This is a genomic window from Xanthomonas sp. 10-10 (assembly GCF_040182365.1).
GTDB lineage: Bacteria > Pseudomonadota > Gammaproteobacteria > Xanthomonadales > Xanthomonadaceae > Xanthomonas > Xanthomonas arboricola_F.
This window is the reverse complement of record NZ_CP144460.1, coordinates 3,394,129-3,855,501: the sequence shown is the minus strand read 5'-3', so window position 1 is coordinate 3,855,501 and position 461,373 is coordinate 3,394,129. Positions and strand designations below refer to the sequence as shown.

Annotated in this window: 364 protein-coding genes, 2 tRNA genes, 5 other RNA genes, 4 pseudogenes and 2 riboswitches (2 of these 377 cut by a window edge); of the genes and pseudogenes, 195 read left to right on the top strand and 180 right to left on the bottom strand. The window is 65.1% G+C overall.

Features of this window, described 5'->3' with window-relative positions:
• The 4 genes from VZ068_RS16165 to VZ068_RS16150 form a co-directional block, all read left to right on the top strand.
• Positions 1 to 1,537 carry the 3' portion of an autotransporter domain-containing protein gene (locus VZ068_RS16165; RefSeq protein ID WP_349657731.1) on the top strand. Its footprint begins 248 nt before the window's first position, so 1,537 of the gene's 1,785 nt are visible here — the last part of the coding sequence; its start codon lies beyond the left edge, outside the window; it ends in the stop codon at positions 1,535 to 1,537.
• 116 nt (positions 1,538 to 1,653) lie between these two features.
• Positions 1,654 to 1,727 (top strand) — tRNA-Gly (locus VZ068_RS16160).
• A gap of 156 nt (positions 1,728 to 1,883) precedes the next feature.
• Positions 1,884 to 2,234 carry a hypothetical protein gene (locus VZ068_RS16155; protein ID WP_349655867.1) on the top strand — a complete coding sequence of 117 codons (351 nt, stop codon included), beginning with the start codon at positions 1,884 to 1,886 and terminating at the stop codon, positions 2,232 to 2,234.
• Between the two features lie 137 nt (positions 2,235 to 2,371).
• Complete coding sequence (locus VZ068_RS16150; RefSeq protein ID WP_349655866.1) at positions 2,372 to 2,914, top strand: STN domain-containing protein; 543 nt, start codon at positions 2,372 to 2,374, stop codon at positions 2,912 to 2,914.
• Positions 2,915 to 3,036: 122 nt separating this feature from the next.
• Here VZ068_RS16150 and VZ068_RS16145 read toward each other — a convergent pair.
• A non-coding RNA gene (locus VZ068_RS16145) (sX9 sRNA) lies at positions 3,037 to 3,112 on the bottom strand.
• Between the two features lie 40 nt (positions 3,113 to 3,152).
• Here VZ068_RS16145 and VZ068_RS16140 point away from each other — a divergent pair.
• From VZ068_RS16140 to VZ068_RS16130, 3 genes are all read left to right on the top strand, one after another.
• On the top strand, positions 3,153 to 3,434 hold the full coding sequence (locus VZ068_RS16140) for a hypothetical protein (protein ID WP_349655865.1): 282 nt from the start codon (positions 3,153 to 3,155) through the stop codon (positions 3,432 to 3,434).
• Positions 3,431 to 3,823, top strand: a complete 393-nt coding sequence (locus VZ068_RS16135) for a hypothetical protein (protein WP_259152421.1) — start codon at positions 3,431 to 3,433, stop codon at positions 3,821 to 3,823. The genes VZ068_RS16140 and VZ068_RS16135 overlap by 4 nt, the downstream gene beginning before the upstream one ends.
• Before the next feature lie 89 nt (positions 3,824 to 3,912).
• On the top strand, positions 3,913 to 4,305 hold the full coding sequence (locus VZ068_RS16130; RefSeq protein ID WP_104612064.1) for an H-NS family nucleoid-associated regulatory protein: 393 nt from the start codon (positions 3,913 to 3,915) through the stop codon (positions 4,303 to 4,305).
• Positions 4,306 to 4,850: 545 nt separating this feature from the next.
• Here the strand turns inward: VZ068_RS16130 and glgX are convergent.
• Entirely contained in the window at positions 4,851 to 6,983 is a 2,133-nt protein-coding gene (gene glgX / locus VZ068_RS16125) for a glycogen debranching protein GlgX (RefSeq protein ID WP_349655864.1), read from the bottom strand.
• Between the two features lie 489 nt (positions 6,984 to 7,472).
• Here glgX and rimK point away from each other — a divergent pair, with 489 nt between their 5' ends.
• From rimK to VZ068_RS16105, 4 genes are all read left to right on the top strand, one after another.
• On the top strand, positions 7,473 to 8,378 hold the full coding sequence (gene rimK / locus VZ068_RS16120) for a 30S ribosomal protein S6--L-glutamate ligase (protein WP_259162393.1): 906 nt from the start codon (positions 7,473 to 7,475) through the stop codon (positions 8,376 to 8,378).
• Between the two features lie 103 nt (positions 8,379 to 8,481).
• A complete protein-coding gene (locus VZ068_RS16115) occupies positions 8,482 to 9,066 on the top strand; it encodes a hypothetical protein (RefSeq protein ID WP_349655863.1) in 585 nt (194 codons plus the stop codon).
• Positions 9,067 to 9,084: 18 nt separating this feature from the next.
• On the top strand, positions 9,085 to 9,762 hold the full coding sequence (locus VZ068_RS16110; protein ID WP_003490678.1) for a response regulator transcription factor: 678 nt from the start codon (positions 9,085 to 9,087) through the stop codon (positions 9,760 to 9,762).
• On the top strand, positions 9,755 to 11,089 hold the full coding sequence (locus VZ068_RS16105; RefSeq protein ID WP_259152370.1) for a HAMP domain-containing sensor histidine kinase: 1,335 nt from the start codon (positions 9,755 to 9,757) through the stop codon (positions 11,087 to 11,089). Before VZ068_RS16110 ends, VZ068_RS16105 begins: the two co-directional genes overlap by 8 nt.
• Before the next feature lie 105 nt (positions 11,090 to 11,194).
• On the opposite strand, the gene VZ068_RS16100 is transcribed toward VZ068_RS16105, so the two are convergent.
• From VZ068_RS16100 to VZ068_RS16065, 8 genes are all read right to left on the bottom strand, one after another.
• Positions 11,195 to 11,590: a SymE family type I addiction module toxin gene (locus VZ068_RS16100; RefSeq protein ID WP_349655862.1), complete on the bottom strand. Its 396-nt coding sequence runs from the start codon at positions 11,588 to 11,590 to the stop codon at positions 11,195 to 11,197.
• 442 nt (positions 11,591 to 12,032) lie between these two features.
• Positions 12,033 to 12,341 carry a hypothetical protein gene (locus VZ068_RS16095; RefSeq protein WP_259162381.1) on the bottom strand — a complete coding sequence of 103 codons (309 nt, stop codon included), beginning with the start codon at positions 12,339 to 12,341 and terminating at the stop codon, positions 12,033 to 12,035.
• Between the two features lie 10 nt (positions 12,342 to 12,351).
• The gene (locus tag VZ068_RS16090; protein WP_349655861.1) at positions 12,352 to 16,815 is read right to left on the bottom strand and encodes an RHS repeat-associated core domain-containing protein; all 4,464 of its coding nucleotides are present in this window, start codon (positions 16,813 to 16,815) and stop codon (positions 12,352 to 12,354) included.
• 233 nt (positions 16,816 to 17,048) lie between these two features.
• Positions 17,049 to 17,690, bottom strand: coding sequence for a dephospho-CoA kinase (coaE, locus tag VZ068_RS16085; protein WP_259162376.1), 642 nt, complete (start codon positions 17,688 to 17,690; stop codon positions 17,049 to 17,051).
• A gap of 13 nt (positions 17,691 to 17,703) precedes the next feature.
• Positions 17,704 to 18,567 carry an A24 family peptidase gene (locus VZ068_RS16080; RefSeq protein ID WP_002812278.1) on the bottom strand — a complete coding sequence of 288 codons (864 nt, stop codon included), beginning with the start codon at positions 18,565 to 18,567 and terminating at the stop codon, positions 17,704 to 17,706.
• 6 nt (positions 18,568 to 18,573) lie between these two features.
• Positions 18,574 to 19,776: a type II secretion system F family protein gene (locus VZ068_RS16075; RefSeq protein WP_349657730.1), complete on the bottom strand. Its 1,203-nt coding sequence runs from the start codon at positions 19,774 to 19,776 to the stop codon at positions 18,574 to 18,576.
• Between the two features lie 182 nt (positions 19,777 to 19,958).
• The gene (locus VZ068_RS16070) at positions 19,959 to 21,848 is read right to left on the bottom strand and encodes a hypothetical protein (RefSeq protein ID WP_349655860.1); all 1,890 of its coding nucleotides are present in this window, start codon (positions 21,846 to 21,848) and stop codon (positions 19,959 to 19,961) included.
• Between the two features lie 171 nt (positions 21,849 to 22,019).
• Entirely contained in the window at positions 22,020 to 22,436 is a 417-nt protein-coding gene (locus VZ068_RS16065) for a pilin (RefSeq protein ID WP_349655859.1), read from the bottom strand.
• 419 nt (positions 22,437 to 22,855) lie between these two features.
• On the opposite strand from VZ068_RS16065, the gene VZ068_RS16060 reads away from it, so the two are divergent.
• From VZ068_RS16060 to pilB, 5 genes are all read left to right on the top strand, one after another.
• A complete protein-coding gene (locus tag VZ068_RS16060) occupies positions 22,856 to 23,161 on the top strand; it encodes an SMR family transporter (protein ID WP_349655858.1) in 306 nt (101 codons plus the stop codon).
• 4 nt (positions 23,162 to 23,165) lie between these two features.
• Positions 23,166 to 23,960, top strand: coding sequence for a glycosyltransferase (locus VZ068_RS16055; RefSeq protein WP_259162353.1), 795 nt, complete (start codon positions 23,166 to 23,168; stop codon positions 23,958 to 23,960).
• A gap of 2 nt (positions 23,961 to 23,962) precedes the next feature.
• Complete coding sequence (locus VZ068_RS16050; protein ID WP_349655857.1) at positions 23,963 to 25,003, top strand: glycosyltransferase family 2 protein; 1,041 nt, start codon at positions 23,963 to 23,965, stop codon at positions 25,001 to 25,003.
• Entirely contained in the window at positions 24,996 to 25,595 is a 600-nt protein-coding gene (locus VZ068_RS16045; protein ID WP_259162349.1) for a methionine biosynthesis protein MetW, read from the top strand. Before VZ068_RS16050 ends, VZ068_RS16045 begins: the two co-directional genes overlap by 8 nt.
• A gap of 140 nt (positions 25,596 to 25,735) precedes the next feature.
• Positions 25,736 to 27,472 (top strand): type IV-A pilus assembly ATPase PilB, encoded by a 1,737-nt coding sequence (gene pilB, locus VZ068_RS16040; protein WP_259162348.1) that lies wholly within the window; start codon positions 25,736 to 25,738, stop codon positions 27,470 to 27,472.
• Positions 27,473 to 28,089: 617 nt separating this feature from the next.
• On the opposite strand, the gene VZ068_RS16035 is transcribed toward pilB, so the two are convergent.
• Positions 28,090 to 29,484, bottom strand: coding sequence for a sigma-54 dependent transcriptional regulator (locus VZ068_RS16035; RefSeq protein WP_349655856.1), 1,395 nt, complete (start codon positions 29,482 to 29,484; stop codon positions 28,090 to 28,092).
• Positions 29,485 to 29,839: 355 nt separating this feature from the next.
• Positions 29,840 to 31,453: a HAMP domain-containing sensor histidine kinase gene (locus VZ068_RS16030; protein ID WP_349655855.1), complete on the bottom strand. Its 1,614-nt coding sequence runs from the start codon at positions 31,451 to 31,453 to the stop codon at positions 29,840 to 29,842.
• A 232-nt stretch (positions 31,454 to 31,685) separates the two neighbouring features.
• Between VZ068_RS16030 and sucC the strand changes: the two genes are divergently transcribed.
• Both sucC and sucD read left to right on the top strand, forming a co-directional pair.
• Entirely contained in the window at positions 31,686 to 32,855 is a 1,170-nt protein-coding gene (sucC, locus tag VZ068_RS16025; RefSeq protein ID WP_016901264.1) for an ADP-forming succinate--CoA ligase subunit beta, read from the top strand.
• Positions 32,856 to 32,879: 24 nt separating this feature from the next.
• Positions 32,880 to 33,755 carry a succinate--CoA ligase subunit alpha gene (sucD, locus tag VZ068_RS16020; protein WP_047124757.1) on the top strand — a complete coding sequence of 292 codons (876 nt, stop codon included), beginning with the start codon at positions 32,880 to 32,882 and terminating at the stop codon, positions 33,753 to 33,755.
• Positions 33,756 to 33,836: 81 nt separating this feature from the next.
• Here the strand turns inward: sucD and VZ068_RS16015 are convergent, their stop codons facing one another.
• Positions 33,837 to 34,220 (bottom strand): hypothetical protein, encoded by a 384-nt coding sequence (locus VZ068_RS16015; protein ID WP_349655854.1) that lies wholly within the window; start codon positions 34,218 to 34,220, stop codon positions 33,837 to 33,839.
• 260 nt (positions 34,221 to 34,480) lie between these two features.
• On the opposite strand from VZ068_RS16015, the gene VZ068_RS16010 reads away from it, so the two are divergent.
• Together VZ068_RS16010 and VZ068_RS16005 are read left to right on the top strand one after the other, a co-directional pair.
• The gene (locus VZ068_RS16010; RefSeq protein WP_259152353.1) at positions 34,481 to 34,852 is read left to right on the top strand and encodes a DUF559 domain-containing protein; all 372 of its coding nucleotides are present in this window, start codon (positions 34,481 to 34,483) and stop codon (positions 34,850 to 34,852) included.
• Positions 34,853 to 34,874: 22 nt separating this feature from the next.
• A complete protein-coding gene (locus VZ068_RS16005; RefSeq protein ID WP_349655853.1) occupies positions 34,875 to 36,515 on the top strand; it encodes an NAD+ synthase in 1,641 nt (546 codons plus the stop codon).
• A 9-nt stretch (positions 36,516 to 36,524) separates the two neighbouring features.
• Here VZ068_RS16005 and VZ068_RS16000 read toward each other — a convergent pair whose 3' ends face one another.
• Both VZ068_RS16000 and VZ068_RS15995 read right to left on the bottom strand, forming a co-directional pair.
• Entirely contained in the window at positions 36,525 to 37,511 is a 987-nt protein-coding gene (locus VZ068_RS16000) for a hypothetical protein (protein ID WP_349655852.1), read from the bottom strand.
• A 332-nt stretch (positions 37,512 to 37,843) separates the two neighbouring features.
• A complete protein-coding gene (locus VZ068_RS15995) occupies positions 37,844 to 38,725 on the bottom strand; it encodes an outer membrane protein assembly factor BamD (RefSeq protein ID WP_259152348.1) in 882 nt (293 codons plus the stop codon).
• Between the two features lie 120 nt (positions 38,726 to 38,845).
• Between VZ068_RS15995 and rluD the strand changes: the two genes are divergently transcribed.
• The 4 genes from rluD to VZ068_RS15975 are packed head-to-tail and all read left to right on the top strand — an operon-like array spanning position 38,846 to position 41,606.
• The gene (rluD, locus tag VZ068_RS15990; RefSeq protein WP_349655851.1) at positions 38,846 to 39,841 is read left to right on the top strand and encodes a 23S rRNA pseudouridine(1911/1915/1917) synthase RluD; all 996 of its coding nucleotides are present in this window, start codon (positions 38,846 to 38,848) and stop codon (positions 39,839 to 39,841) included.
• A 1-nt stretch (position 39,842) separates the two neighbouring features.
• Entirely contained in the window at positions 39,843 to 40,658 is an 816-nt protein-coding gene (gene pgeF, locus VZ068_RS15985) for a peptidoglycan editing factor PgeF (RefSeq protein WP_349655850.1), read from the top strand.
• Positions 40,659 to 40,678: 20 nt separating this feature from the next.
• Positions 40,679 to 41,185, top strand: a complete 507-nt coding sequence (locus VZ068_RS15980) for a DUF4166 domain-containing protein (RefSeq protein ID WP_349657729.1) — start codon at positions 40,679 to 40,681, stop codon at positions 41,183 to 41,185.
• On the top strand, positions 41,172 to 41,606 hold the full coding sequence (locus VZ068_RS15975) for a thiol-disulfide oxidoreductase DCC family protein (protein WP_349655849.1): 435 nt from the start codon (positions 41,172 to 41,174) through the stop codon (positions 41,604 to 41,606). The genes VZ068_RS15980 and VZ068_RS15975 overlap by 14 nt, the downstream gene beginning before the upstream one ends.
• Positions 41,607 to 41,893: 287 nt before the next feature.
• Here VZ068_RS15975 and VZ068_RS15970 read toward each other — a convergent pair whose 3' ends face one another.
• The 6 genes from VZ068_RS15970 to VZ068_RS15945 all read right to left on the bottom strand — a co-directional run bounded on the left by VZ068_RS15970 (position 41,894) and on the right by VZ068_RS15945 (position 54,173).
• Positions 41,894 to 43,762 (bottom strand): methyl-accepting chemotaxis protein, encoded by a 1,869-nt coding sequence (locus tag VZ068_RS15970; RefSeq protein WP_349655848.1) that lies wholly within the window; start codon positions 43,760 to 43,762, stop codon positions 41,894 to 41,896.
• Positions 43,763 to 44,487: 725 nt separating this feature from the next.
• Positions 44,488 to 46,926: a membrane-bound PQQ-dependent dehydrogenase, glucose/quinate/shikimate family gene (locus VZ068_RS15965; protein ID WP_349657728.1), complete on the bottom strand. Its 2,439-nt coding sequence runs from the start codon at positions 46,924 to 46,926 to the stop codon at positions 44,488 to 44,490.
• Positions 46,927 to 47,562: 636 nt separating this feature from the next.
• A complete protein-coding gene (otsA, locus tag VZ068_RS15960; protein ID WP_349655847.1) occupies positions 47,563 to 48,930 on the bottom strand; it encodes an alpha,alpha-trehalose-phosphate synthase (UDP-forming) in 1,368 nt (455 codons plus the stop codon).
• Positions 48,927 to 50,705, bottom strand: a complete 1,779-nt coding sequence (locus tag VZ068_RS15955; protein WP_349655846.1) for a glycoside hydrolase family 15 protein — start codon at positions 50,703 to 50,705, stop codon at positions 48,927 to 48,929. The genes otsA and VZ068_RS15955 overlap by 4 nt, the downstream gene beginning before the upstream one ends.
• 40 nt (positions 50,706 to 50,745) lie before the next feature.
• Positions 50,746 to 51,510, bottom strand: coding sequence for a trehalose-phosphatase (gene otsB / locus VZ068_RS15950; protein ID WP_349655845.1), 765 nt, complete (start codon positions 51,508 to 51,510; stop codon positions 50,746 to 50,748).
• Positions 51,511 to 51,737: 227 nt separating this feature from the next.
• The gene (locus VZ068_RS15945) at positions 51,738 to 54,173 is read right to left on the bottom strand and encodes a TonB-dependent receptor (RefSeq protein WP_349655844.1); all 2,436 of its coding nucleotides are present in this window, start codon (positions 54,171 to 54,173) and stop codon (positions 51,738 to 51,740) included.
• A 305-nt stretch (positions 54,174 to 54,478) separates the two neighbouring features.
• Between VZ068_RS15945 and VZ068_RS15940 the strand changes: the two genes are divergently transcribed.
• The 4 genes from VZ068_RS15940 (at position 54,479) to VZ068_RS15925 (ending at position 59,341) form a co-directional block, all read left to right on the top strand.
• Entirely contained in the window at positions 54,479 to 54,955 is a 477-nt protein-coding gene (locus tag VZ068_RS15940) for a DUF3574 domain-containing protein (protein WP_349655843.1), read from the top strand.
• 552 nt (positions 54,956 to 55,507) lie between these two features.
• Positions 55,508 to 57,109, top strand: a complete 1,602-nt coding sequence (locus tag VZ068_RS15935) for a hypothetical protein (protein WP_349655842.1) — start codon at positions 55,508 to 55,510, stop codon at positions 57,107 to 57,109.
• Positions 57,106 to 58,275 carry a lysozyme inhibitor LprI family protein gene (locus VZ068_RS15930; protein WP_349655841.1) on the top strand — a complete coding sequence of 390 codons (1,170 nt, stop codon included), beginning with the start codon at positions 57,106 to 57,108 and terminating at the stop codon, positions 58,273 to 58,275. The genes VZ068_RS15935 and VZ068_RS15930 overlap by 4 nt, the downstream gene beginning before the upstream one ends.
• Before the next feature lie 250 nt (positions 58,276 to 58,525).
• The gene (locus VZ068_RS15925; RefSeq protein ID WP_349655840.1) at positions 58,526 to 59,341 is read left to right on the top strand and encodes a DUF3014 domain-containing protein; all 816 of its coding nucleotides are present in this window, start codon (positions 58,526 to 58,528) and stop codon (positions 59,339 to 59,341) included.
• 218 nt (positions 59,342 to 59,559) lie between these two features.
• Here VZ068_RS15925 and VZ068_RS15920 read toward each other — a convergent pair whose 3' ends face one another.
• Positions 59,560 to 60,267: a glutathione S-transferase gene (locus VZ068_RS15920; RefSeq protein ID WP_349655839.1), complete on the bottom strand. Its 708-nt coding sequence runs from the start codon at positions 60,265 to 60,267 to the stop codon at positions 59,560 to 59,562.
• A gap of 44 nt (positions 60,268 to 60,311) precedes the next feature.
• Complete coding sequence (locus VZ068_RS15915; protein ID WP_259152331.1) at positions 60,312 to 60,623, bottom strand: GIY-YIG nuclease family protein; 312 nt, start codon at positions 60,621 to 60,623, stop codon at positions 60,312 to 60,314.
• A 269-nt stretch (positions 60,624 to 60,892) separates the two neighbouring features.
• Here VZ068_RS15915 and VZ068_RS15910 point away from each other — a divergent pair, with 269 nt between their 5' ends.
• The 20 genes from VZ068_RS15910 to VZ068_RS15815 all read left to right on the top strand — a co-directional run bounded on the left by VZ068_RS15910 (position 60,893) and on the right by VZ068_RS15815 (position 84,688).
• Positions 60,893 to 63,148 carry a TonB-dependent receptor gene (locus VZ068_RS15910; RefSeq protein ID WP_349655838.1) on the top strand — a complete coding sequence of 752 codons (2,256 nt, stop codon included), beginning with the start codon at positions 60,893 to 60,895 and terminating at the stop codon, positions 63,146 to 63,148.
• A gap of 67 nt (positions 63,149 to 63,215) precedes the next feature.
• A complete protein-coding gene (locus VZ068_RS15905) occupies positions 63,216 to 64,544 on the top strand; it encodes an LLM class flavin-dependent oxidoreductase (RefSeq protein ID WP_349655837.1) in 1,329 nt (442 codons plus the stop codon).
• A gap of 16 nt (positions 64,545 to 64,560) precedes the next feature.
• Complete coding sequence (mgrA, locus tag VZ068_RS15900; protein ID WP_349655836.1) at positions 64,561 to 65,601, top strand: L-glyceraldehyde 3-phosphate reductase; 1,041 nt, start codon at positions 64,561 to 64,563, stop codon at positions 65,599 to 65,601.
• A gap of 17 nt (positions 65,602 to 65,618) precedes the next feature.
• Positions 65,619 to 66,581 (top strand): aliphatic sulfonate ABC transporter substrate-binding protein, encoded by a 963-nt coding sequence (locus VZ068_RS15895; RefSeq protein WP_349657727.1) that lies wholly within the window; start codon positions 65,619 to 65,621, stop codon positions 66,579 to 66,581.
• 49 nt (positions 66,582 to 66,630) lie between these two features.
• Positions 66,631 to 67,425 (top strand): aliphatic sulfonate ABC transporter permease SsuC, encoded by a 795-nt coding sequence (gene ssuC, locus VZ068_RS15890; protein WP_259152325.1) that lies wholly within the window; start codon positions 66,631 to 66,633, stop codon positions 67,423 to 67,425.
• Complete coding sequence (locus VZ068_RS15885) at positions 67,422 to 68,258, top strand: ATP-binding cassette domain-containing protein (RefSeq protein WP_349655835.1); 837 nt, start codon at positions 67,422 to 67,424, stop codon at positions 68,256 to 68,258. Before ssuC ends, VZ068_RS15885 begins: the two co-directional genes overlap by 4 nt.
• 211 nt (positions 68,259 to 68,469) lie before the next feature.
• The gene (gene clpB, locus VZ068_RS15880; protein WP_349655834.1) at positions 68,470 to 71,055 is read left to right on the top strand and encodes an ATP-dependent chaperone ClpB; all 2,586 of its coding nucleotides are present in this window, start codon (positions 68,470 to 68,472) and stop codon (positions 71,053 to 71,055) included.
• Between the two features lie 204 nt (positions 71,056 to 71,259).
• Positions 71,260 to 72,546 (top strand): aminotransferase class I/II-fold pyridoxal phosphate-dependent enzyme, encoded by a 1,287-nt coding sequence (locus VZ068_RS15875; RefSeq protein WP_349655833.1) that lies wholly within the window; start codon positions 71,260 to 71,262, stop codon positions 72,544 to 72,546.
• Between the two features lie 462 nt (positions 72,547 to 73,008).
• A riboswitch (cobalamin riboswitch) is annotated at positions 73,009 to 73,235 on the top strand.
• Between the two features lie 116 nt (positions 73,236 to 73,351).
• Positions 73,352 to 75,229, top strand: a complete 1,878-nt coding sequence (gene btuB / locus VZ068_RS15870) for a TonB-dependent vitamin B12 receptor (RefSeq protein ID WP_349655832.1) — start codon at positions 73,352 to 73,354, stop codon at positions 75,227 to 75,229.
• A 239-nt stretch (positions 75,230 to 75,468) separates the two neighbouring features.
• Positions 75,469 to 76,062 (top strand): hypothetical protein, encoded by a 594-nt coding sequence (locus VZ068_RS15865; RefSeq protein WP_349655831.1) that lies wholly within the window; start codon positions 75,469 to 75,471, stop codon positions 76,060 to 76,062.
• A gap of 86 nt (positions 76,063 to 76,148) precedes the next feature.
• Complete coding sequence (locus VZ068_RS15860) at positions 76,149 to 76,670, top strand: hypothetical protein (protein WP_259152560.1); 522 nt, start codon at positions 76,149 to 76,151, stop codon at positions 76,668 to 76,670.
• Complete coding sequence (cobO, locus tag VZ068_RS15855; RefSeq protein WP_349655830.1) at positions 76,667 to 77,278, top strand: cob(I)yrinic acid a,c-diamide adenosyltransferase; 612 nt, start codon at positions 76,667 to 76,669, stop codon at positions 77,276 to 77,278. Before VZ068_RS15860 ends, cobO begins: the two co-directional genes overlap by 4 nt.
• A gap of 72 nt (positions 77,279 to 77,350) precedes the next feature.
• Positions 77,351 to 78,265: an adenosylcobinamide-phosphate synthase CbiB gene (gene cbiB / locus VZ068_RS15850; RefSeq protein ID WP_259152316.1), complete on the top strand. Its 915-nt coding sequence runs from the start codon at positions 77,351 to 77,353 to the stop codon at positions 78,263 to 78,265.
• Positions 78,266 to 78,349: 84 nt separating this feature from the next.
• The gene (gene cobD, locus VZ068_RS15845) at positions 78,350 to 79,333 is read left to right on the top strand and encodes a threonine-phosphate decarboxylase CobD (RefSeq protein ID WP_349655829.1); all 984 of its coding nucleotides are present in this window, start codon (positions 78,350 to 78,352) and stop codon (positions 79,331 to 79,333) included.
• Positions 79,330 to 80,805 carry a cobyric acid synthase gene (locus VZ068_RS15840; protein WP_349655828.1) on the top strand — a complete coding sequence of 492 codons (1,476 nt, stop codon included), beginning with the start codon at positions 79,330 to 79,332 and terminating at the stop codon, positions 80,803 to 80,805. The genes cobD and VZ068_RS15840 overlap by 4 nt, the downstream gene beginning before the upstream one ends.
• The gene (gene cobU, locus VZ068_RS15835) at positions 80,793 to 81,314 is read left to right on the top strand and encodes a bifunctional adenosylcobinamide kinase/adenosylcobinamide-phosphate guanylyltransferase (protein ID WP_259162214.1); all 522 of its coding nucleotides are present in this window, start codon (positions 80,793 to 80,795) and stop codon (positions 81,312 to 81,314) included. The genes VZ068_RS15840 and cobU overlap by 13 nt, the downstream gene beginning before the upstream one ends.
• Positions 81,311 to 82,357: a nicotinate-nucleotide--dimethylbenzimidazole phosphoribosyltransferase gene (cobT, locus tag VZ068_RS15830; RefSeq protein WP_259152311.1), complete on the top strand. Its 1,047-nt coding sequence runs from the start codon at positions 81,311 to 81,313 to the stop codon at positions 82,355 to 82,357. Before cobU ends, cobT begins: the two co-directional genes overlap by 4 nt.
• On the top strand, positions 82,354 to 82,956 hold the full coding sequence (locus tag VZ068_RS15825; protein ID WP_349655827.1) for a histidine phosphatase family protein: 603 nt from the start codon (positions 82,354 to 82,356) through the stop codon (positions 82,954 to 82,956). The genes cobT and VZ068_RS15825 overlap by 4 nt, the downstream gene beginning before the upstream one ends.
• Positions 82,953 to 83,687, top strand: coding sequence for an adenosylcobinamide-GDP ribazoletransferase (locus VZ068_RS15820; RefSeq protein WP_259162205.1), 735 nt, complete (start codon positions 82,953 to 82,955; stop codon positions 83,685 to 83,687). Before VZ068_RS15825 ends, VZ068_RS15820 begins: the two co-directional genes overlap by 4 nt.
• Positions 83,688 to 83,785: 98 nt before the next feature.
• On the top strand, positions 83,786 to 84,688 hold the full coding sequence (locus tag VZ068_RS15815; RefSeq protein ID WP_349655826.1) for an AraC family transcriptional regulator: 903 nt from the start codon (positions 83,786 to 83,788) through the stop codon (positions 84,686 to 84,688).
• A 118-nt stretch (positions 84,689 to 84,806) separates the two neighbouring features.
• Here VZ068_RS15815 and VZ068_RS15810 read toward each other — a convergent pair whose 3' ends face one another.
• From VZ068_RS15810 to ybaL, 8 genes are all read right to left on the bottom strand, one after another.
• The gene (locus VZ068_RS15810; RefSeq protein ID WP_349655825.1) at positions 84,807 to 86,003 is read right to left on the bottom strand and encodes a type III PLP-dependent enzyme; all 1,197 of its coding nucleotides are present in this window, start codon (positions 86,001 to 86,003) and stop codon (positions 84,807 to 84,809) included.
• A complete protein-coding gene (locus VZ068_RS15805) occupies positions 86,000 to 87,769 on the bottom strand; it encodes an IucA/IucC family protein (RefSeq protein ID WP_349655824.1) in 1,770 nt (589 codons plus the stop codon). The genes VZ068_RS15810 and VZ068_RS15805 overlap by 4 nt, the downstream gene beginning before the upstream one ends.
• The gene (locus VZ068_RS15800) at positions 87,747 to 88,931 is read right to left on the bottom strand and encodes an MFS transporter (RefSeq protein ID WP_349655823.1); all 1,185 of its coding nucleotides are present in this window, start codon (positions 88,929 to 88,931) and stop codon (positions 87,747 to 87,749) included. Before VZ068_RS15800 ends, VZ068_RS15805 begins: the two co-directional genes overlap by 23 nt.
• A complete protein-coding gene (locus VZ068_RS15795) occupies positions 88,928 to 90,730 on the bottom strand; it encodes an IucA/IucC family protein (protein ID WP_349655822.1) in 1,803 nt (600 codons plus the stop codon). Before VZ068_RS15795 ends, VZ068_RS15800 begins: the two co-directional genes overlap by 4 nt.
• Positions 90,727 to 91,953: a siderophore biosynthesis protein PvsA gene (locus VZ068_RS15790; RefSeq protein ID WP_259162185.1), complete on the bottom strand. Its 1,227-nt coding sequence runs from the start codon at positions 91,951 to 91,953 to the stop codon at positions 90,727 to 90,729. The genes VZ068_RS15795 and VZ068_RS15790 overlap by 4 nt, the downstream gene beginning before the upstream one ends.
• Before the next feature lie 345 nt (positions 91,954 to 92,298).
• Positions 92,299 to 94,440, bottom strand: a complete 2,142-nt coding sequence (locus VZ068_RS15785; protein ID WP_349655821.1) for a TonB-dependent siderophore receptor — start codon at positions 94,438 to 94,440, stop codon at positions 92,299 to 92,301.
• Positions 94,441 to 95,202 (bottom strand): aldolase/citrate lyase family protein, encoded by a 762-nt coding sequence (locus VZ068_RS15780; protein WP_349655820.1) that lies wholly within the window; start codon positions 95,200 to 95,202, stop codon positions 94,441 to 94,443. It lies immediately after the preceding gene.
• A 215-nt stretch (positions 95,203 to 95,417) separates the two neighbouring features.
• Positions 95,418 to 97,112 carry a YbaL family putative K(+) efflux transporter gene (gene ybaL, locus VZ068_RS15775; protein ID WP_259152293.1) on the bottom strand — a complete coding sequence of 565 codons (1,695 nt, stop codon included), beginning with the start codon at positions 97,110 to 97,112 and terminating at the stop codon, positions 95,418 to 95,420.
• A 750-nt stretch (positions 97,113 to 97,862) separates the two neighbouring features.
• On the opposite strand from ybaL, the gene VZ068_RS15770 reads away from it, so the two are divergent.
• Positions 97,863 to 99,056: a cytochrome P450 gene (locus tag VZ068_RS15770; protein ID WP_349655819.1), complete on the top strand. Its 1,194-nt coding sequence runs from the start codon at positions 97,863 to 97,865 to the stop codon at positions 99,054 to 99,056.
• A 166-nt stretch (positions 99,057 to 99,222) separates the two neighbouring features.
• Here VZ068_RS15770 and VZ068_RS15765 read toward each other — a convergent pair whose 3' ends face one another.
• The 3 genes from VZ068_RS15765 to VZ068_RS15755 form a co-directional block, all read right to left on the bottom strand.
• Positions 99,223 to 101,622, bottom strand: coding sequence for a TonB-dependent receptor (locus VZ068_RS15765; RefSeq protein ID WP_349655818.1), 2,400 nt, complete (start codon positions 101,620 to 101,622; stop codon positions 99,223 to 99,225).
• A 325-nt stretch (positions 101,623 to 101,947) separates the two neighbouring features.
• The gene (locus tag VZ068_RS15760) at positions 101,948 to 104,335 is read right to left on the bottom strand and encodes a TonB-dependent receptor (RefSeq protein ID WP_349655817.1); all 2,388 of its coding nucleotides are present in this window, start codon (positions 104,333 to 104,335) and stop codon (positions 101,948 to 101,950) included.
• A gap of 274 nt (positions 104,336 to 104,609) precedes the next feature.
• Complete coding sequence (locus VZ068_RS15755; protein WP_259152284.1) at positions 104,610 to 105,035, bottom strand: VOC family protein; 426 nt, start codon at positions 105,033 to 105,035, stop codon at positions 104,610 to 104,612.
• A 349-nt stretch (positions 105,036 to 105,384) separates the two neighbouring features.
• On the opposite strand from VZ068_RS15755, the gene VZ068_RS15750 reads away from it, so the two are divergent.
• A non-coding RNA gene (locus tag VZ068_RS15750) (sX9 sRNA) lies at positions 105,385 to 105,458 on the top strand.
• A gap of 88 nt (positions 105,459 to 105,546) precedes the next feature.
• Here the strand turns inward: VZ068_RS15750 and VZ068_RS15745 are convergent.
• Positions 105,547 to 107,925, bottom strand: coding sequence for a TonB-dependent receptor (locus VZ068_RS15745; protein WP_349655816.1), 2,379 nt, complete (start codon positions 107,923 to 107,925; stop codon positions 105,547 to 105,549).
• 181 nt (positions 107,926 to 108,106) lie between these two features.
• On the opposite strand from VZ068_RS15745, the gene VZ068_RS15740 reads away from it, so the two are divergent.
• Complete coding sequence (locus VZ068_RS15740; protein ID WP_259152282.1) at positions 108,107 to 110,026, top strand: ABC-F family ATP-binding cassette domain-containing protein; 1,920 nt, start codon at positions 108,107 to 108,109, stop codon at positions 110,024 to 110,026.
• A gap of 50 nt (positions 110,027 to 110,076) precedes the next feature.
• On the top strand, positions 110,077 to 110,577 hold the full coding sequence (locus VZ068_RS15735) for a YcxB family protein (RefSeq protein WP_349655815.1): 501 nt from the start codon (positions 110,077 to 110,079) through the stop codon (positions 110,575 to 110,577).
• A gap of 18 nt (positions 110,578 to 110,595) precedes the next feature.
• Here VZ068_RS15735 and ampR read toward each other — a convergent pair whose 3' ends face one another.
• On the bottom strand, positions 110,596 to 111,471 hold the full coding sequence (gene ampR, locus VZ068_RS15730; protein WP_259152280.1) for a LysR family transcriptional regulator AmpR: 876 nt from the start codon (positions 111,469 to 111,471) through the stop codon (positions 110,596 to 110,598).
• 100 nt (positions 111,472 to 111,571) lie between these two features.
• On the opposite strand from ampR, the gene bla reads away from it, so the two are divergent.
• The 3 genes from bla (at position 111,572) to VZ068_RS15715 (ending at position 113,867) form a co-directional block, all read left to right on the top strand.
• Complete coding sequence (gene bla / locus VZ068_RS15725) at positions 111,572 to 112,495, top strand: class A beta-lactamase (RefSeq protein WP_349655814.1); 924 nt, start codon at positions 111,572 to 111,574, stop codon at positions 112,493 to 112,495.
• 145 nt (positions 112,496 to 112,640) lie between these two features.
• Complete coding sequence (locus VZ068_RS15720; RefSeq protein ID WP_349655813.1) at positions 112,641 to 113,612, top strand: alpha/beta hydrolase; 972 nt, start codon at positions 112,641 to 112,643, stop codon at positions 113,610 to 113,612.
• Positions 113,613 to 113,791: 179 nt separating this feature from the next.
• Positions 113,792 to 113,867, top strand: a non-coding RNA gene (locus VZ068_RS15715) — sX9 sRNA.
• Between the two features lie 4 nt (positions 113,868 to 113,871).
• Here the strand turns inward: VZ068_RS15715 and VZ068_RS15710 are convergent.
• The 4 genes from VZ068_RS15710 to VZ068_RS15695 all read right to left on the bottom strand — a co-directional run bounded on the left by VZ068_RS15710 (position 113,872) and on the right by VZ068_RS15695 (position 122,275).
• Positions 113,872 to 116,019: a phospholipase C, phosphocholine-specific gene (locus VZ068_RS15710; RefSeq protein ID WP_349655812.1), complete on the bottom strand. Its 2,148-nt coding sequence runs from the start codon at positions 116,017 to 116,019 to the stop codon at positions 113,872 to 113,874.
• 76 nt (positions 116,020 to 116,095) lie between these two features.
• A complete protein-coding gene (locus tag VZ068_RS15705; RefSeq protein ID WP_349655811.1) occupies positions 116,096 to 118,507 on the bottom strand; it encodes a TonB-dependent receptor in 2,412 nt (803 codons plus the stop codon).
• A gap of 172 nt (positions 118,508 to 118,679) precedes the next feature.
• On the bottom strand, positions 118,680 to 120,974 hold the full coding sequence (gene ggpS / locus VZ068_RS15700; RefSeq protein WP_349655810.1) for a glucosylglycerol-phosphate synthase: 2,295 nt from the start codon (positions 120,972 to 120,974) through the stop codon (positions 118,680 to 118,682).
• Positions 120,975 to 121,033: 59 nt separating this feature from the next.
• Entirely contained in the window at positions 121,034 to 122,275 is a 1,242-nt protein-coding gene (locus VZ068_RS15695; protein WP_259152275.1) for an MFS transporter, read from the bottom strand.
• Between the two features lie 159 nt (positions 122,276 to 122,434).
• Between VZ068_RS15695 and VZ068_RS15690 the strand changes: the two genes are divergently transcribed.
• Complete coding sequence (locus VZ068_RS15690; protein WP_349655809.1) at positions 122,435 to 122,737, top strand: zinc ribbon domain-containing protein; 303 nt, start codon at positions 122,435 to 122,437, stop codon at positions 122,735 to 122,737.
• A gap of 287 nt (positions 122,738 to 123,024) precedes the next feature.
• On the top strand, positions 123,025 to 123,375 hold the full coding sequence (locus tag VZ068_RS15685) for a hypothetical protein (protein ID WP_349655808.1): 351 nt from the start codon (positions 123,025 to 123,027) through the stop codon (positions 123,373 to 123,375).
• A 428-nt stretch (positions 123,376 to 123,803) separates the two neighbouring features.
• On the opposite strand, the gene VZ068_RS15680 is transcribed toward VZ068_RS15685, so the two are convergent.
• The gene (locus VZ068_RS15680; RefSeq protein WP_259152272.1) at positions 123,804 to 124,580 is read right to left on the bottom strand and encodes a DUF3011 domain-containing protein; all 777 of its coding nucleotides are present in this window, start codon (positions 124,578 to 124,580) and stop codon (positions 123,804 to 123,806) included.
• 157 nt (positions 124,581 to 124,737) lie between these two features.
• On the opposite strand from VZ068_RS15680, the gene aspS reads away from it, so the two are divergent.
• From aspS to VZ068_RS15585, 19 genes are all read left to right on the top strand, one after another.
• Complete coding sequence (aspS, locus tag VZ068_RS15675) at positions 124,738 to 126,489, top strand: aspartate--tRNA ligase (protein WP_259152271.1); 1,752 nt, start codon at positions 124,738 to 124,740, stop codon at positions 126,487 to 126,489.
• A 417-nt stretch (positions 126,490 to 126,906) separates the two neighbouring features.
• Positions 126,907 to 127,434 carry an N-acetyltransferase gene (locus VZ068_RS15670; protein ID WP_259152268.1) on the top strand — a complete coding sequence of 176 codons (528 nt, stop codon included), beginning with the start codon at positions 126,907 to 126,909 and terminating at the stop codon, positions 127,432 to 127,434.
• A gap of 196 nt (positions 127,435 to 127,630) precedes the next feature.
• Positions 127,631 to 128,278, top strand: a complete 648-nt coding sequence (locus VZ068_RS15665; RefSeq protein WP_349655807.1) for an alpha/beta hydrolase — start codon at positions 127,631 to 127,633, stop codon at positions 128,276 to 128,278.
• 89 nt (positions 128,279 to 128,367) lie between these two features.
• Entirely contained in the window at positions 128,368 to 129,096 is a 729-nt protein-coding gene (locus VZ068_RS15660; protein ID WP_349655806.1) for a YebC/PmpR family DNA-binding transcriptional regulator, read from the top strand.
• A 130-nt stretch (positions 129,097 to 129,226) separates the two neighbouring features.
• The gene (gene ruvC, locus VZ068_RS15655) at positions 129,227 to 129,751 is read left to right on the top strand and encodes a crossover junction endodeoxyribonuclease RuvC (RefSeq protein ID WP_005996087.1); all 525 of its coding nucleotides are present in this window, start codon (positions 129,227 to 129,229) and stop codon (positions 129,749 to 129,751) included.
• A gap of 112 nt (positions 129,752 to 129,863) precedes the next feature.
• Positions 129,864 to 130,448 carry a Holliday junction branch migration protein RuvA gene (ruvA, locus tag VZ068_RS15650; RefSeq protein WP_046965300.1) on the top strand — a complete coding sequence of 195 codons (585 nt, stop codon included), beginning with the start codon at positions 129,864 to 129,866 and terminating at the stop codon, positions 130,446 to 130,448.
• A 53-nt stretch (positions 130,449 to 130,501) separates the two neighbouring features.
• A complete protein-coding gene (locus VZ068_RS15645; RefSeq protein ID WP_259152261.1) occupies positions 130,502 to 132,409 on the top strand; it encodes a potassium transporter Kup in 1,908 nt (635 codons plus the stop codon).
• Positions 132,410 to 132,411: 2 nt separating this feature from the next.
• Positions 132,412 to 133,530 carry an SMI1/KNR4 family protein gene (locus tag VZ068_RS15640; protein ID WP_349655805.1) on the top strand — a complete coding sequence of 373 codons (1,119 nt, stop codon included), beginning with the start codon at positions 132,412 to 132,414 and terminating at the stop codon, positions 133,528 to 133,530.
• A 39-nt stretch (positions 133,531 to 133,569) separates the two neighbouring features.
• Positions 133,570 to 134,610, top strand: coding sequence for a Holliday junction branch migration DNA helicase RuvB (gene ruvB / locus VZ068_RS15635; protein ID WP_349655804.1), 1,041 nt, complete (start codon positions 133,570 to 133,572; stop codon positions 134,608 to 134,610).
• Between the two features lie 52 nt (positions 134,611 to 134,662).
• Positions 134,663 to 135,121, top strand: coding sequence for a tol-pal system-associated acyl-CoA thioesterase (gene ybgC, locus VZ068_RS15630; protein ID WP_259162090.1), 459 nt, complete (start codon positions 134,663 to 134,665; stop codon positions 135,119 to 135,121).
• Positions 135,122 to 135,132: 11 nt separating this feature from the next.
• Positions 135,133 to 135,912, top strand: coding sequence for a protein TolQ (gene tolQ, locus VZ068_RS15625; RefSeq protein ID WP_005996093.1), 780 nt, complete (start codon positions 135,133 to 135,135; stop codon positions 135,910 to 135,912).
• 157 nt (positions 135,913 to 136,069) lie between these two features.
• Entirely contained in the window at positions 136,070 to 136,519 is a 450-nt protein-coding gene (gene tolR / locus VZ068_RS15620) for a protein TolR (protein WP_005996094.1), read from the top strand.
• Entirely contained in the window at positions 136,509 to 137,546 is a 1,038-nt protein-coding gene (gene tolA, locus VZ068_RS15615) for a cell envelope integrity protein TolA (RefSeq protein WP_349655803.1), read from the top strand. The genes tolR and tolA overlap by 11 nt, the downstream gene beginning before the upstream one ends.
• 263 nt (positions 137,547 to 137,809) lie before the next feature.
• Positions 137,810 to 139,129 carry a Tol-Pal system beta propeller repeat protein TolB gene (gene tolB, locus VZ068_RS15610; RefSeq protein ID WP_039423448.1) on the top strand — a complete coding sequence of 440 codons (1,320 nt, stop codon included), beginning with the start codon at positions 137,810 to 137,812 and terminating at the stop codon, positions 139,127 to 139,129.
• Positions 139,130 to 139,186: 57 nt separating this feature from the next.
• Complete coding sequence (gene pal, locus VZ068_RS15605) at positions 139,187 to 139,705, top strand: peptidoglycan-associated lipoprotein Pal (RefSeq protein ID WP_016904129.1); 519 nt, start codon at positions 139,187 to 139,189, stop codon at positions 139,703 to 139,705.
• Between the two features lie 6 nt (positions 139,706 to 139,711).
• Positions 139,712 to 140,530 (top strand): tol-pal system protein YbgF, encoded by an 819-nt coding sequence (ybgF, locus tag VZ068_RS15600; RefSeq protein ID WP_259152240.1) that lies wholly within the window; start codon positions 139,712 to 139,714, stop codon positions 140,528 to 140,530.
• 42 nt (positions 140,531 to 140,572) lie between these two features.
• Positions 140,573 to 141,256 carry a 7-carboxy-7-deazaguanine synthase QueE gene (gene queE, locus VZ068_RS15595; RefSeq protein ID WP_349655802.1) on the top strand — a complete coding sequence of 228 codons (684 nt, stop codon included), beginning with the start codon at positions 140,573 to 140,575 and terminating at the stop codon, positions 141,254 to 141,256.
• A 118-nt stretch (positions 141,257 to 141,374) separates the two neighbouring features.
• The gene (gene queC / locus VZ068_RS15590) at positions 141,375 to 142,049 is read left to right on the top strand and encodes a 7-cyano-7-deazaguanine synthase QueC (RefSeq protein WP_259152238.1); all 675 of its coding nucleotides are present in this window, start codon (positions 141,375 to 141,377) and stop codon (positions 142,047 to 142,049) included.
• 47 nt (positions 142,050 to 142,096) lie between these two features.
• A tRNA-Lys gene (locus VZ068_RS15585) sits at positions 142,097 to 142,172 on the top strand.
• 14 nt (positions 142,173 to 142,186) lie between these two features.
• On the opposite strand, the gene VZ068_RS15580 is transcribed toward VZ068_RS15585, so the two are convergent.
• From VZ068_RS15580 to VZ068_RS15570, 3 genes are all read right to left on the bottom strand, one after another.
• The gene (locus tag VZ068_RS15580; protein WP_259161753.1) at positions 142,187 to 142,441 is read right to left on the bottom strand and encodes a hypothetical protein; all 255 of its coding nucleotides are present in this window, start codon (positions 142,439 to 142,441) and stop codon (positions 142,187 to 142,189) included.
• An 84-nt stretch (positions 142,442 to 142,525) separates the two neighbouring features.
• The gene (locus VZ068_RS15575) at positions 142,526 to 142,825 is read right to left on the bottom strand and encodes a hypothetical protein (RefSeq protein ID WP_259161752.1); all 300 of its coding nucleotides are present in this window, start codon (positions 142,823 to 142,825) and stop codon (positions 142,526 to 142,528) included.
• A gap of 818 nt (positions 142,826 to 143,643) precedes the next feature.
• Positions 143,644 to 144,561: a LysR family transcriptional regulator ArgP gene (locus VZ068_RS15570; RefSeq protein ID WP_259161750.1), complete on the bottom strand. Its 918-nt coding sequence runs from the start codon at positions 144,559 to 144,561 to the stop codon at positions 143,644 to 143,646.
• Between the two features lie 103 nt (positions 144,562 to 144,664).
• On the opposite strand from VZ068_RS15570, the gene VZ068_RS15565 reads away from it, so the two are divergent.
• On the top strand, positions 144,665 to 145,288 hold the full coding sequence (locus VZ068_RS15565; protein ID WP_259152233.1) for a LysE/ArgO family amino acid transporter: 624 nt from the start codon (positions 144,665 to 144,667) through the stop codon (positions 145,286 to 145,288).
• Positions 145,289 to 145,313: 25 nt separating this feature from the next.
• Positions 145,314 to 145,710, top strand: a pseudogene (locus tag VZ068_RS15560) (GNAT family N-acetyltransferase); the annotation flags it as partial.
• A 105-nt stretch (positions 145,711 to 145,815) separates the two neighbouring features.
• Here the strand turns inward: VZ068_RS15560 and VZ068_RS15555 are convergent.
• The 3 genes from VZ068_RS15555 to VZ068_RS15545 form a co-directional block, all read right to left on the bottom strand.
• Positions 145,816 to 146,181, bottom strand: coding sequence for a hypothetical protein (locus VZ068_RS15555; protein WP_259164097.1), 366 nt, complete (start codon positions 146,179 to 146,181; stop codon positions 145,816 to 145,818).
• Between the two features lie 444 nt (positions 146,182 to 146,625).
• Positions 146,626 to 148,794, bottom strand: coding sequence for a methyl-accepting chemotaxis protein (locus VZ068_RS15550; RefSeq protein ID WP_349655801.1), 2,169 nt, complete (start codon positions 148,792 to 148,794; stop codon positions 146,626 to 146,628).
• 628 nt (positions 148,795 to 149,422) lie between these two features.
• Entirely contained in the window at positions 149,423 to 149,629 is a 207-nt protein-coding gene (locus VZ068_RS15545) for a hypothetical protein (protein WP_259152228.1), read from the bottom strand.
• Between the two features lie 215 nt (positions 149,630 to 149,844).
• Between VZ068_RS15545 and VZ068_RS15540 the strand changes: the two genes are divergently transcribed.
• Positions 149,845 to 150,555 (top strand): rRNA pseudouridine synthase, encoded by a 711-nt coding sequence (locus VZ068_RS15540; RefSeq protein WP_349655800.1) that lies wholly within the window; start codon positions 149,845 to 149,847, stop codon positions 150,553 to 150,555.
• 419 nt (positions 150,556 to 150,974) lie between these two features.
• On the opposite strand, the gene VZ068_RS15535 is transcribed toward VZ068_RS15540, so the two are convergent.
• The 5 genes from VZ068_RS15535 to VZ068_RS15515 all read right to left on the bottom strand — a co-directional run bounded on the left by VZ068_RS15535 (position 150,975) and on the right by VZ068_RS15515 (position 156,085).
• Positions 150,975 to 151,415, bottom strand: a complete 441-nt coding sequence (locus VZ068_RS15535) for a hypothetical protein (protein WP_349655799.1) — start codon at positions 151,413 to 151,415, stop codon at positions 150,975 to 150,977.
• 751 nt (positions 151,416 to 152,166) lie between these two features.
• A complete protein-coding gene (locus VZ068_RS15530; RefSeq protein ID WP_259152224.1) occupies positions 152,167 to 152,571 on the bottom strand; it encodes a response regulator in 405 nt (134 codons plus the stop codon).
• Positions 152,572 to 152,649: 78 nt separating this feature from the next.
• Positions 152,650 to 153,132 carry a hypothetical protein gene (locus VZ068_RS15525; RefSeq protein WP_259152223.1) on the bottom strand — a complete coding sequence of 161 codons (483 nt, stop codon included), beginning with the start codon at positions 153,130 to 153,132 and terminating at the stop codon, positions 152,650 to 152,652.
• A 135-nt stretch (positions 153,133 to 153,267) separates the two neighbouring features.
• Positions 153,268 to 155,064, bottom strand: a complete 1,797-nt coding sequence (gene recQ / locus VZ068_RS15520; RefSeq protein ID WP_259152221.1) for a DNA helicase RecQ — start codon at positions 155,062 to 155,064, stop codon at positions 153,268 to 153,270.
• 472 nt (positions 155,065 to 155,536) lie between these two features.
• Complete coding sequence (locus VZ068_RS15515) at positions 155,537 to 156,085, bottom strand: Dps family protein (RefSeq protein WP_005988683.1); 549 nt, start codon at positions 156,083 to 156,085, stop codon at positions 155,537 to 155,539.
• Between the two features lie 105 nt (positions 156,086 to 156,190).
• Between VZ068_RS15515 and hrpA the strand changes: the two genes are divergently transcribed.
• Complete coding sequence (gene hrpA, locus VZ068_RS15510) at positions 156,191 to 160,306, top strand: ATP-dependent RNA helicase HrpA (RefSeq protein WP_349655798.1); 4,116 nt, start codon at positions 156,191 to 156,193, stop codon at positions 160,304 to 160,306.
• Positions 160,307 to 160,565: 259 nt separating this feature from the next.
• Here hrpA and VZ068_RS15505 read toward each other — a convergent pair whose 3' ends face one another.
• The 9 genes from VZ068_RS15505 to pqqA all read right to left on the bottom strand — a co-directional run bounded on the left by VZ068_RS15505 (position 160,566) and on the right by pqqA (position 170,551).
• Positions 160,566 to 163,202, bottom strand: a complete 2,637-nt coding sequence (locus tag VZ068_RS15505; RefSeq protein WP_349655797.1) for a TonB-dependent receptor — start codon at positions 163,200 to 163,202, stop codon at positions 160,566 to 160,568.
• A 100-nt stretch (positions 163,203 to 163,302) separates the two neighbouring features.
• Positions 163,303 to 164,334 (bottom strand): glucokinase family protein, encoded by a 1,032-nt coding sequence (locus VZ068_RS15500; protein ID WP_349655796.1) that lies wholly within the window; start codon positions 164,332 to 164,334, stop codon positions 163,303 to 163,305.
• A 458-nt stretch (positions 164,335 to 164,792) separates the two neighbouring features.
• Positions 164,793 to 166,283, bottom strand: a complete 1,491-nt coding sequence (locus tag VZ068_RS15495; RefSeq protein WP_349655795.1) for a PhoPQ-activated protein PqaA family protein — start codon at positions 166,281 to 166,283, stop codon at positions 164,793 to 164,795.
• A gap of 482 nt (positions 166,284 to 166,765) precedes the next feature.
• Positions 166,766 to 167,278 (bottom strand): hypothetical protein, encoded by a 513-nt coding sequence (locus VZ068_RS15490; RefSeq protein ID WP_349655794.1) that lies wholly within the window; start codon positions 167,276 to 167,278, stop codon positions 166,766 to 166,768.
• A 63-nt stretch (positions 167,279 to 167,341) separates the two neighbouring features.
• Entirely contained in the window at positions 167,342 to 168,469 is a 1,128-nt protein-coding gene (pqqE, locus tag VZ068_RS15485; RefSeq protein ID WP_349655793.1) for a pyrroloquinoline quinone biosynthesis protein PqqE, read from the bottom strand.
• On the bottom strand, positions 168,466 to 168,744 hold the full coding sequence (pqqD, locus tag VZ068_RS15480) for a pyrroloquinoline quinone biosynthesis peptide chaperone PqqD (RefSeq protein ID WP_046962997.1): 279 nt from the start codon (positions 168,742 to 168,744) through the stop codon (positions 168,466 to 168,468). Before pqqD ends, pqqE begins: the two co-directional genes overlap by 4 nt.
• Positions 168,741 to 169,493, bottom strand: coding sequence for a pyrroloquinoline-quinone synthase PqqC (pqqC, locus tag VZ068_RS15475; protein ID WP_349655792.1), 753 nt, complete (start codon positions 169,491 to 169,493; stop codon positions 168,741 to 168,743). The genes pqqD and pqqC overlap by 4 nt, the downstream gene beginning before the upstream one ends.
• The gene (gene pqqB, locus VZ068_RS15470) at positions 169,490 to 170,389 is read right to left on the bottom strand and encodes a pyrroloquinoline quinone biosynthesis protein PqqB (protein WP_349655791.1); all 900 of its coding nucleotides are present in this window, start codon (positions 170,387 to 170,389) and stop codon (positions 169,490 to 169,492) included. Before pqqB ends, pqqC begins: the two co-directional genes overlap by 4 nt.
• Before the next feature lie 81 nt (positions 170,390 to 170,470).
• Positions 170,471 to 170,551: a pyrroloquinoline quinone precursor peptide PqqA gene (pqqA, locus tag VZ068_RS15465; RefSeq protein WP_002812057.1), complete on the bottom strand. Its 81-nt coding sequence runs from the start codon at positions 170,549 to 170,551 to the stop codon at positions 170,471 to 170,473.
• A gap of 292 nt (positions 170,552 to 170,843) precedes the next feature.
• On the opposite strand from pqqA, the gene VZ068_RS15460 reads away from it, so the two are divergent.
• Together VZ068_RS15460 and VZ068_RS15455 are read left to right on the top strand one after the other, a co-directional pair.
• Positions 170,844 to 173,027: a bifunctional (p)ppGpp synthetase/guanosine-3',5'-bis(diphosphate) 3'-pyrophosphohydrolase gene (locus tag VZ068_RS15460; RefSeq protein ID WP_276577118.1), complete on the top strand. Its 2,184-nt coding sequence runs from the start codon at positions 170,844 to 170,846 to the stop codon at positions 173,025 to 173,027.
• Between the two features lie 327 nt (positions 173,028 to 173,354).
• Positions 173,355 to 174,869, top strand: a complete 1,515-nt coding sequence (locus VZ068_RS15455; RefSeq protein WP_349655790.1) for a hypothetical protein — start codon at positions 173,355 to 173,357, stop codon at positions 174,867 to 174,869.
• Positions 174,870 to 175,167: 298 nt separating this feature from the next.
• Here VZ068_RS15455 and VZ068_RS15450 read toward each other — a convergent pair whose 3' ends face one another.
• Entirely contained in the window at positions 175,168 to 177,273 is a 2,106-nt protein-coding gene (locus tag VZ068_RS15450; protein WP_349655789.1) for a glycosyltransferase, read from the bottom strand.
• Between the two features lie 238 nt (positions 177,274 to 177,511).
• Here VZ068_RS15450 and mrcB point away from each other — a divergent pair, with 238 nt between their 5' ends.
• From mrcB to VZ068_RS15425, 5 genes are all read left to right on the top strand, one after another.
• The gene (mrcB, locus tag VZ068_RS15445; RefSeq protein ID WP_349655788.1) at positions 177,512 to 179,956 is read left to right on the top strand and encodes a penicillin-binding protein 1B; all 2,445 of its coding nucleotides are present in this window, start codon (positions 177,512 to 177,514) and stop codon (positions 179,954 to 179,956) included.
• A 13-nt stretch (positions 179,957 to 179,969) separates the two neighbouring features.
• On the top strand, positions 179,970 to 180,494 hold the full coding sequence (locus VZ068_RS15440; protein ID WP_349655787.1) for a hypothetical protein: 525 nt from the start codon (positions 179,970 to 179,972) through the stop codon (positions 180,492 to 180,494).
• A 576-nt stretch (positions 180,495 to 181,070) separates the two neighbouring features.
• On the top strand, positions 181,071 to 183,080 hold the full coding sequence (locus tag VZ068_RS15435; protein WP_349655786.1) for an ATP-dependent DNA helicase: 2,010 nt from the start codon (positions 181,071 to 181,073) through the stop codon (positions 183,078 to 183,080).
• Positions 183,081 to 183,111: 31 nt separating this feature from the next.
• Positions 183,112 to 183,831: a tRNA (adenosine(37)-N6)-threonylcarbamoyltransferase complex dimerization subunit type 1 TsaB gene (gene tsaB, locus VZ068_RS15430; RefSeq protein WP_349655785.1), complete on the top strand. Its 720-nt coding sequence runs from the start codon at positions 183,112 to 183,114 to the stop codon at positions 183,829 to 183,831.
• Positions 183,828 to 184,745, top strand: a complete 918-nt coding sequence (locus VZ068_RS15425) for an ADP-ribosylglycohydrolase family protein (RefSeq protein ID WP_259152195.1) — start codon at positions 183,828 to 183,830, stop codon at positions 184,743 to 184,745. The genes tsaB and VZ068_RS15425 overlap by 4 nt, the downstream gene beginning before the upstream one ends.
• A 295-nt stretch (positions 184,746 to 185,040) precedes the next feature.
• On the opposite strand, the gene VZ068_RS15420 is transcribed toward VZ068_RS15425, so the two are convergent.
• A complete protein-coding gene (locus VZ068_RS15420) occupies positions 185,041 to 185,916 on the bottom strand; it encodes an energy transducer TonB (protein WP_349655784.1) in 876 nt (291 codons plus the stop codon).
• Positions 185,913 to 186,863, bottom strand: coding sequence for a glutathione synthase (gene gshB / locus VZ068_RS15415; RefSeq protein WP_259152193.1), 951 nt, complete (start codon positions 186,861 to 186,863; stop codon positions 185,913 to 185,915). Before gshB ends, VZ068_RS15420 begins: the two co-directional genes overlap by 4 nt.
• A 237-nt stretch (positions 186,864 to 187,100) precedes the next feature.
• Here gshB and pilG point away from each other — a divergent pair, with 237 nt between their 5' ends.
• The 8 genes from pilG to VZ068_RS15375 all read left to right on the top strand — a co-directional run bounded on the left by pilG (position 187,101) and on the right by VZ068_RS15375 (position 200,262).
• Entirely contained in the window at positions 187,101 to 187,502 is a 402-nt protein-coding gene (gene pilG / locus VZ068_RS15410) for a twitching motility response regulator PilG (RefSeq protein WP_005913706.1), read from the top strand.
• 17 nt (positions 187,503 to 187,519) lie between these two features.
• Entirely contained in the window at positions 187,520 to 187,882 is a 363-nt protein-coding gene (locus VZ068_RS15405; protein WP_006450735.1) for a response regulator, read from the top strand.
• Positions 187,882 to 188,412, top strand: coding sequence for a chemotaxis protein CheW (locus tag VZ068_RS15400; protein ID WP_005988637.1), 531 nt, complete (start codon positions 187,882 to 187,884; stop codon positions 188,410 to 188,412). The genes VZ068_RS15405 and VZ068_RS15400 overlap by 1 nt, the downstream gene beginning before the upstream one ends.
• A 39-nt stretch (positions 188,413 to 188,451) precedes the next feature.
• The gene (locus tag VZ068_RS15395) at positions 188,452 to 190,488 is read left to right on the top strand and encodes a methyl-accepting chemotaxis protein (RefSeq protein WP_259152028.1); all 2,037 of its coding nucleotides are present in this window, start codon (positions 188,452 to 188,454) and stop codon (positions 190,486 to 190,488) included.
• A 113-nt stretch (positions 190,489 to 190,601) separates the two neighbouring features.
• Positions 190,602 to 197,666 (top strand): Hpt domain-containing protein, encoded by a 7,065-nt coding sequence (locus tag VZ068_RS15390; RefSeq protein WP_349655783.1) that lies wholly within the window; start codon positions 190,602 to 190,604, stop codon positions 197,664 to 197,666.
• Between the two features lie 7 nt (positions 197,667 to 197,673).
• A complete protein-coding gene (locus VZ068_RS15385) occupies positions 197,674 to 198,861 on the top strand; it encodes a chemotaxis protein CheB (RefSeq protein WP_349657726.1) in 1,188 nt (395 codons plus the stop codon).
• A 33-nt stretch (positions 198,862 to 198,894) separates the two neighbouring features.
• Positions 198,895 to 199,374: a chemotaxis protein CheW gene (locus tag VZ068_RS15380; protein ID WP_046962981.1), complete on the top strand. Its 480-nt coding sequence runs from the start codon at positions 198,895 to 198,897 to the stop codon at positions 199,372 to 199,374.
• A gap of 297 nt (positions 199,375 to 199,671) precedes the next feature.
• Positions 199,672 to 200,262 carry a GNAT family N-acetyltransferase gene (locus VZ068_RS15375; protein WP_349655782.1) on the top strand — a complete coding sequence of 197 codons (591 nt, stop codon included), beginning with the start codon at positions 199,672 to 199,674 and terminating at the stop codon, positions 200,260 to 200,262.
• A 653-nt stretch (positions 200,263 to 200,915) separates the two neighbouring features.
• Here the strand turns inward: VZ068_RS15375 and VZ068_RS15370 are convergent.
• Complete coding sequence (locus VZ068_RS15370; protein WP_349655781.1) at positions 200,916 to 201,599, bottom strand: hypothetical protein; 684 nt, start codon at positions 201,597 to 201,599, stop codon at positions 200,916 to 200,918.
• Between the two features lie 450 nt (positions 201,600 to 202,049).
• Between VZ068_RS15370 and VZ068_RS15365 the strand changes: the two genes are divergently transcribed.
• Positions 202,050 to 202,451 (top strand): hypothetical protein, encoded by a 402-nt coding sequence (locus VZ068_RS15365; RefSeq protein ID WP_349655780.1) that lies wholly within the window; start codon positions 202,050 to 202,052, stop codon positions 202,449 to 202,451.
• Positions 202,452 to 202,975: 524 nt separating this feature from the next.
• Here VZ068_RS15365 and VZ068_RS15360 read toward each other — a convergent pair.
• Together VZ068_RS15360 and VZ068_RS15355 are read right to left on the bottom strand one after the other, a co-directional pair.
• Positions 202,976 to 203,548, bottom strand: a complete 573-nt coding sequence (locus VZ068_RS15360) for a sigma-70 family RNA polymerase sigma factor (protein ID WP_104562684.1) — start codon at positions 203,546 to 203,548, stop codon at positions 202,976 to 202,978.
• Positions 203,549 to 203,577: 29 nt separating this feature from the next.
• On the bottom strand, positions 203,578 to 205,392 hold the full coding sequence (locus VZ068_RS15355; protein WP_349655779.1) for a von Willebrand factor type A domain-containing protein: 1,815 nt from the start codon (positions 205,390 to 205,392) through the stop codon (positions 203,578 to 203,580).
• Positions 205,393 to 206,135: 743 nt separating this feature from the next.
• On the opposite strand from VZ068_RS15355, the gene VZ068_RS15350 reads away from it, so the two are divergent.
• Positions 206,136 to 207,200, top strand: a complete 1,065-nt coding sequence (locus VZ068_RS15350; RefSeq protein ID WP_259152013.1) for a N(4)-(beta-N-acetylglucosaminyl)-L-asparaginase — start codon at positions 206,136 to 206,138, stop codon at positions 207,198 to 207,200.
• Positions 207,197 to 207,943, top strand: a complete 747-nt coding sequence (locus VZ068_RS15345) for a copper homeostasis protein CutC (protein WP_349655778.1) — start codon at positions 207,197 to 207,199, stop codon at positions 207,941 to 207,943. The genes VZ068_RS15350 and VZ068_RS15345 overlap by 4 nt, the downstream gene beginning before the upstream one ends.
• Positions 207,944 to 208,157: 214 nt before the next feature.
• On the opposite strand, the gene VZ068_RS15340 is transcribed toward VZ068_RS15345, so the two are convergent.
• A complete protein-coding gene (locus tag VZ068_RS15340; RefSeq protein ID WP_349655777.1) occupies positions 208,158 to 209,234 on the bottom strand; it encodes a sialidase family protein in 1,077 nt (358 codons plus the stop codon).
• 463 nt (positions 209,235 to 209,697) lie between these two features.
• On the opposite strand from VZ068_RS15340, the gene VZ068_RS15335 reads away from it, so the two are divergent.
• Complete coding sequence (locus VZ068_RS15335; RefSeq protein ID WP_349655776.1) at positions 209,698 to 210,027, top strand: RebB family R body protein; 330 nt, start codon at positions 209,698 to 209,700, stop codon at positions 210,025 to 210,027.
• Positions 210,028 to 210,081: 54 nt separating this feature from the next.
• Here VZ068_RS15335 and VZ068_RS15330 read toward each other — a convergent pair whose 3' ends face one another.
• The 16 genes from VZ068_RS15330 to VZ068_RS15255 form a co-directional block, all read right to left on the bottom strand.
• Positions 210,082 to 210,285 (bottom strand): hypothetical protein, encoded by a 204-nt coding sequence (locus VZ068_RS15330; protein ID WP_259152004.1) that lies wholly within the window; start codon positions 210,283 to 210,285, stop codon positions 210,082 to 210,084.
• 701 nt (positions 210,286 to 210,986) lie between these two features.
• Positions 210,987 to 212,822 (bottom strand): beta-galactosidase family protein, encoded by a 1,836-nt coding sequence (locus VZ068_RS15325; protein WP_349657725.1) that lies wholly within the window; start codon positions 212,820 to 212,822, stop codon positions 210,987 to 210,989.
• Between the two features lie 257 nt (positions 212,823 to 213,079).
• Positions 213,080 to 215,422 (bottom strand): GH92 family glycosyl hydrolase, encoded by a 2,343-nt coding sequence (locus tag VZ068_RS15320; protein ID WP_349655775.1) that lies wholly within the window; start codon positions 215,420 to 215,422, stop codon positions 213,080 to 213,082.
• Positions 215,423 to 215,559: 137 nt separating this feature from the next.
• On the bottom strand, positions 215,560 to 217,023 hold the full coding sequence (locus VZ068_RS15315; protein ID WP_349655774.1) for a glycoside hydrolase family 125 protein: 1,464 nt from the start codon (positions 217,021 to 217,023) through the stop codon (positions 215,560 to 215,562).
• A 272-nt stretch (positions 217,024 to 217,295) separates the two neighbouring features.
• Positions 217,296 to 218,720 carry a 6-phospho-beta-glucosidase gene (locus VZ068_RS15310; protein WP_259161658.1) on the bottom strand — a complete coding sequence of 475 codons (1,425 nt, stop codon included), beginning with the start codon at positions 218,718 to 218,720 and terminating at the stop codon, positions 217,296 to 217,298.
• Positions 218,717 to 219,658, bottom strand: coding sequence for a carbohydrate kinase family protein (locus tag VZ068_RS15305; protein WP_349655773.1), 942 nt, complete (start codon positions 219,656 to 219,658; stop codon positions 218,717 to 218,719). Before VZ068_RS15305 ends, VZ068_RS15310 begins: the two co-directional genes overlap by 4 nt.
• A complete protein-coding gene (locus tag VZ068_RS15300) occupies positions 219,637 to 221,004 on the bottom strand; it encodes an APC family permease (RefSeq protein WP_349655772.1) in 1,368 nt (455 codons plus the stop codon). Before VZ068_RS15300 ends, VZ068_RS15305 begins: the two co-directional genes overlap by 22 nt.
• Entirely contained in the window at positions 220,998 to 222,911 is a 1,914-nt protein-coding gene (locus VZ068_RS15295; RefSeq protein WP_349655771.1) for a beta-galactosidase, read from the bottom strand. Before VZ068_RS15295 ends, VZ068_RS15300 begins: the two co-directional genes overlap by 7 nt.
• Positions 222,912 to 222,992: 81 nt before the next feature.
• The gene (locus VZ068_RS15290) at positions 222,993 to 225,902 is read right to left on the bottom strand and encodes a TonB-dependent receptor (protein ID WP_349657724.1); all 2,910 of its coding nucleotides are present in this window, start codon (positions 225,900 to 225,902) and stop codon (positions 222,993 to 222,995) included.
• 720 nt (positions 225,903 to 226,622) lie between these two features.
• Entirely contained in the window at positions 226,623 to 229,283 is a 2,661-nt protein-coding gene (locus VZ068_RS15285) for a glycoside hydrolase family 3 C-terminal domain-containing protein (protein ID WP_349655770.1), read from the bottom strand.
• A gap of 4 nt (positions 229,284 to 229,287) precedes the next feature.
• Entirely contained in the window at positions 229,288 to 229,434 is a 147-nt protein-coding gene (locus tag VZ068_RS15280; protein WP_349655769.1) for a hypothetical protein, read from the bottom strand.
• A gap of 178 nt (positions 229,435 to 229,612) precedes the next feature.
• The gene (locus tag VZ068_RS15275; RefSeq protein ID WP_349655768.1) at positions 229,613 to 232,315 is read right to left on the bottom strand and encodes a glycoside hydrolase family 2 protein; all 2,703 of its coding nucleotides are present in this window, start codon (positions 232,313 to 232,315) and stop codon (positions 229,613 to 229,615) included.
• 21 nt (positions 232,316 to 232,336) lie between these two features.
• On the bottom strand, positions 232,337 to 234,751 hold the full coding sequence (locus tag VZ068_RS15270; protein WP_349655767.1) for a family 20 glycosylhydrolase: 2,415 nt from the start codon (positions 234,749 to 234,751) through the stop codon (positions 232,337 to 232,339).
• Between the two features lie 475 nt (positions 234,752 to 235,226).
• The gene (locus VZ068_RS15265) at positions 235,227 to 236,300 is read right to left on the bottom strand and encodes a glycosyl hydrolase family 18 protein (RefSeq protein WP_259161636.1); all 1,074 of its coding nucleotides are present in this window, start codon (positions 236,298 to 236,300) and stop codon (positions 235,227 to 235,229) included.
• A gap of 3 nt (positions 236,301 to 236,303) precedes the next feature.
• The gene (locus VZ068_RS15260; RefSeq protein ID WP_349655766.1) at positions 236,304 to 237,986 is read right to left on the bottom strand and encodes an alpha-L-fucosidase; all 1,683 of its coding nucleotides are present in this window, start codon (positions 237,984 to 237,986) and stop codon (positions 236,304 to 236,306) included.
• A 208-nt stretch (positions 237,987 to 238,194) separates the two neighbouring features.
• The gene (locus VZ068_RS15255) at positions 238,195 to 240,855 is read right to left on the bottom strand and encodes a TonB-dependent receptor (RefSeq protein WP_349655765.1); all 2,661 of its coding nucleotides are present in this window, start codon (positions 240,853 to 240,855) and stop codon (positions 238,195 to 238,197) included.
• A gap of 719 nt (positions 240,856 to 241,574) precedes the next feature.
• On the opposite strand from VZ068_RS15255, the gene VZ068_RS15250 reads away from it, so the two are divergent.
• Positions 241,575 to 242,573 (top strand): glucokinase family protein, encoded by a 999-nt coding sequence (locus VZ068_RS15250; protein WP_349657723.1) that lies wholly within the window; start codon positions 241,575 to 241,577, stop codon positions 242,571 to 242,573.
• Positions 242,574 to 242,940: 367 nt separating this feature from the next.
• Here VZ068_RS15250 and VZ068_RS15245 read toward each other — a convergent pair whose 3' ends face one another.
• Both VZ068_RS15245 and bioA read right to left on the bottom strand, forming a co-directional pair.
• Positions 242,941 to 243,675, bottom strand: coding sequence for a 16S rRNA (uracil(1498)-N(3))-methyltransferase (locus VZ068_RS15245; protein WP_349655764.1), 735 nt, complete (start codon positions 243,673 to 243,675; stop codon positions 242,941 to 242,943).
• Positions 243,666 to 245,084, bottom strand: a complete 1,419-nt coding sequence (gene bioA, locus VZ068_RS15240) for an adenosylmethionine--8-amino-7-oxononanoate transaminase (RefSeq protein ID WP_349655763.1) — start codon at positions 245,082 to 245,084, stop codon at positions 243,666 to 243,668. Before bioA ends, VZ068_RS15245 begins: the two co-directional genes overlap by 10 nt.
• Positions 245,085 to 245,125: 41 nt before the next feature.
• Between bioA and nudE the strand changes: the two genes are divergently transcribed.
• The 8 genes and pseudogenes from nudE to gcvH all read left to right on the top strand — a co-directional run bounded on the left by nudE (position 245,126) and on the right by gcvH (position 251,204).
• Positions 245,126 to 245,674: an ADP compounds hydrolase NudE gene (nudE, locus tag VZ068_RS15235; RefSeq protein ID WP_039423334.1), complete on the top strand. Its 549-nt coding sequence runs from the start codon at positions 245,126 to 245,128 to the stop codon at positions 245,672 to 245,674.
• A complete protein-coding gene (gene cysQ, locus VZ068_RS15230) occupies positions 245,671 to 246,471 on the top strand; it encodes a 3'(2'),5'-bisphosphate nucleotidase CysQ (protein ID WP_259151981.1) in 801 nt (266 codons plus the stop codon). The genes nudE and cysQ overlap by 4 nt, the downstream gene beginning before the upstream one ends.
• 179 nt (positions 246,472 to 246,650) lie before the next feature.
• Positions 246,651 to 247,460, top strand: a pseudogene (gene mazG / locus VZ068_RS15225) (nucleoside triphosphate pyrophosphohydrolase); the annotation flags it as partial.
• A gap of 41 nt (positions 247,461 to 247,501) precedes the next feature.
• A complete protein-coding gene (locus VZ068_RS15220; protein WP_259161616.1) occupies positions 247,502 to 247,837 on the top strand; it encodes a YnfA family protein in 336 nt (111 codons plus the stop codon).
• A gap of 157 nt (positions 247,838 to 247,994) precedes the next feature.
• Positions 247,995 to 248,960, top strand: a complete 966-nt coding sequence (locus tag VZ068_RS15215) for an SPFH domain-containing protein (RefSeq protein WP_349655762.1) — start codon at positions 247,995 to 247,997, stop codon at positions 248,958 to 248,960.
• A 3-nt stretch (positions 248,961 to 248,963) separates the two neighbouring features.
• Entirely contained in the window at positions 248,964 to 249,398 is a 435-nt protein-coding gene (locus VZ068_RS15210; RefSeq protein WP_259151977.1) for an NfeD family protein, read from the top strand.
• A 161-nt stretch (positions 249,399 to 249,559) separates the two neighbouring features.
• On the top strand, positions 249,560 to 250,669 hold the full coding sequence (gene gcvT / locus VZ068_RS15205; RefSeq protein WP_259151976.1) for a glycine cleavage system aminomethyltransferase GcvT: 1,110 nt from the start codon (positions 249,560 to 249,562) through the stop codon (positions 250,667 to 250,669).
• A 139-nt stretch (positions 250,670 to 250,808) separates the two neighbouring features.
• Positions 250,809 to 251,204, top strand: coding sequence for a glycine cleavage system protein GcvH (gcvH, locus tag VZ068_RS15200; RefSeq protein ID WP_046964845.1), 396 nt, complete (start codon positions 250,809 to 250,811; stop codon positions 251,202 to 251,204).
• A gap of 449 nt (positions 251,205 to 251,653) precedes the next feature.
• Here the strand turns inward: gcvH and VZ068_RS15195 are convergent, their stop codons facing one another.
• Positions 251,654 to 251,992, bottom strand: a complete 339-nt coding sequence (locus VZ068_RS15195; protein WP_349655761.1) for a hypothetical protein — start codon at positions 251,990 to 251,992, stop codon at positions 251,654 to 251,656.
• A 223-nt stretch (positions 251,993 to 252,215) separates the two neighbouring features.
• Here VZ068_RS15195 and VZ068_RS15190 point away from each other — a divergent pair, with 223 nt between their 5' ends.
• Positions 252,216 to 252,668 carry a hypothetical protein gene (locus VZ068_RS15190; RefSeq protein ID WP_259151974.1) on the top strand — a complete coding sequence of 151 codons (453 nt, stop codon included), beginning with the start codon at positions 252,216 to 252,218 and terminating at the stop codon, positions 252,666 to 252,668.
• A gap of 787 nt (positions 252,669 to 253,455) precedes the next feature.
• Here the strand turns inward: VZ068_RS15190 and VZ068_RS15185 are convergent.
• Complete coding sequence (locus VZ068_RS15185; protein WP_349657722.1) at positions 253,456 to 254,799, bottom strand: serine hydrolase domain-containing protein; 1,344 nt, start codon at positions 254,797 to 254,799, stop codon at positions 253,456 to 253,458.
• Between the two features lie 381 nt (positions 254,800 to 255,180).
• Between VZ068_RS15185 and VZ068_RS15180 the strand changes: the two genes are divergently transcribed.
• Both VZ068_RS15180 and VZ068_RS15175 read left to right on the top strand, forming a co-directional pair.
• Positions 255,181 to 256,554, top strand: a complete 1,374-nt coding sequence (locus tag VZ068_RS15180; RefSeq protein WP_349655760.1) for an MFS transporter — start codon at positions 255,181 to 255,183, stop codon at positions 256,552 to 256,554.
• Positions 256,555 to 256,862: 308 nt separating this feature from the next.
• Positions 256,863 to 257,216, top strand: coding sequence for a DUF1304 domain-containing protein (locus tag VZ068_RS15175; protein WP_349655759.1), 354 nt, complete (start codon positions 256,863 to 256,865; stop codon positions 257,214 to 257,216).
• 241 nt (positions 257,217 to 257,457) lie between these two features.
• On the opposite strand, the gene VZ068_RS15170 is transcribed toward VZ068_RS15175, so the two are convergent.
• Positions 257,458 to 259,932: an acyl-CoA dehydrogenase gene (locus VZ068_RS15170; RefSeq protein WP_259161593.1), complete on the bottom strand. Its 2,475-nt coding sequence runs from the start codon at positions 259,930 to 259,932 to the stop codon at positions 257,458 to 257,460.
• Positions 259,929 to 260,852, bottom strand: a complete 924-nt coding sequence (locus tag VZ068_RS15165; protein WP_349655758.1) for an alpha/beta hydrolase — start codon at positions 260,850 to 260,852, stop codon at positions 259,929 to 259,931. The genes VZ068_RS15170 and VZ068_RS15165 overlap by 4 nt, the downstream gene beginning before the upstream one ends.
• 136 nt (positions 260,853 to 260,988) lie before the next feature.
• On the opposite strand from VZ068_RS15165, the gene VZ068_RS15160 reads away from it, so the two are divergent.
• Positions 260,989 to 261,597, top strand: coding sequence for a TetR/AcrR family transcriptional regulator (locus VZ068_RS15160; RefSeq protein ID WP_259161590.1), 609 nt, complete (start codon positions 260,989 to 260,991; stop codon positions 261,595 to 261,597).
• A gap of 122 nt (positions 261,598 to 261,719) precedes the next feature.
• Here the strand turns inward: VZ068_RS15160 and VZ068_RS15155 are convergent, their stop codons facing one another.
• The 3 genes from VZ068_RS15155 to VZ068_RS15145 form a co-directional block, all read right to left on the bottom strand.
• The gene (locus tag VZ068_RS15155) at positions 261,720 to 264,572 is read right to left on the bottom strand and encodes a TonB-dependent receptor (RefSeq protein WP_259161588.1); all 2,853 of its coding nucleotides are present in this window, start codon (positions 264,570 to 264,572) and stop codon (positions 261,720 to 261,722) included.
• Between the two features lie 241 nt (positions 264,573 to 264,813).
• Positions 264,814 to 265,683: a hypothetical protein gene (locus VZ068_RS15150; RefSeq protein ID WP_349655757.1), complete on the bottom strand. Its 870-nt coding sequence runs from the start codon at positions 265,681 to 265,683 to the stop codon at positions 264,814 to 264,816.
• A 119-nt stretch (positions 265,684 to 265,802) separates the two neighbouring features.
• Positions 265,803 to 266,693 carry an Hsp33 family molecular chaperone HslO gene (locus tag VZ068_RS15145; RefSeq protein ID WP_349655756.1) on the bottom strand — a complete coding sequence of 297 codons (891 nt, stop codon included), beginning with the start codon at positions 266,691 to 266,693 and terminating at the stop codon, positions 265,803 to 265,805.
• 75 nt (positions 266,694 to 266,768) lie between these two features.
• Here VZ068_RS15145 and mtgA point away from each other — a divergent pair, with 75 nt between their 5' ends.
• The 3 genes from mtgA to VZ068_RS15130 are packed head-to-tail and all read left to right on the top strand — an operon-like array spanning position 266,769 to position 268,942.
• Complete coding sequence (gene mtgA, locus VZ068_RS15140; RefSeq protein ID WP_349657721.1) at positions 266,769 to 267,506, top strand: monofunctional biosynthetic peptidoglycan transglycosylase; 738 nt, start codon at positions 266,769 to 266,771, stop codon at positions 267,504 to 267,506.
• Position 267,507: 1 nt separating this feature from the next.
• Complete coding sequence (locus VZ068_RS15135) at positions 267,508 to 268,554, top strand: glycosyltransferase family 2 protein (protein WP_349655755.1); 1,047 nt, start codon at positions 267,508 to 267,510, stop codon at positions 268,552 to 268,554.
• Positions 268,514 to 268,942: a CBS domain-containing protein gene (locus VZ068_RS15130; protein ID WP_349655754.1), complete on the top strand. Its 429-nt coding sequence runs from the start codon at positions 268,514 to 268,516 to the stop codon at positions 268,940 to 268,942. The genes VZ068_RS15135 and VZ068_RS15130 overlap by 41 nt, the downstream gene beginning before the upstream one ends.
• A 15-nt stretch (positions 268,943 to 268,957) precedes the next feature.
• Here VZ068_RS15130 and VZ068_RS15125 read toward each other — a convergent pair whose 3' ends face one another.
• From VZ068_RS15125 to VZ068_RS15110, 4 genes are all read right to left on the bottom strand, one after another.
• Complete coding sequence (locus tag VZ068_RS15125) at positions 268,958 to 270,922, bottom strand: AsmA family protein (RefSeq protein ID WP_349655753.1); 1,965 nt, start codon at positions 270,920 to 270,922, stop codon at positions 268,958 to 268,960.
• Between the two features lie 49 nt (positions 270,923 to 270,971).
• The gene (locus tag VZ068_RS15120) at positions 270,972 to 271,616 is read right to left on the bottom strand and encodes a hemolysin III family protein (protein WP_349655752.1); all 645 of its coding nucleotides are present in this window, start codon (positions 271,614 to 271,616) and stop codon (positions 270,972 to 270,974) included.
• A gap of 73 nt (positions 271,617 to 271,689) precedes the next feature.
• Positions 271,690 to 273,294, bottom strand: coding sequence for a peptide chain release factor 3 (locus VZ068_RS15115; protein WP_259151959.1), 1,605 nt, complete (start codon positions 273,292 to 273,294; stop codon positions 271,690 to 271,692).
• Positions 273,295 to 273,417: 123 nt separating this feature from the next.
• Positions 273,418 to 274,293, bottom strand: a complete 876-nt coding sequence (locus VZ068_RS15110; RefSeq protein WP_349657720.1) for a M23 family metallopeptidase — start codon at positions 274,291 to 274,293, stop codon at positions 273,418 to 273,420.
• A 165-nt stretch (positions 274,294 to 274,458) separates the two neighbouring features.
• A riboswitch (SAM riboswitch) is annotated at positions 274,459 to 274,579 on the top strand.
• 71 nt (positions 274,580 to 274,650) lie between these two features.
• On the opposite strand from VZ068_RS15110, the gene VZ068_RS15105 reads away from it, so the two are divergent.
• The 3 genes from VZ068_RS15105 to VZ068_RS15095 are packed head-to-tail and all read left to right on the top strand — an operon-like array spanning position 274,651 to position 277,981.
• Positions 274,651 to 275,682 carry a homoserine O-succinyltransferase gene (locus VZ068_RS15105; protein ID WP_259151955.1) on the top strand — a complete coding sequence of 344 codons (1,032 nt, stop codon included), beginning with the start codon at positions 274,651 to 274,653 and terminating at the stop codon, positions 275,680 to 275,682.
• Positions 275,679 to 276,896 carry an O-succinylhomoserine (thiol)-lyase gene (locus VZ068_RS15100; protein WP_349655751.1) on the top strand — a complete coding sequence of 406 codons (1,218 nt, stop codon included), beginning with the start codon at positions 275,679 to 275,681 and terminating at the stop codon, positions 276,894 to 276,896. Before VZ068_RS15105 ends, VZ068_RS15100 begins: the two co-directional genes overlap by 4 nt.
• The gene (locus VZ068_RS15095) at positions 276,893 to 277,981 is read left to right on the top strand and encodes a homoserine dehydrogenase (protein WP_349655750.1); all 1,089 of its coding nucleotides are present in this window, start codon (positions 276,893 to 276,895) and stop codon (positions 277,979 to 277,981) included. The genes VZ068_RS15100 and VZ068_RS15095 overlap by 4 nt, the downstream gene beginning before the upstream one ends.
• Before the next feature lie 203 nt (positions 277,982 to 278,184).
• Here VZ068_RS15095 and VZ068_RS15090 read toward each other — a convergent pair whose 3' ends face one another.
• Positions 278,185 to 279,192 (bottom strand): alpha/beta hydrolase, encoded by a 1,008-nt coding sequence (locus VZ068_RS15090; RefSeq protein ID WP_349655749.1) that lies wholly within the window; start codon positions 279,190 to 279,192, stop codon positions 278,185 to 278,187.
• Positions 279,193 to 279,474: 282 nt separating this feature from the next.
• Entirely contained in the window at positions 279,475 to 280,857 is a 1,383-nt protein-coding gene (locus tag VZ068_RS15085; protein WP_349655748.1) for an L-serine ammonia-lyase, read from the bottom strand.
• Positions 280,858 to 280,942: 85 nt separating this feature from the next.
• Here VZ068_RS15085 and VZ068_RS15080 point away from each other — a divergent pair, with 85 nt between their 5' ends.
• Together VZ068_RS15080 and VZ068_RS15075 are read left to right on the top strand one after the other, a co-directional pair.
• Positions 280,943 to 281,176 (top strand): glutaredoxin family protein, encoded by a 234-nt coding sequence (locus VZ068_RS15080; RefSeq protein ID WP_349655747.1) that lies wholly within the window; start codon positions 280,943 to 280,945, stop codon positions 281,174 to 281,176.
• Between the two features lie 170 nt (positions 281,177 to 281,346).
• Positions 281,347 to 281,566 (top strand): annotated as a pseudogene (locus VZ068_RS15075) (hypothetical protein).
• Between the two features lie 318 nt (positions 281,567 to 281,884).
• On the opposite strand, the gene VZ068_RS15070 reads toward VZ068_RS15075, so the two are convergent.
• The 4 genes from VZ068_RS15070 to VZ068_RS15055 all read right to left on the bottom strand — a co-directional run bounded on the left by VZ068_RS15070 (position 281,885) and on the right by VZ068_RS15055 (position 284,400).
• The gene (locus VZ068_RS15070) at positions 281,885 to 282,523 is read right to left on the bottom strand and encodes a cold shock domain-containing protein (protein WP_349655746.1); all 639 of its coding nucleotides are present in this window, start codon (positions 282,521 to 282,523) and stop codon (positions 281,885 to 281,887) included.
• A gap of 78 nt (positions 282,524 to 282,601) precedes the next feature.
• Positions 282,602 to 283,171, bottom strand: coding sequence for a YceI family protein (locus VZ068_RS15065; protein WP_259151949.1), 570 nt, complete (start codon positions 283,169 to 283,171; stop codon positions 282,602 to 282,604).
• A 9-nt stretch (positions 283,172 to 283,180) separates the two neighbouring features.
• Complete coding sequence (locus VZ068_RS15060) at positions 283,181 to 283,744, bottom strand: cytochrome b (RefSeq protein WP_349655745.1); 564 nt, start codon at positions 283,742 to 283,744, stop codon at positions 283,181 to 283,183.
• Complete coding sequence (locus VZ068_RS15055) at positions 283,741 to 284,400, bottom strand: YceI family protein (RefSeq protein ID WP_349655744.1); 660 nt, start codon at positions 284,398 to 284,400, stop codon at positions 283,741 to 283,743. Before VZ068_RS15055 ends, VZ068_RS15060 begins: the two co-directional genes overlap by 4 nt.
• A 96-nt stretch (positions 284,401 to 284,496) precedes the next feature.
• Between VZ068_RS15055 and VZ068_RS15050 the strand changes: the two genes are divergently transcribed.
• The 4 genes from VZ068_RS15050 (at position 284,497) to VZ068_RS15035 (ending at position 299,231) form a co-directional block, all read left to right on the top strand.
• Positions 284,497 to 288,060 (top strand): ATP-binding protein, encoded by a 3,564-nt coding sequence (locus tag VZ068_RS15050; protein WP_349655743.1) that lies wholly within the window; start codon positions 284,497 to 284,499, stop codon positions 288,058 to 288,060.
• 82 nt (positions 288,061 to 288,142) lie between these two features.
• The gene (locus VZ068_RS15045) at positions 288,143 to 291,706 is read left to right on the top strand and encodes an ATP-binding protein (RefSeq protein WP_349655742.1); all 3,564 of its coding nucleotides are present in this window, start codon (positions 288,143 to 288,145) and stop codon (positions 291,704 to 291,706) included.
• Positions 291,707 to 291,771: 65 nt separating this feature from the next.
• Positions 291,772 to 295,335, top strand: a complete 3,564-nt coding sequence (locus tag VZ068_RS15040; RefSeq protein WP_349655741.1) for a two-component regulator propeller domain-containing protein — start codon at positions 291,772 to 291,774, stop codon at positions 295,333 to 295,335.
• A 347-nt stretch (positions 295,336 to 295,682) separates the two neighbouring features.
• A complete protein-coding gene (locus VZ068_RS15035) occupies positions 295,683 to 299,231 on the top strand; it encodes a two-component regulator propeller domain-containing protein (RefSeq protein ID WP_349657719.1) in 3,549 nt (1,182 codons plus the stop codon).
• Positions 299,232 to 299,298: 67 nt separating this feature from the next.
• Here VZ068_RS15035 and mdtD read toward each other — a convergent pair whose 3' ends face one another.
• The 5 genes from mdtD to VZ068_RS15010 form a co-directional block, all read right to left on the bottom strand.
• Positions 299,299 to 300,720, bottom strand: coding sequence for a multidrug transporter subunit MdtD (gene mdtD / locus VZ068_RS15030; RefSeq protein WP_349655740.1), 1,422 nt, complete (start codon positions 300,718 to 300,720; stop codon positions 299,299 to 299,301).
• A 428-nt stretch (positions 300,721 to 301,148) separates the two neighbouring features.
• Positions 301,149 to 302,213: a uroporphyrinogen decarboxylase gene (gene hemE, locus VZ068_RS15025; RefSeq protein ID WP_349655739.1), complete on the bottom strand. Its 1,065-nt coding sequence runs from the start codon at positions 302,211 to 302,213 to the stop codon at positions 301,149 to 301,151.
• 13 nt (positions 302,214 to 302,226) lie between these two features.
• Positions 302,227 to 302,478, bottom strand: a complete 252-nt coding sequence (locus VZ068_RS15020) for a WGR domain-containing protein (RefSeq protein ID WP_349655738.1) — start codon at positions 302,476 to 302,478, stop codon at positions 302,227 to 302,229.
• 568 nt (positions 302,479 to 303,046) lie between these two features.
• The gene (aroB, locus tag VZ068_RS15015) at positions 303,047 to 304,159 is read right to left on the bottom strand and encodes a 3-dehydroquinate synthase (RefSeq protein ID WP_349655737.1); all 1,113 of its coding nucleotides are present in this window, start codon (positions 304,157 to 304,159) and stop codon (positions 303,047 to 303,049) included.
• Positions 304,156 to 304,698, bottom strand: a complete 543-nt coding sequence (locus tag VZ068_RS15010; RefSeq protein WP_349655736.1) for a shikimate kinase — start codon at positions 304,696 to 304,698, stop codon at positions 304,156 to 304,158. Before VZ068_RS15010 ends, aroB begins: the two co-directional genes overlap by 4 nt.
• A gap of 204 nt (positions 304,699 to 304,902) precedes the next feature.
• Here VZ068_RS15010 and pdxH point away from each other — a divergent pair, with 204 nt between their 5' ends.
• The 9 genes from pdxH (at position 304,903) to VZ068_RS14965 (ending at position 311,246) form a co-directional block, all read left to right on the top strand.
• Positions 304,903 to 305,502 (top strand): pyridoxamine 5'-phosphate oxidase, encoded by a 600-nt coding sequence (gene pdxH, locus VZ068_RS15005; protein WP_259151932.1) that lies wholly within the window; start codon positions 304,903 to 304,905, stop codon positions 305,500 to 305,502.
• Positions 305,499 to 305,954, top strand: a complete 456-nt coding sequence (aac(6'), locus tag VZ068_RS15000; RefSeq protein ID WP_259161484.1) for an aminoglycoside 6'-N-acetyltransferase — start codon at positions 305,499 to 305,501, stop codon at positions 305,952 to 305,954. Before pdxH ends, aac(6') begins: the two co-directional genes overlap by 4 nt.
• 111 nt (positions 305,955 to 306,065) lie before the next feature.
• Entirely contained in the window at positions 306,066 to 306,482 is a 417-nt protein-coding gene (locus tag VZ068_RS14995) for a YjfI family protein (protein WP_005995044.1), read from the top strand.
• Positions 306,483 to 306,494: 12 nt separating this feature from the next.
• A complete protein-coding gene (locus VZ068_RS14990) occupies positions 306,495 to 307,265 on the top strand; it encodes a PspA/IM30 family protein (protein WP_349655735.1) in 771 nt (256 codons plus the stop codon).
• 28 nt (positions 307,266 to 307,293) lie between these two features.
• A complete protein-coding gene (locus VZ068_RS14985) occupies positions 307,294 to 308,376 on the top strand; it encodes an ion channel (RefSeq protein WP_349655734.1) in 1,083 nt (360 codons plus the stop codon).
• Positions 308,373 to 309,050, top strand: coding sequence for a YjfK family protein (locus VZ068_RS14980; protein ID WP_259163882.1), 678 nt, complete (start codon positions 308,373 to 308,375; stop codon positions 309,048 to 309,050). The genes VZ068_RS14985 and VZ068_RS14980 overlap by 4 nt, the downstream gene beginning before the upstream one ends.
• A gap of 34 nt (positions 309,051 to 309,084) precedes the next feature.
• A complete protein-coding gene (locus tag VZ068_RS14975; protein ID WP_039420735.1) occupies positions 309,085 to 309,489 on the top strand; it encodes a DUF350 domain-containing protein in 405 nt (134 codons plus the stop codon).
• A 13-nt stretch (positions 309,490 to 309,502) separates the two neighbouring features.
• Positions 309,503 to 310,078 carry a DUF1190 domain-containing protein gene (locus VZ068_RS14970; RefSeq protein ID WP_259151923.1) on the top strand — a complete coding sequence of 192 codons (576 nt, stop codon included), beginning with the start codon at positions 309,503 to 309,505 and terminating at the stop codon, positions 310,076 to 310,078.
• 1 nt (position 310,079) lies between these two features.
• Positions 310,080 to 311,246, top strand: coding sequence for a glutathionylspermidine synthase family protein (locus VZ068_RS14965; RefSeq protein ID WP_349655733.1), 1,167 nt, complete (start codon positions 310,080 to 310,082; stop codon positions 311,244 to 311,246).
• Positions 311,247 to 311,714: 468 nt separating this feature from the next.
• On the opposite strand, the gene VZ068_RS14960 is transcribed toward VZ068_RS14965, so the two are convergent.
• Positions 311,715 to 313,085, bottom strand: coding sequence for an MFS transporter (locus VZ068_RS14960; protein ID WP_349655732.1), 1,371 nt, complete (start codon positions 313,083 to 313,085; stop codon positions 311,715 to 311,717).
• A gap of 95 nt (positions 313,086 to 313,180) precedes the next feature.
• Between VZ068_RS14960 and soxR the strand changes: the two genes are divergently transcribed.
• From soxR to VZ068_RS14935, 5 genes are all read left to right on the top strand, one after another.
• Complete coding sequence (gene soxR, locus VZ068_RS14955) at positions 313,181 to 313,624, top strand: redox-sensitive transcriptional activator SoxR (protein ID WP_259151920.1); 444 nt, start codon at positions 313,181 to 313,183, stop codon at positions 313,622 to 313,624.
• A 428-nt stretch (positions 313,625 to 314,052) separates the two neighbouring features.
• Entirely contained in the window at positions 314,053 to 316,044 is a 1,992-nt protein-coding gene (locus VZ068_RS14950) for a M1 family metallopeptidase (RefSeq protein WP_349655731.1), read from the top strand.
• Positions 316,045 to 316,130: 86 nt separating this feature from the next.
• Positions 316,131 to 316,203, top strand: a non-coding RNA gene (locus VZ068_RS14945) — sX9 sRNA.
• Between the two features lie 233 nt (positions 316,204 to 316,436).
• On the top strand, positions 316,437 to 316,613 hold the full coding sequence (locus VZ068_RS14940; protein WP_259151918.1) for a hypothetical protein: 177 nt from the start codon (positions 316,437 to 316,439) through the stop codon (positions 316,611 to 316,613).
• Positions 316,614 to 316,896: 283 nt separating this feature from the next.
• Positions 316,897 to 320,052: a TonB-dependent receptor gene (locus VZ068_RS14935; RefSeq protein ID WP_349655730.1), complete on the top strand. Its 3,156-nt coding sequence runs from the start codon at positions 316,897 to 316,899 to the stop codon at positions 320,050 to 320,052.
• Between the two features lie 115 nt (positions 320,053 to 320,167).
• On the opposite strand, the gene VZ068_RS14930 is transcribed toward VZ068_RS14935, so the two are convergent.
• A complete protein-coding gene (locus tag VZ068_RS14930; protein ID WP_259151915.1) occupies positions 320,168 to 320,413 on the bottom strand; it encodes a hypothetical protein in 246 nt (81 codons plus the stop codon).
• 64 nt (positions 320,414 to 320,477) lie between these two features.
• Between VZ068_RS14930 and VZ068_RS14925 the strand changes: the two genes are divergently transcribed.
• Genes VZ068_RS14925 through VZ068_RS14915 form a run of 3 tightly spaced genes read left to right on the top strand, consistent with a single transcriptional unit; the run spans position 320,478 to position 323,830 of the window.
• On the top strand, positions 320,478 to 321,239 hold the full coding sequence (locus VZ068_RS14925) for a SapC family protein (protein ID WP_259151914.1): 762 nt from the start codon (positions 320,478 to 320,480) through the stop codon (positions 321,237 to 321,239).
• A gap of 4 nt (positions 321,240 to 321,243) precedes the next feature.
• Positions 321,244 to 322,272, top strand: a complete 1,029-nt coding sequence (locus VZ068_RS14920) for a cupin-like domain-containing protein (RefSeq protein ID WP_349655729.1) — start codon at positions 321,244 to 321,246, stop codon at positions 322,270 to 322,272.
• A gap of 40 nt (positions 322,273 to 322,312) precedes the next feature.
• Positions 322,313 to 323,830 carry a tryptophan halogenase family protein gene (locus tag VZ068_RS14915; protein ID WP_259151909.1) on the top strand — a complete coding sequence of 506 codons (1,518 nt, stop codon included), beginning with the start codon at positions 322,313 to 322,315 and terminating at the stop codon, positions 323,828 to 323,830.
• Between the two features lie 317 nt (positions 323,831 to 324,147).
• Here the strand turns inward: VZ068_RS14915 and VZ068_RS14910 are convergent, their stop codons facing one another.
• The 4 genes from VZ068_RS14910 to VZ068_RS14895 all read right to left on the bottom strand — a co-directional run bounded on the left by VZ068_RS14910 (position 324,148) and on the right by VZ068_RS14895 (position 329,450).
• Positions 324,148 to 325,140: an MBL fold metallo-hydrolase gene (locus VZ068_RS14910; protein WP_349655728.1), complete on the bottom strand. Its 993-nt coding sequence runs from the start codon at positions 325,138 to 325,140 to the stop codon at positions 324,148 to 324,150.
• 67 nt (positions 325,141 to 325,207) lie between these two features.
• Positions 325,208 to 325,621 carry a hypothetical protein gene (locus tag VZ068_RS14905; RefSeq protein ID WP_259151906.1) on the bottom strand — a complete coding sequence of 138 codons (414 nt, stop codon included), beginning with the start codon at positions 325,619 to 325,621 and terminating at the stop codon, positions 325,208 to 325,210.
• Positions 325,622 to 326,215: 594 nt separating this feature from the next.
• Positions 326,216 to 327,613 carry a trypsin-like peptidase domain-containing protein gene (locus tag VZ068_RS14900; RefSeq protein WP_349655727.1) on the bottom strand — a complete coding sequence of 466 codons (1,398 nt, stop codon included), beginning with the start codon at positions 327,611 to 327,613 and terminating at the stop codon, positions 326,216 to 326,218.
• A 454-nt stretch (positions 327,614 to 328,067) separates the two neighbouring features.
• Positions 328,068 to 329,450 carry an APC family permease gene (locus VZ068_RS14895; protein ID WP_349655726.1) on the bottom strand — a complete coding sequence of 461 codons (1,383 nt, stop codon included), beginning with the start codon at positions 329,448 to 329,450 and terminating at the stop codon, positions 328,068 to 328,070.
• A gap of 187 nt (positions 329,451 to 329,637) precedes the next feature.
• On the opposite strand from VZ068_RS14895, the gene VZ068_RS14890 reads away from it, so the two are divergent.
• The 6 genes from VZ068_RS14890 to cydB all read left to right on the top strand — a co-directional run bounded on the left by VZ068_RS14890 (position 329,638) and on the right by cydB (position 338,395).
• Positions 329,638 to 330,402, top strand: a complete 765-nt coding sequence (locus VZ068_RS14890; RefSeq protein ID WP_349655725.1) for a LuxR family transcriptional regulator — start codon at positions 329,638 to 329,640, stop codon at positions 330,400 to 330,402.
• Between the two features lie 407 nt (positions 330,403 to 330,809).
• Positions 330,810 to 331,751 (top strand): proline iminopeptidase-family hydrolase, encoded by a 942-nt coding sequence (locus VZ068_RS14885; RefSeq protein WP_349655724.1) that lies wholly within the window; start codon positions 330,810 to 330,812, stop codon positions 331,749 to 331,751.
• Positions 331,752 to 332,660: 909 nt separating this feature from the next.
• Complete coding sequence (locus VZ068_RS14880; protein WP_046964463.1) at positions 332,661 to 333,722, top strand: pectate lyase; 1,062 nt, start codon at positions 332,661 to 332,663, stop codon at positions 333,720 to 333,722.
• Between the two features lie 534 nt (positions 333,723 to 334,256).
• Positions 334,257 to 335,636: an amino acid permease gene (locus tag VZ068_RS14875; protein WP_259161434.1), complete on the top strand. Its 1,380-nt coding sequence runs from the start codon at positions 334,257 to 334,259 to the stop codon at positions 335,634 to 335,636.
• A gap of 345 nt (positions 335,637 to 335,981) precedes the next feature.
• The gene (locus VZ068_RS14870; RefSeq protein WP_349655723.1) at positions 335,982 to 337,379 is read left to right on the top strand and encodes a cytochrome ubiquinol oxidase subunit I; all 1,398 of its coding nucleotides are present in this window, start codon (positions 335,982 to 335,984) and stop codon (positions 337,377 to 337,379) included.
• Complete coding sequence (gene cydB, locus VZ068_RS14865) at positions 337,379 to 338,395, top strand: cytochrome d ubiquinol oxidase subunit II (RefSeq protein ID WP_349655722.1); 1,017 nt, start codon at positions 337,379 to 337,381, stop codon at positions 338,393 to 338,395. Before VZ068_RS14870 ends, cydB begins: the two co-directional genes overlap by 1 nt.
• A 164-nt stretch (positions 338,396 to 338,559) precedes the next feature.
• Here cydB and VZ068_RS14860 read toward each other — a convergent pair whose 3' ends face one another.
• The 15 genes from VZ068_RS14860 to VZ068_RS14790 form a co-directional block, all read right to left on the bottom strand.
• Positions 338,560 to 339,399 (bottom strand): prolyl oligopeptidase family serine peptidase, encoded by an 840-nt coding sequence (locus VZ068_RS14860; protein ID WP_349655721.1) that lies wholly within the window; start codon positions 339,397 to 339,399, stop codon positions 338,560 to 338,562.
• 108 nt (positions 339,400 to 339,507) lie between these two features.
• Entirely contained in the window at positions 339,508 to 340,869 is a 1,362-nt protein-coding gene (gene mgtE, locus VZ068_RS14855; RefSeq protein ID WP_005993208.1) for a magnesium transporter, read from the bottom strand.
• 278 nt (positions 340,870 to 341,147) lie between these two features.
• Positions 341,148 to 342,878, bottom strand: coding sequence for a phosphoenolpyruvate--protein phosphotransferase (ptsP, locus tag VZ068_RS14850; RefSeq protein ID WP_259161421.1), 1,731 nt, complete (start codon positions 342,876 to 342,878; stop codon positions 341,148 to 341,150).
• Between the two features lie 58 nt (positions 342,879 to 342,936).
• Positions 342,937 to 343,206 carry an HPr family phosphocarrier protein gene (locus VZ068_RS14845; protein ID WP_039409292.1) on the bottom strand — a complete coding sequence of 90 codons (270 nt, stop codon included), beginning with the start codon at positions 343,204 to 343,206 and terminating at the stop codon, positions 342,937 to 342,939.
• Positions 343,199 to 343,591: a PTS IIA component gene (locus tag VZ068_RS14840; protein WP_005993214.1), complete on the bottom strand. Its 393-nt coding sequence runs from the start codon at positions 343,589 to 343,591 to the stop codon at positions 343,199 to 343,201. Before VZ068_RS14840 ends, VZ068_RS14845 begins: the two co-directional genes overlap by 8 nt.
• Positions 343,592 to 344,072: 481 nt before the next feature.
• Positions 344,073 to 344,945, bottom strand: a complete 873-nt coding sequence (gene rapZ, locus VZ068_RS14835) for an RNase adapter RapZ (protein ID WP_046964468.1) — start codon at positions 344,943 to 344,945, stop codon at positions 344,073 to 344,075.
• The gene (hprK, locus tag VZ068_RS14830; RefSeq protein ID WP_016904610.1) at positions 344,942 to 345,892 is read right to left on the bottom strand and encodes an HPr(Ser) kinase/phosphatase; all 951 of its coding nucleotides are present in this window, start codon (positions 345,890 to 345,892) and stop codon (positions 344,942 to 344,944) included. The genes rapZ and hprK overlap by 4 nt, the downstream gene beginning before the upstream one ends.
• Complete coding sequence (locus tag VZ068_RS14825; protein ID WP_259161417.1) at positions 345,889 to 346,347, bottom strand: PTS sugar transporter subunit IIA; 459 nt, start codon at positions 346,345 to 346,347, stop codon at positions 345,889 to 345,891. Before VZ068_RS14825 ends, hprK begins: the two co-directional genes overlap by 4 nt.
• Positions 346,348 to 346,368: 21 nt before the next feature.
• Complete coding sequence (gene raiA, locus VZ068_RS14820) at positions 346,369 to 346,686, bottom strand: ribosome-associated translation inhibitor RaiA (protein WP_006451270.1); 318 nt, start codon at positions 346,684 to 346,686, stop codon at positions 346,369 to 346,371.
• Between the two features lie 87 nt (positions 346,687 to 346,773).
• Positions 346,774 to 348,171 carry an RNA polymerase factor sigma-54 gene (locus VZ068_RS14815; RefSeq protein WP_349655720.1) on the bottom strand — a complete coding sequence of 466 codons (1,398 nt, stop codon included), beginning with the start codon at positions 348,169 to 348,171 and terminating at the stop codon, positions 346,774 to 346,776.
• An 82-nt stretch (positions 348,172 to 348,253) separates the two neighbouring features.
• Entirely contained in the window at positions 348,254 to 348,973 is a 720-nt protein-coding gene (gene lptB, locus VZ068_RS14810) for an LPS export ABC transporter ATP-binding protein (protein ID WP_259151870.1), read from the bottom strand.
• Complete coding sequence (gene lptA / locus VZ068_RS14805; RefSeq protein ID WP_349655719.1) at positions 348,973 to 349,545, bottom strand: lipopolysaccharide transport periplasmic protein LptA; 573 nt, start codon at positions 349,543 to 349,545, stop codon at positions 348,973 to 348,975. Before lptA ends, lptB begins: the two co-directional genes overlap by 1 nt.
• Positions 349,523 to 350,098, bottom strand: coding sequence for an LPS export ABC transporter periplasmic protein LptC (gene lptC, locus VZ068_RS14800; RefSeq protein WP_349655718.1), 576 nt, complete (start codon positions 350,096 to 350,098; stop codon positions 349,523 to 349,525). Before lptC ends, lptA begins: the two co-directional genes overlap by 23 nt.
• The gene (locus tag VZ068_RS14795) at positions 350,095 to 350,643 is read right to left on the bottom strand and encodes an HAD family hydrolase (protein ID WP_349655717.1); all 549 of its coding nucleotides are present in this window, start codon (positions 350,641 to 350,643) and stop codon (positions 350,095 to 350,097) included. Before VZ068_RS14795 ends, lptC begins: the two co-directional genes overlap by 4 nt.
• Before the next feature lie 47 nt (positions 350,644 to 350,690).
• Entirely contained in the window at positions 350,691 to 351,692 is a 1,002-nt protein-coding gene (locus VZ068_RS14790) for a KpsF/GutQ family sugar-phosphate isomerase (RefSeq protein ID WP_349655716.1), read from the bottom strand.
• Positions 351,693 to 351,745: 53 nt separating this feature from the next.
• On the opposite strand from VZ068_RS14790, the gene VZ068_RS14785 reads away from it, so the two are divergent.
• The 3 genes from VZ068_RS14785 to VZ068_RS14775 all read left to right on the top strand — a co-directional run bounded on the left by VZ068_RS14785 (position 351,746) and on the right by VZ068_RS14775 (position 353,822).
• Positions 351,746 to 351,973, top strand: a complete 228-nt coding sequence (locus tag VZ068_RS14785; RefSeq protein ID WP_349655715.1) for a BolA family protein — start codon at positions 351,746 to 351,748, stop codon at positions 351,971 to 351,973.
• A gap of 254 nt (positions 351,974 to 352,227) precedes the next feature.
• Positions 352,228 to 353,502 carry a UDP-N-acetylglucosamine 1-carboxyvinyltransferase gene (murA, locus tag VZ068_RS14780; protein ID WP_259161408.1) on the top strand — a complete coding sequence of 425 codons (1,275 nt, stop codon included), beginning with the start codon at positions 352,228 to 352,230 and terminating at the stop codon, positions 353,500 to 353,502.
• A complete protein-coding gene (locus tag VZ068_RS14775; protein WP_259151862.1) occupies positions 353,499 to 353,822 on the top strand; it encodes an EF-hand domain-containing protein in 324 nt (107 codons plus the stop codon). The genes murA and VZ068_RS14775 overlap by 4 nt, the downstream gene beginning before the upstream one ends.
• Positions 353,823 to 354,316: 494 nt before the next feature.
• Here the strand turns inward: VZ068_RS14775 and VZ068_RS14770 are convergent, their stop codons facing one another.
• The 6 genes from VZ068_RS14770 to purM form a co-directional block, all read right to left on the bottom strand.
• The gene (locus tag VZ068_RS14770) at positions 354,317 to 355,000 is read right to left on the bottom strand and encodes a DUF3108 domain-containing protein (RefSeq protein WP_259151860.1); all 684 of its coding nucleotides are present in this window, start codon (positions 354,998 to 355,000) and stop codon (positions 354,317 to 354,319) included.
• Between the two features lie 2 nt (positions 355,001 to 355,002).
• Positions 355,003 to 355,824 carry a DUF3108 domain-containing protein gene (locus VZ068_RS14765; RefSeq protein WP_349655714.1) on the bottom strand — a complete coding sequence of 274 codons (822 nt, stop codon included), beginning with the start codon at positions 355,822 to 355,824 and terminating at the stop codon, positions 355,003 to 355,005.
• 65 nt (positions 355,825 to 355,889) lie between these two features.
• A complete protein-coding gene (gene purN, locus VZ068_RS14760) occupies positions 355,890 to 356,558 on the bottom strand; it encodes a phosphoribosylglycinamide formyltransferase (protein ID WP_349655713.1) in 669 nt (222 codons plus the stop codon).
• Positions 356,545 to 357,162, bottom strand: a complete 618-nt coding sequence (locus VZ068_RS14755; protein WP_349657718.1) for a DUF2238 domain-containing protein — start codon at positions 357,160 to 357,162, stop codon at positions 356,545 to 356,547. Before VZ068_RS14755 ends, purN begins: the two co-directional genes overlap by 14 nt.
• A 22-nt stretch (positions 357,163 to 357,184) precedes the next feature.
• Positions 357,185 to 357,643 (bottom strand): hypothetical protein, encoded by a 459-nt coding sequence (locus tag VZ068_RS14750; protein ID WP_259161405.1) that lies wholly within the window; start codon positions 357,641 to 357,643, stop codon positions 357,185 to 357,187.
• Positions 357,644 to 357,654: 11 nt separating this feature from the next.
• Positions 357,655 to 358,788, bottom strand: a complete 1,134-nt coding sequence (gene purM / locus VZ068_RS14745) for a phosphoribosylformylglycinamidine cyclo-ligase (RefSeq protein WP_259161402.1) — start codon at positions 358,786 to 358,788, stop codon at positions 357,655 to 357,657.
• A gap of 22 nt (positions 358,789 to 358,810) precedes the next feature.
• Here purM and VZ068_RS14740 point away from each other — a divergent pair, with 22 nt between their 5' ends.
• The 3 genes from VZ068_RS14740 to hda are packed head-to-tail and all read left to right on the top strand — an operon-like array spanning position 358,811 to position 361,799.
• Entirely contained in the window at positions 358,811 to 359,923 is a 1,113-nt protein-coding gene (locus VZ068_RS14740) for a DUF2066 domain-containing protein (protein ID WP_259151855.1), read from the top strand.
• On the top strand, positions 359,920 to 361,092 hold the full coding sequence (locus tag VZ068_RS14735) for an AI-2E family transporter (protein ID WP_349655712.1): 1,173 nt from the start codon (positions 359,920 to 359,922) through the stop codon (positions 361,090 to 361,092). Before VZ068_RS14740 ends, VZ068_RS14735 begins: the two co-directional genes overlap by 4 nt.
• A complete protein-coding gene (hda, locus tag VZ068_RS14730) occupies positions 361,089 to 361,799 on the top strand; it encodes a DnaA regulatory inactivator Hda (RefSeq protein WP_259151853.1) in 711 nt (236 codons plus the stop codon). Before VZ068_RS14735 ends, hda begins: the two co-directional genes overlap by 4 nt.
• Before the next feature lie 434 nt (positions 361,800 to 362,233).
• On the opposite strand, the gene murU is transcribed toward hda, so the two are convergent.
• From murU to VZ068_RS14710, 4 genes are all read right to left on the bottom strand, one after another.
• Positions 362,234 to 362,944: an N-acetylmuramate alpha-1-phosphate uridylyltransferase MurU gene (gene murU, locus VZ068_RS14725; RefSeq protein WP_259151852.1), complete on the bottom strand. Its 711-nt coding sequence runs from the start codon at positions 362,942 to 362,944 to the stop codon at positions 362,234 to 362,236.
• Positions 362,941 to 363,960 (bottom strand): phosphotransferase, encoded by a 1,020-nt coding sequence (locus VZ068_RS14720; RefSeq protein WP_349655711.1) that lies wholly within the window; start codon positions 363,958 to 363,960, stop codon positions 362,941 to 362,943. Before VZ068_RS14720 ends, murU begins: the two co-directional genes overlap by 4 nt.
• A 46-nt stretch (positions 363,961 to 364,006) precedes the next feature.
• Positions 364,007 to 364,279: a GlsB/YeaQ/YmgE family stress response membrane protein gene (locus VZ068_RS14715; protein WP_005993264.1), complete on the bottom strand. Its 273-nt coding sequence runs from the start codon at positions 364,277 to 364,279 to the stop codon at positions 364,007 to 364,009.
• A 314-nt stretch (positions 364,280 to 364,593) separates the two neighbouring features.
• On the bottom strand, positions 364,594 to 366,087 hold the full coding sequence (locus tag VZ068_RS14710; protein ID WP_349655710.1) for a M20 family metallopeptidase: 1,494 nt from the start codon (positions 366,085 to 366,087) through the stop codon (positions 364,594 to 364,596).
• Positions 366,088 to 366,244: 157 nt separating this feature from the next.
• Between VZ068_RS14710 and VZ068_RS14705 the strand changes: the two genes are divergently transcribed.
• Positions 366,245 to 366,619 carry a helix-hairpin-helix domain-containing protein gene (locus VZ068_RS14705; RefSeq protein ID WP_006452365.1) on the top strand — a complete coding sequence of 125 codons (375 nt, stop codon included), beginning with the start codon at positions 366,245 to 366,247 and terminating at the stop codon, positions 366,617 to 366,619.
• Positions 366,620 to 366,833: 214 nt separating this feature from the next.
• On the top strand, positions 366,834 to 367,535 hold the full coding sequence (locus VZ068_RS14700) for a HutD family protein (protein WP_349655709.1): 702 nt from the start codon (positions 366,834 to 366,836) through the stop codon (positions 367,533 to 367,535).
• Between the two features lie 367 nt (positions 367,536 to 367,902).
• Here the strand turns inward: VZ068_RS14700 and VZ068_RS14695 are convergent, their stop codons facing one another.
• The 15 genes from VZ068_RS14695 to VZ068_RS14625 all read right to left on the bottom strand — a co-directional run bounded on the left by VZ068_RS14695 (position 367,903) and on the right by VZ068_RS14625 (position 383,387).
• Positions 367,903 to 369,519: a sulfite reductase flavoprotein subunit alpha gene (locus tag VZ068_RS14695; RefSeq protein WP_349655708.1), complete on the bottom strand. Its 1,617-nt coding sequence runs from the start codon at positions 369,517 to 369,519 to the stop codon at positions 367,903 to 367,905.
• Entirely contained in the window at positions 369,516 to 370,490 is a 975-nt protein-coding gene (locus VZ068_RS14690; protein ID WP_259151844.1) for an FAD:protein FMN transferase, read from the bottom strand. Before VZ068_RS14690 ends, VZ068_RS14695 begins: the two co-directional genes overlap by 4 nt.
• Positions 370,491 to 370,690: 200 nt before the next feature.
• Positions 370,691 to 371,494 carry a DUF4198 domain-containing protein gene (locus VZ068_RS14685; RefSeq protein ID WP_349655707.1) on the bottom strand — a complete coding sequence of 268 codons (804 nt, stop codon included), beginning with the start codon at positions 371,492 to 371,494 and terminating at the stop codon, positions 370,691 to 370,693.
• A 172-nt stretch (positions 371,495 to 371,666) separates the two neighbouring features.
• Positions 371,667 to 372,182, bottom strand: coding sequence for a DUF2271 domain-containing protein (locus tag VZ068_RS14680; RefSeq protein ID WP_259151842.1), 516 nt, complete (start codon positions 372,180 to 372,182; stop codon positions 371,667 to 371,669).
• A gap of 19 nt (positions 372,183 to 372,201) precedes the next feature.
• Positions 372,202 to 372,840, bottom strand: a complete 639-nt coding sequence (locus VZ068_RS14675) for a PepSY-associated TM helix domain-containing protein (protein WP_259151841.1) — start codon at positions 372,838 to 372,840, stop codon at positions 372,202 to 372,204.
• Positions 372,841 to 372,847: 7 nt separating this feature from the next.
• Positions 372,848 to 373,606 (bottom strand): tetratricopeptide repeat protein, encoded by a 759-nt coding sequence (locus tag VZ068_RS14670; RefSeq protein WP_259161366.1) that lies wholly within the window; start codon positions 373,604 to 373,606, stop codon positions 372,848 to 372,850.
• Positions 373,599 to 374,285, bottom strand: a complete 687-nt coding sequence (locus VZ068_RS14665; protein ID WP_259151838.1) for a Fe2+-dependent dioxygenase — start codon at positions 374,283 to 374,285, stop codon at positions 373,599 to 373,601. Before VZ068_RS14665 ends, VZ068_RS14670 begins: the two co-directional genes overlap by 8 nt.
• 55 nt (positions 374,286 to 374,340) lie before the next feature.
• A complete protein-coding gene (locus VZ068_RS14660; protein ID WP_349655706.1) occupies positions 374,341 to 376,659 on the bottom strand; it encodes a TonB-dependent siderophore receptor in 2,319 nt (772 codons plus the stop codon).
• Positions 376,660 to 376,997: 338 nt separating this feature from the next.
• Positions 376,998 to 377,327: a non-heme iron oxygenase ferredoxin subunit gene (locus VZ068_RS14655; protein ID WP_259161359.1), complete on the bottom strand. Its 330-nt coding sequence runs from the start codon at positions 377,325 to 377,327 to the stop codon at positions 376,998 to 377,000.
• On the bottom strand, positions 377,324 to 377,863 hold the full coding sequence (locus tag VZ068_RS14650; RefSeq protein WP_259151833.1) for a GNAT family N-acetyltransferase: 540 nt from the start codon (positions 377,861 to 377,863) through the stop codon (positions 377,324 to 377,326). Before VZ068_RS14650 ends, VZ068_RS14655 begins: the two co-directional genes overlap by 4 nt.
• Positions 377,864 to 378,075: 212 nt before the next feature.
• Positions 378,076 to 379,320: a cysteine desulfurase gene (locus VZ068_RS14645; protein ID WP_349655705.1), complete on the bottom strand. Its 1,245-nt coding sequence runs from the start codon at positions 379,318 to 379,320 to the stop codon at positions 378,076 to 378,078.
• Positions 379,317 to 380,579 carry a Fe-S cluster assembly protein SufD gene (sufD, locus tag VZ068_RS14640; RefSeq protein WP_349655704.1) on the bottom strand — a complete coding sequence of 421 codons (1,263 nt, stop codon included), beginning with the start codon at positions 380,577 to 380,579 and terminating at the stop codon, positions 379,317 to 379,319. Before sufD ends, VZ068_RS14645 begins: the two co-directional genes overlap by 4 nt.
• Positions 380,579 to 381,343, bottom strand: a complete 765-nt coding sequence (gene sufC, locus VZ068_RS14635; protein ID WP_349655703.1) for a Fe-S cluster assembly ATPase SufC — start codon at positions 381,341 to 381,343, stop codon at positions 380,579 to 380,581. The genes sufD and sufC overlap by 1 nt, the downstream gene beginning before the upstream one ends.
• Positions 381,344 to 381,455: 112 nt before the next feature.
• Entirely contained in the window at positions 381,456 to 382,913 is a 1,458-nt protein-coding gene (gene sufB / locus VZ068_RS14630) for a Fe-S cluster assembly protein SufB (RefSeq protein ID WP_259151829.1), read from the bottom strand.
• 15 nt (positions 382,914 to 382,928) lie between these two features.
• Positions 382,929 to 383,387: an SUF system Fe-S cluster assembly regulator gene (locus VZ068_RS14625; protein WP_005990420.1), complete on the bottom strand. Its 459-nt coding sequence runs from the start codon at positions 383,385 to 383,387 to the stop codon at positions 382,929 to 382,931.
• Positions 383,388 to 383,560: 173 nt separating this feature from the next.
• Between VZ068_RS14625 and VZ068_RS14620 the strand changes: the two genes are divergently transcribed.
• Both VZ068_RS14620 and VZ068_RS14615 read left to right on the top strand, forming a co-directional pair.
• Positions 383,561 to 384,028, top strand: a complete 468-nt coding sequence (locus tag VZ068_RS14620) for an SET domain-containing protein-lysine N-methyltransferase (protein ID WP_046962733.1) — start codon at positions 383,561 to 383,563, stop codon at positions 384,026 to 384,028.
• A gap of 104 nt (positions 384,029 to 384,132) precedes the next feature.
• Positions 384,133 to 384,675 (top strand): type 1 glutamine amidotransferase domain-containing protein, encoded by a 543-nt coding sequence (locus tag VZ068_RS14615; RefSeq protein ID WP_259151827.1) that lies wholly within the window; start codon positions 384,133 to 384,135, stop codon positions 384,673 to 384,675.
• Positions 384,676 to 384,815: 140 nt separating this feature from the next.
• Here the strand turns inward: VZ068_RS14615 and VZ068_RS14610 are convergent, their stop codons facing one another.
• The 7 genes from VZ068_RS14610 to VZ068_RS14580 form a co-directional block, all read right to left on the bottom strand.
• Entirely contained in the window at positions 384,816 to 385,412 is a 597-nt protein-coding gene (locus VZ068_RS14610) for a DUF1439 domain-containing protein (RefSeq protein WP_349655702.1), read from the bottom strand.
• 55 nt (positions 385,413 to 385,467) lie between these two features.
• A complete protein-coding gene (locus VZ068_RS14605; RefSeq protein WP_259151824.1) occupies positions 385,468 to 385,788 on the bottom strand; it encodes a hypothetical protein in 321 nt (106 codons plus the stop codon).
• Between the two features lie 276 nt (positions 385,789 to 386,064).
• A complete protein-coding gene (locus VZ068_RS14600) occupies positions 386,065 to 386,367 on the bottom strand; it encodes a DUF3861 domain-containing protein (RefSeq protein WP_259151823.1) in 303 nt (100 codons plus the stop codon).
• 91 nt (positions 386,368 to 386,458) lie between these two features.
• On the bottom strand, positions 386,459 to 387,076 hold the full coding sequence (locus VZ068_RS14595) for a M23 family metallopeptidase (RefSeq protein ID WP_349655701.1): 618 nt from the start codon (positions 387,074 to 387,076) through the stop codon (positions 386,459 to 386,461).
• Positions 387,077 to 387,207: 131 nt separating this feature from the next.
• Positions 387,208 to 387,627 carry an HU family DNA-binding protein gene (locus VZ068_RS14590; protein ID WP_039404742.1) on the bottom strand — a complete coding sequence of 140 codons (420 nt, stop codon included), beginning with the start codon at positions 387,625 to 387,627 and terminating at the stop codon, positions 387,208 to 387,210.
• 521 nt (positions 387,628 to 388,148) lie between these two features.
• A complete protein-coding gene (gene proC, locus VZ068_RS14585) occupies positions 388,149 to 389,003 on the bottom strand; it encodes a pyrroline-5-carboxylate reductase (RefSeq protein ID WP_349655700.1) in 855 nt (284 codons plus the stop codon).
• Positions 389,004 to 389,052: 49 nt separating this feature from the next.
• The gene (locus tag VZ068_RS14580) at positions 389,053 to 389,745 is read right to left on the bottom strand and encodes a YggS family pyridoxal phosphate-dependent enzyme (protein WP_349655699.1); all 693 of its coding nucleotides are present in this window, start codon (positions 389,743 to 389,745) and stop codon (positions 389,053 to 389,055) included.
• A gap of 328 nt (positions 389,746 to 390,073) precedes the next feature.
• On the opposite strand from VZ068_RS14580, the gene VZ068_RS14575 reads away from it, so the two are divergent.
• The 5 genes from VZ068_RS14575 (at position 390,074) to VZ068_RS14555 (ending at position 394,450) form a co-directional block, all read left to right on the top strand.
• A complete protein-coding gene (locus VZ068_RS14575; RefSeq protein ID WP_003489919.1) occupies positions 390,074 to 391,111 on the top strand; it encodes a type IV pilus twitching motility protein PilT in 1,038 nt (345 codons plus the stop codon).
• A 121-nt stretch (positions 391,112 to 391,232) separates the two neighbouring features.
• Positions 391,233 to 392,363 (top strand): PilT/PilU family type 4a pilus ATPase, encoded by a 1,131-nt coding sequence (locus tag VZ068_RS14570; protein WP_005990431.1) that lies wholly within the window; start codon positions 391,233 to 391,235, stop codon positions 392,361 to 392,363.
• A gap of 11 nt (positions 392,364 to 392,374) precedes the next feature.
• Positions 392,375 to 392,956: an MFS transporter permease gene (locus VZ068_RS14565; protein WP_349655698.1), complete on the top strand. Its 582-nt coding sequence runs from the start codon at positions 392,375 to 392,377 to the stop codon at positions 392,954 to 392,956.
• A 272-nt stretch (positions 392,957 to 393,228) separates the two neighbouring features.
• Complete coding sequence (locus VZ068_RS14560) at positions 393,229 to 393,903, top strand: YitT family protein (protein ID WP_349657717.1); 675 nt, start codon at positions 393,229 to 393,231, stop codon at positions 393,901 to 393,903.
• Positions 393,904 to 394,373: 470 nt separating this feature from the next.
• Positions 394,374 to 394,450, top strand: a non-coding RNA gene (locus tag VZ068_RS14555) — sX9 sRNA.
• Positions 394,451 to 394,454: 4 nt separating this feature from the next.
• Here the strand turns inward: VZ068_RS14555 and VZ068_RS14550 are convergent.
• Positions 394,455 to 394,994 carry a DNA-3-methyladenine glycosylase I gene (locus VZ068_RS14550; protein WP_259151738.1) on the bottom strand — a complete coding sequence of 180 codons (540 nt, stop codon included), beginning with the start codon at positions 394,992 to 394,994 and terminating at the stop codon, positions 394,455 to 394,457.
• Positions 394,991 to 396,847: a DUF4153 domain-containing protein gene (locus VZ068_RS14545; protein ID WP_349655697.1), complete on the bottom strand. Its 1,857-nt coding sequence runs from the start codon at positions 396,845 to 396,847 to the stop codon at positions 394,991 to 394,993. Before VZ068_RS14545 ends, VZ068_RS14550 begins: the two co-directional genes overlap by 4 nt.
• A 78-nt stretch (positions 396,848 to 396,925) precedes the next feature.
• Here VZ068_RS14545 and VZ068_RS14540 point away from each other — a divergent pair, with 78 nt between their 5' ends.
• The 5 genes from VZ068_RS14540 (at position 396,926) to VZ068_RS14520 (ending at position 400,562) form a co-directional block, all read left to right on the top strand.
• Entirely contained in the window at positions 396,926 to 397,492 is a 567-nt protein-coding gene (locus tag VZ068_RS14540) for a YqgE/AlgH family protein (RefSeq protein WP_046962721.1), read from the top strand.
• Positions 397,485 to 397,952, top strand: coding sequence for a Holliday junction resolvase RuvX (gene ruvX, locus VZ068_RS14535; RefSeq protein WP_349655696.1), 468 nt, complete (start codon positions 397,485 to 397,487; stop codon positions 397,950 to 397,952). The genes VZ068_RS14540 and ruvX overlap by 8 nt, the downstream gene beginning before the upstream one ends.
• A gap of 13 nt (positions 397,953 to 397,965) precedes the next feature.
• Positions 397,966 to 398,916 (top strand): aspartate carbamoyltransferase catalytic subunit, encoded by a 951-nt coding sequence (locus tag VZ068_RS14530; protein WP_259151731.1) that lies wholly within the window; start codon positions 397,966 to 397,968, stop codon positions 398,914 to 398,916.
• A gap of 456 nt (positions 398,917 to 399,372) precedes the next feature.
• On the top strand, positions 399,373 to 399,807 hold the full coding sequence (locus tag VZ068_RS14525; RefSeq protein ID WP_259151726.1) for an OsmC family protein: 435 nt from the start codon (positions 399,373 to 399,375) through the stop codon (positions 399,805 to 399,807).
• A 152-nt stretch (positions 399,808 to 399,959) separates the two neighbouring features.
• Entirely contained in the window at positions 399,960 to 400,562 is a 603-nt protein-coding gene (locus VZ068_RS14520; protein WP_259151725.1) for a glycine zipper 2TM domain-containing protein, read from the top strand.
• A gap of 286 nt (positions 400,563 to 400,848) precedes the next feature.
• Here the strand turns inward: VZ068_RS14520 and VZ068_RS14515 are convergent, their stop codons facing one another.
• On the bottom strand, positions 400,849 to 401,730 hold the full coding sequence (locus VZ068_RS14515; protein ID WP_349655695.1) for a PhzF family phenazine biosynthesis protein: 882 nt from the start codon (positions 401,728 to 401,730) through the stop codon (positions 400,849 to 400,851).
• A 31-nt stretch (positions 401,731 to 401,761) separates the two neighbouring features.
• Entirely contained in the window at positions 401,762 to 402,640 is an 879-nt protein-coding gene (locus VZ068_RS14510) for a PhzF family phenazine biosynthesis protein (RefSeq protein ID WP_349655694.1), read from the bottom strand.
• A 180-nt stretch (positions 402,641 to 402,820) separates the two neighbouring features.
• On the opposite strand from VZ068_RS14510, the gene VZ068_RS14505 reads away from it, so the two are divergent.
• The 4 genes from VZ068_RS14505 to murD are packed head-to-tail and all read left to right on the top strand — an operon-like array spanning position 402,821 to position 408,620.
• Positions 402,821 to 405,430 (top strand): bifunctional aspartate kinase/diaminopimelate decarboxylase, encoded by a 2,610-nt coding sequence (locus VZ068_RS14505; RefSeq protein WP_349655693.1) that lies wholly within the window; start codon positions 402,821 to 402,823, stop codon positions 405,428 to 405,430.
• Positions 405,414 to 405,878: a hypothetical protein gene (locus VZ068_RS14500; RefSeq protein ID WP_349655692.1), complete on the top strand. Its 465-nt coding sequence runs from the start codon at positions 405,414 to 405,416 to the stop codon at positions 405,876 to 405,878. The genes VZ068_RS14505 and VZ068_RS14500 overlap by 17 nt, the downstream gene beginning before the upstream one ends.
• A complete protein-coding gene (gene murL, locus VZ068_RS14495; protein ID WP_349655691.1) occupies positions 405,875 to 407,230 on the top strand; it encodes a UDP-N-acetyl-alpha-D-muramoyl-L-alanyl-L-glutamate epimerase in 1,356 nt (451 codons plus the stop codon). Before VZ068_RS14500 ends, murL begins: the two co-directional genes overlap by 4 nt.
• Positions 407,211 to 408,620: a UDP-N-acetylmuramoyl-L-alanine--D-glutamate ligase gene (gene murD / locus VZ068_RS14490; protein WP_349655690.1), complete on the top strand. Its 1,410-nt coding sequence runs from the start codon at positions 407,211 to 407,213 to the stop codon at positions 408,618 to 408,620. The genes murL and murD overlap by 20 nt, the downstream gene beginning before the upstream one ends.
• Before the next feature lie 22 nt (positions 408,621 to 408,642).
• Here murD and VZ068_RS14485 read toward each other — a convergent pair whose 3' ends face one another.
• Complete coding sequence (locus VZ068_RS14485) at positions 408,643 to 409,899, bottom strand: hypothetical protein (RefSeq protein WP_349655689.1); 1,257 nt, start codon at positions 409,897 to 409,899, stop codon at positions 408,643 to 408,645.
• A gap of 205 nt (positions 409,900 to 410,104) precedes the next feature.
• Here VZ068_RS14485 and VZ068_RS14480 point away from each other — a divergent pair, with 205 nt between their 5' ends.
• Complete coding sequence (locus VZ068_RS14480) at positions 410,105 to 410,866, top strand: dienelactone hydrolase family protein (RefSeq protein WP_349655688.1); 762 nt, start codon at positions 410,105 to 410,107, stop codon at positions 410,864 to 410,866.
• Positions 410,867 to 411,066: 200 nt separating this feature from the next.
• On the opposite strand, the gene VZ068_RS14475 is transcribed toward VZ068_RS14480, so the two are convergent.
• On the bottom strand, positions 411,067 to 412,065 hold the full coding sequence (locus VZ068_RS14475; RefSeq protein WP_046962709.1) for a polyprenyl synthetase family protein: 999 nt from the start codon (positions 412,063 to 412,065) through the stop codon (positions 411,067 to 411,069).
• 261 nt (positions 412,066 to 412,326) lie between these two features.
• Here VZ068_RS14475 and VZ068_RS14470 point away from each other — a divergent pair, with 261 nt between their 5' ends.
• The 8 genes from VZ068_RS14470 to avs1c all read left to right on the top strand — a co-directional run bounded on the left by VZ068_RS14470 (position 412,327) and on the right by avs1c (position 427,075).
• Positions 412,327 to 412,866: a single-stranded DNA-binding protein gene (locus VZ068_RS14470; RefSeq protein WP_259151715.1), complete on the top strand. Its 540-nt coding sequence runs from the start codon at positions 412,327 to 412,329 to the stop codon at positions 412,864 to 412,866.
• A 131-nt stretch (positions 412,867 to 412,997) separates the two neighbouring features.
• The gene (locus VZ068_RS14465) at positions 412,998 to 414,278 is read left to right on the top strand and encodes a site-specific integrase (RefSeq protein WP_349655687.1); all 1,281 of its coding nucleotides are present in this window, start codon (positions 412,998 to 413,000) and stop codon (positions 414,276 to 414,278) included.
• Entirely contained in the window at positions 414,178 to 415,812 is a 1,635-nt protein-coding gene (locus tag VZ068_RS14460) for a site-specific integrase (RefSeq protein ID WP_349655686.1), read from the top strand. The genes VZ068_RS14465 and VZ068_RS14460 overlap by 101 nt, the downstream gene beginning before the upstream one ends.
• A complete protein-coding gene (locus VZ068_RS14455) occupies positions 415,802 to 417,847 on the top strand; it encodes an integrase (protein ID WP_349655685.1) in 2,046 nt (681 codons plus the stop codon). Before VZ068_RS14460 ends, VZ068_RS14455 begins: the two co-directional genes overlap by 11 nt.
• Positions 417,848 to 418,329: 482 nt before the next feature.
• Complete coding sequence (locus VZ068_RS14450) at positions 418,330 to 419,070, top strand: hypothetical protein (protein ID WP_349655684.1); 741 nt, start codon at positions 418,330 to 418,332, stop codon at positions 419,068 to 419,070.
• Between the two features lie 690 nt (positions 419,071 to 419,760).
• Positions 419,761 to 420,942, top strand: coding sequence for an AVAST type 1 anti-phage system MBL fold metallo-hydrolase Avs1a (gene avs1a / locus VZ068_RS14445; protein WP_349655683.1), 1,182 nt, complete (start codon positions 419,761 to 419,763; stop codon positions 420,940 to 420,942).
• Entirely contained in the window at positions 420,939 to 426,776 is a 5,838-nt protein-coding gene (gene avs1b / locus VZ068_RS14440) for an AVAST type 1 anti-phage system protease Avs1b (RefSeq protein ID WP_349655682.1), read from the top strand. Before avs1a ends, avs1b begins: the two co-directional genes overlap by 4 nt.
• 26 nt (positions 426,777 to 426,802) lie before the next feature.
• Positions 426,803 to 427,075: an AVAST type 1 anti-phage system protein Avs1c gene (gene avs1c / locus VZ068_RS14435; protein WP_349655681.1), complete on the top strand. Its 273-nt coding sequence runs from the start codon at positions 426,803 to 426,805 to the stop codon at positions 427,073 to 427,075.
• A gap of 212 nt (positions 427,076 to 427,287) precedes the next feature.
• Here the strand turns inward: avs1c and VZ068_RS14430 are convergent, their stop codons facing one another.
• On the bottom strand, positions 427,288 to 427,557 hold the full coding sequence (locus VZ068_RS14430) for a BPSL0761 family protein (RefSeq protein WP_323545139.1): 270 nt from the start codon (positions 427,555 to 427,557) through the stop codon (positions 427,288 to 427,290).
• 139 nt (positions 427,558 to 427,696) lie between these two features.
• Entirely contained in the window at positions 427,697 to 428,410 is a 714-nt protein-coding gene (locus VZ068_RS14425; protein ID WP_349655680.1) for a hypothetical protein, read from the bottom strand.
• A gap of 170 nt (positions 428,411 to 428,580) precedes the next feature.
• Between VZ068_RS14425 and VZ068_RS14420 the strand changes: the two genes are divergently transcribed.
• Positions 428,581 to 428,823, top strand: coding sequence for a helix-turn-helix transcriptional regulator (locus tag VZ068_RS14420; protein WP_349655679.1), 243 nt, complete (start codon positions 428,581 to 428,583; stop codon positions 428,821 to 428,823).
• Between the two features lie 76 nt (positions 428,824 to 428,899).
• On the opposite strand, the gene VZ068_RS14415 is transcribed toward VZ068_RS14420, so the two are convergent.
• Both VZ068_RS14415 and VZ068_RS14410 read right to left on the bottom strand, forming a co-directional pair.
• A complete protein-coding gene (locus VZ068_RS14415; protein WP_349655678.1) occupies positions 428,900 to 429,742 on the bottom strand; it encodes an XVIPCD domain-containing protein in 843 nt (280 codons plus the stop codon).
• Positions 429,743 to 429,816: 74 nt separating this feature from the next.
• Positions 429,817 to 430,695 (bottom strand): hypothetical protein, encoded by an 879-nt coding sequence (locus VZ068_RS14410; RefSeq protein ID WP_349655677.1) that lies wholly within the window; start codon positions 430,693 to 430,695, stop codon positions 429,817 to 429,819.
• A gap of 417 nt (positions 430,696 to 431,112) precedes the next feature.
• Here VZ068_RS14410 and VZ068_RS14405 point away from each other — a divergent pair, with 417 nt between their 5' ends.
• The 7 genes from VZ068_RS14405 (at position 431,113) to VZ068_RS14375 (ending at position 443,417) form a co-directional block, all read left to right on the top strand.
• Positions 431,113 to 432,183 carry a hypothetical protein gene (locus VZ068_RS14405; protein ID WP_349655676.1) on the top strand — a complete coding sequence of 357 codons (1,071 nt, stop codon included), beginning with the start codon at positions 431,113 to 431,115 and terminating at the stop codon, positions 432,181 to 432,183.
• A 464-nt stretch (positions 432,184 to 432,647) separates the two neighbouring features.
• Positions 432,648 to 434,408 carry a hypothetical protein gene (locus VZ068_RS14400; RefSeq protein WP_349655675.1) on the top strand — a complete coding sequence of 587 codons (1,761 nt, stop codon included), beginning with the start codon at positions 432,648 to 432,650 and terminating at the stop codon, positions 434,406 to 434,408.
• Positions 434,409 to 434,709: 301 nt separating this feature from the next.
• Positions 434,710 to 438,051 carry a VPA1262 family protein gene (locus VZ068_RS14395; protein ID WP_349655674.1) on the top strand — a complete coding sequence of 1,114 codons (3,342 nt, stop codon included), beginning with the start codon at positions 434,710 to 434,712 and terminating at the stop codon, positions 438,049 to 438,051.
• A gap of 1,384 nt (positions 438,052 to 439,435) precedes the next feature.
• Positions 439,436 to 440,338 (top strand): TIM barrel protein, encoded by a 903-nt coding sequence (locus VZ068_RS14390; protein WP_349657716.1) that lies wholly within the window; start codon positions 439,436 to 439,438, stop codon positions 440,336 to 440,338.
• Between the two features lie 30 nt (positions 440,339 to 440,368).
• Positions 440,369 to 442,054: a GMC family oxidoreductase gene (locus tag VZ068_RS14385; protein ID WP_259151714.1), complete on the top strand. Its 1,686-nt coding sequence runs from the start codon at positions 440,369 to 440,371 to the stop codon at positions 442,052 to 442,054.
• Positions 442,054 to 442,629, top strand: a complete 576-nt coding sequence (locus tag VZ068_RS14380) for a gluconate 2-dehydrogenase subunit 3 family protein (protein ID WP_259161297.1) — start codon at positions 442,054 to 442,056, stop codon at positions 442,627 to 442,629. Before VZ068_RS14385 ends, VZ068_RS14380 begins: the two co-directional genes overlap by 1 nt.
• A gap of 44 nt (positions 442,630 to 442,673) precedes the next feature.
• Positions 442,674 to 443,417, top strand: coding sequence for a DUF1080 domain-containing protein (locus VZ068_RS14375; protein ID WP_349655673.1), 744 nt, complete (start codon positions 442,674 to 442,676; stop codon positions 443,415 to 443,417).
• Between the two features lie 258 nt (positions 443,418 to 443,675).
• Here VZ068_RS14375 and VZ068_RS14370 read toward each other — a convergent pair whose 3' ends face one another.
• The 5 genes from VZ068_RS14370 to VZ068_RS14350 are packed head-to-tail and all read right to left on the bottom strand — an operon-like array spanning position 443,676 to position 448,298.
• Positions 443,676 to 443,972 (bottom strand): cytochrome c, encoded by a 297-nt coding sequence (locus VZ068_RS14370; RefSeq protein WP_349655672.1) that lies wholly within the window; start codon positions 443,970 to 443,972, stop codon positions 443,676 to 443,678.
• An 18-nt stretch (positions 443,973 to 443,990) separates the two neighbouring features.
• Positions 443,991 to 444,845, bottom strand: coding sequence for a sugar phosphate isomerase/epimerase (locus VZ068_RS14365; protein ID WP_349655671.1), 855 nt, complete (start codon positions 444,843 to 444,845; stop codon positions 443,991 to 443,993).
• A 19-nt stretch (positions 444,846 to 444,864) separates the two neighbouring features.
• On the bottom strand, positions 444,865 to 445,989 hold the full coding sequence (locus VZ068_RS14360; RefSeq protein WP_349655670.1) for a Gfo/Idh/MocA family oxidoreductase: 1,125 nt from the start codon (positions 445,987 to 445,989) through the stop codon (positions 444,865 to 444,867).
• Positions 445,990 to 446,001: 12 nt separating this feature from the next.
• A complete protein-coding gene (locus VZ068_RS14355; RefSeq protein ID WP_349655669.1) occupies positions 446,002 to 447,219 on the bottom strand; it encodes a nucleoside permease in 1,218 nt (405 codons plus the stop codon).
• Between the two features lie 26 nt (positions 447,220 to 447,245).
• Positions 447,246 to 448,298: a sugar phosphate isomerase/epimerase family protein gene (locus tag VZ068_RS14350; protein ID WP_259161271.1), complete on the bottom strand. Its 1,053-nt coding sequence runs from the start codon at positions 448,296 to 448,298 to the stop codon at positions 447,246 to 447,248.
• A gap of 95 nt (positions 448,299 to 448,393) precedes the next feature.
• Between VZ068_RS14350 and VZ068_RS14345 the strand changes: the two genes are divergently transcribed.
• Positions 448,394 to 449,404, top strand: a complete 1,011-nt coding sequence (locus VZ068_RS14345) for a LacI family DNA-binding transcriptional regulator (RefSeq protein ID WP_349655668.1) — start codon at positions 448,394 to 448,396, stop codon at positions 449,402 to 449,404.
• A gap of 555 nt (positions 449,405 to 449,959) precedes the next feature.
• Here VZ068_RS14345 and VZ068_RS14340 read toward each other — a convergent pair.
• Both VZ068_RS14340 and VZ068_RS14335 read right to left on the bottom strand, forming a co-directional pair.
• Positions 449,960 to 450,949: an NADPH:quinone oxidoreductase family protein gene (locus tag VZ068_RS14340; RefSeq protein WP_259151699.1), complete on the bottom strand. Its 990-nt coding sequence runs from the start codon at positions 450,947 to 450,949 to the stop codon at positions 449,960 to 449,962.
• 45 nt (positions 450,950 to 450,994) lie between these two features.
• Positions 450,995 to 451,804 (bottom strand): oxidoreductase, encoded by an 810-nt coding sequence (locus tag VZ068_RS14335; protein ID WP_259151696.1) that lies wholly within the window; start codon positions 451,802 to 451,804, stop codon positions 450,995 to 450,997.
• 152 nt (positions 451,805 to 451,956) lie between these two features.
• Here VZ068_RS14335 and VZ068_RS14330 point away from each other — a divergent pair, with 152 nt between their 5' ends.
• Positions 451,957 to 452,538 (top strand): TetR/AcrR family transcriptional regulator, encoded by a 582-nt coding sequence (locus VZ068_RS14330; protein ID WP_349657715.1) that lies wholly within the window; start codon positions 451,957 to 451,959, stop codon positions 452,536 to 452,538.
• A 166-nt stretch (positions 452,539 to 452,704) separates the two neighbouring features.
• Here the strand turns inward: VZ068_RS14330 and VZ068_RS14325 are convergent.
• Together VZ068_RS14325 and VZ068_RS14320 are read right to left on the bottom strand one after the other, a co-directional pair.
• Positions 452,705 to 453,000 (bottom strand): annotated as a pseudogene (locus VZ068_RS14325) (diguanylate cyclase); the annotation flags it as partial.
• Positions 453,001 to 453,072: 72 nt separating this feature from the next.
• Entirely contained in the window at positions 453,073 to 455,523 is a 2,451-nt protein-coding gene (locus VZ068_RS14320) for a mechanosensitive ion channel domain-containing protein (RefSeq protein ID WP_349655667.1), read from the bottom strand.
• Between the two features lie 438 nt (positions 455,524 to 455,961).
• Between VZ068_RS14320 and VZ068_RS14315 the strand changes: the two genes are divergently transcribed.
• From VZ068_RS14315 to VZ068_RS14295, 5 genes are all read left to right on the top strand, one after another.
• The gene (locus tag VZ068_RS14315) at positions 455,962 to 456,969 is read left to right on the top strand and encodes an NAD(P)-dependent alcohol dehydrogenase (RefSeq protein WP_349655666.1); all 1,008 of its coding nucleotides are present in this window, start codon (positions 455,962 to 455,964) and stop codon (positions 456,967 to 456,969) included.
• Positions 456,970 to 457,367: 398 nt separating this feature from the next.
• On the top strand, positions 457,368 to 458,009 hold the full coding sequence (gene paoA, locus VZ068_RS14310; RefSeq protein WP_349655665.1) for an aldehyde dehydrogenase iron-sulfur subunit PaoA: 642 nt from the start codon (positions 457,368 to 457,370) through the stop codon (positions 458,007 to 458,009).
• Positions 458,006 to 458,956 carry a xanthine dehydrogenase family protein subunit M gene (locus VZ068_RS14305; protein ID WP_259161261.1) on the top strand — a complete coding sequence of 317 codons (951 nt, stop codon included), beginning with the start codon at positions 458,006 to 458,008 and terminating at the stop codon, positions 458,954 to 458,956. The genes paoA and VZ068_RS14305 overlap by 4 nt, the downstream gene beginning before the upstream one ends.
• 1 nt (position 458,957) lies before the next feature.
• A complete protein-coding gene (gene paoC, locus VZ068_RS14300; protein WP_349655664.1) occupies positions 458,958 to 461,165 on the top strand; it encodes an aldehyde oxidoreductase molybdenum-binding subunit PaoC in 2,208 nt (735 codons plus the stop codon).
• Positions 461,162 to 461,373: the start of an XdhC family protein gene (locus VZ068_RS14295; RefSeq protein WP_349655663.1), read on the top strand. The gene runs 802 nt beyond the window's last position; the window shows 212 of its 1,014 coding nt (coding positions 1-212); its start codon is at positions 461,162 to 461,164; its stop codon lies off the right edge, out of view. Before paoC ends, VZ068_RS14295 begins: the two co-directional genes overlap by 4 nt.

Here is a 461,373-nt window from a genome sequence, read left to right as displayed (position 1 = left end):
TGGCGGCGCGCGCATCCAGGCCAGCTCGGTCAGCGCACTGGGCGCCGCACCGTCGGTGACCAGCCAGATCAACACCTACCTCACCGCCAATGGCGGCCGCGCCAACCCGAACGCGCTCTACACCGTGTGGGGTGGTGCCAACGACCTGCTCGCCGCAGCCACCGTGCCGGCACAGGCGCAGGCCATCATCGGCAGCGCGGTCACCGCCCAGGTCGGTGCGGTCGGCGCATTGCAGGCTGCCGGCGCGCGCTACGTGATGGTGCCGACCATTCCGGACGTGGGCATCACCCCGCGCTTCCGTGCCGGCGGTGCTGCTGCGATGGCGCAGGGCACTGCAGCGGCCACCGCCTACAACACCGCCTTGTTCAACGGCTTGCGTTCGGCCGGGCTGCGCGTGATCCCGGTGGACACCTTCCACATCCTGCAGGAAGTGGTTGCCGATCCGGGTACCTACGGCTTCAGCAACGTCACCAGCACCGCCTGCAACCCGGCGGTGCCGCTGCCGGCGTGCAACCCGACCAGCCTGGTCGCGGCCAACGCGCAGAACACCTATGTGTTCGCCGACGGCATCCACCCCACCACCGCCACCCACCAGATCCTGGGCCAGTACGCCATCTCGCTGCTGGAAGCGCCGCGTCTGCAGCAGGTGCTGACGCATTCGGCGCAGGCGATCGGCCGCGCGCGCGCCGACCAGGTGGCCTGGCATCTGGACGGCAAGCCGGACGCCGATGGCCTGCGTTGGTGGGGCAGCGTGCGTGGCGACATGCAGCGTTACGACCACGCCGATCTGTACGACGGCATGGCCCCGGCCGGCCTGTTCGGTGTGGACTGGACTGCGGGCGACCTGGTGTTCGGCGGCTTTGCCGGCTTCGGCAGCATGGACGCCGACTTCGGCAACCGTAACGGCAGCTTCAAGCAGGACGACACCACGCTGGGCGGCTTCTTCGGCTGGTACACCGGCCCGGTCTGGGTCAACGCGCAGGTCAGCTACAGCTGGCTGAGCTACGACGTCGACCGCGAAGTGCAGCTCGGGCCGGCCACCCGCGTGCACAGCGGCTCGCCGGACGGCAGCAACCTCACCGCCGCGGTCAACGCCGGCTATTCGCTGGGCGAAGGCAACGTCAAGTACGGCCCGGTGGTCGGCCTGACCTGGCAGAAGCTCAAGCTCGACGGCTACACCGAGAGCAACGAAAGCTCCACCGCATTGGGCTATGCCGATCAGGACATCGACTCGATGGTCGGCCGCATCGGCTTCCAGGTGCGCCTGGACGGTGCTGCGGTCAAGCCGTACCTGCAGGCGACCTACGACCACGAGTTCAAGGATGGCACCGAAGCCAGCGCCTGGTTGCAGTCGATGCCGGACGTGGGCATGTACACCGTCCCGGGCCAGAACTTCGACCGCAACTACGCCACCGTGGTGCTGGGGGCGCGCACCGGCCTGTGGGGTCTGCAGAGCAATGTGGGCCTGAGCACCACCACCGCCCAGCGCAGCGCCCGCGATGCCACCTTGTTCGTGAACTTCAGCGGCAACTTCTGATCGCGCCGAGTGACTTTGCAGGAATTGGTTAACACACGAGGGCCGGGCAACCGGCCCTCGTCACGTCTGCGCATTGCGCCCGATACCTGCACCCGCCTACACTCTCCCCACGCCGCGCGGGCGTAGCTCAATGGTAGAGCTGTAGCTTCCCAAGCTACTGACGTGGGTTCGATTCCCATCGCCCGCTCCATGGCCGCAACGGCCTGGGCGCGTCGAGGCGGCCACGCCGCTCGCAGCGTCATCCTTGCTGTCTTTGCCAGCCTGCTCGTTTGCGGGGCAATGTCAGGCGCTGGCTCGCTCTATCGACCCGCGTCGCTCAATTCTGATCGCAGGGAGGCATCAGGGCGTGTTTGCACCTTCATCGGATGCGATAGCGGGTCAAACGGCAATCGCCATCTGGTTTGTCGCCTTTTCACTGGTGGCAATGATGCTGGTTCGACATGCGTCGGGGCGTGCCTCGATGGTCATCAGACAGTGTGCGATGGCGAGTGTGGCCGTTGGACTGCCGCTGGCAGCGTGGTTGCCTTCCTCGGCGTACGTGCTGAAGTTCGCGGTGATGCTTGCGTTGTCGCTGTGCACGGTTGTTGTGGGCGTCGCGCGCGGGCCACGGCGATGGATGTGGTTCGGTCTAGTTGCGGCAGCATTGGCCTACGGTGCCGTTGCATTTCAATACGTGCTGATGGAGATCGCCAGATAGGTGCATGGCGCTACGCCGATGTGCTGCCGCGGAAGCGTTGGCGATAGGGGCGCCGTACGAGGCCGGTTTTGTTGCCGTTCGGGATCGCCGGTCTAGCGTTCGCAACGCACGGATGTCCGTGCAGTCCGGATGCTGTCATGTCTGTCGTTCGCCATCGGCTGCCCTCAATTATCGTTGCGCTGGGTTCCATCGTTTGTGCGGGGCCGGTCGTCGCCGCCTGCCAGCCCGGGCCGTTTGCTGTCTCGCTGCCTGCACAGCGGCTCGACGAGCGTTTGCAGCAGCTGGCCCACGTAACCGGATGCGCGGTGGAAGTGGATCCATCGCTTCTGCAGGGCAGGCGCGCCGCTGCATTGGTTGGGTCCTTCAGCGCCGATCAGGCCTTCATTCAATCGGTGCGTGGCAGTGGCCTCGAAGCCGGACCGGCCGATGACCATTGGCGCGTCAATCAGGCGCAGCAACTGTATTTTGCCGAGCGCGTGGAGACCTTGCGCAGTGCGATTGCGGATGCGCGCAAGAGCAAATCGATGACGCCCGTACGCGCGAAAAAACTGACCGCTTACCTGTCGAAGGTTGCTGCGGACGTTCCCAGGCTTGTGCGCGAGCAAGGCTTTCTCAGTGCAGCAGAGCGGGCGTCTTACGGGCGCATGTTGAAGGATGTGGAGCAGTCGTTGGTGCGGTGATGCGTTGCAACGACGCTGCGGGATGTCGCGGGTTCCACAAGGCCGGTTCGCCGCATTGCACGTGCTGCAGGCGCGGTCTCGGATATCACGATGGCAGATACAGGCTGATTTGATTCTGCAGCGGCTAACAAACGTGGCGAGTGGTTGTCAGGTGGGTGTGGGGTGGCGCGCTCAGAACCCGAATGCACTAGCAGTACTGCCGTGCGAGCACCGGCCGCGCCCGCGCGCCAGCCGTGCGGTGAGCACAGCCGTGCTGTTAGCCCCTTTTATGCGCGGCGATCAGGTCGGTGCCTCCTGCCGGGACGATTCGACCGGTGTCGGCGGCCTTGCGCGATGCGGCAATCCCAAGCTGGTCTCTATCGCTGCGATGGGTGCTGCCAATGACATCGATTGCAGGCGCTTACTCACTGTAAAAGTGCGCCACAGCTTCGGCTTTTTCTTCCTCAGGGTCAGGAACCTCCTGATTGAGAACGCTTCGCATGTCCACCATAGTGACTGCATCATTGAGCGGACACCATGACCACTACTCACTCCCAGCTGATCGGTGCGTTGATGAAAGGCATGCGCCGTGCAGAGTCGGCGCGCGCGGCCTCCATTGCCTATCGCACCGGGCCGGCGGATCAGGCGAGTACGTGCGGCACGCCGGACGACGCCGGTAAGGTGCTTGAGATGTTCAGGCTCGACGCCGATCAGATTCGCCAGATCGGCCTGGTCGGGGTGGAGGAGCTCGGCGAGGCGGTCTGTCACGCGTGGTCGATCAACGCCGGACAGCTGGACCGGGTGGTGCAGTGGTTCACCGCGCCCAGGGTCGAATTTGTCGGCAAACACTGCAGCGAGCTGATCCGGGCAGGGCGCATTGGGCCGGTGCTGACCATGGCCCGCGAGCACGCCTTGCTGCGTCATCGCTGAGCGCCAGCAGACCCGGCGCGGCCTGGACGCTTTACGCTAGCCGGCGCAGGGGCAATACTCGCTGACCCGCCCAAACCTCAGTTTCGTCAATGCGCCAGGTTCCGCCCGCTTCACCCTCTGCCGCCGCCAAAGCCCAACTGCTGGAAGAGTTGCGCAAGCTCGAGCAGGAAGAGGCGCAGCTCAAGTATGCCCAGACCCTGGAAGCCTTCGACCAGGTCGTCGAGGTGCTCACCCAGTTCGGTAGCCGCTTCAACGCGAAGCAGAAATCCCAGATCGCCTCGCTCGCCATGACCGGCAAGTCCAAGGGCCCGCTGTCGTCCACCGGCGAGGTGGTTGCCAAATACTGGCTTCCGCATTCCGGCGAAACCTGGTCCGGCCGTGGCCGCACGCCGCGTGCATTCAAGGCCTGGGAAGGCACCAGCTCTTATAAGGAATGGAAGTCCAAGCATCCGGACAAGCGTTTCCCGCTCTATCCAGGGTGAGTTGTCGCCGGTTTGGCGTGCTCGTGGGTTCTTGGATCCGGGTCGAGTCGGTTAGCCGCGTGATCACTTGATGCCGTATGCAGCGTTTCGCCGTGCGCGTTCGTCCGGTTGTACGTTCGTCATCACGGCCACAGACAATGCATGGAAGCGAACGGATCGTGATGCGCATCGTCCTGGCGGGAGCCGGTGACGGATTCAAGCTGCAGGCGCAACATGGCCAGTGTGAAGGCATTACGCCCAGTTGTTGATCGCCAATCGTCAGTCGCCAGACGTGTCGATCCGCTTCCCGTCGCGTTGCTCGCATGTCTGGCGGCAGCGGGAGATATGTAGACTCTAACGAATTCGGCCATAGCCTGGCTGACGCATTCGCGAAGAAAACTGTCGCAGTTGTATTTGGGAATTGATGTTGGTGCTGTCAATGCGGGAGTTGCACCGCATCTGATAACCGCATCTCGCACGCTGTCGCTCCGCGAGCATCCCGGCGCGCATTAAAAAGCTCGCTGTCCACCATGCTGGTGGCAGCGAGCCTGTCGACCGTTCAAGCGTTACTGATCGCTCTTGCACTCGAAGACCGACACGCTGCGTGGCGGTGCCAGGAATTCGCTGGCGCCCGCCGGCATCATGTCCACTTCCAGCGCTTCATCAGTCGATAGCACTAGCTTCCAATGCACCGGCTCATCGGTGGCGGGCAGGGTGAAGGTCACGCCCTCGTGATAGGCGTTGATGACGATCAGCAAGGTGTCGTCGTTGGCCAGTTCCTTGACGCCCGAGGTTTGCGCCTTGCCTTCGAGCAGCAGGCCAATCGAGCGCGCACCGGCATCGGTCCAATGCGCATCGTCCATCTCGGTGCCACCGGGATTGAGCCAGGTGAGATCGCGCAGGCCGGCTTCTTCGTTGTATTGCCCATTGAGGAAGCGGCCACGCGACAGAATCGGGTAGCGCTTGCGCAGCGCGGTCAATGCCTTGACGAATTGGGTGAGCCGGCCATCGGTCGGGTCGTTTTCCCAATCCAGCCAGGTGATTTCGTTGTCCTGGCAATAGGTGTTGTTGTTGCCGCCCTGGGACTGTGCGCGCTCATCGCCGCTGAGCATCATCGGCGTGCCCTGCGACAGCAGCAGCGTCGCAAGCAGATTCTTCATTTGCCGCTCGCGAATTTGCAGGATGTCGGCGTTGTCGGTCTCGCCTTCTTCGCCGTAATTGCAGGAGCCGTCGTTGGACGATCCGTCGCGGTTGTCTTCGCCGTTGTCGCTGTTGTGCTTTTCGTTGTAGCTCACCAGATCGCGCAGGGTAAAACCGTCATGCGCGGTGATGAAGTTGACCGAGGCCCAAGGACGGCGGCCGCGGCGATCGAACAGATCGGCCGAGCCGGTGAAGCGAGTCGCGAACTCGGCCAGCTTGCCATCCTCGCCCTTCCAGAACTCGCGCGCATTGTCGCGGAACTTGTCGTTCCACTCCGACCAGCCCGGCGGGAAATGACCCACCTGGTAGCCGCCCGGGCCGCAATCCCAAGGTTCGGCGATGAGTTTGACTTCCGACAGCAGCGGGTCCTGATTGCAGGCGTCCAGAAAACCGCCGCGCTGGTCGAAACCGCTCGGCTCACGCCCCAGGATGGTGGCCAGATCGAAGCGGAAACCGTCCACGTGCATTTCGCCGGCCCAATAGCGCAGCGAATCGTTGACGAACTGGATCACCCGCGAATTGCTCAGATTGAGCGTGTTGCCGGTGCCGGTGTCGTTGATGTAATAGCGCTTGTCTTCGGCAAGCCGGTAATAACTGGCGTTGTCGATGCCCTTGAACGACAGGGTTGGCCCCAATTCGCTGCCTTCGGCGGTGTGGTTGTAGACCACGTCCAGGATCACTTCCAGGCCCTGCTTGTGCATGGCCTTGACCATGTCGCGGAACTCGTCGCGGTGGCCGCTGGACAGATAGCGCGACTTCAGCGCAAAAAAGCCGATGGTGTTGTAGCCCCAGTAATTGCGCAGCCCCTTGTCCAGCAAATGCTGATCATCCAGATACGCGTGTACCGGCAAGAGCTCGACGGCAGTGATGCCCAGGTCCTTGATGTATTGCAGTACCTGCGGTTGGGCCAGACCTGCGAAGGTGCCGCGCACGGCCTCAGGCACCTGCGCATGACGCATGGTGTAGCCGCGCACGTGGGTTTCGTAGATGACCGTTTCGTTCCACGGCTTGAGCAGGCGCGCATCGTCGCCCCAATCGTAGGTGTCTTCGACCACCACGCATTTGGGCATGAATGGCGCGCTGTCGCGCTCATCGAAGCTCAGGTCGCCGTCCGGATGGCCGACGGTGTAGCCATAGAGCTCGTCGGCCCAGATCAGATCGCCTTCGAGCTCGCGTGCGTACGGGTCCAGCAACAGCTTGTTGTGATTGAAGCGGTGACCTTCGGTCGGCGCATACGGTCCATGCACGCGGTAACCATAGCGCTGCCCCGGCTTGGCATCGGGCAGATAGCCATGCCAGATTTCATTGGTGTACTCGGGCAGGTCCACGCGTGTTTCGTTGCCCTGTTCGTCGAACAGGCACAGTTCCACACGGGTGGCATGCGCGGAAAACAGCGCAAAATTTGTGCCCTTGCCATCGAAGACGGCGCCGCGGGGGAACGGACGCCCCTGGCGGATGCGGGAGGGATTGGCATAGGCCGCGCTTGCTGGACGTCGCATTGAGAGTCTCGGGTGCGCCGGCATGCCGGCATTGAGGGGGCTCAAGCATTGCGGTTTCCGCTGTGCAAGACGCGTCACGGCAACACGGGTGCGGTGTGAGGGCGCAAGGTCGAGGCATGGCGCGAGGCAGCTGCGATGACATGGCACAACTGCGGCGTTCGCTTGTCGCGGCCGCAGCGTTCGCCGCTCATGACTGATTACTGCGGTGACCTGCCTTCGGTCCGAGCCTTGGCTGCATGACAACGCGTGTTGGCGCATGCAACGCAGCTGCCGATTGCTTGAGGGCCGCGGGTACGCCCTGCTAGCATCGAACCGGTTGGGGCAGCGCAGCCTTGCGTCGTTGCAACACATGCCGGGGCGCCATCGCCTCTCCATCCTCGGGGCCGTCGCATACCAGTTCCATCGTCGCGAGCAGGGTCCAGCGCGCCCGCACGCGCGGTCGGCCGGCAGGCGTACGGACTTGGGTCACCTCGTCATCAGACTTCGACCATGTCCAGGCCGCGCCGTGTTCCTGCTGCGATGAAAATCGCCATTCTTTCGCGCAACAGCAAGCTGTATTCGACCCGGCGGCTCATCGAGGCCGGGCGCAAGCGTGGCCATACCGTGCGCATCCTCGACCCGTTGCGTTGCTACATGCGCATCGCCGCCGACGGCTTCAGCCTGCACTACAAGGGCAAGCCGATCACCGGCTTCGATGCGGTGATTCCACGCATCGGCGCCTCGGTGACCCGCTATGCCACCGCGGTGCTGCGCCAGCTCGAGTTCATGGGCACCTACACGCCCAATCCCTCCGATGCCATCCTGCGTTCGCGCGACAAGCTGCGTGCGCATCAACTGCTGGCCGCGCAGGGCATCGACATGCCGGTCACCGTGTTCGGCGACAACCCGGACGACACCCAGGACCTGCTCTCCATGCTCGGCCCGCCACCGCATGTGGTGAAGTTGAACGAGGGTGCCCAGGGCGCCGGGGTGATCCTGACCGAGAAGGCCAGCGCCTCGCGTGGGGTGGTCGAAGCGCTGCGCGGGCTCTATGCCAATTTCATCGTGCAGGAGTTCATCGGCGAGGCCGAAGGCGCCGACCTGCGCTGCTTCGTGGTCGGGGACCGCGTCGTCGCAGCGATGCGCCGTCAGGCGGCCGAGGGCGACTTCCGCTCCAACCTGCATCTTGGCGGCACCGCTGCGGTGGCCCAGGCTACCGAGCAGGAGCAGCAGGTGGCGGTGCGATCGGCGCGCGCGCTGGGCCTGGCGGTCGCCGGCGTCGACCTCATCCGATCCAAGCGCGGGCCGCTGGTACTGGAGGTCAATTCGACCCCTGGCCTGGAAGGCGTGGAAGGCGTCTGCGGCGTCGATGTGGCCGCCAGCATCATTCAGCATCTGGAGCAATCGGCCCGTTGATCGGTAGCAGACTGTTTTTAGCGGAAAATTAACGAAAATATAATCCTTTGATCGCTAGCCTCTGTCGACCGTAGCTCCGCTCTCGGCAGTGACGGTGATCGGGATGAACTTTTGGCCCAAGTGCGGTGTCGCACTTGGGCCTTTTTATGGACGGCTTGCCGGTATTGAGGTTCACGTCTACATTCAGCTACCAACCACCGATGGAACGACGCGTAAAGCCATGAAAGGACTACTGCTGATATTGCTGTGCGCAGCGCTGCCTGCCTTTGCCGCCGACAAGAAGGCTGTGGATGTGGAGGCTTCCCGCCCATTTGCCGAGCAGGCCGAACAGGTGCGTGTAGACCTGAGGAGCGGCGATAAGTATTCGGAGATCGGTACCGAGGATCGCAGCAGGGTGCTGTCGGCCCTGCAGCGTATAGAAACGGCACTTCAGTCCCGGCCTGCTCCAGGGGAACTCACGCCTGAGTCAAAGATGGCGGTGTTCAATGATCAAGCCATGGTCAACGCACTGTTGAGCAAGGCAGGCGAAGAGAGCCGGATGATCTGTCAGCGTGTGCGTGCAGTGGGCTCCAATCTTTCCACGACGCAATGCATGACGGCGGCCGAACGGCGCCGACTCCGAGAAAGCAACAAAGACGAATTGACGCGGATGCAACGGCAAACTGTCCAGAGGCAGCCGGGTACGTGACCCAACAACGAGGTTCCAGTGCGAATTCTAGTAATTGAAGACAACAGCGATATCGCCGCCAATCTGGGCGACTATCTTGAAGACCGTGGCCACACTGTGGATTTCGCCGCCGATGGCGTCACTGGCCTGCATCTGGCGGTGGTGCACGAGTTCGACGCCATCGTGCTCGATCTCAACCTGCCCGGCATGGACGGCATCGAGGTCTGTCGCAAGCTGCGCAACGAAGCGCGCAAGCAGACGCCGGTGCTGATGCTGACCGCGCGCGATTCGCTGGACAACAAGCTGGCCGGTTTCGACTCCGGTGCCGACGACTACCTGATCAAGCCGTTCGCGCTGCAGGAAGTGGAAGTGCGCCTCAACGCGCTGTCGCGTCGTGGCAAGGGCGTGCACACCCGCGTGCTGGAAACCGGCGACCTGGAATACAACCTGGATACGCTGGAGGTGCGCCGCCGCGGCAAGCTGCTGCAGCTCAACCCGACCGCGCTGAAGATCCTGCAGGCGTTGATGGAGGCATCGCCGGCCGTGGTTACCCGCCAGGAGCTGGAAACCCGCGTCTGGGGCGAAGAATTGCCCGATTCGGATTCGCTGCGCGTGCATATCCACGGTCTGCGCGCGGTGGTCGACAAGCCTTTCGACGTGCCGATGATCCAGACCCGTCACGGCATTGGCTACCGCATCGCCTCGCCCGATGCCTGAGAGTGCCATTGGCCTGCGGCCCGCGCGCAAGCGCGGCCGCTACCGGCGGCGCCTGCGCAGCCGCATCATTCTGTCGTTCGTGCTGTTGGGGTTCTGCCTGACCACGCTGTTCGCCTTCGCCACCAACTGGGCGCGTGCGCGCGTGGAAAACCAGCTGGTCGAAGACGTAATGAACCGCAATATCGACGCCTTCGCGCAGCGGTTCTATTCCGACCCGCTGCGTAACCCGGATTTGCCGGTGCAGCAGATGCGCGGGCGCGTGGTCAAAAGCGACAAGTTCGATGCGCTGCGGCTGGAGCAGCCGGAGTGGTATCAACTGCCCGACGGCATCCATACCATCTCCGGCGTGGACGACGGCGGCAACGCGTATTCGTACAAACTGGCGGTGCGCAAGACACCGAGCGAGTGGTTCTTCCTCGCCTACGACATGACCCAGACCCTCAAGGGCGAGATCCAGCTCAAGCGCACGCTGATGCTCTCGGTGCTGGTGTTCAGCGGCTTCTCGTTGTTGATCGGCTGGTGGTCCGCATCCAAGGTGATGCGCCCGGTGTCGGACCTGGCCGCGCGCCTGCGTGCCTACCGCGGCGGCACCAGCGAACCCAAGCCGCTGGCCGCGCACTTCCCGGATGACGAAGTGGGCCAGCTTGCCGAGGCGCTGGACGATTACTCGGCCCGCCTCACCGAAGTGGTGCAGCGCGACCGCGAGTTCAACGCCGACGTCAGCCACGAATTGCGCACCCCGCTGGCGGTGATCCGTGGCGCCACCGAACTGCTGCTCACCAAGCCCAACCTGGACGAGAAGATGCTGCAACGCCTGCAGCGTATCCAGCGCGCCGAGCAACAATGCAGTGACCTGATCGGCTCGTTGCTGCTGCTCTCGCGCAACGAGCGCGGGCAAGGCAGCAGCAATGTCGCCAAGGTGGCCGAACAGCTGATCGACGCGCACCGCGCCCAGCTCGGCGGCAAACCGCTGGAGCTGCTGCTGGAAGGCGAGCGCGACCTGGTCATCGATGCGCCCGAATCCGCCTTGTCGGTGGCGCTGGGCAACCTGATCGGCAATGCGGTCAAGTACACCCAGGACGGCCAGGTGCGCGTGCGCGTGCGCGGCGACTGCGTGGAAGTGATCGACTCCGGCCCCGGCCTGAGCGAAGAGGATGCCGCCAAACTGTTCCAGCGCGGCTACCGCGGCACCCACGCCGGCCACTCGCAGGGCGGCGGCATCGGCCTGTCGATCGTCAGCCGCCTCTGCGACCTATACGGCTGGCGCGTCAGCGTACGCCCGGGCCAGCAACGCGGCGTCATAGCAACACTGGCATTCCACCGCTAACCAACTACGCTCGTTTCTGTAGGAGCGCACTCGTGCGCGAGGGCGTTACACATATCGTCCTCCCCACTGAGGGCCTCCAAACAACAACCGCACCCAAAACCCAGCTCAGCGCTCCACCACCGTCACCACCAACTCGCCCTCGCGCGCAGTGATCTGCAGCTTGCACCCAACCGCAAACCCCAACTGCTCCAGCCACAGCCCGCGCAAGCACACGCTGGGAATCCGCTGGCTATGCGGCCGGCCGGGTTCTGCATCGTAGAACGCATAACCTACCGTGCAGCGCGTTGGCGTGCGCGCCTTGCGCGGTGGACGCGGCGGCAGATCGTCCACGCGAGGCCTGTGGCGACGGTCGACGTCCAGGTTGTCCACATCGAACGTGGGCGAGGGCACCAGCCGCATGGGCTGCGTGTCCTTTGCCGGCGTGGTCGACCGCTTTGCGGTAGCGGCGCGCTTGGCATTTGATTTGGACCGCTTGGCGGTTGGAGACTGCGCCCGGCTCATCGCCTCACCTCCGCCAGCACCACCGAGCGACGACGCCCACCAGCCAATATCGATGCATCTGTCATGACAACGCCTCCTTCGAAAAATAGGCACCGTCGCCGGCCGGCGACGGGATGTCGGGAGGTTAGAAACCGCTCATAGCCGGCGGGCGTATTCCTCCAGAAGGAGTGTTGTATTAGCCGCCCTCCCGACGCAGGCATCGCGTCGGCTTGCGCCTTCGAACAGGCACAAAAAACCCACCAGTTTGACGGAGGTGGGTACCGCTATGAGAGGAGTTTCTACGCTCCTTGAGGCAGAGGTTGCTACTGGTCGATTGGGATGTCAACTGCCCCCGAATAAAGATTTCAGTAGTGTGAGTGCCATCGCTAGAAATTTACGCGTAACTCCGGAATTAAGAGTGATTCGGTTTCTTTGCGAGGAATGTTTTAGTCAGAATCGCTAATTAACCTTGACCTCTGGTGTTCTGCGACGAGTTGATTTTATTTATGGCATTTTCTATTGCGGTGATTGCTGGCTTGACGCTAGGGTGAGATTGAACCCATAAATCCCCGAGATATTGACGCACGTTCAATTGTGCCAACTCCTCAAGCAATTTACCTGATGTCTCTGCTTGTAAGAGTTTGTGTGCCGCTCCCATTACATTCTCTGTAATCTCGGCATTGCCGCAGCCGAGCTCATCCCCCCATTCTTTTTGAATGGAGGATATTAGTTTTCCAATGGCGCGGGCAGCCTCACTTCTATTTTTCTTCATTTTTTATTGATCACAGGCATGCCCATCTTTGGCATTTGCGAGAATATTCATTTTCCAACTTTCGAAGTTCGCCAAGCCTTCTATTTAGTAGTTTTTCATGACCCCTAACCGTGTCTTTTAGTGCTTCGCCGGGCCCGATCCGCCAGGGGAGGCCGGCGGGATTTGAAAGTAGATCAGGGTACCTCTTTCCATAAATTTCTTGGCTAGTATTCTCAATTTTCCTCGCAAGGCTTCGGCAATACTCGCCATTCGGATCTTCTTGTCCACTCCAGGGAATTGGGGCTGCGGAATCGAGCGGCGTAGCGATAGGGCGTGGTAGCACCGCTGGTCTTGCTAGGGTGGGTGCCAGCCACGGTAAAACAATTTCAAGTCCGTATATGTCGACGAAATTGTAGGGATCAGAGCTTACATAGGAATACGTACTAATGCCGCCAATAAGGCCAGTAGGGTCTGATTCGACATAGCGGCCAGTATAAGATTCGTAATCTCTGAAGAAGTTTTGATTGAATCCACTCGCAGCGTCGTACCGCTGCCCCGGAAACCGCATATCCAATATCACCGCCGCACCATCCCCATCAGGATCCTGATTTGGCGCGGTGTTGCCGAAGGCTTCGCCCTTCAAGCTCCACGTCCACACCGCCACATCGCGGGTGGGGTCGATCACCACGCGTGGGCTGCCCAGGTGGTCGGGTTCGATGTAGTACAGCGTGTTGGCATTGGCTAGCAGGCCGACCGGTAGGTCGTCCAGCCAGATCGCCTGCTGCTTGGGCGCGCCGTTGCTGTCGTAGTCGCCTAGCCAATGGCCTGCTTCGTCATAGAGCGTGTAGGTGTTGGTGGTGCCTAAGAAGCGGCGCACCTGCTCGCCACGGCCGTTGTAGCGGTAGTTCATGGTCACCGCGCCGGCGCGGCGGGCCTGGGTCATGCGGCCGGTGGTGTCGTAGGTGTATTGGCGCGCGGTGCCGCCGATGGCGGTGGTGTTGCCGGTAGCGTCGTAACTGCGGGCCACGCCGGCCACCGCACTGAGGCGGTGGCTGTCGGCCGGGTAGGTGTAGGCCTGCGTGGCAGTGCCGACCTTGGCGCTGAGGCGGTTGCCGGTGGCGTCGTAGCTGTAGCCGTCGATCAGGGTACCGGTGCGGCCGTCCTTGAGGCCGGTCAGGCGGCCCAGGGCATCGTAGCCCAGGCCGATTTCGGGCGTGGGATTGCCGGCTGGGGTCAGTGCGGTGAGGTTGCCGGCCGGGTCGAAGCCGAAGCCCACGTCCAGCCCACCCGGGCGGGTGTCCTGAATCGCCTGCGGGCGGTAGTCCAGATCGTACTGGCGGGCGAGGATTCGGCCATTGCCATAGGTCCAGCCGGCAGCCGGACCGAACGGGTAGTAGCTGGCGTTGCCCAGCAGCACCTGGCGGCTGCCGCCGGCCGGGGTCACGCCGACCTCGGTGGTCTGGCCTTGCGAGTTGCGCACATAATCGACCACTGCACCGTCGGGATAGGTCATGCGGCGCAACTGGCCGCCGACGGTGTAGTCGTAGCGCAGTACCAGCGCCTTGCCGTTGCTGGTCTGCACCTTGCGCACCAGATCGCCGAAGCGGTTGTAGCAGTACTGGGTGATGGCGCCGCCGTCCTGCATCCTGGTCAGGCGGCCGATGGAGAAGGTCTCCCCGTTCGCGCAGGCCGTCTGCGTCACGTCGTGGGTGTAGCTGACGTTGAGGCCGCTGGTGGGGTAGGTGACCTTGGTCAGGCGATTGAGCGCGTCGTAGCCGTAGGCGGTGGTATTGCCGCGCGCGTCGGTCTGGGTGGCGCGGTTGCCGGCGCTGTCGTAGGTGTAGCTGGTGACGCCGGTGTCCGGGCTGGTGAGCTTCACCAGATCGCCAAAGCCGTTGTACTCGTATTTGGTATCCAGGCCCTTGGGGTCGGTGACCTTTGTGAGGTTGTCCAGCGCGTCGTAGTCGAAGGTGGTGCCCGCCTTGATGCCGGCCACATCCTGCAGCGTGCGCGAGAGCCGGTTGAGCGGGTCGTATTCGCTCTGGGTTGCGGTTGCCAGCGCATCGGTCACGGTGGTGGGGTTGCCGTTGGCGTCGTAGCCGAAGTCGGTGGGATCGCCCACGGCGGTGGCCTGCGTCTTGAGTTGGCCGAGCTCGTTGTAGACGCGCGAAAGCGTGCGCTTCAACGTGCCGGCCGCGTCCTTGGTGTCTTCCTTGACGCGATTGCCGGCATTGTCCAGGGTGTAGTGGATGGTGTTGCCCACGTTATCGGTGATATCGGTCAGCCGATGCGCGGCATCGTAGGTGAAGGCGGTGAACGCGCCATCGGGCTGGGTGACCTGCTTGACCAGGCCGGTGGGCCAGTAGTCGATGCGGGTGATGCGGTCATCGGCCTCGCTGGACGCATCGGCCCCGCGCACCTTGGTGGCGGTCAGCCAACCGCGCGGGTGGTAGCTGTAGTCGGTGACGATGCCGTTGGCGTCCTTGATGGACAGCGGGCGGCCGGCGCCGTCGTAGGCCAGGTATTCGGTGACGCGGCCTAGGGCGCTTGTGACTTTCCACAAGTCGCCTTTGCGATGCGCACAGGTCGTAGGTGTTGCGGCGCAGCTCGCATCATCGCTGAGGTAGTAGCTGTAGCTCGTGCTGTCGGCGATATCGGTGCGCGGGCCATCGCTGGACAGCAGCGCACCTGCTAGCGGACAGCTGCCTGCAGCGACATCGGCATCTTCGCAATAGCGCCGCGTGGCGACACGCGCTGCAGCGCCGGCGGGGTCGAGTTGCGAGACGGTCAGTGCCTGGCCTCTGGCGTTGTAGGTCCAGGTTGTCCTGGCCACCAGCGCATTGGCGGCGTCATAGCTGCGGCGGTCTACAGGTTGACGCAAGCTGGCGTGCCAGTCGGTTTGCATCGTGCGCTTGCGGCCGGCCGTATCGTTGGCGGCATCGATCCTGCTGGTCAGGAGGCCGCGATGGTTGTAGTTCCAGTCAGTGGAGACGCCGGCAAAATCGACCTCCAGATCGGGATAGCCATTGCCGTCATAGCTGCGGGACTGGAACGACGCACCTGTGCATTCCGGGCACAGCCCTTTGACAGCTGCCACCTTGGCCTGGCCGAGCTTGGAAAGGCCAGTGCGCGTGATGGTGTTTTCTGATGGCGTTGTGACGGTAGAGGCGGTACCTGCATAGGCAATCGTGAATTGGTCGATCGCGCCTGCTGGATTGCCATGCACGCTGCGGGTCACGCGTTTTTGCGCATCGTAGCTCCATGACGCATAGACCTGGCCTTGTGCATCGCGATGTGTCGTCAGCGCATCCGGAAAACGTGAATCGCCATATCCATAGCTGGCCACCATTGAGGAGGCCGATGCCCCTGCCGCCTGCAAGGCCACCGAGCTCAAGCGTCCTTGGGTGTCATAGCCATAACCGAGGATTGAGCCATCGGGGAGCGTGGCCTGGACGATCCTGCCGGCTTGGTAGGTAAATACGATCTGCCGGCCGCGTAGGTCCCGCACCGACTGCAATTGCGCGCCGGCATAGGTCAACGTCAGTCGCTCGCCATCCGGATAGGCCATGCCGGTCAGTTTGCCGTCGGGGCCGAAGGTTTCCTGCATATCGTCTGCAGTGGTGACTTGCCAGCCGGTCCGCACGCCGTTGTCGAGGAGTTCGGTCAGCACTTCGCGCACGTCCCAGTCGGGCGTCCAGGTCCCGTTGGCAGACTTCTTGAAGGTGTAGAAATTGCCGCTGGGACGGGTCAGGACCACGGTTGCTGCATCGGCCACCGTCAATGCACGTGCGTAGCTATGCCGCCATGTGGAACCGAGTGCGGTAACGGGTTGCAAGCCAGCTGCGCTGCTGTAATAGCGTACGAACTCCAGATGTCCAACCGGGGCGCGGTAATCGACTGCGGTTTCGAGTTTGGCCCCGGTGAACACGTTAGCGGGGTTGCCAGCCGTGGTCGGCCCGGTGGTGGCGTCGCAACAGCCGTTGTTCTTGCCGGGATCGATTGGTGGAGGAGATGCGCAGACTGCGCCGTTGGGCGTGGCGACTGGCTGGCTGCCGTTGGTGCCGACGGTGTACTCGCAGCCTTGTTGGCAGACTTTGCCGGTGCTGCCGGCTGCAGGTGCAATGGATGGGCGAGCGGTGCAGGTGGAGGCGTAAAAGCTACTGTCTAAATAGGAAACCCAAGTGAAGTTATCAAATGCGCGATAGCATTCGACGACTGCTTCGTAACGCTGGGTGTATGTTCGATCGTTCACTTTTCCACTGTGAATATTTACGCCTCCAGAGATGCAAATCGCTTCGTTGCCTTCCCTCAAAGCATTGAGATATGCCTGCCCTTGGTCACATAGGCTAGTGCCCGCATTGCAAAGAGCTGAGTCTCCAGCGTAAGCCTTTTGCATTGGGACCAAATAAGAAAGCGCTGCAACGAGTGCAAGCAGAAGTCCAAACAAAGTGCCGCGAGGACTTTTTTCGTGCATCCAACGCTCAAGATCCTTCATCGCCTCAACTCTCCGTGTCGTGTGTTCTTTGGCAAGCCGCGGTAGCGGTGCATGTGTGGGCAAAGCATACCGAAAAAGAAATGCTCTCAATCGAGTAGGCAGACTCTTAATCCAGCCGTTGGTCGGAAGTGCTGCAAGCCGTTCTTGCTCTTTGTCTGGCAGCCTCTTTGTCTGGCAGCCGGAATCTGACTCCGTTCGCTGGTATTGCAAGTGGGTTATAGTTTTTTAGAAGTTCAGGAATGCTGGAAGGTGGCTGCCGTGCCCCGCTTGGCCAACGCGCGTACGCGATAGTCCGCATCCAGCTTGGCTGACGCTCCTGCCAGGTGTTTTGCATGACCCTCGTTGCTCACGACATCATCGGCAATGGCCAAGCGCTGTTCGCGCGAGGCTTGAGCGGCAATCATTTGATCGGCCAACGCTGGTGTACTGCCGTCGCGCTGAATCAGTCGCGCGTGCTGCGTCGCAACCGGGACATCGACAGCCAGGATGCGGTCCAGCCACGGGTACGTCATCCGCCCGCCGGCTTCTGTGAGCAAGGGGATCGCGACGATGGCGTAGAGGCTATCGGCGGCCAGTGCCGCACGTTGTAGCTCGGCCCGAATTGCAGGATGGGTGATCGCTTCGAGCGTCCGCCGTTGCGTGGGATCGCCGAAGACGATCTGACGCAGCGCTTGGCGGTCCAGTGTCCCATCCGGTAACAGGATCCCGTGGCCGAACTGCTCGGTGATGGCATCGAGGATGGGACCGGGCGTCACGACCTGCCGCGCAACGATATCGGCATCAATCACGGGTACGCCCAGTTTCTCGAACTCGGCGGCGAGGGCACTCTTGCCGGAGGCGATGCCGCCAGTGAGGCCGACGATGAAATCGCTCATCGCCGTGCCCCAGTCAACGCAAGCCTGCGAAGTGCAGGTAGCCGTCCACCAGATCGTTGCCCCAGAAGAAAACCACCCAGCCGGCAATGGCCAGGTAGGGGCCGAAGGGAATCGGGGTGGCGCGGTCGCGGCCCTTGGCCACCAGCCAGATCGAGCCGAGGATGGCGCCGACCAGCGAGGAAATCAGGATGATCGGCAGGATGCCTTTCAGCCCGCACCAGGCGCCGAGCGCGGCCAGTAGCTTGAAGTCGCCGTGGCCCATGCCTTCCTTGCCGGTGAGCTGCTTGAACAGCCACCACACCGTCCACAGCGAGACATAGCCGACCGCCGCGCCCAGCAGGGCGGGCTTGGCCGGCATGTAGAGGTTGTCCATCGAGCCGACCAGGCCCAGCCACATCAGCGGCAGGGTCAGCTGGTCCGGCAGCAGCTTGTGGCGCAGGTCGATGCCCGACATCGCCACCAGGAAGCAGCTCAGTACGATTGCGCCGAAGCCTTGCCAGCCAAAGCCGAAGCGCCAGACGCTGGCCACGCACAGGATCGAGGTCAACAGCTCCACCAGCGGGTACTGGAGGGAGATCGGCTTGCCGCTGTAGCGCGACTTGCCGCGCAGCATCAGCCAGCTAAAGAGCGGGATGTTCTCCCACCACTTGAGCTTGTCGCCGGTGACGGGGTCGTGCGAGGGCTCCACCACGATCCCCGGCGGCGGCGGCTCGTAGATGTCCGGCAGCTCCAGGATTTCGCGCGCATCGCGCCGCCACTGCCACTCCATGCGCTTGGGCAAGCGCAGGATTACCACGTTCAGGAAGCTGCCGATCAGCAGTCCCAGTCCGGCCGCGGCGGGAAAGCCGAGACCGGGATGCTGGTCTAGAAATGCCATTACGTCTTATCCAACGACTGCGCCCAACTTGAAGATGGGCAGATACATGCCGATCACCATACCGCCGACAACGACACCGATGAAGATCATGATCATCGGCTCCAGCAGGCTGCTCAAGGCATCTACCGCATTGTTCACGTCCTGCTCGAAGTAATCGGCCACTTTGAACAGCATGGTATCCAATGCGCCGGCCTCTTCGCCGATGGCGGTCATCTGGATCACCATATGCGGAAACAGGTTGACCTGCTTCATCGACAGGTTGACCGGGTAGCCGACCGACACGTCGTCGCGCATGCGCAGCACCGCTTCTTCGTAGACCTTGTTGCCGGTGGCGCCGGCCACGATGCTCAGCGCCTCCACCAACGGAACACCAGCCTTGAAGGTCACCGCCGTGGTACGCGCGAACCGGGCAATGGCACTGTCGTGCATGATCTTGCCGATGACCGGCACCTTCAAGATCAGCCGGTCGAACAGATGCTGCATTTTCGGCGAGCGCTTGTAGCCCATCACTAGCCCGACGACCGAGCCGATTGCGATCAGCAACATCGGCAGCCACCACGACACCATGAAACGTGAACAATTCACGATCATCTGGGTAAACGCCGGCAACTCCGCGCCAAAGCTGGAGAAGACGGTTTCGAATTGCGGTACAACCCAGATGAGTAGGATGGAACTGACGATCAGCGCAACGGCCATCACCATCGCCGGATAGAACAGCGCCTTCTTGATCTTGCCCTTCAGGGCTTCGATGTTTTCCTTATATGTCGCCACCGTTTCCAGCACAGTATCGAGAACGCCGGCACTTTCGCCCGCTTTGACCAGGTTGCGGTACAGCTCGTCGAATTGCACCGGATGCTTGCTGATGGCCTCGTTGAGCGACAGGCCGCCCTCGATGTCGGTGCGGATTTCGCCGACCATCTTCTTCATGCGCGGGTTCTTGGCGCCCTCGCCGATGATTTCGAGCGATCCCACAATCGGCACGCCCGATTTCATCATGGTCGCCATCTGCCGACTGAAGAACGCGATGTCCTTGGGCTTGATAGGCTTGCCGGCGGCGCCGAACAGCGGCTTGGGCTTGGTCTTGACCACAGTCGGCGTGATGCCGCGCCGCCGAAGTTCGGCACGCAGCATGTTGGCATTGCGGGCGAGCTCATCCCCCTTCATCTTGACGCCGCGCTTGTCTGTCCCCTCCCAGACAAAGGTTGCCATCTGATTCATACGGTTCGTCGTGGTCGGCGGTTTTTTCGCCGTAGTGATCGCAGCCAAGGCCTATCTCCCCCGCCGGCACCCCATGCCAGCCTAGTGCTGTGATGATAGCCGTTCGCGTCGCAAGTAGCACGCTTCAGTCAAGTCTAGCAACCCTCTGGACGTGATGCTCAGAGGGTTGAGTATCACTGCGCGAGACTAGTGCCTGATTCGTCCAGCCCGGCTACTGAATTATGAGCGGCGTACTCATTTATTTCTTTGAGGACCGCGCGCAGTGCTGTGCCGCGGGTTGCTGTGGGCAGTTGTTTGATTTCAGTATAACCGGCGCGACGCATTAGGTCCCAAAAAGTCTTCTTGGCACCTTCAATGTCTCCGGCCTTGAGTAGTAACCTAACATGCAGTAAGGCAATCGTAGGGTCTGGACTATTCGGCCAAGCCAGACGAGTCTGTTCAAGCGCGTGCTGCCAATCGCCAGCTTGATAATAGGCAAGTGCAGCATTGTATCGAAGCGTCCATTTTGATTGCGATGCTTCTCTGTGGTCTGTTGCCTGATTCAAAATGCTCACAATAGTATTGGCGAGCAGGGCTGGTGTAATCCGGCCACAACCGTCTCGTTCGCGGATTTCAAGTAAATTTGATATCGCATATGGCAGGACGGGATTTATAAAGCGTGGGGAATTCTGTGCTGCGGCCTCCAATAAGGATGGATCACTGTCCTTGTGGAGGTGACAGTTTAGTATGGTTAATTCAATTTTACCGATGCCGGAAATTCTTGGGTCGGAATTGGAGGCTAGGCGCTGGAAAGCATTATACGTGTCTCCGACGAGCCCGCTTTGCATGGCTGCAAAGCCGAAGGCAATATGGGCCCTTGCGGAATTGGGGTGGCTATCAATTGCAGCCAGGCTGATGCCTAATTGAGTTTGCCAAACCAATGCTCTCGACCAGGTTTGTGCGCAAATTACGCCAATAAAACCTAATGCAAACGTCCAGCCGATCGCGTTTGATCGGGTTCCGTATTGGCTAAGCTTGCGAAGTGCGGCGGCAATTAGGTCGATAAGCATTAACCAAAGCCCAAGCTGAGGCAAATAGTTGCGATGTTCATAATAAAGCTCGATTGGAACAATGCTGGCCTCTACCGAATGTGCGACCAAGAACCAAAACCAGCCAACAAAAAAACCTGGGAGCCGTTTTCGGCAGGATATAGCTGCAGCGCTGACCGCAAGTAGCCCTATTATCGCGGGAGTAGTAGTCGCTGGACTTGAAAGGCTATGAGATATAGCGAAATCGTCTGTATAGATGCCCATTGCTGGTGAGTACGGCATTATGAGCATTCGAATATAATGACATATTGCGCGGGGTTCGCTGATTAGGCGCTCGATTGGTGTCATGCCCCATTCAAGCATGGCTGATTGGAGGGTATTCCATTGCCAGTACACAAGTGCTGGAAGAATAATTATCGGCAGGGCTACGAAAGTTGTGTAAAATATTTTTAGTAAGCCATCCCACTCCCTTGGTTGTTTAAGCCACCCTAGCTCAACTACTAGGCAAAGTCCTACAAGGACTATGGCGCTTTGCTTTCCCTGGATTCCCAGGAGGGTAAGTGCTGGAAGCCCGAGGAAAAGGAGTGAAAATGCTGTGACCGGTGCAATGCTTTTTTTAAGCATCTTTTGTCGGGTCGTAATATAAAGCCATACACCAAGAAGTGGGAAAATTGTAGCGATCTGACTCATGCGTTGCACAACGTAAAGTACTGTGCTCACGTTTAGTGGGTGAAGCAGCCAGATGGAGCAAATCAACGCGGAAATCAATGATGAGTGCTTGCTCAGATTTTTATCCAGCGCAAGCATTCGGCGGAAGGTGGCATAGGCAACCCATCCGCAGATCAGATGCAGTACTAGATTCCCGGTCTTCAGAGAAAAGCTTGTTTCTCCCCCTATGACTACGTTGATGGCTAGCGTCATCATGGCTAGTGATCTATGCAAAATCCAATTGCCGTTGCCGGCAGCCATGTCCCAAAAGCCGATTGCTCCGTTATGCCAAGACTGAACTAAAGCAAGATGCTGCTCATCATCCATTAAAAATGGGCCGTCAAGCCCGGGCCAGTAAAGGACGATGCAAATTACCGTCGCAATGACAAGCAGGCTCGTTGGCGAGGGCTTGGATGATAAGGGCCGCATTTTCTGTCCGTTTAATTGTTAAAAAAAAACCCCGGGAGCCCGGGGTTTTTTATTTTTGAGCAGAGTAGATTACTGCTTGGTGCCCTGGCAGGAACCCGGACGGAACTTGGTGTCAACAGTACCGCCGCAGACCCAGTCAACCTGGTAAGTGGTGGAGTTAACGGTGCCGGTCAGAACGATATTGCCAGTAGCGCCTGTGACGCGGCTGACAGCAGTAATGACACATCCGCTGTTGCTGAGGCCATTCACATAGGCAGACGACTGGGTGTCAATAACGCTAGACGTCGGGCAGGAGCCATTGTTGGCGGCTACATACTCAGAGATGGTGGTGCGACCCGCCGAAGCAGCAAGAACGACTTCCGAGACCTTGGCCTTCTTGGTGTAGTCGGAATAGGCCGGCAGCGCGATGGCGGCCAGGATGGCGATGATGGCGATCACGATCATCAGTTCGATCAGGGTGAAGCCCTGCTGCATATTCTTTTTCATTGATTCGGCCTTGGCTTGGATTGGATTGGGACTGGATAGAGCACTTCGGTGACCGTTGCCCTGATTGGCAGGGATCGGGCCGTGGCTGTGCGTGACCACCACGTGTTGTTCAAAGCAAAGGACGTGCCAACTCCAGCAGCTTACCGTTTAACAAGCGCTCAGGCGGACTCGACCGGAGCTGCAGCTCTGCGCGGCGACCAAATGGGTCAGAGGGTGACCAAATTTGTCACTCTTTCCGGCCCGTTTGCGCAAGTGGTGCGGTCGGTTCGCAGCACTTATGCTGTTCTCGACGACACGCAGGCATTCGATGCGCGGTCAGGCCCCATCCCGAACGCGGCAATGTGATGATACGTGAAATACCTCTAATTTTTTTCGTGACGTGTTCGACTATCGGAAGCCAGCTGCTGGTAAAGCATGGGTTGACCCAAATCGCTGCGCGGACGCCAGCGCCCACGGGACGCGACTGGTTTTTGGCGGCGGTGCTGTCGCCCAGTGTGATCACTGCGGTGGCGGTGCAGGGCATCGGGTTTCTGGTCTGGATGCTGGTGGTTCGCCATGTCAAGCTGGGTGTTGCGTTTGCGATTTCCGGCGCCTTCTTCTATCTCCTGCTGGCTCTGCTCAGCTGGTTGCTCTACGGGGAGCGATTGACGCCGTGGCAATGGGTTGGGTTGGTGCTGATCTCCACCGGGGTTGCGCTGGTCTCGCTTACCGCGCAGGCAGGCTAAGGCGATGCCTGGCACGGTCGACCATGCGTTCGTAGTGCCCGCATACGGCGATTCGCCTTATCTGGACGCGTGTCTGCGCTCGTTGGCAGCGCAGTCGTCGCCATCTCCGATCTTGATCAGCACGTCCACCCCCAGCCCGCAAATCGCGGGACTGGCGGCGCGCTATGGCGCCAGGTTGGTGGTGCATGCCGATGCGCCGCGGGGCATCGGTCACGACTGGAATCTGGCGCTGGGCACCGCGTCTGCACGCTGGGTCACGTTGGCGCATCAGGACGATGTCTATCTGCCCGACTTCGCAGGCGAGACCAAGGCGGCCATCGCGCAGGAGCCTGGTGCCGTGTTGGTCATGACCGGTTACGGCGAACTGGCGGGCGAGCAGCGGCGCATAATGACGCCGATGTTGGCGGTCAAGTGGATCTTGCAGGAGATGGGTTTTCTGGGGACATCCGTGATTCGCTCAAGGGCTTCGAAGCGGCGTCTGTTGATGTTCGGGTGCGCGGTGCCATGCCCGTCGGTGACCGTTCGCAAGGACGCCGGCTGGGGCGTTTTCCGGGAAGATCTTAGGTTGAACCTGGATTGGGACGCGTGGACGCGCGCAGCCGATCAGCAAGGGGCGTTCGTGCGTGTGCGCAAGGTATCCATGCTGCATCGTGTGCATGCCGCAAGTACTACCAGCGACGGGGTGCTGTCGGGTATGCGAGCCGCCGAGGATCTGATGATGTTTCAACGCTTCTGGCCGCGTACGGTTGCTGCGTTGTTGGCCCGCGTCTATCGTCTCTCCTACAGCGCCGGGGGGTGACCATGCAGACTGCAGTGCAGCACGCCACCAATCCGTGGCCCAGGACCGACGAGGCGAGGTTCGAGGTGCGCCTGGCGGTTGTCATTCCCTGCTACCGGGTCAGGAGCAAGGTGCTCGATGTGCTGGCTTCCATTCCCGCGCAGGTCGAACGCATCTATGTGGTCGACGATCATTGCCCCGACGCCAGCGGCACCTGGGTGGAGGAGCGGTGCGCGGATCCACGGGTGGTGGTGTGTCGCAATCCCTCCAACCTGGGCGTCGGGGGGGCCACGATCGCTGGCTATCGGGCCGCGGTTGCCGATGGCATGGAGATCATCGTGAAGATGGACGGCGACGGTCAGATGGATCCGGATGCGTTGTCGGAGCTGATCGGGCCGATCGTTCGAGGCGAGGCCGATTACACCAAGGGCAACCGTTTCTACGACCTGGCGCAGATCGGTCGGATGCCAAAGATGCGGATTATCGGCAATGCCGCATTGTCGTTTCTGACCAAGCTGTCTTCCGGGTACTGGGACATTTTCGATCCGACCAATGGCTATACGGCCGTGCATGCGAGCGTGGTGGCGCGCATGCCGCTGGACAAGATCAGTCGCCGGTATTTTTTCGAGAGCGACATGCTGTTTCGCTTGAATACCATCCGGGCAGTGGTGGTCGATGTGCCGATGGATGCACGGTATGGCGACGAAGTCAGTAACCTGAGTGTGCGCAAGATCGTCCTGGATTTCGCCATCCGACATCTACGCAACTTCGGAAAGCGGATCTTCTACAACTATTTCCTGCGCGACCTGTCCCTGGCATCGTTGGAGTTGGTTGCAGGCGTGCTGTTCCTGTTCTCCGGTGCGACGACCGGCGTGTTCTTCTGGCTGCAATCGGCGCAGACGGGGTATTTCAGTTCTGCAGGTAGCGTGATGCTCGCAGCGCTGCAGGTGATCGTGGGGATCCAGCTCATCCTGGGTTTCCTTGCCTACGATATCGCTGCCGTGCCTGCGCGGACTCTGCACCTGCTGGTCAATAGAAAACCGGGTGAGGGTCGGCGTGGCTGACTTCGATGAGCGCTACACCAGCTATCAGACCGATCGTGCGCCGCTCAGGAAACTGGTGCGCAAGCTCTATCTGCGCAGTGCGCAATCGTTGTTGCGCGGCCCGACGCTGGATTTCGGCTGCGGTGTGGGGGAGTTGCTTGGACGGTTGCCCGAGGGGTCCATGGGGCTGGAGTACAACGTTGCAACTGTTGCGTACTGCCGCAGCCGGGGGCTCGCGGTAGACCACTATGACGGATTGGCTGACGACTGGCAGTTGCGCGTCGTCCCTGATTCGGTTCGGTTCGAATCGATGGTGGTCAGTCATGTCCTGGAGCATCTTGAGGCGCCAGCGGAGATTTTTGGCAAGTTGGCCCGGGCTGCCCGTCGTTTGGGCGTGCAACGATTGCTGGTGATCGTGCCGGGCAAGGCGGGGTTTCGCAGCGATCCCACACATTTGACCTTCATCGATAACGGGTTTCTTTCGCGCCCAGAGCTTTTGACCGAGACAGGTTTCAGGTTGGAACTGTCACGCTATTTTCCGCTCGATCAACGCTGGCTGGGCGATTGGCTCACGCATCATGAAATGCAGACACTCTATGTACGTGACATCTAAGGTGCGGATCCTGCGCGGGTGGTTGAGCCAGGATGTCAGTCAGGGGCCATGGGCACGCAAGGCCAGGCTGGTCAGGCATAACATCCGCTGCAGCCAATGCCGGTCTACCATGAGCATGATGAAATGAGGGGCAGGAATCTATGAATAGCGTCGTCACCGCCAACTTGGTTGGCATCACGGGCATTGCCCGGCGGCTTGTGCAGGACGGTGCTCTGGATGAAGGCGCGGCGCGTGCTGCGATGGATCAGGCCGCTACTGCCAAGGTCCCGTTGCCGCAATGGTTCTCGGAGAAGAAGCTGGTGACCGCTTCGCAACTAGCAGCTGCCAACTCGGTGGAGTTCGGGATGCCGCTACTTGATGTGTCATCGTTCGATCCTAATCAGAATGCAATCAAGTTGGTTAGCGAAGAATTGCTGCAGAAGTTTCAAGTGCTGCCCCTGTTCAAGCGCGGTAACCGGTTATTTGTGGGGGTGAGCAATCCGACACAGACTAGGGCCCTGGATGACATCAAGTTCCATACGAACCTGGTGGTTGAGCCAATTCTGGTTGACGAGGATCAGATCCGTCGAACCTTGGAGCAGTGGCAAGCAGGTAATGCGTCTTTTGGCGCGTCACTTGGTGACGATGACGAAGAAATGGGAGACCTGGACGTCTCGTCCGGGGACGAGGACATGGGCGCCGGCGGGGATTCCGGGGTCGATGCGAAAGGCGACGACACGCCGGTGGTGAAGTTCGTCAATAAGGTGCTGGTGGATGCGATACGGCGGGGAGCCTCCGACATCCATTTCGAGCCATACGAAGACGATTACCGGGTGCGCTTGCGCATCGACGGGCTGTTGAAGAACGTGGCCAAGGCACCGGTGAAGCTGAGCCAGCGCATCGCCGCGCGTCTGAAGGTGATGTCGCAGCTGGATATCGCCGAGAAGCGGGTGCCGCAGGACGGGCGCATCAAGCTCAACCTGTCCAAGACCAAGCAGATCGACTTCCGTGTGAGCACCTTGCCGACCCTGTTCGGCGAGAAGGTGGTGTTGCGTATCCTGGACGGCAGTGCGGCCAAGCTGGGGATCGAGAAACTGGGCTACGAAGCGGATCAGCAGAAGCTGTTCCTGGATGCGATCCACAAACCTTACGGCATGGTGCTGGTGACGGGGCCAACCGGTTCGGGCAAGACGGTGTCGTTGTATACGGCGCTGGGCATCCTGAACGATGAGACGCGCAACATCTCAACTGCCGAGGATCCGGTGGAAATCCGCCTGCCCGGCGTCAACCAGGTCCAGCAGAACAACAAACGCGGCATGACCTTTGCGGCGGCCCTGCGCTCGTTCCTGCGCCAGGATCCGGACATCATCATGGTCGGCGAAATCCGCGACCTGGAGACGGCCGAGATTGCGATCAAGGCGGCGCAGACCGGTCACATGGTGCTGTCGACGCTGCATACCAACGATGCGCCACAGACCATCGCGCGTTTGATGAACATGGGCATCGCGCCCTACAACATCACCTCGTCGGTGACCCTGGTGATCGCGCAGCGTCTGGCGCGCCGCCTATGCAACAACTGCAAGCGCAAGGCGGTGTTGCCCGAGCATGCGTTGTTGGCCGAAGGCTTCACGCCGGCGCAGATCGCTGCCGGTATCGAGCTGTATGAAGCGGTGGGCTGCGACGAATGCACCGAAGGCTACAAGGGCCGTACCGGTATCTATCAGGTGATGCCGATGACCGACGAGATCGGTGCGATCGTGCTGGAAGGTGGCAACGCGATGCAGATCGCTGAGGCCGCCCAGAAGATCGGCATCAGGGATTTACGTCAGTCGGCGTTGGTCAAAGCCGCGCATGGAGTGACTAGTCTGGCCGAGATCAATCGCGTGACCAAGGACTGAGCGCCCTCATCCGCCCTTCGGGCACCTTCTCCCGCAGGCGGGAGAAGGGCAGATGTCGGCGCTTGTGATGCGGTGGGTGCTGCGCTGATCCGTCCTCGGACGTTTATGACGTGGATGCGAAAGGATTTGGAGCCACTGACAAGCGGCTCGCCGCCGCCGGGCGGACGCGGCCGGTGCTTGGACTCCTCATTGGCACGCGCGCATTCCGCGTGCGCGCCGTCCATGGCTACCTGACGGCTGCTCGCTACGTTCTGTCGAGAAACCCTGAACAACTCAGGATATAGCGGGCAACTTGGGATGCCGCCTGGTCGCGGCATTGGTCCATGGTGAAACTCAAGCGCTTACGCGTTATAAAAATTCTTCCGGTATTGACCGGAAGCTCATCAAAGAGTTGTTGAAAACTTCCTTGGTTGCGCTTGGGATGGGGAATCGGCATTGAGCTCAGGCAGGCGTGAAGGTAATCAGCGCGTGCGCTCTCACCTGCCCCTGCGTCGGTGCAGTTAAGGCAGTCGAAACTGCAGCGCTTTTACGATCCCACATTCTCAACCCCAACCCCAACCCCAATCCCAATCCCAATCCCAATCCCAATCCCAATCCCAACCCCAATCCCGGCTTCTCTACTCCATCCCCAGCTTCTTGAGCTTGTAACGCAACGCCCGAAACGTGATACCCAGCTGCGCGGCGGTCTTGGTCTTGTTCCAGCGATTTTCTTCCAGCGCCTTCTGGATCGCGGCGCGTTCCAGTTGCTCGATGTAGGAGGGCAGGGCGGCCGAGGCGGGGTCGATGTCGACCACGGCTTCGCGCGGTTCGATGGCGGCGCTGCCGGGGGTGGCCGCGAGGCGGTGGCCGCCGTGGGCGGGCAGGCGCAGGTCACTGGCGCTGATCTGGTCGTCTTCTGCCAGGGCCAGGGCGCGTTCGAGGATGTTTTCCAGCTCGCGGACGTTGCCCGGAAATCCGTAGGTATTCAGTGCGTCCAGTGCTGATTGGGTCAGCAACGGGATTGGCCGGCCGTGGCTGCGCGCCAGGCGCGCGATGATGGCGGCGGCCAGTTGCGGCAGGTCGCCGTTGCGCTCACGCAACGGCGGCACGCGCAGTTCGATCACGTTGATGCGGTAGTACAGGTCGTGCCGGAAGCGGCCGTCGGAGACCAGGTCGCCCAGGTCCTTGTGCGTGGCCGACAGGATGCGCACGTCCACCAGCGTTTCGCCGGAAGCGCCGACCGGACGCACCGATTTCTCCTGGATCGCGCGCAGCAGCTTGACCTGCATCTGCAGTGGCAGTTCGGCCACTTCGTCCAGGAACAGCGTGCCGCCATGCGCGGCCTGGAACAGGCCGGGCTTGTCGGCGTGGGCGCCGGTGAAGCTGCCTTTCTTGTGGCCGAAGAATTCGCTTTCCATCAATTCGGCCGGAATGGCGCCGCAGTTGACCGGCACGAACGGGCCGGCCGCACGGGCGCCTTGCTCATGGATGGTGCGGGCGACCAGTTCCTTGCCCACACCCGATTCGCCGACGATGTAGACCGGCGCCTGGCTGCGCGCGACCTTGCCGATGGTGGCGCGCAGGCCTTCCATTGCACCGGAGTCGCCCAACAGGCGACTGGCCTGCTCCGGTGGCGGCGCGGGCGGGGCGGGGCGGTCGCGGTTGTTCAATTCCAGCGCGTGCTTGACCAGGCCGCGCAGCACGCCGATGTCCACCGGCTTGCTGACGAAGTCGAAGGCGCCGGCCTTCAGCGCTTCCACCGCCAGGTCCATGCTGCCGAACGCGGTGATCATCGCTACCGGAGTCTGCGGGTAATGCTTGGCGATTTCGGTGACCAGTTCGATGCCGTTGCCGTCAGGCAAGCGCATGTCGGTCAGGCACAGGTCGTAGGGGTTGTTGGCCAGCAGTTCGCGCGCTTCGGCCAGGTTGGCGGCGGTGCTGATGCGCAGGCCCATGCGGCCCAGGGTGAGAACAAGCAGTTCGCGAATGTCACGCTCGTCATCGACAACCAGGGCACTTTTCGGTTCGTTCATGCCGCGCACGATATCCCAGCGTGACGACACTCGACAATTGCCGGCAGTGAGGGCGCGGCGCGGCTGGTCGAAGGATCTGCTTGAACGCTGCCCAGAAATGGCGGACGGCCATCGAGGCCTCGGCGCGGTTGCCAGTCACAGGTGATCTGAGTTGCACGCGGCCCGCTCGTCGACGGATGCCTGCTTTTGCTGCCGTTTTTCAAGCGGTTGAGCATCGGCAAGCGGCTCTCGAAACCATCGGCGATGGCACAAGGACAGCGCTGGACGCTGCTTGTCTAGCGCATGCCCACACGCGATGCAACATCGGTGCACGGCCGCCCGCACCTGCACTGGCAAAACGCCCGAATCGGCAAACTCACTTGCCCAGCAAGCTGTTGGGCCCCTGCAATGCAATCCGGAAACATGCCCCACCGCCCGGAACCGAGACATAGTCCAGTTGCGCCTGGTTGGCGCGGCACAACTCCTGGGCGATGTACAGGCCGAGTCCGGTGCCGTGTTCGGAGGTGGTGTAGAACGGCCGGAACAGTTGCGCGGCCACCGTCTCCGGGATGCCGGGGCCACGATCGATGACATCGATCACCGCCATGCGGTCCTGTCGTTCGACCCGCAACTTCACCCGGGCGGGTTCGTCCATGACGCGGCCGTACTTGAGCGCGTTGTGGACCAGGGCAGTGAGAATCTGGTGCAGGTGTTTGGGGTCGACCAGGGCATGCACCGAGCTGCCCTGGATGCTGGCTTCCAGGATGTCGGTTTCCATCGACAAGGTCTGCCGGTACTCGACCACGAAGCGGCGCACGAACGCGGCCAGGTCCAGGTTTTCCGGGCTGGCGCGTTCGCGGCGCGCCAGGCCGAGCACGCTTTCGACGATGCCGTTGGTGCGCTGGCATTGCTGGTGAATGATCTGCAGCAGGCGACGATCGGCATCGCCGATATCGGGCGATTCCTCCAGCAGCTGCGAGGCGTAGCTGATCGCTGCCAGCGGGTTGCGGATCTCATGTGCCAGGCTGGCCGAAAAGCGCCCCATGGCCGACAGGGTCAGCGACTCGGCGCGCCGCGAGACCACCGAAGCGTCGTCCAGGAAGACCAGCACCAGGTCGCTGTCGGCCAGCAGGCGCACGAAGCGCGGCTGCACTTCCGGGCGGTCGGCACCCAACTGCAGCGGAGCTTCTTCCTGACGCCACCCGCTGCGCCAGCGCTGCAGGCGGCGCGCCAGTTCCGGGGTCAGCGCGACCAGCGACAGGTCGGCCGGCGCATTGCGCTGGTCGCCATCGCCGAGCAGGGCCAGGGCCGCCTCGTTGGCCAGGGTGATGTGGTTGTGGGTGTCGACCACCAGCACGCCGGTACGCATGCGGCGGATGATCAGTTCGTTGATCTCGTAGAGGTTGGCGACCTGGGCGCCGCGTTCTTCGGCCAGGACCTGGTTGCTGCGCGCACGCGAGGCGATCTGCTCGCAGATGAAGGCCACTGCGACGTAGCTGGTGGCGAACATGGCCAGCTCGGCCACCGGGCGGGTGGCGCCGCCGCCTTCGAACAGGGTCCACAGGTATTCCAGCACGATGGCGCCGCTGGCGAGTACTGCGATGCTCATGCCGTAGCGCAGGCGCAGCAGGATCGAGGCGGCAGCGACATTGAACAGCAGCATCATCGCGATGCCGGCGCTGGCACCGGGCAGCGCGTGGGTGGCCAGGGTCGCGGCGAGGATGTCGGCCACCACCGCGCACAGCACGGTGGCGGTGAGGCGGCGTTCGCTGCGGCCCCAGAATAGCAACGGGATGGCCATGCACAGGTAGCCGATCGCCACCGCGGCAGCCAGCCGCGGGTAGCGCGGCTCGGGGATCGCGTCGGACAAGGGGCTGAACACCAGCGCGGCAATCAACCCGGCCACCAGCACCCGGTAGAGCGAAAAAAAGTACAGCTCGCGCTGCGGCGCGGACTGGACCCGGGCGATGAGCGATGCGATGGGTGCCAAGCCGATTCCCCGTCCGAACAAGCCGCGAGTATAGGCAGCTGCGGTGCTGCGCACAGCGCGTGTGCACAGTGTCGGGCGGCGCGCAAGCGCGGCGACGGGGCGGCCAATCCCGGCGAATTTTGCGCCGCACGGCGTGGTCGGCCACAATAGGCGGCCCGTTCGCGTCTCTTGACGTGCCGCTCAGGCGGTCTGCGTTGCACGCAGCGGTCGTTTCCTTTTCCCACGGTGACGCATGAATTTCCACGAATACCAGTCAAAACAGCTGCTTGCCGAGTACGGCATCCCCGTTCCGGCCGGCAAGGTCGCGGCGACCCCGGACGAAGCGGTTGAAGTCGCCAATTCCCTGGGCAAGGGCCCCTGGATGGTGAAAGCGCAGATCCACGCGGGCGGTCGCGGTAAGGCTGGCGGCGTCAAGTTCTGCAAGACCACCGACGACGTGAAGGCCGCAGCGGCCAAGATGCTCGGCACCAAGATGTCCACCTACCAGACCGCCGGCGTCGAGCTGCCGATCAATCTGGTGCTGGTGACCACCGCCGGCGAGATCGTCAAGGAGCTGTACCTGTCGATCCTGGTCGACCGCGGCACCAAGACCATCACCTATATCGCTTCCAGCGAGGGTGGCGTCGAGATCGAGCAGGTCGCCGCCGAGACGCCGGAGCTGATCCACTCGCTCAACGTCGATTTCGTCGAAGGCGTGCAGGGCTATCACGGCCGCGATTTCGGCTTCAAGCTCGGCCTGACCGCCAAGCAGGCCGGCCAGTTCGCCAGCATCATGGTGAACCTGTACCGCCTGTTCAACGAGAAGGACCTGGCGCTGGTTGAAATCAACCCGCTGGCGATCCTGGACGACGGCAACCTGTATGCGCTGGACGGCAAGTTCGACAGCGACGACAACGCCGCGTTCCGTCAGAAGCAGCTGGTCGCCATGCGCGACAAGACGCAGGAAGACGAGACCGAAGTGACCGCCTCGGAGCTGGACATCAACTACGTCACCATGGACGGCAACATCGGTTGCATGGTCAACGGCGCCGGTCTGGCCATGGCCACCATGGACGTCATCAAGCTCAACGGCGGCGAGCCGGCGAACTTCCTGGACGTGGGCGGCGGCGCCAACAAGCAGCGCGTCATCGAGGCGTTCAAGCTGATCCTGTCCTCGGACAAGGTCGAAGGCATCTTCGTCAACATCTTCGGCGGCATCGTCCGCTGCGACATGATTGCCGAGGGCATCATCGCGGCGGTGAAGGAAGTGGGCGTCAAGGTTCCGGTCGTGGTGCGCCTGGAAGGCACCAACGTGGAAGAAGGCAAGCAGCTGCTGCGCGACAGCGGCATGGCCATCATCCCGGCCGACAACATCAACGACGGCGCCAAGAAAGTCGTTGAAGCTGTCAAGAACGCCGCCTGATCCACGACACCGAAGGAACTATCCATGTCCGTTTTGATTAACAAGAACACCAAGGTGATCGTGCAGGGCTTTACCGGCCAGCAGGGCACCTTCCACGCCACTCAGATGATCGAGTACGGCACCCAGGTCGTTGGCGGCGTGACGCCGGGCAAGGGCGGCACCACGCATATCGACCTGCCGGTGTTCAACACCGTGGCCGACGCCGTCAAGGCCACCGGCGCAGACGCGTCGGTGATCTACGTGCCGCCGCCGTATGCGGCTGATGCGATCCTGGAAGCGGCCGCGGCCGGTATCAAGGTCATCGTCTGCATCACCGAGGGCATCCCGGTGCTGGACATGCTGCGCGTCAAGAACGTGCTGACCCGCTCGCATCCGGACACCGTGCTGATCGGGCCGAACTGCCCCGGCGTGATCACCCCGGGTGAGTGCAAGATCGGCATCATGCCGGGCCACATCCACAAGCCGGGCAAGATCGGCATCGTGTCACGTTCGGGCACCCTGACCTATGAAGCGGTTAAGCAGACCACCGAAGTGGGCCTGGGCCAGAGCACCTGCATCGGTATCGGTGGCGACCCGATCAACGGCCTGAACTTCGTCGACTGCCTCAAGCTGTTCAACGAAGACCCGCAGACCGAAGGCATCATCATGGTCGGCGAAATCGGTGGCGACGCCGAGGAAGCTGGCGCCGAGTACATCAAGCAGTTCGTCAAGAAGCCGGTGGTCGGCTTCATCGCCGGTGCCTCGGCGCCGGCCGGCAAGCGCATGGGCCACGCCGGTGCGATCGCATCGGGCGGCAAGGGCACTGCCGAAGGCAAGTTCGCGGCGATGGAAGCCGCTGGCGTCAAGACCGTCCGTTCGCCGGGCGACCTGGGTGCGGCGATCGCTGCGCTGGTGAAGTAAGCACGCCGCGCGCGCAAGCGTGCGAGCGTCAGAGAGGCCGCCTTCGGGCGGCCTTTTTTGTTGGTGCTTGGAGGCGTGCCCTCATCCGCCCTTCGGGCACCTTCTCCCGCAGGCGGGAGAAGGGAGCAACAGCAAGAACAACAGCACCACCACCACCAGCACCAGCACCAGCACCAGCACCACCAGCACCAGCACCAGCAACAGCAACAGCAACAGCAACAGCAACAGCACCAGCAACAGCAACAGCACCAGCAACAGCAACAGCAACAGCACCAGCAACAGCACCAGCAACAGCAACAGCACCAGCAACAGCACCAGCAACAGCACCAGCAACAGCAACAGCAACAGCAACAGCACCAGCAACAGCAACAGCAACAGCAACAGCACCAGCACCAGCAACAGCAACAGCAACAGCACCAGCACCAGCACCAGCAACAGCAACAGCAACAGCAACAGCAACAGCAACAGCGGGGGGCTGAGATCATGTTCCCGAGGAATGCCAGGGCGGTCGTCGCCTGCTTGATCGACGAAGCACGCTACGGTCGTGCAACTCTCGCTGCCCAGGCGCCCACCGGCTGCGACATCCCCTCTCCCGCTTGCGGGAGAGGGGTAGGGGTGAGGGCGCTTCCCACGCGGCGATCTCCGACGCCAAGGCGCCGTCAACACCGATAGCGCCACTCGGGCGGTACAAGCCACCTTGGCGATACCCCCTACCAAGCATGCCGATGCGCCACGCCGCCAAGACCGGATTCGCCAAGCACCTGCGTCGTGAGATGACCGCAGCCGAGCACGCGCTTTGGTATCGGTTGCGAGATCGACGCCTGCTTGGCTTCAAATTCCGGCGTCAGTTCCCCATCGGGCCCTATATCGTCGATTTCGTCTGCCTTGCCCAGGCGTTAATCGTCGAAATCGACGGCAGCCAGCACCTGCTGCCCCGCGCGGACGCCGCGCGCGATGTCTTCCTGCACCGCAGGGGCTTCCAGCTGCTGCGCTTCTGGAATAATGAGGTGCTGGTGCGCACCGACGCTGTCTGCGACGCGATTGCGCAACGGCTGGGCGTTGCCCGCTTCTCTCTTCCTCCTTCCGGCGTTCGGTAGGAATCTGCAAAAGGCTGCCGATATGTCCCAGACCCTCCGCATCGCCATGGCCCAGTTCGACTTCCCGGTTGGGGCGGTGGCAAAAAATACCGATCGCATCATCGAGTTCATTGCCACGGCGCGCGATGAGTTCGAGGCCGACATCGTGCTGTTCCCCGAACTGGCGATCAGCGGCTACCCGCCGGAAGATCTGCTGCTGCGTCCGGGATTTCTGGCGCACTGCGAGCAGGCGCTGGCGCGCATCGCGGCGAGTACCCGCGGCATCGTCGCGGTGGTCGGCTGGCCACAGAGTGCCGGCAGCGTGGTCTACAACGCCGCCAGCGTGCTGCGCGACGGCCGCATCGAGGCGACCTACCGCAAGCGCGAACTGCCCAACTACGCGGTATTCGACGAACGGCGTTATTTCGACGTAGACCCGGATGGCGACAACTGCCTCGTCACGATCAAGGGCGTGCAGGTGGGTGTCGTCATTTGCGAAGACCTGTGGTTTGCCGAGCCGCTGGCCAAGACCGTGCAGGCCGGCGCCGAACTGGTGCTGGTGCCCAATGCCTCGCCCTACGAGCGCGGCAAGCACGCGCAGCGCGACGCGCTGTTGGCCGAGCGCACGCGCGAGAGCGGGGCGGCAATCGCCTACCTCAACGTGGTCGGCGGCCAGGACGCGCTGGTGTTCGATGGCGCCTCGGTGGTGGCCGACGGCGATGGCACGGTGCATCCGGCCGCCGCCGCGTTTGTCGATCAATGGCTGGTGGTGGACTACGCCGCCGGCGAACGCCGCTTCACCCCGGTGGTGTGGGTGGACGATGGCGACGAGAGCATGGACGCGCTGGCCTGGCGCGCGGTGGTGCGTGGCCTGCAGGATTACTGCCGCAAGAACGGCTTCAGCAAGGTGTGGCTGGGGCTGTCCGGCGGTATCGATTCGGCGCTGGTACTGGCGATGGCGGTCGATGCGCTGGGTGGCGATAACGTCACCGCCGTGCGGCTGCCGTCGCGCTACACCGCCGGTCTGTCCAACGATCTGGCCGAGGAACAATGCTGCGCGATGGGCGTGAAGCTGGAAACCATCGCGATCGAGCCGGCCTTCGAAGGCTTGCTCGCCGCGCTGGGGCCGATGTTCGAGGGCACCCAGCCGGATATCACCGAAGAGAACCTGCAGTCGCGCAGCCGTGGCGTGATCCTGATGGCGCTGTCCAACAAGTTTGGCGGGCTGCTGCTGACCACCGGCAACAAGAGCGAATACGCAGTGGGTTACGCCACCATTTACGGCGATATGTGTGGTGGCTACGCGCCGCTGAAGGATCTGTACAAGACCGAAGTGTTCGGCCTGGCGAAATGGCGCAACACCGTCGGCGGTGCGCCGGTCATTCCGCCAGCGGTGATCTCGCGTCCGCCATCGGCCGAGTTGCGCGACAACCAGACCGACCAGGATTCGCTGCCGCCCTACGATGTGCTCGACGGCATCCTGTACCGCTATGTCGACCAGGAGCAGTCGCGCGATGAGATCGTCGCCGCCGGCTACGCGGCCGACACCGTCGAACATGTGCTGCGCCTGGTGCGCATCAACGAATGGAAGCGCCATCAGGCTGCGCCCGGGCCGAAGGTGTCGCGGCGTGCGTTCGGTCGCGAGCGGCGTTACCCGATCACCAATGGCTATACCGGTCAGTAGCCCGAACGGCTATTCCGGTCGGTAGCCCGGCGCATCGGCCACCGCTGCGGCGGCCGGCGCCTGGGCGAAGCGGGTGAGCAGCTCCAGGGTCGGCTTGGGCCGCGTCAGGTCGTACATCAGGCCGAAGTGGCCTTCCGCACCCTGGATGGTGGTCTGGTCCAGCAACTCGTAGACATTGATCTCCGACACCACGTCGGCATAGTTGGTGCGCACGTTGCGCAGCAGCTGCGCCAGGCTGTCGTAGCAGCCGCCATCGCCTTGCGCGCCGCCGGTGGTATTGCCGGTATAGACCTCGGCGCAGTTCAGCTCGTTGAAGAACATCGGTGTCTTGTAGGTCTGCGCCGCCGTGCGCAGCTGGCCCAGATACAGGTCCGTCCAGTAGCCGGCATCGTGGTGGAATGCGTAGTAGTGGAAACTGATGTGGTCGAAGTCGAAACCGGCTGCCTTGGCCTTGGCGAGAAACCATAGCGAACCATTGCGGTCGCCCGGGCAGCGCGCGTTGACGCTGCGGTCGTCGCTGTTGCAGGCGGTGATGTTGATGGTAAAACGCAGCCCAGCGCCCAGTTCGTTGGAAGCCTGGCGCATGCCCAGATACATGGTGGTCATCGCCGCGATGCGGGCATCGGCCTCGGCGCGTACCAGGTCCTGTTCGTTGCCGATCTCCCAGACCTTGATGTCGGCCGCATAGCGGCGCGCCAGTTGATACCCGATCTCGCGCGACATCGGATAGACCATCGGGCGCAGCGTGATGCCGTACTTGCGCGCCAGTGGGACCAGCGCATCGAGCGTTGCGTAGTCGCGCGGATCCACATCGAATCGGTAGCTGCGCAGATTGCGTGCCGCCAGCAGCTTGAAGCGTGCCTCGGCCTGGCTCATGGGATAGCCAGGGCGGTTGTCGTGGGCGTTGACGCCGTAGACGATGGGCGCGGCGGTAGTAGACGTGGCTATTGCTGCCAGCAATAGGGCGAGCACGAACGGGGCGATGTGGCGAGACATGCGGCCTCCTGAGCTGACGCCAGCGGGGAGTCGGATCTTGTTCAAACCGAGTATAGGCAGCGCGCAGGAGCGGTTCGGTGATCTGGTGCCGGGTCTTGCGACGTGCCCGCAGCTGTCGCAGGTCGCTGCGACCCGCGCTACGGGGCAGGGGGGGCGCAGACGCGCGATGCTGGACAGGCAATCTCCCGGTCGATCAGGCGTCGCCGTCGTCAGACCCCACAAGCGCCTGCGGCAATCAGCGCGCCGTCCGCAGGCGTGTGGCTGCATCCGCGTCGCCGCAATAGAAAAGGGGCCTTGCGGCCCCTTTCTCATGACACCGGCGACTGATGATCTCAGTCGCGATTCATCTGTGCATTGCGCTGACCGGTAGCGGCGGACTTCTCGCCGGCGAACGGGTTGAGCTTGCGGATCGCCCAGGGGTACTTCGGCCAGTCGCCGGTCAGCCACGGGTGCTGCGGGCTGTTGAGCTCCAGCACGCGGCGCGCGTCTGCGGCCAGGGTCTTGTTGCCCAGGTGCGTATAGGCCTCGGCCAGGACCGCAACGGCATCGTATTGATAGGCGCTCTGCGGGTAGGTTTCCAGCAGATAGTTGGCACGACCGGCTGCGGACACCCAGGCGTTGCGGCGCAGGTAGTACAGCGCGTTGTCCAGTTCGTGCTGGGCGAACACGTCGCGCAGCTCGATCATCCGCTTGCGCGCGTCCGGTGCGTAGCGGCTGTTGGGATAACGGTCGGTGACCGTGTTGAAGTCGTTGTAGGCCTGCTGCGGCGAGGACAGGTCGCGACGGCTCGGATCCAGCGACCACACCCGGCGCAGGAACACCGTGTCGCGGTTGCTGTTGGCCAGCCCGCGCAGGTAGTACAGGTACGCGATATTACGGTGCGTGGGATAGGTGCGGATGAAGCGGTCGACGCTGGACACCGTATCGTCGTGCTTGCCGGCCTTGTACTGCGCGTAGGCGGTTTCGATCATCGCCTGCTCGGTGTACGGACCATACGGGTACTGGGCGATCAGGCGCTTGTAGCTGGCTTCGGCGCCAGCCCAGTTGCCTTTCTCCATCAGGCCGTGGCCTTTGCCGTAGAGCTGCTCGACCGGCATGCCCTCGTCGGGATTCTTGTCCTTGGCGCCGCGGTGGCAGCCGGTGACGACGAACGCCATGACCAGCATGAGGGCAATCAGGCGCGCAGGCGCGGAAAACGTGGACCGTCGGATCATGGGTCTGGGCAGGACGCGTCAGGAAAACGAAAGCGCGATGATAGCCTAGTGGCCTGTCCGGCGACTGACTCCTGCCGCGCGGACCCCCAAATTCCCGTTTTTGCCCGAGTGCCAGTGTCCATGTCCGACCCATCTGCCGACCCCATCGACCCGTCCATCCGTCAGGCCATCGTGCCCGATAACGCCGCAGGGCGCCGTTTCGACGCGGTGTTGGCCGAGCTGTTCCCCGAATTCTCGCGCTCGCGGCTGTCGGAGTGGATCAAGTCCGGCGATGCGCTGCTGGATGGCGAAATGGCGCGTCCGCGCGACACCTTGCGCGGCGGCGAGAGCGTGCAGCTGCAGGTGGTGCTGGAAACCCAGACCCATGCGGCGCCGCAGGACATCCCGCTGAACGTGTTGTACGAAGACGATCAGGTACTGGTGATCGACAAGCCGGCCGGCCTGGTGGTGCACCCGGGCGCGGGCAACCCGGACGGCACCCTGGTCAATGCGCTGCTGTTCCGCGACCCGGCGCTGTCGGCGGTGCCGCGCGCCGGCGTGGTGCATCGGCTGGACAAGGACACCAGCGGCGTGATGGTGGTCGCCCGCACCGTGCAGGCGCAGACCGCCCTGGTGGAGCAGCTGTCTGCGCGCGATGTGCATCGCCAGTATCTGGCGGTGGTGGTCGGTGCGCTGGTCTCCGGTGGCACCGCCAATGCGCCGATCGACCGCCATCCGCGCGATCGCCTGAAGATGGCGGTACGCGACGACGGCCGCGATGCGGTCACCCACTACCGCCTGCGCGAGCGCTTCCGCGCGCACACCGCGCTGGAATGCCGGCTGGAAACCGGGCGTACGCATCAGATCCGCGTGCACATGGCGCACCTGAAATCGCCGATCGTCGGCGACCCGCTGTACGGCGGCGCGCTCAAGCTGCCCAAGGGCGCCACCGACGAACTGGTGCACGAGCTGCGCACCTTCAAGCGCCAGGCGCTGCATGCCGAAACCCTGGAATTCCTGCACCCGGTCAGCGGCGAGCCGGTGCGCGCCAGCGCGCCGGTGCCGTCCGACCTGCAGCGGCTGATGACCGCGCTGCGCGACGACAGTGCACGCGCGGCCGAGCTGGCGCGCCGTTGACATGGCAGTGGCTGCACCGTTCGTGCTGCCGGCCGACTGGCCGGCGCCACCGCGTATCCAGGCGCTGACCACCTTGCGTTACGGCCTGGGCGGCTCGCTGGCACCGTTCGACACGCTCAACCTCGGCAATCGCAACAGTGCCGATGGCGATACGCCCGAGCAGGTGGAGCGCAACCGGGCACAGCTGGCCCAGGCGCTGGCGTTGCCGAGCGCGCCGCACTGGTTGCGGCAGGTGCACGGCGTCGAGGTCGTGCGCGTCGAAGCGCCGCCGCTTGCACCGGGTGCGCAGTCGGCTCCAGCAGGCGATCACGCGCCCGCTGCGTCCGAGCCCGCGGCCGATGCGGCGGTCACTGCCGTGCCTGGCGTGGTGCTGGCGATCCTGACTGCCGATTGCCTGCCGGTGGTGCTGGCGGCTGTAGACGGCAGCGAAGTGGCCGCAGCGCATGCCGGCTGGCGTGGGCTGGCCGATGGCATGCTGGAGCGCAGCGTGGCCGCCATGCGCACGCCGGCGTCGCGGCTGGTCGCATGGCTGGGGCCGGCAGCCGGACCGCAGGCGTATGAAATCGGTCAGGACGTGTTCGACGCCTTCCTCGCCGATGACGCGCAGGCGCAGGCCGCCTTCAGCGCCACGCGGCCGGGGCATTGGCGGGTGGATCTGTATGCGCTGGCGCGCCAGCGCCTGCAGCGTGCCGGCGTGCCGGCCCACGCGATCCATGGCGGCGGGCTGTGTACCATTTCCGATCCGCAACGCTTTTTTTCGCATCGCCGCGATCGTCGCAGCGGGCGCATGGCCACGCTGGCCTGGATCGCGCCCTGAGCGCGCCGCTGTTTGCGCAAATAGTGGGCCAGGCTGCGTTTGCGCAGCTGCCCGCGCCGGTGCGCGCGCTGCATTCGGTGCAGGAGCGGCAGACCTTCGTCGGAAGGGCGCAGATCCAGCGCGGCCGCCACGCATTGGTGCCGTTGCTGGCGCTGTTGAGCCGGTTGCCGCGTAGTGGCGAGGTGGATGTCGAGGTGGAATTTCTGGTCGATGCGCACGGCGAACGTTGGCATCGGCGGTTTGCTGGGTTGCCGATGTATTCGCGGTTGTGGCGGCAGGGGGGCGCACTGCGCGAGCACCTGGGGGCGGTGCGTTTCGAATTCGCGCTACGTGCCGAGGCCGACGCGTTGTACTGGCAGGCCACGCGCGTATGGGCGTTCGGCGTGATTCCGCTACCCGCGCGCTGGTTCGAGCAGGTGCGTTGCCGGGAACATGCCGACACCGGCCGCTATGGATTTTTCGTCGACGTGTACCTGCCGCTGGTGGGGCCGTTCATTCGCTACGAGGGTTGGCTTGAGCCAGGTTGAATCGCCGCAGGTTGATACGCGCAGTGCGTCGGCAACCATCGTGTTCGATGGCGTATGCCTGCTGTGCAATGGCTGGGTCACGTTCCTGCTGCGCCACGATCGGCGCGGGCGTTATCGCTTTGCCGCGATGCAGGGGCAAGCCGGGCGCACGCTGCTGCAGCAGCATGGGCTGGATCCGGATGATCCGTTGTCGTTTCTGCTGGTGGACGACACCGGAGCCTGGACCGACAGCGATGCCATCGTGCGTGTGCTGGCAGGATTGGGTGGCTTGTGGCACCTGGTCACCGTGTTGCGCGTGGTGCCACGTGGCCTGCGCGATATCGGTTACCGCCTGATCGCACGCAATCGCTATCGCTGGTTCGGCCGGTCCGAGCACTGCATGCTGCCCACACCCGAGCAGCGCACGCGGTTTCTGGATTAACCCCCACTCCCGGCAAGCCATCTCCGCGTAGGAGCGCACCCGGGCGCGAGATGGCGTTGCCGGCAATGCTTGGTCGCGCCCGAGGGCGCTCCTACGGTGATCCGGGGATTTGCGCGATGGCCTGCGGTGCGGCTTGTCGTTCTGCGGCGTGTTCCGGATCAAGCATGGCGGGCAGGCACGCTTGCTCCGCGTAAGAGCGCACCTGGGCGCGAGGGGCGTTACCGGCAATGCTCGGTCGCGCCCGAGGGCGCTCCTACGGTGATTGTGCGATGCGCTGTGCTGGCGGCTTAGGCCGCCGCGCTGTTGAAACTTGCGCGCACGACATTCGCGTTGCCGCCGTGCGCAGGCTGCAGGCGGAAGATCGATACCGCATCGGCCAGTTCCACCGCCTGTTCTTCCAGGCTGCGTGCGGCGGCGGTGGCTTCTTCCACCAGCGCGGCGTTGCGCTGGGTGACCTCGTCCAGCTGCGCGACAGTGCGATTGACCTGTTCGATGCCGCTGGATTGCTCGGCGCTGGCCGAGGTGATCTCGCTCATGATGTCGGTGACATGCTTCACCGAGCCGACGATCTCGCGCATGGTCGCGCCGGCGCGGTGCACCAGCCCCGAGCCTAGTTCCACCTTGTCGGTCGAATCGGCGATCAGCGTCTTGATCTCCTTGGCGGCGTCGGCCGAGCGGCGCGCCAGTGCGCGCACCTCCGAGGCCACCACCGCAAAACCGCGGCCCTGTTCGCCGGCGCGCGCGGCTTCCACCGCGGCGTTGAGCGCCAGGATATTGGTCTGGAAGGCGATGCCGTCGATGACGCCGATGATCTCGCCGATCTTGCGCGAGGCGGTGCTGATCTGGCTCATGGTGGCGACCACGTCGTCCATGACCTGGCCGCCGCTCTGCGCCACTTCGCCGGTGCCCACCACCAGACGGTTGGCCTGCAGTGCGCTGTCGGCGTTCTGCTTCACGGTGGAGGTGAGTTCTTCCATCGAGCTTGCGGTTTCTTCCAGGTTGGCGGCCTGCTGCTCGGTGCGCTCGGACAGATCGGTATTGCCGGCAGCGATTTCCACTGCGGCCTGGCGAATGGTGTCGGAGGCGGTCTGGATGCCGCCGATGATTTCGGTCAGGCGGGCCACGGTCTGGTTGGTGTCGTCGCGCAGACGCGCAAAGATGCCGTGCGCATCGCCGTCCACGCGCTGGGTGAGGTCGCCTTCGGCCAGTGCGCCGATCACGCGCGCCAGTGCGGCAAGGTGGGTCTCCACCGAGTCGTAGATGCGGTTGATGCCTTGTGCCAACGACAGCAGCACGCCGTCCATGCCGTCGAGCTGCATGCGGCGGCTGAAATCTCCGGCCGAGGCGGCGTCGATGATCTGGATCAGCGCCTGCTCGGCGTTGACCTGCGCGGTGACGTCCACCCACTGCGCGATGGTGCCCAGCTTGGTGCCGTCGGCGGCGATGATCGGGCTGTAGACGAAGTCGATCTGGCGGCCGAAGAACGGGGCGCGCACGGCCTTGGAGGCATTCAACGCGCGCATGCGGTCGATGGCGGCCTGGCTGTCCGGATAGATGTCGCCGATGCTGCCGCCGACGAAGCCTTCGGCGTGGAAGCTGGGGCGGAAGCTCTGCACATCCGGCTCGATCAGCTTGAGCATCGCCAGCAGTTTGCGGTTGGCGAACAGCACCTGGCCGTCGTCGTCGGCGATGCGGATCATGGTGTCCAGATCGTCGAGTGCCTTGATCACGAACTGCCCATGGCGCAGGCCTTGCTCCATCACGTCGATGCGGATGGCCAGCTTGTCCTGGCTCGCCTGCAAGGTCTTCAGCAGCGGTGCGAGTTCACCGGAAACGTTGCGCAGGTCCAGGCGCTCAAAGCGGCCTTCGCCCAGCGCAGCGACCACATTCATCGCCTGCTGCAGCTGCGCACTGTTGCGATGACGCGCCCACCACCACAGGCCGACACTGGCCGCGCCGAGCACCAGCAGGGCCGGGAACAGCTTCGCAAGGGCGCTACCGACGCCGCCGGGCATCAGCGTGGCGGCATAGAACGTCAGCAAGGCCAGCAGCCCGAGGTGTGCGGCAGCGGGCATCCATGCAGTCCAGGTCGTACGCGCAACGTTTGCGCCCGCTGTTGGGCGGGTAACGGGTGCGGCATCGTGTGAAGGCAACATAGGCTGAGTCCAACGTGTGTTCTGGGAAAGGGGGAACGGTGTGCAGCAGGAGTAGGCTGCAATGGGGTATCGGCGGCTGGGTCTGAATCATGATGGTGTGAACGGACCGTTTGTCGGAATGCGTGCCGCCGAGCCGGGAAACAGCCGATGTGGTTGATTTGGAAGCGGTTTCAGTGAGCGTGTGCAAGCTCGCGGCGGTCGGCCGACGTGCAAAATCGGTACCTGTATTTGTAAATTCCGTGTGAATTTCGGCCACCTCGGTTGAGGCAGTCCGCACTCCGATGGAATGCACCTGGCCTGTCTCTCAGCGGCCTGGTAGCGGTGACCGGTTCGCTGTGCAGGTTTGCCGGTCGCCAGGTTCCGCGCTGACGTCAGCGTCGGCACACACCGACGCCATGACGTTGCCCTGGGCATCGGGAAATCGCAGCAGCAGAACGTCGCGCGCGGTGATCCAGGAGCGTCGGAAAAAACGGCAATCCGAGGAGAGGTCAGGGCGATGCAGATGCCCCGGCCGTCAAGCCGCGGTTCCGGCACAGCTGTCATCGGCGGGCGCAACGATGTGCAGTCGAGACCTGCTGCTGCAGCCACGGAGTCCGACCGCACGCCATGGCTCCACCCCAGCCGCGCAGCGTCACTCTGCTCAATCGGCAGGCCGCGCCCACAAAAAAAAACCGGCCGTCTCGCGACGGCCGGTCTGTTGTGTCACTGCGCGAGCGCGCCGGCGATCACTTCGCCGGCGTGGCCTGCGCATCGTCCGGCAGTGCCCAGGCGATCACGCTGTCGCCCGACTTGGTTTCCATGCGGTCGTGTCCGCCCACGGCGGCCACGATGTACTGCTTGCCGTCGATGGTGTAGCTCAGCGGGGCGGCCTGCGGGCCGGCCGGCACGCGGGTCTCCCAGACCTGCTTGCCGGTGCGGGTGTCGAAGCCGCGCATGAAGTCGTCCAGGGTCGCGCCGATGAAGGTCACGCCGCCGGCGGTGGCCAGCGAGCCGCTGTTGTTGGGCGTGCCGATCTCGAACTTGGTCTTGGACGGGATACCCATCGGGCCCTGGTCGTAGCCGGTGCCCAGCGGACGCCGCCAGAGTACCTGCTGGGTGCGCAGGTCCACGCCGGAGATGTAGCCCCACGGCGGTGCCACGCACGGCGTGTTGAGCGGCGACATCCACGGCTCCTTGCGGGCGCCGTAGGCCAGGCCCTTCTGCGCCATGTAGCCGGGCGTCTTGCTCTTGCCGTCGAACACCGACACCACGCCCAGCTCATTCATCTTTTCGCGGGTATAGACCTGCAGGGTGTAGGGCAGGCGATTGCTGTTCATCACCATGATGCCGCGCTGCAGATCGACAGAGACGCCGCCCCAGTTGATGCCGCCGTGGTTGCCGGTGAAGGCCAGCGAGCCTTGCAGGGTCGGCGGGGTGAACATGCCTTCGTAGCGCAGCTGCTTGAACTGGATGCGGCAGGCCAGCTGGTCGAACGGGGTCATGCCCCAGGCATCGGATTCGATGATGGTCTCCACCTCGCGGCTAGGCGCGCCCACGGTGTTGGGCATGCCCGGCGAGATCGGCTGGGTGGCAGCGGTCCAGTCGCCATGATCGGTGCCCTGCGGCACGGCGATCTGCTTGACCGGCATCAGCGGTGCGCCAGTGGCGCGATCCAGCACGAACACCTGGCCGGACTTGGTGGCCTGGATCACGGCAGGGCGGGTGCCGCCGCCAGCGACCGGCCAGTCGACCAGGTTGGGCTGCGGGCCGATGTCGTAATCCCACAGGTCGTGGTTGACGGTGCGGAAGTGCCAGCGCTCCTTGCCGGTGGCCGCATCCACGGCGACCAGCGCCGCGGTGTATTCCTCATCCTGCGGGGTGCGGCCCTTGCCGAAGAAGTCGCCCGAGGCGTTGCCGGTGGGCAGGTAGACCAGCCCCAGCTCATCGTCTGCAGCCATCAGCGACCACACGTTCGGGGTGGAGCGGGTATAGGTCTGGCCGGCCGGCGGCTCGGCGGTGATCGCCGGGTTGCCCAGGTCCCAGGCCCAGCGTAGCTGGCCGGTAAGCGCATCGAAACCGCGCACCACGCCGGACGGCGCATCGCCTTCCTGACCGTCGCGCACCTGGCCGGTGGGCTGGATCACCACGCCGCGCATCACCACCGGCGGCGAGGTCGGGCCGACGAAGCCCGGCTTGGTGTTGCCGGTACCGGCATTGAGGTCCACGTAGCCGTTATTGCCGAAGCTGGCGCACAGCTTGCCGGTCTGCGCGTCCAGCGCGCCGAGGCGGCCGTCGACCATCGGCCAGAAGATTCGGGTCGGGCACTCGGCGGTGCCTTCCGGCGCCTGGTAGTACGACACGCCGCGGCAGGTGGTGGCGGCAACGCCCGCCATCGCCTTCGGATTGGTCTGCGGGTCGAAGCGCCAGCGCTCCTTGCCGTTGGCCGCTTCCACCGCGATCACCTTCTGGGTAGGCGTGCAGATGTAGAGCAGCTCGCCGACCTTGAGCGGGGTGTTCTGGAAGGCGTAGCCCAGCTTGGAGCCGGCCGGTTTCAGATCGCCGGTGTGGAATTCCCAGGCCACCTTGAGGTTCTTGACGTTGTCCGGGGTGATCTGCGCACCGGGCGTGTAGTGGTTGGACAGATTGGAGCCGGCATAGGCGGTCCAGTTGCTGGCGTCGTGATTGGCAGCGACGTTGCCGTCAGGGCTGGGCACGGTGGCGCGGCTGAAGGCGGCAGCGTTGGCGGCCGGCTGCGTGGATGCATCGGCCAGTTCCACGTTGCGCGGCACAAACAGCGGCCACAGGATCAGAGCGGCGCCCAGGATCGGCAGCACGCCGGTCACCACGACATAGCCGGCGCCTGACAGCGGCTGCATGCGCCGACGCGCCACGCCCCAGAACGGCAGCAGCACCAGGCCCAACACGGAGATCCAGGCCAGACGCGGGACCAGGCCCCAGCCATCCAGGCCCACTTCCCACAGTGCCCAGGCGATCGTGGCGGCCAGCGTGGCGCCAAACAGCCACAGGCCGGCACGCTTGCCCAGCGCCAGCAACACGCCGGCAAGCAGCAGCGCGATACCTGCGAGCAGGTAGTACCAGGAACCACCAACGGCCACCAGGCGGCCGCCTTCATAGGCGAGCACCGCGCCGAGCACGGCGATCACCGCTGCATAGGCCACCAGCAACCAGGTGCCTAGCCCACGTTTTGAGGATTGATCAGTCATTTTGAGATGTCAGGAAGGACTTGGGGCCGCCATGGGCGACAAGTCGTGGAGGGAGAGAGGTCGCCCGTTGGCAAAGGCTGCCGGCGACCTTGGATATGAACGCGCAGCCCCTCCCAGGGTCCTCAGCGCTAATCATGCGAATATTTTAGACCTCTGAGCACCGCCTGTCCGTGACGGAATAGGAACCACCGTTCCAACCTGCCGCTCGGATGCGCCGAATCTACGGAGAAGTCGAGCAGTGCGACGAAGGGCGATGGCACGTGAGCTGAGGCGCGATGACAGCTGAAGGGTGTGCAGGCAAGAATCGCTGTCGCTGTCGAATTGCTTTGCTTTGCTTCGCTTGGCGCTTGCCTTGGTCTCGCTCAGTTGCCTTAAAAAAGCAGGCCGAGCACCGCAGCCACGTGCAGGCACCTGTTGGAAAGCGCTGGCAGCCGTACCCTCATCCGCCCTTCGGGCACCTTCTCCCGGAGGGAGAAGGAAAAGCTCGCGGCCCGCTTGGGCATCTTCTTTCGGGGGGAGAAAGGAAGGCTTGTTCGTTGGGAGGGAGAAGGAAAAGCTTGCAGCGAGTTCGGGCGCCTTCTCCTAACCGGAGCAGGATCAGACGTCGGCGAGTGCCTGCAGATAGCGCTGGCGCCAGTGATTGATGTTGTTCTTGCGCAGGTGATCCATCATCGCCCGCCACCGCTCGATGCGCGTTGCCAGCGGCATGCTCGCCGCCGTTGCGATTGCATCGGCCACGCCGTCCAGATCGTGCGGATTGACCAGCAGCGCCTCCTTCATTTCGTCGGCCGCGCCGGCCAGCAATGAAAGCACCAGTACTCCCGGATTTTCAGGGTCCTGCGCGGCGACGAATTCCTTGGCGACCAGGTTCATGCCATCGCGCAGCGGCGTCACCAGGCCCACCGATGCAGCGCGATAGAAACCGGTCAAGGTTGCGTGGCTGAAGTTCTGGTTGACGTAGCGCAACGGCGTCCAGTCCGGCCCCGCATGCCCACCATTGATATGGCCGGCGATCTGCTCCAGCTGCCCGCGCAATTGACGGTATTCGGTGACATCGCCGCGCGATACCGGGGCGATCTGCAGATAGGTGAGGCTGCCGGATTGATCCGGGTAACGCTCCAGATAGCGCTCGAACCCCTGGAAACGTTCCGGCAGGCCCTTGGAATAATCCAGACGGTCCACACCGATCGCCAGCTGCCGCCCGCGCAGACTCTCGCGCAGATCGCGTACCGCCTGCTTGCTCACAGACGCCTTTGCCTGGTTGGCAATCAGATCGGTGTCGATGCCGATGGGGAACGAGGAAGCCGTGAAGCGCCGCCCGCCCGGACCTTCGACCAGATCGCCTTCGAGAATGCGGCCGCCACCGAACAGGCGCACATACGCCTTGAAACGTTCGGCGTCGCGTTGGGTCTGGAAGCCCACCAGATCGTAGGCATAGAAGGTACTGAACAGGCGCGCATGATCGGGCATTGCCTGCACCAGATCGGCCGAGGGCATTGGCACGTGCAGGAAGAAGCCCATCTTGCAGCCCACCCCCAGCTCGCGCAGCATCGCGCCCAGCGGGATCATGTGGTAATCGTGGATCCACAAGGTGTCGCTGTCTTTCAGCAGCGGTGCGAGCTTTTCCGCGAACAGGCGATTGACGCGCAGATAGCCTTCGCGCTTGGCGCGGTCGTAATCGACCAGGTCCAGGCGGAAGTGCAGCAACGGCCACAACGTGCGATTGGCGAAGCCGTTGTAGTACGAATCGATATCGCGCTTGTTGAGGTCCATGGTGACGAAGGTGATGTCGCCTTCGGTCTGCTCGTGCATGCCGCCGCTCTCGCCGCGCGCGGTCTTTCCGCTCCAGCCGAACCACATGCCGCCGCGCTCCTTGAGCGCCGCCAGCAACCCGACTGCCAGGCCGCCGGCCCGGGTTTCGCCGGGCACTGCAACACGATTGGATACCACCACCAAACGACTCATGACGCCTCCTGCCAGCTCCGCGACAAGCGCATCGCTGCGATGATCAAACCGACGTGCGAATAGGTCTGCGGGAAATTCCCCCAGGCTTCGCCGTCTTCGAACGATAGGTCTTCCGAGAGCAAGCCCAGGTGATTGCGACGCGCCAGGATGCGCTCGAACAATTCCCGCGCTTCGTCCTTGCGGCCGATGGCGGCCAGCGCGTCGATGTACCAGAACGTGCAGATCGTGAAGCTGGTTTCCGGCTCGCCGAAGTCGTCAGGCGCGATGTAGCGATACAGTGCATCGCCATGCTTGAGCACGCGGCCGACTGCCTCGACCGTGCGTACGAACCGGCTGTCGTCGGCATCCACGATGCCGATGTCGGCCAGCAAGAGCAGCGACGCATCCAGACGGTGGCCGCCGAGTGTGTCGGTGAAGTAGCCGCGTTCTTCGCTCCAGGCTTCGTGCAGGATGCGCTCGCGGATGCTGTCGGCGCGCTGTCGCCAATGCGCGCTGCGCTCGGGCAATGCCAGGCGATCGGCGATCTTGGACAGGCGATCGCAGGCGGCCCAGCACATCGCGGCGGTATAGGTGTGCACCTCGGCGCGGCCGCGGAACTCCCACAGGCCGGCGTCGGGCACGTTGTGCAGCGCGTAAGCGCGCTCGCCCAGCGGTTCGAGACGGCGGAACGTGTCGGCGTCGCCCTGATCCTTCAGGCGCAGGTCGAAGAACAGTTGCGTCGAGGCCAGCACGACGCTGCCATAGACATCGTGCTGTTTTTGAATCCACGCCAGGTTGCCGCGCCGCACCGGACCCATGCCGCGGTAGCCTTCCATCGTGTCGACTTCATGCTCTTCCAGCTGCGATTCGAAGCCGATGCCGTACAGCGGCTGCAGGGTGCCGTCGCTGGTGGCGATGTTGAAGATGTAGCCGATGAACTGCTCCATCGTGCGGGTGGCGCCAAGCCGGTTGAGCGCGCGCACCACGAAGGCGGCGTCGCGCAGCCAGCAGTAGCGGTAGTCCCAGTTGCGCGGGGTATTGGGCGCTTCCGGAATCGAGGTGGTCATCGCGGCGATGATGGCGCCGCTGTCTTCGTACTGGCACAGCTTGAGCGTGATCGCGCTGCGGATCACCGCCTCCTGCCAGTCGAGCGGAATGGACAGATAACGCACCCATTCGCGCCAATACTCCTCGGTGCGTTCCTGGGCTTCCTGCACATAGCCGGTGAGCGAGCGGGTCAGCGATTCGTCCACGCCCAGCACCAGGCTCACCGGATGGCTGAGCACGAACGGCAAGCCGTCGCGCACGAAGCGCACCGGCACGTCGGTGGTCAGGCGCAAGGTGAATTCCGGCAACACCCAGCGGATATGGTTGCTGCCCCAGGTGGTATCGGGGGTGCGGCCACCCCAGTCGGCCAGCGGGCGCGCACGCACGATGATGCGCGGGTTGCCGGCGAGCGGGCGGATCTGGCGGATGATGCTGACAGGCCGATAAAAACGGCCGTTATTGCGCCAGCGCGGTGCGAAGTCGATGACTTCCACCTCGCCACCGTGGCTATCGCGCAACACGGTGCGCAGCACGGCCGTGTTGGGCAGGTAATGCTGCTCGCTGCTGACGAAGTCTTCCAGCTCGACGGCAAAGTCGCCGCCTTCGGTCTTGGGCGAAAGCAGGCTGCAAAAAGCCGGGTCGCCGTCGAAGGCGGGCAGACAGCTCCACACCACGCGTGCCTGTCGATCGACCAGTGCGCCAAAGCTGCAATTGCCGATGACGCCCAGATCCAGGTTTGGCTCGGTCATGAGGTGCAAACGATCCTGTAAGTAACGAGAGGAGGCGCGCCTACGGTGATGCGTTGCGCGCGTTGTGGTGGAGCCACGCATGCACAGCGGCGGTGCCGTCGAGGCGAAAACGCGCGCTGGTCTGCGCGCGATCGCCGACCAGGATGCTCCAGCCGCCCAAACGATTGGCCGCGTCGAAGCCGAATTCGTCGGTGAGGTCGTCACCGACGAACACCGGCGTGCGGCCTGCAAACGCGGCGGTCTGCATCAGCTGCTCGACGGCCAGCCCCTTGTTGCTGCCTTCGGGGACGAATTCGACCACATGGTCGCCCGGTTGCAGGCGATAGCCGGGGAGCTGGGCGATTTCATCCTGGGCGAAGGCCAGCACGTCCGGTCCGGCGTCCGGTTGGGCGCGCCAGTGCAGCGCCACGCCGACGCCCTTGTCTTCGACCAGCACGCCTGCGTGTTTGTGCGTCAGTGCCGCAGCGCGCCGATGCAGGCCATGCAGGAAGTCAGAGGTGTCCTGCGGCATGGCGGCGCGTGCGGCGATGTCGCTGCGGAGTTCGTGCCCGTGCAGGCCGGCGGCCGGCAGCAGCAGCGGCGCGAACAATGCATCGAGCTGTGCGAGCGGGCGCCCGCTCACCAATGCGATGGCGCCCTGCAGGCGCTCGCTGAGGCGACCAATGGCCTCGCGTACCTCGGGCAGGAGCCGCACGGCCTCGGGGCTGTGGGCAAAGTCGATCAGGGTGCCGTCCACGTCCAGGAACAATGCGCAGGCATCGTCCAGCAATGGCGGCGACGGAAGAGGGGAATACGCGTCTGCCATTGCGCTAGTGTGCGCAAACCGGTGTGAGATTCAGGTTATGGAACGGCAGGGATTGGGGGGTCGGGATTGGGGATTCGTTGCAGCCGCGCTTGCGAATCCCACATCCCCAGTTCCGACAACTGCCGACTGGCTAGACGATGGGGTAGTGCGGACAAGGCGAATCTGGATCCGGGATTCGCAGCGATGCTGCTCTTGCAAATCCCAACTCCCGATCTCCCAATCCCGGCTTAAAACGAATACCGCACCCGTCCGTACCAATACGCGCCATTGCTGCCGATCGGCGACAGCACGTCGTAGGGCAGGTTGCCGAAGTAGGCGATGTCGTCGATGGAGCGATCGGAGTAATTGTCCAGGATGTTCTGGCCCCCGATGGCCAGCGTCCACTGCGTGCCCAGGTGATACTCGGCTTCCAGATCCAGCTGCCACTCGGCGCCATAGGTCTGGCGTGGCACGAAGCCGCCGCCGAAGTCGAACACGCGGGTGGCGCTGCCGTAGCGGTTCACGCGCGTCTGCAGGTTCCAGCGTTCGTTGGTCCAGTTGGCGGCCAGTGCGGCACGCGTGCGCGGTGCGGCGTCGGTGAGCGTATTGCTCTCCTCCACGCCGAACAGCACGTAGTCCGGGTTCAATGCCAGCAACTGCCCGGGCGTTGCGATGATGTTCTCCAGCTCGGTCTTGGCGTAGCTGTAGGTGCCGGTCAGCAGCAGATCGCCACCGAAGGCGTACTGGCGCCAGTTGGCCACCAGCTCGGCGCCGCGGGTGCGGGTGTCGGCGGCGTTGAGGAAATAGCTGGCGCTCTGCACGCCGGCGACGCCGAAGTTCTGCTGCACAAAATCGGTCAGCGTGTCGCCGGTGATGTCTTCGGACAAGGCGATGCGGTCGTCGATGTCGATCTGGAAAAAATCCAGCGACAGGTCGAAGTGGTCGCCCAGCTTGCTGGTGAAACCCAGGCTGTAGTTGACCGACTTCTCCGGCTTCAGATCGGTGGCGCCGAGCGCGCGGGCGATCGGGTTGTTGACCGACAGCAGGCGGCCCTGGGTCAGCCGGCCGGCGGCGTCGTAACCGGTGGACGTGGCTTCGTAACCGATCTGGCTCAGCGAGGGCGCACGCACGTTGTTGGAGATGGCGCCACGCAGCGCGAATGCCGGCGCGAACGCATAGCGTGCGGCAAGCTTGCCGGTCCACTGGCTGCCGAAATCCTGGTAATGCTCGTAGCGGCCGGCCAGGTCGGTGGAGAACTTGTCGCCGAACTGGCTGGACACGTTGGCATAGGCGCTGGCCACATTGCGCGACAGGTCGGCCTCATCCTGCGGAGTGAGCCCGCCGCCGGCCTGCGAGCCGGTGGGGCGATCGGTGAACGGGCCGGCCGCATAGCTGGCCGGGTCGCCGGCATGGGTGCGGTATTGCTCGCGGCGGAACTCGGCACCGGTGCCGAAGGTATGGGTGGCGCCGGCCGCATCGAACACGCGGGTCAGATCCAGATTGCCCACGGTCTGCGCAAACGCGAAATCGCCGGTCTTGAAGCGCGTGGTACTGCCCGGCCCAAGCGAGGCATTGAGCGAGTTGCGCAGGCGGTAGGTGAAGTCGTTGCGGCCGTAGTTGACGCTGGCGTCGTAGTCCCAGTTGCCGAGCTGTCCACGCGCGCCGGCGACGAGTTGCAGGTCGCGATTCTCGCCCTCGGAAATCGGCCGGTAGCCGTTGGGGTAGATCTCGCGCCAGTTGGCGCTGCCGTCCGGGTAGCGGAAGTAGTTGGCGCCTTCGGTGTCGCGCTGGTTGTAGGTGCCGAAGGCGTAGAACTCGCCGTTGGCGCTGAACGGAATCTTGGTGTTGAGCCAGGCGTTCAGGCCCTTGGTGGCGCCGTCGCCGAGCACGTAGTTGCGCTGGCCGGCCAGGGCCAGGTTGGCCGGGGTCTGTTCTTCGAACGACGGGATCTGGTCGAAGCCGGCGCGATTGGTCGCTTCGCGATTCTTCAGCTCCAGGCCAACCTTGAAGAAGCCGCCGTCATCGCCCAGCAGCGAGCCGACCTTGGCGCTGGCATAGCTGGTCTGGCCATCGGTGACACGGCGATCGATCGGCTCCACGTCGGTGTTGTAGGCGCCGAAGCTGGCTTCCAGCTCGCCGCGCTCGGGGTTGTCGTCCAGGATCACGTTGATGACGCCGGCGATCGCGTCCGAGCCGTACTGCGCGCCGGCGCCGTCACGCAGCACTTCGATGCGCTTGATCGCATTGATCGGGATGGAATTGAAATCCACCGGCGTGGTGCCCTTGCCGATCTTGCTGTCGGTATTGACCAGCGCCGAGGTGTGGCGGCGCTTGCCGTTGACCAGCACCAGCACCTGGTCGGGCGAGAGCCCACGCAGCTGCGCGGCGCGGATATGGTCGGCGCCGCCGGAGTTGGACTGACGCGGGAAGTTGAACGAGGGCAGCAGCGCCTGCAGCGCGCTGCCCAGCTCACCATTGACCACGCCGGCCTTGCGGATGTCTTCGGCGGTGAGCACGTCCACCGGCACGGTCGATTCCAGCACGGTGCGGTCGCTGGCGCGGGTGCCGGTGACGATCACGGTGTCCAGCGTGGTGGCGCCGGGGGCGGCCTGCTGGGCCTGTGCAGTGGCGCTCAACACGGCGGCGACGGCCAGGCCGATGGCCGAAAGGGTGGGGCGGGTCATGCTCTCTCTCCTGCAACTGCAAACGCGCAGCGGGGTCGGCGTCCGGCCGGCTGGTGCGCAAGGGTCGGACTGTCCTACATTCATCCGGATGGAGAGATATTATCGCGTTGTTCAGGCCTGCGCGAGATGACGCGGTGCGCACGCGTGCATGAGCTGATGGTGCGGCCGCATGAGCGCTGGTACGACTGGCATAACGCTGCAGCAGTGCCGCTCGTACACTTGCGCCCTTGCGCCGGTCGTTTGTACGCGCTGGCCGCGCCGGTGTACATCGGCGTTCTTAGCCCCCGAAAACCTTGGAGAAATCGATGAAGTTGCTGCCATCCGTGTTGATCGCCGCCGTGCTGGCGTTGTCTGGTTGCGCCACCATACCGGGCAAGGCGCCCGCGGCGGCGACCACCGCCAGCATGCAGGGCGATGCGCAACGTCCCGGCGATGCGCATGGCTGGATACGCAGCGAGCTCTACTTTGGCGTGGGCGAGGAGACCGGCCCGGCCGACCGCCCGCAGACCCGCACCATCGACCAGACGCAATGGCGCGCGTTTCTGGACAAGGAAGTGACCCCGCGCTTCCCCGATGGGCTGACCGTGTTGGATGCCTACGGCCAGTGGCTGTTCCGCGGCGCCAAGGAGCCGAACCGCCTGGGCACCAAGGTGCTGGTGATCTTGCACGAGGACACCCCACAGCGGCGCCGCGACATCGAAGCGATCCGGCTGGCCTGGAAGCAGGCCACCGGCCACCAGTCGGTGCTGTGGTCGCGGCAGGCGGTGGAGGTGTCGTTCTGAGAGGTGTCGATCGGAGCAGCTGCCAGCGCGGTTGTGTGTCGGTAGCACGTGCACAGGCGGCGCTCGAATCGGCATCTGTCTGTGCTGCGCGTACGTTGCAGTGATACGCCTCATTCGCGCCCATCCAGCGAGCAACGCTGTGCAGGGTCATCTGCCGGCTCTGGTGAGCATGCGCGTTGAAACGCTGCACCGAATGCGCGTGAGCGCTGCACGCGTGGCGTTGTCTGCCGCACTTGGCGGGCTGTCATGCGCGGTGGTGGCCCGAGATACCAGTGCGAGGTGACGATCGGCACGCACCGGCGTGCCACCGCGCTGGATGTCGGCACCGATACCACGCCGGTGCCGGTGCGCTAGCGCAGCGCCAACCGTGGCCACATCGTCGGCTGGATCGAGGTCGAGGCGGCGATGAAGTAGCGTAGCGTCGCCACCTCAAGGTCGCCGCACGCAGGACTGGCGGGCGCAGTCGCGGCGACACGGTCTGATCCACCGCGGCGCTGTCGCGCGTGATGAGCAGCGGCTACCATCGGCCGATCCCCACGCTTCCTGGCTCCCATGTCGGCCCCTTCCTCGCGTACTGCGGCATCGCCGCGCTGGTTCGTCGCCGGCGACCTCAATGGCTTCTTCGGCCTGGTCGTCGACAATCTCTCCATCCTCGGCTTCATCGCGATGGCGTTGGTCGGGATGTTCCAGTTCCCGGCCGAGGTGGTGTTCGGGCGCATGTTTCCCGGCACCGCGTTTGGCGTGCTGGTGGGCAACCTGCTCTACACCTTGATGGCGCGGCGGCTGGCCGCACGCAGCGGGCGCGACGACGTCACCGCGATGCCGCTGGGCCTGGATGCGCCGACCAGCATCGGCATGGCGCTGTTGGTGCTGGGCCCGGCATTCGTCGGCTTCAAGGCGCAGGGGCTGGACCCGCAGGCGGCCGCCATCGCCACCTGGAAACTCGGCATGGCCTCGCTGGTGGTGATGGGCCTGCTCAAGCTGGTGCTGTCGTTCGTTGGCGAGGCGGTCACGCGCGCGCTGCCGCGCGCAGCTTTGCTCGGTTCCATCGCCGGCATCGCGCTGGTGCTGATGGGCCTGCTGCCGCTGCTGGAAACCCTGCGTTCGCCGGTGGCTGGATTCGTCACGTTGGGCCTGCTGCTGTATGTGCTGCTGGCCAAGGGCCGCCTGCCGACCAAATTGCCGGGCGTGCTGGTGGCGTTCGTGATCGGCACGGCGCTGTACTACGGGCTGGGGCTGGCCGGGTTGGGCGCGCCGGGCTTCAGCGTGCCGGCGTGGACTCCACCGCAGATCGTGCTGCCGCTACCGAACCTGGGCTTTATCGAAGGATTGCCGGCCACGGTGGCGTACCTGCCATTGCTGCTGCCGTTCGGCTTGTTGATGGTGGTGGGCGGCATCAATGTCAGCGAGAGCGCACGTGCCGCTGGCGATGACTACCGCACCCGCGACATCCTGCTGGTGGAGGCCCTGGCCACGCTGGTGGCCGGCGTCTGCGGCGGGGTGGCGCAGACCACGCCGTACATCGGCCAGCCGGCCTACAAGCACATGGGCGCGCGCTCCGGTTACACGTTGTTGACCGGCGTGTTCGTCGGCATCGGCGGCATGCTGGGTGTGATCTCCGGGTTGGTGCAGTGGCTGCCGCTGGCGGTGCTGGCGCCGATCATCGTGTACGTGTCGATCGACATCACCACGCAGGCGTTCCAGGCCACGCCCAAACAACATGCCGGCGCGATGGTGCTGGGGTTTCTGCCATCGGTGGCGTACCTGCTGACGATCAAGGCGCCGGGTTGGCTCGCGCCGGAGCAACTGGTTGCGCTGACCACGAAGGTGGATGGCCACGGCCTGCCGGAACTGGCGGTGATCTTTGCGCTCGGCAATGGCTTCATCATCACTGCGATGCTGTGGATCGCCACGGTGGCGGCGATGATCGATGGCCGGCTGCGTCGCGGTGCGGTGTTCTTGCTGGTCGCTGCGGGCCTGACGCTGTTCGGCCTGATCCACTCGGTGGACCCGCGCGGCGGCATCTACCTGCCCTGGTCGCTGCAGGGTCTGGCACGGGTGATCAGCTGGCAGTTCGTCGGGGCCTATGTGGCGCTGGCGGTGACGTTGCTGTTGTTGTCGCTGCTGCCGGCACGCAAGGAGGCGATGCAGTGAAACACCACACGCGTGTGGCCCGATTGCTGCTTGGCAGCGCGCTGGTGCTGAGCGCCGGCGGTGCGTGGGCGGCCTCGTTCGACTGCAAACAGGCCGGTACGCCGGTCGAAAAGCGCCTCTGTGCAGTGCCCGCACTCGGTGCGCTGGACGAGCAGCTGGACGCAAGCTACCAGGCGCTGGTGCAAACGACGCCGCGCGCTGCGGTGGCCGGCGTGCGCGAGCAACAACGTGCGTGGCTACGGCAGCGCAACGCCTGCGCGCAGGACGCCAGGCCGGACGACTGCCTGCGGCACAGCCTCACCGCCAGGGCCGATGTGCTGGCCAAGACACTCACCGTGCAGCAGCAGGCGCTGGACCGCATCATCGCCAGCATCCCCGGCAAGCCTGCCGAGGCTGCGCGGCAGCTGCAGACGTACGACGCACCGCTGGCATCGGCATGGCTGGCGTATCTGCATCAGTTCGTCCCTGCCGCCGGTGTGGACGCCGCATTGGCGAATACGCGGTTCGAGAGTGCGCGCAAGGCCCTGCGCAAGACCGATGACTTTGCGGCATCGTTGCTGGATGACGCTGCCGGCACGCCTGCAACGCCGCAGCACGAACGCGTGCTCATGCTGCTGCGCATGTGGATCGAGCGAGACGACAGCGGGAACCGGCCCTATGTGCATTGCTTCATTTTCGCGGCGGTAGGTGAGCCAGCGTACGAGGCATTCGGGCCGCTGTATGCTTCCACACGCGACTCGTTCGCGCCGGTGTGCAAGCCGCCGGGCGGCTTGTTTGCGCTGGCCAGCTGGAAGCAGCTGGACGATGGGTTCGATCCCCTGATCGACGCCCTGAGCAAGGACGCCGGCACCATCCGCTATGCCAGCTACGCCGAGTGGGGCGTGATTGCGCTGCGCGCATCGGTGTCGCCGCTGCTGTACCTGCAACCGGCATTGCGCAAGCGCTATGGCGACGATCCGGACAAGGCGATTGCGGCCTGGGACGGCGATGGCAGCCAGTGGCCGGCGGCAGATCGCAAGGCGGTGCGCGCACTGTTGCCCAAGGTGCGCGCAGACACCGCTGCGTGGCTGGTGCGCGAAAAACAGCTGCCCGCAAGACAGGCCGATCAGGTGGCAGCGGCAATCGTGGCAGCCTGGGTGAATGTGCGGTTGAACTTCGCCAATTGAACGCGGTTTTTCGCGCATGACGCCTCGTTTCTGGCGTCGACGGTTCGTCGTTGGTCGTGCGCGCCCGACCTCGTGTCGACCGCCTGATGCATGACGCGCAGATCGCGTGTTTGCGCTGCGTGCGCATGCCAAAGCCTCGCCTGGCCATGTATGCACGCAATTGATGAATGCGCGGCCACCTCACATCGATGGAACCACCGCACCATCTCATGGTCACACCCTGGATGTTGTCGATGTCAGGAGCTCCATGATGCAAACCAAGTCCTCGCGCTGGCCGTGGCTGTTGGCCGTGCCGCTCATTGCCGGCGCCGCCTGGTGGCTGTTCCGCGGGCCCTCCGATCCATCGGGCGCGTTGCCCGCGCCGATCAGCCAGACCGCGAGCGCGGTGGCTGCCGCTGTTGCCCCGTCACCGCCTGCACCGGCCGCGCCGCGTCATCCGGTGCAGACGCCATCGGTCGATGCAGCCGATGCAGCGATTCCTGCGTTGGCACAGAGCGACGATGCCGCATGGCAGGCGTTGCTGGACCTTGTGCAACACGACGACGCGCTGTCGATCGTGCTGCGCGCGCATCTGATCGAACGCGTGGTGGTGATGGTGGACAACCTCACCCAGCCCAGCATGAGTCGTCGCGCATCGGTGCTGCAGCCGGTGCCGGGCGAGCTGCAGGTGTCCAACGCCGCCGAGCGCAGCGTGATCGACCAGGCCAACGCTGCGCGCTATGCGCCCTACGTCGCCGCGTTCACCAACGTGGATGCGCACGCCCTGGTGCGGAGTTATGTGCGCTTCTACCCATTGTTTCAGCAGGCCTATGCGAACCTGGGCGCGCCGGACCGTTACTTCAACGACCGCGTGATCGATGTGATCGACCATCTGCTGCGCACGCCGGAGCCAAGCCAGCCGATCGCCGTCGTGCGCGACGCGCGTGGCCGTTATCTCTTTGCCGATCCTGCGCTGGAATCTGCGTCGGTCGGGCAGAAGGCATTGCTGCGGCTGGGGCCGACCCAGGCCGCCGCAGTAAAGGTGCAACTGCAGGCCATCCGTGCGGCGTTGTTGCAGGGCGGCTGAGGCTGTCGGTTCGGCTGCGTCAAGAGTAAAGGCCGCATCCGTGCGGCCTTGCACTTGCGATATCAGGCAACACATGGCGGTGCCCGATCACGCGGGAACGTTAACGACAGGATCGAACGCGCAGCACAGGCCAATCGCAAGCATCAGCTGCGCAGTGAGCACGTCGTATCACTAGGCGCCCGCCGCCCGCCGCCCGCCGTCTGATGCCGGTACGGCGCCTACGCCGCATCAAGCTCCGGGTAGTGGCGGAAGATGCCGTTGGTGTTGAACGCCACGCGGCGCTCGGATGCGAGGTAAGCGGCAATGCGCGGGCGCCCGGCCACGCGCTGCTGCAGCGACTTCAGCCCCGGCAACTCCTTGGACAACGTCGTCATGCGCTTGGGGAACATGTATTCCAATCCACTGACCAGCTGAAACAGCGACAGATCCACGTACGAATGGGTGCCAAGCGCGTGCGTACCGCCTGCCTGCTGCAGTACATGCTCGAAATAGCCGAGGAACCTGGGTAGCCGGTTGTCGCGCAGATCCTGGGCACGTTTGGCCGCTTCGGCTGTCTGATCTTCGTAGTACAGCCCCACGCCGATGGGGTGATGGGTGTCGTGCACTTCGGCCACCAGGTCGGCAATGGTCAGCTGCAACTGCAGTGCCTGCAGGCGCTGCGCCTCGGCGGCGGGCACCAGCTGCAATTGCGGGCCAATCGCATGCAGGATGGCTGCCACCTGCGCGATCACCACCTCGCCCGCACGCAGAAACGGCGGTGCGAATGGGCGTGCACCCGCGTGCTTGCCTTCCAGGAAGGCGGTCATGACCTTGTCGCCGTCGATGCGCGCCACGTCGGTGTAGCTGGCGCCGGCGTCTTCCAGAGCCAGGCGGACGAATTCGCCGCGACCTTGCAGGCCGTTCCAGTAATAGAGCTGATAGTGCATGCGCTGCTCCGGTGTCGTAATGGCGCAGCGTAGGAAGCGGGCGGCTAGGCGGGCGTGATCGGGGTGTCAGAAGGGTGTGACCCGGCGCTGCAGGGCGGCTGCGCCAGCAGCCAGGCCAGCTTGCGCGTACGGGGTTGCTGCTTGAGCTGCCACTCGGCACGCGAGGCGGCGGCGCGGTCGGGATACGGGTGACTGGCGAGCACTTTTAGTGGCGGATTTGCGCGTGTGTAGCGCGCGCCGGTGCCACGCACATGCGCGTGAAAGCGGCGCTCCAGATCGTTGGTGATGCCGGCGTAATAGCTGCCGTTGCGACACAGCAGCAGGTAGAGGTGCCAGGGCTTGGTGGATACATCCATGTCGCCATTATCGCCACAGGGCCGGCGTTGTGCATTGGGCCTCTTCCACAGCGCTCACCGGTGGTCTGCAGGCGCTGCAGGGCGTGAGTGAATAACCACCTAAACATTGGTTATTTGACGCTCGTGGCAGCTGCAAACAGCATGCGCTATTGCACTGCACCGCCTTCCCGGCCTGCGCTGCGCCAGCTTCGCTGCGCGTTGATCGCGCTGCCGGACAACCAACTTCACCAACGCTGCTACACGACAGCCGACGCCACGAAAGGACGTACATGCCTGCGCAACACCGGACCCCGGCGGGGATCTTTGCTGCTTCCAGATGGTTGGCCAAACCGCAGGTCTTGGCGTGGAGCCTGGCGTGGGCATGTACGCCAGCGCTGGCCGATGAAGTAGGGGAGACTGCTGCCACGCCGGAGCGTGCCGCGCAGACCCTGGGCGCAGTGACGGTGACCGCCACGCGTCGCGAAACCACCTTGCAGCAAGTGCCGGTGGCGGTGTCGGTGGTGCAGGGCCAGACACTGGAGCGCGAAAACCGCAACAGCGTGGCCGACCTGCCGGCGCTGGTGCCCAGCCTGACCTTTCGCAACGGTGCCTCCAACAAGGACACCTCATTGTTCCTGCGTGGCGTGGGCACCATCTCCACCTCGCCAGGGGTCGAGCCCAGCGTGGCCACGGTGATCGACGGTGTGGTGCTGGGGCGTCCGGGCCAGGCCACGCTGGACCTGCTCGATGTCGAACGCATCGAAGTGCTGCGCGGGCCGCAGGGCACCTTGTTCGGCAAGAACGCCTCGGCCGGCGTGCTCAGTATCGTCAGCAAGCCGGCGCCTGAGGTGTTCGGCGGCTATGTGGATTATTCCCACTTCGGCGGCGGCGACGAAGACCGCGTGCGTGCCAGCATCGGCGGTGCGCTGGTGCCCGAGGTGCTCAAGGCCAGCGTGTCTGCGTTGTGGGCCGAATATGGCGGCAACGTGCGCAATGTGGCCGACGGGCAGACCGTCAATGGCTACCGGCGCGCCGGCGCGCGGCTGAGGCTGGATCTCACGCCGAACCCCAGCTTGAACGCAACGCTGCTCGCCGACTACCTGCAATCGAGCAGCGACGCGCCCAGCGGCGTGGTCGTGGCCAGCACACGTGCGGACTTCGCTGCGGCGCTGGCACCAGTGGTTGCCAGTGCCGACAACCGGCAGATCAACAGCGATTACCGCACGCATCTGGACGACATCAACAAGGGCGCCTCGCTGCAGCTGGATCAGCACCTCGGCGATGCGCTGTTGACCTCGATCAGCGCATGGCGGCAGTGGGATAACACCCAATTCCAGGATGGCGACCGCACCGCGCAACGCAGCGCGACGTTTCCCGCATCGCATGATCGCGGCGAGCTGGGTTACACGCAGTATTCGCAGGAATTGCGCGTGCAGACCCCACGCGACCGCGCGGTGGAAGCGGTCGCCGGTCTGTATTACCTGCATGCCCGCAGCGACGAAACCTATCGCCGCACGGTGACGACGCCCACCGCCAGCAACGTGGGCGTGGCCGATTACGCCACCCGCGCGCAGACCTATGCGGTGTTCGGCGAGGCCACCTGGCATTGGCGCCCGGATCTGCGTGCGCTGCTGGGTGCGCGTTTTACCCGCGACACGCTCGAGTATCGGCATCAGCGCGGATCCAGCTCGGCCGCACCGGTCACCGGTATCCAGCCGTCCACCGCAAGCAGTGGCAGCACTGCGGAAAACGGCGTGTCCGGCCGCACCGGCCTGCAATACGACATCAATGCGCAGACCACCGGCTACCTGACCTATTCGCGCGGTTACAAAGGCCCGGCCTATAACGTGTTCTTCAACATGCAGCCGCGCGACACGCCGGCGCTGAAGCCGGAGACCTCCAACGCCTGGGAGCTGGGGCTGAAGACACGCGCGCTGGACGACCGGCTCAGTGCGAACGTGGCGCTGTTCCATACCGACTATTCCGATTACCAGGCCAACTTCTTCGACACCGTGGCCGGGCAGGTGGTGACGCGCCTGATCAATGCCGGACAGGTGCGTACGCAAGGCCTGGAGCTGGACCTGGATTACCGGCCCACCGAGCGGCTTAGTCTGGCCGCATCGCTGGCGTATACGCAGGCGCGTATCCAGCGCTTCGCGTGCCCGGCGGCAGCGGCGGCCAACTGCAATGTCGACGGCAAGCCGTTGCCGTTCTCACCGGACTGGAAGGGCAACCTGCGCGCCGGCTACCGCGTGCCGCTACGTGGCAGCCTGGCGCTGGAGTTCAACGGCGACGTGAGCTGGCAGGACAGCGTGCAGTACGACCTCAGCCAGACCGCGCAAACCCTCCAGGGCCCGTATGCGATCTGGAATGCCAGCATTGCGCTGGCCGATGACGTGCATGGCTGGCGGGTGGCGGTGCTGGGCCGCAATCTCGGCGACCGCGCGTATGCGCCGTTGTTGGCCAATGCCACCGGCAACGTCTACCGGCTGGTACCGCGCGATGATCGCCGCTATCTCGGCCTGCAAGTGCACAAGGATTTTTGAGGATGCAGTCGATGGGTTTCAACAGTGGGTTCAAGGACCGCCAGGGCATCGTGTCGGGTGGTAGGCGATGAGCGCGCCACGGCAGCTGTCGCTGGGCGCGTTCCTCATGGCGACCGGCCACCACGTCGCGGCCTGGCGGCACCCGCAGGCGAGCGCGGACACGCTGGACTTTGCGCACTACCGCGAAATGGTGCGCATCGCCGAGGCCGCCAAGTTCGATGCAGTCTTCGTCGCCGACAGTTTGGCCGCAGCCGGTGGGCCGATCGCACAGCGGATGGCGCGTTCCAGCCTGTTCGAGCCGCTGACGCTGCTCAGCGCATTGGCGGCGGTCAGCGAGCGCATCGGCCTGATCGCCACCATGACCACCAGCTATAACGAGCCGTATCACGTGGCGCGCAAGTTCGCCTCGCTGGACCATCTGTCCGGCGGCCGGGCCGGGTGGAATCTGGTCACCTCCGACGCCGCCGACGAGGCGCTCAACTTCAATCGCGATGCGCATTACGTGCACGCCGAGCGCTATGCGCGAGCGCGCGAGTTCCAGCAGGTGGTCGCCGGCCTGTGGGACAGTTGGGATGACGACGCGTTCATCGCCGACAAGGCCGCCGGCCTGCATCACGACCCGGCGCGTGCGCATGTGCTCGATCATCGCGGGACACATTTCCAGGTGCGCGGGCCGCTCAATATCGCGCGCGCCCCGCAAGGGCACCCGGTGCTGGTGCAGGCCGGCTCGTCCGAGCCCGGACGCGCGCTGGCGGCGGAAACGGCCGAGGTGGTGTTCACCGCGCAAACGTCGCTGGCCAAGGCACAGGGGTTCTATGCCGATATCAAAGGGCGGCTGGAGCAGTTTGGCCGCTCGCGCGATGCGCTGAAGGTACTGCCTGGCGTGTTCATCGTGGTGGGGCAAAGCCAGGCCGAAGCGCAGGACAAGTTCGAGCAGTTCCAGCAGTTGGTGGAGCCGGAGGTGGGTATCGCGCTGCTGTCGCGCATGCTGGGAAACTTCGACCTGTCCGGCTATCCGCCCGATGGCCCGTTGCCGGAGTTGCCGCTCACCGAAACCGGGCAGCGTAGCCGCCAGCAGCTGTTCACCGAACTGGCCGGGCAGGAGCAGTTGAGCATTGCCCAGCTCGGCCGCCGCATCGCCGGTGGGCGCGGCCATTACAGCCTGATCGGCACGCCAACCCAGATCGCCGACGAGTTGCAGGCGTGGTTCGAGCAGGGCGCCGCCGATGGCTTCAACGTGCTGGTACCGCACCTGCCCGGCGGCCTGGCCGATGTGGCGACGCACGTGGTGCCGGAGCTGCAGCGACGCGGCCTGTTCCGACGTGACTATGCAGGGCGCACCTTGCGCGATCATCTGGGGCTGGCACGCCCCGTCAATCGCTTCAGCGCCCGCTGATCTACCGGACAGACCCATGACCTATCTCGCACATCCCGATCGCTACGACCGCATCGCCTACCGCCGGGTCGGCCGCAGCGGCCTTGTCCTGCCCGCATTGTCGCTGGGCCTGTGGCACAACTTCGGCGACAGCACGCCGATCCAGACGCAGCGCGACTTGCTGCGCACCGCCTTCGATCTGGGCATCACCCATTTCGATCTGGCCAACAACTACGGCCCGCCGTATGGCAGCGCTGAGCTGAACTTCGGCCGCTTGCTGCGCGAGGATTTCAAACCGTATCGCGATGAATTGATCATTTCCACCAAGGCCGGCTGGGACATGTGGCCGGGCCCGTACGGGCAGGGCGGCAGCTCGCGCAAATACCTGTTGTCCAGCCTGGACCAGAGCCTGCAACGGCTGGGTGTGGACTATGTGGACATCTTCTACTCGCACCGCTTCGATGCGGACACGCCGCTGGAAGAGACCGCAGGCGCATTGGCCAGTGCGGTGCAGCAGGGCAAGGCACTGTACGTGGGCGTGTCGTCGTATTCGGCGGCGCGCACCCGCGAGATCGCGGCACTGCTGCGCGAGTGGAAGGTGCCGTTGTTGATCCACCAACCGGCCTACAACTTGTTCAACCGTTGGCCGGAGCTGGAGCTGCTGGAGACTACCGCAGACATCGGTGCCGGCGTGATCGCATTCACGCCGCTGGCGCAGGGCCTGCTCACCGGCAAGTATCTCGATGGCGTGCCGGCCGATGCGCGCGTCAATCGCCCCGGTGGGCAATCGCTGCGGCCAGAGCATCTGTCCGACGACAACCTGCAACGCGCACGTGGGTTGCATGCCATTGCACAGAAGCGCGGGCAAAGCCTTGCACAGCTGGCACTGGCCTGGGTGCTGCGCGATGCGCGCGTGAGTTCGGCGTTGCTGGGTGCCAGCCGGCCGGCGCAATTGGTCGAGAACGTCGCGGCACTGCAGAACCTGAGTTTCAGCCCGGAAGAGTTGGCCGAGATCGATCGTTTTGCGGTCGAGGGCGGCATCAACCTGTGGGAAAAACCGTCAACCGATTGGCAATGAGGAGATCGTCGATGCGCATGCTGATTGCCTGGGCGCTGATGCTGATGATGAGTGTCGCGTGGTTGCCGTGCGCGTCTGCGGCCGAGCCTGCACAGTTGCGCATCGGCTACCAAAAAGCGGTGTCGAGCCTGGTGCTGGCCAAGCAGCATCGCCTGCTGGAGCAGCGCTTCCCGCGCACCAAGATCAGCTGGGTGGAGTTTCCCGCAGGGCCGCAACTGCTGGAAGCCCTAAACGTGGGCAGCGTCGATCTGGGCGGGGCTGGCGATATTCCGCCGTTGTTCGCGCAGGCGGCCGGTGCCGACCTGCTGTACGTGGGCTGGGTGCCGCCGACGCCGAAGGCCGAGACCGTTCTGGTGCCGGCCAAGAGCACGCTGCGGCGCGTGGCCGATCTCAAGGGCAAGCGGGTCGCGTTTCAAAAAGGGTCCAGCGCGCATAACCTGCTGTTGCGGTTGTTGGCCAGGTCCGGCCTGAGTCTGCGCGACATCACGCCGCTGTACCTGTCGCCGGCCAATGCGCGCGCCGCGTTTGCAGCCGGCCAGGTGGACGCGTGGGCGATCTGGGACCCGTGGTATTCGGCCTTGACGCTGGATGGCAGTGCGCGCCTGTTCGCCAACGGCGAGGGGTTGGGGTTGACCGGCGGGTTCTTTCTGTCCTCGCGCCGCTATGCCACGGCGTGGGGTCCGTTCGTGCAGCAAGTGATGGGCACGCTCAACCAGGCCGACGGCCTGCTGGAACGCGACCGCGCCGGCAGCATCAAGGTGCTGGCGCAGGTGAGCGGGCTGTCGCCTGCGGTGGTCGAGCGCACCTTGGCGCATCGCCCGCCTGCCAGCGTGCAGCCGCTCAGCGCCGAGGTCATCAAGGCGCAGCAGGCCACTGCCGATCTGTTCTACGCGCAGCGCTTATTGCCCAGGCGCGTGCTGGTGGCACCGGCGGTGTGGCGTGCGCCGGCCGCGGTTGCCGCGCAAGCGGCACGCAAGTGATGCGGGTGGCTGCGTCGCAGATGCGCACCGCCACCACGGGGGCGATGCAATGAGCGCCCGTGCATGGCGGTGGGGCAACCGGCTGTTGCCGTGGCTGTTGCCATTGACGGTGCTGGCCGCATGGCAGGGCGCGGCATCGATCGGTTGGCTGCCGCAGCGCATCCTGCCGGCGCCGGACGCGGTGCTGCGTGCGGCGGCCACGCTCGTGCAAAGCGGAGAGCTGTGGCAGCACCTGGCAATCAGCAGTTGGCGCGCCGCCGTGGGCCTGGTCATCGGCGGCAGCCTCGGCCTGGTGTTGGGCCTGTTGACCGGCGTGTCGCGCGTGGCCGAACGCGTACTCGACAGCAGCCTGCAGATGCTGCGCAACGTGCCGCACCTGGCGTTGATTCCGCTGGTGATCCTGTGGTTCGGCATCGATGAGGGCGCCAAGTTGTTTCTGGTGGCGCTGGGTACCTTTTTTCCGATCTATCTCAATACCTACCACGGCATCCGCAGCGTGGACCCGGCGTTGATCGAGATGGCGCGCAATTACGGATTGCGTGGGCCGCAGTTGTTCATCGATGTCTTGCTGCCCGGCGCACTGCCATCGATTCTGGTCGGGCTGCGCTTTGCCTTGGGACTGATGTGGCTGACCTTGATCGTGGCCGAAACCATCTCGGCCAGTTCCGGCATCGGCTACCTGGCAACCAATGCGCGCGAGTTCCTGCAGACCGACATCGTGGTGGTGGCGATCGTGCTGTATGCACTGCTCGGCAAGCTTGCCGATCTGGCCGCACGCGGGCTCGAGGCCTGGTGGCTGGGCTGGCATCCGGCTCAGCAACGGCGCGCGCAGGTGTCGCGATGACCACACCAGGCAACGGCCTGCCGCTGAGCCTGCGTGGAATCGTCAAGCGCTATGGCGGCAGCGATGTATTGCGCGGCATCGATCTGGAGATTGCAGCAGGCAGCTGCGTGGCCGTGGTCGGTCGCAGCGGCTGCGGCAAGAGCACGCTGTTGCGAGTCATCGCCGGTCTCGAAAGTGCCGATGCCGGACGCCTGGACAGTGGCGATGCGCCGCTGGCGCGCCGGCGCGATGCGGTGCGGCTGATGTTTCAGGATGCGCGGCTGCTGCCATGGAAACGGGTGATCGACAATGTGGCGCTCGGCCTGGGCCGTGCCGGGCGCGCGCAGGCACAGGCAGCGCTGGATGCGGTGGGGCTGGGCACGCGCGGCGGTGACTGGCCTGCGGCGCTGTCCGGCGGGCAGCGGCAACGCGTGGCGCTGGCGCGCGCATTGGTGCATCGGCCGCGGCTGTTGCTGCTGGACGAGCCGCTGGGCGCACTGGATGCGCTGACCCGCATCGAGATGCAGCAGCTGATCGTGCAGCTGTGGCGGCAGCATGGCTTCACCCTGGTGCTGGTCACCCATGACGTCGCCGAAGCCAGCGCGCTGGCCGACCGCATCGTGGTGATCGAGCACGGCCAGGTCGGCCTGGATGTGGCAGTGCCGGTAGCGCACCCGCGCACTCCCGGCTTGCCGGCGCTCGCCGCGATCCAGGCGCAGGTGCTGTCGCGTCTGCTGGGGACCGCACAGCTGCCGGCGCCGGCGGCCACTGAAGATGCCGAGGACGCAGAGGACGCCGGTGCGGGGCAGGGCGGTGCGACGCACGCCACTGTGCCGCTGCGGCGGATCGTCTAGCGGGCGGGTCGTCGGCCTGGGTCCGCCCCTAAGCCAATGCCAATGCCAACGCGCAGAGCCAACATTGCGCAGCCCCACAGCAGGCAGCGTGCGCCGGGCTTGGTGCCCCGCATCTGCACTTGCGGCATCGGCCACACCTTGAAACCCCGCACGGCAGCCGCATCTGCACGGTATCGCCGGCGTCGCCGGCCACCCGTTCAGAGGATTTCCCATGCGGATGGACAAGCTCACCTCGCGGTTCCAGCAGGCACTGGCCGACGCGCAGTCGCTGGCCGTGGGCCGCGACCACAACATCATCGAGCCGGTGCACGTGCTCGCCGCGCTGCTCGACCAGAGCGGCGGCAGCACGCGCCCGCTGCTGTCGCAGGCCGGCGTCAACGTGCCGTTGCTGCGCGAGCGGCTGGGCGAGGCGCTGGACACGCTGCCCAAGGTGTCGGGGCAGGAAGGCAACCTGTCGATCGGCAACGATCTCAACCGCCTGCTCAACCAGACCGACAAGCTGGCCCAGCAGCACGGCGATGCCTTCATCGCCAGCGAGTGGTTCGTACTGGCGGCCGCTGACGATGCCAGCCCGCTGGGTGTGGCCCTGCGCGCGGCCGGCGGCGACAAGAAGAAGATCGAGGCGGCCATCGACAAGCTGCGCGGCGGCGAGACCGTGCAATCGGAAAACGCCGAGGAACAACGCCAGGCGCTGGAGAAATACACCATCGACCTGACCGCGCGTGCGGAGAGCGGCAAGCTCGATCCGGTGATCGGCCGCGACGAAGAAATCCGCCGCACCATCCAGGTGTTGCAGCGGCGCACCAAGAACAACCCGGTGCTGATCGGCGAACCCGGCGTGGGCAAGACTGCCATTGTCGAGGGCCTGGCCCAGCGCATCATCAACGGCGAAGTGCCCGAAGGCCTGCGCGGCAAGCGCGTGCTGTCGCTGGACATGGGCGCGCTGATCGCCGGTGCCAAGTTCCGCGGCGAGTTCGAAGAACGCCTCAAAGCCGTGCTCAGCGACCTGTCCAAGAACGAAGGCCAGATCATACTGTTCATCGACGAGCTGCACACCATGGTGGGCGCCGGCAAGGCCGATGGCGCGATGGATGCCGGCAACATGCTCAAGCCGGCGCTGGCGCGCGGCGAGTTGCATTGCATCGGCGCCACCACGCTGGACGAATACCGCAAGTACATCGAAAAGGACGCCGCGCTGGAGCGCCGCTTCCAGAAGGTGTTCGTGGGCGAACCGACGGTGGAAGACACCATCGCGATCCTGCGCGGCCTGAAGGAACGCTACGCGGTGCATCACGGCGTGGAGATCACCGACCCGGCGATCGTCGCCGCCGCCACCTTGTCAAACCGCTACATCACCGACCGCCAGTTGCCGGACAAGGCCATCGATCTGATGGACGAGGCGGCATCGCGCATCCGCATGGAGATCGACTCCAAGCCGGAGGAACTCGACCGCCTGGAGCGCCGCCTGATCCAGCTCAAGATCCAGCGCGAGATGCTGAAGAAGGAAAAGGACGAGGCCTCGCGTCAGCGCCTGGCCGATCTGGAAACCGACATCGACAAGCTCGAACGCGAGTTCTACGACCTCAACGAGTTGTGGACCTCGGAGAAGGCTGCGCTGCAGGGCACCACCAAGGTCAAGGAGCAGATCGAGCACGCCAAGCTGGAACTGGAAGCCGCGCAACGGCGCCAGGACTACGCCAAGATGAGCGAGATCCAGTACGGCGTGCTGCCGCAGCTGGAAAAGCAGATGCTGCTGGCCAACGAGGTCGAGCATCACGACTTCAAGCTGGTGCAGGACCGCGTGACCGCCGAGGAAATCGCCGAGGTGGTGTCGCGCTGGACCGGTATTCCGGTCAACAAGATGCTCGAAGGCGAGCGCGACAAATTGTTGCGCATGGAAGACGAGCTGCACCAGCGCGTGGTCGGCCAGAACGAGGCAATCAAAGTGGTCTCCGACGCGGTGCGGCGTTCGCGTGCCGGCCTGTCCGATCCCAATCGCCCGAGCGGCTCGTTCCTGTTCTTGGGTCCCACCGGCGTGGGCAAAACCGAGTTGTGCAAGGCGCTGGCGGACTTCCTGTTCGACAGCACCGAGGCGATGATCCGCATCGACATGAGCGAGTTCATGGAGAAGCATTCGGTCTCGCGGCTGATCGGTGCGCCTCCGGGTTATGTAGGCTATGAGGAGGGCGGCTATCTGACCGAGGCGGTGCGTCGGCGTCCGTATTCGCTGATCCTGCTGGACGAGGTGGAAAAGGCGCACGCCGATGTCTTCAACATCCTGCTGCAGGTGCTCGACGACGGCCGCCTCACCGATGGCCAGGGCCGCACGGTGGACTTCCGCAATACCGTCATCGTGATGACCTCCAACCTGGGCTCGCACCAGATCCAGGAGCTGTCCGGCGACGGCAGCGCCGAGGCCTATACGCAGATGAAGGCGGCGGTGATGGGCGTGGTGCAGGCGCATTTCCGCCCGGAGTTCATCAACCGGCTGGATGACATCGTTGTGTTCCACCCGCTGGACAAGGCGCAGATCAAGTCGATCGCGCGCATCCAGTTGCATGGGCTGGAAAAACGCCTGTCCGAGCGCGGCCTCAAGCTGGACCTGGACGATGCAGCGCTGGAATTGCTCGGCAATGTTGGTTTCGATCCGGTGTACGGCGCGCGCCCGCTCAAGCGCGCGATCCAGTCGCAGGTGGAGAACCCGCTGGCCCAGCAGATCCTCTCCGGCCACTATCTCAGCGGCGACACCGTGCGCGTGCGTGCAGAAGGTGGGCGGCTGCTGTTCACCAAGGGCTGAGACGCGGCGCCGGCCGCAGCGCTGGTAGAACTTGAAGCAAGCAACGGGCACTGCGCAGGCAGTGCCCGTTTGCGTAAATGGATGGCGCATGCGGGGCATTCGTTGGCGCTCACAACGCGGCGGCATGAGGTCATTCCCGCTGGTTTGCAAACGCACCTGCAGTCCCGGCTATGGTCGGCACTCTTTCCCAGAGCGAGCCGCGCCATGACCGATCCGCAGTGGAAGCCCGAAACCATCGCCGTGCATGGGGGCTACCGTCCCGATCCGACCACGCGCGCGGTGGCGGTGCCGATCTACCAGACCGTTGCCTATGCCTTCGACGATACCCAGCATGGCGCGGACCTGTTCGACCTCAAGGTGCAGGGCAATATCTACAGCCGCATCATGAACCCGACCAACGACGTGCTGGAGCAGCGCGTGGCTGCGCTGGAAGGCGGCATCGGCGCGTTGGCGCTGGCGTCGGGGCAGGCGGCGGTGACCTATGCGATCCAGACCATCGCCGAGGCTGGCGACAACATCGTCTCCTCCAGTGCGTTGTATGGCGGCACCTACAATCTGTTCGCGCATACCTTGCCGCAGTTCGGCATCAGCGCGCGCTTTGCCGATTATCGCGATCCGCAGGCGTTTGCCGGCCTGATCGATGAGCGCACCAAGGCGGTGTTCGTCGAGTCGATCGGCAATCCGCGCGGCAATATCACCGACATCGAGGCGGTGGCGGCAGTGGCGCATGCGCACGGCGTGCCGTTGATCGTGGACAACACCGTGGCCACGCCATCGCTGTTGCGCCCGATTGAATTCGGTGCGGACATCGTGGTGCATTCATTGACCAAATATCTTGGAGGCCACGGCAACAGCATCGGCGGGGCGATCGTGGATAGCGGCCGCTTTCCGTGGGCAGCGCACAAACAACGGTTTACGCGCCTCAACGAACCGGACGTGAGCTATCACGGCGTGGTGTATACCGATGCGCTGGGCGAAGCTGCCTACATCGGCCGTGCACGCGTGGTGCCGCTGCGCAATACCGGCGCGGCGTTGTCGCCGTTCAATGCGTTTCTGATACTGCAAGGGATTGAAACCTTGCCGCTGCGAATGGAGCGCATCAACGCCAACACGTTGGCGATTGCTCGCTACCTGCAGCAGCATGCGCGCGTTGCCTGGGTCAATTACGCGGCGCTGCCCGATCACCCCGAGCACGCGCTGGCGCAGAAGTACCTGGGCGGGCACGGCTCGGGCGTACTGACCTTCGGCCTGCCCGGCGGGCGCGCGGCCGGTGCGCGGTTTCTGGATGCATTGCAGCTGTTCACCCGGCTGGTGAATATCGGCGATGCCAAGTCACTGGCGACGCACCCGGCGTCCACTACCCATCGCCAGCTCGGCCCGGCCGAACTGGAGCATGCCGGGGTGAGCGAAGACACCGTGCGGCTGTCGATCGGGATCGAGCATATCGATGATCTGCTGGCCGATCTGGAGCAGGCGCTGCAGGGAGCGTGAGATGCACATAAGGCTTCGCTCGCATCCTCATCCGGCGCTGCGCGCCAGCTTCTCCCCATGACGGGGAACAATGTCCCGATAGGAGAAGGAACAGGCTTTCGATATGAGAAGGGAACAAGCCCCTCTCCCCGCGGGGCGATGAGGCACGGCTTGCGCGCCATTGGCGCGCAAGCCTCGGAGCGCCCGCGCCGCTGGCGCGGGCTGGGGCGCGGAGCGAGGGGTGAGGGTACGGGGACAAAGCCCACACGTATGTGCGCGATGAAGCTCGGCAGCGGATCAGCCCGACGTGCTACTTCCCTACGCTGCATGAGGCTGCGCTCCGTCCCCTCATCCGATCCTTCGGGGCAGCTTCTTGCTCATGAAACCGGGCAATGTCCGGGGAGAAGACATCAGCATTCACCATTCCGGCGCGTGGCGACGCGCTTGGCTTGGCCGGTGGTCGCAGACCGTGGAGGCGCCTGCTACCATGCGCGCCCCTGAGGTGACTGCCGGCTGGCCGGTGGTTTAAACGGGAATCCGGTGCGCGCATCGCCTTGGGCGATGCGCAAGTCCGGAGCTGCCCCCGCAACGGTGGGCGAGACAAGGGTCCGCAGGTAAAGCCACTGTGCTGTGCATGGGAAGGCGTGGATCCGGGAAGCGACCGCTTCCGCTCGCAAGCCCGGAGACCGGCCTGAGGGATTGATCCGGCACGCGGTGGGCGTGGCCCTGTGCATCTGGTGCTTGCGCGCCGGATGCCTGGCCCGTTGCCGCCTGCCGACCCCCATTGCCCCCGCGCGGGTAGGCGCGGTTCCAGGAGCAGCAGTCGATGTCCGTTTCTTCCGTTTTGCCATGTCGCGCCGTGTTGGCCGCGGGATTGTCGCTGTGCCTGGCCAACCTGGCCCAGGCCGAGGCCGCCATCGATCTGGACGAAGTGGTGGTGACCGCCTCGCGCACCGCGCAGACTCAGGACCAGACACTGGCGCCGGTCACCGTGATCGACCGCGCGCAGATCGAGCGCCGCCAGGTCAATTCGTTGCAGGACCTGCTGCGTGGCGAGGCCGGTGTGTCGCTGGCCAATAACGGAGGTCCCGGCAAGCAGACCTCGCTGTTCCTGCGCGGCACCGAATCGGATCATCTGGTGATATTGATCGACGGCGTGCGCATCGGATCGGCTACTGCCGGCGGCGCGGCACTGCAGGATCTGCCGATCGAGCAGATCGAGCGCATCGAGATCGTGCGCGGGCCGTTTTCCAGCCTGTACGGCTCCGAGGCGCTGGGCGGGGTGATCCAGATCTTTACCCGTCGCCCGCAAGGCAGCTTCGTGCCCACGCTGAGCGTGGCGGCCGGCAGCGACAATGCCCGCCGTTATGGCGCCGGTGTCGCCGGGCGCAGCCAGGGCGATCTGAGCGAGGCCGGCGGCTGGTACGCAGTGAACGCGGTGCACGACGAAACCGATGGCATCAATGCGTATCTGGATACCAGTTCCAGCGCCTACGACCCGGACCGCGACGGCTATCGCAACGATTCGTTGAGCATGCAGGGCGGATGGCGCTTCAATCGCCAATGGGATGCCGATGTGCACGCCTTGCGTGCGCAGAGCCGCAACGAATACGACGGCTCGGCCTTCGGCGGCAACCTGGGCAAGGGCGTGCAGCAGGCCGTGGGCGGCCGCGTGCGCTATGCGCCGAGCGACGCGCTCAAATTCACTGCCAGCCTGGGTAGCAGTGCCGATCTGAGCGATAGCTATTACGATGGCGCGTACCTGTCCACCTACGATACGCGCCGCAAGCAGGGCTCGCTGCAGGCCGACGTCAACACCGGGCGGGGCCTGCTCACGGTCGGCTTCGACTGGCAGCGCGACGCCATCGCCAGCAGCGACACCTACGACGCCGACAGCCGCATCGACCGCGCCGCCTTCGCGCAGTGGCAGCAGGGCTTCGGCAGCCAGTCGTTGCAGGCCAGCCTGCGCCGCAACGACAACAGCCAGTTCGGCGGCAAGACCACCGGCAGCCTGCTGTGGGGCTGGGATGTTGCCGAGCATCTGCGGCTGACCGCCAGCTACGGTACCGCGTTCAAGGCGCCCACCTTCAACGAGCTGTACTACCCGGATTACGGCAACCCGCTGCTGGGGCCGGAGACCTCCAAGAGTGCCGAGCTGGGCCTGCGCGGCACCTACGCCTGGGGGACCTGGACGCTCAGCGCCTTCCAGACCCGCATCGACGATCTGATCGCCTACGACGCTGCGCTGGTGGATGCGGCGCACCCCTTCGGCCAGCCGAACAACATCGACAAGGCGCGCATCCGCGGCGTGGAAGCCGGCTACGACACCGACCTGGTCGGCTGGACCCTGCGCAGCGCGCTGACCTGGCTGCAGCCGCAGGCCGATGGAGAGGTCAACCATGGCAACTGGTTGCCGCGCCGGGCGCGGCAGAGCGGGCGCATCGATGCCGACCGCAGTTTCGGCGCCTTCGGTGTCGGGGCCAGCCTGTTCGGTTCCGGCAAGCGTTACGACGATCTTGCCAACACCGAGCGGCTGGCCGGCTATGGCCTGCTGGATCTGCGCGTGAGCTATGCGATCACCGCAGACTGGAAGGTGCAGTTCACCGCCAACAACGTCTTCGACCGCCAGTACGAGACCGCACGCTGGTACGCGCAGCCGGGGCGCAATTATCTGCTGACCTTCCGCTACCAGGCGGCGCAGTAACGCGGAGGTAGCCGATGAACTGTGCGATGGTGGGATGCACGCCGCCGGTGGCAACATCGCGCAGTTCCCCGTACCGGCGGCAATGGGTTGTCCTGTAGCACCAATGAGCAGACCGCTGCAGCGGTGCTGCCAGCGGCCCGGCAACATCGGCAGTCATGCGCTACTCGTACACTGCAGCATCGACCCGGTTAACTGTCTCCATTGCTAGCGCGTCTGCGTCTGTCTTCAAGGGAACACCGATGACCCCACTCTCCCGTCCGGCCCAACGCACGGTCTTCATCGCCTTGATGCTGGTGATGACCGCTACCCGCTTCCATCACGTCAGCGACTGGCTGCATCTGCCGGATGCATCGATGGCGGTGTTCTTTCTGGGCGGTCTGGCAGTGCGACGGCACGCGTTCTTCGTTGCCCTGCTGGGGGTGCCGGTGGCCATCGATTGGGCCGCGGTCACGCTGGCCGGCGTCAGCGACTTCTGCATCACCGCCGCCTATGCGGCGCTGCCGCTGGCCTACGGGGTGCTGTGGTACGCCGGCCGTGCGTATCACGCGCGCCTGCGCCCGGACGCCAGGTCGCTGTGCCTTGCGTGGGGGCTGGGCAGCCTGGCCGCGGTGGTGTCGTTCCTGATCTCCAATGGCGCGTTCTACTGGTGGGGCGGGCGCTATGCCGAGCCGCATTGGGCGCAGTATCTGCAGCGCGTAGCGCAGTGGGGTCCATTGTTCGTGCGCACCACCGCGCTGTATCTGGCGGTTGCGCTTGCCGCTGCGTGGTGCGTGGTGCGCTGGCGTACCGCGCGCGCTGCGGCCCCGCTGTCGGCCCCGCTGGAGCTGTCGTGACGGTTGCGCGGCGAACCGGCACGCCGGCGCGTGCGCCACTGCAAGGCGCTGCAGCATGGGCCTGCGGTAGCGCGTTGGTGTTGCTGATGGTGTGCACCCGCGGCGAGCATTTCGCCAGCGTGGATGCATTGCCCAGCGCATCCTGGGCGGTGTTCTTTCTGGCCGGGGCCTTGCTGCGCCCGCGATGGATGCTGCCGCTGCTGTTCGGGGTGGCATCTGCGCTGGATCTGATTGGGCTGGTCTCTGGCAGCATCAGCGATTGGTGCCTGTCGCCGGCCTACTGGGCGCTGGCGTTGGCGTATGCGGTCCTGTGGCTGGGTGGGCGCGTGTACGCCCTGCAGTTGCATGCCGACGCCTGGCGCGATGCAGCCCGCCTGCTGTGCGCCGTGCTGCTCAGCGGCAGCCTGGCGTATCTGCTCTCCAAGGGCGGCTTCTACTTCCTCTCCGGCCGTTATCCGCTGGCCACGCTGAGCGGTTTTGTCGCTCGCGTGCCGGACTATTATCCGCATGCACTCGGCACGCTGTCAGGCTATGTCGGCATCGCCTTCGTGCTGCTGGCAGCACTGCGTGGCATCGCCGCGCGTCCACCGATCGGAGCACGTGCATGAGCCCCCCCGAAGACGACGACGCGCATTACCGGCAACGCGCGCAGCGCAAGAAGGAACTGGTGGACCGGCGCATCGCGCGGGCGGTCATCGATCGCGGCGTGCTGCTGGTCAATACCGGCAACGGCAAGGGCAAGAGCTCGTCCGGCTTCGGCATGCTGGCGCGCTCGCTCGGACATGGCCTGTACTGCGGCGTGGTGCAATTCATCAAGGGCACCTTTTCCACCGGCGAAGAAGCCTTCTTCCGCCGCTTTCCGGATCTGCTCGACTATCACGTGATGGGCGAAGGCTTTACCTGGGAAACCCAGGACCGCGCACGCGATATCGCCGCTGCACAGGCGGCGTGGCAACTGGCGCGCGGCATGCTGGCCGATCCGCGCTACGACTTCGTGCTGCTGGACGAACTCAATATTGCCCTGGTCAAGGATTACATCGCGCTGGATGAGGTGCTTGCGGCAGTGGCCGCGCGTCCGCCGGGGCAGCATGTGGTGATCACCGGGCGCGGTGCGCCGGCCGGGTTGATCGACGTCGCCGACACCGTCACCGAGATGCGCCTGATCAAGCATGCCTTCGACGCCGGCATCAAGGCGCAGCTCGGTATCGAGTTGTAGGCATGGCCACGCACCTGCCAGGGCTTGCAATTGCATCGGCGTGTTGCCTGCAATGATCCAGGGCTGCGTGCCATGACGCTGGTGATTGCCGTTGCCGCCGTGCTGCTGGACCTGCTGCTGGGCGAGCCGCGACGCGCGCACCCGTTGGTGCTGTTCGGCCAGTGGGCGCAGCGCGTGGAAGCGCGCCTGTACCGCGATCATCGCGGCGCAGGAATGTACGCATGGTGCGCGACGGTGGTGCCATGGACGCTCCTGGCCGCAGCGCTGCAAACACTGCTGTGGTGGTGGTCGGTATGGGCGGCAACCGCCTTTGCCGCCGTGCTGTTGTATCTGGCACTGGGATTGCGCAGCCTGGGCGAGCATGCGCAGCCGGTGATCGACGCGTTGCAGGCCGACGACCTGGCCGCGGCGCGTCTGGCCGTGGGTCGCATCGTCAGCCGCGACACCGCTGCGCTCGATGCCACCCAGGTCGCCGCCGCGGCCACCGAGTCGGTACTGGAAAACGGCAGCGATGCGGTGTTCGCCGCGCTGTTCTGGGGCGTGCTGCTTGGCGCGCCGGGTGCGGTGCTGTATCGACTGTCCAATACGCTGGATGCGATGTGGGGCTATCGCACGCCGCGCTACGCCAACTTCGGCTGGGCTGCTGCGCGCATCGACGATGTGCTCAATTGGCTGCCCGCGCGCTGCACCGCCGCGACCTATGCGCTGCTCGGCCACAGCCGTGCCGGCATGCGCTGCGCCTGGCGGCAGGGACGCGGCTGGAAGAGCCCCAACGCCGGTCCGGTGATGGCGGCCGGTGCCGGCGCGCTGCAGGTGCAGCTGGGTGGGCCGGCGCCGTACCACGGCCACTGGCAGATACGGCCGCCGCTGGGCGAGGGCTTGCCGGCCAGCGCTGGCAGCGTGCGTCGCGCGCTGGTGCTGGTACGTGCCGGGGTGCTGCTGTGGGTATTGCTCGGCGCACTGGCATTGGCGCTGCCGACCCCATGACGGGCCGCACCCCCTTCGCGCGCAGGCGCTGCGCCGACCATCGGCAACCTGCGTGCAGTCACGCAGCATCATCTGGAGCCGCTCATGCTTGAACACGGAGGCCGCTTGCGCCGCGCCGCGCAGGCCTACGGCATTGCGCTGCCGCACTGGCTGGATCTGTCCACCGGGGTGAGCCCGTTCGCCTGGCCGGTGCCTGCCATCCCCGGGCAGGTGTGGCAGCGCTTGCCGGAAGACGACGATGGTCTGGCCGACAGCGCTGCGGCCTATTACGGCGCGCCGCACGTCTTGCCGGTCGCCGGTTCGCAGGCGGCGATCCAGGCCTTGCCGCTGTTGCGCAGCCGCAGCCGTGTGGGCGTGCTGGCGCCGGGCTATGCCGAACACGCGCACGCGTGGCGACGTGCCGGCCATACCGTCCTGCCGCTGCCGGCCGGTCCGTTGTTGCAGGCGGCGGACACCTTCGACGTGGTGGTGCTGATCCATCCCAATAACCCGGCTGCAGACAGGTTCGATCGCGAAGTCCTGTTGCAGCTGCATGCGCGTCTTGCGGCACGCGGCGGTTGGTTGGTGATCGACGAAGCCTTCATGGATGCCACGCCCTCCGATAGCGTGTGCGCGCAGACGCCACAGCCGGGCGTGATCGTGCTGCGTTCGGTCGGCAAGTTCTTCGGTATGGCCGGTGCGCGGGCCGGGTTCGTCTGCGCGCAGCCGCAGCTGCTGGACGCGCTGCGCGAGCAGTTGGGGCCATGGGCCGTGAGCGGCCCCACCCGCTGGGCGCTGCAGCAGGCATTGGCAGATACCCAGTGGCACGCGCAGGCGCGCGAACGCCTGCACGCGGCATCGCAACGGCTTGCGCAGCTGTTGCGCCGCCATGCGATTGCGCCCACCGCAGGCACTGCGTTTTTCCAGTGGTGTCGGCGCGACGATGCGGCGGCGTTGCATGCAGCGCTGGCGCAACGCGGCATCCTGACCCGCCTGTTCGATACCCCGGCCAGTCTGCGCTTCGGTCTGCCGCCCGATGCGACCGCCGAAGCGCGCCTGGATGTCGCGTTGGGCGAGGTGGTGGCATGAGCGCACGCGTGTTGATGGTGCAGGGCTGTACCTCCGACGCCGGCAAGAGCACGCTGGTGGCCGCGCTGTGCCGCTGGCTGCATCGCCAGGGCGTGGCAGTGGCGCCGTTCAAGCCGCAGAACATGGCGCTGAACTCGGCCGTCACCGTGGACGGTGGCGAGATCGGCCGCGCGCAGGCGGTGCAGGCGCAGGCCTGCGGGCTGGAGCCGCAGGTCGATTTCAACCCGGTGTTGCTCAAGCCCGCCAGCGACACCGGGGCGCAGGTGATCGTGCATGGTCACCCGGTCGCCACGCTGGATGCGGTGGGCTATCACGCCTACAAGGCCACTGCGCGCACTGCGGTGCTGGCCTCGCACGCACGGCTGGTCGAGCGTTTCGATGTCGTGCTGGTGGAAGGCGCCGGCAGCCCGGCGGAGATCAACCTGCGCGCCAACGATATCGCCAACATGGGCTATGCCGAGGCGGTGGATTGCGCGGTGATCCTGATCGCCGACATCGACCGCGGCGGCGTGTTTGCGCATCTGGTCGGCACCTTGGCCTTGCTGTCGGAGAGCGAACGCGCACGTATCGCCGGGTTTGTGATCAACCGGTTTCGTGGCGATCTGGCGCTGTTGCAACCGGGCCTGGACTGGCTGGAACGCGAGACCGGCAAGCCGGTGCTCGGCGTGTTGCCGTATCTGCACGGCCTGCAGCTGGAGGCCGAAGACGCGCTGCCGCGGCAGGCGCTGCACAAGCCGCAGGCACAGCTGCGCGTGGTGGTGCCGGTGCTGCCGCGGATCAGCAATCACACCGATGTCGATGCCTTGCGGGCGCATCCGCAGGTCGATGTGCACCTGGTCGGCCCGGGCCAGACACCGCCGGCCTGCGAGCTGATCGTGCTGCCGGGCAGCAAGGCGACGCGCCAGGATCTGCAGTGGCTGCGCACGCACGGCTGGGACACCGCCATCGCACGTCATCTGCGTTACGGCGGCAAGCTGCTCGGGATCTGCGGCGGCCTGCAGATGCTGGGCGAGCAGATCCACGACCCCGACGGCATCGAAGGCCCTGCCGGCAGCAGTACCGGGTTGGGCTGGCTGGCGCTGGAAACGCAGCTGCATCCGCACAAGCAGTTGCATCGCGTGCACGGGCGCCTGGCGCTGGGCGATGCGGTGGCCGTCGGCTATGAAATCCACTGCGGCATCAGCACCGGCGATGCCCTGGCGCGGCCGCTGCTGCAGCTGGACGATGGCCGCAGCGATGGCGCCATATCCGACGACGGCCAGGTGCTGGGCACCTATCTGCACGGCATCTTCGATCACCCGCAGGCACTGGCCGCGCTGCTTGCATGGGCCGGCCTGGCGCAGGCAACGCCGCTGGATCTGGCGGCGTTGCGCGAGGCCACATTCGACCGTCTTGCCGATGCGGTGCACACGCATCTGGATACCGCTGCGCTGCTGCGGCTCACCAGCAAGGAGCCGGCATGCGGCAGTTGATCCTGGGGGGGGCGCGCTCGGGCAAGAGCGCACTGGCCGAACGCCTGGCCGCCGACGCGGCCGGGCAGGTGCACTATGTGGCCACCGCGCAGGCATTCGATGACGAGATGCGCCAGCGCATCGCGCATCACCGCAGCCAGCGCCCGCCGCACTGGCACTGCGTGGAAGAACCCGTCGCGCTGGCCGCCACGCTGCAGGCGCAGGCCGCGCCCGATCGCTGCGTGTTGGTCGATTGCCTGACGCTGTGGCTGAGCAACCTGCTCGGCCACCCGGATGCGGGTGCATTTGCGCGCGAACGCGACGCACTGCTCGCAACGCTGCCGCAGTTGCCCGGGCAGGTCGTGCTGGTCAGCAACGAGGTGGGGCAGGGCATCGTGCCGTTGGGCGAACTCACGCGTCGGTTTGTGGACGAGGCCGGCCGGCTGCATCAGGCATTGGCGCTACAGTGCGAGCGTGTGGTGTTTGTCGTGGCAGGTTTGCCGATGGTGCTGAAGGGAGAACGGCTGTGAGTAGCGACTGGATCTTTGCCGCATGCGCGGTGCCGGATGCGCGCGTGCGCGCGGCTGCGCTGGCACGGCAGGAACAACTGACCAAACCCCCCGGCGCGTTGGGCCGGCTGGAGCAGCTGGCCGTGCAGTTGGCGGCCTGGCAACGCAATGAGCAGCCGACAGTGCAGCGCGTCTGGATTGCGGTGTATGCCGCCGATCATGGCGTCGCCGCCGAAGGCGTGTCGGCGTTTCCGCAGGCGGTCACCGGTGAGATGGTGCGCAACTTCGCACGCGGCGGTGCGGCCATCGCAGTGCTGGCGCGCGAACTGGGCGCGCGGCTGGAAGTGGTGAACCTGGGCGTGGTCAACGACCCCGGCGATCTGCCGCGCGTGCGTCGCGCCTGGATCGCCCCGTCCAGCGCCAACATCTGCGAACAGCCGGCGATGACGCCCGGCCAGTTGCGCGACGCACTGGCCGCCGGCGCGCAGAGCATCGCGCAGGCCAGGAGTTGCGACACGCAGCTGTTCGTCGGCGGCGAGATGGGCATCGGCAACACCACCGCCGCCGCCGCACTGGGCTGCGCGCTGTTGTCGCAGTTTCCGCAGGCGATGGCCGGCGCCGGCACCGGGCTGGACGCCGAGGGCATCGCGCACAAGGCGACGGTGATCAGCCGCGCGCTGGCCTTGCATGCCGATGCCGCCACCCCGCTGGAACGGCTGCGCCGGCTCGGCGGGTTCGAGATCGCCGCCCTGGTCGGGGCGTATATCGCCGCCGCGCAGGCCGGCATTCCGGTGCTGGTGGATGGCTTCATCACCACCGCTGCAGCGCTGGTGGCCACCCGCCTGAATCCCGGCGTGCGCGAATGGCTGTTGTTCGGGCACCGCTCGCAGGAGCGCGGCCACGCCGCGTTGTTGCGCGCCCTGGATGCCGAGCCGCTGCTGCAACTGGACCTGCGCCTGGGCGAAGCCAGCGGCGCGGCGGTGGCGATTCCCTTGTTGCGCAGCGCCTGCGCGTTGCACAACGGCATGGCCACCTTTGCCGAAGCCGGGGTGTCGGACGCATGAGCGCGCAGATCAGCTTGTTGCGGCATGGCGACACCGGCCAGCGCAGCTACCGCGGCCAGCTCGACGACCCGCTCACCGCGTTGGGTTGGCAGCAATTGCGCGCAGCCACCGCCGCAGGCGAATGGGACGTGGTGGTGTCGTCCAGCTTGCAGCGCTGCGCGGCCTTCGCCACCGAACTGGCCGGCGCGCGTGGGTTGCCGCTGCAGCTGGACGCACGGCTGCGCGAATATCACTTTGGCCGCTGGCAGGGCGTGCCGGTGGCCGAGATCGATCGCGATGAAGGCGAGGCGCTCGGTCGCTTCTGGGCCGACCCGCTGCGCTACCCGCCGCCGCAGGCCGAGCCGTTTGCCGATTTCTGCGCGCGCCTGTCGGCCGCGCTCGACGCTATCGTTGGCGCCCATCCGGACCGACGTGTCCTGGTGGTCACCCACGGCGGTGCGATCCGCGCGCTGCGCTGCATGGTGGCAGGCAAGGGATTTGCCCGCATGACCGAACTGGCGGTGCCGCATGCCTCGCTGCATCCGCTGGCCTGGCCGCCGGCCAACGGCGTCGCCGCGGCGCTGCCGTCGGAGCCGCAGTCGGCACGCGACGCCGGATGATCGATGGGCTGCTCGCGGCGATCGGCTTCCTGACCCGCATTCCGGTGCCCGGCGCGGTGTTCGCCCGGCCGGGCGCGCAGGCGCGTTCGCTGCCGTGGTATCCGGCGGTCGGCCTGCTGCTCGGTGCGCTACTGTGTGGCCTGGCATGGTGCCTGCGCGATGTGGCGCCACTGCTTGGCGCGGCAGTGCTGCTGAGCGCATGGACCTGGCTGACCGGCGCCCTGCACCTGGATGGGCTGGCCGACACGACCGACGCCTGGGTCGGCGGCATGGGCGACCGCGCACGCACGCTGGCGATCATGCAAGACCCCAGCAGCGGCCCGATGGCGGTGACTGCGCTGGTGCTGGTGTTGCTGCTCAAATGCGCTGCATTGGCCACGCTGCTGCCGCATGCAGCGGGTGCGTTGTGGCTGGCGCCCTTGCTGGCACGCGCCGCGGTGGTGGCGGCCTTTTTGACCACGCCATATGTGCGCCCCGCCGGCATCGGCAGCGCGCTGGTCGCCGCACCGCGTGGGGGCCTGTGGCTGGCGTTGTTACTGGCGGTCGTGGTCTGCATGGCTGCCGGCACCACGATCGCGGCTGCCTGCCTCGGCAGTGCCGCAGTGGTGTTTGTTCTATGGCGCCGCGCCTGCATGCAGCGCCTGGACGGAATGACGGGCGATACCTGCGGCGCACTGGTGGAACTGACCGAAGCTGCGCTGCTGGTGACGTTGGCGGTGTGGCCGGGCTGAGTCGCACGCCTTGCAGTGGATGCACCATTGCGCAAGATCGGGACCGCGCCGGCAGCCGATGCAGGCGATGCTGATGCCGTCACCAGGGAGCCAAGACCATGCATGCAGCAGACCCAGCAGTCACCAGTTGGCAACGGGGCGTGGAGCGCGTCATTGCGCATCTGCAGGCCAGCATTCGCAACGGCGCCGCCTTGCCGGATCTGGCCGAGTTGGCCGCCATCGCGCATCAATCGCCGTATCACTTTCATCGGGTCTACCGCGCCCTGACCGGTGAGACCGTGGGCCAGACCGTTGCACGCTTGCGGTTGAGTCAGGCCCTGCATTTGTTGGGCAGCGCAGATGCGTCGGTGACTGCGGTTGCACTCGCGGTCGGTTACCAGACGCCACAGGCGCTGGCGCGTGCCTGCCGCAGCGCGCTGCAGGCCAGTCCCACCGTCTTGCGCTCGACACCGGCATTGCGGGCCAGCAAGTTGCAGCAGTTATCTGCGCCGGCAGCCGGGGCACAGCGTCCGTCAGCGCCGCTGCAGGTCAGCGTGCAGACGCTGGAGCCGTTCGAACTGGTGGTGCTGCACAAGCGCGGCGCGTTCGACGATCTGGATCGCGGCTTCGGCCGGATCGTAGCCTGGGCGGCGCACACCGGCATCGTCGACAGCCTGCAGTGCCTGGTGGGATTGCCGCTGAGCGATCACCGTGACGTTCCGGCGCACGCGCATCTGTTCGAATGCGGCGTGGGCTTCGACGCGGCGGTCACGCCCGCAGCGCCCTTGCAGCTGCGTCGTCTGGATGGCGGGCCGCACGCCGTCCTGCGCCATGTCGGTTCGTATGCCGGGCTGGAAGATGCGCTGGACCAGCTGCTGGCCGCCTGGCTGCCCGACAGCGGTTATGTGCTGCGCGATGCACCGCTGCATTACCTGTATCTGGACGACCCGGAAGAAACGCCCGAAGCGATCCTGCGCGCAGATATCCGGGTGCCGGTAGTGGCGAACGAAACGCGTGGTTGAGGGTACGCATGCCGCGCCGCGCGCGGCTGATCTGCGAGCGTGCGGAGCGGTTGTGCAAGCTGTTGCCTGCGCGTGGAACAGCTGCAAGCGCACTATCGATGCCTTCGTGAGGTCGTCTTCAGTCGATCACCGGCAAAAACATCTTCTGCGGCGGCGGATGCATCAAAAACTGCTGGTGCGAAATATTCCATGCGTACGCGCCGGCCAGCGGGAAGGCGAGGCAGTCGCCTGGTGCCAATGCGGCGACGGGCTGGTTGCGCGCCAGCACGTCCTTGGGGGTGCATAACTGGCCGACCAGCGTCACCGGCGTGTCGCTGATCACCGGAGCGCGGGTGCCGCGCAGCACGCGGAAGGGGTGGTCGTGCGCCTGTGCGGCCGGTGTGCGGAAGTGATGGGTGCCGCCGCGTGCGATCGCAAACCACGCGCCGTGGCTGCGCTTGAGGTCCAGCACCTCCATCAGGTACCAGCCGCAGCTGGCGCTGACGTAGCGGCCGGGCTCCAGCCGCAGGCGCAACGCACTGCCGTGCTCGCGCAGCAGCGCTGGCAACCCGGCGCAGAAGCCGGCCCAGTCGAACGAGGACTGTGGCGCCAGATAGTCCACGCCGAAGCCACCGCCCGCGTTTACCCGCAGCGGCCCAAGCGCATAGGTCTGCCGCCATTGCTGGACGGTGCGCAGGTATGCGGCAACCAGATGCAGCTGCGCACCGGCATCGCGTTGATGCGACATCAGATGGAAATGAAATCCCTCCAGCCGCAGCGACGGGCTGGCCCGCAGCAGCTGCATGGCAGCGTCCAGGTCCTGCGGGTCCAGACCGAACGGCGAGGGCTGCCCGCCCATCATCAATCGCGTGCTCTGTGCGCCGGGCACGGCGATGTTCATGCGCAAGAACACCGGGACGCGGCGGCCCGCGTGTGCCGCAATGGTGGCCAGCCGTTGCAGCTCGCCGATGCTTTCCACGTGTACGGTGCAGTCGGGCAGCGCGGCGGCCTGGGCCAGCTCGCTGTCGAGTTTTCCCGGCCCGCCGAACAGCAGCGCTGCCTGCGGTTGCTGCGCATGCAGCCAGGCCAGTTCGCCGCCGGAGGCGGCTTCAAAGCCATCCACGTGCGGCGCAAGCGTCTGCAGGATCTGCGGTTCTGCATTGGCTTTGGCCGCATAGAACAGCTCGCACCGCGCCGGCAGCTGCGTGCGCATCCATGCCGCATGCGCGCGCAGTGCCTCCAGATCGTAGAGATACGCACAGAGCGGGCCATCGCCGCCCGCACGCAGTTGCGGTAGCGCGTGGATCACCGCGGCGGTGTCGATACGCAGGCTCATGCGGCCACCTGTCGTGCCGTGGTGATGTGCGCAATCGGGTTGGGCAATGGCGTGTAGTCGGATTGACGATCGGCCCGTTGCAGAAGGCGCGTACCGAGATTGTTCTTGCCCGGCAGCGGGGCGCCGTCGATCAGGCCCTGCAGCGCCGGTTGTGCGCCGTGGCGTTGTTGCCAACCGGCGGCGAGCTCGCCCACGCACTGCCACAGCCGCGTTTCCAGCACGCCGTCGCCTTCGGTCAGATGGAAGATGGCTTCGGCCAGGTTGTTCACCAGGGCGCAGTAGGCGACGCGGTTCCAGCCCTGCTCCGGCGTGTAGTACAGCGATTGCCGCGCACGTTCGCCCACGCCGCGCAGGCGAGCTTCCGGCCAGTGGTGGGCCAGCAATTTGGTGCCTTCCAGATCGCGGATCCATACGCGCGTCGGCCAGCCGTCGGCAAAGCCGATCACGGTGTTCTGCAGATGCGGCTCCAGCGCGATGCCATGCTGGAACAGCGCGCTCCACACCCCATCCAGCAACAGGCCCGCATAGGCGCGGAACCACCGTAACGTGGCCGTGTGGCGGTCCAGCTGCGCGCTGCCCAGCCTCTGCAATCGCTGGGCGCAGACGCTGTTACCCTGTGCATCGCAGGTAAACAGGGCGGCGGCCACCTGTGGCTGCCAACGTGCGCGTTGCGTGGCAGGAATGGTCGTGCGATACAGGATGCCGAAGCTTTCGGACAATGCGCGTGCTGCCTGCGGATCGGCATCGTGCAGGGCGCGGTCGACCTGCGCGACGTCCAGCGAGGTGGCCGCCGGCTCCAGCATCACGTCGAAGCCAGGGACCTGCGCTGCCAGTGCCTGCCAGCTCGGCGCCAGCAGGTCGGTGAGCGCCACCGCACTTTCCAGTTCGTACCAGGCATTCTTGCGGACGCAATTGGTCAGCCGCACATGCACGGAACATTTGAGAAAGTAATCCAGCTGCGGGTGGTACAGCGTCCGCACCGATGAGGTGGGCCGCAGTGCATCGCCGCGCAGGCCGACCGGCGTGATCCAACCGCGCGCCTGCAAGGTACGCAGCAGCGGATCGTCGAGCAGGCGTTGCGCCTCCCACGGATGGCAGGGGTACAGATCGTCGCTGCCGGACAGCTGCCTCAGGCTGGCGCGCACGTCCTTGCCTTGCACGCGCAGCAGCCGTGGGTCGATGCGGAACCAGAACAGCTGGAACGCCGCACGCGCTTCCGGTGCGCAGGCGAGTACGTGCTCGAGCGCGATGCCTTCGCGGCTCTTCGGTGTGGGGTGCAGGGCATGACCCCACAGCATCGATTGCTCGGCATCGATCATCGCATCGCCGATGGCTGCGCTGCGCTGCGCCTTGCGCAGGATCGCCGCGGTAATCGCCACGCTGTTGGCGCTTTGCGCAAGCAACTCCGGGTTGACCGCCTGCGTGCTGCCCAGCGACTGCAACAGGCAGCGCGCCAGCGCATGCGCATCGAGCGCCTGCCACGCTTGCCCGGCGCCTTTGAGAAACGGCGTGGAGGCGAAGCGGCAACGCCCCAAGCAGTCTGCGTAGGCGATGCGCACGCAGATCGCGCCGCTATCGCCGAGATCGATGCGCAGCCAACGCTGCTCGGCCACGCGCGGCCCGGGGCGATCCAGCCCGCGGTAATCGAAATCGACTGCGCGTTGCGGGATGGCGAACTCGCGCAGGTAGCAGTTCAACCAGCAACTGCAGGCCTGCGCGTCGGCCATGCTGTCGTACCAGGGGTCATGCATCGTGTGCAGCGACATCGGCAGTTCTCCTCGAGGGAAAGCGCACCGCAACGGTGAGCGCAGCGCCAGCCGCAGCGACGGCGGCGGCCAGGAAAGGGAGTGCGGGGCCGGCCGCCTGGGCCAGCGCACCGGCGGCGGCGCCAGCGGCCACGCCGGCCCACTTGCCGCAGGCATCGAAACGGCCGAACAGGCGGCCGGCACCGTAGCCGCTGGCGGCCAGGGCCAGGCTGCGATTGAGCCCGCGCAGGCCGAACAACATGCCGACGCCGAACAACAGCCGCGCCACCGCCAGCCCGATGGCGTCGTGTAACAGCGCCTGCCACAGGCAGGCCAGCGCAAACAGCAGCAACCCCGGGATGAGCCACGCCTCGCCAGCGCCGCGCCGCCACCACGGCAATACCACCAGGTAGACCAGATGCGGCAGGCTGTAGAGCAGGCCGGCCAGTGCGTCGTGGCCGGCACCACGTTCGAGTGCGTAGGGAATGAAATACGGAAACGTCACCACCATCGCAAAGCAGAACAAAAACTGCGCGATCAACAAGGCCGGCCACAACGATGCGATGGAGGCCGGTGGGCGTGTTGCAGGTTCGGTGCCCGACGACGATTGCGCTTTCGGGCCTGGACGTCTGATGGGCTGCTCCGCCGGCAACCGCCACGTCAACGCGAAGGCCAGCAATGGCAGGAGTGCGAGCGCGCGGTAAAGCGATTGCGCCGGGCCCACGGCAAGCGCCAGCCCCAGCAACGCCGGTGCGCTGACCATCGCCAGCCGCGCCGAATACTGCGTCCAGTCCAGCGCGCGCGCCAGCGGGCCGGCCTGCGGTTGGCTGGCCAGATACGCGTTGGCCGCCGCCAGCGAGCCGCCGCAGGTACCTTGCACGATCAGGCCGAGCACCAGCCAGCTCAGCGACGGTGCAAAGCCGGCAATCGCAAAGCCCAGCGCCAGCCCCAGTTGCGCGCGCAGCAACGAGCGTTTGCGTCCATAGCGATCGGCCAATCGCCCCCAGGTGCCCGCCGTCAACGCGGTGCACAGCGTCGGCAACACGTACAACACGCCGCTCCAGCCAACCGCTGCCGAAGGCGCCAGCTCGGCCAGTACCTGCGGCAGAAACAACGGCATGCCCAATGCGGTGAAGGCGGCCAGGTAATGCGCGGCCAGCACCGGGCCCAGGACGCGCTTCATCGCTGGCCATCCGCTCGCCGACGCGGCATGTGTTCCGCGCCAGCGAAGGCCTCGCCGAAAGGGTTGGGCGCACTGTCGCCGTAGAACTTGTTGATGTCGGTGGCGCCGGTGAGCTGCTTGCTGAGCAGGCTGCCGGCGCTGAGCAGGTACTTCACCGGCAACCGCGGCGCGGCCAGCAGGCGCCGCGCGGGCGTGGTATCGATGCCATCGGCATACAGCGCTGCCAGCGTCTGCGCAAGCTGCTCCTGCAGTTGCGCCGCCAGCGGCGCGCGCAAGGCCGGCTGCCAGTCGGCCAGGCCGTCCAGCACCGCCTGCAGATCCAGCTGCAGCACGATGGTGCAGAACATCTGCGCCAGCGCGTGCGTATCGTCCACCGCGATCCGCGTGTCCTGCAGCGCGCCCAGCGCGTCGATATCCGGCAGCTGCGCACGCAATTGCGGCATGGCGATCCGCGCGGCGTCGTTGTCCTTCATCAACAAGCGCGCGGGCCGACCGTGCGCATAGACCAGCACGCTGTTCTGCTGATTGGCTTCCAGCGCAATGCCGTAACGCAGCCACAGCCGCAGATGCACCGCGAGCAGCAGCTCGGTGTACTCGCGCCACCAGGCCTGCACATCGCCGTGCGCGAACCGTTCGGCCAGATGCAGTGCCATCGGCCGGCCATCGGGCAGCGGCGCGCACAGCGCGGCCACCGGGACCAGCGTGGTGTCATCCAGCGGGGGATAGCGTCGCACCAGATAGGCCAGGTGCCGGGTGTCGCCGACATGCCCGCCATGCGACTCGTCCACGAACACGCAACGTCCCTGCAATGCGGCATCGTGCGCGTCGATACGGCGTAGCGCGCGCTCCAGCCAGTGCCCGTCGTACAACGTGGAGGGTTTGATCAGGCGCAGGTTCAATGCGCCCAGCGTGCGCATCGGGATCGGCAGCTTGAGATGCAGGTGCGGATGCCGCAGCGGCACCAGCGTGCGCACCGACAAGGTGGGGCGGACTTCCAGCCAGGCCTGCGGTGCACGCAGCGTGCCGGGTGGAAGCGCAAAGCCCGGTTGCTCCAGGCGCTCCCAGACCAGCGGATGCACTGGCCAGGCGATGTGCGTGGTGGCGAGCGCGGGCGGCAGCCCCAGGGTGGCCAAGTCCGGCCATAACGCGTCCGGCGGCGCGCTGGTGCAACTGGCCAGCGTGCGCGGAATCGCCAGCCAGCGCAGCGCGAAGGTGGGCGCAAATTCCGGTGCATAGTGGCGCAGTTCGTCTGCCTCCAGCCCGGCCTTGGCGCGTGCGGTGGGGTAGAACGGATGATCGCGGTAGCTGGCCAGCTGGTCGCAGCGGTATGCGCGCTCGGCCGCCTCTTCGTGCTGTAGCGCATGCGCCAAGGCCGGTGCCTGCGCGGCATACGCCTGTTGCGCAAGGCCGCGGTGCGCGGCGGCGCACTCGGCTTCGTCGGCATAGGCGCGATGCAGTTGCCGGGTCTGCGCATCCAGCTCGGCACCCATGCGTTGCAGCCACGCACGCGCGCCGTGTTCGACCCGCGCAGCGTCGGCGGTCTGCACGATCCAGCGATCGCCGCAGGCGCTGATGTCCTGCAGCACGCCGTGTCGATGGATCGGCAGCCACAGCGTTCCGTTCGGCAGATGCGCGATGCGCCACCAGCCTTCCACCGGGCTGGGGTCGGTCCACGCGGCCAACACGCCGGGGTCGGGCGTGGCTGGCGTGCCACGGCTGACGATCGCGCGCAGGTCCTCGCGCAGGCAGGCATCGATGATGCGGGTGGCGATGTAGCGCCGATCGGCGGCGCTGCTCATGCGCGCACCTGTGCGCTGTCGATGCGCCAGTGCAGGCCCGCTTCGGCATGCACCACGGCCTGTTGCAGCGTCTGCGCATCGCTGGCCACGGCGCTCAACACGCCCAGGTAATCCTTGTTGGAATGGCTCAGCTGGATGCGCTCGCCCGGTGCACGCATGCGCCGGTAGTGCACATCGCTGTGCGCGTCGTGATGACGGCGGTCTTCGCTGGCGGTGACCAGCTCGCCGTCGCGCTCGGCCACGTAGTAGCGCAGCAGCGCATGCGCGCGGTCGCTGCGCAGCTGCGGCAACGGCTGGCCCAGGTGCGGCGCCAGCGCAGCGGAAAACCATTGCCCGCCGAACATGCCATCGAGCAGGAATTCGCGGCGGTCGCCGATGCTGCGATAGTTGATCTCCACCAGCACCGGGCCGTCGGCGGTGAGGACGAATTCGCTATGGCACAGCCCGAACCCGACACCGAAGGCGCGCAGCTGCTGCAGGGCCTGTGCAATCACCGGGGTATGCACCTGCGCATCCCACTGCGCCTCGCATTCGACGAAGTGCGGCGGCGGCGACAGCCGCACCTTGAAGCCACCGATGGCGTGCAGCGTGTTGCCGTCGCCAAGGGTTTCCACGGTGAACAGCGGGCCGTGCAACATGCCTTCCAGCAGCACGGTGCGCTGTGGGTTGCGCTGCCATAGATCGTGCAGATAGGCCTGCAACTGCGCGTCATCGGCGCAGTGGCGCACGTCCAGACTGGCCACGCCCTCGCGCGGTTTGGCCACCACCGGCCACGGAATGTCTGCTGGCAATGCAGCGCCCGGCGCCAGCGTGCAGAACCACGGCGATGGCAGTGCGCGCGCGCGCAGGCGCTGACGCATCGCCGCCTTGTTCTTGGCCGCGTAGCAGACCTGCCAATCCTTGCCGGGCAGGCCAAGACCCGCGGCGACCAGCGCAGTGCTGGTCTGCAGATGATCGCTGTTGCTGAACACCGCACGCGGTTGCACGCCGGTGTCGTGCAGCGCATCGAGCACCCCCAGCGGATTGAACACGTCGCATTCGATCACCCGCTGTGGCGCATGCGCCGGATGGTTGTGGAAGTAGGCAAGGTGATCGAGGCGATGGTCGGTCAGCAGCCACACCGGGACGCCTTGCGCGTGCGCGGCCGGCAGGAAGCCGTCGGTGATGGCCGGGTGGCAGACATGGGTGAGGATCACCAACGGTGCAGCGGATGTCGCAGTCATGGCAGCTCTCGTTCGACAGGGCGGTGGGAAAACCGGTACTGAAACGGGCTGCCTGGCGCCGCGATCGGCGTTGGGTGGCCTGCGATGCATCGATCGCAATGCCGCGTGCTGCGGCGCTGATGCGTGCCTCATGCACGCAGTGGTTCCGGCGCCGGCAACGGCGTGAGCGCCGTTGCCGCCGTGGGCGACCGATGCCCCTGTCCATCGGTCGTGTGGCGCTGCTGCTCCGTGCAGCATGACGCTGGGAAAACGGTGCAAGCCTTGATCGGGTGCGCGTGGTGGTGGCGAGCAATCCCGATTGCACTGGTTGCATTGCTGGTTGCTACCGCCAAACGCGAAACGCGCTTAGAACGTGTACTCCAGGCCTGCAGTGAAGGTCCGTCCGGGTGCGGCCTGGCGGCCCCACGGGCTGGTGTCCACGCCGCGGAACCAGTACTGCCGGTCGAACAGATTGTTGATCGCCAGCGATGCGCTGAATTTTTGTCCATCGCGTTCGAACAAGGTATGACTCACCTGGGTGTTCCAGACCATGTAGGCCGGCAACTGGCCCACCGAGGCGATGGCGTTCTCCTGCACGGTGTTGGCCGCATCGCTGAAGGCCTTGCTGAAGTAGTAGCCGGAGAGCGCGATAGTGGTATGACCGAGCGCGTAGTTGCCGCCCAGGGTGATCTGATTGCGCGAGGTGTACGGTACGCGGAAGCCGCGGAACGCGCCTGATTCCTGGCTGGCATCCAGATACGCGTAGCCCGCGTTGAGGGTCAGCGCACGCAGCTGTTCCGGGCTCCATTGCAGCTCCACCTCGCCACCTTGATGACGGGTCTTGCCCAGATTGCGGAACACGCGGGTGGTGTTGTCCAGCTGGATCTGCTGATCGAAGTCGATCAGGTAGCCACCGACCTGGATGCGGGTACGGTCGTTGGGTTGGTAGCGCGTGCCGGCTTCGTAATTCCACGCCAGCTCGGCATCCAGATTGTTGCCGAAGATGATCTGGGTGACCTGCGGCGCGCGCATCGAGCGCTGCCCGTCCGCATAGAAGAACCATTGCGCGTTGGCCTGGAAGCCGACCGTCAGGCCGGGCAGCACATCGCGCGTCTGGTTGAGCGTGCTCATTCCGGTGGTACGGTTGAAATAGCGCGAATCCAGGCGCTCGTAGCGCAACCCGGGGGTGATGGTGATGCGCTCGTCCGGCAAGGTGATCGCATTGCTGACGTAGGCGGCCAGTGCGCGGTCTTCGAACTGCCAATCGCGCACGCTGGTGAACAAGCCATCGCGCAGGCGCAGATTGCCCACCAGAAAATCGATGTCCTCGCGCACCGCGCGCACGCCGGCGGTCCACTGCTGACGCACCCCGCCGGCATCGCCCATGCTCCAGGTCAGGCGTGGCTCGCTGCCTACCACACGGAAGTCGCGCGGTGCGGTCTGGCGCAGTTGCGGCGGCAGATCCGAACGCCAGGTTTCGGTGGAGGCCTGGCGCATGCCGACGATGAAGTTGCGGCTGCTGCGCGCGCTGAAATTGGTCCAGGACAACCGAACATCCTTCAGCGGGCCCCAGTCTCCAAACAACTGCTCATAGCTCAACGATGCACGCGTGGTACGGCCGTTGAAGGTATCCAGCGGGCGCGTGGACTGACGCGGGTCGCGACGGTAATCGTCCGGGCTGAGCGCGCCGGCCAGATCCATGTCCACCAGATACCGCTGCACGCTGGCCTTGAGCAGCTTGGTGTCGTCCAGCCACCACTCCGCACGCATGCGCAGATTGCTGATGTCGGTATCGCTGTGCGCGCGCCAGTACTCGCCCCAGGTGCGATTGGCATCGACCTGCATGCCGAAGTTGTCGGTGAGATAGCCACCGCTGCTCAGCGCGCTGTCCTGCAGGAACTGGCCCTGGCCGCCGGCGGTGACCTTGTGCGCCAGCGTAGTGCTCCAGTCGCTGGGAATCTCCTTGCTGACCAGATTGATCACCCCGCCCACGTTGTTCGGCCCGTATTGCACGGCCGCGCCGCCGCGCACGATGTCGATGCGATCGATCTGGTTCAGCCCTACCGGGAATAGCGACAGACTGGTCTGCCCATAGGGGGCCAGCGCCAGCGGGATGCCGTCCTCCAGCACCTGTACGCGGCCGCTGCGGCTTTCGTACAGGCCGCGCAACATGAGCTGCGGCAACGCGCCGGTGCCGGTTTCGTCGAAGATCTTGATACCGGGCACACGTTGCAGCGCATCGTCGAGCGAGCGGTTGCCGCCAGTGCGCAGCTGCTCGCGATCGATCACCTGGCGGCTACCGGCATAACGCTGCACATCGTCGGGTTTGGAACGCCCGAGCAGGCTGCCCTGCACCTGGATCGCATCCAGCGCACGGATCGGTGTATCGCCCTCGGCGACAGTGGTCTCAGTGTCAGCCGGAGGATCGCTGGCAAGCGCCACCTGCGACAGGCCGCAACAGGCCGCAGCAATGGCGAGGGTCAGGGTGTGCAAACGGATCGGCGACATCTACGGCGTGCTCCTGCAGGCGGGTAGGGGGGCGGGCGCGTCGAAGCTGGCCAGATGGCCGCGCAGCGCGCGTTGAATCAGGGCGCGGTCTTCGCCGGCGAGCAGCCAGCGCAGATCCGGTTGTTGCAGCCAGTACGCGCGTTGCGCATCGGTGCGTGGATTGGGGCAGAACGGCACATCGGCGGCGCGGCAGTGCGCGTGCAGTTGCAGCAGCGACTCCCACACCTGCGCATGGGTGGGCTGCGGGCCCAGGCCCAGATCCAGCGCCAGGTCCAGCGCGCCTTCCATCACCAGGGCCACGCCCGGTTCAGCGAGAATCTCGGGTAGCGCAGCGACGCCGGCAGCGCTTTCGATCATTGGCACGATGCGGATATCGCGATTGGCCTGGGCGATGTAGCTGGGCAGATCGAGGTTGCCGAAGCCGGTGACGCGGCCACCGGTGATCCCGCGCCGACCAAGCGGTGGGAAGCGCGCGGCGGCGACGGCACGCGCGATCTGCTGCGCCGATTCGGCACGCGGCACCACGATGCCGCGCGCGCCGGCATCCAGCACCCGGCCGATCAGTTTTTCGTCCACCTCCGGCACCCGCACCCAGGCCTCGCAGCCGGACAGCTCGCAGGCGCGGATGGCGTGTTCCAGTTCGTCCGGCGCGCGCAGCGCGTGTTCCAGATCGAGCACCACAAAGCCGTAGCCGATGCGGCCCAGCAGTTCGCACAACTGCACGCTGGGCAACGCATTGAGAACGCCAACCGCAAACGCCATGGATGAGGCCGCCAAGGAAACGGGCGCTCATCCTGCTCCGGATGGGAATGATTATCAAGTGGGTTTAGTGGGCAGTTTTCCGTGCCCTGGTCGCAGTTTGATCACTGCACGGCTGCGAGCCGCTGCCCTCTGCACCACCTGCGGGCAACAAAAAACCCGCAGGCGCTGCCGGCGGGTTTTCGTGTCGTGCAGCGCTGCGTCACCCCGCCTTGCGGTTACGACGCCGGCACGTTCAACGCACGGTACGGCGGCGTGGACATCACCATTTCGGCCAGCGAGTAGGCCAGTTCGCGCTCGGCCAGTACCGCGCCGTCGGCGCCGTGTTCGAGCAGATGTTTGACCTCGGTATCGCTATGCGCGCGCGCCAGCAGGGTCAGCGACGGATTGATCGCGCGTAGCTTGGCCAGCGCTTCGCCGGCCTCCAGCGGTTGCGGGATCGCCAGGATCGCGATCTTGGCGTGCTCGGGCCGTGCCTCGGCCAGCACCCGGTCTGCCGCCGCACTGCCACGGATGCCCGGGATGCCGGCCGCATGCGCCTTGGCCACGTGGTCGCCGTTATCGTCGATCACCAGCACCGGGACGCCGCGGCTGCGCAGCAGCTGCGCCAGCGCGCTGCCCACGCGGCCGTAGCCGATGACGATGGCATGCCCATCCGCCGGCAATGGCGGGCCAGGCGGCAGTTCCGGCTCCACGGCGGCCGGTGCGTCCTGCGCCTGCCTGGCCTGCCAACGGTCCAGCCACGAGAACAGGAACGGGTTGGCCACGATCGACAGCAACGCGCCGGCCAGGATCAGATCGCGCCCGGTCTCCGGCAGGATCGCCAACTGGACGCCCAGCCCGGCCAGGATGAAAGAAAATTCACCAATCTGCGCCAGGCTGGTGGAAATGGTCAGCGCCGTCCCGGTGGGGTGGCCGAATGCGCGCACGATCACAAACGCCGCCAGCGACTTGCCCAAGGTGATGGTCAGGAAGGTGGCCAGCACCTGCCACGGATGCGCGATCAGGATCATCGGGTCGAACAACATGCCCACCGACACGAAGAACAGCACCGCAAACGCATCGCGCAATGGCAGCGAGTCGCTGGCGGCCTTGTGGCTGAGTTCCGATTCCTTGAGCAGCATGCCGGCAAAGAACGCGCCCAGTGCAAACGACACGCCGAACAGGGTGGCCGACACGAAGGCCACACCGAGTGCGATGCCGAGCACGGCCAGGGTGAACAACTCGCGCGAGCCGGTGGCGGCCACTTTTTCCAGCGACCACGGGATCACCCGCCGGCCGATCACCAGCATCGCGGCGACAAACGCCACCATCTTCAGCAAGGTCAGCCCGAGCGCTGCCAGTAACGAGCTGGACTCGCCTGCATGCGCGGTTGGCGTACCGGTACCGAGCGCATCCGCCAGCGCCGGCAGCAACACCAGGGCCAACACCATCACCAGGTCTTCGACGATCAGCCAGCCCACTGCGATACGGCCGCGCTGGGTGTCCAGCAAGCGACGTTCTTCCAGGGCGCGCAACAGCACCACGGTACTGGCCACCGACAGTGCCAGCCCGAACACCAGGCCATGAATCAACGGCCAGCCCATGCTCCAGGCCAATGCCCAGCCGAGCAGCGTCGCCACCACGATCTGCGCCAGCGCACCGGGCACCGCGATCCACTTCACTTCCATCAGGTCTTCGAGCGAGAAGTGCAGGCCCACCCCGAACATCAGCAACATCACACCCAGCTCGGACAGCTGATTGGCCATGGTCTGATCGGCCACGAATCCCGGTGTAAACGGCCCAACGCACACGCCAGCCAACAAGTAGCCGACCAGCGGCGAGAGCTTCACCTTCTGCGCGAGCGTGCCAAGGATGAAGGCGACCGCGAGGCCGACGGCGATGATGTCGATGAGGCTGGTGTCGTGGTGCATTCCAATCCGTTGTGTGAGTGTCCGAGGTGATGAAACGGCGTGACCAGCCAAGCGAACTGCGCCGGGCAGCGCCTGCGGGCATCGCGAATGAAGTGCTGGAATCCGGCGCGGGGGAACAGGGCCGCAAGGCGGTCCGGTTGGCCGGACGCCCATAGTACACAGCGCATGATTAACGCGATGCGACACGCAGCGCATGCAGGCATGTTGGGCAAGCCGTAAGCGGTTGCGCGCAGGTCGCCGCGATGCGTCAGCAATGCCGACCGACAGACTTGGACGGTTGCGACATCCCGCGGCATGGCAGCCCAAGTGGCTGCCATCGACGGCACACTGCGACGGCGCTGCAGGGCGAAATGGCATTGGAGAGGCGCACCGCCGCATGGCCATGCCGTGCGGCATGTTCCCGAGTGACCGGCGCTGGCGACGGTCTGCGTGTGTACGCCATTTGCGGTTTCCCGCTGCAGCGCACGCGATGAAGCGCCATATGGCTGCGCTCGTTTTTCGCACTGCGCGATGCGCGTACCGGTGCGCAGGCGAGAACGCAAGCGGTGACGCACTGTCATCGGCCTGCGCAGCCGCTGACGCAGCTACGCCGATGCAGAGCGCTTGTCGTTTGACGACAAGGCTTCGCGCCTGCGCAAGGCGGGTGCGCGACGACAACCGACAATTCGGGCGTCGCTTGATGCAAGCGGTCGGCACTTTTTCCCTACGCCCCCATCGCGCATCCCGCGATCACGCCCACGAGCCCCGGTCATGCGCCTCAGCGACTTCGCAACAGAACAGTTTCGCCAGGATCCGTATCCGACCTACGCACGCCTGCGCGCCGAGGGGCCGCTGGTGGAGGTTGCAGAACGTCGCTTGATGAGCGGCCACTACGCAGTGGTCGACAGCCTGCTCAGCGACCGGCGCGTCGGCCGCGACTACCTGCAGAGCATCCGTTTGCGCTACGGCGAGGCCGCCGTGGAGATGCCGCTGTTTCAAGGCATGAGCCGCATGTTCCTGCTGGTCAATCCGCCAATGCACACGCGCCTGCGCGGGCTGATGACCCAGGCATTCGGTGCGCGGCAGATGGAGTCCATGCGCCAGGTGGCCAGCGACACCGCGGCGGCGTTGATTGCGACCTTTCGCGCACACGGGCACTGCGATGTGCTGCGTGACTTCGCCTTTCCGCTGCCCATCCGCATCATCTGCCGCATGCTGGACATCGACCCTGCCGATGCCACCACGGTCGGCGCTGCGACCAGCGCGCTGGCCAAGGTGTTCGACCCGATGATGACGCGCGAGGAGCTGGAGGCCACCAGCGCGGCGTACCTACAGCTGGAACGCTATTTCCATGCCGTGATCGAGGCGCGTCGAAGCAGCGACGGCGACGATCTGATCTCCCGCTTCATCCGCGCAGAAGACGAAGGTCACCGGCTGAGCAGCGATGAGATCGTCTCCAATGTGATCCTGCTGTTCTTCGCCGGCCACGAAACCACTTCCAACATGATCTGCAATGCCCTGGTCGCCCTGCATCGGCATCCCGAGCAGTGGGCGCTGCTGCAGGGGAACCCAGCGTTGCTGCCGAATGCGGTGCTCGAATGCCTGCGCTACGACAGCTCGGTGCAGATGGCCACGCGCACGGTCTTGCAGGATTTCGAGATCGCCGGGAGCGTGTTGCACGAAGGCGAGATGGTGTATCTGATGCTGGGTGCGGCCAATCACGACCCGGTGCAGTTCAACGACCCGCAGGTACTGGATATCCGCCGGCAGCAGGGCCGCGCGCTGTCGTTCGGCGGTGGGATCCACCACTGCCTGGGCAACCGGCTGGCCTTGATCGAGATGGAGGCAGCGCTTGCCGCACTGCTGGAACAGCTGCCGGCATTGCGCCTGGAGCAGCGTGAGACGCTCACCTGGAACGACCGCGCCAATCTACGCGGCGTGGATGCCTTGCCGGCGTCCTGGTGATGCGACGGATGTCGCCCTGCATGCGCCACACGGCCAAGACCCAGACACGCATCGTCGCAAACACGGCAACAGGCAGCGCCGGCCGAGCGACGCTACCTGCACCACGCCTGCGCTGATCCTCGTCTTCGATCAGCGCAGGCGCCCACCAGTCAACGCACCTGGGCCATCAGAACCGGTAGGTCACCCGGCCATACCAGTAGCGGCCGTTGAAGCCGAACGGCGACAACGACGAATACTGCAGGCCGCCGGCGCGGTCGTCGTAGGCGGTGGTCAGCTGCGCCTTGGTCGGGTACTGGTTGGTGATGTTGTCCGCACCCACGGTGAAGGTGAACGCGTCCCATGTCTGGCTGGCGGCCAGGTTCAACAGCCAGCGCGCGTCGTAGGTCTGGTCCTGGCTGCCATCGGCCGGGTCGCTGATGCGCTTGATCGATCCGTAGCGGGTTGCATTGAAGTTCAGCGCAAATCCGCCGATCGACCAGTCCGCAGCGGCCATGTACTTGGTGCGCGGGGTGGCATCGGTGAGCAGGCCCTGGCTGGCGCGGCCGAAGTTGGGGTTGGACAACTCCAGGATGGTGGTCTTGTTGTAGTTGGCGCTGGCGCTGAGGTTGAGCTTGCCGTAGCTGCCCAGATCGGCGAGGTAGCTGTTGATCCAGTCAACGCCACGGGTGCGGCTGGTGGCGCCGTTGACGAAGAACTGCACCGCCGCCACCTGGCCGATCGGCTGCGCCAGCTGCAACTGGTCCGAATACAGGATCTGGTCCCAGATGCGGATTTGATAGACGTCCAGGCTGGAGGTGAAGTTGGCAGTGGGCTGCCACACGCCGCCCAGGCCGTAGTTGGTGGATTTCTCCGGGCTCAGCGGGCGCGCGCCCAAGGCGACGGCCACCGGGTCGGAGGTGCGGTAGGTACCGACCTGCACCAGCTCGCCGTCCTGGATCAGCGTCACCACCGAGGCGTAGTTCTGCTGCGCCAGCGACGGGGCGCGGAAGCCGTTGGAGATGGTGCCGCGCAACGCGAACGTATCGGTGAAGGCGTAACGCGCCGACAGCTTGCCCGAGCGCGTGGAGCCGGCATCGCTGTAGTTTTCGAAGCGCCCGGCGATGCCGCCGGAGAGCTTGTCGGTGATGTCCGCTTCCAGGTTGGCGTAGACCGCGTTGCTATGACGGCCGAACCGGCCGGCAACCGACGGCTCCAGGCCGGAGAACACCTGCGCGCCGCCGGGGTAGGGCGCGCCGGTGTCGGGATTGATGGTGTTGGGATCGAAGAAGTACGAGGCCGGCGAGCCGGCGGTGATCTCATAGCGGTCCTGGCGGTGCTCGGCGCCGAAGGCCACATTGACCGGATACGCCAGGCCCCAGTCGAAGGACTTGTTGATGTCGACATTGACCGTGCCCTGCTCGGTCTCGAAGCCGCCGGAGTTGAAGTCGGTCGGCGAGCTGCCGGTGCTGTAGTACAGATTGGTGTTGATGCTGTTGAGGATGTTGAAGGTCATGTCGTTCTTGCCATAGGTGGCCGACACGTCCCAGTTCCACTCGCTTTCGGTGCTGCCCTTGACGCCCAACACGGCCGAGCGGTCGTTGGTGGGGTTGTAGATCTGCGGCAGGAAGCCGTTGGGATAGATCGCCTGCACATTGCGCGCGGTGTTGTCGGCGGCGCGGTAGTAGCCGTTTGAGGTGACTTCGCGACGGCTCATGCTCAGGTGGCCGTACAGCTCCACATTGGGCGAGAACTCGTAGCCGAATGCGGCCAGGCCCTGATAGAAGTTGGACGCCGGGTCGCCGTGGCGCTGGTACGGCACCCCGCCCGGATTGGGTGTGCCGGGCACGGTGGTGGCGCGGTTGGTGTTTTCGCCGCGATTGGTGCTCATGGTGTTCTGGTAGTTCCACGACAGCCGCACCCAGCCCGGCGCGGTGTCTCCGCCGCTGCCGCCGAAGGCCAGGCCGACCGACCCGTCGATGCCGTTCTGCTCGCCATCGCCCTTGTCCATGATGCCGCCGTTGACCGAGATGCTGTTGCTGCCCGCAGCGGCGCCGTGCTTGAGCACGATATTGACCACGCCGGCGATCGCATCTGAGCCGTATTGGGCCGAGGCGCCATCGCGCAGCACTTCGATCCGCGCGATCGCCGACATCGGCAGCGAGTTCAGATCGGCCGGCGCCGAGCCGCGACCCACGTACGGGTTGTAGTTGATCAGCGAAGAGGTGTGGTAGCGCTTGCCATCGACCAGCACCAGCACCGCGTCCGGCGACAGCCCGCGCAGCGTGGCCGGGCGTGCGGCGTCATTGCCGTCGGAGATGGCCGGACGTGGGAAATTCAGCGACGGCAGCAGCTTGCCCAGCGCCGTCGCGATGTCGGTGGCGCCGGTGGCCTGCAGCGATTGCTCGGTGATGATGTCGATCGGCGATTCGGATTCGGCCACGGTGCGGTCGCTGACGCGCGTACCGGTGACGATCAGGGTGTCCAGGGTTTTCTGCGGCTGGGTCGGTTGCGACTGCGCACTGGCAGCGAAGGAACAGACGGTGAGTGCGACTGAAATCGCCAGCGAGAGTGCGTTGGAGGTGTGCATGGGAATCGAGGCTCAAAGGGGATGAAGGACGCAGCGGTGAAGTGCGTGTAAGCGGGGGAAGAACAACTGCGTGGGGTGATCGCGCATGCATGCCGGGTCTTTGCAGCTGCAAAGCGGCAGCCGCGGCAATGCCGGCGATCTGCAACGCGTCATGCAGCGCGTTGTGCATCCTTGCCGGGCGTCCTTGCGAAAGCGGCGAAACCAAGGGCTGAGCGCCCGCACTCCCGTTGGCGAGAGTGCGGGCGCACAACGCAGTGGTCGGCAACGCACTGTGCTGCGTCGCCTTACAGGACGAGCGCCGATCGCTACCGACCGGCGCCCGCGACTACCACTTGTAGTTCACGTTGGCATACACCAGCGCGCCGTTGAAACCGAACGGCGAGGCGCTGCTGTACGGCAGGTAGGTGCGCGTGCCCAGGCCCGCTTGCTGGCGGTCCGGATATTCGTTGAGCACGTTGTCGCCGCCGACGGTGAAGTTCCACGCGCCCAGCTTGTAGGAGGCGGCCAGATCCAGCGTCCACTTGGCCGCATAGGTCTGGTCGCTACCGGCGTTGGTGCCGAAGGTGCTGAACTCGCCCCAGCGCGTAGCGGTGCCGGTGAACGACCAGTTGCCCGGCGACCAGGTGCCGCCCAGGAAGAACTTGTCGCGCGGCGTGCCTTCGGTGATGCGACCGAGTTCGGCGCGGCCGATGCGCACCGCACCCGGATCGATCGCTTCCAGCGCTGCCGGGTTGTCGGCGATCCGCTCCACTTCGGTCTTGTTGTAGTTGTAGCCGGAGGTCAGCTCTGCGCTGCCGCCGTCCAGGGCCCAGCGATAGGTGCCGACCGCATCCACGCCCTGGGTCTTGGTGTCCACTGCATTGGTGAAGTAGCGCCCGCCGCCGATGCCCGGGAAGCCGTTGGCCTGCAGATAATTGCGCGCAGCCACCGAGGTCAGGTTTTCCGACAGCACGATGCGGTCGTCGATATCGATCCGGTAGGCATCGACGGTGATGTACAGGTTTTCGACCGGTTGCAACACCACGCCCAGACCATAGTTCTTGGATTCCTCGGCCTTGAGCGGTTCGGCACCGAGCGCGATCGCGGCCGGGTTGTCGGTACGGAAGGTGCCGATCTCGAACGGAATCGCGGTGACCGACCCGTTGGGCTGGGCCACATTGAGGAACTGCGTGGCGATCGACTGGAAGTTCTGCTGCTGCAGCGAGGGCGCACGGAAGCCGGTGGAGGCGGTTGCACGCAGCGCCACCTTGTCGGTGAACGCATAGCGCAACGACAGCTTGCCGGTGGCGGTGTCGCCGAAGTCGCTGTACTTCTCGTAGCGCCCAGCCAGGCCGGCCGAGAACTTGTCGGTCAGATCCGCTTCCAGGTCGACGTACGCCGAGTGGCTGTTGCGGTTGTAGTACCCGGCATCGGAGAGCTTGAAGCCCGGAAATACCTGCGCGCCGGGGATCAATGCGCCGTTGGCCGACGGAATGCCGCCGTTGGCCGACGACGCCGCATCGCCGGGCGACTGGTTGAACTTCTCGCCGCGCCATTCCGCACCGAAGGCCAGCGTGACCGGATACGCCAGGCCCCAGTCGAGCGTCTTGGTGAAGTCGGCGTTTAGCACGTTCTGGGTCACTTCCAGCGTGCCGGCGTGGAAGTCGGTGGGGCTGGCCAGGCCCAAGCTGTTGTTCAAGCTGTTGCGCACATCGAAGGTGAGATTGTTCTGGCCGTAGTTGTAGCTCAGATCGATGTTCAAGCCGCCTTCGGTGGAGGTCTTCAAGCCACCGACCCAGGACACGTCCTTGCTGACGTTGTAGATCTGCGGCAGGAAGCCGTCCGGATAGATTTCCGGGCGATTGCGGTTGTCGCCGGCAAAGCGGAAATAGCCGTTGGACAGCACCTCGCGGCGGCTGACCATGCCGAACGAGTAGAAGGTCAGGTAATCGGTGGGGCTGTATTCGCCGTTGAACGAGATCGCGCCCTGGTCGATCTCCGGGTCGCCGTAACGCTGCTCCACGCGGCCGCCAAACGGCAATGCGCGGTTGGTCTGGTCCGAGTGTCCGGCCTGTGCAGCCAGATGCACCTTGCCGGTGCCGGCGAAGCTGAAGCCGGCATCGCCGGACAGCTGATACTGCTCGCCGTCGCCGGCGCTGTACTTGCCGTAGCGGCCATTGACGCTGCCGCCTTCGCCGCTGCCCTTGAGCACGATGTTGATCACGCCGGCAATCGCATCCGAGCCGTATTGCGCCGATGCACCGTCGCGCAGCACTTCGATGCGCTCCACCGCCGCGATCGGAATGGTGTTGAGATCGGCCGGCGACGAGCCGCGGCCCTGGGTGTCGTTGAGGTTGATCAGCGCGGTGCTGTGATAGCGCTTGCCGTTGACCAGCACCAGCACCTGATCGGGCGACAGGCCGCGCAGCTGCGCAGGGCGCACCGCGTCCGAGCCGTCGGAAATGGCGGGGCGGGGGAAATTGAGCGAGGGGATCGCGCGGGACAGCGCGGTAGCCAACTCGGTGGTGCCGGTCGATTCCAGTGCCTGTGGCGAGATGATGTCGATCGGCGATGCCGATTCGGCCACAGTGCGGTCGGCCACGCGCGTACCGGTCACGATCAGCGTGTCGAGGGTTTTCTGGGTGGGAGCTTGGGACTGCGCAACTGCGGTTGAAGCGGAAAACGACAAGGCAACAACAACAGCGACTGCGAGTGGACTGGACTTGCAATTCATGCGGTAACAACTCCGAGTGGGGAACGGATGCACGCAGTGGGCCCCCTCCCAGGCCGCGTCCGTTGCGGCAGCTGCGGTGCGTTCTCAACCATTAACCACGCGTAACCACATGTCAAATTTTGGTTACGTTGCGCATGCAACCGTCATCGAACATATGCTCATGCCAACGTTGTCATCGTGCACCAAAGTGAGGCGTCGATTGCAGTTCCCCACGCTGCATAACGGATTACGACGCCCCATTTTGGGCATCGATACCTGTTATGAAACTTGTGCATCAATAGATGATCTGCACCGCATCGGCACTGCGTTGCGCAGGGCCATGGAAGACCGCCTCGATGTTGTTGCCATCCGGGTCGAGGACAAATGCGGCGTAATAACCCGGGTGATAGGGCCGCAACCCCGGCGCGCCATTGTCGCGCCCGCCATTGGCCAGCGCGGCACGATGAAACGCCTGCACCATCGCAGCGTCGTGCGCCTGAAAGGCCAGATGATGGCGGCCGGTCAACACGCCTTGCGCCACCGTGTCGCGGTCGGAGACGAACAGTTCGTCGGCCCAGAAGTAGCCATCGCCTTCGCCGCCGATGGGAATGCCAAGGACCTCGAGCACGGCCTGATAAAAGCGTCTGCTTGCCGGCAGGTCGTGCACTACCAGATGCAGGTGATCGATCAGGCGGCCCCGACTCAGCTGCGATGCTTCCATTGGCGTACTCCGGCAAGGACAGGAGCACCGGTCATAGCACGAGCCGGGCGTATGCCTCGTCATCGCGTTGCGTTGCGTTTCACCGCATGAGTGGAAGCCTGGCAGCCAGGCCTGCGCACCACCGCTTCATGGCAGGCGCGTTGCACATGTGCAGTGCGCGTACTGCACGGACCACGCACGGAGAGCGGCACTCGCCTAGCGGTTGCGCCTGCTTGCGCGTCTGTTGCAACCGTGCAGTCGCAAGAACGCACATGCCCCGGACCGGCCGGGGCGTGTGATCGAACCTGGAGCGGCTGACAAAAACGACTGTGTTCACCGCCAGGCGGGCGCGGCCGGTGCTCGGTGCGGCATGTACCACTCGCTACATTCCGGTTCCTCCGCGCCGTCCCCCACCTGACAACTGTTCGCTACGTTTTGTCAGCCGGTATTAGAGATCGACGCTGCACCGCTGCACGCCATCAGCGTGCAGTCGCGATCCCGTGTCGGCCGCAGCTAGCGGCGTCGGCTGCATTTACCAACGGTAGTTGATACGACCATAGACATAGGCACCATTGAAGCCGAACGGCGACAGATTGCTGTACGGAAACTGGCCACTGGTGGAGTTGGCGAAGTTGTTTTCGTCCGGGTACTCGTCCAGCAGGTTGTCCGCGCCCAGCGTCAGCGTCCAACGGTCCACCTTGTAGCTGGCCGATGCATCCACCACCCACTTGGCGCCGAAGGTCTGGTCGTTGATCGCCGCCGCCGGGCGCGTGCTGTACTTGCCATAGCGCGTGGCGCCCAGCGCAAGCGTCCAGTGATCGGAATTCCAGCTGCCGTTGATCAGGAACTTGTCGCGCGGGAAGCCTTCTTCGATGCGGCCGCGTTCGGTGCGGTCGATGCGCTCCAGGCTCAGCCCGTTGGCCGACAGCGCCGCCGGGTTGGCCGCCACGCTGCGCACTTCGGTTTCCGAATAGTTGTAGCCGGCGGTCAGGTCCACGCTGCTGGCGGCGAGCTGCCAGCGATAGCTGCCGACCACGTCCACGCCGCGCGTGCGCGTATCCACCGCATTGGTGAAGTAGCGCCCGCCGTTGATGCCGAAGATGCCCTGTGCTTCCAGCAGGCTGCGCACGCCGGTGCCGGTAAGGTTGGACGACAGTACGATGCGGTCGTCCACGTCGATCTGGTAGGCATCGATGGTGAGGTAGAGCGCATCGGTCGGCTGCAGCACCAGGCCCAGGCTGTAGGACAGCGAGGTTTCCGCATCCAGCGGTTCGGCACCGAAGGCGCGCGCCACGTTGCTGTCGGCCGGGAAGGTGCGGATCTCGAACGGGTTTGGATTGCCGGCCAGGAAGGTGGTGCTGGTGGACTGGAAATACTGCTGCGCCAGCGACGGCGCACGGAAGCCCGAGGCTACCGTGCCACGCAGCGCGATCTTGTCGGTGAACGCATAGCGGCCGGACAACTTGCCCGAAGCCTGGCTGCCGAAGTCGTCATAGTCTTCGTAACGGCCGGCCAGGCCGGCGGAGAACTTGTCGGTGAAGTCGGCTTCCAGGTCGGCGTACAGCGCGTAGCTGTTGCGCGAATACTGGCCCGATACGCTTGGGGCGAATCCGCCGTAGCCCTGCGCGCCGCCGGCCAGCGTGCCGGCCTGGAAGTAGGAGCCCACTTCGCCCGGCGACTGGTTCCACTTCTCGTTGCGGTATTCGGCGCCGAAGGCCACCGTCACCGGATATGCCAGGCCCCAGTCGAAGCCGCGCTTGACGTCCAGGTTGACGATGTTCTGCGTGGTTTCCAGCGCGCCGTCGTAGAAGGAGGTCGGCGAGGTCGGGCCCAGGCTGACGTTGAGCGTGTTGCGGGTGTGGAAATCGATCTTGTTGTAGCCGTAGTTGTAGCTGGCATCCCAGTCCCAGCCGCTGGCGGTGGAGCCGCGCACGCCGGCCACCAGCGAGCGGTCCTTGGCATAGCTCTGGATCTCCGGCAAAAAGCCCTGCGGGTAGATCGACAGGAGGTTCTGGCTGCTGCCCGGCGCGCGGAAGAATGCGAACGAGGTGATGTCGCGGTTGCTGGCGGTGGCGAACGCGTAGCCGGTGATGCTGTCGCTGAACTGGTATTCGGTGTTGAGCGAGGCGGCCTGCGCGTTGACGTCGGGGTCGCCGATCTTGAACGCCTTCTGGCCGACGGCCGGCTGCGAGGCGCTGGGCGCGCCGGCATAGCCGCGTGCACGGTCGGTCGGGTCCTGCTGGTTGAGCTGGGCGGCCACATGCAGCCAGCCGCGGTCGCCGCCATAGGCCACGCCGGTGTCGCCGGACAGCTCGTAGTTGCTGCCGTCGCCGGCCGAGTACTGGCCGAAGCCGGCCTGCAGGCTGCCGCCCTTTTCCGCGCCCTTGAGCACGATGTTGACCACGCCGGCGATGGCGTCGGAGCCGTACTGCGCCGAGGCGCCGTCGCGCAGCACTTCCACCCGCGCGATCGCCGCCACCGGGATGGTGTTCAGATCCACCGCTGCCGCGCCACGGCCGATGGTGCCGTTGAGGTTGAGCAGCGAGGAGGTGTGGCGGCGCTTGCCGTTGACCAGCACCAGCACCTGGTCCGGCGACAGGCCGCGCAGCTGCGCCGGGCGGATCGCGCTGGTGCCATCGCTCAGCGCCGGGCGCGGGAAGTTCAGCGACGGCAGCGCGCGGGCCAGGGCGGTGGCCAGTTCCGGGGTGCCGGTAGCCTGCAGCGACTCGGCGCTGATGATGTCGATCGGCGACTGCGATTCGGCCACGGTGCGGTCGGCCACGCGGGTGCCGGTGACGATCACCGTATCCAGGGTATTGGCGGTGGCAGGCGCCGCATCCTGCGCCAGGGCGGGAGAGGCAAGCAGTGCAGCGACCACGGCGGTCGCAAGCGAAGACAGGGGGATGTTCATGACAACTCCGAAAACGGCAGCCCGAGCGGGGCCAGCTAGACTGGGCGGGTGGCGATCACGGCCGTGCGAAGCGCACGTGTCGTCCAACCTGAAGGCGCTAATTATTCGTTAACGCTAGAATGGCGTCGCAGGAATGCTGCTCATCTGCTCATTCCTTTTCGTTCTATCGGACTGTCCATCAATGATTTCCCTGCGCAACTTCTCCATGCGACGCGGCGAGCGTCTGCTGTTGTCCAACGTCGACCTGACCATGCATGCCGGCTACCGCGTTGGCGTGGTGGGTCGCAACGGTACCGGTAAGTCCAGCCTGTTCGCCGCGGTGAAGGGCGAGCTGGAAGCCGACAAGGGCGACGTGGATCTACCCGGCAAGGTGCGCACCGCCAGCGTCTCGCAGGAAACCCCGTCGCTGCCCGATCCGGCGCTGTCGTTCGTGCTCGGCGGCGACATCGAGGTCTCGGCGATCCTGCAGGAAGAGGCCGCGGCCACCGCGCGCGAGGACTGGGAAGCGGTCGCCAACGCGCACCAGAAGATGGCCGAACTCGGCGCCTACGACGCCGAGGCGCGTGCCGGCAAGCTGCTGCACGGCCTGGGCTTCCCGGCCGACACCCATCACCGCGCGGTGTCCTCGTTCTCCGGCGGCTGGCGGGTGCGCCTGAACCTGGCGCGCGCGCTGATGATGCCCAGCGACCTGCTGCTGCTGGACGAACCGACCAACCATTTGGACATGGATGCGGTGCTGTGGCTGGAGCAGTGGTTGCTCAAGTACCCGGGCACCTTGCTGCTGATTTCGCACGACCGCGAGTTCCTGGACAACGTGGCCACGCATACGCTGCATCTGCACGGCGGCACCGCCAAGCTGTATGTCGGCGGCTATACCGATTTCGAGCGCCAGCGCATCGAGCACCTGCGCCAGCAGCAGATCGCCCACGACAAGGAACAGGCCGAGCGCGCGCATCTGCAGAGCTTCATCGACCGCTTCAAGGCGCAGGCCAGCAAGGCTACCCAGGCACAGAGCCGCATGAAGCGCCTGGCCAAGATGGCCGGCACCGAGGCAGTGCGCGCCGAGCGCGAGTTCCGCATCCAGTTCGCCCAGCCCAATCGGCTGCCGTTTTCGCTGATCCGGCTGAATCATCTACAGGCCGGCTATCCGGCTCCGACCTCCCTTCCCCCGCGTGCGGGGGAAGGGGCCCGAAGGGCGGATGGGGGCGACGCTGCCACGGTCATCCTGCACGATGTCGGTTTCGGCCTGGAAGCAGGCGACCGCATCGGGTTGTTGGGTCCCAATGGCGCGGGTAAGTCCACGCTGGTGAAGACGTTGGTAGGCGAGCTGGCGCCGCTGTCTGGCGAGCGCAGTGCGCATCCGGACCTGCGGATCGGCTATTTCGCCCAGCACACGGTGGAATCGTTGCACGAGGGCCAGTCGCCGATGGACCACTTCCGCGATCTGTCGCCGGACGGTTCCAATCAGGCGTTCCGCGATTTCCTCGGTAAATGGAATTTCGCCGGCGACCGCGCCTTCGAAGTGGTGGACGGCTTCTCCGGTGGCGAGCGCGCGCGCCTGGCATTGGCGTTGATCGCCTGGCAGCAGCCGAACGTGCTGCTGCTCGACGAACCCACCAATCACCTGGACCTGGAAATGCGCGAGGCGCTGGCCGAGGCGCTGAGCGACTTCGAAGGCGCCATCGTGATGGTTTCGCACGATCGCCATCTGATCGGCCTGGTCTGCGACAGTTTCTGGCGCGTCGCCGATGGCGTGGTCGAGCCGTTCGATGGCGATCTGGACGAATACGCCGCCTGGTTGCGCAGCCGCCCGGCCGCGCAGGGCACCAAGCAGAAGATGGCCGAAGTGGCACCGACCCCGCCACCGCCGACCAAGCCGCTGCCGCCGAAAAAGGCCGTCAACCCGCACAAGCTGGCCAGCGCCGAAAAGCGCGTCGGCGAACTGGAAGCCGCGCTGGCAGAGCTCGACCGCCAGCTGGCCAACCCGGGGAACTATGCCGACACCGACAAGATGGCGGTGCTGGGCCGCGACCGCGAGGCGACGGCGCAGCAGCTGGCTGCAGCGGAAGCTGCGTGGATGGAGTTGATCGACGGCGCGTAACGCGCAGGCGTTACGATGCGCGTCGGGCCGAGCACAAGGAGGTAGCGAACATGATCAGCGCCACCATCAGTCTGGAAGACCATCTGGCCGCGCAGCGCCTGCATGCGCGGTACACGGCCAAGGTCTTGATCGTGATCCTGGTGGTCCTGCTCCTGATCGGGGCGGGCATGCTGCAACTGATCGGGGCCGGCGAAATCATCGGCCCGATGCTGATCGGCGCCGGGGGCGGCGGCTTGATCGGCCTGGCGGTGCTGCACCTCTGGGGCTTGCCACGAAAGATCAAACGCCTGCACGCCCAGCAGGCCGCGCTGCGGCATACCTACACCTTCGCATGGGACGACACCGGGCTGGAAATCACCTGGGCGGACGGGCGACTGCGCCGGCCCTGGTCCGATTACATCCGCTACCGCGAGAACGAGCGGGTGCTGCTGCTGTATCACAACGACCGCTTGTTCGAGCTGTTCGCCCCGCACTGGTTCGCCGATCAGGCGCACTACGAGGCGTTTCGCCGCGTGGCGGTGCAGGGGATCGCGGCGTCCGCGCGCCGCTGAGCGCAGCAACGCGCTCGTTTAGCCGGAGCGCTGTTGCTCCGCTACCAGCCAGTCGCGCAGTCGCGCATCGGCATCGCCTTCCGGGCGCGAGCGCAGCCGGGTGAGCCAATAGCGTCCGGCATCGATCTGTATCGGGAAGGGGCACACCAGCCGCCCTGCGTCGAGATCCTGGCGAAACATCGGCAACGGCAACAACGCCACGCCGGCACCGGCCGCCGCCGCGCTGGCCAGCGTCAACGACGAATCGAACATCGTCCCGCGCGCGGCAACCTCGGCCACGCCTGCCGCGCGAAACCATTGCGGCCATTCGTCCAGGCGGTAGGAGCGCAATAACGGCAGCTGCGCCAGATCGGCCGGCGTGCGCAGGCCGCGCGCCATGCTGGGCGCGCACACCGGCGCAAACGGCGCCTCCATCAGCGCATGCGCGATCTGGCCCTGCCAGTCGCCATCGCCGAACCGGATCGCCAGATCCAGCCCTTCGCCGGCCAGATCGACCCGGTTGTTGTGGGTGGACAGGCGCAATTCGATATCCGGATGCGCGGCATGAAAGGCCGGCAATCGCGGCAGCAGCCAGCCGGTGGCGAAGGTGCCCACCACGCCGACGTTGAGCACCTCGCGATAGCGCCCGTCGGCAAAGCGCTCCAGGGTGGCGGCGATGCGGTCGAAGGCCTCGCCCAGCACTGGCGCCAACGCCGCGCCCTCGTCGGTCAGTGCCACGCCGCGTGGCAGACGGTGGAACAGGCTGGTGCCCAGCTGTTGCTCCAGCGCCTTGATCTGGTGGCTGAGCGCGGCCTGGCTCACGCACAGCTCGTTCGCCGCCCGGGTCAGATTTTGATGGCGCGCGGCCGCTTCGAAAGCGCGCAGGGCATTGAGCGGGAGGCGGGGGCGGGGCATCGTGAGAGATTAGTTCAATTCATGCCTGTGATCGAAACATCGCGATGGTCGGTTGCGCCGTGCGCATCGATACTGCGGGCTCCCTCAAGGAGGCAAACACATGTTGAATCGGCGAGAGTTCCTGTACGCAAGCGGCGCGGGCATGCTGTTTGCGGCGTCCAGACCCGCACTGGCGCTCAGTCCGGCGGTGAATATAGACGACATGCTGCGGGCACAATGGGCGGACATCGAACGTGGTACCGGTGGTCGCCTGGGCATCAGCCTGCTCGGCAGCGCCCCCGGCTGGCGCCTCGGGCAGCGCGAGAACGAGCGCTTTCCGATGTGCAGCACCTTCAAATTTGTATTGGCTGCCGCGGTATTGCAGCAAGTGGACCGGGGCAAGCTGTCGTTGGCGCAACCGGTCAACATCCGTGCCTCGGACATGCTGTCGCATGCGCCGGTCACCGAGCGCCATGTCGGTGGCGCGCTGAGTGTCGGCGAACTGTGCCGGGCCACGATGATCTACAGCGACAACCCTGCCGCCAACCTGTTGTTCCCGCTGGTCGGCGGCCCGCCCGGCGTGACCGCCTTCCTGCGCAGCATCGGCGATGCCAAGACCCGCAGTGACCGCTACGAGCCGGAGATGAACGGGTTCGCCCCTGGCGAGCCGCGCGACACCACCACCCCGGTGGCCATGGCGTCGACGCTGCGTACGCTGCTGCTTGGCGATGCCCTGCAGCCTGCCTCGCGCACGCAGCTGACCGACTGGATGATCGACAACCGCACCGGCGACGACTGCCTGCGTGCGGGGCTCACGGCCGACTGGAAGATCGGCGACAAGACCGGTAGCAACGGCACCGATACCCGCAACGACATCGCCATCCTCTGGCCGCCGAAGGGCCGGCCGCCACTGCTGCTGACGACGTACTTGAACGGTGCCAAGGTCGACGATGCTGCACGCGATGCGGCGTTGAAGGCGGTGGCGCAGGCAGTGGCGCAGGCAGTGGCTGCCTGGTATCCGACACGCGCATCGCGCGCCAGCTAGCGTCGTTCGCGGTCTCTCGCCTGCCGCAGGCCCGATGTCGCTCACGCTTGGAGGCAGGCGAGAACAAGACCGATCAAGCGGCTACGCGGCGCACGGCCGCCGCATGCCTCCCACCGCAGTTCTGTCGATCCCTTTGGAGCACGCCATGCGCTGGTTCTGCTGTTGTACGTTTGCGATTGCCTTGGGCCTGTGCGTGCACGATGCGCAGGCGCGCGTCTGGGAACCCACGCCGGGTCACGTGCAGGTGCCGATCTGGCCCGGCGCGGTGCCGAATGCAGTGCCGCATCCGGCCCCGGAATCGGCCGGCCCCGGTCCGGGCAAACCGTGGTGGCCGGCCATCCACGACGTCAGCCAGCCGACCATGACGGTGTACCCGGCGCAAGGGCACAACACCGGCGCCGCGGTGGTGGTGTTTCCCGGCGGCGGCTACCAGATGCTGGCGATGGACCTGGAGGGCACGGAGATCTGCGACTGGTTGACTGCGCGCGGCATCACCTGCGTGTTGCTGAAGTACCGCGTGCCCAACTCCGGGCCGACCTGGGTCGATGGTCATCGCTACTACCCCAAGGTGCAGACCGCACTGCAGGACGCGCAGCGCACGTTGGGCCTGGTGCGCCAGCAGGCCGCGACCTGGGGCGTGGACCCGCATAAGATCGGGGTGATGGGCTTTTCCGCCGGTGGGCACCTGGTGGCCGCGGCCGGCACGCATTTCCCCCAACGCACCTATCCGTTTGTGGATGCCGCCGATCGCGTGAACTGTCGCCCGGATTTCGCTATCGCCGTGTATCCGGGCCATCTGTGGGCGCACGAAGACGAAGACCGTGCCACACGCGATTCAACCCATCTGTCGCTGCGGCCGGACATCACCGTCACCGCGCAAACGCCGCCGACCTTTTTGCTGCAGGCCGAGGACGATAAGGTGGATGGCGTCAGTCAATCGCTGGCCTACTATGTGGCGCTCAAGCAAGCCGGCGTACCGGTAGAAATGCATTTATATGCCGAAGGTGGGCATGCATTCGGTCTGCGCGCCGGCGCACTGCCGATCGCGCAATGGCCGCATCTGGTGGAGACCTGGTTAGGGACGATCGGCATGCTGGACGCAGCCGGCGCGCGTTGAATACGACCGTGCGCAAGCCTGCGGATCACGCGCATGCTGATCACGCAGCAAGCTGCGCTCGAGGCGGCGCTCGCCTGCGACCTGTTGTTTCTCGCCGTACGTGTATTTGCGAGGCTTAGAGCAGCTACCAAACCTACTCCGCTCACCGCCAGGCGGGCGCGGCCGGTGCTCGGTGCGGCATGTACCGCACGTACATTCCGGTGCCTCCGCGCCATCCGCACCCACCTGACGACCGCTCGCTGCGTTCTGTTAGCCGCTCTTAGCCAAGCTCGCCGATCACCACCGGTTCGTCCTGCTGCAGTCGCGCCGGCCCACCCATGGCGGGATCGCTGACGCTGTCGGCGCCGGTTTCGATACGACCAGCCATGCGCTGGGCCGCGCCGTCGTGGTGCACCCACAGGTCGTACCAGCCGCCGGTTCCTGCCGCTTTCCAACGGCGCTGCTCGGTCGCACCGGGCGCAATGCTGAGGCGCTCGTGCGGCTGCGCGGCTGCATAGGCACCCGGTTTTAGCTCCGCCTGCACGGCAGCGCCGCCGCCATTGTGCAGCGATAGCAACACGGATGTGGCGTCGTTCGGATCTTGTGCGATCTCAGCCACCAGTAACGGGGCGCTCAGGTCGCCACGGTAGTGACGATGGAATCCGTTGGGGCCGACCAGCCACAGATCGTAACGGCCGTCGTAGGTGGTCCAGTCGCCGTCCAGTGTGGCGCCGTTGCCCACCGTGTAGCGGCGCGGGATCGCCGCCAGGTCGTAGCGGTCGTAGACATGCAGCACCGCCGCCGCGCCGCTGTTGGTCATGCGTAGCCGCACCTCGCCACGCTCGGGCACATGCGCCAGTTGCACGCTCGGGCGGTACGGCACGGCGCGCGAACGGCGCACGCCGAACGGTTGCGCGGGCGGCTGTAAGGTGGCGGGCAGCGGCGGCAGCGTGTGCTCCCGCAAGGCTGCTGCACGCGTTGCCGCATCGCCCACATCGGGCAACGCGGCGACGAATGGGCGTGCATCGGCGTTGCGGAAGTCAAACGCATTGGTCAGGTCGCCACACACTGCACGCCGCCATGGCGTGATCTCCGGCGCGGGCACGCCAAACCGGCGTTCCAGCAGGCGCAACACCGAGGTGTGGTCGTACACCTGCGAATCCACCCAGCCGCCACGGCTCCACGGCGAAACCACATACAGCGGCACGCGCGGACCAAGGCCGTAGGGACGGCCGCGCAGTTCGGGCAGATCCACTTTCTGCTCGCCCGGTGCCGGGTGGCGATGGTAATCGTCGTCGGTGGGGATGCTGGAGGCGCCGGCAAACCCGCCAGCGGCGCGCGGGTCCGGCGATGGCGGAGCCGGCGGCGGCATGTGGTCGAAAAAGCCATCGTTCTCGTCGAACATCAGCAGCAATGCAGTGCGGCTCCATACCTTTGGATCGGCGGTCAGCGCATCCAGCACGCGTGCGGTGTAGGCCGCGCCCTGCGCAGGGCTGGAGGGATCCGGATGTTCGCTGCCGGCCGCATCGGCGATGACGAAACTTACCGATGGCAGCCGACCGGCTATCACGTCCGCGCGCAGTTGCTCAACGCCCCGCGTGCTGATGCCACGCGCGCGTAACTGCGCATCGTGGCCAGGCGCATTGCGATAGGCCTGCCGAAACGCTTCGAACCCGGCCAGCGGGTTGTCGGTGAAGTTGTCGGCCATGTCCTGATAGATCTGCCAGAACACGCCTGCGCGCTGCAGCTGTTCGACATAGGTGGTCCAGCGATACGGCTCGGCAAAGCCGCCCAGTTCCGGAAAGTTGTCGTGCGAGTTGCCGATCACCGGCCCGCCATTGCGCGCCTGCGGATCGTTGCCGCCGGTCCACAGGAACACGCGATTGGAGTTGGTGCCGGTCTGGATCGAGGCGTGGTACGCATCGCAGAGGGTGAACGCATCGGCGAGCGCGTACTGGAAGGGAATATCCGCGCGTCCGTAGTAGCCCAGCGCATGATTGTGTTTGGCCGCCGCCCAGTGCCCGAGCCGGCCCTGGTCCCAGGCCTGCTGTGCATCGGGCCAGCTATGCGGCGTGCCCTTGACGCGCATGAAGCCGAATTGCGCGGCGGTATCCAGCGCAAACGGGGTGAGCCACTGCATGCCGTCTTCGCTGGGCTGCAGCCACACCGTGCGCGAGGGCGCGCCCGGCAGCGGCGGGGCCGGAATCGGAAAGCGATCGCCGAACCCGCGCACGCCGGGCAGCGCACCGAAGTAATGATCGAACGCGCGGTTTTCCTGCATCAGGATCACCACATGCTGCAGATCCTCCAGCGTACCGCTGCGCCGGTCCGGTGCGATGGCTGCGGCACGCGCGATGCTGGGCGAGAGTGCGGCCGCGCCGCTGGTGAGGCCGGCTTGCAGCAAACGGCGGCGGGGCAGGTCGATCATGGGTGCTCGCATCGCATCGAAAGGGATGCCCGCACCGGTGTGCGCTGCGGGCTTCGCATAGCATGGCAGGTCGCCGTTACAGATCCAGCGTCAGCGTCAGCCCCAACGTGCGCGGTGCGGCGATGAACGCGCTATCGCTGCCGTCCACCCCTTCCAGATACCGCTTGTCGGTGAGGTTGCTGACATTGAGCGCCAGCTGCAGGCCCTTGAGCTGCGACGACAGTTGCGACAGCTCCACGCCCAGATTGGCGTTGAAGGTGGTCACGCCATCGAGCGCGGCGCGGTTGGATGCATCCAGATAACGCTTGCCCAGATAACGACCGGACACACCGAAGCGCCAGGCCTGCCCGCGCCAGTCGGCCGAGACCACCAGGGTGTTGCGCGGCTGGCCGATCACCTGCGCGCCGGGAGTGATGTCCAGGGCGGTGTCGCGTGCGGCATCGCCGCTGCCCAGGTAATCGGCCTTGTTGTAGGTGTAGGCGCCATTGATGCGCCAGCCATTGTCCCAACCGTAGCCCAGCGCCGCCTCCACGCCGCGTGCATGCACGCCGCCGAAGTTTTCGTACACGCCGTCGGTCTCGCCCAGATAGTCGATGCCGCTGACGAAGTTGGCAGGCACATACACGATGCGGTTGTCGAAGCGGATGTCGTACAAGGTCACGCTGCCGGTCAATGGCCAGCGGCTGATGCGCAGGCCGAGCTCGACGTTGTCGGCGGTCTCCGGTTGCACGCGGCTGAGTGCGACCGGGTCGGTTTCGCCCAGGACGCCGGAGGGAATCGCCGCGAAGTTCTGCGAATACCCGGCAAAGGCTTCCAGGCCCTGCACCGGGGTGGTCCAGGTCAGGCCGGCCGAGAGCAGCGGGTCCGAGTGCGAATCCGATTCCACATGCTGCGCATCGCCGATGCGGCGGTCGCGGGTCTGGTCGACGAAGAACTGCTTGACGCCCACGCGCCAGGCGAATGCGCCGTAGCGCATCACATCCTCGACGTAATACATCTGCTCGTCGGTCTGGTAGTCGTCCTTGAACTGCAGCCAGTACGGCTGATGATCGAAGCCGATGTTGGTGCCGACGTTGAGCAGGCGATGCCAATCGCGGGTGACGCTGCGGTCATAGCGCTCCAGCCATGCGCCGGCGCGCACGGTATTGTCGATGGCGCCGAGATCGGCGCGCCATTCCACATCTGCCATCGCGCCGGCGCGGTGGTTGTCGTAGTGGCTATGGCGATACGACTGCACCGGTACCGAGCCTGCCGGATAGCAGGCCGGATTGGATTCGGCCGGCACCGCATCGCTGCCGGTGCAGCCGGCCAGCATGGTCGCGGCCGCGCCGCCGGGCGTGAGGTAATACAGCTTGCCCAAGTCGCTGCCGGCATACACGGTGTTGCCGCCACGCGCTTCGGATTCCGCTGCGCCGGCGCCATCGTTGCTGACATCCACCAGATACGGCGGGATCCAGTCGCCACGGCCCTGCATGCGGTGCGCATAGCCGGTCAGCGTGGTCTTGAACCCATTGCCGCCATCGAAGGCGCCGCGCAGATAGCCGAAAGTGTTCTTGCGCAGCGCGCGCGAGCCTGAGCGATAGTTCTGGTCCAGATACGGAATGCCGGTGAGCGTGCCGGTCAGCAGATCGTGTTCCGGATCGCGCGCGAACTGCTCCGGCGTCACGCTGGTGTATTCGGATTCGTCGGCATCGTCGTAGGACGCATAGCCGCTGAGCGTCCACTTGTTCAACGCACTGACGAACTTGCCGGCCAGATGATCGCGGCTGGTGTGGCCGCTACCGTCGATCCAGTCATCGTTGCGCGCCGACGAGCCGCTGACCCAGGCGCGCGTGTTGCCGCCGAGCAGGCCGGTGTCGTAGCGCGCGTAGTACTTGCGCGCCTGGTTGTCGCCGATGCCGCCGATCACGCGCACGCGCTGCTCTTCCAGCGGCTCGCCGGTGAGGTAGTTCAGGGTGCCGCCCAACGCTTCGTTCGAGCGCGAGGCGATATCGGCGGTGCCCTGGCTCACTTCCACCGTTTCCAGATCCGGCATGTCGATGAAACGATTGGCCTTGGAGCCGCCGCCATAGGCCGAGCCACCGTTGGGCACGCCATCGACGGTGGTGCCGATCTGCTGGGTATCGCGGTTGCTGACAAATCCACGCATGCTGATCTGCGTGCCCCAATCCGACGAGCCGAACGCATCGGCTTCGGTCACGACGACGCCCGGGAGTTCGTTGAGCGCGTCGTTGACGCTGCCTAGCACGAACTGGCGGTCGAGCATTTCCTTGCTCACGGTCGTCTTGGAGTACGTCATCGCCTGGCCGACCACCTGCACCTGACCCAGCGTGGAGACCTGTGCATCTTGGCCATTGCCGTCGGCAACCGGCGCCGAGGGCGCTGCGCCGTCTGGTCTCTGCTGCGCGTAGGCGGGCAGGGCGATCGGAATCAGCAGCAGGACCAGCGTGGCCGGGCGCCGCGCGCGCGAGCAGGACAACGAATTCATTGCGATCCATGGGCAGGATGAAGAGCGCCCAGCCTGCCGCGCTTGCGTTGCGTGATCATGACCGCGCCGTCGATGGGCCAGCGTCACGCTTGTCCTAAAGTACACAAACGCCCGGAGAGCCCAGGCGTTTGCGTGTGACTACGCGTATTGCCGAACGCGTAACGGCGCGTGGCTAGTCGACCGGCTCGGCCACTGCGCTGGCTGCTGCCACGGGCAGGCGCGCATGCGCGCCACGGCTGCGTGCCACCGCCGCCAGGAAGTCGCGTCCCCAGTGATCGATGGTGTAGTACTCCACGCTGTCGTACAGCTGGCGCAGGCGCCCGGCCGCCTCGTCGTCGGGCATCGAGAGCCCCTGCAACAGGCCGGCCGCCAGATCGGCTGGGTCGTGCGGGTTGGTCAGCACCGCGCCTTTGAGTTCTGCCGCAGCACCGGCAAATTCGCTCAGCACCAGCACGCCGCTGCCGCCTTCGATGCCTTGCACCGCGACGAATTCCTTGGCCACCAGGTTCAGCCCATCGCGTAGCGGAGTGATCCACATCAGCTGCGCCGCGGCGTAATGCGCCACTACCTGCTCGAATGGCAGCGCCTGGGCGAAGAAGCGCACCGGGGTCCAGTCCAGCCGCGAGAACCGTCCGTTGATGCGGCCCACCGCCTGCTCGATCTGCGTCTGCAAGGTGCGATAAACCGTCATCTCGCGTGCGGCCGGCACGCACACCATCAGCAAGGTAACCTTGCCAAGCAGCTGTGGCTGGCTGTCGAGCAGGCGCTCGAACGCTTCCAGCTTTGCCAGCGTGCCCTTGGTGTAATCCAGCCGCTCCACCGACAACACCAGCTTGCGCGCACCGATCTCGCGGCGCAGCTTGAAGACATCGTTGCGCACGTCCGGTTTGCCCAGCGCCGCGCGGATGCGGCGCAGGTCGGTGCCCACCGGATGCGCGCCCAGCGCGACATCGCGATCTGCCACGCGCAGGCAGGTCGTCATGGTGTCCAGGCCCACCGCACAGCCGTAGGTCAGAAAGCGCGGCGCGCAGCTTTCCTGCGCCAGGCGCTCCACCGGCATCACCCCACGCACCACGTCGACGAAGTTCTCCACCTGCCGTGGAATATGGAAGCCGATGTAGTCGCAGCACATCAGGCTGCCGATGATCTCGCGTCGCCACGGGACCACGTTGAACACGTCGGCCGACGGGAAGTAGGTGTGATGGAAGAAGGCGATCTTCAGATCCGGGCGCAACTCCCGCAGGTACGCCGGCACCATCCACAGGTTGTAGTCGTGGATCCACACCGTGGCGCCCTGCGCGGCCTCGGCCGAAGTGGCTTGCGCAAACTTGCGGTTGACGCCGAGAAACACCTGCCAGTCGTCCTCGCGGAAGCGCGCGCGTTCCCAGAACGCATGCAGCATCGGCCAGAACGCTTCCTTGGAAAAGCGCTTGTAGAAGATATCCACCTCGTTCTTGCTCAGCGGCACGCGCGCGGCGGTGAGGGTGGGGTAGCGCTGCGCATCCACTTCGGTATGGGTCTGGAAGGGCCTGCGCTTGGGGTCGTCCACGCTCCAGGCCACCCACGATCCGCGTTGGCCGCCTTGGAAGAAGCTCAGCAGCGAGGGAATGATGCCGTTGGGCGAGCGCGGCGCGCGGCGTACCAGCTCGCCGTGTTCGACCACTTCGTCATACGGCAGCCGGTGGTAGACCATCACCAGGTCCGCGCCGCCCTTGCGCGGGACCTGCGCTGCCGGCACATGCGGGTCGTCGTCGGCAAGCAGGCCGAAGTGCGCAATCGCCTCCAGGATGCCGCCACAGCCGGGCGCAGTGGCGTGATAGGTGGCGTCCAGGTGGGCGGTTGCCTGCGTCAACGCCGCTTCCGAGTCTCCCACGCAGACGCCGCGAAAACCGGCCAGATACATGGACAGGTCGTTGAGGGTGTCGCCGGCCACCAGGATGCGCTGGCGCGGCAGGTCCAGCTGGCGCGCCAGTGCGCCCAGGGTGCGGCCCTTGTCGGTGTCCGGCGGCAGGATGTCCAGATAGCGGTCAGCCGAATACAGCACATCGCAGCCCAGCGCGCGTGCGGCCTGCTCGATCTGCGCGCGCAGCGGCGCCAGCGTGGCCGGGTCGCAGAAATACGAACAGCGGCGTTCCTGCGGCACGTCCTGGCGCTGCAGCTGCGGGAATGCGCGCATCGCCTGCGCCACCACCTGCTCGCCGGGCCAATGCGCGTCGATCATCGATTGCAGGGGCTGCAGCGGTTGCAGCGTGTGCCCGTCCACCACGGTGGCGCCGACGTCGCACACCACATAGTCGGGTCGGGGAATGGTGGGGTCGGTGAGCAGGGGCATCACCGCTTCGAGTCCGCGCCCGGTGATGAAGATCAGGCGGATCTCGGGATGCTGGTCGACCAGGCGATACAACTGGTGACGGTGTTCGGCGGAGCCGGCCAGGAAGGTGCCGTCCAGGTCGGTGGCCAGGATCACGGCCGGATCCGGGCGGGGGTGGGTCAGGGATGAGGTGTTCGAGAGTCGTGTTTGATCGATCAATGTGCTTCCTTTTGGGGAGGGGAGGGTGAATCGGTTTCCGGCATCAGTTCCAGCGCCGAGGGGGTGGTGCGCAGCATCGGACGGAATGCAATGGGGTGGGTGCGCAGGCGCTCGAAGCGCAGCAGGCGCGCCAGCGTGAAGCCGGCCAGCGCCAGCAACATCACCGCGAAATAGACCGGCAACGCAGCCGGGCCGAACTTCTGCATGGCTCCGCCCGCCAGCGCCGGGCCGATCGCCGCGCCCACGCCGTGTACCAGCAGCAGGCTGCTACAGCCGGACAGCAACTCCTCGCGCGGCAGGTAATCGAGCATGTGCGCCACTGCGAACGGATACAGCGAAAACGCCAGTCCGCCATACACGAAGAACAGCAGGAACAGCACCTGCGTCTGCGCCTGCACCATCGGCAGCGCGGCGGCGATGGCGATGCCGGCGGCCAGCACACTGACCGCGACCAGGCCGATGCGACGGTCGTGGCCATCGCTGATGCGCCCGATCGGCCACTGCAGTACCGCACCGCCCACGATGGCAGTGAGCATGAACATCGCCACGCCGTCGGCATCCAGCCCGATGCGGTTGGCGTACACCGGCAGCAGGCCCCAGAACGCGCCCATCGCAAGGCCGGAAAGGCCGGCGCCAATCGTCGCCACCGGCGCCAGCGCATACAGCGTCACCAGCCGCAGCCGCGACACGTGCGGTACCTCCGGCGGAATCAGCCGCGTGGTCACCACCGGCATCACCGCCGCGCAGATCAGGATCGCGGTGAGCGTGAACATCGCTGGCGCCGTGGCATCGCCGGCGCTGAGCAACACCTGGCCCAGGGCCAATGCCGACAGGTTGATCGCCATGTAGACCGAAAACACCCGGCTGCGGCGGCGCGCGTCCGGCTCGGCGTTGAGCCAGCTTTCGATCACCGTGTACAGGCCGACCAGCGCAGCGCCGGTGACGAGCCGCAGCAGGCCCCAGCCCCACGGGTTGAGCCAGATCGGATGCAGCAGCACCGCGATCGCGGCCAGTGCGGCGTAAAACGCGAACGCGCGGATGTGCCCGATCCGGCGGATCAGCGGCGGTGCGAAGAATGTGCCCAGAAAGAAGCCGGCGAAGTAGCCGGACATGATCAACCCCAATGCGCGTGCATCGAAGCCGGCTTGGCCACCGCGTACGGCGAGCAGGGTGCCCAGCAGCCCGCTGCCGGTCAGCAGCAAGGCCACGCCGAGCAACAGCGCAGTCAACCGCAACACGTATGCGGCCCTCGTGGGGAGAAAGGCGCGTCGGTCACGTTTGCAATTGTACCAGCTTGATTGCAGTGGCCTGTTTCACCCGATGGCGCGCAATGCTGCGCGCCGGCGTGGAACTGGCTCTAGAATCTGCGCCCTCGCGTTCCTTCCTTTTGATGTGCCATGCCTATCTATGCCTTCCAGTGCACCGCCTGCGATCACCAGTTCGATCGGCTGCTGAAAATGTCCGACCCGGTGCCGGAGAGCTGCCCCGCCTGCAGCGCCAACGCCATCAAGCGCCAGGTCACCGCACCGTCGTTCCGGTTGTCGGGCAACGGTTGGTACGAGACCGATTTCAAGTCGGCCGGAGAAAAGAAAAAGAACCTCACCGAAACCAGCAGCAGCGGCGACGCCAAGCCCGCGGCCGCCAGTGACGGCAAGCCGGCCGCACCAGCCGCGGCCAAGCCGGCATCCGACAAGGCGTGAGCACCGCCAGGCCTGGCCGTGTCGCCAGCCTGGAATTGCGTCGCTGGCCGTAGCTAAAGATCGCTGCGTTTAGCGGCTGCGCCACCGCGACGGAGTTCCTGCGCGCCACGCGGGCGCGCCGCCGATCGCTTTCCGGCCGCGCTCGCCGCCTCCTGCGGGCAGGTCTTCGCCGGTTGCGTGCTGTTCGATGCGCCCGCATCGGCAATGCCTGGTCTGTTTGCTGGCAAGACATTGATGATGCATGCGCGGTAACGAGGGGCCGGTGCGCGCATTGCGGGCGCCCTTCCATGTGGGCGACAACCAGGCGCGCACATGGCGGCTGCCCCGTCCGCCGGCTTGCGCGGCTCAGGCACGACCATCGGCATGCCGACGGCAACGCGGATGCACTGTCCAGCTACGGTGGCGACAGCACGGGTGCAAGCAGCGCCAGCCGTCAGGAATTTCCGGTGGATGCCGACTCGATTGCAGTGTGCAAGCGATCGGGTGGCGTGGCCTCGTCGAAGAACGCCTTGACCATCGAGGTCGAGCCAGGCCGGCGCGTGGCGTACGAGCTCAGTCGTCCGGATGGGCGGCTGTTTCGGGTGGCATTCGATCTCACCCGGCCGGTCGCAATGCCGCCCGCGCCGTGGGGCGGCTGAGCACTGCGCGCCGGGCGCCCGCTGCGATGATCGGGTTTCCACCCCGTGACACCAGCGGCCCGTTCGCTGGATGCGGCGCCACGCAGTGTGAGAAAGACTGGCTGCGGCAGTCGCCGGTCCGGCCCGTGGCCCCATGGCTGGGGCTGGGCAGAGAGTGAGCACGGCATGTGCCCCAACCTATCTGGCGGAGACTCAGACGATGCCTTTCCAGCGTCGGGCGCCGCGAATCGACAGCAGTCCAGGTTGCGCCAGATGACCGGTAGCTGGCGATCGTCGGCGCAGCTGCGCGCCGGTTTCGTCGCGGCCTTGTGCATCTGTCCGGCCGCGTGACCGGGCAGATGTCCGTAGTGCGGCAATGCGGCGCTGAGTGTCTGTGCATGGCAGCGCGCCTGGAGCCCGGCGACAGCGCGGCCAGGCGTCGAACCGGCTCAGCGCGCGTCGAACCGTGCGCGGCAGCCGTCGTTGACCCAGACTGCGGAGCGGCGCGGGTCGAATCCCCAGGTGCGGCCTTCCTCGCAACGGGTGTCCGACAACTGGCGGGTCAATACCGGGCGGCCTGCGCGTACGTCCCAATCGCAGGTGCGCATGCGGCGGTCGTCGCTGCTGCAGGTCACCGAATAGTCGCCACGCGGGCGATCGTCGCGGCCGCCGTAGCCGTCATCGCGATCCCAGCCACCACCACGGGCCTGCGCAAAGTCGGCGCGGCAGCCGTCATCCACCCAGATCCGGCCATTTTCCTGGTGCCAATTGCGGCCCTCCACGCAGGGCGTGCCGGAGAGCTGGCGCACGATCGTCGCGCGCCGCCAGCCGGTGTTGCAGATGGCCTGGCGCTGGTCGCGGCTTTCGCAACGCACGGTGCCGGCGGCTGCATTGCCGGGGCGGTCGTCGCCGCCATTCCAGCCACCACCGCCCCAGCCGCCGCGCGCCTCGACAAAGCGGCCACGGCAGCCGTTGTCCACCCAGACCCGGCCGCGGTCGCTGCCCCAGTTGCGGCCTTCGATGCAACGCGTGCCGGAGATGTTTTCCACCAGGGCCGCGCGCCCACGGAACGGGGTGTCGCACTCGCGGCGGCGGTTGTCGTTGCTGGAGCAGGTGATGCTGGGGCCGTTGAAACCGCGGTCCTGCGCGGCGGCGGGGTGGCTGGCCAGGGCGCCCGCGAGGGCGGCAAGACTGAAGCCGGAGATCAGCAGGGCGGTGCGCAGCATCGTGACGTCCTTGGTGACGGGAGGGGCATGGCGCCTATTCAGCCGGGCGCTGACTTAAGCGCCGGTGACCGTCGCCGCATTTGCTCCTGCCGGCCGCCGGCCCCAGAATATCCGGCTTTCCGGCGCTGCCTGCGTCGGGTTTTCAGCGGAGCTTTCGATGCGTACCCACTTCTGCGGCCTGGTCGACGAGACCTTGATCGGCCAAACCGTCACTCTCGCCGGCTGGACCGACGTGGCCCGCAACCTGGGCGGCGTGTGCTTCATCGACCTGCGCGACCACGAGGGCATCGTGCAGGTGACGGTGGAGCCGGAGAACGCCGAGGTGTTCCCGGTGGCCGCCAGCCTGGGCTACGAAGACGTGCTGCAGGTCGAAGGCGTGGTGCGTGCGCGGCATGCGGTCAACGACAAGCTGCGCAGCGGCAAGGTCGAAGTGATCGCCACCCGCATCAGCATCCTCAACAAGGCCGCGCCGCTGCCCTTCCATGCGCACGAGAACCCGGGCGAAGAAACCCGCCTGAAGTATCGCTATCTCGATTTGCGCCGTCCGGAAATGCAGCGCATGCAGCGCACCCGCATCAAGCTGGTGCAGGCGCTGCGCCGGCATCTGGACGCACGCGATTTCCAGGACATCGAAACCCCGATCCTGACCAAGGCCACCCCGGAAGGCGCGCGCGACTTCCTGGTGCCGGCGCGCATGCATCCGGGCGAGTTCTACGCCTTGCCGCAGAGCCCGCAGCTGTTCAAGCAGATCCTGATGGTGGCCGGCTTCGACCGCTACTACCAGATCGCGCGCTGCTTCCGCGACGAAGCGCTGCGCGCCGATCGCCAGCTGGAATTCACCCAGCTCGACATGGAATTTGCCTTCGTGCGCGAGCGCGACGTGCAGGATTTTGTCGAAGACATGATCCGCGCCATCTTCAAGGAAGTGGTCGATGTCCAGCTGGCCGCGCAGTTCCCGCGCATGACCTGGGCCGAGGCGATGCGTCGCTATGGGTCGGACAAGCCGGACCTGCGTATCGCGCTGGAACTGGTCGACGTGGCCGAACTGGTCAAGACCAGCGAATTCCCGGTGTTCACCGCCGCCGCCAACGATGCCGACGGCCGCGTGGCCGCGCTGCGCATCCCCGGTGGCGCAACGCTGAGCCGCAAGCAGATCGACGAGTACGCCGCGCACGCCGCCAAGTACGGCGCCAAGGGCCTGGCCTACATCAAGTTGTCGGAGACCGGCGAAGTCAGCTCGCCGATCGCCAAGTTCTTCAGCGAAGAAGCCTTTGCCGCGCTGCTCAAGCACGTGGGTGCAGGCAACGGCGACATCGTGTTCTTCGGCGCCGGCGGCTACAACAAGGTGTCCGATTTCATGGGCGCGCTGCGCCTGAAGGCCGGCAAGGACTTCAAGCTGATCGCCGATGGCTGGGCGCCGCTGTGGGTCACCGACTTCCCGATGTTCGAATGGGACGAGGAGGCGCAGCGCTACGTGGCCCTGCATCATCCCTTTACCGCGCCGGCGGTGGACGACATCGCCGACCTGCGCGCCAACGCCCGCACCGCGGTCTCGCGCGGTTACGACATGGTGCTCAACGGCAATGAAATCGGCGGCGGTTCGATCCGTATCCACCGCCCGGACATGCAGAGCGCGGTGTTCGAGTTGCTGGGCATCGGCGCAGAAGAAGCGCGCGCCAAGTTCGGCTTCCTGCTGGATGCGTTGAACTACGGCGCACCGCCGCATGGCGGCATCGCCTTCGGCATCGACCGGATCGCCGCGCTGATGGCCGGCACCGACTCGATCCGCGACGTGATCCCGTTCCCCAAGACCACCGGCGCGCAGGACCTGATGACCGACGCCCCGTCGCCGATCGCCGCCGATCAACTGGCCGAAGTACACGTACAGGTGCGCCCCAAGCAGGTCTGACCTGCGCCGGCAGATGGCCATGCGGTGTGCGTGGTCATCTGTACAAGACGGCCAGCGCTGCGTGTTTTGGTGGAACCGTCAGTGCCAGGGCACGGGTTACCGCCGTCCAACCGCCGCCGATCACCGGCGGCGGTGCGTCCTGCAGGTCCGTCCCAAGCGCGCCCAGCTCCGCCAGCAGCTAGCCAGACCTCGCAGTGTTCATCTTTCCTGCGCGGTGCCATGCGGAACCGGTCGTGCGTGCGTGGTCGAACCCGTCAGCGCCCATGCCGACTCCTGCCCACATCGGCGAATACGATTTCCCGGGGAGAATCCACGCAGCGCGGATGCTTTCCCGATTCCCGACTCCCCAATCCCGATCTTGCAGAACCGCCGCCGCATGCGAGAAGCTGCCACGTCCACCCGGCACGAGAGTCCCGCATGACCCGCATCCGCCGCGCCACGCCGGACGATGCCGAAGCGCTGTCGCTTCTGGCCGCGCAGACCTTTACCGAAACCTTCGGGCATCTGTATCCGGAAGAAGACCTGCGTGGCTTTCTGGAAGAGACCTATGCGGTGGAGCGCGCGCGCATCGTGCTGGCGCATCCGGAGTACGCGATCTGGTTGCTGGAGCTGGACAACCTGCTGGTCGGCCACGCCGCTGCCGGCCCGTGCGGCCTGCCGCACGCTGAGGTCCGCCCCGGCGACGGGGAACTCAAGCGCCTGTACCTGTTGAAGGACTACCAGAGCAGCGGCTGGGGCAGCCGGCTGTTCGAAACCACACTGGAATGGCTCGAACGCAACGGCCCACGCACGCTGTGGATCGGTGTGTGGTCGGAGAATTTCGGCGCGCAGCGCTTCTACGCCCGCTACGGCTTCGAAAAGGTCGGCGAATACGACTTCCCGGTCGGCAAGATCGTCGACCGGGAGTTCATCCTGCGCCGCAAGCCGATTGCTGCGGCCGACTAAGCCCGGCGCCCGCACGACGTGATGCGGCGGTGTGCCCGTGGTGCGCGGCGCTTGCCGCAAGATCGGCACAGCGCATGCGCGCTATCGGCACCAGCCACTTTCCGGCATGCCGTGCGCGCGTCAGACACGCGCCTGACCTCCGCCTCTCCTCCTGGTAACCACGCCTTTGTCCAGCCCATCGTCCGCCATCCCGGTCATGCCCCGGCGCCGTCTGCGCAAGCGCGCGGCCGCCGCCACCGCCGACGTGCTGCTGGTGCATGGCATCTGGAATACCGCGCACTGGCTGTTGCCGCTCGCGCGCCGGATGCGCGCCGCCGGGCTGGCGCCCGCGTTGTTCGGCTATGCCAGCGTGCTCGGCGGGCCGGTGCAGGCGGTGCCGCGCCTGATCGAACGCCTGCGCGCCAGCCGCGCGCAACTGCTGGTCTGCCACAGCCTGGGTGGGCTGATGGCCTTGCAGGCCTTGTGCGAGGCCCCCGACCTGCCGGTGCGCCGCGTGGTCTGCCTGGGCTCGCCCCTGTGCGGCAGTGCCGCCGCGCGCGGGCTGGCGCGGCGCGGCGGCGTCTGGGCGATGGGCCGCAGTGCCACCCTGCTGCAGCAAGGGTTTGCGCGCTGGGACGGGCAGGCGGAGATCGGCCAGGTGGCCGGGTGCGTGCCGCGCGGCGTCGGTCGCTGGCTGGCGCCGCTGGACGGCGACTCGGACGGCACGGTGGCGCTGGCCGAAACCCGCCTGCCCGGGCTGCGCGACCACTGCGTGGTGCAAGCCAGCCACAGCGGGCTGTTGCGCTCGCCCGAGGCCGCCCGGCAGGCGCTGGTGTTCCTGCGCAGCGGCCGATTTGCGGTTTGAACATCCGCTGGCGGATGGTGCGGCCCCGGTGAGTGCAAGCAATCAGGTAAAATCCGCGCCCAGTCATCCAAGCCAGTCCGGAACCACTCATGGGTAGAGGCCCCTCGATCGAAGGCCGCAAGAACGCCTCCGACGCCAAACGCGGCAAGATGTTCACCAAGATCATCCGCGAGATCAGCGTTGCCGCGCGCGCCGGCGGTGGCGATCCGTCCAACAATCCGCGCCTGCGCACGGCCATGGACAAGGGCCTGTCGGCGAACATGTCCAAGGACGTGATCGAACGCGCCATCAAGAAGTCCACCGGCGAGCTGGAAGGCGTGGAATACGAAGAAATCCGCTACGAGGGCTACGCGCCCGGCGGCGTGGCGGTGATCGTGGACTGCCTGACCGACAACCGCGTGCGTACCGTGGCCGACGTGCGCCATGCCTTCAGCAAATGCGGCGGCAACATGGGCACCGAGGGCTCGGTGGCTTTCATGTTCAAGCGCCTGGGCGTGCTCAGCTTTGCCGCCGGTAGCGATGAAGACACCCTCACCGACGCGGCCATCGAAGCCGGCGCCGACGACGTGGTGGTGTACCCGGAAGACGGCGCCATCGACGTGCTGACCGCCCCGGATGCCTTCGCCCACGTCAAGGACGCCCTGACCGCCGCCGGCCTGGAACCGGCCCACGCCGAAATCACCTTCCGTGCCGAAAACGACATCGCCGTCGACGGCGACACCGCCGTGCAGGTCCGCAAGCTGCTCGACATGCTCGAAGACCTGGACGATGTCCAGGACGTGTATTCGAACGTCGATCAGTCGAGTCTCGGCGCTTGAAGCGCCGGGAATCGGGAATGGAGAATCGGGAATCGAAAAAGCTGCACCCTGCATTGCTCGGCAGCGCCGGGCACGCCAGTAGGCCGCTCTACCCATTCCCGATTCCCGACTCTCCATTCCCGGCCTTTCAATGACCCGCATCCTGGGCATCGATCCCGGCTCCCAGCGCACCGGGGTCGGCATCATCGACGTCGACGAGGGCGGTCGCAGCCGGCATGTGCATCACGCACCGCTGCTGCTGCTGGGTGAGGGCGATTTTGCCCAGCGACTCAAGCGCCTGCTGCACGGGCTGGGCGAGTTGATCGAGACCTACCGGCCGGACGAAGTGGCGATCGAAAAGGTCTTCATGGGCAAGAGCGCCGATTCGGCGCTCAAGCTCGGCCACGCGCGCGGCGCGGCGATTTGCGCGGTCGTCATGCGCGATCTGCCAGTGCACGAGTACGCTGCCACCGAAATCAAGCTCGCGCTGGTCGGCAAGGGTGGGGCGGACAAGGTGCAGGTGCAGCACATGGTCGGCATCATGCTCAACCTGAAAGGCAAGCTGCAGGCCGACGCCGCCGATGCACTGGCGGTCGCCATCACCCACGCCCACGTGCGCGCCACCGCGCAGCGCCTGGGCGTCAATACCCAACAGGCCTGGAGCCGCAAGAAATGAGTATCGGGAATCGGGAATCGGGAATCGGGAATAGCAGAGTCCAGGGCAGCGAGCGCTCTTGCGATTCCCCATTCCCGATTCCCCATTCCCGGCACCGCCCCGGCGGTGCCCAATGATCGGCCGTCTGCGCGGGATCCTGGCCTACAAGCAGCCGCCGTGGCTGGTGATCGACGTGGGCGGGGTGGGGTACGAGCTGGAAGCGCCGATGAGCACCTTCTACGACCTGCCCGATGTCGGCCGCGACGTCATCCTGTTCACCCATTACGCGCAGAAGGAAGACAGCGTTGCGCTGTACGGCTTCCTGCGCGAGGGCGAGCGGCGGCTGTTCCGCGACGTGCAAAAGGTCACCGGCATCGGCGCCAAGATCGCGCTGGCGGTGCTGTCCGGGGTCAGTGTGGATGAATTCGCCCGCCTGATCACCAGCGGCGACATCACCGCGCTCACGCGCATTCCGGGTATCGGCAAGAAGACCGCCGAGCGCATGGTGGTGGAGCTGCGCGACCGGGCGGCCGACTTCAGCAGTGGCGCGCCGATCACCGGCCAGTTGGGTCCGGATGCGGTATCCGAAGCCACTGTCGCCTTGCAGCAACTGGGTTACAAGCCGGCCGAGGCCGCGCGCATGGCACGCGAGGCCGGGGCAGAAGGCGACGAAGTCGCTACGGTCATTCGCAAGGCACTCCAGGCCGCGCTGCGTTAAGCGGGCTCGGCCTTTCTCATTCTTCACGTCCTTCGGCGATACCCTGCCCACTCATGTCACAGACCTCCACTCCCGCAGCTGGCCACGGCCACGCGCCTGCCAACAGCCATATGGCCTTGGTCGTCGGCGCCATCGGCGTCGTCTTCGGCGATATCGGCACCAGTCCGCTGTATACCCTCAAGGAGGCGTTCTCGCCGCACTACGGGTTGACCAGCGATCACGACACCGTGCTGGGCGTGCTGTCGCTGGCGTTCTGGGCGCTGATGATCACCGTCACGCTCAAGTACGTCACCATCATCATGCGGGCCGACAACGAGGGCGAAGGCGGCATCATGGCGCTGATGGCGCTGACCCAGCGTACCCTCAAGCAGGGCTCGCGCTCGGCGTATGTGGTGGGCATCCTCGGCATCTTCGGCGCTTCGCTGTTCTTCGGTGACGGCGTGATCACGCCGGCCATCTCGGTGATGGGCGCGGTGGAAGGCCTGGAAATCGCCGCGCCCAGCCTGCACCCCTTCATCGTGCCGATCACCGTGGTGGTATTGCTGATCGTGTTCATGGTGCAGCGCTTCGGCACCGAAAAGGTCGGCAAGGTGTTCGGCCCGATCACCTGTCTGTGGTTCCTGTCGCTGGGAGCGATCGGTGCCTGGAACATCGTCGATGCGCCGGAGGTGATGAAGGCCTTCAATCCATGGTGGGCGATCCGCTTCTTCATCGAGCACGGCTGGCACGGGGTGTTCATCCTCGGCGCGGTAGTGCTGGCGGTGACCGGCGGTGAGGCGCTGTACGCGGACATGGGCCATTTCGGCGCCAAGCCGATCCGCCATGGCTGGTATTTCTTCGTGCTGCCGATGCTGCTGCTCAACTACCTGGGGCAGGGCGCACTGGTGCTCAACCACCCCTCCGCGCTGAAGAACCCGTTCTTCGAAGCGGTGCCGGGCTGGGCGCTGTATCCGATGATCATCCTGGCCACGCTGGCGGCGGTGATCGCCTCGCAGGCGGTGATCACCGGTGCGTACTCGGTGGCGCGTCAGGCCATGCAGCTGGGCTACATCCCGCGCATGCTGATCAAGCACACCTCGCGCACCACCATCGGCCAGATCTACGTGCCCGGCATCAACTGGCTGTTGATGGTGATGGTGATCGCGCTGGTGCTGATCTTCCGCAGCTCCACCAATCTGGCCGTGGCCTACGGCATCTCGGTGTCGATGACCATGCTGATCGACACCTTGCTGCTGGCCCTGGTGGCGCGCTCGCTGTGGCCGCGCTGGCGCAACTGGGTGCTGCCGTTGTGCGTTGTGTTCTTCATCATCGAGCTGGCGTTCGTGATCGCCAACGGCGCCAAGTTGCTGCAGGGCGCGTGGTTCCCGCTGGCGCTGGGCATCGTGGTGTTCACCCTGATGCGTACCTGGCGCCGCGGCCGCGCGCTGCTGCGCGAGGAAATCCGCAAGGACGGCATCCGCATCGACAGCTTCCTGCCGGGCCTGATGCTGGCACCGCCGGCGCGCGTGCCGGGCATGGCGGTGTTCCTGACCGCCGACCCGATGGTGGTGCCGCATGCGTTGATGCACAACCTCAAGCACAACAAGGTGCTGCACGAACGCAACATCTTCCTCAACGTCGATACCTTGCCGATCCCGTACGCGCCGGTGGACAAGCGCCTGCAGATCGAGTCGATCGGCGACGAGTTCTACCGCGTCTACGTGCGCTTCGGCTTCATGGAAACGCCCGACGTGCCGCTGGCGCTGATGCGTTCCTGCGACCAGGGCGGCATCCATTTCGACCCGATGGACACCACCTTCTTCGCCAGCCGCGAGACCATCGTGGCCAGCGCCAACCGCGGCATGCCGATCTGGCGCGACAAGCTGTTCGCGCTGATGCATCGCAATGCCGCTCCGGCGACCGGCTTCTTCCGCATCCCCGGTAACCGCCTGGTCGAGCTGGGCGCGCAAGTGGAGATCTGAGCGTGGCCGCGCTCAAGTGGATGGTCTACGGGCGCTCGCCGAGCCTGGATACCTTCTGGGATGAAGCGCTCAACCTCGGGCGCGTGCCGGCCACCGATGCAGCGATCGCTGCGGCGCAAGCGCGGCTCGGTGTCCGCCTGCCGGCCTGGCTGTGCGAGTTGTACGCACGCTACGACGGCGGCGCGGTGCAGATGGCGCGTGGTCAGTCGCTCGAAGAGCCGGACAACTGGCTCAAGGCCGAATGGCTGATCCCGCGTGCACGCCTGCTTGGCAGCGCGGAGCTGTTTTCTTTCGCCGAGGTCCGTGCTCGCGAGGAGTACCGCGACGACGCGTTTGCCGGTCTTGCTGCCGGTGGCAATGATCGCCATCTGATCGTCATCGCCGCCGATGACCGTTCGCCAAGCCGGGCGCTGTGCCTGGACTATTCGGCATCGGATGCCGAGCCCACCATGGTCTACGTCGATGCAGGCGACAATCGCCGGCTGGCGGTGTACGCCAACGTGGACGAGCTGCTGGCGCAGTTGGTCGATGTCCACTATTGGTCGCCCGCATTGCAGGCCAGGCACGACGCAGAGGTGGTGCAGTGGCAGCCGCAGCCGCCCGCGTTTACCACGTTCTGGAGCGGCGCCGGGAACCGGAACGACGGCAGAGCCGCGGCGGACGCCGATGCCTTGGCTGCCGCCGAAGCACGCCTGGGCGTGCGCCTGCCGGCATTGTTCAAGCGTCTCTACAGTGTCCAGGACGGCGGAGATACCGGCTGGTGCTGGGTGCCGCGTACCCGTTTTCCGTCCGAGCATTACGTGGATTGGGAATGCGTGCTGGTGGATCGCTACCTGACGCCGTTGGCGAGCATCGGCAGCGTGCTGGATCTGGCTGCTGCGTTCGAAGACCCGGACGACTTCCGCGCTGCGGCGTGCCTGCATGCCGGTCTGGATCAGGTCCTGGTGCTGTCGTGCCACAACGTGGATAGCCTGTTGTGCCTGGACTACCGCGCACACGGCCCGCAATGCGAGCCGGAGGTGGTCTATTTCGAGCTTTGGGAGCAACTGCTGCCCACCTGGCGCGCGCCGAGCTTCGATGCGTTCTTCAGCGTGCTGCGGCAGGCCGAGCTTGATTTCTAGACCCTGGGCCATCCGCGCGCGGCATGCGAAGATGGTGGGATGACCGAACAGCGCATCATCGCCAGCAGCGCCACCCGCGAAGACGATGCCGCCGATGCGAGCATCCGCCCCAAGCGCCTGGCCGATTATCTCGGCCAGCAGCCGGTGCGCGAGCAGATGGAGATCTACATCCAGGCCGCCAAGGCGCGCGGCGAAGCGATGGATCACGTGCTGATCTTCGGCCCGCCCGGCCTGGGCAAGACCACGCTCAGCCACGTCATCGCCAACGAGTTGGGCGTCAATCTGCGCTCCACCTCCGGACCGGTGATCGAAAAGGCCGGCGATCTGGCCGCGCTGCTGACCAACCTGCAACCGCACGATGTGCTGTTCATCGACGAGATCCATCGCCTCTCGCCGGTGGTGGAAGAAGTGCTGTATCCGGCGATGGAAGACTTCCAGATCGACATCATGATCGGCGACGGCCCGGCCGCACGCTCGATCAAGATCGATTTGCCGCCGTTCACGCTGATCGGCGCCACCACCCGTGCCGGCCTGCTGACCGCGCCGCTGCGCGACCGCTTCGGCATCGTGCAGCGGCTGGAGTTCTATTCGCCTGCAGAGCTCACCCGCATCGTGATCCGCTCGGCCGCGATCCTGGGGATCGACTGCACGCCCGAAGGTGCGGCCGAGATCGCGCGTCGCGCGCGTGGCACCCCGCGTATCGCCAACCGGCTGCTGCGCCGCGTGCGCGACTTTGCGCAGGTCAAGGCGGCGGGGCACATCGATCTGCCGGTGGCGCAGGCCGCCATGCAGATGCTGAAAGTGGATCCGGAGGGCTTTGACGAGCTCGACCGCCGCATGCTGCGCACCATCGTCGAACATTTCGACGGCGGCCCGGTGGGCGTGGAATCCCTGGCCGCTTCGCTGTCGGAAGAGCGCGGCACGCTGGAAGACGTGATCGAGCCCTATCTGATCCAGCAGGGTTTTCTGATCCGCACCGCGCGCGGCCGCATGGTCACCCCCAAGGCCTACCTGCACCTGGGCCTGAAGCCGCCACGCGATCGTGCCCCGGGCATCGGCGAGCCGGGAGACCTGTTCTGATGGCGCTCCGTTCGTCGCTCGCCCGGGCCGCCCCGATCAAGATTCCGTGCCCATGACCACCGAATCACGATTCCCGAATCCCCAATCCCCGCCTGTATTCAGTTGGCCGACACGCGTGTACTGGGAAGATACCGACGCCGGCGGGGTGGTCTACCACGCGCGCTACGTCGCCTTCATGGAACGTGCGCGCACAGAGTGGATGCGCGCGGCCGGCTACGGGCAGGATCTGATGCGCCAGGACCACGGTCTGGTGTTTGCGGTCCGCTCGATGCAACTGGATTTCCTCAAGCCGGCCCGGCTCGACGACGCGCTGTCAGTGTCGGCGGTCCTGCTGAAATGCAGGCGGGCCAGCCTGCTGTTTGCGCAGTCTGTCCGTCGCGAGGGCGAAGTGCTGTTGACTGCCGAGGTGCGCATCGCCGCACTCGGCACCAGCGACTTTCGCCCGCGCGGCATGGACGATGCGCTGTACGACGTGTTGAAAGCTCTAGAAACCCCAGATTCCGATTACTGAGGAACGAACGGATGTCGATTGCATTGCTCCTGGCCCTGCAGGACACGGTAGTGGAAGCACTACCGCAGGAAGTCACCGCGGCCGCGGCGCAAACCGCCACGGCGGCGCACAACAGCAGCATCAACTATGTGGACCTGATCCTGCGGGCCAGCATCCCGGTCAAGATCATCGTGCTGTTGCTGCTGATCGGCTCGTTCATCAGCTGGGTGATCATTTTCCGCAAGGCGCGTGCGTTCAAGCAGGCCAACCGCGAGGCCGACGAGTTCGAAAACCGCTTCTGGTCCGGCGCCGATCTGGCCAAGCTGTACGCCTCGGCGACCGACCGCAACCGCACCGTCGGTGGGTTGGAATCGATGTTCGAAAGCGGGTTCCGCGAGTTTTCGCGGCTGCGCGATCGCCGTCGCCTGGATGCGCGGGTGCAGCTCGAAGGTGCACAGCGCGCCATGCGCACCGCCTTCACCCGTGAGGTCGATCAGCTGGAGCGCAATCTCGAATTGCTGGCCAACATCGGTTCCACCGCGCCATACGTCGGCCTGGTCGGCACCGTGTTCGGCATCATGGTGACCATGCACGACATGGTCAGCAGCGGCGAGCAGGCCGGTATCGCTGCGGTCGCACCCGGTATTTCCGAAGCGCTGTTCGCCACCGCCATCGGCCTGTTCGTGGCGATTCCGGCGGTGTGGGCCTACAACCGCTTCACCACCCGCGTGGAACGGCTGTCGGTGCGTTACGAAACCTTCGCCGACGAGTTCAGCTCCATCCTGCAGCGCCAGGCTGGCGCGGACGAGTGATGCGCGCTCCCGGCATGCACCCGCACGATTTGATGCGGGACGTGGCCGGGCGAGCCAGTCGCGTCGATGCACAGCGTCATGCGCGGCTGTCCCTCACCCGGGCGCCGCGCGACTCCGCTGCCGCCCGGCGCCGAGGATTAATTAGGAACGTTTCGCGATGATCTCCGGTATTTCCCGCCGCAAGAAGCGCAAGCTCAAATCCGACATCAACGTCGTGCCGTACATCGACGTGATGCTGGTGCTGCTGATCATCTTCATGGTGACCGCGCCGCTGTTGACCCTGAGCACCGACGTCAGCCTGCCGAGCTCGCGCGCCAAGGCGCTGGAGAGCAAGCAGGACCCGATCGTGGTGGTGGTCGCGGCCGATGGCCAACTGGCCTTGCAGCTGCCAAAGGGCAAGCCGCAGGCCATGGACGTCAATGCGTTGCAGGCGCAGCTGGCTGCCATCGTGGCGCAGGACAAGGATGCGCGCGTGGTCGTGGCCGGCGATCGCGCCGCGCCGTATCAAAAGATCATGGATGCCATTGACGTGCTCAAGCAGGCCAAGGTCGAGAAGGTCGGCCTGATCTCCGACTCCGGCGGCACCGCAGGCAGCGATGCACGCTGACGCACTCCCCACCCAGGGCGCGCGCGAGGATGGCTGGCTGCGACCGGTCATGCTGGCCTTGGTCGTGCATATTCTGGTCGCGCTGGTGTTCATTGCCGGCTGGCTGTGGTCGCCCGAACGCTCGGTCGAACCGGCCGCGGGCGACCCGAGCATGGAAGCCTCGCTGGACGTCTCCGCCGCCGAGGCGCGTGTCGCCCGTCAGGCGCTGAAGGCCACCCCGGTGGAAGCGCCGCCGCCGCCGGCACCGTTGCCCGAGCCCGCCCCGGAAGACAGCGTGCCGCCACCGCAGCCGATTCCCGAGCCGCACCCGCAGGATGCGCCCACCCCGCAGCAGGCGCAGGCGCAGGAGCGCGTGGCCCAGCCGGACAAGGTCGACCAGGACAAGGTCGATGCATTGGCCATTTCCGCTGAAAAGGCCAAGGCGGAACAGGAAGCCAAGCGTCGCCAGGAGCAGATCGACCTGACCGAGCGCAAGCGTCAGGAAGAGGCCGAGCAGAAGCTGCGCCTGGCCAAGCAGCAGGAAGAAGCCGACGCCAAGAAGAAGCAGGCCGCTGCCGAGCAGGCTGCAGACGCCGAGCGCCAGAAGAAGATCGCCGACATCCGCCGGCAGCGCGAACAGGCCACCAAGGAAGCCGCGCTGGCCGAGCAAAAGTTGCGCCAGGTGGCCGCTGCGCGCGCCCAGCAGGCCTCTGCCGCTGCGGCGACCAGCGCGCAGCCCACGGCAGGGCAGGGCGGCACCAGTACCGACCTGTCGGCCAAGTACGCCGCCGCGATCCAGCAAAAGGTGCTGGCGCAGTGGGTGCGCCCGCCATCGGTGCCGCCGGGGCAGAAGTGCACCATCAACATTCGTCAGCTGCCCGGTGGCAGCGTGATGGAGGCCAAGGTCGCGCCGGGTTGCCCGTACGACGAGGCCGGCCAGCGTTCGATCGAGGCTGCGGTGTTGAGCGCACAACCATTGCCGTATCGCGGCTTCGAGTCGGTGTTCCAGCGCAATCTGACCTTCGTGTTCACTGCTCAGGATCAGTAATGCGGTGATGGATTGCGCTGCGGCAGCGTGCGAGCGCTGCAGCTGGGCGGGCGAGGCGTCCGATGACAATCGGGCGATGCGTCCTCTCCCCATGCCGGCTTCGATCGCGGCAGGGCAGCGCCCGACCGGCTCCGGGCCTGGCCGAGCTGTCCGGCCGCTCGACCGCTCGCCCCATTTTCACGTTGTCTCGTTCATGATTGCGAGTATGTTCACTCGCTGATTGGTATCCCTTGCACACTTTTCCTGCCCGATCCGAGCCGTCCATGAAAAAACCGCTGCGTTGGCTAGCTGCCCTGACCGCCCTGTTGTTGCCGCTGAGCGCACTCGCGCAACAGCAAGGGCTCACCATCGACATCGTGGGCGGTAGCGCCTCGGCGACGCCGATCACCGTGGTCCCCATGCCCTACCAGGGCTCGGGCACCGCGCCGCAGACGGATGTGTCGGCCGTCGTCGGTGCCGACCTGGATCGCTCCGGGCAATTCCGCACGTTGCCAGTTGCGCAGATCGTCGAAAAGCCGACCCGCGGCACCGAGGTGCAGTTCCAGACCTGGCGCACCCTCAAGCAGAACTACATCGTCGTCGGCCGCGTGATGGATGCGGGCGAGGGCGCGTACCGCGTCGAGTACGAACTGTTCGACGTGGCCAAGGGCGAGCGCATGCTCGGTCTGGCGATGACCGCGCGCGCCAATGCGATGCGCGACGTCTCGCACCAGATGGCCGATGCGATCTATGAAAAAATCACCGGCGTGCGTGGCGCGTTCTGGACCCGGATCGCCTACGTGACCGCCAGCGGCAAGGGCGGCGCGATGCGTTATGCGCTGATGGTGGCCGACTCCGATGGCTACAACCCGCAGACCATCGTGCGCTCGGCCGAGCCCTTGCTGTCGCCGAACTGGAGCCCGGACGGCAAGAAGCTGGCCTATGTGAGTTTCGAGCGCGGCAATTCATCGATCTACCTGCAGGACATCGCCACCGGCGCACGTGAGCTGGTGTCCAGCTTCCGCGGCATCAACGGTGCACCGTCGTTCTCGCCGGACGGTCGCCGGCTTGCCCTGGCGCTGTCGCGCAGCGGCAACCCCGAGATCTACGTGATGGACCTGGGCAGCAAGCAGCTGACCCAGCTGACCAACCACTTCGGCATCGACACCGAGCCGACCTGGGCGCCGGATGGCGGCAGCATCTATTTCACCTCCGATCGTGGCGGCCGTCCCCAGATCTACCAGGTGGCTGCCAGCGGCGGCAGCGCCAACCGCGTGACCTTTCAGGGCAATTACAACGCGACCGCCAGTGTCTCGTTCGACGGCAAGAAGATTGCTGTTGCGCAGGGCAGCGGCAACAGCTACCGCATTGCGATGATGGATCGCAGCCTGGGTTCGCCTAGCTGGAGCACGCTGTCGCCGGGTTCGCTGGACGAATCGCCGAGCTTCGCGCCCAACGCCAGCATGGTGTTGTACGCCGCGCGTGAGGGTGGCCGGGGTGTGCTTTACGCCGTATCCGCCGACGCTCGGGTCCGCCAGCGTCTGGTTCTGGCCGATGGTGATGTGAGAGAACCCGCTTGGGGGCCTTACCGAACCGCGCATTAATGTTAATATTTCGCTGCGTTAAACCACTCATTGGCCCAGAGCCTCCATAGGTATCCCATGAACAAGTCCACCCGCGTCTTGCTTGTCTCCCTGCTGTCCGTTGCCGTGCTGGCTGGTTGCTCGAAGAAGGTGAAGGAAACTCCGCCTCCCGCAACCGATACCACCGCCGGTTCCTCCGTTCCCACCGGCCCGTCCACCTCCGGCCTGTACGGCCCGGGCGACCTGGATACCGATGCCTGCCTGCGCCAGCGCGTGGTCTACTTCGATCTGGATCAGGACTCCCTGAAGCCGGAATTCCAGGCCATCATGGCGTGCCACGCCAAGTACCTGCGCGACCGTCCTTCCTCGCGCATCACCCTGCAGGGCAATGCTGACGAGCGCGGTTCGCGCGAGTACAACATGGGCCTGGGCGAGCGCCGCGGCAACGCTGTGTCGTCGTCGCTGCAGGCTGCCGGTGGTTCGGCCAGCCAGCTGACCGTCGTCAGCTACGGTGAAGAGCGTCCGGTCTGCACCGAAACCAGCGAAAGCTGCTGGTCGCAGAACCGTCGCGTCGAAATCGTGTACACGGCTCAGTAAGAAACGATGCGCTTTCGAGTGACATCTCTGTTCGTCGCGGCGGCCCTTGTGGTCGCCGCGCCGGCATACGCCCAGCGAGCCAGCCTCGCTGATCGTGTGGCGGTGCTCGAGCAGCAGCAGGCCAACAGTCAGGCCAACAACGATCTCCTCAATCAGCTGCAGCAGGCGCGTTCGGACCTGCAGGCATTGCGTGCGACCGTCGAACAGCTGCAGCACGACAACGAGCAACTCAAGCAACAGTCCAAGGACCAGTATCTGGACCTGGACGGACGTCTGAACCGGTTGGAAGGTGCAGGTGGCGCAACGCCTCCACTGCCTTCTGCTACCGGCAGCGTCACCCCAGCCCCGGCTCCGGCCGTGCGGCCTGCAGCGGCGGCCACTTCCGAGAAGCCGCCGTCCGTGCATGGCGATGCAGGTACGCTGGCCATCAGCAACGATGAGCGCACTGCCTACAACGTCGCGTTCGATGCATTGAAGAACGGCAAGTACGACGACGCGTCGCAGCTGTTCCTGAGCTTTCTCGAGCTCTATCCCAATGGTGTCTACACCCCCAATGCGCTGTATTGGCTCGGTGAGAGCTATTACGCCACACGCAATTTCCAGCTTGCCGAGGCGCAGTTCCGCGACCTCGTCAGCCGCTATCCCACGCATGACAAGGCCGCTGGCGGTCTGTTGAAGCTCGGCCTGTCGCAGTACGGCGAAGGCAAGAACAACGAAGCTCAGCAAACCTTGCAGCAGGTCGTCTCGCAGTATCCCGGCTCCGATGCAGCACGTGTGGCCCAGGAACGCTTGCAGTCCATCCGCCTAGGCCAGCAACTGCGCTGAGCCCGCGCGCCGCCGCCCGTTGGCGCGGCGCATACTTTGCCCATGAACGCCGCCGCCGTCCCCAGCGAGATCGTCCAGTCGCCATTGCCGCGATTGAAGATCACCGAAATTTTCCTGTCCCTGCAAGGCGAAGCCGAGGCGGCTGGCTGGCCAACCGTGTTCGTGCGCCTGACCGGCTGCCCGTTGCGGTGCACCTACTGCGACACCGCCTACGCCTTCCATGGCGGCCAGTGGCATGACATCGACACGATCGTGGCCGAAGTCACCAGCCATGGCGTGCGGCACGTCTGCGTGACCGGCGGTGAGCCGCTGGCGCAAAAGCGCTGCTTGGTACTGCTGCAGAAGCTCTGCGATGCCGGCTTCGATGTCTCGCTGGAAACCTCCGGCGCACTGGATGTCTCCGAGGTCGATGCGCGCGTCTCGCGCGTGGTCGACATCAAGACCCCCGCCTCCGGCGAAGCACAGCGCAATCGCTGGGACAACCTGGCATTGCTGACCGCACGCGACCAGATCAAGTTCGTGATCTGCAGCCGCGCAGATTACGAGTGGTCGCGCGCCATCGTCGCGACGCATGCGCTCGAGCGTCGTTGCACGGTGTGGTTTTCGCCCAGCAAGGGCGAGGTCACGCCTCGGGAGCTGGCCGACTGGATCGTCGCCGATCGCCTGCCGGTGCGCTTTCAGATGCAGCTGCACAAGATCCTCTGGGACGACGAGCCGGGCCGCTAAGGGCGGCAAATAACCGGCACCTCGCGTGCCGATGTGCATGCCGAATGGACGGCGCCGTCGCGGCCTGGCGCCGACCCTGCTAGCCTTTGCGTCTTGATGTTGTCGATGCCTTCCTGAGATGAAAAAAGCTGTCGTTCTGTTGTCCGGAGGCATGGACTCCGCCGCCGTCATTGCGCTCGCGCAGGAGCAGGGCTTTGCCGTGTACGCGCTGAGCGTGCGCTACGGTCAACGTCATACCTCCGAGCTGGATGCCGCCGCACGCGTTGCCGCAGCGCAGGGCGTGGTCGCGCACAAGGTGGTCGACGTGGATCTGCGCAGCATCGGCGGCTCGGCGCTCACCGACGACATCGAGGTGCCGGACGCAGGCGGCGATGGCATTCCGGTCACCTATGTACCGGCCCGCAACACCATCATGCTGTCGCTGGCGCTGGGCTGGGCCGAAGTGGTCGGCGCCAACGACCTGTTCTGCGGCGTCAATGCGGTGGATTACTCCGGCTATCCCGACTGCCGTCCCGAGTTCGTACGCGCCTTCGAAGTGCTGGCCAACCTCGCCACCAAGGCCGGTGTGGAGGGCGCCGGGCTGCGCGTGCACGCGCCGCTGCAGTTCCTCAGCAAGGCCGACATCGTGCGCGAAGGCGTGCGCCTGGGCGTGGACTTCGGCCTGACCGTGTCCTGCTACCGCGCCGACGCCGCCGGCCGCGCCTGCGGCCACTGCGACGCCTGCCGGCTGCGCGCCGCCGGCTTCGCCGATGCCGGCGTTCAGGACCCCACGCATTACACGATTTCGTCTTGACGCCTGTGTAGGGTAGAATGCGCACCCCGACGCGCAGTCGGGTCAGTGGGCCGTTAGCTCAGTCGGTAGAGCAGAAGACTTTTAATCTTTTGGTCGATGGTTCGAATCCATCACGGCCCACCACTTAATTCAGCAGGTCAGATGGAGATGGCGCCGATGGCGCCTTTTTTGTGCGCTCGGAAATTGCCGGGGCCTTCGCCGTTGTTGACTCGACTAATGCGCTCGATGGGCGCGTGGTGCTGGACGATCTGGAGTGCCGGCAGGACGCGATGCCGATGCAGTCGGGTGCCTGTCCAACGATGCGCGCGCTTGCGCAACTCGACGGCTGCTGTCGATGCGCTGGCGGTGCGCCTTTCGACAGAGCGCGCCTGTGGCGGCACCGAGATTGACAAGGTCGCTGCCGTAGCCGGAGCCCATCGCCCCTTGGCGATGGGCTGCCTATGCCCGTGTGAGGGCAGCCCTGCCCGCAGCAATGATCAGCCCCTGCAGATCCACTTGCCGGTGACCTTGAAGGTCTTTGCGTTGATCGCGCGGGTATTGACCTGGCCGAGCTGCACCGAGGTGGTTTGCGGAAACGCGTCGCGGCATTGCGCCGCACCGTCGGCCCATTGCTGATTGAACACCTCGGTCCTGCTCGGTCCGGTGTGGGTGAACGATGTCATCTGCTCGGTACGGGAGACGACATGCAGCGACTTTGCGGAGGCAGTGGTGATCAAGGTGGAGGAAACGATGATTCCGAAAGCCAGCAGAGGGATCTTGCGCGATGAGGAAGACATGGTCTGGTCCGATTCGAGTGGTGGACTGTAGGGAGTGTCGGCAACTTTCGGCGGCAAGCTACGGTGCGGATAAGACGCCGAGGTGACCGTGTGGTTGCGAATCGAATCGGTTGTTCCAGCATTCAGCGCGGGGAGGACGGCGGCATCGAAAGCCGCGGCTTTCCGCAGTTCAAACGCGAGCCGGCCAGGCCGTTCGAAGGCATCGATTACTGGCGCAGGCGAGGTCGGTCGCGCCAGATCCAGGCGCGTTCACTGTCTAGCGCAGCGGCGTCGATGTAATGCCTTGGTCGATGCCGCTTCGTAGCCATGGAGATGTCTGCCTGAACCATCAGGCGCGATACAACGCGGAAGGGACGCCAGCCTGGGTTGCTCGCATCCGGATGTCGCCGTGATCGCGCGATTCACGGCAATCGGTGAAGGTGCGATGCGGGTCAGGACCATAACCGCAATGGCCGAATATCAGGACGACACAGCAAAGCCGCGTATTGAAAAGGCGTTGCCACAAGCCACGCTGGGCGTTTAGACACGCGGGTGTTTCAGATCTGGCCCCAATGGACGTCCAATCCTGGCGGGACAGTGTCGTTTCCGGTTGCAGGAGCTCTTGATGCGCGCAACACGCCCATATCTTCGTGAGGGCGGCGCAGTGCTGACCTGCACAGAAGCGCCGGCAGGGGCGGGGTTTGCACAAATCTCTTCATTCGTGGGGTCGTCGAAACGCATTGCGTTGCTGCAACGAGTGAGTACAGGCTGGCCGGATTTCGGACCGGAGGCCACTGAAGCGTGTCGGCCGACTTCGATACCTCGTGCACGGCGCATGCTCATGCCGCTGCGAAGCTTCTGCCTCCACGCAAACTCGTCGCGGCTGCCTCGCGTAGCGCCTGACTGAGTTGCTGCAGAGCGCTCGAGCCCACTGCGGCGTATTGCCAGTACAACGGAACATCGAGCCAGCGGGTTGGGTCGACGATGACGATCTGCTTGCTGCGAGCGGCTGGCGTCACCATCGACTCCGGCGCCAGACACCATCCGAGTCCGCGCGCAGCAGCTTCGACGAAACCGGTCGAGGTGGGCAGGTAATGTGTCGGTGGAGCCAGTTGCGTGCGGGTAATGCGTTTGACGAAACGCGCCTGCAGCGCGTCCTTGCGATTGAATACCAGCATGGGCGCGTGGCCCAGCGAAGCGGCAGTGAAGCCGTCCTTGAAGTGCGTCTGGACAAAGGCAGCCGACGCGACGGCGTGATAACGCATCACGCCCAGCGCATGCACATTGCAGCCCTGCAACGGCTTGCGCTCTGAGGTGACTGCGCCCAGCACGCTGCCCGCACGCAATAACTCAAGAGTATGGTCCTGGTCGTCCATCTGCACATCGAAGAGAAACCCGTGTGCCTGATGCAAGGCAGACAGCGCCGCCAGCAACCAGGTCTGCAGCGAATCGTCGTTGACCGCGATGGAAAGGGTACGTGGGTGCCCAACGCTGCTGTCGCCGGGAAGGAAGTCGGCGATCGCTTCGGATTCCAGCACCTGCATCGGCTTCACCCTGCGTAGCAGGCGTTCGCCGGCGGGAGTGGGGCGGCAAGGGGCTTTCCGGATCACCAGCACCTGACCGAGCCGGTCTTCCAGCGCCTTGACCCGTTGCGAAATCGCCGACGGCGTCACCGACAGCCGTTGCGCAGCGGTATCGAAGCTGCCTTCCTCAAGAACGGCAGCGAATGCAGCCAGTTGCGGATGCAGAAGATCCATGGCGCTCGGCAGGATTAGAAGTTCTAAGCAGCATACAGAATATTTAGTTTTCTTAATTACGGCGGAGCGCCCAGCATTGGCGCCACTGATCCGGGAGGTATTCGTGTTCCTTCAAGCCGTCATCGCTGGTTTCATCGCCAGCGCAGGTCTCATCATCGCAATCGGGGCGCAGAACGCATTCGTGCTGCGGCAGGGACTGCAGCGCCAGCATGTCGGTCTGGTGGTGGCGATCTGCGCGTTCGGCGACATCGCGCTGATCGTGCTGGGCGTGGCCGGGATTGGCGTACTGGTGACGCAGTGGCCGGACTTGCTGCAGCTACTTCGCTATGCGGGAGCTGCATTTCTCGCGGCATATGGCGCGTTGGCTGCACGCAGGGCCTGGCGTGGCACCAGCGGGTTGGCACCGTCGCAGGGCGGCGCCCAGCGTTGGCAACGCGCCATGCTGACGTGCCTGGCATTTACCTTTCTCAACCCGCATGTCTATCTGGACACGATGCTGCTGCTGGGCAGTCTGGCCGCGCGTTACCCGGGCCAGTTGCGCTGGGCATTCGCTTCGGGGGCGTGCCTGGCCAGCATCGCCTGGTTTTCCGGTCTGGGCTATGGCGCGCGTTTGCTGCAGCCGGCCTTTCGCGATCCGCGCGCGTGGCGTCTGCTGGATGCTGCGATCGCAGGATTCATGCTGGTGCTGTGCGCACTGTTGTTGCTGCCTTCGCAGTCGCTCACCTGAGGCCATTGTTGCCGGAGTTGTTGCCATGTCGCCGCTGCGCATGTCCACCGATCAGTCCGAACTTGATGTCGCGCTGATCCATCGCTCCCTGGTGCAGCACAGCGACTGGGCCAGGGACATCCCGCTTGCTCTGGTACAGCGCGCCATCGCCAACGCGCTGTGCCTGGGCAGGTTTCTGAAGGGTGAGCAGGTCGCGTTTGCGGGAGTGGTTTTGCGACTAAGCAACCTTTGCCTATCTGGGCGATGTGTTCGTGTTGCCAGAGCACCAGGGCAAGGGCGATGGCAAGGTAGTGATTGATGCGGTCACGGTGCATCCCCATCTGCAGGGGCTGCGCCGTTTAAGCCTGGCCACCAGCGATGCGCATGGTCTTCATGCGCGCCAGGGCTTCACGCCGCCGCTGTCTCCGCAGTCGCTGATGGAATGCTATCGTCCCGGTCCCTGCACGCGCTGGCTGCGGTGGGCCGACTGCGCGGTGCGCACCGTCATGGCGCCGCGTCGGGAGACGTGTGGTTCGCGCTGCGCGCTGTCAGGCGAGCACTGCAATCTCGACACGGCACAGTGCCGGCCAGGCATCGGCAGCGCGCATTGCCGCCAGCGACGATTCGCAGCTGCCGCCGGACAGGTGGCGATCCTGCAGCGGGTCGATGGCTTCCCACTCCCAGCGCGGCGAATGCGGTATCTGCCAAGCCGCCAACAGCACCGACGTGCCGTCCTGTAGCCTGAGCTGCCGCCGCCAGATCACGCGTGCGTCGAGATGGCCTTGTCGCCAGTGCGAGAAGGCATCGCCGTGCTGGCCACCGCCTGCGTCCGTTGCGAGAGCGCAAGCCTGCACCTGGACATGCGCGCCGTTGAGTAGGCGCTGCGGAGCTCGACGGTCGTTGCTGGTGTTCACGGCTGATCCTTCCTGATTGAGAAGGCGTGCCGCGCGGTGACGAAAGCACCCACGGACACACCTGCAGTGCCGGCGGCGCCGGCTGCGGATGTCGTGGGTACCGATGGCTAAGATGCCGCCTGCGCTGCAGACGGTGGCCGGGCTACCATCCGGCCTGCTCTCTTTCGACCGGCGCAGCGTAACCAGGCATGGCGCCGGAAACAAGCGCTTTTGAGTGGCTTGCGTGCTTGTTTTCGAGGTTATTTTGTGGGCACTGCGCGCGCGTTGCGGGTGCCTGAGCTGTCTGCGCCGAATGCCGGTGAGCGTGCGGGATAAACGCAGAAAGCGCCCTGGCGGGCGCTTTCTGTGTGTGCGATGGCATCAATGGCTGCGGGCACATCCGCGGTGTTGCATCAGCGTGCCTGCACCGACGACCCGGTCGACGGCGCAGTGCCGGCTGCTGGCTCAGGCGTTGCGGACCTTGCTCAGCAGCTGTGCGACCGGTGCCGCTACGCGCGAAGCGGACTGCCGTGTCTGGCGTGCGTCGATCTTGAAGATCGCCACCGCATCGGTGAGCTGCACCGCCTGCTCTTCCATCGCGCGCGCGGCGGCAGTGGCTTCTTCCACCAGCGCGGCGTTCTGCTGGGTGGTTTCGTCCATATGCGTGATGGTCTGGTTGACCTGCTCGATGCCGGCCGACTGCTCCTGCGAGGCTGCAGAAATCTCGCCCATGATGTCGGTGACGCGTTGCACGCTGGCCACCACGTCACCCATGGTCTTGCCTGCGCTGTGCACCAGTGCCGAACCCTCGGCCACGCGTTGCACCGAGTCGTCGATGAGGTCCTTGATCTCCTTGGCGGCGCCGGAGGACCGCTGCGCGAGCGTGCGCACCTCCGAGGCCACCACGGCAAAGCCGCGGCCTTGCTCGCCGGCGCGCGCGGCTTCCACCGCTGCGTTCAAGGCCAGGATATTGGTCTGGAAGGCGATGCCGTCGATGACGCTGATGATGTCGGCAATCTTCCTGGACGAGGCTTCGATACCGGTCATGGTGTCCACCACCTTGCCGACCACGTCGCCACCTTGCGAGGCAACGCGTGCGGCGCCGATCGCCAGCTGGTTTGCCTCGCGTGCGCTTTCGGCATTCTGCTTGACGGTGGAGGTCAGCTCTTCCATCGATGCTGCGGTTTCTTCGAGGTTGGCTGCCTGCTGTTCGGTGCGCTGCGACAGGTCCTGGTTGCCGGCGGCGATTTCGCTGGCCGCGGAGTTGATCGACACGGCCGACTCCTGGATGTTGCCGACGATCTGCGCCAGCTGGCTGGCCGTGGTGTTGGCGTCATCGCGCATCTGAGCAAACACGCCACGGAAGTCGCCGCTCATGCGTGCGGTCAAGTCGCCGGCGGCGATGGACTGCAGCAACGACGACAGCGACTGCAGATTGCCGTCGGCCGTGGACATCAGGTGGTTGAGGCTTTCGACCATGATGCGGAAGTCGAACTGGAAGCGCTCGGCATCGCCGCGCGCGCTGAAGTCGCCATTGGCGGCGGCCTGGGCGAGATGCTTGATCTCGTGGTTCATGGCCGACAGGTTGAGCTTGACCTGCGACATGGTGTCGCTGAAAACGGCCTTTTCGCCGGGCAGCGGCTGCATGTCTTCGGAGAGTTCGCCAACCGCATACCGGCCCATGATGCGTGCCAGATCGGTCTGCACCGCCACGTGCGAGGCAACCAGCAGGTTGGTGTCGTTGGCCATGCGCCCATAGTCGCCCGGGAATGCTGCCGCATCGATGCGGAAGCTGATCTGGCCGTTGTCGTGATGCCTGGCCATGTCGGTTTGCGCGGCGATCAGGTTGCGCAGCTGCAGCTGCATCTTGTCCATGGCCTTGAGCAGACGGCCGGTTTCATCGTTGGCGTTGGTGTGCACATCGTTATGCAGGTTGCCGGCTGCGATGGCTTCTGCAGTGCGGGTGGCCTGGCTGAGCGGCTGGGTCAGGCTGCGTGTGATCAGCCACGCGAGCAGGCCGCTGATGACCAGTGCGGCAATGCCGCCGGTGGCCAGGGTGATTTTCCCGTTATGCATCGATGCAACCGCGGCCGCATAGGCATCCTTGCTGAGGCGGCGTTCCAGTGCAGCGTTCTCGCGGATCGCCGTCTGCTGGGCATCCATGGCCCTTGCGGCGTCGCCTTGCAACAGCGCCTGTGCTTCCTGGTTCTGATCGCGGAGGCCGTATTGGAGAATCTGGTTATTGAGCTTGACCGAGATGTCGCGCTTTTCCTGCACCAGGTCGAGCGCCTGTTTTTCAGGCACGCTGCTGGGTAGTGCGGCCAAGGCGTCGTGTGCCTGCTTGTAGCGTGTGCGGTTCTTGTCGATCATGTCCATTGCACGACGGTTGGCTGCTTCGCCAGCGACCATGACGATATCGCGCAGACCGATCGCCACATTGGTATTGGCGTCGAGCATTTCCGAGGACAGCTGGATCCTCTCCATGTTGCTGTTGACGATGGTATCCAGCTCGAAACGGGCGTTGGACATGGTGACCAGGCCGGTTGCAACAAGCAGGCCCGACAAAAGGATCAAGATGCCGAAGGCCATGCCCAGGCGGCGGCCGACATTGAGGCGTTGCAAGTAATCGTTCATAACCGCATCCAGTTAGTGCAGCTGAAGGGCCCGGTGGATGCGGGGTGCGTCCACTCAAGCGTCTTGCCCCGCTAGCGGCTGGATACCGACGTGCTAAAGCCTTCCGTTCTGTACTAGTTACAGCCGATTCATTGCGCGGAAGAGATTCCCCGACAGCTGTCCATCGGCGCCTGACATCGTGATCTGCCGAGAGCCAGGGAGCGCAGCTAACGCCGCTTTTGCGTGCACGTTAAACAGATGTTGCCGATGCTGGAAACAACCGGCGCAATGCGTATGTCATCGCATCGTGTGTGCAGGATTCCGCATCGACGACCGATCACATGCGCCATTTGTTAGCCGCGCTTGTAAGCTCTGGCTGGATCGATGCGTGTCATTTGCAGAGCGCTTGTCATGCGGCACGTGAAGCGCCGGTGCGCGCTTCGGCTTGCGTTCGCCCACCACCTGAAATTCGCCTTGCGCAGATGCTGGATCCTAAGCAAACGCCGAGGTCGACGTGCAAGCAGGGCGACAGTGCCCCGCGGTGCCGCGCGATGTGCGCGAGCTGGGAGCAGTGTCGGCAGCGCGCACTGCATCTGGTGACAAGGCAAACCTCGGCAGCCAGGCGAGCGCGCTGCGTTGCGGACGGGTATCAGCCCTCCAGCGCAGCCAGCACCTTGGCATGCAGCTGTTGTGCGTCGGACTCGCTGTTGAAACGCGCAAAGACTTCTTCGCCGGAAATCAGGCCGACCCGTACGGAGTGGCAGTACGAGCCGAAGCTTTCGCCTGCGTTGAATGGATCGCTGATGACCGAGATGTGGGTGAGGCGGACTCGGGTGGTGCCGAACTTGATGAACATCTGCGAGCTCCTGTGTGAGCGCCGAGTTTCCCACGTTGTGGTGCAGGGCAGAAGCAGCGGTCGCCGGGGCCGTTGCGGTGTGCAAGGCCTGGCCGTAGCGTACTGCGCTCTGGTGGTGTGGCCCGGCGGTGCAGTACGTGCCCGAAGAGGCCGCTGCCTCTCGCATTCGGTGGGCCAGCACGTACACTGCCGTGCCCTGATGCTGAGCTTGCCTGATGTCCGATCCCATCCGTCTCGATAAATGCGTTGCCGCGCAGTTCGGCTGCTCGCGTGGCGAGGCGCAGCAGTACATCGAGTGCGGCTGGGTCAGCGTGGATGGGGTGGTGGTTGAAGAGCCGCAGGCCCTGGCAACCGCCGCGCAGGTGGCGCTTGCGCCGGATGCGGTGCTGGAACCCGCCGAGCCCGCCACCTTGCTGTTGCACAAGCCGGCAGGAATGACGGCCGACGCTGCGATGGCACTGGCCAACCCGGCAAGCCGGAGCGAACTGGACAACGCCGAGGTGCGCGTGCTCAAACGGCATTTTCTGCGCCTCAATGCGCCGCTGCCGCTGGAAGACGATGCCAGCGGCCTGCTGGTGTTGAGCCAGGACGGGCGGGTACTGCGTAGGCTGACGGCCGATGCAGGCTCGATCGAGCAGGAATTTCTGGTGGAAGTGCGCGGCGAGCTGCGCCCCTATGGCATGGCGCGGCTGGCGCACGGTCTGGTGTATCAGCAGCGCAGCCTGCCGCCGTGCAAGGTGAGCTGGCAGAACGAAGAACGGCTGCGCTTTGCGATCAAGCACGTGCAGCCAGGCCAGCTGCGCTCCATGTGCGGTGAGGTGGGACTGGACGTGGTCAGCATCCGTCGGCTACGCGTGGGCCGCGTGTCGCTGGGCAAGCTGGCGATCGGCCAGTGGCGCTATCTGCCTGTGGGTGAGCGTTTCTGAGGCGCATCTTGCTAGGTGTGGGTGCAGCTTGTGCAGGCAGCGGACGCGAGTGCATCGTCCATGTCGGTCAGGTCGTGCGCGTGGAGTGCATGTTCTTCTGTCAGCGCCAGCATGCTTGTGCCGATGCTTGGCGATGCCGCAAGGTGGAATCCTGAAGCTTTTCAAGTAGCGGCCGACGCAGGTCGACCGATGCCTGACGAGCCGCATCGCACGCAATCGCGTGCAGCGTGTCCTTGCTTGCGGCTGCCGCCCGGCTCGCTTACTTCTTGTTGCGCTTTTTCTTGGCGCGGGTCACCAGCCAGAACACCACGGCGATGATCCCGATGACCAAGATGGCGAATGCCGGTGTTAGAAACGAGTTGTCGCCCATGAAAATCTCCCGAAAGTCATCTGCAGCGAAGCGCTGCACTGACGTTAGCCTAGCGAGCGGCCTGCTTGATCGCGTGAAATGCGCTGCATTGCGCGCAGATGCGCTTTTGCCTTGATGGAAGGCCAGCAGCGCTGTCGCTCGGTTTTGACGCATCGATGCAGTGGGAGCTGCGCGCGCCGGGCCATTTGATGCGAATACAACCGATGCGACGGATGCAGTCAGCGCTGTGTGAGGTCACAAGACTGCGCAGCGATGTGTGGAAACTGCTGCGGTGTTGCGAGCGGTGACAGTCAAGAGCGCGACGTAAGCGCGAGCAGGTCATGCATTGGGCCACCGCGCGGATCGATGAGAGCCTCCGGTAGGCGAGATCGATTGGATCGGCGAGCCGACCAGTGACGGCCGCCACGTGCGTCGCCTGCCACAGTGATGTCGCTCGCATTGCCAGGCGTATCTCGCCGCATCCGATCGACGTGCGGGTCTCGATCGACAAGCGCAACTGCGCTTGCACGCAGGAACACGTGCATGCGATCAAGCAACCCAACCGGGGCGGCGATCGCTTTGCAGCGGTCTACGCGCCTATCGCCTGGCGCCCAATGCAGTGCGCTACGCAGTTCGGTACCACCAGTGTTCCGGCAGGGGCGTGCTCAGCGCCCCGCGAGTTGAGCGGCCCAACTGGCCTCGCGTCCGGTGGCTGCAGTTTAAGTGAGACTTGCGTCACGTAAATCGGGGGCACGCCGACACGCTGTCAGGACGTTCCCGACAGCCGTGCCGGCTTGAGCTGCGCGCAGCCACGGGGGCAGCGAGGGCTGGAAGTGCAATGGAAGCGGGCACAGTCGATTCGTACCGCGCTGCCTCTCTGGCAGGTCGCCGCGCAACGGATGGGGCCAGCTGGCTGCAACTGGCTGCAGTTCAGGCCGCTGCTAACGCTTTGGGCGCGTGCCCTGGACGGTTCGCTGGACATCTCCATGCTTGCATGCGTCGGCGAGGCCGCAGCGGCGGCCGGCGAAGTCGCAACGCTGACAGGTGCAGCAGCGGTACATCGGCCGCCAGGGGCGTTGTCACCGCCTCGTGATGCGGGCCGCCGCTTGTCGCCACGATAGCGCCTTGCGGCCACCAAGTGGACAGTGCGCCGCAGCCTCGGGAGAGCGGTGCCGCGATCAATCCCCGTTGCCACCGCATCGCGCGCCGGCCGCCATTTCATATCGGGAGTGTTGGCCGCCCTCCAGTTGCGGCCGTGTGCGTCATACGCCGGGTGTGGCGAGCACGCGGCGCTTTGCCATCACGCTGCGGATGGCGGTGAGCAGTTGCTCCGGGGTGTAGGGCTTTTCCAGGAAAGCCACCCCGTCGGGCAGGATCTCTTCCACGTACTCCACCGCCAGGCCGGAGGTGAGCAGCACCGGCAGGTTGTACGGTGCATGCGCGGTCTTCAACGCAAGATCCACGCCGGTCAGGCCGCCGGGGAAATGGATATCGGAAAACAGCACATCGACACGCGGGTCGCTTTCGATCAGGGCGAGCGCTTCTTCGACAGACCCTGCGCTGCGGCAGGTAAAGCCGTAACTTTCCAGGACAAGGCAGCTGAGTTGTCGGGTGCCGTCGCCGTCTTCGACGACGAATACAACTGGCCGTTCCTTGTTCTGTGACATGAGCGCGTCTCGTAAGGCAGACCACATTCTCAGCGATGCGGCAGTGAACCCACCGTCAACGCAGACGCAGCCGTATGGTTACCAGCCGAACGGGCCCGGGCCATAGCCGCCGGGTGCGTAGCGTGGGCCGAAGACCGGGCCTTCGCCGCGGCCGACGCTGATGCTGACGCCGATCTGATGCGCTTTTCCGTCGTCGTCGTAATAGGTCTTGCAGGAGTTCAAATTGACCGCCTGCCAGTTGCTGTTGCCGCCACGGTTGGAATAGCCCATGCCGGTCTCGACCGCGCCATGCAGCTTGCCCTGACATTGCTCGGCACGTTCTGCCGCGATCAAGGCAGCGCTTGGCCGTGCGAGGGCCGGGCGGGGGCCGCTCTTGTCGCCGTAAAACGTGCCCGGCGGGTCGGTGCTGTATTCCGGATCGGAGCGGTACTGGAGTGGCGCTTGCGGGACGCTCAGGTCCAGCGAGCGCGCGCTGGCCGGCTCAGCGCTAACATCGCCGGTCTGGGCGAGCGCGCCACCGACGGTAAATAGAGTGGCCAGGAGAAGCAGGCTGCGTTTCATCGGTTCGACTCTAAGAGGGACTGGCAGCGCGTGCCAGCTCGCCCTGTGAAACTAGCAACGGCTGATTGAATGCGCGCTGTCGATTCCAACCGATGTTGTGTCGACGCTGGCATGGCGCTGACACACGCTGTTGCATCAGCCCTGCTCGCGCACGATGTCGATCAGCTGCGCACCATAGCGGGCCAGTTTGCCGCCACCGATGCCGCCAACGCGCGATAACGCGTCGATGCTGGTCGGCCGTTGCTCGGCGATATTGCGCAGCGTGCTGTCGTGGAAGATCACAAAGGCCGGCACGTTCTGCTCCTTGGCCAGCTCCGCGCGCAGGCCGCGCAGGGCGTTGAACAGCACCAGGTCCTGCGGCTGCACCGGCAGGCCGGTGCGTTGCGCGCTACGCTCGCGCCCGGCAGCCGGGTTCTCGCGCCGCATCATCACCTGGCGCTCGCCCTTGAGCACCTGGCGGCTGGCGTCGGTCAGACGCAGGCCACCATGGCCTTCGCTGTCGACCTCCAGCAGGCTGGCCGCAACCAGTTGCCGGAACACGCTGCGCCAGGTGCGCTCGTCCAGGTCGCGGCCGATGCCATAGGTGCTCAGCTGGTCGTGGCCGAGCTGCTTGATGCGCTCGTTCTCGCTGCCGCGCAGGATGTCGATCAGGTGGCCGACACCGAAGCGCTGCCCGCTGCGGTACACGCAACTGAGCGCCTTCTGCGAGGCCACGGTGGCGTCCCAGGCGGCAGCAGGCGTCAGGCAGTTGTCGCAGTTGCCGCAAGGTTTGGGGTAGGTCTCGCCGAAGCCGGCCAGCAGCACCTGGCGGCGGCATTGCATGGATTCGCAGTAGCCGAGCAGGTGATCGAGCTTGGCGCGTTCCAGGCGCTTGCGCTCTTCGGCTGCTTCGCCCTGTTCGATCATCTGCTTGAGCAGCACCACATCGCCCAGGCCGTAGCAGAGCCAGGCTTCGGCCGGGTCGCCATCGCGGCCGGCGCGGCCGGTTTCCTGGTAGTAGCCTTCCAGCGATTTGGGCAGGTCCACATGCGCGACAAAACGCACGTCCGGCTTGTCGATGCCCATGCCGAACGCAATGGTGGCGGCCATGATGATGCCGTCCTCGCGCAGGAAGCGACGCTGGTTTTCCGCGCGTACCTCGGCCGGCAGTCCGGCGTGGTAGGGAAGGGCGTTGAAGCCTTGCGCGCACAACTGCTGGGCGGTTTCTTCGACCTTGCGCCGCGACATCGCATAGACGATGCCGGCACAGCCGCGATAACGGGTGAGGAATTCCTGCAGCTGCTTGCGCGCGTTGTCCTTCTGCACCACGGTGTAGCGGATGTTGGGGCGGTCGAAGGAGCTGACGAAGTGGCGTGCATCCACCAGATCCAGGCGCTCGGCGATCTCGCGCTGGGTGGGCGGGTCGGCGGTGGCGGTCAAGGCCATGCGCGGGATGTGCGGCCAACGCTCGTGCAGCACGGTGAGCTGGCGATATTCGGGGCGGAAGTCGTGGCCCCATTGCGACACGCAATGCGCTTCGTCGATCGCGAACAGCGCGATGCGGCTGCGTTCCAGCAACGACAGGAAGCGCTGGGTCAGCAGCCGTTCCGGCGCGACGTAGAGCAGATCCAGATCGCCCGACAGCAGCGCGCGTTCGACGCGCTGCGCGTTCTCGGCATCCAGGGTGGAATTGAGGAATTCGGCACGCACGCCGAGCTGGCGCAGCGCCTCGACCTGGTCCTGCATCAATGCGATCAACGGCGAAACCACGATGCCGATGCCATCGCGCAACAGCGCTGGCACCTGGTAGCACAGCGATTTGCCGCCGCCGGTGGGCATCAGGACCAGGGCGTCGTTGCCGGCAGCAACGTGTTCGACGATGGCCTGTTGCGGGCCGCGGAAGTCGTCGTAACCGAAGACGCGGCTGAGCAGTTCGTGTGCGGGGGAAGACATCGCCATAGGATACCGTGCGGGTCAAGCCCTGGTCGGTGTCATGTCGGCAGTGTTGCCCGATAGCGGGTCGGGGATTGCCGCGATGTGGTGGACGTGGCGGGCGAATGCGCACATGGGGTGTGACTGGAGCCTGCGGCGCAGTGCAGTGCAGGGCCGGGCCGGTGGCTGCGCGTTGGGGCACTGAGCTGCGCTCCGCACCCTCACCAACCCCTCTCCCGCCGGGACAGGGCGCAACAACCGATAGCACATCCCAGCCCCCTGAGTCAGGGGGCGCGCCGAAGGCGGGGGGTATGGGGGTGCGTAGCGGGGCCCGACGTTTGCAAAGCAAACGTTGGGGGACATGTCCGCGAAGCGGAGATGGCCGCGACCCCTGAGTCAGGGGGCGCGCCGAAGGCGGCGGAATGGCAAGGGGCCCAAGGTTTCGGCGCAGCGAAACCTTGGGCAAGCCTGCAGGGGGCGAAGCCCTGCGGGTTTACTGCAGCAGCGAGCGCAGCATCCAGGCGTACTTCTCGTGGGTCTGCAGGCGCTGGGTCAGCAGGTCCACGGTCGGGTCGTCGCCGGCGTCGTCGGCGGTGCCGAGCACCTTGCGGGCAGTGCGGCACACGGCCTCGTTGCCGCTGACCAACTGACGCACCATTTCACGCCAGTCGGCGCTGTCGCTCAGGCCCGGCTCTTCCGGAATCGAGGTCAGCGCGACGAACTCGCGGTACGAGCCCGGTGCGTTATAGCCCAGGGCGCGGATGCGCTCGGCCACCTCGTCCAGTGCAGCCCACTGCTCGGTGTACTGGGTTTCGAACATGGTGTGCAGCGAGTTGAACATCGACCCGGTGACGTTCCAATGGAAGTTGTGGGTCTTCAGGTACAAGGTGAAGGCGTCAGCCATGTAGCGGGCCAGACCGTCGGAGATCTGCTTGCGATCGGCGTCCTTGATCCCGATATCGATATGCGGCGCCGACGCAGCAGCGACCGGCAGGGCATCGTTGATGACGACGGGCTTGTTGGCGTTCTTTTTCTTGGACATGGAATGGCCCTTCTGAGGAAGTGGGTGTCTGAGGGAACAGATATGGCGTCACAATAGACAGGCTAAAGGATCAAACGTCATTCAATCTTTCACATTTCTCCATCAATGAGCGCTATCGACACCGACCTTGCCGCGCTGCTGCGTGAGCGCCGCCACGCCGTGGATGGCGCACTGAGCCGCGACCGGGGCCGCTTGCTTGGCCTATGGTCGCGCTGGCAGGGCAAGCCCGGCAACCCGCAACTGCGCGATGCGTTCGAGCAAGCGTTGACGGTGTCGCTGGCGCAGCGGCAGGCGCGTGCCGCGCAGCAGCCGGCGATCACGCTGGACACGCAGCTGCCGATCGCCCGCGAAGCCGAGCGCATCATCGGGCTGATCCGCGACCATCAGGTCGTCGTCATCGCCGGCGAAACCGGCTCCGGCAAGACCACCCAGCTGCCCAAGCTGTGTCTGGCGGCCGGGCGCGGTGCGGCCGGCATGATCGGCTGCACCCAGCCGCGCCGGATCGCCGCGCGCGCGGTGGCCGCGCGGGTGGCCGACGAGCTGAAGACGCCGTTGGGCACGCTGGTGGGCTTCCAGGTGCGCTTCACGGACCGGGTGAGCGAGCAGTCGCGCATCAAGTTCATGACCGACGGCATCCTGCTGGCCGAGATCGCCAGCGACCGCTGGTTGTCGGCCTACGACACCATCATCGTGGACGAGGCGCACGAGCGCAGCCTCAACATCGATTTCCTGCTCGGCTATCTCAAGCAGTTGCTGAAGAAGCGTTCGGATCTCAAGTTGATCGTGACCTCGGCGACCATCGATACCGAACGCTTCGCGCAGCATTTCGACAATGCGCCGGTGATCAATGTGGAGGGGCGGACCTTTCCGGTCGAAGTGCGCTATCGGCCGCTCGAAGGAGAAAGCGGCGGCGACGAAGCGCAGGACACCAGCCGCGATGGCGAGCGCAGCGTCAACGATGCGATCGTGGCGGCGATCGACGAGATCACCCGCATCGATCCGCGCGGCGACGTGCTGATGTTCCTGCCGGGCGAACGCGAGATCCGCGATGCGCATCATGCGCTGGAACGACGCAAATACCGCGAGACCGAAGTGGTGCCGCTGTATGCGCGGCTGTCGGCGGCCGATCAGGACCGCGTGTTCAACCCCGGCCCGCGCCGGCGTCTGGTGCTCGCGACCAATGTGGCCGAAACCTCGTTGACGGTGCCGCGCATCCGCTATGTGGTGGACCCGGGCTTTGCGCGCGTCAAGCGTTACAGCCCGCGGCAGAAGCTGGACCGCCTGCATATCGAGCCGATCTCGCAGGCCAGTGCAAACCAGCGCATGGGCCGTTGCGGGCGGATCGCCGAAGGAATTTGTTACCGGCTGTATGCCGAGGCGGACTTTGCCGCGCGCCCGGCGTTTACCGACCCGGAAATCCGGCGCTCGTCGTTGTCGGGTGTGATCCTGCGCATGCTGCAACTGGGGCTGGGGCGGATCGAGGACTTCCCGTTCCTGGAAGCGCCGGACGAACGCGCAGTCGCCGACGGCTGGCAGCAGCTGCTGGAGCTGGGCGCGATCGATGCCGATCGGCGCCTCACCACCATCGGTCGCCAGATGGCGCGCCTGCCGGTGGACGTCAAGCTGGCGCGCATGCTGGTGGCCGCACAGCAGCATGGCTGCCTGCGCGAGATGATCATCATCGCCTCGTTCCTCGGCATCCAGGACCCGCGCGAACGCCCGCCCGAAGCGCGCGAGGCGGCCGACAATGCGCATGCGCTGTTTGCCGATGCGCGCTCGGAATTCGTCGGCATCCTGCGCCTGTGGGACGCCTACCGGCAGGTGCACGAAGACCTCACCCAGTCCAAGTTGCGCGATTGGTGCAACCGGCATTTTCTGGGCTTTTTGCGCATGCGCGAGTGGCGCGAACTGCATCGGCAATTGCGGCTGTTGTGCGAAGAGCTCGGCTGGAGCGAGGAGCCGGCCAACGTGATGCTGGCGCCGCTGCTGGCGGGCGCCAGCGCGCCTGCGCGCGAGGATGGTCACAATGCCAACCGGCCGACGCGCGGGCAGCTGCACCGTGCCGCGCGTCTTGCGCGCGAAGGCAAGCCCGATCCGGCTGCGCCACCAGTGCAATCCACCGCTGCGGTGTCCAACAGACAGGCCGAGGCCGCGGAAGTGTCGGCGCGAGCGAGCGAGCGCGAACGCGCTGCGGCATATCAATCGCTGCATCGCGCGCTGCTGGCCGGCTTGCCCACGCAGATCGGCCATCGCGCCGAAAAAGGCGACTTTCTCGCCGCGCGGCAACGCCGGTTCGTGCCGTTCCCCGGCTCGGCATTGGCACGCAAGCCGCCGCCGTGGATTCTGGCCGCCACGCTGCTGGACACGCAGAAGGTCTGGGGCATGACCAACGCGGCAATCGAGCCGGACTGGGCCATCGCCGAGCTGGGGCATCTGCTGGCACGCAAGCATTTCGATCCGCACTGGTCGCGTGCGCAGGGGCAGGTGGTGGCATCGGAGCAGATCAGCCTGTTTGGGCTGGTGCTGGCGCCGAAGAAACCGGTGCATTTCGGCAAGATCGACCCGGCTGCCTCGCACGATCTGTTCGTGCGGCAAGGCCTGGTGACCGGCGAAATCAACACGCGCGCCGCATTCGTGGTCGATAACCTCAAGGTGCTGGAACAGGCGCGCGAGGAAGAGGCCAAGCTGCGTCGCGCCGGCATCGTCGCCGACGAAGACTGGCAGGCGCGCTGGTACCTGGACCGCATTCCGGCCGAGCTGCATTCGGCCAGCGGGCTGGATGCGTGGTGGAAGGGCCTGCCGCCGGACAAACGCCGCAGCCTGCACTGGACCCTGAACGATCTGCTGCCCGGCGAGGGCAGCGAGGCCGATCGCTTCCCGAAGTATTTCCCGCTGGGCGATGCGCGGCTGCCGCTGCAGTACCGTTTCGAGCCGGGTGCGATCGATGACGGCGTCACCCTGGACGTGCCGCTGCATCTGCTCAATGCGCTGGACCCAGCGCGCCTGTCATGGCTGGCGCCTGGCTTTGTCGCCGACAAGGCATCGGCCCTGATCCGCAGCCTGCCCAAGGCGCAGCGGCGCAATTTCGTGCCGGCACCAGATTTCGGGCGTGCGTTCTACGAGGCCTACAGTCTGCCGTCGGCCGACGATATCCGCGGCGAGCTGGCGCGTTTTCTATCCAAGGCCACCGGCGTGCACGTATCGGCGCTGGATTTCGACGAACAATCGCTGGATACGCATCTGCTGATGAACCTGCGTCTGCGCGACGACGACGCCAAGGTGCTGGCCGAATCGCGCGACCTGGACGGCCTGCGTGCACGCTTTGGCGAACGCGCCGGACAGGCATTTGCCGCGCGTGCCGGGCGTGCCCTGGCTGCAGAAGGGTTGCGCGATTTTCCGAGCACCCCGATTCCCGAACAAGTTGCGGGCGAGGCCGGTGTGCCGGCGTACCCGGCCTTGGTGGATCAGGGCGAGGATGCTGCCTTGCGCATCTTTGCCGACCGCAACGACGCTGCGCAGGCGCATCCACGCGGTGTGCGTCGCCTGTTGGAAATCGCGTTGGCCGACAAGATCAAACACGCGCGCAAACAGTTGCCGGTCTCGCCCAAAACCGGCCTGTTGTATGCGGCGATCGAGTCGCAGGAGCGCCTGCGTGGCGATCTGGTCGATGCTGCGCTCAATGCTGTGCTCGCCGACGGGCTGGGCGCGATCCGCGACCCGGCTGCGTTTGCACACCGTCGCGAGGATGCGACCAAGCGCCTGTTCGGCGAAGCGATGGAGCGGCTGAAACTTGCCGAAAGCATCCTGGGGGCGGTTGCCGAGCTCAAGCCGCTGCTGGAAGCGCCATTGATGGGCTGGGCGCGCGGCAATCTGGACGATATGGAGCAGCAGTTGCGTGCATTGGTGCATGCCGGCTTCCTGCGCGACACCCCGGCCGAAGCGCTGGCCAACTACCCGCGCTATCTCAAGGCGATGATCCTGCGGACCGAGCGTGCCAAACGCGATCCGGCGCGCGATCAGTCACGCATGCTCGAGCTCAAGCCGTTTGTGGATGCGCTGGACGATGCTGCCGCGCGTGGATTGCAGCAAGGTGCCGACTGGCAGGCGCTGCGCTGGGATCTGGAAGAGTTGCGGGTGTCGGTGTTCGCGCAGGAGCTCGGCGCCAGGTCCGGCGTGTCGGCAAAGAAATTGTCGCAGCGCGTGGCGGCGTTGCGCGGCTGAGTCGCGCTGCCCGATTGCGTGCGGGCTGCTCGCAGCCCGCTGCAATGGGATCGGTTCGCATGTGCGTAGCGAGTGATGGGCCGGGTGCCTGACCGCCGCAGTCACCATGTCGGTTTCCTGCAGCGCCATGCGCGGCGTGCAGATCAAGCTGCGTAGAAGCGCGGTACATACGCATCGCCAAGCAGCGCAGGCGTCTAGGTATCCAGTACCTGGCGGGTACGGCCACACGGTAATGGCCGCACCCACGACGGCGCCGACGTCAGAACTTCACGTGCAGGCTCGCCATATAGCGCCGCCCGCTCCTGTAGCGGCCAGCCAGATGGTCCTTGTCGCCGAGGTATTGCAGATACTCTTCATCCAGCAGGTTCTGCCCATCGAGCTGCAGCGACCAGTTCGGGCTGAATGCATAGCCGATGCTGGCGCCAAGTTCGGCGTAGTCGTCCACGCTGGCCGGCGCCGCACCGGCCACATAGCCGCCGGCAAGATAGCTGTCGCGCCAGTTGTAGGTCAGCCGTGCATTGAGCGGGCCTTTCTCAAAGTACGGGCTGAACGCCACGCTGTTGCGCGACTGGTACGGCAGCGCATCGCCGGTGTTGTTTTCACCGTTGGCGTAGGTGTAGTTGGCGGTAAGGCCAAAGCCGCTGTCGCCAAAGGGCTGCTGGAATGCGATGTTGAAGCCCTTGACCTTGCCGTCGCCGGCGTTGCGCGGGCGTTGCACGCTGTAATCGCAGTAGCCGTCGGCGGTGCAGCCATTGCTGCCGAGCAATTGCGCCCAGCTCTGCGGTGCGGTGTCGCGTAGCGCGTTGTACTGACGCTCCACGCTGGCACTCGTGTCGATGTAGTTGTCGATCCTCTTGTAGAACACCGACCATGCCACCACGGACTGCTGCGCGAAGTAGTACTCGGCCGATAGATTGAAATTCCACGATTCGTACGGCGACAGCTCCGCGTTGCCGCCGCTGCCGGTCAGTGTGGTGTCGTTGAGGAACGTATTGTTGACCATCTGGTTGTAAGGCGCCCAGGCGATCACCTTGGCCGCGGCAAAGCGGAACACCCAGTCCTGGCTGGTGTCATAGGACAAGGTCAGCGACGGCAGCAGGAAGTCCTCCTTGCGGGTACGCGTCTGCCACAGGCTATCGACATTGGCCAACGACGGTGTGCCGCTGTAGACGAAGCCGCTACCTTCGGTCTTGGAGTCCACATAGCGCACGCCCAGATTGCCGCGCAGGCCGCCGCCGGAGAAATTCAGCTGTGCGTAGGCGGCGTTGTTGGTCTGCTGCAGTGCCCAGCTGTTGTTGAGATAGCTGGCCGGATCCGGTGCGTTGTAATCGACCGGGCTGTTGCGGATCCAGTTCAGCACATTGTTGCGCCCGGCCTGCACGTGCCGGCCGTGGTCGGGATAGAAATCCTGCAGGTCGGTCAGGCCGATCGTGCCGACGTCGGCCAATGTGCCAGGGGTTACCCCGCCGTAGACGTTGAGTTCGAAACGTTCCTCATGCTTGCCATGGCGCACGCCGAGCAGCAGTTGGTTGAACACGCCATCGAACTGCAGGTCCAGGTCCAGTTGCCCGTATGTGTCCTTGCTTTGCGTGGAGAAGATCCCGTTGTTGCCGAACCAGCCGCCGGCCGAGCCCCAGTTGGCCGGGTTGCGCGCAGCTGCAGGGTCGTCGAACTGGATGCCGCGGCGCGTGTCCCAACGGAATCCGCCGTTGTAGAACGGCTCGATGAAGTATTGCGACAGATCCTTGTTTTCGGATTTGCTCTGGCCCACCTGTCCCTTCAATCCCCAGCCATCGCCGGCGAATGCGCCGCGCAGGTCCAGGCCTTTGGTGGTGACTTTCGATTCGCGCACGTTGTTGTCGTAGATCACCGTGCCGCCAAGCGGGTCGGCATTGGCGCCGGAGTGGCCGCTGGTCACCACGCCGTTGCGCACATCGCCGAGCTGGTCCACTGCAGCCACCGTGCCGGCATTCCAGGTCAGAAAGCTGTACATCGACTGGTTGTAGTTGTCGAAATTCTCGTTGATGTACAAGCCGCTGAGGTTGAATTCCAGTGCGTCGCTGGGCTTGAGTTGCAGGTTGACCACCGCGCTGTCGCGCTCGCGGTCCTGCTGGAACCAGGCAGCGTTGATCGAGTTGGGCACATCTGCATCGGCAGGAACCGTGCCTGCGGCGTTGGCAAACGTGCTGGCGGGCGCGTAGCCGAACACCTCCATGCCGCGGCGGTCCACGCGTTCTTCGTAATGCTGCGCGGACACGGCGATGCCCAAGGTTTCTGCCGGGTTTTTCCAGCTGTATAGCAGCGCCGCATTGGGCTTGCCCTTGCTGGCCTGGTCGCTATAGCTGTAGCCGATGGAGCCGGCGATCTCGTTGGCTTCCAGATCCAGTGGTTGGCGCGTGTGCATCAGCACCGTTCCACCCAGGCTGCCTTCGGTCAGCCGCGCTTCGGAGGATTTGAGGATCTCCGCGCGGCCCAGGATCTGCGGCGCCAGCAAGGTGTAATCGAATCCGCGGCTGGGTTGCTCGCCGTATAACCAGATCGCCTGCGCCACCGGGTGGCCATCCAGGAACGACAGGTTCAAGCTGGGGTCGGTGCCGTCGATGCTGACGCGCTCGCCCTGGCCGAAGCGGCGATCCAGGGTGACGCCGGGAATCTGCGACAGCGCTTCGGCCACGTTGGTGCTGGGAAACTTGCCGATGTCTTCGGCGGTGATCGCTTCGGAAATGCCTGCGTTGTTGCGTTTGGTATCCAGGGATTTTTCCAGGCTGGCACGGATGCCGACCACCTGTACGGCATCCAGTTCGGTGGCTTGCTGGCCAGCGCTGTCCTGGGCTTGCGCGGTCACCGCCAACGACAACGCAATCGCACTGCACAGCAGTTTGGTGCTGTCTTTCATGATGTCTCTCCTCATCACGCACAGGGATGGATGGCGGGCCGTGGCTCGCCGGATGCGGGGGCTAGCAACCGCACGTCCGGGAAAACGTGCGGTGGAACGCTTACGACATGTCAGCGTGGTGGTGCAGATACCAGTTGGCCGCACCGAGCACGCCCAGCTGCCCGTGCTCGACCAGCTTGACCGGGATGCGTTCGAGCACCCCGCGCATATTGCCCTTGTCCAGAAAGCGCGCACCGAATGCGCTGGACGCCAGAAAGTTTCCGATCGTCGGCAGGATGCCGCCGGCCAGATAGATGCCGCCAGCGGCGCCGTAGGCCAGCGCCATGTCGCCGACTGCGTGGCCGAGCAGGGCGCAGAACACATGCAGCGTTTTGCGCGCCAGTGGGTCGTCTTCATGCAATGCCGCGTGCGTGATTGCCGCAGGCTGCTGGTGGCGTTGCGGCAAGCCGTGCAGCGCGCACACCGCGGCATACAGCCGCAATAACCCAGGCCCGGACAACACGTGCTCCAGCGGCAGGTAGTGCCGGTCGCGCAGCAGAATGCGCAGCAGCTGATGTTCGTGCGCGTGAGTGCTGGCCAGTGCCACCTGGCCGGCTTCGGTCGCCAGTACGATGGGGCGGGGCTTGGCATCGATCCACACCGCAGCTCCCAATCCGGTGCCTGGGCCGACCACCAGAATCGGCCCGGCGCTACGCGCATGCCGCGGCGTAGGCCCGCTCAGTTGCAGCAGCGCGCGCGGCTCCATCTGCGGCGCTGCGTAGGCAACCGCTTCGAAGTCGTTGACCAGATGCACGTTGCGCAGCTTCAGCGTGGCGCGCAGGCGGGTGGGTGAGATGCTCCAGGGCAGGTTGTTGCTGATGAAGCTGCCGTCGTCCAGCGCAACGCCGGCGCTGGCAATGACGACCGTCTCGACACGGCCGGCCTGCGGCAGGAAGTCGGCCAGGATGGCTTCAAGGCTGACGTACTCGGCGCAGCGATAGGTGCGGTAATGCGCCAGCGCGATGGCGTCCTCTGTCTGCACTACATGACCAAGACGCACATGCGTACCGCCGACATCGGCAGCGATGAAGCCGGCGGCGACAGGAACAACGGGCATGGCAGAAACGTGAGCAGAACGCGAAGTCGCAGCCACATGCAGTCCTTTGGTCCGTCTGATCGGCCGATGCCATCAGCGCGTAGCGGCCTGTTTAGGAGTTGGTGACAACGATGTCAATGGTTCAGTCGGGTTGGATCGATCTTGGTGGCGGGCTCAAGTGCAAAAACCGCGACTGGTGCCGCTTCTGTGCGGACTTCATTGCGCAACGCGGACAAGACGGTGCAGTCGTCGGGTCTGCAGCCTGCATATTGAGGATGTAGCGGCGTGCTCACCTGGTGTGACTACCCGCAGCGATCGTGAGGTGCACGCTCACCGGTGACCCGCCCTGATTCGGGAGTGCCGCAAGGCATCGCGGACAACCGTCCTATCAGGTCGTTGGCGTACCTGACGTCACGCAGCGTCACGGCAGGTCGCGGATCAAGCCCGCTTCCGGAAAATGGCTGACGGCGGCCAGGCGGATCCGTTGCTCGCTCTGACCGCAACCGCAATCACCTTCAACGCGCAGCGGCGCGAGTGGCCATGCCGGGTAACGTGCTGCAGGCGGCGTTGTCGGTGGGCGGCGCGCTGGAAGGATATTGCTGCTTGCCGAGCACGTAGGTCTGGCTGGTGGCGACGAATCCATCCGCATAGGTGGCTTCAACGAAATAGGCGCTCCAACCGACCTCTGGAGTCTGCACCGGCACCGAGACGGTGTTGCCGCGTGCAAGCACGACCGGGGTGGCGCGATAGCGGATGCCGCAGGCGTAGCGGAAGTCGCGCGCCTGCGGATTGGTGGCCGACCATAGCCGCACTTGCGTTGGTCGTTCCGACGAACGGAAACGTATCGTGGCGGCGTCGCCTGTGCGCAAGGTGTCGCTGACTTTTGGCAGCGCGCGCTGCTGCTGCAGCCGTGCAACGAAAGGTACGAGGCTGTCGACGACCGACGCGCGGATGCCGTTGTGCGCGCTGTTGGGCACCATGCGCAAGGCTTTGCTGCCGGGCAACGCGTCATAGAACAACTGCGTGTTGTCCGGCAGGAAAAAATCATCGCCGCTGGCGTTGACGATGTACTTGGGCACCATCAGGCGCTTGCGCTGCGGCGTGCGCAGATAACTCAGCGGATCTTGCACTTGCACCAGTTGCGCAAACGCCGGGGTCTGCAGTTGCGCAGTAATTCCCTGTTTGGCATAGGCGTTGAATGCAATCGGCCAGTTGCCGCCGTATGCCCGGTACATATGGTCCAGCACGGCCGGCATGTTGAGGGTATCGATCACGAACGGCGCCACTGCATCGACGCGTGGGTCGGCGATGGTGGCGTGCCAGCTGGCCCAGCCCCGTTTGGACGCACCGGCAAGAATGAAGCGATGGATCTGTAGCGGTGCCAGCTCGCGCTCGGCCAGGCTCATGGTGCGCGCGATCGCCGCCGTCATCGGCACATGCAGTGGCATGGTCTTGCGTTGCTGCGGCGATTGCAGAAACAGCGACCAGCTGTAGGCCACGCTATCGTCCTCGCGACGCGCGGTGGCATCGCCCTGATACTGCAACGCCTGATTGGGAATATCGCTCAGCGCGATGACCACGGTGCGGCTGCGTTGCGCCAGCGCCGCCAGCGCTTCGGGCGACAGCTCGTTGGCTGGCTGCGCCGCACTCCCTGCGGGCGGGTGACGCGTGCCGTTGGTGGAGATCAGCAACGCACGTGTCTGCAGTGCATCGGCGGGCACATACATCGCCACGTCATGCTGCCAGGTGGCCGGGGTGACCAGTCCTTCAGGCGACCATGTTTGCGAGGTCAGCAGGTACTCGCGCCGCTCGACCCCGGCGATCCGGCTGATGGCGCCTTTCGTGTAGACCAGCGGCTGCTGTTCCACTGCATCGCGATAGCAGACCAGGGCCTGATCGAACCCGACCTCCGGCGCCGTGGCGCAGCGCTCGGCAGCGGTGGACGCCAGCGCCGGCCCTGCGACCAAGGCCAGCAGTGCAATCCCGTAATGTGTCATCAGGCGCATCGGCGTTCTCCGTGAGCGGCGCTGGGGGCGGCGCGATCAAGTGCCCGGTCTGCTGCACCGGACGCAAGCATCGAGCCGGTCGTCAGTGGCAAGTCTGGCACGTACGGCGCATGGATTCGTTGCAGTGCCTACGCCGTGTGCTGGCCAAAACGATGTCGACGTTGTCGGCGAATGGAGGTCGTTTCGTTGACTCACTAGCGTCTCGCAAAGGCGCGCTCGCCTGCGATGGGGTCTGTCGGCAAGCCCTCATCGCACCTCCGCGCGCCTGGATGCGGGCGCCGGGTTTCTATGCTTCGGTAGCACGTTCCGCCGTCCGCACTGTTTGTGCGGGCTAAAACCTGCAGGGGCTAAAACTCGCAGCGAGCAGTCGTCGGGTGGGCAGTGACTGCGCGCTCAACATCGCAGCGTGCGACTGGCCCACGCCATCACGAGTACCGGCCGCGCGCGCCTGACCGCGAGCGCCGTCGTTTTGTTGGCGGCTGTTACTTGATCCGCCGCACTTTGGCAGGGGTGTTGTAGCCCTCGATCTGCAGATACCACACACCGACCAGGCCGGGCTTGATCTTGACCTTGGGAGCGTCCTTGCGCGCGCCGGCGAGGCTGGCTGCGTCGGTCTGTTCCCACTCCTGACCATTGGCCAGGGTATAGATGCGGCCTTTGGAAAAGCCCTTGAACTCGCCGACGATGCTGCTTTCGATCGGCTCCTTGCTGCCGAAGTCGAAGAAGCCACGGTTCTTGACGATGATTTCCTGGCGGCCGGCCTCCTTGGCCTGTTCGACCACGACGGCGGCTTCCTTGGCTACCTTGCCCTGGAGCCAGTCGTTGAGTGCGGCCAGTTCGCCGGCATCGAGCTTGTCCAGGCCGGCGGCCTTGAACTGTTCGGCGCTCATCTGCGACTGCAGATCGCCGTGCACTGCGCGCTGCGCCAGGGCCGGGGTGGCGGTCAATGCAAGAGACAGGCAGACCAGCAGGGGAATGCGGCGCACGAGCGACATGGAAGCCATCCGACAGGAAAGAGGTGGCTAGTGTAGACGCTGTTTCGTGCCGGCCGACGCCGCTCAGTCCAGGCTGTCTGCAGTGGCCGCTGTCGCATGTGCGGGGCGGGCGGGACGGCGATAGATGAATTCCGGCGGCGACGCGGCCGCCTCGGTGTCGGCAAGAGCGCGCACCTGGGCATGGTCGGGCGAACGTTCGCATACCGGATCCAGCGTGCCGGCATCGCCACTGAGCGCCAACGCCTGGCAGCGGCAGCCGCCCCAGTCGATCTCGCGCTTGGGACAGCCCTGGCAGACCTCGGGCATCCATGCGGTGCCGCGAAACCGCACGAACGCCTCGCCGTTGTTCCAGATATCGGCCAGCGAGCGGTCGCGCAGGTTGTCGAAACGCATGCCGTCGATGGTTTCGGCCGCGTGGCAGGGCAGTACGTCGCCGCGCGGGGAAATATTGACGAAGCGCTGCCCCCAGCCACCCATGCAGGGTTTGGGTTGGCGCGCGTAATAGTCGGGGGTGACGAAGTCGATCGCCAGGCGGTCGCCGAGCTCGCGGCGCGCGGTTTCCACCGCGCCAATGGTGGCCATCAGCTGCTCGCGGCTGGGCATCAGCGCGGCGCGATTGCGCAGACCCCAGCCGTAGTACTGGGTGTGCGCCACTTCGATGCGCTCGGCCTGCCATTCCAGCGCCAGCGCAATCATGCCGGGCACGCGCTCGGCGTTATGCCGGTGCAGTACCGCGTTGAGCGTCAGCGGCAGCCCGCGCGCGCGCACGGCCGCGGCGAACTCGCGTTTCTTCGCCAGGCTATTGCGATAACCGGCGATGCGGTCGGCACCGGCCGGGTCGACGTCCTGCACGCTCAGCTGCACATGCTCCAGCCCGGCCGCCCGCAGCTGGTCCAGCATCGGCTCGCCGCCGGCCACGCCGGAGGTGATCAGGTTGCTGTACAGCCCGAGCGCGCGTGCATGCGCCACCAGTTCGGGCAGATCCTTGCGCAACATCGGCTCGCCGCCGGAAAAGTGCGCCTGCAGCACGCCCATGTCGGCCGCCTGCTGCAGCAGCGAGCGCCAACCGGCGGTGTCCATTTCCTCACGCAGCGCGGCCAACGCAATCGGGTTGGAGCAATACGGGCACGCCAGCGGGCAGCGATGGGTCAGTTCGAGCAATACCGATAGCGGTGGCGGTGCGGTCGTCATAGCCGTAGCAGACGTTTCTGATGCAGGGTGGTGGTGAGTTCGATCACGTCCACTTCGATCTCGGTGGCGTCGGCATCGAATTCTGCGGCGAGTTCCTGCGCGATCTGCGCCAGCGAACGTGCGCCATCGAAGCGCTGCGCCACCACCAGCGCGATCTCGTCGAGCTCGACCACACGCTCGGGTGCAAGCAGCACCCACTGGTCGCGTGCACGGTCATGCTGCAGGCGCACGCCCGCGCGCAGGGCCGGCTGACTCTCGCGGGTAATGCCGCTCACGCAGCGGCCCGGCGGGCGTCGCGATCGGGCACAAATGCGTCCGGCCACACGATGCCTGGCGCGACATAGGCCACGTGCAAGGCATCCAGCTGCGCCCACAACACCGAGCATTTGAAATGCAGGGCGGCTTTCACCAGCTGCTGCTTTTCGACCGTATCGGCATGCTGCTTGACGTAGTCGAGCGCGAAATCCGAATCGCGTGGCGCCTCGGTCAGCCGGTGCTCGAAGTACGCCAGCGCTTCGGGCGAGACGAAGTCGTAATGCTTGAGCATGCCGGCCACGCGCTGACCGATGATGTTGGGAGCGAACAATTCGGTGAGCGAGGAGGCGATCGCCTCGAGCAGGCTTTTTTCGCGGACAAAGTGCAGATACGCCTGCGCCGCAAAGCGCGTGCCGGGCAGCAAGGCGCGTCCGGATTCGACCAGGCCGCGATCCAGGCCCAGCGCGTCGGTCAGATGCAGCCAGCGCGCGATGCCGCCATCGGTGGCGCTATTGCCATCGTGGTCGAGGATGCGCTGGCGCCAGATCCGCCGCAGCGCCGGGTCTTCCATGCGCGCCAGGATCGCGGCGTCCTTCAATGGAATGCAGCGCTGGTATTCGAAGCGATTCAGCGCCCAGGCCTGCACCTGGCCGCGATCGAGCTTGCCGTCGTGCAGCAGGGCGTGAAACGGGTGCTGGTCGTGATACAGACGAGCGCCGATCGCACGCAGATCCGCTTCCAGTTGGTCGGGGGTGAGCAGGGCGGTCACAGCGTGATCTCCAGGCCGTCGTGGGCAACATCCCAGCCGCTGGCACGCGCACTGGCGTATTGCGGCGAGTGGATGTCGAGCACGGGATTGGTGGTGTTGATATGGATGAAAATCTTGCGTGCCACATTCAACGACGCGAACGCGGCGATGCTGCCATCGGGGCCGTCGATGCTCATGTGGCCCATGCGCTGGCCGGTTTTCTGGCTCACGCCCAGTTGCACCATCTCATCGTCGCGCCACAGCGTGCCGTCGAAAAACACCAGCTCGGCGCCGTGCAGGCGCGCGCGTAGTGCGTCGGTCATCGCCGCGCAGCCGGGGATGTAATGCACGCGGTGCTGGCCATCGTCGATGGTCAGCCCGAGGGTTTCTTCATTGGAGCCGGCCAGGTCGCCGCCGCTGCGCGACTCCATGAACAGCGGTACCTTGCCCGGCACCGAGAAGGGCGTGAGTTGCAGGCCCGGCAGCGATACCGGTGTGTCCAGCGCAAACGGCTGGCGCGTCACGTGGTGCGGGTTGACCGCATCGAAAATAGGGTTTTGCGACAGCAGGTCCAGCACCCGGCTGCTGGCATGCAGCGAGAACGGCTGGCTTTCGCGCATCGACAACAGCCCGGCGATATGGTCGATCTCGCCACTGGTCAACAGCACCGCCTCGATCGGGGAGTGACGCAGACCGTGCTGCGGCCACAACGCGGGTGTGGCGAGAATCTGCTGGCGGAAATCGGGTGAAGCATTGATCAGCACCCAGCGCTTGTCATCGGCACTGACCGCGATGCTGGCTTGGGTACGACGTTGGGCACCGTCTGCTTGTTGCCATGCCCGCTGACTCGCGGGGGTGTGGCAATTCCACTGCGGGTGCCCACCGCCGGCCGCCGATCCCAGAACGATGATGCGCATGGAAACTGTTACCTAATCTGCCGGCAGGTGCCGGTCATGCATCAAGAGGAAAGGCGGCTGGTGCGATCGAGACGTGCCGGATCAAAACTCGCCAGAGACGTAGCAGTTGATTTCGGCGCCACAGTTGACTTCACGAACGACAGGCTTCTTCCAGGTCTTCATCGGCTACCTCGCAGTGGATGGAAAAACGCCGTCGCGGCGTAATGCAGCGATGACGTGGACCGAGCATAGGCAGCCGGTTTACTCCAATTGTAAAGAGCTTGTAAAAAGCCGCGATCGCGTCGCAATTGGCTTGGCGCGCTGACGCCAATCCATCGCAGAGCGGTTGCGAATCAAGGCCTTGGCGGGTGAACCGGGCATAAGCGCAGGCAGGCTGCCGGCAGCCGTTTGCGCGGAAATTGCGCGTTGTGGAGAAGGTGACGCGCACGTTACCGTAGCGATCAGACCCCAGTGATTGCCGGCCGCCGTGTCCACCGTTGTGACCAGTTCCTCATTCGAACGCCTGCATGCCTTGCTGCAGCGCCCGGCCCTTGCGTCGATTGCGCCGGCATTACGCGATGCATTGGCGCAGGCCTGGCAGGATGCGCCGCCCGCGCAGGCCGACGGCGTGCCGTGGGCATTGCTGGCCGACACGCTGGACGTGCTGGCATCGCTGGCAGCCGACGAGGCGACGTTGATTGCGGCACTGCTGTTCGACCTGCCTGCGTTACGTGGGGCGGTGGCTGGCCTGCCCTGGCAACCGGTGGAGCGGCGGGTGGCGGTAGAAGGGCTGCTCGACGGTCTGGATGCGGCCGACCAGGTGTGGGCGTTGCACGCCGGGCGCGAGGCCGGGCGCAACAGCGAGGGCTTGCGGCGGCTGCTGCTGTCCATCATCCACGATCTGCGCGTGGTGCCGATCCTGCTGGCGCGGCAGTTGGCGCGCATGCGTGTGGCCGACCGTCTCAGTGAAGAACAGCGCCGCGCGCTGGCCCAGCTCACCCGCGACATTCATGCGCCGCTGGCCAACCGGCTGGGCATCTGGCAAGTGAAGTGGGAGCTGGAAGACCTGGCCTTCCGGCACCTGGAACCGGACACCTACCGCCGCATCGCGCGCGAAGTGGACGAAACCCGGGTGGCGCGCGAGCGCTATCTGGAAGCGGTCAAGCGCACCTTGTCGGCGGCGCTCGCCCAGCAGGGCCTGCGCGCAGAGGTGAGCGGGCGACCAAAGCACATCTACAGCATCTGGCGGAAGATGCAGAAGAAGCGACTGTCTTTCGATCAGTTGTACGACATCCGCGCGGTGCGCGTGATGGTCGAGGACGTGGCGGCCTGCTACGCCGCCCTGGGGGCGGTGCATTCGTTGTGGGCACCGGTGCCCAGCGAGTTCGACGATTACATCGCCCGGCCCAAAGCCAACGACTACCGCTCGCTGCATACCGCCGTGGTCGGCCCGGAAGGGCGCACCATCGAAATCCAGATCCGCACCCACGAGATGCATGCGCAGGCCGAGCTCGGCGTGGCCGCGCACTGGAAATACAAGGAAGGCGGCAAGGGCGGCGAAAAAGCCTTCGACCGCAAGATCCTGTGGATGCGCCAGTTGCTGGAGCAGGTGCAGGAAGGCGAGCACGGCGAGCTGGCCGGCGCGCTGGATGCCGAGCTGATCGAAGACCGCGTGTATGCGCTGACCCCCAAGGGCGAGGTCATCGATTTGCCGCAGGGCGCCACGCCGCTGGATTTCGCCTATCACGTGCACACCATGGTCGGGCATCGCTGCCGCGGCGCCCGGGTCAACGATCGCATCGTGCCGCTGACCTACCGGCTGCGCAGCGGCGACCGGGTGGAGATCATGACCGCCAAGGAAGCCGACCCGCGTCGCGACTGGCTGCTGGCATCCAACGGCTTTCTGGCCAGCGGGCGCTCGCGCGACAAGGTGCGCGCGTGGTTCCACAAGCTCGACCGTGCGCGCAATGTGCAGGCGGGCAAGGACCTGCTCGATCGCGAACTCAAGCGTCTGGGCCTGCAACACGCCGATCTGAGCGTGGCGACGCGCAAGTTCCATGCGGAAAACCTTGACGATCTGTATATCCAGGTGGCGCTGGGCGATACCGGGCCGAACCAGGTCAGCCGTGCGCTGCTGGAAGCCGAGCGCGCCGCCTCGCAACCTGCAGTGCCGCCGCCGCCGCGACCCACCGCGCGCCGCGAGGGCTTGGGCAAATCCAAATTCACCGTAGAGGGCGTGGGCAATTTGCTGGTGCAACTGGCGCGGTGTTGCCAGCCGGTGGCCGGCGAGCCGATTGCCGGTTACCTCACCCGCGGCCGCGGCATCACCGTGCACCGCACCGACTGCGCGGCGTTGGCACGGCTGGCTGCCGCCCACCCGCAGCGCGTATTGCCGGTGGAGTGGGGCAAGGCCGGCAGCGGTTACGAGGTGGATGTGCAGGTGCGTGCGGTGGACCGCCGCTGGCTGCTCAAGGACATCACCAACCTGATCGCGCAGGAAGATGCGCACGTGCTGGAAATCAACAGCGACAACGTGCGCGACACCGGCAGGGCGCAGCTGCGCCTGCGGCTCAAGGTCAGCGACTACGACCAGCTGTCCGCCTTGCTCGGCAAGCTGGATGCCTTGCCTGGCGTGAATGAGGTGCGGCGACTGGGCTGAGCGCGGGTAGGCGGCGTCGCCGCTGGTCGGGGCGCATCATCGACTGCCTCTGCGCGCGTTGCGCTTTCGAACGTGGCGTGCGTGGCCGCCGTGGGGCGGAAACGCGTGCCTGTCAGGCTCCCCGGGCCGCCTGCAGATGCCTGGAGGATGCATCGATGCACCGGGCCAGTCCGGGCAGCGCGCCGGCTCCCGTCGCGTTTGCCTTGACCAATCCCAACTCCCGAATCCGCCCCTCCTGCCCACCCACACCGTCTTCGCGGCACAGCCAGCTACCATAGGCACGTGAACGCGTCCCCGTCAGGTCGCGCCAAGGATGGACGCCACCGCATGTTTTCCCTGCCGCGCTGGGTCAGGTCGCCGCGCCTTTGGGCGCCGTTGCGCAGCCTTGCGCTGTGGCGCGTGGTGCTGGTACTGGCCGCCTGCCTGCTGTTGAGCGTCATCGCGGCGCGCAAGCCGTTGGGCGATTTGCTGTGGCCGGACACCCGCATCCAGCAATTGCTGCAACGTGGCGATGCGGCGCTGTCGCGCGGCAAGCTCAGTGCCGCCGACGGCAGCGGTGCCCAGGAACTGTTCACCGCTGCGCTTGCGTTGGATAACGATCGCAGCGAGGCGCGCATCGGTTTGGCGCGGACCGGCATGGCGGCCGTGGTGCAGGCGCGTGCCGCGATCGCGGCCGGCGATGCGGTCGCCGCGCAGCGCACGCTGGCGCTGGCAACCGCACTGGAGGTGCCGCAGGCGCAGATCGCGCCGGTCGCGCTGCGGCTGCGTCAGTTGCAGGCACGCAGCGCCGGACTGGATGCCCTGCTGGCGCAGGCCGCTGCGGCCCAGCAGCAAGGTCGCCTGGAAGGCACGCCCGACAGCGCGCTGCCGCTGTATCAGCGCATCCTGACCCTGGCGCCCGACCGCACCGACGCGCTGGAAGGGCGCGAAGATGCCCTGACCGATCTGTTGGCGCAGGCGCGTCATGCGCTGGCGCGCGACGCCCTCGGCGAGGCGGCGGCCTTGCTGGCCGCCGCCAAGCGCTACGACGCCGGGCACGCCGACGTGCCGTCGACCGAGGGGCACTATCACCGTGTGCTGGATCAGCGCCGGCAGCGCGCCGAGGCATTGTTGCGCCGTGGTCGCCTGGCACCTGCGGCACGCGATTTCAACGCGGTGCTGGCGGCCGAGCCGGAGGATGTCGGTGCGCATCGCGGGCTGGAACGGGTGGCCAGCGAATACGCCGCGCAGGCAGGCCGGCAGGCCGCGGATTTTCAGTTCGACGCGGCGATGCAGTCGCTGCAACAGGCGCAGTCGCTGGTGCCGGGTGCCGCATCCATCGCCCAGGCCGAGCAGGCCATCGCGCGCGCCCGCGATGCCCAGCGCGGCCCGGAAACGGGTCTGTCACGCGGCGTTCGCGAGCGCCGTTTGCGGGGGCTGCTGCAACGTGTTGCCGATGCCGAAGCGCGCCAGCAATGGATGACGCCACCCGGTGTCAGCGCCTACGACGCGGTGCGCGCGGCGCAGGCACTGGCACCGCGCGACCCACGCGTACTGCAGGCCGCCGCGCGGGTGGCGCCGGCCAGCCAGCGCTGTTTCGAAGACGAACTACGCAACAACCGGCTGCGCGCCGCGCGCGGCTGCCTGGATGCCTGGCAGGCATTGACCCCGAATGGCGATGCGCTGGCCGGCGCGCGTCGACGTCTTGCGCAGCGCTGGGTTGCGGTCGGCAGCGAGCGCCTGGGCCAGGAGGATGCGGCGTTCGCACGCCGTGCGCAGGAACAAGCGCATCAGCTGGATCCCGGTTTGCCGGAGTTGGCCGAATTCACGCGCCGGGTCAGGGCGGTGGCGGAGCAGCGCTGAGGCGTGGGTTGTCGTCGTTGGCGTTCGGCCTGTGGACGCCGGCGGTAGGTGGCGACCAGGCCGCAAGACATCCCGGCTGTCGATCCCTTCTGGCGTCGGGAGAAGGTGCCCGAAGGGCGGATGAGGGTGCGCGCGAAGCATCGCGATCCATATCTGCCTTCGTCGTTGCGATGGGCCAATCCCGTCACCCATCAAGCGCTGCGCGCGCCCGCATCAGGGCAGCCCGCAATCCTCCGCGCAGCACGACCAATGCATCTGCCCGATCCGCAACGGGCCAGTCGCTCACCCGCGGCGCCGTTCACCCCGCGATAAACAGCTCGCGGACCGTTGCGCGCGCTGCATCCAGCGAGAAGTGTTCGGCCACGTTGCGCAGGCCGTTATCGGCCAGCTTCTGCCATTGCGCCGCGTCCTGGTACAGCCGCACGATGGCATTGGCGAAAGCATCGGCCTCATCGGCCACGCAGACATCCTCGCCATCGCGCAGATGCATGCCTTCCACCGCGCAGGTGGTGCCGACCACCGGTTGACCATGCGCCATGCTCAGGTTGATCTTGCCCTTGACCCCGGCACCGAAGCGCAGTGGGGCGACCGCAATGCGGGCGCTGTCCATGAACGGCACCAGATCCGGCACATGGCCGTGCAGGCGCACGCCGGGGCATTCTTCCGCGAGCAGCTTCAGCGCTTCCGGAAGATCCGCGCCGATGCAGTGAAACTCCACAGTGGGCAGGTGCGCGCGTACCTGCGGAAAGATCGCGCTGATGAACCATTGCACCGCATCTGCGTTCGGCGGATGCCGGAAGCCGCCCACGAACACCAGGTCGCGGCGTTGTTCGAAGCTGTGGCCGCTGCCGGCGACCTCGTGCAGGTTGGAGAGCAGGGCGGTGCGGATCTGCGGCGCATCCGCGTGCAATTGCGCCTGTTCGGCGGCAGACACCAGCACGGTGACGTCGGTGGCCGCCATGATCTCCAGCTCGCGGACCCGGGTACGTTCGGCGCTGCGCAGCAGATTGGCGTCGCCGGCGAGCTCGGCGCCGCGGCGCTCGCGCAGGTAGTGCAGGTCGACGGTGTCGAACAGTGTGCGTGCCTGCGGCGCGTACTGTTTCAACAGCGGCAGGCAGGCGTGGGCAACGTGATGGCGTACCAGCAGCACCACTGCAAAGCGCGCGCCGTGCGTGCGCAACCAGCTGCCGATGCCGTCCAGGAACGGCGCGTACCAGACCTCCACGCCCAGCTGCTGCAGCGCCTGGGTATGGCGCCCGGCATGTTCGCGCCGGGTCGGCACGAACACCACATGTGCGCCTTCTTCGCGCAGCAGCCGGATCAGATTGAACTGCCGCAGCGATCCGGAATCGCGATCCGGCTGCGGCACGCATTCGTCCAGGATCAGCACCTGGCGTTGCGCGCGATGCAGGTGCGCCGGGCCGGGCACCGTGCCGACCGGCAACTGCGTCGCCAGCGCCTGCTGCCATTTCTCGGCAAAAACCGCCTGATTGCGCACCTGATAGGCCTTCACTCCGGTACGCGTGTCGGTGCCGTTGCTGGTGCCTTCGTCATGCACCACCACGCTGGCCGGTTGCACCAGGACCTGACGCCCGGCAGCGCGCACCGCAAAGGCCAGGTCGGTGTCTTCGTAGTAGGCGGGCATGTAGCGGCGGTCCAGGCCGCCCAGGGTCGTCAGCAACAGCGCTCGCGGCAGCGCAATCGCCGCACCGGAGCAGTAGTCCATCGCGCGGACATAGGCATAGCGCGGGTCGTCGGCCGACTCGAAGCGGCCGTAGCTCCAGGCGCTGCCGTCGCCGAAGACCACGCCGCCAGATTCTTGCAGGCGTCCGTCCGGGTACACCAATTGCGCGCCGACCAGGCCGGCGTCCGGATACGCGGCAAACGTGTCGATCAGCCGATCCAGCCAGCCGGGCTGCGGAATGGTGTCGTTGTTGAGCAGCACCACGTACTCGCCGCGTGCCAGCGCGATCCCGTCGTTGCAGGCAGCGATGAAACCGCCGTTGCTGGCGCGCAGGTGGTACCGCAGGCCGGCGATCTGCGGCAGCTGCACGGCGGTGGCATCGCTGCTGCCGTCGTCCACCACGACGATCTCCACCTCCCGCTGCGGCGGATGCGCAGCCAGCGCACGCAGGCAGGCCAGGGTATGGGCGATGTGGTCATAGACCGGGATCACCACCGTCACGCGCGGCGCGGCGCTGTGCGGCACGGCAAATGCGGCAAACGGCGTGGCGTCGGGCAGCCACAACGGTGTGCCGAGCGCGACCGGGGGGGGCTGCGTGTGCACCCGAATGCGCTGCCAGGTCGCACGCCATCCGCGTGTGCGCATGCTGGCCACGCTGCGGTGGATCAGGCCGAGCACGCGATTGAACAGATAGCGCGCATCGGCCAGTGACATCGACATTGCGTTGAAACTCCAGCGGAGAGACGGGTGAGCGTAGCGGGCAGGTGGTGCGATGGCACAGCCGGCCGACAACCTCTGCCAGTGTAACGAGAGGGCACAGGCCGCGCCGAGCACAGGCTCCGCTGGCGCGGAGGCGGGCGTTGGCGTTTGTTAGCCGCGCTTAAGTCGGCGGGGCCAGCGCGGCGCAACCACGACAGCGCTGCGCTAGACTCGCCGGACTCTACATTTTCGCATCCCCGTGCCCCGACGCTACGACCACGACGATTCCGACGACTTTCAGGACGACTCCAACGCGCAAGGCTCCCGCTGGCAACGCAGGCTGATTGTCTGGGGCTTTGCCGCGATCGCGCTGGCGCTCGGTTTCCTGATCCCCTACACGGTGTATCTGAACAAGCAGGTCAGCCAACGCTTCGGCGAGCTGCGTTGGCAGATCCCGACCCGTGTGTACGGGCGCCCGCTGGTGCTGGTGCCCGGCAATGCGCTGGATGCGGCCACGCTCAAGACCGAACTCGACGCGGCGTCCTACCGCGACGACGGCCAGGCCAAGCTGGCCGGCACCTATCTGCAGGAAGGCAGCCGCTTCACCATCGCCAGCCGCGGTTATATCGATGTGGATGGGCGCGTGCCTGCGCGGCGGGTGGAAGTCAGCCTTTCCGGCGGGCGCGTGGCCAGCCTGCGCGACGCCGGCGACCGCAAGGCGCTCAAGAGCGCGCGGCTGGACCCGGCGCGCATCGCGACGCTGTATGGACAAAAGCAGGAAGAGCGCCGCCTGGTGCGCATGGAAGAAGTGCCCGAACTGCTGGTGACCGGCTTGCAGGCGGTGGAAGACCGCGACTTCAACAGCCACCACGGCATCGATCTGAGCGGCATGGTGCGGGCGGCCTGGATCATGCTGCGCTCCGGCGGCCAGGTCCGTCAGGGCGCCAGCACCCTGACCCAGCAGCTGGCGCGCAGCGGTCTGCTCGGCATCGGCAAGGAGCAGACGGTCACGCGTAAATTCAACGAGATTCTGTACGCGGTGATCATGGAGGCGCGCTACGACAAGCGCACCATCCTGGAGGCCTACCTCAACCAGGTCTATCTGGGCCAGCGCGGCGGGCAGGCCATCCACGGCGTGTCGTCGGGTGCGGAGCTGTGGTTCGGCCGCGAGCTCACCTCGATGACCACCGAGCAGATCGCGCTGCTGATCGGGCTGGTCAAGGGGCCGTCGTATTACGACCCGCGGCGCAATCCGGAGCGCGCGCTGGACCGGCGAAACTTCGTGCTGGGCAAGCTGCACGAGAACCAGCTGATCGACGATGCCGAGTACAAGCGCGCGCTGGCTGCGCCGCTGGGCGTGCCCACCGAACCGGGCCTGGTCGCGGCCAACCGCTTCCCGGCCTATGTGGACCTGGTGCGCCGGCAGCTGGCTCACGACTATCCCGAAGGCGTGCTGCAGGGCGCCGGCATGAGCGTGCTCACCGGCATGTCGCCGTCCGCCCAGGCCTATGCCGAAGGCGCGGTGACCGGCACCATCAAGCGGCTGGACAACAAGAAACGTCCGCCGCTGCAGGCCGGCCTGGTGGTGACCGATGTGCACAACGGCGATGTGCTGGCAGTGGTCGGCAGCCGCGATGTGGCCAAGCCCGGCTTCAATCGTGCGGTGGAGGCGCAGCGGCAGGTGGGCTCGTTGCTCAAGCCGTTCGTCTATCTGCTGGCACTGGCTTCGCCGGACCGCTGGGCCTTGTCCAGTTGGGTCGACGATTCCCCGGTGACGGTGCAGCTCAGCCGGGGCAAGACCTGGTCGCCGGGCAATTCCGACAACCGCAGTCACGGCACGGTGCGGCTGGTCGATGCACTGGCGCATTCGTATAACCAGGCCACGGTGCGGGTGGGCATGCAGGTCGGCGCCGATCGCGTGGCGCAATTGATCCAGGTGCTGGCCGGCATCAAGGCCGACCCGAACCCCTCGCTGATCCTGGGCGCGACCGATCAGAGCCCGTACGGCATGGCGCAGCTGTACCAGTTCCTGGCGGCCGGTGGCGAGATCCAGCCGCTGCATGCGGTGCGTGGCGTGCTCGATCCGCAGGGCAAGTTGCTCAAGCGCTACGACAAGACGCCGGCACCGGCGCAGGAAGGCGACTCGGTGGCGGCCAACCTGATCAGCGTCGCCCTGCAGCAGGTGGTCAGCGGCGGTACCGCGCGGCAGCTGCTGGGCGATGGCCTGGGGCGCCTGTCGCCTGCGGGCAAGACCGGAACCTCAAACGATGGCCGCGACAGCTGGTATGCCGGCTATACCGGCGACCATCTGGCGGTGATCTGGATGGGGAACGACCAGAACGCCGAGACCGGCCTGTACGGCGCCACCGGCGCGATGCGGGTGTGGTCGAGCATCTTCGCGCGCCTGCCCAGCGCGCCGTTGAAGGTGAACGGCAAGGGCCTGGACTGGCAGTGGGTGGACGCGGCCGGCACGGGCGTTACCGATGCCGGCTGCCCGGGCGCGCGGCAGTTCCCGTTCGTGGTCGGCTTCACGCCGGCCTATGCGTCGTGCGCCGGCAATGCGCCCTCCATCGAAGGCGTGCCCGACGATGGGTCCGCACCTGCCGAGCAATCCAGCGGCGGCGGCTGGCGGCGTTTCTTCGGATTGGAAAAGAAGCCGGAAGAACCCGCACCGGCGCCCGCGTCGGCGCCCCCTGCACATTGACTGGAGTGACCCCATGATCCGATTGCATCGCCTTGTTGCCCTGATCGGCGTGCTCGCCGCAGTCACTGCCTGCGTCAGTGCGCCGCCCGCGCCGCCGCCGACGCCGGTGGACCCGACCACGCCGACACAACGGCTGTTGCTGATCGAGCGCGAAGCCGGCGTGGACGACACCGAGCTGTCGGTGCAGCCGCTGCGCGACCCGCAGGTGGACGACCTGCGCGAGAGCGCCAAGGCCAAGCGCCAGGCCGGCGACCTGCCCGATGCAGCGGCGGCGCTGGATCAGGCGCTGAAGTTGGTGTCCGGTGACCCGGCAATCTTGCAGGAGCGTGCCGAAGTGGCCGTGCTGCAGGCCGATTGGCCGGCGGCCGAACGCTTTGCCAACCAGGCAGTGGAGCTGGGTTCCAAGACCGGCCCGCTGTGCCGTCGTCATTGGGCCACCATCGAGCAATCGCGGCTGGCGCGTGGCGAAAAGGAAAATGCCGCCTCGGCCAAGGCGCAGATCGCCGGTTGCACCGTGCCGGGCGTAAAACGCTACTGAGTGCGTGCCCTACCGGTTGCGCTGCAGGCAGCGTGACCGGCCCGGCCGGCTGCGCCATGCGGGAGTGGGATGTGTGGCTGCATCCTGCGGTGCGCGGACAGGTCGACTCGATCGGGGCGCCCACCGCCGCGTCGCAGCGGGCCTGAAGTCTTCGAGTGTGATGCGTTGATTGCCACGCGCATGGCATGGGCCATCCTCCTCGTCGTCTGCAAGTCGCCGATGCATGCCGGCCCAACCGCCGGGTGAGGAGTGTGCAATGCCGGCCGGGATGCACACCCTGTGCGTGGAATGGGGTGGGCGGTGTAGCGACGACCACGCAACAGCGCCTAGGACACACCGATGACGCAACGGCCACTGCGCAACTACTGCATCGAAAGCCTGTGGAATGTCGAGGGCCATCCTCGTCAGGCGCGGATGGCGCGGCGCAGTCACAAGGTCGCCACATCGCCGGCTACGTGCGCCGCAGCCGCCTTGCCGCGATGAAGTGTTTACCGGCTGCTGCAGGCCCGATCCAGGCAGCATCCCCGCGCACGCGCTAGGCTGTCGTGCTTCATCTTTCGCATTCTCCTTGGTCTCATGTCCCAACTTGCCACTGCCAGCATCGAGGCGCTCAGCGAGGGCGGGGCGCTTGCGCGTCAGCTCGATGCGTTTGCGCCGCGCGATGCGCAGTTGCGCCTGACCGGCGCCATCGCCGAGGCGTTCGAGCAGCGCGACGTGCTGCTGGCCGAGGCCGGCACCGGTACCGGAAAAACGTACGCATATCTGGTGCCGGCATTGCTGTCGGGCCTCAAGACCATCGTCTCCACCGGCACGCGCGCGCTGCAGGATCAGCTGTTCCACCGCGACCTGCCGCGCGTGCGCGCCGCGTTGGGCATCGGGCTGCGCAGCGCGCTGTTGAAAGGCCGCGCCAATTACCTGTGCAAGTACCGCACCCAGCAGGCGCGCGGCGAGCCGCGCCTGGCCACGCCCGAGCAGGTGTCGCAATTCCAGCGCATCGTGGCCTGGAGCGGGCGTACCCAGTACGGCGACATGGCCGAGATGGACGCCTTGCCGGACGATTCGCCGCTGCTGCCGATGGTGACCTCCACTGTCGACAACTGCCTGGGCACCGAGTGCCCGTTCTACGGCGAATGCTTTGTGGTGCAGGCGCGCCAGCGTGCGCAGGCCGCCGATCTGGTCGTGGTCAATCACCATCTGCTGCTGGCCGATCTGGCGCTCAAACAGGAAGGCTTCGGCGAGATCCTTCCGGGCGCGCAGGCGTTTGTCATCGACGAAGCGCACCAGCTGCCGGAGCTGGCGGCCAATTTCTTCGGCGAAAGCTTCGGCATGCGCCCGTGGCAGGAGCTGGCGCGCGATTGCATGGTCGAAGCGCGTCTGGTCGCCGGCGCGCAGGCCAGTCTGCAGGAGCCGATCCTGGCCCTGGACGAAGCCTTGCGCGGCTTGCGTGCCGGCATGGAAGGCCTGCCGCCGCGCGGCACGCAATGGCGTGCACTGGCCAAACCGCAGGTGCGCGAAGGGTTCGATGCGGTGCTGTCGGCATTGGCGCGATTGGCCGAATCGCTGCTGCCGTTGCGCGAGGCCTCGCCGGGATTCGATGGCTGCACGGCGCGCGCGCAGGAAGCGTTGAACAGGTTGTCGCGCTGGCTGGGCGAGGACGTGGCGGTGGCGGATTTCGCGCAGGATCCGCCGGAACAAACCGTCGACAACGATGTGCTCTGGTATGAGCTGAGCCCGCGTGGATTCCGTTGCCAGCGCACGCCGCTGGACGTGTCCGGGCCGCTGCGCGAGCACCGCGAAAAATCGCAGGCGGCCTGGGTGTTCACCTCGGCCACGCTGGCGGTGGGCGGCGAGTTCGACCACATCGCGCTGCGGTTGGGCTTGAACGACCCGGTGACCTTGCTGCAACCCAGTCCCTTCGACTGGGGACGTCAGGCGTTGTGCTACCTGCCGCCGAACCTGCCCGATCCGGCCGCGCGCGGTTTCGGTACGGCCTTGATCGCGGCACTGACCCCGGTGCTGGAAGCTTCCAATGGCCGTGCGTTCCTGCTGTTCGCTTCGCACCGTGCGCTGCGCGAGGCGGCCGAAGCGCTGCGTGGTGCGCCGTGGCCGCTGTTCGTGCAGGGCGAAGCGCCACGCGCGACGTTGCTGCAGCGCTTTCGCGATTCCGGCAACGGCGTGCTGCTGGGGTCGGCCAGTTTCCGCGAAGGCGTGGACGTGGTCGGCGACGCCTTGAGCGTGGTGGTGATCGACAAGTTGCCGTTCGCCGCGCCCGACGACCCGGTGTTCGAAGCGCGCCTGGACGCGATCCGCCGCGAGGGCGGCAACCCGTTCCGCGACGAGCAATTGCCGCAAGCGGTCATCGCGCTCAAGCAGGGCGTGGGCCGGCTGATCCGCAGCGAGACCGACCGCGGCGTGCTGGTGCTGTGCGACCCGCGATTGGTGAACAAGAGCTACGGCCGCACCTTCATGAAATCGCTGCCGCCGTTTGCGCGTACGCGCGAGATAGACGAAGTGCGGGCGTTTTTTGGCGCCGCCGCGCCGCTGGGCGACAATGGCGTCCCGGCGTTGCCGTTCGGCGACGGTTGATCTTCCTCCTTCTTGCTGCCACGGCCCTGCCATGAACGTTCTCGCATTCGAAACCTCTACCGAAGCCTGCTCGGTCGCGCTGCACGTTGGCGGGCGCGTCATCGAGCGTTTCGAACTGGCGCCACGTCGTCACGCGGAACTGGCATTGCCGTGGGCCGAGCAGCTGCTGGCCGAGGCGGGCATCACGCGGCGCCAGCTCGATGCGATTGCGGTCGGCCGCGGGCCCGGTGCGTTTACCGGCGTGCGCCTGGCCATCGGCATCGCGCAAGGCATTGCGTTAGGCCTGGATCGGCCGGTGCTGGCGGTCTCCACGCTGCAGGTACTGGCGTTGCGCGCGCCTGCCGAGGCGAAGCATGTGCTGGCCTGCATCGATGCGCGCATGGGCGAGGTGTATGCCGGCGTCTTTGTGCGTCACGACGATGGTGTATTGGAACTGATGCCGGAAGTGGTGTGCACGCCCGACACCTTGATCGTGCCGGACACCGCGCACCGTTTCGCCGGAGTGGGCACCGGCTTCGCTGCCGCCGATGGTCTGCTGCAGCGGCGTTTTGCAGCGCAGCTGAGTGGCATCGATGCCAGCGCCCTGCCGCACGCCGCCGACCTGCTCACGCTGGCATTGCCGGCGTTGCAGCGTGGCGAAGGCGTGGCGCCGGAGCGTGTGGAACCGGCGTATCTGCGCGATAACGTCGCACTGACCTTGGTCGAGCAGCAGGCCGCACGCGCAGCGAAGGCGGGCGCAGCCGCGCCATGACGCACGGCGAACGCGAACGCGCGCGGTTTCGCGGCTGTCTGCTTGGCCTGGCGGTCGGCGATGCGCTTGGCACCACGCTGGAATTCTGCGCGCCGGGCAGCTTTACCCCGATCGACGACATGCGCGGAGGCGGCCCGTTCGCGCTGCGTGCCGGGCAATGGACCGACGACACCTCGATGGCCTTGTGCCTGGCGCACAGCCTGCTGCATCGGAACGGATTCGATGCCGCCGATCAGATGAATCGCTATTGCAACTGGTACCAGCACGGCTACCTCAGCAGCACCGGCAGCTGTTTCGATATCGGCAGCACCGTGCGGCAGGCGCTGGAGCGCTATCTCGATGGCGGTCCGGCCTTCAGCGGCAGCGAGGACCCGCGCGCGGCCGGTAACGGCTCATTGATGCGGCTGGCGCCGGTGGCGATGTATTACGCGTATCGCCCGGCTGAGTTGGGCGCGCGTGCTGCGGACAGTTCGCGTACCACGCATGCCGCCGCCGAAGCGTTGGACGCCTGCCGGCTGTTCGCGCTGCAGCTGCATGCCGCGTTGCTGGGTGGCGAGCGTGGGGCAGTGCTGCAGACGCAGTGCAACGAGTTAGTCACGCCGACAGTGCGCGCATTGGCCGCACGCAACCACGCGGCGGTGCCCGCGGCGCAGATCCGCGGCACCGGCTATGTGGTCGATTCGCTGTCGGCCGCGCTGTGGTGTTTCGCCACCACCGAGACATTCGCCGATGCGGTGCTGCGTGCAGCCAATCTGGGCGACGATGCCGACACCACCGCCGCCATCTGCGGCCAGCTGGCGGGGGCGTTCTACGGCGTCGACGGCATTCCGGCCGCCTGGCGCGAGCGGGTGCAGGACGCGGCCGAGATCATGGCATTGGCCGATCGGCTGCATGCCGCCGCATCGATGGCCTGAGGTCCGGGCCGCGGCGGACCGTGCCGCTCCACCTGCAGGTGTCCACGCCGTCGAGCACATTTCCAGGTGCGGCAGTCGAGCGCACGCCGGCGTTGCCGGCCTGCTGCAGGTCGGACGCCACGTCGTCGTTCCAGCCGGTGAGCAGGGGCGCACGCTCGGCATCCACGCTCATGCAGGCTGCCTCACCGACGGTGCGAGGACTACGCGCCGCTGATCCTGCGTTGCCGCCTTCTACCGGGTCAGGACCGCGCCTGGTCGTGGGGTGGTGTATCGCGCAGAGTGCGCCTGGGCGGTCTCAGCGATCGTCGTGCAGCTCGCCGCCGGGCAGGAACAGCCAGGTGCGGGTGACTTCCAGAATGTCCACGTCGTCCTTGGTCCTGGGCAGGGGCGGGAACGGCTGGGCCAGTTGCACCACGCGCAACGCGGCATCGTCCAGCGCCGGCACGCCGCTGGAGATCAGCACGCGGCTGCTTTCCACGCTACCGTCGCGGCGCACGCCCACGCTGATGACGACCTTGCCGCCCAGCCGGCGCCGCCGCGCTTCGTCCGGATAATTCAGATTGCCCACGCGCTCGGCGCGATCCACCCACGCGCGCAGATAGTTGGCGTACACATATTCGCGGGTGCTGGCCGAGACGAACTTGCGGTTGGGGCGCTTGGCGTACTGCTCCGAGCGCAGATGCACCTCGGCGGCGAGCCGGGCCATTTCCGCGTCGCGCTGCACGCGCTGTGCATCGGCCGGGGTGAGCGGGTCGGTCTGCGGATTGGGTTGCGGCGTGGGCATCGTCTGCTCGCCGCGACGGCTGCTGACCACGCGGGTCTGGGTCGGCTCCGGTGCCTGCACGCTGGTGGCGCGCTGCGCCTGTGGCGCGAGCCCGGTGCGGTCCTGGGGTACCACGCCGGGCTGGCTGTCGCGCGGGCGCTGGGGGGTGTCGTGGTCGCCGCCGCCCTGCTGGTTGGCCTGGGCCAGGAAGTCGGCCTGTTTCGGCGTCAACGGCGTGCTGGTCTGGCTGAAGATCACGTCCAGTGTCGGCACCAGCGGCGCATCCTCGCTGACCGTGAAACCCACCCCCAGGATCAGCGCGGCGTGCAGCAACAGCGAGATCACCAGCATCGCGCTCAGGCGCTGGCGGTCGTCCATCGCTGCAGGCTGCGCCGCGGCCTTGCTCATTGCGCGGTGCCGGCCTCGATCGCGTCGAACAGCAGCCCGGCGATGTTCAGGCCGAACTGCGCATCCAGCTCGCGCACGCAGGTGGGGCTGGTGACGTTGACCTCGGTCAGGTAATCGCCGATCACGTCCAGACCGACGAAGCGCATGCCGCGCCGGCGCATTTCCGGGCCGACCTGCGCGGCGATCCAGCGGTCGCGCTCGGACAGGGGGCGGCCTTCGCCACGCCCGCCGGCGGCCAGGTTGCCGCGGAATTCGTCGCCCTGCGGAATCCGCGCCAGGCAGTAGTCCACCGGCTCGCCGTCCACCAGCAGGATGCGCTTGTCGCCGGCGGTGATGTCTGGGATGAAGCGCTGCGCCAGGGTCAGCTTGCGGTTGCCGTCGGTGAGCGTTTCCAGGATCACGTTGAGGTTGGGGTCGCCGGTGCCGCTGCGGAAGATCGAGCGCCCGCCCATGCCGTCCAGCGGCTTCAGCACGGCTTGGCCGTGTTCCAGCACGAACGCCTTCAGCGTCGCCGCATCGCGGCTCACCAGCGTCGGCGGGCAGCATTGCGGAAACAGCAACGCCGCCAGCTTCTCGTTGTAGTCGCGCAGGCCCTGCGGGTCGTTGACGATCTGCGCGCCGGCGCGCTGGGCCACGCTCAGCACCTGGGTGTCGTAGACGAACTCGGCGTCCACCGGTGGGTCCTTGCGCATCAGCACCACCTGGCCGGGGCCGAATTCCAGTTCGGCGAACTCGCCCAGCGTGAACCAGCTTGTCTTGTCTTCGCGCACGCTCAAGGGGGCGACTTGCGCCACGGCGCGTCCCTCGCGCAGGCTGAGCCCGCCGGGGCGCACATAGTGCAAGCGGTGGCCACGACGCTGGGCTTCCAGCAGCATGGCGAAGGTGGTGTCTTTGGCGATCTTGATGGAGGCGATGGGATCCATCACCACAACGACGTCGAGCGACATGGGGCTAAACCTTTCGAACAAGCTGCCGATGGTAACTTCAAGCGGTGGGCGATGGCGTGCCCGGCAGCTCGCGGATGCGCGACTTGCCGGTCCGGAGGCACCTGGCCGCGGTCGGAACGTCCGCCTGGCGGGGCCCCGGCAATGCGCCCTTGACAGTCGATGCGGGTCTTGGGATATACATGCAGTTTCGTAGCGACGTCGGAAGGGATGAAGCGTTGCGCGTCCGGGGATATTTGCATGAGTGAAAACATTGCTGCGGGTGGGGAACTCGCAGGACTGAAGGTGATGGTCATCGACGATTCGAAGACCATTCGCCGCACCGCCGAAACGCTGCTGAAGCGGGAAGGTTGTGAAGTAGTGACAGCGACCGATGGTTTCGAGGCACTGGCCAAGATTGCGGACCAGCAACCTCAGATCATTTTTGTCGACATCATGATGCCGCGCCTGGATGGGTACCAGACGTGCGCGTTGATCAAGGGCAACCAGCTCTTCAAGTCGACGCCGGTGATCATGCTGTCGTCCAAGGATGGCCTGTTCGACAAGGCGCGTGGCCGTATCGTCGGCTCCGAGCAATATCTGACCAAGCCATTCACCCGTGAAGAACTACTGAGCGCGATCCGCACGTACGTCCACGCCTGACCAGGGGGAAAGGCAACATGGCTCGAATTATATTGATCGAGGACTCGCCCACCGATCGGGCAGTCTTCAGTCAATGGCTGGAAAAAGCTGGCCATACGGTCGTCGCCACCGACAACGCCGAAGCGGGACTTGAGCTGATTCGCAGCCAGGCGCCCGATCTGGTGCTGATGGACGTGGTGCTGCCAGGTATGAGCGGCTTCCAGGCAACGCGTGCACTCGCACGCGACCAGGCCACCAAGGACATCCCCGTGCTGCTGGTCAGCACCAAGGGGATGGAAACCGACAAGGCATGGGGTTTGCGACAAGGTGCCAGCGACTACATCGTCAAGCCGCCGCGCGAAGACGATCTGATCGCTCGCATCAAACAACTGGTGCGTTGATGCGCTCTCCATTCGACATTCTCGAAGACTACGAGCGTCGTAGTCTTGCGCACGCCACGCCGCTGCCGGAACGCCAGTTCTCGGCCGATATCTGGCGTGGCGTCGGCTATCGCGTCGGGACCCGGCGACTGGTGTCGGATTTCCGCGAAGTGGCGGAAATCGTGCCGATGCCGCCGGTGACGCCGGTGCCCGGCGGGCAGCCCTGGTTGCTGGGCGTGGGCAACCTGCGCGGCAACCTGTTTCCGGTGATCGACCTGAAGCAGTTCCTGGAGGGCCGTCGCACGGTGCTGCAGGAAGGCCAGCGGGTGCTGATCATGCGTCAGAGTGGCGGCGACGTCGCGCTGACCATCGATGAGCTGTATGGCCAGCGCAGCTTCGAACAGTCCCAGGCGGTCGAACCCGGCGAGCTGGCGCAAGGCCGCTACGCCCACTTCATCGATCGTGCCTTCCGCAACGAGACGCAGGACTGGGGTGTGTTCTCCCTGGCGTTGCTGTCGCGCACTCCTGAATTCCGGCAGGCCGCGGCCTAAGCCGCGACCCCGCCACGTCATACAGATCGAGGTCGAACCATGAGTACCGCCCCGGACGCCCGCAAGACCAACAAGCTCGGCAGCGTCAGCACCAGCTTCTGGCTTGGCTTGCTGGTGTTGTCGATGATCGTGTTTGGCGCCAACACCGGCGTCGCGACCTGGCAGGGCAGTCGTCTTGCCGGTGCCGGCACCGGCGCGGCCGACTTGCAGGTGCTCTCGCAGCAGCTGGCCAACCAGGGCCGCGAAGCGGTCTCCGGCGATCCCAAGGCGTTCGCCGCGTTCAAGGAGACCAAGGGCCGCATCGACAGCACGGTGAGCGAACTGGATGGCCGCTACGGCCAGGAAGGCTCGGTCGCCAGTTCGATGGCCCAGCTCAAGGCGACCTGGGTGCCGCTCAGCAAGAACGCCGACCAGATCATCGCCAGCGAACCGGCGGTGCTCGGTCTGGCCGGCAACGCCGAACGCTTCACCGGCAGCGTGCCGCAGCTGCAGGCGCAGTTGAACGAGGTGGTGCGCGCGATGACGGTCAGCGGCGCACCTGCCTCGCAGATCTACAACACGCTGCAGCAGGTGGTGGTCGCCGGCACCATGGCGCGCCGGGTGACCGAAATGCGCGCCGGCGGCGCCAATGCCGCTGCCTCGGGCGACGCGCTGGCGCGCGACTCGGTGGTGTTCACGCAGATGCTGGAAGGCCTGCGCGCAGGTAACGAAGAACTGGGCATCGCCGCGGTGCGCAACCCGGCCGCCTTGTCGGCACTGGAGCAGTCGCAGGCGCAGTGGACGACGATGAAGAAGGACATTGACGCCATCCTCGCCAGCTCGCGCAACCTGTTCGCCGCGCAGTCCTCGGCCGCCGCGTTGACCGCCGGCTCCAACAAGATGCTCGACGACAGCAAGAAGCTGTTCGATGCGTTCTCTGCGTTCGGTTCGGTGCGCGATACGCGCCTGTTTCCGAACTTCTGGCTGGGTGTGGTTTCCGGCCTGATCGCATTGCTGGCCATTGTCGGTTTCGTGTGGAGCTCGGTGCGCGTACGGACCCGCGAGCAGGACGTGCGTTACCAGGCGCAGGTGGAATTCAACAGCCGCAACCAGCAGGCGATCATGCGGTTGCTGGACGAAATCAGCTCGCTGGGTGAAGGCGATCTGACCGTCAAGGCGTCGGTCACCGAAGACATGACCGGCGCCATCGCGGACGCCATCAACTACGCCGTGGACGAGCTGCGCCACCTGGTGACCACCATCAACGACACCTCGGCCAAGGTGGCCGTGTCGACCCAGGAAACCCAGGCCACGGCGATGCAGCTCGCCGACGCCGCCGGCCAGCAGGCCAACCAGATCACCACCGCATCCGAGCGCATCAGCGAAATCGCTGCCAGCATCGAACAGGTCTCGCGCAACTCCACCGAGTCGGCCGAAGTGGCGCAGCGCTCGGTGGTCATCGCCGCCGAAGGTGCCGGTGTGGTGCGCGAGACGATTCAGGGCATGGACCAGATTCGCGACCAGATCCAGGAAACCTCCAAGCGCATCAAGCGCCTGGGCGAATCGACCCAGGAAATCGGCTCGATCGTGGAACTGATCAACGACATTTCCGAGCAGACCAACATCCTGGCGCTCAATGCCGCGGTGCAGGCGGCCTCGGCGGGCGAGGCCGGTCGCGGTTTCGCCGTGGTGGCCGACGAAGTGCAGCGCCTGGCCGAACGCACCTCCGGTGCGACGCGACGGATCGAAGGCCTGGTGCAGACGATTCAGGCCGATACCAACGAGGCGGTCAGCTCGATGGAGCAGACCACCTCCGAAGTGGTGTCCGGTGCGCGCCTGGCCGAAGACGCCGGCACCGCGCTGACCGAAATCGAGCGCGTGTCCAACGCACTGAACAACCTCATCAAGAACATCTCCATCGCCGCACACCAGCAGTCGGCTGCGGCGACGGACATCACACAGACCATGGGCGTGATCCGTCAGATCACCAGCCAGACATCGCAGGGTGCGGAACAGACGGCCGAGTCGATCGGCAACCTGGCTCAGCTCGCTGCCGATCTGCGCCGTTCGGTCGCCGACTTCAAGCTGCCGGCGTGAGCACGACGCGGAACGGGAAAGGATCAGCAGATGGCGCGTAGTCGCATTACGTCGATGCAGGAAGTGACCGGTGACCGCGCAAGCGGTGAGCCGGCCGTTGTCAGGGGGCTGCAATGAGTGCGCTTCGCGATGCGATGAGCCACGCCGCGCTGGGCTGGGTCAAGCCGGAGCTGGACGAGACCTTGCGCCAGGCGCGCAACGAGATCGAATACTTCGCCGAAGAACCGTCCGACACCAGTCGGATGCGCTTCTGCGCCGGTTACCTGCATCAGGTGCAGGGCACCTTGCGCATGGTCGAGCTGTACGCGCCGGCGATGGTGGCCGAGGAACTTGAGCTGCTGGCCAACGCGGTGCAGGCCGGTGAGGTCAGCGACCGCGACGAAGCCTGCGCCATGCTGATGCGCGGCACCGTGCTGCTGCCCGATTATCTGGAACGCCTGCAGAACGGCCATCGCGACATTCCGATCGTGCTGCTGCCGTTGCTCAACGAAATCCGTGCCACCCGTGGCCAGCCGGGTCTGAATGAAAGCGTGTTGTTCGCGTTCGATCCGCAGGCCGGTGTCGCCACCGAAGCCGAGCTGGATCACGCACGCGGCAGCCTGTCCGGCCGCAATCGCGAACTGCTCGACACGGTCGGCAGTGCGGTCAAGGAAGAATTGCTGCGCGTCAAAGACGCGCTGGATCTGCATCTGCGCACCGGCGGCGACATCGCCGAGCTGCAGACCCAGGTCAATGACCTCGGCAGTGTGGCCGACACCCTGGGCATGATGGGCCTGGGCGTGGCGCGCAACGTCGTCGTGCAGCAGCGCGATGCGCTGGCGCGCGTGGTCGATGGCCAGGTGCAGATGGACGAAGGCGTGCTGCTGGATATCGCCGGCGCGCTGCTGTACGTGGATGCGTCGCTGGACGATCAGGTCGCTAGTCTGGGCGCCGACAGCGGAGACGGCAACGAGGCCAGCAACAGCGCCACCTCGTCGGAAGTGCGTCGCACCGTCGATGTGCTGGCGCAGGAGGCGATCGCCAACTTCGGTGCGGCGCGCGAACACTTCGTCGCCTTCATCGAGACCAATTGGGATCACGCGCGTCTGGCCGACGTGCCGCATCTGCTGGGCGAAGTCGGCGGTGCCTTGCGCATCCTCGAACTGCCGCAGGCGGCCGATTACCTGGAAGGCGTGCGCCGTTATGTCGATCTGGAACTGATCGGCAAGCAACGCGTGCCCAGCGGACGTCAGCTGGATACGCTGGCCGACGCGATGGCCAGCCTGGAGTATTACCTGGAAGCCCTGCGCGAGCGCCGTCCCGGCCGCGAGGAGATTCTGGACATCACCCGCAACAGCCTGGAAACGCTGCGCTATTGGCCGCTGCCTTCGGGCCAGCCGTCCGAATTGCCGGTCGGTGCCGACCAGCCGGGCAGCGTTGCCGAGGTGCAGCCGGTTGCCGTGTCGCTTGCCCAGCATGCCGGCACGCCGGACGCGGCGGCCAACGATGCGGCGCCTGTCGCGCCGCTGGAATGGGCCAACGAAACCGTGGTCGAAACGCCGTTCGCGGCCAGCGTGGTGCACGACACCGGCGCCGCGGCGACCGATACGGTGTTCTCGTTCGACCCGGTGGCTGCAGAAGAAACCCTCTCCGGCCAGGCGCACGTGCCGTTTACGGTTGCGCCGCTGGACTTGTCCGACGACGGTACGCATGCGCCCGGCGATTGGCAGCTGGAAACCACCGAACAGGCTGCACCGATCGCCACGTCGGCGTTCGACCCGGTATCGGCCGAGCAGGACGGTCACGCAGCGAGCGAGGCCGCGCAGGTCAGCTACACCGTGGATCTGAGCGCGCTGGAACAGGAGCAGGCCGCTGCGCCTGTGGTGGCCGACACCACGCCGTTGCAGATCGAGCAGATCGAGTTGCCTGGCGATATGGACCAGGTCGACGCACCGCTGGATTTCATTGCCGAGAACCATGCGCGCCGCGCGCAGACCAGCATCGAAGATGCGTTCTCGCCGCCGCCGGCTCCGCCGCAGGAACTGGACGATCCGTTTGTCGAGTCCGCGCCGGACGTTGCACCGGACGCGCCGGCCGACGCCAGCGCCGAGCAAACGACTCCGCGCGTTCAGCAGGCCACGGTCAGCGAGTTCGAACTGGACGATGCTTCGGCCGCCTTCCTGGCGCAGCTCGACGCGGCCGCCGCGCAATTCGACGTGGCGCGTCCGCAGGATGCACCGGCCCCCAGCGACGCAGCGTCCGATGCAGCGCCGCTGCAGGCAGCGAGCGAAGCGGCGGCGGCCGATACCGCCGATGCCGGCATTTTCGGCGGCTTTGGCGACAGCGATATCGATGACGACATCCGCGATGTCTTCCTCGAAGAATTCGACGAAGAACTGGTCAACCTCGGACAGTTGCTGCCGGTCTGGCGCGCTGCGCCCAATAGTCCGGACCACCTGCGCCCGATCCGCCGCGTCTTCCACACCCTGAAGGGCAGTGGGCGTCTGGTCGGTGCCAGCGTGCTGGGCGAATTCAGCTGGAAGATCGAGAGCATGCTCAACCGCGTGCTCGACAACTCGCGCCCGGCCAGCCCGGCGGTGGTGGCGATGGTCGAGCTGGCCTACGAAGTGCTGCCGCAATTGAACGCAGCGCTGCGCGACCAGGGCCGCATCGGTGCCGATCTGCCGCAGATCCAGGCAGTCGCCGAGCGGGTGGCCGCGGGCGAAGAGGTCTATTACGTGCCCGCACCGGCAACGCCGGTGGCGGTTGAACCTGCTGCGATTCCTGCCATTGCCGGGGCGCTTGTCGCCGGTGGCACGCCGGCGTCGGTGGACAGCGTGCTGCGCGAGATCCTGGAAGCCGAAGTCGCCACGCATCTGGAAACCGTCAACGCCTGGCTGCAGGCCACGCAGGTCGAGCCGCAACTGGCAACCGAAGAGTTGCTGCGTGCCGTGCACACCATGAGTGGCGCGTTCGCGATGACCGATGTGCCGGAAATCACCTTGGTGACCACGCCGGCCGAAAGCTATGTCAAGCGTCTGCTTGCGGCGTCGCAAACGCCCTCGCAGGACGGCATCGATGCGATCGCCGCCACCGCTGCGGCGATCGCGACCACGGTCACCGCACTGCGCGCCGACGCGCCGCTGATTCCGTCGTTTGCGCCGTTGACCGAGCGCTTGCGCGCCCTGGTGGACACGCTGCCCGAAGCGCAGTGGCCGCCGCAGGTGGCCCTGGACGAGCTCGACGAGCTCGACGCTGCCGGCGACGAGCTCGACGCCAACGAAACGGTCGAACTCACCGGCGTGGAGGATCTGTCGCAGTACCTGGACTCCAGCGCACTGCCGGCCGATACCGCTGCACCGACGCATCCGGCCGACCAGCCGCAAGACGCCGATGCACACGCCGAGGCTCCGATTGCGGTGGACGAGCTGGCCGGCGCCGAGGCAGACAGTTCGCTACACGCGCTCGAGGTACCTGCAGCCAGCGACGAGCACGTCGCAGCGCTGGAGCAGGACGGCGCGTTCGCCGAATCTGCCGATGCCGATGCCGCGTCCAGCGATGGCGTCGCCTCGCTCGCGCACCCCGAGCAGGCCGACTCGCTGCACGGCGAAGCCGCGCAGCATGACGAAGCCGCAGCCCAGGGCGCCGATGCGCACGACAGCTCGGTCGATGAGCCGGCGGTCGAAGCCGACGCCTGGGATGCCACCGAGCTGCAGCACGGCGAGGCAGCGGAAGCGGCATCGCAGCCTGCCGACCCTGTCGAAGACGAGGCAAGCGAAACGTACGCCGCTGCCGATGCATCGCCGTCTGCGCACCACGCCGCAGACCATGCCACGCACCTGGACGACAGCGTTGCGGTAGACGAGCTGGCCGAGGCGGAGGCCACGTTGGGCCAAGCGCAAACGCTTGCACCGGTGGCCGATACCGACACGCTTGCAGACCAAGCGACTGTCGAAACCATCGACGCATTGGAAGCGGTGCACACCGATGCCGCGGTCGCCGACGAGGCGCCTGCGGCGATCGCCGAGGACTGGACGCCTGAAACTGCGGCGCTGGACAGCGTTTCGACCGACCACGATGGTCAGGGCCTCGATCAGGGGTATGTCGACCACGTCGCCGCGTCGCCCGAACATGCCGCCGGCGCGCAGGATCACCACGCCGAGCATGCGGCCGACCAGGCCGCAGAGCACGCCGAGTCGGTGCAGGTGTATGACGCCGATGCAACGACGAGCGAACAAGCGCAGCACGCCGCGCAAGCGGACGATCACGCCGGGGCGCAAGACCAGGCGGACGCCGAGCAGTCGGCGCATTCCGAAGCGCAGGCGGCGTACGACGCACCGTCGCATTCGGACCCGTTGGTCGAATCGAGCGAGCAGGCGGACGCGATCGAACCGGCGCAGCCGGACGAGCAAGCGCACGACGATGCGCCGACCGCCGAAGCTGACGACAACGTAGCGCAGGCGGACGTCGAGCACGTGGATGCAGCGCACGCAGAGGACGAGCACGCCGAGACCGAGCACGCCGCGACGGTGCATGCCGATGACGCCGTGCCGGAGCAGACCATCGCGTCGGTGCAGGCGTTCGAAATGGCGCATGCGGCCGATCAGGTCGAAGAATCGGGAGATCCGCAGTCCGAGACCGTGCCGGAGTTGCAAGACCACAGCGCGACCACCGACGCCGACGCGCCCCACGACGACGCGATTGCAACGCGCGATCGGGCAGAGCACATCGACGCCGCTGAATCCGCGACGGCCGAGCCTGAGGATGTCGAGCACGAAGCCAGCGCAGCGGCGGCCCTCAGCGCACCGGTGGAAGACGCCGCGCCGGTCGAAGCGGCCACCAACGAGGTGGGCGCCGCGTTCGATATCGGCCCGCTCAACTTCGATCAGCTCGATGGCGAACTGGTCGACATCTTTGTCGAAGAAGGCCGCGACCTGCTCGACCATTGCGACGGTCTGCTTGCCCGCATGCGCGAAGTGCCGGAAGACCGCGAGGTCCTCAACGGACTGCAGCGCGATCTGCACACGCTCAAGGGCGGCGCGCGCATGGCCGGCATCAACGCCATCGGCGACCTCGGTCATGCGATCGAATCGCTGCTCGAAGCAGTGGCGGCCAACCGGACCGACATCGATCGCGATGACGTGCGCCTGTTCGAACGCGGCTTCGACCGCCTGCATCAGTTGTTGACCCGTACCGGCATGCACCGCGCCGTGTCGATGCCGACCGACCTGGTGGAAGCCTTCGAAACCCGCACCCGTGGCCGCAATGCCGCCCCGCCCAGCGACGCCGATGTGCGCGCGATCGCCAAGGCATCGGTGGAGCCTGCGCCGCTGTCGGCGCCGGTGCCGGTCGACGGCCAGGTCGAAGAAGAACTGATGCCGCGCGCGCAGCAGGAACAGGTGCGCGTGCGTGCCGACCTGCTCGACCGCCTGGTCAATCACGCCGGCGAAGTGGCGATCTACCGTTCGCGTCTGGAACAGCAGATGGGCGCCTTCCGCGGCGCCATGGGCGAACTGGATCGCACCAACGCCCGTCTGCGCGACCAGCTCCGTCGTCTGGATCTGGAAACCGAAGCGCAGATCGTGGCGCGTTATCAGCGCGAACAGGACCAGGGCGATCGCACCTTCGATCCGCTGGAGCTGGACCGCTTCTCCACCCTGCAGCAGCTCAGCCGCGCGCTGAACGAATCGGCGGCCGACTTGGGCGGCTTGCAGGGCGTGCTGGAAGATCTGTCGCGGCAGTACGACGGCTTGCTGCAACAGCAGTCGCGCGTCAGCTCCGAACTGCAGGACGGCCTGATGCGCGCGCGCATGGTGCCGTTCGACGGTCTGGTGCCGCGCCTGCGCCGTGTGGTACGCCAGGCAGCCAGCGATACCGGCAAGCAGGTGCACTTGGTGCTGGAAGGCACCCAGGGCGAACTGGATCGCAACGTGCTCGACCGCATGGTCGCGCCGTTGGAACACATGCTGCGCAACTCGGTCGCACATGGCCTGGAAACGCCGGAGCAACGCCGCGACGCCGGCAAGCCGGAAGAGGGCAGCATCGCCATCCGTCTGCGCCGCGAAGGCTCGGAAATCGTGCTTGAAGTGGCCGACGACGGCGCCGGGCTGGACCGCGAGGCGATCCGTCGCCGCGGCGAGCAGCGCGGCCTGATCGAGCCCGGCCAGGAGCTCAGCGAGGCCGAGCTGGATGGGCTGATCTTTGCCTCCGGTTTCAGCACCTCCGAGCAGGTCAGCCAGCTGGCCGGCCGTGGCGTGGGCATGGACGTGGTGCGCAACGAAGTGCGTCAGCTCGGCGGCTCGGTGGACATCCACTCGGTGCGTGGCCAGGGCGTGACCTTCACCTTGCGCCTGCCGCAGACGCTGGCGGTCACCCAGGCGGTGTTCGTGCGTATCGGCGACACCACCTTCGCGGTGCCGGTGGGTTCGGTCAGCGGTATCGGCCGCATCTCGCGCACCCGCTACGAATCGGGCGAGGGCGGTTATCACTACGCCGGCGAAGAGTACGTGCTGCACGACCTGGGCTCGCTGGTCGGCCAGCCAGTTGCGCGCGCCGATGGTCAGGCGCAGGTGCCGTTGCTGCTGGTGCGTGCGGGCGATCTGCGCGCTGCAGTGGCGATCGATCAGGTGCTGGGCAACCGCGAAATCGTGGTCAAGCCGGTGGGCCTGCAGATCGCCTCGGTGCCGGGCATCTACGGCGCCACCATCACCGGCGATGGCCGCGTGGTGGTGATCCTGGACGTGGCCCCGCTGGTGCGGCGTTACCTCAGCCAGCCGGCGCGTCCGACCCTGGAAACCCCGGCCGAAGCGCAGCGTCAGGTGCCGTTGGTGATGGTGGTCGACGACTCGCTGACCATGCGCAAGGTCACCAGCCGCGTGCTGGAACGCCACAACCTGGATGTCACCACCGCCCGCGACGGCGTGGAGGCACTGGAGCTGCTCGAAGAGCGCGTGCCGGACCTGATGCTGCTGGATATCGAAATGCCGCGCATGGACGGCTACGAGCTGGCCACTGCGATGCGCGCCGACCCGCGCTTCAAGTCGGTGCCGATCGTGATGATTACCTCGCGCAGCGGCGAGAAGCATCGCCAGCGCGCCTTCGAGATCGGCGTGCAGCGCTACCTGGGCAAGCCTTACCAAGAGTTGGATCTGATGCGAAACGTGTATGACCTGCTGGGGATCGCCCGTGTCCGAGACTAATGGCGCAATGGGAACTCCGGTCGCCCTGCTGGGTCGGCCGGGCCAGGCGCGCGAGCGCCTGCGCGAAGCGCTCGGCCTGGCCGGTGCGCAGGTCGTGCTGGAAGACGAACCGTCGGCGGTCGACGTGCAGATGCTGCGCGACGCCGAGCCGGTCGCGGTGCTGGTCGCGCTGGAGCCGGCGATCGAAGATGCGCTGGAAGCGTTGGAGCCGGCCTTCAACATGCCCGGCGTGACGGTGATCTTCGACGAGGCCGAACTCACGGTACGTCGCGAGGGTTGGGAAGCACAGCGTTGGGTGCGCCATCTGGCCGCCAAGCTGCACGGCCATGCCGATGTGTTGCCGCCGGGCACCGAAAGCGAGCCCTCGCTGCAACCCGAGCCGGGCCTGACGCTCGCACCGCGACAGCATTCGGATCTGCAACTGGACCAACATCTGGAAGCGGCCGCGCATGCCTTCGAAAGCATGCCGGGCGATGCGATGTTCACGCGTGCCGTCGATCACGCGCAGACCTCACCTGGTGCCGACAGGCCGGGCCCGACGCTGGGCGATTCCAGCACCTGGGGCCTGGTCGACGAGGTTGCCGTGGTGGTGCGCCCGCGCACCGAAGTGGATGTGGCTGCGCTGTCGACCGGCGGCCTGTCGCTGGTGGATCTGGAACACAGCGGCGAAGTGACCGGCGCAGTGCTGGTGATGGCCGGCATCGGTGGTCCGGATGCGATCCGCCGCCTGCTGGCTGCGCTACCGCCGAATTTCCCGCGTGCGGTGCTGGTGCGGATGACCCTCGATGGTGGCCAGTACGGCAACCTGGTGCGACAGATGGGGCGCGTGTCCGCGTTGCCGGTCGAACTGGGCGAGCCGGGGCAGGTGGTCGTGCCGGGCAAGGCCTATGTGTTGTCCGACGAACTTGGCGTACGGCAGCACGCAGGTGCGCTGGCGTTCGTGGCGCACAGCGATCCTGCGGCGCTGATCGCCGCGCTGCCGGCCACCGACAGTGCGGTGCTGATGCTCAGCGGCGCCAACGAGGCGCTGGTGGAGGCATCGCTGGCACTGGCCGAGCAGGGTGCTTGGTTGGCCGGTCAGTCCGCCGACGGCTGCTACGACCCGGCCGCTGCGGCGCGCCTGGCCCGACAAGGCATTTTGACCGGCGATCCTGCGCAGTTGGCGCAGGCGTTGGCACAGCGTTGGCCGGCGTAAGCCGGGCGCTCCCTCTCAGATCGGAATGGTGCGATGAGCTACGCCAACAATGACGAAATCCGCGGCGTCCTGATTCAGGCCGGCACCGAGCGCGTGCTGCTGCCGAACGCCACGGTGGCCGAGGTGATGTCGCGCGTGGCAGTCGAAGCGCTGCCGGACATGCCGCGCTGGGTCGTGGGGCGTATCGACTGGTATGGCTGGAAAGTGCCACTGCTGTCGTTCGCACGCCTCAGCGGCCTGGGCGAGGAGCCCACTGCCGTCAACAACAAGGTCATCGTGTTGAAGGCACTGGGCGGCAATCCTGCGTTGCCGTACTTCGCGTTGCTGACTGCCTCGTTCCCGCAACTGATTTCGGTGCCGCGCGACGGCTTGCTGGCCGACGCCTCGGAAGACGCGCTGCCGGACGGCGTGCACATGCGTGTGCTGCTCGGCGAACAAAGCGCGCTGCTGCCGAATCTGGATGCCATCGAGTCGCAGGTGGCGCAGGCGCTTGACTCGGCTGCCGCCGCCTAGGGCAGCCGGTAGAGCGACACCGCAGCCACCGGACCGGCACTTGCGGCGCTCCCCATCGGCAGAGCGTGCGCGCGCAGTGCAGCCTCCGTGCGATTGTCGGATCCAACCGGGACATGCAGCCAGCGTATCGGGCGCCGCGCTGGCAGTGACTGCAAGCCGGGCGATGCGTTCGCGGTCATGCGGCTGCAAGAGCCAGGCCGGGGTTCGGTTTGCTGCCGGTAGCGCAGCTTTGACGGTGCGATGCACGGCTGTCATCGTTCGATACGCTGCGCAATACCGCGGTTGCAGAGGGATGCCATGAGCCTGCCCGCCTTCAAGCCCGTGCGCCATGCGGACGGTGTGGTGTTGTCCGATCTGGCCAACATCGACCCCGCTGCCGTCGCCGACTACCACGCACGCAACCGCGCCCATCTGATCGAGGCGATGCCGCTGCGGCCGCCGGCGTTCTATACCGCCGAGGGCTGGCGGCGGTTGTGCATCGCCTACCGCGCGTCGTTACCCGGCGAGCGCGAGCTGCAGCTGGTGCTGTGTGCCGGGCAGGAGGTGATCGGCACGCTGGGCTTTACCCAGATTCAGCGCGGCGCGTTTCAGGGCTGCCATCTCGGCTATGGGCTGGATGCCGCGGCACAAGGGCGTGGCCTGATGCAGTGGGCTGCCACGCAGGGCATTGCGTTCGTGTTCGGTCCGCTGGGGCTGCACCGGGTGATGGCGCAGTACGTGCCGGACAATGTGCGCAGCGCGCAAGTGCTGGCGCGGCTGGGCTTCCAGATCGAAGGTCGCGCGCGGCGCTATCTGCAGTTGAACGGCGTCTGGCGCGATCATGTGCTGACCAGCCTGTTGCGCGAGGATGGCGAGGCTGGCGAGAACGGTGAGGTGCCGGAAGGCTGACCGGCCCAGCGAAGGCGGGCAGTTTGTGACGTCTCTGCTGTTACTGGTCGTTGCACACTGCTGGCGAGCATTGACGCCTGGAGTCGCGTTGCACCACGCGTTGATGCCGGGACGGCGCGGGTAGGGGCGCATGCGTGACCCTGCCTTGGCCGGAGCTTGGGCGGACTGCGCGCGGTGATCCGCGCATTCAGCTGCCAAGCGCGCCATTGAGCTGCTGTACTCGATGCAGTGCGTTGGCACTGGCATCAACGCCGCAGGCGCACGCGCACCGATGCGCTGTGAGCCCGAAGGTGGAGCGCTTGTACGCGGATGCGCTGGGCTTGGATATTGCCGCCGCCAGCCGCCAGCCGCCAGCCGCCAGCCGCCAGCCGCCAGCCGTCAGCCGCCCGCATGCCTGCAGCAGGTCGCTGCAATCTCGGCTGTCTTCATCGATCCTCTGCGCAACAGCGAACGGCACGGGTCGCATACATCGGTGCGCACTGCGCTCCACGTTTTGCTCTTGCGGTGGCACGGGTAAGCAGTTGCTGCCGAACGGCTGCGGTTGGCCTCCAAGACCAGGCAGCGTCCACAGCCATTGCGCGATTGGTCCATGTCGGTTCCAGGCAGAGGGTTGTGCCTGGCTGGCGGCCGAAACCCACCTGTAGGCGCCGGGCTCAATCGGCGCTCAGGGCGACCTGTACCTCGATGCGCAGGCGATCATCCGGTAGCTGCGCATTGGGCGCGATCTCGATCTGCGTGGACCAGCCGCGATCGCGACAGGCGGTACGCAGCTGGTCCACCCAACGCCTGACGTCAGGTGCATCCGGTGTGGCGGCTTCGAGACGCAGCCTGATCGGCGCGCGCTGGCCCGCGCGCAGATGGCGATCGATCCATTCGCCCGGGGTGCTCGACAGTGGCAGCAACTGCATTGCCGCGGCAGACGCAGCGCGCTGCCGCGCAGTGTCGGATGTCGCAAGCCTGCTGGCCGATATCGGGTTTGGCGCCGCTGCTTCGCCCGACATTGCTGCAGTGTTGTCTGCCTGCCGTCGCTGCGCCGCGGGGGCTTTCAGTGGAGCCGTTTTCGGCGGAGTGCGCGATAGCAGCCCGGAAGGCTGAGTGGCTGGGGTGGCACTGCCAGCCTGGATGGAAGGTGTCGACTTGCCGGCTTCGGCGAGTGATCGCTGCTGGGTGTCGATGGCCGGCACGGGTATGCCGGGCACGTGTGCCGAGGGGGGCGCCACTGCGTTCGGCCGCTCTTGCGTGGTCTGTTGCGCGCTGCCGTTGGCAATCGCGACAGATTCGCGCTCGGCAGAGAGGGGCTGCGTGGCGTCGACGTCCGTGTCGGCAATCGCTGCCATCGGGGCTGCAGGCATCGATGGGGACGGTGCAGCGACCATCGGTTCCGGCAAGACTGCAACAGGCGCAGGCGGTGCCGGTGGAGCGGGCGAGGCAGACGGCGCTGGACTCGGGGGAGCGGCGAATGCGGCTGAGGGCTTTGCCGATACGGGTGGTGGCATGGATGCCAATGGTGGTGGCACCGGCGAGCGTTCTGCGACCAAGTCGCCTTCGAATGCAGATGCGGAGTCGGACCCGCCCGGGCTTGCTGGCATCGGCGCAGCCTGCGATTCATTGGGCTGGTCTGCGGGCTCCTGGACGGCGACGCGTGCCGCCTCCATGGGGGGCGCGGGTAGCGGCGCGGTGGCCTGCCAGTGCAGCCCAACACCCACGGCCAGGGTAACCGAGGCGGCCAGCGCCAGCGCCGGCATCCAGCGTTGCCGGCGCGCGCGCCGCACCGCCGGTGTTGCCGCATGCAGCGTATCGGCTGCAGCACCACCAGGCGTTGTTGCGTTGGTCGTCACTTCGGCCGCTGCAATGGCCTGTGCCACGCTCTGCGCGGGATCGCCCGCTGCAGGACCGGGAACCTCAACGTTCGCAGCCCGCGCAGCTGGCTGACTGTCATCGGCCGACGCAGCCGCTTCAGCGCCGTCGTGCCGATACCATGCATCGCCATCGGTCGACTTGCTGCCGGTGGCCGGCGGCAGCTGCTGCAGCTGCTGCAGCCATGCACGCGTCGCGTCCTGCACGGGTGCGCCCAGTGCCTGCGCCGCATCCTCGCCGGCACTGAGGCGCTCCTGGATGGCAGCGCGCCGTGCGGCCTGGGACAGGTCGGCCTGCGCGGCTGCAGCAGCAAACACCGCAGCCATCGATGATGGCGGTTCGAACTGCTGCGCCGTTGTGTTGCGCGAGCCGTCAGTCGGCGTTGCGGTGTGGGGTCTGCCAGCCTGCACAGCCGATGCGAAAGACGCGGCATCCATCGATGCGGGCGGCTCGAACTGCGCGGTTTCTTGCATGGCTGCATCGCGTGCGCCTTCCGCCGGCGGCGTGGCCTGCGTCTGGTTGGATTGCGCAGTCGACGCGGCAACCGGCGCATCCATCGATGCGGTCGGCTCGAATTGCGTGGGTTCTTGCATGGCCGCACCGCGCACGCCTTCCGCCGGCGGCGTGGCTTGCGTGTGATCGGATTGCGCAGCCGACGCGGCAACTGGCGTGTCCCTCGACGCGAGTGGTCCGCATTGTGCGGCGTCTTGCGCAGCGGTGTTGCGTGCGCGCTCGGCCTGCTGCGCGGCCTGTGCAAACCAGGCATCCATGCGCGCAGGCGGAAGATAGCCCGGCTGGGCCTGCAACAGTGCAGCCAGGCCGTCGTCGCCAGCGAGGAAGCGTTCGAAGGCCGCGTTCATTGCACCGCGTCCAGGCTCAGGCGCAGTTTGGCGAAGGCGTAGCGCAGCCGGCTCTTGACCGTCTCGAAGCCGTCGCCCACCACCTGCGCGATGTCTTCCACCGCCAGCCCGACGAAGAAGCGCAATACCACCACTTCGCGTTGCGCATCGGGCAGGGCCATGACCGCTGCGCGCACGCGCTGTTGCTGCTGCCCCAGCATGGCCAGCTGCTCGGTGGACAGGTCATCGTCGGGCAGCTGCAGATGGGGGTCTTCCAGCGGCACCGAGGTGGCGACGTAGGCACTGCGCCGCGTGTCAAGCCAGGCATTGCGCGCGATCTGGAACAGGAAGCTGGTGAAGGCGGCCTGCCCCGGGCGGTAGTCGCTGCAGCGGGTCATCAGCTTGACCCAGGTTTTCTGCGCAAGGTCTTCGGCCTCGCTCAGATTGCCTTCGCACTGCCAGGCCAGGAAGTTGAACAGGGCGCGGTTATGGCGCTTGAACAACTCGGTGGCCGGTTGTTCGACAAAACCATTGGCGACGAGGAGCATGAGCTCCTCGTCGGGCAGCGGCGCAAGATCGGCTGGATGCATCCGCGCAGTATAGGCAACCGCCGCGTGCATCAGTCCGTGGTTGCGACCGGCCGGCTGCCGAGTGCTTCGGCCTGCTGCACCATGCGCAGGAAGTCGGCGCGATACCCGTACCGATCCTTGCCGATACTTCCTGCGGCCAGGGCGCGCACCTGCGGGAAATCCCAGCCGTGCAGCTGGCTACCACCGCGCAGGCGCTGGCCGAAACCGGCCACGGCTGCAGAGAAGCGGAAGGCCTCGCTGGAGGCATTCAATGCCACCTGCTGGTCGCGGCGGATGACGGTATCGAGCAGGCTGCTGCGGTGCGCGCTTGGCAATTTGTAGCGCAGTTTGAGGTGGGCAAGTTCGTTGTCTGCGTTGCCCGCCGGACGCAGCGGGCTGGCGGCGTAGCGCAGCGGATCGACCGACGCGGTGCTGTTGACCGGGGTGATTTCATACAGCGCGGTCACGCTGTGGCCGGCACCGATGTCGCCGGCGTCGACCTGGTCGTTGTTGAAGTCTTCGCGGCGCAGCGCACGATTCTCGTAGCCGATCAGGCGGTATTCCTGCACGGTGGCCGGGTTGAACTCGACCTGGATCTTGACGTCGCGCGCGATGGTTTCCAGCGTGGCGCCCAGCTCGTGGGTCAAGACCTTGCGCGCTTCCAGCGGCGAGTCGATATAGGCGTAGGCACCGTCGCCGGCGTCGGCCAGCTGCTCCATCAAGGTGTCGTTGTAGTTGCCGGTGCCAAAGCCCAGCGTGGACAGCGCCACGCCGGAACGGCGCTTCTCGGCCACCATGCCCTTGAGCGTATCGAAGTCGGTGACGCCCACGTTGAAGTCGCCATCGGTGGCCAGCAGGATGCGGTTGATGCCGCCACGCAGATAGCTTTGCTGCGCCGCCTTGTACGCCAGCTCGATGCCGCTGGCGCCGGCGGTGCCGCCTCCCGATTGCAGGCTGTCGATGGCTTCGACAATGCGGGCTTGTTGATTGCCTGAAGTGGGCGGCAGCACCACGGCGGTGTTGCCGGCGTAGGTCACCAGGGTGATGCGGTCCTGCGCGCGCAATTGACGCGTCAGCAGCTTGAGCGAGGATTGCAGCAACGGCAGCTTGTCGGGCGCGTCCATCGACCCGGAGACATCGACCAGGAACACCAGGTTGGCTGCCGGCAGCGCGGTGGTCGGGACATCGCGTCCGTTGATGCCGATGCGCAGCAGCAGGTGCTTGCCGTTCCAGGGCGCGGGAGCCAGTTCGGTGCGCACCGCGAAGGGCTGGCCATCGCGGGGCGCGGGGTCGTCGTAGCGGAAGTAATTGATCATCTCTTCCACGCGCACCGCATCCACCGGCGGCAGGCTGCCACTGGTGAGATAGCGCCGCACGTTGCTGTAGCTGCCGGTATCGACATCGATGCTGAAGGTGGACACCGGGCTTTCAGCGGCCTGCACGATCGGGTTGTCGCTGAGGGTCTGATAGGTCTCGCGATCTTCGGCTGGTGTAATCGACGCAAGCGGTGGTACGGGCATGGACTGGTCGGGCAGTGCGCGCCTGGCCATCAGCGTGGCCGCAGGTGCTTGCCGCGCAAGTGCGCCATAGACGCTCTGCGGCGCCGCGGGTGCTGGCGGGCTGGGCGCATGGACCATTTCAGCCGGGCTTGGATGCATCGGTGCAGGATCCGAGAGCACGGGTGGGGACGCGGGTTGGGGTTGCGGTTCGGCTGCGGGCGTATACGCGATGTCGGCTTTGTAGGGCGGCAACGCTACCGGGTTGGGAGTGGACGATGCGGGCGGGTCGCCAACGACGGGTGAGGTGGGTTCGTGCGAGCAGGCGCTCAGCAGCAAGGCGAGTGCGAGAAGGCTGTGACGTGGCATGGGAATCCTTTGCGTGGCGAGAACGAATGGGTGAACAACCGGGCAGCCCGAGGTCGCCGTGCACTGCGCCTCTGCAGGTGAAACGGGCCAGGGCAGCAAACGGGGTTAAACGGATGCAGTTTTTTTCCAAGCGCTGCCGTGGCGTTCAATGGCCGTCAGCGGCAGTGGCATGGTCGTGTCCGCTGCGTTGCGGATCCGGCTCGGCGACGCGCGGCGGGCGTAGCCGCGCTGGTGGGTTGAAGTGCGTGGAGAGCCCGCGACGGGGCGTAGGACTGGTGCAGCCCCCTTCATTGGCGCAGGTAATGTCCTGGGAGCCGAGCGTGGGCGTGCACGCCGACGGATCAGGTCGTTTTTTCATTGGCGGCTGGCGACTGCACGCGGTGGACCGGATGTGTTGCCGCTTGCCCGCCCGACGCCTTGGCTCTGTATTGGCGGGCAGGTCTTGGCACATGCCATCGACCTGGCGGTGAGTGCGCAGCTCAGCCATCGCCGACATCGGCGTGCCCGAGTCCACCGGCCTGCATCGCATCGACGTCCGTGCAGGCTGTCTGCCGCAACAGCCGCTGGCCGAAGCTGCGACCTTGCGAAAGCAGGCGCGGCTGCGCGCATCATGCCTGCGGGCGTTATGCCTCAATCCGCATCGCGGCGCGGGGTAATGCGGTTTATCCGCGGACGTTGCTGCCGCATGATGGGAGGATGCGGCGCAGTGCGCGGCATCTGTTTCCGTTATGGAGTTCGCCTGGATGATTCAACGTCGTCATTTCCTCAAGAGCGCCACCCTGGGCGCCATCGCTTCCGGTCTGGCCGGATGGGGCGCACGTGCGCAGGCCGCGGCCGCTGGCACGGCGGCGGTACGTCCTGCGGCGTTGCCCAAAGGTCAGGCACGGGTGATTTCCACCTGGGATTTCGGCGTGGCCGCCAATCAGGCCGCGTGGAAAATCCTCAGTGCCGGCGGCATTGCGCTGGATGCCGTGGAAGCGGGCGTGCGCGTGCCCGAAGCGGACCCGACCAATCCCACCGTCGGCCTGGGCGGCTACCCCGATCGCGACGGTCGGGTGACGCTGGATGCCTGCATCATGGATCACCTGGGCAATTGCGGCGCGGTGGCATCGCTGGAAGATGTGGTGCACGCCATCTCGGTGGCGCGCGCGGTGATGGAAAAGACCCCGCACGTGATGCTGGTCGGCGATGGTGCGCGGCAGTTCGCGTTGGAACAGGGCTTTCCGAAGACCAAGCTGCTGACGCCCAGCTCTGAAGCGGCGTGGAAGCAATGGTTGAAGACCTCCAAGTACTCGCCCGAGGCCAACGTGGAAAACCGCGCCTGGCGCGATGCCAAGCTGCCCGGCGGCAAGGACAATCACGACACCATCGGCATGTTGGCGCTGGATGCGCACGGCAACCTGTCCGGCGCCTGCACCACCAGCGGCATGGCGTGGAAGATGCACGGCCGGGTCGGCGACAGCCCGATCATCGGTGCCGGCCTGTACGTGGACAACGAGGTGGGCGGCGCGACCTCCACCGGCGTGGGCGAAGAGGTGATCCGCAATGTCGGCAGTTTTGCAGTGGTGGAAATGATGCGCCAGGGCAAGTCGCCGGCCGACGCCTGCCGCGAGGTGGTGATGCGGTTGATCCGCCGCAAGCCGGAGTTGACGCGCACGCTGCAGGTGGGATTTCTGGCGATGAACAAGCGTGGCGAGGTGGGTGCGTTCGCGATCCAGAAAGGCTTCAGTTACGCGGTGTGCGATGCGCAGCGGCAGGATCTGCTGGTGCCCGGCGAGAGCCATTACACCAGCGAGCCGGCGGCATGAGTGCATCGGGTCTTGAAGTGGCGGCCGATTCGGTGGCATCGGCCGTGGCCGCGCAGGACGGCGGGGCGATGCGGGTGGAGCTATGCGGCGGGCTGGATGGCGGCGGCCTGACGCCATCGTTCGGGACGCTGGCGGTGGTGCGCGCGCGCTTGCGGATTCCGCTTTATGTGCTGATACGCCCGCGCGTGGGCGACTTCGTGTTCAGTGCCGATGAGGTGGAGGCGATGCGCCGCGATGTGCAGCAGTGCGTTGCGCTGGGCTGCGATGGGGTGGTGCTGGGCGCGCTGGATCGTCATGGCCAGGTCGATATGGACACGATGCGGGTGTTGATCGATGCGGCCGGATCGCTGGGCGTGACCTTCCATCGTGCGATCGACGTCAGTGCCGAGCCTGCGCGCGCGCTGGAAGATGCGATCGCGCTGGGCTGCGAACGCGTGCTGACCTCCGGGGCACGCGCCAGTGCCATCGAGGGCGCGGACGTCATCGCCGCGCTGGTGCGGCAGGCCGCCGGCCGCATCGGCATCATGCCGGGCGCGGGTGTCTCCGAGCACAATGTCGCCGACCTGCGCGCCAGGACCGGTGCCTGCGAATTCCATGCATCCGCCCGTGGCCCGGTGGCTGCGCAGGTGCCTGCGCCGCATGCCTACATCAGCGACCTGGGCGGCGATTACCAGCGCACCGACGTGCAGCGGGTGCGCAGGATTGTGGACGGGTTGGGCGCGTCGGCTGCTGCAGCTGGCTGAGCGTTCCGGGCTGCTGCTTTATGCCTGGTGCAGCGCGGCCCTCATCCGCCCTTCGGGCACCTTCTCCCGCAGGCGGGAGTAGGAACGTTGATCGATGGCGGCGGGGGCGCCGGACTGCAGCGGCGTCGAGACGCTGAAGCGCAGCGTGTGGCGATGCCGGGGCAGCGCCGGCGCGAGGCGCGCGCTGCCCCGGCGCCGGAACATCGCGCCGCCGTCAGCCGCCGCCCTGGCCCGCAAGCAGTGTCGGATCGAGTACCACGTGTTTGATGCGCTGGCGCTTCCAGGTGTAGCTGATGTGCACCAGACCGTCGCGTGTCTGGATGACCGCCGGGTACGAGAATTCGTCCTTGGCGCTGTCTTCCAGCGTCACTACCCGCTGCCAGTGCACACCATCGTCCGACAGTGCCACCGCCAGCGTGCCGCGTCCCTCCCACCAGTCCTTGCCGGCGATGGCGGGGTTGTAGACCAGCAAGGCGCGACCGTCGCGCAGCAGCACCGCGTCGGTGCCGGAATTGGGGTTCTGCACTTCCAGCAGTTGCATCGGCTGCCAATGCAGGCCGCCATCGTCGGAGAAGGTGCTGAAGAGTTTGTTCTGCTGGCTGCGGCCCAACGCCTGTACGCGGCCGTCGGCATGCAGCAACAGGCTGGGCTGGATGGCGCCGATCACGCCGGGGTCGTTGAGCGGCATGCCGCGCTGCCAGTGCGCGCCGTCGTCGTCGCTCCATTCCAGATGCGCACGCCAGCCGCGGTCCTCGCTGCTGCTGGGTGCCAGGATGCGTCCACTGGGCAGTTGCAGCGGCTTGTTCTTGATCGGCCCGAGAATGCCGTTGGGCAACTGCTGCGGCGCAGACCAATGCGCTCCATCGTCGGCCGAGGTCATGCGCAGCCCCCACCATTGCCGCGGGTTGGGACCGAGCTTGTAATACAGCTGCACCGGGCCGGTGGCCGATTGAAACAGCACTGGATTCCAGGCCGGTACGCTCGCTCCCTGCGTGCCGGCGTGCGTGCCATCGGCAATACGGCGTGGTGGCTGCCAGTGCTGCGCGTCGCGCCGGGTCAGCCAGATGCCGACGTCGGCCGCACCTTCGTGTGCGCCTCCGAACCAGGCCGCCAACAGATGGCCATCGCGGGTTTCCAGCAGGGTGGATGCGTGCGCCTGCGGGGTGGGTGCCGGGTCGGCGATGAACTCGCTGAGCATGATCGGCGAAGGCGGAAACACGGGAGAGCGTGCCTGCGCGTTGCAGGCCGCAAGACCGGCAACAAGGCAGGTCAGCAGGCGAGTGGAAAACATCGGGGTCCGGTGTTGTGTGGATTCAATAGAGACCTCTTTATCATCTATTGAATACCTGTGCCTTGACCATCCTGGGCGGCAGCGGTTGCCAACCATGTGCGGCAAGGGCAACTGGTCGGGCGCGCCAGCGAGGCGGTCGGTAAGCAAGTCCACAGGCGTTGGCATGTCTCTGCCGCCGCAGGATCGCCACGTGGCCAAGTGCGTTGACGGCAAGGTTCATGCCGGCGCAGCTGGTGGAGCTGGCCTGGCGCCATGGCCGGATCGACGATTGGTGGCTGGACGGCACATCGGTGTTGCGACGTGCATTGCGAAGCTGCATTGCGCCGATTCAGCGATACGCCCCTGCGCCGTTATCGGAAGGGCACCGCGTGCGTTGTAGCCCGGTCTGTACATCGCGACGTCGCGAGCAGGCCATTAACGGTCAGGGCGCAAGCCGTGCATTCCGCCCACCCAGGAGCCGAGCATGGCCATTCCAACTACAGTAAATGCCCAGATCACCGATGCCGTCACCCAGTCCAACGTCAAGGTCGTAGGACAAGCGCCAGCGATCGCGCTGGGCTCGGTCTACCAGACCATGGCCCATTCGAGCGGCATCCTGTTCCAGAACGCCGTCGCGGCGCAGCAACAGCAAAACACCCTGGCGCAGGCCGCGACCAACCAGGGCGTGATGCAGATCTACAGCGTGGATACCACGGCGTGCGCCGGCGCGAGCGAGCACGTGGCGCAGACCGGCGTGGCCGACAATCTGACCAGCCTGCTCACCGTGCTCAAATCGTTCCAGTCCGGCAGCTGATGCGCGTTGGCGGCTTGCGAACGCGGCCGCCACCGCTGCACGTCCTCGGTGTGCTCAGGTCGCGTTGTCGTCGCGGACCTGCGGCGGCAACAGCGTCTGCGGCTTCTTGGCCGACTGGGTCTGGCACAGGAAGGTCATCGTATGCGCCGCTTCGGTGCTGTCCATCGGCTTGCTGTGAAGCTGCTGGGCAAATGCGTGCTGGGTATGCTCCGGGGCAACGGAGGTGGACTCTTCGGCAACAACGGTGGACGACGACATGCAACGCTCCTGGAACCTGCAATCAGGCCGTCTACGTAGCAACCAAAGCGCCCCCGTAACGGTGTCAGCCGGTGATCTTGCCTGGAATATGGTCCGCCCGATACCAGGGCGGCAGCAGGCGGTACAGGTGCACCGGACTTCCAGATAGCGGCGCGCGGGGCACGGACTGAAGGGCAGGGAGCCAGGGCGGCTGACGCGCAGTTGGCCTGCGGTGGGTTTGGCGGTGGCGCAGGGTGGGCGAGGGCTGTGTCCGTGCCGTAACGCTGTTGGCCGGACCGTGGACTTGCGCGGGGATGTGCCGGGCACAGGCTGGCTGCATGCGGCCATGCAGTCCATGCAGTCCATGCAGCCCATGCGGATTGATCCGTACCCTCACCTCAACCTCTGTTCCGGCGGGAAAGGGGCTCTGTCGAGGGCGGCTGGGGTTTGATCGCTTCGCTTTTCGGGAGAAGGCCCCCGCAGGGGCGGATGCGGGGGCGGCATGGCTTGGTGTGCCTGGGACCACGCGCATCACGCAGTGGGGCAGTGCTGGCGCACGCGGTTGGCATCCAGGGAAGTAGTGGGGTTAACGCGTGCGGCGCGCCGCGCGCTGGTGCCGGCCGGTCGCCCCGTACCTTCACCCCAACCCCTCTCGCAAAGGGAGAGGGGCTTGAGCATTGCAGTCGCGTACCACCTTCAGGGCCTGCGCGACGGTGCAGCGCTCACTGCTCCGGCTTGAGCCACACCTGCTGTTTCAGGCCGCGCACGCCGGGTTTGGTGGTGCTGTCCAGGTCGAACACCACCACGCTGTTGTCGCCCTTGCGCTGGAACGGCGCGGGGAGATACAGCGCCGTTTGCGGGCCGATCTTCCAGTGGCGGCCCAGGTTGACGCCGTTGGCCCAGGCGATGCCCTTGCCGAAGGCGCGCATGTCCAGGTAGGTGTCGGTGGGCGTGCCGATGCGCAGGTTGCCGCGGTGGAAGGCGGGGCCTTGCACGGGTTTGCGGGTCCAGCCGTGGAGGCTGTCGGGCGAGCGCATCGGCAGCGGGAAGGCCTGCCAGCCGGTGAGCTGCCGGTTGTCCAGCAGTACCGGGTCGACCAGGCCGGCGCGGCCGTCGGCCATGCGTGGGCCGTAGTTGATGCGGCCGCTGTTTTCGACCAGGACATCCAGCGTGTGCTGGCCTGCAGGAATATCCACGTCGGTGGAGACCTGCTGCAACCGGCGCTCGACGCTGCCGACCGGCTTCTGATCGACGTACACCCGCGCCACATCGCGCACCTCGCCCAGATACAGCGAACCCTTGCGCGGGCCGGTGATGGTGGTGCGGTAGAGGATGTAGCCGTAGTCCTGGCCGAAGTGCTCCATCGGCTGTGGGGTGTCGATGGCGATCGGTGCGGGCAGGTTGTCCCACAGCGAGGCGGATTCGCGTAACTGGGTTTGCGGCAGTGCGGCCATGACGATCGGTGCCGGCAATGCGGGCGGCTGTACGCCGGTGACCCGGGCGATGGCATCGCGCATCAGCGCGAACTTGGGCGTGGGCTGGCCGGCTTCGTCGAGGATGGCGTCGTAATCGTAGCTGGTGGTCTGCGGCGCGTAATGGTCGCTGGGATTGCCCTGGAAATTGGCGCCATTCATGAAGCCGAAGCTGGTGCCGCCGATGAACATGTAGAGGTTGGCCGAGTGGCCCTGGCGCAGGATCCATTCCAGTTCTTCGGTCTGCTGTTTGGCATCGGTGCTGGCGTGCGGCGTGCCCCAATGATCGAACCAGCCGGCCCAGTATTCGCCGACCATGCGCGGTTGTTCGGGGCGGAACTTGATCAACTTGTCGAACGCGCTCTTCGCCTCGCCTGGCGCGAAATTCACCACTGCCAGGGTGTCGGGCAGGGTGCCATTGGCGAGCATGTCGGCACCGTCGGAGGTGAACAGCAGCGCCTTGTCGAAGCCGGCCTTGATGAACATGGCGCGGTTGTCGGCCATGTAGGCGTGGTCGTCATCGTAGGAGCCGTATTCGTTCTCCACCTGCACGGCGATGATCGGGCCGCCGTTGTGGTTGAGCAGCGGTTGCACCTGTGTTGCCACCGCATCCAGGTATGCCTGGCTGGCACCGAGAAAGCGCGGGTCGCGGCTGCGCACGCGGATGTTGTCCTTGCCGAACAACCACGCCGGATAACCGCCGGCTTCCCATTCGGCGCAGGCATAGGGGCCGGGGCGCAGGATGACGTTGAGGCCTTGCGCGGCGGCTTCGCGCACGAAGGCGGCCACATCGTTGTTGCCGGAAAAATCGAACTGGCCTTGCTGCGGTTCGACCAGATTCCAGAACACGTAGGTCTCCACGGTGTTCAGGCCGAGTGCGCGCGCTTTTTGCAGGCGGTCCTTCCAGTAAGCGCGTGGAATGCGCTGGAAATGGATGGCGCCGGAGAGGATCTGATACGGCTTGCCATCGCGCACGAACTGCGTGCCCTGGGTGCCGAAGGCGGGCCAGGACTCGGGCGTAGCAGCGGAGGCGGGCAGCGCGAGCGCCAGGGCCAGAACCAGGGGGGCAAGAGTGGTACGCAGCATGGAGGTCTCGATGTAGGTGGGGCCGGTGGTGCGGGTGGACGGCAGGCGGCCGTGTTTGCGTTCTGCCCTCATCCGCCCTGCGGGCACCTTCTCCCGCTTGCGGGAGAAGGGAAGAGCAATTCCCGCCTGCGGAATCAGAAAGCAACTTCCACTCGCGAATAAACAAGCGATCCTTGTTTTTGCGTGAGCGGGGAAGGACGTTCCCCATTCGCGCAGCAAGAAGCGAACGCGCCGCTCGCGCAAGCGACGTACCGGCATTACGCGAACGACGGTGGCAGATCCTTCTTGTCTGCGCCGAAGGCCGGGTTCGGCTTGGGTCCCATCGCAAATTCCAGCGTGCCGCCGGCAGCCAGCTCGGTGTGACGTAGCCAGGCGCGGGTGAGCGATTTGCCGTTGAAGGTCAGCGACTGCACATAGACGTTCTGCGCGCTGTTGTCCTTGGTCACGATGCGCAGTGTGCGGCCGTTGCCCACGTCCAGCGTGGCGCGCTCGAACAATGGGCTGCCGAGCACGTAGTTGCCGCTGACCGGGTCCACCGCATACAGGCCCAGCGCGCTGAGCACGAACCAGGCGCTCATCTGCCCGCAGTCTTCGTTGCCGGACAGGCCATTACGCGCGTCATGGTATTGCTCGCGCAGCAAGCGGCGCACCATCGCCTGAGTCTTGTACGGCTGGCCGGCGTAGGCGAACAGATAGGCCACGTGATGGCTGGGCTCGTTGCCATGCGCGTACTGGCCGACCAGGCCGTCGATATCCGGTGGCGCATCGGCCGGCAGTTCGGAGCTGGTGGAAAACAGTTCGTCCAGCTTGGCGACGAAACCGTCGCGGCCGCCGTACAAATCCATGTAACCGTACAGGTCGTGCTGGTTGAGGAAGGTGGCCTGCCAGGCGTTGGATTCGGTGAAGTCGCGCCATTTGGCGATGTGGCCCATGCCGCGCGGGTCGAATGGTTTGGCCCAGCTGCCATCTTCCAGGCGCGCCTGCACGAAGCCGCTGTCGCGGTTGAAGACATTGCGGTAGTTGCGCGAGCGTGCGCGCAGCGCGCGTGCATCGTCGGTTGCGCCGGCAGCCTGCGCCAGGTGCGCGCAGGCCCAGTCGTCATAGGCGTATTCGAGGGTGCGGCTGACCGCTTCGTCCACCTTGTCGGCGGGGATGTAGCCAAGCTTGCGGTAGTACGCCAGGCCGTGCGTGGTGTCGTCCATCGCACGTTTGCGGTAGGCCGGCCACGCCGCGGCGTAGTCGATTCCGGTAAAGCCCTTGGCGTGCGCTTCGGCCAGCACGACGGCGGAGTGGTAGCCGATCATGCAGCCGGTCTCCACGCCTTGCAGCGGCCAGATGCCCACGCCGTCCGGGCATTCGTTGGCGCCGCGGACCAGGCACTGCACCAGGTCGGGAACGCGCTCGGGTTGTACCAGGGTGAGCAGCGGATGCGCGGCGCGGTAGGTGTCCCACAACGAGTAGGTGCTGTAGTTGTTGTAGCCCTTGGGTGCGGTGTGGATCTGCAGGTCCATGCCGCGGTAACGGTTGTCCACGTCGCTGAAGAGCGTCGGCGCCAGCAGGCTGTGATACAGGCCGGTGTAGAAGATGCGGCGTTGCGCGTCGTCATCGCTGTCGATGCGCACACGTGCCAGCTCCTTCTCCCAGGCGGCCACCGCTTGCGCATGCACGCGGGAAAAGTCGAAGTCCGGCAGCTCGGCGTCGAGGTTGGCCAGTGCATTGTCGGCGCTGACGGCGGAGATGCCGACCTTGATCAGCAGTGGCGCATCGGAGGCATCGGGGAAGTGCAGTGCGGCCTTCAGATGCACGCCATCGGCGCTGCGCGTGCCGGCGGCCAGCGGCTGGTCTTCGTTGTACAGCTGCACCTGTTTGAACGGCCGCGACAGCCGCAGGGCGAAATAGATGTAGCGGCCCTGCGCCCATTGGTAGACGCGCCGGCCACCGGTGAGGGTGCGCTCGTCGACCACACGCAGCTGCGCATCGCTGACGCGGGTGGGGATGCCGGGTTTGTCCTGCATGCCGTGGCACAGGTCCAGCAGTACGTGCGCCGGTTTGCCCTTGGGGAAGTGATAGCGATGCAGGCCTGCGCGCGCAGTGGCGGTGAGTTCGGCATGCACGCCGCTGTCCTTGAGCCGCACGCGGTAATAGCCCGGCGAGGCGGCTTCGTCGCTGTGGCCGTAGCGCGAGCGGTAACCGGCATCCGGGTCGTCCAGTGGGCCGGGCACCAGCTTGACCTCGCCGGTGGCGGGTACCAGCAGGAAATCCAGCATGTCGCCGATGCCGGTGCCGGACAGATGGGTGTGCGAGAAGCCCATGATCGAACCGTCGGATTCGTGGTAGCCCGAGCACGAGTCCCATACCGCGTTATAGGTGTCCGGGCTCAGCTGCACCATGCCGAACGGCAAGGTCGCGCCGGGGAAGGTGTGGCCATGGCCGCCGGTACCGATGAAGACGTCCACGTGACGGGTGAGGTCGGCACGCACGCGCGCATCGGCCGGCAGCGCGTAGTTGCCGGCGCGTGCGCGGGCTGCGCCGGGCAGGCCTACGCTGCCGAACAATGCCGCTGCGATGGCGCCTTGGAGAAAACCGCGTCGTGTTGCCATGTGTGTGGTCTCTGAATGTGCGGGCCGATGCCGGGGCACCCTCATCCGCCCTTCGGGCACCTTCTCCCGGCGGGAGAAGGGAAGATCAAGTGCTGTGTCGTTCCGCCGGGAAAGAGAGGATCCGGCGTTTCGGACAATCAGCTACTACGCAGCAGCTGGGGTTTGCGTTGGGACAGGTCGATGATCAGTTCGCCGAACAAGGTGTTGGCCCAGGCGAACCAGTCGCGGGTGAAGGTGCTCGGGGTGTCCTTGTCGAACGCCTCGTGCATGAAGCCGGTGCCGGCGTGGGTGGTCTTGAGCCACTGCAGGCATTGGCGCAGCTGCGCATCGTCGTCGCTGACCAACGCGTATTGCACGATGGACATCGGCCAGATGGTGCCCATGCCGCTATGCGGGCTGCCCACGCCTTCAGCCGCCTTGCCGCGCGAAAAATACGGGTTGCGTTCGCTCCAGGCGAGCTGGCGGGTGCGCAGGAACACCGGGTCGCGCCGGTCGCAGCAACCCAGGTAGGCCAGACTGAGCAGGCCGGGGGCGTTGGCATCGTCGATGAACAACTGGTTGCCGAAGCCGTCCACTTCGAAGGCCCAGTACGCCTGGCCGTCGCTGTCGCGCAGTTGGCCGAACTGGCGCGTGGCGGTGTCCACCTCATCGGCCAGGGCGGTGCACTCGGCGGCAAACGCGGCATCGCGATGCAGTGCGGTGCTCATCGTTGCCAATTGGCGTAGCGAGGTCACCGCAAACAGGTTGGCCGGCACGAACAGCGGAAACACGCAGGCGTCGTCGGAGGGACGGAACATCGAGTGGATCATGCCGTTGGGTCTGGTCGGCTGGCCGTAGCCCTCCAGTACCAGGGTTTCGGTGGCCAGCGGGGAAGGACGCTGGAACACGTACGGACCACGGTTGTCCTTGCGCTGCTGCTCGCGGAAGGTCTTGACCACCACGTGCATCGCCGCGCGCCAGTCGTCGTCGAACGGTGCGGCATCGCCGGTGGCGCGCCAGTATTCGTGCGCGATGCGGATCGGGTAGCACAGCGAATCCACCTCCCACTTGCGCTCGCCCACGCCGGGCTTCATCTCGGTGATGTCGTTGAGCGACCACTTCAGGCGCTGGGTCTGGCCGTCGGGCAGGAAGGCGTTGGCATACGGGTCCAGCCGGATGCACGCGGCCTGGCGCTGGATCAGGCCATGGAACATGCGTCGCAACGCGGGGTCGCGCCTGGCCAGCGGCACGTACGGATGCACCTGCGCGGAGGAGTCGCGCAGCCACATCGCATGGATGTCGCCGGTGATGACGAAGGTGTCCGGCTTGCCGTTGCGGGTGCCGGTTTCCACCGTGGTGTCCAGCGTGTTCGGGTAGCAGTTCTCGAACAGCCAAGCCAGCTCGGGGTCGGCGATCTGTGCCTTGATCCGCACGATCTGCTGCTCGACCGCCTTGCTGACGAAACGACGCTGCGCCTTGGGCGGGCGCTTGCTGACGAAGGCACCGGCGGCCGTGGAGGCGCCGGCAGCGGGCGCGGCCGCGAAGGCAGGCAGGGCACTGGCCAGCAGGCCGGCACCGGCGCTGGCGCCGAGCAGCTGAAGAATGTCGCGGCGGGTATGCATGACCTCAAGACTCCATGGGTTCAACCTGCGATCCGCACGATGGTCCTCCCCGCGCTGGCGGCTGCAAGACGGCAGCCTGGGCGATGAGACCTATGCATGACCAATTCCTGATGACCATACAACGTGTGCGTCGAAACTGCATAGTGCGCTCGCACAATTTCGGGGGACGGGCGCTGCCGGATGCTTGCCAGCGGAGGTGGCACGGCGGCTGCAGAAGCGGGCACTGCCGTTAGCGTGGTGCCGGCACGCCGACGGCCCGCGCGCCGGGTGCATCATCCAGCCGCATGCCCGCGCCAGTGCGCCGGCCCCGCGCAGTGGCCGTCGTCGTGCTCGTGCCCGAACAAGGCGTCCAGCAGGCGCTGCGACGGGCTCCACTCGCCGATCGCCGGGTGGATCAGCATTGCCTTGCAGGCATCGCGATGGCTGCCGCTGAGCGCGGCCTCGATCGCGGCGTGTTCGTAGGCCTTGAACGCGCGCACCAGGCCATGCACCGCGTCCGGCAGGGGCGCGGCAGGAATCGGCACGACGCGGTCGCGGTCGATGTCTGCGGCGATTTCCACCACATCGTCGTCGGCCAGCTCGGCCATCGCGCCGCGGTTGCGCACGTTGACCACATGCCGGCCCGGGCGCGCGCCGGTCAGCGCGCTCATCACGTCCACCGCGATGCGGTGATAGCCGGTGCTGGCGCGGAACGGGTCCGGCTGCGGCGCCATGTCGGGTGCGAAGGCCGAGCCGGCTTCGGCCTCCAGCTTCATGTACGAGCCGGAGCGCTGCGCCAGGTAGGCGGCATAGGTCTGCACCGCGCCGGCGGTGTCGCCGGCCTGCAGGCGGCTGCCCAGGTCGCCGATCAGGCTGCGGTTGAGCCGCTCGATCTCGCCACCGCGGCTGGCGCCGCTGGCGCGCTGGTTGTCCAGGGCGCGGCGCCGCTCGTAGAAGAAGTACAGGTACTCGGTGGGGATCAGCCGCAAGGCGCGCAGCATCTGGACATCGAACAGCGGCGCCAGATAGAGCTGACGTAGGATGGCGTCGTCGTCGAGGATGCGATCCATGATGTCCTGCCCGCGCAGGCGCACCGCACGGATCCAGCCCAGGTGGTTGAGGCCGACGTAATCGCATTCCACGTCGGATGCCGGCTCGCCGAGCGCGCGGGCGATGTTGTGGAACAGCTCCACCGGGGTGTCGCAGATGCCGACCACCCGCGCGCGGGTATGTGCGGTGATGGCCTGGGTGATCAGCCCGGCCGGATTGGTGAAGCTGACCAGCCACGCGTCCGGACTCAGCCGCTCGATCATGCGCGCCTGCTCGATCGCCACCGGCACCGTGCGCAATGCCTTGGCCACGCCGCCGGGGCCGGTGGTCTCCTGGCCGGAATAGCCATGGCCGATGATGGTCTGCTCGTCGGAGGCGCGCTGGGCGATACCGCCGACGCGGATGCTGTTGAGCACGAAATGCGCGCCTTCGATCGCCGCCTCCAGCGAGGGCGCCGCATGCACCTGCAGGCTGCCGCCGGCCTCGGCCACGATGGCGCGGCCCATCGCAACCATCAATGCCAGGCGCTCCTGGTCGGGGTCGTACAGCACGATCTCGCGTGCGCCCAGCGCTTCGGCCGCTTCGTTGACGCCGTACACCACCAACGGCGTGCGCACGCCGCCGCCGCCGATCAGGGTCAGCTTGCGATTGTCGACAGAACTGCTCATGGAATGTCCTCAGGGGGGGAGAAAAGGGGAGGCAGGGAAGCCAGGCCGTCCAGCGCACCCAGCGCGCTGCAGCACGCCGCACCGCATCGGCAGCCCTGCCGAGCGGCAGCGTCCAGCGACAGCCCGTGCAGGCGCGCGGCGATGAAGCCGGCATCGAAGGCATCGCCGGCGCCGGTGCTGTCACGCAGTTGCACCTGGGGCGCGGGAATCGAACGGCCGCCGGCGGTATCGACGACCATCGCGCCGGCAGCACCGTGTTTGACCACGACCTCGCGCAGGCCTTGCGCCTGCGCCCAGGCCACGCAGGCGTCGACGCTGTCGCCGCAGCCCATCAGCGCGGCTTCCTTCTGGTTGGGCAGGAACCAGGTGACCGCGCGACAGGTGGCGCGGTTGTCCGGGTCGGCGAGCCATTGCGGGCTGAAGCCGACATCCAGCGAAGTGCTGCAGCCGGCGCGCGCCAGCTGCGGCAGCAAGCTGCGCGCGACCGTGGCCGGCAGCGGCAGTGCGAAGTGCACATGCGTGGCCGCACACATTGCAGCGATGACGTCGTCGCGCAGCAGCAACCCACCCAGGTCGGCATTGGCGCCGGCATAGGTAAAGAACGAACGGTCGTCCTGCAGCGAGACGCTGGTGGTCACGCCGGTGCCGACGGGCGAGTCGATCAGCCCGTCGGCCGAAACGCCGAAGTCGCCCAGGCGGTGCGCGAACAGCGCACGGTCCTGCGCACCGATCGCGCCGATCACGCGCACGTTGCAGCCCAGCTGCGCCAGCGCGCAGGCGGTGATGAGGGTGCCGCCGCCGAGTTCGCGCCGGTAGTGCTGCGCGAGCGCTTCTTCGCCAGGCGCCGGCCAGCGTGCGAAGCCGCTGAAGATGTGGTCCAGGTAGACCTCGCCGACCACCGCGATCTGCGCAGCGCTCATTGCAGCTGGAACGGCCATGCGCGCTCCCTCCGTGCCTGCAGCAGATACACCGCGCTACCCACGCACAGCGCCAGCACCGCGGCGAGCACGCGTCGCCCCGGGCTGGTCGCCAGCAGATAGATCCAGCCGAACACGCTGACCAGCAGCGGCCACGGATACAGCGGCATCGCAAACGCTCGCCTGCGCCGCTTGCGACGCAGCAGCACCACCGCCAGGCATTGCGCCAGAAACTGGAACAGGATCTGGATGATCATCAAGGTGGCGATCAGATCGTCCAGCGACAGCAGGCAGGCCAGCGTGGAGGTCGCGCCGACGAACAGCAGCGACACGGTGGGGAAACCGCCGCGCGGATGCAGCCGCGCGAACACGCCAAAGAACTGCCCGGCCGCAGCGGCGGCGTACGGCACCCGCGAGTAGCCCAGCAGCACCACCAGCGCCGAGCCCCACGCGGCCAGCGCGATCAGCGCCACGGCCACCGTGGCGCCGGCCGGGCCGTAGATGGCCTGCATGAAGTCGGCCATCACCGCCTTGGAGTGCGCGGCCTGCTGCCACGGCAGCACCCCGAGCAGGGTGATGTTGAGGCCCAGGTACAGCAGCGCCACGATCGGGATCGAGAGCAGCACCGCGCGCGGAATCGTGCGCCGCGGCTTGCGGATTTCGCCGCCGAGCATGCACACGTTGTTGTAGCCGCCGTAGTCGTAGACCGCGATCAGCGCCACCGCACCGAAGCCCAGCCAGAACCCATGCGGCGAGGCGGGGCGCGCGTACAAGAATGCGTTGGCGATGCGGGCATCGAAATGCAGCACGCCACTGCCGATGATCCACATGCAGGCGCCCAGGACCACCGCGCTGACCAGCAACGACAGCAACTGCACCGAGCGCACCTTGCGGTACAGCAGCAAGGTGTTGAACGCGCACAGCGCCATCGCGATCGCCGTGAGCCGGCTCTGGCTCAGTCCCGGCATCAGGAAAGCCAGGTATTGCGCGCAGCCCACCGCTGCCGAGCCAACCGACAGTGGCGCGGTCAACAGTGTCTGCCACAGGTATAGAAAACCGAACAGCCGCCCCCAGCGTTCGCGCCCGTAGGCCTCGCGCAGGTAGTGATACGGCCCGCCGGAGCGCGGAATCGCCGCGCCCAGTTCGGCCCACACCAATCCATCGCACACGCACAGCAGCGCGCCGGCGACCCAGCCCAGCAACACCGCCGGCCCGGCCAGCGCCGACAACGCCAACGGGATGGTGATGAACGGGCCGATGCCGATCATGTTGAGCAGGTTCGCCGACAGCGCGCTCCAGACCCCGAGCGTGCGCGGTGGCGCAGCGACGAGCGTGGCCGGTGAAGGTGCGATGGGGGCGCTCAACATGCGCAGCGCTCTGCATGCGCGAGCGATACGTCGTTGCTGCGTTTGACCGAGGCGGTCAGCCCGTCGGCACAGTGGATGGCGGCGGGCTGAAGTTGATGCAGATCCAGCACCAGCACCGCGTTGCGGCCGGGCCGCAACCAGGCGCCCGGGCAATGCAGGCAGTGCTGCGGGCCGATTTCCCAGTAGCGCCCGAGCAGCCTGCCGTTGATCCACAGATAGCCCTTGCGCCACTGACGCATGTCCACGTAGATGTCGCCGACCGTGTCCAGGGTGATTTCGGTTGCGAAGAACAGGCCAGGCCGGGTGGGGAGACCTTGCAACGGCCGTAGCGTGGGCGGCGCATCGCCGTCCAGCGCCATGCCCTGCACCTGCCAGTCGCGCAGTTCCCTGCCATCGAGGTGCACCGGACCAAGCAGGCCTTTTGCATCGCCCAGCGCCGGGCCGAAGTTGATATGGCCGAAGCTGTCCACCAGCACCTCCAGCACGCGCTCGGTGGAGGTGACGTCCGGCAGGGTCAGCTGCGGATCGCTGTTGAGGCGTGCGTGCTGCATGCGCGAGACATGGCCGATCTCGCGACCGTCGAGTTGCACGCTCGCGTAGTCGTGCACTCGCCCCAGTTGCAGATGCGTACCGGCCGCGATGCGGCGCCGGTATACCACCAGACCCAGGTTCTGCCGGAGCAGGGTCTGGTTGTCGGTCGGGCGTGCGACCTGCAGCGGCCCGGTGCTCAGGTTGTCCCACAGCGCGGCGATCGGCTGCGCCATGACCGGCGCAAAACGCGCCCGCGGTGGCGGCGCCGGCAGCGCCGGCAGCGCGCTGCCGGTGTGCGTCGCGATGATGTTTCGCAGCGTCAGGTACGCAGGCGTGGCGCGCCCGCCTTCGTCGATCGGGGCGCTGTAGTCGTAGCTGGTCAGCGCGGGCTGGAACTGCGAACCATCGTCTTCGGCATTGGCACCGGCGCTCAATCCGAAATTGCTGCCGCCGTGCACCACATAGAGATTGAACGAGCCACCGGCGGCCATCAGTTGCTGCAGCATCGGCGCGTAGTCGCGCTGCGCGAAGGCCTCTTCGCCCCAATGCGTCAACCAGCCAGGATAGCCTTCGGCCACCCACACCGGCGCATTGCCTGCGATCTGGTTTGCTTCCTGCAGTTCAGCGAGATCGGCGCCATCCAGTCCCAGCGCAGCACCGGGAAGATAGGCCTTGCGTCGGCGCAGATCCTTCATGCCTTCGGCCAACGAGAACGGGCCATCGATGCCGTGCGTGCGCCACAGTGCAGCCAATGCCTGCAGGTAGCCCGCATCGGCGCCGTGCATGTTGTATTCGTTTTCGATCTGCAGCATCAGCACCGGGCCGCCGGCACTGGCCATCAGCTGTGCGATCCGCGGCGCCACCGCATCGATGTAGCGCTGCACCGCAGCCATGTAGCGCGCGTCGGTCCGGTCGCGCAGGCGCATGCCCGGCTCGCGCAGCAGGTACGGCGGCAGCCCGCCCAGCGTCCATTCCGCGCACACATAGGGACCGGGGCGCAGGTACACCCACATGCCTTCCTGCTGGCACAGCCGGATGAAGGCGACGAAGTCGCGCTCGCCGGTATCCAGGTCGAACTGCCCCGGTTCGCGTTCCAGCGCATTCCACATCAGATACAACGCGATGGTATTCAGGCCCATCGCCTTGGCCATGCGGATGCGGTGCAGCCAATCGGCGCGCGCGATGCGCAGCGGATGCATTTCGCCGCTACGCAGCTGCCAGGGCTGCCCGTCCAGGGTGAAGTGCCCCTGCGCGAATCCGAATGCATGCGCCTGCCCATCCGGTTGCGGTGCGTGCAGCGACGGCTGCGGCTGCGGCGATGCCGCCAGCCCGAACGGGGCGAGCAGGCCGAACGTGCACAAGGTCCTGCGCTTCATGGTGTCTCCAGCCAGGGGAAGGAACCAGCCGCGTTGCAACGCGCCGCGCGCTGGTGGTGCGCGGCGCTGCATGCCGGTGCGCTAGAAGGCGTACTTAACCGTCAGCAAGGCGGTGCTGCCGGCATCGACGATGTCGGAGATCGCCAGGTTGTTGCGGCCCACATGCGCCCAGTAGCTGTATTCCTTGGTCAGGTTGGAGATCGACAGGTCCATGCTCACGCCGTTGTCGAAGCGGTAGCCGGTGTGCAGATCCACGCGGCGGGTCGGGCGTGCCCACAGGTCGTTCCAGGGCGCGCCTTCATGCAGGAAGTCGTAGCCCAGCAGGTAAGAACTGCTGAAGTGGTAGCTCAGGTTCAACGAGAACCCGTTGTGCTCGTAGAACAACTCCAGGTTGGCCATCGCCGACGGCGCCGACTGCATGTGCTCGTTGTCGAAGCCATCCAGCCCCAGGTCTGCACGCGCATGCTGGCGGGTGGCGTTGGCACTGACGCCCAGGCCGTCGAAGGGCGCGGGCAGATCCTGGAACTTCTGCCGCGCGCTGAGTTCCACACCGTAGATCTTGCCGTCGCCGCCATTGGTGGGCATGTGGTACAGCACCGTGCCGCTGCCGGTGGTGCTGCCATTGGCCTGGGCCGAGCCGGCATCGTAGATGTAGTTGCGCAACTGCTTGTAGAAGCCCGCCAGCGAGAAGAAGCCGCCGCGCTCGGTGGACCACTCGCCGGACAGATCCAGGTTGGTCGATTCGATCGGCTTCAGGTCGGGGTTGCCTTGGGTGATCGTGGTGACGCCGTTGGAGATGCCGATCTGGCTGCCGCCGCCCAACTGCACGAATGCCGGGCGGGTGTAGCTGGTCCACAGCGAGGCGCGGTAGGCAGTGCGCAGGTCCGGCCGCCAGGTCAGGAGTACGCTGGGCAGCGGCTCGTTGTAGGTGGTGCTGTTATGGGCGAAGTTGCCGACCACCTGGTTGCCGTCCGCATCCACCGGGGTCACCCAGAACGTGTTGTCGATGGCGGTGTGCTCCAGGCGCACGCCTGGCACGATATCCAGGTTGCCGATGGTGAAGGTGGCGCTGGCATAGGCCGCGCTCACCGCCTCGGTGCCGCGCATGGTGTTGCAGTTGAAGTTGTTGACGTAGAACGCGCTGCCGCAGGTATCCAGATCGTCGTCGGTGAGGTGTTGCGCAATCACGCCGGCCACTGCCGCTTCGCTCACGCGCGGCGTGTTCCAGTCGTATTTGCCGGGAAAGATCGAGGCATAGGTGCCGGTGAAGATGCCCAGATCGCCGAGCGTGGTGGTGCCATCCACGCCGCCGGTATACCAGTCGCGATTGCTGAAGCTGCGACGGCTCCTGCTGTACTTCACCCCGAACTGCAGCGAGCGCAGCGCGCCATCGGCAAAGTCGTAGCGGGTATCGAAACGCGCGCCGCCTTTCTTCTGGCCGGAATAGATCTTGGTCAGCTCGCCATAGCTGCTGGCATACAACGCCGGGATGTTGTTGACCTGCGCCTGCAGTGCAGGTGTGAGTTGCGGATACGGGAATGCACCGCCGCCGTAGCGCACCAAGGTGTTGCCGGAATAGGCGTAGTTGTCCTGGGTGAACTTGTCCTCTCGCCCGTCGATTTCGACATGGTCGGGGCGGTCGTTGTCGCCGAAGCTGTAGAACACGTTGGGCATGAAGGTCCAGCCGCCCACAATCTTTTTTGCACCGATCTGAAAGGTGGCCAGGTCGGCGACCTCCGGATTGGTTTCGTACCAGAACCGCGCCGCGATGCGGCCGATATTCGGTGTGAAAACGCCGGCTGTGCCGGTCGTTACATAGCTCACATCCTGCGGCAGCAGCTGCACGAAGGTGGTGCCTTGATCGGTCTTGGCATAGGCGTAGGTCATGCGCGCATACAGCGACAGGCTGTCGTCCACATGCCAGTCGAACGAGGCATTGCCGCCGTAGCGACGCTCCCAGCCGGCAGCGATGCCGACGTTCATGCCGGTGCTGGTGAGGTTGTGTTGCGGATCCAAACCTGCCGCGTTTCCGCCTTCGGCATCGGTATTCAGATATTCCCACGACCCATCGTTGAGCGCGCTGGTGGCCGCGGCCACCTCGCTATTGGTGGTGGTGCGGTAGTCGTAGTAGGCGCTGGCATACACGCCGAACTGTTGTGCCTCACCGAACTTGTGCTGGAATTCGCCGCCGAATCCACCGCCCAGGCCATCGCCGCCGTAATCACGCGCACGGCTTTCCGCCCGTCCGCTGCCGGTGACGCTGCCGCTGGTGATGTCCTTGAAGTCGTAGGCGGTGGGTGTGCGGAAATCCAGCGTGCCGCCGATCGCATCCCCGTCCATGTCGGCGGTGGAGGTCTTGTTGGCGACGATGGTCTGCAGGCCGGTGGGCGGCAACAGGCTCAGTTGCACGCTGCGGCTGTACGGCATGCCTTGTGCCACGGTGACGCCGTCGATCATGTTGACGTTGTATTCGGACGGCAGCCCACGCACCGAGGCGAACATGCCTTCGCCGCGCGCTGCACCGTCGATGCCGCCGAAGTAGCCCGAGCCGGTGCTGGTGATGTTGATGCCGGCGATCAGGCCCAACGCTTCGGCCACGTTGTGCACGGCGGTGCGCTGCAGGTCGTTGGCCGACAGCACATCGACGGTGTTGGCCGCATTGATCTTGAGATCGCTGGCATCGTAGCGGTTGCGCACCACGCTGACCGCCTTGAGTTGCTTGACCTCGTCCAGTGCGACGTCCACCGCGGCAGTGCCGCTGCCATCCACCTGGACGCGGGTGTCTGCGGCGCTGAAGCCCGGGTAGTCCAGCGCCAGTGCGTACTGCCCGGCCGGCACGTCGCGGATGACGAAGTGCCCGTGCGCATCGGCCACCGCGCTGTATGCGGTGCCTGCGATGCGCACCTTTGCGTTGGCGGCCGGCTTGCCGCTGCCGCGCTCCTTGAGGGTTCCCTCCACCGTGCCGGCCACGGCGCAGGCCGCCGAGGTCATGCCGGTCACGGCCAGGATCGCCACGATCAATCGCTTGCGGGTCAAACGCTCATGCTTGTGCACATGCCACCTCGCCAGATGCTGGGCAACGTTGCCGAGGGCAACGCCTTCCGATGCCTTGCTCTAGGGCAGACGGTCTGCACGGCGGTGTGCGCGCACGGCAACGCATGGCACGCAACGGAAGCGTGTGCGAAAGACCGAACGGGGTTGGCGCCGGAGCGTCTGCCAGCTGTTACAGCGGTGCAGGCGTCAGTGGCGCGGCGGCGAGTAGCCGGCGATGCACTTCGAGCGCGAGCGCATGGCGCTCAGTTTGTAGTGCTTGGTCATGACGGCTGCACCAGCGTGACAGCAGCGCAGCAGGCATGCGTGCGATGCACTGCACGATCGGCAACACCCAGGCGCTGGTCGATACGACGATGCTGCATTCAACCATCTCCCGGTGCAGGTACCGCGTGGAAACGTTGTTGCCGTCAAGGTGAGTCGGTCGTCTCGCCGATGGCGCGTGGTGCCGACCTCGGTCAGTGATAGACCCCGTTTGAATGTCTGTCAAGCAGGTGTGAAGTATGTGCGGACATCATCGTGGTGCTTGCAGATAGATCACCAATTGGCCATTGCGCAGAAGCAATCCCGGCGTTCTGCGATGCGCTGCAACACGTGCATTGAGCAACAGGCGCCGGCCACGACAGCCGACGCCTGTTGTGCAGCAGGTGTGCGAACGATTTACTTCGGCAACGGCGAACGTCCCGAAATCGAAAACGCTGCCGCTGCACCAACCGCTCCGGTTCCCGGCTGACCACCGCCGACAAACAGCGTGTAGTCGCCCGCTTCCACCGCGCGCTGTCCGGTACGGTCCACATCGCTCAGGGCGCGCGCATCCAGGGTGAAGTTTAGCGTGCGCTGTTCGCCCGGTTTCAGATGCACACGCTGGAAGCCGACCAGGCTGCGCAAGGGGGATTGCGGCCGGTCCGGGTACTGCAGATACACCTGCGCCACTTCATCACCGGCGCGGCTGCCGGTGTTGCGCACCGTGGTGGTCACCTGCAGCGTGCTGCCGGCTTGCAGCGTGGTGGTGGACAGGCGCGGTGCGTCGTAGGCGAAGCTGGTGTAGCTCAGCCCATAGCCGAACGGGAACAGCGGTTCGCCCTTGAAGTAGCGATAGGTACGGCCCTTCATGTCGTAGCTGACATACGGGGGCAGGTCCTTGGTGGAGCGGTAGAACGTGACCGGCAGACGCCCGCCGGGGTTGTCCTCGCCCGCCAGTGCGCGCGCGATCGCGGTGCCGCCGGACTGGCCCGGATACCACGCCGCCACGATGGCGTCGGCGTTGGCCTTGGCCCAGTTCAACGCCACCGCGCTGCCGCTCATCAACACCACCACCAGCGGCTTGCCGGAGGCCTTGGCGCGTTCCAGCAGGGCTTGTTGCGGGGCGGGCAGGGCGATGTCGTTGCGGTCGCCGCCATCGAAGCCGGGCACGTCGATGCGCAGTTCCTCGCCTTCCACATCCGGCGACAGGCCGACGAAGGCCACCACCGCATCGGACTGCGCCACTGCCTGTTCGGCTTCGGCCAGTTGTGCGGCGGCCGGGGCCAGCCATTCCAGGCGCAGGCCCTGGTCCTGGCCGCGATGTTCCATTTCCAGGCGGATCTTGCGCGGGCGGGTGTCGTCGAAATGCAGCACGGTTTCCACACTGCGGCCATCGGCGTTGTGCATGCCGGCCGGCACGTGCTTGTCTTCGGCATTGCCGGCAACCACCAGCTTGTCGTCGATATACAGCCGCACCGGGTCATGCCCGGTGCAGTCGAAGCAGCGCGCCACGCGCACCGCCAACGTGTAATCGCCCGCGCCTGGCGGCAGCAGTTCGCCGCTCCAGCGCACTGCGTAGCGATCGGCCGGTACGCCCTTGGCCGGGCTGACCTGATCCCAGTTGAAGCTGACGGTGCGGTCCTGGCGTACCACCGCCGGGCTGCCGGTCATGTCGACATTGTCGAAATATTCGCCACGCAATCCCGGCTTGCCGTCGCTGCGCAGGGCGGTTTCCGGAATCATGCCCGGCACGCCGGCGGCCAGCGGCGCGCCTTGCGCGTAGCGCACCTGCTGCGCACCGAAGTGCTGGCGCAGGCCGAGCAGCGGGGTGATCGGTGCGGAGGAGGTGCCCTGATAGTTGGCTTCCAGTGCGGCCAGGGCATCGGCATTGGGGCCGATCACCGCCAGCTTGATGCCGGCTTTCAACGGCAGGGTATCGGCGTTGTTCTTCAGCAGCACGATCGATTCGGCAGCGGCCTGCAACGCGAGTGCGCGGTTGGCGTTGTTGTCGATGTCCTTGGCGCCCAGGCGCGCATACGGGTCCTTGCGCGGTGCTGCGAGTTCGCCCAACCGATAGCGCGCGGCAAACAGGCGTACCAGCGATTGGTCGAGCAAGGCTTCGTCCACTTCGCCGCGTTCGATCGCTGTGCCGAGGTCGCGATAGGCATGCCCGCAATTGAGATCGTGACCGGCCTTGAGTGCGGCGGCCGACGAGCCGGCATTGTCCGGGCGGAAGTAGTGGAACTGGGTCATGTCGTCCACCGCATCGCAGTCGGACACCACAAAGCCCTTGAAGCCCCAGTCGCCACGTACGCGGCCATTGAGCAACCAGTCGGCCGCGCAGGCCGGTGTGCCATGCAGCGAGTTGTACGCGCACATCACCGACCAGGCCTGTCCCTCGACCAGCGCCGAGCGGAAGGCCGGCGTATAGGTCGCTTCCACATCGCGTGGCGACACATCCACATCGAAACCGTGCCGGCCCGGTTCCGGGCCGCTGTGCACGGCGATGTGCTTGGGCGTGGCGATAGTGCGCGGGTGATCGAGATCGTCGCCCTGCAGGCCGCGAATGAAGCCCACTGCCAATTGCCCGGTGAGGAAGGGATCCTCGCCGTAGGTTTCCATGCCACGGCCCCAGCGCGGATCGCGGAAGATGTTGATGTTGGGTGACCAGATGGTCAGGCCCGCGTAGCGTTTGTGGTCCTTGCCGGGGGCGCCGGCCAGATTGAACTTGGCGCGCGCCTCGGTGGAGACCACCGTGCCCACCTGCTGCATCAGCGCCGTATTCCAGCTGGCGGCCAGGCCGATCGCCTGCGGAAACACCGTGGCGTAGCCATTGCGTGCGATGCCGTGCAGGCCTTCGCTCCACCATTCGTAGGCGGGGATGCCCAGGCGCGGAATCGCCGGCGCATCGTTCATCGCCTGGGCGACCTTTTCCTCGCGGCTCATCTGCGCCACCAACGCGGCGGCGCGCTGTTCGGGTGTGCCGCTGCGGTCGGCAGGTGCGGCGAGGGCGATACAGGGCAGGCCAAGGCTCAGGCTCAGAGCCAGGGCAAGACGCGTGACAAACACGGATGACATCGATTCACTCCTGCGCAGCGGAAAGATCCGCCAGGCGTTGTTCTGGTGTTGCCGCAGCGGCTTCGGCTGCGGCGAGCTTGGGTTCCGGCGCGGCGGTGTCATGCGCGCCATTGGTGTAATGGTTGTTGCTGGTACTGCGGCGGACCCTCATCCGCCCCTGCGGGGCACCTTCTCCCGCCAGCGGGAGAAGGACACCCAACGCGGGCGTGGTCATGCGTGTGAGGGGACGGCCATGCATGTGGGAAAGGGCACGCATGAGCGGATATCGAGTCCTTCTCCCGCCAGGCGGGAGAAGGTGCCCGCAGGGCGGATGAGGGCCGTCCCGGAGCTCATTTCGCCGCCGCTGCCTCCGGCGGCTCCGGCGGAGCGCCGGCCAGCGTCGATGCCAAATCGCGCACCTGCAACGCAGACTGCACCTGCGTCATCGGCAGCTTGCTGGACACGTGCAGCGTCAGCGGTTCGCCCGGCAGCAGGTCGAAGGCGTTATCGGCCACCTTCACCTCCAGGTCGCCGAACGACAGCCACACCTCGCGCGCCAGCGTGTTGCTGGTCAGGGTCAGCGCATAGCCATCGCCATCGGCGCGCCATTGGCTGTCGACCTTCGCAGTTGGAAGTGCGAGCTGCTTGGCCGGTGCGAAGAACACCACTTCACGCGACAGCAGCGTGTCGCCCTCCAGCAACTCGAACACCGCATAGCTGCGCTTGGGGTCGGCCTTGCCCAGCAATTGCGCATCGCTGAAGTTGCCCACCTGCAGGCTGCTCAGCGGCTTGACCGTGGTCTTCTGCTCGCGCTTGCTCAGCACCTTGCCGTCCATGCTCATCACCCGCATGCGCCAGCGTGCATTCAAGGCGGTGGTGCGATCGGAGATCAGCGAGACCTCGGTCTGGCCCTTGTCGTTGCGCAATGCGGTGATCAGCTCCGGCGCATAGAAGCGGCGCGCGTGATATTGCAGTGCTTTCCAGCGGCCGTAGTAATCCACGCTGGACCACGACGCGCCTGGCCAGACATCGTTGAGCTGCCAGTACAGCGAGCCCATCGACTGCGGACGCGAGGCGCGCAGGTGCGAGGCGGCCAGGTTGATGCCTTCGGCCTGCATCAGCTGGCTCAGGTAGACGAAGCTTTCGAAATCCTTGGGCTCGCCGAATTCGCGGCGGATGTACAGCATCAGCCGCTTGTTGCCATTGCCCTTGTCGAACTTCTGGTGCGCGCGCATCACCGGCGATTCCGGATCCATGTCGGCCGCATCGGCAAACACGCGCACGGTGCGCATGTCCGGGAACGACTGCAGGCCGTACTCGGACATGAAGCGCGGGGTGACGTTGAGGTATTCGGTCACCGGCAGCGCGGGGCCGCCCCACACTTTCCAATAGTGCATATCGCCATCGTTGGTCTGGTCGGCACCGCCGTCGAAGTCGGTACCCGGCGAGGTGGCCCAGTACGGCACGTCGCTATCGTAGGTGGCCACCACTTCGCGGAACACGGTGCCGAACAGGGTGGTCATGCCGCGTTCGACGCGGGTGCGTTCTTCCGGGTCCAGCGATTGCTTGAACTTGACCCGGTCGCCCCAGTTTTCCCAGCCGGTCTGCACCTCGTTATTGCCGCACCACAACACGATGCTGGGGTGATCACGCAGGCGTTTGACCTGTTCGATCGCCTCCTGTCGCGTGTTCTCGCGGAACTCCACGTCATACGGAGGCACCGCGCCACCGAACATGAAATCCTGCCAGATCATGATGCCCAGCTCGTCGGCCACCTCGTAGAAGTGGTCGTCCTGGTAATGCCCGCCGCCCCACATGCGCAGCATGTTCATGTTGGCGTCGCGCGCATCCTGCAAGGTGCTGCGCATGCGCTCCTGGCTGACTCGCGAGGGGAACGCATCCAGCGGAATCAGGTTGGCGCCCTTGGCGAAGATCGGGATGCCGTTGATCACGATCTCCATGCTCTTGCCCCAGGTGTCCTTTTCGCGGCGCAGCTCCACCGAACGCAGGCCGGTGACGCGCTTGATCTGCTGGCTGTCGCCATCGGCGTCGCGTACGCTGGCCACGAAGGTGTAGCGGTCCTGCGCGCCGTAGCCGGCCGGGAACCAGCGTTTGGGCTTGGCGATGCGTACCGCCAGGTCGATGCGGTTCTTGCCCGGGTCGACCACCGCGTCCTGGGTGAACTGGCCGATTTTTTGCCCATCCGGGCCCAGCACATCCAGGGTCACCTGCACCGGCCCGCTGCGGCCGGCCTGCAGTTCCAGCTGCGCCTGCAATTGCGCAGCATCCGCGTCGACGCGTTGCTGGGCGATATGCAGGCCGTCCACGCGCAGCGCATCCCAGGCTTCCACGCGCACATCCTTCCAGATGCCGGCATTGACCATGCGCGGGCCCCAGTCCCAGCCGTAGCTATACGGCGCCTTGCGCACGTAGGTGGAGCTGTGGCGGCCATCGGGCTCATCGCCGAACGCCGAATCGTAGGCGCCCGGCAGCGCATACGGCTGCTTGGCCAGCCACGGCTGGATCTTCTTGATCGGCGAAAGGAACTTGATTTCCAGCACATTGTCGCCGCGCTTGAGCAGCGGTTTGGCGTCCACCCGCCACTGCCGGAACATGTTGTCGGCACTCAGCAGCGGCTTGCCGTTGAGGGTGACCTCGGCCAGTGTGTCCAGGCCATCGAACACCAGCTCCACGTGCTCGCGCTTGAGCGTGGCCGCATCCACGTTGAAGCGGGTCTGGTACTGCCAGTCGCTCAAGCCGGCCCACTGGATCTTGCCCTCGTTGTCGCGCAGGAACGGGTCGGGCACCACCTTGGCGGCGATCAGGTCGGTCTGCACCACGCCCGGCACCTGCGCCGGCATCCAGCTGGCGGCCTTGGGATAGGTCTTGGCCTGTTCCTGCCCCGGCACCAGACGCACCTGCCAGCCGCTGTCCAGGTTCACTGCCGTAGGCGGTGCCGCCCAGGCCTGCGAAAGTGCAAAGGTCAGGGCAAGCCCGAGACGGGCGGGTGTGAGCGGTGACAGTGCGGGGGCAGTGCGGTGCGGCAGGGGCATGGGTGAGTCTCCTTGGATGGGTCAGCGCGTGGCGGCGGGGGGCGCCTGCGCGGTGGTTTCAATCAGTTGGACGGCGCCGATGGCATACAACGGGCCGCGAATCGGCGCGGTGAAGCGCAGGCAGAGATCATGGATGCCGGTGCGTGCAGGCAGCGGGGTTTCCAGGGTGAACTGTTCGCCCAGGGTGTCGCTCCTGGGGAGTTGCACGCTGGCGATCAGTTCGCCGTCGCAGCCCTGGCGTACTTCCAGCTCGCCGCCGCGGGTCTTGGCCGGGTACTGCACCACCTTGGATTGCTCGTGCGCCAGACCGAAGTTGTTGGGCAGGCGCGCGGCCTCGATCCGGATCGCGCCGACGCCATCCAGTCGTGCCTGCGGATACAGCCGGCAGGCATGGAACAGATCGACGTTGTAGACCGGCGTCGCGGCGCCGGTCATTTCCGGCAGCAATGGCAGGCGCAGGCCGAGCGCGCCCTGTGCCACGCAATCGCGCAGGCCTTGCGTGTCCACGCGCAACAGCGAGGCGCGGTCGAAGGTGCGGCTGCGCGCTGCGGCCAGCGGTATGCCATCGGCGGTGAACGCGGTGGCCTTGACCGTGGTCGGCAGGCTGATCGTCAACGGCGCCTCATAGCGCGGCGATGCCGGGGTGGGGTCGCTGCCGTCGACGGTGTAATGCAGTGTGCCTGCGCCGGTCTGCGTGCCCAACGTCACCTTGGCCGGGCCGCCGGCAAGCACCGGGTTGGGGCCGTCTTCCAGGGCGATATCGGCGGCGAAGGCGCCGTCGCTGTAATCGATGCCCAGTGCCTTGTAGCGCTGCAGCTGTGCCGGCATGCGTGTCAGAAAACTGTCCCAGTTGCGTGCCGCCTGCGGTGACCAGGTCATTTCCGCCACTGCCGACAGGCGCGGGAACAGCGCGTGATCCACATGCCAGCGCGAGGGGATGTATTCGGACCACAACGCACCTTGTGCGCCCAGTACGTGCCTGGCCTGTTCGGCGCTGAGCTCGGCAGGCACCGGGTTGAACGCGTAGACCTTCGACAACGGCAACACCGTCAGGCGACCGTTGGGTTCGTCGCTGCGGGTGGTCTGCAGGTTGTCCAGATACAGCCAGTCGCCCGGCGCAAGCACCACATCGTGGCCTTGCTTGGCCGCAGTGACCGCACCCTCGACGCCGCGCCACGACATCACCGACGCACTCTGCGGCACGCCGCCTTCCAGAATTTCATCCCAGCCGATCATGCGCCGGCCGTGCTTGGTGAGGTAGGTCGCAAGCTGTTCGTTGAACCAGCCCTGCATCGCGTGCGCGTCCTTGACCCCGAGCTTGCGCATCTGCGCGCGCACCGCTGGCGAGGCTTCCCATTGATCCTTGACTGCCTCATCGCCACCGATGTGGATGTAGGTCGACGGGAACAAGGTCAGCACCTCGTCCAGCACAGTGGTGATGAAGCTCAGGCTGCGCTCGCTGGTGTTGAACAGGTACGGGTTGACGCCCCAGTCCACGCCCACCTGGGTGCGCACGCCAGGCACGCCCACCTCTTCGGGGTAGGCGGCAACGGCTGCCTGCGCATGGCCGGGCATGTCCAGCTCGGGCAACACGGTAATGTGCAGGCGCGCCGCATACGCGACGATTTCGCTGATCTGCTCCTGCGTATAAAAACCACCGGAGCGCTCCGGCGTGCCGTGTCTGCCGGCACCCGGCGGTGTGCGCCAGGCACCGACCTCGGTAAGTTTGGGGTAACGCTTGATTTCGATGCGCCAGCCCTGGTCGTCGGTCAGATGCCAGTGCAGCACATTGAGCTTGTGCACGGCCATCGCGTCCAGCACATGCTTGACGGTGTCCACGTCGTGGAAATGGCGGGCCACGTCCAGATGCTGACCACGCCAGCCAAAGCGCGGCCAGTCGCGGATGCTCACACCGGGCACGGTCACGGCACCCTTGCGCGCATCGGGGGTCATCAATTGCCAGGCGCTGATTGCGCCATAGAACAGCCCGGCACCATCGCGCGCAGCGATGCGGGTGCCTTTGGCAGTGACGTCCAGGCTGTAGCCTTCCTTCTGCGGCACCGTTGCCTGCGCGTCGCGTTCCAGGCGGATGCTGGCCGGAGAAGGGGTGGCCTCGGCACGCACTTCCAACGTCAGCCCGCGGGTGCGTTTGAGCAGGCCGGCCAGATACTCGGCACTGCGCCGCGCATCGGCGTCGCCTGCTTCTATCGAAATCACGGTGCCGGTGTCGATGGTGAAACGACCGGCCGCAGGCGTCGCCTCGACCGGTGCTGGAATCAGGGGGAATGGTGCATCGGCCGATGGTGCGGCCGCTGTGGCGCCTGCACGTGCCACAGCCGGTGCAGTGCCGGCTTCGCGTTTACCGCAGCCGGCCAGCATCAGCGCGACCAGCGACAACGCAAGCAGGCGCGACGGCAGCGCGCCTGCTGACGGCATGCCCAACGACGGCATGCGCAATGACAGCTTGTTCGATGCAGACGTGCTTGATAAGGGCGCACTTGATAAGGGTGTGCCCGATGGCGACGTGTCCAGCCACAGCACTCTCGACAATGGTGTGTGTGGAGTCCGGCTGGTGTTGACCATCATGCAATCACATCCCGATATGGCGGAGAGCGGGGCGCTGCGACAAGACACCGACGCAGCGGGTAGGGCAGCCGCATCGTGCAGTGCCGCAAGCCAGCGATGCCTGGCCGCTGCGACGATGCGACTCACACATGTGGCGACAATGGCTGCAGCCCCATTGCAGTGTACGAGTGGCGACCGATGATTTCGAGCGCATGCGCATCGCTTGCCGAATCGGGTGCACATGGCGATCTGCTCATGCATCGCGCAACGCACAGTACCAAAGCCGCCACACTTTACGCAGGGACTGGCGCACGCTTCAACGCGCTGCGCCAGTCGGGTGTGTGGGTCAGCGCTGCGCGACCGGCAATTCGTCCCACACCTTCGGATCTTCCGCACCCAGCACCCAGCAGCTGAACCCTTCCAGGCCGTATTGCTTGGCCATGTCGTAGCGTGCCTTGAAGCTGCGTGCGTCCGGGCGGAACACCCACTCGCGCATGTCGTCGCGGTAGAAGTAGAACCACGATTCCTGCTCCACCGGATCCCACTGCACGGTGGCGTTCTGTTCGATCGCCAGCGGGAAGGATTCGTCGGCATCGATGTAGGTTGCGGAGATGTTCGACGCTTCGGTGCCGTCTTCCTTGACCGGGTTGCCGGTGTACCAGCGGTAGCCGTAGGTGGCGATGCCGAGCGAGAGTTTTTCCTTAGGTACCTGGGTGATCGCGTAATCCAGGTGCTTCTTCATCCACACCATGCCATCCACCGGGCCGGGGGTGGTCCAGCGGGTGTGCTGGTCGTAGGTCATGATGCTGATCAGATCCGCAGCCTGGCCCAGCGCCTTCAGGTCGTACGCACCGCGCCAGTATTCCCACATCCACTTGGAGAACTGGCCGCCTTCGGCGTGACCCGGGGCGTTGGGCACCACCGCCACCGACATCTTGAAGCCGGCCTTGTGCAAGGCGTCGGCGGTCTGCTTGACCATCAAGGTGTAGGCATCGCGATCGGTCCAGGCGATGTTCTCGAAATCGAACTGGAAGCCGTAGTACTTGTGCTGCTTGCCGTGGATCAGCAGCGATTCGATCATGCGCTTCTTGGCCGCTTCGTCGTGCATCAGCTTGTGGAAGCCGTCGCGGCCGGTGGTCATCGACAGGATCGGCATCACCCGCAGGTTCTTCTGCCTGGCGATGTCGTACAGGTACATATTGGGCGTGCCGTTGACCAGGCCGTTCTGGTCGACGCCGTACCAGGTGGGCACCACCACATCGATCTTGTCGACGTTGGCAATGAACGAGTTGGTCGATTTCTGCGTGTTCATCAGATAGAACAACGCCGTGGGGCTCTTGGCCAGGGCCAGGGCCGGGGCGCAGGTCAGTGCCAGCGCAAGCAACATCCAGGTCAATCGCTTACTCATGAAAGACAACATCCGTCAGGGAGTGGGGGAAGAAAGGTCGATGCGGAACACATACGCGCTCTCGCCAACCGGCTTTACGGGAAGGCGCAGATGCAGGCCATCGGCGCGTTGTTCGAACGGGATCTTCTTGCCGTTTGCCAGCAGGGTCACGCCGCGCACGCCATCGGCGGCGTTGAGCGAGCGGATCACCGCCTCGCCATCGGTCGGCCAGCCGAGCTCGATCGCATACAGCGCGCCATCGCGGGTGGTGAAGCGAAAATCTTCGGCCGTATACGGCTTGGTCTTGACGTCCTGGAAGGTGCCGCCCACCACTTCGGTCGGGCCTTCGCCATACACGCGCCAGGGCTTGCTGTCGTAGATCGCGCCGCCGTTTGTCTTGAGCCACTTGCCGATCGCCAGCAGGATGCCGCGTTCGGTATCCGGGATCGAGCCATCCGCCCGCGGGCCGATGTTGAGCATCAGGTTGCCGTTCTTGGCCACCACGTCGGCCAGCATGTGGATGATGAAGGTCGGCGACTTGTAGGTGTCGTTTTCGATGTACCCCCACGAGGCATTGCTCACCGAGGTATCGGTCTGCCAATGCGTGGGATGGATGCCGGTGAGCTGGCCGCGTTCGATATCCAGCGTGCCGGCCCCTTCCGGAAACGCACCGAGCTTGTAGTTCACCACCACGCCGCGATCGGCTTCGGTGCGCGCCGCGCCCTGGTTGTAGTAGTACGCCAGCATGGTCGGCAGGCTGCGACGGAACGTGGGGTGGGCGATCCACCAGTCGAAATAGATCAGGTCCGGTTGATAGGTGTCGATCAACTCGGTGGTGCGTGCCAGCCAGTCGTCCAGCCAGGCCTGCGACACCGGCGTCCAGTCGTTGGCTACGTCGGCATCGTCCTTGCCCGGCAGGCGCACTTGCGCCGGGCCGTACAGCGCCGCATAGCGCGGGTCGTTGACGTCCGAATCGAATTTACGCCCGCCGTCGAAGAACCAGTTGTGTTCGGCGCGGTGCGAGGACAGGCCGAAGTGCAGGCCTTGTGCGCGGATGGCGGTGGACAACTCGCCCAGCAGATCGCGCCTGGGTCCCATCTTCATCGCGGTCCAGTCGGACAGCTTGGAGTCGTACAGCGCAAAGCCGTCGTGGTGTTCGGCCACCGGCACCACGTAACGCGCGCCGGAGTCGCGGAACAGCTTGGCCCAGCCATTCGGATCGAACTTGGGCGCGGTGAACTTGGGAATCAGGTCCTTGTAGCCGGAGCTCGCCTGTGGGCCATAGGTGGCCACGTGATGGGCGAACTCCTTGGAGCCTTGCAGATACATGTTGCGCGAATACCACTCGCTGCCGAACGCCGGCACCGAGAACACGCCCCAATGGATGAAGATGCCGAACTTGGCGTTGTCGTACCACGCCGGCGATTGATATGCCTTCAGCGCGGCCCAATCGGGGCGAAACGGGCCCTTGCGTGCGCCGGCTTCGGCTTCGCGCACTAGGCGATCGCGTTCTGGCGCGTACTTGGCGGTGGCATCGAGCCACTGCTGGTCGATCTGTTCCGGGCTGAGCGTGGTGGCGGTCGGCGCGGTGGGCGATTGCGCGCTGAGCGTGGCGGCAGGCAACGCGAGCAGCAGACCGAGCGCGAGCATTCGCGTTCTGGGTACAGCTCCGGCGTGGCGGCGGGATGGAGCCGCAAACACGCGGCTATCGGTCGTCATGGGAACTGCACTCCTGTTGAGCAAGACGCGCCGGCGATGCTGCAACCGTGCGTGGATGGCAAAAGCGGGCCTGGCCATGCTCCCTCAACCGCGAAGGGGCGTGGCCAGTACCACTCCTTGGTAAAACATCGAGCGGTGCGCTGCATGCAACGCACAACTCAAAAAAAAGCGCGCCACCGTGGAGGGTCGGTGGCGCGCCGGTGCTACATCAGAACTTGAAGTTCAGCTGGGCCTGATAGCCGCGGCCGTTCTTGTAGAACGCCGTGGGGGTCGAGCGTGTGTTGCTGAACAGCCGGTAGGTGGAATCCAGCAGGTTGGTCGCGCCGAAGGTGATGCCCATGTAATCGGTGATTTGATACGAGGCGGTCAGGTCGAGCTGCTTGTAGCTGTCTGCGAAGTCCTGCGAGGCCAGGCGGCCGATCTGGGTGAAGTACTTGGAACGGAAGCTGTAGTTCACACGTACCATCCAGTCGCCATGCTCCCAGTACGGGATGATGTTGTAGGTGTCGCGCGACAGGTACGGCAAATTCAGGCCCGAGCTCGAATCGGATTCGGCAAAGGTGTAGTTGGCCTGCACACCGAAGCCCAGACCCAGCGACTGCTGGTAGTTCACCGACACGCCCTTGACCTTGGCATCGGAGACGTTGATCGGCGAGGTCACCGTGTAGATGCCGGAGTTGCCGCTGATCGGATCGGTCAACTGCTGCTGGCTGGTGGTGTTGACGATGTAGGAGCTGATGTCGCGATAGAACACTTCACCGGACAGCATGCTGGACGGCGCGAAATACCACTCCGCAGCAAGGTCGTAGTTGGTGGACTCATACGGCTTCAGATCCGGGTTGCCGCCACCGGCGGTCAGATTGCCGTTCGCACTGTTGATGCTGAACGTGCCGGCCAGATCGCCATAGCGTGGACGTGCGATCACCTTGGCAGCCGAGAAGCGCAGCACGGCGTCGTCGGTGATGTCGTAGGCGATGTTGAAGCTCGGCAGCGCCTTGCGGTAGTCGTTGTTCTCGGCCACGCGCGAGTAGTTGGTGCCGCCATCGGCGGTCTGCCAGTACAGCGACTTGTCGGTGGTGTCGACAAGGCGTACGCCGACATTACCGCGCCACTTGCCGGTCTCGTAGTTCAACTGGGTGTAGAAGTTCTGCGTGATCTCCTTCACCTCGAACGAGGAGCCGTAATCGGGACGGTACGGACCCTGCGGCTGCGACAGCAGATAGTTGCGGATCGAGTTCAGGCTGGCGGTCGGCCAGGTGGTCAGGTCGCCACTTGCGCCCAGGCCGTCGTACAGACCGCTCGGGGTGGTGCCCGGATTGAACTGGGTCAGCGAGATCGCATCGGTAGTATTGATGCGGTTGCCGCGCGCATCCACGCCGTTGTTGTGGTTGATGTACTTGTAGCCGAACAGCAGTTTGGTGAACGGCCCCAGCTCCAGATCGCGGGCCGCATCCCACTGGAAGTATTTCTCTTCGTCGGTGCTCTTCTGATAGAAGATACCGCCGGCCTGCATCGCGCTGGAGTCCTGCGAACCGGCAGGCAGGCCGGCCGGCGAACCGGGCAGCGTCCAGTTCGAGGCGCCGCCGTTGTCGTAGTTCACCGCGGTGTTCTGACCGTCGAAGGCATAGTTGTAGCCGCCGTCGGTCATCAGGAACTTCATCAGGTACTCGGGGTTCTTGCCGCCGGTGGCCTTGGTGTCGCCGACCTGGGTGGTGAACACCCACTTCTCGCCCGACCAGTCGTGACGCAGGTTCAGGCTCTTGGTGGTGACGGTGCTCTCGCGGTAGTTCGCGTCCAGCTGTGCGTACGGCTGCCCCGCGGCACCATCGCCGAAGGTCGCCGAAGTGACCACGCCGTTCTGCACATTGGCGCTGGTGACCTTCTGCAGGTCGTTGTTGCACGCCGGGCAGACGTAACGCGATTCGCTGAAGTTGTTGTACTTGCCCTTGATGTACAGGCCGGTCAGGTTGAACTCGTTCTGCTCGTTCGGCTTCCACTGCAACGCGCCCTGCACGCCGCTGCGTTCGCGGGTCTGCTGGAAGAACGCGCTGTTGATGCCGGCCGGTACACGGGCGGTGGCCACATCGCTGCCGTCGCCGGTGATGGTGGCGCTGGCGGGAATGTTGGCGCCGGTGGTGTAGCCGAAGTATTCGATACCGGCGCGTGCCAGATCCTGCTTGTCATGCGTGGCGGAGATCAACGCGCCGAAGGTTTCGTCGTCGTTCTTCCAGCTCCACAGCGCCGAGCCGCGCGGATTGCCTTCTTCCGAACGGTCGTTGTAGTTGTAGCCGACCGAGCCGCGGATGGTGTTCTTGGGCAGGTCCAGCGGCTTGCGGGTGTGCACGATCACGGTGCCGCCGATCGAGCCTTCGTCGATGCGCGCCTCTGGGGTCTTGTAGACCTCCATCAGGCCGATGATTTCCGGCGACAGCAGGGTGTAGTTGAAGGTACGGCCGCTGGTGTCGGTCGGGTTGCCGCCCCAGTCGCCCGAGGCGATGGTCTGGCCGTTGAGCAGCACGCGGTTCAAGGCCGGGTCGGTGCCGTTGATGCTGACCTTTTCGCCTTCGCCGAACTGGCGGTCGACGCTGATGCCCGGCAGGTGCGACAGCGATTCGGCCGCATTGATATCCGGGAACTTGCCGATGTCTTCGGCGCTGATCGCATCGACGATGGAGTTGGCCGAGCGCTTGACCGACTGGCTCTTTTCCAGCGATGCGCGGTAACCGGTGACGGTGATGGTATCCAGCTCGGTGGTCGCCGACGGTGTGGCGGCAGGAGCCTGTTGTTCTTGTCCGGCAGCCATTGCAGAGCCGGAGCAGTACAGAGCGGCGGTGATACAGAGTGCTAACGTCGTGGTGCGGCTGTGCATGGCTAAACCTCGTTGGTTAGTGCTGTGAGCGCGCCGCCTCTGGAAGGCGTCACGCGCTCGGCGTGGCCGGCAAAACAACACGCCCTGACCGATCGCGGTGATCGCACTCCTTGGCTCCGCAATGGCAGCAGGTGGCGTCGATTCGCGTGGTAGAGGAGGTGTCCCCCGTGTGGTGAAGCGGTGAAGCGAATGCGACATCGGCGAGTCGAACGTCGGATGACGCGCCACTCGCGAATCTGGGGTGACAGGCGAGGGAAGCGCCGTTCTTCAACTACCGAACAGTTTCCGGCCCCTCCTGCCAGAACCTCGATTTGGATCGAGTCTCGCGTAGCGTTGACAGCGTTGTCAACACATCGTCACAGATCTCTGATGTGGCTGCGATTGCGCTGCAATGCAGCATTTTTTGCGACGTAAATCCGGAAGTGGCTGAGCGGTTGCGCACACATGCAGCCATGCCCCGCGTGCGCAATTGGCGCTTTCAATGGCTAAATGGCGTTCCAGTCGTGGAGACTCGTTTTTTGTGCGGAAATCTCCGTGATGCGTGCGGATTTTTCGTGGATGATGGGTGGTGCGGAAGATCACGCCGACCGTGGTCGCCACAGTTGCGTTACAAGGCGATTACTGACAACGTTGTCTACCCACTGCCGTTCGTCGGACAGCGGGACATGACGCCAGCCCGCTGCCACTTATCAGGAGAATGCGTGAGCGCAAGCAGCCCAATGGACGCGGTGGCCTTTCCGCGCCCCGACACCTTCGTTGCCGCAGACGTGGGAGGGACGCATGTGCGCCTTGCGCTGGTCTGCGCAAGCACCGATGCGCGCAAGCCGGTCACGGTGCTGGACTATCGCAAGTACCGCTGCGCCGATTACCCGGGCCTGGCCGAGATCATGTCCGCGTTCTTTGCAGAGCTGGGATGCGCGCCGGTGCGGCGCGGTGTGATCGCCAGTGCCGGTTATGCGCTGGAAGACGGTAGCGTGATCACCGCGAACCTGCCGTGGGTATTGGCGCCGGAACAGATTCGCCGCCAGCTCGGCATGCAGGCGTTGCATTTGGTCAACGATTTCGAAGCGGTCGCCTACGCAGCCAATTACATGACCGGCAATCAGGTCATGCAGCTGTCCGGTCCCGCCCAGGGCGCACCTGGCCCGGCGCTGGTCCTCGGTCCCGGAACCGGGCTGGGCGCGGCGGTGTGGATTCCCAATGGCGCCACCCCGATGGTGTTGCCGACCGAGGCCGGCCATGCCGCGCTCGCCGCTGCCAGCGATCTGGAAGTGGCCTTGCTGCAGGAGCTGCGCCGCACGCGCAGGCACGTGGGCACCGAAACCTTGCTGTCCGGTCCGGGCCTGCTGAATCTTTACACTGCCTTGGCGGCGCTGCGTGGCGAGAACGCGGTGCATCAGGGCCCGGCCGATGTCACCGCCGCCGCATTGGCCGGCAACGACGCGCTCGCGCGCGATGCGCTGCAGGCGTTCTGCGGGTTCATGGGCAGCGTGGTCGGAGACATGATGCTGCTTTATGGCATCCGCAGCGGCGTCTATCTGGCCGGCGGATTCCTGCCGCAGATCGCCGGGTTCATCGCCGCCAGCGACTTCGCTGCCCGCCTGCTCGACAAGGGCACGCTGCGGCCCGCATTGGAACAGGTGCCGGTCAGCATCGTCGAACACGGCCAGCTAGGCGTGATCGGCGCGGCCAGCTGGTTTCTGCAACACGGCCGCTGACGCGCGGCGCTACACCGTAGGAGCGCACCTGGGCGCGACTGGGCGTTACCGATAATGCCTCTCGCGCCCAGGTGCGCTCCTACGCGGGCTGCTGGCCGCGACAATCATCCGGTGCGCTCCTACGCGTGGGCCCGGAATTTCACGTCACTGCGGTCATTCCAGTGTCGCCGTATCGGGCCGATCGGCAATCGCATCACCGCATCCCGTAGGAGCGCACCTGGGCGCGACTGGGCCTTCCCGGTAAGGCTTCTCGCGCCCAGGCGCGCTCCTACGCGGGTTGCTGGCCGCGACAAACGTCCGGTCTCACGAGGCAATGCATGTCCCGCACTTCGCGTCGTCGGCCGCAATGTCCTACGGCTCGTCGAACCTAAAGATCCCCGAATCGCGCCTGCAACGCCGCAATGGCCGCCAGTCCGGCGGTCTCGGTGCGCAGGATGCGTGGACCCAATTGCAGGCCGGTGAAGCCGGCATCGGCCAGCGTGGCGCGGTCACGTGGCGACCAACCGCCTTCCGGCCCGATCGCCACGATGAGCCCCTGGTCGACATTCGCACTCAGCGTGGACAGACGATGCTCACCCTGCGGGTCCAGGGTCAGCCGTTGCGCCTGCGGGTCGCTGGCCTGCGCCACCTCGTGCAAGCCCAGCGGCGCTGCGACGGTCGGCACGCGTGCGCGGCCGGATTGCTCGCAGGCCGACACCACCACACTGCGCCAATGCGCAAGGCGTTTTTCCATGCGCACCGCATCGAGCTTGACCTCGGTGCGTTCGGCGTTGACCGGCACGATGGCCGCAACCCCCAGCTCGGTGGCCTTCTGCAGGATCAGGTCCATTTTTTCGCCGCGTGCGATGCCCTGGAGTAGCGTGATGCGTAAGGGCGATTCGTTGGACAACGCTTGCGCACGCTCGACCAGTGCACGTGCCTCGCGCTTGCCGGCCACGGTGATGCGTGCGTGGTAGTCGCTGCCATCGCCATTGAACAGGATGCAGGCATCGCCCTCGCGCAGGCGCAGCACGCGCAGCAGATGATTGGCGGACTCTTCTGGCAGGGTCACTTCCTGGTCGCAGTGCAGCGGCAATGCGACATAGGAGCGGGTCAGGCGCATGCGACGGCCTCCTCGATGGCGTGGCGGGTGGTCGCGGCAAGCAAGGCCAGCTGCGCGTCGTCCACACAGTAAGGGGGCATCCAGTACAGCACGTCGCCCAGCGGGCGCAGCACGACGCCGCGTTCCAGCGCCGCGCGATACGCCTTCAACCCGACCCGTGCCGCGGCAGCGAAGGGCGTGCGCTTGTCGCCGCCCTGGGTCAGTTCGAAGGCCACGATCATGCCGGCCTGGCGCACGTCCGCCACTGCGCTGTGCTCGCCGATCTGCGCAGCGAAGGTACTCATGCGCGCGGCGGTGTGCTGGTTGCGCGCAATCACGTCGTCGTCTGCGAAGATCTGCAGGGTCGCCAATGCCGCCGCGCACGCCAGGGGGTTGCCGGTGTAGCTGTGCGAATGCAGAAACGCGCGCTCGCGCGAGTCGTCCAGAAACGCGTCGTACAACTGCTGCGTGGCCAGCACCGCCGAGAGCGGCAGAAAGCCGCCGGTCAATCCCTTGGACAGGCACAACAGATCGGGCATCACACCGGCCTGTTCGCACGCGAACAGCGTGCCGGTGCGTCCGAAGCCGGTGGCGATCTCGTCGGCGATCAAAAACACGCCATGCGCATCGCACAATTGGCGCGCACGGCGCAGGTAGGCCGGGTGGTACATGCGCATGCCTCCGGCGCACTGCACGCGCGGTTCCAGGATCAACGCGCAGATTTCGCCGGGCGATTGTTCGAACAGTGCCTGCAACGCATCGGCCGCCTGCAGCGCGTAGTCTTCCGCGCTCTGGCCCGGCTCGGCCAGGTAGGCATCGGGCGAGGGCGCAAAGATCGACTCCAGCAGCAACGGCGCATACACGCGCCGATACAGCGGGATGTCGCCCACCGACAGCGCGCCGATGGTCTCGCCGTGATAGCCGTTTTCCAGTGCGATGAAACGCGTGCGGCGATGCTCGCCGCTGTTGTGGAAATAATGGAAGGCCATCTTCAAGGCCACCTCGACGCCGGCCGAGCCATTGTCGGCATAGAACACCTTGGCCAGCGGCGCTCGGTCGGGCTGGCGCGGCGCAATCGCCAGCAGGCGCTCGGCCAGTTGCACTGCCGGCGCATGCGTGAAGCCGGCCAGCATGACCTGCTCCAGGGTGCCGGCCTGCTGCGCGATGGCTGCGCCGATGCGCGGCTCGGCATGGCCGAACAGGTTGGTCCACCAGCTGCTCACCGCGTCCAGGTAGCGATGGCCGTCGTGACCGATCAGCCACGCACCCTGGCCACCGGCGATGGGGACCAGCGGAAGCGTGTGCGGATGCTCGCGCATCTGCGTGCACGGGTGCCACAGCACGGCAAGATCGCGTTGCCGCCAATGTTCGGCAGTTTCGGAGGCTGCAGGGTCTGCTAGGATTTCGGGCTCATGAACATGTCGATGCATCTGCCTATTCTATCGGTCCGCTCCGCGGCTGCGTGCCACGCATGAGCCCGCGTCTGCCGACCATCCACAAGATCACCGATCTGGGCGACGGGCCGTTCCGTCGCCAGCAGCTGGATCTGGAGTTTTCCAACGGGCAGCGCCGCCTCTACGAACGTCAACTCAGCCAGGGCCACGGTGCCGTCGTCGTGGTGCCGATGCTCGACGAGAGCACCGTGCTGCTGGTGCGCGAGTACGCCGCCGGCGTGCATCGCTACGAGCTGGGTCTGGTCAAGGGGCGCATCGATGCCGGCGAGACGCCGGAGCAGGCGGCCGACCGCGAGCTCAAGGAAGAAGCCGGCTACGGTGCGCGGCAGGTCCAGGTGCTGCGCGCGATGACGCTCGCTCCTACTTATATGAGTCACCAATCCTGGTTGGTGCTGGCGCGCGACCTCTACCCCGAGCGCCTGGTCGGCGATGAGCCGGAAGAGATGGAAGTGGTGCCCTGGCCAATCGCACGTCTGGACGAATTGATGCTGCGCGAAGATTTCTCCGAAGGCCGCTCGCTGGCCGCCCTGTTCATTGCGCGCGAGTGGCTGGAGCGCAACCCATGATCCGCATCCCGATGGAATTGCGCGAAACCGTGATCGCCATTGCCCGCGAAGCGGGCGAGGCCATCATGCAGGTGTACGCGCAGGACTTCGCGGTGGAGATCAAGGACGATGCCAGCCCGCTGACCCAGGCCGACCTGGCCGCCAATCGCGTCATCGTCGACGGCCTGCGCCGGGTCACGCCCGACGTGCCGGTGCTGTCGGAAGAGTCTGCGCACATGGCCTGGGAAGAGCGTCAGTACTGGACCAGCTACTGGCTGGTCGATCCGCTGGATGGCACCCGCGAGTTCGTCAAACGCAATGGCGAGTTCAGCGTCAACATCGCACTCATCCACATGGGCGCGCCGGTGCTGGGCGTGGTGCAGGCACCGGTCGATGGCCGGGTCTGGTACGCCGCACGCGGCGAGAACGCCTTCCGCCGCGACGGCGATCGCGACGAAATGCTGCACACCCGCATGCCGGCTGCCAGCCCCTTGCGGGTTGCCGCCAGCCGCTCGCACCGCGATGCGCGCACCGCCGCTGCGTTGGAGCGCATGGGGCAGATCGACGTGGTGGCGCAAGGCTCCTCGTTGAAGTTCTGCCGCATTGCCGAAGGCGACCTGGATGTCTACCCGCGCTTCGGGCCCACTTCCGAATGGGACACCGCGGCCGGACAATGCGTGCTGCACGCAGCCGGCGGTGTGCTGCTGGCCGGCGCTTCCGGCAAGCCGTTCCGCTACAACCGCCGCGACACCTTGCTCAATGGCGACTTCATCGCGCTGGGCGATCCCAATCTGCCCTGGCGCGATTGGCTGGCCTGAGCATGTCCGCCTGCCGTGCGCGTGTTGCATGGCAGGTACTGCGCACGCGCAGGGTCCGCATCGGCCGACCGGTACACTGCGGCGGCATCGCGCGCCGGGCTTGCTGCCACGCGCGATACCGCAATGCGCAGAAGATCCCGGCGCGGATGCGCCTTCCAAGATCGCTTCAGGAATAGACCATGCTCCAGACTCCGTCCACCGGCGATATCCAAGGCCTGTTGCAGTTGATGGCGCGCCTGCGCGACCGTGAACATGGTTGCCCCTGGGATGTGGAGCAGAGCTTTGCCAGCATCGCGCCATACACCATCGAAGAAGCCTACGAGGTTGCCGACGCGATCGATCGCAACGACCTGCCGGGGCTGCGCGACGAGCTGGGCGACCTGTTGCTGCAGGTGGTCTTCCATGCGCAGATGGCGTCCGAACAGGGCGCGTTCGACTTCGCCGACGTGGTCGCCACGCTCAGCGACAAGCTCGTTCGCCGTCACCCGCACGTGTTCGCCGCGCAGGCGGTGGACGATGCGCAGGCGGTAAGCGCCAACTGGGACCAGATCAAGCGCGAAGAACGCCGTGCCGCAGGGCAGCAGGACGACTCCGCACTGGCCGGCATCGCGCGTGGCCTGCCGGAGTGGCAGCGCTCCACCAAGCTGCAGTCGCGCGCGGCGCGGGTGGGCTTCGACTGGCCCGACCCGGCGCCGGTGCTGGAAAAACTGGAAGAAGAAGTGAAGGAGCTGCGGGTGGAATTCGCGCGCGGACCGGTCGCCGACAATCAGGCGCGCCTGGAAGACGAACTGGGCGATGTGCTGTTCGTCTGCGCCAATCTCGCGCGGCATGCCAAGGTCGATGTGGGTGCCGCGCTTCGGCATGCCAATCTGAAATTCGAACGGCGCTTCCGTGCGATGGAAGCCCATGCGCATGCGCAGGGCACCCCCCTGGATGCGTTGTCGCTAGACGCGCAGGAAGCGCTGTGGCGACAGGTCAAGCGCGACGAGTCCGCCGCCGCAGTGGCAAGTACCGGCGCCGCAATCGGCGCATGAGCGCTGCGCTGACCACGCTGTTGCTGTTCGTCGCCACCGCAGTGGCCGAACTGGTCGGCTGCTACCTTCCTTATCTATGGCTACGAAAAGGCGGCAGTGCGTGGCTGCTGCTGCCCAGCGCGCTGAGCCTTGCGATCTTCGTGTGGCTGTTGAGCCTGCATCCGGCTGCCAGCGGACGCGTGTACGCCGCCTATGGCGGGGTCTACATCGCCAGCGCCCTGATGTGGTTGTGGTGGGTGGACCGCATCACCCCGACCCGATGGGACCTGCTTGGCGCCGCCTGCTGTCTGCTCGGCATGGCCGTCATCATGTTCGCCCCGCGCACTGTCTGAGCCTGATCATCGCGTGATCTGCGTACGCTGAGGCACTCGCCGCCCGGCACGGCAGGGCGCGCGAGCGTATCCCTGCACTGCAGCCTCCGAGCCGGCGAGGGGCAGTGCGCGTGCATACTGTGGCAGGGATCGACTCGTCACATGCAAGGGGATGCACATGTTTCCGACTTCGTTTTTGGCCATCGCCGTTCTGGTTGCCGGCGTCATCGTGTTGTTCAAGACCGTGCGCATGGTGCCGCAGGGATTTCAGTGGACGGTGGAGCGCTTCGGCCGCTACACCCATACCATGAGTCCGGGGCTGCACTTTCTGGTGCCGGTGGTCTACGGCGTAGGGCGCAAGATCAACATGATGGAACAGGTGCTCGACGTTCCCAGCCAGGACGTCATCACCAAGGACAACGCGGTGGTGCGCGTGGATGGCGTGGTGTTCTTCCAGGTGCTGGACGCCGCCAAGGCCGCCTATGAAGTCTCCAATCTGGAGATCGCCAGCATCGCGCTGGTGCAGACCAATATCCGCACCGTGATCGGTTCGATGGATCTGGACGAATCGCTGAGCCAGCGCGAGACCATCAATGCGCAGTTGCTGAACGTGGTCGACCAGGCCACCAACCCGTGGGGCATCAAGGTGACGCGGATCGAAATTCGCGACATCCAGCCGCCGCGCGACCTGATTGACTCGATGGCGCGGCAGATGAAGGCCGAGCGCGAAAAGCGCGCGCAGATTCTGGAGGCCGAAGGCTCGCGTCAATCGGAAATCCTGCGCGCCGATGGCGAGAAACAGGCTGCCGTGCTCGAAGCCGAAGGCCGCAAGGAGGCCGCCTTCCGCGACGCCGAGGCGCGCGAGCGTCTGGCCGAGGCCGAAGCCCGTGCCACCCAGGTGGTGTCCGATGCGATCGCCAACGGCAGCGTGCAGGCGATCAATTACTTCGTCGCGCAGAAGTATGTGGAGGCGTTCAAGGCGCTGGCCACCGCGCCCAACCAGAAGTTCGTGCTGATGCCGATGGAGTCCAGCGGCATCATCGGCTCGATCGCCGGCATCGCCGAATTGGCCAAGGAAGCGATACGCAAGCCCGACGCACCAACCGTGCGCGTGCCGCCGATGCCGCCGCGCGCCGGAGGCTGAGCGATGCGCTGGGACGTTGTGATCTGGGGAGTGCTGGCGCTGCTGTTGATCGCTGCAGAGACCCTGGTGCCGGGGGCGTTCCTGCTGTGGATGGGGATCGCCGCCGCCGCCGTCTGCGCCCTCGTGCTTGCGTTGCCGGGCATGTCGCTGCTGGGGCAGATCGTGGCGTTCGTGGTGCTCAGCTTCGTGTCGGTGCAGGTCTATCGCACCTGGTTTCGCGGCAAGGGCCGGCAGAGCGATCGCCCCCTGCTCAACAAGCGTGCCGAGCAATTGATCGGCCGCCGCGTGCTGCTCGATCAAGCCATCCACCATGGCCGAGGTCGTGCCAAGGTCGACGATGCGTTCTGGGTGGTCAGCGGTCCGGACCTGCCCGCCGGCGCACCGGTGCGCATCGTCGGCGTCGATGGCATGACCTTGCTGGTGCAATCCAGCAGCTGATCGCCGGGACAGGGCGTGCCACCCGGTCGCCCATTGCTGCAGCGCGGCGTGCGTTTGCCGGCTTGCATCGTTCGGTGATCGCCGCGCCTGCGCGCAGACACGGTTACCCGCAACGACGGCAGGGCGGCGATAATGGGCATCTTTCCCTTGGACCGGCGCCCATGACCCAGAAGACCATCCTCAACGACACCCATCGCGCGCTCGGCGCCAAGATGGTCGACTTCGGCGGTTGGGACATGCCGATCCACTACGGCTCGCAGCTGGACGAACACCATCAGGTGCGTCGCGATGCCGGCATGTTCGATGTCAGCCACATGACCGTGGTCGACCTGCACGGCGCACGCGTGCGCGAATTCCTGCGCTACCTGCTCGCCAACTCGGTGGACAAGCTCAAGGTGTCGGGCAAGGCGCTGTACACCTGCATGCTCAATCCGCAGGGCGGGGTGATCGACGACCTCATCGTCTATTTCATGGCCGAAGACTTCTTCCGTCTGGTGGTCAACGCCGCCACCCGCGAAAAGGATCTGCAGTGGATCGGCGAACAGGCCGCACGCTTCGAGGTGCGCGTTCAAGAGCGCGGCGACTTTGCGATGATCGCAGTGCAGGGCCCCAATGCGCGCGCCAAGGTCATCGACCTGCTCGATCCGGCCGGCGCCACGGCAGCGAGCAAGCTCGGCCGTTTCGCCGCGTTGCAGACGCGCTCGCGCGATGGCATCGATCTGTTTCTTGCGCGCACCGGTTACACCGGCGAAGACGGTTTTGAAATCGTGTTGCCGCAGGACGCGGCAGTCGCATTCTGGAATGCGTTGCTCGCACAGGGCGTCAAGCCGGCCGGTCTTGGCGCGCGTGACACGCTGCGTCTGGAAGCGGGCATGAATCTTTACGGGCAGGACATGGACGATGCAGTGAGCCCGTACGAAGCCGCGCTGGCCTGGACCATCGCGCTCGACGAAGGCCGCGACTTCATTGGCCGCGCCGTGCTCGAAGCGCAAAAGGCGCAAGGCGCACCGCGGCAGATGATCGGCGTGGTGATGGATGAGAAGGGAGTGCTGCGCCACGGCCAGAGCGTGCTCACCGCTGCCGGCCAGGGCGAGATTCTGTCTGGCACGTTCTCGCCCACGCTGGGCAAGGCGATCGCATTCGCACGCGTGCCGGCCGGCAGCATCGACGATCTGCGCGTGGACATCCGCGGCAAGCAGGTACCGTTGCGCGCGGTGAAGTTTCCGTTCGTGCGCGATGGCCAGGCGCAGCCCGGCGTCCTTGGCGAATGAGTCCGGCTGATGCCGGCCGCAGTCGGCCGGCATCCTGCCACCGCATGCAACCTGGCCCTGCCGACGCGCGTGCACCTGCCTTGTCGCGCGGTCTAAACTAACCACCTGTCCCCAACCCCAGTTTCCCCGGAGCACACCCATGAGCGAGATCCCTGGCGACCTCAAGTTCCTCAAATCCCACGAGTGGGCCCGCGTCGAAAGCAGCGGCCGCGTAACCGTCGGTATCTCCGACCACGCGCAGGGCTTGCTGGGCGACCTGGTCTACGTCGAACTGCCCGGCGTCGGCGATACCGTGCAGGCCGGCAACGGTGCGGCGGTGGTGGAGTCCGTCAAGGCCGCTTCCGACGTCTACAGCCCGGTCAGCGGCACCGTCGTCGAGGTCAACAGCGCGCTGAGCGACAAGCCCGAGACCATCAACGAAGACGCCTACGGCGAAGGCTGGATCTTCGTGGTCGAACTCGACGACAAGGAAGAGCTCAACGACCTGCTGTCGCCGGACGACTACGCCGAGCTGCTGGAAGACGACGACCACTGAGTCCGTCGTCCTTGCTGCACACCGATGGCCGCTCGCAGAGCGGCCATTTTTTTTGGGTGCGCTGCCGCTGACGCGGTTGTGATGTGCGCACGCGAGCGTGATCGGATGGACGATTGCACGGTCGCCTGCATGCGCTGACGACCGGACGCCCGCAAGGCGGTTGGTGATGACTTGATGCGACGCGCGCGGTGGCATCCATGCCCGACGTGTCGACGCACCACCACCTGCATGCCGGCGCGTCGGATTTCTGACGTGAGTCGTTCGTGAGGATCCGGCGTGTGTTCGGTGAAAAAAATCGACGCGTGCAACGCGCGCCGACGACGGATCGATGTCGTGCGACATGCTGCTGGCGATGCGCAAGCGCGCGTGCATGGCGATCGAACAGCGCAATAAGTTTGCGCATTTCTGCTTGTGCGACGCCGGAAGTGGAGTTGCCGGATAAAAAATTTTCAGCTGGCGGACAGGCGGCGGACGATGCCGCAACGTGCAGCGTGTCGCCGCAGTGTTGCCGGCGGCGATGGCTTGCAGATTTGGAGCGGTTGAGAAAAACAGCGGAAAAGAAGCGCTTTTTTGAAGGCGCTGTGGCGTGGGCGCGTGCTGCGAGCCCGCGCGGCGGGCTGCGCGCGGTGTACTTGCCGGACCTCGATGGCGAAGGTGGCGATGGTCTGCTGAAAAAAAATTGCAAAAGAGTGTTGACAGTAAAAAAAAGCGTGATTAGGTTTCGCCCAGCAGACATTGCTGCGAAAGAGAGTGAGCAGAATCGACATCGAGCCGACACGCTTGTTCAAGACGTCCACCGAAGCACGCTCAAAGGTGGAGTCGGGTCCGCTTCTCTCCAGAAAAGCAGTTGTCGTTTCGACCACGCACCCGTGTCGCCGTTCGATGCGGGTGTTTCTGTATCCGTCCCGTCGCGCATTACCTGCGGACGGTACCCGACGACGGCATGCCGGCGCGGGGTTTGGTTCAACTGGGCGTTTCAACTCCATAGTTCACTGACGAGGAGCCAATTACATGGCCACTAAAAAAGCTGCGAAAAAGAAACCCACCGCCAAAAAGGCAGTGAAGAAGACCGCTGCCAAGAAGGCGACCAAGAAGGTCGCTAAGAAGGCAACCGCCAAGAAGGCAGTGAAGAAGACTGCTGCCAAGAAGGCCGTCAAGAAGACTGCAAAGAAGGCGACCGCCAAGAAGGCAGTGAAGAAGACTGCCAAGAAGGCAACCAAGAAGACTGCCGCCAAGAAGGCAGTGAAGAAGACCGCGAAAAAGGCGACCAAGAAGACTGCCGCCAAAAAGGCCGTCAAGAAGACCGCCAAGAAAGTCGCCAAAAAGGCAGTAGCGAAGAAGGCGACCAAGAAGTCCGCCACCAAGAAGCCTGCTGTGAAGAAGGTCGCCAAGAAGAAGCCGGCCGCTCGCAAGAAGAAGGCCGCTCCGGTCGCGCTGCCCGCAACTCCGGCACCGCTGATCTGATTTGTAACACCCGATCGCCGTAAACATCGAGCTCTCTCCCCGACGCCCAGCGGGGGGGGAGCTTTTTTATTGGGCGACACCGTACCGTGGCCAGGCCCGATGCAGCACGCGACTGCCAGCCGCCCTTGAGGCGATGTCGCCTGCGAGACGGCGCGCTGTGGGTCTGGCGCCGTGCTGGCAGCGACAACAGCAGTGCCAGACCGGCGATGGCTTAAAGGGATGTTGCGGCGAATCGATGGGTCCTGTGCGTCGGACGCGCCGCTCACCCGCTCACCGCCTTAGAGGCGGCGATGATTCCAGACTGTGCCGATAGCGGTGTCGCTGGCGGAACTCATGCAGGATCTTCCCGTCGTCGCCCGGCGGTGTGATTGCTCGAACCTCCGCTCTCCCGGATGCAATGACCGGTCGTCGCACTCGCACTACCCGTACCTGCATTCCGACCAAGCAACTGCCAGGCGAGTGGGTTCGATGCGTCGTGGCGACGCGTAGGCTGTGGTCGGTCCAGCGATGAAACCGGCAGCGGGCGCGGTACAGCGCACGCATCTCGCATCGATCTGCTGTCCGGTCCCTGCAGCCGCCGCTGTCGCCGCAATGACGACGAGCGAAGTCCCGTCGTCCTCCCCGGGTGACGGATGAGCTTGCAGCGTTTGCACTAGGCACTCTGTTCGGCGGCACCTGGCTATCGCCACGCACGCATCCACCTGCATGTCCCGACAGCCAGAAACGACACAGGCGGCCAAGGCCGCCTGTGGTCATGCATGCATCGCGTCGGTTCCGAGGCGTCAACTCAACGCGGCGACGCCACCGACTTGCCGGACGATGCACCCTTGCCAGCCGGGTCGGCCTTCTCCGCCAGCATGTTCTCGCTGCCAAAATCGCCGTCCATATCGATATCCAGCCAACGCTTGGCCGGCAAGCCGAGTGCGCGGTCCAGGATGGTCGGCAGCATGCCGGAAGGCAGGCCGCTTTCGCCGTTCCACATGATGGCGATGCCGACGTCGCGCTCGGGCAGCAACGCGACCAGGCCGCGGTAGCCCTGCACCGCACCTGCATGGAAGATCACTTGATGGCCTGCGTAGTCGAACACGCGCCAGCCCAGCGCGTAGCTGGCCGCGTCCACGCGCTCATGGCGCCAGCCCGAACGCATTTCGCCTGGCGTGGAGATCAACGGCGCATGCAAGGTCGCCAGCAGCGGCGCAGGCAATACGTCGGGGCGATGGCCGGTATGGGCGAGCAGCCACTGCGCCATGTCGCTGGCGCTGGCATTGACGCCGGCCGCAGGAGCAAGACGGTAGTAGGTAGGCTTGGGCGTCAGCGACACCCAACCGTTGCGGCTACGCACGTGCGGGCGCGCCCAATGCGGGCTGGCCTGGATGCCGGCCAGACCCATGCTGGCATCGTTCATGCCGAGCGGCTTGAAGATGCGGCGCTCCACCGACTGCTCGTAGAAACTGCCGGAGGCGGCAAAGACCACATCGCCAACCAGGCTGAAGGCGACGTTCTGATACGCGTAGCAGTCGCCCGGCGCACACCGCAGCGGCGCGGCAGCCAGCTTGTGGCTCAGCGAGTAGTAGTCGACGTTGGATTCGATATCGCGATCGTAGGCATTGCGGGTCAGGCCGACGCGGTGGCTGAGCACCTCGGCGACGGTGAGCTGGCGGGTGGCCAGGTTGTCGCTCAGCTGGAAGCCGGGCACGTAGTCGACCACCTTGCTGTCCCAGCGCAACACGCCATCGTTGACCAGCAGGCCGGCCATGGTGCCGGCAAAGGCCTTGGACAGCGACGCCAGGCGGAAGACGGTATGCGCATCGACCGGTTGCGGGTGATTGACGTCGGTGACGCCATAGCCACGCGCGCTGAGCACCTTGCCGCCCTGCACGATCGCCATCGCCATGCCGGGTACGCGGTTGCCGTAGGTCAACTGATCGGCCATCGATTCGAATGCCGCCACGTCGAAGCCGGCGGCCGGCGCCAACACGCTGCTGGCCGGCAACGCACTGCGATACGGAAGCGGGGCGGTGGGCGACTGCGCAATGGTCGCCGGCTGCAGCGCAGAAGCGGTGGGCGCGGGCGTCTGTGCCGTGGAAGAAAGGGCCAGAGGCAATAACGCCCCGAGCAGCCCGATGGCCAACGGACGGAACCGTCGGCGCCTGCGCATTACTGTCATGGTTGTCCCGCCTGGTCCACTGCTTGGAGCGATTCTAGCGCCGCGCTTCGCAATAGCACAAACTGCCGGAAGATGAATGGGCATCATATTGATCCTATTGACGATTTGGGTTCAGAAATCGGGCCGGTCACGGCCGTGGCGACGCTCCGAAGGTGCACGCTCTGACGGTGCATGCGAAGTGGGTTGCAAGCGCCGTGCCGGGCGGCCCCACGCGCGCGTCGCAGCGTCCTGCCTCCGCTGCTGGTGGTGCTGCGCCGCATCGGCTAACTTGCGCGCTCCTTCGCCAGGTGCTGCCGCTGCCATGTTCTTGCTGTCGGGCTCGTTCGCACGGGCGATATTGACGCCATGACCAGTCCCTCTGCACCGCGCTCGGCGGTTGGCCGTCTAGGCGCTGCGCTGCGCAGTTCGCCACCGCTGGCGTGGTCGTTCCTGTATTTCTTCTGCCTGCTCAGCGGCTATTACGTGCTGCGTCCGGTGCGCGAGGCGATGGGTGCATCGTCGGATGTGGCCGCGTTGTTTCCGGCCGGCATGATCGGCTTCTTCACCGCGCACGGCATGCCGCTCAAGGATTTCACCTTGCAGGTGCTGTTTACCTGCACCTTTCTGATCATGCTGCTGCTGCAGCCGGTGTATGGCGCGCTGGTCAGCCGCTATCCGCGGCGCGTGTTCCTGCCTGCGGTCTACGGTTTCTTCATTGCGACCCTGCTGCTGTTCTACGTGCTGTTCGACACCGGCGTGCCAGGGCGCGGGATGGCGTTCTTTTTGTGGCTCACGGTCTTCAACCTGTTTGCCGTGGCCGTATTTTGGAGCTTCATGGCCGATGTCTTCAGCAATGCCGAAGCGCGCAACTACTACGGCTATATCGGCGCGGCCGGCACCCTGGGCGCGTTTCTCGGGCCGATCCTCACCCGCACCCTGGTCGAGCGCATCGGCATTGCGCATCTGATGCTGGTGTCGGCCGGGTTCCTGACGGTCTGCGTGGTGTGCGTGCTGCGCCTGCGCTTGTGGGCGGTGGCGCGCGAGCAGGAGCGCCAACTGGACTCCGGCGAAGTACCGATCGGTGGCGACGTGCTCGGCGGCCTCAAGCTGATCGTGCGCGAGCCGTTGCTGCGTTGGCTGGCGCTGATGACCTTGTTCGGCGTGGGCGTGGGCACCTTGCTATACAACGAGCAGGCGGCGCTGGTGCGCAGGCTGTATACCGATGCGGCGGCCAGCACCGCGTATTACGCCAGCATCGACCTGGCGGTCAACGCGCTCGCCCTGCTGCTGCAATTGCTGGTGACACGTGCGCTGCTGTCGCGCTTCGGCATTGCACCGGCATTGCTGATTCCAGGGGTCGCCATCACCTTGGGGTATGCGGTGCTGGCGGCCTCGCCGTTGCCGCTGATGATCGCCATCGTGCAGGTGATCACGCGCTCGAGCGAGTTCGCACTGGCCAAGCCGGCGCGCGAAACCCTGTACACGCGGGTCAGTCGCGAATGGCGCTACAAGGCCGGTGCGGCGATCGATACGGTGGTCTATCGCGGCGGCGACCTGAGCTTTGTGTGGATCCACAAGCTGGTGTCGGGCCTGGGGTCCACTGCGGTGTTCGGGGTCGGGCTATTGGCGGCAGCGGGCATGACGCTGGGCACGTTCGGCCTGCTGCGCGAAGCGCGCAAGCTGCCTGCAGAGCGCGACGGTGTGGCGGAAGCGCGGGCAGCGGAGTCGCAGGGCCGCTAACGCCCTTGCTGTGCGGGTGCGTGGTGGCTGCGCGCTGGAGATCCATGCAGCGATGACGCACACAGCGCCCGCGGCCAATCGCTGCTGCGTGATGTCGCTTGCACGGGGCATCCATCCCGATGCGATGCACGCCATCGGCGGCCCGTGGATGACGGCCCGCAGGTGCCGCCGCTCACCCTGCATCGTCCGGCGCTGCGCCGGTGACGCCAGCGCGTCGCGATGCACCGGTCGCACGCTGTGCGTCTTGCCAGGCAGATGGCGCCGCATCGCGGCTATGCTTGCCGCCACCTCTACATGCCTTTCTCGCCATGTCCCTGTTCGCGATCATCGCCGGCATCCTTGTCGGTCTGCTGCATGTCTACATTCTGGTGCTGGAGATGGCGCTGTGGACGCACCCATTGGGTCTGAAGACCTTCCGCAACACACCGGAGAAGGCACAGGCCACCCGCGTGCTGGCGGCCAACCAGGGCCTCTACAACGGCTTTCTGGCCGCAGGCCTGCTCTGGGGCGCGCTGGCAGCACGGGTCGATGTGCTGAGCTTCTTCCTGGGGTGCGTGGTGGTGGCGGGCTGCTACGGCGCCTACAGCGTCAACCGCCGCATCTTCTTCGTGCAGGCCTTGCCCGCGTTGATCGCACTCGGCCTGGTGTGGCTGCCGCGCTAAGACGGCCTGCTCGCTTCCCGTAGGAGCGGGCTTGCCCGCGATGAGGCGTTATCGGCAACGCCTCATCGCGGGCAAGCCCGCTCCTACAGCGTGCCTAAGTGCAGTGGCTGTGAACGGGTCGAAGACGACGCCGGAAAACAGCGCAGTCGCTAGATGGTCGGTCTCCACGATAACCAGGCTCCACAAACGACGACGGCGGGCTGCAAGCCCGCCGTCGTCGCACATCACCTCGACCTGAGTCTTACGCCGCTTCGCGCGGCTGCTGAGCCTGCGGCTTGTCGTAGAAGCTGGCCGCACGCAGCTCGTGCGGATCGAAGTCGTCCACGGTGATGGTGTCCATCATGATCTCGCGCAGCTCTTCCAGCAGCTTGCGCTCGTCCAGGGTGAGCACGCCCTCGGCCACCGCTTCGTCCAGCTGCGCCGGAAAATCCAGCGCCTCGATGCCCTTGGTCTTGAGCGCCTTGAGGAACTTGCGCTCCACCGGCTCGGCCATCACTGCCTTGGTCAGATAGCTGGCGATACGTCCGCCCGGGTTGTTGGCGCACGGGGTCAGGAATACGCCCTGAGCCAGACGGTCGCGCGCTTCGTTGGGCGCCATCAGGATCGATGCCACGCGATGGCCCAGGCGATCGCCCGGCGCTTCGGCGCGACGGCCCAGCGGGAAGATCAGCACCCACATCAGCCAGCCCACCGGGCGGATCGGGAAGTTGCGCAGCGCTGCCGACAGCGCGGTTTCGATCTTGTGCACGCTGTCGTGGAACGCCCAGGCCAGCAGCGGCTGGTCGGTGGCCGGTGCGCCTTCGTCGTGGTAGCGCTTGAGCATCGCGCTGGTCATGTAGATATGGCTCAGCACATCGCCCAGTCGACCCGACAACGATTCCTTGAACTTCAACTTGCCGCCCAGCATCAGCATCGACACATCGGCCATCAAAGCCAGGTTGGCCGAGTAGCGATCCAGCTTGCGGAAGAAGCGACGCGTGTATGCATCGCCTGGCGCTGCGCCGATGCGCGCACCGGTCAGGCCGAACCAGAACGAACGCACGGCATTGGAAATGCCGAAGCGGATATGTCCGAACAGGCTCTGGTCGAACTCTTCCAGGCCGCGGCGCGTATCCGGATCCTGCGCCGCCTTCATTTCCTTCATCACCCACGGATGGCACAGGATCGCGCCCTGGCCGAAGATCAGCAGGCTGCGGGTCATGATGTTGGCGCCTTCCACGGTCACGCCGATCGGCGCGGCCTGCCAGGCGCGGCCGGCGAAGTTGCGCGGCCCCAGGATGATGCCCTTGCCGCCGATCACGTCCATCATGTCGCTGACCACTTCGCGGCCCATGGTGGTGCAGTGGTACTTGGCAATCGCCGACGGCACCGACGGCACGTCACCACGGTCGACTGCTGCGGCAGTGGCCTGTGCCAGCGCACTGATGGCATACGCCTTGCCGCCAATGCGCGCCAGCGCTTCTTCCACGCCCTCGAAGCGACCGACCGACAGGCCGAACTGCTTGCGGATGCGCGCATACGCGCCGGTCACCACCGCTGCGTACTTGCCGCCACCGCTGGCGGTGGAGGGCAGGGTGATCGAACGCCCCACCGCCAGACACTCGTTGAGCATGTTCCAGCCCTTGCCCACCATCTCCACGCCGCCGATCAGCTGGCTCAGCGGGATGAACACTTCTTCGCCATGGATCGGGCCGTTCTGGAACGGCGAGTTCAACGGGAAGTGGCGACGGCCGATTTCCACGCCGGGGGTTTCGCGCGGCAGCAGCGCCAGGGTGATGCCGATGTCCTTCTTGTCGCCGATCAGGCCATCCGGATCGTAGGCGCGGAACGCCAGGCCGATCAACGACGCCACCGGTGCCAGGGTGATGTAACGCTTGTCGAAGGTGAGCTTGACGCCGAGCACGTTGGCGCCGTTCCACTCGCCCTTGCAGACGATGCCGTAGTCCGGGATCGAGGTCGCATCCGACCCGGCGAACGGGCCGGTCAGGCCAAAGCACGGCACCTCGGCACCCACCGCCAGACGCGGCAGGTAATAGTCCTTCTGTTCCGGCGTGCCGTAGTGCAGCAGCAGCTCACCCGGTCCGAGCGAGTTCGGCACACCGACGGTGGAACTGACCACGCTGGAAATCGAGGACAGCTTCTGGATCACCTTGTGGTGCGCCAGCGCGCTGAAACCCAGGCCGCCGTACTGCTTGGGAATGATCATGCCGAAGAACTTGTTCTTCTTGATGAAGTCCCACAGCTCCGGCGGAAGGTCGGCGTGGACGTGGGTGATTTCCCAGTCGTTGACCATCTTGCACAGTTCTTCCACCGGCCCATCCAGGAACGCCTGCTCTTCGGCGGTCAACTGCGGCTTGGGATAATTGAGCAGCTTCTGCCAATCCGGGTCGCCGGTGAACAGCTCGCCCTCGAAGCCGACCGAGCCGGTTTCCAGCGCAATGCGCTCGGTCTGTGACAGCGGCGGGAGCACCTTGCGGAAGAACGCCATCAGCGGCGTGGTCAGCAGCGGCTTGCGCAGGAATGGCAGCAGCACCGGCGCGGAAACCAGCACCACCAGTACCGCAGCGACGATGGTCGCGGTGAGATTGGCATCCAGCAGCCAGCAGGCCACCAGCACACAGGCGCTGATCGCAACCCAGGTGGCAAGGCGCATGCGGTGATAGGCAGCGATGCCCGCCGCCAGGATGACGAGGAGGAACGGTGCAACGATGCTCATGGTCTTGCTCCAGTGACATGCTCGGTGATGTTGGACGCTGCAATGGTGCCAACCGAGGGCAGTGCGTCCAGATAATGCAACACGGTGGCGGTAAAGGTGGTGTTGTCGTCGCCGGCCAGCATGTGCGTGGCGTCGGCCAGCTGCACGTGCTGCGCGTGCGGGGCGATCGACAGGAATTCGCTGATGTTGTCCGGGGTGACCAGGTCGCTGCGCCCGCCGCTGATCAACAGCATCGGGCAGCGCACCTGCGCTGCCGCTTCCACCAGGGCGTGCTGCTGCAGTTGCGCATCCTGATTAGCCAGTTCGTCGACCAGGCGCGGGTCCCAGTGCCAGTGCCAATAGCCGTCTGCACGCTGACGCAGCAATGCCTGCAATTGATGTGCGGTCTTGCGCGGGCGATGCGGCAGATACGCGGCGATCGCATCGGCGGCCGCATCCAGCGAAGCGAATCCATCCGGATGCGCGGTCATGAAGCGCAGGATGCGCTCAACGCCCGTGGTGTCCCATCGCGGCGTGATGTCGACCAGCACGATCGCGCGAAACAGCCCCGGCCAACGCGCCTCGGCAAGCAGCCCGAACAGGCCGCCCATCGAGGCTGCCACCAGCACCGGCGGCTGCGGCTGCTCGCCTGCCAACACGATCAGGTCGTCGGTGAACTGTGTTGGCGAATAGGGCAGGTCGACTGCATTGACGGTTGAGTCGCCATGGCCGCGCGCATCGTAGGAAAGTGCGCGGTAGCCGGCCTGCGCCAGCGCGGTTGCCGTCGCTTCCCAAGCGTGCCGCGTCTGCCCAAACCCATGCGCCAGCAACACGGTTGGTGCGTGCGGCTCACCCCGTACCGACACAGCCAACTCCACATCGCCAGCGCTGATGCGCGACATGACCGCAAGGGGGGCAAGCGTAGAAGGAGAGGTGACCATACCTAATGGTATGGAGGCTGCCGGCCCGCTGTCAATACTCTCTGGTATGGATGGTTAAGCCATTGAATAGTGGCAGTTGTCTGTCATTTTTATGATACATACTGCAACTGACTCAGGCGTATGGTTAAATCGCGCCATGAACGACACCACCGAATCCAGCCCGACCACACCCCGTGCCAGTTCCGGTCGCGGCAACCGTCTCAGCGCGGACGACTGGGCGCAGGCCGCGCTGGACCTGATCGCCGAACAGGGCGTGGGAGCCGTCGCCGTCGAGCCGTTGGCGCGTCGGCTAGGCGTTACCAAGGGAAGCTTCTACTGGCATTTCCCCTCGCGCGACGCGCTGTTGCAGGCGGCCCTGGAGCGCTGGGAAATCTTCGAACAAAAGGAAGTGTTCGGTAGCCTGGAAGACGTTCCCGACCCCAGCGCACGCCTGCGCGCGCTGTTCCAACTGGTCGCCCACGAAGTCACGCCGCACGTGATCTACAGCGAGTTGCTCAAGGCACTCGACCATCCGGCCGTGCGCCCGGTCATCGACCGCGTCTCGCAGCGCCGCCTCGATTACCTGATCGCCTCGTTCCGCCAGGCCGGCCTGTCCCGTACCGACGCCCAGCACCGCGCGCGCCTGGCCTACGCGGCCTATGTCGGTTTCCTGCAGCTCTCGCTGCAGCTGCAACAACCCAAGCAGGCCCGCGAAGACTTCGAGTCCTACGTCGAGCATGTGATCCAAACGCTGATTCCTGGCTAGAGCCGCGCTATCGCCAGACGTATCAAGACGATAGTCAATAAAAGCAACCGCCACTAAAAAAGCCGCGATTCTTTCGAATCGCGGCTTTTGTTTACGGTTTTACGGTTTAACCGAACTGCCTATCAGAACTTCTGGGTGTAGCGCATGTAATAGAAACGACCCGGAATTTCGTACTGCGAGTCGAAGCTATTGGCAAACGCGGTCGCAGCTTGCGGCGGATCGCGGTCGAAAGCGTTGTTCACGCCAACGGTGACGCGAGCATTCCACGGAGCCTTCCAGTAAGCGGCCAGATCGGTGTAAGTCACGCTCGGAACATGGTTGCGGGGGGCGGCGCCCGCGCTGGTCACGCGATTCGGATCCGAGCACAGCAATGCAACGTTTGCCGGGGTCGCGACATTGGCGCCGGTGCAGTTTTCAACCTGCGAGCTGTAGTAACGCATCGAGGCCGAGCCGCCGATATCGCCCAATTCCCAGTTGAGCATCAGGTTGGAGCGGATACGCCAGTTGTTGTCACGTGCCGAACCGCCACGGTACAGACCAACGCGGGTTTCCGGATCCTGCAGCGGCTTTTCGACCACGAACTTGCTCATGTAGGTCGAATCCCACACCACGCTGAAGCTGCCCCATGCGGTATCCGGCAGGCGGTAGCCCACGGTCAGGTCGTAGCCTTCGGCTTCGATCCTGGCGATGTTGTTGGGCACGGCCAGCAGGTTGGAGACTTCGCCGGTCGGCTCGCGCTGAATCAGCGAGCAGGCATTGGCGATCCCTGCGAGATAGCAGCTGTCCAGGGTCTCCTGCACGGTCTGCGTGTCGATCGCGTCTTCGATCTCGATGTTCCACCAGTCGAGCGAGATATCCAGACCGGTCACCCAGCCCGGGCTGTAGACGAAGCCCAACGTCTTGGACGTGGAGGTTTCCGGCTGCAGGTTCGGATTGCCACCAGTGGCGGTACGCACCTGCGGGTTAGCCTGAGCGTACGCCGGCACTGCGCCGCACGAGCCCGGGCGGGTCCCGTTGACCGAGCCATCGCTGAAGGAGCCTGCGCACGGATCGCGCACGTCTTCGAAGGTGTCGCTCACGCCCTGGAACAGTTCGTTGATCGACGGTGCACGGAAGCCCTGCGACCAGTTACCACGAATCATCAGGTCGGTGATCGGCTTCCAGCGGAAACCGAACTTGCTGTTGGTGGTATCGCCGAAGTTGCTGTAATCCGAATAACGCGTCGCCAGGCTGAAGTCGAGCAACTGTGCGCCCGGCAGGTCGGCCAGCAGCGGCACGGCGAGTTCGAGGTAGGCTTCGTCAAGCTTGTAGCCGCCGTTGGTGGCGGTACGCGCGTTGCCGGTGGTGTCGCCAGAGTTGATCAGTGCGTCCGGATCGTCAAAGCCCGACTCTTCGCGGTGTTCGGCGCCGAAGGAGAATGCAAATGCGCCCCCCTGCAGATCGAACAATTCGCCGCCGATATTGCCGAAGTAGGTCTTCTGCTCATAACCGTACAGGTCATGCGCATTGAAGCCGGCATAGCCCAGCATTTCCGGGGTCAACGAACCCGGGCCGCTCAGCATGTTCATCGGAACGCAGCCGTCGATGGTGCTGGCAGCGGTGCCGCAACGTGCGACGCCACTTGCGTCGACGAACGACGGCCCAAGTGCGTTGCGCAATGCGGAGATGTTGAACAGGCCAGTGGTGCGGTCGGTCTGGTCGTTCTTGCCGTAGAACATACCGGCTTCCCAGTTGAAGAAGCGCTGACCAACTTCGAAGTCGCCTTCGAATGCGCCACTGAAGCCGAACGTCTTGACGTTCTGAGTGAAAATACGGCCGCCGGTCTCTTCGGCGCGGTACTGGATGTAATCGATGTCGCGGCCGGTGTTGTTATAGATGTTGCTGGCAGAGATGACAATGTCTGCGCCGTTGGTGCCGGGCGCGGAGCGACCCAGCACGACCGGCATCGGTGCGAGGATCTGGCTCGACTCACGCTCGTTGTAGGTCACCGTGGTCTTGAAACGCACGTTGTCGGTGATCGACAGGCCGGCGTCCGCGAATACCGACTTACGCTCCTGCGGGGTCACCAGGTAGTTAGCGGGTGCGAAGTTGTAGCTATCGGCAGCCGTGTAGTTGCGCGAGGTCGTACCACCATTATTGGTGATGGAGAACCCGGGCGTTCCATTGAAGCGCGTTGCGCCGAATGTAGGGGCGCCGGTGGTTGGGTTGGTTCCGGTCTGTCCGAAGATGCCGAAACGGCCACCTGGAATCGTGGTGCTGTTGCCGGTGCCGGCAACGGCTCCGAAGACCGGCACTGCGGAGATCTCACGATCGCCCGCCCACACCGGCTCTTCCTTGACGTAGCCGACGCCCAAGGTGGCGTGCCAACGGTCGCCGGTCGAGCCGATGGTGAAGTCGTAGGACTCGCGGCTGCCGTCGCCCTTGTCGTACTGACCGAAGTACGCATTTGCTTCGGCGCCATCGAAGTTCTGGCGCAGAATGATGTTGACCACGCCGGAGATGGCGTCGGAGCCGTAGATCGTGGAGGCGCCGTCCTTCAGGACTTCGATGCGCTCGACGGCGGCAGTCGGAATCGTGTTGAGGTCGACTGCGCCGCCCAGGCCCGTACCGCCGACCCAGCGACGACCATTGACCAGCACCAGGGTGCGGTTGGAGCCGAGGTTGCGCAGGTTGACGCGCGTCTCGCCGTTGCCGCCATTGTTGACGTTGCTGTTAAGCGCCGAACCACCCGAGCTGATGTTCTGGATCACGTCGCCGATCGAGGTCAGACCCTGCGATTCGATCTGCTGACGGCTCATGCTGAAGACCGGCTGCGATGTTTCCACGTCGGCGCGCTTGATGCGCGAACCGGTCACTTCGATCTTGTCGAGGTTGGTGGTGCCTGCTTCCTGAGCGATGGCGGTACCGGTACCGGCCACACCCACGACAAGCGCGAGGACAACTGCATCGCGCAGCTTGTTGGACTTGCAATTCATTAGCTCTCTCTCCAAGTGATCTTGGGTACTGCCAAGGGTTGTTTGCCTGTCGGCGGTTCCGAAGAAGCGGATCCAAAACGTCAGGGTGAACCGATGGTATATGCGTTGCGCCAGGAATTAAAGTCCCGTTAACGAAAAAGAAGGAAGTCGTGAAAAAGTGCCGTTTCGGAGGTTCCTGAACGAAAAACGCCACCGATTGTGTGATCGGTGGCGTTCTTGAAATTCGTTTCGGGTCAGTGGCTTACAGGTCTTGCTCATACCTCACATAAGGAATGGTGCCGTCACTGTTGCTCTCGTTATTCGGCGCAAACGGGTTCTTGCCGCGCGAGATGACGTTCTCCGCGCCGACCGTCAACTGTCCGCTCCACGGGGTGCGCCAGGTCAGGCCCAGGCCCAGGCCTTCCCATTTTTCCGGCTGGCCGGGAACATCGACGACCCGGCCGATGACATTGGCGCTAAAGGCGCCATAGCCGCCGCCGACGCTCAGGGTCTTGCTGTCCCACTGGTCGGCGATGGCCGGAGAGACGTCGGCCAGCGGGACCAGGCGCGCACGGGCGTAAGTGCCACCGATCGAAACAAAGCCTTCGCGACCGATGTTCTTCTGGCCGAACACGGTCAGATCGTTCTGCTCGACGCGGGTCAGTGGTGCCTTGCCGGCGCCGATCAGCCAGGCCGGCAGGGTGTCGCGACCGGTGCCGGCGGTGACGCCTACACGGCCGCCGGCGCGATTGAAGCCCAGCGTTCCGGAAACCCGGCGCGATGCGGCGGCGCTGTCTTCTTCATCGTCGCCAATGCCGGCGAGCAGGCAGTGACTGGCGAGACCGCTGATGTTGGTGCCGCGGCTGCTATTGCAGAGCAGGCCCAGCGAATCGCCCGAGGTCAGGCCGAACGCGGCATCCAGCGAATTGCGGCCGAAGTGCCAACGCGCGCCGGCCTTCTGCTCGCCAGTGGGTTCCAGATACAGAAAGGCCTCCACCTTGCCGCTGCCCTTGTTCCACACCGGCAGGATGGTGCTCTCGCGCAACTGCTGGGACGTCGACTGCGCATGCACACCCGTGGCTGCCGCAAGGGCAACTAGCAAAGCGAGCGGAAGGCGCAGAAGGTGTCGCATACCAGAGTTCAGACCCAGGGGCAGTTGTTAAGTTCCCGAGAGCGGGCAATGGGAATGCTAGGGCGTTTATGATTATTTAACAAGTGGTCGCGTTCCCCACAACGCACCGCCAATGCTATCTATTGCAACCGTTCCGGCGCCTGCTGAGAGGGCTGCGCCTTGCTGAAAAGTACGGTCAACTCGGTCAACGCAAAGTGATACTCGCGGCCACAGAACTCGCAGCGGACCTCCACTTCGCCGGTCTCCTCGGCGGCTGCGCGCGCCTCTTCCTCACCCAGCGATTCCAGCATCGACGCAACCCGCTCGCGAGAGCAGGAGCAGCCGAAGCTCAACGGTTTGCCGCCCAGCAACTGCGGGTCTTCTTCGTGGAACAGGCGGTGCAACAGGTCTTCGCCGGCCACCGACAACAGCTCGGGCGCACCGAGGGTGTCGAACAGGGCGCCGATGCGGGTCCAACCGTCGTTGTCGCCTTCATCGCCAGGCAGTTTCTGCAGCAGCAGGCCGGCGGCCTGATCCGGGCCGGCGGCCAGCAGCAGGCGGGTCGGCAACTGCTCGGACTGCTGGAAATAGGTCTCGAAGGCTTCGGCCAGATCCGGGGCCTGCATGCCCACCAAGCTCTGGTAGCGCTGCGGTTCACGGGGGGCCAGGCCAGGGTTTTCGATGGTGATCGCCAGCAGCGCGGCCTCGCCCAGCTCGCGCAGGTCGGTGGGCGCGTCGGCACCCTCGGCCAGTTGCACGATGCCGCGCAAGGTGCCCGCAGCGGTGCATTCGGCGAACAGTGTGCGCAGGGTGTCGTTACCGCGCAGCTGCACCGACAGGCGCCCGTCGACCTTGGTGTGGCCGGTGAACAGGGCGGCCGCCACTGCCGCTTCGCCCAGCAGCTGGCGCGCGGCAGGCGGGTACTCGGCCGCGCCCTGGACATCGTGCCAGGCCTTGGTCAGACGCACATGGACGCCACGCACGCCGGCGGCAGGCAGCAGGAAACGGGAAAGCTGGTCGTGATCGGTCATGGAGACATCGGACGTAAGGGACGCTGGTTGCCGGATAATGCGGCAGGCATCGTGATTGAAGGTCGAAGCGAACTAATGGGGACGGATGCATTGGATGGCAAGCAGGTGACACCACCGCGGCGGCGGCGCTGGCTGCGCTGGATCCTGGCGGCGCCGCTGCTGTTTGCTGCGGCGAGCGTGCTGCAGGTGCTGGCGCTGCGGGTGGTCGACCCGCCGATCAGCAGCATGATGGTCGGGCGCTACCTGGAAGCCTGGGGCGAGGGGGATGGGAGCTTTTCCCTGCATCAGCAGTGGCGCGATTACGATCAGATCGCCGCCAGCCTGCCGATTTCGGTGGTCGCTGCCGAGGATCAGCAGTTTCCGATGCACCACGGCTTCGATCTGCAGGCGATCGAGAAGGCACGCGATCACAATGCGCGTGGCGGGCGCGTGCGCGGGGCCAGCACCATCAGTCAGCAGGTAGCCAAGAATGTCTTTCTCTGGCAGGGGCGCAGCTGGGTGCGCAAGGGCCTGGAGGCCTGGTACACCGTGTTGATCGAGCTGTTGTGGCCCAAGCAGCGCATTCTGGAGATGTACCTCAACGTGGCCGAATTCGGCGACGGGGTCTATGGCGCGCAGGCGGCGGCGCGGCAGTTCTGGGGCAAGGATGCGGCAGGCCTGTCGCCCACCGAGTCGGCGCGTCTGGCCGCAGTATTGCCCTCTCCGCGCCGCTACGATGCGCGCCGGCCCGGCGCCTACGTGCAGCGACGCACCGCCTGGATCCAGCGGCAGGCGCGCCAGCTGGGCGGCGCTGCGTATCTGCAGGCGCAGTGAGGTGAGGACCATCGACGACGCCCAACTGCCGGCCGTCACCGAACGCCTCACGGTCGTGATCGCGGCCTTCAACGAAGAAACCAGCATTCCGCTGCTGCATCCGCGCCTGTGCGCGGTGCTGGCGGGCTTGCATGGCTTGCAGACGCATGTGCTGTATGTCGATGACGGCAGCACCGACGACACCTGGAACGTCTTGCAGGCACTTGCGCAGGAGGATGCGCAGGTCAGTGCGCTTCGGCTATCGCGTAATTTCGGCAAGGAAGTGGCGGTATCCGCGGGGCTGGATCATGTGCTGCCGGGCGCGGTGGTGCTGCTCGATGCAGACGGGCAGGATCCGCCGGAACTGATTCCCGAATTCGTCGCTCTCTGGCGCGCCGGCTACGACAATATCTTTGGGACGCGCATCTTTCGCGAGGGCGAGGGCTGGCTCAAGCGCGGCGCCGCACACGCGTTCTATCGCGTCATTGGGCGTTTGTCGCGCACGCCGATCCCGGCCGATACCGGCGATTTCCGGCTGCTTTCGCCTCGTGTGGTGCAGGCCCTGCAGCAGTTGCGCGAACGGCACCGCTTCATGAAGGGCTTGTTCGGCTGGGTGGGATTCCGTCAGGTGGCATTGCCGTACCGACGCGAGCCGCGCTTGTCCGGGAACAGCAAGTTCACGGTCTGGCGGCTATGGAATTTCGCGCTCGACGGCATCACCAGTTTTTCCACGGTGCCGCTGCGCGCGGCGACCTACCTGGGGCTGATGACCGCGCTGGTGGCATTTCTGTTCGGGGCCTGGGTGGTGGTCAAGGCGGCGCTGATCGGCGACCCGGTGGCCGGCTGGCCGACCATGATGTCGGTGATCCTGTTTCTGGGCGGTATCCAGTTGATTGCGTTGGGGTTGATCGGCGAATACCTGGGCCGGTTGTACGACGAGGCCAAGCAGCGCCCGCTGTACCTGGTCGATACCCACCGCGGCGCGGTGGGAGTAGTCTGCGACAACCAGACCAAGCGCGGAGCGGGCCATGCAGACCGTACGACAGCTGTTGGAGACCAAACAGGTTGAGGTGTTCGCGGTTGCAGCCGATGCCGCAGTGATCGAGGCGATTCGGCTGATGGCCGAAAAGGGCATCGGTGCGGTGCTGGTGATGGACGGGGAGCGGCTCGTCGGCATCGTGTCCGAACGCGATTACGCGCGCAAGGTGGTGTTGCACGATCGCTCGTCGGCCACCACCAGCGTGGCGGAGATCATGAGTACGCAGGTGGTGACGGTGTCGCCGTCGGAGACCGTGGAGCGCTGCATGCAGTTGATGACCGATGGCCGCTTCCGGCATCTGCCGGTGGTCGAAAACGGCCGCGTGCAGGGCGTGATCTCGATCGGCGACCTGGTCAAGGCGGTGATCGAGATGCAGCAGCGCGACATCGATCAATTGCAGCGCTATATCGCCAGCTGAGGGCGGCGCGAGCAGTTACTTGGCGTACTTGCCGCCGCAGTTGCTGTCCTTGCCCGGCCCTGGTTCGAAGGTGGCCAGCAGGGCGGCGGGCGGGGCGATCATGCCCAGGCCGATCGCGATGGCGCCACGCAGGCCGAGCGCCTTGTAGTCGGGATGAAACGACGGATCCTTGAAGGTTCCGCCCACGCGCAGCGGCGAGCGCAGGCTGAGGATGCTGCGGTCCTTCGGGCGCGGGCGCAGCAGCAGATCCAGGGTTTCCTCCTTCAAGCTGATGTTGCCCTCGCCGACGATGATGGTGTCGGTGCTGTCGAAGGCCAGGGCGCGCGATTGCATGAGCCCGTCCTTGACGGCGAAATCCCCGAACATGCAACGCACCGGAATCTGCCGGTCGGTGGTGAACAGGTATTTCAGCGATTCGGCGATGTCCAGGCCGGCCAGTTCCATGATCAGGTTGCCGACATGGCCGCGGCCCATGCCGACGCCGATCGAGCCGTCCGCGCTGCCGAGCATGGCGGCAATTGAATTGCCGCGGCCACGCAGATCCAGCGCGCCGCCGATTGCGCCTGAAGCCTGCTTGGCGAGCGCGGCATCCGGAAACAGCCGATCCAGCCGGATGCCGCGAATGCCTGCCTTCAGCTGCGTGACGATGACGGGGTTGCGCGCGTCCATGCGGATGGCCGAGCGGATGTCGCCACCGGCCACGCCAAAATTCAGCGGGTCCAGCTGCAGCAGACCGTCCTTCAACGTCAGCGACGCATCCATGTCGTCCAGTGGCCACGACGGCGCATTGATGCGCTGCGCGCGCCAGCGCACCTGTGCATCCATCGCGCGCAGTTTGGTCAGGTCGTAGGGCGTGGTCGGCAGGATCCGCGCGCTGGCGGCAAGTTGCGCTGCCTGTTGCTTCTGCTGTGCGTTGGCCGATTCGTCGCCACCTGTTTTGGGCGGTGCACCGACAAAACCGGCCAGGTCGTCGAAATCCAGCCGCCTGGATGCCAGGTCGGCGCGCAGCAACGGGCGTTTTTTGCGCAGGTCCACCTCGGCCGTGCCGGACAGATCGCTGTCGCCGGCGGTGCCGGTGAACTTCTCGTAGCGCCAGAGCTGGCCGTTGCGGCGCAAATGACCGTCTAGCTTGTATGGCGGCGTCGACGGCATGGCCACGCCGGTCAGCGGATACAGGTCCTGCATGTCCTGGCCGCTGAGCGCCATTTGCAGATCGAACACCTGGAACTGGAACGGGTTGGTCAAGGTGCCGCGCACGTGCGTGCGGGTGGCGCCGGCGCTGCCGCGCAGATCGATGCGGAACGGGTGCTCGCTCTGGCTCAGTTCCAGCGGCGAGGCAGTATTGCCCTTGAGCGTAAAGGGATAGCCCTTCCAGCGGCCCTTGCCGTCGATGCCGATCGGCGCTGCACGTTGGTCGCTGCTCGGTGGTGCGAGGCTGTTGATCGCTACATCCACGTTCGAGCTATTGGCTGCATCGATGTACTGCAGGCGCCCGTTGTTCACCAGCAGGCGGCCAAGGCGCGGCATGGTGCCATCGCCACTGTCCTGATCGAATACCCAGTTGCCGGGATGGGTGTCGTCGCCGGCTTCCAGCAAGAGGGTTGGGTGATCCAGGCGGATTTCCGGTAGACGCACCTTGCCGCGCAGCAGTGGCCACAACTCGACATCGATCTCGGCCGAGTTGAGCTCGGCCATCGGCCCGCGCTTGGACCATGCTGCGTTCGCCAGGCTCAGCCGATTGCCGCGCACGGTGGTCGTGCGGCCCAGCTTCACGTCAAGATAGCCGAGATGGAACTGGCGACCAGTCTTGGCGCTGACCACGCGCTCGACCGGACCGCGCAGCCAGTTCCACTGAAACAGCAGCACGAAGATCACCACGGCGGCGGCTACGATGGCAAGCCCGGCCAGCCAGCGTCGACGACGTGGGGTAGAGGGCGATGGTGTAGCTGAGGTGTCGGTCACGTTGTTCACGCGGGCCATGGTTGGCGATGCCTCGTGCACGGCGCGCGAACGCGCCGCAGGTCGCGTCTCACATCACCTGCGCTATCACCGCAACGAAGTGACAAGCACTGCCGGCCAGTACGAACAGGTGCCAGATCGCGTGGAAATAGCGCTGGGTATCGCGTTGGTAGAAATACGTGCCCAAGGTATAGAAGAGTCCGCCGGCCAGCAGCCAGCACAGAGACCAGGTATCGACCGAGCGCAGCAAGGGCTGGATCGCCACCACGATCAGCCAGCCCATGGCCAGATACAGCACCGTCGACAGCAGGCGGAAACGACCGGTGAAGAACAGCTTGAAGACCACTCCGGCGGCGGCGATCGTCCAGATGGCGGCGAACAATCCCCAGCCCCAGGTGCCACGCAAATTGATCAGCGTAAAGGGCGTATAGGTGCCGGCGATCAACAGGTAGATCGCGCAATGATCCAGCACCTGCAGGCGCGCTTTGGCGCCCGGATGCGGGATTGCGTGGAATAGCGTGGAGGCGACGTAGAGCAACACCAGCGTGGCACTGAACACGATGGAGGTGGCCAATTGCCAGCCATCGCCATAGATGGCGGCCAGTGTGATCAGCACCGAACCGCCTGCCAGGGCGGCGATGGCACCCAGGCCGTGGGTCACGGCGCTGGCGATTTCGTCGCGCAGGTCGGTCGAGGGGGAGGCGTCTGCGTTCATGCCAAAAAGGTACCGTAACTGCACGCAAATCGCATCGCCAGCCGTTGCGCTTCCTTAGCGATCCTGGTCTATGTCAGTCGATGGCCTTGGCGTGCGCGTGTTCGCGCGTTGCCGAGAAGCGCACATCCGGCGCACGTTCCTGCGCCAGCTGCAGGTTGACGCGCGTCGGTGCGAGATAGACCAACTGACCGGCCGCATCCACGCCCAGGTTGCCGGCGTTCTTCTCGCGGAATTCCTCCAGCTTCTTGGCGTTGTCGCAATGCACCCAGCGCGCGGTGGTGACGCTCACCGGTTCGAAGATCGCATCCACGCCGTATTCGTCCTTGAGCCGGTAGGCCACCACGTCGAACTGCAGCACGCCCACCGCGCCCAGGATCAGATCGTTGCTCATCAACGGGCGGAAGAACTGCGTGGCGCCTTCCTCGGACAGCTGCGCCAGGCCCTTCTGCAGCTGCTTGAGCTTGAGCGGGTCGCGCAGGCGTGCGCGGCGGAACAGTTCCGGCGCGAAGTTGGGGATGCCGGTGAACGACAGCGATTCGCCTTCGGTGAAGGTGTCGCCGATGGAAATGGTGCCGTGGTTGTGGATGCCGATGACATCGCCCGGCCACGCTTCGGCGGCGATTTCGCGGTCGCTGGCCATGAAGGTCAGTGCGTTGGCGAGTTTGAGTTCCTTGCCGCTGCGCACGTGCAGCGCTTTCATGCCGGCGGCGAACTTGCCCGAGCACACGCGCATGAAGGCCACGCGGTCGCGATGCTGCGGGTCCATGTTGGCCTGGATCTTGAACACGAAGCCGCTGAGCTTGGCTTCGGTCGCCTCGACGCGGCGTCCGGTGGTGTCGCGCGCCTGCGGCGGCGGTGCGTGCTCGATGAAGAAATCCAGCAGCGGCTGCACGCCGAAGTTGTTGACGCCCGAGCCGAAAAACACCGGTGTCTGCTGGCCGGCGCGGTAGGCCGCCAGATCGAAGGCGTTGCTGGCGCCCTGCACCAGTTCCAGTTCGTCGCGCAGCTCGGCCAGCATCTGCTCGCCGATCTTTTCGGCCAGGCCGGGCGCCTCCAGGGACGGGAAGATGGTCGAATCCTGGCGGGTGAAGTTGCGGCCCTGCTCGTACAGGTGCACTTCGCCGCTGATCAGATGCACCACGCCCTTCAGGCGTTGGCCCATGCCGATCGGCCATGTCACCGGTGCGCACTGGATGCCCAGCACGGTTTCCACTTCATCCAGCAGGTCGATCGGGTTCTTGCCTTCGCGATCGAGCTTGTTGATGAAGGTCATGATGGGTGTGTCGCGCAGGCGGCAGACTTCCATCAGCTTGATGGTGCGTTCCTCCACGCCCTTGGCGACGTCGATGACCATCAGCGCCGAGTCCACTGCGGTGAGCACGCGATAGGTGTCCTCGCCGAAGTCGGCGTGGCCGGGAGTGTCGAGCAGGTTGACGATCTTGCCCTCGTACGGGAACTGCATGACCGAGGAGGTGACCGAGATGCCGCGTTCCTTTTCCAGCGCCATCCAGTCCGAGGTGGCGTGACGGGCGGCCTTGCGGCCCTTCACCGATCCGGCCATCTGGATCGCACCGCCGAACAGCAGCAGCTTCTCGGTCAGCGTGGTCTTGCCGGCGTCGGGGTGGGAAATGATGGCGAAGGTGCGGCGGCGCGCGGCTTCGTTGGAGACTTCGGACATGGGCGGTGCGCGCCCGGTCGGACGCCTGCGGAAACTGAGGAAGCCGACGATTATAGCGGCTTCGGCGCAACGGGCCTTTGCGGACCGGCGGCCAGGTGGCATCGGGGCGCCGGGACGTCAGTGCTAAGGGGCCGGCGAGGGGAAGTGCAGCTCGCCCCGCGGGCCCCACATCCGGAACGGCACCGACACCAGTTGCAGATCGGCGTTGCGCTGCACCGAGAAATGCAGGTGCGCGGCGGTGCTGTAGCCGGTATTGCCTGAGGCGCCGAGCCGTTCGCCGGCGCCGACCCGCTGGCCGGCGTGCACTGCCACGCCGTTCGGGGCCAGATGGGCGTACAGCGCCATGCTGCCGTCGGCGTGCAGCACCCGCACCAGGTTGCCGCCGCCCGCGCCAGGGTCGTGGGCGCTGCTTTCAGTGACGTCTTTGCGTATCTCCATGACTACGCCCTCGCGCGCGGCCAGCACCGGCGTGCCCTGGGGGAGGGCGAAGTCCACCGAATACCAGTTGGGCAGATCGGCATGGCTGAACTGGCCGCCGAAGCCCTGATCCACCTGCACCGGCGCATCGCGGAACGGCAACTGATAGCCCGCCGGCTGCGGCTGCGCCTGAGGATCGCCAGGCACGATGTCGAGCTTGAGTCCCAGCCCACCCAGGGTGCGCTGGTTGCTGGCCGGGTACAGCCGTGCCAGCAGGCGACGCTCGTGCGCAGCCATCAGCACCGTGAGCGGCAGTTGCGGCACGGCGCGGTAATCCTCGTTGGGTGGAGCGCTCAGCCGGACCTGCGCAGGCCCGGACAGCGGGTTGGTCACCCATGCCAGATGGACCGGTGCCTGCCATTCCAGTTGCAGGGCCGGGCTGGTGCCCGTTGTGGCAGAGGCGACTGGCGTCGATAGGGTGCGCGACGCGGCCGGTGCCGCGCCGCCGTTCCAATGCCAGCGTTGTTGCGCAGCGGCGGGCGGCGCACCTGCCAGCAGGGCGGCGACCAACACCGGAATCATTACGGGCGAAAGAGAGCGGAAGACGCGGTGATGCACGCGATTGGCTTGAGCGAACGGAGCCGCAAGTATGCGGTGCATCACAGTGTCCGGTGGTATCGGATGAAAATATATCTTTCCATCCGCATGAAGCGATTGACATCGCAAAAGTGCGGTGGCATCTTAGCCTCACCATCGAGACCGGCGGAGGGACAGGCCCTTTGATGCCGGGGCAGCCAGCGGAGCGCGCAAGCGCCCGCGTTTGGTGCCAAATCCTGCGGGGACCTTCGCGTCCGCCGAAAGATGGTTCGAATCGTGCCTTGCGCACGTCGAACGCGAGCTCCCGCGAAGCTCGATGGCCGATCCACCCCGGATATCGCCATGAGCCTCGTGACCACAGCATCGCCAACGACCACTGATGACCTAGACACTCCCGCCGCCGACATCGACGGCGTGATCGCGTTGCGCGGCGACATCGCCGTGTCGTTGCCGATGCGCCATGCCGGCATGCGCGAGGTGCGCCTGCGCTACGAATTGATCGGCGCTGCCAATGCGCCGGTGGTGTTCGTCGCCGGCGGCATCTCGGCCCATCGGCACCTGGCGGCCAGTGCTGTGTTCCCCGAGAAGGGCTGGGTGGATGGCCTGGTCGGTGCGGGCCGCGCGTTGGACCCGTCATCGCGTCGTCTGTTGGCCTTCGACTTCCTCGGCGCCGACGGCACGCTGGATGCGCCGATCGACACCGCCGACCAGGCAGATGCCATCGCCGCGCTGCTCGACGCGCTGGGAATCGCGCGCCTGCACGGTTTTGTCGGCTACTCGTATGGCGCGCTGGTCGGGCTGCAATTCGCCACCCGTCATGCCGGCCGCGTCGGCACCTTGATTGCAGTGAGCGGGGCGCATCGCGCACATCCGTATGCCGCCGCGTGGCGCGCACTGCAGCGCCGTGCGGTGGCGCTGGGCCAGCTGCAGTGCGCGGAAAATCACGGGTTGGCGCTGGCGCGGCAATTCGCCATGCTCAGCTATCGCACACCGGAAGAATTCAGCGAGCGCTTCGATGCGCCGCCGGAAGTGATCAATGGCCGCGTGCGCGTTGCCGCCGAAGACTATCTGGATGCCGCCGGCGCGCAATACGTGGCCCGCACGCCGGTCACCGCGTACTTGCGCCTGTCCGAATCCATCGACCTGCATCGCATCGACCCGGCGCAGGTCAGCGTGCCCACCGTCGTGGTGGCGGTGGAGGGCGATCGCCTGGTGCCGCTGGCCGACATGGTCAGCCTGGTCGAAGGCTTGGGCCCGCGCGGCAGCCTGCGTGTGTTGCGTTCGCCGTACGGCCACGACGCCTTCCTGAAAGAAATCGATCGCATCGACGCGATCCTCACTACTGCCCTTCGCATTACCGGAGAAATCGCATGAGCTATCGTGACCCCGCCGACGCCCCCTGTACCGCCGCCACTGCCGCCGTGCGCGCAGGCATCGACCGCGATACCGCCTACGGCGCGGTGACCCCGCCGATCGTGCTGTCGTCGAACTTCTCCTTCGACGGGTTCGGCAACAAGCGCCAATACGACTACACCCGCAGCGGCAATCCTACCCGCGATCTGCTCGGCGAGGCCCTGGCCGAACTGGAAGGCGGCGCCGGCGGCGTCATCACCTCCACCGGCATGGGCGCGATCAACCTGGTGCTCAACGCGGTGTTGCAGCCCGGCGATACGCTGGTGGTGCCGCACGATGCGTACGGCGGCAGCTGGCGCCTGTTCAATGCGCTGGCCAGGAAGGGCCACTTCGCGCTGATCACCGCCGACCTCACCGACCCGCGTTCGCTGGCCGATGCATTGGCGCAGTCGCCCAGGCTGGTGCTGATCGAAACCCCATCCAACCCGCTGCTGCGCATCACCGATCTGCGCTTTGTCATCGAAGCGGCGAAGAAGGTGGGTGCGTTGACCGTGGTGGACAACACCTTCCTGTCGCCGGCATTGCAGAAGCCGCTGGAGTTCGGGGCGGATCTGGTACTGCATTCCACTACCAAGTACATCAACGGCCATAGCGATGTGGTGGGCGGTGCGGTGGTGGCGCGCGATGCCGAGCTGCATCAGCAGCTGGTGTGGTGGGCCAATGCGCTGGGCCTGACCGGCTCGCCGTTCGATGCCTTCCTGACCTTGCGCGGCCTGCGCACGCTGGATGCGCGCCTGCGCGTGCACCAGGAAAATGCCGACGCGATCGCTGCGCTGCTGGACGGGCACGCGGCAGTCAATCAGGTGTATTTCCCCGGCCTGGCGACGCATCCGGGCCATGCCCTGGCGGCGCGTCAGCAGAAGGGCTTTGGCGCGATGATGAGTTTCGAGTTGAACGGTGGCGAAGCGGCGGTACGCGCCTTCGTCGATGGGTTGCGCTACTTCACCCTGGCCGAGTCGCTGGGTGGCGTGGAAAGCCTGATCGCGCATCCGGCCTCGATGACGCATGCGGCAATGACCGCCGAAGCACGTGCGGCGGCCGGGATTTCCGACGGGTTGCTGCGGTTGTCGATCGGGATCGAATCGGCCGAAGACTTGCTGATCGACCTGCGCGCCGGTCTGGCGCGTGCCGAAGCGACCCTGACCGCCACCAATCGCAAGCAGGTCGACGCGTGAGCACTGCGCTGCCTGTTTCGCGCCGGGCTTCGGTGGCAGCAGTGACGCCGACACCACGGCTGGCCTTGCTGGGCACCGGGACGGTAGGGCGCGCGTTCGTGGCGCGCTATACCGCGCTGCAGGAGCGTCAGTTGCAGTTGCCGCGCTTCGACTGGTTGGCCAATTCGCGCATCGCCCAGGATTGCGGCGTGAGCGCGGAGCAGGCATTGCTGCAGGCCAACGCTGCGCCGCGTGGGCAGGCTGTGCTGCAGCCGTGGGCCGAAACCGTCGCGTTGCGTGCTGGCGACGTGCTGGTGGATGCCACGGCCAGCGATGTGGTGGCCGATTGGCACGTGGAGTGGTTGGGCCGCGGCGTGCATGTGGTGACCGCCAACAAGCTGGGCCAGGGCACGGCGTTGTCGCGTGCGCAGGCGCTGATTGCCGCCCGCCATGCCACTGGCGCGCATTATGGCGACAGCGCCACCGTCGGCGCCGGGTTGCCGGTGCTGAGCAGCGTGCGCGCCTTGGTGGCAGGTGGCGACCATATCCATTCGATCGAGGGTGTGCTGTCGGGATCGTTGGCCTGGCTGTTTCATCGCTATGACGGCAGCGGCGCGTTTTCGCACTGCGTGCGCGAAGCGGTGGCGTCGGGTTACACCGAGCCGGATCCGCGGATCGACCTGTCCGGCGAGGATGTGCGGCGCAAGCTGCTGATCCTGGCGCGTGCGGCCGGATGGCAACTGGAGGCCGAACAGGTACACGTGGAGTCGCTGGTGCCTGCCGGGCTCACCAGCGTGCCGATCGGCCAGCTGGATGCACGCCTGGGCGAACTGGATGCGGTCGTAAGCGCGCGCTGGCAGCAGGCACGCGCAGCGGGGCGGTGTCTGCGTTTTGTAGGCCGGGTGGACGCGCATGGCGCAAGCGTGGGACTGCGCGAGCTGGCGCTGGAGCATCCCTTGGCTGGCGGCGCCGGAACCGACAACCGTGTCGCGATCAGCAGCGACCGTTACCGCGAGCAACCGTTGTTGATCCAGGGCCCGGGTGCAGGTGCGGAGGTCACGGCAGCCGCGCTGCTGGACGATGTGCTGCGGATCGTGGCGGGTTGATGTTTGCGTTGCGCGGCAGAAGCGTTGGTTCTGTCGCGGGCTTAGCGCTGATTGGTGCGGTCGTCTTGGATGGCTGCGGCCTGTGCTGCGGTTGCCTGCCGTGGTCGTCTTCAAACGCTGCGTGATGGCCGCAACCGGCAGTGCCCGGGCTGCGTTGGCAGGAGAAGTAACGCACGGCAGCCGATTGCCGTGCGCTGTTGCAATTACTGCGCGATGGCCTTCAACAGTGCGGCATTGAAACGCGCGGGGTCCTGTACCTGCGGCGAGTGCCCCAGGTCGGCAAATTCGATCAGGGTCGCCTTCGGAATGGCCGCAGCTGCCTGCTTGCCCAGCTTGGTGTAGTCGCCGACGCGCGCCTTGACCTGCGGCGGTGCGGTGTCCTTGCCGATCGCGGTGCGGTCCTTGAGGCCGATGAACAGCGTGGTCGGTACCGTCAGCTTGGGCAGCTCATACACGACCGGTTGGTTGAACACCATGTCGTAAGTCAGCGCCTGATTCCAGGCGACCGCCTGCTTGCCGTTGCCCAGCGACATGCCGGCCTGCATGCGCGCCCAGCGTTCGAATTCGGGCTTCCATTGACCGGCGTAGTACACGTCCATCTGATATTTTTTGATGCGCTCGAAACTGCTCTTGAGCTCGTTGTCGTACCAGGCATCCACGCTGCGCCATGGAACGCCTTCGGCCTTCCAGTCTTCCAGTCCAATCGGGTCGACCAGGGCGAGGTGTTCGGTGGCCTGCGGGTACATCAGTGCGTAGCGGATCGCGAGCATGCCGCCCATCGAGTGGCCGACGACCACTGCGCGGTCGATCCCCAGTGTTTTCAGCAATGCGTGGGTATTGTCGGCCAGCTGCGCGAACGAGAACTGATAGGCGGCCGGTTTGCTGGATTTGCAGAAGCCCACCTGGTCCGGCGCGATCACGCGGTAGCCAGCCTTGCTCAGGGCCGCGATGCTGGATTCCCAGGTGGCCGCGCAGAAATTCTTGCCATGCAGCAGCACGGCGGTGCGTCCGTTCGGCTTGCCGGTGGGTGCGACATCCAGGTACGCCATTTCCAGCGGCTGCTGCTGCGAGGTGAACACGTACGTCTTGACCGGGTAGGGGTAATCGAAGCCTTCAAGACGCGGGCCGTAGCTGGCTTGCTGAGCCATCAGCGGGCCGCAGGCCAGGGTCAGTGCGAGTGCACAGGCGAGATGTCGCATCGTGTTCTCCATCCGGGGTCCGTGCCGGAAGGCTACAGGACGCACCGTGGTGGAGGCGTGGATCCGGGCAGTGCGACGGCTAGGGGGTGTGGTGGGCTGACTTGCCCTCATCCGCCCTTCGGGCACCTTCTCCCGCAGGCGGGAGAAGGGGGGGCTTCTGCGGAATGGCATGGCGATGCGGGCTTGTTTTCTGCCGCAGGCGCAGGCCGGGTGAGCGCTACTGCAGTGGCGCCAATTGCTGGATCAACCTGGCGTGGTGCGATGCGTTCTGATCGCATCATGCCACCGGCAGACTCAGCACTCGATGACGTTCACCGCCAGGCCGCCGCGGCTGGTTTCCTTGTATTTGTCCTGCATGTCGCGGCCGGTGTCGCGCATGGTCTTGATGACCTTGTCCAGCGAGACCTTGTGCTTGCCGTCGCCGCGCATGGCCATGCGGCTGGCGTTGATGGCTTTCACTGCACCCATCGCATTGCGTTCGATGCATGGGATTTGCACCAGCCCGCCGATCGGGTCGCAGGTCAGGCCCAGGTTGTGTTCCATGCCGATTTCCGCAGCATTTTCGATCTGGCCCGGGTTGCCGCCTAGCGCGGCGACCAGGCCGCCGGCGGCCATCGAGCAGGCCACTCCCACTTCGCCCTGGCAGCCGACTTCGGCACCGGAAATGGAGGCGTTCTCCTTGTAGAGAATGCCGATGGCCGCAGCGGTGAGCAGGAAATCGAAGATGCGCTGTTCGGATGCGCCGGGGCAGAAGCGGTCGAAGTAATGCAGCACCGCCGGGATGATGCCGGCCGCGCCGTTGGTGGGGGCGGTGACCACGCGGCCACCGGCCGCGTTCTCTTCGTTGACGGCGAGCGCGTAGAGATTGACCCAGTCCAGCGTGGTCAGCGGGTCGCGCATGGCCGCTTCCGGTTTGGACGACAGTTCGCGGTACAGCGCCGGTGCGCGACGCGACACGTTCAGGCCACCCGGCAAGGTGCCTTCCTGGCGGATACCGCGCTCCACGCAGGACTGCATGGCTGCCCACAGTTCGCGCAGTCCGCTGCGGATCTCGTCTTCGCTGCGCCAGCTCTTTTCGTTTTCGAACATCAGCGCGGCGATGCTCAGGCCGCTGCGCGCGCATTGCGCCAGCAGTTCGTCGCCGCTGAGGAACGGGTAGGGCAGCGGTGTCTCGTCGGCCACGATGCGGTCGTCGGCGGCGTCGTCCTGGTTGACCACAAAACCGCCGCCCACCGAGTAGTAATCGCGCGTGGCAATCACGCTATCGTCGGCGGTGTACGCGGTGAAGCGCATGCCGTTGGTGTGGTAAGGCAGCTTCTGCCGCTTGTTCATCGGCAGGTCGCGCTTCTCGTCGAAGCCGATTTCGTACTGCCCCATCAGGGCGATGCGCTTGCTGGAGCGGATGCGCTCCAGCGTGGCGGGGATGATGTCCGGGTCGATCAGGTTGGGGCGGTGGCCTTCCAGCCCGAGCAGCACGGCCTTGTCGGTGCCATGGCCGCGGCCGGTCAGGGCCAGCGAGCCAAAGACTTCGGCGCGGATGCGCACCACGTCCTGCAGGCGACCGGCATCGAGCAGCCAGCGATGCACGAAGCGTTCTGCGGCGCGCATCGGCCCCACGGTGTGGGAGGAACTCGGACCGATGCCGATCTTGAACAGGTCGAACGTGCTGACAGCCATGCTTGCCGGAGAGGTGAGCGTAAAGGCGGCTATTCTAGTCGGTCGGCGATTGCAGCATGGCTGCAGCGCAGCATGGGACCTTCCAATGGCCTTGACTCTTTATCAGCGCGACGAGTGCCACCTGTGCGACCAGGCCGTGGAGGCGCTGGCGCAGGCGCGCGCGGGCGAGTTCAGTAGCGTCTTCATCGACGACGATGCGGCGCTTGAGGCCGCTTACGGGGAGCGCGTGCCAGTGCTGCGCGATGCGGATGGGCGCGAGCTGGACTGGCCGTTCGACAGCCGGCGTTTGCGCGAGTGGTTGAATGCCGGCACGCGATGATGCGGCGTTTGCGCACCCGGTACGCGCCAGATTTGGATTCAGGGTGGCTGAAAAACGACTTCGCGCCGGCCTGGTGCAGAGCGGATGATCTGGGCCTTAGCTGCAGAGCGGCCGATCTGCCACTTGGCTGCAGGGCCCTTGCCCGCCCACCATCGCGGGACACGCCGTGAATCCGTCCATGGAGGCTCTTACGCGGCATCCATGCCGCGTAAGGTCCCGCGACGGTGGGCGGGCAAGGGCCTGTCGAGATGGTCGGTGTGCAGGATTTTCAGTAAAGCGGCCAGCAATCTGTCTGGTGCGGTGTCCTCGCCGATTGCGGGACCGTTGGCGGCATGGATGCCGCCACCGAGCCCCCATGGACGGGTTTACGGCGTGTCCCGCGAGCGGTGAGGGCACCGCGCCCGCGACGCCGCGAGTTTGCTGCCTTGCCCACCCACCATCGCGGGACACGCTGCAGGTACGTCCCTTTAAGCTCTTACGCGGCATCCATGCCGCGTAAGGCCTCACGACGGTGGGCGGGCAAGGACCAGTCAAGATGGTCGGTGTGCAGGGTTTTGAGTAAAGCAGCCAGCAAACTGTCTGGTGCGGTGAGGGCATCGCGCCCTCGACTCACTAAGCGTTTGACCTGCGCTTTTGACCACATCCAACAAGGTGCGGCTGACAAATTATTCTTGTCGGCCGCCCGTTCAAGGTGTCGGCCGCATTGATTCAACGGCACCACTGCTGCTCGCAGGGCACTCCATCGTGATCACCGTCCATTGCCGTATTTGGGCAATGCTGCAACACGTACGTGGCATCTTCGCAGGAGGTCATCTGTGAGCAATGCGTGCGCCCGCCACAGCTGTATTGAGAGGTGGGAGCAGATGCAGGAGCGGCCGCTACGTGCCGCTCCTGCGGCGACGTCTGCTCGGGTGCCGGTGCCGGAGTAAACGCATCGATCAGGTAATCGCGCTGCTGGTAGGCGAACGCCCCGCCACCGAGCACCAGCATCATGAGCAAGACCTTGCCAAGCCCGAGTTGTCCTTTTGCCGGCGTCGTGCGTGCCGTGTTGCGTCGCGCGGGGGCGTCATGCCTGTGCGCATGCGTACCGGCACGCACGACGCGCACCGCGCGCGGACGACCATCCGGACCAGGCTCGGTTTCGAAGGAGATCACTTCGCCGATGCGCGGCGCCTCGAGGCCGCGTGGGAACGCGGAAACATGCACGAACAGGTCATCGCCTGGCTGGGCCGGCGTGATGAAGCCAAAGCCACGATCGGCATTCCAGCGGGTCAACGTGCCGTGTGTGCGCATCGTCGGCGTCCTTTGGGCGAGTGCCGAGTCTAGCTGTCGCGCGGTGTCATTCAATCACCAGGCATAAAAAAGCGGCGGACCCGACGAGGTAGTCCGCCGCTCAGTGGCCGCGTCCGGTTGCGGCCTGTGGCCTTACTTCGCCTTCAACACGACCTTGGTGCTGATCGCGGTTTCGTTGGGGATGGTCTTGGTGTCGGCCCAGTCACCGCCGCCCACGCCGAAGTCAAGCCGCTTTACCACCGCCTTGCCTGCCAAGACGGGCTGCGCGCCCGGCGTCCAGGTGAAGGTCAGCGTGACCGGCTTGCTGACGCCGCGCAGTTCCAGGGTGCCGTCGGCCGCGTATTGATTGCCGCCGAGCGCACGGAATTTGTCGGCGCGATAGCGTGCGGTGGCAAACTTCGCGACGTTGAAAAAGTCCGGGCCTTGCAAGGTCGAATCGCGATCGTTGTTGCCGCTGATCGCGCTGGCCAGCGGAATGCGCACATCGAGCTTGGCTGCGGCCAGATTGGCCGGATCGAAACTCAGCGTGGTATCGAAGCCGGGGAACTTGCCGGTGAACACTTCGCCGTCGTACTTGCTGGCAAACACCAGCGTCGAGCCGGGGGCCTGGACGTAGTCGGCGGCCAGCACCGGCGCGGTGGCGAAGGTGGCGACCAGCGACGCGGCGACCAGCAGGGGAGAGGCGAACAACTTGGACGACATGGGGAATCCTTAGGGTTTGGAGGACAGCCAACCGCGTGGCAACATCCGCGCCAATGTGGCATCACGCTGGAAAATGTGGTGATACAGCGCCGCGCCGGCATGTGCCAGCACCACGGCGATCAACAACCAGAAGCCCCACTCGTGGATGGCGTGTGAGGTAGCACGTAGCTGCTCGTCCGGGCCACTGAGCTTGGGCACTGCGAACAGGCCGAACCAGCGGAACGGGCGCAGGCCGCTGCTGGAGTCGTACAACCAGCCCGACAGCGGCATGGCGAAGATCATGCCGTACAGCAGCCAGTGGGTAAGCCCGGCAATGCGCTCCTGCCAGCGCGGCGTGCCGGCCACCGGTGGCGGCGCGCCGGCGTACAGGCGCCAACCCAGCCGCGCGATCACCAGCGCCAGCACGGTCAGCCCCACCGATTTGTGCGCGGTGTAGACCCAGAAGTATTTCGGTGTCTTGGGCAGTTCGCCCATGGTCAGGCCGACGATGCCCAGCACCAGAATCAGCAAGGCGATCAGCCAATGCAGGGCCTGGCTGACACCGCCCCAGCGCTCGATGTTTTTCAGGGTCATGTTCGCGATTCCGGGCTGGCAGCTGCGTCAGGGCTGGTGGGTTCGGCTTGCGGCGGCGCTGTGTCGTCGTCGGTACGGCCTTCGCGCACGGCTTCGGCTTCGATGCGCAGTTCCACGGTGTCGCCGATCATCGATTTCCATGCATCGATCCCGAACTCCGCCCGGCTCAGCGTGGCGGTGGCCGAGAACCCGGCAGTGCGGCGAAACGGCGGCAGCGGGTGGCGCTTGAGCGCGTTCAGGGTGACGTCCAGGGTCACCGGGCGGGTGACGCCGTGCAGGGTCAGGTTGCCGGTGACCTTGGCGTGGTTCTCGCCGCTGGCCTCCACGCGCGTGGAGACGAAATGCGCGTCGGGAAAACGCTCGGCGTCGAGTAGGTTGCGTGCCAGGGTGGCCTGGTTCCACTTGGCATCGCCCAGGTCGGCGCGGTGCAGCGGCACCGTCACGTCCAGTCGTGCGGACGCCCAGTCGTCCGGGTCGAACACCAGCGTGCCGCTACTGCCCGACACGGTGCCCAGGGCCTTGGAAAAGCCGGCATGTTCGATCGCGAACAGCACGCGGGTGTGCACCGGATCCAGCGCATAGCGCACCGGTGCGGCGGAGGCGGCCAGGCTGGTCAGTGCCAGGGCGGGAAGCAGCAGGCGGGCGAAGGGCGTCATGGGCGGATTCTAGACACATCCCGGTGCCGCGCGCGCGGCTTGCGCTTGCAACGATCCATTGCGAGCATGCCGGCTGGACGTGGAAAGGATTCCCGCATGCGTGGTCTGTTACTGGGGTTGCTGGTTGCGCTGATGGCAGTGCCGGCCCTGGCCGAGGTGCCCGCGATCCCGCGCTTTCGCATCGTGGGCGCGGCCGAAGGGCTGCCCTCGACCATGATTACCGCAATCGCACAGGATCGTGCGGGCTATCTGTGGATGACCACCACCGATGGCCTGGTTCGGTATGACGGTGCCGAGTTCAAGGTATGGCGTAACGACCCGACCGATCGCTACTCGCTGCGCAGCAATGCCTTGCAGGCGATGTATATCGACGACCAGGATCGCATCTGGCTGGCGCTGGCGGGCGCCGGGCTGGCGATGCTGAGCGCCGATCGCAGCAAATTCACCGCATATCTGCCCGACGACGTTCCCGCGCTGGGGTCGGGAGATATCTATGCCATTGCCGGCCGGGGCGATGAGATCTGGCTCGGCATGTCGACCGGCAATGTCTTGCGCCTGGATGCCAAGGGGAATTTCAGCTCACTGGATCTGTCCAGGATGGAGGATCCGCTAGACCCCAATCCGGTCTACGCCCTGGCCCTGGACGACCGGGAGCGCATGTGGATCGGGACGCTCGGCGGTTTGGCGTACTACGACGGGCTGGCCCTGCATCACGTGCGACCGGATGGCGACGCCAGCGGTATCAATGCGCTGCAGTGGGTAGGGCAACGGCTATGGACCTCCTCGGATACCGGCTTGCGCTATATGGATTCCTCCGGGGGGTGGCATACACCCGCGTGGGCCTCGATGTTTGCGACAGGAAATCGGGTCTGGACGGTGGCCGATGCCGGAGATGGCGAATTCTGGCTCGGCACCGAGCAGGGGCTATGGCACACCCGTGCCGGTCATCCACCGGCGCCGGTCAACAACGGTGACCAACCATTGGTTTCCAATCGGCATGTCACCACGATCTGGCGAAGTCCGCACGGAGGGATCTGGGTGCCCCTGCATGGCCGTGGGCTCGCCTACCTGCGCGAAGACTGGCGTCGGACCGCAGCCTTCAAGCAGGTGAACGATCAGGGCAAAGGCATCTCCTGCAGTCTTGCGCCGGCCAATCGCTCTGGTGGCCTGTGGCAGTTCGATGGCAGTGGCAGGTTGTTGCGCTACGACACCTCGTCAGGCGCCTTGGTGCAGACCGGAGTCCAGCATCCGGATCTGCGCGAGATGGAAGTCACCTCTGCGCTGGAAGACCGTCGCGGGCAGCTCTGGCTCGGTAACAATCAGCATGCACTGTCGCGCCTGGATCTGGCGACCGGTGAGCTGACGCATTTCATCGGGGATGGACCCGCCGAGGCGGCGCTCTGGATCGGGGAGCCTGGCGATGGCACCGTGTGGGCAGCGTTCGAGCAAGTGATCCAGCGACGCGACCTCGTCAGTGGGCGCGTTCTGGAGACGATCTCCTCGAACGATCTGCATGGCCTGAAGGAATTGCCGTACTACCAGATCAACATGGGGCCGGATGGGCGCGTGTGGATCAGCGCTACCGGTGGCCTGTATGCCTGGCATGCCGAAACGCATCGATTCATGCTGGTGCCGGGGCTGGATGTCGACTTCATCCAGCGCTTTGTGGTCAAGGATCGCAATCGCATCTGGCTTTACCGCCCCGGTAGCATCGAGCACTGGGCGCAACGTAATGGCGTCTGGAAACGGGTAAGCCGCATTCGCGCTGCCGAAGGATTTCCCGCCATGGATGCCTACGGCTTCGAGCTGGACGCGCTCGGTCGTGTGTGGATGTCCGGCGCACGTGGCCTGTGGCGCATCGACCCGCGGACAACGCCTGCCAAGATCCGCAGTTTCAGTGCGCGCGACGGCTTGACCAGCCAGGAGTTCAGTCGCAGCTGTCTGCTGATGTCCAACAACGGTGTGCTGGTGGGCGGGACCGCCGATGGATTCACCTTGATGATCGACACCAATGCGCCGGATGTTCCCTCGTTTACCCCGCAGATGCGGTTGGAAGCGGTGAGCGTCCAGCAGGGCGACCGACGTCGCGCATTGCCGATCGGCGGTGGCTTTGCGCTGGTGCCGAGCGATCGCCAGTTGCGCGTCAATATGCGCCTGCTGTCTTTCATCGACCCGATGGCCAACCGCTACCGCACGCGATTGAAAGGCTTCGACACCGATTGGGTGGAGCATGGCGCTGCGGGCATGCGCGAATTCTCCTCGTTGCCACCGGACGATTATGTGCTTGAAATGCAGGGTGTCGATCCGCTCGGCAATGCATCGCAGGTGCAATCGTTGCGGTTTTCGGTGCTGCCACCCTGGTGGCGTAGCGACCTCGGTATTGCGTTGACCTGCATGCTCGGTCTGCTGCTGAGTGCATTGCTCGCCGCGGCCTACCGCCATCGCGTGCGCATGCGGGCGCAGTGGCAGCTGGCCCAGCACAAGCGCGAGCTGGCCGAGCAGGCGTCGTTGGCCAAGACGCGCTTTCTGGCGACCTTGGGGCACGAGGTGCGCACGCCGATGACCGGTGTGCTGGGAATGAGCGAGTTGCTGCTGCAGACACCGCTGGATGCGCGCCAGCAAGGCTATGCCGGCGCGATCCAGTCGGCCGGCAAGCACTTGCTGCGCTTGGTCAACGATGCGCTGGATCTGGCGCGGATCGAAGCCGGCAAGCTGCCGCTGGACAATCGCGATTTCGATTTGCGCCTGCTGATCGGTCAGGCGGTCGAACTGGTCCGTCCCAGTGCCGAGCAGAAGCAGCTGGCCTTCGAATGCGAACTGGACGACGCGCTACCGCCGGCACTGCATGGCGATGCCAGCCGGGTGCAGCAGATTCTGCTCAATCTGCTGTTCAATGCGGTCAAGTTCACCGAACGCGGCAGCGTGCAATTGCGCGTGTCGGCGTTGTCGCAGAGCCCCGCACAAGGCATTCGGTTGGAGGTGCGCGATACCGGTCCCGGCATGAGCGCCGAGCAACGTGGGCGCCTGTTCCAGCGCTTCGAACAGGCCGAAGGCGCACTGACCCTGGCCCGGCATGGCGGCAGTGGGCTGGGCCTGGCGATCTGCCGCGAGCTTGCTGCGGCGATGGGCGGGGTGGTGAGGGTCGAGAGCGAATTGGGGCAGGGCGCGTGCTTCGTGGTGGAGTTGCCGTTGCGTTGGGTTGCGACGTTGCCCGCGGCGGTAGCCACTCCGGCACACGCGGCCGCTGCCCGGGATCAGGCGCCGCTGCAGTTGCTGCTGATCGAAGACGACCCGACCGTGGCACAGGTGATCGTGGGCTTGCTGCAGACACGCGGGCACCAGGTCACCCATGTCCTGCACGGGTTGGCCGCCCTGGCCGAGGTGAGCACACGCAGCTTCGACGCGGGGTTGTGCGATCTGGATCTGCCCGGCCTCGACGGTGCTGCACTGGTGGCGCAACTGCGCGCACGCGGGGTGCGCTTCCCGATCGTGGCGGTCACGGCACGGTCCGACGCCGATGCCGAGCCGCAGGCGATGGCGGCTGGCTGCAATGGTTTCCTGCGCAAGCCGGTCACCGGCGAGCTGCTGGCCAACGCCCTGGCACGGGTGCTAGCCGACGCTGCGGACTTGCGGAACAGGGGCGAGGGCGCTGTCGACTAGGGGCAAGTGTGCGGTAGCAGGTACAGTGCAGTCCGGCCGGGGAGTGCGCGCGACCGCGCAGGTGGCTGGGACAAGGACGACGATGAAACAGGTAGTGCTGTTCGTGCTTGCCGTCATGGCGCTGTTGATCGGCGTGGAGGCAGCGGCGGTAAACCAGATCGAGACGCCGCGGATGCGTCGGTTCGGCCCGGCCGAAGGCCTGCCTTCGCGCATGGTGCTGGCACTGGCGCAGGATCGGCAGGGCTATGTCTGGGCGGCGACCAGCGACGGCCTGGCGCGCTACGACGGTATCGGCCTGCAGGTGTGGCAGCACGACCCGCACAACGCGCGCTCGATTCCCGGCAACGAGGTGGAAACGCTGCTGGTCGACGATCGCGACCGGGTGTGGCTGGGCGTCAACGACTCGCCACTGAGCATGCTCGATGCAGACCGTGCGGTATTCACCAGTTTTCCGGACGTTGCGCACGCCTGCGTCGGGCAGGTCTGGGCGCTGGCGCAGGCGCAGGGCGCGCTATGGATCGGAAGCAGCGGCGGTGGTCTGTGCCGCCGCGAGGAAAATGGCCGTATCACCGTCTTCCGTGCCACGCCCGATGCAGCGGACGGACTGCCCAGCGACACCATCATGAGCATGCTTACCGATGCACGCGGCCGGTTGTGGATCGGGACCGCAGGTGGGCTGGTGATGCGCGACGGTGATCGCTTCGTGCGCATCGCGCCGGACAGCCTGGGCACGATGGTGTTGAAGCTCAGCAAGGATCCCGATGGCACGCTGTGGGTGGGAAGCGGAAAGGGCCTGTATCGGGTGACACCGGCCGGGGTGCTCGAGCCTGCGCCCTGGGAAGGAGTCTCCGGCGTGCGTGCCGGCACCGTGGTGCACGACGTGCATGGCGGTTACTGGGTGGGTGCGGCCGATGGGTTTTTCCGTGTTGCGCCGGGCGAGACCAAACTGCGCGTCATGGAGGGTGATCGTGGCAGCGGCTTTCTGACCGCCCATAGCGGCGTGCTCGATGTCATGCAGGACGGTCAGGGCGGTTTATGGCTGGGGCTGATTTCGCAGGGCCTGGCCTATCTGCCGCCGGATTGGCGGCGCTTCTCCACGATCCAGCAGGCGCAGGGCAAGCCGCTGGAAAGTCTGTACCTGATGAACGCATCCGCCGACGGCGACAGCTTCCTGGTGACGACCGGCGAAGGGGTGTATCGCGTCGGCGATCAGGGCGAGGTCGTTCCCGTGCTGCACAGCGATGTGCTGGGGGGCCGCAGCGTGCAGTCGGTGCTGCCGGCCGGCGATGGCAGCCTGTGGGTGGCCCTGAGTGACGGCGTGCTGCGTTATCAACCCAGGACCGGCGAAAAACACGCGCTGGCGATGCAGTTCGGCACTTCCGACATCCATCGCGTGGAACTGATGACGCCGGGCATCGATGGCGAGTTCTGGCTGTCGATCGTCGAAGGCGGCGTGCAGCGGCGTGCGGCAGATGGTCGCCTGCTGGCCACATTCCGCTTCGGTACCGACCTCAGCGAGGTGGGCGGCATGGTGCAGCAACTGCTGGTTCGGCCGGATGGCTCGGCATGGGTGGCCGCCGGCGACGGGCTGTGGGTGTGGCAGGGCGAGCGTTTTCGCAGGGTGATCGGCGGCGCCGACGCTGTGCGTGAAGTCTATGCGTTGGCGTTCGTAACGCCGCACGAATTCTGGGCCGGGCGGCACGGTGCGATCGAGCGCTACCGCTGGGATGGCAGCCACGCGCGGCTGCTGGAGCGGGTGGGGCATGCCCAGGGCTTGCCCTCCACCGAGATCCGTGGGCTGGCGCTGGGCGGCACGGACACCGTGTGGGCGACCACGTCGCGTGGCCTGTACGCCTACCGGCGCGATCAGCCGCAGGTGCGCATGTTCGGGCAGCGCGACGGCCTGCCGGACAGCGAATTCTCGATGCGTCCCCCGGTCACCGGCCCGAGCGGGCAGGTGCTGGCGTTGACCACCAGCGGCATCGTGTTGTTCGATCCCGCGCAGGCCTTTGCGCCGGCACCGGTGGCGCGGCTGGTGATCGAATCGGTGCAGGTCCGCCGCAACGATGCCGAGCACCCGCAGCCGCTGCCGCACAAGGGCACGATCGTGCTGCAGGCGCGCGATCGCGACCTGCGCATCAGCGCGCGGTTGTTGTCGTTCGTCGATCCTGCCTCGGCGCGCTATCGCTACCGTGTGGAGGGCTACGACGCGGGCTGGGTGGAGCAGGGCGCCACCGGCGAACGCGTGATGTCGCGGCTGCCGCCAGGCGACTATCGCATCGACGTGCAGGCGCGTGCCGGCGACGGCGACTGGATCGCCGCACCTTCCCTGCACCTGCAGGTGCGTCCACCGTGGTGGCTGAGTACGCCGGCGCAATTGGTCGCGGTGCTGTTGGGCGTGCTGCTGCTTTGTCTGGGCGTATGGGGATGGCGGCGACGTGTGCGTCGCCAGCAGGAGTGGGTGCTGGCGCAACAGCGCCAGCAACTTGCCGAGCAGGCCTCGATCGCCAAGTCGCACTTCCTGGCGACGCTGGGGCATGAGGTGCGCACGCCGATGACCGGTGTGCTGGGCATGAGCGAGCTGCTGCTGGCCACGCCGCTGGATGCCAGACAGCGCAGCCACGTCGATGCGATCCGCAAGGCCGGCGCGCATCTGCTGCGGCTGGTCAACGATGCGCTGGATCTGGCACGGATCGAAGCGGGAAAGCTGGAATTGGTGCCGCAGCCCTTCGATCCATCGCAGCTGACCCAGGAACTGGCCGATTTCATGCGGCCCATCGTCGAGGCGCGTGGGCTGCGGTTTCATTACCGCAATCAGCTGCCCGCCACCCTGTCAGTGTCGGGCGACGCCACGCGGGTGCGGCAGATCCTGATCAACCTGCTCGGCAATGCGATCAAGTTCGTCGAGCGCGGTGAAGTGGGGCTCAGCGTCAGTCGGCATGGCGACTGCCTGCGCTTCAAGGTCCGCGATTCCGGTCCAGGGATCGGGCCCGAGCAACAGAAGCGTCTGTTCCAGCGCTTTGAACAGGGCGAGGGTGCGCGCACCAGCTCGCGCTATGGCGGTAGCGGGTTGGGGCTGGCAATCTGCCAGGAACTCACGGTGGCGATGAAGGGCCAGATCCGTGTCCGCAGCCGATTGGGTGTCGGCACCCAGTTCACCGTGGATCTGCCGTTGCCGATCGACCGATCGGCCCCGCGCAGTGCTGCCGGCGAAACACGCACCCCGGCCGGTGCGCCGCTGCGCATCCTGCTGGTGGAAGACGACCCGACCGTGGCCGAGGTGATCAGCGGGCTATTGATCGGGCGCGGCCATCGCGTGGTGCATGCCGCACACGGTCTGGCGGCGTTGTCCGAAGCGGTCGATGGTGGCTTCGATATCGCGCTGCTGGACCTGGATCTGCCGGGCCTGGACGGCTTTGCGCTGGCCTTGCAGCTGCGCCGGCTGGGTCACGGCTTCCCGTTGCTGGCGGTCACCGCACGCGCCGATGGCGATGCCGAACGCCAGGCGCGCAGTGCCGGCTTCGACGGATTCCTGCGCAAGCCGGTCACCGCCGATTTGCTGCTGGAAGCGATCGCGGCTGCGCGCGACGCGGCGAGTGCGTGCGCGGCACTCGCCGATGGCGCTGCATCGGGCGTCTCCAAGTGAGGCAGTGCGTACTTGCTCATGCTCGATGCGGCCCGCACTATGCTGCGACCTGCGGTGAAATTTTTATGCCACGTCTGCGTTTTTGTTCCAATTTCAGTCGCACCCTTGCTGCACTGTGGTTGGTCCTGTTGATCACAGCGGTGCCCGTGCTTGCCTCTGCGGCAGTGCCGACGACTCCTGTGCCGATCCAGCTCACCGTGGCCGACGGACTTCCTTCCAACACGGTCAATGACTTTGCCGAGGATAGAAACGGCTACCTGTGGCTGGCAACCGCCGATGGTCTGGCCAGGTTCGATGGGCGGAGTTACCGCATCTGGCGGATGGAAGACGGGCTGACAGACAATTTTGTCTGGGCCCTAGGAGTCGATGCAGACGACGGGGTGTGGGTCGGTTTGGATAATGGTGGCGTGGGTGTTCTGGACGCAAAACGACGCCTATTCAAACCGTTGGAGAGCGCACAGTTTCCTGAGCTCAGACGCAGCACCGTGTGGGCGATCGCGCAGACGCCCGACGGCGATCTATGGTTTGGAACTTCAAGAAACGGCCTGTATCGGCGGCGCTCGGACGGCAGTATGCAGCGCTTTACGTTTGTGGCAGACGATGCGAAGAGCTTGCCGGGAAACAACGTCGCCGCCTTGCGTGTCACGCCTGACGGGTCGTTATGGATTGGAGGCAACTCAGGCGTGGCGCGCTGGACAGGTAAAAACTTTGAGCGTGTAAAGCTGCCTGGAAACATGCAATATTCTAACGGGATGCGACTGGATTCGCGTGGGACTCTTTGGGTCACTGACGGAAATTACCAGCTATATCGGCTGAATTCAAAAAGGCAATTTGTAACGCAGCCTTGGTATGAAAATAAAAAAGATCAACGTGTTATAGGTGTGTTACTGCGTGATCGGGCCGGGCGCTATTGGCTGGATACGATGGGCGGTCTAGGGATATCGAATGGTAAGGATGTCGTTAACGTACCGATCTATAGCCTTTCTGCCCATGGGCTGATAAAGCCGAGTTGGTCCAGTGCCTACGAGGATCGTGAGGGTGGCATATGGTTTGCCAGCCTTAATGGTGGTCTTTGGCATTTGCCTCCTAATTGGAATACTTTCGCGGTACTGTCTTATCACACCGTCGATCGTCAATCGATTTCCAATCCGTTCGTAAAGGCTTCGGCAGTTTCCGCATCTGGCGGAGTGTGGATTGCCGGGACGCGTGGCGTTCTTGAGCGTTTAGATCCAAATAGCGGGGTGGTGGAACGTCATTTGCAACCAATCTATGAATTGCGCTGGCCAACGTCCCTGGTCGAAAGTCGAAGCGGCTACGTTTGGATAGGTCTTCCTGAATCGCTGGTCCGCTATGATCCGCGCACCAAACAACGGAAGCGCTGGCCGCTTTCTACCGGGTCGGCATCGATGAATTACGGCAATCCGGAACGCCTGGCGCTGGATGCGCAGGGTCGGTTGTGGATTTATCTGACCAATGCCGGACTGCAGATTCGCGACGGCGAGGGACGGCTCATTCGGGAGATAGCGCACGGAAGTCATGGCCTTGAGACCGCTAACGTCTATGACCTCAGGCTCGGTCCCGATGGGCAAATGTGGCTTGCCAGCTCGACTGGTTTAAGGCGCTGGGATCCGAAAGCCGATACTTTCGTCATGGTGCGAGGTGCACCTGCTTCAACGAATTATGTGTTCCGTTTCACCGACTCGGGCGTTGTCTGGATCGGGTTGATGGGTGAGTTGCGGCGCTACCTCTGGGATGGCACGCAACTCAAACATCTGGACACGATCGACAGGGCACAAGAGTTTCCCATGGTGGCGCCTAATGGACTTGTGGTGGACGGTGCCGGCGTGGCCTGGGTATCGAGCGCGCGAGGTCTGATCAGAGTGGACCCCGCCAGCAAAATGGTGCGGGTCTACGGGGTTCATGACGGACTTCCCAATCAGCAGTTTCAGGAAAACACACTCGTACGCGCAACTGGCGGGCAGATTCTGGGCGGAACACCTGATGGTGTCGTGCTGTTCGATCCAACCCAGATGCGTCCGAATACACGCCAGCCGCCGCTGCTGATCGAGCGCGTAGGTCTGCGCCGTGGCGAGCGCGGACTGGATGTCACCGGTGTGGAGCCGCTACAACTGCAGGACGGCGATCGCGATCTGCATATCGTCGCGCGCATGCCGACCTTCACGCATTCGGAGTCAACCAGCTACCGCTTTCGTTTAAGCGGTTACGACCCGGACTGGATCGACGTCGGGCCCGGTGGCGAGCGCCTGTTTTCGCGCCTGCCTTCCGGGCATTACACGCTGGAAGTGCAGGGGAGGACGGCAGACGGCATCTGGTCAGCGAGCCAGACCTTACGTTTTCAAGTATTGCCGCCATGGTGGCTGTCGCCGTGGGGCTTGGGCCTGCTGGCCCTGTTGAGCGTATGCGTCGTCGTTGCGGCCATTTTGTTGTACCGCCGCCGTCTACGACGCCTGAATGCCTGGCAGTTGGCGGTGCACAAGCAAGAAGTCGCCGAGCAGGCGTCACTGGCCAAGACGCGGTTTTTGGCAACGCTCGGCCACGAGGTACGCACGCCGATGACCGGCGTGCTGGGCATGAGCGAGTTGCTGCTCAAGACCTCGCTGGATACCAAGCAGCGCAGCTATACCGATTCCATCCGTCGTGCGGGCGCGCATCTGCTGCGGCTGGTCAACGATGCGCTGGATCTGGCGCGCATCGAATCCGGGCGGCTGGAACTGGATCTGGAGCCATTTTCGGTGCGCCAGCTCGTGGCCGAGGTCGAAGCGCTGATGGCGCCATTGGCTCAGGAGCGCGGCCTGCGGTTCAGCCTGGAAATCGGCCTGTTTGGCGATATCACTGCCAGCGGCGATTCGACCCGCATTCGGCAGATCCTGCTCAATCTGCTCAGCAACGCGATCAAGTTCACCGAGCGCGGCGTGGTTGGCCTGAAGTTGACCACGCTCGGTTCCTATCAGGGCCTGCGGTTTGAGGTGGCCGACACGGGGCCGGGCATCAATGCCGAACAGAAGGCGCGTCTGTTTCAGCGCTTCGAGCAGGGCGATGGCGCCAAGACCAGCTCGCGCTACGGCGGCAGTGGTCTGGGCTTGGCGATCTGCCAGGAACTGGCCCTGGCGATGGGCGGGCACATCGAGGTGATCAGCCGGCTCGGCGCCGGGACGAGGTTCGTGGTGGATCTGCCGCTGCGCTGGGTAGCTTCGGACGCGACGCTCGGCGGCGAAGCGGGGCGTGCTGGCGCTGCGGTCGCGCCGCAGCGCATCCTGCTGGTGGAGGACGACCCGACCATCGCCGAGGTCATCGTCGGCCTGCTGCGCGCGCAGGGGCACTCGGTGGTGCATGCGCCGCACGGTCTGGCCGCATTGACCGAAGCTGCCGACAATACGTTCGACCTGGCATTGCTGGATCTGGATCTGCCCGGGCTGGACGGGTTCGCGCTGGCGCGGCAATTGCGCGTGTTCGGCTACGAGATGCCGCTGATTGCGGTGACTGCGCGTTCGGATGAAGCCGCCGAACCAGGTGCGCAGGAGGCCGGGTTCGATTGCTTCCTGCGCAAGCCGCTGACCGGCGACATGCTGGCCGACACCATCGCCGAGGCGTTGCGCAGCAAGCGCTGACAGGCAGCGCGGATGCCCCTGCCTGAGCGAACGCTGATTGGCTGCGATGCAGCGCGTTCGCCAGGGAACGGGCTGTTTGAACCGTCATTCAAGGCCGTGATGATTTGGCCAGGGCACGAAGGCCCTGTCGGCACACTGTCAGTCTTGCGCTCGCTGTTCGCGACCACTGCGGCACAGGGCGGGTGTTGCAACGACGCTACCGCACGCATCCTGGAGAGAGGTGCATGCGCAGCCGTATGCGCAGATTCGGGCTTGCCCGCATTGCGCGTGGCCCGCACTATGCGCCGACTTGTCGTGAAACTGATCCGGTGCGCTCTCTATCCCGCTTGCCCCATTGGCTGCTCGCTGTGCTCTGGGTGTGCCTGTGTCTGGCAGTGCTTCCCGTAAAGGCGCGTACGCCAGCGACCCCGGTACCCATCCAGCTGACGATCGCAGACGGACTGCCGTCCGACACGATCAATGAACTGGCCGAGGACAAACAGGGGTATCTGTGGCTTGCCAGCGATGACGGCTTGGCCAGATTCGATGGCCGCAACTACCGTATCTGGCGAATGGAAGATGGCCTGGCCAGCAACGTGGTCTGGACCGTCTGCGTCGATACCAAGGACCGGGTGTGGATGGGCTTCGAGGATGGCGGCGTTGGCTATCTGGAAGCGAATACGCGCACATTCAAGCGGCTGGAGGATCCGCATTTTCCGGAACTGCGCGACATGATGGTGTGGGCGTTGGCACAGACGCCAGATGGCGAGGTCTGGATCGGCACTGCGAAGCAAGGGGTGTATCGGTATCGGCCCGACGGGCGGATGCAGCACTTTTCCGCCAGGCCAGACGATCCCAATAGTCTGCCGTCCGACAACGTCGTCGGTATCGAAGTTGCGCCTGACGGTTCCTTGTGGATCGGCACCTGGGGCGGACTTGTGCACTGGGATGGCCGACGCATGGAACGCGTGCCGCTCCCGGGGCCATCCCAGGCAGTCAACCGGCTGTACCAGGAGCCCGACGGCAAGGTGCTGTGGGTTGCCGATATTGAGGGCAATACAGTTCAGTTCAACACCGTCGGGCGGTCCACCCCGCGCCCCTGGCACAGCGTCACGGCCACGCCGGAGGTCAAAGGCGTGCTGCTGCGCGATCGACTCGGGCGCTACTGGCTGGATACCAAGACCGGCCTGGGGATGAGCGTCGACGGCGGTGCGATCGAACGAGTGCCGGTCTACAGTTTTTCAGCGCACGGTCTGGTCAACCGGAACTGGATCACTTCCTACCAGGACCGCGAAGGAGGGCTGTGGTTTGCCAGCCTGGAGGGCGGGCTGTGGCATCTGCCCCCGCGTTGGGACACCTTCGCGCTGTTCTCGCATCGTGCAGATGACCCGCAGTCCCTCGCCAATCCCTCGGTGGTTGCGACAGCGCCTTCGATCACGGGCGGAATCTGGCTGGTCGGCACGCGAGGTGCTCTTGAGCACTTCGATCCAGCCACCGGCCAAGTGAAGCCATATCTGGTCCCGGTCGATCCGGAACGCGTTCCCGACACCATCATTGAAAGCAGGCAGGGGATTGTCTGGATCGGTGTACAGGGGACGCTGATTCGATACGACCCGCAAACCCGCGAGGTCAGGCGTCGGCCGCTGCTCGAGCACATGGAAGATCCCGCAGCCGACCCCGAAATCGCGGGCAGACCGGGCAGGATGGCCGAAGATGCGCAGGGTCGCATCTGGGTCGCATTGCTGACGTATGGGGTGCAACTGTGGAGCAGCGAGGGCAAGCTGCTCAGGACGATCGACTATGCCAGTCACGGGCTGAAAGCGCTGAGCGTCCTGGACATGCGTGTCGGACCGGATGGACAGATCTGGCTGAGCAACAATGCCGGTCTCTGGCGCTGGGACCCGCAGGCCGATCGGTTCGTTCCGGTACGCGGCGCGCCGTCCCTGCCCACCTATGTGTTTCGGCAGGGCGATGGCGGCATCGTCTGGGTTGGATTGGCGGGAGAATTGCGGCGTTATCTCTGGGACGGCACCCAGCTCACGCATCTGGATACGGTGGGAAAGGATCAGGAGTTTCCAAGGGTGTCGCCGACCGGCCTGGTGGTCGATGCCGGCGGTGTGGCCTGGGTCTCCAGTCACCGTGGGCTGATTCGGGTCGATCCGGGCAGCAAGCTGGTGCGCGTGTACGACGTGCATGATGGACTTCCGAGCTCGCCCCTGCAGGTGGCGACACTGGTGCAGGCCAGCACGGGGCAGATCCTGGGAGGGACATCCGACGGCGTCGTGGTGTTCGACCCGGCCATGATGCGTCCGAATTTACGCCGCCCGCAGTTGTTGATCGAACGCGTCAGCCTGCGACGGGGTGAACGCGAAGTGGATGTCACCAACAAGGCGCCACTACAGGTGCAGGACGGCGATCGCGACCTGCATATCGTTGCGCGCATGCCCACGTTCACCAATCCCGAGTCCACCAGTTATCGCTTCCGCCTCAGCGGTTACGATCCGGACTGGATTGATGTCGGCGCCACTGGCGAGCGCCTGTTTTCGCGCCTGCCATCGGGACATTACACGTTGGAAGTACAGGGGCGCACCGCAGACGGCATCTGGTCGGCGAGCCAGACCTTGCGTTTTCAGGTGTTGCCGCCATGGTGGCTGTCGCCGTGGGGGCTGGTAGCGCTCGGCCTGCTGTCAGTGTGTCTGTTCGCCACGGCGGTCTTGCTCTATCGCCGTCGTCTGCGCCGCTTCAATGCCTGGCAGCTGGCCGTGCACAAGCAGGAGTTGGCCGAGCAGGCATCGTTGGCCAAGACCCGCTTTTTGGCCACGCTGGGACATGAAGTCCGCACGCCGATGACCGGCGTGATGGGCATGAGCGAGCTGCTGCTCAAGACCCAGCTCGATCACAGGCAACGCAGCTACACCGAATCGATCCGGCGCGCGGGCGCGCATCTGCTGCGATTGGTCAACGACGCGCTGGATCTTGCACGTATCGAGTCCGGGCGACTCGAGCTGGATCTGCAGCCGTTCTCGGTGCGTCAGTTGGTGGCCGAGGTGGAGGCCCTGATGGCGCCGCTGGCACAGGAACGCGGCCTGCGTTTCAGCCTGGAAGTCGCCCTGCTTGGGGACATCACCGCCAGCGGCGACCCTACCCGCATCCGCCAGATTCTGCTCAATCTGCTCAGCAACGCGATCAAGTTCACCGAGCGCGGCGTGGTCGGTCTGAAGCTGACCACCTTGGGGTCGTATCAGGGCCTGCGTTTCGAAGTCGCCGACACCGGCCCGGGCATCAATGCCGACCAGAAGGCGCGGCTGTTCCAGCGCTTCGAGCAGGGCGATGGCGCCAAGACCACCTCGCGCTACGGTGGCAGCGGCCTGGGTCTTGCGATCTGCCAGGAACTGGCCCTGGCGATGGGCGGGCATATCGAAGTGATCAGCCGTCTCGGCGCCGGGACGCGGTTTGTCGTGGACCTGCCGCTGCGCTGGGTCACCTCCAACGCTGCGCTCAGCGGTGAAGTGACGCGTGCCGGCGCGGCTATCGCGCCGCAGCGCATCCTGCTGGTTGAGGACGACCCGACCATCGCCGAGGTCATCGTCGGCCTGCTGCGCGCGCAGGGGCACTCGGTGGTGCATGCGCCGCACGGTCTGGCCGCATTGACCGAAGCTGCCGACAATACGTTCGACCTGGCATTGCTGGATCTGGATCTGCCCGGGCTGGACGGGTTCGCGCTGGCGCGGCAATTGCGCGTGTTCGGCTACGAGATGCCGCTGATTGCGGTGACCGCGCGTTCCGATGAAGCTGCCGAGCCCACCGCCAAGGAGGCCGGCTTCGACAGTTTCCTGCGCAAGCCGCTGACCGGCGACATGCTGGCCGACACCATCGCCGAGGCGTTGCGCCGGGGCCGCCCGCGCGAGGACATCTAGCGATGTTCGCCACTGACGGCGCCGCTGCCATGCATGCCGTAGCGCCTGATCGAAGGCATGTCGCCGATTACTCGGCCACCGCCTCCACTTCTTTCGGGTGCGGCCGCGTCTCGGCCAGCTGCCAGAAGATCAGCGTCGACGACAAGGTGATGCCACCCACGCACAGGAAGGTGGCATGCAGTGCCGCCGTAGCGCCATGCGTATCGCCCAGATGGGTGTTGAATGCCGCCAGCAGGCTACCGGCGGCCGCCGCGCCAAAACCGGTCGCCAACATCATCACCATCGACAACAGGCTGTTGCCCGGACTGGCCTGATCGCGATCCAGGTCGCGCAGGGTGACGGTATTCATGACGGTAAATTGCAACGAATTGACACCGCCAAAGCAGGCCAGCTGCAGCAACCGCAACCACAACGGCTGCCCTACATCGATCAGTGCGAAGCTGGCCATCGCCAGCCCGACCAGCACGGTATTGACCATCAAGGTGTTGCGGTAGCCGAAGCGGCCGACCAGCTTCACCGCAGCGCGTTTTGCGGCCATCCCGGCCAGCGCCACCGGCACCATCATCAGCCCGGCGTTCATCGGGCTCATCTCCAGGCCCACCTGCAGCAACAACGGAATCAAAAACGGCATCGACCCGCTACCGACGCGCGCGAACAGGTTGCCCAGGATGCCGATGCGATAACTCGCCACCTTGAACAGCGCCAACGGAAACAGCGCGTTGCCGGTATTGCCCGCATGCAGCCAGTAGCCGGCCAGCGCAGCCAGCCCGCCGATCGCCAGCAACATCACAAACGCATGTCGCAGCCCCAGTTCGGAAATGCCATCGAGCGCCAGCGACAACGCCACCATGCCGAAGGCGAGCATCAGATAGCCCACCAGATCGAAGCGCCTGCGTGCATCGCCGTAATGGTCCGGCATGATCTTCAGCGCGGCGATGAAGCCGACGATGCCGATCGGCAGGTTGATCAGGAACACCCAATGCCAGGACGCCACTTCCACCAGCCAGCCGCCCAGTGTCGGGCCGATCAACGGGCCGATCAACGCAGGGATGGCGATAAAGCTCATGGCGCGCAGGAAGTCCTCGCGCGCCACCGTCTTGAGCACCGCCAGCCGACCCACCGGCAACAACATCGCACCGCCAATGCCCTGCACGATGCGTGCGCCGACCAGCTGCGGCAGCTGTTGCGCCGCCGCGCACAGCAACGAGCCCAGCGTGAACACGATGATCGCAGCCAGGAAGGTGCGCCGTGTCCCGAAGCGATCGGCGATCCAGCCCGATGCCGGGATGAACATCGCCACCGCCAGCGCGTAGCTGAAGACCACCGATTGCATCTGCAGCGGGCTTTCGTGCAGGCTGTGCGCCATCGACGGCAATGCCGTGTTGACGATGGTCGCATCCAGCATCTGCATGAAGATCGCCAGCGACACCAGCCACAGCAGCGGCTTGATGGTGGCGTAGGCGCGCAGGACGGGAGCGGGCTGAGACATGGTGAGCGCCGTCGAAGGGACGGCGCATTATCCCCGCGCTGGTGTGCACGAACTCAGAAAAACATGCGCGTGTGCTTCGGCCGCTGAGCGCGCCTGCCGCTTGCCGGTACTGAGTGGGAGCGCGATGTCGTATCCGGGGGCCGAGACCGTGCTTCAAGCACCGCTCCTGCGGGAGAGGGGACGAGGCGAAGCCACGCAGTCAACAACTCGCGACGCGGGTGCTTGCACGCGTACCGGCGTCGGATACGTCGCGAGAATGTCCTCGTAGGCGCTTGCGCGGCATCCATGCCGCAGAAGGTCCAAGGCCGGCCTGCGTGCAGGCGCCGCCGATCATTGCCGGTGGCTGAAAGAAAAGCTGCGGCTGCTTGAATGATCGGTCTGAGCGAGCCACAGACAGCACTGACCGCGCGCTGTCGGTCGTGCCTGCATCAGCGCTTGCTCAGGCTCTGCACCGCTTCCACCAGCACGCCGACATGCTCCGGGTTCATGTCCGGCGACATGCCGTGGCCGAGGTTGAACACGTGGCCCTCGCGCGAGCCGCCATTGCCCTGCGCGTAGCTGTCCAGGGTCTTGCCGACTTCGGCGCGGATCGCTTCGGGCGAGCCGTATAGCGTGGCCGGGTCCAGGTTGCCCTGCAGGGCGACGCGGCCGCCGGCGCGCTGGGCGGCGTCGGCCAGCGCGATGGTCCAGTCCACGCCCACCGCTTCGGCGCCGCTGGCGGCCAGCTCGCTCACGTAGGCGCCGTTGCCCTTGCCGAACAGCACCAGCGGGGTGCGCTGCGCACCGTCGCCGCGTTCGAGTTCGTGCGCGATGCGGGTGAGGTAGGGCAGCGAAAATTCGCGGTACATCGCCGGCGACAACACGCCACCCCAGGTGTCGAACACCTGCAGCGCCTGCGCACCGGCGGCGCGTTGCGCCGACAGGTAGGCAATCACCGCATCGGTCACCGTGCCGAGCAGGTGGTGCAGCACCTCCGGGGCGTTGAAGGCCATCGCCTTGATGCGCGCGTATTCCTTGCTGCCGCCGCCTTCGATCATGTAGCAGGCCAGCGTCCACGGGCTGCCGGAGAAGCCGATCAGCGGCACCGCGCCATCCAGCTCGCGGCGGATCAGGCGCACCGCATCCATCACGTAGCGCAGCTCGGTTTCCATGTCCGGCACGCCCAGGCGATGGATGGCGGCGGCATCGCGCACCGGGTGACGGAACTTGGGGCCTTCGCCTTCGACGAAATACAGCTCCAGGCCCATCGCATCGGGGATGGTCAGGATGTCGGAAAACAGGATCGCCGCATCCAGCGGAAACCGCTGCAGCGGCTGCAGGGTCACTTCGCAGGCGATGTCCGGGTTCTTGGCCATGCCCAGGAAGCTGCCGGCGCGCGCGCGGGTGGCGCGGTATTCCGGCAGGTAGCGGCCGGCCTGGCGCATCAGCCACACGGGGGTGCGGTCCACGGGCTGACGGTTGAGGGCGCGCAGCAGGCGATCGTTCTTGAGCATGGGAGGTGTGTCCTCAGCGCGGCGCGTCGGCGCCGCCGGTGATGAGTTGGAAGCCGCGTTTGAGTTGGGTGTCGCGGGCCTTTTCGAAGGCCCGGTCGGCCTCGTCCTGCAGCAGGTACTGGTCGCGTCGCAACTGCGAGCGTCCACCGATCTCGCCGCTTTCGCGCAGCAGCTCCCAGCCACCGAACAGGTCCGGTTGCAAGGTCAGCTGGACGTAGCGAAGCGGCTCGTTGCCGCCGGAATCGTGTTGCAGGAGGATGCGCATGCGGCCGATTGTAGCCGGGCAGTGCTGAAGGCTGGGGGCAGTGGGCGCGCTGCGCTGCTCCGGTAGCGAAGGTCTAGCCGGTAGGTGGGCGGCAGTGGTGCGGCAGCTGCTTGGAGGCCGGTGCGGCGTGCTGCGGTCAGCAGCAGGGCTGTTCGAGCAAGGCCGATGCGATGGTGAAGGGGGGCTCGGGCGCGGCGGGATTGTCGGCAAGGCCCTCGCGCGCTGGCGCGCTCCTACGCGACCGTCGCTGAGCGTTCTCCGCGCAGCAGCGTGCAGGCGTTTGGTAGGAGCGCACCCGGGCGCGACGGGGGTTTACCGGTGATGCCCCATCGCGCCCAGGTGCGCTCCTACAAGGGCGGTGTCTTTGCGTTCTGGGACGGTGGGCGTCAGGGGTGGCCATCAACCGTGGTGTTGCGTTATTGGCTGGCAATCCGGGCTTGCATTGGCTGGCTGGCAGACTTCACGCCCGGCCGGCGAGGTTCGAGCGCAATCGTGCAACGTCATCCCGGCGCGGCAGCGCTCCACCCGAGCTCAACCGACCAACTCCATCCAACTGACCATCACCACCTCAGCCCGCCAGGATCTGCAGCACCGCCGCCTCGTCCACATCGGGTACCACTTCGGCCTTGCCGATGCCGCGCCACAGCACCAGGCGCAGGCGGCCGGCGACATTTTTCTTGTCCAGGCGCATGCGCCCCAGCAGGGCGTCGGGCGACAGGCCCGGCGGGATGTCGGTGGGCAGGTCGAACTCCTGCAGCAGGCTGCGCAGCGCAGCGGTGTCCTGTGCCTGGCTCATGCCCAGCGCGGCCGACAGGCGCGCAGCCAGCACCATGCCCACCGCCACCGCTTCGCCATGGTTGAGGTTGTCGTTGCCGGGCGCGCCGTAGCCTTGCTCGGTTTCGATGGCGTGACCGAAGGTGTGGCCCAGGTTGAGCAGGGCGCGCTCACCCTTTTCCAGCGGGTCGCGCGCCACGATCTCGGCCTTGTGTTCGCAGCTGCGGGCAATGGCCTGCGCCAATGCCGCCGCATCGCCGTCCAACAAGGCGCGGCGCTCGGCGTGCAGCCACTGGAAGAACAGCGGGTCGCGGATGGCGCCGTACTTGATCACCTCGGCCAGGCCGGCGCGCAGTTCGCGGGCGGGCAGGGTGCGCAAGGTGTCGGTATCGGCGATCACCGCGCGCGGCGGATGGAAGGCGCCGACCAGGTTCTTGCCCTGCGGGATATCCACCGCAGTCTTGCCGCCGACCGAGGAATCCACCATCGCCAGCAGGCTCGTGGGCAGTTGCACGCAGTCCACCCCGCGCATCCAGCAGGCGGCCGCGAAGCCGGCCAGATCGCCGACCACGCCGCCGCCGAGCGCGAATACGCAGGCGTCGCGGGTGGCGCCCAGCTCGGCCAGCGCGGTGATCGCCGCGCCGAAGTTGTCCAATGTCTTGGAGGCCTCGCCGGCGGCAATCACCAACTCGCCCAGCTGCAGGTCCGGGCGTGCCTGCAGCAGCGCGCTGCGCACGCCGGCGGCGTAGTGCGGGGCTACTTGCGAGTCGCTCAGCAGCAGCACGTGGCGGCCGCGGACATGGCTGGCCAGGCGGGAGCCATCGGCCAGCAGGCCGGGTGCAATGGTGATGGTGTACGGCTGCGCGCCGTCGACATCGACGCTGCGCGAGGAACGAGGAAGTGTCATGCGGGGGTACTCGACATGCGCCATTGCGCGGCCAGGCGCAGCACCAGCTGCGCGGTGGCCTCGGCGGGGGAGAAGTGGTCGGTTTCCAGGGTGAGGTCGGCGACCTCCTGGTAGAGCGGGGTGCGATGCGCGGCCATCGCGTGCAGCACCTGCTCGCGGTCGGCGCGTTGCAGCAGCGGGCGATTGCGGTCGCGCGCCAGCCGGGTGAGTTGTGCCGGCACGCTCACGTGCAGGTAGACCACAAACCCGCGCTCTTGGATACGCGCGCGGTTGAGCGGATCCAGCACCGCGCCGCCACCGGTGGAAATGAGTTTGTTGTCCTGTTGCAGCAGCGCCTGCAAGGTCTCGGCTTCATGCTGCCGAAAGCGCGCTTCGCCGTGCTGTTCGAAGATCGCCGGGATGCTGCTGCCCACGCGTTCGACAATGGCCTGATCCACATCCATGAATTCCAGCCCGAAGCGCTCGGCCAGGCGGCGGCCGATGCAGCTTTTTCCGGCGCCCATCGGGCCGATCATCACGAGATTGGGTGCGGGGTTCATGCGCAGGGATCGTAGCATTCGCCTTCGCACTCGCGTACCGGGCGCGCGAGGCAGCTCGACATCGGTGCGGCCCGCACGCGCCGGCCGGTTGGCGCAATTTGCGCCGATGACGATGCGCATGCGGCCGGGTGCGACCGCCGGGCCATGCGACAAGCGCGTGCGATGCGCCCACAATGGGGGCTTGTCCTGCTGCCACCTACCGTCATGCCCGATCTATACGCAGAAGCGCTTGCCACCTTTACCGCGTTGTATGCCGAGGCGCAGAACGGCGCGGAGCTGGAAGCCAGCGCAATGACCGTGGCCACCGCCAACGTGGATGGGCGGCCGAGCGCGCGCACCGTGCTGCTCAAGGCCTTCGATGCGCGCGGATTCGTGTTCTACACGCATCTGGACAGCGCGAAGGGCCGCGATCTGCAGACCCATCCGCAGGCGGCGCTGCTGTTCTTGTGGCGCAGCCTGCGCGAAGCCGGCATCCAGGTGCGTATCGAAGGTGGCGTGCAACTGGTCGGCGCGGACGAATCGGATGCGTATTTCGCCTCGCGCCCGCGCATGAGCCAGATCGGCGCGTGGGCGTCGCTGCAATCGCAGACGCTGGGCTCGCGCGCCGAGTTCGATGCGGCGATCGCCAAGGTCGAAGCCACCTTCGACGGCCGCGAGGTGCCACGTCCGGACGGCTGGGGCGGCTTCCGGGTGGTGCCGCAAGCGTTCGAGTTCTGGTATGGGGCCAAGTTCCGGCTGCACGAGCGCTGGCGGTACGAGGCCGATGCGGCGAGCCATTGGACCAAGCGGATGCTGTACCCATGAGCGCGCAGGCCGGGTGGCGGGTGCGCGCGGCGGTCGCTGCCGATGCACAGGCTTTGCTGGCCTTGCGCCTGGCGTTGTGGCCGGATGCCGACGATGGCCTCGACGACCTGCAGGCCGCGCTGGCGCAATCAGCGACCAGCCACCTGGTGGTAGTGGACGACGCGGATGCGGCGCTGGGGTTTGCCGAGGTGTCGGTGCGCCACGACTACGTCAATGGCACCGACAGCACGCCGGTGGGCTTTCTGGAAGGGTGGTACGTGGTGCCGGCCTGGCGCGGCCGCGGGCTTGGTCGTGCGCTGGTGGCCGCGGCGGCCGAATGGACCCGGGATCAGGGCTGTGCAGAGCTGGCCTCCGATGCGCAGCTGGAAGACGGCAATGCCCAGGCCGCGCATGCGTCGTGCGGTTTCGAGCCAACTGAACGGGTGGTCTACTTCCGCCTGCAGCTTGCCTGACCCGCTGACTTCCGGCCCTTTCTGCCGGTCGCAGACAGTCTGTAGTATGTCCGCCCATTGCACGACGCTTGCTGCATCACATCGCCCCATGACCGAAGGACAGGACATCCCATGACGCAGTACACCACTGTCGAATTGCACGGCCTGCTGGCCGAGCGCTACCGCGACCAGCCGATCGAGGTCGAGCTGATCGACGGGCTGGAACCGGCCATCAACCTCACCCTGGCCGACCACGGCGACATGCAGATCCAGGTCGCTGCCTCCGGCTCGCAGGTATTCGTTTCCACCCTGCTGGCCAACGCCGACCAGGTCAGCGATCGCGCGGCCTTCAACGACGCCTGCCTGCGGCTCAATCCGCTCAATCCGTTATCCAACCTGGGTCTGGTGCAGGTCGACGGCAAGGACAGCTATGTGGTCTTCGGCGAGCTGTCGGCCTCGTCCACGCTCGACCAGATCGACGAGGAAATCCAGACCCTGGCGGCCAATACGCTGGATGCCGCCGAATCTCTCAAGCCGTTCTTTTCCTAAAGGCGTGTTGTCATGAGTATCTTTTCAAAGCTGATCACGCTGCTGCGTGGCACTGCACACGAAACCGGCCAGAAGGCGGTCGACGCCAATGCGCTGCGCATCCTGGACCAGGAAATGCGCGATGCCGGCGCCCAGCTCACGCGCTCGCGCGAAGAGCTGACCAAACTGATGGCGCAAAGCAAGCTCGCCCAGCAGAAAATCGATGCGCGTGCCGGCAAGATGGCCGAGTACACGCGCTATATCGAAGGTGCGCTGGCCAAGAACGACGAGGCGCTGGCGCACGACGTGGCGGTCAAGCTGGCCGCGCTGGAAAGCGAAGACGCCGGCGACAAGGCCTCCAAGACGTCGCTGGACCAATCGGTGGTGACGCTCAAGGCCACCATCCAGAAGACCGAGAACCAGCTGCGCGGCATGCGCCAGCAGATCGACACCGTCAAGGCCACCGACGCGGTGCAGAAGGCGCAGGCCGCCATTGCCGCGCGCCATTCCGGTGCCAGCAGCAAGATGGGCTCGGCGCTGGAATCGCTGGAGCGGATCAAGGCGCGTCAGGCCGAAACCTCCGCGCGCATCGAATCGGCCGAAGAGCTGGAATCGTCCACCGGCGATGGCGATCTGAATCGGCGCCTGGCAGCGGCTGGCCTGATGGAAGGCGAATCCAACGCCGCCGCGGTGCTGGCACGCTTCAAAAAGCCGGCCCAGCTCGGCCACGACACCGCCAGCGGCAGCGCGCCGCTGATCGGCCAGGTGCGCGACGTGCAGCAGGTTCCGCGCAGCGACAGCTGATCCGCAACGCCACGGCACAGGACGCGCCATGATCATCGTCGGAAAACTGTTCCGGGTCTTGCGGCGCCACGTGCGCCGCGTCAGTTGGGGCATGGTGGCGCTGGCGTTGCTGGCCCACATGGGCCTGAGCTGGGTGTTGCTGTGGCTGGCCGGCGAGCACAAGCTCGTCGGCCTGGACGCGTTTCCGTATTACTACATGACCACCGCCACCACCATCGGCTATGGCGACCTGTCGCCGGGCTCGGTGGCAGGGCGCTATATCGCCGCGTTCGTGTTGATGCCGGGCGCGGTGGCCTTGTTCGCCACGGTGCTGGCCAAAACCAGCGGCGTACTCATCACGTTCTGGAGGCGCCATTACATGGGCAAGATGGCCTACGCCGATTTGAGCGGGCATACCATTCTGATCGGCTGGCAGGGCGCAGCCTCGGCACGCTTGCTGGAGCTGCTGCTATCTGACACCGCCACCGACGACGAAGGCGTGGTGCTGATCGCCGAAGGCGTCGCTGAAAATCCGATGCCCGACCACATGCGCTTTGTCGCGGCCGAGTCGTACACGCATACCGAGGTGTACCTGCGCGCCGGCATCGCAGGCGCGGCGCGGGTGATCGTCAACCCGCCGTCCGACGACCAGACCCTGGCGGCAGTGTTCGCGTTGATGGCGCATGCGCCGCGCGCGCATGTGGTGGCGCATTTCGACTCGGCCAGCGCCGCGCGGCTGGTCAACCATCATTACCCGGCCATCGAGTGCACGCGGCCGATGACCGCCGAAATCCTGGCGCGTGCCGCACAGGACCCGGGCAGCGCCGCCATCACCGCCGAGTTGTTGTCGGTGGACGATGGCCCCACCCAGTTCAGTGTTGCCGTGCCAGCGGAGATCGATGCGCTGGATTACAGCCGGCTCGCCGCCGATTTCAGCCAGCGCGGCGCCTTGCTGCTGGGCGTGCGAGCGCCCGATGGCGCGTTGCGCTTGAATCCGCCAGCACGCACCACTGTCGCCGGTGGTGCCATGCTGTATTACCTGGCCGATCAGCGCGTACCTGCGCACGCAATTGCGTGGCAGGCACTGCGCGCGGCCACTGCCCCCATTCCTGCATCGCCACGAGGTGTCTGACGATGAGTTTCTTCAGCAAGTTGTTCGGCCAACCGCAACCGCCGCCGCTGCCAAGCTCTGGCACCGGCGCCATCGGGCACGCACTGCCGCTGGGCCTGCGTGTGGGCGGCCAGGTCGCCATCGATACCACGCTGTACCGCATGGCGCCGGAGGCCATGACCGCCGAGTTGCCGGGTGGCAATCAGGGCATCCCGTGCTATGGCCACGTCAACCTGGGCGATGGCTATTCGCTGCACCGGTTCTATCTGGATGACGATGCGTTCCTGCAGGTCACGACCGTGGGCGGCGATCTGGAGGCGATGAAGGCGTTCGTGTACTGCGAGACGGTGAACCCGCCGAGCAAGCAGGCGTTCCAGGAGTTCGTGATGCAGCACCCGCACCTGGGCGCGGCGCAGATCGAGTACGCCGGCAAGCGCTGGGAACGCGCCACCCAGTCCACCGACGACAGTGCGCGCATCCCGCCAATCGCCTACGACGAGGTGCTGTACCGCTACCAGCCGCCGCGCCGCGATGGCGACCTGACCCATTACGCCATGCTCTACAGCCGCGATGTACCAGAGCTGCAGCGCGAAGAATTTTTGCTGGTCACCGGCGAGGATTCCGGCCCCAACGAATTCTGCGTCACCTACGCGGTCGGTATCGACGTTACCGTCGCCGATCTGGACATCACCTGAGCGCGTGCTCGCCCTTCACCCAACCGGTCCTGTCATGAATCCGATCAATCTGCAGAGTTTTCTCGCGTTTCTTTCCTACTTCGGCACCGGCCTGGGCGTGTTGATCGTCTCGGTGGTGCTGGTGACCCTGGTCACCCCGCACAAGGATTTCACCTTGCTGCGGCAGGGCAACGTGGCCGCCGCCACCGCGCTGGCCGGCAACCTGATCGGCGTGGCGCTGCCGCTGCATTCGGCCATCACCCATTCGGTGAGCCTGATCGATGCCTTGATCTGGGGCGTGGTCGCCTGTGGCATCCAGGTGGTGGCGTATCTGCTTGCCAACCTGGTGGCCGGGCGTATTTCGCGGCAGATCACCGACAACGTCACCGCCGCCGGCATCTTTTCTGCCGGCGTGTCGATCGCCGTCGGCCTGATCAACGCCGCGGCGATTACGCCGTAACGGAGGCTGCGCCATGAAGCGATCACGCAATCTCAAGCTCACCCTGATGGCGGCACTGCCCGCCGCGCTGGTCACCGGCTGCGGCTCGGAGCCGGAAACCGGCGTGGTGCTGCAGTCGGCTTCCGACTGCTACCAGGTCAAGCAGGAACAGAACGACATCCAGCAATGCCTCAAGGCCTATGACGAGGCGGTGACCAAGCACCAGCAGGCCGCGCCGCGCTTCAATACGCGCTACGAGTGCGACGAGCAGTTCGGCAGTTGCACGGCGGTGCAGACCGCGCAGGGCCAGCAGAGCTGGATCCCGCCGATGGGCGGGTTCCTGCTGGGCTACGCGCTGGGCAACATGAGCGGTGGTGGTGGCTATCGCTATGGCGGCTCGATTCCGCTGTACCGCGATTACCGCAGCGGCGGCTATTACAAGCCCAATGGCGATCTGGCCAGCAACCGCATCGGCACCGTGCGCGGGCGCAGTGGCGCGATCGACATGCCGTCGCGTGCGATCACCGTGTCGCGCTCGGGCTTCGGCTCCAGCGCGGCGGCACGCAGCTCGTTCGGCAGCGGCGGGCGCAGCTCCGGGTTCGGCGGCTGACATGCAACGCATCGCAAGTGCCGAACGCCCGGATTGGCGCGCGCAGGCCGAGTCGCTCGGCTTCCATTTCCACACCATCGACGGCGAGCCGTATTGGGACGAGCGCGCGTATTACGCGTTTTCGTTGCGGCAGATCGAAGACGACATCGAAGCGCCTACCCAAGACCTGCACGACATGGCGATGCAGCTGGTGGACGAGGTGGTCGGCTCCGAGGCGCTGCTGAGCAAGCTGGCCATCCCGCCGTTTTACTGGGACTGGATCGCCAGCTCCTGGAAGAACCGCGACCCGCACCTGTATGGCCGCATGGATCTGGCGTACTCCGGCAACGGCCCTGCCAAGTTGTACGAGCTCAATTACGACACGCCCACCTCGCTGTATGAGGCTGCGTATTTCCAGTGGTTGTGGCTGGAGCAGCAGATCGCCGCCGGCGTGCTGCCGGCGGGCACCGACCAGTACAACCTGATCCAGGATCTGTTGTGCGAAACATTGGGCGCGCTGGCAGTGGATGGCGCGCTGGGTGCGCAGATGCATTTTTCGGCGGTGCGCGACTCGCTGGAAGATCGCGCCACCGTGCGCTATCTGCGCGATTGCGCGCACCAGGTCGGCATCGCGACCGAGGAAGTCGCCATCCAGGACATCGGCCTGAGCGCCGAAGGCTGGTTCACCGATGACCAGGACCGCGTGATCCAGACCCTGTTCAAGCTGTATCCGCTGGAATTCATGATGGAAGAGCGCTTCGGCCCGGCGTTGATCGCCAACCGCGTGCGCCTGATCGAACCGGCATGGAAATCGGTGTTGAGCAACAAGGGCATCCTGCCGCTGCTGTGGGAGCGCCATCAAGGCCATCCCAATCTGCTGGCAGCCAGGTTTGCGCACGCCGGTGAAGCACCTGGTGCCGGTTGGGTGCGCAAGCCGCTGCTGTCGCGCGAGGGCGCCAACATCGCGCTGGTCACTGCGCAAGGCGAGGCCGCACACACCGACGGGCCTTACGTGGACGGCCCGGCGATCCTGCAGGCGCATCATCCGCTGCCGGTCTTCGATGGCCGCCATGCGCTGGTGGGCAGTTGGGTGGTCGCCGATCGCCCCGCCGGATTGGGCATGCGCGACGACGATGGCCCGATCACCCGCGACACCTCGCGCTTCGTGCCGCATGTGATCGTGGACTGAGCACAAGGCATCGGGGCGTTGCAGACCGGCGAGGTGGTCGTAGCGACGATCAGCATCACGGCTTGCGTGCGACTGCGGCGTTTGCTTCGCATACGTCGCAGTTGCGCGCAAGCCCTGCGGGCCGCGTGATGCAGCGCAGGTTTTCCACACCCCCTGTGGATGGAACTTGCACAAGGCTGTGGACAACTGCGCGCAGGCCCCGGCCCGTAACGCTGTCAAGGTGGGTGGCGAAAAAATGACCACCCTTCCGCGCAGGGCAAGCAGATGCAGCTTGCTCGGCGATCCGGACAGGATCGGCAAAGTCCTGGGAACGCTCTGCGTCACGATGTCGCCGCAAGTGCGGTCGGCAGGCGTGATCGTCTGCACTGCATCGGCACAGTGCAAGCCACATCCGTGCCGAACCGAGGCGGCGCGCCGTATCGGGATGGCGCGGCGCCCCGACGCCGTGCGATCGCCGCGCAGCAGTCGCTACACCCGCCGCGCCACAAAAAAGCCTGCCACCGCCAACAGCCAGGCCAGCGCGAACACGCTCAGGTAGGCCGCCACCGGTGCCGACGCCAGGAGCGCAGCAAACAGCGCGCCGGCCAGCGCCAGCATGCCGGCGACGGCAATCGCTTCGCTCAGCTGCATCGCAGAGCTGTTGGCGCCCTGCTGCTCCGGTGGCGACAAGGCCAGCGTCAGCACCGACAGGCTGGGATACAGCAAGCCCATGCCCAGGCCGGTCAGTGCCCAGCCGGCGACTGCGACCGGCACCGGAATCGCCGGCCACACCGCGCCTGCGCCGATCACGATGCCCAGTGTCATCAGCAGCGCGCCGGTCTTGAGCAGGCGCGGTCGCGACCAACCGGCGCGGCTATGGCCCTGGTACCACGAGCCGCTGAACCAGCCGAGCGCGCCCACGCTCAGTGCCACGCCCGCCAGCAGCGGCGTGAGCCCGCGTTCGCGCGACAGCAGCAATGGCAGAAACGCCTCGAAGCCGAAGAACGCCGCCGCCGCGATGCCACGCAGCGCGATCACGCTGGGTAGCCCGCGTGCCAGCTGCAAGGTGCCGGCCGGCAACAGCTGCCACGCGCAATACACCGTCAGCAGCAGCGGCGGCAGCATCGCGCCCAGCGCAGTGGTGCCGTGCAGTTGACCGCCCAGATACACGCCCAGTACGCCCAATGCTGCGCCGATCGCCCAGCCCAGCGACGCAGCCGGCTCGGCGGGATCTGCGTTGGTCCAGCTCCGCCCGCGCAAGGCCGGCCACAGCATCAGCCCGGCCGGGATCGCCAGCAGCGGTACCGACAGAAACACCCAGCGCCAGCCCACGTGCTGAACGATCAGCCCGCTGATGCTCGGCCCGATCAACGACGGCACCACCCAGCCTGCGGAAAACGCGGCAAACACACGTGGCCGCAACGCTTCCGGATACAGCCGCCCGACAATCACGTACAACGCCACCGAATACGCGCCGGCGCCCAGCCCCTGCAGCAGGCGCCCGGCGATCAGCGCGGGCATGCTCGGCGCCAGGCCGGCGATCAACAGCCCGATCACAAAACACAGCAGCCCCACGCCCAGCGCGCCGCCGGGGCCGCGACTGTCGCTCCAGCGCCCGGCAGCGGTCATGCCGACCACGCTGGTGGCCAGGGTGCCGCCGAATGCCAGCGCGTACAGCGGCAAGCCGTTCAACTCGCGCGCCACGGTGGGCATGGCGGCGGCAACGGCCAGCGACTCGAAGGCATTGAGCGACACCAGCGCCACCATGCCGAGCGTGGCGGCGCGATACGGCGCTGCCAGGATCGACGGTGGGTGCGTGTCGTGCAGGGGTGCGGCGGGCAGGGCGGTATCGGTGGGCATCGAACATCCAGAGCGAGTGAGCAGGGGCATAACCGGCGCTTGCGTCGGTCATGGCCGCGCAGCATCCTGCCTCAACCAAGGTTGAGGTCAAGGCAATGCAGCATGAGTTGTCGGTGGGCGAGGTGGCCAGGCGCAGTGGCGTGGCGGTGTCGGCATTGCATTTCTACGAGCGCAAGGGCCTGATCCGCAGCCTGCGCACCGCGGGCAATCAACGCCGCTATGCGCGCGATGTATTGCGGCGCATCGCAGTGATTCGTGTCGCGCAACGGCTCGGTGTTCCCCTGCAGCAGGTGCTGGATGCATTCTCGGTACTGCCGGATCAGCGCACGCCCACACGCGCGGAATGGGCGCGCATGTCCGCACGCTGGCGCGGGCAGCTGGAGACGCGCATCAGCGAACTGCAGGCCTTGCGCGACCAACTCACCGACTGCATCGGCTGTGGTTGCCTGTCGCTGCGGCGCTGCCGCTTGAGCAATCCGGACGACGCGTTGGGCGAGGGCGCTGATGGTGCGGTGCGGCTGGGAAGCCTGCCGCCTTAGCTGGCGGCGAAGACAAGCCGCAGCCAGACCGTTGGCCGGTGCGGGAATCGCCTGCAAGTGACCTGCGCCGGGGTGTGCATGCTGCACCCGGCGCATCCCCCACCCGGTCGAGCACTGCGCGCGGCGGATGGGACGCGGCGCTTTCAGGCGGCTTTGGCGCGAGGACTTGCCGAGTGCTAATGGGGCGATCGGCGTCCGCCGATGTCTTCGGTCGTCGCATGCAGCGGCAGGGGCATCGCAGTGCATCGTGCGTCAGTACGACGCGGGTGGGCGACAGCATCACTGCATGGCCGCTCCGCTGACACGCACGTGCCGCCATCAATGCGGCCAGCCATGTGGCGTGACCTGGCGCCAACCGGGACCAATGGCAGTGCACGCCCGGCGAGCGCCGCCGTAGGATGAAACTCCCCCCGTCGCAGGACCACAGCATGTTCCCCGCCATGCGCCGCTCGCTCACCGTTGCACTCTCCCTGGCGTGCGTCAGCGCGCCCGCGCTGGCCGCCACGGGCGCGCAAACCGTCGCGCCACCGGACAAGTTCGACCCACTGGCGTTGTTCGCGCCGTTGCAATTGCCCGACGCGCCCAATGCCTACCGCAGCGGCAGTGGCGTGCCCGGGCCGTTGTTCTGGCAGAACCGTGCCGATTACCAGCTCGACGCCCGCATCGATCCGGCCAGCCACACGCTCACCGGCACCGCCGCCATCCACTACACCAACCACAGCCCGGACACGCTGGACGTGCTGTGGCTGCAGCTGGACCAGAACATGTACCGCGCCGATGCGCGCGCGGCTGCCAGCCGCCCATCGCGGCGCACCCAGTTCACCGATGGCATGCAGATCGCCAGCGTGGAGATCGAGCGCGACGGCCGCAGCCAGCCGGCGCACTTCGTGGTGGACGACACCCGCATGCGCGTGGATCTGCCGCAGCCGCTGGCCGGGCAGGGCAAGGCGCTGACGCTGCAGATCCGTTACCGCTACCGCATTCCCGGCACCTGGGGCGGCCGCACCGCCTATAGTGCCAGCAAGCAGGGCGAGATCTACGAGATTGCGCAGTGGTATCCGCGCATGGCGGTATACGACGATCTGCGTGGCTGGGACACGCAACCGTATCTGGGCTCGGAGTTTTACCTGGAGTACGGCGACTTCGATTATGCGGTGACGGTGCCGGACGGATTTCTGGTGGCCGGCTCCGGTGCGTTGACCAACCCGGCCGAGGTGCTCAGCCGCGCCGAGCAACAACGCCTGCAACAGGCGCGCGACAGCGACCGCACGGTGCTGATCCGCACCCCGGCAGAGGTGGCCGCACGTGCGGCGGCACCGGCGGGCAACGTTACGCGCACCTGGCGCTTCCATATGCAGCACACACGCGATGTCGCGTTCGCCGCATCGCCTGCGTTCGTGTGGGACGCCGCACGCATCAAGCTGCCGGGCGGCAAGCAGTCGCTGGCGATGTCGGTGTACCCGGTGGAGGGGGTGGGCGCGGATAAATGGGATCGCTCCACCGAATACGTCAAGGGCGCGATCGAGCATTTTTCGCAGTGGTATCCGTATCCATGGCCGGCTGCCATCAACCTGGGCGGCTACGGTGCGGGCATGGAATATCCGGGCATCGTGTTCGACGGCTTCGAGGACGGCGGCAAGGACCTGTTCTGGATCACCGCCCACGAGATCGGTCACACCTGGTTCCCGATGATCGTCGGCTCCAACGAGCGTCGCCATGCCTTCATGGACGAAGGCTTCAATACCTTCATCGATGTGTATGCATCGGATGCCTTCAACAAGGGCGAATATGCGCCCAAGCGCGATTCGGAATATGCGCCCAAGGGCGGAAATCCGGTCGATGAAATCCTGCCGTTGCTCGCCGACCGCAGTGCGCCGACCTTGATGGATATCGCCGATGCCACCAGCGAAACCTACCGTCACCCGCTGACGTACTTCAAAGGCGCGTTGGGGCTGGTGCTGCTGCGCGAGCAGATTCTGGGGCCTGCGCGCTTCGATCCGGCGTTTCGCAAATACATCGCCACCTGGGCCTACAAGCATCCCACGCCTTCGGATTTTTTCCGGCTGATGGAAAGCGAAAGCGGCGAAGACCTGAGCTGGTGGTGGCGCGGCTGGTATCTCAACAATTGGCAGCTGGACATGGGCATCGCCCGCGCGCAGTACGTCGAGCACGACCCGGCCAAGGGACTGCAGCTGACCTTGCGTAGCCGGCAAAAACTGGTCATGCCGGTCACCGTGCGCGTGGATCTGGCCGATGGCAGTCATCTGGACCGTCGCGTGCCGGTGGAGACCTGGCTGCAGAACACTGCCCCGACATTGACCCTGCCCACCACCCAGAAAGTGCTGCACGTGACCCTGGACCCGGATCATGCGCTGCCGGATGCCGACCGCAGCGACGATCGCGTGGATGTGATCGGCTAACCGTCGCCAGCGCAGGCTGGCTCGAGCGCAACCAGCAAGACGACTGTGCTCACCGTCAGGCGGGCGCGGCCGGTGCCTGGCGCGGCGTGTGTCACTCGTACACGCCGGGTCCTCCGCGCCGTCCACGCCACCCGAGGACGGCTCGCTACCTTGTCAGCCGCGGCAAGATCACGCGCGCCGATGCGCGCAATCGCTGCGCGCTGCAACCGCCACCCACGGCGCAATCGATTGCGACGATTGCGCAGCTTTCCTTGCGCATCCGTCGGCTCCGTGCCGGTTTCCCACGCCACGAGGTCGCACACGACGATCGTGTGCCTCGCGCGTCCGAGTCGATCGCGTCGTCGTCGATGCGCAGTTTGCGCAGTCGTCTTGCGCGACCATGGTGCTGCAGTTTGATTGTGCGAATTTCGCCGCAGCTGCTGCCGGTTTTTGCGCAATTGAATGATAACGCTTACAGCCGCGCCGCCATTGAAGACGGCATGCGGACTCAAGCGACTGCCGTATCGGCTGTAACAGTGCAGGCCCATCACTATGCTGCAACGCACGGTGACAAGCGCTTTATCGCCTGACTAGGCTGCGCGGCGTGTTAGCGCTATCACTGGCCGGCACGCCGTGCAGGGCATGCGTTGCGCACCTGTCGCCGACACCACCTTTGTCGGCGATGTCTGCCGCAGGCACGCAACGCACAACGCAGGCCGACGATCGAAGGGGCGATCGGCAGCATGCGCGCTAGGGGACCTTATTCAGAGCAGGGCTGTTCCATCGCCGACCCGGCGGTGGTCATGACTTCGCCGTGTCGCATGCCGCGACATTTGCCGTAAACGGTTGGACTCCACTCCCGAGGACACATCGATGCGTCGTACGTTGAACAGCTTCAAGTCGAAGGCCATGTTCACCTTCGTCGGTGGCCTGTTGGTCATCAATCCCGCGTTTGCGCAGGACCCCGCGCCGCCGACACCCGCGCCGCAGTCCAGCAGCGACGCCGCCACCACGCTCGACACCGTGACCGTCACCGGTATCCGCAGCAGCCTGGACCAATCGATGGGCATCAAGCGCGATGCCGCCGGCGTGGTGGATGCGATCAGCGCGGAAGATATCGGCAAGTTTCCCGATACCAATCTGGCCGAATCGCTGCAACGCATCACCGGCATCTCGATCGAACGCCGCGATGGCGAAGGCGCGCAGGTCACCGCACGTGGCTTCGGCCCGCAATTCAATACGGTCACGCTCAATGGCCGCCTGATTCCCGGTGCCGACGCCTTCGGTGCGCCCGGGCAGACGCCGATCGGCGGCGTGGACGTGGGCACGCGCGCGTTCAACTTCGCCCAGCTCGCCTCCGAAGCCATCACCGGCATCGAGGTGTTCAAGACCAGCCGTGCCACTGCGCCCAGCGGCGGCATCGGCGCCACCATCAACATCCAGACCGACAAGCCGTTCAATCACGAGGGCGTGGTGGCCAATGCCGGCGCCAAGATGGTCTCCGACCGCTCGCAGCCGTTCGGCGATTCGCTGACCCCGGAAGTGTCGGGCATCTTCAGTTACACCAACCCGGACAAGACCTTCGGTATCGGCCTGAGCGCCAGCTACCAGAAGCGTCACGGCGGTTCGGTGCAGGCCACCGAAAACCGCTGGAACATCCAGCGCTGGACCGGGACCGACCCGGCACTGCGCCCGGATACCGTGGTGACCAACGCGCCGGCGATCGGCCAGCTGTATGGCCTGCCCAACGATATCCGCTACGCGTTCGCCGACTTTCAGCGCGAGCGCATGAACGGCCAGGCGGTGATGCAGTTTGCACCGACCGACAGCCTTACGCTGACCCTGGATTACACCTATTCGTCCAACGAAATCCGCGAAGAACGCGGCGAGCAGGGCATCTGGTTGCAACGCGCCAACAGCTTCACCGATCTGACGTTCGACACTGGTCAGACCGTGGCCACGCCGGTGTATCTGCGCGATGTGCCCAACGGCGCCAAGGACTTCGGCATGGAGCAGCAGCGCAACGAGCAGAAGTACACGCTCGGCTCGCTCGGCTTCAATGCGGACTGGCAGGTGAGCGACCGCTTCCAGCTGACCTTCGATGCGCACAACTCCAAGACCCAGAGCCTGCCCAACGATCCGGTCACCGGCGGCAGCGCGACCTATTTCAGCTTTGCCGGCACCAACAACTGCACCAACGGTCCGTCCTGCGGCGGGCAATGGGCACAGGAGCTGTGGTTCAACAATTCGCTGCCCATCGGCGCGCGGACCTGGTATCCCACCGTCGCCGATTCGCTGGCTGGCACCAATGGTGTGGTCAATCCGGATTTCACCAAGAACAATCTGGGTTCGCAGGTGCAGCGCATCTATTATCAAAAGCAGGTGACCGAGACCAAGGAAGGCCGCCTGGATGGCAAGTTCGATTTCGACGACGGGCGTTTCCAGTTCGGCGTCAGCTCGTCCAATACCACCATGCACCGCCTGACCAGCGACACTTACTCCACGTTGGGCGACTGGGGCGTGGCCAATGCCGGCAGGGAGCCGGGCATGACCGACCTGCTACGGCCTGTGAGCATCGTCGGCATGTTCGATGACTTCAACGCCAATGGCGCGGCGCCTAATGCATGGCGCGGCGATGCCAGCCAGCTGGCGCTATGGGGTGGAAGCCAGTACGGCGCTGCGACGCGCTACAACCCGCTGTACAGCGCGGACAATCAGGTCGAAGAAAAGACCCGGGCGGCGTATGTGCAACTGGAGTTGACCGGCGATATCTCCGGCATGACCACCAATACGCGCCTGGGCCTGCGTTACGAGCGCACCGATGTGGAATCCACCTCGCAGGTGGCCACGCCCGTCGCGCTGCAATGGCAGGCCAACAACGACTTCCAGTTGCTGCGCTCTACCGAACAGCAGCCCTTCAGCGAAAAGACCAGCTACAACTACATTCTGCCGAATCTGGATTTCAGCATCGACATCACCGATTCGCTGAAAGGCCGTGCCTCGTTCGGCCAGACCATCGCGCGCGCGCCGTACAACAACCTGCTCGCCGGGCCGACGCCCAATACCCCGGCTGGCTCGATCCTGATCAACCCCTCCAACCGCGCCAGCGGTGACTCGCAGACGCCCACGCTGGACCCGCTGGAATCGGACAACCTGGATCTGGCGCTGGAATGGTATTTCGCCGATGCCAGCTATGTGTCGGCCACGTTCTGGAACAAGCGCGTCAGCAATTTCATCGGCACCACGGTCTCGCGCGAAACGCTGTACGGGCTGACCGATCCCACCTCGGGGCCGGATGCGCAGGCCGCGTTGGCCTTCCTGCAGAGTGGTGCCTGCGCCGCGCAGGTCGGTGCGGCCGGCAACGACGTGGCGGCGGCCTGTTCGGCCAACGATACCTCCCTGTTCGCTGCCACCGCCTTGTTGCGCAACGCCGCGGCCACCGGTGGACTGGGTGCCTATAACGGCAGCTCCGCGCAGAGCCTGGCGCTGGAAAACGCATACGACCTGGTCGGCACCGCCGCCGACCCGCTGTACCAGTTCGATGTGTCGCGGCCGATCAACCAGAACAAGGCCAACATCCATGGCTGGGAGCTTGGCGGGCAGTACTTCTTCGGCAGTACCGGCTTCGGCATCTACGCCAACTACACCATCGTCGAAGGCGACGTGGCGTTCGACAACAACGTCATCGACCGCGACCAGTTCGCCTTGCTGGGCCTGAGCGATACCGCCAACGTGATGCTGATGTACGAAAAATACGGCTGGAGCGCGCGTCTGGCCTGGAACTGGCGCGACGAGTACCTGATCGCGGCCAACCAGGATGCCTCCAACCGCAACCCGTACTACGTGGAGGCGTACCAGCAGTTCGACCTCAGCCTCAGCTACGCGTTCAACAAGCAGCTGTCGGTGGGCTTTGAGGCGATCAACCTCACCGGCGAAGACGTGCGTTGGCATGGGCGATCGGAGAAGCAGATTGTCCGCCTGATCGACCAGCAGCCGCGCTACACGCTGGGTGTGCGGTACGCGTTCTGAGGGCATCGCACTGGCGGCGACGTTCCGACGCCAGTGCGTCCTATGGATGCAGCCGGTGTGTGCCTGGTGTGCACGCCGGCTGCCGCGTCGTTTTCTCTGTGCGATCCGGGCTGTATCAGTCCGGATGCGTCTGCCAGACGCTACCGCAGCAGCTACACGGGCTGCGTAGGTCATCCGGCAGCGACATCGCAGGCGAACGCAACAGGCGCCAGGGTTGCGCGGCGTCATCGAAGGGAAGCGGGATGCGGATGACGCGTGCAATCATCCAGATACCTGCGTCCGTCGTGCACCGGCGCATGCTGCCCTGCCGCTTGCCGGTGTCGTACTTTTTGGCAATGCTCGCGGGCAGCGGACGCGGCATGTCGTCGCGTGATCGATCCCCCGACCGGTGCAGTGGCCATCGCCGGCCACTGCTGGAGCTCCAGATGTCGCGATATGCAGTGCTCAACAATGTGGCGCACCACGATCTGCGCGTGATTCTGCGGTTTGGTGCCGCATTCGGCGATGCGGTGGGCTTCGTGCCGGCCTTCGTCACCGAGTACGCCGAGCTGCAACGCGAATACCCGCTGTTCTTTCGCAAGGATGCGGCCACCGGTGCCTACCAGTCGGTGGCCCTGCTGGGTTTTGCGCCCGATGAAAACCTGTTTCTGCAGGACGGACGCTGGAATGCCGGCTACCTGCCGGGCATCGTCGCCAAGGGGCCATTCTTGATCGGGTTTCAGGAGCAGCGTATCGATGGCGCGCTGGTGCAGGAGCCGGTGATTCATGTCGACCTGGAGCATCCGCGCGTCAGCCGTGCCGAAGGCGAGGCGGTCTTCCTGCCGCAAGGCGGGCACAGTGCCTATCTGGAACACATCATCAGCGTGTTGCGCGGCATCCGTGACGGCATGGATGCAGGGCAGGCGATGTGCGCGGCCTTCGATGCGCTGGGTCTGATCCAACCGGTGAAACTGGATGTAGTGCTCGACGACAGCCATGGCGTGCACCTGGAAGGGCTGCACAGCATCGACCGCGAGCGATTGGCCGCGCTGGACGGCGCTGCCTTGCAGCAGCTGCATCATGCCGGGTACCTGGAAGGCGCGTTCCTGATGCTGGCCTCGCACCACAACCTGCGCCGGTTGATGGGCGAAAAGCAGCGTCGGCTACAGCACACGCAGGCCGCTGCGGCAGTCGCAGCACGCGCCTGATCGCATGAGCGCACCGTCATCGATCGCCCCGCTGCCCGAGTGCAGCGACTGCCAGCCGGATGCGGCATTGCTGGCGCAATTGTGTGCGTCCGCGCAGCCGCTGGTGCTGCGCGGCGTTGCGCGCGACTGGGCGCTGGTGCAGGCCGCGCAGCGTGGCACGTCGCAAGCCATGGCGCAGTTGCGCAGCATGGACACCGGCCGGGCATTGCAGTACTCGTATGGCGCTCCCGAAATCGGCGGCCGGCCGTTCTATCGCGACGATTGCAGCGATCTCAACTTCGACGTGCAACGCGGCAGCCTGGGCGCGCTGCTGGATGCGATCCAGGCGCATCTGGACGATGAGCAGCCGCCCACGTATTACCTGGCCTCGTTGCCGATCGATGCGCATTTGCCCGGTTTTGCTGCAGGAAATGCCCTGGATGTCAGTGCAGACGGCAAGGCTGTGCCGCCCAGCATCTGGATCGGCAACCGGGTCATCGCCTCCTGCCATTTCGATGCGCCCAATAACCTGGCGGTATGCGCGGTAGGTCAGCGACGCTTTACCTTGTTTGCGCCCGGGCAGGTGGCCAATCTGTATCCGGGGCCGCTGGAGCCCACGCCTGGCGGCCAGGTGGTGAGCATGGTGGATGTGGCCAATCCGGATCTTGCACGCTACCCGCGCATGGCCGATGCGTTGTCGCAGGCGCGCACGGCCGTGCTCGAGCCGGGCGATGCGATCTTCATCCCCAGCATGTGGTGGCACCACGTGCAGTCGCTGCAACCGTTCAATGTGCTGGTCAATTATTGGTGGAGCACGGCCCCTGCGCAGTTGCCCGCACCGATGCAGGCGCTGTATCACGCGCTATGGGCCATCCGCGACCGCCCGGAGTCGGAGAAGGCCGCCTGGCGGGCGTTGTTCGACTACTACGTGTTCGGCCCTGCAGAGCGGGCCGGCGAACATCTGCCCGAGCACGCGCGTCAGGTGCTGGGCCCGATCGACCCCACATTGGCGCGCCAGCTGCGCGCCATGCTGATCGGCAAGCTCAATCGCTGAGCGCTCCGCCGTCGTGTGGTCCCACTTACAGGAGAACGCAGTGAACCAGGCCAGGATTCGCAAGGTTGTCATCGCCGGTGGCGGCACCGCCGGCTGGATCGCGGCCTGCGCGTTGTCGCATCAGTTCCGCGACCTGCTGGACATCACCCTGGTCGAGTCCGATCAGATCGCCACCGTGGGGGTGGGCGAATCCACCGTGCCGCCCATTCGCACCTTCCACCGGTTCCTGCAGATCGACGAACAGGAGTTTCTGCGCGCGGTGGCTGGTACGTTCAAGCTGTCGATCTCCTTCGAGCATTGGCGCCGGCAGGGCGAGCGTTATATCCACCCGTTCGGCATTACCGGCCAGAGCACGCTGGTGTGCGCCTTCCATCATCTGTGGCTGGAAAGTCAGCGCCGCGGCATCTCCGGCGCATTTGGCGATTACTGCCTGGAAACGGTGGCTTCGCGCGTGGACCGCTTCGCGCTGCCGCGCGAGCCAGCCGTCAACTACGCCTACCACCTGGATGCGGCGCTGTACGCACGGTTCCTGCGCACGCGTAGCGAGGCGCACGGGGTCACGCGTGTCGAAGGCAGGATCCAGCAGGTGACGCTGCAACCCGATAGCGGCGATGTGGCCGCGCTGGTGCTGGAAGACGGTCAGGTGATCGAAGGCGACCTGTTCATCGATTGCACCGGCTTCCGTGGCCTGTTGATCGAGCAGACGCTGCACACCGGCTACGAGGACTGGAGCCACTGGCTGCCATGCGACCGCGCGGTGGCGGTGCAGACCGAAGCAGTGGGCCCGCCGGTGCCGTACACGCGCGCCATCGCGCATCAGGCGGGCTGGCGCTGGCATATTCCCTTGCAACATCGCGTTGGCAATGGATTGGTGTTCTCCAGCCAGCACATGTCCGATGACCAGGCGCACGCCAAACTGCTGCGCGACACTGCCGCAACCCCGGTCAAGGACCCGTGGCTGGTGCCGTTCCGTACCGGGCGACGGCTCAAGGCCTGGAACAGGAATGTGGTCTCGCTGGGCCTGGCCAGCGGCTTTATCGAGCCGCTTGAATCCACCAGCATCCATCTCACCATTGCCGCGGTGGTACGGCTGATCACCCTGTTCCCGGCCGATGGCATCGCGCCGTCGCAGGTCGAGGTCTTCAACGACATCAGCCGCGCCGAGATGGAGCACGTACGCGATTTCGTCATCTTGCATTACCACGCGACGCAGCGCGACGAGCCGCTGTGGCAGCAGTGCCGCGACATGGAATTGCCCGAATCGCTGCGCCTGCGTCTGCGTGCCTGGCGCGAGCGCGCGCACGCCTGGCAAGGCACCGACGAACTGTTTCGCGTGGATTCCTGGACGCACGTACTGCTGGGGCAGGGCATCGTGCCGCAGCAGCATCATCCGCTGGCTGCCGCATTGTCGGACGCCGATCTGCGTCGCCTGCTGGATGGCATTGCGCAGCCGATCCAGCGCGTGGTGGAACAAATGCCCTCGCAGCAGGCGTTTATTGAGCGCTATTGCCAGGCCGGCGAACAGGTATGGGGTGGGCGCAGTCGGGTGGCGATGTAGGGCTGTGCAGTGCGCTTTACCCACACCTGAAGGCGCCGGCGCGCTCCAGGCGACCGTCACGACATCAAGGCGCTTGGTGCATTGCGTTTCAAAAGTACCGGGAAATCTGTCGATTGATCCGAAGGCCGCAATGCCTGCAAGGCGCTGGCTGCTCGGTAGAGCGCAGCAGCGCTGCCGGACCATGATGGGCGCGCCTGTGTATCGGGCATGGGCGACGCAGAAACGGCAGCGCCGTCAACACGATGACGATCCGGATCCCGTGTCGACCCAAACCATGCGCAACATGCTTCCGCCCGCGTGCTGCAACTCTTTGCCGGCTACAGCCGCATCAAATCGGCGCCGACCACAATCGGCCCGGCGTAGTGCTTGCGTGCGCCTTCGCGCCACATCGCATCGGTGATGGAGGGATCGCCGCCGGGGACGAAATGAGTCAGTACCAGCAGTTTCGCATGGGCGGCGGCGGCGATCCGTCCGACCTCTTCGCTGGTGGAATGGCTCTTGAGCAGATGGTCCAGCAAGGTGGGGGCGTTGTCGTTGGTCTTGAGCATGGTTTCCAGCGCGGGCAGATACATCACTTCATGCACCAGGACATCGGTATCCCTGGCAAACTCGGCCAGCGCCGGCAGGTAGCGGGTATCGCCGGAGAACACCACCGTGCGGTCGCGGGCCTGGAAGCGATAGGCGAATGCAGGCTTGAGCGTGTAGTGATCCACCAGCGTGGCCGTCACCGTGACCTGCGCGTTCTGCAACACGGTGCAGGCCTGGTCGAACTCGTGCACATGGATGAGCTGCTTGAACGGCGGGCGGCCCTCCTCGCGGATGCGCGCATCGATGTCGATGGCGTTCATCTCGACGAACGCGTCCACCATCCTGCCGATGCCCGGTGGCCCATACAGATGCACCGGCGTCTGCAAGCCGCTGGCCCAGGCCAGCCACACCACATTGAGCAGGTCGGCGTTGTGATCTGAATGATGATGGGTCAGGAAGATATCGCGCAGCGCGGGGAGCCGGATGCCGGCCTTGGCCAGTTGCTGGGCGACACCGTTGCCGCAATCGATCAGGTACGGCTGGCCGTCGATCACCAACGCATTGGCCGCCGCCGCACGCAGCGGCGAGGGTGTCGGCCCGCCCTTGGTGCCGAGCAGCACCAGCACGCTGCCCTTGGCCGGGAAGGGAGCAGGCGCCGTGCCGTTGCTTGCAGCGTTGTTGCGTGGAGTGGCGGCGAGCTGGCCTGCCGCCAGCAGCGCGCCGGCACCGAGTGCGGTCTTGAGCATGCCGCGGCGGCTACGGAGCTTGTTCAATGCGGTCATCGCGGTTCCGGGATACTGGGAAGGGCTGCATGTCGGCAACGAACGAAACACCACGCTCCGGCACGCCTCAACGTTGTCTTGCTACAAAATCACGCAGCGCCGGTGAGCGATAGAACGCCATGCACTGCGCAAAGATCCTGGTGAACGGCCCGCGGCGTGCTTCGTCCTTCATCGGCACCTCGCCGCGGTGGTAGTCCGCCGTCTGTTGCGCGACGAAGGCCTGTAAACGTGCGGTGGCGCCAGGCTTGGCATTATCCAGTGCGTAGGTGGTGAGCAGATACGAGCGGTCGCGCAGTTGGTCGGACTCCAGCCGGCCGCTGCGTTCGTAGTTCTGGTCCAGGCACAGCTGCAATGCGTAGGCCTTGACGTCCTCCGTGGCCGCCGGCGTCGCCGCCATCGCGGCAGTGGAGACAGCGGACACTGCGGAAAGCAGCACTGCGGTGACGGCACGGCGACAGCGGCAGCGATGGTGGGCAGACATGCCGATCCTGATGATGAAGGTGTTTGCAGTCTGCAGGATCGCGTTGCGCTTTGCTCGCTTGAACGTCCTTAGGACTTGGCGGGGCATGGCAGCACATGGCAGCGCAGCAGCGTCGGCAGGCAGCCATCAGAGCGTGCGCTTACCTGGCACGCGAGGCTGCACCTGGTGGCGTTTGGAGCGGCTAGCACGACGTAGCGAGCAGCCGTCAGGTGGGTACGGCGCGGAAGCTGTCGGTCATCACCGCCAGCCCGGCGGCTACCGGTGACCATCGCTGGCATACGTTCTGGGTGTATTGGTTGATGCGCTTTCGGGGTGCTCGCGCGATACAAGCCAACCGCGCCTTGCCGGGTCTGCCGAACTGGATTCTGTATACGCATCGCAGCGGCAACAGCAACCCGACCATGCGATTGAGCGATGCCAGCAAGAGACAGTTGTAGAACGCCCCAGCGCGGGAACGCGTCACCGCGTTGCCGTCATTGCGCCAGGCAGGACGCTGCGCATGTCGATCATGCAGGTGGCGATGCGCAGCCTCGCGCCGCCCGACGTGGCAGGCGCTCCAACGCCTGCCACGCTTGCTCGGCAATGCCTGGACGCTTACTGCCCGAAGAACGTCGAGATCGACGAATACACGTCGGAGAAGCGCGAGTAATAGTCCGGATCGGTCTGCGCCGTGCAGAACGAGTAGCCGCCGTACAGGCCGCCGCGCAGCTGATACGCACCGCCACTGGCGATGGTGAACAACCCCGAGCCGGACGAGCCGCCTTCGGTGACGCCGTCGTTCCAGACCACGCGATACAACGGGCTCTTGCCGTCGATGGAGGTATTCAACGCGTTCACCGTACCCAGCGAGTACTTCTTGACGTCACCCGACGGGTGGTGGATGCCCACGATCGAGGTGCTGGCGGATGCGATCGCCGCGCTGTTCCATGCGGCATAGAACGCGCCGCTCGGCGGTGCGGTCTTCAGTTCCAGCAGCGCGGTGTCGCGCGTGGTGTTGGCATGGCGCAGGAACGCACCGCCGGTGAGCGTTGTGGCCTGCGAACTGGCGGTGTTGCCGTTGCAACTGGCCGCGTCGTAGAACCAGTAGGTCTGCAAGGTATTGGCTACCGTCTGGGTGCTGATGCAGTGCGCCGCGGTCCAGAACAGATTGCGCTTGGGCGTGTTGGTGTTGTTGAGCAGGGTTCCCGTGCACAGGAATGACCCCTGGCTGGTGGTGAACACCATGCGCGCCACGGCCTTTGCCGCACTGGTGAAGCCGGCGGTGGGATTGGCGCGGCACACGATGTCGTTCTGGCAGGAATCGCTTTCGCCGATGGCGATGGTCATCATGTCACGCGGGCTGGCGGTGGGGCTGATATCCAGATGCGACAGTTGCGGAACGCTGAGGCTGAAGTTCTCCGGGTACAGGCCTGCCGGCAGCGACAGTTCGACCAGCAGGTTTTCGCCGCTCACCGTCGGCGACCAGCCGATCGCATCGCCGGTGCCGACGAAGCTGGCGCCGGATTGTTCGAACACGCGGCCGTCGTCGCCGGCAAAACGCAGTGTCACCTTTGCCGGGTCGCCAGGTTTTGCGCCGGCGCCACGCAGCACCAATGCCGCACGCAACGATGCCGCCTGCGCCGAGCCCAGCTTCAAGGTGGCAACGCGCGAGCCGTCGCCAGCCATTTGCCAATCGAGTTTGGCCAGGTTGACCAACGGCTGTGCGAGCGCGCGCGAAAAGCCGATCTGCAGCGGCTGCCCATGCTTGACCTGCGCAATGCGGCGCTCACGCACGGCGCCGAGTTCCTTGCTGCTCGGGGCAGCCAGTTGCGCCACGCGCGTTGGCATGATGCCGCCGCGCAGGCTGGCCGACTGCAACGTCGCCGCGCCGAGCTTGGCGGCCTGCGGCGCACTACTCACCGGTGCGGCATCCATTTCGGTGGGCGGCGCAGCCAGCGCAGCGCCGGACACAGCAGAGAGCAGCGCGAGGTACAACGCATTCTTGCGATTCATGGGTAGTCCTTCTCGTCAGGGAACGGCAGGCTGCGGCGGGGGCCACAACCCGCGGCGCCATCGTTGGCGCCGAACGAGACTAGCGAATGTTTACAACTGAATATGTGCTGAAAATCTCGTTCAGAGATTGACGGTCAGAGAAAATACAATCGCTTTCGCACACATCGATGCGTTGCGCCGCATGCGCGATGGACGCGGCAATACCGCACGGGTGCCTGCCTGTCACGCAAGCACGCTTGCGTGCATGTCGCTAGTCGAGCGGCACGTTAGGACCACTGGCAACGCGACGACGCAGGTCGATGAACGAGACGCGGGTGGTCATGCAGCACTGCATGCCGCGTTCGAGCGGGCGCTTGATGGTTGCAGGCACCGTGCATGGTGCGGCGCGCACGCGGTGCGCGCGCAGGCTGGCGACCACCTGCCCGCGCATGCGCTTAACGCTGTGCGTATCGCGCTATTCCAGTGCGTCGCTGGCGCGGAATTCGGTCGAGCGGCCACTGAGTTTGAGGAACCCCAACACTCCCAATCCCACCACCATCCATGCGCTGCCGCCCAGCTGCGCGTGCCGGTCGGCGTTGATCAATACATAGGCCAGGATCACGATGCCGATCAGCGGCACCACGCCATGCAATACGATCCGGCCCTGGTTACGGAAGTGCCAGAGCACTGCGATATGCAACAGCACGAATGCCGTCAACGCACCGACGTTGCACAGCGACGACAGCAGCGCGATCTGCCCGACGAACACCTCCCCCAGCACCATGCTCAACGCGGCAACCAGCACGATGGCGCGCTGCGGCACGCCGGTGCGCGGATGGATGTAGCGCAGGAACGCCGGCAGCTGGCGGTCGCGCGCCATGGCGAACAACAGCCGCGAGGTTGCCGCCTGCGCCACCAGTGAATTGGCGATTGCCGCACTGATCGCCACCGTCAGCGCAATGACGATCTGCAGCCAGGGCCCGGCGATCAGCCGGCCGATCTCGAAGAACGCATCGTTGGATGCCTGCGCGCTTGGGTAACGCTGCAGAGCCGGCTGCAGCAAGGCGGCCAGCCAGGTCTGCAGCACGAACAGGCCCGCCACCAGCACCAAGGCCAGCAAGGTGGCACGGCCAACTACGCGATTGCCACCACGCGCTTCTTCCGACAGCGTGGAGATCGCATCGAAGCCCAGAAACGACACCACCGCCACCGACAACGCGCTGAAGATCAGCTGCGGCGAGAACGCCTGCGGGTTGTAGAACGGGCGCAGGTTCCAGTGCGCGCCGTTGACGCCGCGCTGGATGGCCAGCGTCGCCAGCATCACGAACACCGCCAACACCACCAGCTGCGCAAACAGGAAAAACCGATTCGCCCGCGCCGTCGTTTCGATGCCGCGCAGATTGACCACGGTATTGAGCACCACGAAGAACGCGATCCATGCCGGCTGCGGCACCGCCGGCAACACGTTGTGCATGGCGTTGGCGCCAACCACGTAGAGCAGGGTGGGCACCAGCAGGTAATCGAGCAGGATCGCCCAGCCGGCAAGAAAACCCATGCCGCTGCTCAAGCCACGGCCGACGTACGCGTACACCGAGCCAGCCACCGGGAACGCCTGCGACATCTGCTGGTAGCTCAGGGCGGTGAACAGCATCGCCACGAAGCCGACCAGATACGTCAATGGCACCATGCCCGCACTGATGTCGAACACCCCACCGAAGATCGAAAACGGCGCGGTCGGCACCATGAACACCAGGCCGTAGATCAGCAGATCCTTCAGCGTGAGCTGGCGCTTGAGTTCCTGCGCGTAGCCAAAGCGTTCCAGCGCGGCCGCATCGTCGCGGCGTGGTGTCTCGGTCATGCAGGTATCCGCTGTGGGGAAGGAACGTCCAGCGCAGGTGCGCGGTCCGGGGGAGCCGATGCTGCGCTGCAGCTGTGTGACCGGCATTGTGACGATAATGTGGCCGACAAGCCCATCCATTGGTAAAAGTGCTAGGTTTTCCGTGCTGGATGTCATCCAGCGGCGTCAACCGCGACGAAGGACCCCCATGTTCGACACTTTGGCCAGCCTGGGCCGCGATCTGCAGGCACTGCACACGCTCGATGCCTGCCTGGACAGGGTGTTCGGCGACGTCTGCACGCTCGGCTTCCAGTCGCTGGTATACGACTACGCGCCGGTGCCGCTGAGCATGGAGGGCGCGCTGATCACCCCCAGCGTGTTCATGCAGCGCAATGCGCCCGGGGATATGCAGCATGTCTGGTGCGAGCACGGCTACTACCAACATGACCCCGTTCAGCAGCGCGCCACGCGACGCACCACGCCCTTCATCTGGTCGTACCGCACCGACGGCAACCATCCGGGGGTGGAATATGTAGGCGCGCAGCACCGCCAGGTGACGCGCTATCTCTGCGACAGCGGAATGGGTACCGGTGTCACCGTGCCGCTGCATCTGCCCGGTGGCGCGTTTGCCACGTTCAGCGGCGCGGTCGATGCGGTTGCCGCCGAGGCGCCGCGCCTGGCCGAAGCACAGCTTTCTCCTTTTTTGCTGCTGGCGCATGCGTTCCAGGCGCGTGCGCAGGAGCTGCTGGACCCGCAGGAGCGGCGCTGTCACCACATCGCGCTGACCCGGCGCGAGCGCGAATGCCTGCAGTATTCGGCCAAGGGGCTGACCGCCAAGAGCATCGCTGCCGCGCTCAATCGGTCCACCGCCACGGTCAACCTGCATCTGAATTCGGCCGCACGCAAACTGGGCGCGCGCAATCGCGTGGAGGCGGTAGTGCGCGGTATGCATTATCGACTGCTGGAACCATGAGCGGATTGCGGTCGCCGTCTGCGGCATTGACGTCACACGGCGCGTCGATGCGCGGTGATCGGCGCTTCCAATGGCCAGCGCCGCGTTACGCAGGCCCGGATGGTGCTGCTGGAGGGTGGGCAGGGCCTACGCGCTGCAGTGCAGCGATGGCCTTGAGAGAAGGCCCTTCCGTTGCAGGCCGCGGCAGGTGCAGTGAGGCAGCTGATAGTCGCCGACCCTGAACACCGGGTTTGCGATTGGTCTGCACAATCACCTGTGCTGTCAGGCGTTGATCCGCCGCCTGTCTGACGCATAAGCGATGAATGCGGAGGCCTGCAAACCGCTGCAAACCTGTGAGATTTGCCAGTTAACCCAGGCGCGGCTGCCCGCTAGTCTCGGCGCTCATCATTGCCGAGCAGGCGCAGGTCATGCAGTCCACCGAGGGGTACGTCCAATTCCGCGGCTATCGCACCTGGTACCGGATCAGCGGCGACCTGCGCAGCGATGCCTGCCCGCTGGTGGTGGTGCACGGGGGGCCGGGTTGCACGCATGACTATGTCGACAGCTTCAAGGATCTGGCCGGCAACGGCCGTGCGGTGATTCATTACGATCAACTGGGCAATGGCCGCTCCACCCATCTTCCCAACGCGGGTGCCGCGTTCTGGACGGTCGGGCTGTTTCTGGACGAATTGCAGGCGCTGATCGAGCACTTGGGCCTGGCGCAGTACGCCCTGCTGGGCCAGTCGTGGGGCGGAATGCTGGCGGCCGAACATGCGGTGCGTCGGCCAAGCGGGTTGCGTGCGCTGGTCATCGCCAATTCGCCGGCGTCGATGGGCTTGTGGCGTGCCGCAGCGCTGCGCCTGCGCGCCGGCCTGCCCGAGCAGGTACAGGCCGCGCTGGAAGAACACGAGGCGGCCGGTACGCTGGATCATCCGGCCTATCGCGCGGCCAGCGACGTGTTCTACGCGCAGCATGTGTGCCGGCTGGTTCCGTGGCCTGACGAGGTGGTGCGTACCTTCGCCGCCATCGATGCCGACCCGACGGTGTATCACGCCATGAACGGGCCGACCGAATTCCACGTGGTGGGCAGCCTGCGCAACTGGAGCATCATCGAGCGGCTGCACCGCATCATGGCGCCCACGCTGGTGCTGTCGGGCAAGTACGACGAAGCCACGCCGGAAACCGTTGAGCCCTACGCGCGTCTGATTCCCGATGCGCGCTGGCATGTGTTCGCCAACTCCAGCCATATGCCGCACGTGGAAGAACGCGCTGCCTGCATGCGTCTGGTCGGCGATTTTCTCGATGACCATACGCCCTGGCCGGGCGGCGAGCTGGCGCATGCGTCGGGGTTGGTCGATCGCGCCTTGTGAGGCGCGGCCCCGGTTGGAGGCGCTGATCTGTTGCGTTGCGGTCTGGTGGTCGTCGCGCTGGTTCGTGGTGACCCTCGGAACCACGCGCATTGCCGGCGAGTGTGCCTTGAAGGCGTAGTGCGCCGTGCAGGCAGCCCGTGGCCCGGGAGCGCCGCAGCAGCACCGCTCGGCCATGTGTTGATCGCGTGAATCGATGATGTGCGATTGCGCTGCTCGATCGATACGCTGCCGGCAGCATTAGTCCAGGTCCAACCGGGTTGCGCGCCCGCGGTGTCATGCTGGCGCCCGCGATCCACGCACTGCTGGCCGCGCTTCTCGCGCTGGCTGAGTCAGCCTGGTATCGCCGGACGCCCTGGCTGATCCGATGCTGTGCGGCCTGCGTAGTCGTGTCGTCGGTATTCGCCGCAGCGAGCCGTGTCGGCGGCAATCGTGCGTCACTTCAGCGCTGCACCTGCAGGAGAGATGCGTCGATGCTGCATGGACGTCTCTCTCTGCCGCACTGCACAGCAGGGATGTGGCGCCGTGCCGCTACCGCCTTGCTGCGGTGTGCGATGTGCGGTGTCGCACTGCAACACCGGTTCGTATCAACGCGTCGATTCAACGCAACCGCATCGTCGTCAGTGCCTGACGCCGCGATTGCCGTGCATAGCCTACGCATCGCCATCAACTGGACGTTGTCAATCACGTATGCACGGCATGCGCAGCGGTGTCCTGTCCTGCGTGTCTCTTGCTGTCTCTTTTGCATGTCCTGCAAAGAGAACACCGTGGTGCGTCAAACTTTCAAAGATGGATAATTGTTTTATGTTTTAAATCGCGCGAAGAATGCGGCCCCCACGCACTGCTTTGCCGACGTCGTTGCCATCACGCAGACGTCGCGCATTGCCTATCGTCTTCTTTGGGAGAGGCTGCATGACCAGCAAGATGCTCCAGGGCGCACTCGCGCTCGCACTGTCCGCCTGCGCTGCAAGCGCCATCGCCGGCCCGGTCGGGTACGGCGCCGCCACCACCGGCGGCGGCAACAAGACCCCCGTCAACGTGGCCACCTTCGAAGCGATGCAGGCTGCCATCGACAGTTATTCCGGCAGTGGCGGACTGGTGCTCAACTACACCGGCAAGTTCGACTTCGGCACCATCAAGGACGTCTGCGCGCAGTGGAAGCTGCCGGCCAAGACCGTGCAGATCAAGAACAAGAGCGATGTCACCATCAGGGGGGCGAACGGCTCGGCGGCGAACTTCGGTGTGCGCGTGGTGGGCAACGCGCATAACGTGATCATCCAGAACATGACCATCGGCTTGCTGCAAGGCGGCGAAGATGCCGATTCGATTTCGCTGGAAGGCAATTCCAGTGGCGAACCGTCCAAGATCTGGGTCGACCACAACACCGTGTTCGCCTCATTGACCAAGTGCTCCGGCGCCGGCGATGCCTCGTTCGATGGTGGCATCGACATGAAGAAGGGCGTGCACCACGTCACCGTGTCCTACAACTACGTGTACAACTACCAGAAGGTCGCGCTCAACGGCTACAGCGACAGCGACACCAAGAACTCGGCCGCCCGTACCACCTATCACCACAACCGCTTCGAAAACGTGGATTCGCGCGTGCCGTTGCAGCGGCGCGGGCTGAGCCATATCTACAACAACTACTTCAACAACGTCAGCACCTCGGGCATCAATGTGCGCATGGGCGGCGTGGCCAAGATCGAGTCCAATTACTTCGAGAACATCAAGAACCCGGTGACCTCGCGCGACAGCAGCGAGATCGGCTACTGGGACCTGATCAACAACTACGTGGGCAGCGGCATCACCTGGGGTACGCCGGATGGCAGCAAGCCCTACGCCAATGCCACCAACTGGGTCAGCTCCAAGGTGTTCCCGGAATCGCTGGGCTACATCTATACCGTCACGCCGGCCGCGCAGGTCAAGGCCAAGGTGATCGCCACCGCAGGGGCAGGCAAGAATCTGGCCGAGTAAGCGTCCGCGCAGTATTGCATCCACAGATCCCCGGCAATGCCGGGGATTTTTTATGTGCAGCGAGGTCGCCGGCCACGTCTTTTACGCATGTCTGACCTGGCGGTGCTCCGCAGCGACGTGCCGTCTGGACGAAGAAGGGATGATGACGGCCGCGTCGCGCCGCCTGCTTGGCCCGGATGGCGTGCGGACATTTCTGCGGCTCGTGATAGTGCGCGATGGGCAGGCCGCGCTCGATGCAAGCACATCCCGGGCCAGGGCGCCACGTTGCAGCGCCGTCTGCAGGCCGACCAGCGCGCGGTGCTGGCTTGGCAGGGCCAACACCGCCGTCGGCGCTGCTGCTGCGGTGAGTGTGCACTGCAGCATGGCGCGCGCTCGTCGTGCACCGGCACGGTCTTGGGCCATTGCCTCGGAGCGGAGGGCTCGCTGCCGACGGCAGGGCCATACCTTCAGCCTGGCGCAGGCGTCTTCGTCAAGAGGCGCGGCGGGCGTCATGACGCGGTATCGTGTCGCGTTACCACCTTCCCGATTCCGTCCATGTCGCTTCCGACCGATCCTGTTGCTGAGACCGCTGCGCCTGCCTTGCGCCATGCCTTGAAACCGCGGCAGTTGATGATGATGGGCCTGGGCACGGCAATCGGCGCCGGGTTGTTTCTGGGCTCGGGGGTGGGCATCCATGCGGCCGGCCCGGCGGTGTTGGTGTCCTACCTGATTGCCGGCGCGCTGGTGATCATCGTGATGAACGCGCTCGGCGAGATGGCTGCGGCCAAGCCCGCCAGCGGCGCGTTCTCGGTGTACGCGGCCGATGCGATGGGGCCGACCGCCGGCGCAACCGTCGGCTGGCTGTGGTGGCTGCAGATCGTGGTGGTGATCGCCGCCGAGGCGGTGGGCGCGGCGAGCCTGTTGGCGACGGTGTGGCCGGCGTTGCCGGTGCCGATGCTGGCGTCGATCTTCATGGCCACCTTCACCGTGATCAACCTGCTGGGCGTGCGCAATTTCGGCGAGTTCGAATTCTGGTTCGCCATCCTCAAGGTGGTCGCCATCGTGATCTTCCTGTTGATCGGCTGCGCGTTGCTGGCCGGTTTGCTGCCGGGCGTGGTATCGCCGGGGCTGTCCAATTTCACCCAGCACGGCGGGTTCGCGCCCAAGGGCCTGGCCGGCGTGGGCACCGCGTTGCTGGTGGTGGTGTTCGCGTTTGGCGGCACCGAGATCGTGGCGGTGGCGGCGGCCGAAACCGCCGATCCCGGGCGCAGCCTGGCGCGCACCATCCGCACCGTGGCCTGGCGCATCCTGGTGTTCTATATCGGCTCGATCAGCGTCATCGTGGCGGTGGTGCCGTGGACCAGCGCCGCGCTGAGTTCGCCGTTCGCGGCGGTGCTGGACGTGGCGCGGATTCCCGGCGCGGCCACCGGTATCACGCTGGTGGCAGTGGTGGCGTTGTTGTCGGCGCTCAACGCCAATCTTTACGGTGCCTCGCGCATGATCTTCTCGTTGGCCCAGCGCGGTGAGGCGCCGCGCTGGCTGAGCAACACCAGCCGCCAGCAAGTGCCGCTGGTGGCGGTGATCGCCAGCGTACTGTTCGGTTTTGCCGCAGCGGTGCTGGAATTGCTGTACCCGGGCAAGGTGCTGCCGATGCTGCTCAATATCGTGGGTGCCACCTGCCTGCTGGTGTGGACCATCTCGCTGCTGTCGCAGTTGATCCTGCGCGCGCGCGCCGACCGTGCCGGTATCGCCTTGCCGTTCCGCATGCGTGGGTATCCGGTGTTGACGCTGCTGGCGTTGGCGATCCTGGCGGTGATCTTCGCGCTGCTGGCGTCTTCTGCCGACACCCGCGCGCAATTCCTGTCGATGGTGGGGCTCACGGCCGGCATCGCGCTGATCAGCGAGCTGGCGCGGCGGATGCGTCACCGGCAGTAAGCGACCGCAGCGCTACGCAGGAGTGCGCTTGCGCGCGACAGCGCATCGCCGGTAGAGCTCATCGCGCGCAGGCGCGCTGCTACGCACGCTGGGCGCCTGATTGCCTGGCGCGGCCGGAAGACTATGTAGGTGTCGCAGGCTGGAAAGTGGCATCGGGCGGTAGCGCAAGCGCGACTTTTTGCCGCAGATGCGACGCCGTGTCGCATCGGGAACGGACGCGAGCGTCACTACCATTGCGGTGTGGCGCGACAGCGTTGCGGTAATGCTCCCCGACGGCGCAAATCGTCGGGGCTCGCTCGCCGCTTCGCTGGCGTAGCTGCCTTCCTCTTTCCTGGAGCACTCTCCATGGACGCCCTGCTGCTGTCGCGTCTCCAGTTCGGATTCGTCATCGCCTTCCACGTGCTGTTTCCAGCCTTCACCATCGGGCTGTCCAGCCTGTTGGCCTTCCTGGAATGGCGTTGGTTGCGAACGCGCCTGCCGGTCTGGCGCGAGCTGTATTTCTTCTGGCAGAAGATCTTCGCCGTGTCGTTCGGCATGGGCGTGGTCAGCGGCATCGTGATGGCCTTCCAGTTCGGCGCCAACTGGCCGGAGCTGAGCCGCATTGCGGGCGGGGTGATCGGGCCGCTGCTGAGCTACGAAGTGCTCACCGCCTTCTTTCTCGAAGCCAGTTTCCTGGGCGTGATGATGTTCGGCTGGGGGCGCATTTCCGAGCGCCTGCACTTCTTTGCCACTTGCATGGTGGCGCTGGGCACGCTGTTTTCCACGTTCTGGATCCTCTCCTCCAACAGCTGGCTGCAGACGCCGGCCGGCTATGAGGTGGTCGACGGCATCGTGCACCCGGTCGACTGGTTGAAGATCATCTTCAATCCTTCATTCCCGTATCGGCTCGCGCACATGGCGCTGGGCTCGTTCATCACCACCTGTTTCGCGGTGGGTGCGGTGGGCGCGTGGTATCTGCATCGGGGCGTGCACCGCGAGGCTGGCCTGCGCATGCTCAAGCTGGCGGTGGTGTTTGCGGCCATCACCGTGCCGCTGCAGATCTTCGTCGGCGACATGCATGGCTTGAATACGCTCAAGCATCAGCCGATGAAGATCGCGGCGATGGAAGCGCACTGGCACGCCGAAGAACCGGGCAAGGGATTTCCGCTGGTGGTGTTTGCGGTGCCCAATGCGCAGGCCGAGCGCAACGATTACGAGGTGGCGATTCCGCGCCTGGGCAGCCTGATTCTGACCCACAGCCTGGACGGCAACATCGCGCCGCTGACCTCGGTGCCAGCGGCCGACCGCCCGCCGGTGACGCCGGTGTTCTTCGCCTTCCGCATCATGGTGGGGATCGGCTCGCTGATGCTGCTGGTGGCCTGGGTGTCGGCGTTCGCATTGTGGCGCGGCACGCTGGTGCAGTGGCGCTGGTTGCTGGCCACCTGGCGCTGGATGCTGCCGAGTGGCTTCATTGCGCTGATTTCGGGCTGGTTCGTTACCGAAATGGGCCGCCAGCCGTATGTGGTCTACGGGCTGCTGCGCACTGCCGACGCCGTGGGCCCGCAGTCGGCGCTGATGACCGCCATCTCGTTGTCGGTGTACGTGGCCGGCTATGCGTTCGTGTTCGGCTGGGGCATCTGGTACCTGGTCAAGATCGGCAAGATCGGGCCGACGCCGCACGATGCGCCGCAGCTGGACCACGGCGAACACACACCCGCACGGCCGCTGTCTGCAGCCGACGAAACGATCGATGGAGCTGCGTGATGGACATGACGACCTTCCTGCCCGTGGCCTGGTTCGCAGTGATCGGCTTCGGGGTGCTGATGTACGTGGTGCTGGACGGCTTTGTGCTCGGCATCGGCATCCTGGCGCCGTTTCGCAGCGACGAGGCGCAGCTGGACCTGATGATGAACACCGCCGCGCCGATCTGGGACGGCAACGAAACCTGGCTGGTGCTGGGCGGGGCAGGGTTGTTGGCGGCGTTTCCCAAGGCGTACGCGGTGATCCTGTCGGCGCTGTACCTGCCGGTATTGCTGATGGTGATGGCGCTGGTGTTCCGCGGCGTGGCGTTCGAGTTCCGCTTCAAGGCGCAGCGTTCGCGGCGGTTATGGAGCAATGCGTTTGCTGCCGGCTCGATCCTGGCCACCTTCGCGCAGGGGGTGATCCTGGGCGCGCTGGTGCAGGGCCTGCCGATCGAGAACGACCGCTATGTCGGCGGCATCTGGGGCTGGTTCAGCCCGTTCGCGATGCTGACCGGCGCGGCCTTGGTGTTCGGTTATGCGCTGCTCGGCAGCACCTGGTTGATCCTCAAGACCGAAGGCCATGTGCACGCGCTTGCGCGTCAGTTGAGCCGGCCATTGACCCTCAGCGTACTGGTCTTCATCGGCCTGGTCAGCGCGTGGCTGCCATCGCTGCAATCGCATGTGATGGATCGCTGGTTCAACGACGCCCATTACCTGTGGCTGATGCCGGTGCCGGTGCTGGTTGCCGTAACGGGCTATGCGCTATGGCGCGCGACCGCGCCGGGGCGAGCGGACACGGCGCCGTTCCTGCTGGCGATGGGCCTGTTCGTCCTCGGGTTCCTGGGCCTGGTGCTGGGCATGTGGCCGTATCTGGTGCCGCCGGTGTACACCATCTGGCAGGCGGCCGCGCCGCCGTCCTCGCAGCTGTTCGCGCTGGTGGGGTTGGTGATGTTGTTGCCGCTGATCCTGGGCTACACGGTATGGTCGTACCGGGTGTTCCGCGGCAAGATCACCGCCGAGACCGGCTATCACCATTGATGGCAGCGGTTGTCGCGTCGCGTGCTGCGCCGGTCGAACCCAGCGGCAGGCGCAGCGTGCGATGACCCCGGACAAGTGCCGGCATGATCACGGCCGGGCTTCGCCTTCGCTGCGGCGCCCCCCACGCGGCCGAGCGCGCGGGGGGCGCGCCCACCGCAATACGCTCAGCGCAGGCGCTGCTTGAACATCCACTCCCACATCGCCGGGTCCGCATAGGTCACGTCCCAGACGTTGTGGTTGCCTTCGGGATACTCGCTGTAGCGCAGGTTGGCGCCCACGCCCTTTGCGGCGCGGTACAGCGCGCGATCGTCGTGCGGTGGAACGGAGGTGTCCTGGGCGCCATGAAACGTCCAGATCGGCACCTGCTTGAGCTGGGTGACCGCTGCCGTGTACGGGTCGGCTTCCTTGGCGACCAGGCTGACATACAGCGTGCGGCGCTCGTCGCGTGGCGCCTTGAGCGCGCCGCAGACCGGCACGATCGCGGCAAATCGCTGCGGCTGCATCAGCCCGATTTCCCACGCGCCATAGCCGCCCATCGAAATGCCGGTAAGGTAGGTGCGTTGCGGGTCGGCGGCGAACTCGGCGCTGGCCGCATCCAGCGCGGCGATCGCCATGCGTGCATTGACGCCCAGCCATTCCTCGTCGTCGGGCACCTGCGGCAATACCACCAACGCCGGGAAGTCGGCGGTGTGTTCGCTCAGGTAGGGGCCGACGCCGACCTCGGCCTGATCGCGCCCGTTGTCGCCGCGCTCGCCCGAGCCGTGCAGGAACAGCACGATCGGCCGTGGCTGCGGCGTCTTGGCAGCCGGCACGAACACCTGGTAGCGGTATAGCCGGCCCTCCAGCTGCAGGGTGCGGGCGACGAAGTGGCCGCGCCGCCCTTCGTGCTGGCGCTCAGCCATGCTGGAACAACCGGCAAGCACCAGCGCAAGAATTCCAAGCAAGACGCAACGAACGATCACGCAGCACTCCCCATCGATCACCAGGCTGCAGTATCGCCGCATGCAGGTGCGCTGGCACGTCGCGGTGCGGCGGGAGATGTGGATGCGTCATGCGGCCCTTCATTCCTGGTGGCGCATGCACTGCACGTGCATGCGGCCGGGCGCACGCGCTCACGGCATCAGGATCAATGTGGCCAGGCCCAGGAAGCTCAAAAAGCCCATCACGTCGGTCAGCGTGGTCAGGATCACGCCGCCGGCCAGGGCCGGGTCGAAGCCCAGCCGTTTGAGCGTCACCGGCACCAGGACGCCGCCGAAGGCAGCAGTGAGCATGTTCAAGGTCAGCGCAGTGCCGATCACCAGCGACAGCATCGGCTGGCCAAACCAGGCCAGTACGATCAGCCCAAGCCCCACGCCCAGACACAGCCCGTTGATCAGCGCCACGGTGAGCTCCTTCTTGAGCAGGGTCATCACGTTGGACGAGCCGATCTGCCCCAGCGCCAGGCCGCGCACCATCAGCGCCAGCACCTGGGTGCCGGCGTTGCCGCCCATGCCGGCCACGATCGGCATCAATGCCGCCAGCGCCACCAGTTTTTCGATGGTGCCTTCGAAACGGCTGACCACGCTGGAGGCCAGAAACGCGGTGCACAGGTTGATGCCCAGCCAGATCAGGCGGCGACGGAACGCGCGCCGCGCCGGGCTGAACATGTCCTCGTCCTCGTCCAGGCCGGCTGCGCTCATGGCCTGGTGTTCGGCTTGTTCGCGGATGATGTCGACCACGTCGTCGATGGTGATGCGGCCGAGCAGGATGTTGTTGTCGTCCACCACCGGCGCGGAGATCCAGTCGTGGTCGGAGAAGCGCCGCGCGACTTCGTCGGAGCCATCGCCCACATCGATCGCCGGTTGCTCGTCGTCGATCAGGCGGTTGACCGGTGTACTGTCTTCATGGGTGACCAGCGCGGCCAGCGATACCCGGCCCAGATACTGGTGGCGACGGCTCACCACATACAGGTGATCGGTGTGGTCGGGCAGCTCGCCGCGCAGGCGCAGATAGCGCAGCACCACATCGACGTTGACATCGGCGCGCACCGTCACCACGTCCGGGTTCATCAGGCGGCCGGCGGTGTCTTCCGGATACGACAGCACCTGCTCGAGGCGCTCGCGGTTCTCGCGGTCCATCGACTTGAGCACTTCGTCGATGACGGTGTCGGGCAGGTCTTCGACCAGGTTGGCCAGATCGTCGATGTCCAGATCTTCGACCGCGGCGACGATCTCGTCGGTGTCCATGTCGGCCAACAGGCTTTCGCGCACTTCATCGCCGACATGCAGCAGCACTTCGCCGTCGTCTTCCGGGTCGACCAGGCCCCACACCACTTCGCGCTTGCCGGGCGGCAGCGATTCGAGCAAGTTGCCGATCTCCGCTGGCGCCAGCGTGTTGACCAGCCGGCGTACCGGCCCTAAGCGTCCGCTATCCAGCGCGTCGGACAGCAATCGCAGCTGGCGCGCAGTCTTGTCGTGGCGGACGGCTTCGGCCATGCGCGGCTCCCCGGAAGAGTGGACGCGCCGTCAGTGGAAGACGCGGTGCTGGATCAGCACCGCATTATCGCTTGCGCATGGTGACGAAACATACAGCGGCGTGACCAGGCGCATGCGGATTGCCGAAGCGATGCCGGATGCGCCTTGCATCAGTGAGCCGATTGCGCGGGAGCTTGCCGCATCGGACGAACGACATGCAGCGTGTGCAAGCTGCCATGCGTGGCCGACTCTGCGTGTCGCCGTACGCGTTGCATCCTGGCGATCAGTCGCCTATGGCGCTAACGCAACACGGCCTGCGCATTGCAGGCCAGCCACTTCTCGATGCCCTTGCGGTCGCGGGCACGCAGCAGTTTTTCGCCCTGCACGCGCAACTCGGCCAGATGGATGTCGCGGACCGCGCGGCGCACCTCCAGCAAGGTGGCCGGATGCAGGCTGAATTCGGTCAGCCCCAACGCCAGCAGCATCGGCACGAAGCGCGGGTCGCCGGCAATCTCGCCGCACACTGCCACCGGCTTGGCATAGGCGCGCCCGGTGGCGATCACCTGCGCAATCAGCCGCAACACCGCCGGATGCAATGGCGAATACAACTCGCCCAGCGCCTCGTTGTTGCGGTCCACCGCCAGCAGGTACTGCACCAGATCGTTGGTGCCGATCGACAGGAAGTCGATGTCGTCGATAAAGCAATCCAGCGCCAGCGCCGCAGCAGGCACTTCGATCATCGCGCCCAGCGGAATGTGCTCGGCAATCTCGTGGCCTTCGTCGCGCAGCTGCGCAGTGAGCTTTTTCAGCTGTTTGCGCAGCAACAGGATTTCTTCGCGGCCGCTGACCATCGGCACCAGGATGCGCACCGGCCCATAGCCGGATGCGCGAAGGATCGCGCGCAACTGCGCCTGCGCCACCGCAGGCCGCGCCAGCGACAGCCGCACGCCGCGCAACCCCAGCGCCGGGTTGTCTTCGTCGCTCAAGGTCAGGCCGGTGCGGTCGGCCTTGTCGGCGCCAAGATCCAGCGTGCGGATGGTGACCGGGCGGCCGCTCATGCCCAGCACGGTGGCGCGGTAGGTGTGGAACTGTTCGTCTTCGTCCGGCAGCTCGTTGCGCTGCAGGAACAGGAATTCGGTGCGATACAGCCCCAGACCGCTGGCGCCCAGCGCATGCGCACGCGCCACGTCTTCCAGCGACTCGGCATTGGCCAGCAGGGTGATATCGACGTTGTCGCGGGTGCGGGTGGGCTTGGAGCGCAGTCGCCCGAGTTCGCGCTGTTCCTTGGCCAGCGCACGCAGGCGCTCGCGGTAGTCGCGCAGATGCTCGGGCGTGGGATCGACGATGACCTGGCCGGAACCGGCATCGACGATCAACACATCGCCATCGTCGATCCGCTGCACCGCATCGCTGACCCCGACCACCAGTGGCAGATGCAGGCTGCGCGCCAGGATCGCGCTGTGCGACAGCGCGCTGCCGGCGGTGGTGACGATGCCGACCACACCTTGCGCCTGCAACTGCGCCAGCTCGGACGGCGCCACGTTGTCGCAGACCAGGATTTCGCCAGCCACGCCCTTGAGGTCGGGTGCACGCTTGTGCAAGAACGCATGGATGCGGCCGATCACGTGATCCAGATCGTCCATGCGGCTCTTGAGATAGGCGTCTTCCATGCCATCGAACACTGCCGCCAGCCGGTCGCGCTGCACGCGCAGGGCATAGTCGGCGCTGTAGCGGTGGGTGCGGATCAACTCGTCCAGGCCTTGCAACAGCTCCGGGTCGTCGAGCAGCAGCGCATGCAGTTCGAGGAACTCGCCGACCTCGCGCGCCAGCGCGCCATGCAGGCGGTCGCGCAGCTGCTGCATCTCGGTGCGTGCCGCCTCGATCGCCACGTGCAGGCGCTGCAGCTGCGTTTCCACCTGGTTGGCGGGCACGCGCTGTTCGGCCACTTCCAGCGTATGGCTCTGGCGCACGCGCGCGCGTCCGAGCGCATTGCCGCGCGAGGCGCCATGTCCGCGCAGGCGCAGACTCATGCGCGTGCCTGGCGCAGCGGCGCCGTGTCGGTCGCGCTGGCACCGACGCCCCGCATGCTCAGCTGTCCTCGTCGAAACGACGCTCGAACAACTCCACCAACGCCTGCAAGGCCTGCGCTTCGTCTTCGCCATCCAGCCGTACCACCACGCTGGTGCCTTGACCTGCGGCCAGCAACATCACGCCCATGATGCTCTTGGCATTCACCTCGCGGCCCTTGGCCGCCAGCGTGGCGTTGCTGCGATAGGACGACAACGTCTGCACCAGCTTGGCGGTCGCCCGCGCATGCAGTCCGAGTCGGTTGGACACAATGAGTTCGCGTTCAAGCATCGTCGATGATCGCTCCGTTGCGGGTACCGGCCGCCGCGGTGGCGGGCAGCTCCTGCAAACCTTGTTCGGGATAATTCATCACCCGCAGCAGCATCGGCAGGCTCAGCGCGGACACCCGACGGACCGGCGTGCCGAGCTTGGCCAACCGGCTGGCGAGATTGCTGGGGCTTGCGCCATACAGGTCGGTCATGACCAGCACGCCGTCGCCGCTGTCGACCCGGCGCATCGCCGCCGAGGCCTGGGGCAACAATGCGTCCAGGTCTGCATCGAACGGCACATCGAATGCTTCGGTCTTCAACGGCAAATGCCGCAACAGCCCCGTCGCCACGTTCAACAACGCTGCGCCGATGCCGGGATGAGTAATGAGGAGAATGCCACAGGCCATGCCGAAACGTTAACAGGTCGGCATGACCGCGCGATAGCGTTTGCCTGCACCGATGCGTTGCGAACTGAATAGCCGTTTAGGACCGCGGCAATCGGGCGTATGCGCGGCGCGCAGCAGGCGCGGTGTAGCGGATATGACGCATGATCCGTGACGCGCATCAGGTCGCTGCCGGACGCAGCGCAAGCGAGCGCTGCAGTTTGCACCCCGCAGCCGCATACACGTCCAGATGCAGTGGAGGTCTGCGGACGTTTAAAGGCGCATCCGCGTGTCGAAGCGGTGCAGCCTGCGATGCCACGTCAAGCCAAGGAAGCCGCAACAAAGCGCGCCAGATACATCGAGTCCCGCGATCAACCCCGGCCAAGCCCAGGCAATGCGCACCCCGGCAAACGCACCCGTACACATCAGCCAAGCCACACGTTGCAGCACGCAGGACCCCGCCGTTACGAATCCCCAATCCCGAATCCCAAATCCCAGCCCCAACTCAATCCTGCTCGCGATGAAACGTCGCCACTTCCGGCCAGCCCTGTTCGCGCGCATGTCTCGCCATGCGTTCGGCCATGTAGACCGAGCGATGCTTGCCGCCGGTGCAGCCGAAGGCGATGGTCACGTAGCTGCGGGTGTCGTTGCGGAGCCGCGGCAGCCAGGTGTCGAGCAGATCCACGATCTGCGCACTGTAGCGCTGCACGTCCGCCTGGTTGTCCAGATAGTCGCGCACACCGGCATCGCGGCCGGTCAGCGGGCGTAGCTCCGGGTCCCAGTGCGGGTTGGGCAGCACGCGCGCATCGAACACGAAATCGGCCTCCGCCGGGACGCCGCGCTTGTAGGCGAAGGATTCGAACAGCAGCGACAGCCGGTCGTTGGAGCCGAGCGCGAATTCGGTGACCACCCGGCGACGCAACTGGTGCACGTTGAGTGTGCTGGTGTCGATGATGGCATCGGCCTGCGCGCGCAGCGGCTCGGTCAACTGGCGCTCGCGGGTGATCGCCTCAGGCAAGGCCAGGCCCAGATGACTCAGCGGATGACGGCGGCGGGTATCGGCATAGCGTTTGATCAGCGCTTCATCGCTGGCTTCGAAAAACAGCAGCCGCGCTTCGATGCCGTATTCCTGCGCCGCCAGGCGCCATTGCGCCAGCTGGGTCAGGTCGCTGCGGCTGCGCACGTCGATGCCTACCGCCAGGCGTTGGTCGCCGATCGGGTTGCCACGCAGGCGGCTCTTGACGAAGTCCGGCAGCAGCTCCACCGGCAGATTGTCCGAACAGTAGTAATCCAGGTCCTCGAAGGTCTTCAGCGCAACCGATTTGCCCGAGCCGGACAGCCCGCTCACGATCATCAGCGTGGAGGGCGCGGTACTCATGGCGTGCGTCGCTCCAGCAGGTTGCTGTGGCGGGCGATGAACATCGCCGCCGGGTCGATGCCCTTGGTGCGCAGGATATGCAGCCGGGTGGCTGCCTCGGTCAGCACCGCGAGGTTGCGGCCGGGCATCACCGGCAGGGTGATCAGCGGCACGTCCAGATCCAGCACGTGCCGGCTGCCGGAATCGCCGGTCAGGCGTTCGTAGCCGGACGGGGTGGGCTCGGTCATCGGGCGGGTCAGGTGGACGATCAGGCGCAGGTACTTGTTCTTCTTCACCGCGGTGTCGCCGAACATGTCGCGCACGTTCAATACGCCCAGGCCGCGCACTTCCAGCAGGTCCTGCAGCAGTTCCGGGCAGGTGCCGTCGAGCACGTCGGGGGCGATCTGGGTGAACTCAGGCGCGTCGTCGGCCACCAGCCGGTGACCGCGGCTGAGCAGTTCCAGCGCCAGCTCGCTCTTGCCCGAACCGGCCTCGCCGGTGATCAGCACGCCGATCGAATAGATCTCCATGAACACGCCATGCAGCGTGACCCGCGGCGCCAGCGTGCGCGCCAGGTGGTAGGAGAGATGGTTGAGCAACTCGTGGCCGCGCTTGGGCGAGATCCACAGCGGGGTATTGGATTCGTCGGCGGCCGCGCGCAGGTCTTCCGGGCAGGACTGGTTCTTGCTGATCGCCAGCGCCAGCGGCTGCACCTGGATGATCTTCTCGATGGTTTCCCAGCGCTGGCGCGCGTCCAGCGAATCCAGCCAGGCCAGCTCTTCGGTACCCAGGATCTGTACCTTGTTGGGATAGATCACATTGAGATAGCCGGCCAGCGACGGGCGGCGTGCGTTGTTGCTTCCGGCCTCGATCTCGCGGTGCTCGCCCTTCTGCCCGGCGACCCAGCGCAGCGCCAGCTTGTCGCGCTGCTGGTCGAACAGTTCGCGTGCGGTGATGCTGGTATTCATGCGGCGCTGGCCTGTGGTGGCGGGGCGTCGGTGAGCAGCGCCATCAGGGCGTCCGCATCGGGGGCGGCGCGCAACTGCTGACGAAACTGCGCATCGGAAAACCGTTCGGCCAGCTCCGACAGCAGCATCAGATGCTGGTGGGTGTAGTGCGCAGGCACCGCCATCGCGAAGATCAGGTCCACCGGCTCATCGCCACCGAAGGCCACCGGCGCATCCAGTCGCAGCAAGGCGCCACGTGGCTCGGTGAGATTGGGGCAGCGGCCATGCGGAATGGCGATGCCGTGGCCGATGGCGGTGCTGCCCAGGGCCTCGCGTTCGCACAGGTTGGCGTAGAGCTCGTCGGCGCCGGCCTGACGGCAGGACAGCAGGGCGGCGGCGGTATGCAGGACGGTGTCGCGATCGGCGGCCGGCGACACCACAGTGCGCACGGCCGCCATCAGATCGGTTAAGGGCATGAGGGCATCAAGCGGGAAGCGTCATGCGAGATTGTCGCGCACCTCGCGTGCATGGTGGTTACATTTCTTTTCCTTGTGCTTGAGCACCAGGCGGTCGAGCTTGTCGACCAGCAGGTCGATGGCCGCATACATGGTGGAGCCGCTGGCGTCTGCGTGCAGGGTGCGACCGGGAAGGTTGACGGTGGCGACCACGTGATGGTCTGGCTTGCGGACGGCCAGCTGGGTTCGGACTTCACAGTGCTGGTCGAAATGGCGCTGCAGTCGCTGCAGCTTGCTTGCCACGTACTCCCGCAGGGCGGGGGTCACTTCAAGCTGGTGGCCATACGTCTCGATGCGCATCGGATACCTCCATTGGTCGGTGGGCCAATGAACCGTTCCGGTGATCCGACAAACCCGGCACAGGCCGGCGTTGCGGTGGTTGCAACGTCAGGCGATGCGTACGCGTTCGTGGGAGGCGGAAATGTTCATGGCCTCACGATACTTCGCAACGGTGCGCCGCGCCACTGGTACGCCGGAAGTTTTCAGCAGATCCGCCAACTTGGCGTCCGACAAGGGTTTACGGGGGTTTTCTGCATCGATCAGGCGCCGGATCATGGCCTGGATGGCGGTGCTGGAGGCCTCGCCGCCGCTATCGGTGTCGATGCCGGAGGCGAAAAACGAGCGCAGCGCGATGGTGCCGCGCGGGGTGCGTACGTATTTGCGGGCGATCGCGCGGGAGATGGTGGATTCGTGCAGGCCGAGCTCGCCGGCGATCTCGCGCAGGGTCAGCGGGCGCAAGGCCTGCGCACCGAATTCCAGAAACCCGGCCTGGTGCTGCAACAGGCAGCGCACCACCCGCAGCAGGGTCTCGCCGCGCGCCTCCAGGCTCTTGAGCAGCCAGCGCGCCTCCTGCAGCTGGCCGCGCAGGTAGCCGGCGTCGGATTCGCCGCAGCTGCGGATCAGGTTCTCGTAGCCGCGGTGGATGGTGACCTTGGGCTGGGCACGACCGGCCAGCGAGGCCCGCCATACGCCACGCTGGCGCCAGATCACGCAGTCGGGCACCACATAGGTGTCCTGCGACAGGTCGCCGATCTGCTTGCCCGGGCGCGGGTCCAGCGAGCGCACCAGTTGCACGGCCTGTTCGACATCGGCGGCGGAGCGCTTGAGTTCGTGCGCCAGGCCGGCCACGCCGCTGCGCGGCAGGCGCTCCAGCGGGCCGGCGACGATCTGCAGCGCCAGCTCGCGTCCTGGCGTGGCAGGGTCGAGCACGGCCAGCTGCAAGGCCAGGCACTCGCCCAGGGTGCGCGCACCCACGCCGACCGGGTCGAAGCGCTGGATCTGGTGCAGCACGGTGAGTACTTCGGCCTCGTCAACCGCCGCGCCGAGCGCCAGCGTTTCGAGGATGGCCGACAGCGGTTCGCGCAGGTAGCCGTCTTCGTCCAGCGCATCGATCAACAGCGCGCCGATCTGGCGGTCGCGTGGCGACAGCGGCGACAGGTGCAGCTGCCACAGCAGGTGATCGGCCAGTGTTTCCGATTCGGCCACGCGCTCGGCGGCATCGCCGGACTCGTCGTCGTCGAAGCTGCCGCCGCTGCCCGAGCCGGTCCACTGCAACTCGTCCTGCGACCAGTCGTCGTCGCGCTCGGCCGGGGCCGGTTCCTCGCGCTGGGGTTCCTCGCTGGACGAGGACGGCGAGGATTCCACCGCTGTGTCGCCGGCCGCATGCGCGGCCTCGTCGGCCCATTCCAGCAGCGGGTTGGTCTCCACCGCTTCGGCGATTTCCAGTTCCAGCTCGGTCGTGGACATCTGCAATAGCTTGATCGCCTGACGCAATTGCGGCGTCATGACCAGCTGCTGTCCTAGCGATGTCTGAAGCCGGGCTTTCATGCGGGCACTGACTGGAAGAATCGATGGCGCGGCGACGCGCTCAAAGGCGGAAAGTTTCCCCCAGATACACGCGACGGACGTCGGGATTGGCTAGCAGCGCGTCCGGTGCCCCCTGCGCCAGCACGCCCCCCTCGGCGAGGATATACGCGCGGTCGCAGATTCCCAAGGTCTCGCGCACGTTGTGATCGGTGATGAGCACGCCGATGCCGCGTTCCTTGAGGTGAATGATGATGCGCTGGATCTCGCCGACCGAAATCGGATCGACGCCAGCGAAGGGTTCGTCGAGCAGCATCATGCGCGGCTTGGCCGCCAGCGCGCGCGCGATCTCGCAGCGGCGCCGCTCGCCACCGGAGAGGCTGGCGCCGAGCTGGTCGGCCACATGGGTGATCTGCAGTTCTTCGAGCAGCGACACCAGTTCCTTCTCGCGGCCAGCGTTGTCCAGTTCCTCGCGCAGTTCCAGCACCAGACGGATGTTGTCGGCCACGCTGAGCTTGCGGAAGATCGACGGCTCCTGCGGCAGATATCCCACGCCGAGCTTGGCGCGGGCGTACATCGGCTCGGCGGTGAGGTCGCGGCCGTCCAGTTCGATACGCCCGGCATCGGCTTCGACCAGACCGACGATCATGTAGAAGCAGGTCGTCTTGCCGGCGCCGTTGGGGCCGAGCAGGCCGACCACTTCGCCGGCCTCGAGCGTGAGGCCGAATTCCTTGACTACTTCGCGTTGCTTGTATTTCTTGCGCAGACCGGTGGCGACCAGCATTACTTGTTCCCCTGCGGCTTGGTGGCCGGCTTGGCTGCAGGCTTGGCGGCCGGTGCCGGCGCAGGCGTTGCCGCGGCAGGGGCGGCGTTCTTGGGCTGGATGATGGTGCGCACGCGGCTGCCGTCGCCGCCGCTCTGCATGTTGCCGGTCTTGGTGTTGTAGACCATGCGCTGGCCGGCGTTGGTGCCCTTGGGCGAGTCGACCTTGTAGTTGCCGGTCAGGATGATGATCTCGTCGGCCACCTTGTATTCGATGTTGTCGGCCTGGCCGTTCATCATCGCGCCGTCGTCCATCTGCTGCTTGAGCGTGGCCTGCTTGCCGGTGAGCACCACGCGGTCGGTCTGGCCGTTCTTCTGGAAGATGTCGGCGGTATCGGCGTGGATTTCCAGCGTGCCCTGGGTGATGACCACATTGCCGCTGAAGCGGCACTTGCCGCTGTCGTCGAGCATGTTGCAGTCGTTGGCATTGGAGTCGATCGCCATCGGCTGATTGCGGTCGCTGGTCTTGGCCATCGCCATGACAGGCAACAGCAGCGCGGCAAACGCCAGTTTAGCGGGCAGCATTCGGTTCATAGCGGGTCTTGACCTGAGAGAGGAGCTTGTACTGGCGCGATTTGAGATCGGCTTCGAAGCCGACCCCGCTTTGCATGATACCCGGCCGGCTCATGGTTACCGGAGCAGCGGTCTTGGCGAGGTTCTGCTGCGGAAACACGTCCAGGCTCTGGGTACGGAACGTGGTCGGTGGGGTCGCGCCGCCGGTGGGGCTGTCGCCTTCGACATCGCCGCGCAGGCGCAGTTCGTCGCCCTTGGGGCTGACCCAGCCGGTCTTGGCGCGCAACGTCCAGGGCTGGTTGGCGTTGTCGGGCAGCAGGAACACCGGCGTGGTGATGTCGGAGGTCTGGTCGGCGCGGTTGCGGTGCATCTCCGGCGCGCGCAGCGTCATCGATTCCTTGCCGGTCTGCTTGTCCAGTGCGATCAGTTCGAAGTCGCGCAGCACGTAGTCGGCCTTCGACTCATCCACCACGGCCGCGACCGGGCGTGCGCGCTGCTGCCACGCCGACCAGCCGGAGACGACGGCGGCGGCAAACAGCACCACGCCCAGGGTGGTGCGCCAGTTCCAGCTCATGCGGAGAACCTTTCGATGATGCCCTCGACCTGGCCCTGCGCGGCCAGCACCACATCGCAGACCTCGCGCGCAGCGCCTTCGCCGCCACGGGCCTGGGTGTGCCACTGCACGCGCTCGGCGATCCAGGGATGCGCGTTGGCCGGCGCGACCGGCAGGCCGACCGCCAGCAGCGCCGGCAGATCGGGCAGGTCGTCGCCCATGAACAGCACCTGGTCCAGCGACAGGCCGTGCTCCTGGCACAAGGCCAGCACGGCCAGGCGCTTGTTCTTGACCCCGATCTGCACGTGCAGGCCCAGATCCTGGCCGCGCTTTTCCGCCGACAGGCTGGCGCGCGCGGTGATCAGCGCGACATGGATGCCGGCGTGTTCGAGCTGCTTGAGGCCCTGGCCGTCGAGCACGTTGAACGCCTTGCTCTCATTGCCGGCATGGTCGTAGTACAGGCGGCCGTCGGTCAGGGTGCCGTCGACGTCGAAGCAGGCCAGGCGGATACGCGCGGCGCGTTCGATCAGCTCGGCGGGGAGGTGCAGCAGGGGAGAGTAGGGCATCGGCACGAATCGGTGAGAACGGGGTTCCGCAGTGAAAACTGAACCTGTTAAACCACCTTAGCGCGCAACAGGTCGTGAATGTTCAGGGCGCCGACCGCGCGCTGCTGCGCGTCCACCACGATCAGGCCATTGATCTTGTAGTCCTCCATCAGCCGCGCGGCCTCGGCGGCCAGCTGGTCGGCGCCGATGGTGCGCGGGTTGCGCGTCATCACCTCGGCGATGCCGGCGCTGCGCACGTCGATATCGCTGTCCAGTGCACGGCGCAGGTCGCCATCGGTGAACAGGCCGATCAGGCGGCCGTCGTCGTCGACCACCGCGGTCATGCCCAGCCGCTTGCGGCTCATTTCCATCAGCGCCTGGCTCAGGCTGGCGTCGGCGCGCACGCTGGGCAGGTCATCGCCGCCGTGCATGACGTCGGTGATGTGCAGCAGCAGGCGGCGGCCCAGGCTGCCGGCCGGGTGCGAGCGGGCGAAGTCGTCGGCGGTGAAGCCGCGCGCGTCCAGCAGCGCCACCGCCAGGGCGTCGCCCATCGCCAGCGAGGCGGTGGTGCTGGAGGTCGGCGCCAGATGCAACGGGCAGGCCTCGGCGGTGACGCTCACATCCAGATGCACGTCGGCGGCCTGGGCCAGCGACGAGCTCGGGCGCCCGGTCATGGCGATGATCGGGTTGCCCTGGCGCTTGAGCACCGGCAGCAGCATGCGCACTTCATCCGATTCGCCCGAATACGACAGCGCCAGCACGATGTCGGCCTCGGTGATCATGCCCAGGTCGCCATGGCCGGCCTCGCCGGGGTGCACGAAGAACGCCGGCGTGCCGGTGGAGGCCAGGGTGGCGGCGATCTTGCGCGCGATGTGGCCGGATTTGCCCATTCCGGTGGCCACCACCCGCCCACGGGAGGCCAGCACCAGCCGGCAGGCCGCGGCAAACGCGCTGCCGATGCGCGCGCCCACACTCGCCAAGGCTTCACGCTCGATCTCCAGCACGCGCTGGCCGCTGGCGACCAGGCTGGCGTCGCTGACGGTGGCGGTGGGCAGGTGCGAGACGGCCATACGGGACTCGGGTGAAGAGTAGAATGTGCGCTCATTTTATGAGGAAACACCCTGTGGACGCCGAAACCATCCGTAAACTCATCGAAACCGGCTTGCCCGAAGCCCGCGTCGACGTGCACGGCGACGACGGCGTGCACTTCGAGGCGACCGTGGTCAGCCCGGCCTTTGCCGGCAAGGCCCCGCTAGCGCGGCACCGCATGGTTTACGCCACCCTGGGCGATCTGATGGGCGGGGCGATCCACGCGCTGCAGCTGAAGACCCTGACGCCCGAGGAAGGCTGAGCGCAATCGCCGCGCTCGCCATCAGGCGGGCTGGGTCGGCGCGGCGCGCGGAGCAGGGTCGGTCAGCAGTAGGCACCTCATCGCCTCGACTGGCGTCGTCCACGCTCACGCAGTGACTTTGTCCAGCGCGTCCCTGGCCGTACCCGGCGCCGCTCGATCCCCCGGTTCCAACGCGCGCCCCGTGCACTACGGTCGATACGTCCCTCACTTCATTCCCCCGACATCCCTTCTACTTTCGGATTTCTCAGATTCCCATGGCAAAAATCGTAGTGACCGGCGGCCAAGCGCTGCACGGCGAAGTCAATATCTCCGGCGCCAAGAACGCAGTGCTGCCGATCCTGTGCGCCACCTTGCTGGCCGATGCGCCGGTTGAAATCAGCAACGTGCCGCACCTGCACGATGTGATCACCACGGTGAAGCTGCTCAGCGAGCTGGGCGCCGAGGTCACCATCGACGAAGGCACCCTGGCCAAGGGCCGCTCGATCCTGGTCGACCCGCGCTCGGTGACCCACCAGGTCGCGCCCTACGAGCTGGTCAAGACCATGCGCGCCTCGATCCTGGTACTGGGCCCGCTGCTGGCGCGCTACGGCACCGCCGAAGTGTCGCTGCCCGGCGGCTGCGCGATCGGCTCGCGCCCGGTCGACCAGCACATCAAGGGCCTGCAGGCATTGGGTGCAGAGATCAGCGTGGAAAACGGCTACATCAAGGCCACCAGCAACGGCCGCCTGAAGGGCGGGCGCTACGTGTTCGACATGGTCAGCGTTACCGGCACCGAGAACGTACTGATGGCCGCCGTGCTGGCCGAAGGCACCACAGTGCTGGAAAACGCGGCGATGGAGCCGGAGGTCACCGACCTGGCCGACTGCCTGATCGCGCTCGGTGCGCAGATCGAAGGCGCCGGCACGCCGCGCATCGTGGTGCAGGGCGTGCAGCGTCTGGGCGGCGGGCACCATGCGGTGCTGCCGGATCGTATCGAAACCGGCACCTTCCTGGTCGCCGCGGCCATGACCGGCGGCAGCGTCACCGTGCGCCGCGCGCGCCCGGACACCCTGGATGCGGTGCTGGACAAGCTCACCGAGGCGGGTGCCACCATTACCACCACCGCCGACAGCGTCACCTTGGACATGCATGGCAAGCGCCCGCGCGCGGTCAACCTGACCACCGCGCCATACCCGGCGTTTCCCACCGACATGCAGGCGCAATTCATGGCGCTCAACTGCGTGGCTGATGGCGTGGGCGTGATCAACGAAACGATCTTCGAAAACCGCTTCATGCACGTCAATGAGCTGTTGCGGCTGGGCGCGGACATCCAGGTCGAAGGCCACACCGCCATCGTGCGCGGTGCCGAGCGTCTCAGCGGCGCGCCGGTGATGGCGACCGATCTGCGCGCCTCGGCCTCGTTGATCCTGGCCGGGCTGGTCGCCGACGGCGACACCACCATCGATCGCATCTACCACCTGGACCGTGGCTACGAAAACATCGAGGAGAAGCTGGGGGCGCTGGGCGCGACCATCCGGCGCACCGCATGATCCTGCGCGGACGCTTCACCACCCGTCGCAAGATCCTGCTGGGCGTGATCGTGCTGATCCTGGCGTGGCTGGCCTACGCCTGGTCGGTCGGCATGGCGATCACCCAGGGCGTCGAGTTCAAGGACATGGACTGGAACGGCGACGGCACCGCCAGCCGCGACGAGATCGCGCAGTCGTTCTATGCGGTGGCAGTGAAAAAGACCGTCGAAGGCAAGCGCCACTGCGATCTGTTCTATTGGCGCAGCAACGACGAGCAGATCCGCGTGGACTGCCGTACGGTGTTCAGCACCGGCGACGACAAGGCCGCAGCAAAGCCCTGAGGCGTGATGGGTTGGTGCGGATGGATCAGTCGGAGAGCGGCTGATCTGCGGCCTGGTTGCAGGGCCCTTGCCCGCCCACCATCCCGGGACACGCTGCAAGTACGTCCCTGTAAGCTCTTACGCGGCATCCATGCCGCGTAAGGTCCCGTGACGGTAGGCAGGCAAGGACCGGTCGAGATGGTCGGTGTGCATGGTAAGAGCAGGCACCGTGCCCTGCAGTTCTGACAAGCAAGCGTCCGCTAATCTCCTAACCCGAGCCGATCAACACGCAAGCCGATCAACGGACAAGCTTTTAAGCGAACAACCGACCAATCGTCTGGTGCGGTGTCCTCGTCGATCGCGGGACCGTGTGGCGGCATGGATGCCGCCACCGAGCCTACAGGGATGTACTTGCGGCGTGTCCCGCGAGCGGCGAGGGCACCGCGCCCTCGACCCACTGGCTCCTCCAAAGCCTTGCGCCTTGGCGCGCTCTTAAAATGGCAGCTGCATCTCGCTCAGCGCAGCCCCTTGATGGTCAGATCCAGCGCATCCTGGCCTTTTTCCTTCTGCAGCAGGCGCGCCGGCACCGGCAGGTCCTTGACCACCCAGGCGATCAATTCCTTGTCGCCATCCACGCGCGAGACCTTGGTGGCCTGCTCCTGCTTGCCGTTGACAGTGATGGTTTCCTTGCCGACCACCTTGTAGCTCATCGGCTTGATGCGGCCTTCGTCCACCATGCGGTAGTTGAGCGGCTTGCCGGCAGCCAGATCGCGGGTGATCGCCAGGTTGATCAGCAACGCATCCATGTCACCGGGCTGCAATTTCACCGGGCCACGGCGGTCCGGCTTGATATCGCCGCCCCAGGTCGCCTGGCTGGTTTTCCAGTCGTAATTGGCGGTGACGTTGCGGCGCTTGACCATCATCGAAGAGCTATCGTTGCTGCTGACCGGGCGCAGCTGGCCATTGGCTTCCTCGAACACCGTGCTCTGGGTCAGGTTGGCCAACTGGTTCTGGATGGTCAGCGTGTAGCGCCATTGGTTGGCGCCGGCCGCGGCCAGGGTCATGGTGCCGTTGGCCTGCATGCCCATGTAATTGGCGGAGTAATCAGCCTGGAACGGCTGCACGGCCAACGCCGGCAGGCTGGCCACGGCCAGTGCGGCGGCGGCGATCAAGGCGCTGGTGCGGGAGAGGGTTTTCATGGTCAGACTCCTTGGTATTCGACCAGGCGGAGATCGACCTGATCCTCACCTTTGTCACGTTGCAGGATGCGCACCGGGGTCGGAACTCCGTTGGCGATCCAGAGGATGGTTTCGTTGTCGCCGCTGTTGACGCGGTACACGCGCAACGCGTCGTAGCTCAGGTCGCCGACCTGCACCACCTCGGTGGCATCGGCGGCCTTGTAATCGTATTTGCGCACCCGGCCCACATCGACATAGCGGTAGCTCAGGCTGCGGCCCGGCTGCGCGTCGCGCATCAGCGACAGATTCAGCGACAGCGCGCTTTGATCGCCGTGTTGCAGCGGGATGGGTTGCTGACGCTCTTCCTTCAGGTCGCCGTCCCATTGCGCGGTGCCGGCTTGCCAGTTGTAGACGCCGGTGACCTTCTTGCCGAAGAACATCGCCTTGCGCACGGTGCTCTGGCTCAACGGCACATAGGTGTCGCCATCGACGCGAAACACCGTGCTCTGTTCCAGGTTCAAGCCCAGGATGCTGGCGAAGCCCTTGCGGCCGCGCACCGACATGTCGATCCGCCACTGGCTTGCGTCGCCGTGGCTGACCTGCATGGTGGCATCGCCGGCCTCCTTGCCACGGTAGAACGCCTGGTAGGTCGCCACAAAAGGCTCCAGCGGCGGCGGCGTCCAGGTGCTAGCGGGCAGTGCGGCTGCAGCCGCAGGGGCGACAGGGGCAGCAGGCGTCTGAGGCGTGGCCATCGGGGGCGCGGCTGCCTGGTGCGCACGGCTCGGGCTGGCCTGGCAGAGCAGGGCCGTGGTCAACAGCGCGGCGGCGATCGGGAGGGCTTTCATGCGCTGGAGTTGAGGCACGGGGCCACAAGGATGTCCGAGACAGGATGAGGAGGGCGTATCCGCATTCAGGCGAGTGCGGTGCCAGCGGACTCTAGTCGCAGTGGCGTAAACAGGCACTGACCGTCCACATGCACCGCATCGCCGTCCACCTGGAGGCGCCCGCTGGCCAGCAGGTCCAGCGTGGCGAGCAGCAGCAGGTGCTCGCGCGCCAGCACGCGGGCGGCCAGTTGCTCGGCGCTGTCGCCCGCAAGCACCGGCACGCGGGCCTGCGCGATCACGTTGCCGGCATCCAGTTCCGGCACCACCAGATGCACGCTGGCGCCGTGCTCGGTGTCGCCGGCCTCCAGCGCGCGCGCATGGGTGTGCAATCCGCGGTACTTGGGCAGCAGCGACGGGTGGATATTGAGCATGCGGCCAGCGAAGCGTCGCACCAACGGCTCGCCCAGGATGCGCATGTAGCCGGCGCAGATGACCCAGTCCGGTTGCACGGCGGCGATGGCATCGCCCAGCGCGGCGTCAAAGGCGTCGCGGTCGGCAAAGTCGCGTGGACTGGCGCTCCAGCGGTGCGCCGCGTCCACCTTGTGCAGTGCCGGCGCCTGCGGGCGATCGGAAAATACCCCGACCACCTCCGCGTGCAGGCGCCCGCTGTCGATTGCGTCAAGGATGGCCTGCAGATTGCTGCCGCGGCCGGAGGCCAGCACGGCCAGGCGCAGGCGCGGTTCAGTCGCGTGCATTGAACAATGTCCTCACCACGGGGTAGGCAGCCAGGCTGCCGAGGGTTGCCAGCAGCATGTCGGTATGCGCGTCCCAGGGGTCGCCCTGCTGGCCGTTATAGGCTTCGGCGGCCTGTGGTGACAGCAGCAGCGCAATGCCCCACTCGAACCACTCGTAGACCAGGCTGACGCACATGATGCTCATCACCGTCAGCGCGAAGATCTGCCGCAGCGTCAGGCGGGGCCATAGCCGTAGCGCCAGTTGCGCAATGGCCGGCGTGAAACACAGCCCGAACAGCAGATGGATCAGCCGGTCGAAATGATTGCGTGTCCAGCCGAACGTCGCGCTGGGCGACCAGTGCAGCAGCTGCATGCTCCATTGCTCGTAAGGCACGTTGGAATACAGCCAGCGCGCGCCGACGCAGTGCAAGGCGATAAACACGCAGATTGCCACGAACGCGGCGTTTTCCAGTGGCCAGCGACGATCGGCCCACACTAGCGCGAACAACCCGAGCACCGTCAGTGAGCTGTGCAAGGCCTGTTCGACCGGCCACAGCGGCGCGATCCAGCTCGCCAGGAACACTGCGATGGTGACGATCAACGCAGCCGATTTGGCGCGGCGCAGGGCCCTGATGATCACGTATCCCTCAGGCGGCGCTTGCGGCAGGGCCGAACAGTGCCTTGACCTGAGGGCGCAGCAAGGTGACCAGCGTAAACACGCCAAGCACGGTGCCGAATGGCATGAAGGAGCACGAAATGCCGGCCACGATCAGGCACAGCAGATGCCGCCTGCGCTGTGCGATGCAGCGGCCGGCATACGCCATGAAGCCCGCCAACGTCAGCCCGCCGGTGATGAGTGCGGCCGCGAACACCACGAAGATCCAGCCGAACATCCGCATCTGGTCCGGTGCCGCTTCGCCATTGCTGCCGTTCATCGGTAACTGTCCGGTGACGATGGCCAGCCCCATGAACAGGTGGATCAGCGGAAACAGCGAAAACAGCCCGGTGATGCCGGCCAGCACGTAATGGAAGGTCGACAGCAGCTTGAGGTGCTGCAGGTCATTGGCGCTGGCCGGCGTCGGCAGGGCAGGTGGGGAAGCGTCCATGCAGTCCTCGATCAGCCGATGCGTACGCGTTCGTCGCCGTGTGCGGCGACCACCTGGCCAATGCGCCAATGCGCCAGCGATTGCGCGTCCAGCGCCTGTTCCAGCGTGGCTGCCTGCTCAGGCGATGCGATCAGCACAAAGCCGATGCCGCAGTTGAAGGTGCGCCACATTTCGGCATCGGCCACCGCGCCTTCGCGCTGCAGCCAGGCAAACACCGGCGGCAAGGTCCAGGCCTTGGCATCGATGTCCAGGCCCAGGCCGTCGGGAATCACCCGGATGATGTTTTCGGTGAGCCCGCCACCGGTGATGTGGGCCATGGCATGGATCGCTTCGCCGTGCGACTTGAGCAGCGCCAGCACCGGCTTGACGTACAGCGCGGTCGGCGCCATCAGCGCGTCGATCAGTCGGGTGCCATCGTCCAGCACATGTTCGGCCGGTGCGCCGGCACGTTCGTAAATCTTGCGGATCAGCGAGTAGCCATTGGAATGCGGGCCCGAGGACGCAATGCCAAGCAGCACATCGCCCTCGCGCACCTGCGCGCCGTCGAGCAGCTGCGACTTTTCTACCGCACCCACGGTAAAGCCGGCCAGGTCGTACTCGCCCGGCGGGTACATGTCGGGCATTTCGGCGGTTTCACCGCCGATCAGCGCGCAACCGGACAGCTCGCAGCCGCGCGCGATGCCGCCGACCACCGCTGCAGCGGTATCCACGTCCAGCTTGCCGGTGGCGAAATAATCCAGGAAGAACAAGGGCTCGGCGCCCTGCACCAGCACGTCGTTGACGCACATACCGACCAGGTCGATGCCGATGGTGTCGTGGCGACCCAACTGCTGGGCCAGCTTGAGCTTGGTGCCCACGCCGTCGGTGCCGGAGACCAGCACCGGCTCCTTGTACTTGCCCGACAGGTCGAACAGCGCGCCAAAGCCGCCCAGGCCACCCATCACCTCCGGCCGGAAGCTGCGCTTGACCAACGGCTTGATGCGTTCGACCAGGGCATTGCCGGCATCGATGTCGACACCCGCGTCGCGGTAGGTCATGGGCGAGGGAGTGGAAGGCGTTGGGCTGGTCACGGGCGTGGGTGGCTCGGCAGTAAAGGCGGCGATTTTAACAGCCACGTTGGCGCTAGCGCCCCATTCGGGCAACAATTCACCTGGATACGCTTACGCCATGGAACCGTCGATGCGCCGCAGTCTCGCTTTCTTTCTCGCCCTCGTGGTCGCCATGCCTGTGGTTCCGGCCCTTGCGCAGGCCGACCTGCGCACCGAAGGCGACGTCGCCAAGGCGCAAAGTGCCTACGATGCCGAAGTGCCGGTCAATAGCCAGGGCGAATCCGATCGCCCCGGTGCCCTGGCGCGCGCCTTGGGCGCGGTGCTGGGCAAGGTCTCCGGCGATCGCTCGGTGATGAGCCGCCCCGGCGTGCCGCAGGCGCTGCGCAATGCGCCTAACTACGTCGAACACTACGACTACCGCCAGGATCAGGGCACCTCGCGTACAGGTGCGCCTACCTTTCGTACCACCCTGGTCGCGCGTTTTCGCCAGTCCGATGTGGATGGCTTGATCGCTGCCCTCGGTTTGCCGGTGTGGCCGCTGCCGCGCCCCAAGCCGGTGCTGTGGCTGGCCATCGATGATGGCAGCGGCCCACGGCTGGTAGGTGTCGCCCAGGCCAATGCCGCACGCAGCGTGCTGGACCGTGCGATCGAGCGCGGGTACCGGCTCGGCCTGCCGGGCGGTGCGGCGGCCGAGCAGGCGCTGGCCGGTGCGATCTGGCGCAAGGACACCGCCGCGGTGTCGCGCGCGTCGGCCAAATACAGCCCGCCGATGCAGCTGATCGGCAAGCTCTACCGCAATGCGGCCGGCTGGACCGCCGACTGGGTGTTCGTGGACAACGGCAATGTGCTGTCCAGTTGGACCAGCAGCGACGGCGACGCGCGCCGCGCGATGGCTGCCGGTGCCGATGGCGCTGCCGATGCCTTGGTCAAGCGCTACGCCAAGCGCGTGGACTCGGGCGTGCCGGGCGTGTATCGCGCAGTGATCACCGGCATCCACAGCGCCGACGATTACCTGCGGGTTGCCGCTGCGCTGCAGGGCGTGTCGGTAGTGCGCAGCATTCGCCCGGTCAGCGCCAACGGCGACCGCATGGAAGTGGATCTGGAACTGCTCACGGGCATTTCCGGCCTCAACCGTATGCTCGGCGACAACAGCCCGCTGGTCTCGGTGTCGGTACCGACCGAGGGTCCGATCATTCTCGAAAACGAGCACGCCGAGTACCGCCTGAAATGACCTTGACTCCCGAAGCCGAAATCGCCCTGTTCCTGCGCCGCCTCAAATGGGTGGCGGTGATTGTCGGCGTGTTGTGGGTGGTATCGCTGCTATCCCCGATCCTGACGCCGTTCGTGCTGGCGTTGTTGCTGGCCTGGCTGGGCGACCCGCTGGTGGACCGCATCGAACGTGCCGGTCGCTCGCGCAACATGGCGGTGTCGCTGGTGTTCGTGCTGGCACTGCTGTTGTTCGTGCTGGCGCTGATGATTCTGGTGCCGATGATCGAGCGCCAGATCATGACCCTGATCGACGCCTTGCCGCAGATGCGCACCTGGGCGATCAGTACCGCCATTCCATGGCTGGAAGCCAAGACCGGCGTGGAGCTGATGGGCTGGCTGGACCCTGAGCGCCTGATCGACTGGATCCGCAGCCATTGGGAACAAGCCGGCGGCGCTGCCAAGACCTTCTTCGGCTACGTGCAGCGCTCGGGCTTTGCGATGGTGACCTGGGTGATCAACCTGGCGCTGCTGCCGATTCTGGCGTTCTACTTCCTGCGCGACTGGGACCGGCTGGTCGAGCGTGTGGCGGCGGTCATCCCGCGCGCCTATATCGGCACCGTGAGCCGGCTGGCGCTGGAATCCAATGACGTGCTCGGCGGCTTCATCCGCGGCCAGTTCCTGGTGATGCTGGCGCTGGGCGCGATCTACGCCACCGGCCTTTCGATCATCGGACTCAACCTGGGTTTGTTGATCGGCATCATCGCCGGCTTCATCAGCTTCATTCCGTATCTGGGCGCAACCACCGGCATTGTGCTGGCACTGCTGGCGGCGGTCGTGCAGGCGCAGGGGCTGGATCTGAAGCTGCTGATCGGCGTGGGCGTCGTGTTCACCGTCGGCCAGTTGCTGGAAAGCTACGTGCTGACACCGCGCATCGTGGGCGACAAGATCGGCCTGCATCCGGTGGCGGTGATCTTTGCGGTGATGGCCGGCGGCCAGCTGTTCGGCTTTCTCGGCATGCTGCTGGCGTTGCCGGTGGCAGCGGTGGCCAACGTGCTGCTGCGGTATGCGCATGAGCAGTACACCCGCAGCGACCTGTATGCCGGCGAGCGCGCGGGCATCGTGCTGCAGTCCAGCACCGCCGAGCGCAGCGTCATCATCGTCGACCCGACCAAGGACGCAGATCGGTCGTGAGCGTGCCGCAGTTGCCATTGGCGTTGCGCGCGCCATCCGACCAGCGTTTCGATAGCTACATCGCCGCGCCCGAGGGCCTGCTTGCGCAGCTGCAGGCCCTGGCGGCCGGGCAGGTGAGCGATTGGCTTTATCTTGCCGGCCCCGCCGGCACCGGCAAGACGCATCTGGCGCTGGCGGTGTGCGCGGCGGCCGAGCAGGCCGGGCGCGCAACCGCGTATCTGCCGCTGCATGCAGCAGCCGGCCGCCTGCGCGATGCGCTCGAAGCATTGGAGGGGCGCAGCCTGGTTGCACTGGATGGCGTGGACAGCATCGCCGGCCAGCGCGACGACGAAGTGGCGCTGTTCGATTTCCATAATCGCGCACGCGCCGCCGGCATCAGCTTGCTCTACACCGCACGGCAGATGCCCGATGGCCTGGCGTTGGTGCTGCCGGATCTGCGTTCGCGGTTGTCGCAATGCGTCCGGATCGGACTGCCGGTACCTGACGACGCGGCGCGCGCGGCCGTGCTGCGCGACCGTGCGCAGCGGCGTGGGCTGGCGCTGGACGATGCAGCGATCGACTGGTTGCTGACGCATAGCGAGCGCGAACTTGCCACGTTGGTGGCCTTGCTGGATCGGCTGGATCGCGAATCGCTGGCGGCCAAGCGCCGCATCACCGTGCCGTTCCTGCGGCGGGTGCTGGAGGATCGCGGCTCTTCGATCAGCTGACGGAAGTACGACGCTCAGCGCAAGGTAGGCGCGGGTTGCTTCGCACTTCGCTTCAGCACATCTAAATCAGTGTCCAGGCACTTGAGGCACTACACCTGAAAGCTTGTAGTACGGCTGATCTGCGGGCTGGTTGCAGGGCCCTTGCCCGCCCACCATCGCGGGACACGCCGCAAGTACGTACATGTAGGCTCCGGCGCGGCATCCATGCCGCTCAGGGTCCCGCGACGGTGAGCGGGCAAGCACCAGTCACGTTGGTTGGTGCGCATGGTCTGCGTTGTGTCTCGCGGGCGCCTGCAATGCAGATAGATCGGTTGCGGAGCGGCTGATCTGCGGCTTGGCTGCAAGGGCGATCGAGATGGTCGGTGTGCGTGGTGCAAGCAATGCACGATGCGCGGCTGGCTGGCTGGCTGGCTGGTTGCGGCGCTTGGTTGCGATCAGCCGCCGTCGCGCAGCAATTGCGCATCCAGCTCCGCCAATCGCTGCGGCGTGCCGACATCGGTCCAGCGCCCGGCATGGTGGATGCCATCGATCAGCCCTGCCGCCATTTGCGCGCGCAGGATCGGCGCCAATGCAAACCGCGGCGCCGCGCCGGTCTGCTCTGGCAAGTGGCCAATCACCGATTGCCAGTCGTGCAGCAGCGCCGGTCGATACATGCCGATGCCGGAATAGGTAAGCGTTGCGGGCAAATCTGCATGTACCTTGCCATCGGCGTCCAGCGCAAAGTCTGCGCGCTCCGCATACGCGGGGCGATCGACCAGCACCAACTGCGCCAGTCCTTCGGGTGCATGCGACAGGCGGGCAAAGTCGAAATCGGTCCAGATATCGCCATTGACCAACAGGAATGGGGCGTCGCCCAGCAACGGCAACGCATGCAGCATGCCACCGCCGGTTTCCAGCGGAGTGGCGCCCTCGAAGGAATACGTCAGACGCAGACCGAATGCGCTGCCGTCTCCCAGCGTTTGCGGAAACTGCTCGGCCAGCCATGAAGTGTTGATCACCACCTCGTCCACGCCCAACGCCGCCAGCTTGCGCAGATGCCAGACGATCAATGGCGTGCCGCCGACCGACAGCAAGGGCTTTGGCATGTGTTCGGTCAGCGGGCGCATGCGCTCGCCAAAGCCTGCTGCAAAAATCAGCGCCTTCATGCGTCTGCCTTCGCTGCCCGTGCTGCCAGTGCGGGTTTGACTACTTCGTCCAGCAGCGCGATCAGCGGAGCCAGCTCGGCGTAGCGCGGCAGTACTTCGTCCAGATATGCGATGAAGCGCGGCACGTTGTCCAGATACCAATGCTTGCCGTCGCGATGGCTCAGGCGCGAAAAAATACCCAGGTTTTTCAGGTGTCGCTGCACGCCCATCCAGTCCGCGTCGCGCAGAAATTGCTGCAGCGGCGGCACCGGCAAGCCGGCCGCCTCCGCACGTGCGTGATAGCGCGCCAGCCAACCGTCGACGCGTGCGATCGGCCAACTGACCGAGGTGTCCTTGAACAGGCTGATCGGGTCGTAGGCGATCGGCCCGATCACGCAATCCTGGAAGTCCAGGACTGCCGGGCCATCGGGCACCGGCATCAGATTGCGCGGCATGAAGTCGCGATGGGTGAACACGCGGGGCTGCGCCAGTGCGTTGTCCATCAAACGCCGTTGCACCAGTTGCAACTGCTCGCCCTGCCTGCAGTCCAGCTGCACGCCAAGATGGCGGCCCAGGAACCATTCTTCGAACAGGCCGGCATCGCGTTGCAGCAACGCTTCACCGAACACGCCGCTGTCGGCGGGCGGCGGGATCTGTTGCAGCAACAGCAATTGCGCGATTGCGCCATCCAGCAGGGCGTCGGCATTGGCGTCGGTCAGCACCTGCGCCAGCGTCGGTACGCCCAGGTCTTCCAATAGCAGCAAGCCGATCTGCAGGTCCTGTGCCAGCACGTGCGGCACGCGGACTCCGTGCTCGCCCAACAGGGCGTGCATGCGCAACCATGGGGCCACGTTTTCAAGCTCCGGTGGCGCATCCATCAGGATGCGATCGGTGCCGCGCCCCTGCGTACGCCAGTAACTGCGAAAGCCGGCGTCGACCGACGCGCGTTGCAACGTGGCAGATGGATCATCCAGCGCGCGTCGCGCCCATTGCAGGCGCAGCGCGTCGCGCGCAGGGTCAGAGGGCGATACCGTCATGTGTCGTGGTTGCATCAGGGAGTAGAGGGCAAAGCGCGTCTTGCGGTCAGCGTTTGCTGCCGCTGAACAAGCGCAGCAGTGCAAGGATGGCGATGGCGCCGAGCAATGCGCCGAGGAAGCCGGCAGGCTCGCCGGCGTGATACCAGCCCATGTAGCGGCCAAACCAGCTCGCCACCACCGCTCCAGCGATGCCCAGCACGATGGTCAGCAGGCAACCCAGGCGCTGCGTGCCCGGCGTGATGAAACGCGCCAGTAGCCCGACCACAAATCCCACCAGCAGAATGTAGAGCCAGCTGTCGCTACCAAACAAGGTGTTCATCGCAGCACCGAAGGCGAAAGGGATCGGCAGACTAGCATTTCGGATGTCGGCGACCTGCGCCGCAAGCGCAGTGCGGGCGACGCTGATGGGATGCCTTCAGCAAGGGCTTTCGCAGTGCCGCAGCAGCGGCGCGCCACAGTGCCGGTGCAGGTATCGGCATTCAACCGGATGCTCGATCCCCAGCTCCGGGTCCTGGCGGGCCGGGAGCTGGGTGAGGGGCCGCTGCCCCCTCGCCGATGCTGCCTGGTTCGATGCGATTGCAATTCCAGGCCTGACGTCAGCGCACGCGCTCGGCCCGCGGCGGCCTCACGGCCTCAACAGCAACCATGTCCACCATGACGGGTGCCGCTGTCGGCCGCCACCGGCGAGCCGCTGGTTTCGCCGCGCAGGCAGGCCGCGTGATGCTCGGCGATCACCTTCGACACGCAGGCAGTGACGCGCTTGCCCATCGGGATGTGCAGGAACTCGTTCGGGCCATGCGCATTGGAATGCGGCCCCAGCACGCCGGTAATCATGAACTGTGCGCCCGGGAACTTTTCGCCCAGCATGCCCATGAACGGAATCGAGCCGCCTTCGCCCATGTACATCGCCGGCTTGTCGAAGAACGCCTGGCTTGCATCGTCGATGGCCTTTTCCAGCCAAGGCGCCATGGCCGGGGCATTCCAGCCGGACGAGGCCTTTTCCAGTTCCAGCGTGACCTGCGCGCCATTCGGAGGGTCGCGCAGCAAGGCCTGCTTGAGCAGCTCGCCGCAGGCCTTTCCGTCGGCGGTCGGCGGCAGCCGCAGCGACAGCTTCACCGCCGTTTGCGGACGCAACACATTGCCGGCCGAAGCCAGCGGCGGCATGCCGTCCACACCGGTGATCGACAGCGCCGGGCGCCAGGTCCGGTTCAAGACCAGCTCGGTGAGGTCCTCATGCATCGGCACCAGGCCATCGACCATCGGGAACTTGTCGAAGATGGCGGTATCCAGCGTTGTTGCCGCGGCCTTGGCCTGGGTCAGTCGCTCCTCCGGCACCTCCACGTGCAGCCCCTCCAGCAGAATGCGGCCCGTGGCCTCGTCTTCGATGCGAGAAAGCAATTGCCGCAGCAGCCGGAAGCTGGACGGCACCACGCCAGAGGCATCGCCCGAATGCACGCCTTCCTCCAGCACCTTCACGCTGAGGTTGCCACCGGTCAGCCCGCGCAGCGAGGTGGTGCACCACAGCTGCTCGTAATTGCCGCAGCCCGAGTCCAGGCACACCACCAGCGACGGCTTGCCGATGCGCTCGGCCAGATGATCCACATACGCGGGCAGATCGTAGCTACCGGATTCCTCGCAGGCTTCGATCAGCACCACGCAACGCGCGTGCGGCAGACCCTGGGTGCGCAGCGCCAGAATCGCAGCCAGAGAACCGAAGATCGCGTAACCGTCGTCGGCGCCGCCGCGGCCATACAACTTGTCGTCGCGCAGCACCGGCTCCCAGGGGCCCAGGTCGGCGTCCCAACCCGTCATCTCCGGCTGCTTGTCCAGATGGCCATACAGCAACACGGTGTCGTCGCCGGACTCCGGACCCGTGGCAGGGATCTCGATGAAGATCAGCGGCGTACGGCCGTCCAGGCGCACCACCTCTACCTGCATGCCATTGATGGCCTGCGCACGCGCCCAGGTTTCCATCAGCGTCACGGCCTGCTCCATATAGCCGTGGGCCACCCAATCGGCGTCGAACATCGGCGATTTATTGGGGATACGGATGTAATCGACCAGCTGCGGGACGATCTCCCGGTCCCAGGTATCGCTGATGAATTGGTCGATCTTGGCGCTGTCCATGAAGGCTCCGAATGCGTGACGTAATGGCACATTCTACGCCCGAGGCCAGGGGTAGGGATTTCCCTACAAGGCGGCGCGCAGTTCACCGGCTGTGTGAAAAGTTCGTTGGCGATAGGATTGCTGCATGTGGCGCGGGACACTGGCTCCGCCGGCAGGAATGCTGGCTAGGACCATCACCCAAGCCACAAGGAGCGTTGCAATGAAGTCATTTACCGTAGTCCTGAAGTCCCTGCTACTGGCGTTGTTGTTGTCCTCGAATGCGTACGCGCTCGACAAGGTCGATATCAACACCGCGTCTGCTGAGGAATTGGACAAGGTGCTGACGAATGTCGGGCGATCAAAAGCCGAGGCAATCGTCGAGCACCGTCAGGCAAACGGTCCCTTCAAAAGTGCCGAGGAACTGGCACTGGTCAAGGGCATCGGACTCAAGACGGTCGAACGGAATCGAGACCTGATCGAAGTAGGAGCCACGATGGCTCCCGCCAAGAAGGCTGCCAAGGGGGCGGCGGTGAAACCGGTGGGACGGCGTTAAGGGGAAGGGATCCGAGATACGGTTCGACGCGAGGATGCGTGGCCGCAACCTAACTGGACAGGATGTCCGGGGGATGGCTGGAAGCCGACAAGGACGTGGAATCGCCCGGTGTTGCACTTGGATGTGCAGCCGGGCGTTTTTCGTTTCAGGGTGTGTCGCTCTGCCACGTGGCCTTGGCAGGGCTTGAGTGCCGGGCTTCGGGCACAATGCGCCGATGCAGCTGACAGACCTGAGCAGCCGGGTGATCCCGGCCACCGAGTACCACCGCGAGCGGTGGCGCAATCAATTGGGTTGGACACGCGAGATCCTGCGGCTCGGGGAACCCGAGGCCTGGGTATTGCGGCTGTCCATTGCCGAGATTGAACGCGATGCTGCGTTTTCTGCATTCCCGGGGATCGATCGCGAACTGGTGCTGCTGCACGGAAACGGGATGCGGCTGCAGTTTGGTGCTGGCGTGCTCGATCCGGGTGATGGCGCTGCTCATGCGGATGGCCTGATCACCGGCACCACCGATGGCGATGGTGGCGACGCAGGCACTGCCGGCGCCGCGCGCGTGGTCGAGTTGCTGCCGCCTTACCAGCGCGTCCGATTCGCTGGCGAGGAGGCCGTCGATGCGCGCTTGCTCGATGGGCCGACGCAGGATTTCAATCTGATGTGGCGCCGCGATCTGCTGCATACCGAGCTCCTGCATCGCCCCTTGGTCGGCACGATGCTGTTCTTCGCGGATCCGGGCAGCGCCTGGGCCATTCACCTGCTGGCGGGCCAGGCCAGCTTTGGGCGCGACAGTGAACTGCCACCACTGGCTGCCGGCGATACCGCATGGCTGAGTGCATCGACGCGCACCCGTTACGTACTCGAGGGCGGCGGCGAGCTGCTGGCGATCCGCGTCAGTCCGCGTGCCGGAACCTCTGATTAGCTGGTCCGGGCAGCCAAGCATGTTCGTACGTGCATCGAACGGCTGGGGGTGCGAGTCCAAGTACATCCGATTTGGGCCCAGTGGCTAGCACGTCGGATTTGACGCGCCTTTTCCGCATTGCCTGCCTCCAGGCGTCAGCGATCTTGCATGCATGCAGCAGCGTGACGGTGCGGAGCATGGTTACCGGCGAACGAGTATTGCTGCATGTCGGATTCAGAGACCTTGAAAGTGGCCGATGGCACGACCTGCAACGTAGAGGGAAGCATCGCGGGGCGGTGTCGGATGCCGTCGCTGCCGCGCACCGATTGCCACCGATCGTAGCGCTCCACGGTGCCAAGTTGCCATGCTCAGCCTGCATGGTTGCCGTTCAATACACGTCGCGACGGTAGCGGCCGCTGCGTAGCAGTTCTTGCCTGACGTCGATGCCCATCAGGATATCGAGGGTGCTGTCCACGTCGGTTGCCATGCCGCGCAGGCTGCCGCAGAGATAGATGCAGCCACCGCGGTCGATCCACTGGCGCAGGCTATCGCTGGCAGCGGCCAATGCATGTTGTACGTAACGCACCGCTGGGGTGTGGTCGCGCGAATACACAAGGTCCAGACGCGCGATCCAGCCAGCGTGTTGCCACTGCTGCAGTTCTTCGGCATACAGCGCATCGTGCGCGGCATTGCGTTCGCCAAAGATCAGCCAGTTGTCGCTCGCCCCGACCGCGATTCGTGCGCGTAGATGGGCGCGCAAGCCGGCGATGCCGGTGCCATTGCCGATCAGCAGCATGGGGTGCTCGGGTGCTGGCGGATGGAACCCCGGATTGCTGCGCAGGCGCAAGGCGATCGTCGCGCCGACGGGAGCATGCACGCACAGCCAGCCACTGCCGATCCCAAGATGCCCGTCGGCATGCCGGTGTTCGCGGATCAGCAGTTCGGCGTGTCCTTCTTCGCTGGTAGATGCCAGCGAGTATTCGCGATGCGGCAGCGCGAGCAGGCGATGCACCAAGGCGGTCGCATCCGATGACGTCGTGGCCGCCATCTGTGCATCGGTCGGCAGGTGCGAGCGGCCAAGCCAGGCGCGCAGCGTACGACCGTCGACGATGTCTGCGCCGTCGCGTCGATGGCGCTGCAACCATGCCTCGACACTTTCCGGAGCGTTTTCCGGTGCGATCTCGGCGATGTCGCCGGCAACCCATGGCGGCAGCGTGCCATCGATGGGCGTGAGACGCAGTCGATGGATCGGTGCGCCTGCGCTGCCTGGATTGACGTGGACGCGTTCGCGCAGCTGCCAGGCGGCGTAAGTCGGCACGCTCCAGTCGGGCTGCGTTGCAAGGGCAGGCGCCAATGCCGACAGGCGCTGTTGCCATTGCTGCAAGGCGCGCGGGTCGGCATTGTCGACCTCGATCCGCTCGAACAGGCGGGTGCCGCCGCGCGCCTGCAGGCGGTCGTCGACATGCCTGCCGAATGCGCAGAACTGGGTGTAACGGCGATCGCCGAGCGCCAGCACCGCGTATTGCATGGCGGCCAGATCCTGCCCGTTGTCGGCGAGCCAGTGACGCACCGCAGCCTGCGCGTGATCCGGGGCGTCGCCTTCGCCCGTGGTGCTGACGATGCACAGCAAACGTGGCACGCGCGCGAGCTGCTCTGCACCCACTGCTTGCAGCGGCAATGCATGGACGCCGATGCCTGCCGATTGCAAGGCAGCGGCGCTGCGTTCGGCCAGTTCGCGTGCGAACCCGGTCTGGCTTGCCCACACGATCAACACGCCGCTGCTGTCGCCGTGCGGGGTGTCGGCGCGAGCCCGGCGGCGCAGGAAGACCGCAGCGCACAGCACGGCATACGCGGCCATCCCGACGGCGGCCCATTGCCAACGATGCGGTGTGGGCGCGGCCCACCACGCACCGTCATGCAGGCGGGCAAGCCATCCGATAAGCGCGGCCAAGACGAGCAGCGCCATCCCGTTACCCATCCACACGCGTGGGCTCGCGACACTCATGACGCCGCCAGATTCCGCTCGAATGCGGGGCTCATCGCTTCGTGCAAGCTGCCATCGTGGCGCGTCAGGAAGCGCACTGCCAGGTCGGTCCTGGCGGCATGGGCGAGCCCGGCGTCGGTGCCGAGCACGGTCATCGCGGTGGCCCAGGCATCGGCCTGCATGGCGTCGCGTGCCAGGACGGTGACGGCGGCAGGCGCGTGCGGAATCGGCGCTCCGGTCCGTGGGTCGAAGGTGTGCGCGTAGCGCATGCCGTCGGCATCGAAGCGGTGCCAACGATCGCCGGATGTGGCGACTGCCAGCCCGTCCAAGGCAAGCACACGTGTCGGCAAGGCAGCGCCGGCGTCCTCATCGGGCGCGGATTCGACCAGTACACGCCATGCGCTGCCATCGGGTTTGCGTCCATAGCCGAACAGTTCGCCGCCCACGTCGATCAAGGCGTCCTCGATGTCGGCCTGTCGCAACGCATGGTGTACGCAGTCCACTCCGAAGCCTTTGGCGATGCCGGACAGATCCAGTGCGACAGCGCCGGGTTGCAGCAACCGCCTGCCATCCAGTTGCAGGCGTCGCCAACCACAGCGCAGGCGCGCCTGCGCGATCTGCTCGGGCGAGGGTACGCGTCGCCGGCCGCCAGAGGCGCCAAAGCCCCACAGCTCGACCATTGGCCCGACCGTGGGATCGAACGCGCCGTCGCTGGCCTGGGCAATCTGCAGCGCGGTGCGCAGCACGCTGAAGAAGTCGTCGGGCAAGGTCTGCCAGTCACCTGCTGCGGCACGGTTGTAGCGGCTGATATCCGAGTCCGCTTCCCAGGTGCTCATTTGCGCGACCACACGGTCGAGCGCCGCCTGGATACGCGCATGCAGGGGATGCAGGTCGCGCGCACGCGGCGCTACCAGCTTGACGCTCCAGGTCGTGCCCATGCTGCGCCCGCCCAGGGAGGCAACGGCGTCGTCTGCGGAAGAAACTGGATGCATGTGTGGACCGGTCGAGCAGGCGCTGCCTGAAGCAGCCATGGTGACGCGCGAACGTGCCGTTTGCATCACGCGGTCTGTCCTTGAGGCAGCAGGGATGCGCAGGTTGATGCTCCGCGCTGTGCACCCGCCAATGGCATGTGTCGCCACCACAGCGCCACTGCACTGACCATCCGGTCAACGCAGTGGCGTGCGTGCGGCGATTACTGCGGCAACACTTCCAGTGTGGCGACATAGCCAAGGCGGCGTTGCTTGGCCTGCGGCAGCGAGGTCTTGCTGTCTTCGCTGGTGGCTTCCAGCCAGTACATGCCCGGTTCCGGCCACGTCACGCTGAAGCCGCCCTTGGCGTCGGTATTGAACTTGATCTCGTTCTGCGCATCGCGATAGCGCGTGCCGCCGCGCACGATCTCGATCTCCAGCCCGGCTGCCGGCTTGCCGTCCAGCTGCAGGGTGAACTGCGCCGCTTCACCTGCGACCAGATCGTTGGGGTGGGTCACCGGAATCAGCTCGATGCCCTTGCCGCTGGGCTTGAGCGCTGTGGTGGTTGGCGCGCCACGGGTCACGAAGGTTTCCACGCGATTGAGCGATTGCGAGACCTGCAATTCCTGCGCGTTCTTCGGCACTTCGGTGGCAAAGCTGGCCTCGTTGCCGCGCCAGCGCTTGGGCTTGCCGTCTTCCTTCCAGCTGGCGAACAGCCCGGCATTGATGATGGCGAGCTTGTAGGTGCCGGGCTGGGTGAGCTGCAGGTCGAACACGCTGCGGTACTTGCCGGTGGCCGGATTTTCCGGCTTGAGCGTGCTGCCGTCGGGCGCGGTGATGCTCAGGTTGTCCAGGCGCAGCGGCACGTGGTTGAAGTAGAACAGGTCGTTGGACACTGCCGCATCGACGGTGATCCACGGCGCCTCGCCGGCGATGACGGTCTGCGACGGCAGCAACCAGGCCTTGTGGGCGAGTGCGCTGACCGGTAGTGCGGCGAGCATGGCGATCAGGACGAGCGAACGTTTCATGACAACTCCTTGAAGGACGATGAGGACGGTGGGTCACGTGTCTGATCAGCGCGCAGGTGTGGCGCTGCGTGGATGCGTGGAAAGCGATATGTATCTGGCAACGCGATGCACTGCGCCGTTGTGCCGTGGTCGGCCGCGTACGCTGCGTGCGGCCGCCACCAGCAGGTGACGCTCAGGGTTTGGCGACCAGGCTGACGGCGCCGAGTTCGCTGCTGCCGCTGGCCTTGGCGGTCTGCGCAGACTTCGCCGGCCAGCTGAAAGGCACCTTGACCAGTTCGCGGCCGCCGACTTCGCGCGCGGCTTCCACCACCAACGTGTACTGGCCGGCCGGCAGCGACTTCAGCACGCCCTTGGTATCGGTGAACGACAACGCGTGCGCGCCGGCAGGCCGGGTGGGGCCGGTCACGCCGTCGACCGGCACCTCCAGAGTGCGGCCGCTCTTGCGCCACCACTGGCGCAGATCCGGCAACCACTTGGTTCCGTGGCCTTCGGCGGTGTCCTTGGATTGGTACCAGACCGCCAGATTGGCGGCGACCTTCTGGTCTGCGCCTTCCAGCCAGATCGCCACGTACGGGCGGTGGTATTCGGCGACAGTGAGCTTGGGGATCTCGACGTTGATGTCGAGCGTGGCCGCATACGCCGGCATGGCGAGCAGGCCGCTCAGAGCGATAGTCAGGGTGGCGCGCATGATCGTCTCCGGTAAAAGGTCAGTGGATCAACAGCAAGGCAATCAGCAGCGGAATCAGCAGGCCCAGGCCGACCAGCGGCCAGGTCATGCTGCGCTGACGCGCATGCAGGTGCAGCAGGAACAGGCCGGTGATGCAGAACACCAGGCAGGCGATGGCGAACACGTCGATGAACCAGCCCCAGGCCGGTCCGGCGTTGCGGCCCTTGTGCAGGTCGTTGAGATAGGCGATGGCGCCGCGCGAAGTGCGCTCGTATTCGATCGCGCCGCTGCTGCGGTCCAGGCTCAACCAGGCATCGCCACCGGGGCGGGGCAGCGCGAGATAGACCTCGTCGGGCGACCATTCGCCGTTGCGCGTGCCGATGCTGATCTCCAGCTCGCGTCCCAGCCATTGCGCCACGCGCGGCGGCAGCGGTGCATCGCCGTCCTGGCGCGTGCCCAAGGCCTTCAGCAGCGCTGGCGGCAGGGTGAGCGTGCGGTGTTCGGTGGACGGGCTGGCCTCGATACGCGCGGCGTGATTGAGGGTGAGCCCGGTGACCGTAAACAGCAGCATGCCGATCAGGCACAGCGCCGAGCTGATCCAGTGCCATTGATGCAGCAGGCGCAGCCAGAAACCGCGGCGTTGCTGGGTGGTGGCAAGGGTCTGGTTCGACGTCGACATGGCGTGCTCAGGCCGCGGTTGCTGCGACGGATGCCTGCAGTAGCGATTGTCGCCTCGCCACGTCGCTCAGCAATGCACGCAGACGTGGCTGCGTTGCACCCGTCAGCAGCGGCGTGAGTTGTTGCAGGAAGCCGGCATGTCCGCCTGCGATCGCAGACCGCATCCAGTGCTCGGCCTGATCGATGTCGCCATCGTCTGCCAGCAAGGTGGCGTAACTGGCCTGGCCGCGAAAATCGCCTGCTTCGGCAGCACGGCGATACCAGTTGCGCGCTGCGAGTGGATCGGCATCGCAGGCCAGCCCCTGGTCGAGATAGCGCGCCACGAAATTCATCGATTTGGCGTGACCACGCTCGGCCGCGGTGCGATACAACGCCAATGCCTGCGCGTGGTCCTGCGCCACGCCACGGCCGGAGCCGTACAGATGCGCGAGGTTGTACATGCCCCAATCCAGCCCATGCTCGGCGGCGCGGCGATACCACAGCGCGGCCAACACGATGTTGCACGCCGTGCCGAAGCCCAGTTCGTGGCAACGCCCCAGTTGATTCATCGCTTCCGGATGTCCGGCATTGGCGGCCACTTCGTACCACAGCATCGCCATGGCCGGATCGGCGGGAACGCCGCGGCCTTCCGCGTACAGCTGCGCGAGCAGCAGTTGTGCATTCACATCGTGCCCGGCGGCCGCCTTGCGCAGCAGCGCGATCGCTTGATCGGGCTGTGTCTGCAACAGCGCCATCAACAGGGCCGGGTCGATCACAGGCTCAGACATCGGCCCACTGCCGCAGCAGGTTGTGATACACGCCGGTGAGCTGGATCAGCGATGGATGCCCGGGCGTGTCCTGGGTCAAACGACGGATCGACACGTCCAGTTCGAACAACAGGCGGCGCTGCGCATCGTCGCGCAACATGCTCTGGGTCCAGAAGAACGCGGCGACGCGCGTGCCGCGCGTTACAGGCATCACCTTATGCAGGCTGGTTCCGGGATAGATCACCAGGTGCCCGGCCGGCAGCTTCACCGACTGCGTGCCGAAGGTATCTTCGATCACCAGCTCACCGCCGTCGTAACTGTCCGGGTCGCTGAGAAACAGCGTGCCCGAGACATCGGTGCGTACCGGCTCGGCACCACCGCGGCTGCGGTCGTAACGCACAGCGTTGTCGACGTGGTACCCAAACGACTGCCCGCCGCTGTAACGATTGAACAACGGCGGATAGATCCGACGCGGCAGCACCGCGGAAAAGAACGTACTGCTGCGCGAAAGTGCGTCCAGTACCAGTGCGCTGGCTTCGCGTGCGACCGCGCTGTCTTCGGGCAGCTGCGCGTTGTCCTTGGCCTGCGCGGATTGATGGCCGGCAGTGATGCGGCCGTCCGCCCAGTCGGCCGCGTCCAGCCGTTCCCGCAACGCGCCAAGTTGTGCGGGAGTGAGGACATCGGGAATGGGCAGCAACATGCGGTGGTCTCCACGCCGCCCGCAGCATGCGGACGGCGTGTCAGTGGGGCAGTAGTCAGAAACTGAAGGTGGCGCTCAACACCGCCGAGCGACCTTCGCCCGGAAGCGCCCAGCCACTGCCGGCGGTCACGGTGCCGGCCGCGTTGACAGTGAGGTTGTTGCGCACGCTGGTGTAGTACTCCTCGTCGAACAGGTTGTTGACGTTCAACTGCAGGCTGAGCCAGTCGTTGACACGCAGGCCGACCATCGCGCGGTGCACCCAGTAATCGTCGGTCTTGATGTACGCGGCCGCCGAGGAATTGTTCGGATAGAAACCGCCCTGGTAGGTGACGCCGTAGCCGAAGGTCCACTGGTTGAGCGTATAGGTGGTCCAGATGTTGCCGGCATTGCGCGGGGTCTGCACCAGCTCGCGTCCGGCCACCGGGTCGCCGGTGAGGCTCTCGGTGCGGTTGGACACGCTCTGCAGCACTTCGCTGTCGAGGAAGGTGTAGTTGGCGAAGATCGACCAGCGCTCGGTCAGGTAACCGGCCGCGCCGAGCGCGATGCCGTCCACACGCGCCTTGCCGTCCAGCACCTGCTCGGGGATCAGCGGATCGCCGCTGTTGACCTTGTAGTTTTCGCGCTCGTTGCGGAACACCGCAGCGGTCAGCGCCAGGCGCTGGTCCAGCACGTCCCACTTGCCGCCCAGCTCGATGTTGACCGCCGTTTCCGGCGCGACGTTGCAGTTGGCACCGGCGGTGGCGGTGGCGATCGGCGTGCACGAGCCGTTGACCGAGGCCTTGGACGGCGTCTTGCTGTTGGCGTAGGACAGATACAGGCTGGCGTTCTCGACCGGCTTGAACACCAGACCGGCGCGATACGAGAACAGGTCCTCTTCGCTGCCGGCCGGGAAGCCCGCGCTTACACCGGTGACGTTGCCGGCGGCATTGACGGTGTAGGTGGTGCTGTCGCCTTCGTTGTGTTCGTAGCGGCCGCCCAGGTTGAGCATCCATTGCTCGTTGAACTGCAGCGTGTCGAACAGGTAGACCGCCTGATTGGTCAGGCTGCCCTTGCTGTGTCCGGTGCGGAAGTAATTTTGCGGCCCGGTCCAGATGTTGTACGGATTGTCGAAGGACTGCACCGGGTAGGTGATGCCCGTGGTGGAGCCATCGGCATTGCGGAAGGTGGTGCCGCTATCGAGTTCGAAGTCTTCCTTGCTGAAGGCCACGCCAGCGACCACGCGGTGCTCGATGGCGCCGGTGTGCAAGGTGGCGGTCAGGTCGGTCTGGCTATGCGCGATGAAGTTTTCCGTCTCGCGCACCAGGCCGCGCGGGCCGCTGTTGGGGTTCCAGCTGGCCGCTGGCTGGCCGACGCAGGCGCGGCCGGTGTACGGGTCGGTGCCGTTGGGCAGGCACCAGGTGCCCTGCGGTGCAGTGGCATTGGTGGTCTGGTCGACGCGCTGCACGCGCGCCAGGCTGCGCAGTTTGACGCTGTCGTCGAAATCCATTTCCAGCACGCCGGTCAGCATGTCCACGTCGATTTCCTGACGCGAGGTATTGCGATACCCGAAGAAGGTCTCCGGGTCCACGCCGGGCAGCGGGCCGTCGTTGAACGGGCTGAGTGCGAACGGCACGCCGTACTGCGGCAGGTTGTTGTCGTGCTGGTGCAGGTAGCTCAGGGTGAAGCGGGTATCCGAGCCCAGGCCGAACGCCACCGATGGCGCAAAGCCCCAGCGATGACGGAATTCCTCATCGCGTCCCGGCACGTCCTGGGTGTGGCCCATCGCGTTCAGGCGCACGGCGGTGCCGTTGTCGAAATCGTAATTGCTGTCGGCGGTCAGCCGGCCATAGCGGTCGCTGCCGCCACCGACCACGACGTTGGTGAAATCGCCCTGGCCGGCGGTCTTGGTCACCAGATTGATGTTGCCACCGACCGAACCGGCGCCGGACATGGCCGAGTTGGCGCCGTTGATCAGCTCCACCGCTTCCAGGTTGAAGGTGTCGCTGCGGCTGTACTGCGCGCTGTCGCGCACGCCATCGGTGGTGATGTCGCTGCTGGCGGTGAAGCCGCGCAGGTTGATGCTGTCGCCATACCCGCCGCCGCCTTCGCCCGCGCCGAAGGTGATACCGGGCAGCGTGCTCAGCACATCGCGCAGCGACAGCAGGTTCTGCTGGTCCATGGTCTGCTTGGTGACGACCGTGATGGTCTGCGGCGTGTCGCGCAGCGCTTCGGTGTACTTGGGCGAGGACGGTTTTTGCGCACGTTCCTGCTGTACCCGGATGGCATCCAGATCCACCGCGCCCGGAGGCGCTGGCGCGTCGCCGGGCTGGGCGAACGCGGGAGCGGACAGGGTCAACAGCACGGCCGAGGTGAGCGGGGAAATCCTGGGAGTCATGAGACGTCTCGAAAAGGAAAGCGATGCTCCGGCCTGGCGGCGGCTCGGCGGATGCGGAAGGGTGTGCGTGCGTCGCTAGCCCGTCGCGTCCGGCTGGCGTCCACCGCGCACGCCGGCACGCCGCGCTGGAAAGCGCAGGCGAACAGGACGCAGATCGAAGGTGTCGGACAGTGCAGGGCGCATGGGATCGCAGGGCAGGTCAGATGTTAAGAAGACCTGAAGGGCTGCGATCTTAAATGCAAATCATTCTTCTTTGCAATCGTTGCCGAACGCAAGCGCAGGCGCTGAAGCAGATGGCGGCCCCCAGCCTGTCCAGTCGCGAGCCCCAAACCGCCGTCTCAGCGGTCGTCGCGGGTCCAGATGCCGTCGTGCTCGCGCCTGACCGGGAACTTGGGCACGGCGGTGTAGGCGGGCGCGCACAAGGGCCGGCCATCGCGCACATCGAAGCGCGCGCTGTGCAACTGGCATTCGATGGTGCCGGCGACCGGGTCGAAGCTGCCGGGCGACAACTCGTAGTCTTCGTGGCTACAGCGGTCTTCCAGCGCGTACAGCTCGCCGTCGAGGTTGAACACCACGATCGGCGCGTCGGTGACCTCATCCCAGACGGTCTGCAGTTCGCCGGGCAGCAGCGCGTCGCTTGCGCAGACGAATGTCCAGGTCTGGCTCATGGCGCGGCGTCGGCCAGCGACTTTTCCAGCACTTCGAACCGCAGATCCTGCCGCAGCGGCACGCCGAAGCGCTCATCGCCATACGGGAACGGTTTGACGATGCCGGTGCGGCGGTAACCGCGTCGTTCGTAGAAGGCGATGAGTTCGTTGCGCACATCGATCACGGTCATGCGCATCACCGGCAGCTGCCATTCGGCGGCGGCGATGCGCTCGGCCTCGGCCAGCAGCGTCTTGCCCAGGCCGCTGCCCTGCAGCGACGGGTCCACCGCGAACATGCCGAAGTACCCCGCACCATCGTCGTCGGCGATATGGGCGCACGCCAGCAGGCGCCCGTCCTGTTCCACCAGCAACACCAGGCTGCGCTCGCGCAGGATGTCCTGACGCAGCACGGCCGGATCGATACGGGCACCATCGAGAATGTCCGCCTCGGTGGTCCAGCCCACGCGGCTACTGTCGCCGCGATAGGCCGAGGTCACCAGCTGGACGAGGGCGTCGATGTCATCGACGGTAGCGGTGCGGAAGGTGGTGGTCTGCATGGGAGCAGTTTAGCGGGGAATCGGGAATCGGGAATCGGGAATCGGGAATCGGGAATCGGGAATCGGGAATCGGGAATCGGGAATCGGGAATCGGGAATCGGGAATCGGGAAAAGCGTTGCGCCACCCGATGAGCTACTTGCAACGTGTGGATCTGCGACCGCAGGTAGGAGAGCCGCTTTCACGATTCTCCATTCCCGATTCCCGATTGCAATCAGCCCAGCAGGCGACGCACCTTCACCAACGCGGCAACAAAGCGCTCGATCTCGTCGTGCGTGTTGTAAAAGGCCAGCGATGCGCGACAGGTGGCGGCCACGCCGTAGTACTGCAGCAGCGGATGCGCACAGTGCTGGCCGGAGCGCACTGCCACGCCTTCCAGGTCGAGCAGGGTGGCAAGGTCGTGCGAATGCGCGCCCTCGATCAGGAACGACACCACTGCGGCCTTGTCGGGCGTGGTGCCGAAGATGCGCAGGCCATCGATCCGCTGCAGCTCTTCGGTGAAGTGCGCCAGCAGCTCGGCTTCGCGCGCTTCCACGTGATCGAGGCCGAGCGAGTCAAGATAATCCACCGCCGCGCCCAGGCCGATGAAGCCGGCGATGTTGGGCGTGCCTGCTTCGAACTTGTGCGGGGCATCGTTGAACACCGTGCCCTCGAAACTGACCTCCTTGATCATCTCGCCGCCGCCCAGGAACGGCGGCATGGCCTGCAGGTGTTCGCGGCGTGCCCACAGTGCGCCGGTGCCGGTGGGCCCGCACATCTTGTGGCCGGTGATGGCGTAGAAATCGCAGCCGATGCCGGCCACGTCGATACGACGATGCGGCGCCGCCTGCGAACCATCCACCACGGTGACGATGCCGCGCTTGCGTGCCTCGCGGCAGATCTCGCGCACCGGATTGACCGTGCCCAGCACATTGGACACATGCGTGATCGCCAGCAGCTTGACCTCCGGCGTCATCGCCTTGCGCAAGGCGTCCAGATCCAGCGCGCCGTCCGGCGTGATTTCGGCCACGCGGATGCTTGCACCGGTACGCTGGGCCACCAGCTGCCACGGCACGATGTTGGCGTGGTGCTCCATGCGTGAGATCAGGATCACATCGCCGGCACCCAGGCGCGGCAACGCCCAGGAATAGGCCACCAGATTGATCGCAAAGGTGGTGCCGCTGCACAGCACCAGCTCGTCGGCGCGCACGTTGAGAAAACGCGCGAGCTTGCTGCGCGCGCCTTCGAATGCATCGGTGGCCTCGGTGCCCAGTGCATGCACCGCGCGGCTCACATTGGCGTTCTGGCGCCGATAGAACTCGTCGGTCGCGGCAATCACCTGCAGCGGCTTCTGCCCGGTGTTGGCGTTGTCGAAATAGATCAGCGGCTTGCCGTGCACCTGCCGCATCAGCAACGGGAAATCCGAGCGCACGCGCTCCCAGTCCGGCGCGGCGAGCTGCGTGACGGCGGGCGCGTTCATGCCACGCCTGCCGAGGTCAGTGCGCGGTCCAGCTGCAGCGCCAGCACCGCTCCCAGTGCGCTTGGCAGCATGCGCAGCGGCTCGTGGCAGAACGCGGCGCTCAACAGGCGCTGCGCCTCTGCCTGCGGCAGGCCGCGCGAGCGCAGATAGAACAAGGCGTTGTCGTCGAGCTGGCCGACGGTGGCGCCATGCGCGGCCTGCACTTCTTCGGCATCGATCACCAGCACCGGCTGGGTGTCGATCTCGGCATTGGCCGACAGCAGCAGATTCTTGTTCGACAGTCGCGCGTCGGTGCCGTCTGCGCCGGGACGGATGTTGATGCCGCCGTGGAAGACCACCCGGCTGCGATCGGCGCCCACGCCGCGCCAGACCAGCTCGCAGCTGGTGTCGCGTGCGATGTGCGCGATGCCCAGGCGTGTGTCGACATGGCGGCGGCCGTTGCCGAGCAGCACACCATTGGCGGTGAGCTGGGCGTTGTTGCCCTCCAGGCGCACGTTGAGCTCGTGGCGCGACAGGTTGGCGCCCAGTTCCAGATCCACGCGCTGGTAGCGCGCGTTGCGCGCCAGCACCGCATCGGTGCGCAACAGCGACGTTGCGTGCGTACTGTCGGCCTGCACGCGCGCATGCGACAGCGCCGCATCCTGGGCCAGATGGACATGCATCAGGCTGTTGTGCAGATGCGCGGCATCGCCGACATGCAGGTGGTGCTCGACCACGTTCAGCGTCGCACCGGCGCGCAGTTCGATCAGGTGGCGGTGGTGCCAGGACAGGTCGTGCTCGCCGGCCACACCGATGAAGACCAGATGCAGCGGCGCCTCGATCTGCGCGCCTTCCTGCACGCGCACCAGCACGCCTTCGTCGGCAAGCGCGGCATTGAGGCGCGCAAAGATTTCGTCGCTGCCTTCGAAACGGCGGCCGAGTAATTGCTGGGCGTCATCGCCTGCAGCCAGCGACGCGGACAAGGTGTCCAGCTGCACGCTATCCGGCAGCGTCGACAGGTCGCTCAAGGCGTCGGATGGGCGGCCGTTGACGAACACCAGCCGCGGCGAGGGGATCTCGTCCAGCAGCGCTGCATCGATCAACGTCTGCACCAGCGGGGCCGGCTGAAAACTACGCCGTTCCAGCTGGCGCAGCGAGGTGTATTTCCACGCTTCGGCGCGCGGGCCGGGCAGGCCTGCCTGCAGCGCGGCATCGAGCTCGGCGCGGCGCGCATCGTTACCACAGAAACCGCGGGCCAGGGAGTCGAGCAGGGCGCTCATCAGGCGGCAACCTCGGGCACCACGCGGTCCTTGAGGAAGTGGTAGCCGTGTTTTTCCAGCTCCAGCGCCAGCTCCGGGCCGCCGCTCTGCACGATGCGGCCTTCGGCCAGGACATGCACCACGTCCGGGGTGATGTAGTCGAGCAGGCGCTGATAGTGGGTGATCACCAGGAACGAACGCTCCGGCGAGCGCAGCGCGTTGACGCCGTCGGCCACGCTCTTGAGCGCATCGATATCCAGGCCGGAGTCGGTTTCGTCCAGGATGGCGAGCTTGGGCTCGAGCACGGCCAGCTGGAAGATCTCGTTGCGCTTCTTTTCGCCGCCGGAGAAGCCTTCGTTGACGCCGCGATGCAGCAGCTCGTCCTTCAGATGCAGCACGGCCAGCTTCTGCCGTACCAGCTTGAGGAACTGCATCGAATCCAGCTCGTCCTCGCCACGCGCCTTGCGCTGTGCATTGAGTGCGGCGCGCAGGAAATAGGTGTTGTTGACGCCGGGAATTTCCACCGGGTACTGGAAGGCCAGGAATAGGCCTGCTGCCGCGCGTTCTTCCGGCGGCAGGTCGAGCAGGTCCTTGCCTTCGAACTGTACGGTGCCGGCGCTGACCTCATAACCGTCGCGACCGGCCAGCACATTACCCAGCGTGGATTTGCCCGCGCCGTTGGGCCCCATGATGGCGTGCACCTGGCCCGGCTGGATGTCCAGCGATAGGCCCTTGAGGATGTCTTTGCCGGCGATGCTGGCGTGGAGGTTGTTGATCGTAAGCATGGGAATAGGGAATCGAGAATAGGGAATGGGTAATGCGAGACTTTGGCGCGGCGAGGAGCAGGAAAGAGAACCGAGACCGATTCTCCATTCCCCACTCCCGATTCCGTCGGCGTCAGCCGACGCTGCCTTCCAGCGAGACTTCCAGCAGCTTCTTGGCTTCCACCGCGAACTCCATCGGCAGCTCGCGGAACACCTGCTTGCAGAAGCCGTCGACGATCAACGACACCGCGTCTTCCTGGCTGATGCCGCGTGCACGGCAGTAGAACAGCTGGTCATCGCTGATCTTGGAGGTGGTGGCCTCGTGCTCGACGGTTGCGCCGGGATTCTTCACCTCGATGTAGGGGAAGGTGTGCGCGCCGCACTGCTTGCCGATCAACAGCGAATCGCACTGGGTGTAGTTGCGCGCGCCGTCCGCATTGCGATCCACCTTGACCAGGCCGCGGTAGGTGTTCTGGCCACGCCCGGCACTGATGCCCTTGCTGACGATCTTGCTCTTGGTGCGCTTGCCGATATGGATCATCTTGGTGCCGGTGTCGGCCTGCTGACGATGATGAGTCAGCGCCACCGAATGGAACTCTCCCACCGAATCGTCGCCGAGCAGCACGCACGACGGATACTTCCAGGTGATCGCCGAGCCGGTTTCGACCTGAGTCCAGGTGACCTTGCTGCGCGCACCACGGCATTCGGCACGCTTGGTGACGAAGTTGTAGATGCCGCCGCGGCCTTCTTCGTCGCCGGGGTACCAGTTCTGCACGGTCGAGTACTTGATCTCGGCGTCTTCCAGCGTCACCAGCTCCACCACTGCTGCGTGCAGCTGGTTCTCGTCGCGCATCGGCGCGGTGCAGCCTTCCAGATACGACACGTACGCCTTGTCCTCGCAGACGATCAGGGTGCGCTCGAACTGGCCGGTGTGGCCGGCATTGATGCGGAAATAGGTGCTCAGTTCCATCGGGCAACGCACCCCCTTCGGGATGAACACGAAGCTGCCGTCGGAGAACACCGCCGAGTTGAGCGCGGCGAAGTAGTTGTCGCCCACCGGCACCACGCTGCCCAGGTACTGTTTGACTATCTCCGGGTGTTCCTTGATGGCTTCGGACATCGAGCAGAAGATCACGCCCTTTTCGGCCAGCTCCTTGCGGAACGTGGTGCCGACCGAGACCGAGTCGAACACCGCATCCACCGCCACGCCGGCCAGCCGGGCGCGCTCGTGCAGCGGCACGCCGAGCTTGTCGTAGGTGTCGAGCAGTTCCTTGGGCACCTCGTCCAGCGAGGCATACTTCGGGCCCTTGGGCGCGGAGTAGTAGCTCAACGACTGGAAATCGATCGGCGCGATCTTGAGCTTGGCCCATTCGGGCATCGGCATTTTCAGCCAATGACGGTAGGCCTCTAGACGCCAGTCGGTCATCCATTGCGGCTCGTCTTTCTTGGCCGACAGCGCACGGATGGTGTCTTCGTCCAGGCCGGGCGGGAGCGAATCGGATTCGATCTCGGTGATGAAGCCGGCGTCGTAGCGTCGGCCCAATCGTTCGAGGATCTGCGCATTCTGCGGGGGAGCAAGTTCGGTGGCCATCGGGCTGCCTACAGGTCAGGTGGTCGCGACGCGTGCGGCGATGGAACGCCGACGGCTGTCGCCAGGGAGAGAGAGAGGCTGCAACATCTGCGCAAGCGTGACCCGACGCAATGCGTCGCCGACCACGTCGTTGATCAGGCGCCAGTTGGAGCGCACCCCGCATGTCTGCGCGATGCCGCACTGGCTATGGTCCTGGCTGCATTCGGTGATCGCCAACGGGCCTTCCATTGCCTCGACGATTTCCACCAGGGTGATCTGGCCGGCATCGCGCGCCAGCCGGTAACCGCCGTGCACGCCGCGCAGACCTTCCACCAGCCCGGCTTGCGATAACGGTTTGAGGATCTTGCTCACGGTCGGCGCTTCCAGGCCCGCCTGTTCGGCCAGTTCGCTGGCGCTGAGCACCTCGCCGCTGCGTGCGGCAAGCACGGTCAGCACGACGGTGGCGTAATCGGTGAGTTTGGTGACGCGCAACATGAGCGAGCAGGAAACCTTAAAGCGGACCGAAATTGTACTCTTTCCCGCCGGGCAGGGCCAACCGCCCGGTTCAGCCGCCGGCAAGCGCAGGCCGTTGCGGGCGATGGTGCGCTTGTGCTTGGCGCATGGGCGCGCTGCGGTCACAATGAGCGGCCCCATCACTGGACCCTTACATGTCGCGCAAAGTTGCCGCCCGCAAGTCACGTATCCACGGCAATGGCATGTTCGCCCTCGCCCCGCTCCGCAAGGGCGAGCGCATCATTCAATACAAGGGACGCCTGCGCACGCATGCCGAAGTGGATGCCGACGACACCGGCGACGTGGAAAGCGGCCACACCTTCCTTTTTACGCTCAGCGACGACTATGTGCTGGATGCCAACTACGAAGGCAATGTTGCGCGCTGGATCAACCACAGCTGCAATCCCAATTGCGAAGCGGTGATCGAGGAGGCAGAAGGCGACGACCGCAGCAAGGACAAGATCTTCATCGAGGCCAAACGCGCCATCAAGGCTGGCGAAGAACTCACCTACAACTATGGCATCACCCTGGCCGAGCGGCATACGCCGCGCTTGAAGAAGATCTGGGAATGCCGCTGCGGGTCGAAGAACTGCACCGGCACGATGCTGCAGCCCAAGCGCTGAGCCTGTGCGAGCGCGTTGCGCGCTGACGCGACGCACACATCGGTTCACCGGTACGCAACAGCGCGCTGCCTAGGGTGCGGGCTTCTTTCATCGAGGAGCCCTACATGTCTTATTCGCTCTCCGGCAAGACCATCGCTGTCCTGGCCACCGATGGCTTCGAGCAATCCGAACTGACAGAACCCAAGCGCCTGCTGGAATCGTGGGGTGCCAAGGTCGCTGTGATCGCACCCGGCGATGGCGCAAAGATCCGCGCCTGGAATCACACCGACTGGGGCGACTCGGTCGCTGTCGACCAGCATCTTGAACAGGCAACCGCCGACAGCTATGACGCGCTGGTGCTGCCCGGTGGCGTGCTCAATCCCGACACGTTGCGCACGGACACCCAGGCGATTGCCTTCATCCGCGCATTCGCCACGGCCCACAAGCCGGTCGCGGCGATCTGCCACGGGCCGTGGCTCCTGCTGGAAAGCGATCTGGTGCGCGACCGCAAGGTCACCTCATGGCCGTCGGTCAAGACCGATCTGACCAATGCCGGCGCGCGCTGGCAGGATGCCGAAGTGGTGGTCGATGGTCAGCTGATCACCAGCCGCAAGCCGGACGACATTCCGGCATTCAGCGCGGCGGTGGCCAAGGCCCTGGCTGCGTAAGGCGCGCTGGTCGCTACGCTCCACTCCGCGTCAATCGAAAGGCCCGGCGCTGGTGCGTCGGGCCTTTGCATGATGAACGTTGGGAGCGTCGTGTGCGGATGAGTAAGCGGCTGCGCCGTCTGCCGGCCAGCGTACGAATTTTACTTACCCGATAGCGCCGCCGCCGGCACCAGCTGTTCGATGTTCTGATTGAAGTTGACCGCTACCCGCCCGTTCTGGATGCCTACCGACTCCACCTGCACGGCGCCCATCACTGCGGCAATCGACGGGTCGATGCGATAGATGGGTTCCTTGCGTGCGTAATCGGCCAGCCAGGTGTTGAGTAGCTGGCGGGTGCTGTGATCGAGCTTTGCGCCGGAATTGGCAGGACGGAAATCGTCGATGCTGGGCTGGTCGAGGTAGAAGCCCTGTTTGGCGACGTCGTAACGCAGCGCGCTGGTCAGGGTCACATTGCCCACCGGGGCCGGCGCGCCGCCAGCAGTGGCCACAGCCAGGTCGAACGCCATCTTGAGCCGGTCGCCCGGCGGCAGCGACAGCGCCGGATTGCTGACCGTCATTGCGATCAGGCCGCCAAGCGTGTCGTGCGTCTGCGGGAAGCGACCGCCCAGATACTGCTGCAGGTCGCTGGCCTGCACGCTGATCTGATGTCCCTGGATCTGCGGCGCTGCCCAGGCGCTGGTCACGGGGAGCGCCAAGGCGAGGGCAAGCACGGATCCGGCAAGCGAACGCAGTTTCATCGGGTGACTCCGGCAACAGGTGACACAACCTTAGTCAGCGCCGGTGAACCACGGGTTAGCGCAGCACCGGATGCAAGCTGGCGGAGTAGATTTCCCAGCTGTCGCTGCCGACGCGCGGCTGCAGGCGATAGGCGCCGGCCAGCTGCTGCGTGCCAGCGCTGGTGCGCACGGTGATGCGCACCGGCACCTCGATCCGCCGCGGCGGATGTTCCTGATCCAACGGTACCGGTGGGTCGTTGTTGATGCGCATCGAGCGGATATCGCCGATACCGCGCAGTACCGCATCGTCCGGCACCGGCGATGGCCGGCCACCGGCCCACAATGCATCGGCATCGGCGCGTGCGGCGCCGGGCAGTGCGCCCAGATAACGCTGCACGGTGGCGCTTGCTTGGGCGAGACTGGCGCGCGCCTGCGCAGCACTGGAGTCTTCAGCCGCAGGCTGCGCAGATGCCTGGTTGGCACTCGCAGCAGCGGATGCTGCCGGCGCACGTGTTGTAGGCACGTTGGTTGTCGCGCCCGTGTCTTAGTCTGCACTGCGGTGACAACTGCAGCCTGCGAGCGCGGCTACCGCTATGGCACTTACGATCCAGCGCATGGCGCCTCTCCCGTCCCCAGGGAGCGCAGTGTAGCCGGCATGTGCGCTGCGGGGTAATCAGGCGCCGGGGTGTACGCGCTGCAGGCGCTCGAGCAGCAACTGCAGCCTGGGCCGTAATGCATCCAGCGCATCGCTGGGGTGCGCGCGTGGGCGGGCGGCCAGGTCCTCCAGCAACTGCGAGCCGACGGTGAGTGCGGCGCATTCGTCGCTGCTCAGATCGCGGCGCCGATGCAACTCTTCGAGCAGGCGCATCCAGTCCGCGCGCGAGCGCTGTTCGAACTCGATGGTGCAGCGGTCGTCGCACGGGCGCCCGTCGTTCTCGATGGGCGTGACCGTAATGCGATAGCGTTTTCGGGACATGGTGGTCGCGTCACTCCTGGGCTGCGTCCACCATAGGCGCAGGCCGCCGCGCGCTCGATAGCGCAGGCCATGACGCAGTGTTCCAACGTGCTCAGTCGGCAACCTGCGGCCCGGTTTTACGCAGGAGCGGCAGCGGATCGTACGCACCGTTGCGCCCATAGACACCGTAATGCAGGTGCGGCGGCGTGCCACGTGCGTTGCCGGTGGTCCCCACCATGCCCAGCGCGGTGCCTGGCTCGACGACATCGCCAACCGCCAGCCCGGCTGCCCAGTCGTCCAGATGCGCATAGTAATGCCGCTCCATCGCCGGCCCCAGCACCCAGACCTGCTTTCCACCCAGCCCGGCGTCGCGAATGGCGCTGACCACGCCGCGGGTGGCGGCGACCACAGGCGTGCCGCGCGGCGCGAAGATATCCACGCCCGCATGGCTGCGGTCGCGTCCGCGTGGGGCACCGAAGGTGTCGGCGATCTGGCGGGCACGTACTCCGTCCACCGGAATGTGCAAATGGGTAGGCGGCGGCATCCGTGACAGCTCCCAACTGGTGCGCAGGCGCTCGGCCATCGGCGACTGCCAGGCCCAGCGCGCTGCCACACCCAAAGCGCACAGCAGGGCGATCGACACCAGCAGGCGGCGCACGCGACGTGCGGGGCTGCGTTTCGTGGATGGCGGCGTTGTCGAAGTGTGGGGCAATGGATCGGTCACATGCACCTGCTGCGTCGCAAATCAGCACGTAGGGTAGGCAAGCGGTCATGAGCGCAATGTGGGGGCGCATGCGGCAATGCGCGCGCAAAAAAAAGACGGCCCGAAGGCCGTCTCGATGACACCGGATACGCGCTCGATCAGAGCGCGGCATCCTTCAGCTTCTTCAGAGGGCGAACCTTGACCTTGCGGGTTGCGGCCTTGGCAGCAAAGATTTGCTCTTCCTTGGTGAAGGGGTTGATGCCCTTGCGCTTCGGCTTGGCCGGCACGTTGACCGAGGTGATCTTCAGCATGCCCGGCAGGGTGAAGCTGCCGACGCCCTTCTTGTTCAACGAGGAATGCGCAGCGGCTTCCAGCGAAGCCAGCACGGCGCGGACGTCCTTCGGAGCCAGCTGGGTGGATTCGGCGATGTGCGCGACCAGACCGGTCTTGCTCAGGGCTTCCTTGATCGGCTTCGGCGCGGCCGACGTAGCGGCCTTGGCCGGCTTTGCGGTCTTGGTGGCGGCGACCTTTTTCACTGCCTTCTTGGGGGCAGCCTTCTTAGCGGCGGTTTTTGCCATGAGGTATACGTTCCGTATTCGTTGGTGGTGTTGGGTCTGCCGACCCAGTCGGCAACGCGAAATGTAGGGCAACTGCTGCGCGCCGCCAATAGGCAAACGATGAAACAACACAAAAAAGCGTCTTTCGACGGGGGTTCGTTCACCAGCGGCGTAAAAACCTGCGTAAAACGCGGTGCGGCACGCGTGCAGCGCGCAGGCATGTGTCGGATCTGACGCAGGGCAGCAGGTCGTCGCGCAAGGCTACGGTCGCACTGCGCGCGCCAACCGGCTGCGCATTGATCGACCCGCTCTGCTGCCGGCGGCGGCTGTATCGCCGCAAGGTGTCGAAAAAGCCGCGGGCGATCGCTTGGCAAGGTGTATTGGCATCGATTGCAAAGCGCGCGACGTTGCGTGGGAAGCCGCCTGGTGCCTGACGCTGGATGCCTGCGGCGGGTGGCGACTTGCGGGTCAGGCCGTCGATTAGCGCGACCCGTCGCGATTGCCCATGCAGCCAGCGAAGCGCTCGCGCAAGCCGCTGCCGACTAATCGTTGGCCGCCGACAAGCTGCGGCCGCGTTCGGTCGCTGCGGCGATTGCGCGCGCTGTCAGCGCCTCCAATCCACCTGCCTGGAATGTTTCGATCGCCGCCTGCGTGGTGCCGTTGGGCGAGGTCACGCGACGGCGCAGGACCTGCGGTGCTTCACCCGATTCGGTGAGCATGCGCGAGGCGCCAAGCAGGGTTTGCAGGACCAGGGTGCGCGCGGTATCGGCCGGCAGGCCTTGCGCCAGTGCTGCCGCCTCCATCGCTTCGGCCAGTAAGAAGACGTAAGCCGGGCCGCTGCCGGAGACGGCAGTCACCGCGTCCATTTGCGCTTCGTCGTCGATCCACACCGTCACGCCGGCGCTTTCCAGCAACCGGGTTGCCTGTGCGCGCTGCGCATCGGAAACGCATGCGGTGGCATACAGCCCGGTGACGCCGGCGCCGAGCAGCGCGGGGGTGTTGGGCATCGCGCGGACCACCGCCGTGTTGCCGCCGCTCCAGCGCTGCAACTGGGTTGCGGTGATCCCGGCTGCAATCGACAGCAATAGCGGCTGCTGCGCTTGTGCGAGCTCGGCCAGCTGCGTACAGACGCTTGGCATGACCTGCGGTTTGACCGCCAGCACCCAGGTGGCCGCACCATCGGCAGCGTCGCGTGCGCTTTCGACCACATGCACGCCAAAGTCGCGCGACAACCCGCTGCGCAACTCGGCGACCGGCTCGGCGACGCGCAGGCTGGCAGCCGGCACGCCTTGCCGGATCAACCCGGCGATCAGGCTGCGCGCCATGTTGCCGCCACCGATGAAGGCGACCAGCCCGGCAGTGGCGGACGACGGCGCAGGCGGCGTGGGCAGGGTCATTGCGGCACCTCTAGTCATTGGGAATGGATGGGGCGATCCGCGAGGCAGCTCAGGCGGAGGCAGCGGGCGAGGGAGCGCGCGCACCGAACAGCGCCGTGCCCACGCGCACCATGGTGGCCCCGGCCGCGATCGCTTCGACAAAGTCCGCGCTCATGCCCATCGACAAGGTATCCACCTGCCGATGGCGCTGCTGCAGCTGCGCGAACAGGTCCTGCATGCGCGCGAACGCCGCATTGCGTCTTGCCTGTTCCGGGAACGGTGCCGGGATCGCCATCAGGCCGCGCAATTGCAGCCGCGGCTGCAGTGCGATGGCGTCGGCCAGGCGGTCGATGGCGTCGGGGGCGCACCCGTACTTGCTGTCCTCATCGTCGATATTGACCTGGATCAGCACGTTCAATGGCGCGCAGTCGTCCGGGCGATGGCGCGCCAGCAGCGGGATCAACTTGGCGCGGTCCACGGTCTGCACCCAGTCGAAACATTGGCTAGCGATATCGGCCTTGTTGGATTGCAGGTGGCCGATCAGGTGCCATTCCAGCCCCAGCTCGCGCAACGCGGTGATCTTGGCCTGCGCTTCCTGCACGTAGTTTTCGCCGAAGGCGCGCTGGCCTTGCGCAGCCAACGCGGCGACGGCATCGGCCGGCTTGGTCTTGGACACCGCCAGCAAGCGGACGTCGGCACGCGCATGCTCGGCTGCTGCGGCATGGATGGCATCGAGAATCTGCTGCAGCGACGAAGCCGGCACGTGGCGATCCAGAAAAAAGCAGGAGCGCTAGTGTGACGCCCCCGGTCGCTTGCTTCCAGCGCCGTGACCGCGCTGACCGAGGCAGCGCGTACCAGCCCCCAGTGCCGCGTTGAGGCGGGCGGTGCGGTCGATTCCTGTGAGCCACCCAGCCTGGCTGGGCCTGAGGCAGGCAGTCGCCGCCCCCTGCCATGACCAGAAACCAACGCCTTCAGCCCCGCGTGGCGCTGCCGGCCTGAACCGGTGGCAAGCCGCTTCCCGCCAGCAGCCAGAACGCTATACTGCCGACCGGGGAGTACCTTCCAATCGCAGCCTAGGGGACAAGCAGCGCATGGATATCGCTGAACTATTGGCGTTTTCTGTCAAGAACAAGGCATCGGACCTGCACCTGTCTGCAGGGCTGCCGCCGATGATCCGTGTCGATGGCGATGTCCGTCGCATCAATATTCCGGCGTTGGACCATAAGCAGGTGCACGCGCTGGTGTACGACATCATGTCGGACAAGCAGCGGCGCGATTACGAAGAGTTCCTCGAGGTCGACTTCTCGTTCGAGATTCCCTCGCTGGCGCGCTTCCGCGTCAATGCGTTCAACCAGAACCGTGGCGCTGGTGCGGTGTTCCGCACCATTCCGTCCGAAGTGCTGACGCTGGAAGACCTGGGCTGCCCGCCGATCTTCCGCCAGCTGATCGACCAGCCGCAGGGTCTGATCCTGGTGACCGGGCCGACCGGTTCGGGCAAGTCGACCACGCTGGCCGGCATGATCGACTACATCAACAAGAACGAATACGGCCACATCCTCACCGTCGAGGATCCGATCGAATTCGTGCACACCTCGCAGAAGTGTCTGATCAACCAGCGCGAAGTGCACCGCGATACGCACGGCTTCAACGAAGCGCTGCGCTCGGCCTTGCGCGAAGACCCGGACATCATCCTGGTTGGCGAGTTGCGCGACCTGGAAACCATCCGCCTGGCGCTCACCGCTGCGGAAACCGGTCACCTGGTGTTCGGTACCCTGCACACCAGCTCGGCGGCCAAGACCATCGACCGCATCATCGACGTGTTCCCGGCCGGCGAAAAGCCGATGGTGCGCTCGATGCTGTCCGAATCCCTGCGCGCGGTGATTTCGCAGGCATTGCTCAAGAAAGTGGGCGGCGGGCGTACCGCGGCCTGGGAAATCATGGTCGGCACCCCGGCGATCCGCAACCTGATCCGCGAGGACAAGGTGGCGCAGATGTATTCCTCGATCCAGACCGGTCAGCAGTACGGCATGCAGACGCTGGACCAGCATCTGCAGGACCTGGTCAAGCGTAGCCTGATCACGCGCAACCAGGCCCGTGAATACGCCAAGGACAAGCGGATATTCGAGTGATTCGGGAATCGGGAATCGGGAATCGCAACAGCAGGTTTCCTGACCGGTCCCGGCTCCCGGCTGCTGGCTTTTCCAATTCCCGATTCTCGATTCCCCATTCCCGGCTCCGAAGGAGCACGCCATGAGCACCATCGACTTCACCTCCTTCCTCAAGCTGATGGCGCACCAGAAGGCGTCGGACCTGTTCATTACCTCCGGCATGCCGCCGGCGATCAAGGTGCACGGCAAGATCAGCCCGATCACGCAGACGCCATTGACCGCGCAGCAGAGCCGCGATCTGGTGTTGAACGTGATGACGCCGTCGCAGCGCGAAGAGTTCGAAAAGACCCACGAGTGCAACTTCGCCATCGGCGTGTCCGGGGTCGGGCGTTTCCGTGTCAGCTGTTTCTACCAGCGCAACCAGGTGGGCATGGTGCTGCGCCGGATCGAGACGCGCATCCCTACGGTCGAAGAGCTGAGCCTGCCGCCGGTGATCAAGACGCTGGCGATGACCAAGCGCGGCATCATCATCTTCGTCGGCGCCACCGGTACCGGCAAGTCGACCTCGCTGGCAGCGATGATCGGTTACCGCAACCAGAATTCCACCGGGCACATCATCACCATCGAAGACCCGATCGAATTCGTGCACAAGCATGAGGGCTGCATCATCACCCAGCGCGAAGTCGGCATCGATACCGACAGCTGGGAAAATGCGCTGAAAAATACCCTGCGCCAGGCGCCGGACGTGATCATGATCGGCGAGGTGCGCACCCGCGAGGGCATGGACCACGCGATCGCCTTCGCCGAGACCGGCCACCTGGTGCTGTGCACGCTGCACGCCAACAACGCCAACCAGGCGATGGACCGCATCATCAACTTCTTCCCGGAAGACCGCCGCAATCAGCTGCTGATGGATCTGTCGCTGAACCTCAAGGGCGTGGTGGCGCAGCAGCTGATTCCGACCCCGGATGGGCGCGGTCGCCGTGTGGCGATGGAGATCATGCTGGGCACGCCGCTGGTGCAGGATTACATCCGCGATGGCGAGATCCACAAGCTCAAGGAGATCATGAAGGAGTCCACCAACCTGGGCATGCGCACCTTCGATCAGAGCCTGTTCGAGCTCTATCAGGCTGGTGAAATCAGCTACGAAGACGCGCTGCGTTACGCCGACTCGCAGAACGAGGTGCGCCTGCGCATCAAGCTCTCGCAGGGCGGCGACGCCAAGACGCTGTCGCAGGGGCTTGATGGGGTGGAGATCGCCGAGGTTCGGTGAGGTCTTCCGGAATGACGCAGGGACACGTCGTGGAAGCTGCCAGCGCAACGCACGATGTCGACGATCCGCTGGCGCAGCGCTGGGCGCACGATCCGCTGGCGCTGCTGTTTGCGCCCTCCAACTGGAAGCTGGTTGCGATGTTCGTCGCCAGCTTCGGGGCCTACGGCGGCTACTGGTTCTACCGCAACTGGATTGCGTTACGCGCGATTACAGGACGCCCGAGCATATGGCCGGTCTGGCGGGCGGGGCTTGCGCCGCTGTGGGTGATGAGCTGCTTCAGGCTGCTGGGGCAGTGTATTGGACTGCAGGGACGATCCCGCTGGCTTTTCCGGCTGTCCGCAGTGGTCTTCATCGCGTTGTTGCTGCTGACGTTCTCCGAAAAATCGCGCCCGTTCTTCCTGGTGTTGGGCTGGCTGCCGATTGCCGTGGTCAATACGCGGCTGCGACGCTTCAAGCGTGCGCAGGGCATTCCGGAATGGCGCCGCGAGCGTTTCACCCTGCTGAGCATCCTATGGCTGGTCAGTGGCGGACTGTTGTTCACGCTCAGCGCGCTTGCTGCGCTGGCGATTGCGCTGATGCAGCTGAGTCGCTGAGTCGATCCGCAGTGGCGGATCGCGTGTTGCCATTTACCCGGTGAAGACCTCCCGTCCGGAGCCCGGCATTGCGTCTGGGCGTGGTGCGCAGTGGTGTGCTGGCCGGCCGACGCGGGCGTGCCAGTTCTTCGACCGTTTCCTCACGCTTGCATGGCACGCACTGCTGTTTCAGATGTAACCGCGGTGGCCGATAGTGTCTAATATCGCACCCCACTGCAGTGCCCAGACCCGTGAGCCTTCCCGATTCCGATCTCCGTCCGGAGCAAGAACCGTTGCCCGACGACGGCACCGTGGTCACCTCCGGGCCGTTGACGCCACCACCGGATTCGGCGGGGACCACGGCCGACGACCATGCGTATCACCACTCGGTGGCCGAGGACGTGCAGGGCATGGTGCTGGCCACGTTGGTCGCCTCGCTCGGCCTGGCGATCTTCGCCAAGGGCGGGCTGATGATCGGCGGCATGGCCGGCGTCGCCTTCCTGTTGCACTACGCGTTGCATTGGAATTTTGGCGTGGTGTTCGTGCTGGTCAATCTGCCGTTCTACTGGCTGAGCGTGCGCCGCATGGGCTGGGAGTTCACCTTGAAGACCTTCGCCGCGGTCGGTGCCTGCGGCGCCTTGACCGATCTGCTTCCGCGCTGGGCCGAGTACGCGCGCATGAGCACCGCGTTTGCGGCCATTGTCGGCGGCGCGCTGGCCGGGCTGGGCATCCTGTTCTTCATCCGTCACCGCGGCAGCCTGGGCGGAATCGGCATCCTGGCGGTGTACTTGCAGCGCGAACGCGGCTTGAGCGCAGGCAAGGTGCAGATGAGCTTCGATGCGATGCTGATGGTGGTGGCCTTCTTCGTTTTGAAGCCGGACAAGGTGCTGTACTCGGCGCTGGGTGCGCTGATGCTGAGCCTGGTGCTGATGTTCAACCACCGCCCGCACCGCTATATGGGTGTGTGACCGGTCCGGCGAGGTCCTCGCTCCCCACGTAGGAGCGCACCCGGGCGCGATGACGCCTTGTCTGCAATACCCAGTCGCGCCCGGATGCGCTACGGGCAATCGGTTGGCAAGCCTTGTAGAACGACGCATGCACCTCATGTCGTTGTCGAAGTAGCGACATGGCTCGCGCTGCACGCTTGAGTGCGCTTGTATCGAGGCGGGTCGCATCCTCCTGTTTGCCGCCATGCCCGGGGCATCGATGCGTGCCGCGAAGGGCTCTGCATGGCATCGCGCTAACCGCTGGCGTAACGCGGCGTATCGCCATGGAGGCGCAGGGAGCCGAATCAGTGCCGGCCTCCTCCAGCGACGTGACCCTGCCTGTTGCATCGCCCAGGCGTGTTGTCAGACACCCGTAGCCAATGCCGCCGACTTGGAGCGGGCAGAACGACAGTCCTCACCGGCAGACGGGCGCGGCCGCTGCCCGGTGCAGCATGTACCCCTCATACACGCCGGTTCTGAGTGCGCCGTCCCTTCCCACCGGATGACTGCTCGCTAGGTATTGTCAGCCGCGCTTATTTCACCTGCATCCAGGCCGGCTTGAGTTTGGCGATCCGTTTGAACACCGGGCATTGCGCATGATGTGCGCCGGGCAGGTAGCCCAGGCTCATCAGGAATTCGCCGGTGATTTCGCCGCCGGTGAAGCGAAAGGTCTTCTTGAACAGTTTGACCCAGGCCGGCTTGTCGAGCGGATGCTGCGCATCCAGCCATTGCGCAAAACTGCCATGCGAACGGCGCAAGGTCTGGATGACCTGCGCATTGTGGATGGCGGCCAGGATCTTGAGGCGGTTGCGGATGATGCCGGCGTCGCTCATCAGGCGCGCAACGTCGGCCTGCCCGTAGGCCGCGACGGTATCCACGTCGAACCCGTCGTAGGCCTGCTGGAAATTGCCGCGTTTGCGCAGGATGGTTTCCCAACTCAATCCGGCCTGATTGATTTCCAGCACCAGGCGTTCGAACAGTTCGCGTTCTTCGCGCTGCGGGAACCCATATTCGTGGTCGTGGTAATGCCCGTGTACCGGGTGGCCGGGCGCGATGCTGCAGTAGCCGCTCATGGTCGTTGCTCCCGTATGCGTGCAGTACCCGGCGGCGCGATGTGCATCTGCCCGGCGCCGGGAAACTGTAAATCCGGCCAGCGTCGATGGTGGATGGTCAGGCGGCCGTGACGCACCGCCTCGCGCAGCGCTTCCTGATCCTGACGGCGTTTAGGGAAGCTCTGTAGCGTGTCCACCTCGTACCACCCTTGTGCGTCACGCGTGTACAGAAAACAGCTGACGCCAAAGCGATCCGAAACCTCGCACAGCAGCGCGTCGTCCTGGCCATCGCCATCGATGTCCTGGCTGCTGACAATGCATTCGCGATCGGGCTGTAGGCAGCCGTCAGCGTCGAGCTTGCCTTGTGCCAATGCCTGCCACCAGTTCGGGGCGGGAGCCTTGCTGCCCGTCGCAACGGCTAGATGCGCGCGCAGTGCATCCGGGTCGCTGATGCGTGCGCGGAGCAAAGTGTCTGGCGCGGCTTCCATCTCCCAGCGCTGCTGGCGTGCAAGCACTTGATCCAGCCGTTTGCTGCGCCTGGCATCTTTGGCAAAGGCGGGTGTGGCGCGCAGCGACTGGAGTGCCTGATAGCCGCGCCGGCCATTGTCGAAGCGCAGGAATTCCAGATCATCACGCTCGGCATCCGGGTTCACTGTGCCGGTGCGCGCAAGTAGCTGCCGTGTCTGACTGCCGACAACGATGCGGTAAGGATCCAGCATCGGCGTATTGACCAGTACCGCCAGTGCGATCACCAGCCACGACAAGGCGATATTGCTGCTGGAAAGATGGCCCAGCCAGCGTCCGCGTTGCGGACGCAGCACCGCAGCTGCGTAGCCCAGCGCATAAGCGACTGCCACCAGGGTCAGGGTTGCTCCCCAGAAACGCTCGCCGGTCCAGCCGTATTGGGCCACGCGCAGGGCCACCGCGTACGCAGCCAAGCCGGCATACAGTGGCAGGCTGAGTAAACCAGCCTCGACCACGCGGCGCAGCCAGCGCGGGTAAGGCGGCTGTGCGCGGCCGTCCTGATAGACCGCATTGGCGAACAGCACCAGCGCGAACACCATGCACAACAGGATGGCCGCGGCCGACCGCGTCTGCCACAACGCCTGCAGCCCGGTCAGCGGCAAGGTCAGTGCAAACAGCAACGCGATGCAGGCCAGCAGCGGCAACAGGCCGGTGCAGATCGCGAACAGGATCTGCCGCATCACCTGCACCGCGCGATGCTGGGTGCGCCCGATCAGGATGCCCAGGCCGGCCATGGTGCCGGTGGCCAGGTAGATGAAGGGATCTTGGTGGAACAGGCTGCGGAAAAAGGTGATGTTCACTAGCGCAAACAGCGAGGCCCACAGCGACAGCACCATCCAGCACACGCCCACGAACAGCAGGGCAAGCGCCAACGTCAGGGCGTTTTGCCATGCATGCTCGAACAGTGCGGTGTACGCCGCGCGCCAGCGGCCATGCTGCTGGCGATGTTGCAGCCACGGCAGTGCGACAAACAGCCCGGCCGCCACGCTCAGCCCGAATGGCGTCAGCAGCTTGTGGCTTTCCAGGCCGGGCGCGCCGGTGGCGCTCCAGGCCGCCCAGCCAGCCAATGCGGCGAACACGGCGCTGACTACAGCAACGTGTTGCCACAGGCGGCGGTCGTGCAACTGCTGCACGCTGAGCAGCAGCATGCTGGGCACGGTGAGCACCAACGTGTACCAGCATACCCGTGGCCCCAGTGCTGCCAGCGGCCCGCTCGTGTGGGTGCTGCTCCATTCGGCGGCATACAGCAGCCCGCCCTGCAGTAGCGCCACCAGCACGATGAACGCCCGGGTCTGGCGCGGGAGCGGCGTCTCTGCGGGGCCGGGGATGTGGGGCGGGGGCGTTTGCATTCACGGTCCTTGTTCACGGCAAGCGGCAATTATGGCAGCGGCTCTGCGCGCGGCGGAACGAACGGCTAGAATGCGGCCATGTCTGTTTTGCCCACGCCTCTGGCCAACCAACTGCTGATCGCGCTTCCGGCGCTGTCCGACCCCACCTTTTCGCGCAGCGTCGCGCTGATCTGCCAGCACGACGAGAACGGCGCAATGGGCGTGCTGGTCAACCGGCCATCGGAGTACACGCTGGGCGAAGTGCTGTCGCAGATGGGCATCGACACCGACGACGCGCAGCTGCGCGAGCAGATCGTGCTCAGTGGCGGGCCGGTGCACCCGGAGCGCGGCTTTGTGATCCATGACGATGCGCGCGAATGGGATTCCAGCCTGGAAGTGGGGCAGGGCGTGTTCCTGACCACCTCGCGCGACATTCTGGAAGCCATGGCCGCCGGCGAAGGCCCGCGCAATGCGCTGGTGGCGCTCGGCTGCGCGGGCTGGGGGGCGGGCCAGCTGGAGTTCGAATTGGGCGAAAACAGCTGGCTGACCGCGCCATCGGATGCCAACGTGCTGTTCGCCACCGCGCTGGAAGATCGCTGGCAGACCGCCGCCGGGCGCATCGGTGTGGACCTGTTCCGGCTCACGGATTATTCCGGGCATGCCTGAGGCGTGCGCAATCCGCTCCGACGGCACGGTGCTGGGCTTCGACGTGGGGTCGCGCCGGATCGGCGTGGCGGTCGGTACCGCATTGGGTGCCGGTGCGCGTGCAGTCGCGGTCATCAATGTGCATGCCAACGGCCCGGACTGGGTCGCGCTGGATCGCGTGCACAAGGAGTGGCGGCCAAACGGCCTGGTGGTTGGCGACCCGCTCACGCTGGACGACAAGGATCAACCCGCACGCAAGCGCGCGCATGCCTTCGCCCGGCAGTTGCGCGCGCGCTATGCGTTGCCGGTCGTCCTGATCGACGAGCGCTCCAGTTCGGTCGAAGCCGCGCAGCGGTTCGCGCGCGAACGCGCCGATGGGCGCAAGCGCCGCCGCGATGCCGACGCGCTGGACGCCATGGCGGCGGCCGTGATCGTCGAGCGCTGGTTGGCCGCGCCCGACCAAGCCACTCTTCTCCCTTGATTCCCGACCTGCGATGACGACCACCATGCAACTCGATTCGGACGGACGCCTGCGTCACCTGCTCACCCTGGAAGGACTGCCGCGCACGACGCTGCTGCAGCTGCTCGACCGTGCCGGCCAGATCCGCGATGCCGCAGTCGGCCGGGTCGGCAAGCGCAACGTGCTTGCCGGCACTGCGGTCTGCACGCTGTTTTTCGAGCCGTCCACGCGCACGCGCAGCTCATTTCATCTGGCCGCGCAGCGATTGGGTGCGGACGTGCTCAATTTCGACGCGTCCACCTCCTCAACGCGCAAGGGCGAGACCGCTCGCGACACCTTGAAGAATCTCGAGGCGATGGGCGTGCGCGGCTTCGTGGTGCGCCATCCGGACGACGGCGCGGTGCAGGCGCTGGCCGAGGCCGCAGGCGAGGGCACTGCACTGATCAACGCCGGCGACGGACGTAGCGCACATCCGACCCAGGGCCTGCTCGACATGCTGACCCTGCGCCAGGCCAAAGGCACCGATTTTTCCAAGCTCAAGGTCGTGATCGTTGGCGACGTGAAGCATTCGCGCGTTGCGCGTTCGGACCTGCACGCACTGCGCACGCTGGGCGCTGGCGAGATCCGCGTATGTGGCCCGGCGAGTCTGTTGCCCGATGACGACATGCTGGACGGCTGCGTGGTCGGCCAGGATTTCGACGCGATGCTGGAAGGTGCCGACGCCCTGATGATGTTGCGCCTGCAACGCGAACGCATGGAAGAAGGCCTGGTGCCGTCGTTGGAGCAATACCACAGCGACTACGGCCTGACCCGCGAGCGTCTGGCGCGCGCCGGCCGCGACGCCGCGGTGTTGCATCCGGGCCCGATCAACCGCGGCGTGGAAATCACCGACGAGGTCGCCGACGGCGCGCAATCATGCGTGCTACGTCAGGTCGCCAACGGCGTCGCCGTGCGCATGGCGGTGCTGGAAACCCTGCTGGGTTGATTGCTCGTACGTACGTACGCTCGCACGCATCGCACATGCGGTGCGTGCGAAAGATGCGTGGCGCCCCGGGCGCAGCGACAGCGGTCGCTGTGCCCGTTTGTTTTTACCAACACGCAGGCGCGCATCGCGGCAGCACGCCGGGATCTGAGCAAGAGCCCCGTTACCATCGCCACGCAGCCACTGGCCGCGCGCAGCCAGTGTCCCGAATCGAGCCCCACCGCGCAGATGCACAGGCTCGTTCGCGCCAACTACATCGTCTAGGTTGTTGTTAGCAATTTGTGGTCAGCCCCGCCAGCCTGCGCGTTGGCAGCGCAACCACTCGCTCAAGGCAGCGCCCGCTCTTGCCAATCCCAATCCCGAATCCCCAATCCCCAATCCCCAATCCCGGCAACAAGCACCAAGCCCTAACACCCGCTCGCCTATGGTGACGGTCCCTTTCAATCGCAGGAGATCGCAATGGGTATTTCGCGTCACGCCACCGCTCACTGGGAAGGCGACCTCAAGACCGGCAAGGGTCAGCTCAGCACGCCGCAGAGCGGCTTGATGGAGAACACCCGCTACGCCTTCAGCAGCCGCTTCGGCGACGAGAAGGGCACCAATCCGGAAGAACTCATCGCTGCCGCGCACGCGGGGTGCTTCACCATGGCGCTGTCGGCGCAGCTGACCGAAGCCGGTTTCCCGCCGACCTCGCTGGACACCCGTGCAGACGTCGACCTGTCGATGGAGGGCGGCCCGCAACTGTCGCAGATCCGCCTGAAACTCAAGGCCGTGGTGCCCGGTATCGACGAAGCCAAGTTCCGCGAGCTGGCCGACACCGCCAAGAAGAATTGCCCGGTGTCCAAGGCACTTAGCGCCGTGCCGATCAGTCTGGAAAGCGAATTTTCCAACTGATCCAGCGTGAAGCTGCGCGCGTCGGCGAACCATGCCGGCGGGCCCAGCTGGCGGCAACCTGAATAGGCCTTTGCACGGCCTGTTCGGTTCAGGGCGGTTTCACCGCAACGGGCCGAGCATCGGCAGCGTGTCCTCCCTGTGAAGCTGCCGCAATGAAAACTCTTGTGCTTGGTGCTCTGGTAATGGGTCTGGCCGTGGCGGGCAATGCAACGGCGCAGCGCTACGACAGCGGCTACCGCGACAACGATCGCGGCGGCTACGAGGACGGCCGTTACGAATACGCGCGCGTCGTACGCGTGGACCCGATCATCGTGTCCGACTCCTACAACGAGCGCAGCAGCGAGCGCTGCTACAACCGCCCTTCCGATGGGTACTACACCAGCAATGATGGCTACTATCGCGACGGCGGCAGCTATGGCGCGCCCAATGCCTCCAACCGCGGCGTCGCCAGCGTGATCGGCGGTATCGCCGGTGCGGTGCTCGGCAGTCAGGTCGGCGGCGGCAACGGACGCCTGGTCGGGACAGCGGTCGGCACCATGGCCGGCGTGGCGGCGGGTCGCTCGATCTACGAAGCCAATCACCGCACCTACCAGGGCAATGTCAGCGTCTGCGAGCCTGTGTCGTACCGCACCACGCGCGAGCGCGTGGATGGCTACGACGTGACGTACGAATATGCCGGCCGCACCTACCACACGCGCAGCGACTACAACCCGGGCGACCGGATCCGTGTACGCGTGGATGTACGCCCCGACTGATTGATTGCGTCCAGGCTTCTTGTAAAAAAACGCTGCGGGAGACCGCAGCGTTTTTTCTTGCCAGGGATAGGGCAGGTAAGCGTTTGCGCAGAGTGTTCGCTGGTGCGTCGCATTCGACAGTTAGCAAACTTCCCCGGGTTTGACTGCCGAACGCAGGCGCGTCATGCGATGGATGGTGATCGGGCCGAGTTCCCGGCGCAGAAGAATTTCTTTCGGGGTTGCCGTCTAACCACCCGCGTCAGATCTGGCGGATACGGCGACGCCCGCAGTACGCAGTTCGTGGCGCTCAGCCCCAGTCCAAGGTCCCGCGAATCACCGTCTGTACCTGGCCGCCCGACCACACGTCGCCGTTGCTGTCGATACGCAGTTCCAGCAGCGCATCGAAGCCGATCTCGCGGCCCTGGCTGACCACGTAACGCCGGTCTCTGCCGGGCAGCGCGTGGCGGCTGTCCAGCCAGGCCGCGAGCACGGCATTGGCCGCACCGGAGGCCGCATCTTCGAAACGCCGGCCGTTGCCGACAAAGGCGCGCACCGCCAGATCGTAGCTGCCTGCCTGAGCGGCACGCGCGTAGGCGAATACACCCATGCTGCCGGTGGCTTCGGCCAGTGTCGCGATCGCATCCCAGTCCGGTTGCAGGCTGCGCAATGCCGCTTCACTGGCCAGTTCCACCACCCACCAGGTGCGCCCCCCATCCATCAACGCAGGCGGCAGGGTGCCGAGCGGCCAGCCGCGCAGCGCATCGCGCAGCCGCGGGTCGTCGACGTCCACCTGTTCGGCAACGCGTGCGCGCGGCGTGCGGATGGCAATGCTGCGGTGGCCATCGATCTGCTCAACGCGCAGCGGCAACTGCCCGGCAATGCCGTCCTGCACCAGCAGGCCATCGTCCGGCGCGGCCTGCCCGGCGTCGAGCACCGCATGCGCCGTGCCCACGCTGGGGTGTCCGGCGAACGGGACCTCTTTTTGCGGCGAAAACATCCGTAGCCGGTAGCTGCTGTGCGCATCGGCCGCAGGAAAGACGAAGGTGGTTTCCGGCAACTTGGTCCAGCGGGCGATCGCCTGCATGGCCGCATCGTCCAGACCCTGCGCATCCAGCACCACCGCCAGCGGATTGCCGCTGCCGGGGCGGGCGGAGAACACATCCAGTTGCAGGAAACGGCGGGTGGTCATGGTGGCGGATCCGCGAACAGGGCGCGGCAGCTTACCAATCGATGCGGCCGTCGATCACCTGCAGCGTCGTTCCGCCAATCCAGATTTCGCCTGCATCGTCCACTTCCACGTGGATGCGACCATCGCGGCCGACCTCGCGGCCCTGGCTGGCGACATAACGCGCCGCTTCGCCCGGCAGGCGGTTTTCGCCATGCAGGCGCGCGGCGATGCAGGCATTGGCGCTGCCGGTCACCGGGTCTTCGGGAACGCCGTCGCCGGGGCAGAACGCGCGCACCACCAGATCTGCGTCGCCGTCCTGCGCGGTTGCGTAAATGGCCAGCCCGGTGGCGGCGCTGGCCTGGGTCAGGCGGGTGATGGCGGCAAGATCCGGCGCGGCCTGACGCACCGCCGCGGTATCGGCCAGCTCCAGCAGCCACCAGTTCGGGCCGTTGTTCCAGAGCGCTGCCGGCTGCGCTGTCACCCGCAATCCGGCGCAGGCCGCCTGCAATGCGGCCGTGTGGGTGTCGCCGGTTGCGATGACGCGTGCGCGTGGCGCGCGCAGCCGCACCTGCAACGCGCCGTGGCGGTCGAACACGTCCACCGGCAATACGCCGGCCGCGCATTGCTGGTGCAGCCGGCCGTCGGCCTTGTAGCCGGTCAATCCATGGGTTGCCGCGACCCACGCCGCGCCGACGCTGGGGTGGCCGGCAAACGGCAGCTCTGCGCGTGGAGTGAAGATGCGGATGTGATAGTCGGCATCCGGCGCGCTGACGGGCACAAAGAAAATCGTCTCCGACAGGTTCAGCCATGCGGCGATCTGCTGCATCTGCTCGGCCGACAACGCGCCAGCGTCGAACACCACGCCCAGCGGATTGCCGGAGCCGGTGCGGCTGGCGAAGACATCCAGTTGCAGGTAACGGTGCTTGCTCATGCTCGATGCGATCTCGGTGGTGTGAAAAGTGCGGATGGTTGCAGCGCAAACCGTTGCCGCGATGCAAAGCGGCGCTGCGGAGTGCGACCACACGCGGGGTCAGATGCGCGCCATTGGCAGTAGAATCGGAGGTTCCGCCCGGCATCCCGGCTTCTTTCCCCCATCATAAACGCCTACTCCATGTCAGCTCCCCACACTACCGATCGTTGGATCGTCCTCAAGTTCGGCGGCACCTCGGTGTCGCGTCGTCATCGCTGGGACACGATTGGAAAACTGGCGAGCAAACGGGCGAACGAAACCGGCGGCCGCGTGCTGGTGGTGGTGTCCGCGCTCTCGGGCGTGACCAACGAACTGACCGCCATCGCCGATGGCGCTGCCGATAGCGCACAGCGCGTGGCAGCGCTGGAACAACGCCATCGCGACTTTCTGGCCGAGCTCGAGCTCGACGCCGATACGGTTCTCGGCGAGCGGCTGGCAGCACTGCACGCCTTGGTTGCCGATGCGCGCGCTGCCACGCGTACGCTCGATTGGCAGGCCGAGGTGCTGGGGCAGGGCGAATTGCTGTCCTCCACCATCGGTGCGGCGTATCTGCATGCCAGTGGCCTGGACATGGGCTGGCTGGATGCGCGGCAGTGGTTGTCGGCGTTGCCGCCGCAGCCCAATCAGAGCGAATGGTCCAAGCGCCTGTCGGTGTCCTGCCAGTGGCAGTCCGATGCCGACTGGCGCGCGCGCTTCGATGCGCAGCCCACGCGGCTGTTGATCACCCAGGGTTTCATTTCGCGGCACGCCGATGGCGGCACCGCGATCCTGGGGCGTGGCGGTTCGGATACCTCGGCGGCGTATTTCGGTGCGTTGCTCGGCGCCAGCCGGGTGGAAATCTGGACCGATGTGCCCGGCATGTTCAGCGCCAACCCGAAGGAAGTGCCGGACGCGCGCCTGCTGACCCGCCTGGACTATTACGAGGCGCAGGAAATCGCCACCACCGGCGCCAAGGTGCTGCACCCGCGCTCGATCAAGCCGTGCCGCGATTCCGGCGTGCCGATGGCGATCCTGGATACCGAGCGCCCCGATCTGCCGGGCACCAGCATCGACGGCAATGCCGAGCCGGTACTTGGCGTCAAGGCGATCAGCCGCCGCAACGGCATCGTGCTGGTGTCGATGGAAGGCATCGGCATGTGGCAGCAGGTGGGCTTTCTGGCCGATGTGTTTACCTTGTTCAAGAAGCACGGCCTGTCGGTGGACCTGATCGGTTCGGCCGAGACCAATGTCACCGTGTCGCTGGATCCGTCGGAGAACCTGGTCAACACCGATGTACTGGCTGCGCTGTCGGCCGACCTGTCGCAGATCTGCAAGGTCAAGATCATCGTGCCTTGCGCGGCGATCACCCTGGTCGGGCGCGGCATGCGCTCGCTGCTGCACAAACTGTCGGACGTATGGGCCACGTTCGGGCAGGAACGCGTGCACATGATTTCGCAGTCGTCCAACGACCTGAATTTGACTTTCGTCATCGACGAAGCCGATGCCGACGGTTTGCTGCCGATCCTGCATGCGGAATTGATCGACAGCGGCGCGATGCCGGTGAGCGAAGGCGAGGTGTTCGGCCCGCGCTGGCGGCAGATCATCGGCTCGGTGCGCCCGCGGCCCACGCCGTGGTGGCATGCCGAGCGCGCGCATCTGCTTTCGTTGTCCAAGGCCGGCACGCCGCGCTATGCATATCACCTGCCCACCGTGCGTGCGCGGGCGCACGCACTGGCGCAGATTGCCGCAGTGGATCAGCGTTATTACGCGATCAAGGCCAATGCGCATCCGGCGATCCTGATGGCGCTGGAACAGGCCGGGTTCGGGCTGGAATGCGTCTCCCACGGTGAGCTGCGCCGCGTGTTCGACACCTTGCCGGAGCTGTCGCCGCGCCGGGTGCTGTTTACGCCGAGCTTCGCGCCGAAGGCCGAATACGAAGCCGGGTTCGCGCTGGGCGTGACCGTCACCGTGGACAACGTCGAAGCGTTGCGGCGCTGGCCGGAGGTGTTCCGCGGCCGCAACGTGTGGTTGCGCATCGACCTGGGGCATGGCGATGGGCATCACGAGAAAGTCAATACCGGTGGCAAGGCCTCCAAGTTCGGTCTCTCGTCCACGCGTGTGGATGAGTTCGTTGAAGTGGCGCGCACGTTGGAGGTCACCATCACCGGCGTGCATGCGCACCTGGGCAGTGGCGTGGAGACCGGCGAGCACTGGCGCATGATGTATGACGAACTGGCCGGCTTCGCCCGCCGTATCGGCACGGTGGAAACCATCGATATCGGCGGCGGCCTGCCGATTCCGTACAGCGCCGAGGACGAACCGTTCGATCTCGATGTGTGGGCCAAGGGCCTGGCCGAGGTCAAGGCCGTGCATCCGGGTTATCGGCTGGCGATCGAGCCGGGCCGCTACCTGGTGGCCGAGGCCGGCGTGTTGCTGGCCAGCGTCACCCAGGTGATCGAAAAGGATGGCGTGCAACGCGTCGGACTGGATGCGGGCATGAACACCTTGATCCGCCCGGCGCTGTACGACGCCTGGCACGACATCGAAAACCTCAGCCAGCTCGACGCGCCGGCCGATGGCAGCTTCGATATCGTCGGGCCGATCTGCGAGTCGTCTGACGTGTTCGGCAAGCGCCGCCGCCTGCCGGCTGCCACCGCGCCGGGCGATGTGATGCTGGTGGCCGATGCCGGCGCGTACGGCTATTCGATGGCCAGCACCTACAACCAACGCGAGCTGCCGCGCGAAGAGGTGATCGATGCGCCCGCTAGCTGAGTTCGTGCTGCTCAGCACCCTGGCCGGCGGCGTGTCGATGGTGTTTTCCACTGTCATCGACATGGCCGGCCAGCGGATGCCGTGGGCCGATAGCCTGAAATGGGCGCTGCCGGCGCTGCTTGCGGCGGGCGCTGGCGCATGGAGCGCCGCGCGCTGGCAGCGTCGGCGCGATACGCGAGCGCCCGCGTCCGCCGGGCACGCTGGTGGCATGGCAGTACGCACGGTGGTGTTGAGTGCGCTCAGCTATCTGCCGGCATTGCTGCTGTATCTGCTGGTTGCATTGGCGGCCACCGGCGATGCGCAGGTGATTGGCTCGCAAGTGATGTTGCTGTTGTTCGTCATCGGCTGCCTGCCGCTGCTGTGGGCTGCGGTGCCGTTTTCCATGATTGAATATGCCCTGTGCCGACGCTACCTGCGTCGGCAACGGGGTCTTGCAGGTAGTCCATGAGCGCTTTCGACAAACACCAGATGTCCACCTTCCGTTTCGTGCGCTGCGCGCTCGACGCGCAGACCGGCGTGGCGACGCTGGTGTATGCCTTCGACCAGGGGCCGGAACTTGTGGAAACCGTTGCCGTGCCCGGCGCGCCATTCGTGCTGGACGGCGCGCGTGCCGCCGCCGTGCAACAGGCCTTGCAGTTGCTGCACCTCATCGCGGGCGTGAGTTACTACAAGGCCGCCGTGCCGCCGACCATCGTCATCGACAGCTACAGTATCGATGCCGAAACCGCCGCGCTGGTGGAAAGCGTTTATCTGCATGGCCTTGGCGAATTCGCCTACCGCAATGGCTTGAACCTGCACGGCAAGATCAACTTCCCGGTGGCTGCGCAGCCAGCTGCGCAGGCGCCTGTGTTGGGCTTGCGCGAGCATGCGCTGGTGGCCATCGGTGGCGGCAAGGATTCGCTGGTCAGTATCGAAGCGCTGCGACATGCCGGCATCGAGCAGACCGTCAGCTGGATCGGCGGCTCGCAACTGATCCGCGCCTGTGCCGAGCGTACCGGCCTGCCGGTACTCAACATCGGCCGCGTGCTGGCGCCGGAGTTGTTCGAGCTCAATCGCCAGGGTGCGTGGAACGGGCATATCCCGGTCACTGCGGTGAATTCGGCGATTCTGGTGCTGTCGGCGTTGCTGACCGGTGTGGACCAGGTGGTGTTCTCCAACGAGCGCTCGGCCAGCTACGGCAGCCAGATTCCCGGCACCGGCGAGGTCAATCACCAGTGGTCCAAGGGTTGGGCATTCGAGCAGGCGTTTGGTGCGTATGTGCAGCGCCACGTGGCTGACGATCTGCGTTATTACTCGCTGCTGCGGCCGCTGTCGGAGCTGGCGGTGGCACGCCAGTTCGCCAGGACCGACCACTACGACGCGCATTTTTCCAGCTGCAACCGCAACTTCCACATCATGGGCGAGCGCCCGGTGCATCGCTGGTGCGGCGTCTGCCCCAAGTGTCATTTCGTGTTCCTGGCGCTGGCACCGTTCATGCCCAAGACGCGCCTGGTCAAGATCTTCGGGCGGAATCTGCTCGACGATGCCAGCCAGGCCGGCGGCTACGATGCGCTGCTGGAGTTCCAGGACCACAAGCCGTTCGAATGCGTGGGCGAAGGCCGCGAATCGCGTGCGGCGATGGCGGTGCTGGCAACGCGTGCCGAGTGGAAGGAAGACGCGCTGGTGAAGCGTTTCATCCGCGAGATCCAGCCGCAGCTGGATGTGCAGGACCTGCAGGTCGAGCCGTTGATGGCCATCGACGGCGAGCACCGTATCCCGGCGGCGCTGTGGGAGCGCGTGCGTGCGAATTTCGCAGCTTGAGGGCAGGGCGGTTGCATTGTGGGGGTGGGGGCGCGAGGGGCGCGCTGCCTATCGCGCGCTGCGCAGCGCATTGCCCACGCAACCGCTGACCGTCTTTTGCAACGTCGAAGAAGCGCGCGAGCTGGATGCATTGGCCGATGCGGCGTTACAGGTGGAAACCGAAGCCAGTGCGCAGGCGCTGGGCCGGTTCGAGGTCGTGGTGAAGTCGCCTGGCATCAGTCCGTATCGTGCCGAAGCGCTGACGGCCGCTGCCGCGCACGGCACCCAGTTCATCGGCGGTACGGCGCTCTGGTTTGCCGAACACGCGCAGGCCGACGGAAGCGTGTCCGGCGCGATCTGCGTGACCGGGACCAAGGGCAAGAGCACCACCACCGCGTTGCTGGCGCACCTGCTGCGCTGTGCCGGACATCGCACCGCCCTGGTCGGCAATATCGGCCAACCCTTGCTGGAAGTGCTGGCACCGCAGCCGCCGCCTGCGTACTGGGCGATCGAGTTGTCCAGCTACCAGACCGGGGAGGTCGGGCGCAGTGGCGCGCGCCCGCAACTGGCGCTGGTGTTGAACCTGTTTCCCGAACACCTGGACTGGCACGGCGACGAGGCGCGCTACGTGCGCGACAAGCTGTCGCTGGTGACCGAAGGCCGGCCGCGGATTGCCCTGCTCAATGCTGCCGATCCGCTGTTGCGCGGGCTGCAGCTGCCTCACAGCGAGGTGCGCTGGTTCAACCATGCCGACGGCTGGCACCTGCGTGGCGATCTGGTGTATCGCGGCGAGCAGGCCATCTTCGATACCGCCAACGTGCCGCTGCCTGGCGAACATAACCGTCGCAATCTGTGCGCGGTACTGGCCGCGATCGAAGCACTGGGCCTGGATGCCGCAGCACTGGCACCGGCCGCATTGAGCTTCCGTCCATTGCCCAATCGCCTGCAGTTGCTCGGCAGCGTGGATGGCATCAGCTACGTCAACGATTCGATCAGCACCACACCGCATGCCTCGCTGGCCGCGCTGGCCTGCTTTGCGCAACGCCGTGTGGCCTTGCTGGTCGGTGGACACGACCGCGGGCTGGATTGGCAGGATTTTGCCAAGCACATGGCGCAGCAGGCACCGCTGGAAATCGTCACCATGGGCGCCAACGGGCCACGCATCCATGCGCTGCTTGCGCCGTTGGCCGAGACCGGTCGCTTCGGCCTGCATGCCGCCACCGACCTGGAGCATGCCATGCAGCTGGCACGCGACGCGCTGGGCGTGCAGGGCGGTGTGGTGCTGCTGTCGCCGGGCGCGCCCAGCTTCGGTGCGTACAGCGATTACGTTGCACGCGGGCGGCATTTCGCCCAGCTGGCCGGATTCGACCCGGCGGCGATTGCGTCGATTCCCGGTATCGGGATCGAGTGAACTACCCGATCCCGCGCGACCTTCAGCGGACGACGTTAAATTCCGAGATGGTGCTTTTGTACTGGCTATTGCCGAGCGAGCTTTCCAAATTCAATACGATACCCAGATCTTCGATGAAGGCTCTGATGCTTCGCGAATTTTTGTCCGAGCAGTTTAGTGCGACCGCATCGCCCTGCAGCGAAGCAAACACGCGCGAGGCCGGCGAGCGCTCGCCGATGCGGCACGACACGGTTACGTTCGACGGCTCGTCGCCTCGGCGTTCCGGCACTTGGGTCATTACCGCCTTGGCGCTGATTGTGGCGCCTGGTTCCCATGTTTTGGGAATGTCGAGATCGAAGGACTGAGTCAGCAAAACGCGGCCATCGCTGCCGCTCATCAGCGACTTGAGCTGGAAGAGCCCGGCCTTGGTCTGGCGCTGCACATGGAAGCTCGGACTGTAGGTCTCGGTGACATTTAAAAGCCCATCTTCTACCGCCATTTCCACGTTAGTGGGTGGCAGTGTGTCTGGCTTGCCGTCCTTGGTCGAGACATAGCTGTAGCTGAGCTTGGTGAATCTGGGGGTTAGTAGCGGCTCGTCCAGCCCATCGCGCACACCGACCGGCAACGGCACGTCTTCAATGCGTATCGTGGCTGGCGGCTGGGGGTAGTCCGCCCGCGCAATGTCTGGTCGCAGCTGTTCCAGTACGGCAGCGTCCACTGCGCCCTGCAGCGAGCAACTCACCGTGGTCTTCCCCGGTGTCTCGGATTCCAGGATCAGGACGCGTTCCAGCAGGCGGGTACCCGAGGCTACGCCGCCCTGGTCATAGGTGGCGCGCCATTCGTTGCCCACCCGCACTTCGCTGCGCACATGCAGTCCGCGCGTGGCGCGCAGCCTTTCGGGGTGCTCGACCAATGGCAGGAGTTGTTTTAGGCTGGTTTCTAACGGGGCATCGATGATGAAGCCCCAGTAAAGGTAATAGCCAAGATTGCCCATTTCCGACGTTTTGTCGAAATAGGAGTGCACCTTCAGTCCGGCCAGGGTTGGTGTGCCCCGCAGGGTCACTGTGTTGTCGACCAGACTGGCGCGGTTGCCGACCGGAATCCAGCTGATGCCGTTCGCACTGCTCAGCGACGCATGCGCCTTCCAGGCTCGAGCGTTACTCTGCAGGCTACCGAAAAAGCTGGCGTCACAGCGCGCAAAGGAAGTGAAAGTGTCGTCCAACGGGGTATCGGCGGCCTGCGCGTATTGGTTTAGCAACAGAATAGTAGTGAGCAACGCAGTTTGTAGCTGGGGCTTCATATAGCTATACATCCTTGTAGTGTGATGTGGAGCTTGCGTGACGACGTGGCGCTGGGCAGCAACGCTCTATCGGCCTGTAGCTGGAAAGCTGAACTCATCTTTCTGATGATGACTCGAGCCGTCGGCAGTCATCTTTTGACACACTGCGGATTCTTTACATCCATGGAGCAGGCGCATGAACAAGCGGTGGCAGTGGAGTACGGCGATGATATTGAGTTTGGCAGCGGCCCCGGTCTGGGCCGCGATGCAGGCAACGCCACTGGAATGGAAGATCGGCAAGGACACCTATAGCGGCGTGCTGGTCTACGACGATGCCGGCGACGCCAAGCGCCCCGGCCTGGTGATGGTGCCGAACTGGCGCGGCGTCAACGACTCGGCAGTGAGCAAGGCCAAGCAGCTGGCCGGCGACGACTATGTGGTGCTGGTGGCCGATGTGTACGGCAAGGGCAAGCGTCCGGCCAACGACAGCGAGGCCGGGCAGTTTGCCGGCGCCCTGAAGAAGGACCCGCCGACGCTGCGCGCCCGCGCGCTGAAAGCGGTGGATGTGCTCAAGGCGCAGGCCGGCAAGGCGCCGCTGGATGCATCGCGCATCGGCGCGGTGGGGTTCTGCTTCGGCGGCACCACGGTGCTGGAGCTGGTGCGCGCCGGTGCGCAGCTGGCCGGCGTGGTCAGCCTGCATGGCGGTATCGCCACGCCTAGCCCGGCCGCTGCCGGCTCGGCCAAAACGCCGCTGCTGGTGCTCAACGGCGCCGACGACAAGAGCGTGAGCAAGACGGACATCGCCGCCTTCGAAACCGAGATGAATGCCGCAGGCGCCGACTGGCAGTTCGTCAATTTCAGCGGCGCGGTGCACTGCTTTGCCGAAGCCGATGCCAACAGCCCGCCCGGTTGCCTGTACAACCCGCGCGCGGCCAAGCGTGCGTACCGCATGCTGGGCGACTTTTTCGATGAGCGGTTCGGTCAGTAGCAGGGATTGGTGATTCGGGATTCGGGATTCGCAACAGCGCGGTTCCGTCCTTCAATCAATCCCTGGTTGTGCTCATCGATCTGTGCCTAACAATCGTTCGGCGATCAAGTCTCGGGATTCGTAAGAGCGCGAACAAGGCCGCTTTTGCGAATCCCCAATCTCCAATCCCAAATCCCGTCCGGAGTGCCCGGCGCTCCGAATCAGTGCGTGCGTTCGACCGCGTAGCGCGCCAGGCCGCGTAGCGCGGCAACCGCTGGGCTGGCGGGCAGGGTGTCCAGCGCCTGTTCGGCGGCGGCAGCGTATTCGGCGGCGCGCTGGCGGCTGTAGTCCAGCCCGCCGGTGGCGTGGATGGCGGCCAATACTTCCGGCATCGCGGCTGCGTCGCCTTGTTCGACGATCTGCCGCAGGCGCTGCTGCGTGGCCGCATCCGAATGCGCCATCGCATGGATCAGCGGCAGCGTGGCCTTGCCTTCGGCCAGGTCGTCGCCCAGGTTCTTGCCCAGGTCGGTGGCATCTGCGGCGTAATCGAGCACGTCGTCGGCGATCTGAAACGCAAAGCCCAGCTGCATGCCGTAGTCGTAAAGCCGTTGCTGCACATCGGCATCCGCGCCCGAGGCCAATGCACCCAGGCGGGTGCCGGCGGCGAACAGCACGGCGGTCTTGCGCTCGATCACCCGCAGGTAGGCGGCTTCGTCGGTGTCGGGGTTATGCACGTGCAGCAGCTGCAGCACTTCGCCTTCGGCGATGCGGTTGGTGGTGTCGGCCAGGATCTGCATGACTTCCATGCGGTCCAGCTCGACCATCAACTGGAAGCTGCGCGAATACAGGAAATCGCCGACCAGCACGCTGGGTGCGTTGCCCCACAGCGCGTTGGCGGTACTGCGCCCGCGGCGCAAGTCCGACTCGTCCACCACGTCGTCGTGCAGCAGGGTCGAGGTGTGGATGAACTCGATGATCGCCGCCAACTGGTGATGCTCCGGGCCGGAGCCGCCCGCCGCGTGGCCGGCCAGCATCACCAGCATCGGACGCAGGCGTTTGCCGCCGGCGGAGATGATGTGATCGGCGATCTGGTTGATCAGCACGACGTCCGAGGCCAGACGGCGGCGGATCAGTGCATCGACCGCGGCCATGTCGGGCGCGGCGAGGGACTGGATCTGGGGCAGGCCCAGCACGGTGGGGAGGTCTTCGGCGATGGTCATGCGCAGGCGTTCGTGATGAGCGCCGATTATAGGTGTACCGGCAGGATCCGTCCCGCCGGGCGCAACCGCGGCCTTCATATTCGCTGTCGCGCGGCTGCAAAGGCCCGTGCGGGCTGGATTTCCGACCCTGGGCCGGGCGCTTGCCCGGCAGCCGGGCGCGGCAACCTGCCACGACCGTCGGTGGGCAGGTGCGGTAACATTGCCGCACAGACATTCATCGCTGCGCGCCTCCGGCGCCAGCGCATCATTTCGGAAGCAGCTATGGCCCGCGGCATCAACAAAGTCATCCTCGTCGGCAACCTCGGCAACGATCCCGACACCAAGTACACCCAGGCCGGCATGGCGATCACCCGCGTCAGCCTGGCCACCACCAGCATGCGCAAGGATCGCGAAGGCAATAACCAGGAGCGCACCGAGTGGCATCGCGTGGTGTTCTTCGGAAAGCTGGGCGAAATCGCCGGTGAGTACCTGCGCAAGGGCTCGCAGGTGTATGTCGAAGGCGAACTGCGCTACGACAAGTACACCGGTCAGGACGGCGTGGAGAAGTACAGCACCGACATCGTCGCCAACGAGATGCAGATGCTCGGCGGCCGTGGTGAAGGCGGCGGCGGTGGCATGGGCGGCGATCGCCCGCAGCGCGCGCAGGCCCCGCGTCAGCAGGGCGGTGGCGGTGGTGGTGGCCAGGGCGGTTACGGTGGCGGCGGCGGTGGCCAGGACTATGCCCCGCGTCGTCAGCAGCCGGCCCAGCAGCAGTCGGCGCCGCCGATGGACGATTTTGCCGATGACGATATTCCGTTCTAATTTTTAGTAGTTCTTCGATGCAAATAAACCCCGGTAAGCCATTGCGTTTATTGGGGTTTTTTGGTTTACACAGCGATCCTTGTTTCCTGCTAATGTGAGGCCAATCTTCTACCAATAGAGGATGTAAAAAGATGCGGCCGGCATTTCGAGTTCGGACTGTCCTGTTCGCCTCAGGTGAGCGCTTTCCAGTGCTGCTGGATGAGCATGGGTGCCCGCTCTTTTCTGCAACTATATTTGCCCTCACTCAGGTCCGCGGTAGAAATCTCTCAACCAACACGATCAGCAATGTGCTGCGTGCGATCATGGTTTTCGAATTGTTCCTTGTTGCGCAAGGAATCGATATCGACAGTCGCCTGGAGTATGGGGAACTTCTTTCGGTCGCCGAGGTAGAGGGTCTAATACTTAGTAGCCGACAGCCGTTGGCAGCACTCGGTTCCAATACAACTTTCCTCTGTACTCATGAAAAAACGCGAACCCAAGTTGCGGAGACGGTGCGTGGTCGACCACCTAGACAGCAGCGGAAAGAGGTTGCCCTTCAAGTAGCATCCACGCGTCTATTGTATATCCGGGGCTATCTTGCTTGGCTAGCGGATGATCGTAGGAGTAAACATGGCCTCTCGAACGAGTTCCGCGTTCGCTTTCAGAGTGCTATAGAGATGACGTTCAAGGCCCTGGATAGCCGGATGCGTGTCTCGTTCGTAGCTGGCAGCGGAGTTGAGCGAGAGGGGCTATCCGACAGCCAAGTGCAAGAGCTGCTGCGAGTAACCGATCCTTCGTGCGCCGACAACCCGTGGCGTGATAAGCACACTCGCCATCGCAATGCGCTTCTGGTGCGGTGGCTGTTGAACCTAGGATTGAGAATTGGAGAAGCGCTTGGAGTGCGCAGCTCAGATATCGACAGCCGATTGGGTGAAGTCACAATCCATCGCAGAGCGGATGATCCAGAGGATCCTAGGCGAAATCAACCCCAAACCAAAACTCGAGCAAGGGTTCTTCAGTTGCAAAAGGATCTCCTTACTCAAACTAATGCGTATATTCTTGATCATAGGTCGGGTTTGCCGAAGTCAAAGACACATGGATTTCTATTCGCTGCCAGTCGCAGCGGGAAGCCGCTCACCGTTGCCGCTGCGGAGAAGGTCTTTGAGGTACTGCGCACCGCATGTCCGGATTTACCAAAAAATCTTTCACCGCACTTGCTCCGGCATACATGGAATGACATGTTTTCCAGGCAGATGGATGTGGCAGGGGTGGCGCCGGCGGAGGAGCAGAAGTACCGAAGCTACCTGATGGGATGGTCTCCAACGTCCGACCATGCAGCCGTATACACAAGGCGTCACATTCGTAGGAAGGCGAGAGAAGCTTCACTTGCAATGCAGGAAAAGGTTCTTGCTGGAGGCCATAGGGATGAATAAGGCACGGCGCACTAGTCCTGATGTGCTCCTGTCGTTGCCATGTAAGGTGCGCACACCGAGTGGAGTGGAGTTCAATCCTCAGCGCGATCACTGGATGTATCGGGACATTTCTGAGGTGATAAGCCTTCGCTTCTCAAAACTCTGTCTTTCAAGGGACTTGGAATATTCGGCCAAGGTTACGCTTGTGTGGTACGCAGAGAGGATGGCCTCCAGCCATTTGCGGGTGATGTTTCAACAGTTGCTTAGATTTGCGTTGCACGTCGGAACGGTTCGGGGCGGCCCGGTTGCTAATTTCAATGACACTGATCTTATCAATTACAGAGCATCTTTAGATGCTCAGAATCTCTGGCATTTCGGTCAGTTGTCGACTCTGTTGCGGCGCTGGTATGAGCTCGGCTGCGAGGGAATTTCAAATCGGGCTTATATTTTTCTTAAACAAATTAGAAATCCTGGTGCTAATAAGGGGCGTGCAGTACTTACTCATGACCCTGTTTGTGGTCCGTTTACGGACATGGAATTGGAGGCGCTTCAAAGGGCTTTGGATCATGCCGCTAAGAGAGGTGATGTCTCTACAGAGGGATATGTACTGGCGTATTTATTTATGCTGCTGGGGCAGCGTGCTATTCAACACGCTGCGTTGAAAGTGCGCGATATCTCTGTTGTTGAGCAGAAAAGTGGGGTGCCGGTATACTTGCTGAAGATGCCACGGGCCAAGCAGCACGGAAGTCTTATTAGAAGTGCGTTTAAAAATCGCGTCGTAATACCTCAAATCGGCAGCGTGCTCGTAGAGCATGCCAACGGTGTCAGGAAGTCATTCGAAGGGGTCCTTAAAGATCCCTCTGAGGCACCTTTGTTTCCCGCGACTTCAAGGCCGCATGTCGAGCCCGACAGTTTCCAGTTTCATCGCACTGCGAAAGATATTAATGCCTTATTGCAGTCGACATTAGATCCTCTCAAGGTTAGGTCGGAGAGAACAGGAGAGTATCTTCGAATTAGCTCGGTGCGTTTTCGTCGAACATTTGCTACTAGAGCTGCGATCGAGGGCCATGGTGAACTTGTCATAGCAGAACTACTCGATCATAGTGACACCCAAAATGTCGGTGTGTACATCGAGGCTCGGCCAGAGATCGTGGAGCGAATAGATAGAGCTATCGCATTTCGATTGGCTCCAATGGCGCAAGCTTTCTCAGGCGTTCTCATTGAAGACGAATCTCAGGCCACTCGCTACGCCGATCCGGCTAGTCGGATATGTGATCCTCGCTTTGATCCATCCATGAGGGCGATCGGTAACTGCGGAAGCTACGGATTTTGCGGCTCCCTGGCTCCCATTGCTTGCTACACCTGTGTGAACTTTGAGCCTTGGGTCGATGGGCCTCATCAAGCCGTTCTGGATCACTTGGTGGATGAGCGTGAACGTTTGAGTAAGGATGCTGATGTTCGAATCGCATCCGTGAACGACAGAACCATCCTGGCAGTAGCGGAAGTCGTTCGCCGCTGTGAGGGATGGAAGCAGGAGCGAGGTCATGGTAACTGATGTCATCGTCTTCGTTCCTAGTATTGAAGCTGATGCTAGGACTAACATTCGCCAGTTCATCGATCTGGCTCGCAATCAGCTTGCGGTATTTGGTCAAGATCTTCCGTTCGAAAGTAACACTTGGGACGTGACAGACGCGGTCTTGACCAAAGCTAAAGGAAGAAAGAGAGAGCGGATTAGCTTCTCAATGCTGGAAGCAGTGGGCGGTGCTATTCCGGCAGTCATGCCTGAGCCCTTCCGAAGCTTTGCGAAGGCCTATATTCGCTATCTCTCCGGAGTTCGTCCTGTTAAAGCCATTCACGCCAGAGTCGCTGCGCTTCGTGCATTGGCGGCGGCTCTTGCAGAAGGAGCGCGGGAATGTGATCCAGTACGTGCGGATTCGGCGGTTTTCAATAGAGCTACACAGCTCTTGGTAGGGAATTTCAGCGCTGGAGCCGCCTACCGCGTCGGACAGCAGCTGGAGATTCTAGCGAATTTCATGAAAGAAAATGCTCTGTCGATCAGTCGGACAACTTGGCGTAGTCCGATCCGACGCCCATCTGACACGGTGCGGGTGGGCGCAGAGGCTGATAGGCGTAGAGCGGAAAAACTGCCATCAGCAGCTGCTCTTGAAGCCCTGCCACGAATATTCTTGATGGCCCAAGACCCTGCGGACGTGGTCACCGCGGCAGCTGCTGCAATCATGTTGGCAGCTCCCGAGCGTATCAGTGAAATCTTGACGCTGCCATCGGCTTGCGAGGTCGTAGAGGCGCGTCCCGGGAAGGATGATGCGTACGGTCTGCGCTGGTGGCCGGCTAAGGGCGCAAAGCCTGGAGTGAAGTGGATGGTGCCGGCAATGGTGCCGGTGGTGCAGGAGGCTTTGCGTCGAATCCGGAAAGTCACAATGGAAGCGCGAGATATCGCCGGGTGGTATGAACGCAATCCTAGTCAGATCTATTTGGCATTAGACGTGGAGCATCTCCGCAACAGTGAATGGCTAGACCTTGAGGAAGTTGCACGGATCATCGGCTTGACAGGCAGAATGGGCGCAAACGCATGGTGTAAAGCTCAGGGAATTAGGATGGTTAGATTTAAGGGGCAGGGTAATGCGTTGTACGTCAGGTTTAAGGAGGTTGAGAAGGTCATTGTCTCGCTGCTGCCGCGAGGCTTTCCCACGCTTGATAAGGCGACCGGTGTCACCTATGCAAATGCTTTATTCACTGTCCGCAGAAACGAGCTAGGAATGCAGCGTAGTACCTATCGTTGTATGATTGAGCTTGTGAGTGTAGGTCAAGTAAATACAGGGCTCGGAAGCCGGAGCGCGCATGGGTTGAATTCAATCTTCTCTCGCTTTGGATTTACGGAGCCAGATGGTAGTCCCATTATCCTGAAGTCACATGCTTTTCGGCACTATCTCAATACGTTGGCGCAGGCCGGTGGTTTGAGCCAGCTAGATGTTGCGAAATGGTCTGGCCGACTGGATGTGCGCCAGAACGAGGCGTATGACCATGTTTCACCCAGACAGATGCTCCAAAGTATTCGCTCGGCAGTGGGTACAGATGAGATGATTGGTCCTCTATCCGCGCCGCTAGAACGTGCGCTGATCAAGCGTGATGCCTTTGCGCAACTGATGGTTCCGACTGCGCACGTAACAGAGCTCGGATACTGTATTCACGACTACACGTCGTCTCCATGTCAGTTGCATGCCGACTGCATTAATTGCCAAGAGTTGATCTGTATAAAAGGTGATATCCAAAAAGTCTTGAGATTGCGTGAGCAGTTGACGGAGGCGGTTCGGCTGAAGCAGAAGGCAGAAGTGGCGGTCGGCCAAGGCTATGCCGGCAGTGATCGCTGGATGGAACATCATCGCGTGACAGTGGACCGGCTCACCCAGTTGCTGTCCATCATGGAAGATCCGGATATTCCAGATGGTACGCCAATCCAGATGGCAGCGACTCAAGCTCCGTTCCGCCTTCAAGGGGGGCGAGTTGTTAATTCGTTAGCTGCGCCAGTTGCCCAGAAGAGCAAGCGGAGGCGTAGTGAGAACAGGCCATAAGAAGACCGTCACGCGACGGGGTAAAAATTTATCGGATGGTGCCATTGAGCAGATTGTCAGGATCCTTGACGCTTGGAGCGAAGCTCCGCTGAGTTGGAACGCCTTAGTGGATGCGGTTGCTCTGAGGTTGCATTGTCGCTATACCCGACAGGGGCTTCATAAGCATGAACGCATCCGCGCAGCATTTGTTCTAAGGAAGGGCGCGCTCAGAGGGGTGCAGCCGTTATACAGAGAAGGAGTTACATCACCCGGTATGGCAGAGCGGTTGGCCCGATTGGAGGCTGAGAACCAGCGGCTTGAGGCAGAAAACCAGCGGTTGCTGGAGCAATTCGTTACCTGGGCCTACAATGCACACTCTCGCGGATTAACTCAAGATTTCCTCAGCCAGCCACTTCCTCACGTGAACCGTGGACAGACTCGCCACGCCGGGGGTGATACTCCGCTGAAGAAAAGGAAATAAGTTTAATTACCCAGGAACTAACATGGCAGAGACCGCTGTCGAAAAGAAAGAGATCGGAAGCGCGCACGTTCTAGCTTGGGGATCAGTTTTTATTGCTTTCGGTGCTGTCCAAGGAGTTATTTACCTCAGGTCGTACTGGGGTAATTTCGGCGTGGATCCGTTCCAATTTGGATCTGTAAACGATTTGGCCCTTGTTGGCTTGACTGCTATCGGCGCAACATTGGCGTTCTTGCTTTTCTCTTCGCTTGTTGGTGGTTATCTTGGTAGGAACCTCTCCATCTTGAGCGAGCGCTATCGTACAGTAGCAATACTTGTCCCGATTGCTGTCTTGATCTTCTTGATCGCTTTGGCTTTCTATGTGGATTTTGGCTTCTATCTTGTGTTTGGAGTTTTTCTTACATGGATTCTGATCTGGTTAGTACAAAGAACCCCCGGGCTTCCCATAAGTATTCGCCAGATGGAGCTGCTACCTTACATAGCATTGGTGCTTGCGTATATGCCGCTATCGGCACACTACCTTGGGCACCGTAAAGCCGCTAGCGTGAAGCGAGCGCCGGCGGTAGTGTCAATCTTGACCAAGCATAAGGCAGAAAGGGGAGCTAAGGACTCTGAGAAGTATCAGCTTGCGGGGCGGCTTGGTGATGTCTATGTCCTTTATCATATGGTCGACGACAGCGTCGAGATAATTCCTTCGTCAGAACTTGAGCGCCTCAGAATTGAGCGATTCACTACGCCTACAGGAAGTGCCTCTAAGTCGCAATAAAGAGGGTTGAGGAGCGATCTTTGTCATCTAGTCGCCTAAGAGGGAATAGATTGTTGCATCGGATGCACTTTTTTTGCTCTGCGGAAGTAAATGCAGAATGTATATTTAACGCGGCATCAGTCGCTGCTTTGTCGCTGCAGTGATCGATGGCGTACTGTAAGAGGCGATGACTTGGTTACGTCGCTCGCCGCTCGCTATAACAAAGAAAGCCATAAAATGAAAGCATCCTGCGATAATTATGGGGGGCCATAGCCAAGCATTGCTACCGACGATCAGCAATTTGGGCGCAGCTACGGAGATTCGAGCAGCCCAAGGAAAAGCAGAGATACCGACAACATCTTGGGCTCTTTCGACAAGCCCTTGCCTGACGTTGACTATGCGCGTCGCGGTGATGGTAAGGCGGCTGCGCGGCGCCTCCGAATATGCAGCGAATACGAGGTGATCAAGATTGGGGCGTAAGCTTCCAGAAGCTGGAACCAGCGGCGTGAAGTCGCTGACGAATACACGGCTCAGCTCGCCGCCGGGTCGCCTGTTGGAGGAAGGAGGGGAGTTCCGTTCGGACGCCGGTACCGGTAGTACATGTCGTCGGGGAGGAGAGAAAGGTTCTGGTTCTTGGTTTGCATAGCTCTCCGCTGTCGAGCAATATGGGCGGTATAGTAATGCAAATTCATATTCCTAAGTGCCTTGCCCATGCCGAAGCTGAAGATGTATCCCGCAAGGAACGGCGACGCTTTCCTTGTTGAGGTCGCGGGGCAACACATCCTGATTGACGCTGGGTATGCCTCCACTTTTCGAGATGAAATCGCTCCTGACCTGTTGAAATTGCATCAAGCAGGAAGGCGCCTCAGTCTCGCCGTATGCACTCATGTTGATGCTGACCACATCGGCGGAATGATCGAGTTCATTGGGGCGAATGGTGCTCCCGGTGCCCGGCGCATTATCGAGGTTGATCAGTTTTGGCACAACGGTCTGCGGTCTTTGCCTGCCGCCTCAGGCGCAGCAGACAATACTGCGGACCGGCAGCTGCTACAGGCAATCCAGCGCCGTGGGTTTTCGATCGAAGTGGGAGCGTCGCCCGAAGCACGGCCAATCAGCGCACGTCAGGGTAGCTCGTTGGCCCGGTTATTGGCGCAATACCAGTATAGATGGAATGGCGATAATGGCCTGCGATGCGTGCAGATGCAGACACTGCCGGGGGTGCTGGTTGAAGGCGTCGAGCTACACGTCATAGGTCCGCCGATCGGTCGGTTGCATGCCCTGCGCGGATGGTGGCTATCTGAGCTGCGGCAGCTCAGCTACAAGGGCAGTGGCCGGATCAGCGATCTGGCCGAGGACGCGTACGAGATGTGGCTGGCATCGGAGAGGTCGACCCCCATTGCGGCGATTACTTCGATCGCAGCTGGAGAGGCGGGAGGTTTGAAAGACGTCCATATCGCCGACACTTCGTTAACTAACGGGAGTTCAATCGCCTTCGTCGTACAAGGGGAGGGGGCAAGACTTTTGTTCCTGGGTGATGCCTGGGCTGACGACGTTATTGCGGCTGTACCTGCGAAGGGGTCCGCACCGGTCGTGTTCGATGCGATCAAGATCTCGCACCATGGCAGCCGGCATAACTCAAGCGTCGAACTGCTGCAACGCGTCGACGCGCCGTGTTTTCTGATCTCTTCTGATGGATCGCGTCACGGGCACCCGGACTTCGAGGTATTGGCCGAAATTGTCGACCGCCCTGCAGCCTTCGAACGCCAGATACATCTCAACTACGACACGCCCGCCGCAAGGAAGCTGTCACAACATGTATCAAGAGCCGGTGCGTCGTTCAGCGTGCACATTGGACGCAGCGACTGGATCACTGTTGGGGAGACAAGGACGTGATCGAAGAAGAAATCAAGGATGCGTCCTGTCAGGTGCTGGCAGATAAAAAATCAGGCACAGGCTGGCTGATTTCGCCTAGCCATGTGCTGACGGCGCTCCACACCATTGAGGGAGCGGACGGCGGACTGTGCGGCCACGTCACGGTGCGTTTCTACGGCGGTGGGGCCACGCGGGACTTCGAGGCGACTGTGCTTGCGGCCGACGGGGACCTTGACGTGTGCCTGCTGGGATTACCGGAAGCGCTTGGCTATCGCCCGATCGCCCTTTCGGCCAATCCAGTGCGGCCGGGAATGTGCTGGCATGCCTTTGGCTATCCGGCCGTTAAACTCGACGTCGGGCACCTTGCACAGGGCACAGTGCAGCAAGTGCTCGCGGTCCCTGTTCAAGGCATCGACCTAGACTTGACCGTCGATCCGGAGACGGTTCTGTCCGGCTACGAGGGTTTGTCCGGTGCAGCGCTCATTGTAGACGACGTTTGCCAGGGGATTATTCGGATCCGGGTGGACAACACGCTTGGGGCAGTCGGAACCGCGCGATTCAGAGCATTTCTTGAGAGCCATGGGGTTATTTCATCAAGTGAGGTCGATGCACCGGATGTGGATCTTCCCAAAGGAGTTGCGCGCAGGAATTTCGATGAAAAGTTTACTGACTGTCTCCGTGAGGGCGGATCAGGTTATGTGCTCTTAGAAGGGACGCACGGAATCGGAAAGTCGACCTACTGCCAGACATTCGATCCTAATGGTGGAGGTATCGACGTCCTAGGAGTTTATGCGTTCACGGACCGGGCGCGCTTCTCCACACCTGCTCACCAAGCGCAGCCCGAGATTTTCTTCGACTGGCTCAACTCGTTGCGCTCGGCAAAGTCCACGGGGCGTCCTGCGCGCCTCACGGAGTTGTCCTACCCGCAGCTCATTGAGCATACGGCGCGTGCGTTGCAGGAGCTCGCGGATGGCTGCGTCCGGTCTGGCATGCGAGGAGTGTTGTTCATTGATGGCCTCAATGAGGCTGACCGTTTGGGGGGGGAAGCCCTGCAACGGTTTATTGGTTTGCTCCCTCGTGTGTTGCCTACCGGACTCAAGGTTGTCCTCACGGGAGTCGGGCTGGACGCTTTGTCTGGCAAACTCGGTGACATTGCGCGCGGCGCGGTACGTCTGACACTGCCCGCCCTTGATGACCAGGCACAAGTCGAAATTTGCCGGTCTACGCTGGAAGGCGACAGAGCTACGCCGGCGCTAATCGATCTGCTGTGCGAGCGGGCTTTGGGTCACCCTCTATATCTGCGCTACCTGATTGACCTAGTGAACGGCGGCATCAGCGATGAAGAGCTGCGGACACTGCCCGCGTTCAGCGGCGCCATCGAGGACTATTACGAGACGATCTGGGCTAGGCTCATTCAAGATAACGACGTGGTCAATCTGCTCGCTATCATCGCGCGATTGCGCTGGAGCGTGCCGACCAGCGCGCTTATGCCCTTGTTGAACATGGGCGAGCGTGCCGTCTATGTCTCGACGCTTGCAAGAATCCGGCATCTCTTATCGCGCGCCGAAGAGACAGAGATCTACCATCCCTCCTTTTCAGAATTTGTCGTCCACAAGACTTCGGTCTCAGGTAACTGGGTGCAAGGACGGCTTGCGGACTTCTGTACAGATACCGCAAGCGGCGACTACGGAGTGCTGAATAGGATCTATCACGGACTTCTTGGCGAGCGTGATGTCAGGAGAGAAGCGCTCAATGCCTGCGATCAAACGTGGGTCGATCATGCGGTGCTGTTGGAGGCCGAGCCTGATGTGCTTCTGACGGACATTGACGATGCGCTTACCATTGCAACGGCCGAAGGCAAGGCCATCGACATCGTTAGACTGCTTTTGTTGTCTCAGCGATTGGGGTTTCGCTACAACACGTTATTCGCACAGTCTGCTGAGTTGGTGGCCCAGGCACTAATTTCACTAGGCAAGACCAAACAGGCGTTGCGGCACATTCTCCGTTACCGCACATTGATCGTGGACCCTCAGGAGGCCTTTGCCGTCGCCCAAAGCATGATTGCAGCCAAGCAATACGATGATGCGGGAAAAATCCTAGAGACTGTGGAACGGGCATTGACTGAGGCGTTCACGCCGGAAGACATGACCTGGAACCAGTTTACTTTTCTTATGAAGCTGAGAACTCACCTCTACGTGCTTGTCGAGGAAGCCGGTAGTGACCCTCCCACGATCGAGCTCCTTAAGTACGCCCGCAGGGTGGTTATGAATCCGGGTAATGGCCTGCCTGTGGATCAGCAGCAAGAGATCATGCAGGCTATCATTGGTGACATGCTTGGCGCCGCGTTTTGCTTGAGAGGATCCTACAAGTCCATCGCCAAGATTCCGATCCCAGATGGGGTGCCACCGCATTTTCAGGCAACGTCGCTGATTGCCATTCTGTTGCATGCCAAATTGTACAGCGACACTTACGGAATTGAGCTGCAGGAGGCGCCTGTGCAGCTGTTACTTTCCGACATTGAGGAAAAGCTTGACGGAAGCCTGCCAGTCGATGACCGGACCTTCTTCGTGGTCGATGCCCTGATCGAAGTCGGAGCGGCGCCCGAACTCGTCATGCGATATGCGGGAGAGATGCTTATCGCGGTGGCTGATATTCCTTTGTTCACCAAGAACAGAGCGCTCGCCGACGAGAAAGCGTTCGATGATGCCTATCGACGACAACGCGCCAGCTATTTCCTTTCCCAGCAACTGGTGTGGCCAGTTGCTCAGCTCCCTGACTCGGATAACTGGGAGGTTCGCCTCGTTACCCTCGCACGGTCGGTGGCCTGCCACGACGGTTGTGCTCGGCGTGCATATGCGCTTAACGATGCCGTAGCTGTCAACGCGATTCGGGAGGACATTGAAGTTAATCTTCTACCGGCATTTGAATTCACGCTCAAGTCCCGAATACGGTGGGATGAGAGCTATTTTATGCCGGAACATGTGATTCCGTGGCTCTACCAACATTTGGTGCGGCTATACATCGACTGCTTTGGCGGAAGCGCGGATGCTTTGTTTGCCTTGTTAAAAAGGGGATTTGGTGAGCAACTTGGGCTCTACAACGAAGGATTTCGTCGAGCGTTGGAGGGCCTGATTGGGCCCATCATCAGTGCAGATAAGTTGGGTGGTCTGGAAGACACCGTGTTCGACGCGGTGGTTGCATGGCGCGATTACACGTTAAAGAACGTAGAGAACCGGCATGAGTTGGTGCCGGAGTTGCTAAAAATCGTGTCGCTGTTGGCTCGAATAGGCGCTCCGGAGGAAGCATTACGTACGTACCGCTCCGTGCTGGGGGTTTCGATGGGCCCCGGATGGTACAAGGAGGATCAACTATCGCTGATGTCGGAGACGCTCGCGGCGTTGTCCCTTGGAACCGCAGTCGATACTGTGGTTCTCGCACAGATTGCGGCCAATCTTGAGCGAGCGACTGGCGAGATGACGTTTCGGCGATACGTGCGCGCCGACAAGGGATCGTTTATCGGGGAACTTTGTCGGCGAGGCTTGAGCGCCGGTGCTGTGAGGTATTTTCAGCACCAGTCGTGTGGAACCAACCAGCAGTTGTTCGACCAAGTTGCAGAGAGCGACTTAGACCGCGTGTCGCCTTTTGTCGGCATGCGATTTCCGGGTGGATCGCTGGAAGAGCAGGCAGCGCTGCTGCAGTTCGTCAAGCACGTAGATGTTTCTCTTGGTTGGCGGATACGCTGGGCTCTGCTAGAGAGCTACTTGCAGGGCGACGACCGCTACTTGGATGGCTGGGGTTTGGCTTACGCCAACATCATCAATCGGCTAGTGGATCATCCGTTAGATCTTGCATGGGCATCTAACAGAATCAAGATGCTCTCGCTGTCGATGAGTCGAGAAAGAGCATGGCTCCTGCTGCAGGCCCTGATGTCGCGCTTGGAGCCAGCGGCTTTGACGGCGCTAGGCTCCTTGTTTGAGAAAATCGAGGGCGACTTATCCGAGGATCAGGTTGACCGGATCAGTTCGAACTTCGGTGTTCGCAGGCGGCGTCTGAACGGTTTGCGAACAGATCTGGATAAGCAGGTTACGCAAGTCACCAAGCCTTCGGTTGATGTAGGCGAGCCAGAATCCGGCGACGAGGACGGGATTTGGATGCCAGGGACCTTCGGGAGGCGGTCTGCGCTTCAGGAGGCGGAACGCGCGTTGGAGGCGTCGCGAAAGCATCTCAAACGACGGAACTCCGCTGAGGCGATCGCTTGCAGCCTTGAGGCGCTTAGGGCGTTGCAGCGAGGGGAATGGTCGGTATGGGATCACCTCCACTCGGCCGGCGAGGCAGATCGAATCCTGAAAAGTCTCATTCCAGATGGTGACGCATTGGCGCGGGCCTATGGCGATCTTGCCATCGAGGAACGGCACACCCAGCGATGGCAAATTGCCTCCCGACTTATCCAGCTGGCCAGCTCTGGGTTGGATGCGCAAGCACAAGCCGACATGCTGGACGTGGCAATCGACCATGTAGGGTTGCTGGTTGGTGCTGCATCTACCAATCCTTTTACGTACATTGGCAACGAAGCGCACGATGAGGACACGCCGCCGGCACTGGAACTCTTGCTTTGGACGTTGGACCATCCCAGCTGGGAACGACGTGATAGTGCAGCATCCATGCTGCTTTGGCTGTTGCGGACGGAAGATACATGGATTCAGCCAGTTGTACGGCTCATGGTCTCGCGTGATCCCCGTTATCGGGCTGACGTCGCAACCGGCGCGCTTGATGTTTTGTCCAAAGAGAATCCGCTGGGGTTGTGGTCGCGAATCGTTCCCTACTTGGAGATGGATGCGCTGCCGGATCAAGTCGCCCACGTCAGTAGGTATGCGGCACTTATCCGGGTGGCTGATAGGGCTGGCAGACAGGGAGATGGCAGCGCAGCCAAGCTCGCACGCGCGCTCGAAGCCAGGTTGCCGATATCGGATTCATCGGATGCGGTGCATGCTTCTCCGCCTCCTCCAACATATCTTCCCTCCAATCTATTCGGTGTTTGGAAAGGTTTGAGCGAAATTGGTATGTTGGACTCTACATCAGTAAAGCGATTCGCTGCGGCACTTGCAACAGCCTGTTTGCCGTTGAGCATTGAAGATTGTCATGCACTGGAACTAAGTGTCTCACAGGGATTTCGCGAGCGGATAGGTCTCCTGGATCGCTGGGAATGCAAGGTGCGGCATGCGTTGTGCGTTGCCATCTTTCCCGATCTGTCGCTTGATGCATTGCGGGTGGCCGATGCCATTCTCAGAACATGCAACCCGGAGTCACTGGTGGAGCCGCCAGCTGAACTGCGGCCAACTTCCCGCCTGATCGAAGCGCTAATTGCGAGAGATGAAGATGCCTACCAGCCGTCGGACCACGACTTTGTATATCTGCATATGCAGTGCATGGCGGAGATTGATAAGAAACTCGTCCACGTCGAGTTGATTCCCGAGTTGATTGCGCCAGGATCCAAGCGCCCCGGTCCGGTATCCGACCCGGCTTTTCTTTCTACGGAGATACCGGACTTTCAAGATAGCAACGCGACGGATGTTTGTGGTAGGGTCCGCCCAATTGCCGCAACGTTTGGATCCTTGACGCCAGCGATCGTGACACCACAGTTCTTGGCGTTGATCGGCGCCGATCCATCGGCATGTGTGCGTCATCATTGGCGCGACGGTAGTACAGCTACTGTGATGTCACCTGTTCAGAGCCGCGTTTTCGAGCATGCGTTGCTCGCCGTCAGGCGAGCCGCGTTCGATCTGCCATCTGGTTGGCGCCTGGCGTGGAGCTTGCACGTCAGTGGAAAATATCAAACCACATTGAACAAGTACTGAAATCTATGGTTAAGAACATTAGTCGCATGTCCACGCCCATGACGCGTGTCGATTTCGAAGATCGTATTAACCTTGTTCGCGAGCAACTGCGCTTGGGAAAGATGCACTTTGCGCGCGGCTTGCGTGGTCCGGATTCGCTTTTGCAGGTGCGTAAATTGCCAAATGGTCGAATCGATCTTCTCAGTATTGATGAGAGTGCCCGACTTCAGGCGAACACGATGTATCAGATGATGATCGGCGGCTTTGGTGCAGAGATCGATGCATTGATCAATGCTTCCGAATCTGACGCTGAGCTGTGAATTCGATCAATCAAGGGGCCTTCCGAAAGGGGGGGGGGGCACCCTCGTATTCATGGATACTTACAAGAAGGCCGATTTAGGCCATAAATAGTGTCTGTGTCCGAGCTTAGGAAGTTCAGGATAGAGTTCAAGCGTGATGTGATTATGCAGTCCAGCTAGCCGAGCGTCCGTGCCCAGGAGGTCCAAAAGTTGGAGATCCGCGATAGCCGTATCTATCCCCCGATGTGTGGACCAAGCTTGTACCCGCGAACCCAGTCATCGTCGAACGTGGGGACGAGGTAGTTCCTTACCAGCCTTGATCCCGTAAGCTGAAGTAGATGCGCTTCATTGGCCGCAATTGCTTCGACGTCCGACACCGAGGGGAAGTGACGCAGCAGTCGGTAGGCCTCCGTTCGGACCGCTTTGGGCACGGCCGCATTAGCCGAGAGTTCTTTAAGAAATGCCCCGGCCTGGATAAGGTTACGCGTGCGCTCGACTGGCATCGTCATTGCATCATTTCCTCTAGGGTACGTCGCTGCCGCCCCTTGCGGGTGTGCGGGCCTATGGTAGGTTTCGCGCCCTACATCGGCACCTTGATCACGGCAGTGCACGGTTTACGGTGGAAAGAGATCCGTGCTTTGGCTATGGAACATCAGACCAATATGACATTCCTTCGGGTAGCAATATGCTCAGAAAAACTTCCAGAAGGACAGGCCGCTTCCAATTAGGATCCGGTACAAAGCGATATTCATCATGCGCCAATGCGTTGCGGGTCGCTTGGGAGTTGAGCCAACGAGCTCTGCGGCGCATCTCCTCTAACATTGCGTTGCGTGCCGCTTCTTGATCCATGCCAGTTCGCAAGAACGCAGCGGCCGCCCCCCTGGCCCCGTACCAGGCCAAATAGCGCTTGCGCGCCAAGCTGAGATTGGCCCACTCATCAGCCATCACATGCATGATCAGGGATGCGCCGGCGGGCTCAAGCGTATGGCGACGTAGCAAATGAGTGAGGTAGGTTTCGATCTCGGCATGAGCCAGTGCGGCCCATAGCTCAACCTTGGCGTCCCTTGTGTCGGGACGCGCCGCCAGCCCCACCAGGATGGTGTGAAGTCTGGCTTGGAGATCTTGAGGGTCACCCCAGTCGGTGGGATAGAACCAGGCCAGCGGCTCGTACAGCGAGCGCCGAATGCCCGGTTCTGGGCTCTGGGAGACCCGTACCGCTCCTGCATCCTCCAAGCGCCCTAACAGCGAGTGGCTTAGGGCCGTCCCGGTGCTGAAGGGCGCTACGGTTGAGGTGGACAGTTCAAGCGCATACCAGGCGGCAAGGCGTACCAAGCCCAGCGACTGTGCATAGGGCACCAAGTCGCAGGCGGCGGGCGGCAGAGTCGGTTGAGTGGCTGCACATACCATCGCACCTCTCGCGAGTAAGCCGGGGATGCTACCAGCGGCCCCTTGCTTTGGCTACATGTTTTTCATGTAACCGGTAGATGGGTCATAGATTGCTCAGTCGTCCAAGCCCGGTGACGACGGTGGCGTCCAAAACCATTTATCGCGATGACTACCGAAAGCTGGTGGAACGGCTACGTGACCGCCGCGAGACGCTGGGGCTGTCGCAGAGTGAGGTGGCTCGTGCATTGGGCTGGCCACAGCAGCGCGTCTCCGCGGTTGAGGCCGGTGCTCGCCGGCTGGATGTCATCGAGTTCTTCCAGCTGACTGCAACCCTGGGCCTGACTGCCTCGCAAGCCGTCAAACTTGTTTTTCCGACCGCCTGATTGTGCTGCAGGTATAGCGTGCAAGTTGGCCGCACCGAAGCGCCTACAAAAACATGCGAATTGATTATTGGCCGGGTTACATCATTCGCGGCCCGCTCCTGCTTGGATCATCCTGGCTGTGATCACGAGCCTGTGCGAGCTCTTGCAAGCGCGTTTGCTCTTGCGTATCGCGTGCCTGGTTAGCCGCCAGATACTGTTGTTCGGGAGCCGCAGCTAGAGCCTCGCTGGTCGGCATGTGCGCGCGGTTGGCATACGGATCCGGGGAGGCGCCTGGGCCTGAGCGCATCACGAACATCGTCACGCCGCCCGGAAGCTTGTCGGTCGGTATGTTCAGTGCAACGTCGACCTTGTCGCCGGGATTGAATCCTGCCTCCACCGCCATTCTGTAGGCGCTAGCAACCATGCGATCGCTGCGCTCATCCCACGGTTTGTTGGCGCTCTCATCGAGCCTTGCGATGGATGAGCGTAGTTGCGCCAACAGCGCAGCGTCTTGCGGTTTTGGGCCAACGGCGCTCTGACGATTCACAGATGGCTGCTCGTCTTCACGAGGATCGTGCGATGGATTAGAGCGCGCACCCATCTGCATTGCCGGTGCGGCGACCTGTGTCGTGGTTCTGCCCGTGGCCGCTGCGCGCTGTTGCAAGTGATCGTCATCCAGCGCTGACGAATGTTCCGGCGTTGTCTGCGACGACGGCGCGCTGGGCAATGGGGTTTGCGTAGGCGGCGCTGCAGGCTGCTGTGTGTGAGGCGATGGCGTGGAGGGGTTGGGTTGGGGGATGTTGGCAGGCATGGCCTGCTGCCGTTCTGCCTGCGATATCTCTGCTGCCGTCGTGGTTGCCCTGATCTCCATGCGGTCGTCGTTCTGGCCAACCACCGTGGCAATTGAGCCATCTTTCTGCAGCTGCAGGAAGAAGGGCATCTGCTTGCCCGTATCGCGTGCATGGTCTTGTGCAACTGCCGCCGTGGCCGCATCAATCTGCGCGTCAGTGCGCGTCAGTGCGCGTCAGTGCGCGTAATGCCAGCGCGGGCGTACATCCCGGCCACCTGGCTGTGCAAATCGCTCTGCGTCGGCGTGGGATTGCTGCGGGCGACCTCCGCCATCGACGCCATGTCTTGAAGGCCGGCCTGCTGACTCTGCCAGGTACGGTTCAATTCCTCGCGCGTGTTGCCGGTTGCTGGATTGGTGCCATAGAACGTGCCTGGCGTGGTCCATTCGCCGTTGGCGTCGCGGGTGTAGGAATGGCCGTCGGAAGCCTGTAACGGCTGCGGTTGCGTGCGCGCGTTCGTGATGGCCTGCGGCACTGGTTCTCGATTGGCGAACTCATTCCAGCCGAACTGGTTGTACGCGATCTGGTAGCGGGCCGCTATTGCTTCCGGCGTGTTGGCGGCGTTCTGCGCGATGATCGTCTGCGACTGGCTCTCCAGCGCGGTTGCACGCTCGGTGCTAATCGGGGCATTGCGTGTGATCGGTATCTTGCCGTCGATATTTTCCCTGATCTCGAGCTGCCACTGCCCGGTCTGAGCATCGCGCACGTAGTCGCGGCTCGTTTCAAACGGTTCGCGCGGCGGATGCGTTTCGGCCTTGGCATCCAGGCGGTATGGATCCTGCGGCTTTGGTGGATTTGCCAGCCCGAGCGAATACGAGTCGTTCGCCGCGCGGTAATTCAGTTCATCGGCAAGGCGGCCGGCGGCAACGAGCCGCGTTTCCTGAAAACCGCCGTTTGGCATCGGTGCGCTCACCGTGCGCGTCCAAGTGCCTTGAGGATCTTCCGGGTTGCGCGTCCACTCGTTGCCGCTGCGATCTGGCTGTGTGTAGATCCGGTTGATGTCCTGTTTCTCGGCCCAACGTTCGCCAAGGTAGGCGCCCGTCACACCGATCCAAGGCTTTCTTCTTCGACGTGCTTGGAGTGACGTCTGAGATGTGTAGAAAAACCTGGGCGTATCAAAGCTCAAAAATCTGGTCGCCGATCTGAGCCTGGTCAAGGTCTCGTTGCAGGACGTGCTATCAAAGAGTTTTGAGGCCAACGAAGCTTAGTTAGTAATGCGTACCAGCCCTTGAGCATCCCCGATCCTCACGCCAACTGCGATCAAGGGCCAATGAGCGAGGCGCCAGCTGCATCGCGCGAATAACAGTATATGGTCGAGTCAAGCTAAGATATGCAGTAGCAAGTGCGATCGCAAGAGCTCGCCTAAGCTCGTGATCGTGGCCTAGATGGCCAAAACAGATGTGGGTTGACAATTTTACGATCGGGCTCAGCCCATAGATCCTAGAGCTACATGTGGCTGCCAATGAGCATCGAGAACAACAAGTCAAACATACTGCCACGCCTGGATTACATTGCCTCACCTGCGCTCGATATTGCTGTGGCGCAGATGGTGGCGAACAAACATGCTTGCGACGCTCTAGCTAGGCGCTGCGTTCGGCTTTCGGCGATCGCAGGGCAGGGCTTGAATCTCTGGCCCGACGAACATCACATTCCCCAAGGATTCACGTTCTACCTTAGGGCGTTTCCGTTCGCTCGCAAAACCAGTTCCGACAAAGGCATTCCGGCGTTGGTGCCGGCCAGGAGGGTCATAGGCGATGCACATCGCCAATATTCCGAAACGATGTCGCCAGAGAAAGAGGCCGCTGTGCTTTCCTTTCTCCTGCACCCTGATCGTGCGCATTGGGGCAGCGATGAGGGTGCGACATACACGTGGATTCGCCCTCTTGGATTGTTCCTGGCCGGCGAAGGAAAGAACCGGGTGAGTCTATTTCAGCGCCTTAACGAAGAATGGATCCCTGCATGTACCAGTACCGAAGACTATCCTGCGCCCGAGCGAATAGTGATTTATACAGTCTGTACATTTGGGGTAACTCAATATTGGGCCGTTCTGGATGGCCGATACCTCGAGCCACTCGCTAGTCCCGAGTGGGTGTTGCCTGTACTGCAGGCTTATGGGGTCGTGATTTGTCGGAAGTGGGATTCTGAATTTCCGGCTCGTTCGTCGGTCGAGCGAGCGCTCAGGGAGGCTTCCAATGAAAAGTCGATACGACGCCTTCAGATCGATCTAGAAGTGGTGCGTGCACGGGATCAATGGGAGTGCGAGCCCGTGTCGGTCAGTGCTTGGTCCAGAATTTCCTCAAGGAATAAATGGGGTTGTACATGCATATTATGCGTGGTCGCGCTGGGCGGCACGATACTGCTTGTTGTTTCCGTGGACTGGTCATGGCCTCGTTGGCTGGGCGCATCACTTCTTGGCGCAGTGGCCGGGTGTTGTATGGCACTCAACATCAAGCTCATCACAATGCGGCAAAGCGAGGTTCGATCATCTCTCCGTTATAGTCTGTGGGCGAAGAAACCACGTACCTATAGCTGATCTTAATTCTGGCAATCTCAACGGGCTCCCAAGCAGGGTCTGTAGGGATATCCGCCGCAATTTCATTTTGCAGGCAGTCAGGTCGCCGCGGAAAGCACTGGAATCACGTCGTTGATTCGCCGAAATTCATTCAGACGGTCCTGTTTACCGCGATAAATATGACCAAGCAATTGGCCGCTAGTGCGTTTCAGGCACTGCGAGAGCCGCGCGAGCTAACGCCCGCCGAGCTCTGTGATCAACATCAACCGCAGACCTTTAGTTCTAGCTGGCATTGAATTGTGTGGGGGGGGGGGCTGCTGTAGTGGGCCAGGCTTAGGGGCGTCGCATTTGCCAAGAACTTTTTTTTCTTGTTAACGTGTTTCGGGCGACAGCCGATTCTTTGGCTTGTTGACTGATCGGTACATGAGCGCTGATCCCAGTTGCCAGTGCTCTTCCATTTGTTGATTACTGATAGGAATTACAGCATGAAAAGGGATTGGATGCTCCAGAGCCGGGAGACACGTCGGCGGTTTGACAACTCCACATGGGTGCCGCTGCGGGCTTCGGAGAAGCACGAGGAAGGGCGTGGCGACCTAAAAGATATTGGTTACATTAGCGAGTACTTTGGCTGTGGATCCGTCGCTTTTAGTCCGGAGAACAGGCGCAATGCAGATCGCTTGGGGTGGAATGAGATTGGGATCGGCCATAGTGCGCGGCCTTATGCCTACGACGATGGGCACTACTCCCCCGTAGAAGAGTTCCAATACAACGATAAGCAGCCAATCGGGATCGAGTTCGTCTATGAGCACGATCAACCTGTGGTTGGCGGTAGACAGTGGATATTGAGCCCAGATCTGATTATTGCCCTTCGTCTGGTGAAGGAAGGCACTAGCTGGGTTCGTCCGGAGGAGGACTTCGTTGAGGTCGTCCGTGAAAAGCTGGACAAGGATGGGAGCCACACGTCCATCGAGATAAAGCGAGAGTTCCTCTTGGACTACCTGGCTGCAAGAGGCTTGGCGCTGAAAGTTTCATACTACCGCCAGCGCGTCGAGAACATCTCGTCACTCCAAGGAGGCGACTATGAGGGCCTCGCTGAGACAGAAGAAGAAAGGGACGGGGGAAAGTTCGAGCTCAGCCTACGAGAGCTGAAGGATGTCTTCGGGGGGAGCTGGGCGTCCTTCCGGGTTTGGAGGACCGACGTAGACCCAGACGAAGATGCGCCGGTCATGGGGCCTGAGTGGGATGACAATACTGAGTCGGAGCAGCGAGAGGGCCATCGAGGTGGATACGCCGGCGTAAGGGTTGAGGGTGAGTTTTGGCGGGACGAATGGATCGACCACAAAGAGCGCAGTGTGCGCGTCAGAGGTGACGAGGACTCAGCTCGCCCCCATTTCATTACGGATACCGACGGAGCTCGTACAGCGTCCCGCGATCTGAAGAATGAGGATGTTGGTCGATGGCTCTGGTTCCGTCCAGGTGTTGTAAATGAGCTACTGGCACGTCGAGGGTTCTCTTTGAAGTGGTACACCGCGGAGACAGGGGCGATCATTTCCACATCCGGGTACCACACGCATTTCGGTGTCAACTCGGCAGATTTAATGACTGTGTATGCCTATGACATTGCCAAGCTCCCTACTTGGGAGCAGCACGTATGGGCCTCTCAAAACGTTGCTCCTGACGGAAAGGTCTCTGCGGAACTCTTGATGTCTCAAGTGAAGACACAGCCCGCTTCCACAGAGGCGTCTGAGGTTCTGCTGTTCAAGACTATGCGTTTGCTTGAGCGTAGCTTCAAGCACAAGCATGACTTCTCTTTGTTTAACCATAGAATCGATGATCAGGATGCGATGCAGATTGTGTCAAGATTTGTAAGTACGGATCGAGCGTCGCTTCTGCGACTTGCGAAAGAGCTAGTTCGCTTGTTTTCAGATAGGCTCAACGTACGTGAACTTCGTAAGCTTTCCACTCATGCTGACAGAGAAAAGCTTGGTTCTAATAAGCTTCTTCAGGACATTCTTGCTCAGAAGGTTGGTGTCGAGAAGGCTCGCAGCGTATTTGGCGTGATCGCTGGGGTGTATGACATGAGAGTAGCGGACGCCCATCCGACTGGCGACAAGGTTGCCGATGCTCTGATTTTAGCTGGGATTGACACAAGCCAGTCCTACCTCAAGCAAGGCCAGCAACTGATCTATAACTTTGGAAGCACACTCTTTCTGATCGGTAAGCTGATCTTTGGCGATGACAAGTGATAGAGACCTGATCCGATTCAAGTGGTCGCTCGCCGCCCAAAGGCGTCGGCGTGGTAGGAATCTGTAGGAATTTTGGCAGATTTGCCACTGCCTAGGCCTTTGTCAGCAATTGAGATCTCTTGCACCGCCAAACGATGACAAAGTTCCAACGACGGGCTGTCCCAGATAGACTTCGAGAGGCAGAATTCTTAGAGCAGCTGACGAATATCTACGAAACCCGGGGCGATTCACTGAGCCCTCCTGCTCGGCCAATTTAGCGCTGAAGCTCGCGCTTACTCATCGAAAAGCACAAGGATTCGCTATGCACTATGGTCTCAACGATCTAGTTTCAGACTTTAGGCTTCACAATCTCTTCGGCGATGATGACTCTCTCACTGTAACTCAGATATGGGTGCTAGAAATCCAAGGCTCGTACTCCTCAGAGCTAAGATTTCTGTACGGCCGATTGTTGCCAGGTACGTACCAGTCAGACAGCTGGAGTGGAACGACAACCAGCAAAAATGCAACGCCCGAGAGCGGTTCGGCAAAGACTCATGCGCTGACGCTGCATACATCTGCATTTCGAATCAAAATTTTTCTTGAGCACTTCATTGCCGGCGAGTCTCTGAGCTCTGCCAGTAAAATGGCAGGTATTCAACTCAATGATAAGTTGGCTGTGAAAATTGGAGGGGCGATTTTTGGGGTGAACCCTATTGGCCGTCCCGTTATGCACTTGCCGACACGCGATTACTTCCGGTTCCGTACAAGCCGGCTCAGTCCAACGAGCTACGCAAGCGTGGATAGCGCCGCGATGTCGTCTGAAGGCAAAGCGTTAGTTTTCAATCGCATGGGAGGTTCAGAGCGAACAATTGCCGCTGCCGCGTGCCTGTCGTTAAACGCCGATACTGGCCTGGACTTCACGGCATTGGATGCTTGGCGGATCGGGGACTTTGAGTTCATTTGTTCGCCCAGCTTGACGCGGGCAGAGAGGAGTAAGTACGACATAACGTTGAGCGGTTGTGACGCCACCATCCAGATTTTTGAACCTTTGACCCACGGGAAGTCAGATCTACTTCTAGTACTCAATGCACAAAGCGATGAAAGCATCCAAGCGACCTATACAACGGTCCTGGACAAGGAGACAGACTTTCCACTGAATCACAGCTTTAGGATGGAAGCACTCAAGAACCGGTCATGCACGTCATTCACATTGGAGATCTATGCATTAAGCAAAGGGCCAATCGCATCATACCTCGTGGTTCAGACGGGCAGCTACTTCGTTGGCAGCGTGAACTTAAGTACGCGCATGATTGGGTCAATCAGTTTGGACAGAAAGCTGGGCTGGCTGGAGAAGCAAGTTTCAAAGAAGGACAGGCCAAAGCTGGAGGTGAAGGGGCGAGTGGAGCGTGCTATTCATACCTCTCGCTCAGTCATAAGAGGGCACTTGTCGGACCCCTGGGTAGAATTGAATCGCCTCACTGAAAATGGCATTAAGCAACTTTTCCCTGAGCCCTCCAAGGGCCAATTCTTCATGAAACTTGCCGATAGCGGCGGCGCCAGCCGCCTACAGCTGACAGATTGGCTTCGCGAGATCTTCGATCAGCACCATGATGCTCAAATTGCATGGATCGATCCGTTTATGGAGGACGTAGGCGTTGAACTGCTTCACAGAATGGGAACCTCAACAGGAGACTATCTCATCATCACCACAGAGAAGGCGGCTAAGGACGATGGCATCTCGGTGAAAGCACCGAAAGACGAGGGCAGTTCGCTGGTCAAGCAGTCCGGGCGGGTGGAAAACCTTATCAGTAGGTGCAATGAGTGGAGAAGGGGGTATTTTGGCAATGTTCGGCTGAAGGTCCTAGCCGTTCCTGATAACAAGATCCACGACCGTATGATCCTGATTCGATCATCTGGCGGAGTGCCGCTAGGTGGCTATCATCTCTCCAATTCCATTCAAAGGGCCAACGAAAGCTATCCCCTCTTGGCAACTCCTATTCCATTGGATGTCATACCTCACGTCTTCGACTACGCTGACCAGATCATCCAGAGCACTTTGCATGGAGATGGCAAGCAAGTCCCGACCGCGAAGCTGATTTTTGACTCGACAACAGCTGCGCACTGCGAAAGTGAAGGAAAGGAGGTCGAGGGTTTGCACCATCGGTCCTCGTTCGTTGAGGCGACTCGCGCAGGCGATGTGTTGGCTTGGTGGCTGGATGACAAAGAGCTGGTCGGTCTGTCTGGAAAAGATCTGATGGGGCAACTGGAGGCTAAAGGGATGGTCACAGAGGGCCATCTGGACCACGGGATATTTGATAGCGTCGCATCCAAGCTGTGGACTGAAGGTCTACCTCTTGAAGACTTCAACTCTGCTTGGGATGCAATGGGCTTCGTGCTTGCTAACTCCCCTGCGGGCGATTTTTACACCAAGAGAGATGCACCCTTCTCGGAAGATCTTAAGAATTCCTTGCTTGATTATCTGAGTCCATTGCGTGACGGAGCGCTGCAGCCGCGGATGCGGAACGCACTGTTGAATATTGAGTTGTATAGGTCTCAAGACCTCAGTTCTTTGCTGCTATCGAGTTATGAGCCCCATGCTCTTTTTCCTTATTCACCTGTTGACACATCATGGGGCGACTACTATGCGCTGAAACTGCTTTGGGCCTATGCTCCGCAAGCGCTTGTAGAATTTATTACCAACATATGTGCATCTCCAATTAAAGACGAGCGCACGCATGCGCTAGTCGTGGAGGGATTCAGGCACATGTGTCTGTGTTTGAGCTTTGAAAAGCTTCCTGCACAGATCGATGCGCTCATGAAAAGTGAAGCTGGTTTAGTAGCTTGGGTGGGTCTGCATGCTTTTAAAGACGCGATTAACTCTGGCGTATGGGGCATTGATTCCCTTTCGAAGATCGACAGGGTCATGCCGGCTGGAGCGCAGCGAACGATCCTCTGTTGGATGATCAATGAGGCCAATTTCGCGAAGGCAGGGTCCAAACCCTATCTGATATCAAAGCTCACCGAGTCGCTTGATGGGGCGCTAACAGACGGGGAACTTAAGGATATTCTTGAGCCTGTGCGCGGACGTCTGGGCAGGCTGCATCACTTTACTCCGTGGATCCTTGAGTCACTGCTGATTCCCATGCTTGAACGTAGGGTCATAGACCCAGCACAAATTTCCAGGGAGTGGCTCAACGATCTCATGGTGCAGTGGCGTAATGCGTTGAACGGACAGAGCTTGCATTTTAAGCTTGAGGCGGATGGTGCCTTCACTGACGAGCTTGCGGTGCTAATATCCCATCTTGCACCAGAAGAGCTAGAAGCGATCGTTAGCGCGCTGCGGAGCATCTTCGACAGTCTGGCGCGAACCATTCGACTGCCGTTTAGCTCCCAGATAAGCTGGGGCTCACATAGCTGTGCACATGGGGTCAACCTGTGGCTCTACTCGCTCTCGCGAAGGATATTGGCGCTAGTAGATGGAGAGACTAATCAGCCTTTAGGTGAGCTTGTTAAGGGATGTGAGTCGATCACTGAACGACTCCCTGACTCGGATGGGCAAGTCGTCAGTAGCGCTCAGTTGGTGACCTACGCAAAAGGCGACCCTGATCAGATCAGATCTCATGGGCTACGCCACATTATTTGCGCTGCCATTGCACGAAGCTGAGTAGCCGATGGCGGGGACCAAGTTAGAATGGGAGGGCCATAATCTGCCTGAAGCGGATGGCTGCCATGTTAGGTAGTCCCACCGACTTTGCTGCCCATTGGCTTGTAACGACATTAACTAAACGGCCTTTGCCGCCGTCTTGCCCATATTCGTCGGGTCTGTGATGTCGGCAGGTTCCGCCGACTTGCGCTTGAACCCGGGTGGGGACGTTGATACGCAGCGCAGTGACCGTTATGTCGGGGCGCCTTTGACGGGAGCGGGTGTAAACAACTTGAGCAAATCGTGGTCGGATGTTTACATCTAGATCTCTCCGGGCTGCCAGAACTCCTGCTACCTTTGGTTTTCCGCCGTTTGTTGTCAGGTTTGGTAGACACAACCGTTTTAAGCGAATACATTTTTAAAGATGTAAACAAGGGCTCTTGGCGCATTTGCCAAGGGCCTTTTTTTATCCGAGTTGCTGGGTGCTTGCGCCCTTATTGTGTCCAGCGTGAAAAAACCGGACCGGTGGGATAGACATGTCGGCGCGCTCTTGGCGCCCCAGGAAGTGACGATGCATCCTGCTCGCGATCCAAGTCGGCACAGCGATGTTTTCGGCCGGCGCAATTTTCGGTGACGCACTGCGGTGCCGATCTGTCCGGTACCAATGGCTGATGCGACTGTGGTTGCTGGAACACGCATCGGCGATGATCGGTTGCTGATCCGTGTTGCCAAGCGACGAGAGCGAACACCTGCGCGCTCAGGCATCCGACCGCTTGGGTGGGCCGCAAGACTTACGGCAACGGCCGGTTGGCCGGAGTGGGGCAGTGCGTTGGCAAGTTCGACCGCCACAGCCGGCGCCCAAAGACGCTTACGGGTACGTTTACCTGATTCAGTCGGCTACCGTCACTGCAAGATGGGGTCATGCGGATGGGTGCCGAATCGCTCAAGACGATTGCAGTGCGCGAACCCGGGGCCGCGCAGGCTGCTGCATCACTTTGCTTCTGCGCATGCGTAGCAGGACAGACTGTCGCTCCATGCCAGGCTTGCCGTGATGCGAGTCAGGAACGACTGACTGGGTCCTCTGGAATACGCGGATGATCGACAGAGAAACGGGCGCTAGCGCGATGGCAGGCGTGAACGAGTTACCTGCTTGCGTGCGGAGTTGCTGACAAAAGGCCGCGGTCGACATCGCCGAAAAGGGCTGAGATCGTCTGGCCGTCCACCTCCTGCGACGCCCGAGGTTCCATCACCGTGATGCAGCGTCTGGCGCGATAGGGGTTTTGCCCTGCAGCAGGGATTTCGTGCACTGCGTCTTGCAAAACCGCGATTGCCTACTTTATGGTGCAATCGATTGAATTGCGGCGAATGCCTAGCATTTGATACCGGTTGGGAGGCCGGAAAACGGATGTCTATCCAATCGAGCGGGCCGGCGCCGGCCGCGGGGTTCACGCGGCGAGATGCGCTGCGCGTTGCCGTCGCCGGGAGCGTTGGCCTCGGCGTCGTGGGCATGTTGCCTGCGTCTGCGTCTGCCGCTGCCGCGCCGCGCAAGGGCAACCTGAAGCATTCCGTGGCCCGCTGGACGTTTCCGCAGCAGTCGATCGCCCAGCTTTGCCAGACGGTGAAGGGCATCGGGTTCGCCGCCATCGATCTGGTCGGTCCTGCGGATTGGCCCGCGCTGAAGGCCAACGGCGTCTACAGCTCGATGTGCAACGGCGCGGAGATGGGGCTGGACAAGGGCTTCGCCGGCAGTCAGTTCCACGACCAGCTGGTCGAGCGCTACACGCGGCACATCGACCTGGTGGCCGATGCCGGCTATCGCAACCTCATCTGCTTTTCCGGCAATCGCAACGGTATGGACCCCCAGGAGGGCATGGCCCACGCCGAAGCCGGACTCAAGCGCATCCTCGGACACGCCGAGAAGCGCGGCGTCGTGTTGGTGATGGAACTGCTGAACTCCAAGGTCGATCACCCCGACTACCTGTGCGACCACTCGGCATGGGGCGTGGAGCTGTGCCGACGGATCGGCTCGGACCATTTCGGTCTGCTGTACGACATCTACCACATGCAGATCATGGAGGGCGACATCATCGCCACCATCGGCAAGCATCACGCGTTCTTCAAGCATTACCACACCGCAGGCGTGCCTGGCCGGCACGAGATCGGAGACGCTCAGGAACTGCACTATCCCGCCATCTGTCGCGCAATCCGCGATACCGGTTTCGATGGCTATCTGGCGCAGGAATTCATTCCTTCCGCGCCCGATCCCGTCGGCTCGCTGCGCGAGGCGATCCGCCTCTGCGACGTCTGAAACGCTATCCACCAAGGTGAAGTAGAACCCATGGCAGACAATCACTACGACGCCATCGTCGTTGGCTCGGGAATCAGTGGCGGTTGGGCGGCGAAGGAACTGACCGAGAAAGGCCTCAAGGTCCTGATGCTGGAACGCGGACGCAACATCGAGCACGTCAAGGACTATGTCAACGCGATGAAGGAAGTGTGGGATTTCCCGCACTACAACCGGCCGACCCAGGCGATGAAGGCCGACTATCCGGTGTTGAAGCGCGACTACGGCCTGGTCGAGAACCTGCAGGGCATGTGGGCCAACGAAAAGGAATCGCCCTACACCGAGCTCAAGCGATTCGACTGGTACCGCGGCTATCACGTGGGCGGCCGCTCGCTGATGTGGGGACGGCAGAGCTATCGCCTGTCGGACCTGGACTTCCAGGCCAACCTCAAGGACGGTATCGCCACCGATTGGCCGATCCGCTACGCCGACATCGCGCCCTGGTACGACTACGTAGAGAAGTTCGCCGGCATCGCCGGCACGCGCGAGGGCCTGGACGTGTTGCCCGATGGCCAGTTCCTGCCGCCGATCCCGTTGAACATCGTCGAAAGGGACGTGGCCGCGCGGATCAAGAAGGCCTTTGGCGGGACCAGGCACCTGATCCACTCGCGTACCGCCAACATCACCCAGCCCATGGTCGAGCAGGGCCGGGTCAACTGCCAGTATCGCAACAAGTGCATCCTGGGCTGTCCCTTCGGCGCCTACTTCTCGACCCAGTCGGCGACGCTGCCGGCGGCGATGAAGACCGGCAACCTGACCTTGCGGCCGTTCTCGATCGTCAAGGAAGTGCTCTACGACAAGGACCGCAAGCGAGCGCGCGGCGTGGAGATCGTCGATGCCGAGAGCGGGCAGACCTATCAGTACACGGCCAAGGTCATTTTCCTCAACGCGTCTTCGTTCAACTCGAGCTGGCTGCTGATGAACTCGGCCACCGATGTCTGGGACGGCGGGCTGGGGTCTTCGTCCGGCGAGCTTGGGCACAACGTGATGGACCATCATTTCGGCGCGGGCGCCTCCGGCCGGGTCGAGGGCTTTGAGGACAAGTACTACTTCGGCCGTCGTCCCTGCGGCTTCTACATTCCGCGGTTCCGTAACGTCGCCGCGGACAGACGCGGCTACCTGCGCGGGTTCGGTTACCAGGGCGGCGCCAGCCGCACCGGGTGGTCGCGCGAGATCGCCGAGCTGAATATCGGCGCCGACCTGAAGGATGCGCTGACGCAACCGGGCGACTGGCGCATCGGCATGACCGGATTCGGCGAAATGCTGCCTCACCACGACAATACGATTCGCCTGGACCCGCAGCGCAAGGACAAGTGGGGGCTGCCGGTGCTGGCGATGGATGTGTCCCTGCGCGCGAACGAAAAGGCCATGCGCAAGGACATGGCCGCCGATGCCGCCGAGATGCTGGAGGCCGCCGGCGTCAAGGACGTGCAGATGCACGACGACGACTACGCGCCCGGCAAGGGCATCCACGAAATGGGGACCGCGCGCATGGGCCGCGACCGCAAGAATTCCGTGCTGAACCAGCACAACCAGGTCTGGGACGCGCCGAACGTCTACGTGACCGACGGCGCCTGCATGACCTCCAGCGCCTGCGTCAATCCCTCGCTGACCTACATGGCGCTGACGGCACGCGCGGCGGACCATGCGGTGCGCGAACTGAAAGCGGGGAACCTGTGATGGAACGCCGCGAACTGCTGAAGATGATCGTTGCCGCCACGGGCGCGGCCATGGTCGGCCTGCCTGCGCTCGTCCATGCACAGGTGCCGACCGCGGGGGCAAGGACGCTGTTCTCCGCCGCCGATGTCGGCACGCTGGACGAGATCGCCGACACCATCCTGCCGCGGACCGCAACGCCGGGGGCAAAGGACGCCGGCGCCGGCCCGTTCATGGCGCAATTCGTCACCGACTGCTACACCGCCAAGCAGCAGGCGGCGTTCCGCGCCGGCCTGGCCGACATCGACAAACGCGCCGGCGGCCGCTTCGTGTCGCTGGCGCCGCAGGCACGCACCGAGCTGCTGCGCGCGCTGGATGCAGAAGCCAGGAAGCACGCCGTCAGAACGACCGATACCGGCACCGCCGAACTGGCCGAAGCGATGCCGCATTACTTCACGATGATCAAGCAGCTGGCCATCTTCAGCTTCTTCAGCTCAAAGGTCGCCGCGACCGAAGTGCTGCGCTACGTCGCCGTGCCGGGCCGCTACGACGGCGACCTGGCCTACGCCCCCGGTACGCCCGCCTGGGCGACCAACTGACGGACCGCGAGGATTCGCCCATGCGCCACTTTCCCGGGAACACGATGACCAGACCCCTGCTGATGGTGGCCGGCCTGCTGGCCGCAGCGCCTGCGTTCGCGCAGGCCAGCGGCGACCCTGCGCGCGATCCGACCAAGACCGAGGTGTGGACGCCCGTCCCCGCGATCGTGGCCACGCCGCCCGGCGGCGCGCCCTCCGACGCGATCGTGCTGTTCGATGGCAAGGATCTCTCGGCCTGGGAGTCGGAGCAGGGCGGACGGGCGCCCTGGAGCGTCGCCGACGGCGCGCTGACCGTGGTCCCGGGGAGCAAGGGCATCCGCACCAGGCAGCGCTTCTGCGACATCCAGCTGCATGTCGAGTGGCGCACGCCTGCCGCGACCCGGGGGTTCGAAGGCCAGCAGCGGGGAAACAGCGGTATCTTCCTGCAGGAACTGTATGAGCTCCAGGTGCTCGACAGCCACGACAACCCTACCTATGCCAACGGCCAGGCCGGCGCGATCTACAAGCAGGCCATTCCGCTGGTGAACGCCTCGCGTGCGCCGGGCGCATGGCAGGCCTACGACATCATCTGGAAGGCGCCGCGCTTCTCCCAGGGGGGCGGGCTCACTTCACCTGCCCGCATCACCGTCCTGCACAACGGCGTGCTGGTGCAGGACGATACCGTCCTGTCGGGCAAGACCGAGTACATCGGCGCGCCGTCGTATGCGCCGCATGGGTGCGCGCCGATCTTGTTGCAGGAGCACGATTCCAAGGTCAGCTATCGCAACATCTGGGTGCGCGCGCTGTAGCGCCGGCGCAACGCTGTCGCCGGCATCTTGGGGTGTGCCATCAATCCCCGCGCAGATCGCGCCGCTCTTGCGCATGCACGCAGGCAAGAAGCGCGCGCATGTGTGGCGGATGCGGCTGGGGTGATGGCGTAGCGCCAGGCGCGCAAGCGCTGACCTGCGGATTGGGCTCGTCGGGCCGCCAGCCGGCGCCGCGCGGCTTGGCCTGACTGGCAATCCGACAAACCCAACGCGACCTACTCGGGCATCGGTGGCACGCCCTTATTGCGCCAGAAAGCTTGCGATGTTGCCGACATCCTCTTGCGACAGCTGAGGGAAGGGCGGCATCAACCCGCCGCCCTTGACGATCTTCTCCTTGATCTGCGCGGGTTGCAGCCGCTTGCCCACGTCGGTTAGCGCAGGAAACGTGGGCGGGACGCCCGCGCGAGTCGCGCCGTGGCAGGCCGTGCAGTGCGTTGCGTAGAGCTGCGCGCCGGCCGTCGGGTCGTCCTTGGACCATGCCGTGGCCGCAAGCGTCGTTCCGAGCAGAGCCACGGCCATTGTCAGGATCGGTTTCAAGCGGGGCTCCTGTGCGCGCTAGCGATGGGTGCCGGCGGGCAGGTGTTCACGCAGGTAATCGGCACCGATCTGGATGACCGTGGCCGGATCGCGCGGACGGTCGTGCTCGATGATGTACCAGCGCACGCCGGCACCCGCTGCGGCAGGCAGGATCGCGTTCCAGTCCAGCACGCCCCGGCCGACGGCGGCGAAGCCGCCCTCGTCCTCGGCCTGGCCTTTCGGGGCATTGTCCTTGGCGTGTACCGCAAACATGCGGCCCTTGAACTTGCCCAGCATCACCGCCGGGTCGTAGCCTGCGCGCGCAACCCATGCCAGGTCCAACTCGGTCTTGAGATCGGGGCCGGCCGCTGCGAACAGCAGCTCCAGGCCGGTCTTGCCATCGAAGTCGACCAGTTCGAAGTCGTGGTTGTGGTAGGCCAGGTGCATGCCCTTGGCCCGCACCCGCTTGGCGATCTGGCCCAGTTCCTGGCCCAATGCGGTCCAGCCCGCGGCATCGGTCGGCCGATCCTTCTCGTCCAGGTAGGGCACTACCAGTGTCGTGTTGCCGATCGACCGGTTGAAGGCGAGCGCGCCGTCCAGGTCCTTGCGCAGATCGGCCAGTTGCACGTGCGAGGAGATCGCCTTGATCGCATACCTGTCCAGCAGCTGCTTGAGTTCCGCAGCGCTGACGTTCTGCGTGCCGACCGTTTCCACCGCGCCCACGCCCGCGTCGTGGACGATCTTCAGCTGTTGGTCGAGCGAGCCGGCGTTGCGCAGCGAGTACATCTGCACCGCGATGAGTTGTTTCGGGCCGGCGGCGTCACGTGCGAAGGCGGGCAGGGCGACGAGCAGCAGCAGGGCGAGGGTCGCGGTCCTGCGTGTAGGCAGATGCATCAGGAAGTCCTCCCGGGATTCAATCGATGGATGTCCAGGCACGCGACCTGGCCGATGTGATGACGCGATCGACGATCAGCGCCGAGCGCACCCCGTCTTCGAAGGTCGGCAGGCCGTCCGGCCGCTCGCCTTCGATGGCGCGATAGGTGTCGGCGACGAACGCCTCGAAGCAATCGCCGTAGCCTTGCGCATGCCCGGCCGGCAATGTAGATAGCCGGCGTTGTTCGGCACTGCCGGCACCCGGCCCGCGCACGAAGATTTCCTCGCGCTGGTCGGGCAGGCCGATCCACAGCCGTTCGGCATCCTCCTGGTCGAACGCCACGCTGGCCCTGGCGCCGTCGATCTCGAACCAGAGGCGATTGCGGCGCCCCGCCGAGACCTGGCTGACCGTCAATGACGCCAGCGTGCCCGCGCCGGTTCTGAACATCGCTGCGGCCACGTCCTCGCTCGCTACCGCCTGCATCGCGCCGCCCGCCGTCGGCGTGCTGAAGCTCTGCCCGGTGAGGGCGCCGCGCTCGGCGATCACGGTCGCGAAGGCAGCGCTGACCTCGACAAAACGCTCACCGCCGACCCATTCCACCAGGTCGCACCAGTGCGAGCCGATGTCGGCGAACACGCGCGATGCGCCGCCCAGCGCCGGGTCCACGCGCCAGTTGTTGCTGGCGGGATCCAGCAGCCAATCCTGCAGATAGCTGCCGTGTATCAAGCGCAGCGGCCCCAGGTCGCCCTGCGCGATGCGTGCGCGCGCTTCGCGCACCACCGGGTGATAGCGGTAGACGAAGGGCACCGTGGCAACCAGCCCGGTCGCGGCGGCCAGTGCCGCCACTGCCTGGGCGTCCTGCAATGTCGTGGCCAGGGGTTTCTCGCAGATCACGTGCTTGCCGGCTTGCAGCGCCACCTCCGCCATGGCGCGGTGCAGATGATTGGGTGTGCAGACGTGCACCACCTGCACCTGCGGATCGGCGACCACGTCCTCGATGTCGCGATAGGCGCGCGGCACATTCCAGGACTGCGCAACCTCGCGTGCGCGTTGCGGGGATGAGGCGGCGATGCCGCGGACCTGCGCACCGGCCAGCAGCGCCGCGCGACGATGCACGGCGCCGATCATGCCCGTGCCGACGATGGCGATTCCAAGCTTGCTCATCGGGTGGGGTTCTCAGCGTGTGGAGGGGATGGCCGCGGCGACCGGCCGGTCGCGGAACAGCAGCAGGAAGGCGACCAGCACGACCAGCGCCACGCCTGCCGGGAACAGCCAGATCTGCTGCCAGTCCGGGCCCGCCGCCGTGGTGTAGTGCTCGACCACCGCACCGGACAGGAACGTGCCGATCAGCATGCCCACGCCGTAGGTGGCAAGGGTGATGAAGCCCTGCGCGCTGCTGCGCGCGGCGGGGCCGGCATGCGCATCGGTGTAGATCTGGCCGGTGACGAAGAAGAAGTCGTAACAGATGCCATGCAGCACGATACCGATCACCAGCAAGGAAAAACCGCCGCCCGCATCGCCAAAGGCGAACATCGCGTAGCGCAGCACCCACGCCGCCATTCCCAGCGCCAGCATCGTCTTGACCCCCAGCCGCACGAACAGGAACGGCATGGCCAGCATCAACAGCACTTCGGACACCTGGCCCAGCGATTGCAGGCCGGCCGCGCCGCGCACGCCCAGATCGTTGAGATACGGGTTGGTGAAGTTGTAGTAGAACGCCAGCGGGATGCAGATGGCGATCGAGGCCAGGAAGAACACCAGATAGGAGCGCGACTTCAGCAGCCGCAGCGAGTCCAGTCCCAGCATCTGTCCCAGCCCGGCGTCGCGCTGTTGCGCCAGCGGCGGGGTGTGCGGCAGGGTGAAGGCATACAGGCCCAGGGCGAGCGATGCCAGCGCCGCCATCCGGAACGTCAGTTCGAGCCGGTGTGCCTGTTCCCAGCCCAGCCAGCCGATCAGCACGCCCGCCACGATCCAGCCGACGCTGCCGGCCACCCGCACGGGCGGGAACTGTTTTTCAGGCGCTTGCATGTGCCGCATCGCCACGCTGTTGACCAGTGCCAGCGTCGGCATGAACAGCAGCATGTACAGCATGACGCAGGCGGAGAACATGCCGAAGCTCGTCGCCGTGGACGCCAGCCACATGAGCACCGCGCCGGCGAGGTGCAGCACCGCGAGGATGCGCTGCGCGGCGAAGTAGCGGTCCGCGACCAGGCCGACCAGGAACGGCGCCACGATGGCGCCGATGGACTGGCTGAGGAAGGCCGTCGCCACCTGGCTCGCGCTGGCCTGCAGGGGGCCCTGCACCAGGTAGGTGCCCAGGGTCACGAACCATGCTCCCCAGATGAAGAACTGCAGAAACATCATCGCGCCCAAGCGCGACATGGTGTGCCTCATGGCTTGCCCTCCCAGGCGGTATTGGCTCAGATCCCCAGCATGCGGCGCAGCGATGGCGGATCGGCGCCGCTGTCGGCGAAGTCGTCGAAGGCGCGTTCGGTCACGCGGATGATGTGGTCGCGGATGAACGCGGCACCCTCGCGTGCGCCGTCTTCCGGATGCTTCAGGCAGCACTCCCACTCCAGCACCGCCCAGCCCGGGAAATCGTATTGCGCGAACTTCGAGAAGATCGCCTTGAAGTCGATCTGGCCGTCGCCGAGCGAACGGAACCGCCCCGGACGATCGATCCAGTCCTGGTAGCCGCCGTAGACGCCGCTGTGCGCACTGGCGCGATACTCCGCGTCCTTGACGTGGAAGATGCCGATGCGGGCGTGATACCGGTCGATGAAGCCCAGGTAGTCCATCTGCTGCAGCAGCAGGTGGCTGGGGTCGTACAGGATCTTGGCGCGTGGATGGTGGTCCACCACATCGAGAAAGCGCTCGAAGGTCGCGCCGTCGTGCAGGTCCTCGCCTGGGTGGATCTCGAAGCACAGGTCCACGCCGCAGGCGTCGAAGGCATCCAGGATCGGGCGCCAGCGGCGGCCGAGTTCGGCGAAGGCTTCGTCCACCAGCCCCGGCGGGCGTTGCGGCCAAGGGTAGAAGTAGGGCCAGGCCAGCGCGCCGGAGAACGTGGCATGTGCCGTCAGCCCCAGGCGCTGGCTGGCCCTGGCCGCCAACAGCAGTTGTTCAACTGCCCAGGCCTGGCGGGCGGCGGGATCGCCGCGCTTGTCCGACGGTGCGAATCCGTCGAACAACTGATCGTAGGCGGGGTGGACGGCAACCAGCTGCCCCTGCAAGTGGGTCGACAACTCGGTGACCTGCAGGCCGTACCCGGCCAACATGCCGGCGACGTCGTCGCAGTACGCCTGGCTCTGCGCAGCCTGGGCCAGATCGAACAGGTGGGGCGCGCTGGTCGGCACTTGTACGCCAGAATAGCCCAGCCCTGCAGCCCAACCGGCCAGTGTGTCCAAGCGATTGAAGGGAGGTGTGTCGGCGATGAACTGTGCCAGGAACAGCGCCGGACCCTTGAGCGTCTTCAACGTGATTCGCCCTCATGCAATCGATTGAATCATCCTAGCATGGGCCACCCGCAAGACCCGTTGTGCGCTGCACAGCGGAAAGAAGAACCGAGCTCATGGCAACAACCATCTACGACATCGCAAAGCACGTCGGCGTCACCGCCGGCACGGTGTCGCGGGCGCTTTCCCGGCCGGAAAAGGTCTTGCCGGCTACGCGCACGCGCATCGAGCAGGCCGCCGCCGCGCTGGGCTATGTCCCTAACACGGTGGCCAGGACGCTCAAGACCCAGCGCAGCGGCAAGCTCCTGGTCACCGTCCCGGACATCGCCAATCCCTTCTTCGCCCAGATCCTGCAGGGCGCGGAGGACGCGGCGCAGGCCGTCGGCTACGCCGTCCTGCTAGGCGATACCCAACACCAGCCCGATCGCGAGGAGCGCTACGCACAGATGCTCCGACGTAACGAGGCAGACGGCCTGATCGTGCTGGGGCACGGCCTTCCGCCGACGGCGCGTGAGATCGTCAAGCAGCTGGGCGCCGCTGCGCCGGTGGTCAACGGCTGCGAGTTCGACCCGGCGCTGGGCATCCCCAGCGTCCACATCGACAACGCGGCCGCCGCGCGCGCCATGATGGAACACCTGTATGGACTGGGGCACGAGCGCGTCGCCGTAGTGGGCGGTCCGCCCGACAATCCGCTGCACCAGCAGCGACTGGAAGGGGCCCGGGCCTCCGGCAAGGCACGCGGCCGTCTGCGCAACCTGAGCGTCGTGCCGGGCGACTTCTCCGTAGAATCCGGCCATGCGGCTGCGATGGCGCTATTGGCGCGTACGCCCGCGCCGACCGCGATCTTCTGCTTCAGCGATCAAATGGCGTTGGGCGCCCTGGCCGCCTGCCGGGACCTGGGCATCCGCGTGCCTGATGCGCTGTCCATTGTCGGCTTCGACGACCTGGCGTCGTCGAGTTACCTCACGCCGCCATTGACGACCATTCGGCAACCCATGCGGGAGATCGGTGTCCGCGCGGTCAACCTGCTGCTCGCCATCATCGAAAGGGTGGACGTGCCGCTTCAACAGACGCTGGATTTCAGTTTGATGTTGCGTGGATCCACTGCTGCCCCCAAGGGTAGGTGACCGCAGGCGTGGGGCAACCGCGACCGTTGGCGCAGATCCCGCAAGCGCCCCGGATTCCATCCGCCTTCTTGACCGACTTCCTGCAGTCGGTTGATATCCCTGCCGGCGGTTGTTTGCGCCCCCTCGGGGTCAAACCATTCCAGGCCACGTACTCGGGTATCCGGTAGATGTGCACAGCCGTTCTGATCATCAGCAACGTTGAAACAGATCAACCCCGCTAACCCTTCGCGCCTGCTGGGTTTTTTTTATATGCAGGCCGTGGCGGCCTGATGTGCGGGCGCGCGCTTCCAGCTGCAGAGACTGTCGACGCTGGACGTCGACGCTCGGGTTTGCCCAGGCAGCGGCGCCGAGACGCTGCAGATGCGCAACGCGCACCAGGACGGTGTCGCCTGGTAGCACGTTCGGCAGTGCGGCGCCGCTGGTCGGGCGGTTGGATGCTCTTGTCCTGGTGTCGACTGGGCTGGATCCTCAGGCGTTCGAGGAGTTTCTCAGGTCGCAGGTTCACCCAATGCAGCATTGAATGCCGGCATTTGCTGTTTCAGTTCCGGTATCGACTCAAGCCTCGACCCAGGGTTGCAGCACCACTTTGCCAGTCGTCTGGCGGCTTTCCAGCAGCCGATGCGCCTGGGCCGCCTGTGACAATGGCAGCACGGTGTTGACTTGCAATGCAAGTTGTCCGGACAGGATCAAGCCCATGATTTCCGTCAGCGTGGACTGGATCAGTTGCGGGAACGCCAGGTAGCTACCCACATAGAAACTGGTCAGCGTGTGGTTGGGAACGATCAACTGCCATGGGTCGATCAGGGCGGTGTTGCCGCTGGATTGGCCGACGAAGATCAGGCGCCCGAACGGCGCCAGGGCCTTGAACGCCTCGGCGACGTTGTCGCCGCCAGCGATTTCGACGATGACGTCCACACCCTTGCCATCGGTCAGGGCACGGACCTGTTCGGCCCAGTCGGCAGCGGTGTAGTCCACCGCCGCGTCAGCGCCCAACCGGATCGCCATGTCCCGCTTTTCCTGCGTGCTGGCTGCGGCGATGACCTTGCCGGCGCCATAGAGTTTGGCCAGCTGCACCGCGAGGGAGCCCAGGCCGCCGGCCGCGCCTTCGATCAGCACGGTTTCACCTGGCGCCAGCCGCGCGGCATTGCGCAACACCAGCGCGGCGGTCAACCCGTTGGCCATCACGGCCGCGGCCTGGACCGCCGGCACGCCATCGGGCAGCGGCACCACGATCGCCTCCGGCACACAGATGTACTGCGCGTAGCCGCCGGCGCCAGGTGTTGCCAGTACCGACATGCCGGCTTGCAGCGAAGTCACCGCCTTGCCGACCGCAACGATCGTGCCGGCAACTTCCGCGCCCAGAATGAAGGGCGCTGGCGACGGCTCGGGATAATCGTCTCCCCGGCGTCGCATGACGTCGGCGAAGTTGAGGCCGGTCGCTTCGATCCGGATCAGCACCTCGTGGTCCTGCGGCGTCGGATCGGGAACGTCCTCGTAGATCAGGACATCGGCGTCGCCGGTCTGGTGAAATCGAACAGCTTTCATGTCACATCCTTCATGTCGTGGATTGATGGGCCTGATGCCCGGGAATTACGCCAGTCCGAACTGCTTGTGCAGCACCTTGTCGAACAACGCGCGAGGCAGGAACCGACGGGCGAATGCGCCTTGTCTTGCGTCCTTGCCGGACGCGTAGCGCAACTGCGGACGCTGCTCGCGTGCGGCCAGGACGATGGTGTCGGCGACGCTCTCGGCGGTGGCCGCGACGGCAATCGCGCTTTCGTATGCCGCCCGATACTTGGCGCGGAGCGCGTCGTAATCGGCCAGTGGCCGATCCGACCAGACGGTGCTGGTCTCGAATGCGGTGCGGGTCGCGCCCGGCTCGATCACCACCACCCGCACACCGAACCCGCGCACTTCGTGGTCGAGGGATTCGGAATATCCCTCCAGCGCATGTTTGGTGGCCGAGTAATAGGCGTTGAATGGCGCAGGGATCAGACCCAGGCCTGAGCCGACATTGAGGATGCGTCCGCTCCCCTGCTTGCGCATGAGGGGCAAGACCGCGTTGGTGACGCGGACCACGCCGTAGAAGTTGGTTTCGAACAGCGAGCGGACCTGTTCGATCGAGCTTTCTTCCGCCGCACCCTGGACACCGACGCCGGCATTGTTGACCAGCAAATCCAGACGGCCTTCGCGCTGCTGCAGCTCGGCGATCGCAGCGGCGACCGACACGTCATCGGTCACGTCCAGCGCCAGCAGCGGAAACGCCGCCTGGCCGGCTCCCGCACCGCGCCGGCTGGTGCCATAGACCGTATAGCCGGCGGCGAGGAGTTGCCGGGCAGCCGCTTCGCCGATGCCCGAGGAAGCGCCGGTGACCAGCGCCACAGGTTTATGTGTCTTCATGAAGTGTCCTTGGTGAGGTGAGGCGGCGGTGGTCGACGGATGGCGTTCGACCGTGTGGATTTATGATGTCGACCGAACTCAAAAATGTCAACAACTTTGATTGTGGTCGACATCAATGTAAATTGACGGCCTGCCGTCGACCCTGGAACACAATGAAAATCACCAAAGCGCAATCGCTGGAGAACCGGGCCCGCATCGTCGAAACGGCCTCCGCGTTGTTCCGTGAACGTGGCTACGACGGGGTGAGCGTGGCCGATCTGATGGCTGCCGCCGGGCTCACCCAGGGCGGCTTCTACAAGCATTTCGGCTCCAAGGCCGACCTGATCGCCGAGACGGCCCAGCACGGGCTTGAACAGATCTCCCGCCAGGTGGAGGGGTTGGAGATCCGGGACTTCATCAACTTCTACGTCTCAAGAACGCATAGAGACGGCAGGAGCGATGGCTGCACCATGGCGGCGCTCAGTGGCGACGCGGCGCGTCAGTCGGTGGAGATCAAGGCGACGTTCGCAGCCGGACTCGAACGGATGCTGGCGACCGTCGAACGCGAAGGCGTGCTGCCTGATGCTGGGTCGCAGGCCAGTGTCCGGGCGAAAACGCTCGACATGTTCGCGCACATGCTGGGCGCGGTCGTCCTGTCGCGTGCGTGCCCGGACGATGCACCGCTGGCGGATGAAATCCTGCTCGCCTGTCGCACGCAGCTGCTTGCGGCGCTTGACCCCGCTGGCGGCGAGTAGCCTGTGGCTCCACGCTCCGCGCAATGCCCCGACGCGTTTGCATCGGCCGATCGGCCCACGCGCAACGCCTTGCCGCACACGTGATGGCGAACGCCGTTGCGCGGTGACCCGGCGCAAGCGTGTCCAACACGCTTCCGCGTCTGTGGCGGCCTAGAAAGCCCGCCATGTACAGCTTGAAGTGGTCGACATCGATCATCAGCACCGACAACTGCGTCTGCAGGCGTCCTGCCTGCTGCAGTGCCTGCGACAGGCGATGGTCGAGTGCACGCCGGTTCGCGATGCCGCTCAGCGCATCCCCCAGGCCTGCGCGCTGAGCCTTGCCTCGTTGCGATGCATGCGGCGCAATTGCAGATCCAGCCAGAGGCCGATCACCGGCAACACGGCAGATCCGAGCATGGCGATCACCACCGGCTGACGTACCGACTGCCGCCACGGTCGGGCGACGATGTCTCTACGCGAAAGGCGCGCCACTCGCTCGTATCGAACGCAGGTCCGCGATCGACGCGCTCGATTGCCGTGGCGAAGGCGCGATGATCAGAGCGTGGTCCGCGACGGCGGCGGATAGACCTCCGCTGCGGCATGCGCCAGGCCGATGCCGCGCGCGGTCAGCGTCTCGTAGATGCGCCCGACCAGCGTGCTGCGGATGGCGCCGGCATTGTCGTATTCCAGTGTCCAGGCGCGCACGATGAATTCCATCGCCACGTTGCCCATGCTGTCGAACAGCACGATCGGTACGGGTGTGGCCGCGACGCCCTCGGTGGTGCGCGCCACGTCGATCAGCAGGGCTTCCACCTCTGTTGGCGCGTTGCCATAAGCCACGGCGACACGTACTTCCAGCCGGCGGTTGCGATCGAAGAGCGTCCAGTTGACCAGTTGCTGGGAGATCATTTGACCATTCGGCACCACGACACTCGCACCGTCGAACGTCGACAGCCGGGTCGCGCGCATGCCGATGTCGCGCACCCGGCCAGTGGTCCCTCCGACCTCGACCACGTCGCCAGGTTGGAATGGCCGCTCGAAGATCAGCACCAGGCCAGAGACGAAATTGTTGACCACGTTCTGCAGGCCCAGCCCGATGCCCACGCCCAGGGCGCCAAGCACCAAGGTCAGCTGGCTGGTCTTGAAGCCGGCCGCCGACAGCGCTCCAATCAGGCCGAGCATCAATACCGCGTAATAGCTCAACGAGGCGATGCTGTTGGCGACACCATGCGGCAATGACAGCCGCGACAGCACTTCGCCATCGAGCACCAGGCGTACCGTCTTGGCGAGCCAGAAGGCGATCACCACGCTGAGTGCGAACAGCAACACATGACCCAGGCTCACGCGCAGATCCCCAAGCGCCCAGCTGTGTCCCAGCAACGCCGACAGCGAGTCGTCGACCGGGGTCAGCACACGGAAGCGATCCAGCGCGTAGACGATCCAACCGACGACGGCCGCGGCCGTCAGCAGTTTGAGCAATCGCTGCACCGCGGGGCCCGCATGCTCGCGTGCGAGCCGGAAGCGTGCTACGCCGGGGCGCTTCAGGAGCAGCTGGACCCAGGTTGCCAGGACGGTCATGCCGGCGGCGAGCAGCAGGGCGAAATACAGGCTGTCGATGACGCCGCCGGTCAATGTCTCTGCCAGCGACACGTTGCCGAACGCATTGGCCACCAGTGCCACTCCCAGCAGTACCCCACCGACATGCACTGCGGCGCGCAGTGCATTGCCGAGGCGCCCGTTCTGCGATGCATGACCATGGCGATGTGCGCGCCACAGCAGCCAGCCCGCTGCGGCCAGGCCAAGCAATGTCAGCGAGAAAATATAAAGACGATAGGGGACCGGGCTGGACAGCAAGACGAAGCCCAGCCGCAGCAGCAGAAACAACGCACTGGCCACGTGTGGCGTTATCCCCAGCAGGCGTCGGTGCGAGGTCGGCAGCAACCGCATCACCGGGACGACCGCAATCACCAGCGCCAGCTGATGGGTCAGCATCGGCGCGTCGGGCTGGAAGGCGAAGACGCCGATGACGACGAGCAGCAGCCAGCACGAAATGGGGCGCGAAAGCACGCTCGCCTCGGTCCGGCTGATCTGGCCAGCCTTGATTGGCCCGCGACTGCGCCAGGCGAGCCACAGCAACAACGGGAGCGAACAGCTCAGCAGTGTCTGCAAGGCGCGCCGGCCGACCATCGCATCGCCCTTGACATACTCTTCGGCAAAGCGCGATTCGATTTCCAGGCCGCTGCGCACGGTATCGCTGGTATCGGCCACGGACACGACGCTGGCCGGGGTCAGTTGCCACAGTGGCGGCCCATCCACGCGCAGCAGGCGCGTGTCGTACGCCGCGATCGCCTCTGCGACGCGACGTTGCGCGCTTTCGATGCGCGCGTCCACCGCATTTCCGCGTCGGCCGAGTGCGATCAGCCGTGCCAGCGGATCCGATAATCCCGCTTCGGCCTGGGCCAGGTCGACCACGACCTCGTCCACCCTTTGGCGTAGCGCGATGGGCAGCTCCTGCCCGGATGTTGCGGTCGTCACCCAGGCCTCGCGGCGGGACGCCAGTCCTGCCGCGTCGCTGGCTCGATGCGTGGTTGCGATGGCCAGATCCGACTGCCAGCGCGCCAGTTGGCGTGCCTGGAATCGCCAGTGGCGCGACAGGCTTTCCAGGCGCGGAATCGGCAGCATCCGCATCTCGGCAAAGGTGATGCGCCAGAACGGATCCTCGACCGCGGCTTCGATCCTCGCCAGTCGACGTGCGAACGAGGCAGCAGGTGCGCCGGGCTCTGCATTCGCCTCCAGGGCGCGCTCGGCCAGCCGCTGATCCACGTCGGCCAGTGACGGAATGTCGGCGACATCGATCGCAGTCGGTGCGCCGTTTGCCGCCGTTGGGGTGGACGCGGCAGCACTGGTCGGAGTGATGGCGGCAAGCTGCCATGCGCGCGCGACAACCGGTTGCGCCAGGGCGAGACTCGCCAACACTGCGCATGCAAAGCGGAGGGCAGAAACCATGGCGTTCCGGAAGCCGGCCGTGTAGACGTCGGCAGGTTATCAGCAGCCAAGCAGCGGAGGCATTGCTCGAGTCTGGTTCGGCCGGGCGTCCTCGTGTGGCAGGAGGCAGGGCTGTACGCTGCACCTGCATCGAATGGCTGCGGCAGTGGCGGCAGCCATGCGTCGGCAGATATTCGCAAGGCTTGCCGAAGCTGGTGCCGGGATGGATCGCGGTAATGCGCTGATGGACGTCGCATCTGCAGGGTGACGCCACGTTCCTGCGGCGACTGCACCGGATGAGCTGTCTGGCCGGTCTGGCGCCCGCCGGTTGGTTGCCGTCACCGCGCGCGACTCGGCGAAAAAGACGGCAGCCGACAAGCAAGCCGAAAGCCGGCTCGACTGCATTCGGATAACGCCCGGCGTGTTATCCCAAACGCCGGTCACAGCAAGGAACACCTCATGCGCGCCGTTCGTTTGGCTCATCCTGCAGGCTTGAATGCATTACATGTTGTTGCGCTGCCCGATCCCGGGCAGCCGGCACACGGCCAGATCAGAGTGCGGCTGCATGCCAGCTCGTTGAATTTCCACGACCTCGGCGTGGTATCGGGGCAGATGCCGACGGCCGATGGACGCATTCCGATGTCCGACGGCGCCGGTGTGGTCGAAGCGGTCGGTCCGGACGTCACCGAGTTCGCCGTCGGCGACCATGTGGTGTCGACCTTTTTCCCGCAGTGGCTGGACGGCGAACCGCTGCATGCCGGCTTTGCGACCACGCCGGGCGATGGCGTCGATGGGTATGCACGCAGCGCGGTTGTAGCTGCTGCGCAGGCATTTACACACGCGCCGGCCGGTTACAGCCATGCGCAGGCGGCCACCTTGACCACTGCCGGCGTCACTGCCTGGCGCGCGCTGGTGGCCAATGGCGGCCTGAAGGCGGGCGACACGGTCCTGGTGCTGGGTACCGGCGGTGTGTCGATCTTTGCGCTGCAGTTCGCCAAGGCGATGGGCGCGACCGTGATCGCCACGTCCTCCTCGGACGAGAAGTTGGAAAAGGTCCGCGCACTCGGTGCCGATCACGTCATCAACTATCGGCAGCACGCCGAGTGGTCGCGGCAGGTGCTGGAGATCACCGACGGACGCGGCGTGGACCATGTGGTCGAGGTCGGTGGACCCGGCACGCTGGCACAATCGATCCGTGCCGCGCGGGTGGGCGGGCACATCGCCTTGATCGGCGTGCTGACCGGTGCGGCCGGCCCGATACCGACTGCCGAGATGATGGGACGTCAGCAGCGTCTGCAAGGCCTGGTGGTCGGCAGTCGCCGGCATCAGCAGCAGCTGGTGCGTGCACTGGACAGTCTGTCGCTGCGTCCGGTCATCGACCGCAGCTATGCGCTGGAAGAGATCGGCGAGGCGTTCGCATTGCAGAAGGCCGGTGGGCATCTGGGCAAGATCGTGCTGGAGTTTTGATACCAGCTGACCGGGCGCGCTGGCCTCATGACGCCGGCGCGCCAGGCCAAGCAGGTCTGCAGGTGTTGCTGCCGCAGCACTCGTATCGCGGCTGGTCCAGCGATGTTGCTCTGCAGCGGCTGGTTTGACTTGCGCATCCCGGTCGGCATGTGACCGCGCCCGCAATCGATGCTGCATCGAGCGCGTCATCGCCACGGCGCCATCCAATGACGCCGCACAGTGATGAGTACGTTTCATAGACGCATGCTGCCTCCAACGCCAATGCATGCGCAGGCGACAACTAGAATCGGGCAACCACCGATTGCACCGTTCTCAAGCCCGCACTCACGCGCTTGTGACTGACGGCCCTGCACATTGATAAAGAACTGTATTAGCCAGCATTGTTGGAGATGCCAGCCATGAGAGACATCAAGATGACCCGTCGCGAAGTATTGATCGCTGGCACGGCGTCGGCAGCGAGCGTTGCCGCAACCCACTCGATGGCGGCCACTGCCGTGTCGCAACGGCAGGCGGTGGAGCCGGCCAACGCGTCCAGCCAGGTCGCCTTCGAGGTAAATGGCAAGCCGGTGACGCTGACACTGGATAACCGCACCACCTTGCTTGATGCATTGCGCGAGCACCTGCACTTGACCGGCACCAAAAAGGGCTGCGATCACGGCCAGTGCGGCGCGTGTACGGTCATTGTCGACGGGCAGCGCATGAATTCCTGCCTGTCGCTGGCGGTGATGCATCAGGGCGCAAAGGTCACCACCATTGAAGGCCTGGGCACACCGGACAAACTGCATCCGATGCAGGCGGCCTTCGTCAAACACGATGGGTATCAGTGCGGCTATTGCACACCTGGCCAGATCTGTTCGGCAGTGGCCGTGCTGGATGAAGTCAAGCGCGGCATTCCCAGCCATGTAACCGACGATCTGACCGCCAAGACCCGGCTCACCACGCCGGAACTGCAGGAACGCATGAGCGGCAACATCTGTCGCTGCGGTGCGTATTCCAACATCGTCGAAGCGATCAACGAAGTCGCCGGAGAACGCGCATGAAGGCTTTCAGCTACGAGCGCGCCACCTCGGCGGCAGATGCCGCAGTCAAGGCCGCGCGCCAGCCAGGTGCCAAGTTCATCGCCGGCGGTACCAACCTGCTCGATCTGATGAAGCTGCAGATCGAAACGCCATCGCATCTGATCGATGTCAACGGATTGAATCTGGACACCATCGACGCAACGCCGGAGGGCGGCTTGCGGATCGGTGCGTTGGTACGCAATACCGATCTTGCCGCCGATACGCGGGTTCGCCGCGATTACGCGGTGCTGTCGCGCGCATTGCTGGCGGGTGCGTCCGGCCAGCTGCGCAATCGCGCCACCACGGCCGGCAATCTGCTGCAGCGCACGCGCTGCCCGTATTTTTACGACACCAACCAGCCGTGCAACAAGCGCCTGCCAGGCAGCGGCTGCGCGGCGATCGGCGGCTTCAACCGTCAGCTGGCTGTCATCGGCGCCAGTGACGCCTGCATCGCCACCCATCCCAGCGACATGGCCATCGCCATGCGTGTGCTGGACGCTACGGTGGAAACGGTGCGGCCGGATGGACAGACGCGCGCCGTGCCGCTGGCCGAGTTCTATCGTGCGCCGGGGACCACACCGCATCTGGAAACCGTGCTGGAACGTGGCGAGCTGATCACCGCGGTGACCTTGCCCAAGCCGCTTGGCGGCACGCATGTCTATCGCAAGGTGCGCGACCGCGCGTCGTATGCGTTTGCCCTGGTCTCGGTCGCCGCTGTCGTGCAGCGCGACGGCACCGCGCGCATCGGCGTTGGCGGTGTGGCGCACAAACCATGGCGTAGCGAAGCGGCCGAAGCGCAATCGCGCCAGGGCGCACGCGCCATCGCTTCTGTGCTGCTGGACGGCGCACAGCCCACCGAACACAACGCATTCAAGGTGCCGCTGGTGGAACGCACCTTGACCGCGATCCTGGCCGAGGCGAGGGCCTGATATGAAATTCGACACTCCTGCCGGTTCCAACCCCATCGATCAAGGCAAGGTCGTCGGCAAGCCCGTCGACCGCATCGACGGGCCGCTCAAGACCACCGGCCAAGCGCCGTATGCCTACGAACATCATGATCTGCCGGGCCGCGCTGCCTACGGCCATGTCGTGGGCGCGGGGATCGCCAAGGGCACCATCCGTAGCATCGACCTGAGCGCCGCGCGCAACGCGCCCGGCGTGCTCGGGATCGTCTCTGCGCAGAACGCCGGCAAACTGCACAAGGGCAAGCTCAACACCGCCAAGTTGCTGGGCGGCCCGGAAATCCAGCATTACCACCAGGCAATTGCAGTGGTGATTGCCGAAACCTTCGAGCAGGCCCGCGCAGCGGCGCAGCTGATCAAGGTCGATTACGGCCGCCATGTCGGCGCATACGATCTGAAGAAAGCGCGCGATGGCGCCAAGGTCAGCAAGGAGGGCGGGGCCCCCAATAGCGCCGTCGGCGATTTCGATGGCGCCTTCGCCGCGGCGCCGGTGCAACTGGATGCCGAGTACACCACGCCCGATCACTCGCACGCGATGATGGAGCCGCATGCGTCGACCGCGATGTGGGACGGCGACAAGCTGAGCGTGTGGACGTCCAACCAGATGATCAACTGGGGTGCGCGCGACCTGGCAGTGACCTTGGGCATTCCGCGCGAAAACGTGCGCATCATGTCGCCGTACATCGGTGGCGGTTTTGGCAGCAAGCTGTTCCTGCGTGCCGATGCAGTCCTGGCTGCGCTGGCTGCGCGCGAAGTCAAGCGTCCGGTGAAGGTGATGCTGCCGCGCCCGCTGATCGCCAACAACACGACACATCGTCCGGCGACCGTGCAGCGCATCCGCATCGGTGCCGAGCGCGATGGCAAGATCACCGCGATCGCACACGAAAGCTGGTCGGGCGACCTGCCCGAGGGCGGCCCGGAGATCGCCGCCGCGCAGACGCAGTTGCTCTACGCCGGGGCCAACCGGCTGATCGCGACCCGGCTGGCCGTGCTCGATTTGCCGGAAGGCAATGCCATGCGTGCCCCCGGCGAAGCGCCCGGTTTGATGGCACTGGAAGTGGCCATGGACGAAATGGCCGAAAAACTCGCGATGGATCCGGTCAAGTTCCGGGTCGTCAACGATACGCAGGTCGATCCGGAAAACCCGCAGCGCCCGTTCTCGCAGCGCCAGCTGGTCAAGTGCCTGCAAGACGGTGCCGAGCGTTTCCAGTGGTCCAAGCGTAAATCCAAGCCGGCCAGCAACCGCGACGGGCGCTGGTTGGTCGGCATGGGCGTGGCGGCCGCGTTTCGCAACGCGCCGGTGATGACCTCCGGGGCGCGCATGCGCCTGGAGCAGGGTGGTCGCGTGGTGGTGGAAACCGACATGACCGATATCGGCACCGGCTCCTACACCATCATCGCGCAGACCGCGGCCGAGATGCTGGGCGTGCCGCTGGACTGGGTGGACGTGCGCCTGGGCGATTCCAGCTTCCCGGCATCGGCGGGCTCTGGTGGGCAGTGGGGCGCAAACAGTTCCACCGCTGGCGTCTACGCAGCGGCGGTGAAGCTGCGCGAAACCGTCGCCAAGCAGTTGGGCCTGGACCCGGCCAAGGCCGAATTTGCCGATGGCCATGTACGTGCCGGCGGCAAGCGCATTCCACTGGGCGATGCTGCGTCCAATGGCGCCCTGGTGGTCGAGGACAAGATCGAGTTCGGCGACCTGTCCAAGACCCATCAGGTGTCGACCTTCGGCGCGCACTTTGTCGAAGTTGGCGTGGATGTCACCACCGCCGAGGTGCGTATCCGCCGCATGCTCGCGGTGTGTGCGGCCGGACGCATCCTCAATCCCAAGTCCGCGCGCAGCCAGGTCATCGGCGGCATGACCATGGGCGCGGGTGCGGCGTTGATGGAGGAACTGGCGGTGGACAAGCGCTTCGGGTTCTTCGTCAATCACGACCTGGCCGGTTACGAAGTGCCGGTGCATGCGGATATTCCGCATCAGGACGTGGTGTTCCTGGAAGAAAGCGACCCGATGTCCTCGCCGATGAAGGCCAAGGGCGTGGGCGAGCTGGGAATTTGCGGCGTGGCGGCAGCGATTGCCAACGCGGTCTACAACGCCACCGGCGTGCGCGTGCGCGACTACCCGGTGACGTTGGAAAAGCTGCTGCCGCATCTGCCCGAGCAACTGCGCGCGTGAGTGCAGTCGTCGCTCCTGCCACGCATGCAGCGCCGGCCCAGCCGGCGTGGCCGGCATGGCCGAGCTACGCATTGCACGACGATCTGCTGCCGGTGCTGACCGCTTGGCACCGCGCCGGCCAGCGGGTGGCGATCGCGACCTTGATCGACGTGCAGGGCTCCTCGCCGCGCCCGCTGGGAAGCGAGATGGCGATCGCGGCCGATGGCCG

Excerpts from the sequence above, each read along its gene's own strand:
- VZ068_RS15505 (WP_349655797.1), bottom strand. The coding sequence starts at position 163,202 with ATGAAAGACAGCACCAAACTGCTGTGCAGTGCGATTGCGTTGTCGTTG.
- VZ068_RS15875 (WP_349655833.1), top strand. The coding sequence starts at position 71,260 with ATGACCGATCCGCAGTGGAAGCCCGAAACCATCGCCGTGCATGGGGGC.
- VZ068_RS15370 (WP_349655781.1), bottom strand. The coding sequence starts at position 201,599 with ATGGCAGCGATTGCCGACACGGACGTCGACGCCACGCAGCCCCTCTCT.
- avs1c (WP_349655681.1), top strand. The coding sequence starts at position 426,803 with ATGTCCACGCCCATGACGCGTGTCGATTTCGAAGATCGTATTAACCTT.
- pilB (WP_259162348.1), top strand. The coding sequence starts at position 25,736 with ATGAATAGCGTCGTCACCGCCAACTTGGTTGGCATCACGGGCATTGCC.
- VZ068_RS15935 (WP_349655842.1), top strand. The coding sequence starts at position 55,508 with ATGTCGGCCCCTTCCTCGCGTACTGCGGCATCGCCGCGCTGGTTCGTC.
- VZ068_RS14505 (WP_349655693.1), top strand. The coding sequence starts at position 402,821 with ATGTCAGCTCCCCACACTACCGATCGTTGGATCGTCCTCAAGTTCGGC.
- VZ068_RS15885 (WP_349655835.1), top strand. The coding sequence starts at position 67,422 with ATGACCACACCAGGCAACGGCCTGCCGCTGAGCCTGCGTGGAATCGTC.
- VZ068_RS14670 (WP_259161366.1), bottom strand. The coding sequence starts at position 373,606 with ATGTCTGAGCCTGTGATCGACCCGGCCCTGTTGATGGCGCTGTTGCAG.
- VZ068_RS14930 (WP_259151915.1), bottom strand. The coding sequence starts at position 320,413 with ATGCCGCGTCCGCTGCCCGCGAGCATTGCCAAAAAGTACGACACCGGC.
- VZ068_RS14655 (WP_259161359.1), bottom strand. The coding sequence starts at position 377,327 with ATGAGCCAGACCTGGACATTCGTCTGCGCAAGCGACGCGCTGCTGCCC.
- VZ068_RS15955 (WP_349655846.1), bottom strand. The coding sequence starts at position 50,705 with ATGACCGAGCCAAACCTGGATCTGGGCGTCATCGGCAATTGCAGCTTT.
- VZ068_RS15350 (WP_259152013.1), top strand. The coding sequence starts at position 206,136 with ATGATTCAACGTCGTCATTTCCTCAAGAGCGCCACCCTGGGCGCCATC.
- VZ068_RS15330 (WP_259152004.1), bottom strand. The coding sequence starts at position 210,285 with ATGTCGTCGTCCACCGTTGTTGCCGAAGAGTCCACCTCCGTTGCCCCG.
- VZ068_RS14890 (WP_349655725.1), top strand. The coding sequence starts at position 329,638 with ATGTTCGACACTTTGGCCAGCCTGGGCCGCGATCTGCAGGCACTGCAC.
- VZ068_RS15515 (WP_005988683.1), bottom strand. The coding sequence starts at position 156,085 with ATGTCCAAGAAAAAGAACGCCAACAAGCCCGTCGTCATCAACGATGCC.
- ruvA (WP_046965300.1), top strand. The coding sequence starts at position 129,864 with ATGATCGGCCGTCTGCGCGGGATCCTGGCCTACAAGCAGCCGCCGTGG.
- VZ068_RS14960 (WP_349655732.1), bottom strand. The coding sequence starts at position 313,085 with ATGCCCACCGATACCGCCCTGCCCGCCGCACCCCTGCACGACACGCAC.
- recQ (WP_259152221.1), bottom strand. The coding sequence starts at position 155,064 with ATGTCTTCCCCCGCACACGAACTGCTCAGCCGCGTCTTCGGTTACGAC.
- ybaL (WP_259152293.1), bottom strand. The coding sequence starts at position 97,112 with ATGCACCACGACACCAGCCTCATCGACATCATCGCCGTCGGCCTCGCG.
- VZ068_RS14645 (WP_349655705.1), bottom strand. The coding sequence starts at position 379,320 with ATGAACGCGCCCGCCGTCACGCAGCTCGCCGCGCCGGACTGGGAGCGC.
- VZ068_RS15820 (WP_259162205.1), top strand. The coding sequence starts at position 82,953 with ATGATCGATGGGCTGCTCGCGGCGATCGGCTTCCTGACCCGCATTCCG.
- VZ068_RS14740 (WP_259151855.1), top strand. The coding sequence starts at position 358,811 with ATGGAACCGTCGATGCGCCGCAGTCTCGCTTTCTTTCTCGCCCTCGTG.
- hrpA (WP_349655798.1), top strand. The coding sequence starts at position 156,191 with ATGAGCGCTATCGACACCGACCTTGCCGCGCTGCTGCGTGAGCGCCGC.
- gshB (WP_259152193.1), bottom strand. The coding sequence starts at position 186,863 with ATGTCGCTCGACGTCGTTGTGGTGATGGATCCCATCGCCTCCATCAAG.
- VZ068_RS15670 (WP_259152268.1), top strand. The coding sequence starts at position 126,907 with ATGACCCGCATCCGCCGCGCCACGCCGGACGATGCCGAAGCGCTGTCG.
- ruvB (WP_349655804.1), top strand. The coding sequence starts at position 133,570 with ATGACCGAACAGCGCATCATCGCCAGCAGCGCCACCCGCGAAGACGAT.
- VZ068_RS14620 (WP_046962733.1), top strand. The coding sequence starts at position 383,561 with ATGTCGCGCAAAGTTGCCGCCCGCAAGTCACGTATCCACGGCAATGGC.
- VZ068_RS15050 (WP_349655743.1), top strand. The coding sequence starts at position 284,497 with ATGCGTGGTCTGTTACTGGGGTTGCTGGTTGCGCTGATGGCAGTGCCG.
- VZ068_RS16115 (WP_349655863.1), top strand. The coding sequence starts at position 8,482 with ATGAACTTTTGGCCCAAGTGCGGTGTCGCACTTGGGCCTTTTTATGGA.
- VZ068_RS15165 (WP_349655758.1), bottom strand. The coding sequence starts at position 260,852 with ATGGTCACCTCTCCTTCTACGCTTGCCCCCCTTGCGGTCATGTCGCGC.
- VZ068_RS14790 (WP_349655716.1), bottom strand. The coding sequence starts at position 351,692 with ATGGCCGTCTCGCACCTGCCCACCGCCACCGTCAGCGACGCCAGCCTG.
- VZ068_RS14840 (WP_005993214.1), bottom strand. The coding sequence starts at position 343,591 with ATGGCCTGTGGCATTCTCCTCATTACTCATCCCGGCATCGGCGCAGCG.
- soxR (WP_259151920.1), top strand. The coding sequence starts at position 313,181 with ATGCAGCATGAGTTGTCGGTGGGCGAGGTGGCCAGGCGCAGTGGCGTG.
- VZ068_RS14880 (WP_046964463.1), top strand. The coding sequence starts at position 332,661 with ATGACCAGCAAGATGCTCCAGGGCGCACTCGCGCTCGCACTGTCCGCC.
- sufB (WP_259151829.1), bottom strand. The coding sequence starts at position 382,913 with ATGGCCACCGAACTTGCTCCCCCGCAGAATGCGCAGATCCTCGAACGA.
- VZ068_RS14910 (WP_349655728.1), bottom strand. The coding sequence starts at position 325,140 with ATGACCGCATTGAACAAGCTCCGTAGCCGCCGCGGCATGCTCAAGACC.
- VZ068_RS16075 (WP_349657730.1), bottom strand. The coding sequence starts at position 19,776 with ATGGCAACCTTTGTCTGGGAGGGGACAGACAAGCGCGGCGTCAAGATG.
- VZ068_RS14935 (WP_349655730.1), top strand. The coding sequence starts at position 316,897 with ATGCGTCGTACGTTGAACAGCTTCAAGTCGAAGGCCATGTTCACCTTC.
- VZ068_RS15380 (WP_046962981.1), top strand. The coding sequence starts at position 198,895 with ATGAGCTACGCCAACAATGACGAAATCCGCGGCGTCCTGATTCAGGCC.
- VZ068_RS15525 (WP_259152223.1), bottom strand. The coding sequence starts at position 153,132 with ATGAAACGCAGCCTGCTTCTCCTGGCCACTCTATTTACCGTCGGTGGC.
- VZ068_RS14995 (WP_005995044.1), top strand. The coding sequence starts at position 306,066 with ATGACGCAGTACACCACTGTCGAATTGCACGGCCTGCTGGCCGAGCGC.
- VZ068_RS14415 (WP_349655678.1), bottom strand. The coding sequence starts at position 429,742 with ATGCCCTTCTTCCTGCAGCTGCAGAAAGATGGCTCAATTGCCACGGTG.
- aroB (WP_349655737.1), bottom strand. The coding sequence starts at position 304,159 with ATGACACTTCCTCGTTCCTCGCGCAGCGTCGATGTCGACGGCGCGCAG.
- pqqB (WP_349655791.1), bottom strand. The coding sequence starts at position 170,389 with ATGCGCATCATCGTTCTGGGATCGGCGGCCGGCGGTGGGCACCCGCAG.
- otsB (WP_349655845.1), bottom strand. The coding sequence starts at position 51,510 with ATGGCAGACGCGTATTCCCCTCTTCCGTCGCCGCCATTGCTGGACGAT.
- VZ068_RS14330 (WP_349657715.1), top strand. The coding sequence starts at position 451,957 with ATGAAAATCACCAAAGCGCAATCGCTGGAGAACCGGGCCCGCATCGTC.
- VZ068_RS14385 (WP_259151714.1), top strand. The coding sequence starts at position 440,369 with ATGGCAGACAATCACTACGACGCCATCGTCGTTGGCTCGGGAATCAGT.
- VZ068_RS15065 (WP_259151949.1), bottom strand. The coding sequence starts at position 283,171 with ATGTCGTCCAAGTTGTTCGCCTCTCCCCTGCTGGTCGCCGCGTCGCTG.
- VZ068_RS15060 (WP_349655745.1), bottom strand. The coding sequence starts at position 283,744 with ATGACCCTGAAAAACATCGAGCGCTGGGGCGGTGTCAGCCAGGCCCTG.
- pqqA (WP_002812057.1), bottom strand. The coding sequence starts at position 170,551 with ATGAAGACCTGGAAGAAGCCTGTCGTTCGTGAAGTCAACTGTGGCGCC.
- VZ068_RS16080 (WP_002812278.1), bottom strand. The coding sequence starts at position 18,567 with ATGGCATTTCTAGACCAGCATCCCGGTCTCGGCTTTCCCGCCGCGGCC.
- VZ068_RS15920 (WP_349655839.1), bottom strand. The coding sequence starts at position 60,267 with ATGCACTATCAGCTCTATTACTGGAACGGCCTGCAAGGTCGCGGCGAA.
- VZ068_RS15315 (WP_349655774.1), bottom strand. The coding sequence starts at position 217,023 with ATGCATACCCGCCGCGACATTCTTCAGCTGCTCGGCGCCAGCGCCGGT.
- VZ068_RS15740 (WP_259152282.1), top strand. The coding sequence starts at position 108,107 with ATGATTTCCCTGCGCAACTTCTCCATGCGACGCGGCGAGCGTCTGCTG.
- VZ068_RS15910 (WP_349655838.1), top strand. The coding sequence starts at position 60,893 with ATGCCTGCGCAACACCGGACCCCGGCGGGGATCTTTGCTGCTTCCAGA.
- pdxH (WP_259151932.1), top strand. The coding sequence starts at position 304,903 with ATGCCCGATCTATACGCAGAAGCGCTTGCCACCTTTACCGCGTTGTAT.
- purN (WP_349655713.1), bottom strand. The coding sequence starts at position 356,558 with ATGCACGCGACTGAACCGCGCCTGCGCCTGGCCGTGCTGGCCTCCGGC.
- VZ068_RS16035 (WP_349655856.1), bottom strand. The coding sequence starts at position 29,484 with ATGAACGAACCGAAAAGTGCCCTGGTTGTCGATGACGAGCGTGACATT.
- VZ068_RS14600 (WP_259151823.1), bottom strand. The coding sequence starts at position 386,367 with ATGTCCCGAAAACGCTATCGCATTACGGTCACGCCCATCGAGAACGAC.
- bla (WP_349655814.1), top strand. The coding sequence starts at position 111,572 with ATGTTGAATCGGCGAGAGTTCCTGTACGCAAGCGGCGCGGGCATGCTG.
- VZ068_RS15720 (WP_349655813.1), top strand. The coding sequence starts at position 112,641 with ATGCGCTGGTTCTGCTGTTGTACGTTTGCGATTGCCTTGGGCCTGTGC.
- VZ068_RS15285 (WP_349655770.1), bottom strand. The coding sequence starts at position 229,283 with ATGTCATCCGTGTTTGTCACGCGTCTTGCCCTGGCTCTGAGCCTGAGC.
- gcvT (WP_259151976.1), top strand. The coding sequence starts at position 249,560 with ATGACCCAGAAGACCATCCTCAACGACACCCATCGCGCGCTCGGCGCC.
- VZ068_RS14395 (WP_349655674.1), top strand. The coding sequence starts at position 434,710 with ATGCACTATGGTCTCAACGATCTAGTTTCAGACTTTAGGCTTCACAAT.
- murU (WP_259151852.1), bottom strand. The coding sequence starts at position 362,944 with ATGAAGGCGCTGATTTTTGCAGCAGGCTTTGGCGAGCGCATGCGCCCG.
- VZ068_RS14775 (WP_259151862.1), top strand. The coding sequence starts at position 353,499 with ATGATCCTGCGCGGACGCTTCACCACCCGTCGCAAGATCCTGCTGGGC.
- VZ068_RS15255 (WP_349655765.1), bottom strand. The coding sequence starts at position 240,855 with ATGCACAGCCGCACCACGACGTTAGCACTCTGTATCACCGCCGCTCTG.
- VZ068_RS15945 (WP_349655844.1), bottom strand. The coding sequence starts at position 54,173 with ATGACCCGCCCCACCCTTTCGGCCATCGGCCTGGCCGTCGCCGCCGTG.
- VZ068_RS15680 (WP_259152272.1), bottom strand. The coding sequence starts at position 124,580 with ATGCTGCGCACCGCCCTGCTGATCTCCGGCTTCAGTCTTGCCGCCCTC.
- VZ068_RS15130 (WP_349655754.1), top strand. The coding sequence starts at position 268,514 with ATGCAGACCGTACGACAGCTGTTGGAGACCAAACAGGTTGAGGTGTTC.
- VZ068_RS14990 (WP_349655735.1), top strand. The coding sequence starts at position 306,495 with ATGAGTATCTTTTCAAAGCTGATCACGCTGCTGCGTGGCACTGCACAC.
- VZ068_RS14530 (WP_259151731.1), top strand. The coding sequence starts at position 397,966 with ATGACGACCACCATGCAACTCGATTCGGACGGACGCCTGCGTCACCTG.
- VZ068_RS14695 (WP_349655708.1), bottom strand. The coding sequence starts at position 369,519 with ATGAGTGTCGCGAGCCCACGCGTGTGGATGGGTAACGGGATGGCGCTG.
- VZ068_RS16065 (WP_349655859.1), bottom strand. The coding sequence starts at position 22,436 with ATGAAAAAGAATATGCAGCAGGGCTTCACCCTGATCGAACTGATGATC.
- ssuC (WP_259152325.1), top strand. The coding sequence starts at position 66,631 with ATGAGCGCCCGTGCATGGCGGTGGGGCAACCGGCTGTTGCCGTGGCTG.
- VZ068_RS15375 (WP_349655782.1), top strand. The coding sequence starts at position 199,672 with ATGAGCCTGCCCGCCTTCAAGCCCGTGCGCCATGCGGACGGTGTGGTG.
- mtgA (WP_349657721.1), top strand. The coding sequence starts at position 266,769 with ATGGGGACGGATGCATTGGATGGCAAGCAGGTGACACCACCGCGGCGG.
- VZ068_RS14685 (WP_349655707.1), bottom strand. The coding sequence starts at position 371,494 with ATGAAACGTTCGCTCGTCCTGATCGCCATGCTCGCCGCACTACCGGTC.
- VZ068_RS16095 (WP_259162381.1), bottom strand. The coding sequence starts at position 12,341 with ATGAAGAAAAATAGAAGTGAGGCTGCCCGCGCCATTGGAAAACTAATA.
- VZ068_RS14320 (WP_349655667.1), bottom strand. The coding sequence starts at position 455,523 with ATGGTTTCTGCCCTCCGCTTTGCATGCGCAGTGTTGGCGAGTCTCGCC.
- VZ068_RS14845 (WP_039409292.1), bottom strand. The coding sequence starts at position 343,206 with ATGCTTGAACGCGAACTCATTGTGTCCAACCGACTCGGACTGCATGCG.
- avs1a (WP_349655683.1), top strand. The coding sequence starts at position 419,761 with ATGCCGAAGCTGAAGATGTATCCCGCAAGGAACGGCGACGCTTTCCTT.
- tolR (WP_005996094.1), top strand. The coding sequence starts at position 136,070 with ATGATCTCCGGTATTTCCCGCCGCAAGAAGCGCAAGCTCAAATCCGAC.
- VZ068_RS14710 (WP_349655710.1), bottom strand. The coding sequence starts at position 366,087 with ATGGACAGCGCCAAGATCGACCAATTCATCAGCGATACCTGGGACCGG.
- cydB (WP_349655722.1), top strand. The coding sequence starts at position 337,379 with ATGGACATGACGACCTTCCTGCCCGTGGCCTGGTTCGCAGTGATCGGC.
- VZ068_RS14680 (WP_259151842.1), bottom strand. The coding sequence starts at position 372,182 with ATGCGCGCCACCCTGACTATCGCTCTGAGCGGCCTGCTCGCCATGCCG.
- VZ068_RS15705 (WP_349655811.1), bottom strand. The coding sequence starts at position 118,507 with ATGAATTCGTTGTCCTGCTCGCGCGCGCGGCGCCCGGCCACGCTGGTC.
- VZ068_RS15020 (WP_349655738.1), bottom strand. The coding sequence starts at position 302,478 with ATGCGCATCCTCCTGCAACACGATTCCGGCGGCAACGAGCCGCTTCGC.
- VZ068_RS14540 (WP_046962721.1), top strand. The coding sequence starts at position 396,926 with ATGTCTGTTTTGCCCACGCCTCTGGCCAACCAACTGCTGATCGCGCTT.
- VZ068_RS15915 (WP_259152331.1), bottom strand. The coding sequence starts at position 60,623 with ATGGATGTATCCACCAAGCCCTGGCACCTCTACCTGCTGCTGTGTCGC.
- VZ068_RS14715 (WP_005993264.1), bottom strand. The coding sequence starts at position 364,279 with ATGAACACCTTGTTTGGTAGCGACAGCTGGCTCTACATTCTGCTGGTG.
- VZ068_RS14920 (WP_349655729.1), top strand. The coding sequence starts at position 321,244 with ATGAGCGCACCGTCATCGATCGCCCCGCTGCCCGAGTGCAGCGACTGC.
- VZ068_RS15895 (WP_349657727.1), top strand. The coding sequence starts at position 65,619 with ATGCTGATTGCCTGGGCGCTGATGCTGATGATGAGTGTCGCGTGGTTG.
- VZ068_RS15270 (WP_349655767.1), bottom strand. The coding sequence starts at position 234,751 with ATGCCGTCAGCAGGCGCGCTGCCGTCGCGCCTGCTTGCGTTGTCGCTG.
- VZ068_RS15145 (WP_349655756.1), bottom strand. The coding sequence starts at position 266,693 with ATGACCGATCACGACCAGCTTTCCCGTTTCCTGCTGCCTGCCGCCGGC.
- tsaB (WP_349655785.1), top strand. The coding sequence starts at position 183,112 with ATGAACGTTCTCGCATTCGAAACCTCTACCGAAGCCTGCTCGGTCGCG.
- VZ068_RS14360 (WP_349655670.1), bottom strand. The coding sequence starts at position 445,989 with ATGAGCAAGCTTGGAATCGCCATCGTCGGCACGGGCATGATCGGCGCC.
- VZ068_RS14610 (WP_349655702.1), bottom strand. The coding sequence starts at position 385,412 with ATGAAACTGCGTTCGCTTGCCGGATCCGTGCTTGCCCTCGCCTTGGCG.
- VZ068_RS14465 (WP_349655687.1), top strand. The coding sequence starts at position 412,998 with ATGCGGCCGGCATTTCGAGTTCGGACTGTCCTGTTCGCCTCAGGTGAG.
- VZ068_RS16000 (WP_349655852.1), bottom strand. The coding sequence starts at position 37,511 with ATGTCTCGCCACATCGCCCCGTTCGTGCTCGCCCTATTGCTGGCAGCA.
- VZ068_RS15290 (WP_349657724.1), bottom strand. The coding sequence starts at position 225,902 with ATGACCTCGGCGGCCTGCGCCGTGGCCGGCACGGTGGAGGGAACCCTC.
- VZ068_RS15420 (WP_349655784.1), bottom strand. The coding sequence starts at position 185,916 with ATGAGCAAGGCCGCGGCGCAGCCTGCAGCGATGGACGACCGCCAGCGC.
- VZ068_RS15365 (WP_349655780.1), top strand. The coding sequence starts at position 202,050 with ATGCAGCGTATCGGCTGCAGCACCACCAGGCGTTGTTGCGTTGGTCGT.
- VZ068_RS15220 (WP_259161616.1), top strand. The coding sequence starts at position 247,502 with ATGAGCGCTGCGCTGACCACGCTGTTGCTGTTCGTCGCCACCGCAGTG.
- VZ068_RS16090 (WP_349655861.1), bottom strand. The coding sequence starts at position 16,815 with ATGAAGGATCTTGAGCGTTGGATGCACGAAAAAAGTCCTCGCGGCACT.
- VZ068_RS15550 (WP_349655801.1), bottom strand. The coding sequence starts at position 148,794 with ATGAACGATTACTTGCAACGCCTCAATGTCGGCCGCCGCCTGGGCATG.
- VZ068_RS15310 (WP_259161658.1), bottom strand. The coding sequence starts at position 218,720 with ATGAGCAGTTCTGTCGACAATCGCAAGCTGACCCTGATCGGCGGCGGC.
- VZ068_RS14970 (WP_259151923.1), top strand. The coding sequence starts at position 309,503 with ATGAAGCGATCACGCAATCTCAAGCTCACCCTGATGGCGGCACTGCCC.
- VZ068_RS15860 (WP_259152560.1), top strand. The coding sequence starts at position 76,149 with ATGGTGTGCACCCGCGGCGAGCATTTCGCCAGCGTGGATGCATTGCCC.
- VZ068_RS14430 (WP_323545139.1), bottom strand. The coding sequence starts at position 427,557 with ATGCCAGTCGAGCGCACGCGTAACCTTATCCAGGCCGGGGCATTTCTT.
- VZ068_RS15300 (WP_349655772.1), bottom strand. The coding sequence starts at position 221,004 with ATGTTGAGCGCCCCCATCGCACCTTCACCGGCCACGCTCGTCGCTGCG.
- cobO (WP_349655830.1), top strand. The coding sequence starts at position 76,667 with ATGAGCCCCCCCGAAGACGACGACGCGCATTACCGGCAACGCGCGCAG.
- VZ068_RS14375 (WP_349655673.1), top strand. The coding sequence starts at position 442,674 with ATGACCAGACCCCTGCTGATGGTGGCCGGCCTGCTGGCCGCAGCGCCT.
- paoA (WP_349655665.1), top strand. The coding sequence starts at position 457,368 with ATGAGAGACATCAAGATGACCCGTCGCGAAGTATTGATCGCTGGCACG.
- VZ068_RS14550 (WP_259151738.1), bottom strand. The coding sequence starts at position 394,994 with ATGAGCGGCTACTGCAGCATCGCGCCCGGCCACCCGGTACACGGGCAT.
- VZ068_RS14380 (WP_259161297.1), top strand. The coding sequence starts at position 442,054 with ATGGAACGCCGCGAACTGCTGAAGATGATCGTTGCCGCCACGGGCGCG.
- VZ068_RS14985 (WP_349655734.1), top strand. The coding sequence starts at position 307,294 with ATGATCATCGTCGGAAAACTGTTCCGGGTCTTGCGGCGCCACGTGCGC.
- VZ068_RS15785 (WP_349655821.1), bottom strand. The coding sequence starts at position 94,440 with ATGTCGCCGATCCGTTTGCACACCCTGACCCTCGCCATTGCTGCGGCC.
- proC (WP_349655700.1), bottom strand. The coding sequence starts at position 389,003 with ATGACCCTGCCCACGCCGCCTGCGCCGTCGTCCGCCACTGCCGGGCTG.
- VZ068_RS14365 (WP_349655671.1), bottom strand. The coding sequence starts at position 444,845 with ATGCATCTGCCTACACGCAGGACCGCGACCCTCGCCCTGCTGCTGCTC.
- ampR (WP_259152280.1), bottom strand. The coding sequence starts at position 111,471 with ATGCCCCGCCCCCGCCTCCCGCTCAATGCCCTGCGCGCTTTCGAAGCG.
- rluD (WP_349655851.1), top strand. The coding sequence starts at position 38,846 with ATGTCCGACCCATCTGCCGACCCCATCGACCCGTCCATCCGTCAGGCC.
- cysQ (WP_259151981.1), top strand. The coding sequence starts at position 245,671 with ATGATCCGCATCCCGATGGAATTGCGCGAAACCGTGATCGCCATTGCC.
- VZ068_RS15265 (WP_259161636.1), bottom strand. The coding sequence starts at position 236,300 with ATGTTGTCTTTCATGAGTAAGCGATTGACCTGGATGTTGCTTGCGCTG.
- VZ068_RS14315 (WP_349655666.1), top strand. The coding sequence starts at position 455,962 with ATGCGCGCCGTTCGTTTGGCTCATCCTGCAGGCTTGAATGCATTACAT.
- VZ068_RS15215 (WP_349655762.1), top strand. The coding sequence starts at position 247,995 with ATGTTTCCGACTTCGTTTTTGGCCATCGCCGTTCTGGTTGCCGGCGTC.
- VZ068_RS15905 (WP_349655837.1), top strand. The coding sequence starts at position 63,216 with ATGAGCGCGCCACGGCAGCTGTCGCTGGGCGCGTTCCTCATGGCGACC.
- lptC (WP_349655718.1), bottom strand. The coding sequence starts at position 350,098 with ATGAGCTGGAACTGGCGCACCACCCTGGGCGTGGTGCTGTTTGCCGCC.
- VZ068_RS15735 (WP_349655815.1), top strand. The coding sequence starts at position 110,077 with ATGATCAGCGCCACCATCAGTCTGGAAGACCATCTGGCCGCGCAGCGC.
- VZ068_RS14965 (WP_349655733.1), top strand. The coding sequence starts at position 310,080 with ATGCAACGCATCGCAAGTGCCGAACGCCCGGATTGGCGCGCGCAGGCC.
- VZ068_RS15545 (WP_259152228.1), bottom strand. The coding sequence starts at position 149,629 with ATGTTCATCAAGTTCGGCACCACCCGAGTCCGCCTCACCCACATCTCG.
- ptsP (WP_259161421.1), bottom strand. The coding sequence starts at position 342,878 with ATGAGTCTGCGCCTGCGCGGACATGGCGCCTCGCGCGGCAATGCGCTC.
- VZ068_RS14520 (WP_259151725.1), top strand. The coding sequence starts at position 399,960 with ATGAAAACTCTTGTGCTTGGTGCTCTGGTAATGGGTCTGGCCGTGGCG.
- VZ068_RS15770 (WP_349655819.1), top strand. The coding sequence starts at position 97,863 with ATGCGCCTCAGCGACTTCGCAACAGAACAGTTTCGCCAGGATCCGTAT.
- VZ068_RS15810 (WP_349655825.1), bottom strand. The coding sequence starts at position 86,003 with ATGAGCCTGCGTATCGACACCGCCGCGGTGATCCACGCGCTACCGCAA.
- VZ068_RS16135 (WP_259152421.1), top strand. The coding sequence starts at position 3,431 with ATGACCACTACTCACTCCCAGCTGATCGGTGCGTTGATGAAAGGCATG.
- VZ068_RS14815 (WP_349655720.1), bottom strand. The coding sequence starts at position 348,171 with ATGACGCCGCAATTGCGTCAGGCGATCAAGCTATTGCAGATGTCCACG.
- mgrA (WP_349655836.1), top strand. The coding sequence starts at position 64,561 with ATGACCTATCTCGCACATCCCGATCGCTACGACCGCATCGCCTACCGC.
- cobU (WP_259162214.1), top strand. The coding sequence starts at position 80,793 with ATGCGGCAGTTGATCCTGGGGGGGGCGCGCTCGGGCAAGAGCGCACTG.
- VZ068_RS14905 (WP_259151906.1), bottom strand. The coding sequence starts at position 325,621 with ATGTCTGCCCACCATCGCTGCCGCTGTCGCCGTGCCGTCACCGCAGTG.
- pqqE (WP_349655793.1), bottom strand. The coding sequence starts at position 168,469 with ATGACGACCGCACCGCCACCGCTATCGGTATTGCTCGAACTGACCCAT.
- tolA (WP_349655803.1), top strand. The coding sequence starts at position 136,509 with ATGCACGCTGACGCACTCCCCACCCAGGGCGCGCGCGAGGATGGCTGG.
- VZ068_RS15925 (WP_349655840.1), top strand. The coding sequence starts at position 58,526 with ATGCAAACCAAGTCCTCGCGCTGGCCGTGGCTGTTGGCCGTGCCGCTC.
- VZ068_RS15450 (WP_349655789.1), bottom strand. The coding sequence starts at position 177,273 with ATGTCGATGTCACTGGCCGATGCGCGCTATCTGTTCAATCGCGTGCTC.
- VZ068_RS15390 (WP_349655783.1), top strand. The coding sequence starts at position 190,602 with ATGAGTGCGCTTCGCGATGCGATGAGCCACGCCGCGCTGGGCTGGGTC.
- VZ068_RS15320 (WP_349655775.1), bottom strand. The coding sequence starts at position 215,422 with ATGGCAACACGACGCGGTTTTCTCCAAGGCGCCATCGCAGCGGCATTG.
- VZ068_RS14660 (WP_349655706.1), bottom strand. The coding sequence starts at position 376,659 with ATGACTCCCAGGATTTCCCCGCTCACCTCGGCCGTGCTGTTGACCCTG.
- VZ068_RS15790 (WP_259162185.1), bottom strand. The coding sequence starts at position 91,953 with ATGACTGCGACATCCGCTGCACCGTTGGTGATCCTCACCCATGTCTGC.
- VZ068_RS14400 (WP_349655675.1), top strand. The coding sequence starts at position 432,648 with ATGAAAAGGGATTGGATGCTCCAGAGCCGGGAGACACGTCGGCGGTTT.
- VZ068_RS15040 (WP_349655741.1), top strand. The coding sequence starts at position 291,772 with ATGCCACGTCTGCGTTTTTGTTCCAATTTCAGTCGCACCCTTGCTGCA.
- VZ068_RS15970 (WP_349655848.1), bottom strand. The coding sequence starts at position 43,762 with ATGTTGCCTTCACACGATGCCGCACCCGTTACCCGCCCAACAGCGGGC.
- gcvH (WP_046964845.1), top strand. The coding sequence starts at position 250,809 with ATGAGCGAGATCCCTGGCGACCTCAAGTTCCTCAAATCCCACGAGTGG.
- VZ068_RS15825 (WP_349655827.1), top strand. The coding sequence starts at position 82,354 with ATGAGCGCGCAGATCAGCTTGTTGCGGCATGGCGACACCGGCCAGCGC.
- btuB (WP_349655832.1), top strand. The coding sequence starts at position 73,352 with ATGTCCGTTTCTTCCGTTTTGCCATGTCGCGCCGTGTTGGCCGCGGGA.
- VZ068_RS15260 (WP_349655766.1), bottom strand. The coding sequence starts at position 237,986 with ATGACGACCGATAGCCGCGTGTTTGCGGCTCCATCCCGCCGCCACGCC.
- VZ068_RS15280 (WP_349655769.1), bottom strand. The coding sequence starts at position 229,434 with ATGAGGGTCCGCCGCAGTACCAGCAACAACCATTACACCAATGGCGCG.
- raiA (WP_006451270.1), bottom strand. The coding sequence starts at position 346,686 with ATGCGCATCGAGACGTATGGCCACCAGCTTGAAGTGACCCCCGCCCTG.
- mdtD (WP_349655740.1), bottom strand. The coding sequence starts at position 300,720 with ATGTCTCAGCCCGCTCCCGTCCTGCGCGCCTACGCCACCATCAAGCCG.
- VZ068_RS14750 (WP_259161405.1), bottom strand. The coding sequence starts at position 357,643 with ATGGACGCTTCCCCACCTGCCCTGCCGACGCCGGCCAGCGCCAATGAC.
- rimK (WP_259162393.1), top strand. The coding sequence starts at position 7,473 with ATGTCCAGGCCGCGCCGTGTTCCTGCTGCGATGAAAATCGCCATTCTT.
- VZ068_RS14335 (WP_259151696.1), bottom strand. The coding sequence starts at position 451,804 with ATGAAGACACATAAACCTGTGGCGCTGGTCACCGGCGCTTCCTCGGGC.
- VZ068_RS14675 (WP_259151841.1), bottom strand. The coding sequence starts at position 372,840 with ATGTCGACGTCGAACCAGACCCTTGCCACCACCCAGCAACGCCGCGGT.
- VZ068_RS14875 (WP_259161434.1), top strand. The coding sequence starts at position 334,257 with ATGTCGCTTCCGACCGATCCTGTTGCTGAGACCGCTGCGCCTGCCTTG.
- pilG (WP_005913706.1), top strand. The coding sequence starts at position 187,101 with ATGAGTGAAAACATTGCTGCGGGTGGGGAACTCGCAGGACTGAAGGTG.
- clpB (WP_349655834.1), top strand. The coding sequence starts at position 68,470 with ATGCGGATGGACAAGCTCACCTCGCGGTTCCAGCAGGCACTGGCCGAC.
- VZ068_RS15010 (WP_349655736.1), bottom strand. The coding sequence starts at position 304,698 with ATGAACCCCGCACCCAATCTCGTGATGATCGGCCCGATGGGCGCCGGA.
- VZ068_RS14515 (WP_349655695.1), bottom strand. The coding sequence starts at position 401,730 with ATGACCACCCGCCGTTTCCTGCAACTGGATGTGTTCTCCGCCCGCCCC.
- VZ068_RS14545 (WP_349655697.1), bottom strand. The coding sequence starts at position 396,847 with ATGCAAACGCCCCCGCCCCACATCCCCGGCCCCGCAGAGACGCCGCTC.
- VZ068_RS14570 (WP_005990431.1), top strand. The coding sequence starts at position 391,233 with ATGAGCACCATCGACTTCACCTCCTTCCTCAAGCTGATGGCGCACCAG.
- pgeF (WP_349655850.1), top strand. The coding sequence starts at position 39,843 with ATGGCAGTGGCTGCACCGTTCGTGCTGCCGGCCGACTGGCCGGCGCCA.
- sufD (WP_349655704.1), bottom strand. The coding sequence starts at position 380,579 with ATGAGCGCCCTGCTCGACTCCCTGGCCCGCGGTTTCTGTGGTAACGAT.
- VZ068_RS15360 (WP_104562684.1), bottom strand. The coding sequence starts at position 203,548 with ATGCATCCAGCCGATCTTGCGCCGCTGCCCGACGAGGAGCTCATGCTC.
- VZ068_RS14390 (WP_349657716.1), top strand. The coding sequence starts at position 439,436 with ATGTCTATCCAATCGAGCGGGCCGGCGCCGGCCGCGGGGTTCACGCGG.
- VZ068_RS14475 (WP_046962709.1), bottom strand. The coding sequence starts at position 412,065 with ATGACCATCGCCGAAGACCTCCCCACCGTGCTGGGCCTGCCCCAGATC.
- VZ068_RS15085 (WP_349655748.1), bottom strand. The coding sequence starts at position 280,857 with ATGGCTGTCAGCACGTTCGACCTGTTCAAGATCGGCATCGGTCCGAGT.
- VZ068_RS14575 (WP_003489919.1), top strand. The coding sequence starts at position 390,074 with ATGGATATCGCTGAACTATTGGCGTTTTCTGTCAAGAACAAGGCATCG.
- paoC (WP_349655664.1), top strand. The coding sequence starts at position 458,958 with ATGAAATTCGACACTCCTGCCGGTTCCAACCCCATCGATCAAGGCAAG.
- VZ068_RS15685 (WP_349655808.1), top strand. The coding sequence starts at position 123,025 with ATGTGGGCGACAACCAGGCGCGCACATGGCGGCTGCCCCGTCCGCCGG.
- VZ068_RS14765 (WP_349655714.1), bottom strand. The coding sequence starts at position 355,824 with ATGAAAGCCCTCCCGATCGCCGCCGCGCTGTTGACCACGGCCCTGCTC.
- VZ068_RS15660 (WP_349655806.1), top strand. The coding sequence starts at position 128,368 with ATGGGTAGAGGCCCCTCGATCGAAGGCCGCAAGAACGCCTCCGACGCC.
- VZ068_RS14925 (WP_259151914.1), top strand. The coding sequence starts at position 320,478 with ATGTCGCGATATGCAGTGCTCAACAATGTGGCGCACCACGATCTGCGC.
- hemE (WP_349655739.1), bottom strand. The coding sequence starts at position 302,213 with ATGCTCAAGAACGATCGCCTGCTGCGCGCCCTCAACCGTCAGCCCGTG.
- VZ068_RS15710 (WP_349655812.1), bottom strand. The coding sequence starts at position 116,019 with ATGATCGACCTGCCCCGCCGCCGTTTGCTGCAAGCCGGCCTCACCAGC.
- VZ068_RS16010 (WP_259152353.1), top strand. The coding sequence starts at position 34,481 with ATGCGCCACGCCGCCAAGACCGGATTCGCCAAGCACCTGCGTCGTGAG.
- VZ068_RS15490 (WP_349655794.1), bottom strand. The coding sequence starts at position 167,278 with ATGTCGCTCGTGCGCCGCATTCCCCTGCTGGTCTGCCTGTCTCTTGCA.
- VZ068_RS14700 (WP_349655709.1), top strand. The coding sequence starts at position 366,834 with ATGCAGCTGACAGACCTGAGCAGCCGGGTGATCCCGGCCACCGAGTAC.
- VZ068_RS14565 (WP_349655698.1), top strand. The coding sequence starts at position 392,375 with ATGACGCAGGGACACGTCGTGGAAGCTGCCAGCGCAACGCACGATGTC.
- ybgF (WP_259152240.1), top strand. The coding sequence starts at position 139,712 with ATGCGCTTTCGAGTGACATCTCTGTTCGTCGCGGCGGCCCTTGTGGTC.
- VZ068_RS15355 (WP_349655779.1), bottom strand. The coding sequence starts at position 205,392 with ATGCCACGTCACAGCCTTCTCGCACTCGCCTTGCTGCTGAGCGCCTGC.
- sucC (WP_016901264.1), top strand. The coding sequence starts at position 31,686 with ATGAATTTCCACGAATACCAGTCAAAACAGCTGCTTGCCGAGTACGGC.
- VZ068_RS16050 (WP_349655857.1), top strand. The coding sequence starts at position 23,963 with ATGCAGACTGCAGTGCAGCACGCCACCAATCCGTGGCCCAGGACCGAC.
- VZ068_RS15250 (WP_349657723.1), top strand. The coding sequence starts at position 241,575 with ATGGACGCGGTGGCCTTTCCGCGCCCCGACACCTTCGTTGCCGCAGAC.
- VZ068_RS14480 (WP_349655688.1), top strand. The coding sequence starts at position 410,105 with ATGATATTGAGTTTGGCAGCGGCCCCGGTCTGGGCCGCGATGCAGGCA.
- VZ068_RS15395 (WP_259152028.1), top strand. The coding sequence starts at position 188,452 with ATGAGTACCGCCCCGGACGCCCGCAAGACCAACAAGCTCGGCAGCGTC.
- VZ068_RS15385 (WP_349657726.1), top strand. The coding sequence starts at position 197,674 with ATGGGAACTCCGGTCGCCCTGCTGGGTCGGCCGGGCCAGGCGCGCGAG.
- sucD (WP_047124757.1), top strand. The coding sequence starts at position 32,880 with ATGTCCGTTTTGATTAACAAGAACACCAAGGTGATCGTGCAGGGCTTT.
- VZ068_RS15440 (WP_349655787.1), top strand. The coding sequence starts at position 179,970 with ATGATCCGATTGCATCGCCTTGTTGCCCTGATCGGCGTGCTCGCCGCA.
- VZ068_RS15055 (WP_349655744.1), bottom strand. The coding sequence starts at position 284,400 with ATGACGCCCTTCGCCCGCCTGCTGCTTCCCGCCCTGGCACTGACCAGC.
- VZ068_RS14345 (WP_349655668.1), top strand. The coding sequence starts at position 448,394 with ATGGCAACAACCATCTACGACATCGCAAAGCACGTCGGCGTCACCGCC.
- VZ068_RS15765 (WP_349655818.1), bottom strand. The coding sequence starts at position 101,622 with ATGCACACCTCCAACGCACTCTCGCTGGCGATTTCAGTCGCACTCACC.
- VZ068_RS14625 (WP_005990420.1), bottom strand. The coding sequence starts at position 383,387 with ATGTTGCGCGTCACCAAACTCACCGATTACGCCACCGTCGTGCTGACC.
- VZ068_RS15995 (WP_259152348.1), bottom strand. The coding sequence starts at position 38,725 with ATGATCCGACGGTCCACGTTTTCCGCGCCTGCGCGCCTGATTGCCCTC.
- VZ068_RS15425 (WP_259152195.1), top strand. The coding sequence starts at position 183,828 with ATGACGCACGGCGAACGCGAACGCGCGCGGTTTCGCGGCTGTCTGCTT.
- VZ068_RS15665 (WP_349655807.1), top strand. The coding sequence starts at position 127,631 with ATGCCCCGGCGCCGTCTGCGCAAGCGCGCGGCCGCCGCCACCGCCGAC.
- VZ068_RS14355 (WP_349655669.1), bottom strand. The coding sequence starts at position 447,219 with ATGAGGCACACCATGTCGCGCTTGGGCGCGATGATGTTTCTGCAGTTC.
- VZ068_RS14770 (WP_259151860.1), bottom strand. The coding sequence starts at position 355,000 with ATGAAAACCCTCTCCCGCACCAGCGCCTTGATCGCCGCCGCCGCACTG.
- mgtE (WP_005993208.1), bottom strand. The coding sequence starts at position 340,869 with ATGGCCGAAGCCGTCCGCCACGACAAGACTGCGCGCCAGCTGCGATTG.
- VZ068_RS15160 (WP_259161590.1), top strand. The coding sequence starts at position 260,989 with ATGAACGACACCACCGAATCCAGCCCGACCACACCCCGTGCCAGTTCC.
- VZ068_RS15210 (WP_259151977.1), top strand. The coding sequence starts at position 248,964 with ATGCGCTGGGACGTTGTGATCTGGGGAGTGCTGGCGCTGCTGTTGATC.
- VZ068_RS15100 (WP_349655751.1), top strand. The coding sequence starts at position 275,679 with ATGAGCTATCGTGACCCCGCCGACGCCCCCTGTACCGCCGCCACTGCC.
- VZ068_RS15325 (WP_349657725.1), bottom strand. The coding sequence starts at position 212,822 with ATGCTGCGTACCACTCTTGCCCCCCTGGTTCTGGCCCTGGCGCTCGCG.
- VZ068_RS14500 (WP_349655692.1), top strand. The coding sequence starts at position 405,414 with ATGCGCCCGCTAGCTGAGTTCGTGCTGCTCAGCACCCTGGCCGGCGGC.
- VZ068_RS16055 (WP_259162353.1), top strand. The coding sequence starts at position 23,166 with ATGCCTGGCACGGTCGACCATGCGTTCGTAGTGCCCGCATACGGCGAT.
- VZ068_RS15745 (WP_349655816.1), bottom strand. The coding sequence starts at position 107,925 with ATGAACATCCCCCTGTCTTCGCTTGCGACCGCCGTGGTCGCTGCACTG.
- otsA (WP_349655847.1), bottom strand. The coding sequence starts at position 48,930 with ATGAGTCGTTTGGTGGTGGTATCCAATCGTGTTGCAGTGCCCGGCGAA.
- VZ068_RS14665 (WP_259151838.1), bottom strand. The coding sequence starts at position 374,285 with ATGTTGCTGCCCATTCCCGATGTCCTCACTCCCGCACAACTTGGCGCG.
- VZ068_RS16100 (WP_349655862.1), bottom strand. The coding sequence starts at position 11,590 with ATGAGCCGGGCGCAGTCTCCAACCGCCAAGCGGTCCAAATCAAATGCC.
- VZ068_RS16130 (WP_104612064.1), top strand. The coding sequence starts at position 3,913 with ATGCGCCAGGTTCCGCCCGCTTCACCCTCTGCCGCCGCCAAAGCCCAA.
- ruvX (WP_349655696.1), top strand. The coding sequence starts at position 397,485 with ATGCCTGAGGCGTGCGCAATCCGCTCCGACGGCACGGTGCTGGGCTTC.
- lptB (WP_259151870.1), bottom strand. The coding sequence starts at position 348,973 with ATGCTGGTCGCCACCGGTCTGCGCAAGAAATACAAGCAACGCGAAGTA.
- VZ068_RS15405 (WP_006450735.1), top strand. The coding sequence starts at position 187,520 with ATGGCTCGAATTATATTGATCGAGGACTCGCCCACCGATCGGGCAGTC.
- VZ068_RS15245 (WP_349655764.1), bottom strand. The coding sequence starts at position 243,675 with ATGCGCCTGACCCGCTCCTATGTCGCATTGCCGCTGCACTGCGACCAG.
- VZ068_RS15305 (WP_349655773.1), bottom strand. The coding sequence starts at position 219,658 with ATGGCCGTTCCAGCTGCAATGAGCGCTGCGCAGATCGCGGTGGTCGGC.
- VZ068_RS14305 (WP_259161261.1), top strand. The coding sequence starts at position 458,006 with ATGAAGGCTTTCAGCTACGAGCGCGCCACCTCGGCGGCAGATGCCGCA.
- pal (WP_016904129.1), top strand. The coding sequence starts at position 139,187 with ATGAACAAGTCCACCCGCGTCTTGCTTGTCTCCCTGCTGTCCGTTGCC.
- VZ068_RS14950 (WP_349655731.1), top strand. The coding sequence starts at position 314,053 with ATGTTCCCCGCCATGCGCCGCTCGCTCACCGTTGCACTCTCCCTGGCG.
- queE (WP_349655802.1), top strand. The coding sequence starts at position 140,573 with ATGAACGCCGCCGCCGTCCCCAGCGAGATCGTCCAGTCGCCATTGCCG.
- VZ068_RS15180 (WP_349655760.1), top strand. The coding sequence starts at position 255,181 with ATGACCAGTCCCTCTGCACCGCGCTCGGCGGTTGGCCGTCTAGGCGCT.
- VZ068_RS15755 (WP_259152284.1), bottom strand. The coding sequence starts at position 105,035 with ATGGAAGCATCGCAGCTGAGTCGGGGCCGCCTGATCGATCACCTGCAT.
- VZ068_RS15120 (WP_349655752.1), bottom strand. The coding sequence starts at position 271,616 with ATGAACGCAGACGCCTCCCCCTCGACCGACCTGCGCGACGAAATCGCC.
- hprK (WP_016904610.1), bottom strand. The coding sequence starts at position 345,892 with ATGAATACCAGCATCACCGCACGCGAACTGTTCGACCAGCAGCGCGAC.
- VZ068_RS14975 (WP_039420735.1), top strand. The coding sequence starts at position 309,085 with ATGAATCCGATCAATCTGCAGAGTTTTCTCGCGTTTCTTTCCTACTTC.
- VZ068_RS14900 (WP_349655727.1), bottom strand. The coding sequence starts at position 327,613 with ATGAATCGCAAGAATGCGTTGTACCTCGCGCTGCTCTCTGCTGTGTCC.
- VZ068_RS15690 (WP_349655809.1), top strand. The coding sequence starts at position 122,435 with ATGCCTATCTATGCCTTCCAGTGCACCGCCTGCGATCACCAGTTCGAT.
- VZ068_RS15435 (WP_349655786.1), top strand. The coding sequence starts at position 181,071 with ATGTCCCAACTTGCCACTGCCAGCATCGAGGCGCTCAGCGAGGGCGGG.
- VZ068_RS14720 (WP_349655711.1), bottom strand. The coding sequence starts at position 363,960 with ATGACGGTATCGCCCTCTGACCCTGCGCGCGACGCGCTGCGCCTGCAA.
- VZ068_RS15155 (WP_259161588.1), bottom strand. The coding sequence starts at position 264,572 with ATGAATTGCAAGTCCAACAAGCTGCGCGATGCAGTTGTCCTCGCGCTT.
- bioA (WP_349655763.1), bottom strand. The coding sequence starts at position 245,084 with ATGCATCGACATGTTCATGAGCCCGAAATCCTAGCAGACCCTGCAGCC.
- VZ068_RS16070 (WP_349655860.1), bottom strand. The coding sequence starts at position 21,848 with ATGGATGATGAGCAGCATCTTGCTTTAGTTCAGTCTTGGCATAACGGA.
- VZ068_RS15805 (WP_349655824.1), bottom strand. The coding sequence starts at position 87,769 with ATGTCGCTGCACACGATGCATGACCCCTGGTACGACAGCATGGCCGAC.
- VZ068_RS15800 (WP_349655823.1), bottom strand. The coding sequence starts at position 88,931 with ATGAAGCGCGTCCTGGGCCCGGTGCTGGCCGCGCATTACCTGGCCGCC.
- murL (WP_349655691.1), top strand. The coding sequence starts at position 405,875 with ATGAGCGCTTTCGACAAACACCAGATGTCCACCTTCCGTTTCGTGCGC.
- cobD (WP_349655829.1), top strand. The coding sequence starts at position 78,350 with ATGCTTGAACACGGAGGCCGCTTGCGCCGCGCCGCGCAGGCCTACGGC.
- VZ068_RS14650 (WP_259151833.1), bottom strand. The coding sequence starts at position 377,863 with ATGCAGACCACCACCTTCCGCACCGCTACCGTCGATGACATCGACGCC.
- VZ068_RS16150 (WP_349655866.1), top strand. The coding sequence starts at position 2,372 with ATGTCTGTCGTTCGCCATCGGCTGCCCTCAATTATCGTTGCGCTGGGT.
- VZ068_RS15815 (WP_349655826.1), top strand. The coding sequence starts at position 83,786 with ATGCATGCAGCAGACCCAGCAGTCACCAGTTGGCAACGGGGCGTGGAG.
- VZ068_RS14485 (WP_349655689.1), bottom strand. The coding sequence starts at position 409,899 with ATGAAGCCCCAGCTACAAACTGCGTTGCTCACTACTATTCTGTTGCTA.
- queC (WP_259152238.1), top strand. The coding sequence starts at position 141,375 with ATGAAAAAAGCTGTCGTTCTGTTGTCCGGAGGCATGGACTCCGCCGCC.
- VZ068_RS14405 (WP_349655676.1), top strand. The coding sequence starts at position 431,113 with ATGAGCATCGAGAACAACAAGTCAAACATACTGCCACGCCTGGATTAC.
- sufC (WP_349655703.1), bottom strand. The coding sequence starts at position 381,343 with ATGCTTACGATCAACAACCTCCACGCCAGCATCGCCGGCAAAGACATC.
- aspS (WP_259152271.1), top strand. The coding sequence starts at position 124,738 with ATGCGTACCCACTTCTGCGGCCTGGTCGACGAGACCTTGATCGGCCAA.
- VZ068_RS15295 (WP_349655771.1), bottom strand. The coding sequence starts at position 222,911 with ATGAAGCGCAGGACCTTGTGCACGTTCGGCCTGCTCGCCCCGTTCGGG.
- VZ068_RS14470 (WP_259151715.1), top strand. The coding sequence starts at position 412,327 with ATGGCCCGCGGCATCAACAAAGTCATCCTCGTCGGCAACCTCGGCAAC.
- VZ068_RS14615 (WP_259151827.1), top strand. The coding sequence starts at position 384,133 with ATGTCTTATTCGCTCTCCGGCAAGACCATCGCTGTCCTGGCCACCGAT.
- VZ068_RS15190 (WP_259151974.1), top strand. The coding sequence starts at position 252,216 with ATGGCCACTAAAAAAGCTGCGAAAAAGAAACCCACCGCCAAAAAGGCA.
- VZ068_RS15865 (WP_349655831.1), top strand. The coding sequence starts at position 75,469 with ATGACCCCACTCTCCCGTCCGGCCCAACGCACGGTCTTCATCGCCTTG.
- VZ068_RS14705 (WP_006452365.1), top strand. The coding sequence starts at position 366,245 with ATGCTGGCTAGGACCATCACCCAAGCCACAAGGAGCGTTGCAATGAAG.
- VZ068_RS14510 (WP_349655694.1), bottom strand. The coding sequence starts at position 402,640 with ATGAGCAAGCACCGTTACCTGCAACTGGATGTCTTCGCCAGCCGCACC.
- VZ068_RS15340 (WP_349655777.1), bottom strand. The coding sequence starts at position 209,234 with ATGTTTTCCACTCGCCTGCTGACCTGCCTTGTTGCCGGTCTTGCGGCC.
- ybgC (WP_259162090.1), top strand. The coding sequence starts at position 134,663 with ATGACCACCGAATCACGATTCCCGAATCCCCAATCCCCGCCTGTATTC.
- VZ068_RS14795 (WP_349655717.1), bottom strand. The coding sequence starts at position 350,643 with ATGCCCTACTCTCCCCTGCTGCACCTCCCCGCCGAGCTGATCGAACGC.
- cbiB (WP_259152316.1), top strand. The coding sequence starts at position 77,351 with ATGACGCTGGTGATTGCCGTTGCCGCCGTGCTGCTGGACCTGCTGCTG.
- VZ068_RS14460 (WP_349655686.1), top strand. The coding sequence starts at position 414,178 with ATGCAGCCGTATACACAAGGCGTCACATTCGTAGGAAGGCGAGAGAAG.
- VZ068_RS15455 (WP_349655790.1), top strand. The coding sequence starts at position 173,355 with ATGTTTTCCCTGCCGCGCTGGGTCAGGTCGCCGCGCCTTTGGGCGCCG.
- tolQ (WP_005996093.1), top strand. The coding sequence starts at position 135,133 with ATGTCGATTGCATTGCTCCTGGCCCTGCAGGACACGGTAGTGGAAGCA.
- VZ068_RS14860 (WP_349655721.1), bottom strand. The coding sequence starts at position 339,399 with ATGCGGCGATACTGCAGCCTGGTGATCGATGGGGAGTGCTGCGTGATC.
- VZ068_RS14690 (WP_259151844.1), bottom strand. The coding sequence starts at position 370,490 with ATGCATCCAGTTTCTTCCGCAGACGACGCCGTTGCCTCCCTGGGCGGG.
- VZ068_RS14450 (WP_349655684.1), top strand. The coding sequence starts at position 418,330 with ATGGCAGAGACCGCTGTCGAAAAGAAAGAGATCGGAAGCGCGCACGTT.
- VZ068_RS15125 (WP_349655753.1), bottom strand. The coding sequence starts at position 270,922 with ATGGCCCGCGTGAACAACGTGACCGACACCTCAGCTACACCATCGCCC.
- VZ068_RS15275 (WP_349655768.1), bottom strand. The coding sequence starts at position 232,315 with ATGCCCCTGCCGCACCGCACTGCCCCCGCACTGTCACCGCTCACACCC.
- VZ068_RS15115 (WP_259151959.1), bottom strand. The coding sequence starts at position 273,294 with ATGTCCGAAGTCTCCAACGAAGCCGCGCGCCGCCGCACCTTCGCCATC.
- VZ068_RS15840 (WP_349655828.1), top strand. The coding sequence starts at position 79,330 with ATGAGCGCACGCGTGTTGATGGTGCAGGGCTGTACCTCCGACGCCGGC.
- VZ068_RS15175 (WP_349655759.1), top strand. The coding sequence starts at position 256,863 with ATGTCCCTGTTCGCGATCATCGCCGGCATCCTTGTCGGTCTGCTGCAT.
- VZ068_RS15495 (WP_349655795.1), bottom strand. The coding sequence starts at position 166,283 with ATGCGCCTGATGACACATTACGGGATTGCACTGCTGGCCTTGGTCGCA.
- VZ068_RS15345 (WP_349655778.1), top strand. The coding sequence starts at position 207,197 with ATGAGTGCATCGGGTCTTGAAGTGGCGGCCGATTCGGTGGCATCGGCC.
- murA (WP_259161408.1), top strand. The coding sequence starts at position 352,228 with ATGGCAAAAATCGTAGTGACCGGCGGCCAAGCGCTGCACGGCGAAGTC.
- VZ068_RS14735 (WP_349655712.1), top strand. The coding sequence starts at position 359,920 with ATGACCTTGACTCCCGAAGCCGAAATCGCCCTGTTCCTGCGCCGCCTC.
- VZ068_RS15530 (WP_259152224.1), bottom strand. The coding sequence starts at position 152,571 with ATGTCACAGAACAAGGAACGGCCAGTTGTATTCGTCGTCGAAGACGGC.
- VZ068_RS15090 (WP_349655749.1), bottom strand. The coding sequence starts at position 279,192 with ATGGAGAACACGATGCGACATCTCGCCTGTGCACTCGCACTGACCCTG.
- ruvC (WP_005996087.1), top strand. The coding sequence starts at position 129,227 with ATGACCCGCATCCTGGGCATCGATCCCGGCTCCCAGCGCACCGGGGTC.
- VZ068_RS15400 (WP_005988637.1), top strand. The coding sequence starts at position 187,882 with ATGCGCTCTCCATTCGACATTCTCGAAGACTACGAGCGTCGTAGTCTT.
- glgX (WP_349655864.1), bottom strand. The coding sequence starts at position 6,983 with ATGCGACGTCCAGCAAGCGCGGCCTATGCCAATCCCTCCCGCATCCGC.
- VZ068_RS15795 (WP_349655822.1), bottom strand. The coding sequence starts at position 90,730 with ATGAGCAGCGCCGCCGATCGGCGCTACATCGCCACCCGCATCATCGAT.
- VZ068_RS16105 (WP_259152370.1), top strand. The coding sequence starts at position 9,755 with ATGCCTGAGAGTGCCATTGGCCTGCGGCCCGCGCGCAAGCGCGGCCGC.
- VZ068_RS15110 (WP_349657720.1), bottom strand. The coding sequence starts at position 274,293 with ATGATTCCGGTGTTGGTCGCCGCCCTGCTGGCAGGTGCGCCGCCCGCC.
- VZ068_RS15045 (WP_349655742.1), top strand. The coding sequence starts at position 288,143 with ATGAAACAGGTAGTGCTGTTCGTGCTTGCCGTCATGGCGCTGTTGATC.
- VZ068_RS15080 (WP_349655747.1), top strand. The coding sequence starts at position 280,943 with ATGGCCTTGACTCTTTATCAGCGCGACGAGTGCCACCTGTGCGACCAG.
- VZ068_RS14885 (WP_349655724.1), top strand. The coding sequence starts at position 330,810 with ATGCAGTCCACCGAGGGGTACGTCCAATTCCGCGGCTATCGCACCTGG.
- VZ068_RS15335 (WP_349655776.1), top strand. The coding sequence starts at position 209,698 with ATGGCCATTCCAACTACAGTAAATGCCCAGATCACCGATGCCGTCACC.
- VZ068_RS14825 (WP_259161417.1), bottom strand. The coding sequence starts at position 346,347 with ATGCCCTTAACCGATCTGATGGCGGCCGTGCGCACTGTGGTGTCGCCG.
- VZ068_RS14895 (WP_349655726.1), bottom strand. The coding sequence starts at position 329,450 with ATGACCGAGACACCACGCCGCGACGATGCGGCCGCGCTGGAACGCTTT.
- lptA (WP_349655719.1), bottom strand. The coding sequence starts at position 349,545 with ATGAACCGAATGCTGCCCGCTAAACTGGCGTTTGCCGCGCTGCTGTTG.
- VZ068_RS15760 (WP_349655817.1), bottom strand. The coding sequence starts at position 104,335 with ATGAATTGCAAGTCCAGTCCACTCGCAGTCGCTGTTGTTGTTGCCTTG.
- rapZ (WP_046964468.1), bottom strand. The coding sequence starts at position 344,945 with ATGAGTACCGCGCCCTCCACGCTGATGATCGTGAGCGGGCTGTCCGGC.
- VZ068_RS14870 (WP_349655723.1), top strand. The coding sequence starts at position 335,982 with ATGGACGCCCTGCTGCTGTCGCGTCTCCAGTTCGGATTCGTCATCGCC.
- VZ068_RS15170 (WP_259161593.1), bottom strand. The coding sequence starts at position 259,932 with ATGAGCATCGTTGCACCGTTCCTCCTCGTCATCCTGGCGGCGGGCATC.
- VZ068_RS15570 (WP_259161750.1), bottom strand. The coding sequence starts at position 144,561 with ATGGATCTTCTGCATCCGCAACTGGCTGCATTCGCTGCCGTTCTTGAG.
- coaE (WP_259162376.1), bottom strand. The coding sequence starts at position 17,690 with ATGAGCGATTTCATCGTCGGCCTCACTGGCGGCATCGCCTCCGGCAAG.
- tolB (WP_039423448.1), top strand. The coding sequence starts at position 137,810 with ATGAAAAAACCGCTGCGTTGGCTAGCTGCCCTGACCGCCCTGTTGTTG.
- VZ068_RS15780 (WP_349655820.1), bottom strand. The coding sequence starts at position 95,202 with ATGGCGTTTGCGGTTGGCGTTCTCAATGCGTTGCCCAGCGTGCAGTTG.
- VZ068_RS15645 (WP_259152261.1), top strand. The coding sequence starts at position 130,502 with ATGTCACAGACCTCCACTCCCGCAGCTGGCCACGGCCACGCGCCTGCC.
- VZ068_RS15150 (WP_349655757.1), bottom strand. The coding sequence starts at position 265,683 with ATGCGACACCTTCTGCGCCTTCCGCTCGCTTTGCTAGTTGCCCTTGCG.
- nudE (WP_039423334.1), top strand. The coding sequence starts at position 245,126 with ATGAGCCCGCGTCTGCCGACCATCCACAAGATCACCGATCTGGGCGAC.
- VZ068_RS15540 (WP_349655800.1), top strand. The coding sequence starts at position 149,845 with ATGTCCGATCCCATCCGTCTCGATAAATGCGTTGCCGCGCAGTTCGGC.
- VZ068_RS14455 (WP_349655685.1), top strand. The coding sequence starts at position 415,802 with ATGGTAACTGATGTCATCGTCTTCGTTCCTAGTATTGAAGCTGATGCT.
- VZ068_RS15575 (WP_259161752.1), bottom strand. The coding sequence starts at position 142,825 with ATGTCTTCCTCATCGCGCAAGATCCCTCTGCTGGCTTTCGGAATCATC.
- VZ068_RS14525 (WP_259151726.1), top strand. The coding sequence starts at position 399,373 with ATGGGTATTTCGCGTCACGCCACCGCTCACTGGGAAGGCGACCTCAAG.
- VZ068_RS15105 (WP_259151955.1), top strand. The coding sequence starts at position 274,651 with ATGAGCCTCGTGACCACAGCATCGCCAACGACCACTGATGACCTAGAC.
- VZ068_RS15940 (WP_349655843.1), top strand. The coding sequence starts at position 54,479 with ATGAAGTTGCTGCCATCCGTGTTGATCGCCGCCGTGCTGGCGTTGTCT.
- VZ068_RS14340 (WP_259151699.1), bottom strand. The coding sequence starts at position 450,949 with ATGAAAGCTGTTCGATTTCACCAGACCGGCGACGCCGATGTCCTGATC.
- VZ068_RS16005 (WP_349655853.1), top strand. The coding sequence starts at position 34,875 with ATGTCCCAGACCCTCCGCATCGCCATGGCCCAGTTCGACTTCCCGGTT.
- VZ068_RS14590 (WP_039404742.1), bottom strand. The coding sequence starts at position 387,627 with ATGGCAAAAACCGCCGCTAAGAAGGCTGCCCCCAAGAAGGCAGTGAAA.